Source organism: Bacillus sp. 1A (genome assembly GCF_052682215.1).
This window is the reverse complement of sequence record NZ_JBQYLZ010000001.1, coordinates 5308228-5769600: the sequence shown is the minus strand read 5'-3', so window position 1 is coordinate 5769600 and position 461373 is coordinate 5308228. Positions and strand designations below refer to the sequence as shown.

General features: G+C 35.5%; 447 protein-coding genes, 18 pseudogenes, 2 riboswitches and 3 other annotated features (2 of these 470 cut by a window edge). Of the genes and pseudogenes, 314 read left to right on the top strand and 151 right to left on the bottom strand.

The window, feature by feature from the left end:
• The 4 genes from entC to ACUN0F_RS29510 form a co-directional block, all read right to left on the bottom strand.
• Positions 1–1211 carry the 5' portion of a cell wall-binding protein EntC gene (entC, locus tag ACUN0F_RS29525; protein ID WP_445540856.1) on the bottom strand. 181 nt of this gene lie to the left of the window's left edge, so 1211 of the gene's 1392 nt are visible here — the first part of the coding sequence; the start codon lies at positions 1209–1211; its stop codon lies off the left edge, out of view.
• A gap of 600 nt (positions 1212–1811) precedes the next feature.
• Positions 1812–2963: an ABC transporter permease gene (locus tag ACUN0F_RS29520; RefSeq protein WP_445540855.1), complete on the bottom strand. Its 1152-nt coding sequence runs from the start codon at positions 2961–2963 to the stop codon at positions 1812–1814.
• 26 nt (positions 2964–2989) lie between these two features.
• Entirely contained in the window at positions 2990–3664 is a 675-nt protein-coding gene (locus tag ACUN0F_RS29515) for an ABC transporter ATP-binding protein (RefSeq protein ID WP_000609098.1), read from the bottom strand.
• Positions 3661–4764 (bottom strand): efflux RND transporter periplasmic adaptor subunit, encoded by a 1104-nt coding sequence (locus tag ACUN0F_RS29510; protein ID WP_445540647.1) that lies wholly within the window; start codon positions 4762–4764, stop codon positions 3661–3663. The genes ACUN0F_RS29515 and ACUN0F_RS29510 overlap by 4 nt, the downstream gene beginning before the upstream one ends.
• Before the next feature lie 211 nt (positions 4765–4975).
• Here ACUN0F_RS29510 and ACUN0F_RS29505 point away from each other — a divergent pair, with 211 nt between their 5' ends.
• From ACUN0F_RS29505 to ACUN0F_RS29495, 3 genes are all read left to right on the top strand, one after another.
• Positions 4976–5710, top strand: coding sequence for a YwaF family protein (locus ACUN0F_RS29505; protein WP_264462289.1), 735 nt, complete (start codon positions 4976–4978; stop codon positions 5708–5710).
• A gap of 88 nt (positions 5711–5798) precedes the next feature.
• Positions 5799–6665, top strand: a complete 867-nt coding sequence (locus ACUN0F_RS29500) for an ABC transporter permease subunit (protein WP_327974927.1) — start codon at positions 5799–5801, stop codon at positions 6663–6665.
• Position 6666: 1 nt separating this feature from the next.
• Positions 6667–7671 carry an ABC transporter permease gene (locus tag ACUN0F_RS29495; protein ID WP_445540646.1) on the top strand — a complete coding sequence of 335 codons (1005 nt, stop codon included), beginning with the start codon at positions 6667–6669 and terminating at the stop codon, positions 7669–7671.
• 44 nt (positions 7672–7715) lie between these two features.
• Here the strand turns inward: ACUN0F_RS29495 and brnQ2 are convergent, their stop codons facing one another.
• From brnQ2 to ACUN0F_RS29475, 4 genes are all read right to left on the bottom strand, one after another.
• The gene (brnQ2, locus tag ACUN0F_RS29490) at positions 7716–9032 is read right to left on the bottom strand and encodes a branched-chain amino acid transport system II carrier protein BrnQ2 (protein WP_264462292.1); all 1317 of its coding nucleotides are present in this window, start codon (positions 9030–9032) and stop codon (positions 7716–7718) included.
• 218 nt (positions 9033–9250) lie between these two features.
• The gene (gene cotJC, locus ACUN0F_RS29485; RefSeq protein ID WP_000265275.1) at positions 9251–9820 is read right to left on the bottom strand and encodes a spore coat protein CotJC; all 570 of its coding nucleotides are present in this window, start codon (positions 9818–9820) and stop codon (positions 9251–9253) included.
• A gap of 12 nt (positions 9821–9832) precedes the next feature.
• Positions 9833–10096 carry a spore coat protein CotJB gene (locus ACUN0F_RS29480; RefSeq protein ID WP_000194492.1) on the bottom strand — a complete coding sequence of 88 codons (264 nt, stop codon included), beginning with the start codon at positions 10094–10096 and terminating at the stop codon, positions 9833–9835.
• An 8-nt stretch (positions 10097–10104) separates the two neighbouring features.
• On the bottom strand, positions 10105–10320 hold the full coding sequence (locus ACUN0F_RS29475; RefSeq protein ID WP_001046257.1) for a spore coat associated protein CotJA: 216 nt from the start codon (positions 10318–10320) through the stop codon (positions 10105–10107).
• A 48-nt stretch (positions 10321–10368) separates the two neighbouring features.
• Here ACUN0F_RS29475 and ACUN0F_RS29470 point away from each other — a divergent pair, with 48 nt between their 5' ends.
• Together ACUN0F_RS29470 and ACUN0F_RS29465 are read left to right on the top strand one after the other, a co-directional pair.
• Positions 10369–10782 carry a VOC family protein gene (locus ACUN0F_RS29470; RefSeq protein WP_098208773.1) on the top strand — a complete coding sequence of 138 codons (414 nt, stop codon included), beginning with the start codon at positions 10369–10371 and terminating at the stop codon, positions 10780–10782.
• Positions 10783–10796: 14 nt separating this feature from the next.
• Complete coding sequence (locus ACUN0F_RS29465; protein WP_060487609.1) at positions 10797–11576, top strand: DUF2935 domain-containing protein; 780 nt, start codon at positions 10797–10799, stop codon at positions 11574–11576.
• Positions 11577–11593: 17 nt separating this feature from the next.
• Here ACUN0F_RS29465 and ku read toward each other — a convergent pair whose 3' ends face one another.
• Positions 11594–12406, bottom strand: coding sequence for a non-homologous end joining protein Ku (ku, locus tag ACUN0F_RS29460; RefSeq protein ID WP_445540645.1), 813 nt, complete (start codon positions 12404–12406; stop codon positions 11594–11596).
• Positions 12407–12743: 337 nt separating this feature from the next.
• On the opposite strand from ku, the gene ACUN0F_RS29455 reads away from it, so the two are divergent.
• From ACUN0F_RS29455 to ACUN0F_RS29440, 4 genes are all read left to right on the top strand, one after another.
• Positions 12744–13025: a YkvA family protein gene (locus ACUN0F_RS29455; RefSeq protein ID WP_000733844.1), complete on the top strand. Its 282-nt coding sequence runs from the start codon at positions 12744–12746 to the stop codon at positions 13023–13025.
• A gap of 11 nt (positions 13026–13036) precedes the next feature.
• Entirely contained in the window at positions 13037–13642 is a 606-nt protein-coding gene (locus tag ACUN0F_RS29450) for a DedA family protein (protein ID WP_000435010.1), read from the top strand.
• 109 nt (positions 13643–13751) lie between these two features.
• On the top strand, positions 13752–14132 hold the full coding sequence (locus ACUN0F_RS29445) for a DUF3992 domain-containing protein (protein ID WP_048545698.1): 381 nt from the start codon (positions 13752–13754) through the stop codon (positions 14130–14132).
• A gap of 16 nt (positions 14133–14148) precedes the next feature.
• Positions 14149–14502 (top strand): DUF3992 domain-containing protein, encoded by a 354-nt coding sequence (locus tag ACUN0F_RS29440; protein ID WP_098577382.1) that lies wholly within the window; start codon positions 14149–14151, stop codon positions 14500–14502.
• 115 nt (positions 14503–14617) lie between these two features.
• On the opposite strand, the gene ACUN0F_RS29435 is transcribed toward ACUN0F_RS29440, so the two are convergent.
• Positions 14618–15082 (bottom strand): S-Ena type endospore appendage, encoded by a 465-nt coding sequence (locus tag ACUN0F_RS29435; RefSeq protein ID WP_264462295.1) that lies wholly within the window; start codon positions 15080–15082, stop codon positions 14618–14620.
• Between the two features lie 309 nt (positions 15083–15391).
• Between ACUN0F_RS29435 and ACUN0F_RS29430 the strand changes: the two genes are divergently transcribed.
• From ACUN0F_RS29430 to ACUN0F_RS29420, 3 genes are all read left to right on the top strand, one after another.
• A complete protein-coding gene (locus ACUN0F_RS29430) occupies positions 15392–17854 on the top strand; it encodes a LamG-like jellyroll fold domain-containing protein (protein ID WP_445540644.1) in 2463 nt (820 codons plus the stop codon).
• Positions 17855–17934: 80 nt separating this feature from the next.
• Positions 17935–18138 carry a hypothetical protein gene (locus tag ACUN0F_RS29425; protein ID WP_264462297.1) on the top strand — a complete coding sequence of 68 codons (204 nt, stop codon included), beginning with the start codon at positions 17935–17937 and terminating at the stop codon, positions 18136–18138.
• Positions 18139–18150: 12 nt separating this feature from the next.
• On the top strand, positions 18151–18321 hold the full coding sequence (locus ACUN0F_RS29420; RefSeq protein WP_001174844.1) for a hypothetical protein: 171 nt from the start codon (positions 18151–18153) through the stop codon (positions 18319–18321).
• Positions 18322–18349: 28 nt separating this feature from the next.
• Here ACUN0F_RS29420 and ACUN0F_RS29415 read toward each other — a convergent pair whose 3' ends face one another.
• Complete coding sequence (locus ACUN0F_RS29415) at positions 18350–19753, bottom strand: amino acid permease (RefSeq protein WP_000838743.1); 1404 nt, start codon at positions 19751–19753, stop codon at positions 18350–18352.
• A 179-nt stretch (positions 19754–19932) separates the two neighbouring features.
• Between ACUN0F_RS29415 and ACUN0F_RS29410 the strand changes: the two genes are divergently transcribed.
• The 9 genes from ACUN0F_RS29410 to ACUN0F_RS29370 all read left to right on the top strand — a co-directional run bounded on the left by ACUN0F_RS29410 (position 19933) and on the right by ACUN0F_RS29370 (position 27785).
• Positions 19933–21156, top strand: coding sequence for a cation:proton antiporter (locus ACUN0F_RS29410; RefSeq protein WP_052767423.1), 1224 nt, complete (start codon positions 19933–19935; stop codon positions 21154–21156).
• Positions 21157–21281: 125 nt separating this feature from the next.
• Entirely contained in the window at positions 21282–21596 is a 315-nt protein-coding gene (locus ACUN0F_RS29405) for an outer surface protein (protein WP_193673248.1), read from the top strand.
• 29 nt (positions 21597–21625) lie between these two features.
• Positions 21626–22489 (top strand): MurR/RpiR family transcriptional regulator, encoded by an 864-nt coding sequence (locus ACUN0F_RS29400; protein WP_243499315.1) that lies wholly within the window; start codon positions 21626–21628, stop codon positions 22487–22489.
• Between the two features lie 296 nt (positions 22490–22785).
• Complete coding sequence (gene murQ / locus ACUN0F_RS29395) at positions 22786–23670, top strand: N-acetylmuramic acid 6-phosphate etherase (protein WP_193673250.1); 885 nt, start codon at positions 22786–22788, stop codon at positions 23668–23670.
• A 24-nt stretch (positions 23671–23694) separates the two neighbouring features.
• Complete coding sequence (locus tag ACUN0F_RS29390) at positions 23695–25059, top strand: PTS transporter subunit EIIC (RefSeq protein ID WP_445540643.1); 1365 nt, start codon at positions 23695–23697, stop codon at positions 25057–25059.
• 48 nt (positions 25060–25107) lie between these two features.
• A complete protein-coding gene (locus ACUN0F_RS29385; protein ID WP_445540642.1) occupies positions 25108–26181 on the top strand; it encodes a DUF871 domain-containing protein in 1074 nt (357 codons plus the stop codon).
• A gap of 152 nt (positions 26182–26333) precedes the next feature.
• Positions 26334–26738: a DoxX family protein gene (locus tag ACUN0F_RS29380; protein ID WP_264462302.1), complete on the top strand. Its 405-nt coding sequence runs from the start codon at positions 26334–26336 to the stop codon at positions 26736–26738.
• Positions 26739–26898: 160 nt separating this feature from the next.
• Positions 26899–27300: a nuclear transport factor 2 family protein gene (locus ACUN0F_RS29375; protein ID WP_445540641.1), complete on the top strand. Its 402-nt coding sequence runs from the start codon at positions 26899–26901 to the stop codon at positions 27298–27300.
• On the top strand, positions 27300–27785 hold the full coding sequence (locus ACUN0F_RS29370; protein WP_445540640.1) for a PRK06770 family protein: 486 nt from the start codon (positions 27300–27302) through the stop codon (positions 27783–27785). Before ACUN0F_RS29375 ends, ACUN0F_RS29370 begins: the two co-directional genes overlap by 1 nt.
• A gap of 34 nt (positions 27786–27819) precedes the next feature.
• On the opposite strand, the gene ACUN0F_RS29365 is transcribed toward ACUN0F_RS29370, so the two are convergent.
• Positions 27820–28731 (bottom strand): DMT family transporter, encoded by a 912-nt coding sequence (locus ACUN0F_RS29365; RefSeq protein ID WP_137035381.1) that lies wholly within the window; start codon positions 28729–28731, stop codon positions 27820–27822.
• A 204-nt stretch (positions 28732–28935) separates the two neighbouring features.
• Here ACUN0F_RS29365 and ACUN0F_RS29360 point away from each other — a divergent pair, with 204 nt between their 5' ends.
• Both ACUN0F_RS29360 and ACUN0F_RS29355 read left to right on the top strand, forming a co-directional pair.
• The gene (locus tag ACUN0F_RS29360; RefSeq protein WP_000446102.1) at positions 28936–29430 is read left to right on the top strand and encodes an Lrp/AsnC family transcriptional regulator; all 495 of its coding nucleotides are present in this window, start codon (positions 28936–28938) and stop codon (positions 29428–29430) included.
• Positions 29431–29558: 128 nt separating this feature from the next.
• Complete coding sequence (locus tag ACUN0F_RS29355) at positions 29559–30014, top strand: N-acetyltransferase (protein ID WP_000689146.1); 456 nt, start codon at positions 29559–29561, stop codon at positions 30012–30014.
• A gap of 67 nt (positions 30015–30081) precedes the next feature.
• Here the strand turns inward: ACUN0F_RS29355 and ACUN0F_RS29350 are convergent, their stop codons facing one another.
• A complete protein-coding gene (locus tag ACUN0F_RS29350) occupies positions 30082–30852 on the bottom strand; it encodes an SDR family NAD(P)-dependent oxidoreductase (RefSeq protein ID WP_445540639.1) in 771 nt (256 codons plus the stop codon).
• 137 nt (positions 30853–30989) lie between these two features.
• Between ACUN0F_RS29350 and ACUN0F_RS29345 the strand changes: the two genes are divergently transcribed.
• From ACUN0F_RS29345 to ACUN0F_RS29325, 5 genes are all read left to right on the top strand, one after another.
• Positions 30990–31349, top strand: a complete 360-nt coding sequence (locus tag ACUN0F_RS29345; protein WP_445540638.1) for a MerR family transcriptional regulator — start codon at positions 30990–30992, stop codon at positions 31347–31349.
• Positions 31350–32424: 1075 nt separating this feature from the next.
• The gene (locus ACUN0F_RS29340; protein ID WP_000796013.1) at positions 32425–32769 is read left to right on the top strand and encodes a DMT family transporter; all 345 of its coding nucleotides are present in this window, start codon (positions 32425–32427) and stop codon (positions 32767–32769) included.
• Between the two features lie 2 nt (positions 32770–32771).
• Entirely contained in the window at positions 32772–33086 is a 315-nt protein-coding gene (locus ACUN0F_RS29335) for a DMT family transporter (protein WP_000539670.1), read from the top strand.
• Positions 33087–33237: 151 nt separating this feature from the next.
• A complete protein-coding gene (locus ACUN0F_RS29330; RefSeq protein WP_001993037.1) occupies positions 33238–33816 on the top strand; it encodes a TetR family transcriptional regulator in 579 nt (192 codons plus the stop codon).
• Between the two features lie 212 nt (positions 33817–34028).
• Positions 34029–35231 carry an MFS transporter gene (locus ACUN0F_RS29325; RefSeq protein ID WP_445540637.1) on the top strand — a complete coding sequence of 401 codons (1203 nt, stop codon included), beginning with the start codon at positions 34029–34031 and terminating at the stop codon, positions 35229–35231.
• 53 nt (positions 35232–35284) lie between these two features.
• Here ACUN0F_RS29325 and ACUN0F_RS29320 read toward each other — a convergent pair whose 3' ends face one another.
• A complete protein-coding gene (locus ACUN0F_RS29320; RefSeq protein WP_001059468.1) occupies positions 35285–35623 on the bottom strand; it encodes a winged helix-turn-helix transcriptional regulator in 339 nt (112 codons plus the stop codon).
• A gap of 166 nt (positions 35624–35789) precedes the next feature.
• On the opposite strand from ACUN0F_RS29320, the gene ACUN0F_RS29315 reads away from it, so the two are divergent.
• From ACUN0F_RS29315 to ACUN0F_RS29305, 3 genes and pseudogenes are all read left to right on the top strand, one after another.
• Positions 35790–36329, top strand: coding sequence for an ester cyclase (locus ACUN0F_RS29315; RefSeq protein ID WP_445540636.1), 540 nt, complete (start codon positions 35790–35792; stop codon positions 36327–36329).
• A gap of 19 nt (positions 36330–36348) precedes the next feature.
• Entirely contained in the window at positions 36349–36897 is a 549-nt protein-coding gene (locus tag ACUN0F_RS29310; RefSeq protein ID WP_445540635.1) for an NAD(P)H-dependent oxidoreductase, read from the top strand.
• A 46-nt stretch (positions 36898–36943) separates the two neighbouring features.
• Positions 36944–37117: pseudogene (locus ACUN0F_RS29305) on the top strand (MDR family MFS transporter); the annotation flags it as partial.
• Between the two features lie 44 nt (positions 37118–37161).
• Here the strand turns inward: ACUN0F_RS29305 and ACUN0F_RS29300 are convergent.
• From ACUN0F_RS29300 to gapN, 5 genes are all read right to left on the bottom strand, one after another.
• Positions 37162–37365 (bottom strand): hypothetical protein, encoded by a 204-nt coding sequence (locus ACUN0F_RS29300; RefSeq protein ID WP_001063873.1) that lies wholly within the window; start codon positions 37363–37365, stop codon positions 37162–37164.
• A gap of 239 nt (positions 37366–37604) precedes the next feature.
• Positions 37605–38120, bottom strand: a complete 516-nt coding sequence (locus ACUN0F_RS29295) for a type 1 glutamine amidotransferase domain-containing protein (protein ID WP_264462308.1) — start codon at positions 38118–38120, stop codon at positions 37605–37607.
• Positions 38121–38402: 282 nt separating this feature from the next.
• Positions 38403–39602, bottom strand: coding sequence for an ABC transporter permease (locus ACUN0F_RS29290; protein ID WP_445540634.1), 1200 nt, complete (start codon positions 39600–39602; stop codon positions 38403–38405).
• Positions 39603–39662: 60 nt separating this feature from the next.
• Entirely contained in the window at positions 39663–41087 is a 1425-nt protein-coding gene (locus tag ACUN0F_RS29285; RefSeq protein ID WP_088093052.1) for an amino acid permease, read from the bottom strand.
• 146 nt (positions 41088–41233) lie between these two features.
• Positions 41234–41420, bottom strand: a riboswitch (Lysine riboswitch).
• A gap of 178 nt (positions 41421–41598) precedes the next feature.
• Positions 41599–43038 (bottom strand): NADP-dependent glyceraldehyde-3-phosphate dehydrogenase, encoded by a 1440-nt coding sequence (gene gapN, locus ACUN0F_RS29280; RefSeq protein WP_046956681.1) that lies wholly within the window; start codon positions 43036–43038, stop codon positions 41599–41601.
• 586 nt (positions 43039–43624) lie between these two features.
• Between gapN and ACUN0F_RS29275 the strand changes: the two genes are divergently transcribed.
• From ACUN0F_RS29275 to ACUN0F_RS29255, 5 genes are all read left to right on the top strand, one after another.
• A complete protein-coding gene (locus ACUN0F_RS29275; protein WP_445540633.1) occupies positions 43625–45385 on the top strand; it encodes an ABC transporter ATP-binding protein in 1761 nt (586 codons plus the stop codon).
• Positions 45382–47382, top strand: a complete 2001-nt coding sequence (locus tag ACUN0F_RS29270; protein WP_445540632.1) for an ABC transporter ATP-binding protein — start codon at positions 45382–45384, stop codon at positions 47380–47382. The genes ACUN0F_RS29275 and ACUN0F_RS29270 overlap by 4 nt, the downstream gene beginning before the upstream one ends.
• A gap of 271 nt (positions 47383–47653) precedes the next feature.
• Positions 47654–48451 (top strand): amino acid ABC transporter substrate-binding protein, encoded by a 798-nt coding sequence (locus tag ACUN0F_RS29265; protein ID WP_046957228.1) that lies wholly within the window; start codon positions 47654–47656, stop codon positions 48449–48451.
• The gene (locus tag ACUN0F_RS29260) at positions 48438–49136 is read left to right on the top strand and encodes an amino acid ABC transporter permease (protein WP_033657688.1); all 699 of its coding nucleotides are present in this window, start codon (positions 48438–48440) and stop codon (positions 49134–49136) included. The genes ACUN0F_RS29265 and ACUN0F_RS29260 overlap by 14 nt, the downstream gene beginning before the upstream one ends.
• A gap of 28 nt (positions 49137–49164) precedes the next feature.
• Complete coding sequence (locus ACUN0F_RS29255) at positions 49165–49899, top strand: amino acid ABC transporter ATP-binding protein (RefSeq protein WP_000623593.1); 735 nt, start codon at positions 49165–49167, stop codon at positions 49897–49899.
• A 51-nt stretch (positions 49900–49950) separates the two neighbouring features.
• Here the strand turns inward: ACUN0F_RS29255 and sasP are convergent, their stop codons facing one another.
• On the bottom strand, positions 49951–50154 hold the full coding sequence (gene sasP / locus ACUN0F_RS29250) for a small acid-soluble spore protein, SasP family (protein WP_000013339.1): 204 nt from the start codon (positions 50152–50154) through the stop codon (positions 49951–49953).
• A 441-nt stretch (positions 50155–50595) separates the two neighbouring features.
• Here sasP and ACUN0F_RS29245 point away from each other — a divergent pair, with 441 nt between their 5' ends.
• Positions 50596–50841: a hypothetical protein gene (locus ACUN0F_RS29245; protein WP_000510463.1), complete on the top strand. Its 246-nt coding sequence runs from the start codon at positions 50596–50598 to the stop codon at positions 50839–50841.
• Between the two features lie 16 nt (positions 50842–50857).
• Here the strand turns inward: ACUN0F_RS29245 and ACUN0F_RS29240 are convergent, their stop codons facing one another.
• Positions 50858–52318 (bottom strand): YheC/YheD family endospore coat-associated protein, encoded by a 1461-nt coding sequence (locus ACUN0F_RS29240; protein WP_264462313.1) that lies wholly within the window; start codon positions 52316–52318, stop codon positions 50858–50860.
• A gap of 20 nt (positions 52319–52338) precedes the next feature.
• On the bottom strand, positions 52339–53391 hold the full coding sequence (locus ACUN0F_RS29235) for a YheC/YheD family protein (RefSeq protein WP_264462314.1): 1053 nt from the start codon (positions 53389–53391) through the stop codon (positions 52339–52341).
• 134 nt (positions 53392–53525) lie between these two features.
• On the opposite strand from ACUN0F_RS29235, the gene ACUN0F_RS29230 reads away from it, so the two are divergent.
• Positions 53526–54662, top strand: coding sequence for a DUF445 domain-containing protein (locus ACUN0F_RS29230; RefSeq protein WP_033662641.1), 1137 nt, complete (start codon positions 53526–53528; stop codon positions 54660–54662).
• A gap of 143 nt (positions 54663–54805) precedes the next feature.
• Positions 54806–55162, top strand: coding sequence for a YlbF/YmcA family competence regulator (locus ACUN0F_RS29225; RefSeq protein ID WP_000164619.1), 357 nt, complete (start codon positions 54806–54808; stop codon positions 55160–55162).
• 218 nt (positions 55163–55380) lie between these two features.
• Here the strand turns inward: ACUN0F_RS29225 and ACUN0F_RS29220 are convergent, their stop codons facing one another.
• The 3 genes from ACUN0F_RS29220 to ACUN0F_RS29210 form a co-directional block, all read right to left on the bottom strand.
• Positions 55381–55803: a bleomycin resistance protein gene (locus tag ACUN0F_RS29220; protein WP_080468595.1), complete on the bottom strand. Its 423-nt coding sequence runs from the start codon at positions 55801–55803 to the stop codon at positions 55381–55383.
• 132 nt (positions 55804–55935) lie between these two features.
• Positions 55936–56532, bottom strand: a complete 597-nt coding sequence (locus ACUN0F_RS29215) for an NDxxF motif lipoprotein (RefSeq protein ID WP_264462315.1) — start codon at positions 56530–56532, stop codon at positions 55936–55938.
• A 24-nt stretch (positions 56533–56556) separates the two neighbouring features.
• Positions 56557–57114: a DUF1700 domain-containing protein gene (locus ACUN0F_RS29210; RefSeq protein ID WP_445540631.1), complete on the bottom strand. Its 558-nt coding sequence runs from the start codon at positions 57112–57114 to the stop codon at positions 56557–56559.
• A gap of 401 nt (positions 57115–57515) precedes the next feature.
• Here ACUN0F_RS29210 and alsS point away from each other — a divergent pair, with 401 nt between their 5' ends.
• Complete coding sequence (alsS, locus tag ACUN0F_RS29205) at positions 57516–59204, top strand: acetolactate synthase (protein WP_445540630.1); 1689 nt, start codon at positions 57516–57518, stop codon at positions 59202–59204.
• 16 nt (positions 59205–59220) lie between these two features.
• Positions 59221–59979: an alpha-acetolactate decarboxylase gene (gene alsD / locus ACUN0F_RS29200; protein WP_445540629.1), complete on the top strand. Its 759-nt coding sequence runs from the start codon at positions 59221–59223 to the stop codon at positions 59977–59979.
• A gap of 152 nt (positions 59980–60131) precedes the next feature.
• Here the strand turns inward: alsD and ACUN0F_RS29195 are convergent, their stop codons facing one another.
• Entirely contained in the window at positions 60132–60749 is a 618-nt protein-coding gene (locus ACUN0F_RS29195) for a DNA-3-methyladenine glycosylase (protein WP_445540628.1), read from the bottom strand.
• Between the two features lie 134 nt (positions 60750–60883).
• On the opposite strand from ACUN0F_RS29195, the gene ACUN0F_RS29190 reads away from it, so the two are divergent.
• The 5 genes from ACUN0F_RS29190 to ACUN0F_RS29170 all read left to right on the top strand — a co-directional run bounded on the left by ACUN0F_RS29190 (position 60884) and on the right by ACUN0F_RS29170 (position 72436).
• Positions 60884–61756, top strand: a complete 873-nt coding sequence (locus ACUN0F_RS29190; protein WP_264462319.1) for a Cof-type HAD-IIB family hydrolase — start codon at positions 60884–60886, stop codon at positions 61754–61756.
• Between the two features lie 394 nt (positions 61757–62150).
• Entirely contained in the window at positions 62151–65336 is a 3186-nt protein-coding gene (locus ACUN0F_RS29185) for a SpaA isopeptide-forming pilin-related protein (protein ID WP_445540627.1), read from the top strand.
• Positions 65337–65478: 142 nt separating this feature from the next.
• Positions 65479–66969, top strand: a complete 1491-nt coding sequence (locus tag ACUN0F_RS29180) for a coproporphyrinogen III oxidase (RefSeq protein WP_445540626.1) — start codon at positions 65479–65481, stop codon at positions 66967–66969.
• Between the two features lie 205 nt (positions 66970–67174).
• Positions 67175–68731, top strand: a complete 1557-nt coding sequence (locus ACUN0F_RS29175; protein WP_445540625.1) for a fatty acid--CoA ligase — start codon at positions 67175–67177, stop codon at positions 68729–68731.
• 612 nt (positions 68732–69343) lie between these two features.
• On the top strand, positions 69344–72436 hold the full coding sequence (locus tag ACUN0F_RS29170; protein ID WP_445540854.1) for a Cna B-type domain-containing protein: 3093 nt from the start codon (positions 69344–69346) through the stop codon (positions 72434–72436).
• Positions 72437–72539: 103 nt separating this feature from the next.
• Here ACUN0F_RS29170 and ACUN0F_RS29165 read toward each other — a convergent pair whose 3' ends face one another.
• On the bottom strand, positions 72540–73145 hold the full coding sequence (locus ACUN0F_RS29165) for a DedA family protein (protein WP_264463071.1): 606 nt from the start codon (positions 73143–73145) through the stop codon (positions 72540–72542).
• Between the two features lie 135 nt (positions 73146–73280).
• Positions 73281–73913, bottom strand: coding sequence for a GNAT family N-acetyltransferase (locus ACUN0F_RS29160; RefSeq protein WP_445540624.1), 633 nt, complete (start codon positions 73911–73913; stop codon positions 73281–73283).
• A 109-nt stretch (positions 73914–74022) separates the two neighbouring features.
• Between ACUN0F_RS29160 and ACUN0F_RS29155 the strand changes: the two genes are divergently transcribed.
• Positions 74023–74841, top strand: a complete 819-nt coding sequence (locus tag ACUN0F_RS29155) for a MerR family transcriptional regulator (protein ID WP_445540623.1) — start codon at positions 74023–74025, stop codon at positions 74839–74841.
• Between the two features lie 89 nt (positions 74842–74930).
• On the opposite strand, the gene ACUN0F_RS29150 is transcribed toward ACUN0F_RS29155, so the two are convergent.
• The gene (locus ACUN0F_RS29150; protein WP_000955002.1) at positions 74931–75401 is read right to left on the bottom strand and encodes a hypothetical protein; all 471 of its coding nucleotides are present in this window, start codon (positions 75399–75401) and stop codon (positions 74931–74933) included.
• A 336-nt stretch (positions 75402–75737) separates the two neighbouring features.
• On the opposite strand from ACUN0F_RS29150, the gene ACUN0F_RS29145 reads away from it, so the two are divergent.
• Positions 75738–77216, top strand: a complete 1479-nt coding sequence (locus ACUN0F_RS29145; protein WP_445540622.1) for a SulP family inorganic anion transporter — start codon at positions 75738–75740, stop codon at positions 77214–77216.
• A 218-nt stretch (positions 77217–77434) separates the two neighbouring features.
• Positions 77435–77794, top strand: a complete 360-nt coding sequence (locus ACUN0F_RS29140; protein WP_000278034.1) for a hypothetical protein — start codon at positions 77435–77437, stop codon at positions 77792–77794.
• A 92-nt stretch (positions 77795–77886) separates the two neighbouring features.
• Here ACUN0F_RS29140 and ACUN0F_RS29135 read toward each other — a convergent pair whose 3' ends face one another.
• Together ACUN0F_RS29135 and secA2 are read right to left on the bottom strand one after the other, a co-directional pair.
• Entirely contained in the window at positions 77887–78765 is an 879-nt protein-coding gene (locus ACUN0F_RS29135; RefSeq protein ID WP_445540621.1) for an accessory Sec system S-layer assembly protein, read from the bottom strand.
• Between the two features lie 13 nt (positions 78766–78778).
• Entirely contained in the window at positions 78779–81142 is a 2364-nt protein-coding gene (secA2, locus tag ACUN0F_RS29130; RefSeq protein ID WP_000935166.1) for an accessory Sec system translocase SecA2, read from the bottom strand.
• Positions 81143–81393: 251 nt separating this feature from the next.
• Here secA2 and ACUN0F_RS29125 point away from each other — a divergent pair, with 251 nt between their 5' ends.
• Entirely contained in the window at positions 81394–82914 is a 1521-nt protein-coding gene (locus tag ACUN0F_RS29125; protein ID WP_445540620.1) for a putative polysaccharide biosynthesis protein, read from the top strand.
• 130 nt (positions 82915–83044) lie between these two features.
• Positions 83045–84133 carry a polysaccharide pyruvyl transferase CsaB gene (csaB, locus tag ACUN0F_RS29120; RefSeq protein ID WP_001241586.1) on the top strand — a complete coding sequence of 363 codons (1089 nt, stop codon included), beginning with the start codon at positions 83045–83047 and terminating at the stop codon, positions 84131–84133.
• Between the two features lie 12 nt (positions 84134–84145).
• Here the strand turns inward: csaB and ACUN0F_RS29115 are convergent, their stop codons facing one another.
• Positions 84146–85579 (bottom strand): glycosyltransferase family 39 protein, encoded by a 1434-nt coding sequence (locus tag ACUN0F_RS29115; protein ID WP_445540619.1) that lies wholly within the window; start codon positions 85577–85579, stop codon positions 84146–84148.
• Between the two features lie 265 nt (positions 85580–85844).
• On the opposite strand from ACUN0F_RS29115, the gene ACUN0F_RS29110 reads away from it, so the two are divergent.
• The 3 genes from ACUN0F_RS29110 to ACUN0F_RS29100 all read left to right on the top strand — a co-directional run bounded on the left by ACUN0F_RS29110 (position 85845) and on the right by ACUN0F_RS29100 (position 92558).
• Positions 85845–87686 (top strand): S-layer homology domain-containing protein, encoded by a 1842-nt coding sequence (locus tag ACUN0F_RS29110; RefSeq protein WP_445540618.1) that lies wholly within the window; start codon positions 85845–85847, stop codon positions 87684–87686.
• A gap of 101 nt (positions 87687–87787) precedes the next feature.
• Positions 87788–89343 (top strand): IS3 family transposase gene (locus tag ACUN0F_RS29105; RefSeq protein WP_445540617.1). Its coding sequence is split into 2 segments (ribosomal slippage): positions 87788–88430 and positions 88430–89343, totalling 1557 coding nucleotides; the frame shifts between segments, so codons are not numbered across the junction.
• A gap of 563 nt (positions 89344–89906) precedes the next feature.
• On the top strand, positions 89907–92558 hold the full coding sequence (locus ACUN0F_RS29100) for an S-layer homology domain-containing protein (RefSeq protein ID WP_046953865.1): 2652 nt from the start codon (positions 89907–89909) through the stop codon (positions 92556–92558).
• 181 nt (positions 92559–92739) lie between these two features.
• Here ACUN0F_RS29100 and ACUN0F_RS29095 read toward each other — a convergent pair whose 3' ends face one another.
• Positions 92740–94119 carry an O-antigen ligase family protein gene (locus ACUN0F_RS29095; RefSeq protein ID WP_445540616.1) on the bottom strand — a complete coding sequence of 460 codons (1380 nt, stop codon included), beginning with the start codon at positions 94117–94119 and terminating at the stop codon, positions 92740–92742.
• Positions 94120–94428: 309 nt separating this feature from the next.
• On the opposite strand from ACUN0F_RS29095, the gene ACUN0F_RS29090 reads away from it, so the two are divergent.
• The 6 genes from ACUN0F_RS29090 (at position 94429) to ACUN0F_RS29065 (ending at position 100180) form a co-directional block, all read left to right on the top strand.
• The gene (locus ACUN0F_RS29090; RefSeq protein ID WP_000454173.1) at positions 94429–95217 is read left to right on the top strand and encodes an enoyl-CoA hydratase; all 789 of its coding nucleotides are present in this window, start codon (positions 94429–94431) and stop codon (positions 95215–95217) included.
• Between the two features lie 113 nt (positions 95218–95330).
• Positions 95331–95648 carry a hypothetical protein gene (locus tag ACUN0F_RS29085; protein WP_046953866.1) on the top strand — a complete coding sequence of 106 codons (318 nt, stop codon included), beginning with the start codon at positions 95331–95333 and terminating at the stop codon, positions 95646–95648.
• Positions 95649–95665: 17 nt separating this feature from the next.
• A complete protein-coding gene (locus ACUN0F_RS29080; protein WP_046953867.1) occupies positions 95666–95992 on the top strand; it encodes a nucleoside triphosphate pyrophosphohydrolase in 327 nt (108 codons plus the stop codon).
• A gap of 144 nt (positions 95993–96136) precedes the next feature.
• Positions 96137–97186 carry a M42 family metallopeptidase gene (locus ACUN0F_RS29075; RefSeq protein WP_000930040.1) on the top strand — a complete coding sequence of 350 codons (1050 nt, stop codon included), beginning with the start codon at positions 96137–96139 and terminating at the stop codon, positions 97184–97186.
• 264 nt (positions 97187–97450) lie between these two features.
• Entirely contained in the window at positions 97451–99073 is a 1623-nt protein-coding gene (locus ACUN0F_RS29070) for an N-acetylmuramoyl-L-alanine amidase (protein ID WP_327973917.1), read from the top strand.
• A gap of 153 nt (positions 99074–99226) precedes the next feature.
• Positions 99227–100180 (top strand): TRM11 family SAM-dependent methyltransferase, encoded by a 954-nt coding sequence (locus ACUN0F_RS29065; protein WP_445540615.1) that lies wholly within the window; start codon positions 99227–99229, stop codon positions 100178–100180.
• A gap of 182 nt (positions 100181–100362) precedes the next feature.
• On the opposite strand, the gene ACUN0F_RS29060 is transcribed toward ACUN0F_RS29065, so the two are convergent.
• A complete protein-coding gene (locus tag ACUN0F_RS29060; protein ID WP_000291377.1) occupies positions 100363–100509 on the bottom strand; it encodes a YflJ family protein in 147 nt (48 codons plus the stop codon).
• A 185-nt stretch (positions 100510–100694) separates the two neighbouring features.
• On the opposite strand from ACUN0F_RS29060, the gene ACUN0F_RS29055 reads away from it, so the two are divergent.
• From ACUN0F_RS29055 to ACUN0F_RS28990, 14 genes and pseudogenes are all read left to right on the top strand, one after another.
• The gene (locus tag ACUN0F_RS29055; protein WP_445540614.1) at positions 100695–101156 is read left to right on the top strand and encodes a VOC family protein; all 462 of its coding nucleotides are present in this window, start codon (positions 100695–100697) and stop codon (positions 101154–101156) included.
• 216 nt (positions 101157–101372) lie between these two features.
• Positions 101373–102425 carry a proline racemase family protein gene (locus ACUN0F_RS29050; protein ID WP_445540613.1) on the top strand — a complete coding sequence of 351 codons (1053 nt, stop codon included), beginning with the start codon at positions 101373–101375 and terminating at the stop codon, positions 102423–102425.
• 19 nt (positions 102426–102444) lie between these two features.
• Entirely contained in the window at positions 102445–103422 is a 978-nt protein-coding gene (locus ACUN0F_RS29045) for an ornithine cyclodeaminase family protein (RefSeq protein WP_445540612.1), read from the top strand.
• A gap of 207 nt (positions 103423–103629) precedes the next feature.
• Positions 103630–103926 (top strand): WXG100 family type VII secretion target, encoded by a 297-nt coding sequence (locus ACUN0F_RS29040; protein WP_000918589.1) that lies wholly within the window; start codon positions 103630–103632, stop codon positions 103924–103926.
• Positions 103927–104081: 155 nt separating this feature from the next.
• Positions 104082–104357, top strand: coding sequence for a TIGR04197 family type VII secretion effector (locus ACUN0F_RS29035; RefSeq protein WP_445540611.1), 276 nt, complete (start codon positions 104082–104084; stop codon positions 104355–104357).
• Positions 104358–104397: 40 nt separating this feature from the next.
• The gene (locus ACUN0F_RS29030) at positions 104398–104760 is read left to right on the top strand and encodes a DUF3958 family protein (RefSeq protein WP_445540610.1); all 363 of its coding nucleotides are present in this window, start codon (positions 104398–104400) and stop codon (positions 104758–104760) included.
• On the top strand, positions 104757–106382 hold the full coding sequence (locus ACUN0F_RS29025; RefSeq protein WP_445540609.1) for an AHH domain-containing protein: 1626 nt from the start codon (positions 104757–104759) through the stop codon (positions 106380–106382). The genes ACUN0F_RS29030 and ACUN0F_RS29025 overlap by 4 nt, the downstream gene beginning before the upstream one ends.
• A 34-nt stretch (positions 106383–106416) precedes the next feature.
• Positions 106417–106989, top strand: a complete 573-nt coding sequence (locus ACUN0F_RS29020; RefSeq protein ID WP_000707079.1) for an imm11 family protein — start codon at positions 106417–106419, stop codon at positions 106987–106989.
• Between the two features lie 140 nt (positions 106990–107129).
• The gene (locus ACUN0F_RS29015; protein WP_264463048.1) at positions 107130–107582 is read left to right on the top strand and encodes an SMI1/KNR4 family protein; all 453 of its coding nucleotides are present in this window, start codon (positions 107130–107132) and stop codon (positions 107580–107582) included.
• A gap of 19 nt (positions 107583–107601) precedes the next feature.
• The gene (locus tag ACUN0F_RS29010) at positions 107602–108060 is read left to right on the top strand and encodes an SMI1/KNR4 family protein (protein WP_445540608.1); all 459 of its coding nucleotides are present in this window, start codon (positions 107602–107604) and stop codon (positions 108058–108060) included.
• 233 nt (positions 108061–108293) lie between these two features.
• A pseudogene (locus tag ACUN0F_RS29005) lies at positions 108294–108389 on the top strand (sporulation transcription factor Spo0A); the annotation flags it as partial.
• 227 nt (positions 108390–108616) lie between these two features.
• A pseudogene (locus tag ACUN0F_RS29000) lies at positions 108617–108763 on the top strand (integrase); the annotation flags it as partial.
• 235 nt (positions 108764–108998) lie between these two features.
• Entirely contained in the window at positions 108999–109391 is a 393-nt protein-coding gene (gene cdiI, locus ACUN0F_RS28995) for a ribonuclease toxin immunity protein CdiI (RefSeq protein ID WP_445540607.1), read from the top strand.
• 157 nt (positions 109392–109548) lie between these two features.
• Positions 109549–111675: a family 10 glycosylhydrolase gene (locus tag ACUN0F_RS28990; protein WP_445540606.1), complete on the top strand. Its 2127-nt coding sequence runs from the start codon at positions 109549–109551 to the stop codon at positions 111673–111675.
• 4 nt (positions 111676–111679) lie between these two features.
• Here ACUN0F_RS28990 and ACUN0F_RS28985 read toward each other — a convergent pair.
• Positions 111680–111898 (bottom strand): annotated as a pseudogene (locus tag ACUN0F_RS28985) (tyrosine-type recombinase/integrase); the annotation flags it as partial.
• Positions 111899–112016: 118 nt separating this feature from the next.
• On the opposite strand from ACUN0F_RS28985, the gene ACUN0F_RS28980 reads away from it, so the two are divergent.
• Both ACUN0F_RS28980 and ACUN0F_RS28975 read left to right on the top strand, forming a co-directional pair.
• Positions 112017–112688, top strand: coding sequence for a hypothetical protein (locus tag ACUN0F_RS28980; protein ID WP_445540605.1), 672 nt, complete (start codon positions 112017–112019; stop codon positions 112686–112688).
• Positions 112689–113100: 412 nt separating this feature from the next.
• On the top strand, positions 113101–113751 hold the full coding sequence (locus tag ACUN0F_RS28975) for a Yip1 family protein (RefSeq protein ID WP_445540604.1): 651 nt from the start codon (positions 113101–113103) through the stop codon (positions 113749–113751).
• A gap of 257 nt (positions 113752–114008) precedes the next feature.
• On the opposite strand, the gene ACUN0F_RS28970 is transcribed toward ACUN0F_RS28975, so the two are convergent.
• The gene (locus ACUN0F_RS28970; protein WP_264463044.1) at positions 114009–114347 is read right to left on the bottom strand and encodes a hypothetical protein; all 339 of its coding nucleotides are present in this window, start codon (positions 114345–114347) and stop codon (positions 114009–114011) included.
• A 286-nt stretch (positions 114348–114633) separates the two neighbouring features.
• On the opposite strand from ACUN0F_RS28970, the gene ACUN0F_RS28965 reads away from it, so the two are divergent.
• From ACUN0F_RS28965 to ACUN0F_RS28935, 7 genes are all read left to right on the top strand, one after another.
• A complete protein-coding gene (locus tag ACUN0F_RS28965; RefSeq protein ID WP_445540603.1) occupies positions 114634–116223 on the top strand; it encodes an ABC transporter substrate-binding protein in 1590 nt (529 codons plus the stop codon).
• Between the two features lie 55 nt (positions 116224–116278).
• Entirely contained in the window at positions 116279–117229 is a 951-nt protein-coding gene (locus ACUN0F_RS28960; protein ID WP_445540602.1) for an ABC transporter permease, read from the top strand.
• A gap of 6 nt (positions 117230–117235) precedes the next feature.
• A complete protein-coding gene (locus ACUN0F_RS28955) occupies positions 117236–118087 on the top strand; it encodes an ABC transporter permease (RefSeq protein WP_001065283.1) in 852 nt (283 codons plus the stop codon).
• A 26-nt stretch (positions 118088–118113) separates the two neighbouring features.
• Positions 118114–119106, top strand: coding sequence for an ABC transporter ATP-binding protein (locus ACUN0F_RS28950; protein ID WP_445540601.1), 993 nt, complete (start codon positions 118114–118116; stop codon positions 119104–119106).
• Entirely contained in the window at positions 119099–120070 is a 972-nt protein-coding gene (locus ACUN0F_RS28945; protein WP_445540600.1) for an ABC transporter ATP-binding protein, read from the top strand. Before ACUN0F_RS28950 ends, ACUN0F_RS28945 begins: the two co-directional genes overlap by 8 nt.
• A gap of 295 nt (positions 120071–120365) precedes the next feature.
• The gene (locus ACUN0F_RS28940; RefSeq protein ID WP_445540599.1) at positions 120366–121070 is read left to right on the top strand and encodes a plasmid pRiA4b ORF-3 family protein; all 705 of its coding nucleotides are present in this window, start codon (positions 120366–120368) and stop codon (positions 121068–121070) included.
• 39 nt (positions 121071–121109) lie between these two features.
• On the top strand, positions 121110–122447 hold the full coding sequence (locus ACUN0F_RS28935) for a hypothetical protein (protein WP_445540598.1): 1338 nt from the start codon (positions 121110–121112) through the stop codon (positions 122445–122447).
• 282 nt (positions 122448–122729) lie between these two features.
• Here ACUN0F_RS28935 and ACUN0F_RS28930 read toward each other — a convergent pair whose 3' ends face one another.
• Positions 122730–124055: an MFS transporter gene (locus ACUN0F_RS28930; RefSeq protein ID WP_445540597.1), complete on the bottom strand. Its 1326-nt coding sequence runs from the start codon at positions 124053–124055 to the stop codon at positions 122730–122732.
• A gap of 224 nt (positions 124056–124279) precedes the next feature.
• Between ACUN0F_RS28930 and ACUN0F_RS28925 the strand changes: the two genes are divergently transcribed.
• The 11 genes from ACUN0F_RS28925 to ACUN0F_RS28875 all read left to right on the top strand — a co-directional run bounded on the left by ACUN0F_RS28925 (position 124280) and on the right by ACUN0F_RS28875 (position 138654).
• Positions 124280–125869, top strand: coding sequence for an ATP-binding protein (locus tag ACUN0F_RS28925; protein WP_445540596.1), 1590 nt, complete (start codon positions 124280–124282; stop codon positions 125867–125869).
• Positions 125870–125888: 19 nt separating this feature from the next.
• Positions 125889–126566, top strand: coding sequence for a response regulator (locus tag ACUN0F_RS28920; RefSeq protein WP_445540595.1), 678 nt, complete (start codon positions 125889–125891; stop codon positions 126564–126566).
• Positions 126563–127531 carry a tripartite tricarboxylate transporter substrate binding protein gene (locus ACUN0F_RS28915; RefSeq protein WP_445540594.1) on the top strand — a complete coding sequence of 323 codons (969 nt, stop codon included), beginning with the start codon at positions 126563–126565 and terminating at the stop codon, positions 127529–127531. The genes ACUN0F_RS28920 and ACUN0F_RS28915 overlap by 4 nt, the downstream gene beginning before the upstream one ends.
• Positions 127532–127756: 225 nt before the next feature.
• Positions 127757–128158, top strand: a complete 402-nt coding sequence (locus ACUN0F_RS28910; protein ID WP_016101701.1) for a (deoxy)nucleoside triphosphate pyrophosphohydrolase — start codon at positions 127757–127759, stop codon at positions 128156–128158.
• A gap of 113 nt (positions 128159–128271) precedes the next feature.
• Positions 128272–131172, top strand: a complete 2901-nt coding sequence (locus ACUN0F_RS28905) for a DUF3427 domain-containing protein (RefSeq protein ID WP_445540593.1) — start codon at positions 128272–128274, stop codon at positions 131170–131172.
• A gap of 341 nt (positions 131173–131513) precedes the next feature.
• Complete coding sequence (locus ACUN0F_RS28900) at positions 131514–132575, top strand: ComEC/Rec2 family competence protein (RefSeq protein ID WP_445540592.1); 1062 nt, start codon at positions 131514–131516, stop codon at positions 132573–132575.
• Positions 132576–132577: 2 nt separating this feature from the next.
• Positions 132578–133924, top strand: a complete 1347-nt coding sequence (locus ACUN0F_RS28895) for an ABC-three component system protein (RefSeq protein WP_046953891.1) — start codon at positions 132578–132580, stop codon at positions 133922–133924.
• Positions 133914–134462: an ABC-three component system middle component 1 gene (locus ACUN0F_RS28890; RefSeq protein WP_445540591.1), complete on the top strand. Its 549-nt coding sequence runs from the start codon at positions 133914–133916 to the stop codon at positions 134460–134462. Before ACUN0F_RS28895 ends, ACUN0F_RS28890 begins: the two co-directional genes overlap by 11 nt.
• Complete coding sequence (locus ACUN0F_RS28885) at positions 134452–137556, top strand: AAA family ATPase (RefSeq protein WP_445540590.1); 3105 nt, start codon at positions 134452–134454, stop codon at positions 137554–137556. The genes ACUN0F_RS28890 and ACUN0F_RS28885 overlap by 11 nt, the downstream gene beginning before the upstream one ends.
• A 283-nt stretch (positions 137557–137839) precedes the next feature.
• Positions 137840–138166, top strand: a complete 327-nt coding sequence (locus ACUN0F_RS28880) for a nucleoside triphosphate pyrophosphohydrolase (protein ID WP_046953894.1) — start codon at positions 137840–137842, stop codon at positions 138164–138166.
• 209 nt (positions 138167–138375) lie between these two features.
• On the top strand, positions 138376–138654 hold the full coding sequence (locus tag ACUN0F_RS28875) for a hypothetical protein (protein WP_046953895.1): 279 nt from the start codon (positions 138376–138378) through the stop codon (positions 138652–138654).
• Between the two features lie 267 nt (positions 138655–138921).
• Here ACUN0F_RS28875 and ACUN0F_RS28870 read toward each other — a convergent pair whose 3' ends face one another.
• Positions 138922–139542, bottom strand: a complete 621-nt coding sequence (locus tag ACUN0F_RS28870; RefSeq protein ID WP_445540589.1) for an HNH endonuclease — start codon at positions 139540–139542, stop codon at positions 138922–138924.
• Positions 139543–139858: 316 nt separating this feature from the next.
• Between ACUN0F_RS28870 and ACUN0F_RS28865 the strand changes: the two genes are divergently transcribed.
• The 6 genes from ACUN0F_RS28865 (at position 139859) to ACUN0F_RS28840 (ending at position 146705) form a co-directional block, all read left to right on the top strand.
• Positions 139859–140719 carry a DnaD domain-containing protein gene (locus ACUN0F_RS28865; RefSeq protein WP_445540588.1) on the top strand — a complete coding sequence of 287 codons (861 nt, stop codon included), beginning with the start codon at positions 139859–139861 and terminating at the stop codon, positions 140717–140719.
• Positions 140716–142023, top strand: a complete 1308-nt coding sequence (gene dnaB / locus ACUN0F_RS28860) for a replicative DNA helicase (protein ID WP_445540587.1) — start codon at positions 140716–140718, stop codon at positions 142021–142023. Before ACUN0F_RS28865 ends, dnaB begins: the two co-directional genes overlap by 4 nt.
• Before the next feature lie 629 nt (positions 142024–142652).
• Complete coding sequence (locus ACUN0F_RS28855; RefSeq protein ID WP_080344950.1) at positions 142653–142859, top strand: hypothetical protein; 207 nt, start codon at positions 142653–142655, stop codon at positions 142857–142859.
• 371 nt (positions 142860–143230) lie between these two features.
• Positions 143231–145222: an HsdM family class I SAM-dependent methyltransferase gene (locus ACUN0F_RS28850; protein ID WP_046953899.1), complete on the top strand. Its 1992-nt coding sequence runs from the start codon at positions 143231–143233 to the stop codon at positions 145220–145222.
• Positions 145222–146241 (top strand): restriction endonuclease subunit S, encoded by a 1020-nt coding sequence (locus ACUN0F_RS28845; RefSeq protein WP_445540586.1) that lies wholly within the window; start codon positions 145222–145224, stop codon positions 146239–146241. The genes ACUN0F_RS28850 and ACUN0F_RS28845 overlap by 1 nt, the downstream gene beginning before the upstream one ends.
• A gap of 335 nt (positions 146242–146576) precedes the next feature.
• Positions 146577–146705, top strand: coding sequence for a hypothetical protein (locus ACUN0F_RS28840; protein WP_265183458.1), 129 nt, complete (start codon positions 146577–146579; stop codon positions 146703–146705).
• 11 nt (positions 146706–146716) lie between these two features.
• On the opposite strand, the gene ACUN0F_RS28835 is transcribed toward ACUN0F_RS28840, so the two are convergent.
• On the bottom strand, positions 146717–147607 hold the full coding sequence (locus ACUN0F_RS28835) for a hypothetical protein (RefSeq protein WP_445540585.1): 891 nt from the start codon (positions 147605–147607) through the stop codon (positions 146717–146719).
• A 178-nt stretch (positions 147608–147785) separates the two neighbouring features.
• Complete coding sequence (locus ACUN0F_RS28830; protein WP_445540584.1) at positions 147786–148571, bottom strand: TrmB family transcriptional regulator; 786 nt, start codon at positions 148569–148571, stop codon at positions 147786–147788.
• Between the two features lie 262 nt (positions 148572–148833).
• On the opposite strand from ACUN0F_RS28830, the gene ACUN0F_RS28825 reads away from it, so the two are divergent.
• Complete coding sequence (locus ACUN0F_RS28825; protein ID WP_445540583.1) at positions 148834–149601, top strand: TSUP family transporter; 768 nt, start codon at positions 148834–148836, stop codon at positions 149599–149601.
• Between the two features lie 228 nt (positions 149602–149829).
• Here ACUN0F_RS28825 and ACUN0F_RS28820 read toward each other — a convergent pair.
• From ACUN0F_RS28820 to ACUN0F_RS28800, 5 genes and pseudogenes are all read right to left on the bottom strand, one after another.
• Positions 149830–150076 (bottom strand): annotated as a pseudogene (locus ACUN0F_RS28820) (EamA/RhaT family transporter); the annotation flags it as partial.
• Between the two features lie 240 nt (positions 150077–150316).
• Positions 150317–150844 (bottom strand): permease, encoded by a 528-nt coding sequence (locus ACUN0F_RS28815; protein WP_445540582.1) that lies wholly within the window; start codon positions 150842–150844, stop codon positions 150317–150319.
• Entirely contained in the window at positions 150841–151323 is a 483-nt protein-coding gene (locus ACUN0F_RS28810) for a hypothetical protein (protein ID WP_445540581.1), read from the bottom strand. The genes ACUN0F_RS28815 and ACUN0F_RS28810 overlap by 4 nt, the downstream gene beginning before the upstream one ends.
• Entirely contained in the window at positions 151316–151657 is a 342-nt protein-coding gene (locus ACUN0F_RS28805; RefSeq protein WP_445540580.1) for a PadR family transcriptional regulator, read from the bottom strand. Before ACUN0F_RS28805 ends, ACUN0F_RS28810 begins: the two co-directional genes overlap by 8 nt.
• A 233-nt stretch (positions 151658–151890) precedes the next feature.
• A complete protein-coding gene (locus tag ACUN0F_RS28800; protein ID WP_000540377.1) occupies positions 151891–152016 on the bottom strand; it encodes a YjcZ family sporulation protein in 126 nt (41 codons plus the stop codon).
• Positions 152017–152215: 199 nt separating this feature from the next.
• Between ACUN0F_RS28800 and ACUN0F_RS28795 the strand changes: the two genes are divergently transcribed.
• Positions 152216–152461, top strand: coding sequence for a hypothetical protein (locus tag ACUN0F_RS28795; protein ID WP_046957167.1), 246 nt, complete (start codon positions 152216–152218; stop codon positions 152459–152461).
• A gap of 347 nt (positions 152462–152808) precedes the next feature.
• Here the strand turns inward: ACUN0F_RS28795 and ACUN0F_RS28790 are convergent.
• A pseudogene (locus tag ACUN0F_RS28790) lies at positions 152809–154215 on the bottom strand (alpha/beta hydrolase family protein).
• A 429-nt stretch (positions 154216–154644) separates the two neighbouring features.
• Here ACUN0F_RS28790 and ACUN0F_RS28785 point away from each other — a divergent pair.
• Positions 154645–155229: a CGNR zinc finger domain-containing protein gene (locus ACUN0F_RS28785; protein WP_445540579.1), complete on the top strand. Its 585-nt coding sequence runs from the start codon at positions 154645–154647 to the stop codon at positions 155227–155229.
• Between the two features lie 117 nt (positions 155230–155346).
• Positions 155347–155901, top strand: coding sequence for an HPP family protein (locus ACUN0F_RS28780; RefSeq protein ID WP_097858060.1), 555 nt, complete (start codon positions 155347–155349; stop codon positions 155899–155901).
• A gap of 118 nt (positions 155902–156019) precedes the next feature.
• Here the strand turns inward: ACUN0F_RS28780 and ACUN0F_RS28775 are convergent, their stop codons facing one another.
• Both ACUN0F_RS28775 and ACUN0F_RS28770 read right to left on the bottom strand, forming a co-directional pair.
• Entirely contained in the window at positions 156020–156130 is a 111-nt protein-coding gene (locus tag ACUN0F_RS28775; protein WP_000505686.1) for a YjcZ family sporulation protein, read from the bottom strand.
• A gap of 295 nt (positions 156131–156425) precedes the next feature.
• Positions 156426–156692 carry a YmzC family protein gene (locus ACUN0F_RS28770; RefSeq protein WP_215562768.1) on the bottom strand — a complete coding sequence of 89 codons (267 nt, stop codon included), beginning with the start codon at positions 156690–156692 and terminating at the stop codon, positions 156426–156428.
• 424 nt (positions 156693–157116) lie between these two features.
• Here ACUN0F_RS28770 and ACUN0F_RS28765 point away from each other — a divergent pair, with 424 nt between their 5' ends.
• From ACUN0F_RS28765 to ACUN0F_RS28755, 3 genes are read left to right on the top strand one after another with little or no spacing between them, the layout of a single operon-like run.
• Positions 157117–157575 carry a MarR family winged helix-turn-helix transcriptional regulator gene (locus ACUN0F_RS28765; RefSeq protein WP_097858062.1) on the top strand — a complete coding sequence of 153 codons (459 nt, stop codon included), beginning with the start codon at positions 157117–157119 and terminating at the stop codon, positions 157573–157575.
• Between the two features lie 19 nt (positions 157576–157594).
• Positions 157595–158128: a CDP-diacylglycerol--serine O-phosphatidyltransferase gene (gene pssA, locus ACUN0F_RS28760; RefSeq protein ID WP_445540853.1), complete on the top strand. Its 534-nt coding sequence runs from the start codon at positions 157595–157597 to the stop codon at positions 158126–158128.
• A gap of 22 nt (positions 158129–158150) precedes the next feature.
• The gene (locus ACUN0F_RS28755) at positions 158151–158522 is read left to right on the top strand and encodes an ATP synthase subunit I (RefSeq protein ID WP_264462910.1); all 372 of its coding nucleotides are present in this window, start codon (positions 158151–158153) and stop codon (positions 158520–158522) included.
• Between the two features lie 120 nt (positions 158523–158642).
• Here the strand turns inward: ACUN0F_RS28755 and ACUN0F_RS28750 are convergent, their stop codons facing one another.
• From ACUN0F_RS28750 to ACUN0F_RS28735, 4 genes and pseudogenes are all read right to left on the bottom strand, one after another.
• Entirely contained in the window at positions 158643–158747 is a 105-nt protein-coding gene (locus ACUN0F_RS28750) for a YjcZ family sporulation protein (RefSeq protein ID WP_075310385.1), read from the bottom strand.
• Between the two features lie 746 nt (positions 158748–159493).
• Positions 159494–160669, bottom strand: a complete 1176-nt coding sequence (locus tag ACUN0F_RS28745) for an MFS transporter (protein ID WP_264462909.1) — start codon at positions 160667–160669, stop codon at positions 159494–159496.
• A 287-nt stretch (positions 160670–160956) separates the two neighbouring features.
• A complete protein-coding gene (locus ACUN0F_RS28740) occupies positions 160957–161268 on the bottom strand; it encodes an ArsR/SmtB family transcription factor (protein WP_064473110.1) in 312 nt (103 codons plus the stop codon).
• Between the two features lie 269 nt (positions 161269–161537).
• Positions 161538–161633, bottom strand: a pseudogene (locus ACUN0F_RS28735) (aminoglycoside phosphotransferase family protein); the annotation flags it as partial.
• Between the two features lie 747 nt (positions 161634–162380).
• Here ACUN0F_RS28735 and ACUN0F_RS28730 point away from each other — a divergent pair.
• The 4 genes from ACUN0F_RS28730 to ACUN0F_RS28715 all read left to right on the top strand — a co-directional run bounded on the left by ACUN0F_RS28730 (position 162381) and on the right by ACUN0F_RS28715 (position 166607).
• Positions 162381–162749, top strand: coding sequence for a YxeA family protein (locus ACUN0F_RS28730; RefSeq protein WP_445540578.1), 369 nt, complete (start codon positions 162381–162383; stop codon positions 162747–162749).
• 97 nt (positions 162750–162846) lie between these two features.
• Complete coding sequence (locus tag ACUN0F_RS28725) at positions 162847–163887, top strand: DUF418 domain-containing protein (protein ID WP_445540577.1); 1041 nt, start codon at positions 162847–162849, stop codon at positions 163885–163887.
• 55 nt (positions 163888–163942) lie between these two features.
• Positions 163943–164704, top strand: coding sequence for an ABC transporter ATP-binding protein (locus ACUN0F_RS28720; RefSeq protein ID WP_445540576.1), 762 nt, complete (start codon positions 163943–163945; stop codon positions 164702–164704).
• Between the two features lie 16 nt (positions 164705–164720).
• On the top strand, positions 164721–166607 hold the full coding sequence (locus tag ACUN0F_RS28715) for an ABC transporter permease (protein WP_445540575.1): 1887 nt from the start codon (positions 164721–164723) through the stop codon (positions 166605–166607).
• Between the two features lie 169 nt (positions 166608–166776).
• Here ACUN0F_RS28715 and ACUN0F_RS28710 read toward each other — a convergent pair whose 3' ends face one another.
• Positions 166777–167367 (bottom strand): TetR/AcrR family transcriptional regulator, encoded by a 591-nt coding sequence (locus ACUN0F_RS28710; protein WP_137052673.1) that lies wholly within the window; start codon positions 167365–167367, stop codon positions 166777–166779.
• A 243-nt stretch (positions 167368–167610) separates the two neighbouring features.
• Here ACUN0F_RS28710 and ACUN0F_RS28705 point away from each other — a divergent pair.
• From ACUN0F_RS28705 to ACUN0F_RS28690, 4 genes and pseudogenes are all read left to right on the top strand, one after another.
• A pseudogene (locus tag ACUN0F_RS28705) lies at positions 167611–167763 on the top strand (vancomycin resistance histidine kinase VanS); the annotation flags it as partial.
• Positions 167764–168021: 258 nt separating this feature from the next.
• Entirely contained in the window at positions 168022–168669 is a 648-nt protein-coding gene (locus ACUN0F_RS28700) for a VanZ family protein (protein ID WP_445540574.1), read from the top strand.
• Between the two features lie 144 nt (positions 168670–168813).
• Complete coding sequence (locus ACUN0F_RS28695; protein ID WP_445540573.1) at positions 168814–169449, top strand: hypothetical protein; 636 nt, start codon at positions 168814–168816, stop codon at positions 169447–169449.
• A 148-nt stretch (positions 169450–169597) separates the two neighbouring features.
• Positions 169598–170251, top strand: a complete 654-nt coding sequence (locus ACUN0F_RS28690; protein ID WP_445540572.1) for a DUF2306 domain-containing protein — start codon at positions 169598–169600, stop codon at positions 170249–170251.
• A 115-nt stretch (positions 170252–170366) separates the two neighbouring features.
• On the opposite strand, the gene dhaQ is transcribed toward ACUN0F_RS28690, so the two are convergent.
• Both dhaQ and dhaS read right to left on the bottom strand, forming a co-directional pair.
• Entirely contained in the window at positions 170367–171365 is a 999-nt protein-coding gene (gene dhaQ, locus ACUN0F_RS28685; RefSeq protein WP_445540571.1) for a DhaKLM operon coactivator DhaQ, read from the bottom strand.
• Between the two features lie 19 nt (positions 171366–171384).
• On the bottom strand, positions 171385–171951 hold the full coding sequence (dhaS, locus tag ACUN0F_RS28680; protein WP_088121466.1) for a dihydroxyacetone kinase transcriptional activator DhaS: 567 nt from the start codon (positions 171949–171951) through the stop codon (positions 171385–171387).
• Between the two features lie 178 nt (positions 171952–172129).
• Here dhaS and dhaK point away from each other — a divergent pair, with 178 nt between their 5' ends.
• Positions 172130–173881 carry a dihydroxyacetone kinase subunit DhaK gene (dhaK, locus tag ACUN0F_RS28675; protein ID WP_445540570.1) on the top strand — a complete coding sequence of 584 codons (1752 nt, stop codon included), beginning with the start codon at positions 172130–172132 and terminating at the stop codon, positions 173879–173881.
• Positions 173882–173979: 98 nt separating this feature from the next.
• On the opposite strand, the gene ACUN0F_RS28670 is transcribed toward dhaK, so the two are convergent.
• A complete protein-coding gene (locus ACUN0F_RS28670) occupies positions 173980–174531 on the bottom strand; it encodes a DUF4352 domain-containing protein (RefSeq protein ID WP_445540569.1) in 552 nt (183 codons plus the stop codon).
• Between the two features lie 292 nt (positions 174532–174823).
• On the opposite strand from ACUN0F_RS28670, the gene ACUN0F_RS28665 reads away from it, so the two are divergent.
• From ACUN0F_RS28665 to ACUN0F_RS28650, 4 genes are all read left to right on the top strand, one after another.
• Positions 174824–175213: a hypothetical protein gene (locus ACUN0F_RS28665; RefSeq protein WP_327973865.1), complete on the top strand. Its 390-nt coding sequence runs from the start codon at positions 174824–174826 to the stop codon at positions 175211–175213.
• A gap of 569 nt (positions 175214–175782) precedes the next feature.
• Positions 175783–176877, top strand: a complete 1095-nt coding sequence (locus tag ACUN0F_RS28660; protein ID WP_215562777.1) for a Rap family tetratricopeptide repeat protein — start codon at positions 175783–175785, stop codon at positions 176875–176877.
• Positions 176874–177020, top strand: a complete 147-nt coding sequence (locus tag ACUN0F_RS28655) for a hypothetical protein (RefSeq protein ID WP_000724334.1) — start codon at positions 176874–176876, stop codon at positions 177018–177020. Before ACUN0F_RS28660 ends, ACUN0F_RS28655 begins: the two co-directional genes overlap by 4 nt.
• Before the next feature lie 577 nt (positions 177021–177597).
• Entirely contained in the window at positions 177598–178722 is a 1125-nt protein-coding gene (locus tag ACUN0F_RS28650) for an HD-GYP domain-containing protein (RefSeq protein WP_445540568.1), read from the top strand.
• 153 nt (positions 178723–178875) lie between these two features.
• On the opposite strand, the gene ACUN0F_RS28645 is transcribed toward ACUN0F_RS28650, so the two are convergent.
• Positions 178876–178986, bottom strand: coding sequence for a YjcZ family sporulation protein (locus tag ACUN0F_RS28645; protein WP_000540371.1), 111 nt, complete (start codon positions 178984–178986; stop codon positions 178876–178878).
• 403 nt (positions 178987–179389) lie between these two features.
• On the opposite strand from ACUN0F_RS28645, the gene ACUN0F_RS28640 reads away from it, so the two are divergent.
• The 9 genes from ACUN0F_RS28640 to ACUN0F_RS28600 all read left to right on the top strand — a co-directional run bounded on the left by ACUN0F_RS28640 (position 179390) and on the right by ACUN0F_RS28600 (position 185977).
• Positions 179390–179671, top strand: a complete 282-nt coding sequence (locus ACUN0F_RS28640) for an LCI fold-containing protein (protein ID WP_000473844.1) — start codon at positions 179390–179392, stop codon at positions 179669–179671.
• A gap of 741 nt (positions 179672–180412) precedes the next feature.
• Positions 180413–180571: a class IIb bacteriocin, lactobin A/cerein 7B family gene (locus ACUN0F_RS28635; protein ID WP_264462898.1), complete on the top strand. Its 159-nt coding sequence runs from the start codon at positions 180413–180415 to the stop codon at positions 180569–180571.
• 13 nt (positions 180572–180584) lie between these two features.
• Entirely contained in the window at positions 180585–180761 is a 177-nt protein-coding gene (locus ACUN0F_RS28630; RefSeq protein ID WP_241675923.1) for a class IIb bacteriocin, lactobin A/cerein 7B family, read from the top strand.
• A 201-nt stretch (positions 180762–180962) separates the two neighbouring features.
• Complete coding sequence (locus ACUN0F_RS28625) at positions 180963–181166, top strand: hypothetical protein (protein WP_264462897.1); 204 nt, start codon at positions 180963–180965, stop codon at positions 181164–181166.
• An 86-nt stretch (positions 181167–181252) separates the two neighbouring features.
• Positions 181253–181396: a hypothetical protein gene (locus tag ACUN0F_RS28620; RefSeq protein WP_000481197.1), complete on the top strand. Its 144-nt coding sequence runs from the start codon at positions 181253–181255 to the stop codon at positions 181394–181396.
• Positions 181397–181760: 364 nt separating this feature from the next.
• Positions 181761–183497 (top strand): S-layer homology domain-containing protein, encoded by a 1737-nt coding sequence (locus ACUN0F_RS28615; protein WP_445540567.1) that lies wholly within the window; start codon positions 181761–181763, stop codon positions 183495–183497.
• 138 nt (positions 183498–183635) lie between these two features.
• Positions 183636–183950 carry a PadR family transcriptional regulator gene (locus ACUN0F_RS28610; RefSeq protein WP_001078066.1) on the top strand — a complete coding sequence of 105 codons (315 nt, stop codon included), beginning with the start codon at positions 183636–183638 and terminating at the stop codon, positions 183948–183950.
• Positions 183951–183963: 13 nt separating this feature from the next.
• Positions 183964–184575: a DUF2812 domain-containing protein gene (locus tag ACUN0F_RS28605; protein ID WP_264462895.1), complete on the top strand. Its 612-nt coding sequence runs from the start codon at positions 183964–183966 to the stop codon at positions 184573–184575.
• A 262-nt stretch (positions 184576–184837) separates the two neighbouring features.
• Positions 184838–185977 (top strand): S-layer homology domain-containing protein, encoded by a 1140-nt coding sequence (locus ACUN0F_RS28600; RefSeq protein WP_327973862.1) that lies wholly within the window; start codon positions 184838–184840, stop codon positions 185975–185977.
• A gap of 610 nt (positions 185978–186587) precedes the next feature.
• Here the strand turns inward: ACUN0F_RS28600 and ACUN0F_RS28595 are convergent.
• The 4 genes and pseudogenes from ACUN0F_RS28595 to ACUN0F_RS28580 form a co-directional block, all read right to left on the bottom strand.
• The gene (locus tag ACUN0F_RS28595; protein WP_445540566.1) at positions 186588–187565 is read right to left on the bottom strand and encodes a DUF4179 domain-containing protein; all 978 of its coding nucleotides are present in this window, start codon (positions 187563–187565) and stop codon (positions 186588–186590) included.
• Between the two features lie 3 nt (positions 187566–187568).
• Entirely contained in the window at positions 187569–188099 is a 531-nt protein-coding gene (locus tag ACUN0F_RS28590; RefSeq protein WP_000955509.1) for an RNA polymerase sigma factor SigX, read from the bottom strand.
• A gap of 490 nt (positions 188100–188589) precedes the next feature.
• The gene (locus tag ACUN0F_RS28585) at positions 188590–188829 is read right to left on the bottom strand and encodes a DUF2798 domain-containing protein (RefSeq protein ID WP_445540565.1); all 240 of its coding nucleotides are present in this window, start codon (positions 188827–188829) and stop codon (positions 188590–188592) included.
• A 231-nt stretch (positions 188830–189060) separates the two neighbouring features.
• Positions 189061–189522, bottom strand: a pseudogene (locus ACUN0F_RS28580) (hypothetical protein).
• 192 nt (positions 189523–189714) lie between these two features.
• On the opposite strand from ACUN0F_RS28580, the gene ACUN0F_RS28575 reads away from it, so the two are divergent.
• The 3 genes from ACUN0F_RS28575 (at position 189715) to ACUN0F_RS28565 (ending at position 190682) form a co-directional block, all read left to right on the top strand.
• Positions 189715–190104, top strand: coding sequence for a general stress protein (locus tag ACUN0F_RS28575; RefSeq protein WP_000448802.1), 390 nt, complete (start codon positions 189715–189717; stop codon positions 190102–190104).
• Between the two features lie 50 nt (positions 190105–190154).
• Entirely contained in the window at positions 190155–190355 is a 201-nt protein-coding gene (locus ACUN0F_RS28570; protein ID WP_445540564.1) for a CsbD family protein, read from the top strand.
• A gap of 75 nt (positions 190356–190430) precedes the next feature.
• Positions 190431–190682 (top strand): GlsB/YeaQ/YmgE family stress response membrane protein, encoded by a 252-nt coding sequence (locus ACUN0F_RS28565; protein WP_046957145.1) that lies wholly within the window; start codon positions 190431–190433, stop codon positions 190680–190682.
• Between the two features lie 180 nt (positions 190683–190862).
• Here the strand turns inward: ACUN0F_RS28565 and ACUN0F_RS28560 are convergent, their stop codons facing one another.
• Positions 190863–191063, bottom strand: coding sequence for a methyltransferase (locus ACUN0F_RS28560; protein WP_264462890.1), 201 nt, complete (start codon positions 191061–191063; stop codon positions 190863–190865).
• A gap of 348 nt (positions 191064–191411) precedes the next feature.
• Here ACUN0F_RS28560 and ACUN0F_RS28555 point away from each other — a divergent pair, with 348 nt between their 5' ends.
• From ACUN0F_RS28555 to ACUN0F_RS28535, 5 genes are all read left to right on the top strand, one after another.
• Complete coding sequence (locus ACUN0F_RS28555) at positions 191412–191750, top strand: STAS domain-containing protein (protein WP_445540563.1); 339 nt, start codon at positions 191412–191414, stop codon at positions 191748–191750.
• A 6-nt stretch (positions 191751–191756) separates the two neighbouring features.
• Positions 191757–192239, top strand: a complete 483-nt coding sequence (gene rsbW / locus ACUN0F_RS28550) for an anti-sigma B factor RsbW (protein WP_445540562.1) — start codon at positions 191757–191759, stop codon at positions 192237–192239.
• On the top strand, positions 192202–192978 hold the full coding sequence (gene sigB, locus ACUN0F_RS28545; RefSeq protein ID WP_445540561.1) for an RNA polymerase sigma factor SigB: 777 nt from the start codon (positions 192202–192204) through the stop codon (positions 192976–192978). The genes rsbW and sigB overlap by 38 nt, the downstream gene beginning before the upstream one ends.
• A gap of 70 nt (positions 192979–193048) precedes the next feature.
• A complete protein-coding gene (locus ACUN0F_RS28540; RefSeq protein WP_000017749.1) occupies positions 193049–193489 on the top strand; it encodes a ferritin-like domain-containing protein in 441 nt (146 codons plus the stop codon).
• A gap of 328 nt (positions 193490–193817) precedes the next feature.
• Positions 193818–194960 carry a SpoIIE family protein phosphatase gene (locus ACUN0F_RS28535; protein ID WP_445540560.1) on the top strand — a complete coding sequence of 381 codons (1143 nt, stop codon included), beginning with the start codon at positions 193818–193820 and terminating at the stop codon, positions 194958–194960.
• A 38-nt stretch (positions 194961–194998) separates the two neighbouring features.
• On the opposite strand, the gene ACUN0F_RS28530 is transcribed toward ACUN0F_RS28535, so the two are convergent.
• The 3 genes from ACUN0F_RS28530 to ACUN0F_RS28520 all read right to left on the bottom strand — a co-directional run bounded on the left by ACUN0F_RS28530 (position 194999) and on the right by ACUN0F_RS28520 (position 199020).
• Positions 194999–195856: a CheR family methyltransferase gene (locus ACUN0F_RS28530; protein ID WP_098090772.1), complete on the bottom strand. Its 858-nt coding sequence runs from the start codon at positions 195854–195856 to the stop codon at positions 194999–195001.
• Positions 195857–195872: 16 nt separating this feature from the next.
• Positions 195873–198563: a response regulator gene (locus ACUN0F_RS28525; protein ID WP_445540559.1), complete on the bottom strand. Its 2691-nt coding sequence runs from the start codon at positions 198561–198563 to the stop codon at positions 195873–195875.
• Between the two features lie 205 nt (positions 198564–198768).
• Positions 198769–199020 (bottom strand): hypothetical protein, encoded by a 252-nt coding sequence (locus ACUN0F_RS28520; RefSeq protein ID WP_000991708.1) that lies wholly within the window; start codon positions 199018–199020, stop codon positions 198769–198771.
• A 222-nt stretch (positions 199021–199242) separates the two neighbouring features.
• On the opposite strand from ACUN0F_RS28520, the gene ACUN0F_RS28515 reads away from it, so the two are divergent.
• The 5 genes from ACUN0F_RS28515 (at position 199243) to ACUN0F_RS28495 (ending at position 201300) form a co-directional block, all read left to right on the top strand.
• Positions 199243–199383 carry a hypothetical protein gene (locus ACUN0F_RS28515; protein ID WP_001004564.1) on the top strand — a complete coding sequence of 47 codons (141 nt, stop codon included), beginning with the start codon at positions 199243–199245 and terminating at the stop codon, positions 199381–199383.
• Between the two features lie 36 nt (positions 199384–199419).
• Positions 199420–199950, top strand: coding sequence for a general stress protein (locus ACUN0F_RS28510; protein ID WP_445540558.1), 531 nt, complete (start codon positions 199420–199422; stop codon positions 199948–199950).
• A 138-nt stretch (positions 199951–200088) separates the two neighbouring features.
• The gene (locus ACUN0F_RS28505; RefSeq protein WP_000635857.1) at positions 200089–200292 is read left to right on the top strand and encodes a DUF4028 family protein; all 204 of its coding nucleotides are present in this window, start codon (positions 200089–200091) and stop codon (positions 200290–200292) included.
• A 136-nt stretch (positions 200293–200428) separates the two neighbouring features.
• Positions 200429–200740 (top strand): YbjQ family protein, encoded by a 312-nt coding sequence (locus tag ACUN0F_RS28500; RefSeq protein ID WP_000637510.1) that lies wholly within the window; start codon positions 200429–200431, stop codon positions 200738–200740.
• A gap of 413 nt (positions 200741–201153) precedes the next feature.
• The gene (locus ACUN0F_RS28495) at positions 201154–201300 is read left to right on the top strand and encodes a hypothetical protein (protein ID WP_445540557.1); all 147 of its coding nucleotides are present in this window, start codon (positions 201154–201156) and stop codon (positions 201298–201300) included.
• A gap of 96 nt (positions 201301–201396) precedes the next feature.
• Here the strand turns inward: ACUN0F_RS28495 and ACUN0F_RS28490 are convergent, their stop codons facing one another.
• Complete coding sequence (locus ACUN0F_RS28490; RefSeq protein WP_445540556.1) at positions 201397–201702, bottom strand: hypothetical protein; 306 nt, start codon at positions 201700–201702, stop codon at positions 201397–201399.
• A 287-nt stretch (positions 201703–201989) separates the two neighbouring features.
• Between ACUN0F_RS28490 and ACUN0F_RS28485 the strand changes: the two genes are divergently transcribed.
• The 5 genes from ACUN0F_RS28485 to ACUN0F_RS28465 all read left to right on the top strand — a co-directional run bounded on the left by ACUN0F_RS28485 (position 201990) and on the right by ACUN0F_RS28465 (position 206602).
• Positions 201990–202712, top strand: coding sequence for a response regulator transcription factor (locus tag ACUN0F_RS28485; RefSeq protein WP_445540555.1), 723 nt, complete (start codon positions 201990–201992; stop codon positions 202710–202712).
• Entirely contained in the window at positions 202709–204103 is a 1395-nt protein-coding gene (locus ACUN0F_RS28480; RefSeq protein WP_445540554.1) for a sensor histidine kinase, read from the top strand. Before ACUN0F_RS28485 ends, ACUN0F_RS28480 begins: the two co-directional genes overlap by 4 nt.
• A gap of 85 nt (positions 204104–204188) precedes the next feature.
• The gene (locus ACUN0F_RS28475; protein ID WP_445540553.1) at positions 204189–205103 is read left to right on the top strand and encodes an ABC transporter ATP-binding protein; all 915 of its coding nucleotides are present in this window, start codon (positions 204189–204191) and stop codon (positions 205101–205103) included.
• Complete coding sequence (locus ACUN0F_RS28470) at positions 205103–205843, top strand: ABC transporter permease (protein ID WP_262745804.1); 741 nt, start codon at positions 205103–205105, stop codon at positions 205841–205843. The genes ACUN0F_RS28475 and ACUN0F_RS28470 overlap by 1 nt, the downstream gene beginning before the upstream one ends.
• Positions 205844–205855: 12 nt before the next feature.
• On the top strand, positions 205856–206602 hold the full coding sequence (locus tag ACUN0F_RS28465; RefSeq protein WP_262745803.1) for an ABC transporter permease: 747 nt from the start codon (positions 205856–205858) through the stop codon (positions 206600–206602).
• Positions 206603–206923: 321 nt separating this feature from the next.
• Here the strand turns inward: ACUN0F_RS28465 and ACUN0F_RS28460 are convergent, their stop codons facing one another.
• Both ACUN0F_RS28460 and ACUN0F_RS28455 read right to left on the bottom strand, forming a co-directional pair.
• Positions 206924–207919, bottom strand: coding sequence for a zinc-dependent alcohol dehydrogenase family protein (locus ACUN0F_RS28460; RefSeq protein WP_445540852.1), 996 nt, complete (start codon positions 207917–207919; stop codon positions 206924–206926).
• 377 nt (positions 207920–208296) lie between these two features.
• Positions 208297–208483: pseudogene (locus ACUN0F_RS28455) on the bottom strand (hypothetical protein).
• Positions 208484–208672: 189 nt separating this feature from the next.
• Here ACUN0F_RS28455 and ACUN0F_RS28450 point away from each other — a divergent pair.
• The 4 genes from ACUN0F_RS28450 to ACUN0F_RS28435 all read left to right on the top strand — a co-directional run bounded on the left by ACUN0F_RS28450 (position 208673) and on the right by ACUN0F_RS28435 (position 211621).
• Positions 208673–209890, top strand: coding sequence for a sensor histidine kinase (locus ACUN0F_RS28450; RefSeq protein ID WP_262745802.1), 1218 nt, complete (start codon positions 208673–208675; stop codon positions 209888–209890).
• Positions 209880–210524: a response regulator gene (locus ACUN0F_RS28445; RefSeq protein ID WP_262745801.1), complete on the top strand. Its 645-nt coding sequence runs from the start codon at positions 209880–209882 to the stop codon at positions 210522–210524. Before ACUN0F_RS28450 ends, ACUN0F_RS28445 begins: the two co-directional genes overlap by 11 nt.
• Before the next feature lie 159 nt (positions 210525–210683).
• Complete coding sequence (locus tag ACUN0F_RS28440; RefSeq protein WP_445540552.1) at positions 210684–211118, top strand: hypothetical protein; 435 nt, start codon at positions 210684–210686, stop codon at positions 211116–211118.
• Positions 211119–211222: 104 nt separating this feature from the next.
• Positions 211223–211621 (top strand): hypothetical protein, encoded by a 399-nt coding sequence (locus tag ACUN0F_RS28435; protein ID WP_445540551.1) that lies wholly within the window; start codon positions 211223–211225, stop codon positions 211619–211621.
• 64 nt (positions 211622–211685) lie between these two features.
• On the opposite strand, the gene ACUN0F_RS28430 is transcribed toward ACUN0F_RS28435, so the two are convergent.
• Entirely contained in the window at positions 211686–211826 is a 141-nt protein-coding gene (locus ACUN0F_RS28430) for a YflJ family protein (RefSeq protein ID WP_000273535.1), read from the bottom strand.
• 153 nt (positions 211827–211979) lie between these two features.
• Here ACUN0F_RS28430 and ACUN0F_RS28425 point away from each other — a divergent pair, with 153 nt between their 5' ends.
• Positions 211980–212342 carry a hypothetical protein gene (locus ACUN0F_RS28425; RefSeq protein ID WP_000582797.1) on the top strand — a complete coding sequence of 121 codons (363 nt, stop codon included), beginning with the start codon at positions 211980–211982 and terminating at the stop codon, positions 212340–212342.
• A gap of 26 nt (positions 212343–212368) precedes the next feature.
• On the opposite strand, the gene ACUN0F_RS28420 is transcribed toward ACUN0F_RS28425, so the two are convergent.
• Positions 212369–212554: a YhzD family protein gene (locus tag ACUN0F_RS28420; RefSeq protein ID WP_000539551.1), complete on the bottom strand. Its 186-nt coding sequence runs from the start codon at positions 212552–212554 to the stop codon at positions 212369–212371.
• Positions 212555–212906: 352 nt separating this feature from the next.
• On the opposite strand from ACUN0F_RS28420, the gene ACUN0F_RS28415 reads away from it, so the two are divergent.
• The 18 genes and pseudogenes from ACUN0F_RS28415 to glpD all read left to right on the top strand — a co-directional run bounded on the left by ACUN0F_RS28415 (position 212907) and on the right by glpD (position 233054).
• On the top strand, positions 212907–214148 hold the full coding sequence (locus ACUN0F_RS28415) for a metallophosphoesterase family protein (RefSeq protein WP_445540550.1): 1242 nt from the start codon (positions 212907–212909) through the stop codon (positions 214146–214148).
• A complete protein-coding gene (locus ACUN0F_RS28410) occupies positions 214145–217069 on the top strand; it encodes an AAA family ATPase (protein WP_445540549.1) in 2925 nt (974 codons plus the stop codon). Before ACUN0F_RS28415 ends, ACUN0F_RS28410 begins: the two co-directional genes overlap by 4 nt.
• A gap of 41 nt (positions 217070–217110) precedes the next feature.
• Complete coding sequence (yhaM, locus tag ACUN0F_RS28405; protein ID WP_000726645.1) at positions 217111–218055, top strand: 3'-5' exoribonuclease YhaM; 945 nt, start codon at positions 217111–217113, stop codon at positions 218053–218055.
• A 304-nt stretch (positions 218056–218359) separates the two neighbouring features.
• Positions 218360–218557: a hypothetical protein gene (locus ACUN0F_RS28400; protein ID WP_264463078.1), complete on the top strand. Its 198-nt coding sequence runs from the start codon at positions 218360–218362 to the stop codon at positions 218555–218557.
• Positions 218558–218959: 402 nt separating this feature from the next.
• Positions 218960–219904 (top strand): ring-cleaving dioxygenase, encoded by a 945-nt coding sequence (locus tag ACUN0F_RS28395; RefSeq protein WP_264463079.1) that lies wholly within the window; start codon positions 218960–218962, stop codon positions 219902–219904.
• A gap of 44 nt (positions 219905–219948) precedes the next feature.
• Positions 219949–220926 (top strand): ring-cleaving dioxygenase, encoded by a 978-nt coding sequence (locus ACUN0F_RS28390; RefSeq protein ID WP_264463080.1) that lies wholly within the window; start codon positions 219949–219951, stop codon positions 220924–220926.
• Positions 220927–221182: 256 nt separating this feature from the next.
• Complete coding sequence (locus ACUN0F_RS28385) at positions 221183–222277, top strand: response regulator aspartate phosphatase (RefSeq protein WP_445540548.1); 1095 nt, start codon at positions 221183–221185, stop codon at positions 222275–222277.
• Positions 222278–222589: a hypothetical protein gene (locus ACUN0F_RS28380; RefSeq protein WP_445540547.1), complete on the top strand. Its 312-nt coding sequence runs from the start codon at positions 222278–222280 to the stop codon at positions 222587–222589.
• Positions 222590–222828: 239 nt separating this feature from the next.
• Positions 222829–223701 carry an alpha/beta fold hydrolase gene (locus ACUN0F_RS28375; RefSeq protein ID WP_445540546.1) on the top strand — a complete coding sequence of 291 codons (873 nt, stop codon included), beginning with the start codon at positions 222829–222831 and terminating at the stop codon, positions 223699–223701.
• Between the two features lie 76 nt (positions 223702–223777).
• Entirely contained in the window at positions 223778–223978 is a 201-nt protein-coding gene (locus tag ACUN0F_RS28370) for a sporulation YhaL family protein (RefSeq protein ID WP_000449224.1), read from the top strand.
• A 194-nt stretch (positions 223979–224172) separates the two neighbouring features.
• Positions 224173–225024, top strand: a complete 852-nt coding sequence (locus tag ACUN0F_RS28365; protein WP_061678703.1) for a DUF2935 domain-containing protein — start codon at positions 224173–224175, stop codon at positions 225022–225024.
• A 286-nt stretch (positions 225025–225310) separates the two neighbouring features.
• Positions 225311–225975: pseudogene (locus ACUN0F_RS28360) on the top strand (DUF7018 domain-containing (lipo)protein).
• Positions 225976–226003: 28 nt separating this feature from the next.
• On the top strand, positions 226004–227077 hold the full coding sequence (locus tag ACUN0F_RS28355; protein WP_445540545.1) for a DUF3994 domain-containing protein: 1074 nt from the start codon (positions 226004–226006) through the stop codon (positions 227075–227077).
• Between the two features lie 509 nt (positions 227078–227586).
• Positions 227587–228036 carry a helix-turn-helix domain-containing protein gene (locus ACUN0F_RS28350; protein ID WP_445540544.1) on the top strand — a complete coding sequence of 150 codons (450 nt, stop codon included), beginning with the start codon at positions 227587–227589 and terminating at the stop codon, positions 228034–228036.
• A gap of 88 nt (positions 228037–228124) precedes the next feature.
• A complete protein-coding gene (gene glpP / locus ACUN0F_RS28345) occupies positions 228125–228685 on the top strand; it encodes a glycerol uptake operon antiterminator GlpP (RefSeq protein WP_000394295.1) in 561 nt (186 codons plus the stop codon).
• Positions 228686–228913: 228 nt separating this feature from the next.
• The gene (gene glpF, locus ACUN0F_RS28340) at positions 228914–229735 is read left to right on the top strand and encodes a glycerol uptake facilitator protein GlpF (protein ID WP_264463082.1); all 822 of its coding nucleotides are present in this window, start codon (positions 228914–228916) and stop codon (positions 229733–229735) included.
• Positions 229736–229747: 12 nt separating this feature from the next.
• A complete protein-coding gene (glpK, locus tag ACUN0F_RS28335; protein ID WP_000759996.1) occupies positions 229748–231238 on the top strand; it encodes a glycerol kinase GlpK in 1491 nt (496 codons plus the stop codon).
• A gap of 133 nt (positions 231239–231371) precedes the next feature.
• A complete protein-coding gene (gene glpD, locus ACUN0F_RS28330; RefSeq protein WP_264463083.1) occupies positions 231372–233054 on the top strand; it encodes an aerobic glycerol-3-phosphate dehydrogenase in 1683 nt (560 codons plus the stop codon).
• A 199-nt stretch (positions 233055–233253) separates the two neighbouring features.
• On the opposite strand, the gene ACUN0F_RS28325 is transcribed toward glpD, so the two are convergent.
• A complete protein-coding gene (locus tag ACUN0F_RS28325; protein ID WP_264463101.1) occupies positions 233254–233409 on the bottom strand; it encodes a hypothetical protein in 156 nt (51 codons plus the stop codon).
• A gap of 147 nt (positions 233410–233556) precedes the next feature.
• Between ACUN0F_RS28325 and ACUN0F_RS28320 the strand changes: the two genes are divergently transcribed.
• Entirely contained in the window at positions 233557–233967 is a 411-nt protein-coding gene (locus ACUN0F_RS28320; RefSeq protein WP_264463099.1) for a DUF2283 domain-containing protein, read from the top strand.
• 250 nt (positions 233968–234217) lie between these two features.
• Here ACUN0F_RS28320 and ACUN0F_RS28315 read toward each other — a convergent pair whose 3' ends face one another.
• Entirely contained in the window at positions 234218–234601 is a 384-nt protein-coding gene (locus ACUN0F_RS28315) for a DUF3221 domain-containing protein (RefSeq protein ID WP_264463084.1), read from the bottom strand.
• Between the two features lie 322 nt (positions 234602–234923).
• Between ACUN0F_RS28315 and ACUN0F_RS28310 the strand changes: the two genes are divergently transcribed.
• Genes ACUN0F_RS28310 through ACUN0F_RS28300 form a run of 3 tightly spaced genes read left to right on the top strand, consistent with a single transcriptional unit; the run spans position 234924 to position 237142 of the window.
• Positions 234924–235457 (top strand): sigma-70 family RNA polymerase sigma factor, encoded by a 534-nt coding sequence (locus ACUN0F_RS28310; protein ID WP_445540543.1) that lies wholly within the window; start codon positions 234924–234926, stop codon positions 235455–235457.
• Positions 235458–235461: 4 nt separating this feature from the next.
• The gene (locus ACUN0F_RS28305) at positions 235462–235869 is read left to right on the top strand and encodes a PadR family transcriptional regulator (RefSeq protein ID WP_000390169.1); all 408 of its coding nucleotides are present in this window, start codon (positions 235462–235464) and stop codon (positions 235867–235869) included.
• A 7-nt stretch (positions 235870–235876) separates the two neighbouring features.
• On the top strand, positions 235877–237142 hold the full coding sequence (locus ACUN0F_RS28300) for an FtsW/RodA/SpoVE family cell cycle protein (protein ID WP_445540542.1): 1266 nt from the start codon (positions 235877–235879) through the stop codon (positions 237140–237142).
• A gap of 57 nt (positions 237143–237199) precedes the next feature.
• Here ACUN0F_RS28300 and ACUN0F_RS28295 read toward each other — a convergent pair whose 3' ends face one another.
• Positions 237200–237685, bottom strand: a complete 486-nt coding sequence (locus tag ACUN0F_RS28295; RefSeq protein ID WP_445540541.1) for a MarR family winged helix-turn-helix transcriptional regulator — start codon at positions 237683–237685, stop codon at positions 237200–237202.
• A gap of 271 nt (positions 237686–237956) precedes the next feature.
• On the opposite strand from ACUN0F_RS28295, the gene ACUN0F_RS28290 reads away from it, so the two are divergent.
• From ACUN0F_RS28290 to ACUN0F_RS28280, 3 genes are all read left to right on the top strand, one after another.
• On the top strand, positions 237957–238322 hold the full coding sequence (locus ACUN0F_RS28290; protein ID WP_000156916.1) for a DoxX family protein: 366 nt from the start codon (positions 237957–237959) through the stop codon (positions 238320–238322).
• 161 nt (positions 238323–238483) lie between these two features.
• Complete coding sequence (locus tag ACUN0F_RS28285; protein WP_445540540.1) at positions 238484–239878, top strand: MFS transporter; 1395 nt, start codon at positions 238484–238486, stop codon at positions 239876–239878.
• A gap of 22 nt (positions 239879–239900) precedes the next feature.
• Positions 239901–241346, top strand: coding sequence for an MDR family MFS transporter (locus ACUN0F_RS28280; RefSeq protein WP_445540539.1), 1446 nt, complete (start codon positions 239901–239903; stop codon positions 241344–241346).
• A gap of 149 nt (positions 241347–241495) precedes the next feature.
• On the opposite strand, the pseudogene ACUN0F_RS28275 reads toward ACUN0F_RS28280, so the two are convergent.
• Positions 241496–241708: pseudogene (locus ACUN0F_RS28275) on the bottom strand (hypothetical protein); the annotation flags it as partial.
• 81 nt (positions 241709–241789) lie between these two features.
• On the opposite strand from ACUN0F_RS28275, the gene ACUN0F_RS28270 reads away from it, so the two are divergent.
• Positions 241790–242674: an Rpn family recombination-promoting nuclease/putative transposase gene (locus tag ACUN0F_RS28270; RefSeq protein ID WP_445540538.1), complete on the top strand. Its 885-nt coding sequence runs from the start codon at positions 241790–241792 to the stop codon at positions 242672–242674.
• Positions 242675–242769: 95 nt separating this feature from the next.
• On the opposite strand, the gene helD is transcribed toward ACUN0F_RS28270, so the two are convergent.
• Together helD and prsA (ACUN0F_RS28260) are read right to left on the bottom strand one after the other, a co-directional pair.
• Positions 242770–245100: an RNA polymerase recycling motor HelD gene (gene helD / locus ACUN0F_RS28265; RefSeq protein WP_445540537.1), complete on the bottom strand. Its 2331-nt coding sequence runs from the start codon at positions 245098–245100 to the stop codon at positions 242770–242772.
• Between the two features lie 460 nt (positions 245101–245560).
• Positions 245561–246424: a peptidylprolyl isomerase PrsA gene (gene prsA, locus ACUN0F_RS28260; RefSeq protein WP_445540536.1), complete on the bottom strand. Its 864-nt coding sequence runs from the start codon at positions 246422–246424 to the stop codon at positions 245561–245563.
• 279 nt (positions 246425–246703) lie between these two features.
• Here prsA (ACUN0F_RS28260) and ACUN0F_RS28255 point away from each other — a divergent pair, with 279 nt between their 5' ends.
• A complete protein-coding gene (locus tag ACUN0F_RS28255; protein ID WP_002007073.1) occupies positions 246704–246817 on the top strand; it encodes a hypothetical protein in 114 nt (37 codons plus the stop codon).
• Between the two features lie 30 nt (positions 246818–246847).
• On the opposite strand, the gene ACUN0F_RS28250 is transcribed toward ACUN0F_RS28255, so the two are convergent.
• On the bottom strand, positions 246848–247042 hold the full coding sequence (locus tag ACUN0F_RS28250; protein WP_000172690.1) for a hypothetical protein: 195 nt from the start codon (positions 247040–247042) through the stop codon (positions 246848–246850).
• Between the two features lie 117 nt (positions 247043–247159).
• Here ACUN0F_RS28250 and ACUN0F_RS28245 point away from each other — a divergent pair, with 117 nt between their 5' ends.
• Positions 247160–247495: a DUF1878 family protein gene (locus ACUN0F_RS28245; protein ID WP_000383652.1), complete on the top strand. Its 336-nt coding sequence runs from the start codon at positions 247160–247162 to the stop codon at positions 247493–247495.
• 5 nt (positions 247496–247500) lie between these two features.
• Here ACUN0F_RS28245 and ACUN0F_RS28240 read toward each other — a convergent pair whose 3' ends face one another.
• The 3 genes from ACUN0F_RS28240 to ACUN0F_RS28230 form a co-directional block, all read right to left on the bottom strand.
• Entirely contained in the window at positions 247501–248058 is a 558-nt protein-coding gene (locus ACUN0F_RS28240; protein ID WP_000834920.1) for an HTH-type transcriptional regulator Hpr, read from the bottom strand.
• A 298-nt stretch (positions 248059–248356) separates the two neighbouring features.
• The gene (locus ACUN0F_RS28235) at positions 248357–248719 is read right to left on the bottom strand and encodes a YtxH domain-containing protein (RefSeq protein ID WP_088121566.1); all 363 of its coding nucleotides are present in this window, start codon (positions 248717–248719) and stop codon (positions 248357–248359) included.
• 178 nt (positions 248720–248897) lie between these two features.
• Positions 248898–249332, bottom strand: a complete 435-nt coding sequence (locus tag ACUN0F_RS28230; RefSeq protein WP_001016840.1) for an HIT family protein — start codon at positions 249330–249332, stop codon at positions 248898–248900.
• A 559-nt stretch (positions 249333–249891) separates the two neighbouring features.
• Here ACUN0F_RS28230 and ecsA point away from each other — a divergent pair.
• The 3 genes from ecsA to ecsC are packed head-to-tail and all read left to right on the top strand — an operon-like array spanning position 249892 to position 252560.
• Entirely contained in the window at positions 249892–250635 is a 744-nt protein-coding gene (ecsA, locus tag ACUN0F_RS28225; protein WP_264463094.1) for an ABC transporter ATP-binding protein EcsA, read from the top strand.
• A complete protein-coding gene (gene ecsB, locus ACUN0F_RS28220) occupies positions 250628–251839 on the top strand; it encodes an ABC transporter permease EcsB (protein ID WP_445540535.1) in 1212 nt (403 codons plus the stop codon). Before ecsA ends, ecsB begins: the two co-directional genes overlap by 8 nt.
• A gap of 13 nt (positions 251840–251852) precedes the next feature.
• Complete coding sequence (ecsC, locus tag ACUN0F_RS28215; RefSeq protein ID WP_445540534.1) at positions 251853–252560, top strand: ecs operon protein EcsC; 708 nt, start codon at positions 251853–251855, stop codon at positions 252558–252560.
• Between the two features lie 39 nt (positions 252561–252599).
• On the opposite strand, the gene ACUN0F_RS28210 is transcribed toward ecsC, so the two are convergent.
• Positions 252600–252704, bottom strand: coding sequence for a sporulation protein YjcZ (locus ACUN0F_RS28210; protein WP_445540533.1), 105 nt, complete (start codon positions 252702–252704; stop codon positions 252600–252602).
• A 156-nt stretch (positions 252705–252860) separates the two neighbouring features.
• Between ACUN0F_RS28210 and ACUN0F_RS28205 the strand changes: the two genes are divergently transcribed.
• From ACUN0F_RS28205 to ACUN0F_RS28180, 6 genes are all read left to right on the top strand, one after another.
• Positions 252861–253442, top strand: a complete 582-nt coding sequence (locus tag ACUN0F_RS28205) for a TetR/AcrR family transcriptional regulator (protein WP_445540532.1) — start codon at positions 252861–252863, stop codon at positions 253440–253442.
• A 2-nt stretch (positions 253443–253444) separates the two neighbouring features.
• On the top strand, positions 253445–253612 hold the full coding sequence (locus ACUN0F_RS28200; RefSeq protein ID WP_000783808.1) for a hypothetical protein: 168 nt from the start codon (positions 253445–253447) through the stop codon (positions 253610–253612).
• A 79-nt stretch (positions 253613–253691) separates the two neighbouring features.
• On the top strand, positions 253692–254168 hold the full coding sequence (locus tag ACUN0F_RS28195) for a PH domain-containing protein (protein ID WP_000371369.1): 477 nt from the start codon (positions 253692–253694) through the stop codon (positions 254166–254168).
• On the top strand, positions 254161–255600 hold the full coding sequence (locus ACUN0F_RS28190; protein WP_445540531.1) for a PH domain-containing protein: 1440 nt from the start codon (positions 254161–254163) through the stop codon (positions 255598–255600). Before ACUN0F_RS28195 ends, ACUN0F_RS28190 begins: the two co-directional genes overlap by 8 nt.
• Positions 255601–255801: 201 nt before the next feature.
• On the top strand, positions 255802–256455 hold the full coding sequence (locus ACUN0F_RS28185) for a DUF975 family protein (RefSeq protein WP_000625407.1): 654 nt from the start codon (positions 255802–255804) through the stop codon (positions 256453–256455).
• Positions 256406–256720, top strand: a complete 315-nt coding sequence (locus tag ACUN0F_RS28180; protein WP_445540530.1) for a CPCC family cysteine-rich protein — start codon at positions 256406–256408, stop codon at positions 256718–256720. Before ACUN0F_RS28185 ends, ACUN0F_RS28180 begins: the two co-directional genes overlap by 50 nt.
• 62 nt (positions 256721–256782) lie before the next feature.
• Here ACUN0F_RS28180 and ACUN0F_RS28175 read toward each other — a convergent pair whose 3' ends face one another.
• The gene (locus tag ACUN0F_RS28175; protein WP_445540529.1) at positions 256783–257166 is read right to left on the bottom strand and encodes a hypothetical protein; all 384 of its coding nucleotides are present in this window, start codon (positions 257164–257166) and stop codon (positions 256783–256785) included.
• Positions 257167–257497: 331 nt separating this feature from the next.
• Here ACUN0F_RS28175 and ACUN0F_RS28170 point away from each other — a divergent pair, with 331 nt between their 5' ends.
• From ACUN0F_RS28170 to ACUN0F_RS28145, 6 genes are all read left to right on the top strand, one after another.
• Complete coding sequence (locus tag ACUN0F_RS28170; protein WP_445540528.1) at positions 257498–258034, top strand: TetR/AcrR family transcriptional regulator; 537 nt, start codon at positions 257498–257500, stop codon at positions 258032–258034.
• Between the two features lie 171 nt (positions 258035–258205).
• Positions 258206–258298: riboswitch (cyclic di-GMP riboswitch) on the top strand.
• A gap of 59 nt (positions 258299–258357) precedes the next feature.
• The gene (locus ACUN0F_RS28165) at positions 258358–264093 is read left to right on the top strand and encodes a SpaA isopeptide-forming pilin-related protein (RefSeq protein WP_445540851.1); all 5736 of its coding nucleotides are present in this window, start codon (positions 258358–258360) and stop codon (positions 264091–264093) included.
• A 914-nt stretch (positions 264094–265007) separates the two neighbouring features.
• Positions 265008–265901, top strand: coding sequence for a hypothetical protein (locus ACUN0F_RS28160; RefSeq protein ID WP_445540527.1), 894 nt, complete (start codon positions 265008–265010; stop codon positions 265899–265901).
• Between the two features lie 251 nt (positions 265902–266152).
• Positions 266153–266449 carry a protoporphyrinogen oxidase gene (locus tag ACUN0F_RS28155; RefSeq protein WP_431069412.1) on the top strand — a complete coding sequence of 99 codons (297 nt, stop codon included), beginning with the start codon at positions 266153–266155 and terminating at the stop codon, positions 266447–266449.
• A gap of 220 nt (positions 266450–266669) precedes the next feature.
• On the top strand, positions 266670–267146 hold the full coding sequence (locus ACUN0F_RS28150) for a PH domain-containing protein (RefSeq protein ID WP_001182715.1): 477 nt from the start codon (positions 266670–266672) through the stop codon (positions 267144–267146).
• Entirely contained in the window at positions 267139–268557 is a 1419-nt protein-coding gene (locus ACUN0F_RS28145; protein ID WP_445540526.1) for a PH domain-containing protein, read from the top strand. Before ACUN0F_RS28150 ends, ACUN0F_RS28145 begins: the two co-directional genes overlap by 8 nt.
• 167 nt (positions 268558–268724) lie before the next feature.
• Here the strand turns inward: ACUN0F_RS28145 and hmoB are convergent, their stop codons facing one another.
• The gene (hmoB, locus tag ACUN0F_RS28140) at positions 268725–269228 is read right to left on the bottom strand and encodes a heme-degrading monooxygenase HmoB (RefSeq protein ID WP_061672953.1); all 504 of its coding nucleotides are present in this window, start codon (positions 269226–269228) and stop codon (positions 268725–268727) included.
• A gap of 127 nt (positions 269229–269355) precedes the next feature.
• On the opposite strand from hmoB, the gene ACUN0F_RS28135 reads away from it, so the two are divergent.
• The 4 genes from ACUN0F_RS28135 to hemY all read left to right on the top strand — a co-directional run bounded on the left by ACUN0F_RS28135 (position 269356) and on the right by hemY (position 275100).
• Positions 269356–271473 (top strand): transglycosylase domain-containing protein, encoded by a 2118-nt coding sequence (locus tag ACUN0F_RS28135; protein WP_445540525.1) that lies wholly within the window; start codon positions 269356–269358, stop codon positions 271471–271473.
• Positions 271474–271662: 189 nt separating this feature from the next.
• Complete coding sequence (gene hemE / locus ACUN0F_RS28130; protein WP_264462552.1) at positions 271663–272709, top strand: uroporphyrinogen decarboxylase; 1047 nt, start codon at positions 271663–271665, stop codon at positions 272707–272709.
• A 14-nt stretch (positions 272710–272723) separates the two neighbouring features.
• Positions 272724–273659, top strand: coding sequence for a ferrochelatase (hemH, locus tag ACUN0F_RS28125; RefSeq protein WP_445540524.1), 936 nt, complete (start codon positions 272724–272726; stop codon positions 273657–273659).
• 19 nt (positions 273660–273678) lie between these two features.
• Positions 273679–275100 (top strand): protoporphyrinogen oxidase, encoded by a 1422-nt coding sequence (hemY, locus tag ACUN0F_RS28120; protein WP_264462551.1) that lies wholly within the window; start codon positions 273679–273681, stop codon positions 275098–275100.
• 43 nt (positions 275101–275143) lie between these two features.
• Here the strand turns inward: hemY and ACUN0F_RS28115 are convergent, their stop codons facing one another.
• Positions 275144–276496, bottom strand: coding sequence for a DUF4026 domain-containing protein (locus ACUN0F_RS28115; RefSeq protein WP_445540523.1), 1353 nt, complete (start codon positions 276494–276496; stop codon positions 275144–275146).
• Positions 276497–276737: 241 nt separating this feature from the next.
• On the opposite strand from ACUN0F_RS28115, the gene ACUN0F_RS28110 reads away from it, so the two are divergent.
• A complete protein-coding gene (locus ACUN0F_RS28110) occupies positions 276738–279104 on the top strand; it encodes a DUF6359 domain-containing protein (protein WP_445540522.1) in 2367 nt (788 codons plus the stop codon).
• 103 nt (positions 279105–279207) lie between these two features.
• The gene (locus tag ACUN0F_RS28105; protein ID WP_264462548.1) at positions 279208–279507 is read left to right on the top strand and encodes a hypothetical protein; all 300 of its coding nucleotides are present in this window, start codon (positions 279208–279210) and stop codon (positions 279505–279507) included.
• A 96-nt stretch (positions 279508–279603) separates the two neighbouring features.
• Here the strand turns inward: ACUN0F_RS28105 and ACUN0F_RS28100 are convergent, their stop codons facing one another.
• A complete protein-coding gene (locus tag ACUN0F_RS28100; protein WP_000984168.1) occupies positions 279604–280458 on the bottom strand; it encodes a hypothetical protein in 855 nt (284 codons plus the stop codon).
• A 327-nt stretch (positions 280459–280785) separates the two neighbouring features.
• Here ACUN0F_RS28100 and ACUN0F_RS28095 point away from each other — a divergent pair, with 327 nt between their 5' ends.
• The 4 genes from ACUN0F_RS28095 (at position 280786) to ACUN0F_RS28080 (ending at position 285049) form a co-directional block, all read left to right on the top strand.
• Positions 280786–281358 carry a TetR/AcrR family transcriptional regulator gene (locus ACUN0F_RS28095; protein WP_000963377.1) on the top strand — a complete coding sequence of 191 codons (573 nt, stop codon included), beginning with the start codon at positions 280786–280788 and terminating at the stop codon, positions 281356–281358.
• 217 nt (positions 281359–281575) lie between these two features.
• Positions 281576–284347, top strand: coding sequence for a YhgE/Pip family protein (locus ACUN0F_RS28090; RefSeq protein WP_445540521.1), 2772 nt, complete (start codon positions 281576–281578; stop codon positions 284345–284347).
• 144 nt (positions 284348–284491) lie between these two features.
• Positions 284492–284704, top strand: coding sequence for a hypothetical protein (locus ACUN0F_RS28085; protein ID WP_445540520.1), 213 nt, complete (start codon positions 284492–284494; stop codon positions 284702–284704).
• A 39-nt stretch (positions 284705–284743) separates the two neighbouring features.
• Positions 284744–285049, top strand: coding sequence for a DUF2087 domain-containing protein (locus ACUN0F_RS28080; RefSeq protein ID WP_172554894.1), 306 nt, complete (start codon positions 284744–284746; stop codon positions 285047–285049).
• 26 nt (positions 285050–285075) lie between these two features.
• Here ACUN0F_RS28080 and ACUN0F_RS28075 read toward each other — a convergent pair whose 3' ends face one another.
• Complete coding sequence (locus ACUN0F_RS28075; RefSeq protein ID WP_445540519.1) at positions 285076–285429, bottom strand: PH domain-containing protein; 354 nt, start codon at positions 285427–285429, stop codon at positions 285076–285078.
• Between the two features lie 133 nt (positions 285430–285562).
• Between ACUN0F_RS28075 and ACUN0F_RS28070 the strand changes: the two genes are divergently transcribed.
• Positions 285563–286072, top strand: coding sequence for a GNAT family N-acetyltransferase (locus ACUN0F_RS28070; protein ID WP_445540518.1), 510 nt, complete (start codon positions 285563–285565; stop codon positions 286070–286072).
• Between the two features lie 203 nt (positions 286073–286275).
• Positions 286276–287292, top strand: coding sequence for a LacI family DNA-binding transcriptional regulator (locus ACUN0F_RS28065; RefSeq protein WP_088062396.1), 1017 nt, complete (start codon positions 286276–286278; stop codon positions 287290–287292).
• 39 nt (positions 287293–287331) lie between these two features.
• On the opposite strand, the gene yhfH is transcribed toward ACUN0F_RS28065, so the two are convergent.
• A complete protein-coding gene (gene yhfH / locus ACUN0F_RS28060) occupies positions 287332–287460 on the bottom strand; it encodes a protein YhfH (RefSeq protein ID WP_000567010.1) in 129 nt (42 codons plus the stop codon).
• A 180-nt stretch (positions 287461–287640) separates the two neighbouring features.
• On the opposite strand from yhfH, the gene ACUN0F_RS28055 reads away from it, so the two are divergent.
• Together ACUN0F_RS28055 and ACUN0F_RS28050 are read left to right on the top strand one after the other, a co-directional pair.
• A complete protein-coding gene (locus ACUN0F_RS28055; RefSeq protein ID WP_000784642.1) occupies positions 287641–288375 on the top strand; it encodes an MBL fold metallo-hydrolase in 735 nt (244 codons plus the stop codon).
• A gap of 9 nt (positions 288376–288384) precedes the next feature.
• Positions 288385–289374 (top strand): lipoate--protein ligase, encoded by a 990-nt coding sequence (locus ACUN0F_RS28050; RefSeq protein WP_445540517.1) that lies wholly within the window; start codon positions 288385–288387, stop codon positions 289372–289374.
• Positions 289375–289441: 67 nt separating this feature from the next.
• On the opposite strand, the gene ACUN0F_RS28045 is transcribed toward ACUN0F_RS28050, so the two are convergent.
• Positions 289442–290982, bottom strand: a protein-coding gene (locus ACUN0F_RS28045) for an IS3 family transposase (protein ID WP_445540516.1) whose coding sequence is annotated in 2 segments (ribosomal slippage) — positions 289442–290340 and positions 290340–290982 — 1542 coding nt in all. Because the reading frame shifts where the segments join, the coding sequence is not laid out codon by codon here.
• Between the two features lie 308 nt (positions 290983–291290).
• On the opposite strand from ACUN0F_RS28045, the pseudogene ACUN0F_RS28040 reads away from it, so the two are divergent.
• The 15 genes and pseudogenes from ACUN0F_RS28040 (at position 291291) to ACUN0F_RS27970 (ending at position 307452) form a co-directional block, all read left to right on the top strand.
• Positions 291291–291705: pseudogene (locus ACUN0F_RS28040) on the top strand (hypothetical protein).
• A gap of 161 nt (positions 291706–291866) precedes the next feature.
• Entirely contained in the window at positions 291867–293399 is a 1533-nt protein-coding gene (locus tag ACUN0F_RS28035) for a fatty acid--CoA ligase family protein (protein ID WP_445540515.1), read from the top strand.
• 112 nt (positions 293400–293511) lie between these two features.
• A complete protein-coding gene (locus ACUN0F_RS28030) occupies positions 293512–293763 on the top strand; it encodes a hypothetical protein (protein ID WP_046956978.1) in 252 nt (83 codons plus the stop codon).
• A gap of 114 nt (positions 293764–293877) precedes the next feature.
• Positions 293878–294063 (top strand): annotated as a pseudogene (locus tag ACUN0F_RS28025) (S-layer homology domain-containing protein); the annotation flags it as partial.
• Between the two features lie 342 nt (positions 294064–294405).
• Positions 294406–301143 (top strand): DNRLRE domain-containing protein, encoded by a 6738-nt coding sequence (locus tag ACUN0F_RS28020; RefSeq protein ID WP_445540514.1) that lies wholly within the window; start codon positions 294406–294408, stop codon positions 301141–301143.
• Positions 301144–301268: 125 nt separating this feature from the next.
• Positions 301269–301919 carry a hypothetical protein gene (locus tag ACUN0F_RS28015; protein ID WP_445540513.1) on the top strand — a complete coding sequence of 217 codons (651 nt, stop codon included), beginning with the start codon at positions 301269–301271 and terminating at the stop codon, positions 301917–301919.
• Positions 301920–302154: 235 nt separating this feature from the next.
• Complete coding sequence (locus tag ACUN0F_RS28010; protein ID WP_445540512.1) at positions 302155–302874, top strand: DUF4261 domain-containing protein; 720 nt, start codon at positions 302155–302157, stop codon at positions 302872–302874.
• 89 nt (positions 302875–302963) lie between these two features.
• A pseudogene (locus ACUN0F_RS28005) lies at positions 302964–303188 on the top strand (RHS repeat-associated core domain-containing protein); the annotation flags it as partial.
• Positions 303189–303549: 361 nt separating this feature from the next.
• A complete protein-coding gene (locus tag ACUN0F_RS28000) occupies positions 303550–303795 on the top strand; it encodes a hypothetical protein (protein ID WP_445540511.1) in 246 nt (81 codons plus the stop codon).
• Between the two features lie 68 nt (positions 303796–303863).
• A pseudogene (locus tag ACUN0F_RS27995) lies at positions 303864–305042 on the top strand (RHS repeat domain-containing protein); the annotation flags it as partial.
• The gene (locus ACUN0F_RS27990; RefSeq protein ID WP_445540510.1) at positions 305039–305521 is read left to right on the top strand and encodes a hypothetical protein; all 483 of its coding nucleotides are present in this window, start codon (positions 305039–305041) and stop codon (positions 305519–305521) included. The pseudogene ACUN0F_RS27995 and the gene ACUN0F_RS27990, both read left to right, overlap by 4 nt.
• Before the next feature lie 375 nt (positions 305522–305896).
• Complete coding sequence (locus ACUN0F_RS27985; protein ID WP_445540509.1) at positions 305897–306409, top strand: SMI1/KNR4 family protein; 513 nt, start codon at positions 305897–305899, stop codon at positions 306407–306409.
• Between the two features lie 18 nt (positions 306410–306427).
• The gene (locus tag ACUN0F_RS27980) at positions 306428–306706 is read left to right on the top strand and encodes a DUF7660 family protein (RefSeq protein ID WP_445540850.1); all 279 of its coding nucleotides are present in this window, start codon (positions 306428–306430) and stop codon (positions 306704–306706) included.
• 26 nt (positions 306707–306732) lie between these two features.
• Complete coding sequence (locus tag ACUN0F_RS27975) at positions 306733–307263, top strand: hypothetical protein (RefSeq protein ID WP_445540508.1); 531 nt, start codon at positions 306733–306735, stop codon at positions 307261–307263.
• A 48-nt stretch (positions 307264–307311) separates the two neighbouring features.
• Complete coding sequence (locus ACUN0F_RS27970) at positions 307312–307452, top strand: hypothetical protein (RefSeq protein ID WP_445540866.1); 141 nt, start codon at positions 307312–307314, stop codon at positions 307450–307452.
• A 56-nt stretch (positions 307453–307508) separates the two neighbouring features.
• Here the strand turns inward: ACUN0F_RS27970 and ACUN0F_RS27965 are convergent, their stop codons facing one another.
• Positions 307509–308054 carry a TetR/AcrR family transcriptional regulator gene (locus tag ACUN0F_RS27965; protein WP_149237070.1) on the bottom strand — a complete coding sequence of 182 codons (546 nt, stop codon included), beginning with the start codon at positions 308052–308054 and terminating at the stop codon, positions 307509–307511.
• A gap of 168 nt (positions 308055–308222) precedes the next feature.
• On the opposite strand from ACUN0F_RS27965, the gene ACUN0F_RS27960 reads away from it, so the two are divergent.
• The 3 genes from ACUN0F_RS27960 (at position 308223) to ACUN0F_RS27950 (ending at position 311504) form a co-directional block, all read left to right on the top strand.
• Positions 308223–309140 (top strand): alpha/beta hydrolase, encoded by a 918-nt coding sequence (locus ACUN0F_RS27960; protein WP_445540507.1) that lies wholly within the window; start codon positions 308223–308225, stop codon positions 309138–309140.
• Positions 309141–309286: 146 nt separating this feature from the next.
• A complete protein-coding gene (locus tag ACUN0F_RS27955; protein WP_445540506.1) occupies positions 309287–310393 on the top strand; it encodes a metallophosphoesterase in 1107 nt (368 codons plus the stop codon).
• Between the two features lie 133 nt (positions 310394–310526).
• A complete protein-coding gene (locus ACUN0F_RS27950; RefSeq protein ID WP_327973806.1) occupies positions 310527–311504 on the top strand; it encodes an HD domain-containing protein in 978 nt (325 codons plus the stop codon).
• Between the two features lie 119 nt (positions 311505–311623).
• Here ACUN0F_RS27950 and ACUN0F_RS27945 read toward each other — a convergent pair whose 3' ends face one another.
• From ACUN0F_RS27945 to ACUN0F_RS27935, 3 genes are read right to left on the bottom strand one after another with little or no spacing between them, the layout of a single operon-like run.
• Positions 311624–313084: an ABC transporter ATP-binding protein gene (locus ACUN0F_RS27945; RefSeq protein ID WP_327973805.1), complete on the bottom strand. Its 1461-nt coding sequence runs from the start codon at positions 313082–313084 to the stop codon at positions 311624–311626.
• Positions 313085–313095: 11 nt separating this feature from the next.
• The gene (locus tag ACUN0F_RS27940) at positions 313096–313767 is read right to left on the bottom strand and encodes an energy-coupling factor transporter transmembrane component T (RefSeq protein WP_080345261.1); all 672 of its coding nucleotides are present in this window, start codon (positions 313765–313767) and stop codon (positions 313096–313098) included.
• Between the two features lie 15 nt (positions 313768–313782).
• Positions 313783–314391: an MptD family putative ECF transporter S component gene (locus ACUN0F_RS27935; RefSeq protein WP_327973803.1), complete on the bottom strand. Its 609-nt coding sequence runs from the start codon at positions 314389–314391 to the stop codon at positions 313783–313785.
• A 124-nt stretch (positions 314392–314515) separates the two neighbouring features.
• Here ACUN0F_RS27935 and ACUN0F_RS27930 point away from each other — a divergent pair, with 124 nt between their 5' ends.
• Complete coding sequence (locus tag ACUN0F_RS27930; RefSeq protein ID WP_445540849.1) at positions 314516–315433, top strand: helix-turn-helix domain-containing protein; 918 nt, start codon at positions 314516–314518, stop codon at positions 315431–315433.
• A gap of 150 nt (positions 315434–315583) precedes the next feature.
• On the opposite strand, the pseudogene ACUN0F_RS27925 reads toward ACUN0F_RS27930, so the two are convergent.
• A pseudogene (locus ACUN0F_RS27925) lies at positions 315584–315931 on the bottom strand (RNA polymerase sigma factor); the annotation flags it as partial.
• 340 nt (positions 315932–316271) lie between these two features.
• On the opposite strand from ACUN0F_RS27925, the gene ACUN0F_RS27920 reads away from it, so the two are divergent.
• Positions 316272–317174 (top strand): AraC family transcriptional regulator, encoded by a 903-nt coding sequence (locus ACUN0F_RS27920; protein WP_445540505.1) that lies wholly within the window; start codon positions 316272–316274, stop codon positions 317172–317174.
• Between the two features lie 60 nt (positions 317175–317234).
• Positions 317235–317600, top strand: coding sequence for a VOC family protein (locus tag ACUN0F_RS27915; RefSeq protein ID WP_445540504.1), 366 nt, complete (start codon positions 317235–317237; stop codon positions 317598–317600).
• 478 nt (positions 317601–318078) lie between these two features.
• On the opposite strand, the gene ACUN0F_RS27910 is transcribed toward ACUN0F_RS27915, so the two are convergent.
• Both ACUN0F_RS27910 and ACUN0F_RS27905 read right to left on the bottom strand, forming a co-directional pair.
• The gene (locus ACUN0F_RS27910) at positions 318079–319821 is read right to left on the bottom strand and encodes a sensor histidine kinase (RefSeq protein WP_445540503.1); all 1743 of its coding nucleotides are present in this window, start codon (positions 319819–319821) and stop codon (positions 318079–318081) included.
• Positions 319822–319830: 9 nt separating this feature from the next.
• Complete coding sequence (locus tag ACUN0F_RS27905; RefSeq protein ID WP_000283856.1) at positions 319831–320535, bottom strand: response regulator transcription factor; 705 nt, start codon at positions 320533–320535, stop codon at positions 319831–319833.
• Positions 320536–320675: 140 nt separating this feature from the next.
• Between ACUN0F_RS27905 and ACUN0F_RS27900 the strand changes: the two genes are divergently transcribed.
• Both ACUN0F_RS27900 and ACUN0F_RS27895 read left to right on the top strand, forming a co-directional pair.
• Entirely contained in the window at positions 320676–321524 is an 849-nt protein-coding gene (locus ACUN0F_RS27900; protein ID WP_445540502.1) for a lysostaphin resistance A-like protein, read from the top strand.
• Positions 321525–321572: 48 nt separating this feature from the next.
• Complete coding sequence (locus tag ACUN0F_RS27895; protein WP_445540501.1) at positions 321573–321872, top strand: hypothetical protein; 300 nt, start codon at positions 321573–321575, stop codon at positions 321870–321872.
• A 402-nt stretch (positions 321873–322274) separates the two neighbouring features.
• Here ACUN0F_RS27895 and ACUN0F_RS27890 read toward each other — a convergent pair whose 3' ends face one another.
• Positions 322275–323630, bottom strand: coding sequence for an RNA-guided endonuclease TnpB family protein (locus tag ACUN0F_RS27890; RefSeq protein ID WP_264462527.1), 1356 nt, complete (start codon positions 323628–323630; stop codon positions 322275–322277).
• A 496-nt stretch (positions 323631–324126) separates the two neighbouring features.
• Here ACUN0F_RS27890 and ACUN0F_RS27885 point away from each other — a divergent pair, with 496 nt between their 5' ends.
• The 7 genes from ACUN0F_RS27885 (at position 324127) to aceA (ending at position 333551) form a co-directional block, all read left to right on the top strand.
• Complete coding sequence (locus tag ACUN0F_RS27885) at positions 324127–325395, top strand: M48 family metallopeptidase (protein WP_445540500.1); 1269 nt, start codon at positions 324127–324129, stop codon at positions 325393–325395.
• A 136-nt stretch (positions 325396–325531) separates the two neighbouring features.
• Positions 325532–327259, top strand: a complete 1728-nt coding sequence (locus tag ACUN0F_RS27880) for a methyl-accepting chemotaxis protein (RefSeq protein ID WP_445540499.1) — start codon at positions 325532–325534, stop codon at positions 327257–327259.
• Between the two features lie 360 nt (positions 327260–327619).
• Positions 327620–328522 carry a DMT family transporter gene (locus ACUN0F_RS27875; protein WP_000482318.1) on the top strand — a complete coding sequence of 301 codons (903 nt, stop codon included), beginning with the start codon at positions 327620–327622 and terminating at the stop codon, positions 328520–328522.
• A 355-nt stretch (positions 328523–328877) separates the two neighbouring features.
• The gene (locus ACUN0F_RS27870) at positions 328878–329534 is read left to right on the top strand and encodes an S-layer homology domain-containing protein (protein WP_445540498.1); all 657 of its coding nucleotides are present in this window, start codon (positions 328878–328880) and stop codon (positions 329532–329534) included.
• Positions 329535–329778: 244 nt separating this feature from the next.
• Positions 329779–330444 carry an S-layer homology domain-containing protein gene (locus tag ACUN0F_RS27865; RefSeq protein WP_264462524.1) on the top strand — a complete coding sequence of 222 codons (666 nt, stop codon included), beginning with the start codon at positions 329779–329781 and terminating at the stop codon, positions 330442–330444.
• Positions 330445–330660: 216 nt separating this feature from the next.
• Positions 330661–332250: a malate synthase A gene (aceB, locus tag ACUN0F_RS27860; protein WP_445540497.1), complete on the top strand. Its 1590-nt coding sequence runs from the start codon at positions 330661–330663 to the stop codon at positions 332248–332250.
• A gap of 23 nt (positions 332251–332273) precedes the next feature.
• Positions 332274–333551, top strand: coding sequence for an isocitrate lyase (aceA, locus tag ACUN0F_RS27855; protein ID WP_046956992.1), 1278 nt, complete (start codon positions 332274–332276; stop codon positions 333549–333551).
• A 120-nt stretch (positions 333552–333671) separates the two neighbouring features.
• Here the strand turns inward: aceA and ACUN0F_RS27850 are convergent, their stop codons facing one another.
• A complete protein-coding gene (locus ACUN0F_RS27850) occupies positions 333672–334463 on the bottom strand; it encodes a phosphotransferase (protein ID WP_445540496.1) in 792 nt (263 codons plus the stop codon).
• 373 nt (positions 334464–334836) lie between these two features.
• Between ACUN0F_RS27850 and cspA the strand changes: the two genes are divergently transcribed.
• A complete protein-coding gene (gene cspA, locus ACUN0F_RS27845) occupies positions 334837–335040 on the top strand; it encodes an RNA chaperone/antiterminator CspA (RefSeq protein WP_000301521.1) in 204 nt (67 codons plus the stop codon).
• A 114-nt stretch (positions 335041–335154) separates the two neighbouring features.
• Positions 335155–335322, top strand: a pseudogene (locus ACUN0F_RS27840) (IS5/IS1182 family transposase); the annotation flags it as partial.
• Positions 335323–335415: 93 nt separating this feature from the next.
• Here ACUN0F_RS27840 and ACUN0F_RS27835 read toward each other — a convergent pair.
• Positions 335416–335649 (bottom strand): hypothetical protein, encoded by a 234-nt coding sequence (locus ACUN0F_RS27835; protein ID WP_000412667.1) that lies wholly within the window; start codon positions 335647–335649, stop codon positions 335416–335418.
• Between the two features lie 316 nt (positions 335650–335965).
• Positions 335966–336151: a hypothetical protein gene (locus ACUN0F_RS27830; RefSeq protein WP_445540495.1), complete on the bottom strand. Its 186-nt coding sequence runs from the start codon at positions 336149–336151 to the stop codon at positions 335966–335968.
• A 284-nt stretch (positions 336152–336435) separates the two neighbouring features.
• On the opposite strand from ACUN0F_RS27830, the gene ACUN0F_RS27825 reads away from it, so the two are divergent.
• The 6 genes from ACUN0F_RS27825 (at position 336436) to ACUN0F_RS27800 (ending at position 347003) form a co-directional block, all read left to right on the top strand.
• A complete protein-coding gene (locus ACUN0F_RS27825) occupies positions 336436–337017 on the top strand; it encodes a competence protein ComK (RefSeq protein ID WP_445540494.1) in 582 nt (193 codons plus the stop codon).
• 978 nt (positions 337018–337995) lie between these two features.
• Entirely contained in the window at positions 337996–338589 is a 594-nt protein-coding gene (locus ACUN0F_RS27820; RefSeq protein ID WP_000347517.1) for a TVP38/TMEM64 family protein, read from the top strand.
• Between the two features lie 196 nt (positions 338590–338785).
• Positions 338786–339349: a signal peptidase I gene (gene lepB, locus ACUN0F_RS27815; protein WP_000751907.1), complete on the top strand. Its 564-nt coding sequence runs from the start codon at positions 338786–338788 to the stop codon at positions 339347–339349.
• 116 nt (positions 339350–339465) lie between these two features.
• Positions 339466–342981, top strand: coding sequence for a helicase-exonuclease AddAB subunit AddB (addB, locus tag ACUN0F_RS27810; protein WP_445540493.1), 3516 nt, complete (start codon positions 339466–339468; stop codon positions 342979–342981).
• Positions 342978–346703 carry a helicase-exonuclease AddAB subunit AddA gene (addA, locus tag ACUN0F_RS27805; RefSeq protein ID WP_445540492.1) on the top strand — a complete coding sequence of 1242 codons (3726 nt, stop codon included), beginning with the start codon at positions 342978–342980 and terminating at the stop codon, positions 346701–346703. Before addB ends, addA begins: the two co-directional genes overlap by 4 nt.
• Before the next feature lie 12 nt (positions 346704–346715).
• Complete coding sequence (locus ACUN0F_RS27800; RefSeq protein WP_445540491.1) at positions 346716–347003, top strand: RNA polymerase alpha subunit C-terminal domain-containing protein; 288 nt, start codon at positions 346716–346718, stop codon at positions 347001–347003.
• An 81-nt stretch (positions 347004–347084) separates the two neighbouring features.
• Here ACUN0F_RS27800 and gerPF read toward each other — a convergent pair whose 3' ends face one another.
• From gerPF to ACUN0F_RS27765, 7 genes are all read right to left on the bottom strand, one after another.
• A complete protein-coding gene (gene gerPF, locus ACUN0F_RS27795) occupies positions 347085–347300 on the bottom strand; it encodes a spore germination protein GerPF (RefSeq protein WP_001141566.1) in 216 nt (71 codons plus the stop codon).
• Between the two features lie 42 nt (positions 347301–347342).
• On the bottom strand, positions 347343–347729 hold the full coding sequence (locus ACUN0F_RS27790) for a spore germination protein GerPE (protein WP_000902337.1): 387 nt from the start codon (positions 347727–347729) through the stop codon (positions 347343–347345).
• Between the two features lie 15 nt (positions 347730–347744).
• Positions 347745–347939 (bottom strand): spore germination protein GerPD, encoded by a 195-nt coding sequence (gerPD, locus tag ACUN0F_RS27785; protein ID WP_001052804.1) that lies wholly within the window; start codon positions 347937–347939, stop codon positions 347745–347747.
• 6 nt (positions 347940–347945) lie between these two features.
• Positions 347946–348560 carry a spore germination protein GerPC gene (gerPC, locus tag ACUN0F_RS27780; RefSeq protein ID WP_001070746.1) on the bottom strand — a complete coding sequence of 205 codons (615 nt, stop codon included), beginning with the start codon at positions 348558–348560 and terminating at the stop codon, positions 347946–347948.
• A 68-nt stretch (positions 348561–348628) separates the two neighbouring features.
• On the bottom strand, positions 348629–348835 hold the full coding sequence (gene gerPB / locus ACUN0F_RS27775) for a spore germination protein GerPB (protein ID WP_001012513.1): 207 nt from the start codon (positions 348833–348835) through the stop codon (positions 348629–348631).
• Between the two features lie 14 nt (positions 348836–348849).
• Complete coding sequence (gerPA, locus tag ACUN0F_RS27770; RefSeq protein ID WP_001111187.1) at positions 348850–349071, bottom strand: spore germination protein GerPA; 222 nt, start codon at positions 349069–349071, stop codon at positions 348850–348852.
• A gap of 93 nt (positions 349072–349164) precedes the next feature.
• Positions 349165–349344 (bottom strand): aspartyl-phosphate phosphatase Spo0E family protein, encoded by a 180-nt coding sequence (locus tag ACUN0F_RS27765; protein ID WP_000462847.1) that lies wholly within the window; start codon positions 349342–349344, stop codon positions 349165–349167.
• A 246-nt stretch (positions 349345–349590) separates the two neighbouring features.
• On the opposite strand from ACUN0F_RS27765, the gene ACUN0F_RS27760 reads away from it, so the two are divergent.
• Positions 349591–350490 (top strand): fumarylacetoacetate hydrolase family protein, encoded by a 900-nt coding sequence (locus ACUN0F_RS27760; RefSeq protein ID WP_445540490.1) that lies wholly within the window; start codon positions 349591–349593, stop codon positions 350488–350490.
• Positions 350491–350524: 34 nt separating this feature from the next.
• Here ACUN0F_RS27760 and ACUN0F_RS27755 read toward each other — a convergent pair whose 3' ends face one another.
• Both ACUN0F_RS27755 and rocD read right to left on the bottom strand, forming a co-directional pair.
• Positions 350525–350809: a hypothetical protein gene (locus ACUN0F_RS27755; protein WP_046956998.1), complete on the bottom strand. Its 285-nt coding sequence runs from the start codon at positions 350807–350809 to the stop codon at positions 350525–350527.
• 109 nt (positions 350810–350918) lie between these two features.
• Positions 350919–352109 (bottom strand): ornithine aminotransferase, encoded by a 1191-nt coding sequence (rocD, locus tag ACUN0F_RS27750; protein WP_060489299.1) that lies wholly within the window; start codon positions 352107–352109, stop codon positions 350919–350921.
• A gap of 150 nt (positions 352110–352259) precedes the next feature.
• Between rocD and ACUN0F_RS27745 the strand changes: the two genes are divergently transcribed.
• Entirely contained in the window at positions 352260–352625 is a 366-nt protein-coding gene (locus tag ACUN0F_RS27745; protein ID WP_000233492.1) for a YisL family protein, read from the top strand.
• Between the two features lie 60 nt (positions 352626–352685).
• Here the strand turns inward: ACUN0F_RS27745 and ACUN0F_RS27740 are convergent, their stop codons facing one another.
• Complete coding sequence (locus ACUN0F_RS27740; RefSeq protein ID WP_000616069.1) at positions 352686–353240, bottom strand: DUF2777 domain-containing protein; 555 nt, start codon at positions 353238–353240, stop codon at positions 352686–352688.
• Between the two features lie 239 nt (positions 353241–353479).
• Here ACUN0F_RS27740 and asnB point away from each other — a divergent pair, with 239 nt between their 5' ends.
• The 3 genes from asnB (at position 353480) to katB (ending at position 358151) form a co-directional block, all read left to right on the top strand.
• On the top strand, positions 353480–355327 hold the full coding sequence (gene asnB, locus ACUN0F_RS27735) for an asparagine synthase (glutamine-hydrolyzing) (RefSeq protein WP_098849333.1): 1848 nt from the start codon (positions 353480–353482) through the stop codon (positions 355325–355327).
• Positions 355328–355666: 339 nt separating this feature from the next.
• Entirely contained in the window at positions 355667–356626 is a 960-nt protein-coding gene (gene hemH / locus ACUN0F_RS27730; protein WP_046957001.1) for a ferrochelatase, read from the top strand.
• Between the two features lie 58 nt (positions 356627–356684).
• On the top strand, positions 356685–358151 hold the full coding sequence (gene katB / locus ACUN0F_RS27725; protein WP_061672202.1) for a catalase KatB: 1467 nt from the start codon (positions 356685–356687) through the stop codon (positions 358149–358151).
• Between the two features lie 293 nt (positions 358152–358444).
• On the opposite strand, the gene ACUN0F_RS27720 is transcribed toward katB, so the two are convergent.
• Positions 358445–359677 carry an ammonium transporter gene (locus ACUN0F_RS27720; protein ID WP_046957003.1) on the bottom strand — a complete coding sequence of 411 codons (1233 nt, stop codon included), beginning with the start codon at positions 359675–359677 and terminating at the stop codon, positions 358445–358447.
• Positions 359678–359889: 212 nt separating this feature from the next.
• Here ACUN0F_RS27720 and ACUN0F_RS27715 point away from each other — a divergent pair, with 212 nt between their 5' ends.
• A complete protein-coding gene (locus ACUN0F_RS27715) occupies positions 359890–361191 on the top strand; it encodes an alpha-amylase family glycosyl hydrolase (protein ID WP_445540489.1) in 1302 nt (433 codons plus the stop codon).
• A gap of 244 nt (positions 361192–361435) precedes the next feature.
• Entirely contained in the window at positions 361436–362323 is an 888-nt protein-coding gene (locus ACUN0F_RS27710) for a helix-turn-helix domain-containing protein (RefSeq protein ID WP_060489311.1), read from the top strand.
• Positions 362324–362852: 529 nt separating this feature from the next.
• On the opposite strand, the gene ACUN0F_RS27705 is transcribed toward ACUN0F_RS27710, so the two are convergent.
• A complete protein-coding gene (locus ACUN0F_RS27705) occupies positions 362853–363344 on the bottom strand; it encodes a YajQ family cyclic di-GMP-binding protein (protein ID WP_001040146.1) in 492 nt (163 codons plus the stop codon).
• Positions 363345–363634: 290 nt separating this feature from the next.
• On the opposite strand from ACUN0F_RS27705, the gene ACUN0F_RS27700 reads away from it, so the two are divergent.
• On the top strand, positions 363635–364489 hold the full coding sequence (locus tag ACUN0F_RS27700; protein WP_000281279.1) for a CvfB family protein: 855 nt from the start codon (positions 363635–363637) through the stop codon (positions 364487–364489).
• A gap of 52 nt (positions 364490–364541) precedes the next feature.
• Here ACUN0F_RS27700 and prsA (ACUN0F_RS27695) read toward each other — a convergent pair whose 3' ends face one another.
• Positions 364542–365399 carry a peptidylprolyl isomerase PrsA gene (gene prsA, locus ACUN0F_RS27695; RefSeq protein ID WP_088121621.1) on the bottom strand — a complete coding sequence of 286 codons (858 nt, stop codon included), beginning with the start codon at positions 365397–365399 and terminating at the stop codon, positions 364542–364544.
• Between the two features lie 130 nt (positions 365400–365529).
• The gene (locus ACUN0F_RS27690; protein ID WP_001120852.1) at positions 365530–365661 is read right to left on the bottom strand and encodes a DUF3941 domain-containing protein; all 132 of its coding nucleotides are present in this window, start codon (positions 365659–365661) and stop codon (positions 365530–365532) included.
• 100 nt (positions 365662–365761) lie between these two features.
• On the opposite strand from ACUN0F_RS27690, the gene ACUN0F_RS27685 reads away from it, so the two are divergent.
• Positions 365762–366619 carry a YitT family protein gene (locus tag ACUN0F_RS27685; RefSeq protein ID WP_000364450.1) on the top strand — a complete coding sequence of 286 codons (858 nt, stop codon included), beginning with the start codon at positions 365762–365764 and terminating at the stop codon, positions 366617–366619.
• A 26-nt stretch (positions 366620–366645) separates the two neighbouring features.
• Here ACUN0F_RS27685 and ACUN0F_RS27680 read toward each other — a convergent pair whose 3' ends face one another.
• From ACUN0F_RS27680 to ACUN0F_RS27670, 3 genes are all read right to left on the bottom strand, one after another.
• Complete coding sequence (locus ACUN0F_RS27680) at positions 366646–366843, bottom strand: DUF3813 domain-containing protein (protein WP_046957006.1); 198 nt, start codon at positions 366841–366843, stop codon at positions 366646–366648.
• Positions 366844–366984: a hypothetical protein gene (locus ACUN0F_RS27675; protein WP_000516816.1), complete on the bottom strand. Its 141-nt coding sequence runs from the start codon at positions 366982–366984 to the stop codon at positions 366844–366846.
• Between the two features lie 104 nt (positions 366985–367088).
• Entirely contained in the window at positions 367089–367898 is an 810-nt protein-coding gene (locus ACUN0F_RS27670; protein ID WP_046957007.1) for a Cof-type HAD-IIB family hydrolase, read from the bottom strand.
• A gap of 491 nt (positions 367899–368389) precedes the next feature.
• Between ACUN0F_RS27670 and ACUN0F_RS27665 the strand changes: the two genes are divergently transcribed.
• The gene (locus ACUN0F_RS27665) at positions 368390–368569 is read left to right on the top strand and encodes a YjzC family protein (RefSeq protein ID WP_000531420.1); all 180 of its coding nucleotides are present in this window, start codon (positions 368390–368392) and stop codon (positions 368567–368569) included.
• Between the two features lie 198 nt (positions 368570–368767).
• Positions 368768–371368 (top strand): ATP-dependent chaperone ClpB, encoded by a 2601-nt coding sequence (gene clpB / locus ACUN0F_RS27660; protein WP_264462657.1) that lies wholly within the window; start codon positions 368768–368770, stop codon positions 371366–371368.
• A 134-nt stretch (positions 371369–371502) separates the two neighbouring features.
• Here clpB and ACUN0F_RS27655 read toward each other — a convergent pair whose 3' ends face one another.
• On the bottom strand, positions 371503–372963 hold the full coding sequence (locus tag ACUN0F_RS27655; RefSeq protein ID WP_445540488.1) for an IS1182-like element ISBcy1 family transposase: 1461 nt from the start codon (positions 372961–372963) through the stop codon (positions 371503–371505).
• 136 nt (positions 372964–373099) lie between these two features.
• A complete protein-coding gene (locus ACUN0F_RS27650) occupies positions 373100–373282 on the bottom strand; it encodes a YjzD family protein (RefSeq protein ID WP_001211110.1) in 183 nt (60 codons plus the stop codon).
• A 156-nt stretch (positions 373283–373438) separates the two neighbouring features.
• Here ACUN0F_RS27650 and ACUN0F_RS27645 point away from each other — a divergent pair, with 156 nt between their 5' ends.
• From ACUN0F_RS27645 to ACUN0F_RS27615, 7 genes are all read left to right on the top strand, one after another.
• The gene (locus tag ACUN0F_RS27645) at positions 373439–374173 is read left to right on the top strand and encodes an alpha/beta hydrolase (RefSeq protein WP_445540487.1); all 735 of its coding nucleotides are present in this window, start codon (positions 373439–373441) and stop codon (positions 374171–374173) included.
• 29 nt (positions 374174–374202) lie between these two features.
• On the top strand, positions 374203–375075 hold the full coding sequence (locus ACUN0F_RS27640) for an NAD-dependent epimerase/dehydratase family protein (RefSeq protein WP_137052157.1): 873 nt from the start codon (positions 374203–374205) through the stop codon (positions 375073–375075).
• A gap of 53 nt (positions 375076–375128) precedes the next feature.
• Positions 375129–375305, top strand: a complete 177-nt coding sequence (locus ACUN0F_RS27635; protein ID WP_001003337.1) for a ComZ family protein — start codon at positions 375129–375131, stop codon at positions 375303–375305.
• A gap of 226 nt (positions 375306–375531) precedes the next feature.
• Entirely contained in the window at positions 375532–376464 is a 933-nt protein-coding gene (gene fabH / locus ACUN0F_RS27630) for a beta-ketoacyl-ACP synthase III (RefSeq protein ID WP_001100551.1), read from the top strand.
• Positions 376465–376495: 31 nt separating this feature from the next.
• Entirely contained in the window at positions 376496–377734 is a 1239-nt protein-coding gene (fabF, locus tag ACUN0F_RS27625; RefSeq protein ID WP_000412646.1) for a beta-ketoacyl-ACP synthase II, read from the top strand.
• 106 nt (positions 377735–377840) lie between these two features.
• Entirely contained in the window at positions 377841–378629 is a 789-nt protein-coding gene (locus ACUN0F_RS27620) for a DUF2268 domain-containing protein (RefSeq protein ID WP_046957009.1), read from the top strand.
• Positions 378630–378772: 143 nt separating this feature from the next.
• Positions 378773–379519: a YjbA family protein gene (locus tag ACUN0F_RS27615; RefSeq protein WP_000966120.1), complete on the top strand. Its 747-nt coding sequence runs from the start codon at positions 378773–378775 to the stop codon at positions 379517–379519.
• Positions 379520–379796: 277 nt separating this feature from the next.
• Here ACUN0F_RS27615 and trpS read toward each other — a convergent pair whose 3' ends face one another.
• Both trpS and ACUN0F_RS27605 read right to left on the bottom strand, forming a co-directional pair.
• Positions 379797–380786: a tryptophan--tRNA ligase gene (trpS, locus tag ACUN0F_RS27610; protein WP_000110998.1), complete on the bottom strand. Its 990-nt coding sequence runs from the start codon at positions 380784–380786 to the stop codon at positions 379797–379799.
• Between the two features lie 74 nt (positions 380787–380860).
• Positions 380861–381077: a binding site (T-box leader), on the bottom strand.
• A gap of 105 nt (positions 381078–381182) precedes the next feature.
• A complete protein-coding gene (locus ACUN0F_RS27605; RefSeq protein ID WP_001045006.1) occupies positions 381183–381563 on the bottom strand; it encodes a DUF3899 domain-containing protein in 381 nt (126 codons plus the stop codon).
• A 319-nt stretch (positions 381564–381882) separates the two neighbouring features.
• Between ACUN0F_RS27605 and ACUN0F_RS27600 the strand changes: the two genes are divergently transcribed.
• From ACUN0F_RS27600 to ACUN0F_RS27580, 5 genes are all read left to right on the top strand, one after another.
• Positions 381883–383514, top strand: a complete 1632-nt coding sequence (locus tag ACUN0F_RS27600) for a peptide ABC transporter substrate-binding protein (protein WP_000727226.1) — start codon at positions 381883–381885, stop codon at positions 383512–383514.
• 127 nt (positions 383515–383641) lie between these two features.
• Positions 383642–384571, top strand: coding sequence for an oligopeptide ABC transporter permease (gene opp3b / locus ACUN0F_RS27595; protein ID WP_000534165.1), 930 nt, complete (start codon positions 383642–383644; stop codon positions 384569–384571).
• A complete protein-coding gene (gene opp3C / locus ACUN0F_RS27590) occupies positions 384568–385584 on the top strand; it encodes an oligopeptide ABC transporter permease (protein WP_000974096.1) in 1017 nt (338 codons plus the stop codon). Before opp3b ends, opp3C begins: the two co-directional genes overlap by 4 nt.
• A gap of 18 nt (positions 385585–385602) precedes the next feature.
• The gene (locus tag ACUN0F_RS27585; RefSeq protein WP_000854346.1) at positions 385603–386646 is read left to right on the top strand and encodes an ABC transporter ATP-binding protein; all 1044 of its coding nucleotides are present in this window, start codon (positions 385603–385605) and stop codon (positions 386644–386646) included.
• Entirely contained in the window at positions 386639–387574 is a 936-nt protein-coding gene (locus tag ACUN0F_RS27580) for an ABC transporter ATP-binding protein (protein ID WP_000166340.1), read from the top strand. Before ACUN0F_RS27585 ends, ACUN0F_RS27580 begins: the two co-directional genes overlap by 8 nt.
• A gap of 131 nt (positions 387575–387705) precedes the next feature.
• On the opposite strand, the gene ACUN0F_RS27575 is transcribed toward ACUN0F_RS27580, so the two are convergent.
• A complete protein-coding gene (locus ACUN0F_RS27575; protein ID WP_142354633.1) occupies positions 387706–389151 on the bottom strand; it encodes an MATE family efflux transporter in 1446 nt (481 codons plus the stop codon).
• Between the two features lie 352 nt (positions 389152–389503).
• Here ACUN0F_RS27575 and ACUN0F_RS27570 point away from each other — a divergent pair, with 352 nt between their 5' ends.
• Positions 389504–391150 (top strand): peptide ABC transporter substrate-binding protein, encoded by a 1647-nt coding sequence (locus tag ACUN0F_RS27570; protein WP_445540486.1) that lies wholly within the window; start codon positions 389504–389506, stop codon positions 391148–391150.
• A gap of 26 nt (positions 391151–391176) precedes the next feature.
• Here ACUN0F_RS27570 and ACUN0F_RS27565 read toward each other — a convergent pair whose 3' ends face one another.
• The gene (locus tag ACUN0F_RS27565) at positions 391177–391380 is read right to left on the bottom strand and encodes a hypothetical protein (RefSeq protein WP_000559978.1); all 204 of its coding nucleotides are present in this window, start codon (positions 391378–391380) and stop codon (positions 391177–391179) included.
• A 594-nt stretch (positions 391381–391974) separates the two neighbouring features.
• Here ACUN0F_RS27565 and spx point away from each other — a divergent pair.
• A complete protein-coding gene (spx, locus tag ACUN0F_RS27560) occupies positions 391975–392370 on the top strand; it encodes a transcriptional regulator Spx (protein ID WP_000258267.1) in 396 nt (131 codons plus the stop codon).
• 49 nt (positions 392371–392419) lie between these two features.
• On the opposite strand, the gene ACUN0F_RS27555 is transcribed toward spx, so the two are convergent.
• The gene (locus ACUN0F_RS27555) at positions 392420–393094 is read right to left on the bottom strand and encodes a TerC family protein (RefSeq protein ID WP_000362613.1); all 675 of its coding nucleotides are present in this window, start codon (positions 393092–393094) and stop codon (positions 392420–392422) included.
• A 342-nt stretch (positions 393095–393436) separates the two neighbouring features.
• Between ACUN0F_RS27555 and mecA the strand changes: the two genes are divergently transcribed.
• The 4 genes from mecA to pepF all read left to right on the top strand — a co-directional run bounded on the left by mecA (position 393437) and on the right by pepF (position 398939).
• A complete protein-coding gene (mecA, locus tag ACUN0F_RS27550; protein ID WP_000350711.1) occupies positions 393437–394120 on the top strand; it encodes an adaptor protein MecA in 684 nt (227 codons plus the stop codon).
• A 72-nt stretch (positions 394121–394192) separates the two neighbouring features.
• On the top strand, positions 394193–395737 hold the full coding sequence (locus ACUN0F_RS27545) for a cardiolipin synthase (protein WP_000799209.1): 1545 nt from the start codon (positions 394193–394195) through the stop codon (positions 395735–395737).
• 80 nt (positions 395738–395817) lie between these two features.
• The gene (locus ACUN0F_RS27540; RefSeq protein WP_061672192.1) at positions 395818–397062 is read left to right on the top strand and encodes a competence protein CoiA; all 1245 of its coding nucleotides are present in this window, start codon (positions 395818–395820) and stop codon (positions 397060–397062) included.
• Positions 397063–397112: 50 nt separating this feature from the next.
• Positions 397113–398939, top strand: a complete 1827-nt coding sequence (gene pepF / locus ACUN0F_RS27535) for an oligoendopeptidase F (RefSeq protein ID WP_264462661.1) — start codon at positions 397113–397115, stop codon at positions 398937–398939.
• A gap of 129 nt (positions 398940–399068) precedes the next feature.
• Here pepF and ACUN0F_RS27530 read toward each other — a convergent pair whose 3' ends face one another.
• The 4 genes from ACUN0F_RS27530 to ACUN0F_RS27515 all read right to left on the bottom strand — a co-directional run bounded on the left by ACUN0F_RS27530 (position 399069) and on the right by ACUN0F_RS27515 (position 401523).
• A complete protein-coding gene (locus ACUN0F_RS27530; RefSeq protein WP_046957017.1) occupies positions 399069–399242 on the bottom strand; it encodes a hypothetical protein in 174 nt (57 codons plus the stop codon).
• A 230-nt stretch (positions 399243–399472) separates the two neighbouring features.
• On the bottom strand, positions 399473–400366 hold the full coding sequence (locus ACUN0F_RS27525) for a ClpXP adapter SpxH family protein (RefSeq protein ID WP_327973782.1): 894 nt from the start codon (positions 400364–400366) through the stop codon (positions 399473–399475).
• Positions 400366–400764 (bottom strand): globin domain-containing protein, encoded by a 399-nt coding sequence (locus ACUN0F_RS27520; protein WP_000043382.1) that lies wholly within the window; start codon positions 400762–400764, stop codon positions 400366–400368. The genes ACUN0F_RS27525 and ACUN0F_RS27520 overlap by 1 nt, the downstream gene beginning before the upstream one ends.
• A 180-nt stretch (positions 400765–400944) precedes the next feature.
• Entirely contained in the window at positions 400945–401523 is a 579-nt protein-coding gene (locus ACUN0F_RS27515; protein ID WP_445540485.1) for a CYTH domain-containing protein, read from the bottom strand.
• 146 nt (positions 401524–401669) lie between these two features.
• Here ACUN0F_RS27515 and ACUN0F_RS27510 point away from each other — a divergent pair, with 146 nt between their 5' ends.
• Genes ACUN0F_RS27510 through ACUN0F_RS27495 form a run of 4 tightly spaced genes read left to right on the top strand, consistent with a single transcriptional unit; the run spans position 401670 to position 404435 of the window.
• Positions 401670–402041 carry a UPF0738 family protein gene (locus tag ACUN0F_RS27510; protein ID WP_001179996.1) on the top strand — a complete coding sequence of 124 codons (372 nt, stop codon included), beginning with the start codon at positions 401670–401672 and terminating at the stop codon, positions 402039–402041.
• A 30-nt stretch (positions 402042–402071) separates the two neighbouring features.
• A complete protein-coding gene (locus ACUN0F_RS27505) occupies positions 402072–402710 on the top strand; it encodes a GTP pyrophosphokinase (protein ID WP_193671286.1) in 639 nt (212 codons plus the stop codon).
• 18 nt (positions 402711–402728) lie between these two features.
• Positions 402729–403526 carry an NAD kinase gene (locus ACUN0F_RS27500; protein WP_000673190.1) on the top strand — a complete coding sequence of 266 codons (798 nt, stop codon included), beginning with the start codon at positions 402729–402731 and terminating at the stop codon, positions 403524–403526.
• Between the two features lie 15 nt (positions 403527–403541).
• Positions 403542–404435 carry an RluA family pseudouridine synthase gene (locus tag ACUN0F_RS27495; RefSeq protein WP_001079117.1) on the top strand — a complete coding sequence of 298 codons (894 nt, stop codon included), beginning with the start codon at positions 403542–403544 and terminating at the stop codon, positions 404433–404435.
• 48 nt (positions 404436–404483) lie between these two features.
• Here ACUN0F_RS27495 and ACUN0F_RS27490 read toward each other — a convergent pair whose 3' ends face one another.
• The 7 genes from ACUN0F_RS27490 to ACUN0F_RS27460 form a co-directional block, all read right to left on the bottom strand.
• Positions 404484–405872: a peptidase G2 autoproteolytic cleavage domain-containing protein gene (locus tag ACUN0F_RS27490; RefSeq protein ID WP_445540484.1), complete on the bottom strand. Its 1389-nt coding sequence runs from the start codon at positions 405870–405872 to the stop codon at positions 404484–404486.
• Between the two features lie 154 nt (positions 405873–406026).
• On the bottom strand, positions 406027–406767 hold the full coding sequence (gene prpE / locus ACUN0F_RS27485) for a bis(5'-nucleosyl)-tetraphosphatase PrpE (RefSeq protein ID WP_000667006.1): 741 nt from the start codon (positions 406765–406767) through the stop codon (positions 406027–406029).
• 74 nt (positions 406768–406841) lie between these two features.
• Positions 406842–408002, bottom strand: coding sequence for an FtsW/RodA/SpoVE family cell cycle protein (locus ACUN0F_RS27480; RefSeq protein ID WP_445540483.1), 1161 nt, complete (start codon positions 408000–408002; stop codon positions 406842–406844).
• A gap of 146 nt (positions 408003–408148) precedes the next feature.
• Positions 408149–409084: a glycosyltransferase family 2 protein gene (locus ACUN0F_RS27475; RefSeq protein WP_087984740.1), complete on the bottom strand. Its 936-nt coding sequence runs from the start codon at positions 409082–409084 to the stop codon at positions 408149–408151.
• A 6-nt stretch (positions 409085–409090) separates the two neighbouring features.
• Positions 409091–409849: a class I SAM-dependent methyltransferase gene (locus ACUN0F_RS27470; RefSeq protein WP_445540482.1), complete on the bottom strand. Its 759-nt coding sequence runs from the start codon at positions 409847–409849 to the stop codon at positions 409091–409093.
• Between the two features lie 140 nt (positions 409850–409989).
• The gene (locus ACUN0F_RS27465; protein ID WP_445540481.1) at positions 409990–410835 is read right to left on the bottom strand and encodes a TylF/MycF family methyltransferase; all 846 of its coding nucleotides are present in this window, start codon (positions 410833–410835) and stop codon (positions 409990–409992) included.
• Between the two features lie 122 nt (positions 410836–410957).
• Positions 410958–411881 (bottom strand): BclA C-terminal domain-containing protein, encoded by a 924-nt coding sequence (locus ACUN0F_RS27460; RefSeq protein WP_445540480.1) that lies wholly within the window; start codon positions 411879–411881, stop codon positions 410958–410960.
• 165 nt (positions 411882–412046) lie between these two features.
• Here ACUN0F_RS27460 and ACUN0F_RS27455 point away from each other — a divergent pair, with 165 nt between their 5' ends.
• From ACUN0F_RS27455 to ACUN0F_RS27410, 10 genes are all read left to right on the top strand, one after another.
• Positions 412047–413147 (top strand): glycosyltransferase, encoded by a 1101-nt coding sequence (locus ACUN0F_RS27455; protein ID WP_137052871.1) that lies wholly within the window; start codon positions 412047–412049, stop codon positions 413145–413147.
• A 141-nt stretch (positions 413148–413288) separates the two neighbouring features.
• Entirely contained in the window at positions 413289–413978 is a 690-nt protein-coding gene (locus ACUN0F_RS27450; protein ID WP_445540479.1) for a class I SAM-dependent methyltransferase, read from the top strand.
• Positions 413975–414661: a glycosyltransferase family protein gene (locus tag ACUN0F_RS27445; protein WP_001271201.1), complete on the top strand. Its 687-nt coding sequence runs from the start codon at positions 413975–413977 to the stop codon at positions 414659–414661. The genes ACUN0F_RS27450 and ACUN0F_RS27445 overlap by 4 nt, the downstream gene beginning before the upstream one ends.
• A 12-nt stretch (positions 414662–414673) precedes the next feature.
• On the top strand, positions 414674–415354 hold the full coding sequence (locus tag ACUN0F_RS27440; RefSeq protein ID WP_445540478.1) for a glycosyltransferase family protein: 681 nt from the start codon (positions 414674–414676) through the stop codon (positions 415352–415354).
• Between the two features lie 14 nt (positions 415355–415368).
• Entirely contained in the window at positions 415369–416106 is a 738-nt protein-coding gene (locus ACUN0F_RS27435; RefSeq protein ID WP_060489356.1) for a sugar phosphate nucleotidyltransferase, read from the top strand.
• An 8-nt stretch (positions 416107–416114) separates the two neighbouring features.
• Positions 416115–416660 (top strand): dTDP-4-dehydrorhamnose 3,5-epimerase, encoded by a 546-nt coding sequence (rfbC, locus tag ACUN0F_RS27430; protein ID WP_264462669.1) that lies wholly within the window; start codon positions 416115–416117, stop codon positions 416658–416660.
• Positions 416661–416675: 15 nt separating this feature from the next.
• Complete coding sequence (rfbB, locus tag ACUN0F_RS27425; RefSeq protein ID WP_097858156.1) at positions 416676–417647, top strand: dTDP-glucose 4,6-dehydratase; 972 nt, start codon at positions 416676–416678, stop codon at positions 417645–417647.
• A gap of 11 nt (positions 417648–417658) precedes the next feature.
• Complete coding sequence (rfbD, locus tag ACUN0F_RS27420) at positions 417659–418513, top strand: dTDP-4-dehydrorhamnose reductase (protein WP_000664403.1); 855 nt, start codon at positions 417659–417661, stop codon at positions 418511–418513.
• Between the two features lie 109 nt (positions 418514–418622).
• Positions 418623–419393, top strand: coding sequence for an enoyl-ACP reductase FabI (fabI, locus tag ACUN0F_RS27415; protein WP_000421885.1), 771 nt, complete (start codon positions 418623–418625; stop codon positions 419391–419393).
• Positions 419394–419534: 141 nt separating this feature from the next.
• A complete protein-coding gene (locus ACUN0F_RS27410) occupies positions 419535–420074 on the top strand; it encodes a spore coat CotO family protein (RefSeq protein WP_445540477.1) in 540 nt (179 codons plus the stop codon).
• A gap of 61 nt (positions 420075–420135) precedes the next feature.
• Here the strand turns inward: ACUN0F_RS27410 and ACUN0F_RS27405 are convergent, their stop codons facing one another.
• Complete coding sequence (locus tag ACUN0F_RS27405; protein WP_445540476.1) at positions 420136–420603, bottom strand: CotY/CotZ family spore coat protein; 468 nt, start codon at positions 420601–420603, stop codon at positions 420136–420138.
• A gap of 125 nt (positions 420604–420728) precedes the next feature.
• On the opposite strand from ACUN0F_RS27405, the gene ACUN0F_RS27400 reads away from it, so the two are divergent.
• Together ACUN0F_RS27400 and ACUN0F_RS27395 are read left to right on the top strand one after the other, a co-directional pair.
• Entirely contained in the window at positions 420729–421088 is a 360-nt protein-coding gene (locus ACUN0F_RS27400; protein ID WP_327973767.1) for a DUF1360 domain-containing protein, read from the top strand.
• A gap of 101 nt (positions 421089–421189) precedes the next feature.
• The gene (locus ACUN0F_RS27395) at positions 421190–421375 is read left to right on the top strand and encodes a hypothetical protein (protein ID WP_033657682.1); all 186 of its coding nucleotides are present in this window, start codon (positions 421190–421192) and stop codon (positions 421373–421375) included.
• Positions 421376–421452: 77 nt separating this feature from the next.
• Here the strand turns inward: ACUN0F_RS27395 and exsF are convergent, their stop codons facing one another.
• The 6 genes from exsF to ACUN0F_RS27365 form a co-directional block, all read right to left on the bottom strand.
• Positions 421453–421956 carry an exosporium protein ExsF gene (gene exsF, locus ACUN0F_RS27390; RefSeq protein WP_000492937.1) on the bottom strand — a complete coding sequence of 168 codons (504 nt, stop codon included), beginning with the start codon at positions 421954–421956 and terminating at the stop codon, positions 421453–421455.
• A 167-nt stretch (positions 421957–422123) separates the two neighbouring features.
• The gene (gene cotY / locus ACUN0F_RS27385) at positions 422124–422594 is read right to left on the bottom strand and encodes a spore coat protein CotY (protein ID WP_001277699.1); all 471 of its coding nucleotides are present in this window, start codon (positions 422592–422594) and stop codon (positions 422124–422126) included.
• 142 nt (positions 422595–422736) lie between these two features.
• Positions 422737–424803: an ATP-dependent helicase gene (locus ACUN0F_RS27380; protein ID WP_046957038.1), complete on the bottom strand. Its 2067-nt coding sequence runs from the start codon at positions 424801–424803 to the stop codon at positions 422737–422739.
• Between the two features lie 99 nt (positions 424804–424902).
• On the bottom strand, positions 424903–425325 hold the full coding sequence (locus tag ACUN0F_RS27375) for a GNAT family N-acetyltransferase (protein ID WP_046957039.1): 423 nt from the start codon (positions 425323–425325) through the stop codon (positions 424903–424905).
• Between the two features lies 1 nt (position 425326).
• Positions 425327–425845, bottom strand: a complete 519-nt coding sequence (locus ACUN0F_RS27370) for a YjcG family protein (RefSeq protein ID WP_000765870.1) — start codon at positions 425843–425845, stop codon at positions 425327–425329.
• A 92-nt stretch (positions 425846–425937) separates the two neighbouring features.
• Entirely contained in the window at positions 425938–426669 is a 732-nt protein-coding gene (locus tag ACUN0F_RS27365; protein ID WP_001076844.1) for an alpha/beta hydrolase, read from the bottom strand.
• Positions 426670–426872: 203 nt separating this feature from the next.
• On the opposite strand from ACUN0F_RS27365, the gene ACUN0F_RS27360 reads away from it, so the two are divergent.
• Both ACUN0F_RS27360 and ACUN0F_RS27355 read left to right on the top strand, forming a co-directional pair.
• Positions 426873–427784 (top strand): DMT family transporter, encoded by a 912-nt coding sequence (locus tag ACUN0F_RS27360; RefSeq protein WP_445540475.1) that lies wholly within the window; start codon positions 426873–426875, stop codon positions 427782–427784.
• Between the two features lie 75 nt (positions 427785–427859).
• Positions 427860–428255: a PH domain-containing protein gene (locus ACUN0F_RS27355; RefSeq protein WP_046957041.1), complete on the top strand. Its 396-nt coding sequence runs from the start codon at positions 427860–427862 to the stop codon at positions 428253–428255.
• Positions 428256–428279: 24 nt separating this feature from the next.
• Here ACUN0F_RS27355 and ACUN0F_RS27350 read toward each other — a convergent pair whose 3' ends face one another.
• Positions 428280–428678: an Ig-like domain-containing protein gene (locus ACUN0F_RS27350; RefSeq protein ID WP_060489373.1), complete on the bottom strand. Its 399-nt coding sequence runs from the start codon at positions 428676–428678 to the stop codon at positions 428280–428282.
• Positions 428679–428841: 163 nt separating this feature from the next.
• Positions 428842–430320 carry a sodium/proline symporter PutP gene (gene putP / locus ACUN0F_RS27345; protein WP_445540474.1) on the bottom strand — a complete coding sequence of 493 codons (1479 nt, stop codon included), beginning with the start codon at positions 430318–430320 and terminating at the stop codon, positions 428842–428844.
• A gap of 306 nt (positions 430321–430626) precedes the next feature.
• Positions 430627–430864, top strand: a binding site (T-box leader).
• A gap of 42 nt (positions 430865–430906) precedes the next feature.
• Positions 430907–431151 (top strand) — a binding site (T-box leader).
• A gap of 52 nt (positions 431152–431203) precedes the next feature.
• Here putP and trpE point away from each other — a divergent pair.
• The 11 genes from trpE to ACUN0F_RS27290 all read left to right on the top strand — a co-directional run bounded on the left by trpE (position 431204) and on the right by ACUN0F_RS27290 (position 441708).
• A complete protein-coding gene (gene trpE, locus ACUN0F_RS27340; protein ID WP_445540473.1) occupies positions 431204–432622 on the top strand; it encodes an anthranilate synthase component I in 1419 nt (472 codons plus the stop codon).
• A complete protein-coding gene (locus tag ACUN0F_RS27335; RefSeq protein ID WP_264462673.1) occupies positions 432619–433206 on the top strand; it encodes an aminodeoxychorismate/anthranilate synthase component II in 588 nt (195 codons plus the stop codon). The genes trpE and ACUN0F_RS27335 overlap by 4 nt, the downstream gene beginning before the upstream one ends.
• Positions 433203–434228, top strand: a complete 1026-nt coding sequence (gene trpD, locus ACUN0F_RS27330) for an anthranilate phosphoribosyltransferase (protein ID WP_264462674.1) — start codon at positions 433203–433205, stop codon at positions 434226–434228. Before ACUN0F_RS27335 ends, trpD begins: the two co-directional genes overlap by 4 nt.
• A 1-nt stretch (position 434229) precedes the next feature.
• Positions 434230–434991: an indole-3-glycerol phosphate synthase TrpC gene (gene trpC / locus ACUN0F_RS27325; protein ID WP_046957047.1), complete on the top strand. Its 762-nt coding sequence runs from the start codon at positions 434230–434232 to the stop codon at positions 434989–434991.
• Positions 434988–435602, top strand: a complete 615-nt coding sequence (locus ACUN0F_RS27320; RefSeq protein ID WP_000865138.1) for a phosphoribosylanthranilate isomerase — start codon at positions 434988–434990, stop codon at positions 435600–435602. Before trpC ends, ACUN0F_RS27320 begins: the two co-directional genes overlap by 4 nt.
• A complete protein-coding gene (gene trpB, locus ACUN0F_RS27315) occupies positions 435599–436792 on the top strand; it encodes a tryptophan synthase subunit beta (RefSeq protein WP_445540472.1) in 1194 nt (397 codons plus the stop codon). The genes ACUN0F_RS27320 and trpB overlap by 4 nt, the downstream gene beginning before the upstream one ends.
• A gap of 3 nt (positions 436793–436795) precedes the next feature.
• Complete coding sequence (gene trpA, locus ACUN0F_RS27310; RefSeq protein ID WP_000537819.1) at positions 436796–437572, top strand: tryptophan synthase subunit alpha; 777 nt, start codon at positions 436796–436798, stop codon at positions 437570–437572.
• Positions 437573–437646: 74 nt separating this feature from the next.
• On the top strand, positions 437647–438006 hold the full coding sequence (locus ACUN0F_RS27305; RefSeq protein WP_000946138.1) for a DUF4029 domain-containing protein: 360 nt from the start codon (positions 437647–437649) through the stop codon (positions 438004–438006).
• Positions 438007–438115: 109 nt separating this feature from the next.
• A complete protein-coding gene (locus ACUN0F_RS27300) occupies positions 438116–439615 on the top strand; it encodes an L-lactate permease (protein ID WP_264462678.1) in 1500 nt (499 codons plus the stop codon).
• 90 nt (positions 439616–439705) lie between these two features.
• A complete protein-coding gene (locus ACUN0F_RS27295; RefSeq protein ID WP_264462679.1) occupies positions 439706–440389 on the top strand; it encodes a YukJ family protein in 684 nt (227 codons plus the stop codon).
• Positions 440390–440586: 197 nt separating this feature from the next.
• Positions 440587–441708 (top strand): hypothetical protein, encoded by a 1122-nt coding sequence (locus ACUN0F_RS27290; protein ID WP_445540471.1) that lies wholly within the window; start codon positions 440587–440589, stop codon positions 441706–441708.
• Between the two features lie 14 nt (positions 441709–441722).
• Here the strand turns inward: ACUN0F_RS27290 and ACUN0F_RS27285 are convergent, their stop codons facing one another.
• Positions 441723–442556: a hypothetical protein gene (locus ACUN0F_RS27285; RefSeq protein ID WP_445540470.1), complete on the bottom strand. Its 834-nt coding sequence runs from the start codon at positions 442554–442556 to the stop codon at positions 441723–441725.
• Positions 442557–442716: 160 nt separating this feature from the next.
• Positions 442717–443829: an RNA-guided endonuclease TnpB family protein gene (locus ACUN0F_RS27280; RefSeq protein WP_445540469.1), complete on the bottom strand. Its 1113-nt coding sequence runs from the start codon at positions 443827–443829 to the stop codon at positions 442717–442719.
• A gap of 436 nt (positions 443830–444265) precedes the next feature.
• Here ACUN0F_RS27280 and ACUN0F_RS27275 point away from each other — a divergent pair, with 436 nt between their 5' ends.
• Both ACUN0F_RS27275 and ACUN0F_RS27270 read left to right on the top strand, forming a co-directional pair.
• The gene (locus ACUN0F_RS27275) at positions 444266–445036 is read left to right on the top strand and encodes a zinc-ribbon domain-containing protein (RefSeq protein WP_445540468.1); all 771 of its coding nucleotides are present in this window, start codon (positions 444266–444268) and stop codon (positions 445034–445036) included.
• A 19-nt stretch (positions 445037–445055) separates the two neighbouring features.
• Positions 445056–446291, top strand: a complete 1236-nt coding sequence (locus ACUN0F_RS27270; RefSeq protein ID WP_445540467.1) for a TcaA 3rd/4th domain-containing protein — start codon at positions 445056–445058, stop codon at positions 446289–446291.
• 44 nt (positions 446292–446335) lie between these two features.
• Here the strand turns inward: ACUN0F_RS27270 and ACUN0F_RS27265 are convergent, their stop codons facing one another.
• Positions 446336–446767 carry a hypothetical protein gene (locus tag ACUN0F_RS27265; RefSeq protein WP_445540466.1) on the bottom strand — a complete coding sequence of 144 codons (432 nt, stop codon included), beginning with the start codon at positions 446765–446767 and terminating at the stop codon, positions 446336–446338.
• A 199-nt stretch (positions 446768–446966) separates the two neighbouring features.
• Between ACUN0F_RS27265 and ACUN0F_RS27260 the strand changes: the two genes are divergently transcribed.
• The 3 genes from ACUN0F_RS27260 (at position 446967) to ACUN0F_RS27250 (ending at position 449448) form a co-directional block, all read left to right on the top strand.
• On the top strand, positions 446967–448301 hold the full coding sequence (locus ACUN0F_RS27260; RefSeq protein WP_445540465.1) for an FAD-dependent oxidoreductase: 1335 nt from the start codon (positions 446967–446969) through the stop codon (positions 448299–448301).
• 101 nt (positions 448302–448402) lie between these two features.
• On the top strand, positions 448403–448891 hold the full coding sequence (locus ACUN0F_RS27255) for a GNAT family N-acetyltransferase (RefSeq protein WP_445540464.1): 489 nt from the start codon (positions 448403–448405) through the stop codon (positions 448889–448891).
• 146 nt (positions 448892–449037) lie between these two features.
• Complete coding sequence (locus tag ACUN0F_RS27250; protein ID WP_000996802.1) at positions 449038–449448, top strand: DUF3908 family protein; 411 nt, start codon at positions 449038–449040, stop codon at positions 449446–449448.
• A 30-nt stretch (positions 449449–449478) separates the two neighbouring features.
• Here the strand turns inward: ACUN0F_RS27250 and ACUN0F_RS27245 are convergent, their stop codons facing one another.
• The 5 genes from ACUN0F_RS27245 to odhA form a co-directional block, all read right to left on the bottom strand.
• Positions 449479–451020, bottom strand: coding sequence for a SagB family peptide dehydrogenase (locus tag ACUN0F_RS27245; RefSeq protein WP_445540463.1), 1542 nt, complete (start codon positions 451018–451020; stop codon positions 449479–449481).
• 16 nt (positions 451021–451036) lie between these two features.
• Positions 451037–452986 carry a TOMM precursor leader peptide-binding protein gene (locus ACUN0F_RS27240; protein WP_445540462.1) on the bottom strand — a complete coding sequence of 650 codons (1950 nt, stop codon included), beginning with the start codon at positions 452984–452986 and terminating at the stop codon, positions 451037–451039.
• Complete coding sequence (locus ACUN0F_RS27235) at positions 452983–454902, bottom strand: putative thiazole-containing bacteriocin maturation protein (protein WP_445540461.1); 1920 nt, start codon at positions 454900–454902, stop codon at positions 452983–452985. The genes ACUN0F_RS27240 and ACUN0F_RS27235 overlap by 4 nt, the downstream gene beginning before the upstream one ends.
• A gap of 125 nt (positions 454903–455027) precedes the next feature.
• On the bottom strand, positions 455028–456287 hold the full coding sequence (odhB, locus tag ACUN0F_RS27230) for a 2-oxoglutarate dehydrogenase complex dihydrolipoyllysine-residue succinyltransferase (protein ID WP_445540460.1): 1260 nt from the start codon (positions 456285–456287) through the stop codon (positions 455028–455030).
• A 132-nt stretch (positions 456288–456419) separates the two neighbouring features.
• Positions 456420–459287: a 2-oxoglutarate dehydrogenase E1 component gene (odhA, locus tag ACUN0F_RS27225; protein WP_445540459.1), complete on the bottom strand. Its 2868-nt coding sequence runs from the start codon at positions 459285–459287 to the stop codon at positions 456420–456422.
• A gap of 823 nt (positions 459288–460110) precedes the next feature.
• Here odhA and ACUN0F_RS27220 point away from each other — a divergent pair.
• The 4 genes from ACUN0F_RS27220 to ACUN0F_RS27205 all read left to right on the top strand — a co-directional run.
• A complete protein-coding gene (locus tag ACUN0F_RS27220; RefSeq protein WP_088082801.1) occupies positions 460111–460320 on the top strand; it encodes a helix-turn-helix transcriptional regulator in 210 nt (69 codons plus the stop codon).
• 2 nt (positions 460321–460322) lie between these two features.
• On the top strand, positions 460323–460697 hold the full coding sequence (locus ACUN0F_RS27215; protein ID WP_264461821.1) for a permease: 375 nt from the start codon (positions 460323–460325) through the stop codon (positions 460695–460697).
• Between the two features lie 28 nt (positions 460698–460725).
• On the top strand, positions 460726–460908 hold the full coding sequence (locus tag ACUN0F_RS27210; RefSeq protein ID WP_001178300.1) for a DUF3976 domain-containing protein: 183 nt from the start codon (positions 460726–460728) through the stop codon (positions 460906–460908).
• Between the two features lie 134 nt (positions 460909–461042).
• Positions 461043–461373, top strand: partial view of a hypothetical protein gene (locus tag ACUN0F_RS27205; RefSeq protein WP_264461822.1) — the 5' portion only. The gene runs 29 nt beyond the window's last position; 331 of the gene's 360 nt are visible here — the first part of the coding sequence; its start codon is at positions 461043–461045; the stop codon falls past the right edge of the window.

Below are 461373 nucleotides of genomic sequence, written 5' to 3'. Positions count from 1 at the left end.
ATAAGTTTCATATTTGGATTAGCTGTTAAGTTGTGACCTAAAGCTGATTTTACTTGGTCGCCTGCTTTATAACCATTTTCAAGTGGATCTGCTGTGTAAGCTGTTGCTACAACACGTAACTCACGAGAAGATGATGGTGCACTTGTTTCAGTTTCTTTTGCAACAGGTTGTTGTGTAGCTGGTTTTTGAGCTTTAGCCGCTTCACGAGCTTCAGCTGCTTCTTGAGCTTTAGCTGCTTCACGAGCTTTAGCTGCTTCTTGAGCTTTAGCCGCTGCTTGAGCTTCAGCTGCTGCCTCGGCTTTAGCTGCTTCACGAGCTTTAGCCGCTGCTTGAGCTTCAGCTGCTGCCTCGGCTTTAGCTGCTTCACGAGCTTTAGCTGCTTCCCCGGCCTTAGCTTCTGCTTGAGCCTCAGCTTCTGCCTGAGCTTTAGCTTCTGCCTGAGCTTTAGCTGCTTCACGAGCTTTAGCCGCTTCTTGTGCTTTAGCTTCTGCTTGAGCCTCAGCTGCTTCACGAGCTTTAGTTGCTTCTTGTGCTTTAGCTTTTGCTTGAGTTTCAGCTACCTCACCGGCTTTAACTGCTTCACGAACTTTAGCTGTATCTTGAACTTTAGTTGTTTTTTCAACTTTAACTGCTGGCTGAACTTTAACTGGAGCTTTACCTGTTAAGTAAGGAACGTGAACATAAGCTGTTTTTCCGTTATATTCAAATTGAATCCAGTCATTTTGTACTTGGTGTGTTGTTTCAATTACATCATCTTGTTTCAATTTACCAAGAATTTCTGAGTCTGTGTTTGCACCAGCACGTACGTTTAATACGTTTGCTGTTACGTAGTAAGTGTCTTTTGTATAGTCAGCGCTAATGAAAGCTTCTTTACCGCTATTCAATTTCACTTTTGACCATCCGTTTTCTGTATGTAAAACGTTAACTTTATATCCATCTAATAATTTTCCGACAACTTGTGATTCAGTAGTTGGGTTTTCTCGTACATTTAGTACATCAGTCGTTACGATTGTTTCTGCTTTAGCAGATGTTGTGAAAATCCCAAGACCAAAAACCGCTGCTGTTGCTATACCCATAAATTTTTTCATAATAGCCTCCATTGCATTTGTTTTCGTTGACCTCATTATAGCAACCATTATTTTCTTATTTGCGGAAAACACAAAACTACAAAGCATTCGTAACGGGTCATTAATATTCTGTAATAATTCCAGTAATATCCTAAAAGCGCTTTCTTATAGTTATTAGGGGAGGTTAGAGCATGTGATGCATAAAAATGAGAGTATTTCAATTTCTAATAGGTTAATAATATTTCTGTAGTATTACGTAATCATTTCGTAATCGTTACAAAAATGGCGTATTTTGCTGTTAGAACAGGTGATTAGTTATGTAAAAATAACTATTTTCGCTGTGGAGAGATTGAAATGAGGTGAAATTTAATGAAATATCGTTATAATTGTTACAAAATAAGTCGAGGTATGGAAAAAATTACGCCTTGATTTTAGTCTGTCACATATTATTTTTGCAATAATAGGATTCTATAATAGCTTTAGTACGCTAAAATAATGAAAGGTGCTTATAACGTGAAACATATATAATAGAAGAAACACGATTTAATAGATAAAGTGAAACTTTAATCAGTGGGGGGGATTCTTCCTCCCCCACTGATTATTAGTTGAACCAATCGGGCTTTTATGGGCAGCCCGACCCCCACCTAAATTCTTTGCTTTCGCTGAATTTTGAGGTGGGGGTCTTACTGCCCATTAAAGCGGGATAAATAAAAAGCGTAGGAGTGTAAACTCCTACGCTTTTGTTTATTCATATCGTAAACATTCAATTGGATCCAGTTTTGCAGCTTTGTTAGCTGGTAGTAGACCGAATATAATACCGATTAACATGGAGATACCTACTGCAAGAAGTCCAAGTTCTTTTGAGACAACGAGTGGCCATCCGGCAAAGATTGAGACGATCCAAGCGAAGAAGATACCGAGCGTGAATCCGATGAAACCACCGAGTCCTGTTAAAATACAAGATTCAATTAAGAATTGTGTTAATACTTTACCGCGCGTTGCACCAAGTGCTTTACGAATACCAATCTCACGTGTACGTTCTGTTACAGATACAAGCATAATATTCATTACACCGATACCACCAACAAGTAAGGAGATAGCGGCAATACCACCGAATACCATTTTCATCATACCGATGGATTCGTCTAATTGCTTCGTAAATTCACCTAAGTCTTGTGCTTCGAATTTGTGCTCAAATTTCGGAGCTTTCATTTCGTTTAAAACAGAAACGGCTTGTTTTTCTACACTTTTACGTTCTGTTGGAGAGGTCATCGTTAATCTTACAGAGTCATATTCATTTACTCCTGAAATGACAGGTGCGTTTTCCAGTGATGTGTAACCTTCAGGCATAGCCATTCCAAATTCGTTTTTCGTTTCGTATACACCGACTATTTTATACGGCTTTCCTTTTATATCTGTGTATTGATTTGATTCCCAACCACTAAATAATTTGTTGAAAGCTTCTTCATTTAATATCACAGCAGGGATTGCCTGGTTTAATTCGCTGTCGTTTAATTCACGACCGTGAACTAATTTTATTTTCGAATCTGTCATAAAGGCACCTGTTCCACCTTTTAAATCAAGAGAGACATCTTTTGAACCAGCAGATGCTTTTACTTTCATACTTACATCTGGATACACATCTTTAACGCCTGGTACGGTTTGAAGACGGTTTAGCATATCAGGTGTGATTTTGGCACTATCTGTTCCATAATCAGGGTTGTTGTAGTAAATCGTTATTTCATTATCTTTTCCTTGGCCTAGCTCTTCTTTAAACTTTGCATTTGTACCATCACCCATTGAAATGATAGTAATAATGGCACTAATACCGATAATAATTCCTAGCATTGTTAAGATGGAACGCATTTTGTGGGCAAAGATAGAGGAAAGGGCCATGCGTATATTTTCACTCGTGTTCAAAATTAACCTCTCCAATCTTGGACGATGTTTCCGTCACGAATTACAATTTGCCTTGCTGCAGCTTCCCCAATTTCACGATCATGGGTAATCATAATGATTGTTGAGCCTTGTTTGTTTAATTCGTAAAAGAGATCCATAATTTGTGTACTTGTTTTCGTATCAAGTGCTCCTGTCGGTTCATCGGCTAAAATGAACTTTGGATTATTTACGATTGCACGTGCGACTGCGACACGCTGTTTTTGTCCACCTGATAATTCGTTCGGTAGGTGAGTAGCACGATCAGCTAAACCTACTTTTGTTAAAGCGGCTAATGAGCGCTCGCGTCTTTCTTTTTTATCGACTCCAGCGTAAATAAGAGGTAGCTCTACATTTTGAAGTGCTGTAAGTCTCGGTAATAACATGAAGTTTTGGAATACGAACCCAATCTCTTTATTACGAACGCGTGCAAGTTCTGTCTCAGACATGTTTGAAATATTTTGACCAGCTAGTTCATACGCACCTGTCGTTGGTTTATCTAAGCAGCCGATAATGTTCATTAATGTTGATTTACCAGAACCAGATGGTCCCATAATAGAAGTGAATTCTCCCTGGTTCAGTGTTACGTCAATGCCGTGTAATATTTGAACGGATTCTGCACCATTTTGGAAAGATTTCGTGATGCCTTTTAAGTTAATCATCGGGCGACGACCTCCATACCATCTTTTAAGTCTTTTTCAGGTTTAGAGATAATTTGCTCTCCTTTTTTCACTCCAGAAACTTTTGCTTCGCTATCAGTTTCGAATTCAACAGTAACAGCTTGTTCTTTCGCTTTACCGTCTTTTACAACGAAGACAATATTTTTGTCACCTTTTTTCACGATGCTGCTTTTCGGAACAATCGTACCAGTTGCTTCGCCAGATTTACTTGTTACGTAAACGTGGAAGCCGTTTTGTAATTCTTCACTATTATCTAATGTGACAGTGAATTGATAGTTAGAAACTGTTTTGTTTTCATCCATGCTCTTTAATGGTGTAGAACCGATTTCTGTTACTTTTCCTGTCCAAGTCTTACCAGCGACAGTTTTTGATGAAACAGTTACTTCTTGCCCGACTTTCATACTAGCAAGCTCATATTCAGAAAGTTGACCTTTTACTTTAAATGGCCCAGCGTGGCGAAGTGTAATGCCGCTCATACCTGTTTTTTCATCAGCGATTTTTACGATATCATCAATTACGCCATCAGTAGGGCTCGTTACAGAAAGTGTATTTACTTTCTCTTTTGCTGCTTTAATCATTTCATCAGATTTTTCAACTTCAAACTTTTTCATTTCAATTTGTGATTCTAATTGTTGTACTTCGACTTCTGATGCTTTTAATGCTTCAGCAGGAAGGCCTGCATTTTTATCTTTTTGTAATTTTTGTTTCGCTGTATCAATTTGTTTTTGGAACAATGTTACTTCTTTTTGTGCGATTTTCTTTTGCATTTCTGCTTCCGTTACACCTTGTTTCGCAGTAGGGTCATTATATTTAAACAGAAGCTGCCCTTTCTTAACTTCATCGCCTTTTTTAACAGCTAATTCATACGTACCTTTTGTTGGATCAAATGAAATTGTTTCGATGCCGTTTGGAATGACTTCACCGCCAAATTTTTGCGCGTTTTCAATTTGTTTTTCTGTTACTTTATATCCGCTATATGCCATTGCTACTTCTGAACTACCGCCAGCAAATGCAAAATATGATCCAGCTGCAATACCGATTGCTACTACACTAGTAATTAACACTTTATTTTTCTTCTTCATCTATTTATCACCTTTTCGTTCGTTTTAGTATCTACATTAAGTATAGAAGAGGTGAAGAATCTGACAAATCGTTTTAGCTTACAATAACCTTACAGTTTTGTAAGGTATGAATATGTAAATGTAAGGTAGAGCTTGTCCAAGTGTGAGCAAATGAATTGACTCGTCGTTTCTTTCTAACAATAATATTGTATGAAAGAGAGGAGGAGGCAAGATGGAAGCTTATTTTAGTGCGCATCCATTAAAACCATTTATTCCATACTCAAGGCAACATGTCCTTATATTATTTATTATGTTGGTGGGGATATTTTTTCTATATCAATACCAAGATTTATTGCGTCAAAATGAGTGGAATATAACGGTTCGATATGCGATTGCATTTTTATTTGTTGGGAGTGAAATTGGGCTCCATATGTGGGAATGGAAAGCGGGGATTTTTGAACTAGGCACTTCATTACCATTTGAGCTATGTACGATTAGTTTATTGTTAGCATCGATTATGATTGTAACGAAAAGTTACCGCATATATGAGATTGTATTTTTTACAGGGATTATCGGTGCATCACAAGCTATTTTAACGCCGAACGTGCAATATGCTTTTCCGCATTTTCGCTTTATAGAATTCTTCGTTGCACATGTATTACTCATTTGGGCACCACTCTTTATGACGTGGGTAGAAGGATATAGACCGACCTTGCAATCAATTAAGCGTACGATGATATTTTTAAACATAATAATTCCAATCGTTTCTTTTGTGAACTACAAAACAGGTGGCAATTATATGTTTTTAGCTCGTAAGCCAGAAACTGCTTCATTACTCGATATGTTAGGGCCACACCCTTACTATATTATTTCATTAGAAATAGCTGCGCTTATTGGATGTTTTATTTTGTATATGCCGTTTGCGAAAAGAGAAGGGCATGTGCATAAAGAATCACTAGGATCATAACCTAGTGATTTTTCTATATAAATATTTACAATTCAGAAAATTAAGAATAAAATTAAGGGGTAAATTATATAAAGAGAGAAGGGAAAACGTGGTCAAAAAAGTTTTTCTGAATGGGATGGAAGTGACGGTTCAATTTATTATTTCGATTTTGGGTATTATTTGTTTAGGGGCATTGCCGAAATTATTTTATGGATTTGAGCTGCATGTATCAAAGTACATACAGAGTTTACAAGAAGTGTTTGTGAACTTAATGGATATTTCCAATTTGCAATATGTGAGAGGTAAATTTTTATTTCCGCAGCTGTTCGTCCATTATAAAGAAACGATTATTATTTTTTTAGCTGCTTTTTTTATTTCATTATTTGTAGCATTTTGTATTGTTTATGTAATTATGAGTAGTTCACCGCGTATACAACATCGAATTAAATCATTTATTATCTTTCTAGAATCCATTCCAGATATCCTTCTTATTTTAGTATCACAAATTTTAGTTGTATGGTTTTTTAAACAAACAGGTTTTTTACCTTTTCAAATTGCTTCAATTGGAGGCGAGTCGATTAGGGGGTTGCCAATATTGTGTTTGAGCATCCCGACTACGATTATGTTTGTAAAAATGGTCGTGCTTCGTTTTGAAAATGAACTAGAAAAAGATTATGTACTATTTGCTAAGGCGAAAGGGCTGGGGCGCTTTCATATTTTAAATCGTCATATTTTACGAAATGTGTTGCTTAGTACATTATTCTTTGCGAAAACGAATATCTTTTTTATGTTATCTAATTTATATATTATAGAATGGATTTTTAATACGGGTGGTATTTTTATGTTTTTGAAATCGTATTTCGGTATTAGAGTTGAGGTTTTCATCGTTAGTGTGCTTCTTATATATATTCCGATTTTTATTTTATTTAAATTGTTTCATTATCTCATTCCGGCTGCGATGAAGGAGAGATTATAATATGTGGACGTATATAAAACGTGATAAAAGATTTTGGATAAGCATTGGGTTTCTTCTCCTATTAGTTCTTTTGAGCATCGGAAATACGTTATGGAATGATGGACATATTAGACAAGTTACATTGCAATATGATGCGGATGAAAATCCACAAGTGCCACCGTTTCCACCTTCATTACAATTTTTACTCGGGACAGACCGGAAAGGATACGACCTGTTACATTTAGTCATTGAGGGCGCGAAGTGGACGATTGGTATATCTATTTTAATTGCGGTACTTAGAATGGTAATAGGTGTGTTTTTCGGTGTCGTACTCGGAACGTATATAAAAAGAGGATTTTCAAAAATTGAGGCTTCCTTTGATAGTTTTACAGTTATTCCGACAGTTATGATTGCGTATTTTTTTCTTCAATCTGCAAATGCATTTGGAAGCGGAGAGGAGACAACAACCTTTTTTGAAAGGGCTTCGTTTCAAGTGGTATTACTTGTACTGCTTGTGATGCCAGTTATTGCACTGTATGTTGCGAAGGAAGTTCGTAAATTGCGAACGGAAGAATTTGTTGATGCCGCGCGCATATTAGGTGGATCGAGAAGACATATTGTTATAAAACATATTTTTCCGCATCTCTATATGCCGTTTATACTCGTATTTCTTCAGCAGTTTACGCAGACTCTTACTATTTTACTGCACTTAGGATTACTTGAAGTGTTCTTTGGTGGGACTGTAATGTTTGGTGGACAAATAAAAGAGGTGGAATCTTATACGCATGAATGGTCAGGTTTAATTGGAGTATACTTTAGGTCATTAACAGTGAATCCGTGGATCCCTCTCGTTCCGATTACATTTTTTGGACTTACTATTTTTTCAGGAAATATGGTTGTAAAAAGTATCGAAGAGGCGATGATGAAAGTAAGGTTAGGAGGAGAGCTAAAGAAGGATGTTGTAGAAGAGGAACAATCTGCTGTGCAGTCAAAAGAAGAGTTATTTACTTTTAAACATACGATGTGAAGATAAAAAGAAGCAAGCACGGATTTCATGCTTGCTTCTTTTCTTTATTTTGTAGAAACTTCACCTTCAGCTTCTGTTTGCGGAATAAAGTATCCGATTAGACCACCGATTATTGCTGGAACGATCCAACCGATTCCTAAGTTGTAAAAAGGAATGGTGTGTACAATATTCGCAATAAAACTTGGTATCATTTCCACATTATCAAGTGCATGAATACAGCTAATAATGAATGCTGCGATCATTGCTCCGATGTAGACAGAAGGTTTACGTTTCGTATATTTATCAATAAATGATACGAAAATTAAAATGATTGTAATTGGATATAAAATAATTAATACAGGTAATGTAATTTTGATTAATAAACTTAATCCTAAGTTTGAAATCACGAAGCTAAAAATACAAACGTATAGTACGAGCTTTTTATAAGAAACGTTTGTTAATACTGTTGCAAAATAGTTGGCAAATGCACTTACAACACCAATTGCAGTCGTTAAACAAGCGAAGATAATGGCGATACTTAATAAAACATTACCGCTTGTCCCAAAGAATTGGTACATAACAGTAGCTAACAGTTGACCACCGTTCTCGAGTTGTCCCAAGTTTCCGTTTGAAGCGCCGATATAACCGAGTAAGAAATAAACAATTGTTAAGAATAGGGCTGCAATGCTCCCGCAAATAATTGTATATTTCGCAATAGATTTCTGCTCTTGTATACCGTTTTGGCGAATTGCATTTACAACAATCGTTGATAATACGAGAGCACCAATTGCATCTAACGTTAAAAATCCTTCAAGAAATCCCTTGAAAAATGGAATTTCTTTATAGTCACCAACAGGCTCTGCAAATGTTCCAGGTGAAAGAATCGCTTTTGTTGCCATAATTGCAACAATTCCAAGTAAAATTGGCGTTAATATTTTTCCAATATGATCTACTAATTTGGATGGATTTAATGATAAGAAGTAAACGACTGTAAAGAAAATCGCACTAAAGATTAACATAGAGTACCATTGGTCTGGGAAAAGTGGTGCAATTCCAATTTCGTAAGATACAGATCCAGTTCGTGGAATAACAAATAGTGGGCCGATTGAAAGATAAATAATGATAGCGAATATTGCTGCGAATTTTGGATGAACGCGGCTTGCTAAAGTGTTAAAACTACCACCGGCAAGGGCAACAGCGACGATCGCAAGTAAAGATAAACCGACGTCTGTAATAATAAATCCTGTAATGGAAATCCACATATTTTCTCCGGAAGAAAGACCGAGAAGGGGCGGAAAAATCATATTACCAGCACCGAAGAAAACTGCGAATAGTAATAAACTAATCGAAAGTATTTGCGCTGGCTTTAAAGTTGTACGCATATAAAGAAAATCCTCCTAATGAGTGTTTTTGTCGAAAATTCAAATAATTTGTCGAGTAACTGTTACTATTTTAAAGGTCTGATGACTAGAAAGCAATAGGGAATTTTGAAAATATTAAAAAATAATACATTAAATCGAATAAATATACTATTTATATCTTTAATAGGAAGGATTTAACTTTTAACGTAAAAAAAACACATATCACTAGGATACGTGTTTTAAAAAAATATTTTTTTATCACGTTCTTCTTTTAAAATTTCAACTGCTTCTCGGAAACGTTGTGAATGAACAATTTCTCGTTCACGTAAGAAGCGTAGGCTGTCATTTATATCGGGATCATCTGATAAGTTAATGAGCCATTGATATGTTGCACGTGCTTTTTCTTCAGCCGCAATATCCTCGTATAGATCGGCAATTGGATCACCTTTAGCCTGTATATAGGTTGCAGTAAATGGAACACCAGCAGCATTATGGTAATGAAGTGCACTATCATGATCAACATAATGAGGATCAAGTCCAGCGGCTTTCATTTGTTCAGGAGTTGCATCTTTCGTTAGTTTATAAACCATCGTAGCAATCATTTCAAGGTGAGCAAATTCTTCTGTACCAATATCGGTAAGGAGGCCAATGACTTTATCGGGAATTGTATAACGCTGATTTAAGTAACGGAGTGCAGCAGCTAGCTCGCCATCTGCACCGCCGTATTGCTCAATTAATAATTTTGCAAGTGCTGGATTGCAAGTTCCCACTTTAACTGGGTATTGTAATTTCTTTTCATAAATCCACATAGTTTCTCTCCTTTATATTTGCCATGGCCAAGGACCTTTGCTCCATTCCCAAGGGGCATTAGAATAGCTGTTTCCAAACTGTTGAAGTGGCCCGTATTTTTCTTCCATCTTTTGTTTTAATACTCTTCGTTTATAGGAAAAATCATTAAATTGATTAATAGCAGCGGTGTCATCTGGATGTGTATCTAAATAAAGAGTGAGTTCAACTAGTACAAAGTCCAGTTCTTGAAGCTCCAGTAAAAGCTGATAGTATTCTTCTGGTAGCGATTGAGTCACGTCAGTAGTCACCGCCCTTTTTTATAAGGATTTTCATAATAGTCATAAAAAACAGGCCATAAAGTTCCTTTTTGTAGCGCTTCTTTTGGCGTGAATTGTGGTAAGTTTGGCGGTTGAAAGCCTAAAAATAAATTAGGAGGAGTAGAATAATATTTTTTTCCAATAGGAGGACAAGGATCGAGAGGACTATGATAGGGCACGAATGATCTCATATATTTATTCACGAATAAACCTCCTTACATGTTCATTACTACGTATTGTATTCAGACATAATGAGCATTTATGACACATATAAAAAAGTAATAAGTACAGGAGGAATGAATGTGGAGAATGTAAAGAATTTAATTGTGTTAGAAGTAAAGAACTTAAAGGAAACTCTGTATTTTTACGAAGGGATTTTAGGAATAACACCTAGTTCAGAGAGGCCGCAATTAGATATTACAGGGGTTTGGTATGATACCGATTCAACGAGAATTAGTTTTGTTATGAATCGCAGTTTGGGCGGGCGTGAGAAGAGTGTTGCGGACTCAGTTGATGTTCTAACGTTTTCAATTTCTAACATAGAGAATGTAAAGAAGAGGTTAGTATTTTATAAAATTGTATATACAGAAAACAAAAGTGAGAAAAGTATTGTAGTACAAGACCCAGATGGATATAAACTTCAAGTGGTAGAGAAGGATGAATAAACGGAGGGGATTTAGTGGAGAGAAATTATGAAGAAAGTGCGTTGTTTGAGCATCAATTTTGGCTAAAGGTACTTACTGATCATGCACAATTTTTACTTGATGCATTAGCTCCGAAGGAAAAAGAGGATATAAAGAAAGCTACTTACTTTGTTGAAACATTTACGAATTTGTTAAATAAAGTTCGGAATGTGAATCTGATGGCATTCTCAAAAGAGGCAGAGCAAGCTGCCAAGGAAATTCGGACGTTTAAATTAAGTATTATACAGAAGCAATTGGAAGGGAAAATTACTATTCATTTTACGCCAACTTTTATTAATCATATGGTAAACGAAGTGGAAGAGTATATAACGGTTTTAGAGTTTTTGAAGAAAGGAGAAGTTCCGCCTGTTTTTCATGAACTGCATTATCATCTCGTTTGGTTAACGGATGCGGCTGGTCATGCGGGCTCTATTTCTGGTGGGTTAGATCTTGTTGAAAAAAGATTGAAAGAGAAAAGCGAAGAATTTACGAAGCATTTTGAACAATTTTACTTAAAGGCAGTTGAGATGACTGGGTATTTACGGACAGAGCTTCATCATTTTCCAGCGTTAAAGAAGTTTACAAAAGATGTTTCACTTGAACTAAAATTATTTTCACATTTTTTACATGAAGTTGAAGAATTGGAGTTGTCGAATGAAATATTAAGTGCATTATCAGCGAGAATGGCAGACCATATGGCAAGAGAGGAATGTTATTATTTATTAAAATTAGCTCAATCATCTGGACTCGAAATGCCGAAATGTAATCCGCTTTAAAGAACAAGAGGCCGATATCATTTGGCCTCTTGTTCTTTTTTATTTTCTCTTTTTATTTGTGCTTGTTCAATACTTGCCTGTAATGTCTCCATAATATTGATGATGTTTGGAGCAGGAGAGATTGTTTCCGTTTTTTCCTGTTGTTCAACTTTATTTTCGATTAATTCGGTAAGGGCTTCTGTATATTCATCTGTATACATTTCTTGTTCAAAAGGATTTGTAAGGTGGTGGATTAAATTAATTGCTGCGGTGAGTTCTTGTTTTTGGATAGGATAATTTTCATTACTTGGTAAGTTAGGTGTATTTGTTATATCGCGAATTTCATTAGGGTAGTGAATGGTTTGCAACATAAGTCCATCTTCAAAGTTACGGATAATAGCTAAATGTTGTTTTTTTCTAATGGAAATATGAATCAGCCCAAGTTTATTTGTACGTTCAAGAGCTTCTTTTAATAATAAATATGATTTTTCGTGTCCTGGAGTAGGGCCTATAAAATAAGAACGATCATAGAGAACTGAATCAATTTCGTTATTTTGGACAAAAGATATAATACGAATGGATCGTGGTTCGTGAGCTTTTTGCAAAGCAGCTAATTCTTTTTCATCAATAATGATGTATTTATGGGGTGCATATTCATAGGCTTTTACAATATCTTTATCATCAATTTCTTCATCTGTACAATCAGGAGCAAATTTTTTATATTTAATAGGTGTTAAGCATTCTTTATGGAGACTTAAAAATTTTATATCGTTTTCTTCTATGGCGCTATATAGTTTAATTCCTATATTTAATAGTCCAAGTGAGAGTGCACCTTTCCATACGGTATGCAAATGAAGCCTCTCCTTTCCTTAAAAATGATTATGTATATTATGAGGTAGTAAGAAATTTCCTATACGTGTATTTGTATTTTAGTGAAGGGCTTGAGACTTAAAATATATTGACAAGCCCTCCGAAATATTTTAATGTGAGTGTATAAAATTGTGTATAAAGGGGAGTAACTTATTACAGTAAAGTCGTCATTACAGGGAGAAACCCTCGGCTTTATTGGCAACGTTTCGTTGTTAGTGAGACCTTTACCAGCAATGGTAAAGGCCCCTTTCTATGTTTTTGAGGACCCTTACCATATTTGGTAGGGTCCTTTTCGTATACAAAGAGAGGAGAAATAAAATGAAAAAACTTATTAGTAGATTAAGAGTTGTATTTCATGTTCGTCGTTTCGTTCCATTTCTATTTGACTTTTTTACTTCAAAAGAGGTTTCAATAAAGAAGAAAATCTTATCTATTGCTTTTTTAGTTGGTTATGTAGCGATGCCGCTTGATTTAATTCCAGACTTCTTACCGTTCATCGGTATTTTAGATGATATTGGAATTGTGTTATTTATTTTGAACCGAATTGTAAAAATGGCGCCAGTTCAATTACAAGAAAAGCATAACGTAAACGTAGGATAGGAGTTAAAAGTGTGGAGCAAATTATTTTAGATATAATCGAGTTTTTAAAGCAGTTTTCTTATTTTGGAGTTGTGTTAGCATTAACGTTTGAATTTATTCCAGCAGAAGTAGTGTTGCCCATGGTTGGGTATTGGGTATACGAGGGTGATATGAATTTCTGGTTAGCTGTATTAGCAGGGACACTTGGCGGAACAACAGGACCTTTAACGTTATATGCACTCGGTTATTACGGTGGTCGTCCGTTATTAATAAAGTACGGGAAATACTTCTTTATTAAAGAAGAACAAATTCAAAAAGCAGATGATTTCTTTGAGAAATATGGACCAGTCGTAGCATTTGTTGGGCGCTTTGTACCCGGAGTTCGAACGCTTATTTCTGTTCCATGTGGTATGGCAAAAATGAACATATGGAAATTTAGTATATATACATTCGTAGCAATGTTCCCGTTAACGACTTTGTATATTTATTTTGGGATGAAATTAGGTCCGCATTGGGCAAAAGCGGCGGATGTTGTTGGACAATATATGCTACCGATATTACTAGTCGTAGTTATTGTTGTAGGTGGTATATTAATCTATAAATTTATGAAAAAAAGAAACAGAACGGAATCTATCTAGTTATTAGTACAGGAGTTGTCTTATTTTTTGAAAATAGATGAATCGTACAGGCAAAAGACTCTGAAGGACATACACATATAAGGAATAAAAAAGAAAGAAGGGAAAGACTATGGCTTGTGAGTGCTCAGGAACAGTTTTAACGTGTTGTTCGGATAATAGTAGTAACTTCGTCCAAGATAAAGTATGTAATTCATGGTCTAGTGCCGCTGCTAGTACATTTACTGTGTATGCGAATAATGTGAATCAAAATATCGTTGGAACAGGTTATTTAACTTATGATGTCGGGCCGGGTGTGAGTCCTGCAAACCAAATTACAGTGGCAGTGCTCGATTCAGGCGGAGGAACGATTCAATCATTTACCGTTTCTGAAGGTACAAGTATTGCGTTTACGTTCCGTCGTTTTAATATTATTCAAATTACGACACCGGCTACTCCGTTAGGAACCTACCAAGGAGAGTTTTGTATTACTACACGTTATTTAATTTCATAGAGAGGGGAAAAATAAGATGGGGAATTGTAGTACTAATCTTTCGTGCTGTGCAAATTCGCAAAAAACGATTGTTCAAGATAAAGTTTGTATTGACTGGACTGCATCAGCAACAGCTGAAGTAATTTATGCAGATAATATCTCTCAAGATATTTATGCATCGGGGTATTTGAAAGTAGATACTGGTACTGGACCTGTTACACTTGTGTTTTATAGTGGTGGTATAGCAGGGACTGCATTGGAAACGATTGTTGTTGCCACTGGAAGTAGCGCATCATTTACAGTTCGTCGTTTTGATACCGTTACAATTCTTGGAACAGCAGCTGCTGAAACTGGGGAATTTTGTATGACGATTCGTTATACTTTAGCATAGGATATTATAATATTGAAATAAAAAAACGTGTAAACTACGAGATAGTTTGCACGTTTTTTAGTGAACTTTTGGATTTTCAAAAGTAATGGTTGTTTGTAGACAAAAAATAATGCGATCATACGCAATCTCGTTTTGATTTGCAATAAGTGAGCTGGAAACAGTAACGTCCCTCTACATAAATAGAAGGATCTGTTGGAATATCTATTATTGTAACAGATTGTAAATTAGATCCTGTATATGAAAAAGTATTACCTGGTAAAACAGTGAAGGTACTTATATTATTGCCTACTATTTGTAAAAATAAAGCATTCGTGCTATTTCTATTGTTATATATGGATATAGTGCCGGAAACTGAAATAAGTCCATCGGATTCCCAAATTTTTAATGTTGAATACGTTTGTTTTAGTTGTCTTTGAGAAACTGGAATGAAATCATTTGAGATGAAGATATTACCAGCGAATTCATTTGTAACAAGTTCAGAATTGGAGGTAGGAGGTGGTGGAATTGGAGGGCAAGGACATGTCGGTTGACAGATGATAGATAAAGGAGCAAAACAACCAATATTTTTGTGGGATTTCAATAGGATCCCCTCCTTTTGAAAAGGTATTTATTATTATTAAATGTAACAGCATGGCCGATGTGTTAAGAATGGACAAAAAAAATTAAATCGTGATAGTTTCATAGGCTCATATCTCTTAATAGTTTTTATAGGGAAAATTTAGTTATCTATTAGACAAAAAGTACTTGTTTTATGTAAATGTGGGATTTAATATAAAATTGACTGTATATTTACAAAATTTAAACAAAATACATTTTTAGTTTAAATGAAGTTAATATATGTTCGATACAATAACCAGTGTAATTAATTTATTATATGAGGAGGATTCATGTGGAAAGAACAGCTTTACGAAAAGTAAAAGGTCTTATTGGATTATTAATGGTTTTTGTATTAGCATTCGTATCATTTCCGTGGAGTACATCAGTCAAAGCGGAAGAGAAGAAGCAAGAAAAGGCACCAAGTGAAAAGAAGATCGTTTTTCCAGTCGTAAGTGATGTACATATTAAAAATAGTGGAACAGATGATACGTTTCGCTGGAAAAGAGCGATTGAACAGTTCAATACGCTTGCACCAAGGCAAGATGCGTTTGTTATCGTAGGTGATTTCACAGATACAGGGTCAGTGCAGCAATATGATCGTTTCATGCAAGTATATAATGAAAATGCAAATAAAGATGCAGTACGAATGAATTCTCTAGGCAATCATGATTATTGGAACGGTTTAACTGTAGAGGGAGCGCAGAAACGTTTCTTAGAAAAAACAGGTATGGAATCGATTTATTATCATAACGTGGTAAAAGGTTATCATTTCCTTGTTATGTCTCCGGAAGATGGGACAACTCATGGGTATTATTCAGACAAGCAAATTAATTGGTTAAAAGAAGAAATGGCAAAGGCACAAAAAGATGATCCAGAAAAACCAATTTTCGTATTTTTACACCAACATATTAAAGATACAGTATACGGTAGCCAAGAGTGGGGAACAAAAGATAGTGCGAAAATTAACGAGGTGCTGAAAGAATATCCACAGGTTATTACATTTTCAGGTCATTCACATTATCCGTTAGATGACCCGAGATCCATTCATCAAAAAGACTTTACATCAGTTGGTACCTCTTCAGTAAGTTATATGGAAGTTGAAGGTGGTAAAGTACAAGGGACGATCCCGCCAGGAGCTAGTACATTAAGCCAAGGTTTATTAGTAGAAGTAGATGATAAAGAAGTAACAATTAATCGCCGTGATTTCCATACAAATTCTTGGACAGGCGAGCCTTGGAAAATTAAATTACCATCAAAGAAAGACACATTTACACATGTAGAAGATCGTGATAAAGAAAAGCCATACTTTGCAAAAGATGCGAAGTTATCGGTATCCAATGTAACAGAAAATGCATCAACAGTAACATTTATGCAAGCGTTGGACAACCTTCTTGTTCATTCTTACCGTGTACAAGCGAGAGATAAGCAAACGGGAGAAATAAAGAATAAATTGTTAGCATTCTCAGAGTTTTATCGTGATCCAGTGCCGAAAGAACTGACATTTACGCTTGCAGGACTAGATGGCGGGAAAACATATACACTGGAAGTCGTTGCGATTGATTCATTCGGCAATGAAAGTGTACAACCATTAACGGCAGAGATTACTACGAAAAAAGATAATATTGACCCGAATGTGAAAGTACCAAAGGCGGATGTTTTTGATGTGAACTTTGCAGATGGTACATTTAAAGACAATTCATCATTTGGTACAAAAGGTGATGTTAAGGGTAATGTGACTATTGAATATGATAAAGCATTGAAAAAGAATATTATGAAGCTAAACGGAAAAGCAAATACATTTGGATACCTCCCATTTTCAGCAGCACAAAAAGAGAAAGTAGCAAATACGTTTACGTTAGAAACTGTGTTTTCAATGAATGAAATCCGTGGGCAAGGTATTTTACAAAATACAGAGAGCGGCGGAATTGGCTTTGAATCTACAGGAAGTGGTTATGTAGAATTATGGGCTCATATTGGCGGTAGCTATAAGCGTGTTGGCGTTCAATTAGAGGCAAATAAAACGTACCATTTAACTGGAACGTATAATGGAAGTGAAGTAGCCATTTACGTAGATGGTAAAAAAGTAAATAGCCAACCAGCTACAGGGAAAGTATATCACCCGAACGTACCATTTGCACTTGGTGCAGATCCAGATAGCAACGGGAATGGTGGTATTCCGTTAAATGGACAAATTGCGCTTGCGAAATTATATAGTAAAGCGTTAAGTTCTTCAGAAGTATTAGCAGCGTATAATGAGTTTTCTAATCGTACAAAATTAGAGCAAGTAAACGCGTTATATGAAGAGCTTGGAAAAGTAAAAGAAGTGTTAGCTGGTACGTATGAGTTTGGTGACAAACCAGGTCAATATTCAAAGGAAGCATTTCAAGCATTAGAGAAAAGCTATAACACTGCAAAGCAAGCATTTGAAAATGTAGGAAGTACTGGAGAGCAAATCGTTCAAGCGTATAACGAATTAAAAACAGCTAATGTAACATTTGTACAATCTAAAGTAGCAGAAGAACAACCGAAAACACCGAAAGAAAAATTACAAATCAATATTGAAACTGCAAAAGCAGTGGTGAAAAAAGCGCAAGCTGCAAATGTAACGGATGGTTCAGTGAAATCATTGAGTCAAAAAATTACAGTGGCAGAAGCTGTATTAAAAGATGCGAAAGTAAAAGATGCACAAGTAGAAACGATGAATCGTACGGTGGAATATGCGATTTCACTCGTTGAAAAAAGCATAAACAAATAAGAGAGAAGAAAAAGAAGCTTATCATGATAGGCTTCTTTTTTGTTATACTAAAAGTAGTATAGAATGAAGGAGCGAATAATTTGGAAGAGAAAAAGCTAAAAAGAATTCTTGAATATGTATGGATCGCGGTTGTGCTCCTTGTAGGATATTATTTCTTAAAAGAGAAAAGTATATGGGTTCTATTTTTAATGACGTTTTTATTAGCGGGTTTAGGCACGTTATTTATTAATTTCTTCTTTGATAGTTTAAATGTATGGAAGAAGAAAAAGAAGGGAACGAAGTAAAGGAGGGAATATATGCAAAAGTGGAAGCTTATATATCAGGTGATTATTTTCCTATTGCTTGTAGGTATTGGCGTTTTTAAATACGCTACACCGATAGGGAATTGGGCATCGTTTACAGCTTGCATCGGCATATTTTTCATTTTACAATCGTTAACGAAAAAATATAATAATACAGAAAGATAGCTCACCGTTTTATCGGCGAGCTATTTTGTTATGCTTTTTTCTCTTCATCATTTGTTTTTTCAGTAGCTAAATGGCTATGTTTTCTAGAGTAGAAGAAATAGAAGCATAAGCCGACTAGAAGCCAAACTGCAAAGCTTATCCATGTCGTTTTAGACAAATTGATCATTAAATATAAACAGCAAAGAATTGCAACAACTGGTAATACAGGTACGAAAGGTGCGCGGAATCCACGTTTTAAATCAGGATGTGTTTTTCGTAAAATAAGTACAGCGCAGCAAACGAATGTGAATGCTGTTAACGTACCGATGTTTACTAAATTCGCTAGTAAATGTAAGTCTAACAGTCCTGCTAATAAAGCTGACACAACGCCAGTAATCCACGTGTTTAATAAAGGGATTTTTACTCTTTTATTCACACGTGCTAACGCTTTTGGAAGTAAACCGTCGCGGCTCATTGCATACGAAACGCGAACTTGTCCATACATAACGACTAAGAGAACGGTTGTCATTCCAGTCATCGCTCCAACAGCGAGTAGTCCTGCAATTGTATCTTCGCCAACGAAATGTAAGGCAAACGCAACCGGATCAGAAACATCTAATTGTGTATACGGAACCATACCTGTTAAAACGAAAGATACAATCATGTATAAAACAGTACAAATAAGAAGGGAACCGATAATGCCAATTGGTAAATCGCGCTGCGGTTTTTTCGTTTCTTCTGCAGCTGTTGCGATTGCATCAAAGCCTAAGAAGGCGAAGAATACAGTGGCAGCCCCAGTAATGATACCGTCGTATCCGAATGGAATGAACGGCGTCCAATTTTCAGGTTTTACATATTTTGCCCCTGCTACGATAAAGGCGATTATAACAGCTAGCTTGATAAGAACCATAATATTATTAATGCGTGCGCTTTCGCGTATACCGAAACTTAAAAGTCCCGTAATGAGTAGTAAAATACAAACAGCCGGTAAATCGATAATGCCGCCTTTTCCTACGCCAGGGGCCGAGGCGATTATGGTGGGCAGATGGATGTTAAATCCTTGTAGTAAAGATTGTAAATAACCAGACCAACCGACAGCTACTGCCGCGACTGCAAGTAAATATTCGAGCATTAAACACCAGCCGACGATGAAGGCGACGACTTCTCCGACTGTCATATATGCGTAAGTGTACACACTTCCTGAGACAGGAATAGAAGAAGCAAATTCAGCATAACAAAAGGCTACACAAGCACAAGTAAATGCAGCAATAAGGAATGATAGCATAATACCAGGACCAGAATGTTTCGCTGCGACAATACCTGTTAATACAAAAATCCCTGTCCCAATTACGGCGCCAATTCCTAAAAATGTTAAATCAAGTGCCGTTAATGTTCTATCTAACTGCCGTGGTGATTCAGTACTAAGCGGTTTTTTTCGTAATAATGACTTCACTTTGGACTCTCCCCCCGTTTTTCATTTCCATAACTGCGAATATAGTATGAGCCCACTAGAAAAGAGTATGTAAGTAAATGGAGGTACAGTTATGGTGTCTAGTTTTTTAAAATTGCTGGATTAATTTTATTATAATTCAGAATATTTTGTCAAATAAAAATGTGACAAATAAAATGCGAATGAATAGGGGAAACTACTGGCAGGAATGGACGAGGGTTAACAGAGTGACAAAACCACTCATAAAAGTTTTACTTTATAAAGTAGGAGAAGATGTTATGTTATTTTATTTTGAACTTGTCGTCATTTTACTTTGTACGAAATTAGCTGGTGATATTAGCGTTAGGCTTGGCCAGCCTTCTGTACTTGGTAAATTAATCGTTGGTATTATTATCGGTCCGGCTGTGCTTGGTATTATTAATAGTTCTGAACTCATTGATGAACTGAGTGAAATTGGTGTTTTACTACTTATGTTTATGGCAGGACTTGAAACAGATTTAGAAGAGTTAAATCGAAATTTGAAATCTGCATTCGCAGTAGCGATGGGAGGAATTATTTTCCCATTCCTTGGTGGATATTTAGCAGGACTTGCATTTGGAATGTTACAGTCACATGCGATCTTTTTAGGGTTATTACTTTGTGCCACTTCGGTTAGTATTTCTGTTCAAACACTAAGAGATTTAGGGAAAATGAATACGAGAGAAAGTACGACGATTTTAGGGGCAGCTGTATTTGATGATGTAATTGTTGTTATTTTATTAGCATTTGTGATGAGTTTTTTAGGTACACAAGATGTAAATGTAACGCTTGTCATTGCAAAGAAAATTATCTTTTTTGTAAGTATCGTTTTCATCTCTTGGAAAGTTGTTCCATGGATTATGAAAATGCTCGTACCACTTCGCGTAACAGAAGCGTTAATTAGTGCAGCTCTTATTATTTGTTTCTCATTTTCGTATTACAGTGAAATGATGGGGATCGCAGGTATTATTGGGGCATTTGCAGCCGGAATTGCCATTTCGCAAACAGAGTATAAGCACGAAGTAGAACATAAAATTGAACCGATTGCTTATGCAATATTTGTACCGGTGTTCTTCGTAAGTATCGGAATGGAAATTACATTTCAAGGTATCGGAAGCCAGCTTTGGTTCATTATCATCATGACGCTTATTGCAATTTTTACAAAGTTAATCGGATCAGGTTTAGGAGCAAGACTGACAGGGTTCAACCTTCAATCTTCTATTAGTATTGGTGCGGGGATGGTTTCACGCGGGGAAGTGGCGCTTATTATCGCAGCGAATGGACTTGCGGCGAATTTATTAGCGAAAGAAAATTTCACAGCGATTGTTATTGTTGTTATATTAACGACGATTATTACGCCGCCGCTTTTGAAGAAGTATTTTGTATAGAGAGGAAGAGCTTATCTGATGTAGATAAGCTCTTTTTTTATTGGAAAAAGCAATGGTCATATAGCGTGAATCGTTTGTAATTATGGTAAAATCTACGTATATGGTAAGTCGAGGGGAGAAAATGTGTGAGGATTACGAAGGGGAAGGTTATCGGTATAATCATACTTATTGCGCTATGTATACCATTTACTGCATGGAAAGAGTCAAAAGTGAAAGACTTTCCGGTTTCTATTTTTTCGCAAGAAGCAGATGGTGAGTACGATCAGAAGCTGAAATATACTGCTTTTTTACCTGATGTTGCGATTTGGATGAACGGTTGGGAAAAGAAGTGGACAGAAGGGGAAAGAACCGTTTATCAAAAAGGGAATCGCATTGTAAATGTGTTTCATCCTCCTGGCGATGATGGTTTTTACCTTCTTGAAGCAAGAGAAAATAAGTGAACGCAACTGTAAGAAGTGGAGGTTAAATAGTGAAAGCTTCAACATTACTATTTAAAATTGAAAGTAATATGGATCAATTTTCACCAGCTGAAAAGAAGGTTGCCATGTACATAATGGAGAATGCAGAGATTGTTCCGAACTTAACGACGAAAGAAGTGTCAACGAATGCAGGCGCGAGTGAAGCAAGTGTTGTTCGCTTTTGTAAGTCAATCGGAATCGGAAGCTTTAAAGCATTTAAAATCGCGCTCGTTCGTGAATTGACGATTGCTGATTATAATATTAATGATTTTTCAGTGATGAATACGGAAGATGGACCGTATGACTTGTTTAATAAAGTTACGTATGTGAATAAAGCTGCAATTGAGGCGAGCGTGACGGCGATAGATAAAAAGGAACTTGAGAAAGCTGCAGATCATATTGTAAATGCAGATAAAATTATCTTTTACGGAGTAGGCGGATCAGCTACTCCTGCGATGGACGGGGCTTATAAATTTACAAGGCTCGGATTTACAGCGATGATGCTATCAGATTTTCATATGATGTTGCCGCTTGTGACGAATTTAAAAGAAGGCGATATATTTGTGGCGATTTCAACATCTGGTCGTACGAAAGATGTACTTGAAATGGCGCAATATGCGAAGAGACAAGGTGCAACAGTTATTGCGATTACAAAGCTTGATCAATCATCACTGTTATATAAAGAGGCGGATATTCGTCTTTGTATGCCAGATGTAGAACAAGATCATCGTATTGCAAGTATTGCTTCAAGAATGACGCAATTGAACATGATAGATGCTTTATATGTCATTACTTTTAATCGTATTGGTAATAAAGTGCTGGATCAATTTATGGAGACAAGAGAAGAAGCCTTGCGGTTACGGAAGTTAAAATGAGAAGATGGGGAAACCCATCTTTTTTTGCGTACTGACATAAAGTGAAACTTTAATAAGTGGGGGGGCATCCCCCACTTATTATTAGTTGAACCAATGGGACTTTTACAGGCAGTTGATCCCCCACCTATCTTCTTTGCTTTCGCTGAATTTGAGGTGGGGGTCTTACTGCCAGTTAAAGTGGGATAAATTCGTCATGAAAAGAAATAAAATTTCATAAAATAATAAAGTAATATTGATTTTAAATTTCTTAAAGTTATAATGAAAGTATGAAATTAAATTTCAAAGCAGGTGATAATATGTTAGAAAATTTATCGACAGAACATCGTAATGAGAAGACGATGAATTTAGATGAGATGAGTATAAAAGAAGTGTTGCAAAGTATGAATGAAGAAGATCGAACTGTTGCGTTAGCAGTTGAAAATGAAATAGAAGAAATTGAAAAGGTTGTAGTGGCTGTTATTCAGTCTTTTGAAGAAGAGGGCCGATTAATTTACATTGGGGCTGGTACGAGTGGCCGTTTAGGTATTTTGGACGCAGTGGAATGTCCGCCAACATTTGGCACAGATGATAAAATGGTGCAAGGATTTATAGCAGGTGGATTGAAAGCGTTTACTAAAGCGGTGGAAGGTGCAGAAGACCGCGAAGAGTTAGCAGAAGAAGATTTAAAAAGTATTGGATTAAACGAGAAAGATACATTGATTGGAATTGCGGCAAGTGGTCGAACTCCTTATGTAATTGGCGGTTTGAAGTACGCGGCTAGCGTGGGAGCGAGCACGGCGAGTATTTCTTGTAATAAAAATGCTGAAATAAGTAAATATGCAAAACTAAATGTGGAAGTAGAAACAGGCGCAGAAATTTTAACAGGATCAACGCGTTTGAAAGCTGGTACAGCGCAAAAATTAGTACTTAATATGATTTCAACAGCATCTATGATTGGTGTTGGGAAAGTATATAAAAATTTAATGGTAGATGTTCAATCTACAAATGAAAAGTTAGTAGAACGATCAAAACGCATTATTGTGGAAGCAACAGGTGTGAGTTATGAAGTAGCAGCAGAGTGCTATGAAAAAGCAGAACGTAATGTGAAAGCCGCGATTGTTATGGTGTTATTGCAGTGTGAGTATGGGGAAGCACTGGAGAAATTAAAAGAAGCGAAAGGGTTTGTGAAGAAGGCACTATAAAATAATAGGGAGGGGGATTCTATTATGAAGAAAGAAGAGAGAATGGCCAAAGAAATATCAGAGCAACTTGGGGGAGTAAAAAATATTCGTGGCATTGCTCATTGTATGACGAGGCTACGATTAACGCTTCATGATGAAAGTAAAGTGAATATGGACCTTTTGAAAAAAGTTGAAGGGGTTATGGGCGTTATTGAAGATGAGACGCTTCAAGTTGTTGTTGGCCCAGGGACAGTAAATAAAGTAGCAGCTGAAATGGAAGGTTTAACGGGACTGCGAATTGGTGAGGTGGCAGATCATCACCTTGAAGACCTTGGGCAAGAAATGAAGTCAGAGATTAAGAAGAAAAATAATACACCAGTGAAAAACTTTTTAAGAAAAATAGGAAGTATTTTCATTCCGTTAATTCCAGGTCTTGTTGCGTCAGGAATTATAAACGGGGTCGCTAACTTTGCGAAAAACGCAGGTGCTGATCCGAATGCAACGTGGCTACAAATACTACTACTCATTGGTGGCGGTATCTTTACATTCTTAGGAATTTTAGTCGGCTGGAATACAGCGAAAGAATTTGGCGGGACACCAGTTCTCGGGGCGATTGCTGGTATTTTAATTTTTAACCCGGCGATGGCAAATGTGAAATTATTTGGTGAAGCGCTCGTACCCGGACGGGGCGGATTGTTTGCAGTTATTTTTGCAGCATGGCTTATGGTTGTAGTAGAAAGACAAGTTCGAAAAGCAGTGCCAAATGCAGTTGATATTATCGTGACACCGCTCATTACTGTGTTAGTCGTAAGTATTGTAACGATGTTAGCCATTCAGCCGGTAGCAGGTTTCTTATCTGAAGGAATTACAAGCGGAATTAATGGTATTTTAAGTATTGGCGGCGCATTTGCTGGAGCAGTGCTTGCTGGAACATTTTTACCTCTCGTTATGGTCGGATTACATCACGGTTTAACACCAATTCATATGGAGTTTATTAATCAAACGCACGTAACACCTTTATTACCAGTACTAGCAATGGCTGGGGCTGGGCAAGTAGGAGCAGCGATTGCGATTTTTGTAAAAACAAAAAACAAACGACTTCGTAACGTAATTAAAGGTGCATTACCAGTTGGATTTTTAGGAATTGGCGAACCGTTATTATACGGGGTTACATTACCACTTGGGAAACCGTTTCTTACAGCTTGTTTAGGTGCAGCAGTTGGCGGTGCATTCCAAGCAGTTATGAAAACAGCCGCACTCGGAATCGGTGTATCAGGATTATCATTAATTCCGTTAATTGCTGATAATAAATATTTATTATATTTCCTTGGATTAGTAGTGGCATATACGTTCGGATTCATCTTTACGTACTTCTTCGGATTCAAAGAAGAAATGGCAGAAAACATATAGAGAAAGGGATTCCTTTCTCTTTTTCTATTCATAGAAAGGGAGATTTATATGATAGGAGTTTCAATTTATCTTGCAAAAGAACGAGTAAAGAAGCAAGAAGAGTGGCTAAAAGTGGCGAAGGAAAACGGGTTTTCATCTATTTTCACATCACTTCATATACCAGAGGATGATCCTGGTACGTATAAAGAGTTAATTCAAATACTTGGGAAACAGGCTCTTGAAAATGAAATGGAATTAATGGTCGATGTTTCTCCACAATCGTTACACCATTTAGGTATGACGTACGAAAATGTCGAAGAGTTAGTAGACTGGGGCATTACTGGTTTACGAATGGACTACGGCATCACGCCGAAAGAAATCGCACGCGTATCTCATAAAATGAAAGTAGCTTTAAATGCGAGTACGATTACAGATTCATTTTGGAAAGAGTTAATCATAGAAAATATAAAAGTAGAGAATGTAGAAGCTTGGCATAATTTTTATCCGCGTCCAGAAACAGGACTAGCAAAGTCCTTTTTACAAAAACAAAACGAATACTTACATGAGTGGGGAATAAAAACGATGGCATTTATTCCGGGAGATGGTGAAAAACGTGGACCGTTATATGAAGGTTTACCGACGTTAGAAAAACACCGTTATATGCGTCCCCTTGAAGCGTACTTAGAACTTGTACAAGATTGTGGTGTCGATAAGGTGCTAATCGGGGATATAAGCGGAAGTGTAGAAAGTGTACAAGAGATAGCGAGTGCGAGCAGAGGGATTATTCCGCTGCGGTACAAATCGTTTATATGCGATAAAGAAGCATTAAAAGTAGTGGAGAGAGTGCATACAAATAGACTAGATCCAGCTCGTGATGTCATTCGTTCTGTAGAATCGCGAGAGGAGAATAAAGTGATTTTACAGCCGATGTATACAATTGCAAGAAAGAAAGGCAGCATTACAATTGATAATGAATTGTACGGTAGGTATGCAGGAGAGATGCAAGTTGCCACACATGATTTGCCTAAGGATGAGAAAGTGAATGTTGTTGGAATGGTTGTAGAAGAGGACTTGTCTTTATTGCCGTATGTTGGTGCTGGAAAAATGTTTCAACTTTTTTTGTGCGATAGAGTAAAAGCTTGAATTAGCGCTATTTTGTAGGAAAACATTATCCGTAAAAGGGATAATGTTTTTTGTTTCCTTAAAAAAAGTATTTGACGAATGAAATGAAATACCGTATTGTTTTGACTTGTAAATAAAAGTTCACCATAACAGAACAAAAAGGAGAGTTCAAAATGAATCAACATATTGGGAATTTAATGCTTCGTATCGTTTTAGGAGTGACATTCTTTGCGCACGGTTTAGCGAAGTTTCAATCAGGTATCGATAACGTAGCAGGATGGTTTACAAGCATCGGCTTACCAGGTGGTCTTGCATACGGCGTAGCAACAGTTGAATTAGTTGGTGGTATATTATTAATTATCGGTTTAGGCGTAAGATATGTAGGATTGTTATTCGCTCTTATTTTAGCTGGAGCTATCGTAAAGGTAAATGGAGCAGCAGGTTTATTAGGAGATGGAAAGAACCCAGGATATGAATTAGATCTTGCATTATTAGCAATGGGTGCGTATTTATTCGTTGTAAAAGCAGAAGGATATGTAGATCGTTTCGTAAAAGAGAAAGTAATGAAAGCGAAGTAAACTTATTTATAAATTGTTGGCTTGACTTGAATTATGATTGTAACTATAATGATTACAACTGATGGGTTAAGAATAAAACATTATAAAAATTTTTTTGCACAAGTTGTAACTATAAATGTTACAACTTGTGCAAAAAATAAATAAAACGGGAGGAAGTAATATGCCTAAATCAAATTTAGAAATTATTCGAAGCACGTATGAAGGATCAGCTTCTTCAAATGCAAAACATTTAGTAGAACCCCTCTCTGAAAAAGTAGAATGGACAGAGGCAGAAGGATTCCCGTACGGGGGAACTTATATAGGTGTAGAAGCAATAATGGAAAATGTATTTAGCCGATTAGGATCAGAATGGCATGATTATAAAGCGAGTGTAAATATGTACCATGAAGTAAACGGAAAAGATGTAATTATTGCTGAAGGTGTTTATTCAGGAGTTTATAAAGAAACGGGAAGATCATTTGAAGCAGAGTTTGTTCATGTATGGCAACTGGAGAACGGAAAAATCGTGAAGTTTAAGCAGTATGTAGATAGTCATATTGTTAAGGAAGCGATGAAGAGCTAATGCTTTTTAAATGGATTGTAGGAATATGTATTACAATTATAGTAATCATCTCGTCTATAGTTGGCGGAAAGAAATTGCTTGCATATGTGGAAAAAGAGAATAAAAATATTCAAACCCAGCAAGCGGAAAACGAAAAAGAGAAGAAAGTTGCAGAAGAATCTCCACAAGTTAGTGAAGGTGAAATTATTTCTACAATGCATAGGATGGTACATCAAAAGGTAAAATCCTCGGAGAAATGGGGATTTGTAGAAATGACAACAAAAGAAATTTATAGCGTAAAGAAAGGTATTGAAAATAGTATAGATTTTCAATATAAAACGAAGCTGCTTTCTATTATAAATAGATGGGAAAAAGGAGATTTTTCTCAAACTGTTGAGGAGCATAACTTTTTATGGGGTCTTCAAGGTGGAGATACTGGAAAGGCAACAGAACGTTTATCGCCAGAAGAAGAAAAGCGGTATATAAAAGAAATAAAGAGTAAATAAAAACATCGCCACCCGGATGACGATGTTTTTTTCATTAAGAATGTTTTCGCATTAAAGCTCTAGTTGGTTGAACAGTAACCGTTTTGAAATGAGAAAATAAATAACATCCTGTCACAACGATCATTGTCCCTAAAATTTGTATCCACGTTAGTTCTTCACCGAGGAAAAGGAATGCTAAAATAGCTGTGAAAATCGGATTGAAGTTTAGAAAAATACCGGATGTAGTCGCTCCTAATTTTTGCACGCCAATATTCCAAAACACCATACAAAGAACTGTGGAAATAAGCCCAGTATATAAAAGTGATGTTAGGAAAGAAGTATTTATGTTTGTAACAGTGAAGCTCCCTATGTTAAATGGCAGTAATAGAATAACGCCGAAAATACCAGAGTATAATGTTGCCATGAGTGGTGTCGTTGTTTTTGTTGCCCATTTACTACAAACAGAATAGATTCCCCAAATACAAACAGCCGCAATCATCCATAAATCGCCGCTATTAAAATGTAGTGAAAATAAAAGTGCAAAGTTACCTTTTAATAGGACAAGAATAACCCCAAAGAATGAAAGAATCATGGATAGAATTTGAAGTGTATTTACTTTTTCTTTTAGAAATAATACTGAAAATAGTGCAATTGAAATCGCATTTAATGTAGAAATAAGCCCTACATTCGTTGCGGATGTTTTTTCTAGTGCTAGAAATTGAAAGATGTTAAAAAGAGCGACCCCTGAGATTCCCATTAGTATTAACGGAAGTATTGCCGCGCGAGGTGGAATGATTTTCTTTTCTTTAAACCATACGATCGGTAATAAACAAACGATCGCAATCATCCATCTTAAACTTGTTAGTGTCATCGGTGATGCATGATCAACGAGCGATTTTCCAACGACGAAATTTCCTCCCCATAATAAGCTCGTTAGTAATAGTAAAAAGACATAAAAATAAGGCATATTAAAATCCCCTTTGTTATAATCAATGTGAATTGTAAATAATTTTAGCATTTTTCTTCGTTGTGTAATATATTCTTTTGTATAATGGTTAAAAGTCGATAAAATATTTTGTTGTAAATAGTGTTTGTAGAATGATATTCAGTTTTATATAAGTTGTAAGTTGTTTTTTCGAATAATCATCGGTAAGAAAAAGGGGGAATTGTAATGGAGTCGTCTGTTATTAAAGTGTTAGATGATTTGGACGTACAAATTTTAGATATATTGCAGAAGGAGTCTCAAGTAAGTAATGCTGAGCTTGCGCGACGCGTTAATTTATCACCAGCTGCGATGCATGCGAGAATAAAAAGATTAGATGGAGAAGGGTTCATTGATAAGCAAGTAGCCATTTTAAATCAAGAAAAGCTTGGTTTTGATTTGTTATGTTTCATTTTTATGAGTACGAATATTCATCAATCGGATAAACTTGACGTGTTGGAAAAAGAATTAGAGTCGATGCCAGAAGTGTTAGAATGTCACTGTTTAACAGGAGAATATGATTATTTATTAAAGGTTGCAAATCGTGATCGTAAAGAGCTGGAGCAGTTTATTAGAAAGTTGAATAAGCTGGGTATTACAAGGATACAGACGAGTTTAGCACTTCGTGAAATTAAATATTCGACAGTATTACCGATCCGAAATGGGGAACCGAGCATCGATTAGATTGCTTGGTTTTTTGTTTGTATAAAGTGATTGACGAGGGGAAAGGAGAGATGTATTATTATATAAAATTATGTATTAAAATTCAATTTAGGTTATAAATATTAATATCGGGGACAAGGGGATATAATATGAAAATCTTTAATGCGGTTACGAGTGATGTGAAAGAAATTTATAGTCTTATTGAAGCTTATGCAAAAGAAGGAGTAGTTTTACCACGTTCTCTTTTATCTCTCTATCAATATTTACAATGTTTATATGTTATGAAAGAAGGGGAAGAAATCGTTGGAGTTGCTGGTTTACATGTGTTAGGGGAGGACCTTGCAGAAGTCCGGTCGTTAGTCGTCTCGCATACATATGCAGGGAAAGGAATTGGTCGCATGTTAGTGAACCATGTAATAAATGAGGCAGCGAAAATAAAAGTGAGTAGAGTCATTTCTTTAACATATGAAACGGAATTTTTTCAAAAGTGCGGGTTTGATTTTGTGAATAGAGAGGCGTTACCTGAGAAAGTATGGATCGATTGTAAACATTGTCCAAAAGTTGATTATTGTGATGAGGTGGCGATGATTCGATATGTTGGGTGAAATTTTCAGAGAGAAAAAAGTCCCACTATTATTTACGTAATAGTGGGTATCTATATTTTAGGGGAAATTAAGAACTTGAATTCGTTTTTCTTACTGCAAAATTAAAAATGGGATTTTTAAGCTCATAGTTATAAGTAGAACCATCGACAAGCCCTACAACTTTATCACTATCGTAAAGATCAAGCATAAATTGTGCCATTTGTTTTGCAGTGTGGAATTTCGGTACAACATTATCGTATTGGAATTCATCAATATCAAATGAACGTTTTGCAAATTCTGTTTCAGTTGCAGCAGGAGCTAAAACTTTTGCTTGCAGTTTCGCGCCTTGTTGTTTCAGTTCGTGTGATAAACCTTCTGTAAATGCACTTACATAGAATTTCGTAGCGCAATACGTAACAGCATCAGCAACAATTGTGTATCCACCGCCTGATGAAACGTTAATAAGTTGTGTGCCATCAACCATGGAATAATCTCGAACGAAAAGAGAAGAGAGTATTGTTAGTGCTTCTATATTTACATGTAACATCGTTTCTATTTTATTTAAATTTTGTTCAGCAATGGAGGCGAAATTACCAAAACCGGCGTTGTTAATCCACGTTTCAATTTGAAAGGCTTGCAGGCTTTCATAAAGCTTATAAACATTTTCCGTAATAGATAAATCCGTTCTTCGAATAACAACATCCAATTCTGGATTCATTTCGTTAATTTTTAATTTTAATCCGTCTAATTCTTCTTGTCTTCGAGCTACAAGTATTAAGTTCTTTCCGCGAGCTGCAAAGGCTAAAGCCGATTCATAGCCAATTCCAGAACTAGCACCAGTAATAACAGTGTATTTCATATAAAATCCCCCTAAGTTCAAATAAAAGTACTATGGTTAGATTTTATTTGTTAGAGTATACTCTAAGTCAAATGTTTTTTATGAAGTTGATAAGGCTATAAAATATATGCGGGTAAGCACGTGGAGGGAGTTAGAGTATGTACACAATTAGCGAGGCGGCTAAATTAATAGGATTGAGTACACATACACTACGTTATTATGAAAAAGAAAATATATTAATTGCAAATCGCGATACAAATGAGAATCGAATGTACGAAGAGTCACATATAAAGTGGTTGCATTTTGTCATGAAATTAAAACAAACGCAAATGCCAATAGCGAAAATAAGAGAATATGCTAGGTTATATTTAGAAGGGGAGCATACAACCGAAGCTCGTTTACAGCTCCTAGAAGATCATAGGAAATCTATTCAGATTCAAAGAGAAAACTTAGTAATTACAGAAAAGATGCTTGAGAATAAAATTATTGCATACAAAGCCTCTTTGGAAAATAAATAGAAAACATATATATGATAAAAATGGATTTAATCTCACAGTGTGCTGGAAAATAAAAAAGAGCAGCTAGCAAAAGCTAACTGCTCGGTAAATTGGATGTGAAAATTTAGTGTTTATATTTTCATAGTAGATAAATTATGATTTCTTGAATGTGATTTTTTTACTGAAAATCGCATCTTAATACAAGGTACATAAACGAAGAAGAGCCTGATATGGCTCTCAGGCTCTTCCCTCAATAGCAAAGAGTAAGTCTTTTAATTACTCTTCTCCTATATAATACACAAGATGTATTTGGATGTGTAGAACAGGAAATTCCAATATAATTATCCGAATATAGTGTTTAAAAATAAAATCTAGATGATTTAAATAAGGAATTAAATTACAAATGTTGATTTAACGCATAATAGGAACTCGTTTATATCAAAAGATGGTTAATAAAGTGATATTGCGATAATAAAATATGAAATATTGCATATCGAATTGTAGAACAAAAAAGTGAAATGGTAATCGAATGAAAATGCTATTTTGTAGAAAAGGATGTGCAGCTTAAAATCTGAATAAATTAAACAGCTCATTACGGATTTAGAACGAAGAAAATCAAATCTAAAATGAATCTGAAATGACTTTTTGGGAATTTATAGTGAGGAATATCGTGATAGTATTGCATAAGCAAATATTTATTTTAGATCAAGTGAATATGCGATTGAATTGGATTATGAAAGATGAAAAATAAAAAGAGCAGCTAGCAAAAGCTAACTGCTCTATTAAAGGGATCTCTCCAAGGGGGAGTGGAGAAAATATTATGTTACTAGCAGTATTGGCAGATTATTAGGAAATATACAAATTGGAGGAAATAAATTTTAAATAACTTTTCGACATTGACAGTTTTTAAAATATTCATGTACAATGTTTATGAATGACATTCAGTCATTTTTCTATAAAAGGATGTAGTTAGCTTGGAAATGGAGCAAATATAATGGTAAATGAGGATGATAGTTGTTTTATATATAGTAGTGATGAAAGAGAATATTTTTTAAAAACAAAAATGACTGATAGTCAGTCATAAGGGGTGAGAGGTATGAAAAATAGAGCTTGGTTATATGTCATATTAACATGTATCTTTGAAATTTTTTGGGTGTTTGGTTTTAATACAGCCGATACTTGGTGGCATTGGATTATTATTTTAGGAGTTATCGCTGTTGATTTTCACTTCCTTTCTAAAGCATGTGAACATCTTGCGACAGGCACTGTATATGCCATTTTTGCCGGAGCCGGTACGGTAGGTACTTTCTTAATGGATGTATTCCTTTTCGGTGGAAGTTTCAGTGTAGGAAAGTTATTCTTTATCGTGATGGTTGTAGCCGGCGTTATCGGTTTAAAGTTAGCTGATAATAAAGAAGAAACTATGGAAGGAGCTGCTTAAAGATGGGTTGGTTTTTCGTATTTTGTGCTGCAATTAGTGAAATAGTCGGTGTGATCGGTCTAAAAATGTATAGTAAAGATAAAACGTTAGCAAATGGTGCAATTTATATAGGCGGGTTTGCTACATCCTTCGCATTCTTGTATACATCTTTCTTATTTTTACAAGTAAGTGTCGCTTATGCGGTTTGGATTGGTATTGGAACAGCAGGTGCCGTTTTATTAAACATGTTCCTGTTTGGTGAGTCGAAAAGTAAAGCACGTATCATTAGTGTGGCTCTTATTGTATGCGGAGTGACAGGATTAAAGGCTCTTTCTTAAAGATATATTGTATTTTATCTCCTAATGGTTTATTAGGAGATTTTTATTATTAAAAAATGATTTCCTCTTAGAGTTCACTATCATTGACAGTACAATCGATTATCTTATAAAATGAGTGACAGTCATTCAATATGTGTGTGAAAGGGTTTAGATGATGAATAAAAAAGAAAAAATTGTCTATGCAGCTATTGAAGTGTTTCAGGAAAAGGGCGTTGAAAAAACGAAGATTTCTGATATCGTGAAATTGGCTGGCATTGCACAAGGAACTTTCTATTTATATTTTCCTTCTAAGTTATCTGTTATGCCTGCAATAGCAGAAGTAATGGTTGAAAAGATGATACTTGCAGTGAAAGAAAAAGTGCAAAATGATGCGCCTTTCTCAAGTAAAGTGACGCAAGTAATAGATGCGGTGTTTCACTTTATAGCGGAATATCGTGAAATACAAGCTTTAATGTATGCGGGTCTTGCATCTACAGAACATATAAAAGAATGGGAAGCTGTGTATGAGCCTCTTTATATGTGGCTAAGCGAGTTTTTAAGTGCGGCGAAAGAAGCTGGTGAAATTCGTGATTCGGTTCACGCGGAAAGAACGGCTAAGTTATTTATCGCTCTTGTTGAATCTGCAGCGGAACAAGTTTATTTATATGACCATAAAGATGATGAGCAAGTCGAGCTACAAAAGGCAGAAGTACTAGATTTTTTAACACATGCACTACATATAAAGAAGTAGTAAGGTGAACCTGTCTGAAAAGGTAGGTTCATTTTTGAGGAAAACTGAATGATAGTCATTCATCTAATACTTATGTATGTGTGGAAGGATAGAGTGAAATTCTAATGAGTAGGGGTATCTCTGCTCATGATTAGCCCACAAATAGCAGGATAAAGAAAAAGCTTCTTGGGCATTATTTTTTGAGAGAAACTTACGGGAAGAGGTGTTAAAAAGTGAAGAAACCGATAAAAGAACAAAAGATGGTATTGATCATTCTTTTGAGTAATATATTTATCGCTTTTTTAGGGATTGGATTAATCATTCCGGTTATGCCGTCCTTTATGAATGACATGAGTTTAACAGGGAAGACGATGGGATATCTCGTTGCAGTGTTTGCAATGGCTCAGCTCATTACGTCACCTATTACAGGCCGGTGGGTTGACCTTTACGGTAGGAAGAAAATGATCATCATTGGATTATTTATTTTTGGTGTTTCAGAACTTCTTTTTGGATTAGGAAAAGATGTGTGGATGCTTTATGCAGCACGGGTGTTAGGCGGAATTAGTGCCGCGTTTATTATGCCTGGTGTTACGGCATATGTTGCGGATATTACCTCTATGCAGGAACGTCCAAAGGCGATGGGGTATTTATCAGCAGCGATTAGTACCGGTTTTATTATAGGGCCTGGAATTGGCGGATTTATTGCAGAGTATGGTATACGTGTGCCGTTTTTCGTTGCAGCAGCAATTGCCTTTATAGCATGTATAATTTCGATCTTTATTTTAAAAGAACCGTTAACGAAAGAAGAACTTGCAGAGATTTCTGCTAACACGAAAGAATCAAGTTTTATTGGTGATTTAAAGAAATCATTACATCCAATGTATGCAATTGCATTTATTATCGTATTTGTACTCGCTTTCGGTTTATCGGCGTATGAAACTGTGTTTAGTCTATTTTCTGATCATAAGTTTGGATTTACGCCGAAAGATATTGCGGCAATTATTACGATTAGCTCCATCTTTGGGGTAGTTGTGCAAGTATTTATGTTTGGTAAATTGGTTGATATGTTCGGGGAAAAAGTGTTAATTCAAATATGTTTAATTGTAGGTGCAGTATTAGCTTTCGTTTCAACTGTAGTCTTTAATTATTGGATTGTACTTCTCGTTACTTGTTTCATTTTCCTTGCATTTGATTTGCTTCGTCCAGCTTTAACGACGTTTTTATCAAAAGCAGCTGGAAAAGAGCAAGGATTCGTTGCTGGTATGAACTCGACTTATACGAGTTTAGGAAATATAGCAGGACCAGCGATGGGCGGAATATTATTTGATATGAATATTCATTATCCATATGCATTTTCAGGAGTTGTTTTAATAGTTGGTCTCGGCATTACATTTATGTGGAGAGAGAAACAGCTAGCTCAAAGTTTTGCGAAGTAATGTAGTGAATAACGAAAAGCCTCTTACTATTTTTATGGTAAGGGGCTTTTCGTTTATAAACTTAATCCAAAACGCTTTAATTCAATAAATATCCCCTCTAATTGCTTTCCTTTATCCGTTAACGTGTACTCTACACGAGGCGGAACTTCTGGATATACTTTTCTCGTTATAATGCCTTGAGATTCTAATTCTTTTAGTCGAAGCGATAATGTTTTCGGACTAATCCCGTCCATTGATTTTTGTAAATCACTAAAGCGTAATGTTCCTTCGATAAGAAGGTCACGAATGATTAAAAACGTCCATTTTGTACGAATTACATCAAGGGTTTTAGCGATAGGACAAGGTATGCCAGGTAAACCTTTCGTTAATTCAACTGGATCTATATTGTTCATGGAACTAGCCTCCATAAAATTTTTTTGAATGAATTTGCTTTATAGTATCACAAAACTATACTTTTGGTAACTATATGAAAAAAATATCACTACTTCCGTAAAGGAAGTTAGTGCATATACAATAGCAATACGAAATAAAACGGGTTTAGATGAGGAGGTGATTTTCATGGGGATAAAAAAGTTGTTTGGATTTCTTAGTTTGTTTGTTGTTTGTATTGTACTTGTAGCATGCGGCGTGGAACAAAAAACGGAAGTCCAGTTATTAAAAGAAATGCCGAAGCCAAAAGCAATGACAATTGATCCCTCACTAAGTAAAAAAGAAGCGACAGAAATGGTTCATGCAGCGCAGCGTTTTTATGCATTTTGGGATACAGGTAAGGAGGAACTTATTCCGCAGACTGTTACTGAAAAATTTTTTGATAATACATTGCCGAAAGGGAGACCACAAGGCACGGAAGGATTAAAGTTTGCGGCGCAAAACTTTCGTAAAGTTGTTCCTAATATACATTGCGAGATTGAAGATTTATTAGTCGTTGGTGATAAAGTAACAGCTCGTCTTTCTTTTACAGGAACGACTAATGATAAGAAAATCAACTTTTTTGCAATTGATATTTTACATGTGAAAGACGGAAAGATAACGGAAGACTGGCATTTAGAAGATAATCTTACGCTGAAACAGCAACTTGGGTTAATAAATGAGGAATAGAGTAGGGGAGAGAAAAACGATGAAAAATATATTTATTATAAATGGACATGAAAAATACGGTACAAAGGAAGGACGATTAAATAAAACGTTAGTGGATCATATGGTAACGGTATTAAGCGAGAATCATCATGTGAAAACGACAACGATTCAAGATGGCTATAGTATTAAGGAAGAACAAGAGAAGTTTTTATGGGCCGATGTTGTGATTTATCAAACACCGATTTACTGGTTTAGTGTACCGGGCTTATTTAAAACGTATATGGATGAAGTATATGAATACGGTTTGTTCTTTAAAGGCGCTGATGAATATGGAACAGGTGGTTTATTAAAAGAGAAACAGTATATGTTTTCTACAACTTGGAATGCACCTGAAAAGGCATTTGGAGATAAGACGAAGTTCTTTGAAGGGGAAAGTTTAGAGTCAGCGCTTAGCCATTTACATCGCGTGCAAAAGTTTCTCGGTATGAGTCCGTTAAAGAGTTTTGCTTGTTATGATGTGGTGAAGCATCCGAATATTGAGCAATATGTATTGAACTTGAAAGATCACTTAGATGGAGTAATTAAATAGTAGTTTGCACCTGTATGCGAAGAAGGTACTACTAAGGATGTAGTACCTTCTCTTTCAAGTGGCAAAAATGAACGGGGCATTAGGTGTTATGTTAGGTTCATTTATTGCATCTTGGGGTATGAGTGCTCTGTACTTTATCGTTGGTATGAGCAGTATTTTATTATTTATGAAGGCGATTGGGAGAGAGAAGTATGAGGGGGAGGTTTCTCAGATTGGATAAAACGATATGAAAAGCGATGCTAGAAATCGCTTTTCATATGACTTTTAAAACGGATCAACTTCAGCTAAATCAGGATTGCTATTTGGGTTTGTTAATAAGACTTTCAGCTCACCTACTTCAGAGAGCGTAACGAGGATATAGCCACTAATAAGGACGACGAGTCCGATGACCCTTAATGTTTGCAGTGTAATGTCACGGCTATTGTTTTCGGAGTTGTCTTGGGGCGTTGAAGGTGGATTGTTATTCATAATTAAGGCTCCCATCTTTTTTATTTATATATGTGTAAAATCATTATTTAACTTATGGATAGGAATCGTATAGTCATTTTCACTATATGAGAAATGCCTATGAAAAGTGATTAGAAAATTGGGGAAGAAGAAGGGATGGAATCCATAGGTTACTAAAAATGACATTCCTTTTTATTTTTCATACAAATAAAAAGGTTAACCAAAGTAGCTAAATAGCTACTTTGGTTAACCTATAATAACTATCCTAATACACGCAATGATTCTTCAATAAACGCTGGGATGTCCTCTGGTTGTCTACTTGTTACTAGCTGATTTTGGCATACGACAACCTCTTTGTCATGGAAATTTCCACCGGCATTTTTCAAGTCGACCTCAATGGATTTATATCCAGTCACATCACGTCCTTCAAGCATTTGGGCAGTGATGAGTAATTGGGGGCCGTGACAAATAGCAAAAACAGGTTTTTTCGCATCCATAAATGCTTTGCTAAAGCGAACGAAACGTTCATCTGCACGAAGTATATCTGGGGAAAATCCGCCTGGTATGAAGAGGGCATCAAAGTTTTCTGGAGAAACATCATCAATACTTTTATCAATTACGACTTCACTTTTTCCTTGTTTACCGTGTACCGTTTTACCTTTTTCTGCTTCAATAGTTGTTAATTCATATCCCTTTTGTTTAAAAGCTTCTGCTGGCTCTGTGTATTCTGTGTCCTCGAAATAATCTGTTATTAAAGTAGCAATTTTTTTACTCATTCTAATCCGCTCCTTACATTAATATTATCGGTTTCAGAATCATCCTTGAGCAATGTCTTTTATAAAGTGAAACTTTAATTCATATTTTTTCATTCCCTCCAGTTTCTTTGCCCTGTTAATTTAATACATACCCTTTTTGTTAGGACGTAAACATGTATTATCGTTTTTTTATGTAAAATTATAAAATATCGGTTGTGCCGGTGATTCTTGTTTGAGGAGGGAAAATAAAAAATCCCAGGAGAGAATTTATTCTCTCCTGGGATTTTAAGATAATTCTTTTCGTTAAAACGAAGAAACGCGTTGCTTCGTTTTTGGTACAATAATACATTTGATCCAGAGTAACCCGATAATCATAATGATAAGGCTATGTAAAAATTGTACTGTAGCAATGAGTATAACAATTGAAAATACAATGAGTTGAATGCTTAGTAATATAAAGATTAAGCGAAGAAATTGATTCATTCGTTGCTCAGTATCAATGGGATATAATGCTACGATAATATTTCCCGAAAAATATTTCCACAGGGAACGGAGCTGCATAGAGATCATATATAGGACGATGTAAGCGATAGCACCTTTTACGTATATGTTTGGTATAAAATATAAGGCGAAGGCACCGATCAACCCTAAGCGAATATATATACCGAAATAATCATTCCCGCGTAAAAATGCTAGTGTATGTAAATAGAAGAAAGTTGCTCGTTTTTTATGTAATAAAGGTTCAATCCAATTTGTAAGCCATTTTCTTTTATTTACTTGCTTATTCAGTTGCGGAACATCGGTAAAAATGCTAGCAAATTGATAAAAACGAACGTCCATTTTTTCTTCTTGTTCAATTATGTAATCCCACGGTATTCGTTTTGTAGGTTGTTTTTTCGTGTATAGAAGCAGGAAAGCAAGTAGTAAGAGTAATCCGCCCAATATGAGAACATGTGCCGAATAAAACAGCATGTAAATGATTAGGGCGTTACAAGCAATACGGATGATCAGCCATATACTTTTTTCATAACTATCACGCCACATCCAATGTGTATATATATTCCAAGCTTTCGTAATCATTAAAACGATAAAGATTGTACATAAAAAAGGCACAGTTAATTGTAATGATTGCATTGCAAGTGGAACGAGAATAAGGAACGTAAATAATAATGGAAAAAGCTGAATGATGTAATTATATAGAAGAGATTTTTTAAAATAAGATGTTAGTTTCTCTTCTAATGCAAGCAAATAGACAGCATCAGGTTTTTGAATAAATGTACGGATAGGGCATCTCGTTATAATCGCTGTTAGGACGATTGTAATAAGTAATAAAGATAGTCCTTTAGAAGGCGCTGTCTTAAGAAACTTTGCGTAATAGTAAGCACCTATACAGGCAACGAAGATAAAGCTATATAGTAACCCGTTAATCATACGTGCAAAGTATGTAATGATATTTTGAATATGTTGTTGGAAGCGGCTGCTCCATAGTGATTCAATTGACATGTTTTTCACCTCTTTGTTCTATTATATATGTTTTACAAAAGAAAAAACGAGCAAATTGCGTTATGCAACTTGCCCGTTTTTCTTTTCTTTATTTTTTTTCTCATCACGATTCATTAATGGATAGAAAGCAAATCCGATTACGAATAAACCAATTCCGAGAAGGAACGTTTTGATATCGGATGCGCCGGTTTTAATAACCCATAGTGCGTAGCAAAGTGCGATTACTGCGACTATGCCATCTGTAATTCTTGCCCGCATTTCATTTTTATATGTTTCACCAGTTGCGACTAGTTTTAACTGGAAGATTGGTGAAACGAGATATGGAATGAGGTAGGCTAGTGTTGATACGGTAATAACGAATGTATAAGCTTCCGCAATGGTTCCTGATAATGTTGAGAATAAGAACACTTGCGACATAATGTTTGTTAATCGTAATGAGTAAATTGGACTTCCTTTTTTATTTGTTTTCGTAAAGAAGGAAGGGAAGAAACCTTCTTTTGCAGCTTGATATGGTACTTCTGAGCTTAATAAAATCCAGCCTAATATAGAACCGAATAGAGAAGTAAGTGCAAGTAATGCCATCAGTTTCCCGCCGCCATGCCCCATTGCAGCGTTTAATGCGTCTGCTAATGGACGTTCAGAAGCTTGTAATTTATCAACGTGAAGGACACCCATTGTTAAAATTGTAATTCCTAAGTAAATCGCAACTGTAATAAGTAATCCCGCAACTGTTGCGCGTTTTACTGTTTTAGGAGAGGTAGCACGGTTTGATAAAAGTACTGCTGATTCAATTCCGATAAATGCCCACAGCGTTGTAAGAGCGGCTAAATTTACTTGTGAAAGAAGGCCGTGTGATACACCTGATTTATCGATCATCGGTGTGTACCATTGTCCAAACTTAGAAGCCTCGAATGCAAATAACGTAACGACGATGAATAAAAGGAATCCTGTTACTTTCGTTGTTGTTGCTAAGAAGTTTAGCTTTCCAGCTCCGCTTACACCGTTTGTTAATATAATATGAGTTCCCCAAAGTAAGATGGAACAAATAGTAAATGTAATTAGTTTTCCGACTTCTATGTTAAAAGAACCGATTGAAAATAGTAGTCGTGTATCTTTCATAATTGGGAAGAAGAGTGATAAATATCCCGCGAAAGACGTAATGATGGCAACGTTACTTGCCCAGTTTGCAACCCAATATCCCCATACCATACTGAAACCAGCCATTTTTTTCTTTTTTGGTGATGAGAATAAAGCATATGCATGACTTTGTGGTCCTGTCGTTAAATCAGGACGACGAATTGCTAAATTACCGAAAACAAGAGCTAGCATTAAAACACCAAACCCTGTTGTTAACCAAGCTAAAGTGACACCGAGAGGGCTTGCTGTTTGTGCCAACGTACTTGGCACCATGAAAATACCAGCGCCAACCATGTTACCGACAACGAAAGCTGTTAGTACCCAAAAGCCCCATTTTTTTTGTTGCATAGAAAATACCTCCAAAGTTAGTATAACCAAGTCAAGCGAGGAGATATGTATGTCTTCTTAGTAGAGAAGAAAAGTTCCAAACAAAACAAAAAAAGCACGTAATTTGCCGCTACATGCTTTCTATCTTATAAGAAACCCACGACATACCTCTCGATAGCTCTCCACAAACGAAATGTTTCGTTTGTGACAGTTCTGCACTTATTAAATGCAGACCCAGCAAGCGTGCATGGTGGACACGACTTACTTCGGCAATCATTCCTTTCTCATTCCTTCATCAATGCCACTACATCTCCTGAAACGATACTCTTAATGATTGCAACCTCTACCTCACCGAGATACGAATGAGGATTTAAATATTAAATTAACGTAGTTAAGAGTAACAAATGTATTTTTATACGTCAATGGATATAGTAATAATCAGATTATAGAGAAGAGTTTGTTATTAGGAATGGATAATTATTTAATATAAAAAGAAGCTGATCTAAAACTAGATCAGCTTCTACATATAAGATTAAACGAAGTTTAATACTGTTACTTTTTCACGTGTCATAGACTCAAGGCTCTTACGAATACCTTGTGCGCCCATACCTGAACCTTTTACACCGATGAATGGGAAGTGGTCAGGGCCGCGCTCTGTGCGTCCGTTAATTTGAACAGAACCAGTTTCGATTTTGTTAGCAATTGCAAATGCTTTGTTAATGTCTTTTGTGAAGACACTTGCTTGCAAGCCGAACTCTGATTTGTTAGCAATTTCAATTGCTTGTTCATCTGAAGAAACACGGATGATTGGAAGGATTGGGCCGAATGGCTCTTCCCAAGCAACTTTCATTTCTTCTGTTACGTGGTCGATTAATGTTGGGTAAATTAAGTTACGCTCACGTTTGTTACCGATAACGATTGTTGCACCTTTTTCAACAGCGTCGTCAACTAAACCTTGAACGAAGTCAGCAGACTTGTCGTCGATTAATGGAACGATTGTGCTGTCTTGTTCTGGAGATCCAACTGATAGCTCAGCTACTTGCGCTTTTAATAAGCCAACAAGCTCGTCCGCTACGTTTTCGTGTACAAGTACACGTTTAATAGCTGTACAACGTTGACCAGAGTAAGAGAATGCACCGCTTACGATATGGTTTGCAGCATCTTGTAAGTCAGCATCTTCACGAACGATACCAGGGTCTTTACCACCAAGTTCTAATACAAGTGGAATCATTGCAGCTTTTTTCGCTAAATGTTTACCTGTGTTTGTACCACCTGTGAACGATACCATATTGATGCCTTCGTGTTCTACTAAGTAGTCACCAATTACAGAACCACGTCCTGTAGCTACGTTTACAAGACCTTTTGGAAGGCCAGCTTTATGTAGTGCTTCAACCATTTTAATACCACTAATTGCACCTTGAGTTGCAGGTTTGAAAATAACAGCGTTACCCATAATTAATGCTGGTGCAAGTTTTGCAGCAGATAAGTTTACTGGGTAGTTAAATGGTGCGATTGCTAATACAACACCAAGTGGTGCGCGTTGGATGATCGCAAGTTTAGATTTCGTTCCGCCAGGGAAGCTATCGCCCATCATGCTTTCTCCGTGCATATGAAGAGCTTCTTCGATTGTGTAACGAATGAAATCAGCTGTACGAACAACTTCTTTCTTCGCATCTTTATATCCTTTACCGACTTCTTTCATAATGATATCGGCAATTTCATCTTGCATATTTACGAGCTCATCAGCCCATTTATATAAATATTTTGCGCGATCTTGTAGAGAAGCTTCCGCCCATGATTTTTGAGCTTCTTTTGCAGATGCAATTGCTTCATCTACTTCTCCGCGAGTAATTGCTTGTACTTGTCCAATTACTTCGTGTAAGTATGGAGATGGAATTTCGATTGTTTCTCCTGAAGAGGTTTCTCTCCATTCTCCGTTTAAATAAAATTTGTACGTATTGCTAGTTGTCATGATTAGTCCTCCTAAAATAGCAACTTGTAAGAGTGAGTATAAGGTGATTGTAGGGTGTTTGATAACATTTTTCAAATGAAATGTTTGTGAAAACGATTTCTTATTCTTTTTTTATTTTGTATGCCCTTTCTTACAGAAGATTCTCTTATTTCAAAATGATGTAGCATATATTTTTATTCGGTTTGTAAAAAAAATAATTGACAGAATACTCAATAAAGTTGTAAGATTATAAATGGAAAATAAATGAAGGGGGTGTGCGTAATGATTGTAATCGTAAATGTGATGGGCTTAGCTCTGTTAAATGGCAGAAAACATTCATATCATTACGCAACCCGTGCGGATATATAAGGCATCTTTGTCTTATAAAAAGCGTACGTTGCGTATATCGTAACGTACGCTTTTATGCATTTTTGTGCATATCGTCAAGCGGCGGTATGCTTTTTTTTGTTTTCCACATTACTATATAAAATTTGGGAAGGTGGAAAAATGTGATGAGATTGTATGGATTACGAAATGTAAATGTGATGGGTCTGGATAGTGGGTAAAGAAATGGGAGTGAAATGAGAACGAGAAGGGAGAGGTTACATTGTTATCAGTATTACTAAAGCTAAAATGGTTTTTTAAAGAGCATTGGAAGAGATATAGTATCGCCATTGGAGCTCTTTTAATTGTGAATATAGTTGAAGTCATTCCCCCGAAAGTGTTAGGGGTTACGATTGATAATATAAAAACAGGAACGTTAACGAATGCGGCGATTATGCAATTTATTCTTATTTTAATAGGGGTTACGGTAATTGGATATGGTCTTACTTTCGTTTGGCAACATCAGCTGTTTGGGGGAGCATTCGTACTGGAGAAAACGATGCGCTCTAAATTTATGGGGCATTTACTTAAAATGACACCGACGTTTTATCATAAAAATCGTACTGGTGATTTAATGGCGAGAGCGACAAATGATTTAAAAGCAATCGCTATGACAGCTGGTTTCGGTATATTAACGCTCGTGGATTCGAGTTTATATATGCTTACGATTGTCTTTATGATGGGATTTACAATTAGTTGGGAGCTTACATTTGCGGCGCTTATACCACTTCCGATTATGGCGTATGCGATGAACATATATGGAAAGAAATTGCATGAGAGATTTACAGTTGCGCAAGATGCGTTCGGAGATATGAATGATAAAGTACTTGAATCAATCGCTGGCGTGCGCGTTATTCGTGCATACGTACAGGAAAATGCAGATGAGGGAAGGTTTCATCATTTAGGAGATGACGTCTACGAAAAAAATATGAAAGTAGCGAGAATTGATGCATTATTCCAGCCGACTGTGAAAATGCTTGTTGGCCTTAGTTATTTAATTGGTTTAGTGTACGGCGCGTATCTTGTATTTCAATCAAAGGTAACACTTGGCGAACTCGTTTCTTTCAACGTGTATTTAGGGATGATGATTTGGCCGATGTTTGCAATTGGCGAATTAATTAATGTTATGCAAAGAGGAAATGCATCATTAGACCGTGTGAATGAAACGTTAGCGTATGAACCAGATGTCAAGAATCCGAAAAATCCAAAGCTTGTACAAGAGCCGGATTATATTCAGTTTGAGGATGTTTCCTTTTCATATCCTTCATCGACTGGGGAAAATTTGAAGAAGGTGTCATTTACATTAAAACAAGGGGAAACGCTTGGGGTTGTTGGAAAAACAGGAAGCGGAAAAACGACGCTCGTACGTCAGCTTCTTCGTCAATATCCGCTTGGAGATGGGGATATTGCAGTCTCTGATGTGACGTTAGATAAAATAACGAATGAAAATATACTCGGGTGGATTGGGTATGTACCTCAGGAACATATTTTGTTCTCCAAAACAGCGAGGGAAAATATTTTATTTGGAAACCGAGAAGCGACGGAAGAAGAACTCGAGAAAGCAATTGAAATTGCGGCGTTTAAAAAGGATTTAGAGTTTTTACCAGAAGGGTTAGAAACGCTCGTCGGAGAGAAAGGTGTTTCTTTATCAGGAGGGCAAAAACAAAGGATTTCGATTGCGCGAGCTGTTATTCAAAATCCAGAAATTTTAATTTTGGACGATTCTTTATCAGCTGTTGATGCTCGTACGGAAGCAGCAATCATCGAGAATATAAGAACAGAAAGAAGCGGAAAGACGACGATTATTACGACGCACCGTTTATCTGCCGTACAACATGCGGATTGGATTCTCGTTATGGATGAAGGTGAAGTAATAGAAGAAGGTACGCATGATCAGCTTATCAAAAGCGGAGGCTGGTATGCGGAGCAGTTTGAAAGACAACAAGGTGAAAGTGAAAGTGCGGATAGTGGGGTGAAAATATGAGCGTATCAAAACGATTGTTCCAATATGCGATGAAAGTAAAAGGGACGATTTTTGCAGCGATGCTAATGTTATTTATTTTCGTCATCGCAGAGCTTGCTGGTCCTTTCGTCGCGAAAACGATGATTGATGATCATATCGTCGGGATAGAGAAACCTTGGTATGAAACAGAAAAGAGTGAAGAGGCTGTTTCGTATAATGGCGCCTTTTATAAGCGAAGTGATCGCTTCCAGGAAGGTGAGAAAAAAGGAAAAGAAGTACGCGTGATGCAAGTCGGTTTTCAATATTACTTTGTACCGAATAAAGTGAATGCTGAAGGCTCACGTACTGTAAAAGATGATATGATTACCGTTCAAAATGGTAAGGCAGTGCAAGTGTATAAAGCGAAAGCATTAACGAAAGAAGAAGTGTTTGCGTTTTATAAACCAGAAATAAACCGTCTATTATTACTTGGTGGTGGCTATTTCGCTTTATTAGTAGTCGTTTCATTATTTGCATATGGAAAGCAATTTTTCCTACAGAAGGCAGCGAACAAAATTATTCAAATTATGAGGGAAGATGTGTTTTCTCATATTCAAACGTTGCCGATTCGTTATTTCGATCATTTACCAGCAGGGAAAATTGTATCGCGTGTAACGAATGATACGGAAGCCATTCGTGATTTATACGTAACGGTATTGGCGACATTCGTTTCTAGTATCATTTATATTATTGGGATATTCGCTGCGCTATTTTTACTCGATGTAAAATTGGCGACGTTATGTTTACTTATTATCCCGATTTTAATTGTTTGGGCAATTCTTTATAGAAAGTATGCGTCTGTATACAATCATAAAATGCGCTCACGTTTATCTGATATTAACGGAACAGTGAATGAATCTATTCAAGGGATGCCGATTATTCAAGCGTTTCGCCAAGAGCGTGAAACGAAGAAAGAGTTTGAAGAATTAAATGGTGATTATTTTAAATATCAAAATAAAATTTTGAATTTAAATGCAGCAACTTCTCATAATTTAGTGTCTGTATTAAGAAATATCGCTTTTACAGGTGTGATTTGGTATTTCGGTGGTGCTTCATTAAGTGCTTCAGGCGTCATTTCTTTAGGGATACTGTATGCGTTCGTTGATTATTTAACACGATTGTTCTCGCCAATTACAAATATGGTAAATCAGCTTGCTAACTTAGAACAATCGCGTGTTGCATCAGAACGTGTTTTTGAATTGTTAGAGGAAAAAGGGGAAGCAGTAGAAGAGGAACGTATGCCTCGCTTACAAGGAAATGTGAAGTTTGATAATGTGTCGTTTTCTTATAATGGAAAAGATGAAGTGCTAAAAAATATTTCTTTTGAAGCGAAACAAGGAGAGACAGTGGCACTTGTCGGTCATACTGGATCAGGAAAAAGTTCTATTATGAATGTACTCTTCCAGTTTTATGAGTTTGAAAAAGGGAAGCTTACGATTGATGGTCACGATGTAAAAGCGATGCCGAAACAAGCAACGCGTGAACATATGGGAATCGTACTGCAAGATCCGTTTTTATTTAGCGGGACGGTCGCTTCTAATGTAAGCTTAGAGAATGAAAAAATTTCAAAAGAGCGCATCGTAAAAGCATTACGTGATGTTGGTGCTGAACGGTTTGCGAACAATATAGATGAAGAAATTACGGAGAAAGGAAGCACACTTTCAACCGGAGAACGTCAGCTTATTTCGTTTGCTAGAGCACTCGCTTTTGATCCAGCCATTTTAATTTTAGATGAAGCAACGTCTAGTATTGATACAGAAACAGAGGCGATGATCCAACAAGCGTTAGAAGTTGTGAAAAAAGGAAGAACGACATTTATTATCGCTCACCGTCTTTCAACAATTAAAAGCGCAGATCAAATTATTGTGCTTGATAGAGGAACGATTTTAGAAAAAGGCTCTCATGATGAACTAATGAAAAAGCGCGGGCGTTATTACGATATGTACAAAACGCAAATGGAAGGAAACCAGAGCGCTTAATATGTATGGGGGAGAACTTGTGAGTTTCACAAGTTCTTTTTTAGTGAATCAGGGCTGTTAAATAAGAAGTATTGTTTTACCTTTTTCTTTATAAATGCTATATTAAAAAATGTTACTTATTTTTTGTATGTAGCGTTATTTTCCCCTTTTGTTTGATTATGAAGAAAAAGGATAAACTAAATAAGAACATTTTCATTGAAAAATTGTTCAAGATTGCATACAATCAATATAGTTTTTAAATTCCTATCAGAATACTTGGAGGATTACCATCATGAAAAAATTATTTTCAGTACTTGCAGTAACTACATTAGCAATCGGGATTGTAGCGGGCTGCGGTAAAGAAGAGAAAAAAGATACAGCTAATCAAGATGCGTTACAAAAGATAAAACAAAGTGGTGAACTTGTAATTGGAACAGAAGGTACATATCCACCGTTCACATTCCACGATTCAAGTAATAAATTAACTGGATTTGACGTTGAATTAGCAGAAGAAGTTGCAAAACGTTTAGGAGTAAAACCTGTATTTAAAGAAACACAATGGGATAGCTTACTTGCTGGTCTAGATGCAAAACGTTTCGACATGGTTGCGAATGAAGTTGGTATTCGTGAAGATCGTCAAAAGAAATATGACTTCTCTAGCCCATATGTTTCATCTTCAGCGGTATTAGTTATTGCGAAGGATAAAGATAAACCTGCTACATTTGCTGATGTAAAAGGATTAAAAGCAGCACAATCTTTAACAAGTAACTATGCAGATATTGCTAAGAAAAATGGTGCAGAAATCACGAATGTAGAAGGATTTAGCCAAGCAGCAGAATTATTAAATACTGGACGCGTTGATTTCACAATTAATGATAAATTATCAGTATTAAACTACTTAGAAACGAAAAAAGATGCAAAAATTAAAATTGTAGATACAGAAAAAGAAGCGTCACAAAGTGGATTCTTATTCCGTAAAGGTAGCGACAAGGTAGTACAAGAAGTAAATAAAGCGTTAGAAGATATGAAAAAAGATGGTACGTACGATAAAATAGCGAAAAAATGGTTCGGTGAAAATGTATCTAAGTAGTGCGTTGGTTTCAGATCGATTGTCTACTTGGATAGATATTATGCAGTCTTCCTTCATGCCTATGCTGAAGGAAGCTGTATTTACGACAATTCCATTAACGCTTATTACATTTATTATCGGGATTATACTTGCGACGTTAACGGCGCTCGCACGTATTTCAGGTAGTCGTATTTTACAATGGATTGCTCGTATCTATGTATCTATCATTCGCGGAACGCCACTTCTTGTACAGTTATTTATTATTTTCTATGGTCTTCCAACTCTTAATATTGAAGTTGAGCCATATACAGCAGCAGTTATTGGATTTTCATTAAATGTTGGTGCGTATGCATCTGAAATTATTCGTGCTTCTATCCTTTCAATCCCGAAAGGGCAGTGGGAAGCAGCTTATACAATTGGGATGACATACCCGCAAGCATTAAAACGTGTTATTTTACCGCAAGCAACGCGTGTATCTATTCCGCCGCTTTCGAATACATTTATTAGTTTAGTGAAGGATACTTCATTAGCATCGTTAATTTTAGTAACAGAAATGTTCCGAAAAGCGCAGGAAATTGCGGCAATGAACTATGAGTTTTTAATTGTTTATTTCGAAGCAGGTCTAATTTATTGGGCAATTTGCTTCTTATTATCTATTGTGCAACAAATATTAGAAAAACGTTCAGAACGTTACACTCTAAAATAACCCTTTCATAAAAGGAGTTTTTGTTTTTATGATTTCAATTCAACATTTACAAAAAAGTTTCGGAGATAATACCGTACTAAAACATATAGATTTATCAGTTGAGAAGGGGGAGGTTGTTGTTATTATCGGGCCATCGGGATCTGGTAAAACGACATTCCTGCGTTGTCTCAACGTGTTAGAAACGCCGAACGCTGGTAATATTCGCATCGGTAATAAAGAGCTCGACTTCTCTCAAAAAGTATCGAAGAAAGATATTGTCAATCTTCGTACGCAAACAGGTATGGTATTCCAGCACCATAATCTATTCCCTCATTTAACAGCACTTCAAAATGTAATGGAAGGGCTCGTTACAGTGAAAAAGATGGGGAAAGAAGAAGCGAAGAAAAAAGCAAACTATTTCCTTGAAAAAGTTGGTCTTGCGGATAAAGTAGACTTATATCCGTTCCAATTATCAGGCGGACAACAACAGCGCGTTGGAATTGCTCGCGCGCTTGCGATGGAGCCGGAAGTATTACTATTTGATGAACCGACGTCAGCACTTGATCCTGAACTTGTTCAAGAAGTTCTGAAAGTAATGAAAGAACTTGCTAAAGAAGGCATGACGATGGTTATTGTAACGCACGAAATGCGCTTTGCACATCAAATTGCGAACCGTGTTATTTTTATGGATGGCGGTGTCGTTGTCGAACAAGGTACACCAGAAGATGTATTTACAAATCCAAAAGAAGAACGTACGAAGAAGTTTTTACAAATGTTGCAATAAATGAAGGAAGGTCTCAAGGCATATGCCTTGAGACCTTTTTGCCATATATATTTATTTTTGGAATCCGCCAAGGCTTTGCTCAGCCATTGCAACTAGACGTTTTGTAATTTCTCCACCAACAGAACCGTTAGCACGAGCCGTAGAATCTGCTCCTAATTGTACACCAAATTCTTGAGCGATTTCGTACTTCATTTGGTCGATTGCAGCTGTTGCTCCTGGTACTACTAATTGATTTGAAGAATTTTGGTTTGCCATAGGAATATATCCTCCTTAGAGTTATAAAAATTTTTTTTGGTTGGACTAGCTGGATTTGAACCAGATTATCGCCCCGTTTGGCGCTAATCCATCGGTAATTAAGTTTGTACTCATAGTATGGATGTTACCTAGAAAGATATACGAAATAATAATTTGTAAATTTTGTAAAAAAATCTTAGTGATTTCGTAAATTATGAAATAAGAGTAATCGTTGTATTTTTTAGAAAGAAGGCTAAACTAAGAGCGATATGAAATATGTTTTTCTTTTTGTATCCCGCTATTGTGGGGCAAATCATTAACTTCTTATTTATGACTTACTAAAATTAAATCGGTAGCAACTTTATAGTTCTATTTTAAGTAGGGGTGGGACAGGACGCTCCTATGCACGGCTAGATGCTCTCTTCAATCTGCTTGTAAATGATAACGTATGGAGGAATCGTGATGGGAATTTGCCCGCTTTGCAACGCATTAGAATCACAAACATATTCTTGTCAAAATTGCCAAGGTATACTCCAAGATTATGGAAAAACTGTAGATTACATAGACGATTATAGTGCGTATATGGATCAAGAATTATTAAGTGCAGTAGATGGTTTAACACATAGTAATTCACAAGAGTACTGCAATCATGTTTTTTATTGCGGGATGTGTAATGTGGAAACAGAGGTTGTAGTGAAACTTGTGTAAATAGAAAACTTCCACCTTATGAATGAGGTGGAAGTTTTTGTTTTTGTATTTGTGAGTGAATCATAGGGGATGGGATATGTTCGGTGTTTGATGGAGTTCCGGATTTTATTTGAGACATTTTTTCTTTTGCATCGCGCAAAGAATGTTCAGTTAAGTAGATGGCATATTCGTAAAATAATTGGCGCGTCAGTTCACTTTGTTCTTTTAACTTTTCATCTTGGAATACAGTTCGCCCAGGTTTAGAGTTTGCTTCAAAGAGCCACGGGTTTTCCTGCGTGTCTAAACCGATATCAAAACCAATTTCTCCAATATTTCCGGTTACTTGTTCATCGAGCGCGTAACTGATTTGTAAGGCTGTATGTTTTAATTTATTTTCAATTTGAACTTGTTTCGTTGAATCTGGAAAAAGTTCTTGCAGTAATTTTGTATCGCCACCGCTATTTACATGCGTTGTTAAGCTACCTTTGCCAGCAATTTTTGCAACGATTGCACTGACCATCCATTGGCCGAAATGATTTTTATTTGTATGAATGCGAAAATCAACAGGTTGCCCATCGAAGCGAAGTAAGGAAATACCTTGTTGTACGATAAATTTTTTTAAATCATGCCCTTTTAACACATGGTTCAGAAGCGTTTCTAATGATTGGTACTTTCTTAGTTTATTTTCTTCATTTTCGCGATAACGACAGTAGTAGCAATTCTCTGTTTGAGAATAAAATAGTTGATGAATATTTCTACCGAAGCTGCCGTGAATCGGTTTCATGTAAACAGATTTATACGTACCGAGAAATCGTTCTACTTGTTCGAAGTGTTGAAATGTTTCGGTGTTTGGTAATAAAGGCATAATGGATTCATCTTTCACAAGAAGTTGATGCACTTCCCATTTATTGAAAAAGCCTGGGTTAAACCAAGGAATGGAGTAGTCATGCTCTAACTTTCTTTTTGCTCTTACGATCGGTTTATAATTTTCGGCTTTACGATTTGGTAATCGATCGTAAATGACATTCGGTAAAGGGACTTTTTTCTTAATCCACTGTTCCTCTTGAAAGAAATATCCTTCAATTGTTTCGTCTTCCCAGTTTATATGTTGCACACCAAAAACGAATACAAATGGTCGCAAGGTGAATGGCGGCGTTAGTAACTCGCCAAGAGAAGTTGAACGGTTTCCTAAAGGATTAGAAGAGTCATCGTTAAAACCAGTTGTAAAAATCCCGATTAATGGTCCGAAAATAATGGTTTCATTTTGCGTGAATGCATGGATAGTAGTGGAATGAGGAAGTAAAAGTTTCTCTGCAATTTGTTTTCCAATAATGATTTCGCGAGTAAAGGAATAATGAATTTTCACCTCTTCACTTGCAACATGGCGTACGCCGAAGGAAAGGGATGTAATGGGTGGTGTAATGGAAAAAATGTAAGGTAAAGTAATACTATTTGGATTCTCATCTGAAATGTTTAATGTATATATGTGCTCTTTCAAAATGGTGTTACCTCCTTTCATTATGGTGTGAAGCGACTAAACTTTAGTGGTCCGTGATATATTTTTTCGGCAAGTGCATCACTATGACGAATGTAATGTTCATACGGGGGAATCGTGTTGACATACATAAGCCAAATTGCTCCTTTTTGATCCATAATGGTGGAAAGCTCTAGCTCGAATAACGAAGAATAAGATTCATCTAATGTTTGAAACACTTCATTTATAATGTCATGTAAAGCGTCTTGTAATAATTGTACACCGGTACTAGATAATACGTATTTAACTTTTGAAAATGAATGCAGCGAGGAATCGTCCGTTGCCGAAAGTAAAAGTTGATTCGGAAATGAGCTTTTTTGTATAAATTGGCCGATAGCAGTCCACTTCTGTTCTTTATTTTTTTGCAAAATGGTTCGAATATGGAGTGGGTATGTTAATTGATTTGGTGGTTGCAGCATTGTATGGGTGATGTAACGTGCTGATCGTATGTTAGATTTGTACCAAGATATAAATTCATCTGTCCGTTTGATTGGAGTAGAAGTATGATAGTCATCATTTATCGTATCGATATGAAACGTTTTATTTTTATAAGTGATCCGGTACAGACTTTCATTGGAATGTGTGTTAGTAGGCCGTATAATAATATCTTTTGTTTTTAATAACAGTTTGAAAATGTTTTGTATCGTTGCTATTTCAAATTTTGGTATATAAGGAGATAATTTTTTATTCGTGAGAAATAAATCGTGTAGTTCGCTTAAGTCAATAAGTGTGTTATTTAAAAAGGTAGTGGTAGGACGGTTGTGTAATGAGTGAATAATTGATTTTGCTTTGTCGAAGTCTGTTTCCTCGTTAAAAGAAGAACGATCGTAAATATAAGAAGGAATAGGGAATATTTGCTCCTTCCATTTTCCTGTATCTGTATCATAAATAAGACCAGAGACAAGGTCTGTTTTAGGATCAATACCAAATGGCGTAAACTGGGCAACGACATTATGATAAAGCCGAGCGCGTTTAGCGATTTCGGTGTAATACATTTGCTCATAATGAGGGTGAGAAGTTAAAATACCGAGAACCAACGAAATCACTCCTTTACTAACAAAATGTTGGCATAATAGGCATAGCTATATATTGCAAATACGTTTTTATACCATTATACTTTTGTCCGTATGATGATATGCTATAGTTTTGGAGAAGCGAAAGGTTGATTGTAATGAATATATGGTTAAGTATGTTAACGACGACAGGGCTCGGAGCGATTATTGGGGGATTCACAAATCATTTAGCGATAAAAATGTTATTTCGTCCTCATCGTCCTATTTATATCGGGAAGTTTCAAGTTCCATTTACACCAGGGTTAATTCCGAAGCGCCGCGATGAGCTTGCTGTTCAATTAGGAAAAATGGTTGTCGAGCATTTGTTAACACCAGAAGGAATCGGAAAGAAGCTAACAAATGAAGAGTTTCAAAAAGGTTTAATTCAATGGACACAAGTAGAAGTGGATAAAGTAATTACGAATGAACAGTCGTTACGACATATGTTAGAAAAATGGAATGTAGCGTATGTAGAAAAAGAAGCGACCGGGAAAATCGAACATGTGATTACAGAAAAAATAGAGGCATTTTTAGCAGAGTATTATACATATACATGGGAACAGGCTTTACCTCATTCTGTTCATGAAAAAATAGAGAATACGATCCCAAATGTCTCGGCATTTATTTTAAATCGAGGAATTAGTTTCTTTGAGAGTGAAGAAGGAAAAGCACGTCTTTCAAAAATGATTGATGATTTCTTTGCTTCTAGGGGAACGCTACTTAACTTAGTCGGAATGTTTTTAGGGAATGTAAGTGTAGTGGATCGTGTGCAGCCAGAAGTTATTAAGTTTTTAGGGCAAGATGGCACAAAGCAACTTTTAACTGACGTACTGCAAAAAGAGTGGGAAAAGTTAAAAGGAAGAGATGTAAAAGAAGTAGAAACGTTTGTAGAAAAAGAAATGATTGTAAGCTCCATTTTGTCAGCGGTTAAAGTGGAGGAAACAGTGAGTAAGTTTTTAAATCAATCTGTGCAGCAAGTATGTGAGCCAGTTCGAGAAACAATTATGGAAAAGGTAGTCCCAAGTGCAGTAACGAAAGGTTTAAAGTGGGGGACAGAAAACGTAGAAAGTATATTAAACAATCTACATCTTGCGGAAATTGTCCAGCAAGAAGTGTCTACATTTTCAACAGAGAGACTAGAAGATTTAGTTCTGTCCATTACAAAAAATGAGCTGAAAATGATCACGTATTTAGGTGCCTTATTAGGCGGAATGATTGGACTCGTGCAAGGGCTATTACTGTTGTTCCTTATGTAGTAAAGATAAGTACATAGAAATAAAAGTGAAATTTCTTCACATCTCTTGCATAGTTTGATATGGTAAGAAGAGGTGCGTATGTAAATGCACTTAAAAGGCGGTGCGCATAATAAGCGCTAGCCTTCTAAAGGAGGAAAAATAAAATGACAAAAAACATTCATGATGTTGCATATGAATTACAAAAAGCAATCGCTGAAAACGAAGATTTCCAAACATTAAAAGCAAGCTACGCAGCAGTACAAGGTGATGCAAATTCAAAGAACTTATTCGATGAGTTCCGCGCAATGCAACTTGGCCTACAACAAAAAATGATGCAAGGTCAAGAAATCAGTGAAGAAGATAACCAAAAAGCACAAGAAGTTGTAGCTCGCATTCAACAAGATGCTAAAATCACAAAGTTAATGGAAACTGAACAACGTTTAAACATCGTTATCACTGACGTTAACAAAATTATCATGCAGCCACTTGAAGAATTATATAACGCGCAACAACAAGCGTAATGAGAGAAGACGCTCCTAGTATAGGAGCGTCTTTTTCAGTGACAATAAAGGTGTTTAATTTTAGTATAAGAAATGTAATAGCCACCTACTAAATTTAATTGTTGTAGCCTTTAATTTATAAAAATAATAAAGTTGGTTAATTCTTCTTCAACTAATGCCGCTTATTGAAAAAAAGTAGCTTGCTCCATTTACTAAATTTTCATCCTGTTTTACATAGCTTAATCTGCCTCAACATCTTTTTCACCTAAATTTTGAACAAATCTTAATAGATAACCATCAGGGTCCATAATTAAAAATTCTTTTTGTCCCTTTAATTTAGTATCAGCTCTATACCAATTCTCTTGAATATCAAATTTAATTGGATACTCGTTCTTTTTCAAACTATCATATAGTGAATCAATATCATTTATGATAATTTGAAAATTGATTCCTCTTCCGTACGGATAAGATAACTCCCCAGTACTCCAATGACCATTTACTTCTTCAATCATAATCTGGCAGTCATTTAAAGACAGTAAAGCAAACTTATCCTCTGGTCTTTGATATTCAATTTTAAATAGGAGAATTTCCGAATAGAAATTTAAACTTTTCTCCATATCTGAAACTGATAGCTCTGGTATTAATGCATTGAGTTTGTGCAAAAATGCTGCCCCCTTTGCTTAAGTTATTGATTATTATAACACTCAATATAAATTCTTCTTCTATTAAACTACTTCGTTAGTCCTATAAGAAGTAAACAACTTTATTATCTCAACACACGTCTTTTTTGTTTGTTATTTCTTGAAATACTCAGTCTCAATCTGTTTCTCCTTCAAAAACGTTTCAATTTCTTTTTGCTTCCTACCATTCACTTTCTCAAAGCGTTTTGTAAAAGAAAAATCAGTTTTGAATAAGTTACCATCTTGCGCGATTTTGTCTAATTCTTGCTCTAGTTCTACTGAAAGTGCCGTAGACGCTGAAATGTAATCATGAATTTCCTTTGAAGGCTGTTTGTAATCATCAGGGATCGTATTGTTACTAATAAAATCATGGAAGTTCGCATCATTTTGTTGCGCTAAATTTACTAGTTGTTTTAATTTCTCTCGGTCGGATTTCGTGACATTCTCGTCAGACATGGCTGACGAAAGTGGAACGATGTTTTCGTATAACTCTCCGCTATAATTTAAATACGTTTTTATATTTTGTTTCATTTCGTCTTCGTTAATCGTTTCATTCTTTTTTGAGGAAGTGAATATAGTTTCTGGAATTTTAATCGTTACATCTTTAATAGATTGTACATCGTTTTCTTCCTTAGGTTGTGCACTGTTTGAACAAGCTGATAGAAATAAAATTGTAAGTAACATGAGTAGATATAAAGTATAATTCTTCATTTTAATCTCCTTTTATATTCATTATTATCTCTGTAAAATAGCTACATTCCATTTTAAATACTTTACTAAAGTTGCGTATAGATGTTTTACCATTTGGTAACATATGACGGATATGAGTAAACCGCTACAAAAAGCGATGAACACATTATAAACGTCGGAATAACTAATTTGATGAAACCCTTTGAAAAATCCTAACCCTATTAATAAAATAGGTGAAATGATTAATACTGGAGTGGCAATGATAAGTGCTAGAATAATAGGTAATAAAAAGAGTAGTACGAAAAAGGCGATAATGATAAAGGCAAAGTTTAAAATACTTAAGCTCATAACAGAAAATAGTGCGGTTATCATATTTTTAAAGCTTCGTTTACTGTCAGCATTGCTTATTGCATATGAAACAGTAAGTTCTTTAGCAATAGTTTTAGGGTTTCCTAGTTTTCTAGAAATTTCTTCTTCACATTTCCCATCTTGTTTACCACTGATAAAATGAGTTTCGTACTCTGAAAGAATATCTTTCTTTTCTACATTAGGCATATTTCGCAGAGCAGAACTAAGTTGTTTCAAAAATTCACTTTTGTTCATAACAATCACTTTCCTTTATAAAATGATGAATTACAGCTGAGAATCCTATCTTTTGAAAAGGGGGATACGAATTAAAAAGTGTGTTCCAATTATTGGGCATTCCAATATTTACAAATATATCATTTAGTAGTGTTCTTTGCAAGGTACTATAATCTTATTAATACTTTGATGAGATGAAAGTTTTTTTGTACATTTTTAGAGAAGATATAAAAATATTATTTTAGGATAAATAAAGGGTTGTAAGCGCATTCCTTAGCAGTTGTCAAAATAATGTCAAATTCATATTCTTGGAAAAATAATGCATTTGTAATATAATGATAGAAGATACTTCACCACATTAATTAACTAGGTGAAATTAAAAATCTTTATTACACACATTATGAAATAAAGGAATGATTAGTTTGAGTACAGGTGTAAAAGCAAACGACGTGAAGACAAAAACAAAAGGAGCAGATCTTGTTGTTGATTGTTTAATTAAACAAGGTGTTACACATGTTTTCGGTATTCCAGGAGCGAAGATTGACTCTGTATTTGATGTACTGCAAGAAAGAGGACCAGAGTTAATTGTTTGTCGTCATGAACAAAACGCAGCATTTATGGCAGCTGCTATTGGTAGATTAACAGGGAAACCGGGCGTATGTCTTGTAACTTCAGGACCAGGGACATCGAATTTAGCGACAGGTCTTGTTACTGCGAATGCGGAGAGTGATCCCGTTGTTGCTTTAGCTGGTGCAGTTCCACGTACGGATCGATTAAAACGTACGCATCAATCTATGGATAATGCTGCACTATTCGAACCAATCACAAAATATAGCGTAGAAGTAGAACATCCTGATAATGTGCCAGAAGCACTATCAAATGCATTCCGAAGTGCGACTTCCACTAATCCAGGAGCTACTTTAGTAAGTCTTCCGCAAGACGTTATGACTGCGGAAACGACTGTAGAGTCTATCGGTGCGCTTTCTAAGCCGCAGCTTGGAATCGCTCCCACACATGAAATTACATATGTAGTAGAAAAAATAAAATCGGCGAAATTACCAGTTATTTTACTCGGTATGAGAGCGAGCACAAATGAAGTGACGAAAGCCGTTCGTGAATTAATTGCGGATACAGAACTTCCTGTCGTTGAAACATATCAAGCAGCTGGTGCAATTTCGCGTGAGTTAGAAGATCATTTCTTTGGCCGCGTTGGATTATTCCGTAACCAACCAGGTGATATTTTACTAGAAGAAGCAGATCTTGTTATTTCGATCGGTTATGACCCAATTGAGTATGATCCGAAATTCTGGAATAAACTTGGAGACAGAACGATCATTCATCTTGATGACCATCAAGCGGATATCGACCATGATTACCAACCAGAGCGTGAATTAATTGGCGATATCGCTTTAACAGTAAATAGCATTGCAGAAAAATTACCGAAACTTGTATTAAGTACGAAATCAGAAGCAGTGTTAGAACGATTACGCGCGAAATTATCAGAACAAGCAGAAGTTCCAAACCGTGCTTCAGAAGGTGTTACGCATCCGCTTCAAGTGATTCGTACACTTCGTTCTTTAATTAGTGACGATACAACCGTTACATGTGACATCGGTTCACATTCTATTTGGATGGCAAGATGTTTCCGTTCTTATGAACCACGTAGATTATTATTTAGTAACGGTATGCAAACGTTAGGTGTTGCACTTCCTTGGGCAATTGCTGCTACTTTAGTTGAACCGGGCAAGAAAGTTGTTTCCGTGTCAGGTGATGGTGGTTTCTTATTCTCTTCGATGGAATTAGAAACAGCGGTACGTTTAAACGCACCGATCGTACATCTTGTATGGAGAGACGGTACGTATGATATGGTTGCGTTCCAACAAATGATGAAATACGGTAGAACATCAGCTACAGAGTTTGGCGATGTCGATCTTGTGAAATATGCAGAAAGCTTCGGTGCAAAAGGTCTTCGCGTTAACACGCCTGATGAATTAGAAGGTGTATTGAAATCCGCATTAGCAGCAGATGGTCCTGTCATTATTGATGTTCCAATTGATTACCGTGATAACATTAAATTAAGCGAAAAATTATTACCAAACCAATTAAACTAATGGAGGCATGATTGAGATGACTGTTGCACAATTCATTGATATTGATGCAAAAAGAACGAAAACGAGTAATGAAGTATATCAAACATCTACAATGCTTGCGCTATTAGATGGTATATATGATGGTGTAATTAGCTTTGAGGAATTGAAAGAACGTGGTGATTTCGGCATCGGCACATTTGATCAATTAGATGGTGAAATGATTGCATTCGATAACGAATTTTATCATTTACGTTCAGATGGTTCAGCAGAAAAAGTAGAACCGGAAGAAACAACACCGTTTGCGACTGTAACGTTTTTTGAAAAAGAAATGAGTTATACAGTAGAGCGCTCGATGAATCGTGAAGAAATTGAGGCATTATTACATGAATTAATGCCAAGTAAAAACTTATTTTACGCGATTCGAATGGACGGTACATTCCGTGAAGTAAGAACGAGAACTGTTCCAAGACAAGAAAAACCGTATACACCGCTCGTTGAAGTGACGAAATCACAACCAATCTTTTCATTTAAACATACAGAAGGTACGCTTGCTGGATTTTGGACACCAGATTACGCGCAAGGTATTGGTGTAGCTGGTTTCCACTTACATTACATTGACGATGCAAGAAGCGGAGGCGGACATGTTTTCGATTATGTTGTAGAAAACTGTACGATCCAAATTTGTCAAAAAGCTCATATGCATTTAGCACTTCCAGAAACAGCTGATTTTATGGCAGCTGAATTATCGAGAGAAAACTTAGAGGATAATATAGCGACTGCGGAAGGCGCGGAGTAAAAGGGAGAGACTGTTCCATTGTGGAACAGTCTTCTTTTATTAATATTCCTTGTCGAATCGTTGATATATTTTGAGTTATGATAGATATATTTGAAAAATCGTTGATATATTGTAGGTTACGATAGATATATTCGGAAAATCGTTGATATCGTTTATTTCTTTGAAACAAACGGATGCCCCTCATAATAAAAACGCCACGGATAATGTACAGCTTCTTCTGCATAGTCGATGTTAATACGAGGTCCTGCTGTTATTTTATATTGTGATGATATGTGTTCTTCTTCTGGGACGAGTTCAATATGTAATGTATCACTTTGTAATGATACACCTCGTTCTTCTAAAGTAATTCCGAGGGCACGGCATAGTTTGCCAGGGCCGTTCGTTAAATTTTTATACTGCGCTTTTGTAACGTCGGTTTTGTTGTAGCGCGCTAGTTTTATTTCTTCTATTCCATCTACTGGCTCAAGGGCTCGAATGAGAACACCTTGTGGGGTGCCAACTGGCGCTGTAATGACGTTAAAACAATGATACATACCGTAAATTAAATATACGTAAGCATGTCCTGGTGCACCAAACATGACTTCCGTGCGACCTGTTCGTCTCCCGCCGTAACTATGTGCGGCCTTATCATCGGGACCTTTATATGCTTCTACTTCTACAATGATTCCGCTTCGTTTTATTCCATCTACAGTATGTACAAGTTTTTGTCCGAGTAATTTCTTTGCGACTTCTAACGTATCGCCTTCATAAAAGGAAGGTGGTGCTTGCATTGTACTATCTCCTTTACTGAGTGTATATGTATATAGTAAACCAAATTTTCAGTAGTAATTCTAACTCGTTCTATTTGCTACATTTATTTCATAAATTATGGATAGAGTACAACAGCGAAGAGGGGGAGTGCGACATGATTTATCGCTTACTAGCTCTTAACATAGATGGGACACTACTATACAACAACGGAAAAATTGCAAAAGGATTAAGAGAAACAATTGAATTTGTGAAAAGAAAAGACGTATACGTTACATTATTTACGAGCCGTAATTTTCAGTCTGCTCATAAAGTAGCAAAGGCATTAAAATTAGATTCTATATTAGTGACACACGGTGGTGCTTTCGTTTCAGCAACGTTAGATAAGCCGTACGTTCAAAAAAGATTATCTGAAGAGAAGACGTTTAACATCGTGCAAGTATTAGAGCACTTCGATTGTAACGTCCGCATTTCTCATGAACGGTTTTCAATCGGAAATCGGGAGAGGAATACACCAAACTTAATTGCGCGTACTGTATTATCGAGTGCAGATCCGTTATTTTATCCAGTTCAATTTGTAGACTCATTAGGTGATGCGCTTCGTGATCATCCAGTAGCGGCTCCGAAAATTGATGTGGTTTTCCAAAGTAAAGGTGAAAAAGAACGAGGGCTAAATACATTACGAAAAGCATTCCAAGATATAGAGTATGTTGAGTGTGATTCAAAACGAATAGAAATCTTGCCGCAAAATGTATCAAAATTACGCGGATTACAATTGCTTGGAGAGCATTTAAATATTTCGCTAAACGAAATGGTTGCGATTGGAGATAGTTTAGAAGATCTAGAAGTAATTGAAAATGTAGGGCTCGGGGTAGCGATGGGGAACGCACCTGTAGAGTTAAAGCAGGCAGCGGATTGGATTACACGTTCAAATAGTGAGAACGGTGTAGAGTATATGATTAAAGAACATTTCCGTAAGCAATTCCCGCTTCCGTTTTTGAAAAATCATAAAAATACACCGAAACGATGAAAGAAAAACGTAGCTTTTTGGCTACGTTTTTCTTTTGGTTTTACCCTAAGATTGAAAGCGTTTTACTCGAGTTAATTGTGTCTGAAATCTATACAATTTACTTGAATCCTTTAGAAAACTGTTGTAAAGTGGGTGATGTTGCCAAAATAGTTACACCACATGAAATATTCTTCAGGTTAATTTTGTTGAGCTCCATATGCAAAAAATACTTCCGCATGATAGTTTAGTTCACGTATTATCTCAAAAATGAATTGTAGTAATGTTATTAAGCAGTTGTAGAGTTTCTTGTTTTTATTTAAATGGATGATTTTAAGTTATTGTGAGTAAGGCTTGGTACATATGAAATGAGCTTCTTTTCATAAATTTAAGAATCATAAAAGGGGGAATGAATTTTTTGAGGAAATCATTTAATCAAAAAATAAAAAAATTAAGTAGTAGTTTTATAGTTATATTACTAGTATGTATGAATTTTTTAATCCATTTACCAGATAAAGCAGAGGCAGCTACAACAGAGTTAAAAGGTTTAGGTGATGTATCTTATTACAATGCAATCATTTTTGGAGATCATAGTGCAACGAGTGCGGATATTGAGGGTGCGATGGCTATTCAAAAAAATATGAACGCATCAAGTTATACAGTCTTAGCGGCTGCAACTGGAGCGCATAACTTAGCTGGAGCAACATGGGTAGAGGAAGGATATCCATCATTATTACTAGGTGGTCAATTTACGAAAGCGGGAACAGGACAAGTAATTATTCAAGATGGAACAGTGGCGATGACAAAAGATGGTGATCCAGAAGGTGCAATGAAATCATCATATGACCGTATCTCATATAAAGAGCAAGCGGAGATTGATGCTAAATTTAAAGAGTTTAGAAAAGACGTTGATAGTGTAATTGAGGATGCGGGCCAATTACATACTGATAAACCAAAACCTGGTATGACTTTTGGAATCGGTGAAGATGTAAATAACCCTAATATTTATGTTTCTTCAGGCCAAAATGGAAAGAAAACATTTGATGTAAAAGACGTTTTTCTTCCGAATGTAAGTAATAAAGACTTTATTGTTATTCATTCAGATGCAGAAGAAGTGAGTTTTGGTGGCGGTGCAATCTTGTATGATACAACAGATAAGGGCGGGTTCACATTAGTTAATACATCTCAAGCATATGATCCTAATTCCTTTTTTACCGAGTTAGCTAGTAAAGTCATTTGGGTGTTCCCTAATGCTACAAAGATAACAACTAAAGGATATGGTGTAGTAGGAAGTGTATTTGCGCCTAATGCAGTTGTAGAGACAAAAGGTGGCTCTATTAACGGACAAGCCTTTGTTGGTGGATTACACCAAAGAGATGGATTTGAGGTTCATAATTTTAAATTTAATTGGCCGAAATGGAAAAAGCCGGCTGCTGAAAAAGGAAATTTACAAATTAAAAAAGTTGATGAAAACGATGAAAATATTGTTTTAAAAGATGCGAAATTTGATGTTATAGACAAAGATAATAATGTTGTGGCTACTGTTACAACAAACGAAAAGGGTATTGCGGAAGTTAAAGATTTACCATTTGGTGATTATTTTGTAAAAGAAATTAGTGCACCAGAAGGATATATAAAAGTTGATACACCAGTAAAAGTAACAATTGATAATACAAACATAATTGAATTTGTTATGAAGAATACGAAAAAAGTAGAGAATGGTCAATTTAAATTATTGAAAAAAGATAGTGAATCTGGTCAACTTTTACCAGGTGCAAAATTTGATGTTATAGATAAAGATGGGAACGTTATCGAAACAATTATTACAGATGGTAAAGGTGAAGCTTTATCAAAACAACTTCCAGTTGGAACATATACATTAAAAGAAGTTGAAGCACCAAAAGGTTACGAACTAACATCTAGTTTAGTTCATGTTGATGTAGCTGCTAATAAAACAGTGACTGTAGATGTGTTGAATAAAAAAATTGTTGAAAAAGCTACAGGTCAATTTGAAATCGTAAAAGTGGATTCAGAAGATAAAGCGAAAGTATTATCAGATGCAGAATTTGAAGTGTACAAAGATGGTAAAAAAGTAGAGACGTTACGAACAGATAAAACAGGTAAAGTAACCTCTAAGAAATTAGAGCCAGGAACATACACATTAAAAGAAACGAAAGCACCACAAGGATATACATTATTAAAAGAAGAAATTGAAGTCGTTGTGGAAGCAAACAAAGTAGTACAAGTACAAGTAGAAAACGCAAAAGAACTAGGAAGCTTACAAGTAATCAAAAAGGATGCAGAGAGTGGAAAAGTTCTAGAAGGTGCAGAATTTAAGCTGAAAAATGAAACTGGTCAAGTAGTTGGAGAGGCGAAAACAACGAATAAAGCCGGCATTGTGAAATTCGAAAACTTAGTGCCAGGTAAGTATACGTTAGAAGAAACGAAAGCGCCAGAAGGCTACAAAGCGATAGAAGTAACAGTAGAAGTAAACGTTGTAGCAAATGAAGTAGCGAAACGAGAAGTATTGAATGAAAAAGTGAAAGAAGAAATTACAGGTCAATTAGAAATTACAAAAGTAGATGCTAATGATACAGGTAAAACATTAGCTGGCGCAGTGTTTGAAATTTGGAAAGATGGAACAAAAATAGACACATTAACAACAAATAAGAATGGTAAAGCAATTTCTAAGAAGTTAGAACCTGGAGATTACATTTTAAAAGAAGTTCATGCACCAGAAGGATATAAATTATCTGATAAGGAAATTAAATTTAAGATTTCTAATGAAAAAGTAGAAGTTAAAAATCTTGAAATTACAAATGAAAAAGAACAAGAAAAAGGTCCAGAAAAACCAGGCGAAGAAACAGAAAAACCAGGTGAAGAAACAGAGAAACCAGGTGAAGAAACAGAAAAGCCAGGTGAAGAAACAGAGAAACCAGGTGAAGAGACAGAAAAACCAGGTGAAGAAACAGAGAAGCCAGGTGAAGAAACAGAGAAACCAGGCGAAGAAACAGAAAAACCAGGTGAAGAAACAGAAAAACCAGGCGAAGAAACAGAGAAACCAGGTGAAGAAACAGAAAAGCCAGGTGAAGAAACAGAGAAACCAGGTGAAGAGACAGAAAAACCAGGTGAAGAAACAGAGAAGCCAGGCGAAGAAACAGAAAAGCCAGGTGAAGAGACAGAAAAACCAGGTGAAGAAACAGAAAAACCAGGCGAAGAAACAGAGAAACCAGGTGAAGAGACAGAAAAACCAGGCGAAGAAACAGAAAAGCCAGGTGAAGAAACAGAAAAACCAGGCGAAGAAACAGAAAAACCAGGCGAAGAAACAGAAAAACCAGGCGAAGAAACAGAGAAACCAGGTGAAGAAACAGAGAAACCAGGTGAAGAGACAGAAAAACCAGGTGAAGAAACAGAGAAGCCAGGTGAAGAAACAGAGAAGCCGGGTGAAGAAGTAGGAAAGCCTAACTTACCAGAAAAAGAGCAAGGCAGTTCCAATGATCAAAAACTTCCAGCTACAGGGCATAATACAAATTACCTTCCATTTATAGGTGTAATTCTTGTGTTATTAGGAATGCGTTTAAGATTTATGACTAAAAATAGCTAATAGATTTATAAAAGGCAGAAGAGAAATGTCATCTCTTCTGCCTTTAAGTTTTTAAATAGAAGAAATAAGGTAAAACCTTCTGTATTGACCTGCAAACGCCCTTCAAGTAAACTAAAGAGAGTTTGCAAATGAAAAGGTGATAATGTTGTTAATTTCAATTAAAACGCTACAAGATGATCGTTTTTTACGTCCGCTGCAAAATATTGGCGGCTTATTTTTTGAAGATAGTACGATTGGATTTGAACAAAAGGAAGCAAATCTTATTGTTGATATACACATTGAAGAGAATGTGAAAGCATCTGCTCGTTTAACAGATGTTGCTACTGGAAATGTGTATGAAGAAACTTTCGCAAAAGATTTATCTGCTTTCACAGATGAAAAAGAGCGTATGAAGCAAGTGAAGCACGTTGTTTCTTATGTATATCTTTCTGTTCTTCAGCAGTTAACTGGTCTTGAACAAAGTTGGGGCATTTTAACAGGAGTTCGTCCGACGAAACTCCTTCATAAAATGCTTCAAAGTGGTATGTCAAAAGAAGAAGCACACCAAGAACTTCGTGAAAGCTATTTAATTCATGAAGAGAAAATTGAACTTCTTCAGCGTATTGCTGATTGCCAATTAGCGGTAGTTCCGGATTTATACCGTTTGAAAGAGGAAGTAAGTATTTATATCGGTATTCCATTCTGCCCAACAAAATGTGCATATTGTACATTCCCGGCGTATGCAATTAACGGACGCCAAGGCTCTGTTGATTCATTCTTAGGTGGTTTACATTATGAAGTTCGTGAAATTGGTAAGTTTTTAAAAGAAAAAGGTGTAACAGTTACGACGATTTATTACGGCGGCGGTACACCGACAAGTATTACAGCAGAAGAGATGGATATGCTGTATGAAGAAATGTATGAAGCGTTCCCAGATGTGAAAAATGTGCGTGAAGTAACAGTTGAGGCAGGTCGCCCAGATACAATTACGCCAGCAAAACTAGAAGTGTTAAATAAATGGAACATTGACCGTATTAGTATTAATCCGCAGTCATACCATCAAGAGACATTAAAAGCAATTGGGCGTCATCATACTGTAGAAGAAACAATTGAGAAGTATCACTTAGCTCGTGAAATGGGAATGAACAATATTAATATGGACTTAATTATTGGTCTTCCTGGTGAAGGGTTAGATATTTTCAAGCACACGTTAGATGAGACAGAAAAGTTAATGCCAGAATCGTTAACAGTTCATACGTTATCATTCAAACGTGCTTCTGAAATGACGCAAAACAAACGTAAATATAAAGTAGCAGGTCGCGAAGAAATTACAGCGATGATGCATGAAGCAGAAGAGTGGACGCAAAAGCATAATTACGTACCATATTATCTATATCGTCAAAAGAATATTTTAGGTAACTTAGAGAACGTTGGTTATGCAATGCCGACGCAAGAAAGTATTTATAACATTGTTATTATGGAAGAAGTTCAATCGATTATCGGACTTGGTTGTGGTGCATCAAGTAAATTTGTTCATCCGAAGACAGGTGCAATTACGCACTTCGCAAATCCGAAAGATCCAAAATCATATAACGATGGCTTCGTAAAATATACAGAAGACAAACTGAAAATTTTAGAAGAGCTATTTGTATAAGAAGAAGGAGGTTGTTCCGATTTGGAATAGCCTCTTTTTTATATTTTTGTGAGTAAGTTGCTATAATTTCATTTACCAAAAAACCACACTGTTTGTAAAACTATGTCGATAATAATCAGAAAAATTAGTCAAATCATTAGAGGACAATGTCTACTTATGGACGAAATGATAGATTTATGAAAGAGAAAAGGGGGAAATTGTTGGCATGTACATGACGATAGGGAGAATATTTGATTTAGCGGTTGGTAAGTATCCGAATAAAGAGGCGTTAGTAGAGCCGGAAAAAAATATTCGCTGGACGTATAAACAGTGGGATGAGCAAATAAATAAAACGGCGCAAGCTCTATTAGAAGAAGGGGTAAGAAAGGGAGATACTGTATCTGTTTACTTATATAACTGCCGTGAATTTGTAAGCGTTTACTTAGCCTGTGCGAAAATTGGTGCGATCTTTAACCCGATTAATTTTCGCTTAAAAGCAAAAGAAGTATCTTATATTCTCCAGGACGCATCCTCCAAAGTCGTTGTCTTTGAAAAAGCAGTTGAATCAACTGTCGCTATCATTGAACGAGATTTTCCAAATTCGTCTTTTTGGTATGTAGAAGACGATACACCTTCTTATGCAAGTTCTTACCATGAAAAAGTAAATGCGGCATCTTCTGACAAAGTACATATCGAAATTGATGAAATGGATTATTGTTCTATGCTGTATACGAGCGGTACGACAGGTCATCCGAAAGGCGTATTGCATCGTCATCGTGAAATGACCGAGCATAGTATGATTTGTACGTATTTCTTAAAATATAATAGAGATAGTGCCGGACTTGTTGTAGCACCTTTATATCATTGCGGCGAGTTAAATGCTGGAATCATTCCGCGCATTCAAGTTGGCGGAAAGAATGTTATTTTGCATCATTTTGATACGGATAGAGTATTACATACGATTCAAGAAGAGAAGATTACGACGTTTTTTGCAGCACCGACGATGTGGAATATGTTACTGCAAAAAGATTTAACACAGTACGATTTAACGTCGATGAAGATTGGTATATATGGTGGAGCGGCGATGGCGCCAGCGTTAGTGAAGGAATGTAAAGAACGTCTTTATATTGATCTTGTACAAATTTACGGAATGACAGAAATGGGACCAGTTGTTGCATTTCTCGTAGAAGAAGATCAAATTACGAAAGCAGGTTCAGCGGGAACACCATGCTTTAGTCATGAAATTCGCATTGTAAAACCAAGCGATGATGCACCAGCAGAGCCAGATGATGTATTGCCTCCTTATGAAGTTGGGGAGATTATTTTGCGCGGCCCAACTATGATGGCTGGTTATCATAACCGAGAAGAAGCAAATGAAAAATCAATGTATAAAGGATGGTATCACTCTGGTGATTTAGGTTACTTCGATAAAGATGGCTATTTATTCGTCGCAGATCGTGTGGATGATATGGTAATTAGCGGAGGCGTTAATATTTATCCACGTGAAATTGAAGATTTTCTTCATAGTCATCCTGGTGTATTAGATGTTGCGGTGCTTGGTGAGCCAGATGAATTATGGGGAGAACGTGTTGTGGCTGTTGTTGTAAAGAAAGAAGAAGCGATTACAGAAGAAGATTTGGAAGTATATTGTAAAGAAAGTGATGAATTAGCAGATTATAAACGTCCACGTCATTACTTATTTGTGGATGAACTGCCTCGTAATGCGAGTGGAAAATTACAAAAATTTGTCTTGAGAGAGTCGTTGAAAGGTGCAAAACAATAGAGAGTAGATCAGTTGTCTATACAAATAAAGCTATCTTTTTTAATAAGAAAAGATAGCTTTATTTTTTTGAAAACGATTGAAAAAATGGTGTGTATCTTCTATTTAAACTCTCTTCTATTATTATATAAAAATATTTTTTAGGGGTTTGCACTTTGCTTATAAATGTATGTAATCCGCTTTAAATAAGGGTTTTGTGAACTTTTTAGGTGGATTGTATAGATGTTAAAATAATAAATTTAGTAAGAGTGGAATAAATTTATTAGAGGAGAATTATCGCTGAAAGATAAAGAAAGTTAGTCATCAGATGACCTTATGAACAAAATGGTCATTTAGTATATTTTGGTAGCATGAATATAGTAACAAATTAATATGTAAATGAACAGTCTTGTAATGTGTTTTTATTAGGAATAGTATTTATTGTTGGCTGCCCGAAAAAAGTAGGAATGAACACAATATAGTGAATGAATTGTATTGTTTATTATTTTATGTTGTAGAACTAACGATGGTTTGATGCTGCAAATAATCTTTAGTCTGTACCCCCTTAGTTTAAGGGGTATTTTGGGTGGAATAGATTTCATGGTTAAAAGTTTAACAATTAATATTGGAGGTTTTATGAGTACATATTTAAAAAGAATATCTGTGATTTGTTTTATTTTTACTGTTCTTATTGGACAAGTTTTTATGCCTATCATAGGGCATGCTCAAGAATTAAATACGACAGGATTTGTTGATAGTTTTGCGATTGAAAAAACAAAATTAAATTATGGGGAACAGACTAGCATACGTGTAGATTTTAGTGAAAAGCCTGGGAAGAAGATGAAGTCCGGGGATACATTAACGTTAGCACTTCCTCCAGAATTAAAAGGTTATAGTGGCACAATTGCGTTAAAGGATGAGGCAGGGCGTGTTTTTGGCACGTGCCAAATTAATGCAAATAATGTGGTTTGTACATTTAATGATACGGTAGAGAAGCTTAAAGATATTAGAGGGAACTTTAATTTCACTGTTCAAGGTACGAATGTTGAAGCCGGAAAGACGAAAGATGTACAAACGAATTTAGGGACAGATTTAGAAAAACAAATGGTAAGTATTACGCATCCAAAAGGGGACGGGAAAGAACCGGGAATCTTTTTCTATAAATCTGGTGATATTCAGCCAGATAAAAGTAATGAAGTACGTTGGTTTTTAAATATAAATTTAAAGAAACAGTATTTACATGACAATATCGTTTTGAAAGATACGTTACAAGAAGGACAAATGCTTAATAAAGGTAGTTTCTATATAACGATTAATAATAAAGAATATTTGTCTCTTGAGAAATTTCAACAGCGAGGTTATGGATATATTAAGTTTACTAGCGATAATTCATTTGAAGTTGTAGTTTATAGACATATGGGGAACGCCACTTCGTTTACTATTGCCTATACATCAACTATAACTGAGAGTGGGAAAAAGTTAGAATTTCTACAAAATGACTATAAACTTGACTATCAAATTTTATATGAGAAGCCTACTTCTGAATCTAATAGTGTAAAGGTTAAAAATATATCATTCGGTGGCGAAGCTGAAGGGGATTTACCTGCGAAAGGAACGCTGCAAATTGTAAAGCATATTGAAGGAAACGAAGGGAAAGTGATCCCAGGTGTTTCTTTTAAATTATTTACAGAGTCAGGTCAGCAAATTGGTGATTCCTATACAACAAATCAAGACGGAATAGTTGAAGCGCCAAACCTTGCTCCAGGTAATTACTATGTGCAAGAAATCGCTGCTCCGAGCTACGTAGAGTTTGATCCGAAAGCAAAAATTTCTTTTACAATTAAGCCGGATGCTGTAAATGGAATTAAACTTATGATTTCAAATAAGTTAAAAACTACATCTGTTGCAGGAACGAAAACGTGGGAAGGCGATAAAGTAAACGATCGCCCAAAAACGATTAAAGTAGATTTACTGCAAAATGGTAAAGTCATTGCAACAAAAGAAGTTACGGCAGCAAATGATTGGAAATATGAGTTTGGAAAGCTACCAGCAGTTGATAATGCCGGAAAAACTTATACGTATGAAGTGAAAGAACAACTAGTATCAGGATATCAATCGAAAGTTAACGGATATGATATTATAAATATAAAAATCCACGAAGTAACGGAAGTAGAAGAGCAAGGTAAAGAAGAGTCAATAGAAGAACTGGAAGTCCCAAGTGAACCGCAAGCACCAAAGGTAACAGAAGAGCCGAAAGAGTTAGAGAAGCCAGAAGTTACGGAGAAGCCGGAAATTCATGTAAAACCAGAAGAAGAGCAAGTTGAAGAAGGAACAACAGAAGAAATAAAAGAAGAAAAACCGGAAGAGCCAAAAGTGACAGAAGAGCCGAAAGAGTTAGAGAAGCCAGAAGTTACGGAGAAGCCGGAAATTCATGTAAAACCAGAAGAAGAGCAAGTTGAAGAAGAAACAATAGAAGAAATAAAAGAAGAAAAACCGGGAGATCCAAAAGTGACAGAAGAGCCGAAAGAGTTAGAGAAGCCAGAAGTTACGGAGAAGCCGGAAATTCATGTAAAACCAGAAGAAGAGCAAGTTGAAGAAGGAACAACAGAAGAAATAAAAGAAGAAAAACCGGAAGAGCCAAAAGTGACAGAAGAGCCGAAAGAGTTAGAGAAGCCAGAAGTTACGGAGAAGCCGGAAATTCATGTAAAACCAGAAGAAGAGCAAGTTGAAGAAGGAACAACAGAAGAAATAAAAGAAGAAAAACCGGAAGAGCCAAAAGTGACAGAAGAGCCGAAAGAGTTAGAGAAGCCAGAAGTTACGGAGAAGCCGGAAATTCATGTAAAACCAGAAGAAGAGCAAGTTGAAGAAGGAACAACAGAAGAAATAAAAGAAGAAAAACCGGAAGAGCCAAAAGTGACAGAAGAGCCGAAAGAGTTAGAGAAGCCAGAAGTTACGGAGAAACCGGAAATTCATGTAACACCAGAAGAAGAACAAAATAAAGAAGAAACAACAGAAGAAATAAAAGAAGAAAAACCGGAAACACCAAAGGTAACAGAAGAGCCGAAAGAGCTAGAGAAGCCAGAAGTTACGGAGAAGCCGGAAATTCATGTAACACCAGAAGAAGAAAAAGTTGAAGAAGAAACGACAGAAGAAATAAAAGAAGAAAAACCGGAAACACCAAAGGTAACAGAAGAGCCGAAAGAGCTAGAGAAGCCAGAAGTTACGGAGAAGCCGGAAATTCATGTAACACCAGAAGAAGAAAAAGTTGAAGAAGAAACGACAGAAGAAATAAAAGAAGAAAAACCGGAAGAGCCAAAAGTGACAGAAGAGCCGAAAGAGTTAGAGAAGCCAGAAGTTACGGAGAAACCGGAAATTCATGTAACACCAGAAGAAGAACAAAATAAAGAAGAAACAACAGAAGAAATAAAAGAAGAAAAGCCGAAAGTAACAGAAGAACCGAAAGAGTTAGAGAAGCCAGAGGTTACGGAGAAACCGGAAGTATTAAACAAACAAGATGTACAAGAAAAAGTAGAAGTACAAAACAAGCAAGATGTACGCAGTAAAGTAGAAGTGCAAAATAAATCTGAAGTATCATCAAGTGAAGAAAATAATAAGAAATCAAAACTTCTTCCTCAAACAGGTGGAGCATCAACAGAAGCTACTTCTGTTATGGCAGGTATGTTCTTATTACTTTTCGGAGCGCTGTTGTTTAGACGTCAGAAAAACTAATGAACATGAGAGTTCGTTCGGAAACAAAATGTATGTAAAAAAAGCGGAGACTATAGTCTTCGCTTTTTTATTTTCGTACGTAGTTAAGCTGAATTTTATTGTTTTAATTAATGCGTTTTAAAATCATATGCTTTATGTTTTTACGAAATCGGGTGATTAGCGTAATGATAATTATACCGAAGAGAATTTTCCATATGTGTTGCCCAAGTATTTGGAAGATCTCTTCTAAATTTTCACCTAACCAATAACCACCGAGTAAGAAGAAGGATACCCAAAATAGAGCACCTGAATAAATTGTCATCGCAAAGCGGCGAAATGGTAAGTTGATAATTCCTGCAAAGTACCCTGTGAAATGACGGACACCTGGGATGAAAAAGGCGATAAAGATTAGAAAGTAGCCGTATTTATCGAACCACATTTTTGTTAAATTAATTTTTTTGGGGGTTAAAAATACATATTTCCCGTACTTCTGAATGAAGGGCATGCCTAGTTTATTTCCTACAAAGTATTGGAAGGTCATACCTACACTTGTCCCAATAAAAGATAACATAATTAAAATTGGTAGACTTAAATCTCCTTGGTGTGATAAAAATCCTGCATAGGCTAATGTAGGCTCTCCTGGAAACGGAAGCGCAATATATTCTAAAAGTAAACCGACAAGTACTACATAATACCCATATTGCTGAAATAATTCATGAATCCATTCCATGTTGTGCGCTCCTTTTATAGTGAGTTCCCTCTATTTGAATCAACTTTAACGAATAATAGCGGAAGGTTTTTTATTTGGCCATATTCAAGATAGCTCTTTGCTAAGTAGCAAAGAGCATTGAAGTGTACATATTAATTAGTTAAAGTTATAGCGGTACAAAAATACGTTGAAATCTTCTTCCGTTGGTCCAAAATTAACGGCTTTTTCTTGTATGCATTGGAAGTTTTGTCTGTCATAAAATTCATAGTTACATTCGTTATCTGTATATAAATATAAAGATGTTACGTCTTCTTTTTTCATATATTGGAACAAATCGTTTAGTAAAGACTTCCCAACTCCAAGACCTCTAGATTCTTCGGATACGATGAATAATTGTATACAGCCTTGAAATTGATCTTCTTTTCCTTGAATGAGTTCTTTATATGTTTTTTGTACTTGTATAAATGCTTTTAGAAATTCTCTATTCTCTTTATTCGTTATGAATAGCTTTAGCGTGTTAAAGGCAAAGCTAACAGTGTTATGGAAGCTCTTTAAACGGTTTTTATCTTTTTCAGAATCGCCTAAAATGACACCGATCACTTTATTATCTTTTTCAGCTACTTTACTGAAGGAACTTCCTAAAATACAACTGTGTAGATAAAAGTTTAATACTGAGTTTAAAAATTTTTTATCTGTAATGAATTCATTAAATCCAAAAGCTTCACCAATTAAATGTTTTATAGGCTCATAGTCTTGCTTAACAAGACTTCTATATTTTACTGTGTTCATAATGGTATACTCCCTTTATTAATGTAAATGACTTATTATAAATAGTAAGGTCTCCTCTAAGGAGAGAGTCAATGGTTACACATGAAAAAATATAAGGGAAGAGATGTAAATGAAAAAAATGTTTTCTATTGGAGAAGTTGCAAAAATAAAGGATATTACGATAAAAGCGCTAAGATACTATCATAAGATGGGGATTCTTATTCCAAAACATGTTGATGAATCAACGGGGTATAGATATTATTCTATAGATCAATTTATTCACATTGATATTATAAAAAGCTGTCGAGAGTTGAACACGAGCATAGTAGAGCTGCAAGAGATTTTTAAGGAACGTAATACGGATAAATTGCTACGATTTTTACAATTGAAGAGAGAAGAAGCGGAAGAGCATATAAAGAAAATGAAAGAGGTAATGGAAACGATTGATGACTTACATGCGAAAGTAGTGAGCTCACAGGAAATATTAAAGAATGATGAAATATCTATTGGATTTTTTGAACAGCGTTATGTCGTTGTTGCGCCTTGTAAAGAAGTAGGGAGTTTACAGGAGTTACTGTATTATTCCGATTTAGAGAAAATCGTGCAAGATTATGAAGAGAAGATGGAAATGGAGATGGGGATTCTCTACAACGTAAATGCAAATTGGGATGTAGAACCGAAGTATGTTTTTAATAAAGTACGAGATGATGTACATATGGAAGAGATGCAAAATATAAAAGTATTACCGGGCGGGAAATATATAACGTTAGCGTATAGTAAAGAAAATGAGGAAGAACGTCGAAATACCATAATTAAATATATAAAAGAAAATAATATAGAAGTAGAGAGTTTTATTGAAGTGGAGTTAGTTAGTGATGTTTTCAATACGGAGACGTATAGTTGTCAAATTCAAATTTTGATAGGGGATAGTAAGAATAAGAAGTTTTGATGCTATACATTTAGGGGAACGATCCAAAAAGTCTACTTACTTAATAAGAGAGACCGTCCCTAAAAATGGGACAGCCTCATTGAATCGTATTATTTACGTGAAAATCCTTCTTCATCGAGGTATTCTGCAGCTTCTGGATAAGAGTTGAATGTACCGTCTAAGTTTACACCAGCGTACACGTTCCACATATCATCCTCTTGAATAAGAGTTAGGATGTGGCCGTCTTCGTTCTTCCATTCTTCTTCTGCAGCAGGTTCCATTGGTGTAACAATTTCTTCTGGCTCCTGTGATAGACGTTCAATTACTTTTTCAATTAATGAACGCAGTTCTTCTTCTGAAAACTCACGGATGTTAATCATGCCTTTATCATCTGTTTTATAACCTTTAATGAAGTTTGCATATACAAAGCCGTTTCCATTTGGATGTAAATGATATACAACGTTCTTTTTATCTAAACGACTTTCTTCAAAGTGAAAGTTCACACGTTTTAATGATACGTTCTTTCTTTCTAATTCTGGGAAAGATTCAATAATCGATAATTTTTCTTCAAAAGTTAGCATAGTGCCTCCAAATATATAATAAAAGATTTAATTTATCTATTATAGCACAGTTATAATGGTTTCCAAAGATGCGGCGTGAGTTTACAATTGAATACGTTTACGTCACGATACTGTAAAAAGTGGGCTAACGAATGTATTCTTTTAGGTGTACAATGGAAAATGGACTTAATCCCGCATTAACGGGCAGTAAGATTCCCACCTCAAATTTCGACGAATGCGAGGAAGTTAGGTGGGAGATCAACTGCCCGTAAAAGCCCGATTGGTTCAACTAATAATCAGTGGGGGAGGAACACACCCACTGATTAAAGTTTCACTTTATATGAAGGTGGTTATTATATGTTTCAAAAAATAGCAAAGGAATGTTTAGCTGGTTTTACGGTTGCGATTGTTGCGTTGCCACTTGCCATTGCATTTGGTATTGCTGCAACGGGAACGTCTGAGGGAGCACTAGTCGGATTGTATGGTGCGATTTTTGCAGGTTTATTTGCGGCGTTATTTGGTGGTACACCGGGGCAGGTTACCGGGCCAACTGGACCGATTACGGTTATTGCAACAGGGGTTATTGCGACGCACGGGTTAGAGGCGAGTTTTATAGCCTTTATGATGGCGGGACTGTTTCAAATTTTATTTGGTGTATGTAAGCTTGGCTCTTACGTGCGATATATTCCGTATCCTGTCGTTTCAGGATTTATGAACGGAATCGCATTAATTATTATTTTAGGTGAAATAAAGCATGTGCAAAATAGTTTTCTACTCGTAGTATTAACGATTATTGTAATGATTGTTTCTGGAAAATGGATTAAGGCTATTCCATCTAGTTTAGTTGCATTAGTTGGTGTGACGGCTTTGCTTCCTTTATTTTCTTCTGCGTTAGAAGGGCTTACAGTGAAGTTGCCGATTATCGGAAACTTGTCATTAAATAAGGTGATTGAAAAGATTGGGACGATTCCAGAAGCGATGCCGACGCTTCATATTCCATCTTTAAGTGGAACAGGCATCGGAGAACTTATTTTACCAGCGCTTAGTATTGCTTTATTAGGATCGATTGACTCGTTGTTAACATCGGTCGTAATGGATAATGTGACGGGTACACGTCATAAAAGTAATAAAGAACTGGTCGGACAAGGTATCGGTAATATGATGAGCGGGTTGTTTGGCGGATTAGCAGGGGCAGGAGCGACTGTACGATCTATCGTTAATATAAGAAGCGGTGGTAAAACGGCGCTTTCGGCATGTATGCATAGTGTTATATTATTTATTTTCATTATGGGACTTGGATCGGTCGTACAATACATTCCGCTTGCTGTATTATCAGGTATTTTAATTTTAACTGGTATTGGCATGTTTGATTGGGAAAGCATGAAGAAAATGCATGTAGCACCAAAAGGTGATGTCATTGTTATGCTTGTAACGATGGTTGTCACAGTGAAGTTTGATTTAATGATCGCTGTTGCATTCGGTATTATTCTTTCGTTCATGATATACATGGTGAAATGTAAAGAACGTAAAGCTTCTATTGTAAAAGAAAAGGAAGCGACGTATAAAATTAAAGGTCCACTTTCTTTCCTAACAGTGGATCGTGTTTTTCAGACTTTACAAGACGTAAAGTCTCCGGTCGTTTTACGTATGAAAGATGTGCGCTATATGGATGTATCAGGAGCGATGGCATTGTTAAACTTTGTTGAGCAATCGGATAAAGCGGGCGCGAGTGTGACACTTGAGCAATTGCATCCGAGTATTGAACAAATAATCGTGACGATGGCAAGTAATGAGCAGAGGGAACAATTGCAATTCTTAAAGGCAAAAACAAGTTAGAGATAAGAACCCTCATGTGATAAAATGTGAGGGTTTCTGATTATTCGCATATGTATGTATTGAATTTGAATATCCAGATGTTATACGTCTGTTGACAATTGATACACTTAGCAGTATAGTAACATTTTAGATTAGCAGTATGCTATCGTAATAAGTGTAAGAATTTTAAGATTTCTTTACACTGAAAAGAAATCGCTTTAAGCTGGAGGGAATATTTGATGTACAAACAGTTACCACATGGAGTAAAAGTCGGGATTACACGTTCAATCGTTGCTTCTTTTGAGAAGTATATGAAGGAAATTGAATGGAACGAAGAAAAGTTTGACATACAACAATTTGTTGAACAGTGGAAACAATATTTATATACAAAATCAACTTGGATTAATAAAGTAGATGACAAGTTGAAAGAACATCCAGATTTCCATCAAGCGCTAGCAGTAAAAGTGAATGAGAAAATTAACGAGCTTATTAATGAAGAGCCGACTGAAGAGCAATTAAAAATTTTAAAAGATTACGAAGTAAATAATATAGATGATTTTTGTAAGTTGGAAGCAGCGTATCATATTGAACGTTTGTAGTTGAATTACATAATAGTTTACATAGGAAAACACGTCGTATTCATAAAAGAATACGACGTGTTTTTGATTACTCGCTTAGCGAGTAATGACGGTTATTGTGGGATAAAGGCTTTCCACTTAGATAAATCGATTGGTTCTTTTGATACTGAATCAGCCGGGAATGTAAAGGTCCAAGGTTTCGTAGAATTGGCCTTAATTTGAAAATCTTTTAATACAAATGTTTGTTCCGCAACGGTAGATTCAGAGCGATCTGAAATATGCAATGGAAGTTGCTCAAGAGTTATGTTTTGGTTATAGCCATTACGAATTAAAATAGTTGCGTTCAAATCTCCGTTTTCTTCTACAACTGCGTTTAGCCCTAGGAAGTTAATTTCATCTTCTGTAGGTGGATTTAGGTTAGCAACAATTTCTTGTAATTTCATTATTGCACTTGCAGGTAGCTTTTCTTTCCATATAGGATCTAAATCTAATAAATGTTTTCCTTTTAATTCAAATACTAGTTGCCAGTCTTCAGGTGATAGCGTTGCTTCCGTAATTGAATTTTCTTCAAAGACGAAAGTCCAAGGCATATTTACATTTGATGGGATTTCTTCTAAGTGTGATAAATCAAATGTTTGACGTGCACATGTTTCTCCATTTTTATTTAATAAAGATAGAGTAAGAGTTTCAAATTGAATTGGATATTTTACACTACTACGAATGAATGTAGTAATATAATAAGCATTTTCATGTTTTTTACTTTCAATTCCGGCTAGCGAAATTTGATTTTCTTGTAAGGTAGGTAAAGATTTATGTAAAAATTGATAAATATACTTCTGTTCTTGTGAAACCTCATTCCAAGAAGGATGGAAGTATAAGTTAGGTTTTACGTTTTTTGTATTATTGCTGTTTTCTTCGGTTCCTAATAATTGAGAACCAGAAATTACAGAGTCTCTACCTTTTTTTCTTGCCTTTTTTAAAAATGATAGCATGCAATTCACCTCATTATATATTTTGTGGAACAGTTATATATCTTGCTAAATATAAAGCAACTTCTTTTTCAAAATGGCTAAATGTGTGTAAAAAGATTTCAAAACCTTCTTTTTGATAAAGTCGTGCCGGATCTTCCTGTTGGTATTGTCTTAAGCCAATACCTTCTTTTAAATGTTGCATTGCACTTAAATGGTCTGTCCAACCAGAATCCAGGAAGTGCAAGCTAATTTGACGTAATACTTCTTGTGCATCTTCATTACTTTCTAAATCGTTAACACGTTCTATATAACTTGTAAGAGTATCTTTTAATAGCTCTTGTAAGTCCTCAGTAGAATGAACGTTATTAGCAGATAATGCTGGAATTTCTTCGGTAGATAAAACTTTTTGTAAATCTTCTACTAGTCTAGTAAAATCCCACTCTTCAGGAAGCATTCCTTCTAATAAATGATCTTTAGCAATAACGGTTAGTGTATTTTTAATCATTGGAATGACAATTTCTATCATATTTACTTCTTCGTTTAAAAGGTTATTACGAAGTTTGTAAACTACATTTCGTTGGTCGTTTATGACATCATCTAATTTCAAGTTGTATTCACGCATTGAAAAATGACTACCCTCACAAATTAATTGCGTACGGTTAATTAAATCATAAATTTTAGTATTTAGAATTAAACCGTTTTCATCAGTTTTAAGTGGTTTTTTTAGCTTCTCTATATCTTCACCTGCGTAGCGTTGCATCATTTCATCTTCTAATGAAAGGAAGAATTGAGAACTTCCAGGGTCACCTTGTCGACCAGCTCGCCCTTTTAATTGATTATCAACGCGGCGAGATTCATGTCTTTCTGTTCCGATTACATGTAAACCGCCAAGCTCATGGACGCCTTTTTCTAACAAAATATCGGTTCCGCGTCCTGCCATGTTTGTAGCAATTGTAATTTTTCCTTTTTTTCCAGCTAATGCAATTAAATCAGCTTCTTGCTCAGCACTTTTGGCATTTAATAGTTGATAAGTTAAATTAGCTTCATCTAAATAACGTGCAACTGTTTCAGATTGAAGGATGGACATCGTACCAATTAAAATAGGACGTTCTTTTTTATGTATATTTATTACTTCTTCACAGACAGCTTTATATTTAGCGTCGGCTGTTACATATACGACGTCTTTTTTATCTTCACGAAGTATAGGACGATTCGTTGGAATTGAGATAACTTCCATATTGTATACGCGGTTAAATTCTTTTTCTTCTGTTTTTGCTGTACCTGTCATACCAGATAAGGCTGGATACATACGGAAGAAGTTTTGAATAGTAATAGATGCTTGTGTTTGATTCTCATCTGTAATCGGTAAGCCTTCTTTCGCTTCAAGTGCCTGATGCAATCCGTCACTTAAAGAGCGGCCATCCATAATACGTCCTGTGAAAATATCAACAAGCATAATTTTTTCGTCTTCGACAATATAATCAACGTCTAGTTGGAAAGCTACGTGTGCACGTAATGCTTGAATCATATAATGATATAAAGTTTGGTGCTCTAGATCATATAAGTTATCGATATCAAATAACTCTTCAATTTTTGTAATTCCATCTTCTGTAAAATTACATGCTTTTGTTTCCGCATCATAAGTGTAGTGCAGAGTGTCTTGGAATGATTTCATTACTTTCGCGCATAAATGATGGAAATCGGAACTGCTTGACTTTTTCCCAGCGATAATAAGTGGAGTTTTAGCCTCATCAATTAAAACACTGTCAATCTCATCAATAATTGCAAAGTGATATGGGCGCTGTACTTGTTGTGACTTAGATGATGCCATATTATCACGAAGATAATCGAAACCAAACTCAGTACCAATTCCGTATGTAATATCCGCTTCATAAGCGCGCTTTTTATCGATAGATTCCATTTGTGCCATATTTAATCCAACTGTTAATCCAAGAAATTCATGAACTTGTCCGATTAATTCCTTATCACGCTTTGCTAAATAATCATTTACTGTGATAACGTGAACGCCTTTTTTCTCAAGAGCACGTACGTAAGTGGGTAAAGAAGAAACGAGAGTTTTTCCTTCTCCTGTAGGCATTTCAGCGATGTTTCCTTCTAGTAATACAAGGCCACCGATTAACTGTACGTCGTAGTGACGAAGACCAAGTACTCGTTTTGCGGCCTCTCGAACGACAGCAAATGCTTCTATTTTTATATCGTCAACTGTTTTTCCGTTTTGTAACATATTTTGGAAAGTAACAGTTTTTTGGCGTAGTTCACCATCTGATAATGTTTCCATTACAGATTCTAATTGATTAATATCATTCACAAGTTGTTCATAATTTTTAATCTTTCTTTTTTGTGAATCTCCCAATAACTTCTTGACCGAATTCAGCATTCTTGTAACACTCCTCTTACTGACAATAGATACATTATAGTATAGTTATACTAGAAAAAAGTAGAAATGGAAAGTGGTAGGAAGTTTGAGCGAACTCGTTTTTTTGAGTAAGTATACTTTCATTTTGCTATAAAAAAGAAAGTATTCAATATATAAGAAATTTGGTATGATAATTTAATGAGATGAAAGCAGTCTCTATATTTAGTAATAATTCGTTTGAGAATATATGTATAAAAGAAAAGAGAAGGAACATGAATAAGAAGTTTGTAAAAGGTGCAGCAATTTTAACAATTACAACTTTTTTGTCGAAATTGCTTGGAAGTTTCTTTCAAATTCCATTGCAAAATATTGCAGGAGATGAAGTGCTTGGTATTTTCCGCCTCGTTTTTCCTGTATATATGATTGCCCTTACCTTATCAGTAGCTGGTGTCCCATTGGCAATTTCAAAATTGATTGCAGAGTTGAATGAAAAAAATAAGCATAAAGAAATTGCGAAATTATTTAAATCGGCATTGATTATAGGGATGGCATTTGGAATATTCGGGTGTTTAGTGATCGTGTTATTTTCTACTGAAATTGCAAGTATGCTTGGTGGAGAAGAAACGAGGGTGCCCTTACTGGTTACGTCATTGGCCTTACTCGTTGCACCATATATGGCGGTTTATCGTGGGTATTTTCAAGGATTCGGTGATATGAAACCGACGGGGATATCACAAGTCATTGAGCAATTTGTACGAGTATTTTTTATGTTAATCATCGCTTATATATTAGTATATTGGAATGAAAGTAGTGCTATCATTACTAGTGGGGCAATGGTTGGATCTTTTCTTGGGGTAATAAGTTCACTTATATATTTACGTATGACGTACAATAAAAGTTCATATCAATATAAGAGCAACTCGTATTCGCTGCAAGATTTGAAAAAAGATGGAAAGAAAATATTGCAAGTATCTATTCCAATTGCTATTGGAGCTTTATCCATGCCGCTTTTAAATTTGGTGGATTCGTTAACAGTGCCGCACGTGCTGCAAGGATCGTCAGCCGAAATTCAAGCGCAATTTGGTATATATAGCCGCGGTTCTGCATTTACACAATTAATCGTTGTTTTCGCAAGCGCAATTGTATTTCCGTTAATACCATTATTAACGTCTGCACTAGCAAAAAAAGATATGAATTTAGCAAAAACGACAGTTCAAAATACGAACTCACTTATGCATGTGCTAACAGCCCCGTTAACGATATGGTTAATTGCATTAACGGTTCCGTTAAATGTGGGATTGTTTACAGATGCGAAAGGAAGCAGTATGTTAGCTGTTATGATTGGTAGTTCGTATTTCACATCGGTTATGGTATTATCAATAGGAGTTTTACAAGGAATTAACCGCTCTGCCCAAGCTGCGTGGATTGTTATTGGCGCAAGTTTTGTGAAATGTTTATTAAACATAGTATTAACAAAAAAGTTTGGCATAGATGGAGCGGCGTATAGTACATTGATTATATATGTGTTAATCTGTATCATAAATCATCTGTACATTCGAAAATATCTTTCCTATTCTGTTCATATAGGAAGATTTTTTATTGTAATAGGTGTATCTTGTATTTTAGGATTAGGACTATATGAACTATCTACTATAATAGATGTTACATCTTCAAGAATGATTGCGTTATTATATAGTGGTGTAGCACTTGCTATTGCAATAATTTTGTATGCGGTATGTGCTTTGAAATTAAACTGGATATCAAAAAAACAAATACCATTTTTGAAAAAATAAATATAGAACTACGAAATGTAAGGATTGGAATTCGGACGGGTTTATTGTGATGATGCTTTTTTAGGTAAGGAGTTGGTACCAGTTATGATGAATGAAATGATTGGTTACCAAATGTTGGAGGAGATTAAGAGTGCGGTTAGTTTTATCAGGATATTATGGTTTTTATAACGTTGGAGACGAAGCTATTCTACAATCGATTATTGAATCGTTACATAAAGAGAATCCGAATATTGAACTCGTTGTGCTGTCAAATGACCCTGACTATACAAGGAAAATGTACGGAGTAGAAGCGGTGGATCGTTGGAGTATCAAATCGGTTTATGATGCAATTAAAAAAAGTGACGGGCTTATTAGTGGCGGAGGGAGCCTCCTCCAAGATAAAACGAGTATAAAAAGTATTTTATACTATACGGGTATTATGGGGTTTGCTCGTATGTTAAAAAAACCGTATTACATTTATTCACAAGGAATAGGTCCGATTACAAAAAGGCATAATCGACTATTAGTGAAATGGCATTTGTCGAAAGCTGCATATATATCAGTTCGAGATGAGGATTCATTTTTATACTTAAAAGAACTTGGCATGAAAAGGGATATTGAACTTGTTCCAGATCCAGTTTTAACATGGAAACGAAAAAAACAATCAGATTGGCTACAAAAACATTCTCTGCATGGGAAAATAATTGCAGTGAGTGTGCGTCACTGGAATGCAAAAGAAGATTATATAAAAAAGTTAGCGATTGCTTTAAAAAAATTAAAGCAAGAAGGGTACCAAATTTTATTCGTCCCGATGCATGGTCCGTTTGATCAAAATGCTTCGCGTGATGTAGTAGATTTAATGGGAGAAGAGACGTATATGCTTCCATATAAAATGGATATTGATGAGAAAATATCTATTTTATCAGAGTGTACCCTTTTAATTGGTATGCGTCTTCACGCTCTTATTTTTTCGGCTGTCGCGAAAACACCGATGGTTGGAATTTCATATGATCCAAAAATCGATTCATTTTTAAGACAAGTGAATCAACCGGTTATAGGAAGTGTGGATGGAGACTGGAGTGCAGACGATTTATATAAAATTGCGAAAAAGCAAGTGACGCAGCATGAAGAGATACAGCAATCCCTGCAAAGAAGAGTGGATGAGCTGCAACTGCAAGGAGAACAAGCGGCCAAGAAAATTATTTATCATATAGAAAAAAACACTCTACAGAAAAAGTAGAGTGTTTTTTTGTTAGTGTATTTCTTTACGTTGAAATCTTTCTTTTATATATTGTGTAATAAGATAGACACCGTAACCTTGTATAATCATAAATGTAGGGATGATAAAGTAGCGATAGCGCGATTGAATTTCAATGAAGAAGTGCACGCCTACATACCCTAAAATTAATAATGAGAAGAACAGTAACGTTTTATTTCGTTGTTCTTTTATCGTTTTGATGGAAGCTATGCAAGCGAATATGCAAATGCTTACGTAACATAATTTTTCTAACGTCCACAGTAATTTTGATAATTCGGGTTGTGGATGTCCTTCTAATCCCCAATAAATGGATGCGTCATAATCTCCCCACATAACTTTAAACTTATCTTTGAATAACAATAACAGTTGTCCTTTATCGGCAGTTCTTTCTTTAATGAGCTGTTTTTCAATTTCGAAACGTTCCTCGCCAATCGGATATTGAAAAACAAGTTTATGGTCAGGAAAAGAAAATCCACCTGTTGTTTCAGTATTGAATCCGACTACAAATTTCCAATAAGGGTCTCGACTAGATAATGGATATTGTGTAACCCCTGTAGCAATTAATGTATAGCTACAGATGAAATGCACGATATAAAAAATGCCAATCATGCCAATTAGCTTTGATACAACCATTTTTTTATTCAGTTGTTGATCACCAATTATATGAGTGATCAGCAAGAAAAGAATGAGAGCTAGTAAAATAACAATACCAATCGGTCTCATAATATCGCCAAATGCAATAAGAATACTAACAAATATCCACGCATATGAATGCGAGATTCCTTTTTTTACGAGAAGATAAAAACCAGCATAGAATAGAAATGTTGCGAGATGCTGATTTGTTAGTACAGAAGTCATCATAATGTTAGGAATGTACGTTGCGAAAATAAGTGCGGCAACTCTACCGCTAAATTCATTAAATAGATGCGTAGCTATGCGATATATAAAGTACGTAATGCCAGTGCAGTATAGTATATTTAATAATTTAATCGCTAGTACACCTTCGCCAAATAATTTAATGACACCAGCTTGGTACATTGTAAAGCCTAATTGATATACCCAAGTAGTAAAATATGCTTTGTCCGCGAATGAGAAATTGTTATTTGCTGCATCAACGGCTCCGTTATACATTTGTGCGAAATCTTGTACGACATTTGTTTGAACTGTTAACACCCATGCAAGACGAAGTGTGAACGCTAGTAGACAAATAAAGATGATAAATTGTGTTTGAGTGAAAAATCGATTCACGATGATAGACATGAATATAATACCGATTAGAACGACTATAAGTGCCACTATAAGGAAATAGGGATGATCGTACTTCGGTTCAGTTATTAAAAATTGCAATGAGTATATAAGAGTCATTACAAAAAATAACAATGTTAATATTTGCAGTGATTTAAATGCAAATGCATATAATCTAGGCATAATGATCCTCCGTAGTATGTAATATCTTTGTAGTTATTTCTATATAAACAGAAATAACTCCGTCATTATATCATAAAGGATTTTACGGTTGTAAAAGGAATGGAGTACATAGGAAGGTTAGTAGGATATATATAATATTTTAATATAATGAAATGTTTATTTTAAAAAGGCTGTATGTTAATTTTTGTTTATCATGTTTATATAATTAGTATATAATCGGTGTTGGAATGATAAATTCGTAGATTACGAGGAGGATTACATAACCGTGAAGAAATTTTCAAAAGGTATTACAGCAGTTGCGTTAACGGGGTCATTGCTTTTAACTCCTATTTCAAGTTATGCGGCGAGTGATGATATTACAGGTCATCCATTTGAGCAGCATATGCGTACTCTTATTAATAAAGGGATTATGTCAGGATATGGAAATGATGTGTATTTACCTGACAAAGAGATAACGAGAGCAGAGTTTGCTACATTAGTAGCGAAAGCTCTACAACTTCCACAAGCAGACTCGAATTTTAATGATGTGCCAAAAACATACGGATTATATGACGGTGTAAGTAGAGCATTCGGAGCGGGAATTATTAAAGGGCGTAGTCCTGAGGCTTTTGCACCAAATGATGTGATTACACGTGAAGAAATGGCCGTAATGGTAAAACAGGCGCTAGATTATAAAAAGGTTAACGTAACTGTAAGTCCGCTTACATTTGCTGATACGAATCGTATTAACTATAAAGAACATGTACAAGTTATGGTAGCTACAGGGATTATTAAGGGCTATCCAGAAGATAATACGTTTAGACCGCATTTATCAGCGACAAGAGGTATGGCTTCGGCGATGCTGAACTTAATGCTTAATAAAATTGGTGGTGGAGAGACGCCTGTAGAAACAAAGAATTATGTGTTATTAGATGATGCAGGGAAAATAGTAGAGCGTTACACTACATATAAAGAAGCTGTTACAGCTGCACAAAATAAAGGCATGAATGCAGTGAAGTATGAAAATGAATACGTATGGATTAAAGAGGGGTTTGCAGCGGCGAAGCAAATTCCTGGGGATACAATTAAGGTGTACGGTGATAATTTACAAACAGTATATACGTACATTCAGTATGGAACGGAATTTAAAGTGTTAGAAGTTGGAGAAGATCGTGTGAAAGTACAACTCTCTGATTTAACAGGTTATGTAAAGAAAAATGAAGTCACTTTAATTCCTGAAAATGAAATGAAGAAGTCATCTTATTACGTAAAACCAGATGGATATTTATATCACAGATATTTCACGTATAATACAAGCTCACCTGGATATACAGAATATAGATTTGGTGCAGCCCCTTCGTTCATGAAGCAAGGACAATCAATGTATAGTGTAGATGGAAAAACGTTTGGAAATGAAACGTTCTATCAATATTTTAATTACGTATCATTACGTACGAAAACAGAGTACACGGCAGAACAATTAGATAGTTATATAAAATCAGTTAAAGCAGATTCTCCATTAATCGGTTTAGGTGCGAAATTTAAAGAAGTAGAAAGTAAGTATAATGTAAATGCATTATTCCTATATTCATTAGCAGCTCATGAGAGTGATTTTGGGACAAGTAGGCTTGCACGAGAAAAAAATAATTTATTTGGCTTAAATGCAACAGATAATAGTCCATTTGGTAACGGTCTATCATTTAATTCAAAAGAAGATTGTATTGAACATGCTGCAAAAGTATATATGAGTGAAGGATATTTAAATCCAGGACATTGGCGTTACACTGCAACATATACAGGTGATAAAGCTGGCGGTTTAAATATGAAATATGCGTCTGATGCAAACTGGGGTAAAAAAGTAGCAGGGCATATGTTCCGTTTTGATTCGTACTTAGGTAAAAAAGAGTACAACAAATATAAACTTGCTCGTGTAACGAATAAGGTGGAAGCGAAAAAAGATCCTCGTACGTCGAATGAACGACTGTATAACTTAGCGGCAAATAAAGTTGTTACGATTACAGGCGAAGAAACAATAAATGGACAAGCTTGGGTTAAAATCATTTCTGATGACCCTGCTGTAAATGAAGCGTATGTGACAAAAGAAAATGTAGAGTACGTAAAACACTAATAAAGAAAAAAACAAAAAGACTGATCACCTTGATATGCTCCCCTTAAGGTAGACAGATTAAAAAATAAAAATCTGTTTTTATCTTAAGGGGAGTTTTTTTGATGTCTAAAAAACGATATCTTCCTGAATTTAAGCTAGAGCTATTGCTTGCTTATAGAAAAGGAAATTATACAATTACAGAACTTTGTAAGAAGTATCAAGTTACGCAATATTCATTCAAGGAATGGATGAAGTGTTTTGAACAATATGGGATTGAAGGTCTACAAAAAAGCTCATCATGGAAACGATATTCAAAGGAAGTCAAAGAAACAGCGGTTATGGAGTATTTATCAGGGAAATATTCTCAATATGAAATTATTAGAAGACATGAAATCTCAAGTAGATCCGTTCTCCAGCGATGGGTAAAGCATTATAATAGTCATAGAGAGTTGAAAGATACGTTGAAAGGAAAGATACGATCTATGACGAAAACGAGAATAACCTCTTGGGAGGAACGAATTCAAATTGTCCTATCCTGTTTAGAAAACGATAAAAATTTTCAAATGACAGCTGAAACATATGATGTTTCTTACCAACAGGTCTATCAATGGGTTAAAAAATATAACAATGGCGGAGACGAAGCATTAAAAGATAGACGTGGAAGAAAGAAGGAAGAACAAGAACTTTCACCAGAAGAAAAAGTAAAGTTAGAAATGAAAAATCTTGAAAGAGAGAATGAACGGTTACGAGCCGAGAATGCATTTTTAAAAAAGTTAGAAGAACTCGAGAGGAGGCGTTAAATCAAGTACGTTTTGAAAATAAATATGTCGCAATTCAAGAACTTCATAAAGAAAAAAATATGCCAATCTCACTACTCTGTAAAATCGCTGGCATTACACGTGCAGCATATTATAAATGGGTAAACCGTACACCTTCAGTTAGAGAAACACAAAATAAAAAAATCATAGAAGAAATACAAATCCTTCACGAGAAATTAAAAGGTATCTATGGCTATCGTCGAATGGTGTTAAATATGAATCGCCTATTCGGTGAAACCTTCAATCACAAACGTATTTATCGTTTGATGAAGATAGCTGGATTACAATCTATCATTCGTAGAAAGAGAAAGCGTTACAAAAACACCACTCCACAACATGTCACACAAAACGTATTAAATCGTGAGTTTCAAGCAAATAGACCGAATGAAAAATGGGTAACGGACGTGACAGAATTCAAGTATGGCTCATCTAAGAAGGCTTATTTAAGTGCGATTCTTGATTTGTATGACGGTTCCATTGTCAGCTACGTTCTAGGACATTCTAACAATAATCAACTTGTATTTAAAACCTTTGATCAAGCGCCAATTCGTTCATCTAAAGATGAACTTCTTCTACATAGCGATCGTGGTTTTCAATATACTTCCCATGGATTCAAGCGCCGTGTAGATAAAACAGGCATAGTCCATAGTATGTCACGTGTTGGTAGATGCATTGATAATGGGCCAATGGAGTCTTTTTGGGGAACGATTAAGTGCGAGAAATATTACTTACACAAATACGATACGTTTGAGGAACTAAATCAAGCGGTAGACGAGTACATTCAATTTTATAATTATGACCGATTCCAAAAACGACTAAACGGCCTCAGCCCCATGGAATATAGGGCTGAAGCCGCTTAGGGTGTTTTTATTATTTCCACTGTCTACTTGACGGGGGGCTGTTCACCTAGATGATCAGTCTTTTTGTTTGTCGAATAAAATGAATAAATGAGCTAAATGCTATATAATAACATTTATATGAAAAAAATACCTTTTTATAGAAATTTATAACAAATAATTCGACAAAATAACAAAAATAAAGCGCATTCTTGTCGAAGAGTGTCGATAATTTTAAAAAGTGTAAATTGTCATTTCATTTATATTATGTGCTATAATGCTATTTGTATATTAAATACAAGCGATGTATATACGTTTACATATTAGAAAAGTTGATAAATATATAATTCGACAAAGATTGTGAATTTGTCGAATTATGCGATGAAAAAATCTTTTAAAAAAAAGAATTATGACGTATTATATACATGGTTTAACTTTTTGGAAAAAGATAGTATTTATTATGGCTAATAAATTACTATTCTTCAAAAAGTGTTTGTAAATTAATATATGAATTTAGTAAATCACTAGTTTTTCAAATACATATTTCTAAAGCTAGTATTATATTTCTCAAGGAGGAAAATAAATCAATGGCAAAAAATAAGTCTTTTAACAAATTAATGGCTGGTACAATGACAGCAGCAATGGTAGCGGGAGTAGTAGCTCCAGTTGCTGCATCTGCAGAAGAGGGCGCGTTTAAAGATGTTCCTAAAGAACATTGGTCTGCAAAAGCGATCAACGCTATGGCTGCACAAGGTATTATCGTAGGTACAGGTAATGGTATATTCGGATTTGGTGACGATGTAACTCGTGCTCAAGTAGCTACTTTCATGGTAAAAGCGAAAGGCATTGAAGCTGGATCAACGAAAACTCCATTCACAGATGTACCAGAAAGCAGCATTTATGCTAAATTCATCGCAGCTGCTGAAGCTAACAAAATCATGGCTGGTTTAGGCGACAATAAATTCGGTCCAGACGAGAAATTAACTCGTGCACAAATGGCACAGCTTCTTGTTAACGCATATGGTTTCAAAGCTGATGAAGAAAACAAACAAACTTTCAGTGACATCGACGGTTTATCTTGGGCAACTGCAAAATCTTCAATCGAGACTCTTGCAAGCTTAGGTATTGTATCTGGTGAAGGTGAAGGAAAATACAATCCAAACGGCGTTGTAACTCGTGAGCAAGCTGCTCAGTTCATCTACAATGCGATGACATATAGCCCGAAAGTAAAAACAGAAGCTAAAGTTGAATCTGTAAGTGCAATCAACGCGCAAGAAATTAAAGTTACATTCACAAAACCAGTAAATGAAGAATCTGCGGTTAAAGAAGGTAACTACATTTTCAAACAAAATGGTGCTAATTTAACATCTGCTGATTTTGAAGGTGAAGCTGGTAAAAAAGGTGTTCTTTCAAAAGACGGTAAGAGCGTAACTTTCAAATTAGTTGCTGACAAAGCATTTGCTAACTCTGACAAATATGCAGTACATTCAACTACAGGCGTATTAGGTGCAGACTTAAAACCTGTAGAAAAATATCTTGATTCAGAAAAGACATTCTCTGACTCAGTAGCTCCAGAATTATTAGGTGCACGCGTTATTGGTAAAACAGTTGAATTAACATTTAACAAACCAGTGACAACAGATGCAAAAGTTAAAATTGATGGTGTTGAGCTTACAGAAGCAAAAACTGCAAGTAAAACTCCAGGTGTATACACTCTAACAACTGATGTAGTTACAGGGAAAGACGGTATCTTCGGTAAAGGTGATCATGAAGTAGTTGTATACGATGCGAAAGATACATTAGCAAAGAACCCTAATACGTCTTCAATCTTAACAACAAAGTACACTGTATCTTCTGATACAACAGCACCAGAAGTGAAATCAGTTAAAGCTATTAACAACCGTTCTTTCAAAGTTACATTCTCTGAGCCATTAAGCCAACACCCTGAAGTAACTGTGAAAAAAGGTAACTACACGTTCCCAACAGCAGCATATGATACTGTAGGCGGCAACGGTGTAGTACAATTTACAATTGATCCACAAGATGCAACTTCATACATCGTTTCTATTAAAGAAGATGTAAAGGATGCTCGTAACCCATTATATGCAAGTGGTGAGAAGAACGTTGACTTAAGTGTTAACCTTAAAAACTTCAAAGATACTGTAAACTTACTTGGTAAACCAGTTGATATGAATGTTTCTTTAACTGAAGATACTGCTACACCAAAAGTATCTACTGATAGCTTAAATAAAATTGACGGTAATAACTTACTAGTTAAATTCAACGGTAAAATTGCTGTGAATGACGCTAATCAAATCGTAGTACGTGACAAAGGCGGAGTAGTTGTACCATCTACTTTCGTAGCTGAAGGTGACGTATTAAAAGTTACTCCTAAGGATAACGTTGAATTAAAAGATGATTCTTACACAGTAGAATTAAAAGCTGGTGCTATTAAGTTCGCTAAAAATGAGGAGTTAGCTTCTTATTCTGTAAACACAAATAGCAACGAAGCGTTTATTACAACTGTTGGTAAAACAGGTATCGTAACACCTGTTGTAGAAAAAAATGCTGACATTATTTCAATCGCAGGCGATGTAATCACTGTAGATTACGGCCAAGATATGAGTGGTAACGCGAAAGATGTAGAGAACTACAAAATTGACGGTAAAGCATTACCAGCAGGTACAACTGCAGAGTTCGTTGGTAGCAAAAAAATCGTTAAGATTTCCTTACCTAAAAATTATTTCGCAAAAGCTCAAGATGCTAAATTTACAATTAGCACAAACGTATTAACTGCTTCTGGAAGCAAAGTAGTAGCTAACGCTCAAACAAAAGCTCCAGTTGAAAAATTAATCAACTTCGCTGATAACACAGCTCCAAAATTAGCTAGCGCTGTTTATGTGAAAGCTACGAATGAAGCTGAAGTTTCAAATACAATCAAAGTTACATTTGATGAGAACGTTAAAGAGTTCGCTGCAGACGACGCTCAATTTATCAATGACTTAAAAGTTGTTGTAAATGGCAACAATACAGCAGTTAAAGGTATTAAGCATGGCGGCGAAAAAGAGAAAAACGTTGTTTACTTAACAACTGAAAAAGAGCTAAACGTTGCTCAAGCTGCAACAATTAGCGTAGTACCAAAAGGTGCATATAACCCAGAAATCAACATTACAGATGCTGCAGGTAACAAGTTATCACTTGGTAACGTAACTGCATCAACTGCTATTGTTCAAAAATAATAATAGATTCTATATCTGTTATTGATGAAAATCCCTTGTAGGAAATTTCCTGCAAGGGATTTTTTCTATGATTCAGTTATGTGCGAGCAGGAAATTTATGCTGTTTGATTGTTGTAAGAAGTAAACATAGCAAGTATAAAAAATGCCATGCCCCTGTTTTAAGGGCATGGCATTTCAAATGTTATTCAATTTCCAAATCAACAACCATATAAGCAAGTATGACAGTAAAGAATATACTTACGGCTGGTGCTGTTAATACGTGTCCAGACATAAAGCCAATTCCGAGCGATAGGACGAGTGTGCTAGCTAGTAGCATATGTTTTACGCTAAATAGTTTCTTGAAGTTTGTGATGATGCGAATGAATATTTTTATACCGAAATAAAGAAGTGGTAGTAAGTACATAAGGAATCCGACAATTCCGAATGCGAAGAATAGGTCGTGGAAGTCCATTTCGACCAATTTCATTTTCGTTGTATAGTTACCGGCGTATCCCATTCCAAATAGTTTTTGAGATAGTGGTGCTTCTTTATAGTATTGTTTATATACTTTTAAATACTTGTCACGATCACTGTAAATTAAACTTTTCATTTCAGAGTCTGTTAGTTCGCCTTGTTTATGTTCTTCGTCTTTAATTACTTTTCCTTCTTTTCGGTCTTTTTCTTCTTGTACTGATTTTTTGTATTCATACATTTGTAGATGGATACTCATATTTTTTGCGATAGGAGTGTGCGGTGTAAGTACGAGTAACCCTCCTAATACGATAGCAGCAACCACTGTGTTTACAAGATGTGTGAATCCTTTTCCTTCTTTTTTGCGGTTCATCATATATTCAATGAATGAGAATAGCAGTGCTACGCCAAGTGTAGCAACAATTGCGCCATATCCTACTTTCGTTCCGACCATAATACTTGCATACATCGCGAGTACAGTTGGAATCCAGTAATAAAATTTCGAAAAAGATGTTGTTTTATGAACTGAGTATAAGACAACGATTGGGAACATAATTGCGAAAATGGAACTTAAATCATTTCCAGCAAAGAACCAACCTCTTGAACCAATCTTTGAGTGAGGGTAGCTTTGGAAATCTGTACCTGTTACCATCGCTGCAATGAGTGAGATACTCAAAATTAACGTTGCGTATAAGAAATAGGTAATGATTTTATGAAATACATATTCGTTATTTTTTAATTCTTTTAGTGCGATAATATATCCAAACAGTAGTACAATTGGATATACACTTTTTAAAATGAATTTCACTTCTTCTCCAAATGAAACTGGAGATTTGACCATTAAATTATTCACAAGGCCGATTGCGAGTACGATGCCAAAGAGACATAAGTAGAGAATATACTTTTTCGCGCCTTGTTGTTTATGATGAAGAAGTAGATAACCTAATGCAAGAAGCATAAAGGCGAAACGGACTACGATTCCGACTGTTGCGCTCATGTGTAATACATAGATTGAAAAAGATGTTAATAAATCTAAAATTGGTTGAAACACAATGAATAGCAGTAGGAAATGCGGGAAGTAGTTATCCGTCTGTTTTAACTTAGTAACCATATGTGCCTCCATTTCTTCATTCCTTTATTTCAGCACTTCTATATAATAGGAAGGAAAATGAATTTCTATATTTGATTTTTTATATCAAACTTAAGAATACACCATTTCATTGTAATGGTAAATAGATGAAAAGTATGGATAAACCGACTTTAATTGCTATATTTTTTAACGGAATTGTATGTTTTATACGAGGCTATATACAAATTACGCGATTATTAGACAGAAAATTAAGAAAAAAAGAAGGGTTTTTCACCTGCTTTCTATAATTATATAAGTATAATCTTTATGTAGAAAAGAGGGGTATATATAATGGAAGTAACAAGTAAAACAGAATCTGTCATTGTGAAATATGAAGGGCACGTTGCAACGGTTATGGTCAATCGCCCAGAGGTGTTAAATGCATTAGATGAACCAACGTTAAAAGAGCTATTACAAAAACTGAAAGAAGTAGCGGAGAGTTCTGCACATATTGTTGTGCTATGCGGGAACGGCCGTGGTTTTTCTGCGGGTGGAGATATTAAATCGATGCTTTCAAGTAATGATGAAAGCAAGTTTGATGGTATTATGAATACTATTTCTGAAGTTGTTGTAACTTTATATACGATGCCGAAACTTGTTATTAGTGCTATACATGGACCAACTGCTGGTCTTGGATTAAGTATTGCGTTAACAGCTGACTATGTGATGGCGGATATTTCATCCATTATTGCGATGAACTTTATTGGAATCGCTTTAATTCCAGATGGCGGTGGCCATTTCTTCCTTCAAAAGCGTGTCGGTGAAAATATGACGAAGCAAATTATTTGGGAAGGAAAGAAATTATCAGCAACAGAAGCACTTGATATCGGCTTAATTGATGAAGTAATCGGCGAGGATTTCCAAACGGCTGTGAAGAAAAAAATTAGTGAATGGTCACAAAAGCCGATCAAAGCGATGGTTCAAACGAAGCAAATTTTATGTGAAGTAAATCGTTCTAATTTAGAACAAACATTGCAACTTGAAAAACGTGGCCAATATGCGATGAGACAAACAGCAGATCATAAAGAAGGCATTGCTGCATTTTTAGAAAAACGTTTGCCAGCATTTAAAGGGGAATAAAGTGAAATTTTAATTAATGATAGTTTTACTACCAGTTAATTTAAGGTAAAGGGGAGAAAGTGCTAACACATTTTAGTATAATTGTGTTAGCACTTTTTTTTAAGGAGTAATGTATGAAGAAAATTATCGGTGTAATCGGCATGATTGTCATAGCATATTATGCTTTGCATAGTACACCATCTATGGCGGTGCGAACTGCTTTGTTTTTTGAAGGACATCCAAGCGTTGCGTTTTCTGGCGAGGTGACGAAAGAAAAAGATGTGAAAAAAGAAGCAATTCCAGCTGAGTACCAAACTTTATATGGTAAGGAAGAAGAATCAGAGCACTATTTCTTTCCGCACGTAAGGGCACATGGATCAGGAATTGATATGCTTAGTGCGTGCGTGAAGAAAAAATGGTTTTTCTATAAAGCAGAGCTCGGATGTTATTAAATGTAGGAGGTTGAATGATGTCAGCATATAACAAGTTAGTAAGAGATCGTGTTCCAGAGAAGATTTTAAGGTCTGGAAAAACATATACAGCACAAAAATTAACAGGACAAGCATACATACAAGCTTTAGCGAAAATTGGAACGGAAGAAATTCGTGAATTCGCTTCTATGAAAGAACGTGAACATGCGCTAGATTCACTTGCGGATGCACTAGAAGTAATTATCTCTTTAGCGCGTGCAGAAGGTGCAACAATTGAAGATGTAGAGCGTCTACGAAAGCAAAAAGAAATAGAGCGCGGTGGATTTGAAAGAGGCATTTATTTATTAGATGTGTCAGAAGAATAGTTTGATAGAAAACATAGTGTTCATGAATAACGCTATGTTTTTTTAGTGAATTTTAATACAATTTAGAAAATTTAGCTATATGAGTAGAGGATTTATAGTAAATTCGGTATACTAAATAGTAGAGAAAATGAGGAGGAAACGACAATGGCACATCATGCGAAAGAAACGATGGAACTTATTAAGGAGCTTGTCTCTATTCCGAGTCCGTCTGGAAATACAGAGAAAATCATTCGTTTTATTGAAAACTATGTAAGTGAGTGGAATGTAGAAACGAAGCGTAACAATAAAGGCGCTCTCATTTTAACGGTAAAAGGGAAAAATGATGCACAGCACCGTTTATTAACAGCACACGTTGATACGTTAGGTGCGATGGTGAAAGAAATTAAGCCTGACGGTCGTCTAAGTCTTTCTATGATTGGCGGATTTCGTTGGAACTCTGTAGAAGGGGAATATTGCGAAATTGAGACATCAAGCGGTAAGACGTATACAGGAACGATTTTAATGCATCAAACATCTGTGCATGTATATAAAGATGCAGGTGAAGCGAAACGCGATGAGAAAAATATTGAAGTTCGTATTGATGAGCGTGTGTTTTCAGCTGATGGAGTACGCGAATTAGGCATTGAAGTAGGAGACTTCGTTTCATTCGATCCGCGCGTTCAAATTACAGAGAGTGGATACATAAAATCACGTCATTTAGATGACAAAGTAAGTGTTGCAATTCTATTAAAATTAATTAAGAGATTACAAGACGAAAACGTAACATTACCATATACAACTCATTTCTTAATTTCTAATAATGAAGAGATTGGATACGGTGGTAATTCTAACATTCCAGAAGAAACGGTTGAATATTTAGCGGTTGATATGGGAGCGTTAGGTGATGGACAAGCATCTGACGAGTATACTGTATCTATTTGTGCAAAAGACTCTAGTGGTCCGTACCATTATGCACTGCGTAAACATTTAGTAGAGCTTGCGAAAACGAACAATATTGAATATAAAGTAGATATTTATCCGTACTATGGATCGGATGCATCAGCTGCGATTCGCGCTGGATTTGATGTGAAACATGCATTAATTGGAGCGGGTATTGATTCTTCTCATGCATTTGAGCGCACACATGAAAGTTCGATTGTACATACAGAAGCGTTAGTATATGCATATGTAATGTCTCATTTAATTGAAGAATAATTTCATAGAAAATAGAGAGGGCTGATTAAAAATATTATTTTTAATCAGCTTTTCATTTGGTAGGTAATTAATCGCTTTTTGAAATGTATTTACATTTATTATTCCTTATATATTCATCTTTAATAATTTAGGCAGGAAACGTATTTACTACAGTGATAGAATGTTATAAACTATTATAGGAGTTATTTTCCAATTAATATTTTTAATATTAGTTTGATTAAGAGAATTGTATAACGTGAGATTTCGAGAGGAGATTTAATTTTTATGAAGTACAAGGCAATAGCTGCTGGTATGTTAGCAGCAAGTTTACTAGCTTATCCAGTTAGTAGTTTAGCAGAAACGAAGAAGTTTTCAGATGTTCGAGACGACTCATTTGCAAAAGACGCAATTTACTATTTAGTAGAGCGAGATGTAATTAGCGGTATGACAAGTGATACGTTTGCGCCAAAAGGACTTTTAACACGTGCAGAAGCAGCGACAATTATAGCGAAAGCAATTGGATTAAAAGTGGATCCAGCTGGGAAACCATCTTTTAATGATTCGAAAAATCATTGGGCAACTCAGTATATTGCAGCAATTGAAAAAGAAAATATTATTTCAGGCCGAGGAGCAGGCGTATTTGATCCTGATGGAAAAGTAACGCGTGCTGAAATGGCCTCTATGCTTGTGAAGGCTTATAAATTACAAGGTTTAGTACAAGCCCCGATTACGAATAAATTTACTGATTTAGAAGATCATTTCGGTAAAGAAGCAGCAAATATTTTAGTAGCGTTAGAGATTTCAGCGGGTACTGGGAAGACAATTTGGAGTCCAAATCAGTCTATACCACGTGAGCAAGCAGCGCAAATGACGTATAAAGCGGACAAGCTAAAGAAAAATAATGATAATACGAGCAAACCAGAAGAAACAACGAAGGAAATGTATATAGATCGTCAGTTCATTACATATCACCAACCATCTTTATCATCAGGGATTACTGACATGCAACATGAGCCACAAAAAGTTGTAGTAAAAGAAGAGCGAGATGGATGGATTAAAATTGTAACGAGCAAAGGTGAGAAATGGACACCTTTAAAAGAAAAAACAGAAGTTATTAATGAAGGATTTACAACATATGCAGAAGCGTCACATTCTTCTAAAGTGCTAGCGAAACGTGAAGCGCAAAAAGTAGTAGTTATTGAAGAAAAAGATAGTTGGATTCGTATCCGTACAAATAGTGGCTTCCAGTGGGTTGATAAAAATCAATTAAACCCAGTAAAACAAGAGAACTTCTTAGAAGGCAAAGCAATTATTATTGATCCAGGTCACGGTGGAATTGACTCGGGTAATGTTGGTTATTATGAGAAAGAAAGTCATATCGTATTAGACACATCTTTACGATTACAAAAAATATTTGAGAAAAAGACACCATTTACTGTTAAGTTAACACGTACGAACGATACACGCCCAGGAGTAGATTCTAGTGATTCTTTAAGAAAAAGAGTAGAATTTGCTAATGAAAATAAGGGTGATATTTTCGTAAGTATTCACGGTAACGGTTCGGATGAAAAAAATGGACACGGTACAGAAACATTCTATTATGCAGCAGCACCGACAAGATCAACGAATCCACATTCGGAAGACAGTCGCTTATTAGCAGACAAAATTCAAAAACGCCTTGTAGCAGCACTTGGGACATATGACCGTGGTGTGAAAAAGGATATTTGGTACGTAGTAAAATATAATACAATGCCAGCTGTACTAACAGAATTAGCGTTTGTAGATAATAAGAATGATGCAAATAAACTCGCTACAGCAGCACAGAAACAACGTGCAGCAGAAGCGATTTATCAAGGGATTTTAGATTATTACGAAGCAAAGGGTAATAACGTATCTTCTTTCCGTTAATAAATCAAAAGAGATTGCCGATTGATAGGCAGTCTCTTTTATTTATTAACGTTTCTCTTTATTTCCGGCATGTGATATCATTTAATTTTACGTAAAAAGATATTCGAATAATTGTAATCATAATAATTTTAAACGATAAAGGATGATAATAGATTGAGTAATCATAGTACAACACCTGCATGTATATATACGTATGCGTTTCGTGAGGAGGAGCGTGCTTTATGTTACTTGGAAATGCGCTCGTTCTTTGGAATGGAGTCCCACGTTAATATTTTGAAAAGTGATGTCAAAATTGAACCGAGTAGAAGTGCATTTATGAAAGAGCGCGTTGAGGTTATGTATGAAGGAGACGACTTAGAAAGCATTCTAAAACAAGTGGAACAAATTGATTTGGCGGGAGCGTCGTTTAAAGTTATCTTCGTTAAAATCAATGACCTGGTTGGAGAAAATAAAATTGAATATGGGGAAAGACGTCTCATTGAACGCGACCTCGGTATGCATATTGAAGGAGAAGCAGATGTTCGTAATCCAGAGCGTGTATTCGGGATTGTTCCTCTTGGAGGACGCTGGTACTTCGGACATTATGTAGAAAGTGAGCCAGTTTGGTATCATCACATAAAAAAACCGCATAGTTATTCGACATCTCTTAGCACACGTGTTGCGAGATCAGTTGCAAATATTGCTGTACCAAATCCAGATGGAGTACGAGCAATTGACCCGTGCTGCGGTATTGGAACAGTAGTAGTAGAAGCACTTTCTATGGGAATTAACATCGTTGGTAGAGATATTAATCCACTTGTAGTTCTTGGAACGAGAAAAAACATCGCACATTTCGGATTTGAAGGGACAGTAACAATAGGTCCAATTGAGGAAATTACTGAGAACTACGACGTTGCAATTATCGATATGCCGTATGACTTATTTACGCATGCAACACCAGAAGACCAGTTCTCCATTCTTTCAAGTGCGCGCCGCATCGCTAAAAAGGTAGTCGTTGTAACGATGGAAACAATGGACGACATGATCCATGAAGCAGGATTTGAAATTACAGATCGCTGTGTTACAAGAAAAGGATCATTTACTAGACAAATTCTCGTTTGTGAATAAGAAAGGAAGGTCACCCGTTTGGGTGACCTTCTTTGTTTGATATTGATGTGTGATTGGTTGGTAGAATGGAGGAGTGATTTGACGGAATTTGTCGGTAAGTCGATATTCCATGTCGAATCGTCGATATATTTAAAAAATCGTTGATATATTCTGAGAATCGCCGATATCGCTACATTAGCATATTACTGTTCTTTTAATTTCTCTTGTTGTACAAGTAATAAATTGCGTAAAACGTGTCCGCGGTAACTTTCTAGTTTTCGTCCTTCATGATAGCGCACACCTAATTTTTTTAATTCAGCTACGTACCAGCCTTTTGTTCCGTAGTACATTAGATCACTTCCTTTTTGCTTTTGAACAGTATATGTGGCGGGGGGAGAGAATTTTCTTTTTTATTCAGCATTAGTGCTACAAATTTGAAAAACATGTAAGAAGAGTATGATATCACTTCTATTTCTAGGTTATAAAAATAGGCTTTATAGTAAGAATTTCTAAAAATATAAAGGGGGAATATGCTTTGTTTCCAGGTACTTTATATGAAACACATGTTAAAACAAGAAATTTAGAAGTAGCAAAAGAATTTTATACGAAACTTGGATTATTTCATGCTCGCACAATTGAAGAACGCCGTGTAGCATTCTTTTGGTTTGATAAAGCTAATAAGAAGGAGCAAATGCTGGGCATTTGGGAGGTATCAGAAGAAGCATTCCATAAAAGTCACTTTGCATTCAAGGTTAACTATGAAGAAATCATTCATGCAAGGGAATGGCTTCTGAATAAAGGAATACATCCAAGAGCAGCTTTTGGTCTTGAACCGTCTGAGCCTATGGTTCAGACGTGGACACCTACTGCGAATCTTTATTTTTATGATCCTGACGGTAATTCTTTAGAATTTCTATGTTTACTTCCTGAAAAGAAAAACGTAAAACAAGATGTCATGCATTTAAGTGAGTGGGAAAAATTGCCGAGTGAAATATAAATTTGATTTTGGCTCCAATCCCGCAAATCTATTTTAAAAGGAACTATAACCTCGCCTATGCGGCATCACACCCTGAGTTTTCGGGGTTTTTTGTTTTGGATTTGGTGAGTGCGGGACTAGGGTTTAATAATCACCGACTGTCTACTGTATAAAAAAATAGACAGTAGTGTATGCTTTTTTTTACAATGTATACAAATTTATACCCTATGCGTTGGCATGATATTTGCAATAAAAATAGTATCAACATATAGGGGAGAGATAGAAATGAAGGTTAGTAAAGTGTACACGACAATTGATGCTCACGTAGCTGGGGAACCGCTTCGAATTATTACAGGTGGCGTGCCAGAAATAAAAGGAGAAACGCAGCTAGAAAGACGCGCATACTGTATGGAGAATTTGGACCATCTTCGCGAGGTTCTTATGTATGAACCGAGAGGGCATCACGGTATGTACGGTTGTATCATTACTCCACCTGCAAGTGCTCACGCTGATTTTGGTGTATTATTTATGCACAATGAAGGCTGGAGTACGATGTGTGGTCATGGCATTATTGCTGTTATTACAGTCGGAATTGAAACAGGTATGTTTGAAGTGACAGGTGAGGAACAAAAGTTCATTATTGATAGCCCTGCTGGGGAAGTGATTGCGTACGCAAAATATAACGGGAGCGAAGTAGAGTCTGTATCATTTGAAAACGTTCCTTCATTTGTATATAAGAAAGATGTTCCTATTAAAATAGATAACTATGAATTTCAAGTAGATATCGCGTTTGGCGGAGCTTTTTATGCGGTAGTAGATAGTAAAGAATTTGGTTTGAAAGTTGATTTCAAGGACTTATCTGCTATTCAAACGTGGGGCGATAAAATTAAGCACTACATCGAGAGCAAAATGGAGGTAAAGCATCCACTTGAAGAAGGGTTAAAAGGAATATACGGCGTTATTTTCTCAGATGAACCGAAAGAAAAAGATGCAACTTTACGAAATGTAACGATTTTTGCTGATGGGCAAGTAGATCGTTCTCCTTGTGGCACAGGAACTTCCGCAAGAATCGCAACTCTTTTTGAAAAAGATGCTTTACAAGAGGGAGAAATTTTCGTCCACGAATGCATTACTGACGGGAAATTCGAGGGGGAAGTATTATCGGTAACCGCAGTAGATACATACGAAGCTGTCGTTCCGAAAGTAACGGGGCATGCCTTTATTACAGGATTTCATCAGTTCGTTGTAGACCCGAGAGATGATTTGAACCGGGGGTTTTTGTTAGGATAAGAGGAGGAGGTGGAAAGATATGCTAGTCATAAGCGCGAACGAACAAAGAAACTTAGTAAATATGAATGAAGTCATTGAATACGCGGCGCTTGCTTTAAAAGAATTTTCCGCAGAAAGAACGATTACACCAATTCGCAGCTCATTACCATTTGCGAACGAGCAAAACACTGCATTAATTATGCCTTCAGTAGCGGAAGGACTTGAGGCACTTGGCTTAAAAGTAGTAACAGTAGTCCCTGAGAACAAAAAGATAGGAAAGAAAACGATAAACGGGATTGTTATGCTATCAGACTTTCAAACGGGAGAACCGCGCGCACTTTTAGAAGGATCCTACTTAACGATGATTCGAACAGGCGCCTTATCAGGAGTAGCGACAAAATATTTAGCTCGCCATAACGCAAAAACTTTATGCATAATCGGGACCGGTGAACAGGCGAAGGGAATTGCTGAAGCTGTATTTGCGGTAAGAGATATCCAAAAAGTCATTTTATACAATCGAACAGAAGAAAAAGCATACGCATTTGCGCAATATATACAAGAGAAATTTGGTAAACCTGCATATGTTCACACAAATGCAAATGAAGCAATAAGTGAAGCAGACATCATCGTTACAACTACGAACGCATCCACACCAGTCTTCTCAGAAAAACTACAAAAAGGCGTCCACATAAACGCCGTCGGCTCATTCAGACCAAGCATGCAAGAACTACCATCTCACGCCATCGCAAGTGCAACAAAAGTAGTAGTCGAATCAAAAGAAGCAGCATTAGAAGAAACAGGTGACCTTCAAGTTCCGATACAGGAGGGTTTATTTGAAGCAAACAACATCCACGCTGAACTCGGACAAATCATTAGTGGAGAAAAAGCTGGTAGAGAGAACGATGAAGAGATTACTGTTTTTAAATCAGTTGGTTTGGCGGTGGTAGACATTATTGTTGCGAAGTATTTGTATGAGAAAGCGGTGGAGTGTGGAGTGGGGAATAGGATTGAGTTTTGAGGGAGACTGCCTTTTGGTGGTCTTTTTTTGCGTAAAATCTTGTAAAGTAAGTAAAAGTAGAATATTTAATCTTTCTATTGAATATTAATATTCTAATATTCAATAGAAAGATTAAATATTTAAAAATTCATAATAAAATATTATAATATATTTAGTAAAATTAACCAATTCGTATTTTACTCATTATGTATTAAAGGGGAAATGAAAATGGCTGGACAAATTCGCATGTCACCAGAGGAGCTTAAATCGAAAGCCGCTCGATATGGACAAGGTGCAAATCAAATTGAGGACATTTTAAGTCAACTACAAAACTTACAAAATGAATTAAGAGGAGAATGGGAAGGTCGTGCTTTTGAAGGTTTTGACCAACAGTTCAATGAATTAAAGCCAAAAGTACAAAACTTTGCACAGCTATTGCAAGAAATTAATATGCAACTTAATAAAACTGCAGAGGCTGTTGCTTCTCATGATGAAGAATTATCACGTAATTTCGGTTTGAATTAAAAACGCTTTACTCTATATAACAAGTATTTCAAATGAGCCATACAGCTTATAGTGTATGGCTCATTTGATTGCATGCCCAGCGAGTGATATTGATAAGGATATATAATGAGATTTCTTTAATACATTTGGAAAATGTATAGAAAGGGTTTGAAAGAATGGGACAATTTCAAAGTAATTTACAAACAGCAACGCAAATTGCTACGAAAATGGGATCAGCCTCTGATAGGATTCAAAGTGCAACCAGTCGTTCTATAACAAAGGCGACGCGTACAACGTTGTCTGTTAATTTCAAATCACAAGAAGCAAATCAGCAAGTTTTAGACTTGACGAAACAATTTTCCGCTGCTTTTCAACAAGCGGTTGATAATATTCATTCGGTAGCTAAAGAATTTGAGAGAGTGGATAACGAACTTCACAATACTTTTCGCTAATGTGACAACCTACGTAAAGTAAAATAGTAGGAGGAATATGATGAGTCAAGATATTGAAAAACAAATTAATCAAGTAAATCAAAAGTTACGAAGTGTATTTGAAGAACAGGACCGAAATCAATTTGCGATTCAAAAACAGGAAAAAGTAGAAGAAGATTTTCATGTATGGAAGAATCAAAACCATCGTTTGTTTGATCGTATTTTAGGAACTTGGCATAAAGATAGAGAAATGTCATTGTTTTTTATGGATATGCGTCAAGAAGCACAATACATCGAACGAAAACTTACATTTGAATTGGAAAGCCAAAAAGAAACATTGTTTAAAGAGAAACGAGATCTTAGGGATTTAGAAAATGATTTTTCTTATGAGAAACAAAAATTAGTAAAGGAGACCAATTCATGAGTTTAAATATGTATTTGGGAGAAGTACAAAACCAAACTCAAAGTATGAATGCTGTATGTGCCGCTACTATTCAAGGCATGGAACAAGCGATTCAGTCGATTGATGCTTTTGCAGTTGATACTGTTTTACAAGGACAAACATATAGTAGTGCAAAATCATTTTTTGTACAAACCTTTCGTCCTTTAGCGCAAGGTATTATTTACTTATGTGAAGAACTAATTCGTCAGAATAATGCCTTTCCAAGTCAATTTCAATCACAGGTAGCTTCAACAGATGTCATTGAGCAAGAAATACGAGAACAAATTCAAGAAATTAATCAATCGATTGCAAGTATAGAAATGATGAATGCCGTTACACCAATGCCTGGAATAGATGCACTTGTGGCTGTTTTAGTTGAGATGAGAAAAAAACTTGAAGAAAAACTAGAGCATCTATATGAATTTAATTATACTTCTAGTAGTAATTATGATACAGCACTTCAACTAGCATCTAGTATTGCTATTGGTCTTGCTGAAGTTCAAAGTGGAAAAGGGTTTAGTCCTGCAAGTGGTACATTTAGTACACAAGGGTTGAATATGGAATGGACAACTTCAATTCAAGCGATTACAGAAGAGAGGGCACGACAAGCTGCCAATTCAATTGAAGAAGGTGAAATGTGTGGTAAGCTACCTGAAAAATCTACTGGTGAAAAAATTTGGGACGGTATTGTAGATGGTACGGGACAAGCAGTTAGCGATACAATAGACGGAATAAAAGCTTTAGGAGATTGGGAAACGTGGGAAAACATGGGGAACGCTGCTTTGCACCCTATTGATACCCTCAGTACGATGTATAATGTATTGTCAGATTCATTTATTAATGATGTAATAAATGGAGATGCTGAAAGTCGTGCTAAATGGGGAAGTTATGCTTTAACACAAGTTGGATTAGGACTTATTGGTGATAAAGGATTAAGTAAAGTATCGAAGGTAGCAACTACTGCAAATCTAACAAAATTCTCAGAAGGTATTTCGTCTGTTTCGAATCATTTACCATTGAAAGAAAGATTTGCATTCGCAGGTACTAGTGGCTTTGGTAGCAATCAGATAAAAACTTTTGAAGCTTTACAAGAAGCCCGTGATACATTTATGTTTTCTGAAACTGGTGGAAGAAGTAGGGTTAAAGGTGTACAAGAAGTAATAAAAGATTATGCGGATAAAGTTCTTGATAGAGTTGAAGTAAAAAATGAGTATCCTGATTCGTATACAGCATCTAAAATATTACGTGAAGAACTTAAGGATGCAGGGATTGAACCACCCCCATATTCTAATGCAGCACATCATCTAACACCTTGGAACGATAGTAGGGCAGAAAAGGCACAAAAATTATTAAAGGAATTTGGGATAGACCATGATTCGGCGGCTAATGGAGTATTTTTACCTTATAAAGTTAATGAATACGTGACTACTGAAGTCTTACACATAGGAAAGCATAGTTCAGAGTACATACTTGAAGTAGAGAGAGTATTAAGTCTTGTTAAGAAACGGGGCGGTACGCAAGAAGATGCTGTTGACGCCTTACATGATATAAGAGAACGTTTATTGAATGGTGAATTAAAATTAAATAAACCGAAGAAAGAGTGATCTTATAATAGAAAAATAACAAAGGAGAGTAAAAATGAAAATTTGGGAATTAAAGAGTTCATTTGATGACTATGAATCCTTTCAACTATTGAATTTAGAAGAAGATTCTAAAAAGTATTTTGAAGGAAAAATTGACTCGGCAGTAAAAGCATCTGATTCATGGGGAGAAATACGTATTAAATGTGTAGAAGAAGGAAATCAAAGTGATTTGCCTCATTTTTGGGGAGAAGTTGGTACACCAATGGTTAGTGGGAAAGCTAAAAAATTCTTAGAGTCTATATTTGGTGATAATGTAGAATTTCTTCCCCTAATTCATGATGTGACGGGAGAAGTGTATTATATAATTAACGTTTTAAATGCAATAGATGCTATTGACTATGAGAAAGCTATACTAAAGAAACTACGTTCTGGCTTAGTAATAGATTTCAAAAAATACGCATTCTTACCTAATATGGTTAAGAACCAAACAATATTTAAAGTTTACTTAAATGAAATATTACATATTCCTTCCGTTTTTGTATCAGATGAATTTAGAAATACAGTGTTAGAAAGTGATTTAAAAGGCTTTGAATTTGTAGAGGTATGGGATTCAGAAGCAAACATGTAAAAGAAAGTCCTAAAATAATTGATAGGAGTTAGTGACCTGGATGCAAAGGTTTTAGAAATTCTAAGAATGTTAAACAATTATGAGGGAAATGAAAAAGAAATTTTTGAACTGATTCAAGCTGAAGCGATGGTGAAATTTATATGTGGAAAAATCTGATTTTAGAAATTGAAAAAATAGAGAAAAGTTTTAATGATAAATTGAATACACCAGCAACAGATAGTGAAGTTAAGAAATTAAGAGAACGCATAAAAAAGAGTTTTAATGTTGACCTACCGAGTGAATATGAGGAGTTTCTTAAAACTGTAAATGGATTAGATTTTAACGGGCTAGTACTTTATGGAGTTGACTCTTATTTGTTAGATACAGAAAGGGACGAATCAATTTGTGGGCTTATAGAAACCAATGAGATTTGGTATGAAAATGAATTTCAAAAAGAGTACCTTTTCCTTGGAGATTCAGATATAGCATGGTTTTGTAAAAACATATCCGAAGGTACTTACTTAGAACTTGATAAACCATCTGGTACAGTGATGGAAACATATAATGATTTCAATACAATGCTTGAGGAAGCATTGAAACCAACTCTTCTTTAGTAAGGAAGTAGTAAAAATTATGTTTAACTTTTTGAAAGAATATGTTGTAGCAGACAGAAGTGTCCGTTCTAAACAAAAAACTATTTTCTATCCTATATATCAAGATGAGATAGATGAGGCAGAAAGCTTATTACAAATGGAACTTCCAAAAGAACTGAAACGCTTTTATCATGAAATAGGTTGTGGGTTTTTAAATTCTGATAAAAGAACGTTTTTTAACAGATTTATGGACCCGATTTCAGTTGCAGATTTCCGTTTAAGGCAAGATATTTATGAATATAATCCCAATCTAGATGATGTAGATGATGATGAATCATTAGTGTTTTTTGAAGTAACAGAACTTAACTTTTTAACCATTAAATTTAAAGAGGAAAATGAATTAGGTCAATGTCCTATTTACTCTGAGGATGAGAAAATAGCGGATTCTTTAGAAGAATTTTTAATTAAAATGGATGAAAATCCTGACTATTATATTTAATCTTTTTAAGACTTGCTTTAAGGTGTAGCATTTGAAAAATATCTAATCATGAGTAAAAAAGCTTATGTATAACCTGCATAAGCTTTTTTAATGTCCATTACCTTTTTTTATTGAAAGTACTTTGAATAGACGATACAATCAAATTTAGGTAAGCAATAAACTTTATACTTCTAACCAATAAATAGAAGTTTTTAATAATTGTTATGAAATATACAATGCCTTGATATAGTGATGGTTATACAGTATCCATGTCAAAAGCAAAACCTACGAATTCTGAGTTCATCACAATGGTTGAGGATAAGCTGAGACTTGAATATAAGGCTTCGTAAACGCTCATATAACAGTGTTTTTGATTGTTTAGCGGTAATGTAAAGTTACCAACAAATAATGTTAATGCATTTTAATAAACACCGTCTTTTATTGGTTTGTAAATCAAACTAATGAGAGGCGGTGTTTTTTTGTTTTGACTGAATTTGAATTACAGCTAGGTAATTTTATGCTGTACTGTTCAAGTAAAAACTTATCGACTAAAACGCTGAAAAGCTATGATCAGACTCTAAACGGTGGAGAGTGGTCCTCGTTATCACGTATTTTCGGTCATTCTAGTGTAGAGGTAACTCAAAAAGGTTATTTAGATTTTACAGATTCAGAAATAGGTAAAAAGTATCAAAAACATTCACCATTAAATCACTTGAAAGTTTAAAGCGAAGAAAAAAGAAGTCGATAATACCTTTAAAACGACTCCTAAATTAGAAAATCATATTAAAAACATAGACCCCTCTGTTCCAAGAAGGAGAGGTATTGGTAGAGCGCACGTTCTTTCAAGAGAATGGACAGGTGTTGACAGTAAAGAGATAACTTGGAGAGGATAACATAAAGATGGAGAAATCTCTTCTTTTTTTCCAGAATAAATTAAAGATATACGAGGAGAGATATGTATGCAAAGAGAATTTAGATTAAAAGATGAGGATTTACTAGATTTAACTCATTACCCTATACAAGCAGTGTTTAATATGGTAGATGATGAAAGATTTTTAAAGGTAATCAATTCAGTCTGTGAAGGAGTAGGATTTGGAGAGGAATATGGCGCATGTACTTTTCCAGGAGATTTGGATGAGTATGATATTGCCAATGGAGATTCATTTGAAGGTGTAGAATTTGCATTATACAGTGGTGATGAGGTAATAATTGATTATCAAACACTTTATCATTATTTTAAAAAAATGTGTGAGGGTTATTCAAAAAAGTATCCAAACACAATTAAGAGATTAGAAGACAGTCTTAACAAATTTATTGAATTATATAATATTAATAGGGGGATGGAAATTTAGAAAGGTTTTTTCCTGGCTTAGTAGAGGTACCAAATGAGGGAATTGTGACGGAAAACATATAAAATGTTATAATATCATTTGGAATATATAACCTTTTGATTCTAGGAAACAAAAAATCTACTAGTTGTTATATCGCAAAGAGAGAAAGGAAATAAATATGTTTATAAAAAAAGTAATAAGTAGGGGGCGCGTTCAGAGTCTACTCATTCCCATTTTGTTTCTGGCACTTATCATATCTGTTTCTAGCGTAGAAGCATCAGAACAACAAGCCATAAATAAAAAACGTGAACTACGTGCCGTTTGGATTTCAACTGTGTTCAATATCGATTGGCCAGTGAAAGGTGCAAGCGCTGACGAACAAAAGAAACAGTTTATTAACATTTTAGATGATGTTAAATCAATGGGGATGAATGCTGTTGTTGTACAAGTAAGGCCAACTGGTGATGCATTTTACCCATCAAAACATAGCCCATGGTCAGAGTATTTAACAGGTACACAAGGAAAAGACCCAGGCTATGACCCACTAGCATTTATGGTAGAAGAAGCGCATAAGCGCAACCTAGAATTCCACGCATGGTTGAACCCATATCGCATTACAACAAGTCACCAAGATGTAAATAAACTAGCTGTAAATCACCCAGCTAAACAACATCCTGATTGGGTTGTTAAACACGGCAAGCAACTGCTCTATAACCCTGGCATCCCAGCTGTTCGAGACTATATTAAAAATAGCACTCTCGAAATTGTCCAAAACTATGATGTAGACGCGATTCATATGGATGATTATTTCTATCCATACGCAGATGCGGAAAATTTCAAGGATGAAACAACTTACGAAACATACGGGAAAGGTGAAAATAAAGACGATTGGAGACGTGAGAATGTCAACACACTTGTTCGCGATTTATCAACAAGTATTAAACAAACAAAATCTCACGTGAAATTCGGAATTAGCCCATTCGGTATTTGGAGAAACAAACATAATGACACACAAGGTTCCGAGACAAATGGCTTATCCGCTTACGATAACATCTATGCTGACTCAAGATTATGGGTGCATAAAGAATGGGTGGACTATTTAACACCTCAAGTTTATTGGAGCATTGGCCATAATGCCGCAAACTATGACGTAATAACAAAATGGTGGAACAACGAAGCACAAGGAAAGAACATACACCTATACATTGGACAAGCTGCTTACAAGATTAATAACGATTCGGACAAGGCCTGGGAGAACCCGACTGAGACAAACAATCAATTGGCTCTTAACTCAACACTTCAAAATGTAAAAGGAAGTATGTTCTTTAGTTACCGCAATTTAAAGACAAATATATTAGGTATCAAAGATCAATTACGAGCAAATGCGTACAAATACCCAGCATTAATTCCAACTATGCCTTGGTTAGATAACTCTGCGCCAAGTAAGCCTTCTATACATTCTGTGACAGACGGTCCTAACGGTGCAACAATCTCATGGAATAACAATGCTGGTAATGACGCGGCCTATTTCGTTATCTATCGTTTTAACAGAGGACAACTAATCGACGGAAACAACTCATCTGTGATTGTCACAACAATTCGTAACAACGGTTCAGAGGTACTATCATATGTAGACAATGCAGTAACGAATAGTAGTGACTACACATACGCAGTTTCAGCAGTAGACCGCCTTCATAACGAAAGTGACCTAGTTCCGGCTTCTACGCCTGAACCTGAACCAAAACCTGAACCAAAACCGCAATTCAAAGATGTATCTACTAACCACTGGGCTTTGACTTATATTAATTTTCTAGCTGAAAAGAAAATTATTTCAGGTTTCCCAGACGGGACATTCAAACCAGAAGACAGACTCACTCGTTTACAAGCTATTTTTATGATTTTGAACGAAAAAGGTATTAAAGATTTATCTAATGTATCCAATCCTAATTTTATCGACGTAAATCCTAGTACTTATGGGTACAAAGAAATTGCAAAAGCAGTTGAATTAGGTATTGTTACAGGCAAAGTAAACGACAGCGGCCAAAAATATTTCGATCCAAATGGCGTGTTAACCCGTGCTGAAATGGCAACTATTTTAACTCGTAACTATAATTTAAATGGGACACACAGTGAAGAATTCTCAGATGTTCCAAAAGGTTATTGGGCACATTCGTACATTCAATCATTAGCCAAAAATGGTATTGCGGTTGGATATGGCAATGGAATGTTCGGACCAGGGGATCCGTTAACACGAGAACAGTTTGCGACTATGATGGCGAGAACGATAAATGAGGAATTACGTTAACATTTTAACGCCAAATATATTTCAGTGTGATTTGTGGTGTGCTGTGATTTAAAATTTCTTGCAACATAGCCACATCCTTAGTTTGTTTATAGAACCAATAGCCGGAGGTTTTATGCATGGTGTGAATCCCGATAGATTCGATACCAGCAAAATCTCCGGCTTTTTGAATTTTTTGATAACCCTAGATCTTATTAATGGGTTGATCTTCTTTTCGAGAAGGGAATGATATTTCACAGAAGGTGTAAAATGGGATGTTGATTTAGATGGTGATGGTGAAGATGATAGTAGTAAAGGAGAAATGAAAAAAGCTTGGTCAACAATAGCAGGGTGGTTTAATTAATATGAAAAAAAGTCTAGATTTTAATAAGAAAGCTTTTGCACATTATATGGCTCTTTATCCTGTAAATGAAATAAGAGTCCACGTAATTGGTCTTGTCCTTTTGGGGGCAGATGTGTTCGTTCTTTTGCCTGCCTTTGCGAATCCTTTTCGATTACTTTATGTATATATAGTAACTCCTCCAGTTATTTTTTTAAATTTGTGGGCGATATGGATTGCTATCAATCCTCGGAAACGACAATTACAATACACTCTATTTCGAGGAGTATATGGCACCATATGTTCAGTCGGATTATTGGTTATAACGCAAAAATTTGCCTATGAAGTGTTGCAATTACAAACTCCTATCTATTTTATTCTTTCATTTGGTTTGTATGGTGTTGCTTTGTATCATTTTTATAAAAATCATATTGAAAAACTTCAGGAACCAAGAAAAAAATCAAAGTCGTCGAAAGGAACTGGTGGTGTAAAAGTAGCAGCTATTGCAGCTGGATTGGGGCAGTTAATTGCTAATATAATTCTTAGCATTGCAACACAACAAATGGGGGCAATTGTATTTATGTGTGCATGCACAGTGTTTTCGTTTGCTTTGTTTTATATGATTATAGAACTCCATAAGTATTATTACTTACGGAAGCATATAGAAGATGGAGGGAAAATACGTATAGGCTTTTAAAGAGGATTTGTTGCATTTCAAGTGTATAATCGCATTCTTCTTATGGAAGCCATTCACGAGACTTATAGCAATAAAAGATGTATAAGTGGAAGATTATATTCTAGTAAAACATCTGAAGGAATGGAAATTAGGTTTGTTCATATTAATGATAAGATTATAACTGTTTATCCAATGTATTAAAGAATGTGAAGTACTCAAAAATGAAAGTAACTACTCAGCCCATAGTTAAAAATGCAAGACAATATAGAGGGAATTGCTAAGAAGCACTCCCCCTAAGTTTCAGATGAAATTAAATGATTGAATATTTATATTTAAATAACCGACTATTTATGCTTTAATATTTCTATGTACATAACTGGGATGATTAGGAAATTATATTTAATATGTTTTAAGAAAGGGGAATGTTTTTTATATGGAAACTCCAGAAAATCAATTTAAACGTGCACTTAATCCGTGGTTCTCCATTTGGACAAAACCACGTGATACAATGAAAGAAATTTTTATATCCAAACCTAAGAATGTGTTTTTGCTCATTTTATTAGGCTCATTCGTACAGGCTTTAGATCGAGCATCTTCTAAAAATGTGGCGGATTCAATAAGTAGTCCATTTTCAATAATCTCAATAGTTATACTCGGTACCTTCGTTGCTTTCTTAATTTATTATTTTTTGCTACCAGCGTTATTTAATTGGGTGGCAAAAAAACTTGGTGGACAAGGTACCTTTGAAAAAACACGTTACTCAGTTGCCTATTCTTATATCCCTTACGTTTACTCTCTTATATTAGTTTGGGTGCCTTCATTTTTCTTGTTTGGGATAGAAAACTTTACGAGTGAGACACCAGAAATGGATAGTAGCATAACTTTAACGATTTTGTTTCTTATTTTTGCCATAATTGATATAGTTATTGGAATTTGGACAATCATTATTTCCTTAAAATGTTTAGGAGAAGCACACCAATTTTCAGCATGGAAAGCATTATTAACAATAATAGTGTCCTTTATGATTATCATTCTTCCTTTGGTAATAATAGTATTTCTTATAGTAGGGGTTACAACCCTTTAATAATTTATTTGCTTCGTATTTATCCAAACGTTTTCTACTTGGCGAAGCGTATGACCTTTATGATCAAATTGATCGCCCGTTTTACGGCCTGTTTTTCTTATTATCAGTGTTAACAGGAATTTGTGAAGGCAAACTTAAAAATAAAAATATTAAACCATTAAAACCTTAGGGGATCTGAGTAGATTGTCTTTGTTTGTCCCTTATTTTCCAATTGGAGAATAAGGGACAAATTTTTATGGAGGAGTAAATGCAGCCTTTTACCATTCCCGCCATTCTTCTGTTATATCTTCTTCGGATTCTAAGCCAGCTATTCGTGCTGCTGTATCGATAAATTCATAGAGATCTTCTCTTTCCATTGTTTCGATAAAATGGTCATGTTCGATATTTAGTTCATTTATTTTAATAACTACCTCTTTAACAACTTGCATTACTTCGACTTCGGTTGGATTCTCTCCTAATCGCTCTAAATGGTTAATGTAAGTGTCAAGAACCTTATTTGTTGCACTTATATTTTCTTCAGTGAAAAATTCCCCATCTTCATCATACTCAACCCATGAGGTTGTTGGTTTGTTTTTTTTCAATTCATCAAATGTCATGATAACCTCCTAAATGTGTTTTTTTGTCTTTAATCCCATTCTACATTTTCGATCATATATAACAATCATTTAAGAGAACTTTTTTGTAGGCTGCTAGTTTTTTAACTTATTTTGCTCTGCGCATCAATATAGCTTATCGCAAGAATGCATGAATAGATTTCAAACTTTCCACATTTACGAAAAAGTTTGACTTTACATACGGGTAGTGGTAATTTAAAACTTATAAGAAAACTCGGGATTAATTCCGAGTTTTCTTATGGGTATAAACAGTTGAGGGGGCCGAAAGATGAAACAGAAGTTATTTGCATTACCATTTGTCCTAATACTACTTATTGCATTAGCGGCTTGTTCTGGGGAAAAAGATTCTTCGAAGCAAGCGGGCACTAGTAAATCAGGGACTCCGAAAGACGGAGGGGCGTTAACGATTGGTGTTAGCGATAATCCAGATACGATGAATCCGCTTTATGCGAATGATCGTGTGTCGTTAACTGTGCAGCAAGCTTTATATGCGCCGCTATATCATATGGAAGACGGTAAGAAAAAGTTTGTTCTTGCTGAGAGCTTTACGCCTTCAGAAGATCAATTAACGTGGACATTGAAACTAAAAGATAATTTGAAATGGCATGATGGTAAGAAAATTACATCAGACGATATAGCATTTACATTCCAATCTATTTTGGATGAGAAGCAAAATAGCTCAAGTCGTGAAAACTTTATTTTTAAAGGAAAGCCGCTTGAGGTGAAAAAGGTAGATGAGTTAACAACTCAATTCGTTTTACCACAAGTAAGCGCATCTTTCGAAGGTGTGATGAATGATTTCTTCCCAATTCCGAAACATGTATTTGAAGGGGAAGCAGATTTAGCGAAAAGTAAGAAAAACTTACAGCCTGTAGGATCAGGGCCGTTTAAGTTTAAAGAATATAAATCTGATGAGTACGTTGCATTAGATCGATTTGATGATTATGTAGGTGGGAAAGCTAAATTAGACTCTATCGTATACCGCGTTGTAAAAGACCGTAATACAGCAAATGTTTCACTGCAAAATGGTCAAATCAACATGAAGATGATTGAGCCGCAAGACTTTAAGAAATTAGATAGCACAGGGAACTTCTCAATGGTGACATTCCCTGAAGGTAGATTATTCTATTTATCTTATAACATGAATACAGATTTGATGAAGAAAAAAGAAGTGCGCCAAGCAATTGCGCATGCGTTAGATAAGAAAGAAATGATTAACTCAGCATTCGTTTCTAGTCAATTTGCAGAACCAGCCAATTCAATCTTAACGCCAGACGCTATGTATTATGCGAAAGATATTAAAGACTATAAGTATGATAAAAAAGAAGCGAAAGATTTATTAGCGAAAGCTGGCGTGAAAGATAAAGAAAAAGTACGTGTGATGTATGTAACGAATAATAAAATCATGGAAAGCTTAGCTTTATATACACAACAAAAATTAAAAGAAGTTGGCTTAGAAGTTGAACTAAATGCATTAGATGCTAGTGCGGCAAGTGAAAAAGGCTTAGATAAAGAGAATAAAGAATATGACATTACATTTGGTGGTTACATAATGGGACCTGAGCCAGATTCATATAAGAGCTTATTCTTAAGTAATGCTGAATACAATTATGCGCGATATAAAAACGCTGATTTCGATAAGTTATGGGAAGAAGCTGCAGTTGAAACAGATAAAACAAAACGTGCAGAGCTATATCATAAAATTCAAGAGACAGCTAGAGAAGACGTACCTTATCTCCCAATTGCATATCCGAAAGCAGTTATTGCAGTAGATAAAAAGTTTGATGGATTAAAAGAAGCGAAAGCAATTCCTGTCACAATGTTTGAAGATCTATCTAAGATCTATGAAGTGAAATAAGAAACAGTAAAGAAGCTGGTGGAAATCAGCTTCTTTAGCTTGAGGGGGGAAGTTTGTGTATAAAGTAATTGCGAAGAGGCTTTTAAATGCAATTCCGCTTTTATTTGTTATTTCTATTATTTCTTTTCTATTAATAAAACTAGCACCGGGGGATCCCGTTCGAAACTTTGTCACGCCAAACATGAGTCCAATTGATGTTGAGCGTATTCGTAAAAGTTTAGGATTAGATCAACCAATTTACGTGCAGTATTTTTTATGGTTAAAAAATATTTTAACAGGGAACTTTGGTTACTCACTTCAAAACCATCGTCCTGTTTTAGATCTTATTGTAGAAAGGTTACCTGCAACAATCGGCTTAATGGGATCGTCTTTACTCGTCTCATTTGTAATCGCAATACCACTAGGACTACTTACAGGTGTGAAAAAAAATTCTATCTTTGATCGCATTGTAAACTTTATTTCATACGTTGGTATTTCTATGCCGGTTTTCTGGTTTGCATTACTATTAGTCTACTTATTCTCTTTAAAATTGAACCTACTTCCGAGTATGGGTATGCGTACCGTTGGTAAAGATTCTGTCTGGGATATTGTGCAACACGGTATTTTACCTTGCATGGTGCTAGCGTTCCAAAACGTATCTGTTTATATGAGATATATTCGTTCAAGTACGATTCAGCAGTTAGAAGAAGAATATGTACAAATTCAATATGCATACGGCGCTTCAAAGAAAACAGTTTTATTTAATCACGTACTTCGAAATGTATTAATCCCGATCATTACAATTTTCGGATTATCTATTCCAAGTTTAGTAGGCGGAGCTTTTATTACAGAAACAGTATTCTCATGGCCGGGTCTTGGTTCACTTGGGGTAAATGCTATTTTTAGATTTGATTATCCGATTATCATGGCAATTACATTACTATCATCATTCATGTTAATTCTCGGTAACTTAATTGCTGATATTTTATATGGCGTAGTAGATCCGCGCATTCGAATGAGGGGGTGATTTGGAATGAATAATAGGAGATTTCAAACGATAAAACATAGCTTTACGAAAAATAAGTTTGTTGCAATGGGAGTTATTATACTTGCGGTTTTAACGGTCGCATCAATTTTCGCATTCGTATCACCGTACGATCCTAGCAAAATGTCGATTCCAGATCGCTTACAAGAACCGGGTATGAGTCATCCTTTCGGAACGGATGATTACGGAAGAGATTACTTAACGAGAGCGTTATATGGCGGACGAGTTTCACTTGCGGTCGGTTTCCTTGCAATGGTTGTTTCTATTACAATCGGTACCGCAGTTGGAACAATTAGCGGATATTTTGGCGGAAAGTTAGACAACTTTTTAATGCGAGTTGTTGAAGTACTTATGTCAATTCCATCATTCTTTTTAATGCTACTATTAAATGCGTATTTAAAACCAGGAATTACGACGTTAGTTCTTATTATCGGATTACTAACATGGATGGACACCGCCCGCATCGTAAGGGCAGAAACGTTATCTGTAAAAGAGCGTGAGTACGTTTTATACGCAAAAGTATCAGGACAAAAATCACTTATGATTATTGTAAGACATATCATTCCTAACATTTTATCAACCATTATTATCGCCGCGACATTAACGATTGCGACATCGATTTTAATGGAATCATCACTTAGTTTCTTAGGTTTAGGTATTAGAGAACCAGATTCTTCTTGGGGCAGCATGCTAAACAATGCGCAAGGATATATTGGTGAAGCTTGGTATTTAACACTCTTCCCAGGATTCCTTATCCTTTTAACGGTACTTAGTTTTAACGTAATTGGTGAAGCATTGAAGAAAGCTTTCGCACCAAAAGGAGCCGGACATGAAAACTAAAGTGTTAAGTGAAAGGAGTGAGAAGCGTGTCTGAAAAACTACTAGAAGTGAAAAATTTAAAGACTTCTTTTTTCATAGAAAGTGGCGAAGTTGAAGCGGTTCGCGGCGTTACATTTCGCTTAAATAAAGGAGAAGTAGTCGGTATCGTTGGGGAATCTGGAAGCGGAAAGAGTGTAATGGCAAAGTCCGTTATGTCTCTTGTTACATCACCAGGGAAAGTGAAAGAAGGGGAAATCCTTTTTCATAATGAAAACATGCTTTCTAAATCTGAAAAAGAATTGCGTTCTATTAGAGGAAATCAAATTTCACTTATCTCTCAAGACCCAATGTCAGCGCTAAATCCAGTCGTAAAAATTGGGAAACAAATGACGGAAGTAATTATACGCCATCAAAAAGTGAAAAAGAAAGAAGCAGAGCAGATTGCGGTCAATTTGTTAAAGCAAGTCGGCCTTTCGTCACCAGAAGAAAGGGTAAAACAATATCCGCATGAACTAAGCGGCGGTATGAAGCAGCGGGTTATGATCGCAATGGCGATGTCTTGTAACCCTGACCTTCTTATTGCTGATGAACCGACGACTGCACTTGATGTAACGATACAGGTGCAAATACTAGATTTAATGAAAAACTTAAAGAACGAAACGAATATGGCGTTACTTCTTATTACGCATGACTTAGGAATTGTCGCGCAAAACTGTACGCGCGTCATCGTTATGTACGGCGGGCTTATTATGGAAGAAGGACCTGTACTTCATATTTTCCAATCGCCGAATCATCCATATACGAAAGGGCTATTAAACTCTCTGCCAAAAATAGCGAATGGCGTAAAAGAAAGACTCGCTCCTATTCAAGGTGTAACACCAAACTTATTAAACCCGCCACAAGGTTGCCCATTCGCAGAGCGTTGCCCGCATACGATGGACATTTGTGAAAAAGAACGTCCACCATATTTTGAAATCGGAAACGAAAGACGTTCCATGTGTTGGTTAAATGATAGGGCGGTAGGTGATTTCCATGCGTGAAGAAAACTTAATTGAAGTTCGGAACTTAAAAAAGTATTTTCCTATTAAAAAAGGACTATTCGGCAGAAAAACAGAGCAATTAAAAGCGATCGATGACTTAAGCTTCACAATTAAAAAGGGTGAAACATTCGGATTAGTAGGAGAATCGGGCTGCGGAAAATCAACGACAGGAAGAAGCATTATTCGTTTACACGATGTCACTTCAGGTAACGTTTTATTCGACGGAAAAGACATCGCAAGTTTAAAGGAAAGTGAACTAAAAGAATATAGAAAACGAATGCAAATCATTTTCCAAGATCCATACGCATCATTAAACCCAGCAATGAATGTATTCCAAATTATTAGCGAGCCAATGAACATTCATGGATCTTACACTGCGGAAGAAAGAAAAGAAATCATTCTAGACCTTCTAAAAAAAGTAGGTTTAAAAGAAGAACACTTATACCGCTATCCGCACGAATTTAGTGGAGGCCAGCGCCAGCGCATTAGCATCGCGCGTGCACTATCTGTAAAACCAGATTTCATTCTATGTGACGAACCAATCTCAGCGCTAGATGTCTCCGTCCAAGCACAAGTCGTAAACATGCTGCAAGACATTCAAGAAGAAACAGGCGTCACATACTTATTCATCGCACATGACCTATCGATGGTAAGACACATATCAGACCGAATCGGAGTCATGTACTTAGGAAACATAGTAGAAATTGCTGACAGCGAAGACCTATACACAAAACCGGCACATCCATACACACAAGCACTACTCTCATCTATGCCAGAACCAGATCCAACAAACACTGGTAAAGAACGGATCATCCTAGAGGGAGAAGTACCGAGCCCACTAAACTCACCATCTGGCTGCAAATTCAGAACGCGCTGCAAATTCGCCACTGAAAAATGTGCACAGGAAGTACCGAAGATGGTCGAGATTGCGAAAGGGCATGAGGTGGCTTGTCATTTGTTTTAGAGTTGGGGGAAGCATCGGGGGGACCTGGTGCTTTTTTGTCTTTTGTAAGGGACGGGGGCGCTGGTGTGGGATTGCTTCGAGGTTTTTGCGGTAGTTTCTGCGAAATTTGTCGGTAAGTCGGATCTTGCAGATTAAGAGAACGGTAAAAGAAACTGAAACTGTAATCAAGGACAACTGATTACTAGCTCGTAGCAATTGTTTTTTACGAGCATCTTAGACTCCTGCATCAAATTTTGATGGGGGAGTCTTATTATCTGTTAATATGGAGATAAAGAAAATAAGGATGTGATTGTAAATGATGATCGATAAATTTATATTAGATTTTATTAAAGAGTTTCAAAGAAATCCTTTTTGGAAAGAGATGCCTTCTGCAGAAAAAGAACGATTAGCAGAAATAATCGAGTTTCTTGGCGGAAGCAATGTTAACAAAGTAAGAGAAAGAAATATTGTAGAACCAGCAATTTATCAATTCAAAATTACACTCAAAGGCATACGCCCACCAATTTGGAGAAGATTCCTTATTCATAACGAAGTAACTTTCAAAGAATTCCATAACATTATTCAAGTTGTAATGGGCTGGGAAAATTGTCACTTATATAACTTCTATACGAATGATTCCTATATAGAAGAACAAGATGATGCTATAAACATGTTCGCATCATCCCGTGCAAAATATGATGCAGCGGACATACAAATTGGTGAATTCATAACAGAAGAAAAACAAAAATGTTTATACACATACGACTTCGGTGACGGCTGGGAACATGAAATCGTATTAGAAAAAATATTACCATTTGATGAAGAGGCAATAGTTCCTATATGCCAAAAAGGAAAAAGAGCGTGTCCACCTGAAGATTGTGGTGGCCCTTATATGTATAATCAAATCCAAAAGGCATTACGAGGTGAAGGTGAACTGGATGAAGGTTTGCTAGAGTGGCTTGGTGAATTTGATCCTGAGGAATTTGATGTGGATGGGGTTAATGATATGTTGGAGGAGTAGGAGCATTTCATTTTTATGAAACTATAAAGGAGAGAGGGTATGATAGGGAATAGTTTGTCGTTACAAGAGTTATGTACGGAATTGAAGAAAGAACAATTGCTGGAATTAGTGATGTATCTGTCGAATCAGTACGAGGGTATAGATATGGTTGTGATGGAATGGTATACATCACAAAAAAGGGTGGAGAAGAAAGAGGCTGTAAATAATTATTCACTTTGGGAATATTGGAAAAGAGCTGAGGCAATAATCCAGAGATTTAATGAGTATGGAGGTGGCCCGGAACACCTTGCGTATGACGTATATGAATATGTAAGGAACATTGTAGATATATTATCTGAATACCCTATTTCATCTGAAGAAAGACGATTATTAATCAAGAAGCTATATGTGCAATATGAAATCGGGAACTCCGGACTAAACGATATCATAATGGATACAATTTATGAAATATGTAAATCGGATTCTGATTGGAAATATGTGATTACATTGCTTGAAAAATCTCCTAATGAGTATGATCAGAAATTGATTATGCAAATTTATAAAGAGAAATTGCAAGATGGTGAAGCATACTTGCAGTTGCGGTTGAAAATTTTGGAATATGGAATGGATTATTGGGACTTGGCGGAATATTACATTTCGATTGATCAAGTGGATAAGGCGGCTGAAATTGCTGAAAGTGGTTTAGAGAATGGAAAAGGGCGACAAACAGAACTATTTGCGTTTTTATTTGATTATTATGTGTCACGAGAAGATACGAATAAAATACACGGTTTAATAGATAAAGCTTTTTATACAGAGTCAGATATCAATTTAATAAGTGAACGGGCTTTTCTATATTTTAAAATGAATAATGATTATGAAGAAGTCAAAAATATTTTAGTAAGAACGTTTCGAACAAGCTCCTATCGTAAGCAGTATTACGAGGGTTTTAATTTCCTGAAGGAGCAATTAACAGCTAAAGATTGGGAAGAAATACAAGAAGAAATGATAGGGATTGTAAAAAAAGAAAGTATAGTGGATTACTTGAAAATCTGTTATGAAAATGAAAGGTATAGTGAAATGTTAGAGATTCTTCAGAAGGCTCAAGGGGGGATGAGTCCATATAATATGTATGACCAACTTGATCATTTTGCTAATCAACTTATAGATGAATATCCACAAGAAATTATTGAATACTATTGGAATAAAGGCTGTATTCTTTTACCACAAGGAAATCGTAAGCGTTATAAAGAGGCTGTAAAATACTTTGTAAAAGTAAGAGATATTCTTAAAAACAAATTAGATGATGAAGAGTCATGGCAATATAATTTAACAACATTGAGAACGCAACATAAAAAGAAAAAAGCATTTTTAGATGAAATGAGAGTTTTTGGGTGAAAGGGTATCGGGTAGTTTGTTATTTGTCTTAGAGAGAAAGCACTGGGGGGAACCTGGTGCTTTTTTGTAAGGAGCGAGAGAAGATGTGTGATTGCTTGGTGATTTTTGCGGTAGTTTCTGCGAAATTTGTCGGTAAGTCGATATGTTGTGTCGAATCGTCGATATATTCGGAGTTGTGTTCGATATAATTGGAAAATCGCTGATATATTTTTTGAGGGTGTGGAATTGGTTGGAAGATTATATAAAAAGGCCACCTCTTTCAAGGTGACCTGCCGTATTGTGTTATTTTGAACTAGTACCATCCTTCAAACTATCCCCACCACCAAGTTCCGCCTCAATCTGCGAAGTCTTCGATGACTCATCCATACGCCAATACGTAATAAAGCTGATCGCGATACATCCAGCTACGTAGAAGTAGAATAGTGATTCCATTCCGATACTCTTTAGCCATAGTGCGATGAACTCTGCTGTTCCGCCGAATATCGCAACTGTTAGGGCATATGGTAAACCTACGCCTAGTGCGCGAATTTCAGTTGGGAAGAGTTCGGCTTTTACAATTGCGTTAATGGAAGTGTAGCCAGTAACGATAATGAGGCCGACCATCATGAGTAAAAATGCTACCATTGGTTCTGTCGTTTTTTCCATGAAGAAGAAGATTGGTGCTGTTAGTAATGTTCCGAGAATACCGAATGCCATTAATAGTGGGCGTCGTCCAATTTTATCGGATAATAGTCCCGCAATTGGCTGAAGTACGACGAAAATAAGTAGTGCGACAAAGTTAATCCAGCTTACAACTTCTTTCGGAAGACCGACTGTGTTTACCATGAATTTTTGTAAATATGTTGTGTACGTATAGAATGCAACAGTGCCTCCTAGTGTTAGGCCGACTACTGTTAATACTGCTTTCGGATGTTTCATAAGAGCGCGAACAGTTCCTGCGCTTTCGCGGTTTTTAGATTCCATGTTTGAGAATTGCTCCGATTCATCCATCGTGCGGCGAAGCCATAATACAGCTACTGCGCCCATCGCTCCAATAATGAATGGAATGCGCCATCCCCAAGCTTTCATATCTGGTTCGCTTAGTAATTGCTGAAGAACAATTTGAACGCCTAACGCAACCATCTGTCCAGCAACGAGCGTTACATATTGGAAGCTTGAATAAAAACCGCGGCGACCACTACTAGCCATTTCAGATAAATATGTGGCAGAAGTTCCGTACTCTCCGCCAAGTGATAATCCTTGTAGTAAACGGGCAAGAACTAAAATAATTGGTGCCATAATACCGATGCTTTCGTAACTAGGTGTACAGGCGATAATTAAAGAACCACCGGCCATAACTGTAATCGAAAGCGTTAATGCTGCCCGGCGTCCATGCCGATCTGCATAGCGACCCATTAATAAACTTCCGATAGGGCGCATTAAAAATCCAACTGCGAAAATAGCTGCTGTGTTCAGTAACTGACTTGTTGGATCTCCTTTAGGAAAGAACTCTGCTGAGAAGTAAACAGCGAAAGCAGAGTAAACGTACCAGTCGTACCATTCAATTAAATTACCGACTGAACCTTTGAAAATATTGCCGGCGACTCGATTAGATTTTGCTTGAGCCATAATCATTCCTCCTCTTGCTTATAAATAAAATGATAATTATGAAAGCGTGTTCATTGTAGTTGAATTGTACTGTCTGCGGAATAAAATCTCAATATTATGACAATTTTATTCTTTTTGTACTTTATGTACATGGAGAGTTTTAATAGTTGCTTCATTATTAGTTTTGTCATAATAATAGAAAAGGAGATTGATAGTTTTGAATATTTTATCAAAGGATATGAAGTATGAAGAAATCACGCAAAGTGTCATTACAAACGAAAATAGTAAGCTTAATTATTACGTTAATTTTATTTGTCGTTCTCCTATTAGCAGGAATATTTGTTTACATTCAGTCCGTTGATACGAAACGCCAAGTGGAGCAGCTAGCACTGCAAACAGCGAAGTCGCTTTCTTTTATGCCTGCTATAAAAGATGCTTTTCAAAATAACGAGCATAAAAGTACCATTCAATCCATTGCGGAACAAGTTCGTGAGCAAGCGGGTGCAGATTATGTCATTATAGAAGATCGCTTTGGGGTTATGTATTCCCATTCTAATTCGGAGTTAATTGGTACAAAGAGTAACAATCCATATAACTATGAAGCACTTACTTTTGGTGGCTATTATACGCTTGAAGGAAATGGTGAAAGTGGTCCTGCTTTAATGGCGAAGGCACCTATTATTGTTCATAACGGAGACTATGATCAAGTCGTAGGTGTTGTGACAGTAGAGTTTTTAATAAAAGGTATTGAATCTAACATATTGAGCAGAACGAAAGAAATTATACTCTTTTCTTTAGCTGTATTATTAGCTGGAATTGTTGGTGGTATTCTTTTAGCACGTAGCATTCGTAAAGACACACTCGGTTTAGAGCCGAATGAAATTGCGGCGTTATACCGGGAACGAAGCGCGATACTACTATCTATAAAAGAAGGAATTATCGCTATCGATCAAAACGGTTTTATTACAATGATGAACACGTCAGCAGAAGAAATGCTACATGTAAATGATGATTATATGCAGCAGCACATTTCAAAAGTTTTACCAGAGTTTAATATGGAAAGAGTGCTAGAAAACGATCAAGAAATCGCGTTTCAAGATAAAGTGTTTATTTTAAATAGGACGCCGATACTTGAAAATAATAATACGGTAGGCGTTGTATGTAGTTTTAGAGATAAAACAGAACTGCAAAATTTAGTGAATACGATATCTGAGGTAAGAAAGTATTCAGAGGACTTACGCGCTCAAACACATGAATTTACAAATAAGCTCTTCGTCTTATCAGGATTACTTCAGTTAGGGCATTACAAAGAAGCAATTGAATTCATTCAGCAAGAATCTAATATTCATCAAAGCCAAAACCATATTTTATTCCATCAAATTCATGATGCGAAAGTACAAGCTATTTTATTAGGGAAACTCGGAACAGCATCTGAGAAGAAAATAGATTTTCATATTGAAGGAGATAGTGCGCTTCAGCCGTTACCGGACCATATAAAAGTTTCGCACCTTATTACGATCCTTGGAAACATAATCGATAATGCATTTGATGCGGTGAATGAACGAGAGGAAAAGAGTGTTTCCTTCTTTGTGACAGATATTGGACACGATATTGTGTTTGAAGTGATAGATAGTGGGATAGGGATACCGGTAGAAAAAATCACGACAATTTTTCAAAAAGGATTTTCAACGAAGGGGAATAATCGTGGTTACGGGCTAGCGAATGTGAAAGAAATGGTAGATGTACTAGAGGGAACAATTGAGATTCAAAACGAGAAAAATGGAGGAGCTATTTTTACAATTTACCTTCCGAAAACATTGAGAGAAAGTACATGACAAACAGGGGGATGGGCATATGTTGAAGGTTGCAATTGCAGAAGATGATTTCCGCGTAGCACAAATTCAAGAAGAGTTTTTATCAAAAATAAAAGACGTAAAAGTGATTGGAAAAGCGTTGAACGCGAAAGAAACGATGGAACTATTGCAAAGGGAAGAAATCGACTTGCTTCTATTAGATAACTATTTACCAGATGGAATCGGAACAGACGTATTGCCGAAAATACATGCTGATTTTCCAAACGTTGACGTCATTATGGTAACAGCTGCGAATGAAAACCATATGTTAGAAAAAGCAATTCGAAATGGCGTAAGTAACTACCTTATAAAACCAGTCACGTTAGAAAAATTTGTTCGTACGATTGAAGACTATAAAAGAAAGAAGCAATTATTACATAGTAACAATGAAGTGAATCAAGCACTCATCGATAACTTCTTCGGCATTTCGCAAACACAAGATATAAAAAACTTACCGACAGGTGTTGATCCGTTAACACTGCAAAAGGTGAAAGGAATTATAAAAGGATTCGAAGAGGGTATTACAATAGAAGAAATGGGAGAACAAATGGGGGCCTCCAGAACAACCGCAAGAAGATATTTAGAATACTTAGTAGCGACAAACGAATGCACGGTAGAGTATACATACGGCATTATCGGACGACCAGAACGAAAATATCGAATAGGGCGAGGACTATGAAAAAACGATTATTACTATGTATATGGATTATGACAGGAGTAATAGCTGGTTGTTCACCGGAAAAAACTCAAACGGATACAGTAAACATAGACAAAGTAGAAATCGTTGCGCCGAACGTTCAAGGAGCAGGATGGGACTTAACAGCACGGGCGATGCAAAAAACACTGACAGAAGAAAAAATCTTCACAAAACCAATCACAGTCACAAACAAAGTAGGTGGCAGCGGTGACGTCGGATGGAAATATACGAAACAAAAAGGCGGTCACGTACTGGCAATTAACTCAAGCTTACTCATAACGAACAACCTACTAGGCCACAGTAAACTAACATATAAAGACTTCACACCGCTCGCAACATTAGCATTGGACTGGGAAGTTGTTGTCGTATCAAAAGAATCAAACATAGAAAACGCAAAACAACTCATGGAACAACTAAAACAAAACAAGAAAAACTTCAAAATCGGCGTTGCACCAGGCCTAGGAAACGACGATCACCTATCATTCGTACAAGTAAGCAAAGCGTTCGGCATAAACCCAGCCGAACTACAATTCTTCGTCTACGAAAACAAAGAAAAAATCATAAACGCCCTAACGAACAAACAAATAGGCGCCGCAACAATGACCCTATCAGAAGCCGAAAAACAATACAAAGCCGGCAAAATAAAAATACTAGCCGTATCCGCACCAAAACGACTAGACCGACTACCAGAAATCCCAACATGGAAAGAACAAGGAATCGACGTCATCTTCCAGCACTGGAAAGGAATTATGGGCCCGAAAGATATGACGGAGGAAGAGGTTGCTTATTGGGATGGTGTTATTAAGAGGATGGTGGAGAGTGAGAGTTGGAAGGGGATTTTGAGGGAGAAGGGGTGGAATTCTTATTATAAGGATAGTGGGGAGAGTAGGGGGTTTTTGGAGGAATGTCATTTTAGGTATGAGGAAATGGTGAAAAAAGAGGCTTAAGAGGGAAGTATTCAATCAGGCTTTATTTTTGTAGTTACTTCTATATAATATAAAAGAGATGAGAGTGTTAGGCTAATTGTATTAAAAGGGCTAGATAGGGATAAATAAAATCTAGCTTACTGATTAAAAATATATTAGTCGTTAAAAGATATAAAAGGCATTTTTCAGTCTATAAAGTGTGGAAACATAAAGTATAGAGTTTCTGTGAGATTTAAGGAGGACATCATGAAGAAAAATATTTATGTTGTTGGAGCAGTAATTGTCCAAGATGAGAAAATTTTATGTGCACAAAGAGGTCCATCTAAATCGCTACCTCTTATGTGGGAATTTCCAGGTGGGAAAATAGAAGAGGGAGAAACACCTCAAGAGGCGTTAAAGCGTGAAATCGATGAAGAAATGCATTGTAGCGTGCAGATTGGTGAACAAATTGATTATACAGCTTATGAGTATGATTTTGGTATTGTTCATTTGAAAACTTTTTATTGTAAACTTGTTGAAGGAAGCCCAGTTTTAACTGAGCATGTAGCAATTAAATGGTTATACCCAAATGAACTAGCAGCTTTAGAGTGGGCACCTGCGGATATCCCAACTATTGAGAAATTAGCAAAAGAATCGCTTGTAAAGTGATTTGAAAAAAACTATTCGTTTTATGCGGATAGTTTTTTATATTGTAAAAAATTTGCACTTTAAATCAGTGAGTAATACAATTAGTATAAAAATTTGTCAAAAATGGTGATCATATGGAGAATTTTATTCAGAAATTAGAGGGGTCTTTATATAAAGGGTTTATTGATCAAAAACATAATCATCCCGGAATATATAAGCCTAAGTTATTAGTAAACAACACGAAAAAAAATGAAAATGTTTTAAGCTCATTGTTGGAGGAGCTTGAAAATAGTACATCCTTTATTTTCTCAGTGGCTTTTATTACGGAAAGTGGGCTGGCGACTTTAAAATCACATTTCCTTGATCTTAAACAAAAAGGGGTTAAAGGACGTATATTAACATCTACATTCTTAAATTTTAATACACCAAAAGTGTTTAGAGAGTTAATGAAACTTGAAAATGTAGAAGTAAGGTTAACAAACTTATCTGGTTTTCATTCAAAGGGATACATATTTGATAACAAAACACATTGTTCGCTAATTGTCGGCAGTTCTAATCTGACTGCACATGCTTTGAAGGTAAACTATGAATGGAACGTCAAGTTAACATCGCATGAAGATGGAGAGATTGTTCAACATTTTAAAAATCAATTTGAAGAAGTTTGGGAGCATTCTCAAGTATTAACTGAAGAGTTGATTGGAAATTATGAAACAATATATGAGCAAGCTGCAGAAAATAAGGTGCTAGATCGAGTTATAGAATTACCTGGTCAATATCATAATTCAATTGAAGAAGCCTTGAAAATTACGCCAAATAAAATGCAACAAGCTGCGTTAAAAGAAATACAAGCTATTCGAGACGCTGGAAAAGAAAAAGGATTAGTTATCTCTGCAACAGGAACGGGAAAGACATATCTTTCAGCATTTGATGTCAGAAACTTTGCACCTAAACGGATGCTATTTATTGTTCATCGAGAGCAAATATTAAATAAAGCGAAATCAGATTTTCAAAAAGTTCTTGGTGGAATAGATGAGGACTTTGGAATTTTATCAGGATCAAATAAGCAAATAAATGCTAAATATTTATTTGCGACAATCCAGACTATTTCAAAAGAAGAAAATTTACATCAATTTGATCCTGGGATATTTGATTATATTTTAATAGATGAAGTTCATAAAGCAGGTGCTAGTTCTTATCATAAAGTTATTAATTATTTTAAACCAAAATTTTTAATGGGAATGACTGCTACACCTGAACGTACAGACAATTTTAATATTTATGAGCTATTTGATTACAATATTGCTTATGAAATTCGTTTGCAAGAAGCACTTGAAGAAGATATGCTTTGTCCTTTCCATTATTTTGGAGTAACTGATTTTGAATATAATGGTGAAAAGATAGATGACACTACAGTTTTATCTAAACTTGTTACGGAAGAACGAGTGGATCATATAGTTGAAAAAGTAAAATATTATGGCTTTTCTGGTGAGAAAGTAACAGGATTAATGTTTTGCAGCAGAAAAGATGAGGCAGAAAAATTATCATATGCCTTAAATAATAGAGGTTTTCGCACATTTGCATTAACCGGCGATCATTCCCAAGAGGAAAGAGAACTGCGGGTGAATCAATTAGAAAATGGCATACTAGATTATATTTTAACAGTAGATATTTTTAATGAAGGTATTGATATTCCGAGTGTGAACCAAGTTGTTATGTTAAGACAAACTCAATCAAGTATTATCTTTATACAGCAATTGGGGCGTGGACTTCGAAAACACGATTCGAAAGATTTTGTTACGATCATTGATTTTATTGGAAACTATAAAAACAACTATTTAATTCCGATTGCCCTTTCCGGAGATAAATCACAAAATAAAGATAATATACGTAGGTATACAAATGACACGAGTTATATTAAAGGTATTTCAACAGTTAACTTTGAAGAGATAGCGAAAAAGCAGATCTTTAAAGCAATTAACGAAAGTAATTTAACAGCAATGAAAGTATTAAAAGAAGCTTTTGGTGAGTTGAAAAATAGAATAGGAAGAATTCCCTATCTATATGACTTTATCGTAAACCATTCTATTGATCCAGTTGTACTTGTAGAAGGATGTTCGAACTATTATCAGTTTCTATTGAAAATGAAAGAAGATGTCTCTGCATTAACAGAGTACGAAAACAAAGTTTTAACAATGTTCTCATTGGAAGTATTAAATGGAAAACGTAAAAACGAAATCGTTTTGTTAGACTTATTATTAAAGCAAGAAAAGGTTGATAAGAATGAGTATATAAAACAACTTGAAGAATCTAATTGCTTAACAAATGATGAAACGATTACTTCAGTACAACGAATTTTTGAATTAGAGTTTTTCTCGCAAAACAACCAAAAAAAATATGGGGAAAGGACAATTCTCACTTTGCAGGATGAGAAGACATTTATATTTAATGATTCTATTCGAAAAAGTTTAGAACAAAATGAATACTTTAAGTATATGGTTATGGACATCATTAAAAGTGCGAAAGAAAAGAGCAAAAACTATGAGTGTGATAGTAACCTGACTATATATAAAAAATACTCAAGAAAAGATGTATGTAAACTTTTAAATTGGCATAATGATGAGAGCTCAACTATGTATGGTTATAAGACCAAATACTATACTTGTCCAATATTTATCACGTACCATAAAAATGATGAGGTAGAATCCAGTGTGGACTACGGTGATGAGTTCCTCAATCAAGATGTTCTGAAATGGTACACAAGAAGTAATAGAACATTAAAGTCAAAGGAAGTTCAGACAATTATTGATGCTAAAGAAAATAATATTGATGTCCATATTTTTGTGAAAAAAGATGATGACGAGGGAACCGACTTTTACTATTTAGGAAAAGCGAGACCTGATAAAGCAAGTGTAGAACAAACTGAAATGCAAGATAAAAATGGTAAAGAACTACCGGTTGTTACGATGAATATGATTATGGAGAAATCGGTGGATAATAAGCTTTATGATTATTTAAAGGATGGTAATGCTTTGTAGGTAGGTTTAATTTTTAATACCTATATATTTCTAAAATCATTAAGGGAATATAGATAAGGTTGTATCAGAATGACATCGGAGTATGCTTTTGATATGGCCTTATTTATTGGTGTTTAATGTGTTTTTTATTGGTTTTTATGTGTTCATTTTAGTGGTGTAGTTAGAATGAATGGATCTTTCTCCAATGCTGCAGTGTGTAAAAGAAGTAGAATGAATTTATCCTTTTTGTGTCTGAAATCCTGACTTGAATCCCAAATTATGTTTTTAGGTTTAATTTATGCTTTGAAAACTATTATAATTAATTTATTACCAAATTTTGATATTAGTGAGGGAGATTTTAAATGTGTAGCTCTATAAAGGTTTTTCCTGCAGCAAATGGAGATTGTTTTCTAGTAAAGATTAAAATAGGAACTAACTATAAATATATTCTTATAGATGGTGGGAAAGGAGTACTTTGCCATCAAAAATTAAAAGAGGAATTTAAATATTTAGAAGAAAATCAACAACAATTAGATTTATTAGTATTGACGCATATTGATGATGATCATATTGCTGGGATATTAAAACTATACCAAGACAATAAAATTAATACATCTATTATAAACAAGGTTTGGTTTAATTCAGGGGCTTTAATATCAAGTGAATTTAGTAACCAAGTGGCTACTAATAGGGAAATTCCATTGGCACCTCTTTCTAGAAAAATGAGTGTGAGACAAGGTGTCACCTTAGAGAAAAGAATGCAAGCGTCTAGTTCCTGGTATCAAAAATTAATATTTTCAGGCCAAAAACATCTATTAGATGATATTGAAATTTATATTCTATCTCCAGATGTAGAAACTCTTAAAGACCTAAACAGTAAGTGGGAAGACGAGATAAAAAAGATGAATGCTAAAAAAGCTAAAAAAAGGAAAATGTCATTTGTAATGGATTATCATAAAAATTTTGATGAGCTCTGTGCTGAAACATTTGAGGAAGATAAGTCAGTTTTTAATAGAAGTAGTATAGCCTTTTTGTTAAAATACAAAGATTATAAAATATTAATGCTAGGAGACTCCCATCCGTCAATTATAATAGCTAGTTTAAAAGAGCTAGGATATTCGGAGAAACACAAATTAAAAGTAAATGTTATGAAGGTTTCACACCATGGAAGTAAAAAAAATACGTGTAATGAGTTGCTTAATATGTTAGACTGTACAAATTTTATTGTTAGCACTGATGGCAGTAAACATGGGCTGCCTAATAAACAAAGTCTAGCAAGGATAGTGAGGGCAATGGGAAAACCAGTGAATTTCTATTTTAATTATAGTTCTATGAATAAGGTATTTTCACAGGAAGAACGTGAAAAATACAATATAACATGTCATTACTTAAATAATAAAAACAATTATACAGTGAGGGATTGATATTGGGTATTTATTCAAAATATGAAGAATTGGCCGTTAAGGTACATTGTATAAACTCTAAGGGGTCTGGATGCCTTTTTCAACCATTTACCACGGAATATTCATATGTAATTACTGCTAAACATTGCTTAGAAGGTAATGAGGAAACTCCTCAGAGTTTTAGCAAAGATGATATTAAAATATTCTTTAGTAGGGATGGTAGTATAGGTGAGCAAATAGTCTTAGATTATTACTTACATGATAAGTTAGATCTAGCAGTTATTAAAGTGAAGTATATTGAGGGACTTCCTAGTACATTAATAACCATACCTAAAGAGAATCAGGCAATTTCACTCTACGGATTTCCAGATATCTTACAAGATGAAGAACACGATGGAATTGTCAGTAGCTTAAATGGTCACCGTTTAAAATGTTCAATGAACTTTGTTCGTCCACACCAAAATTTAATTGAATTTACACCTGACTCCGATGTTTCAAATATAATCAATACTGTTAATGAAACCATTGTAGGTTTCTCAGGTTCAGGAGTATATTATGAAAAAAATGATAATTTGTATTTGATTGGTATTTTCATAGAATTGAAGGAGGAAAATGGTGCTTTTAATTCTCTTTTTGGACATGATATCTCTGAGGTTAACCGAATTCTGTTTAATAATCAATTACCACAATTAATTCCAGAAGAACTTTTAAATTTTGAAAAATACATTGAGACAGCTTTTGAAAGCAATGAAGGGATTATTAAACCAGTTTTGAAAAGAAATGCAAGGCCTTTATTAGATTTACAGCCTAATCATATTGTAAATTCATATAATGAAAAATTATATTTACCATATAATTCTTTTATTGAAGAGGGCCTTTTAAATCCTAAGTTATGGGAGGGATGGGTGTCACTATTAACGTACTATTATATGGACACTAATAATCTTCCGAGTAAAGAGGATTTTAACCTGGTCAGAAGTAGGGATGGTTATTACCATAATATTCGAATGTATTTTACAGGGTATAAAAAACTTTCGAATTGTGTAATGGATTTGTTTGTAAATAATTATGATGAGTTGAAAAAAAATGATGTAATCGTTATTAATACTCAAGGCAGTAGTCCAGGAACTAAAAGCTGTAACAAGGGAAAGACAGGACGATTTTTGAGACAGATAGATAGAGGAGATAGAGAAAAGTTAATTGAAAAAGGTATTGAAATTGATAATCCAGAACATCTAAAGGGCGTAGAGTTTATTCATATTGATCTATTTAAAGATAAGTTTTCTATTCATGATGAGATTGAGATACAAGCAGAACTGGAAGCTAAATTAAAGGAGAGTATTAAAGAGGTGTTCAACAATGTTCCTTAATAAACCAGAAATAATTGAGATGATAAAAAGAGAAAGTGGTGAAAATTTATTTGATTTAGTAGAGTGTAGAGTTAAATCTGAAGATCTTTACAATGTTTATATTTTTACCATGGTCTTAACAAATCAGGATGAATTAGCGAGAGTATGGGAAGATATTAGTAGTGATATAGCATTTCATTTTCAGAGTGTGTTAGAAACTGAAATTGAAATATGGAATATTTACATCTTATTTTTAGTGCAAAGTAGTGTTGATAGTAAAATCCGATATTTAATCGAACAAAATAAGTACTCCTCACGAAAATTAGTGATTGAAGATACCAAGGGTCCGGTAACTGAGGAAATCATTGAAAGTATAATTAATGAGAAACTATTTTCAGTAAAGATTGATTTAGTTCCTCGTATGAATAATCCTGCCGAAACAATATCGAAAAGACTGGAAGATGACTATCAAAATGTGTTTAAAATAATTAATCAAAGCCAGGATAAACCTTCGGTTTTATTTACTAAGTATCTGGAGTTGTTAAAAAATGAAATTTAAATTAAAAGGTATAGAATTAGATGCTTTTAGAGTGTACGAGGATAAACAATTATTTAATTTCCTAACAAAATTAGGTGAAGTTGCTAATTTAGTTGTCATTTATGCACCCAATGGATATGGTAAAACTTCGTTTATTGACGCAGTCGAGTGGGGGTTAACAGGGAGTATTAATAGAATTTCTAAAAGTTCAATAGTCAAAAATACAGCTGATAGTGAAAAGGGAGTCATTTTAAAGAATAGAAAAAGTTCAAAGGAATTTGGTACTGTAACACTAATAGCTGAAAATGGAGGATCTTTAGTAAAACAAACTAAAGTAATTGGAAGGAATGGAAGGAAAACAGATTATGCAGAGGGTGATATAGTTGTAAAAGCAGATATATTCAGTGATTTGGAGCTTTCTGATTTTGCAATTAAGTCTATATTAGGCCAAGATAAAATTGATTCTTTTCTTCGTTCATTTTCACCGAGAGATCGGTACGACATATTAACAAATTTTTGGGATGAAGCAAACGATTCCGAGTTATTTAAGAATATACTAGGCATGAATAGTGAATCGGAAAAGCAACTTCAACAAGCTAAAGAACAACTTCGTAAAATTGATGAGGAAATACAGAGCTTAATAATTAGGCCTAATATTATTTTTGATATCAACAATTTGATTAATAAATTTAATCAAATCCAATTAAGAGGATTAGCTCTCTTTAAGGTGAATCGGGATAATAATATACAGTTTATAAAATCATTAATTGAAATTAATTCAAAATTAGAATCTTTAAATACTGATAATGAAGATAAGTTATTAATTTCCGGCTACTTAGTAGAAAACAATAAATTATATTCACTGAAAAATAATGAATTGAATATTATTAGAAAAAATATTCATGAGATTAGCGATACATTAGACAAGTTTAAGGAGAGAAAGAGAGAATTAAGTTTTTTAGATGAAGTGATAGTCGAATCACATAACTTATATAGAAAGTATAAAAATCTTAAGAAACTAGAAAAACAATACTATGAAGCTGAACAAATTCTTGGGAATATAAACAACTATGAGGAATTAAATCTGAAACTAATTAAAGAATTATCTGGGCTAAATAGCCTAAAGACCCAAGAAGAACAAAATTTAAAAGAAATACTGGGTAAGTTAGATAATGTTCGAAGTTCAAAAAAGGAGATAGAAAACAATCTTTTTAAACTAGACAGCAATCTTGAGAAATATAATTCTTTAGAAAATAAAAAAGTGCATTGGATTAAAAGGCTATCGCAATTACAAGAATTAATTGATATTCGTTGGAATAATAAAAATGAATATAAAAAGAAAATATTAACATTAGAATCCTATTCTAAATATGAAATACAAAATGTTATTAAAATTGAAAGTGATAATCAACAAATCAAAATGGCTATTAGTGAATTGCAAAATAGCTTCTGGTTAAAAAATCAAAAAGAACAGGAATTAAGGGAACTTGAGCAAGAATATACTCAATTCGGAAAACTTACTGAACAGTTAAATATTATTTATAAAGCTGGAAAGAAATTTATCGAGGACTCTCATACTGAGGTTTGTCCTTTATGCAATAAGGAATATGAGGACTTTAATACATTAATAAATAATGTGGATAGAGATTTTGTAGAAGTTGAGAATTTAAATAAAATAAAAAGTGATATAGAAAAGGTTAAGGCAGTATTACAAGATGAAGAAAACAAAATATATCACTGTATTACTTTATTCAGAAAAGAAATTGACAGGGAAATAACTATATTATCTAAGAAGGATATAGAGAATGAAACGAAGATCACTTCTTATAATTCGCTGAATCAAAGGATTAAGAATAAATTAGATGATATAAAACGAGAAGAAAATAATTTGATTCATTTTTTTGAGCAATTGAATATTGATATTAAAAATAAAAGTTTGGTCTATCTAACAAATATAAAGTCCTCTATATTAGATAAGATATATAACTTAAATGAATCAATGAATGATTATGCTCAAGAGATAAATAATAAGAATGAAATGCTAAAAACATTGTCTGAAAAACGGAACCATAAAGAATTGGAGATTATATCTAATAAAAATAAAATTAGGGAACTTAGTGGAGAGCCGGTCTTGAACAGTGTTAATAAATTATTAGAAGAGTGTAAAGTAGAGAATAATATAAACAAAATTAAAAATGAATTTGAAGTAGTTAAATATAACTTCTTATTGCAAATGGATCAAAAGCGAGTTATTAGAAAACGGATAAATGTGCTTGATAAAGAGTTGAAAATAATAAATGAGCAAGAAATGAAAGCTGCGTTTGAAGAAAAGCAGAAAGATTATCAGAAGGTTAACGAGTTTATTGGAAATTACAATAAAAAGGCGAAAGATTTAATAGTAGGAGATTCTTTCCAAGAATGTGATATACAACAAATTCATGATGAGTTAATAAATGAAAAAAAATGTGTTAGAGAAGGATTAACAGTTGTAAATGAATTGATGGGATTTACTAAGTACATTGAGAATAATATAGCAACCAAGACAAAAGATTCTAAGAAAATAGAGATTGAAACACAGATTAAAATATTAGAAAGGGGAAATAAAGAACTTTCAAGTGCGAAAAAATACATAACTGAATATATTGAGAGTAAAATAAAAAATGCATTTAATTTAGATTCTATTAACAGTATTTATCAAAGGATAGATCCGCATCCTGATTTTAATAATATAAAGTTTGAAGTAGATCTAGCTAAAGATAAACCGGAATTAAACATTTATGCTTCGAGTAAGCAAGAAAAACTTTCACCTATTTTATATTTTAGTGCTGCTCAGGTGAACGTTTTATCTTTAAGTATTTTTTTAGCAAAAGCACTTATAGAAGAACAAAAGGGATTAAATACAATTTTTATGGATGATCCAATACAACATCTAGATAACTTAAATATACTTTCTTTTATAGATTTGTTGAGAACCATTACTGTAAATTTAGATAAACAAGTCATAATTTCTACACATAATGAAAACTTCTTTAAGTTAATAAAGAGAAAAATGGATCCAGATTTTACGAGTTCAAAGTTCATTGAATTAGAGTCTTTTGGAAAAATAAAAAGATAATAAATTCTAATTTTGATAGCATAATAGGAAGTGATTAGATATTAGTTCCTTAAGTGGAGAATACCAGGTGGTAAGGTGCACGAGTTTTTCAGAGGAAATTAGGAAGGGAGCTTAAATGTGTCGTAGCTCTTTTAAGTGGATAGCTCTATGGTCATCAAGTTAAGGTTCAAAAGTTTTTAACTTTTGAACCTTTTATCAAATATTTCAACTCAAATTATTATTTTACATAGAGAAAAATAAAATAAAAATTTAATAGAAGAAAAACCAAACGGAGGGAAATCCCATGCCAACCTACAACAAACTAATCCGAAACAAAATCCCACAAATAATAAAATCCAACGGAAAAACACCCACAACAAGAATCCTAAACGAAGACGAATACATAGAAGAACTCTGCAAGAAAACAAAAGAAGAACTAACAGAATATATCGAAGCAAAAACAAAACCCGATAAACTCGAAGAACTATCCGACCTACTAGAAATAATAAACGCCCTATCCGAACATAAAGGCACAACACTAGAAGAAATCAACAACATCCGTAAAAAGAAAGAGGAAGAACGAGGCGGCTTCTCAGATCGAGTCTTTTTAATCAAAGTAACCGATAACTAGCTCCTACCAAGTAATAAATCACTAGGGAAAAGCAAAAACAATTACAAGAAAAAATACCGTAGTAGTGGTAGTAGGGGGATTTAGAAATAATGCTGAAGTGGGTTTTTGGTGAGTATTCCCTTATTTGTATTTTGTGATTTTTAAAAGGATGAATAGTTTATTGTATTAAATCCATAATATATCTATTAAAGATTTTGGGGGTGTATGTGGTGAGTAATGGTAAGTTTATTGAGGCTCTAATGCAAGAAAATAAAGCACTAAGAAGGACGGTACATGAATTGACCCGTGCTAGTGAGAAAAAAGATGAAGCCTATATGGGATTAGGGGAAGAAAATGAAGAATTAATTCAAGCGTTAGGCAAGACTAGACAATATTGTGGAGGCGGTGTAGGAGTTTCTACACAAGCATTAAATAAGGTAAGCTCTAAAGAGGAGCTTCTTAAAGAGGTTCGTATCGAATTTGCTGATGAGATAAAAAAGATCCGTTAATGCTTTATTTAAAAAGTTGTCCTCAATTTAAAATATAAATAGAGGACAACTTTTTGGCATTTTTAGACTGTAATTGGGAATATGATGTGATATATGTTTAACTTCAAGAGTAAAAATATCAAATTATCATTATGTTTGATTAACAAAAAAGTAAGATTAACAAAAAGAATAAGAGAGAGGTATTGAATTTATTAATTTGGGAATCCGTTTTATGGAAGGAAAGGAGGTTCTAGAATTGGAACCTCCTTAATTAACAATGTTATTTGTTTATTTTTTGGATATTTTATTATTATGATATTTAATAAATTCTTTAGAGATGTTATGGACTTTAACGTTTTTTAACGTCGAATAATTTAATGAAATGGCTCCGTAATCACATAGAGCATGATGATTAGGGCACAAAACAATAATGTTTTCACTTATATCTAGACCATTATGTGGACTACCTAATGGCTTTATATGATGAGCTTCCGAATAATATTTATTTGTAGATAATTCAAGTCTTTCACCACAGATCTGACATGTATGATTATGTAATCTTTTTAAATCGCGAGTTAAACTTGTATCTCTTAAAATTCTATATGTTTCAGTTTTTATTCTTTTAGGTGGAGTTGTAATGTCGGTAGCTTTAATCAAAGGTTCTTTGTTCCGAAGAACCCAAGTACCTTCTCCTAATCCATTTACTGAGTAAAATAAATCCTTTTTACCATTGAACTTTTGTGAATCTGATGAATGATTTTCGATGGTGTCTCTTACAATAGCTTGCCAATTAGTTGGGAGAGTTTCCGTTCTAATGTTCTGCACTTTAGTGTAAAGTTCCTTGTAATTACTAGTTTTGTTTGGTGATTGATTAAGAGCTGTTATAATGTCTTCTAACCAAGTTGCCATAATGTATCTCCTATTCTTTTGAAAATATATTAATATAACTCATATATTCTTCCTATTATTGGAATATCCTCTTTTTAGAATAGAAAAGTAGAAAATAAATTGGGTTTAATTATAACTAGCCCCTCCTAAGCCCCTTGCAAGCCCCTACCAAGTAATAAATCACTAAGAAAAAACACAACAAAACAAAAACACCAACAAACACCGTAGTAGGAGTCGAAAAAAATTTTGAAATAACACGCCAAAAACCCGGCCCTCCTTCCTATATATAGTACAAAGAGGGAATTTTCATTTTTGAATTAGGACGGGAGGAATTGGGATGGCGGTGTATCGTACGGTGCAGGTGAATTTTTGGCAGGATGATTTTGTTTTGGATTTGACGCCGGAGGAGCGGTATTTTTATGTATATTTGTTGACTTGTTCGAAGACGACGCAGTGTGGGATTTTTCCTTTTCCGAAGCGGTTAGCTGAAATGGAGACGGGTTATAATCGGGAGACTGTTGATAAGCTTGTGCAGCGCTTTATTGATTATGGGAAGATTCTTTATGATGCGGAGACACGGGAGTTATTCGTTTTAAATTGGCTTCGTTATAATCCAGTGACGAACACGAATGTGGAGAAGTGTGTGCTTCGCGAGCTTAAGGGTGTGAAGAATAAGGAGTTTGTACATATGTTTCTTCAGAAGTGTGCGGAGGAGGAGATGAATGTTCCGATGCTGTTAGCGCATTTCGGTATGCCTGGTGATTTGGCTATGGATGATGTAGAGCCGGATTGTGAGGAGGCAGAGGAAGAAGAGGTTGTAGAGGAGGAAACGGGAAGTCGCGTGTTTTCTTTTTATGAGCAACATTTTGGTAGTTTGTCTCCTTTTACGGTGGAGGAATTGAATGCATGGATGAATGATTTGTCAGAGGAGCTGGTGCTGAAGGCTCTTCAAATTTCGTATGAGAATAAGAATCGGAAGATGGCTTATGTGAAGGGGATTTTGCGTGGTTGGCACGGGAAAGGGTTTACGAAAGTGTCTGAGGTTGAGGCGGATGCTGCGAATTTCCGGAAGAAGGGGTCGTCTGTTAGTACGGGGGAGACGGAGCATTTTTTGGCGAAGTGTGAGGAGTGGGAGAAGAGTGTGCCGTCAGAGGAAGAGTTGCAGCGCTTTTTAGCGGAGCGCGGGTGGCGGCCATGAGTATTCAAAATGTGGAGGCGGAAAAGACGGTGTTAGGTTCTCTATTACTTGATGGAGAGCTTATTAAGGAGTGCCGTTTGACGGAGCAGTATTTTTCGATGCCGGTGCATAAGTCTATATTTCAATTAATGCGAAAAATGGAAGAAGAGGGGCAACCGATTGATCTTGTGACTTTCATTTCTCGGGTAGATCCAAAGTTTTTGAAGGAAATCGGGGGAATGGAGTATTTTATAGGATTAATGGATGGCGTGCCTACGATTGCCAACTTCTCTTATTATGAGGGGCTTGTTCGAGGTGCCTGGAAAATGTATCAGGCTGGTGTTCTCGGGCACAAGATGGGAGAGCGCCTTATTGCGGAGAAGAGTGAGAAAATTATTGGTGAGACGATTACGGCACTTTGTGAGTTAGAGGAAAAGGATTGTGTATGTGAGTTTGATTTGAAGGATGCGCTAGTTGATTTATATGAAGAGCTTCATCAAGATGCGAAAGAGATTACTGGTATTGAGACTGGTTATATATCGCTAAATAAAATGACGTGCGGATTACAGGAAGGTGATTTTGTTGTACTTGGTGCGCGTCCTTCTATGGGGAAGACTGCGTTTGCGCTAAATGTTGGACTGCATGCGGCGAAGTCTGGAGCTGCGGTTGGATTATTTTCATTAGAGATGAGTAGTAAGCAATTGTTAAAAAGGATGGCGTCTTGCGTAGGTGAAGTGTCAGGAGGCAGACTGAAAAATCCGAAGCACCGTTTTGCGATAGAAGATTGGGAAAAGGTGAGTAAGGCGTTTGCGGAGATTGGGGAATTACCACTTGAGATTTACGATAATGCAGGCGTTACGGTGCAAGATATTTGGATGCAAACGCGAAAGTTAAAGAGGAAGCACGGTGATAAGAAGCTTTTAGTCATTGTAGATTACTTGCAGCTTATTACGGGCGATCCGAAGCATAAGGGCAATCGATTTCAAGAGATTAGTGAAATTTCTCGTAAACTTAAGGTATTAGCACGTGAATTAAATGTTTGTGTAGTAGCGTTGTCGCAATTGTCTCGTTCGGTAGAAGCACGGCAAGATAAGCGTCCTCTTTTATCTGATTTAAGAGAGACAGGACAAATTGAGCAAGATGCGGATGTCATTATGCTTATGTATCGAGAGGATTATTATGATAAGGAAACGATGCAGAAAGAGATGACGGAGATTCATGTGGCGAAGCACCGGAATGGGCCTGTGGGAAGTTTTAAGTTGAGATTTTTGAAGGAGTTTGGGCGGTTTGTGGAGATAGTGGGAGTGGAACCCACTGTCTCCTAAAATGCTATAGTAACAGTGCTTTCAAAGGTTTATAACTAATATTAAAAGTGTTTGATTACGTATTTGACTATGTTTTATTGAAATATAAGTTGTGGGGGTATTTTTAATATATAACATATTTAAATTTACATCTAAGTATTCCTCTAAATACATCGGAATGTATTAATACAAAATAACCTTTTTATAACAGAACCATTACCTAATAAAACAAAAAATGATTTTTTTCTCTAACACTACTTTCTATGAAGATTTGCTAAACCTTTTATAAGTTATAATTTTAATCTTATACAAAAACAATACACGTGATCCATAAACTTACATTACTAAATCTTTATTTTCAATACAGTTTTTTTCGCTAGGTGGTCTTCTATACAAAGAAAAAAGCCTAGAAACGCTGAAAAATCAAGGTCTAGGCTTTAAATTTTACTATTGTCACTCTGTACGTTTATTATTTTATAGCGTTTGTGCGGTTTTATTTGGTTACAATCAACAAAAATATAGGTGAAACTACTTTCGCTGGTTGCAAATTAGTCGCAATCGCTTTTGACTATGAATAAATAATCGTCCACATAGGATAGGGAAAATATGCTAAAATATAATGAAATAAGACATTTTAATAGAGGGACATTATGAAACTGAGCGTTCGTTTAGCTAGGGAAACAATGCATGGTATTAAGGAGCTTAAAGATATAATTGAAAAAGAAGATAGGTATAGAGGAATTATTCTTCCCAACGGATTTGTAGTTAATCAAGCTTATGAAGAAACTAAAAAGATTAACCGGGAAGATTTTATTTCTGCTAAAAGAATTCCCAAAGATAACAAAGAAATTCTTTAAGTGAAAAACAAATCTGACAATTAGTCAAGAAGCTATTGACGGAATCAATAAGCTAAAAAAAGAATTGCCTTAATATTTAGATGTGTCTTAAGTAACAATATCATTTATAATCCGTTTAATCATTAAGGTAGCGTTGTTACTAAGAGATGAGAGAAGTAATTAAGAACAAATAATAGGTCTTATGGAAATCGAATTAAAAAAAGCGAAAAATTAAACGTCATGATGATTGACAACGAAATGAGGAACAATACAATGATCAGTACAGCAATAGTCTAACTGTATTCAAAATTCAATATCAATTCATTAGTCGTAATGTAAATGAATGGATAATAACAACTGTTTGTGTTGTGACAGAAAAGGCGGTGGCGTAGATGGTAAATTATCAATTGACAGGTAAAGAAGTTGATACTGATTTCATGGTAAAGGATTTTTTAGATGCTATTGGTGTCGAATATTCTTACCAAAAGTCCATAATCAAAGAGGTAGATGAGGCGTTAATTGGAGCAAGTAAATCTGAGTCTGGAGGAGGAAAAGGGAATCCTGAGTATGTATTTTTGTCTGGAGGACACTTATTTATTATTGAAAATAAGCCAAATATAAACGAACTGGAATACTTGGACAATAATATTGTGTCCACCGAGTTTCCCTATCGAAATAAGTTTGCTGTGAATGGTGCGGTTCATTATGCTAAACATATAGTTGAGAAATCAACTTTTAAGGAAGTAATAGCAATCGGCGTTGTAGGGAATCACCATTACTATGAGATTCAACCTTATCTCGTAACAAAGCAAGGTGAGGTTAGAAAATTAGAAGATGTGAAAAGTTTTGAAGACTTTTCACCAAAAAACATTGATGAATTCTGGAATGTTGCTATTAAAGGAATGCTACCGAAAGAAGAACGAGAATTACAAGAAATATCAAAAGTAGCCGCAAGCCTACATGAAGATTTGCGAAATTACGGTAACCTTTCAAATGACTACAAAGCGACGGTTGTTTCAGGGATTTTGCTAGCTCTTGAACAGAAGACCTTTTCCATTGATGAATTAAAAGGCTTTGAAGAAGATGGCGCAAAGGATGGGGATAAAGTATATAGTGCCATTGATATGTTTTTGAAGCACCAAGATTATAAAGGAAGACCAGCAAAATATGGTGTGCTTTTAGAACATTTTTTGTATATAAAAAATGATAACACATTAAATACTGTGAACTCTTATTTAGGAAAGACACCGTTAAAATATTTTGTCGAACAAATTGAGGAAAAAGTTTATCATCATGCGAAAAATAATGAGCATGATATTGATATTTTAGGGAAATTTTATGGTGAATTTGTTAAATATGGAGGTTCAGATGGAAATTCACTAGGTATAGTATTGACTCCAAGACATATTACATCATTAATGGCAGAGCTGATTGATGTTTCTCCAGATGATTATGTTCTAGATCCCGCCTGTGGTAGTGGCTCGTTTCTGATAAGTGCAATGCAACGCATGATAAATCAAGTTAATCAAAATAAATTGTTGTCCGTTGCTCAGAAAGAAGAGAAAATTGAGGATATAAGGAAGAATAAATTATATGGTGTGGAGCTTCAAGGGAAATTATTTACAATAGCTACTACAAATATGATTCTTCGTGGTGATGGCAAATCCAACTTGCAAATTGGAAGTATGTTTGATTTGCCAGAAGATATTTATACACAAGAAGTAATTACACCAGCTGGAAGAGCACAGAGAGAGAAATTCCTTACTAAAATTCTGATTAATCCTCCATATAGTCAAGCAAAGACGAAGGAATTGGCGTATCTTTCTGAAATTAGTTTTATAAAAACCTCCTTAGATATGCTAGCTAAAGGTGGGAAATTATCCGCCATTGTTCCTATTAGCACAATGGTTGGAAAATCAAAGGAAGAGAGAACTTATAAGAAGAAAATTTTAGAAGAAAATACCTTAGAAGCGGTTATAACCTTAAATATTGATACATTTTACGGTGTGGGAGTTCACCCCGTTATTTGTATTTTTACAGCCGGAATACCACATGATTTTGAAAAGAAAAGAGTAAACTTTATTGACTTTAAAGATGATGGCTATCAAATAAATAAACACGTTGGATTAGTTGCAAATGGTAGTGAAAAATCAAAACGTGAACATCTTATTGATGTATTAAATAATAATGCTGATGACGGGACCGAGTTTGTTGTGAGAACAACGATTACAGCAGATGATGAATGGTTGCATAGTTTTTATTATTTTAACGAAAATATTCCTGAGGAAAATGAATTTCAACAAGCTATTGCGGATTACTTGACTTTCAAATTTGATATGGAAAGTCACGGAAAGGGTTTCTTGTTCGAGGAGGAAAATAGTTGATGTCAGAAATTATTTGGAAAGAGTTTTCGTTAGGAGAAAAGTCATTATTTGAACTTCATGCAACAAAAGATGGGATAGATAAATCTAAATTAGATATAATAGGTGAAAAAAAATATCCTTACGTGACAAGGACCGATGAAAATAATGGAATTGATATGTTCATTCCTTACCAAGAAAAATATAAACTAAATGAGGGCAATGTTATAACTATTGGATTAGATACCCAGACTGTATTTTATCAGCCCCATGACTTTTATACCGGTCAAAATATACAAGTGTTTTCAATAAAAGAGAGCTTCAATAAAGAAATAGCTCTTTTCTTAATACCTCTAATAAAAAGTCAACTTTCAACGCTAAGTTGGGGTGGTAATGGCGCTACACTTGGGAGATTGAAAAAAAAGAAAATATTATTGCCAGCAACTGCAACAGGTAATATTAATTTTGACTATATTGAAAATAAAGTGGATAACCTCTCAAAAGAAGTCAATAAAATGGTTAGGCCAACTTCTAAAAATGATATTCACGATTTTAGAAGTTTAAGTGATGTTATATGGGGGGGATTTCCACTAAATGAAATTTGTATTGTCAAAAGCGGTAAGGATTGGAAGCAAAAAACAAGAACTTCTGGAAAAGGTGCATTTGTCGGTGCTACAAAATCTGGAAACGGGGTGACAGATTTTGTAGATTATTCTGGTAAAATTCAAGTTGGAAAAAATGTTATTAGCGTTAATAGGAATGGCTCTTATGTTGGAATGGCATTTTATCACCCTTATGAAGCATATTTTTCAGGAGATACACGTTTTCTAAAACTTAAGAATCATTCAGGAAATTTTTGGATTAATGAATTTATATCAGTGATGATTATGCAACAAAGAAAAAAATATCAGTTTGGATATAAAATGGGAACAAGTAGGATAAAGCGACAAATAATTCAACTGCCTATTAAAGAAGATGGAACTCCAGATTATGAATTTATGGAACAGTTTATGAAGCGAATGGAAAATAAAGTGATATCTTAGATATAATAATTTTAGTGAAAAGTCTTACTCATTTCTGGGTAAGACTTTTCACTTGTCCCGAGTTCTTTGAATTTTACTTTTATGTTAAAAGCAAACATAGAAGTAAACAGGAAAGAAGATGAAATTAATTTAATTTAATTTAATTTAATAGTTTTAAGAGCAGTCAGTGAATTTTGAGTTATCAACCCTTGATTCGAGGGGGGAAATAAGTTACAAACAAAAGGAAGACAAAGAAATTTGAGAAAACAGATAAATTCATATATGTCTATTCTGTCGTATGCTTAGACCGCAAATTTGATAAAATCGACATCAAGTTGGTTCTAATTGGTATCGGAATGTGGGCTTGGAGAAATGTTAAGCTTAAAGTAGCTAGAGAAGAAGGTGCGATTAAAAAAGATGCTAGAAGACAAGCAAAATACGATAAAGTCTTTAACAAAGAGTATTATAAAGAAAGACGTAAATAATAGTAAAGATGCTAGAAAAAATCAAAAAGGTCTCTAATATATATATTTGTTAAAGGCGTATCTTTCGCTTTTTGCTCAATAAAATCATATTCATATATATACCCATTTTTATCTAGTACATAACGTTTCATTACGACTACAGCTCCAGCGTGATTATCTTGTCTTAAAGCAAGTAGTGTATTACCATCATCGGTTGTACCCTCTACGTCCACTTGATAGTCTTGAGGATTATTTTTACCGGAAATTAAATAATCTTCTACTGCAGCCATAATTTCTTTCGTTTTATATCCTGATTCTTCAGGTGAAGGAGCAACAAACGTCTTATCAGTCAACTGCTTCTTCAATTTCTCTTTATCAACCTTTGAAGATGATTTTGTAGTTTCTTCTTTATTATTTTCTTTACTATCATTCGCATTTTGATCCGGATATTCATTTATTACTTTTTCAGTATTCAAATCAATCATTTTAAGGTTGCTTATAGTTGGTGTATCTAAACCGCCAACTTCAAACATAATGGCGTAATTTGAAAGTATTTGTATGACTTGTCCGCCGCCGCGATTTGTGGAGATTGTACCTTTTGTGTTGGAGTTTTTCTCAAATTCCCACCCTGCATCTTCAAGACTATTGTCCCAAGGAGAACCTGTGTAAATACTATAGATTTTTTGTGCTAATTTTTTATCTAACTCATATGTCTTTTGCTCTTTATCTGCTTTCGATTCTAAATCAGCAAGTTTTTTTGTTAATTCTTTATTTGCTTTTTCTAGGGAGTCTTTTTTCTTTTGTACAGTCTGTAATTCAGTAGTAGAATTCGTGTTTTCATTTGCTTTACTCGGAGTGTTATTACAACCTTGTAAAAGTAGTAGTGATGTGGCGAGTGTGAATATGACTTTAATCTTTTTCATAAATACCCCTCTTTTTCTCTGTTATTTCCTTTTCTACCATATAACGTATAATTGTATTCGTCAAATTCACTCCGGCTAATATCCAAGACAAAAAATATGGTGAGAGAGTTGGAGGGGGGGTTCTCGAAATTAAAATACCAGTATCGTTTAGATAAATACTGGTGTAGGGATTGGAAAATTATTTTCCCATAAAGAAAGATCTTCTCTCTGTCGTAATCCATTGCTGCAAATCATCTTGGCTACGTCGGACAAGTCGATTCACTAAAACATCATGCCATACATAATCCTCTAATAGGTATATATGAACGGGGTCATCTGTATAAAAAGCAATATTACGCTCTTCAAGTGATGGTCCATAAATCATCTCTTTAGAATCTATCGATAAAATAAACCAATGTTCTGTAGAGAGGGTTTCTGTATAAGTTGTTATACGATGGGCTTCTAGATTTTTAATGGGATTTTCAACATGCAGGGTAATGCCTCGTACTGTGACTTTATCAGCTACCTCAGCTAGGTCCTCTTTTAACGCTTCATACATTTCATCCCACATCGAAATGACAATACGTCGTTCTGCTTTTTTTATTAATGTCTGACAATAGCTAATGATTGTTTGATTGTCTTTTAAAGTAATTACTCGATTATCCGTTTTTTCTTCGGAAGTTTCTAGTTTTTTTAATGAATCACTGATTCCTTCATAAGTAGACTGCCATTCTGATTGAGCCTTCTGTAAAAAGATTTCAACAGGTAGAGGTGAATAGCGAGTGGTGTCATTTATTTCTTCCTTCATGACAATTCCTTTTTCTACAAGGTTACCTAAAATCTCATAAATTCGCGCTCTTGGGACACCTGAATCCTTACTCACTTGATAGGCTGTGACAGCCCCCTGTTTAACAAGAGATACATAAGATTTAGCTTCATATTCATTAAAACCCATTTTTTTAAGCTGTTGCACTATGTAGTCCACTTTTTTCGTCCTCCGATGTTTGCTTTTATCCCGCATTAACGGGCAGTAAGACTCCCACCTCAAAATTCAGCGGAAGCAAAGAAGTTAGGTGGGGATCAACTGCCCGTAAAAGCCCGATTGGTTCAACTAATAATCAGTGGGGGATGAACAAAACCCCCCACTGATTAAAGTTTCACTTTATATTTCAACGTTACAATAACTCTTTACATTTAGCAAATTGGTAGTTACTATTACAATAGTGACTAAAGGGGAGGCTACTCGTATGGATTTGTATTTAGACCCATCTATATTAATTATTTTGATTGTTTTTGGATTTGTAGCTGCATTTATTGATTCAGTTGTAGGTGGTGGTGGATTAATCGCCTTACCAGCTTTATTATTTACAGGATTGAATCCAGCAAGTGCAGTAGCCACGAATAAATTAGCATCAACAATGGGGAGTGCAACTAGTAATATTGTGTTTTATCGTTCTGGTAATCTGGATTTGAAATCGGCGTTCAAATTATTTCCAATCACTTTCATAGGTTCCATAATAGGGGCATGGACCGTTCATTTAATGAACCCAGAAGTACTGAAGCCATTGATGTTGATCATGCTCGGGACAGTCGCTATTTATACGATATTCAAAAAGGATTGGGGTAGTATTTCTACTCATAAGAAATTATCTAGTCGACACGTCATTATTTTTACCTTTTTTATTTTTGCTATTGGTTTTTATGATGGATTTCTAGGTCCTGGCACAGGTTCGTTTTTAATGTTTGCTCTTTTATTTATTGGTTATGATTTTTTAAAAGCAGCAGGTAATGCGAAGTTTCTTAATTTAGGAAGTAATGTTGGTGCATTGTTGATATTTATGTATGTAGGGCAAGTAAACTATGCGTATGGTTTTATAATGGGGATTGCTCAAATTGCTGGAGGGATCGTTGGCTCCAAATTTGCTATAAAAAAAGGAAGCGGGTATGTTCGTGCTCTTTTCATTACAGTAACTTGTTTATTGTTAGCGAAAAATCTGTATGACTATATTCAGTAAGTAATTTTGAACATCTTTTCTTCAAAAAACGTAGAAAAGGTTAAATATGAAGACTACATAAAGTATAAGAAGATACCAGGGGGGAATTCTTTTTAACAATTTTAGATGCTATCTTATTTGAAGATAGCATCTAAAAAGTCTCATTTAAAAGAAGATCTAAGTGAAGAGAATGAAAATAATATAAACTCATATTTTTCTAGGGTATGTTTATTGATTATAGTAAAATGTTTACTCAATATTTTTCTTATAATTAACCCGCAACAATCCCTTAAAATCCACCTCAGCAATCAACACACTCAATAATATAAGCGTAGCGCCTAAATACCCTTTCCCTGTAAATGTTTTATCTGTGAAAACAAAAGCAAATCCTGCAGAAAAGACAGGTTCTAATGAAAAAACAAGGCCTGTAGGTGTAGTGTATTACTGTGCAAAATATGCTTGGCCATGAGTCCGTAGTGCTAGAAAGTTTCAGCGTATTTTTTGCGGAAGCAACTTCTGGGTAAGGACAACAAAAAACCCACTCCGCGCCGTAGGAAGCAAAAGGGTGGGTTTCGTAAAAAATAATAACGTATAATAACCACCACCCTATACGGTAGCAGTTAGGGAAGAGATGTTAGCGCATCTCTTCTTTTATTATATGCCATTTTATTTGATGTCATACTTATATAGTACTCTACCGAAAATATATCATATTCCTATTTTATGGTCAATTTGATTACATTTCCTCCGTAACATCATACCGAAGCAACTGTCCCTGATCATAAGACCTCTCAAAAATAATCCCCATTACATAGAAGAATACTAAACCGAAACCAATATGAATGAGTGTAAAAGTAGCTCCAAATGAAGAGAATTCATAGACGAGAATTGGCAATTTCGCAGTGGTCCAAACGCCTAAGAAAAATACGATGTACCGAATACTTGCGCCTTTTTTTAATAGTAGTGCTGCAATTGGGAAGGCAACGTAGAGAGGACCAGCTGCAATGCCGCCTAATAATAAAGAAAATAGGATTCCATATATGCCGGACTTTTCTCCCATATATTTCATGAGCGTTTCTTTCTTCACCCATTGATCAAGTAATCCTACAAATACTAGGACAGGTGGGAGTAAAAACAGCATATCTAAAATGCTATTCCCTGTTAATTGTAATGCGCTCCATCCTAAAGATCGATTTATAAAAGTTAATACAAAGAGCCCCAGGAGTAAGATGAAAAAGAAACGGTATCTTTTTAGTTCCTTCATACCATCACCACCCAAATGATATAGGAGAATAGAAGTGACATGAGCAATGCAGATGCATTACGTGCGTAAGCGAAGCTTCGTCCGAATATCTTTTGTTCCATCGGTAATGTTGTGATTCCTACTGACATGAGTGTAGACATAAGTGCCGCAACTTGAGGAAGGCCTGCGCCGTGTTGTACTAACGTATTACCGAGAGGAAATACGACGAAGCTTGGAATAAGTGCAACGGAGCCGAGTATCGCTGAATAAATAATACCGATGAATCCAGATTGCTCCCCAATAATAGAAGAGATGAAAGACGGCGTTAATATAGAAAGTGATAGTCCAACGAAAAGCATGATGGAGAGCATCGCAGGTAGAAGATTGCGAAACATTTTCCACGACTTACATAGAGCATCTTTCGTTTTCGTCCGGTCCTTCATAAAAGAAATCCCCGTAAAAATAATGGCTAAAGTGTAAAGGATCACGCCGTTAATCATGGTTGGATTCCTTTAAGTCCTTATATTTGTCTATGAAAAAGGATAAGTTCTTCATTTTTTCTTCAATATCCATTTGAAAATCTGCCAATTGTTCCTTTCCAGCAGGCGTAATTTTGTACATTTTTCTCGGTTTGTCTTGATGATCTGTACTTACGTAAGATTCAATCGCACCTTCGTTTTCTAATTTTTTTAGCGTGCGATATAAAATGGCGCTATCGATTGGATTGACTGGAAGTTCTTCTTCGCACTTTTGCAGTAATTGCCCGCCGTAGTTATCGTCCTCAGCTAGAAATAACAAAAGAAATGCGCCTGTATGTCTTCCTGTATGTTTCATGGATCTTCCTCCTAGAATGAATTAGGATATATACTGTTAATGACAGTATACTGTTGATAACAGTATATGGTGCATGAGGTGTTATGTCAATTTTAAAATGTGCGAATTTCGAGGGGGAATTACAAGGATACTATTTCTTTATGACAGTAACTATTAACGTTGATAAACTACCAATGCGAAGGGGGGGTACATCAAAAAACACAAAAAAAAGACACTCTCAAGAGTGCCTCTCCTTAGCAGCCGAATCCGCCGCCCCAACAGCTAGCGCCAACGATGATTAATAAGATAAAGAGTACAACAAGTAAAGCGAATCCGCCGCCGAAACCGCAGCCTCCACCACAACTACCGCCATATCCCATATTAACTCCTCCTTCCATAAAGACCATTTAATAATGGATTTAATTTACTTTATGTTTTTACGGATAATCTTGAGCAGGTCCTTTTGAAAAATAAAAAGTGCTTAGATTTTAAAAGAGTTGACGACCTTATTTTTGTCACGGGTAGTATGCTGATGACATATTGTATTTTATTCTGTGTATTGGGGGAAGGAGGATCTTTATGGCCAATTCTGAAATGATTTTACGATTACTTACGGATTTAAAGATTGAACAGCAAGCTTTAAAAGAGCAGTTGGAAAAAATACAAACTGCTGTGACTACTCTTGAAGAAAAATCAGCGATTGTGGAAGAGAAACCAACGACTATTGAAGAAAAACCAGCTGTTGCTGCTGCAAAGCAAAGAGCTCATTCTGGACACCCAACATCTTTTCGTGCTTGGAGAGCATCTGCTCAAAGGAATTCATAAAAATATAAGAAAAGAAGACATCTAGTAAGATGTCTTCTTTTACTTGTACAATCCAAATGAGTTAAGAAGGTATATCCATATTGCTTTAAAAAATAAGAAGAAAATAACGATTGTCGACTCCTGTTTTAGTATAGCATGTAATAATGAAATTTTTCTATGTAATATTGCATATATATAGATTATACAATTTTTGTGTTATATATTTTAGTTGTCTGTTATTTGTTTTAATTCATTTACTTATATTATTTTTTGAGCGCCCCAGTGATGGGGCCTTTTTTATAATTGTTTTAAAGCAAAAACCCCTCAAGTATAGTGAGGGGCTACATGACTAGGTAAATGAAAGATTATTAGTGTTTAATGAGCTGAAGTTCAGGATGTTGCTTCTGAATTTCTTCTAAATGATTTTCGTTTATTCCTTTTAAATTATGATCGAAAAAGCTAGTTACTAGTTTATTAATGAGTGTATAATTTGCGGCTACATCTTCGTCTGGTTCGTTAATAATAGGTGAAAATGCTGCTAAATCTGTAAAACTAGTATGATTTGTTTTTGGAATTACTACTGTGTATACGCCCGGTTTTTCAATCGTTTTATTTCTTAAATAGGATATTTCCAATAATTCATTTTGGATGCCGGTTGTCTTTTGATTCTCAGCTTCTTTCATATAATGAATGGTAGCTTCAGCGTTTATCAACATGAATGGTTTCTGAGGACCATCTTTAGGCATCGGGTCTCCATACAATCCACCGTCCATATCAATTGCAGCCTTAATACGCGTATCCTTTACTAACATTTGTGCGGAAGTTGCTCCGCCAAAAGAGTGACCGAACATTCCAATTTTGTCATAGTTAATTAAGTCTGCGATAGTTTTAAAACTTTTATCGAAATTACCTTCTATTACTTCGTTTAAAACAAAAGTAGTATCCTGTTCCCATTTTTGAACTGTGGTATTTAAGGCAGTAGGTGTATATTCAATTGGTATAGAGTCTACGCGGTTTCCGTTAGGGAAAATTGTTGTTGCTGCGTATCTTGTGAAATTAAGAGCGATTACGACATAGCCTTGACTAGCTAATTCCTCTAACTGGAATGTATTTTATTGACCATATAATCCCATCCCATGGCCGAATAAAAGGAGGGGGAATTTTTCTTTATCTTGAAGTGGCTTAGCATCTTGATAAGAATGTGTTTTTGTCAGCCCTAAATGTGTCGTTACGATATACGGAGCACCGTTTGTTACTGCCAATTGTTCAGCCAGCTCGTTTATGTTCTCAAAATAGGCAGAAGGGTTCCCTGATTCTTTTTCGGCAGGATAATATACTTGTATCATTAACTCACGATTTCCATGATTATTTGGTACAGTGGTTTCTTTTCGATTTTTATCAATTAAATGAAAAGCTTTCGTTCCTACCGTATATTTTCCAGTAGGCTCAGGGAGTGTTATGATCGGAAAAAGTAAAGGTAATGTAAACATTGCGATAGCAGTTACGATAATTCCGAAACCTTTTAAAACTTTCATCACTAACTTTTGAGAAACGGCTGTAGTTTTTGGTTTCAAAAAAACTTGTAATGTTAAAACGAACAATAAGAAATAGGCGGGGATCATACGCCAGTTTGCGCCAATTAGAATAATGGTGGCAAATAAGAATACATAATTGATCAGTAAAATGACTACATTTTTTTTCGTCAAACCACGTTCGATAAAAATGAGAGTGATGCTAGATAAAAGTAATAAAGTAACAAAAATGATTTCTAACATTTTTAGTTTTTAGCTCCTTCCCAAATCACGTTATAATAGATTGATAATTTGCAACCTTCTCAATTATATAACTATCATTGGTGATTGTATGCATGTAAGTAAGTTTAGAATGTTTTTACATGACATCTAAAAAAGTACTCATACGAGTACTTTTTCTTAAATGAATTATTATTTATTTTTAAACCGTTCCCCACAAATGATAAACCATACCGAAAACAAAAAAAGCTAGTCCTACAAACAAAACGATTAAAGCAAGCATCCCATTTTTATTATGTTCCATACAGTCAGCTCCTTTTTAGTTGTATACAAAAAAGCCTTTAGTCGTAATTATGGCTAAAGGCTTTGGTCTTCATACTTTGCAGTTTATAAAAAAGTTGCACTTCTGTATTAATTTGGAATATGATTGTTTAAAGAGTAGGTGATGAGTACATGCAGGAAACAAAACAATTCCCGCTTATATCTGGAAATCTCTCATTAGATTTAGTAAATACAGAGTTAGTTAGGCGTGGACAACGTTATGATTTATTAATAACGGATGAAGATGTATTAGAATGGCTACATGTAATAAAGGTTAATCTGCCTTTTTGGAATGAAAAAACACTTATAGGAATTCAAGAGCGCATGAATCAAGTTACATCTAGCATATTAGAGGCAAGAGAAGTATTGCGAAAACAGTTTGAGGCAATTGCCGATCGGCACGAAACTTCTAATGATTTTATTACGTATTTAGAAAAACAAATTGAGAAGGCACCATTTACATATAAAGTCATTGAACAGCGTCTAGTTTCTATCCCAGTTGGAGAAATTGAGGATGTACTAGCATCGTTAATTGCATTTGATGCTTTAACGTTAATAGCAGAAAATAAGCTTATTTCTCTTAAAAGGTGCTCAAACCCTAACTGTGTTTTATTATTTATAGATAAAAGTGGAAAGCGAAAATGGTGTTCTATGAAAATATGTGGGAACCGAAAAAAGGTAGCAAAATTTCAGGTTCGAAAGTCTGAAGAAGTTTAGGGAATCAACTTATAACAGTTGATTCTTTTTTTCTGTATTTTTAAACTAACCCCTAAAAACAATATTGACTGGTTAGTTTTTTGAAATATAATTGTTGGTAAATAAAGGAGGAGAATGATGAGTAATATAACAGCAACTAAGCAGAAAGAAGATCAACCAATAAGTGTACGATATTTTGCAAAAATGAAAGGGAAAGGAAGAAGTCCATTACAAGTAAATATAAAGGACTCTTTGACGGGACTATTAGGGGGATTTTTAACGATTCTCACCTTAACATATTTAACGAGTATAACGTCTACAGAATTGTTAATGGCTCCATTTGGGGCGAGTTGTGTATTAGCGTTTGGAGTTTGGAATGCACCGTTATCTCAGCCACGTAATATTATTGGAGGACATTTGATTTCAACTTTCATTGGTCTATCAATATATCATTTGTTTGGGAATGAATATTGGACAATTGCTTTAGCAGTGGGGATGTCGATTGCTATTATGATGTTAACAAGAACAACGCATCCTCCGGCAGGGGCTGATCCCATTGTCGTTATTTTAGGAGCATACAGTTGGAGTTATTTAGTAACACCGGTTTTAGTCGGTTCCCTTGTTATTGTAGTTATTGCTTTATTTATTAATAATATGAGTAGTAAAAGGAATTATCCAACTTTTTGGATATAGTTTATAAGGTGAAAAACAATTTGAGTAAGTATCCCATTTTTACTATGTTTTCATTTCACATACATTTTAGTGTACAAAGAAAAGACACCCATATAAGAGTGTCTTTTCCGACAGTTTTTTAGCAGAAGCAAGAAGCTCCAACGATGATTAATAAAATAAACAATACAACTAATAGTGCAAATCCTCCAGAAAAACCGCAGCTTCCGCCGCAACTACCACCAAATCCCATAATAGTTCCTCCTTTAATAAGAGGGGAAAACAAAGGGTCACTCGTGTTTTTTAACGGATTCTATTTACTTTATGTTTTGATGCATAAACGTGAGCAGGTCCTTTTGAAAATAAAAAAGACATCTTAAGATGCCTTTATCCCGCTTTAATGGGCAGTAAGACCCCCACCTCAAAATTCAGCGAAAGCAAAGAATTTAGGTGGGGGTCGGGCTGCCCATTAAAGTCCGATTGGTGAGGGCTGATAATCAGTGGGGGATGAAGAAAACCCCCACTGATTAAAGTTTCACTTTATGTAATTAATATTCGCTAGCATAAAACTCTTTTATTAGCTTTATTTCATTTGTATCTGGGTTAAATTTAAATATTTTAATTTGATTAGATTCGTCTTTATAGGCAAATGTATTATCGCCAACTGGGGTCATATTGCTGGTGTTTACGATAGGTTCACTACCATGGTCAGTGATTTCCACAGTTTTCTCACGATCCCAAAATGCAATGACAATGATCAAGATGATAAGGCATATACGTATGTTACGTAGTTCTCTCGATACAGTATTCTCCATTCGATATTCTCCTTTGTTGTTTAATAGATTTTGTTTATAAAAGAGATAATTCTCATGAAAATAAATAAAAAAGACACTTGAAAGTGTCTTTTTTATTTGAGTTATGCGCATTGCTTAATAAGACGCTAGTTCCTCAATCGGAATATGAGTAACTATGTAGGGTAATTTCATTATAACATTTTAACCAGTAATGGGTCTATATGGAATTTTTGTAATGGTTATGTTTATTTATTAAGAATGATAGATATATCATTTTGAATTTGATCTATTAAAAGCAGTGGAAAGGGCAAAGGGCATACTTTATTCCGTGTTATAGGAATGTATAGAGAGAGATTTCCCTTTACACAAACATAACGATATAATATAGTTAAGTTAAGTGAACTTAACTATTAAAAATGAAATAACAGCATGGAGGAAGAACGCTATGACTAGATCGTATAAAGAAGTAATTAATGAAATGAATCGAGCCTATAATGAATTTTACATTTTACTATTTCAGGATTTAAAGGATGAGTTCGGTCTTACTGGGCAGCAAGAGAGCATGCTATTTCATATTAATTTAAATGAAAACACGACAGCAAATCACATTGCGACTACTTTTAATATATCGAAAAGTGCTGTGAGCCAAGTTTTATCGAAGTTGGAAAAGCAGAAGATGATTTCGAAACAAGTTAATCCTAACAATAAACGGGAGTATTTCCTTACACTTGGCCCAAACGGTAGTAAGTATATAGAGCGGTTGTCTGAGTTAGATGATGTATTAATTGAGAAATACTTTTCTAAAATCGATATAAATGCTTTAGAGCAAATGACTGATACGTTAACGAAAATAAATAAAGTGATATTGGAAGAGAAACAGAAGGCTCTTGATTGTAATGAGTAAAAAGGAGGGGAAGCATGTGATGAGTTACATACCAAATATGATTACGATAGCAAACTTTGTGTGTGGGCTTTTGGCTATTCACGCTGTTTTCGTTCACGATATGTATGGTGCAGTTATGTTCATTATTACAGGTATGGTATTGGATCTGTTTGATGGTATGGTTGCTCGGAAACTAGATTCTGTTTCGGAAATGGGCGGAGAACTAGATTCATTTGCGGATTTAGTAACCTTTGGTGTGGCACCGTCTATTCTTGCATATAGTGCCTCGTTAAAAGATTTGCAGTCTATCGGGATGCTATGTGCGCTTGTTTATAGTATTTGCGGAATGCTGCGGCTTGCTAGATTTAATACACAACAAAGCAAACTCCCAACATTCATCGGAATGCCCATTCCATTTGCGGCAATGTGTCTTCTTATTTTATGCCTCCTAAATAACCCAGTTTCCGTGGCATTTGGCACATGCGTACTCGCTTATTTAATGGTGAGCAAAATCAAATTCCCCCATTTTAAAAAGGATATATCGGAAAACTTGAAGTCCGAAAGATGGGATTAATAGGAAAGATAAGGAGAATAACATGATTCGTATGGCATTAAGATCATTCAACATACAAATATATTGTTTGCTAGGCGTGATGTTATTGGGATGGCTGATGACACCTTTTCGAGCCCAGTTTGTAGGGATAAGCATTGGCCTTTTAGTAAGTATGTACTGCGCCTGGATTTTAGGAAGGCGTATCGAAAAGTTCGGAAATAGCATCGTAAAAAAAGAAAAAGCACCAATGCTTGGCATGATGAATCGGTTTGCAGCCGCCATACTAGGTGCGATTATTATGTATGAAATTGAACACCGTGAGTACATGTGGACATTTGCTGTTGGAATTATGGGTGGGTATTTCTTAATTATTATTAATTTGGGTTATTATAGTATGAGGGATGCGAAGGAATAAAGTGCTGTGTAAATAACTAATTTGGATGATTTGAATGTAAAAGCCTAAAAACTTTCCTTTATAGAGAGCTTTTTATTACAAAGAAAAGATACCCATAAGAGTGTCTTTTCCAATAGTTTTTTAGCAGAAGCAAGAAGCTCCAACAATGATTAATAAAATAAACAATACAACTAGTAAAGCAAAGCCGCCGCCACAATTACTACTACAACTACCACCAAATCCCATAATAGTTCCTCCTTTAATAAGAGGGGAAAACAAGGGGTCACTCATGTATTTTAATGGATTCAACTTACTTTATGTTTTTTACACAATAATTGAGCAGGTCCTTTTGAAAATAAAGAAAAGACACCCTAAGGTGCCTTTCTCCGACTTGAACCATCTTAATTTTAATAATATTGGACTCCCGTCCGAATATTATTTTACCATGTTAAGTTGTTTTTGGAAATATGCCATATTGATAATTACAGTACACGTTTTAGTTTTGGAATGATGTATCTGTCTAAACGTTGAAATTAATAAAGGAACGATATACTTGAGGTTTTTTATCCCGCTTTAATGGGCAGTAAGACCCCCACCTCAAAATTTAGCGAAAGCAAAGAATTTAGGTGGGGGTCGGGCTGCCCATAAAAGTCCGATTGGTTCAACTAATAATCAGTGGGGGATGAAGAAAACCCCCACTGATTAAAGTTTCACTTTATGAGTGATTACAATCATACCATTAAAAAGAACCCCATAAATGATAAAGCATTCCACTAACAAAAAACACTAATCCTAAAAACAAAACAATTAAAGCAAGTACTCCATTTTGATTATGTTCTATAAAATTAGCTCCTTTTAGAATTATTTTTATATACAAAAAAGCCTTTAGTCGTAATTATGGCTAAAGGCTTTGAGCATTATACTTTTTAGTTAATAAAATCGTATAAGAAGAATTTATAATGTTTTTTATCGAATTTGGAACTGACAATGTACTAGCTTGATAATGAAGCCTGGCTATTAGAATTGAAAAATTTTAGTTTTATTATAATTAATAGAAATGAGAGTAGTGTGAATATAAATCCGCTCCAAATAAGCTGGTGAATACCTAAGTTTGAAATGAACCAGCCTCCAATAGTGGTTCCTAAAGTAATTCCGAGATTTGAGAACGAAACGAATAGACTGTTACCAAATTCGGGTGCTTCTTTAGCTTCACTTATTAACCATGTTTGACCAACAATTAATCCACCAGCATGTACGATTCCCCAAATGAATACTACAAAAATCATTGGAACAAGGTAGGAACCTAAATAATAAACCAATATGTAAACTATAGAATATAGAATAGGGAATGATATTACAGTGTTTATTATGCTTTTTTGCAGAAGACCACCAAATAAATGATTACCTAAAATCATAACTATACCAAATATGAATAGCATGATACTAATGAGTGATCCATTCATGGAAGTTACTTTTGCAAGGTACTCAGCGAAGTAGCTGTATACGGAAAACATGGCTGCAAAAAGGAATGTGACGGTTAAAATATTTAACCATAATCCTGGTTTGCCAAGTATACGAATTTGTTTGCCGAAAGACATTTTTTCTTTAACAGGCATAGAAGGAAGTAGGAGTAGTATTCCAATGAATGCAACAGTGTTAACGAATGCTCCGAATAAGAAAGCCATTTCGAGTGAAAATTGGTCTGCAAGGTAAGAGGTTAGTGGTACACCTAAAGCAAAGCCAACAGTAATTCCCATGAAAACTTTTGTAACTGCTTGACCGCTCTTTTCTGGAGGGACAAGTTTAGCAGCTGTTACAAGAGCGATTGAAAAGAAGAGTGGATGAAGCGCTGCCGGTAAAATACGAAAAATAAGCATGATTTCAAATTGCGTTGTATAAGCGTAGATTAAATTTGAAATAACAAATATGAAGATTGCTGTTAATAAAATTATTTTGCGATTAATACTAGAGACGAGCAGAATTAAAAATGGACCAGAAATAGCAACAACTAGTGCAAATATACTTACTAAAAATCCAGCTTGTGTAGTTGAAATTCCGAATTTTTCAGTGATTTGTGGTAATACGCCGACAATACCCATCTCGGTAGTAATAATTCCGAACACACCTATTGCGAGTGTCAGAATAAGTAAAGGATTTACTTTTTTCATTTATAAAACTCTCCATTCGTATCAGTATTTTGAAAATAAATTCATTAACAAAGAAGCATTATTATAAGCATGATTGGATGCCAATATTATCAGGAGTATGTAATTCGAAATACAATAACAGATATCTAAATAACTAGATATAATATGCCAAAAAAATTTCTCCTTTCGATGTTTCTTGCTTTTATAGGCAGTGCAATTTATACAAAAGTCATTGGATACCTGTAAAAAAGCAGAATGTGTGAAAGCTAATAATCAATTAGTATGCTGATTGATTATTAGCTTTCATTTTATAATTTGTTTTGGACGTATTCAGAAAACTCTCGTATTGTTTTTTCATTTCGACGATAGTAGGTCCATTTTCCAATTCGGTCAGACTCTAGTAATCCTGCTTTTTTCATAGTTAATAAATAACTAGAAATAACCGATTGGGCTAAGCCAGTTTTAAGCTGGATATCTCCTACACATACTCCAACTTGAAAGTTAAGGTCTTGTTCTAGATAAGGTTTTTCATCGAAATGGTTTTCTGGATTTTTCAACCATGATAAAATTTGACATCTTGTTTCATTTGACAATGCTTTATAAATTAATAAAGGTTCCATAAGGATATTATATCTACTTTTATAGATTTGTAAATGGGTTTTAGTAATTTTAAGGGGAGAAGGTATAGTTAATCCCCTTAAATAGGAATGAGGTGCTCTTGATCTGTACCTTTTGTAAAGGACGTTCTAAAAAAAGTTAGGCAACCTAAAAAAGATGATTTCGGTATGTAAACAGGAGTCATCTTCTTTAAATTCTATTGATAGCAAGAGTGATTATAGTACGTCATATATTTCTTAATTTCATGTTTAACTGAACAAACGATTCACATGATTTTATATACAGTCGAACTAAAAGACTCAGGAACGTTCTCGACTGCTAACACATTCAACTTAAATTTATCTATTACTTGTTGCAACATATTCATTAGAAAAACCCCCATTTCTGTACCGTTTATCTTTTTCAGTACGTCTAACAATATAACATATATATTCATTATTTTTGGAAATCTTAATCTATTAAATGTCCCTTTTTTGGGGGTGCACTTCATTTCGCTAGAAGGCTTTTCATTTTCAAAAACATCGAATCTTAAAATTTCACTGTTCACATCCTTCTTCGGCTGTATTTCATACATGAAGTTCAATGATCACGTTTAATTATTCGGAATGAAATAGGGAGTAGTATTATTTACACACTAGAAATTGGTACTTTATTTGTGAACTCGCCACCTCATTTTCTTACAACGAGTATAAAAGAAATTATAGTAAAAAATGTTTTTGTCTGTATTTCTAAAAATATAGATGCTGATTTTTTATGTTTTTATTGTGATAAATTTCAGGGGTGGTAGCGGTTTAGAGAGGAAAATGCAAGGAGATTTATCTTACAATATTGTAATTGTAATGTAATCTATTTCAATTGTTCACATTGTTATTTTTGCAATATACTAACGGCATTCATCACTATATAATGGCCCTTTTTTGAAGAATATTTATAAAGGAGAGATGTGTAATGTGGAAAATTAACTTTCCGTAGGAGATTATAACACTTCATGAAATGAAAACTTTTTTATTGTGCTAATTACTATGTGATGCTGTTTTCTAAAATGAATATATTAATTTTCGCTATATCTTAATGATAGATGTTTAAATTAATACAAAAGGAGAAGTATTTTTATATGAAATGGCTTTTTAGTACGTTTATGGTTTTAGTAGTAATTTGTGGTGGTGCTTTTTATTATCTTACCTCCAGCAATGGATATTATTCAACGAAAGAGTATTACGTGAAGATGATAGCCGATCCTATAGTTGAAAGAGACAGATTAAGTAGTGGTGAAATGAGCACAAACAAAGTTTATAACGTGACAGGGTACGATAAAGAAGGAAAAGAAAGAAAGCTTCGAATTGCATCAAATGATGTTTTTGAGAAAAATCAATATTATATTATACATTGGGAAGATAGAAGAGGCATTATTTCTAAGAAAGAAAAAGTCGATAAAACCAAGATTGACAAAGTAATCTTAGAAAAACTAGATGTTGTTTTATAAAGTGTTATAAGCTAGCGAGAATATGCCATTAATCTTAACAAAAATAGACCGAACCGTCCGGTTCATTCGGCCGATAATTTCATTTGAGGAGGAAATCATGAATTCAATAATAGATTCAAAAACTAGAATTGTATCACTTGATATTATTCGTGGATTCGCATTGTTAGGTATTTTATTTATTAACATACCAGCATTTCAATTAGTAGTTGAAGGATCTTCAGCACCCACGAATTATGGTGGTATAGATGAAACAATTCGTATATTAATTGATGTAATAATTACGAAGAAGTTCTTTTCAATTTTCTCATTTTTATTTGGAGTAGGATTTTATATTTTTGCTTCAAATGTTGAGAAGCGTGGCGATAACCCTAAAAGGAGATTTGCTAGACGTTTAGGATCACTTTTCATTATAGGTATTTTTCATAGCCTTATATTTTGGGGGAGTATTTTACCTGTTTATGCATGTATCGGTTTCTTACTAATCCCGTTTTATAATGCAAGTTTATCTACAATAGCTAAGTGGCTAGGGGGGATTTCTGGCGCTTATCTACTTTCAATCGTGATACAAATTGTAAATATTGATTACAAGCTGGTTACTTCAGTCGCAAAATTTATATCAACAGATTCGACTTTAATTTTCTTGATGTTCTTAGCTGGCTTTGGGGTATCTAAAGCAGGGTGGATACGAAGAATTTGGGAATTTAAAAAACAAATTATGAAAATTCAATTGGCGATGTTACCGTTAGTCATTGGTGGTGCTGTCTGGATTTGGCTAGCATCTAGTGCAAACAGTGATCAATTATCCCTGATTATTAAACTAAGCAGTATCCCAACGGTTGTTTTATATTTAAGTACGATGTTTTTATTATTAGAAAATAAAACAGTTGCTACGTTGTTTACACCGGTTGCTTCTGTAGGAAGAATGGCCCTTACAAATTATGTAGCACAAAGCATCATTGCCAAAGTAATATTTTCATTTGCAAATATTGAATTTGTAACACCTACACAAACAGTTTGGATAGCGTTACTTATTTTTACGATCCAAATTATATATACTTCGATTTGGTTTAAATTCTTTAAAATGGGTCCACTAGAGAAAATGTGGCGAACTATGACATATGGAAAGAGAAAAGCATAATCACTTTAAAATTAGTAGAGTATTTTGATGAAATTAAATACCTGGAGGGGTTTAAGTGAATAGAACAGTTGTAAAAGTTGAAAATGTGAAAAAAACGTATGGAAAAAAAGATGCAAATCAATCCCATGCTTTAAAGAATGTTTCATTCTCGGTAAGAGAAGGTGAGTTTATTGGAATTATGGGTCCGTCTGGTTCGGGGAAAACAATTTTGCTAAATGTAATTTCGACATTAGATAAGGCGACAGATGGTGTAATTGAAATTGCAGGTACGGATATTACAAAAATGAAGCAGGATGAGCTTTCTGATTTTCGTTCTCAAAAATTAGGATTTATATTCCAAGATTTTAATCTGTTGGAGAACTTATCTGTGTATGAGAATATTGCTCTTCCCTTATCACTTCAAGGTGTTCCATCACGAAATATCAAACCAAAGGTAGAGAAAGTAGCGGAAATGTTAGATATTTCATCAATTCTTCCAAAATATCCTGCGGAAGTTTCAGGAGGACAAAAACAGCGTACTGCTGCAGCACGTGCGCTTGTACACGAGCCAGCAATTATTTTAGGGGATGAGCCAACAGGAGCACTCGATTCCAAAAATGCGAAAAGTTTACTTAAGGCGATGAAAAACCTAAATAGAAAGCAAAATGTATCTATTATGATGGTTACTCATGATCCTTATAGTGCGAGCTATTGTGAACGGATTTTATTTATTAAAGACGGAGGGTTATATAAAGAATTACATTGTACGAGTGATCGTGAAACATTTTATAAAGAAATTTTAAATGCTATGGCAAACATGGATACGAAACAAATATAAGAGAGGAAGTTCAATGATGTTATTCAAATTAGCTATTGGGGCTATCCAAAGCAAGAAGAAAGATTATGGCATCTTGCTGATGGGATTAATTATAGCCATTTCTATTTTTTATATGTTCCAAACATTAGGAACTAATGAAGTGTTTTTGAAAGAAAATAATTCAATCGGTGCGATTTTATTTATATTTAAAGCAGGCTCATTTTTAGTTGGGACTGTGACATTTTTCTATATTCTATATGCTAATTCATTTCTATTTTCTCTACGTCAAAGGGAATTTGGAATGTACATGATGTTAGGGGCGACACGAGATAAAGTTGTAACCCTTATGTTTATGGAGACGATGGCATTAGGAGTTGTATCTCTTGTAATTGGCGGATTAGTTGGAATCGTTCTCTCACATACGACCGGCAAATTGCTTATGACACAACTCGCATTTGATGCAGTTGGATATAATGCGTTGCATCTACCAGCATTAAAAGCAACTTGTACATTTTTCTTAACTATCTTTTTTATCAATGCGGTTATCAATAGCTTTAAATTATCAAATACTTCGGTATTACAACTAGTGCATGGAAATGCAAAAACGGATCAAGTAAAGGTAGGGGGAATAAAAACGGCAGTACGTGCAGTATTTGCCTTGATTTTATTAGCAGTTGGGTATTTTGCAATGATTAATATGTGGAGATTACAGGTTAGCGGGATAGTCATATCTTTAATCACTGTAACATTAGGAACGTATATGTTATTTGGAGCTGTATTACCGCTTATCGTAAAAATGATTAAATCTAATAAGAAGTTTAATGAAAAAGGAATTAACGCTTTTACATTTGCTCAATTAAACTATCGGATTAGTAATCTAACGAAAGTCTTAGCTACGATTACAATGCTAGTAGCATTAGGTGCTGGAGCAATATCTGGAGGGATGGCTTTTAAAAATAATATTCCATTCCAATTAGATAAATTTACCCATTATGATGTTACTATTCATAATCCAACAGCTGAGGAAAAGAAAATATTAAGTGATATTAAATTTACAGAAACAAGAGAATATCGCTATAAAGTAGATGAGAAGTTCGTTTATTTCGTTAAGGAAGATTTAGAAAAGGATCCTTTATTAATAGAAAATGATGCGGATAGACAAAAAAAGCTAATACGTAATACAGAAGAACTACCTTTAAATTCTCTATTAGGGGGAGATATAAAAGATGGAGACGCTATGAAAGAAATGTCTCCAAAATGGAAAAAGAGCTTTGAGGTAATCGTGCCTTATTACGTAGCTTTTCATTTGAAGCATCCTATTAAAATTGTTGATCAAAAAATGTATGAGGACATAGCAAAATCAGAGAATGTAACGTTTATTGGGAAATCAGATGATTACATGAAATATATGAAGGAATGGAAAGAAATTAATGATTTGCAACTAGTGAAGTATAAAGATTTAATTACTGAGTTAGAAAAGGAAGTAAAGAATGCAAAATCAGTATTATTAGAATCAACAAAATACCATCTCTACACAATATATTCAGGTTTTGTAAACGGAATATTGTTTATGGCGTTTTTCCTAGGGATTGCTTTCCTAACAATGATGGCAAGTTGTCTCATGTTTAAAATATTATCAGGTGCTTCGAGCGATGTGGCGCGTTATCAAATGCTTCGTAAAATTGGAGTTCGCCGTGAATTATTAACAAAGTCAATCTATAAAGAATTATTCTTTGTCTTTGTATTCCCTGCAATTGTCGGTATTACTCATGTATTTGTTGGGATGAATATTTTTTCCGCTTACGTTGTTAATCCTTATTTAAACATATGGATGCCAATTTCTATTTTTATAATTATTTATGGGGCTTATTATATGCTGACTGTTCAATTATATAAGAGGATTGTACTGCCTCAAAAGGATTAAGATTGCCCTTTACTATGACCTATTCATAACTATTATTGTAAACACAATTAAGAAAGAATATAAAAATAAAAGCCCCGCCCATTGGAAAAATAGAGTGATCAAATGGGCGGGGTAATTTCTTCGAAGGGTAGAGACTTTTTTGAGCAATGTTTTAGATGAGGTAAAAGCATTATTTAGAATAAGAAGTAAGCAGATGTTTTACTTGCTCAATAAAATAATGGTGATGAATATTATCATTACATACTTGACTAGCCATAATAGCTCCCTCCATTGATGATGAAAGAAAAGAGGCAAGTGATAAAGTGTCCATTTCGTCTGTGAATTCCTGTTTTTCAATTCCTTCTTTTAAAACAGACTCCAGTAATACTACTGTATCATCAAATCCTTTTTTAGCAGCGCTTTGCAACTCTGGGAATAGACCTCTACTTTCAACGGCAGTATTAAGTAAAGGACATCCGCCAGGGATTGGTGGGTTATTGGCTGCATCTTTGTATACAAGAAAAAGTGCAATGATCTTATCGATTGTATGCTCTTTGTTTTCCATTGCTTTATAAAAATGTTGCCACATAATTTCCCCGCCTCTTTTAAAGGAAGCAAGTACAATCTCTTCTTTGTTTTTGAATCTACGATAAATCGCTCCTTTAGGCAAATCAGTAGCAGTCATTATATCTTGGATAGATGTATGAGTTATGCCTTTTGTATTAAACAAATATAAGGATGTATCGATAATCTTTTCTTTTATTAAATCAACCTTAGTCATAATGAATATCCCCCAAAAATAAAAAACATATTAAATTTCCATATCATATCGTTTTACAAATAGTAGAGTTATAAGTTTACTACTTCTTTTATATAAGTTTTGACAGCTTGAGTCAAAAATATTGATGAATTTGTATTTTTTCTATGTTTGTTTTTAAAAATGATGAACAGGAAAGTATTAGATTCCACTTAAAGTAGCCACAATTTTTTTGTAAATAGATTGTGGATTAATCTCTTTTATATCAGTGACAAAGCACGAAGGTATCAAAAAAATAGTATAGGTTTTGATTTATTTATTGTGAAGAATATTGTAGAACAATATAATGGGACAATTACTGCCGAAAGGGATTTAATACCCACGATATTAGAAATTCGATTACTACTGGCGGATTCCTAAGAAGAGTAATAATAAAAACTAACATAAAATTTAAGAAAAATTTTATATTTACCCCACTTTTTATTTTAAAAGTTTTTCCTATCCTATAAACAAGTTACATCAAGGAGGAGACTGAAAATGAAGGAGTGGGGATTTTTTATTTTTAATATATTCCCGATATCCGAAGACAAAGTAGAAGATTAAATATATGAACAAAGTACTAGTTCTTAAACTATGTTCTAAAATAATAGATGAAAATGTAAAGTTAGGGGATTCTACATGCATACAGAAGTTTTGATGAGTTATTTGTATACTTATTTTTTTACTATTATGTTTTGTGTGGTGTTTCAAATTGGATTGTATTCTAAAGTGAAAGGAAATATATCTATTCGGCATTTTTTATGGGTATATGTTTTTCTGTTCTACCTTTCGCTAGTGTATAAGGTGACTCAGATCGCGACTATATGGGATATAAGTAGATATGAAAAGTGGATTCGTGTCAGTCAAATTAACTTGACTCTATTTGATACGGCAGGTAGTACTACGTATCTTTTGAACATTGTACTGTTTATGCCGTTCGGTTTTTTATTACCGACTATTTGGCCACAGTTTAGAAAAATGAAAAACACCGTATGTACGGGATTCTTTTTTTCATTGGCAATTGAGTTAAATCAATTACTAAATAATAGAATTACAGATATTGATGATTTATTTACGAATACCCTCGGGGCGATTATTGGGTATTTATTATATAGATTATATAGAGCTTTATTTAAAATGATATTTAAAAGAGAGGGAAAAAAGCTGGATACGAACTCTTCTTTAGTTATAAAATATGAAGCTGTTTTTTGTTTAGTATGTTCATTTGTAGGTGCGATGTTAATTTATTATCCAGTTTTATTTGGAAGGCCTGTAATCATTCAGTGAGGTGATTTTGTCCTTGTGAGATATCCTCGTTTATAAAATGATTCTAGTTCTCCAGGCTCAAACACGGTAAAATTTGAATGGATCATTCTGTTTTTCTAATTTAATAGATCCATTTTATGTATTACATGATAGGTAGGTGTAAATGTGTTACATGTTCAATTATCTCAATACTTACTAAAAGAGTCTAAACCAGCTCTTCATACAGATGGAAAACGAGAGTATATGTTAAAAAATGAAGGGTTATCACCTTATCCTATCTATTTAAATCACCCTATTATGATAGGAGTGGGAACGAATTGGAATCAGCATACAGGATTCGAAGAAATCATTAAAGGATTTATGGGTACACATAACAAATTACCTATGTATATGTTATTTGAAACTTATTTATGTGGAGACTTTATTGAAGGATTTTTAGAAGAGAATAAACTTCATTTTGAGCTAGTTTTTACTAATAAGAAAAAGGATACGAACTTTTTTAAAGTGTGCATTACCAATAGTGATGATATAACGACACTTATGAAGTATTTCCTCCAATCAGCACAAGATTCTCTCTATACGCTATTAAGCTATTCAGCAGACTGTAAGATTATCAGTAATCGTACTGGTGAGATTGAAATAAAGGCTGACAGTTTCTATCCAAGCTTTTCATTTATGTATGATGCGCAAGAATTATTTATTATTGGTGGAGAAGAGAAATGGTCACATATCCATTATATAAAAAGATTTTTCCATCTTGAGCAGATTACAGATGAGTTAACTATTGATTTAAGAAAATGAGAGATGAGAAGGAATAGATGAGTAAATCCTCAAGTATAGAACGATATACTTGAGGGTTTTTATGTATGAAGAAGGCTTTTCTATTTTTCTCTAGAATGAACAGTAATGTATAATCTAATTCCTTAATGTAATAAGGAGGCAGTAAAATTTGAACAGGAAAATTTGGTTTGTATTTACTTTTTTTGCTCTTTTAGTATCTGGTTATGTTGTTGTCCAATATTTTATTATGGATGGATTTCAAACAGGACTTGTAAAAGCGAAGCTTATGTTTGGATCTAAATTAAGTGAATTCTGGTATATGATGTTATTTATACATATTACAACTAGTATAGTAGCATTAGTAATTGGTCCTTTTACATTATCGACTAAATTTAGAGAAAGGAATATCAACCGTCATCGAATAGTTGGGAGAATCTATATGGTTGGTATATTATTAGGAGGCGTTTCTGGACTATACTTATCCTTTTATGCTACGGGAGGATTGGTAGCGAAGCTAGGTTTCGGTTTGTTATCCGTATTTTGGCTAACATCAGCATATCAAGCGTTAAATAGAGTTAAGAATAAAAAAATTAAAGACCATCGGAATTGGATGATTAGAAATTATTCTTTAACCTTTGGAGCAGTTACATTAAGAATTTGGCTACCGTTGTTTATCGTTCTATTTGGAATAGAGCGGTTTGAACTTAGTTACGCTATTATTGCTTGGTTAGCGTGGGTACCCAATTTAATTGTTGCAGAATTATTCATAAGAAAAAGACTTAATAAAGGAAAATACGAAGGAAATGAGGATTTACATTTTTAATGTAAATTTGTTGTAATATTGAAGGCAGAATTCTTCAGTAATTGAATTTTTTTTAATAGGTGAATTACGTACAAAAATAGGATGGCCAATTGAAGTCATCCTATTTTTATTTATATTACCAACTAGCAGTTTCCGTATTTTCCTTCAACCACTTCACCCAATCCAAATCCTCCACCTTAAGCAAACTGAGCGAAACACCTTTCATATCTAAAGAAGTTAGAAGGGTACCAACTTTTACGAACTTCACATGTAATCCTTCAAGCTCACATAAACGGCGAATGTCATTTGCGAAAATGTATTGTTCCATTAACGGCGTTGCGCCTAATCCATTAATGAGAATAGCAAAGTTGTCACCTTTTCTCCAGCGGTAAATACTTTTTAGTTTGTTCATCAGTTCGATCGCTAATATTTCAGAAGAGGATAGTGCTTCTTTACGGTAACCTTTTTCACCATGAATGCCGACGCCGTAAAACACTTCATCGTCGTTTAATGTGAATGAAGCTTTTCCTTTCACTGGATCGTTTGCAGGTGAAAGGGCGACTCCCAATGTGTGTAAGTTTTCGGTGATAGAACGGCCGAGTGCTGTGAGTTCATCTAAAGAGTGACCTGCAAGAGCGGCCGCACCGAGTATTTTTTGAACGAAAACAGTACCAGCGACGCCACGTCTTCTTTTATTAAACGAAGCATCATCTTCAATTGAAACGTCGTCATTTACGATGATGTGGTCAATGTGTCTTCCTTCTTCTTTTGTGATTTGTTCTGCTGCTAGAAAATTTGCTACGTCATCTTTAAAGTTTTTGATGATGAATAAAATATTCTTATTTTTTGGCATGAGGCGAGTTGCTGCAATAATTTGTTCCACTGTAGGCGGAGTGAAAATACTGCCGTTTACTGCCGCCGTAAGCATACCTTTTCCTACATAACCAATATCAGCAGGTTCATGTCCGCTACCACCGCCGCTTATGATAACAACGTTTTGCTTCAGTTTTTCTATATCTTTTACATAAATGATGTTATTTGTTTCATCGTAATTTACTTTTTCGTTATGTTCAAAATAAAAGCCATGCATCATATCTTGAACAACATTTTCTACATCATTCATAATCTTTTTCATTGCTTTTGCCACCCTTTAATTACTTTGCTGATTGTTCCAGTAATCGTAGTAATTGATTGTTTATCATATTTTTCATGAGAGAAGACATAATGGAAGGATCTACTTCGCATTTGCTTTCAATCCAATCTTTTATCGTTCCAACGAAGCCGTGACTATAAAAGGAGGCAATCGTATTTTTTGTCTCATCAGAAAGGCTGAATCCACAGCTCACAGATAATTCATCAATAATCTTCATATATAAGTTTTTCGTATGCTCAAATAAATAGTGATTAAACGAGTTTTGCTCAATGACTTTAAAAGCATTTCGGTAAAATTTTTGATTTTCATAAAAGTAATCAAATAATAAATCGAAAATGTTTTCCCACGTTTCATAGTCGAGAAAGTCGATAATGTTCTCTTTCGTTTCTTCTCTATAAATCCAGCTTAATAGTTCAAATTTATCTTTAAAATGATAATAAAAAGTTTGCCTACGCATTTGACAGTGTAACATAATATCGCTCACTGATATTTTATGAAACGACTCTGTTTCCATTAAATACTTCAATGAATTCGCGATTATCTTTTTAGAAATTATAGAAGAGGTCATCTCAATCATCCCTAGAATGTTAGTAATATGAAAATCCTACCCATAAATGAGAGCGGTGTCTTTAGACAGATTGTCCATTTTGTCCGTTTACTATAAAACGCTTTCATTTTAACATGGATAGTAAGAAGAAGATTTCAAATATATCACAATATATTAAAGGAATTGAGGGAGAAGCACAATGAAAAAGATTATAAACAAACCAGAAACATTAGTAATGGAAATGTGTAACGGAATGGTTATGGCTCATCCAGAGCTTGAGCTTTTGAAAAAATATAAAGTAATTAAGAAGAAAGAAATGAACGAAAATAAAGTAACGTTAATTAGTGGTGGCGGTAGTGGTCATGAGCCAGCGCATGCAGGATTAGTCGGAAAAGGAATGTTAGATGCGGCAGTGTGCGGAGATGTGTTTGCTTCGCCTTCACAAATTCAGGTATATCAAGCAATTAAAGAGACAGCGAGTAAAAAAGGTACGTTATTAATTATTAAAAATTACAGCGGCGATATTATGAATTTCAAAAACGGAGCGCATTTAGCGACGGAAGATGGAATTGAAGTAGATTACGTAAAAGTGGACGATGATATTGCAGTAGAAGATAGCCTGTACACAGTAGGACGCCGCGGCGTTGCGGGCGTTATTCTCGTTCATAAAATTGCCGGTGCAGCAGCGGAAGCAGGTATGGATTTAGGAGCGGTGAAAGCTGTCGCAGAAAAAGCAGCGGCTAACGTGCGCACAATCGGTTTAGCGTTAACGTCTTGTACAGTTCCAGCGAGCGGATCACCTACTTTCACACTTGCCGAAGACGAAATGGAATACGGCGTAGGTATTCACGGTGAACCAGGAATTAAACGTGAAAAAATGTTGTCGGCAGATGAACTAGCGAACCGTATGACAAATGATTTAATGAAAGATTTAGGAGTAAATGACGGCGAAGAAATTGCGCTTTTAGTTAACGGTTTTGGCGGAACACCATTGCAAGAACTTTACTTATTTAACAACGCAGTTACACGAGAGTTAGCGGCTAGAAACATTACAATTAATAGAGTATTCGTTGGTAATTATATGACGAGTATCGATATGGCAGGTATGTCTTTAACTGTAATGAAATTAGATGATGAGTTAAAAACGTTATTATCGAAAGAGTGTAATACACCTGCGTTTAAAGTAGATGGACCAGTTGAAAGTGTAGAGTACGTGAATGTACTTGAAGGGGCAGAAGAGAAGGAAGTTTCCTTTGAAATAGAAACAGCGGAAGAGCACGCTGTTATTAAAAATAATGTGGTTACATTAAATAACATGATTTATCTCGTTGATAAAATGAGCGACATCATTATTAAAAATGAAGTGCCGTTCTGTGAGTTAGATACACATGCAGGTGACGGCGACTTCGGAATGAGTGTGGCAAAAGGATTTAAGCAATTAAAACGTGAGTGGCATTCTATTGTAGATCAAGAGAACGTAACGATCGGATCATTCCTTGACGGTTGTTCGATGATTATTATGGAACATTGCGGCGGCGCTTCTGGTCCAATTTGGGGCGGAGCATTCCGCGCAGCTAGTAAAGCAGCAGGCGAAAAACGTGAGCTAACAGTGAAAGAATTCGCTGAAATGTTACAAGCAGCACTGCAAGGCATACAATCTATCGGTGAAAGATCGTTCGGTAGAGGAGCAGTAGTTGGTGACAAAACACTTGTTGACGCACTTGCTCCGTGTGTAGACTCTTGGTTAGCTAGCGCTTCAGACGAAGAAGAAATGAAAACTGCCTTTGAAAAAGGCGCAGAAGCAGCGGTTAAAGGAGCAGAGTATACGAAAGAAATCGTAGCTCGCATGGGCCGCGCCGGTACAGTTGGTGAAAGAAGCTTAGGCTATCCAGATGCAGGTGCGCATGCACTTGGAGTTATCTTTACGGAGATTGCGGAGAGTTTGAAATAGGAGTTAGAAAGTCCCTTTGCCTTAAGGTGGAGGGACTTTTATATATTCTTCATTTGTATCTATATCAAATTTTTCAGTGCTTTTTGCTTATTTGAGACTTAGCTTTTTTGTGATTGCAGCTTATCGATTTTCCAGTGTGCTCCTAGAGGATCTAAAGAGCTTTCAATATAAAACATATATTCATCTGCGGTACTTGGTACTTCAAAAGCTATTTTCAATTCTACCGTTTCATTTGGTTTAACTTGTATATCAGAAGGGTTTTGATCAAGCACCTTTCCTTCATAGGCCTTTCCGGCTTTTTCATCTTTTAGGTTATATTTTAATTCTGATAGTCCGATCGTTTGACCTCGTACATTTTTTACAGAGACATTAACAACGACGGAATCGTTACTAGCACTTAAATATGCATTTTGAACGGCGGTCAAGTAATAGCCTCCCTTAACACTCTCACCAACTAATAAAATACCTTGTTCCAAGCCGCTCATATCTTCTTTTTCTTCAAGATTTATTAATTCTTCATTTTCATTTTTTGCGGTTGGTTCTTCTATTGGACCATTTTCAACGGCACTATCTTTTTTATCTTGTGTGCAAGCAGCCGTAACACTGGATAATACTAGAATTAAAGTAAGTAATATGAATGATTTTCTCATAAAATTAATCTGTCTCCTTAAGTTTCTCAATTTTGTGCAACTATACATATAAGATTAACATAATGTCTCATTATTGGCTCAAAATAGGGAATCTTTTAGACACCTTATTCTTTTTACTTTTCATATACATTCGATTGGGTCTCACGATATTTGTTAATCTTTTAAATCATTGTCTTAGTAATACCGAGGGTTATTATAGATATATTAATCATATAATTTGTCCCTATCAAAACGAACGTTTCTTGCATCTAATATATTGTAAATATATTTTATTTTGAAAGGATGTGATTATATGGCTCATAAATCTACTGGAGTGTTTCGAGTTCCAGTTTCTGAAAATGGGATTATTCCAACTGCTCTCAACATTATGTTAAACAATGATTCACGCTGCCATACTAGTAATGTAACGGTAACTGTTAAGAGAAGTCCAAACACTTCTTTCCCAACTCAAAATGAATTAGTTGAAATCTCTCGTACTTTTGTTTCTTTAGAACCAAACAGAACAACTAAGATTGTGTTGTTTACTCCAGAATTCCAAATAGAAGATTTTCTTGATGTTATTATTAGTGGAAATAAAGATGATGTTAAGGATGTTCTTGTATATTCTTTCTTAGCAGATTCAGCAGGTCACAATCTGCCATCTACTGTTTTCAGAAATGCAGAATACACTTTTGTTTGCTGACAACGTGATGATATATTCTTTACTAACATATCAAGGTGCCATCCTGCAGCTTGAATCAACTTAATTTTATTGTGTTGTTATTGTATAAGAAAAGAAGACATCGATTAAGATGTCTTCTCTTACTTGTACACTTGGTGTTAAGAAGGTATTATATTGCTTAAAAACTATGAAAAAAATATAACAATCATCGAGTAAGCCTATTATAGCATCAATAAATAGGTTTTAACATGTAATATTGCATATATATAGATTTATTTATGTTTAATCTATATAGTTAAATTGTCTGTTATTTGTTTTAATTCATTTACTTATTTTATTTTTGAGTGCTCCAGCAATGGAGCCTTTTTTTATGAAATAAAACATTTTCTTTGCGTTATGTAGTTGATCTATATTAACTTTACCTCTTTAAAAAATATCCATTAATTGTTTAAAGAAACGTTAGTTAAATAAATATATTTCTGAATTTTCTGTAAAAATTATCTCAAGTTTATGAAGATATCACGAGGTAATGTTGTATGGTAGTATGAGGAAAAGAGTATATAGATAATTTTGGAAAAGGGGGATGTAAATTGAATGTTCAAACTACCGTAAATAACAAAGTTACTGAACTGTTAAATGCTTGGTATATTGAAATTCGAAATAGAAACGTTGCGAATGCATATAAATTTAAAAAAGAAATAGAGAGTTCTATAAACAACATTGAAGAAGACCAAAATCTATTACTGTATTATTCGTTACTTGATTTTGGTTATAAATATTTAATAGATAATTTGAGTATAGCAAAAAATAGTTTTGATCAAATTGAATCTTTTGATAAACCAACTGATGATTTTTTATCGTATTATTATAATTTTTATAAAGCGATCTACTCTAATGCAGTTGGTAATTACAATGCAGCAAAAGAGCATTATGAAATAGCAGAAAAATTACTTGAAAGTATTCCAGATGAAATTGAAAAAGCAGAGTTTTATTATAACCAAGCTGTTTTCCAATATCATTATTATCAGGCTTTTGTGGCCTTCCAACAAGCAACAAAAGCAAAAGAAATATTTGCTAAACATGAAGGGTATGAAGTGAAAATCGGTTATTGTAACAACCTAATGGCGTTAGCTTGTACACATTTGAAAGAATGGGAATTAGCTGAAGAACTTTATATTTCGGCAATGGATATCTTTAAAAAGGTTAAAAATGAAAACGGTATGTTAGTTGTAAAACAAAATTTAGGTTTAATGTATGCTGGACAGAATCTTTCGGAGTTAGCTATCAGTCATTTAAATGAGGTCTGTGAAAAAATGCCTGAAAACTATAAAGCGATATATATTAAGGGGAAAGAACATTTTAAATTAGACGAAAATTCACTAGCTTCAGTACTTGTTCGAAAAGGCACGGAGATTTGCGATAAATTAGAATTGGTAGAGTACCAACACCATTTTAAAATTTTAAATGGACGAAATGAAGGATTAAGTGGAGAAAAGCTAGAAGAAATTATATTAGAAGGTATTGTATATTTCGAAAGAGAGAAGCTTTGGGAATACGTGAAAGAATATACTGAAGTACTAGCGGTTCTATTCCATAAAGAACATAACTTTGAAAAAGCGAGTTATTATTTCTTCTCTAGCCATAAAGCGAGTGAAGAGGTTTTTAAAAAGGAGGCATTAAAATGAAAAAAATAAGTGTTACTTTAGTTGGTGTTGTCACGGCTCTTACGTTATTTTTGAATGTGTCTCATAATTCGGTCAATCATCAGGAAGCCTCTCAATTTATTAAAGATGTCATCGTTCAATATGCACATGGGAATACTGGTTGAAGATAAAGTTTCGTGATGGAAAACCTCGTTATTAATAGCGAGGTTTTTTTGATGTTAAATAGTAGGGTATCGCTATCAAGCTAAGAAAAGCAAATACCCCAAATTAATTTTTTTGTTTAGGGTATTTGTATATACTGCCAAATATTAAGTCGATAGGCCATGAATGATGCCCCGAGATAAGAGAGTCTAAAGTGTTTGAATAAGAAACTTTAGATTGTCCGTTATAGTTTTTAAATCTTAATATAATCATATATACTTTTTTATTATTTTAGTTAAAAGAAGTTTGAAATTTGTAATTCACTATGTTTTCCAAAGAAAATAGTGAAAGGCAAGGCGATGAATACATTTACAAAATGACAAAATTGTAAGAATGCACGAATGTTTGTAAGAAAGTTCGATGTTTTCCTTTTTCTTTTTCTATAACCCTATTCATCTCTTTATACATTCCTATCATGGCGGTACCCCATTTATAGGTTATGAGAAATGATGTTTTTTGCACTATTATCTATTCTTGGATATTATTAATAATATCTATATGAACTTCTTTTTTATTAAAAAAGGTTTGGCGGTGTGTTAAATGATTAAAGGTATTAAAAATATTGAAACGAAAGAACCGATAAAAATGTTTCTATTGGTTCCCTGTAGTATTCTTTTGTTTGATAATATTTATCAACATTTTATTCTTAGAAAGGACTTTTCACTACAGAAACTTTTATTTGAACTCGTATTTTTATTTATTTTTGTTTCATTTATTTTATATAATAAGTGTCTACAAAAAATGAATAAACAAATGTTTACAAAATATATTTTTCTTGGAGTAAGTATTATTTATCTTTTGGCATACGATCTTATGTTTATACGTAATCCAGATGCTTCTTTACATATCCCTTATTTAGAGTGCTTCTTAGTAATTTCTGCACCTTTATTTTTAAGTATTCATTATCTGCTATGGGTATCTATTTGTATGATATGTAGATTTTTAATTGCTATTTATTATTTTGACATTAACTATCCAATAGCATTAATATTATTATTTCTAACAATTTTTGTTACGTCATTTTTTGTATTTCTTTCATTAAAATTTTTAGTACAAAAAATTAAGGCATCCTATGAAAAACAAATGAAAGAAACAGCTTTATCGATAATGAGGATAATGGAATTAAAGGATCAATATACGAAAGGACATAGTGAACGTGTAGCAAATTATGCTACTATTCTTGCTAAAGAAACAAATGAATATGATGATAATTCCTTAAAACAATTTCATTTTATTTGTTTATTACATGATATAGGGAAAATAGGTATTCCTGATGAAGTTTTAAAAAAAGCATCTTCTCTTACAGAAGAAGAATATAATATTATTAAGACACACCCACAATTAGGATTAGAAGTTTTTAAAAATATATCTTTAATAAAAGGTAATGAAGACATAATTCTTTCTCATCATGAAAGATGGGATGGAAAGGGCTATCCTCAAAGACTAAAAGGAAATCAAATACCATTATGCGCAAGAATTGTTGCAATAGCTGATGCATTCGATGCAATGACTTCTTCAAGAGCATATCGTTCGGCTCTATCTCCTGAAGAAGCTTATAGACGTATTATAGAAGGATCTGGTACACAATTTGATCCTTCTATAGTAGAGGCTTTCAAAAAGGTATTTCCTTTGTGGGAAAAAATGGTCCCAAATTCTTTTAGTTAAAAGCTCATGTCTGAAATCGATTCATATTTGAGGTATGATGAATGCGAAAAATGAAAAAACCGAATCCAATCATGATAAAAGTTTGGAACTAGATAATGAATAAGGCACATAAAGAAAAGGTACCTATATATAGGTACCTTTTCTAATAGTTTTTTAGCAGAAACAACTGCATCCGATAATGATTAATAGAATAAATAATACAACTAATAAAGCAAATCCTCCAGCGAAACCGCAGCCTTCGCCGCAACTACCACCATATCCCATAACAATAGTGCCTCCTTTTGATAAAAGGGTAAAACTAGGGTTCATTCCATGGATTTTAATGGGTTCACTTTACCTTATGTTTTAAAGAATGAATTGAGCAGGTCCTTTTGAAAATAAAGAAAAGACGCCATTAGGCGCCTTCCTTTTAGGTAGATAAGACTTTAGTTTTCCAATCTAAAGAAATTTTGTATCAGTTCTTTGTGAGTATATCATAATATCTGATTGACTTATTATGCATTGTTACATACTTCTCTAAATCCCTCTATTTTTCATTTGATAAAATAAAATCCTAATATTACCAAGAGTTAAATAAATATTTCTACATATTCAAGATATTTACATAAATTACAAAAGTGATACATTTAAGTTGTAAGTTATAAAAACTATTAAAGGGGGATTTATTATGTTCAAGAAATTAGTAGTAGGGCTATTGTCAACTGGTATTGCATTAACAGGAGGAATTGGAGCGGCTTCAGCTGATACGCAAAAAGCTGTGAGCTCTTCGAAACAAGCAACATGCTCAATTCCTTATGAGTATTCTAATGGTAAATTCAAAAGAACTCTTTATTACTCAAATGGAGTATATGCTAATAGTTTTAATGAAAATGTTTGTGGCGGGACGATTACATGGTATTTAAAACATGTTCAAAATGGAGTTGCTTTTTACGAAGGTAATTTAAAATAGTAGATTTTTTGAACCTCATTTATTGAGGTTCTTTTATTATTAGTTTTTAAACGGACTCTCCATAAAAAAAGACACTCAAAGGTACTTTCCTCCGATTGAAAGAAACCATTTAAACTCTAATAATATGTATTGGGCATCCGTCTGAATATTATTTTATTATTTTAAACAATATGGGCCTTTGAGAAATATGATTCAATCCTATTATTACTCAACTTTATAGAAAGGTATGCTCAAGCGTTGTCATAAAGGTTGGGGGATTTATTAAATAGAAATAATTAGTTGTAATATAAAGTGTTTTTTACCTAATAAACCTTTTTAATTCTAAATATTAACTCTAAAGTAATTCATTTCATAAATTTTAATTTTTTGTTAACACTGTTATTATTTTATATATTATTATTCCAATAAGTGTTGTGTTAATTAGTTATTTTCTGATAATATCTCTGTGTGTTCTACTCTAATAATTATAAAAAGGTGGTGTTTTCTTTATGTCAAACATGTTTCATTAAATTGGTGATGCGATTGAAAGGAGTATGTATTTTAAATCTTGTTTTTATATCTTAACAGGAGCTCTGCTTATTTATATTGGTTACATTGTAGGTAAGTGGGTGGGTTCTGTTGTATTTTAAAGTAAAAAAATAGAATTTAATCAATAAAAAAGAATTTTTCAAAAGGTGTATTAATATAAAATTAATATTGTTTAAATGCAATATAATTAAATTAAGAATAATAGATATTTTTATGAATTCAGTATTAAAAAAAGAAATGACTAATTTAGCAGTATTAAGTAATGAGGAATTAAAAAACATTGATGGTGGAGTGGTTCCTTTAGCAATTGCTGGAGTTGTTGGAGCAGGTTATGTAGGCGGAAAATGGGTTGGTAAAAAGATTTTCAAATAAGAAGTAGTAAGGAGTGTTAAAAATAAAAACGATTACTTTAGAAAAGTACAAAAGTCTAACTGAAGAAGAGATGTACGATACGAATGGTGGTATCGTTCCTGTAGTGATTGCAGGTGGATTACTAGCTGTTGGAGCTGGTGCTGGAATGTGGGATGCTTACGAAGAGAGTCAAGCAAAGAAGAAAAAATAAACATTTTTATAAAGAGGAAAAGATTGTATGCGCTTAATAGTATAATCTTTTCTTCTTTATAAAAAGCCTTTCAATATGAAATTTTTGAAAGGCCAACAAATTTTATTGTTATCTTTAAGTACAATAAGTTTGAAACTCCTGTGTTTATTAACATATGTGGGAGAGAATTCATTTAAAAGTTAAATATGAGAGGTTGTTTAAATGAGTATGTCTTTATTTAAAAAATATCATTGGGTGAGACAACACGATATTAAAGATGGAAGTGTAGTTCAAATCTATCATGACCCTGTTATTAGCAAGAATAAAGATACTACATTCTTTGTTGTAGAAGGAACAATTGAAAATAAAGGGAAAAAGAAGTTGCGTTCGGGTTCTACTGGAAAAGCTGCAATTGTAGTAGATTAAAAAAATATTCTTTCATTAATATTAGAAAAACTAGATATACCTAACTAACAAAGAATAATAAATTAGCTTTTTTAGGAGGAACATTCATGTTCATGGTGTCTACAGCAGTTTTTTTACTGGTCACTTTACTGTGTATTACGTTATATTTTAAAACACATGATAAACGTTTTATGTATCTTGGATATGTATCATTATTTTTAACTTTTTTTGTTATTGGTACTTTTTCATAATTAAATGTCCAGTGGTTTATCATAAACTAAATTCAGAAGAGCATATATAAGAGAGACAAGGCATTCATAAGAATGCCTTGTCTCTATCAATAGCCCGGGAAGAAGAGAATGTACAGATTTTGATATAGAAGAAAAGTAACTTGGTTATAAATGATGTTTTCGACATAAGGCACCATAGCCCTTTAGATATGCGCAAGTAAAACAACATAATATTAATACGGAAAAATATATTAATATGAGTTTTTGCATATTTCAAAACTTAATATATCCTTCAAAAAATTTTAATAGTATAATATGTTTTGTCATATTCTTTTAGATTTTTCGACAAAATATAAAAATAGAGAACGTATTGGGAGAAGGAATTATGTACACAAAACTATTAAAATCAATTACATCATTATCACTTATTGGTGGTGCTTTATTGTATACAAATGGCAGTGAGGTGAAAGCTGCTGAGGCGGGTGTTTTTTCTGATGTGCCTACATCGCATTGGTCGTATCCAGCGATTAAAGATTTAGCGAGTAAAAATATTATTTCTGGTTATGGAAATGGAATATTTGGTTTTGGAGATGTTGCGACGAGGGAGCAAGTTGCAGCTTTAGTGCATCGAGTTATGCTACCGAATAAACAAGGCGGAACGTTTAGTAGCAATAATGCTCTTTATGTATTAAAGGATGGATCTAAGTTTAATAATCCTTATGGCGATATTAATCAAAACTCTACGATGTTTCCTGAGGAAATTTTAATGTTAACGAATGCAGGGGTATTTAAAGGGGATGAGAAAGGGAATTTTAGACCGAAAGCTCCTGTGAATCGCGCAGAAATGGCACAAATTCTTACAAACGCTTTCCATCTTTCTGCGAAACAAAAGCATACATTTAATGATGTTCCAAGCGGTTATTGGGGTGAAAATGCAATTAGTGCGGTGCAGTCAACCGGAATTGCTTCTGGTACAGGCGAAGGGAAATTTGAGCCATCTAAAACGGTAACACGTGAACAGTATGCACAGTTTTTATATAATACTTTGAAATATAAAAAGCCTGAAGTTGCGGTGCAAGATACAGGGGATGCGGCATTATTAGCAGCATTTAAAGATGAAGTGCAAAAGCGTATTAATGCGTACGAAACGAATATTACACTTCCATATAAAACGAAAAATGGTAATCAGGAAGAAGTAATGAAGACACTTTTCAATGCCTATAAAGAAGTCGCAAGTAAAAATGAGTATACAAATTATAATAGATCGAATGTTTCATATGGAATTTCTGGATCACCTGGAAATTATACGTTTACATTAAAGATTACATATCGTGAAACGAAAGAACAAACGGAATATGTAATGAAGCAAGCAAAGGCAATTGTTTCTTCTATTACGCAAGTTGGAATGGATGATCACGAAAAAGTGAAGGCGATTCATGATTATGTCGTAAAGCATATTTCTTATGATACGTCTTATAAAGCTTACACCGCATATGAAGCACTCGTAAATCGTTCTGCGGTTTGCCAAGGTTACGCACTATTAACCTATCAATTATTAAAAGAAGCAGGTATTGAAAATCATTTTGTAGTAGGAACTGGAGACGGTCAGCCTCATGCTTGGAACTTGGTGAAAATCGAAAACAAATGGTACCACCTTGATACAACATTCGATGATCCGGTGCCAGATGAACAAGGCCGCGTAACATATTCTTATTTCAACTTATCAGATGAGCAAATCGCAAGAAATCATGAGTGGAACAGAAATGACTATCCGCAAGCTACAACAAATTATTATAGTACATTAACAAATAAAATTACAGCAGGTAGTACGAAAACTCCTGCATATCAGCAAATTTTAAAAGATACAAAGTTAAATTATTTAGGAAATGAATACATTGCAAATAACTATAATGAATTCAAAAATAAAATGCAGCAACGTTATAACGAAAAGTCACCAAAGATCGAAATCCTTTATAAACAATCAATGGATGGCGCATTGCAAGATGTGAAAAAAGTAATTGGAGAAATCGGTTATCCGCAAGGAGCAAACCGTGTTTCTTATAAAGCTGAGCCGTATAATGCGAAAGAAGGATATTCTTTAGTGACGATTACGTTTATGTAAGAAACAACCTAGATCATATGAGATCTAGGTTGTTTTTTATGACTTAATTTGACATGTACAGTCTAACTGTATAAAATCAAACTATACAGTTCAACTATATAGTTTAGCTATATAGTTATCGTTACATTGGAGGTCTTTATGAATAGAGATAAAAATTTACCATTAACGGAAACAACGTATTACGTTCTTTTAGCTTTATTAGAGCCAGCTCATGGATATTTAATTATGCAAAAGGTGGAGGAACTGAGTAATCATCAAGTAAAAATCGCAGCGGGTACATTGTATGGTGCGGTTGAAAATTTATTAAAACAAGGGTTAATAGAATCGGTAAAAAGTGAAGATAAACGAAGAAAAGTGTATGTCATTACGGAACGTGGGAAAGAAGTATTGCACTTAGACTTTATGAGAATGCAGCACATTATTGAGGTTACAAAAAGTTTATTACACGTATAGTTAGGGGGAAACGATGATGTGGAGATTGAAATTCTTTTTAGACTTTGAGAAAGAGGAAAAATGGCTAGAAGAGATGGCTTGGAAAGGCTATCAACTAGAAAGCAATACATTTGGTTATACATTTAGATATACAGAGCCGGAAGATGCGACGATTAGAATAGACCATAGAGTATTTAGTAGAAAAAGTGAATTTATTAATTACTGCACATTATTTGAAGATAGTGGCTGGGAGCATATAGCTGGTAATCGGTGGTCAGGTACGTACTATTTTAAAAAGATAAATGAAGAAAGTGAAGATGACATTTTTTCAGATCCAATGTCACGAGCAGGGAAGTATAAACGTCTATCTAAAACATTTTTAGAATTAGCGATATGTTATTTGCCGATATTATTTTTATTTATGTATAGTAATACGATGAATTTAGGAGCGTTTGTAAATCCGAAAGAACTATATTTGACGCCAGGATTATGGGATAAGCAAGGCGTATCATTTCTATGGTCATTCTTATTTGAAACGCCATTTGCATTAATGAGAGGACTTTTTTTGACATTTATCCCCGTTGCGACATGTATCTTTTTCGTTTGCTCGTATAAAGCAAATCGGTTGTATGAAGAGAGAAGATGATAGAAGGGATCTCCTTAAAGCTGACGCTTTGAGGGGATTTTTTTGAGTTTGTAAATGGTATCTCTTTAAAATAGATAAAGGGAAAGAATGTGCATTGGAAACAAGTTATTATGATTTTTATTTTGCGAACAATATAAAATGGAATAATATACTTAAAATATCCATAATTAACCTGAAATAAGTATTTTTATATGTTAATATAGAAAAAGATTTGTGCAATATTTTTTATAAACATATTATTTTAAGGATAGGGGATTCAATTATGAATTTTAAACAACTAATCTTGGCAGGGACAGTTATTGCATCAACAACACTAGCTCCTCTAACAAATGTGCAAGCAGAAAACACAATAGGATTTAAAGATGTTCCTGAACATCACTGGTCGTATAAAGCGATTATGGATTTGCAAGAGAAAAATATTGTATCGGGTTATGGAGATGGAATATTTGGTTTTGGTGATAGTATTACACGTGGACAAGTAGCTAGAATGTTATATGCCTACTTAAAGCCAGCGGATGAACCTAACTTACCAAACCCTTACACTGATGTGAAAAATCATATGTTTGAAAAAGAAATTTTAACGCTTAGTAAAGCTGGTATTATAAATGGATTTGGCGATGGAAGATTTGGTCCAGATAGTATTTTAACGCGTGAACAATTGGCAGCTGTATTAACAAATGCCTTTCATTTAAAAGCGACATCTACTACTACTTTTAAAGATGTAAATAAAAATTACTGGGCAACAAATGCTATTAGCGCATTACAAGAAAATAAAATTGCTGCTGGCACGGGCGATAATATGTTTGAACCTTACAAAATTGTAACTCGTGAGCAGTATGCACAATTTTTATACAATGCAATTATTAAATTCGAAAAACCAGAAATAGAGCCTGAGTCAAAGCCTACTGTTATCCCGCAAGAGTTAGCAGACGAGCTCATTTATTATCATGAAGGTTGGATGGATAGCTCTTCAGTATTAAAAAAATCTATATCTAAGGAAGCACAAAATCTTATTACTGAAATTAACGCAAAACATAATGCGGAGCTAAAATATATAGCGATAGGCGGTCCACGTTCAGAGGTCGTGTTATTCTCTCCGGTATTAGAAGGGATTCCAGAATTTAATGGGAATTTCACTGTAGAAGGCGATAATGAAAGTAACTTTACCGTTAATTTTGTAATTGATAGAGGTCAAGATAAGAAGGCGTTAGTAGAGTTAGGGAAAAAGTGGATCACTATGATAAATCCAAACTTAGATTTAAGTACAGAGATTGATAACATAGTGGCTTCTAATACACGCACAGGTAATTTTGATATAAATAAAAACAATCTTAAAATAGATATAAGCGTAGAGAAGCAAAATTCTAGTAGCGATCTAATGAGTGTTAAAATCCAAAAGTAAAAAAGAGGAGTGAAATTTCACTCCTCTTTTTTACTTTTATCCCGCTATTCTATTATGATGCTAACAGTAATTATAAACTCGTAGATTAAATGAATCCTGAAGAAATCGAAAAAGAGCTAGAGGGAATACCGCATTATCTATGTGGCTTAAGCAAGGACTTTTGGGTGTCATCACTGCTATTGTTCTTTTGTTAATCGCTGCATGGACTACAAAAGGACCTCATACAGACGACCAGCATAAATAAATTATTGTATTTCTCAATAAACAAAATAACTTAACATGGTAAAATAATAGTTGGATGGGAGTCCAATACATATTATTAAAATTAAGATGGTTCAAGTCAGAGGAAGGCACCTTATGGTGTCTTTTCTTTTTTAGGAAATTGCACTTTAAAACGCTTTTTAGATAAAAAATAACCGGTTTCTTATACGTTAAGAAACCGGTTATTTATTTCTCTACTTTTAGAGGGCTTTTTCTTATAATAGTCTTAAATCATAAATAAAAGACAGAGTAAAAACTATATAAGAAATAAATGTAACGAAAATAAGAAAACATATAAACTGAGAATTACATACATATTGTTCTATTCTTTTTCTCAATTCAATTTGTCTTACTTTTTCAACTTGGAAGAATCAATTTGAATTTGTCCCTTCCAAGATCCAGCTACCTTTCCAATTTTATTTATATTTACATCTAATGTAAGTGGCTGCTTGAAGGAACCTTTCCCCTCAGGACCTTCCACAAATGTAAGGACACTTTCTGGTCGATCTTTATCACGAACACCTACATGTTCTAATTCTTCCCCAGCTGCTTTTAGTTTGAATGGTAATCCATTTTCTCCTTGAACAAATGATAATTGTGAAAAGGTTCCATCTTTCTCATGATACTCTGGATTCTCTTCTTGTTGTCCATTTTTCTTGCCTTCGTTTTTTAAATTTAATCCATTTGTATCAAATTCAAATGGTACTAAACTTCCATCCGCTTTTTCAATTCTATAATGAACAGATATACGTGAATCTGCAATATAGAATTCCTTGAAATGTACTGTCACACCTTGGTCTGTAATTTTTTCATCAATCGGAATGTACTGGCCATTTTTCATCATGTCTTGCGTGACACCATTTTCATCCTTCATACCCTCGTTTACAACCTTATCATTTGAAACTTCATTCGAAAAATACAAAGCAACATTTGTAGCCGCCACTTGTACTTGTGGAATCATTGCTGTTGTAAAAATTGTTGCTGCAGCTACTGCGGTATACATGATACGTTTTGATTTTTTACTCATGTTTGTAAAGAGTCCTTTCTTCTGTTGTTTTTTGTGATTTATATTAGAAACATTCTCCAACTTGGAACGACTTTCAAATGTTTTCCATGCTTGTTCTATATCAATTTTGATTTCTTGTGGTGAATTTGCACATTCTTCATCTAGCATTACGTTTTCCCATTGATTTAATTTACTGATTTCCACTACTAAATCTTGGCATGCTTCACACGTATCTAGGTGCTTTGTGAATTCCTTTCTTATATCATGAGAAAGTTCGCCATCAATATATGTTTGAATAAATCCGATATCATAACATTTCATTTGTTATGCCTCCTCTATTTGTTTATAAATCTTGCGAAATTTCATTTTGGCTCGAACCAATAATGTTCCAATAGAAGATATTTCAATTTGAAGTATTTCTGCAATTTCTTTATATTGAAAACCAGAGAATTTCATTAGTAAAAGGGTTCGTTCTCGATCATTCATTTTATTTAATATCGTTTGGACCTTTGTAATTTCTTCTTTTCTTATCCAATCATCGTCTAATGATGAAACATTTTGTACTTCATGGTATTGTATTTCTTTATCAATCTTCGCTTGCTGCCTTTTTTCAGATCGAAAATGGTTATAAGCTACATAAGTAGAAGATTTAATCAACCATCCAGGTATGTTTTCAATCCCTTTCCAATCGCTACGATATAATTGTAAAAATACTTCTTGTGCTAACTCTTCAGCGATAGATTGATCTTTAACAATCCATATAATCTGTTTCACAGCATAAGCATAGTACTGCTTAAATAAATCTTCAAAGGTCATATGAGAAGCATGACTTTCTTCATTTTCTATAGTTAACATATTAGTTTAAACCTCACTTTCAATTTGATACCTGTATTATAGAGAAACCAGAAAAACGGATTTTGTGACAGTTTTTCTAGTTATTTTTTTATATTTTTTATTATGTACCAAAAAAGCATTCATCTGATTAAAAGATAAATGCAAAAAAGGAAATGAAAACATAAAAACTATAACTCTTGCAGTAGTTGTCTATTCATGTATAAGAAAACAGTAGTTTGTTGCCAAATTGTATCTAAACGTACAATTATACTTCTTCCATTTTCATAAATATGTATAATTACATAAAATTTCAGTGAAAAAGAGAGTATACTTTCATATTGTGTAATAAAGATAAAACCCGCCTACGGAAATAGGCGGGCTTTTTTAACCTATAAAGAAAAGACAACTTTTCAGGTACCTTCCTTTGAGTTGAAATATTTTACTAGGTTAAGTTTTTGTGATAATAATCTCTTTTAATTGGAATGAATTGGCATAGTGTATCGCTTTATTTTTAAGCATCTTTCTCAACAAATGTGAATATTTTCATTATCCTTTTCACTACAAAGGGTAGTAATTTAGAAGCTAAAAATGCAAGTACGAAAGCAATTGCCCATGTTTTTATCCATGATTGGAGAAATAAAGCTGTATATCCAACATTCATTGAAACCATGACGAAAGAGATAATACTAGATATACCTAAAATCATAAAGATATTAAAAATTATTGGTTCGAATTTTTTATTGATTTTCAAAATTAACACCTATTTTCTATATATGCTTTGCTGCCCGATTTCACCAACATCTAATCTTACAGTTTGAAATCTAGGTTGTCCAGTTTGGTTTACTTTGCTGCAATAGCAACAATAGGTATATAACTACAGCGTAAATAAACGTTATAATTAATAGTTTTACTTTGAATGCTAAGGAGCAGAACTCGATAGGCTGTATGAAGAGAGAAAGGATCCCCTTAAAGGAGATCCTTTTTACATTTTAAAGAAATCTTTCATCATTTTAGCGTCTTTAATATTCACTATCACACTTTCTACCTTATCTTTCTTCTCATCTTTAGCAATCGTAAGTTGCTCCTTATTATCAACCCAAACAAGAAATTCTTCTTTTGCGTCATCTTTATATGTAACGGTAATAATAGAATGTACAGATTCTCTCTTTTTTTGATCTAGTGTGATTTACTTAGGAGTGCCTTTTTGAACTGCTGAAACGATTGATTGTATCATTTCTTCGTTGCCTGTTTGAGATTTTGAAACGTTGTTATTTATTGTGCTAAGTATTTCAATGTCTGTAATATTTGCAGAGTTTAATTGAAAGATATTTTGTGTATGTTCTTGCTTAGCTTGTGAAGCTTTATCTGTAGCTGAGGTGCTTGTACAACCAATTAAAGTGAAAGATAGAGCGGTTAGAGCGCATATAGATATGATTTTTTTCATAGTATCTCTCCTTATATTTAATTATAAAAATTTTCCGTTAATTCAGGTAGTTATTGTAAGTGGGTTTATTGTACTAGTTTTGGGATAGAAAAAATTCATATAACTTTTTTCATATTTTATGTTTAACATTTCGAAAATGGGTGTATTACATATAATATAACAAATAATTCATTTTAAAGGAGGAAGTTAAAGATGGAAACGAAGTATAGTAAACCTTTTGTATATGAATTTATTACGGAGAAAGAGGTCATGAATGCGGCGAATGATCTAGTGAAGAAAGGGATAGACCAAAAAGATATTTACGTATTAACACATGAGAAAGATAGGACAGATAGAATCGCAGACAATGCAGACGTGAATACAATTGGAATAAAAGAGGAAGGACTTGGGACAAGCATTATTAACGTCTTTCAAAAAACGGGAGATCAGTTAAGAAATAAGATGCAGGAGTTAGGGCTTAATGAGGAAGAAGCAAACTTCTACGAAGAAAAGCTAGATGAAGGGAAGATCTTGTTATTCGTTAAAGATTTAGAAAGAGTCGGTGAATGGTTACAAGAAAGAAGATGCATGTATTCTATTTAAATTTGTATCCTTTAAATCTATAAATCTATTACGAAAAGGAGATTAGAAATATGAGTGAGAGCGGGCTAAAAGAACAAATTACTGGTAAGGTTGAAAAGAAAAAGGGCGAAGTAAAAGAAGGAATTGGTGAAATTACAGAAGATACAGAGTTGAAAAATGAAGGGAAGTGGGAGAAGACAAAAGGAACGATAAAAGAAAAAGTCGGAAAAGTGAAACAAAAGATAAGTGATGGGTTGGATAATAAAGAATAATACATGTTTATCAAGCTTTGGTTACATACCAAAGCTTGATAAATCCAATATAAAACGAATATAGGAGGTTTAATTGTGGGACTTATTATTACGTGTATTGTAGGTGGACTTATTGGTGCGTTAGCTGGAATGATTACAGGAAAAGACTTTCCTTTAGGTGTAGTTGGTAATATTATTGCCGGTTTAATCGGATCTTGGGTAGGTAGTGCGTTATTTGGTCATTGGGGTCCTGAATGGGGAGGCATTTTTATTCTTCCAGCGTTATTAGGTGCAATCGTCTTTATTTTAATCGTTACATTCTTTTCTAGAATGCTGCGGAAAGCGTAAGTATGATAATGAATAGTAATCTTAAGTTTATTATATACAGCTATAAAGTTAATAAACTGATAAATATACATAAAAAAGCATCCAATTAAACTAATTTGGATGCTTTTTTAATGTAATCTTCATAGGAATGAGCGGGGGATGAAGGCCCCCACTCATTAAAATTACACTTTCTATTATGTATTAAACCATTGTTACCTTTTCACAATTATTTATTTTTACGACCTGCCTTGGTTCTATATGAGATAAGTCTTCGCTATTATCGATATCCACTACAATTGTATTCGTTAGTATGTTAATAACGGAACCAACTAATTTTGTAGCATGATCGTGTCGATAAGAAAATTGAACAAAATCTCCTTTTTTAAAGTTGTGCTCTTCCATAGATAGATCCCCCTAAAAATAATGTTTATACATTATACATACACAAAATTATAAGTTTTAAACATTTGATAATATTTTTTAAGTGTTAAGCCGAGAAAGGTGTAGAAAATTTATCCCGCTTTAACGGGCAGTAAGACCCCCACCTTAAAATTCAGCAAAGCAAAGAAGTTAGGTGGGGGATCAACTGCCCATAAAAGTCCGATTGGTTCAACTAATAATCAGTGGGGGATGAAGAAAACCCCCACTGATTAAAGTTTCACTTTATTTATAATAAAAATAAAAAAATATGTTTAAAATTAATTTTTATGGGTAATTAACATAGTAGTAGTTTGAGATAAGGGGGCGGAAATGATGAATTTGGCAATAAATATTTTACAAAATGATGTAGGTTATACGGTACAACTTAATGGTGAGATTGATGCGTATACGGCATCAGATTTAAAAAATAAGATGATGTCTATTGCAAGCGAGAAAGAGGTTTATATTATAGTAGATTTTACTAAGGTAGAGTATATGGATAGTACGGGTTTAGGCGTGTTTATAGCTTTATTAAAAGCAATTAAGAAAAATGATGGAAAGCTAGAGTTTATTGGTGTATCTAAAAGGTTAAAAAGATTATTCGATATTACAGGACTAACTGAAATATTAAATTTGAATGCCGATTTTGAAAAAGTAGAAAGAAGGTGACTAGGGATGATGGAGAATTTTGAAAAGATAGAAATGAAAATTCCTGCAAAAGCAGAATATGTAGCTATTATTCGTTTAACAATGGCTGGTGTTGCGAATCGAATGGGCTTTGCTTATGACGATATAGAAGATATGAAAATTGCTATTAGTGAAGCATGTACAAACATTGTACAACATGCATACAAAGAAGATGTTGGAGAAATTACAATTGTCTTTGGTTTATATGAAGATCGATTAGAAATTATGGTTGCGGATAATGGGGTTAGCTTTGATTTTAGCACCTTAAAAAGGAAAGTTGGTCCGTATGATATTAATAAACCAGTAGAACATTTGCCGGAAAATGGTTTAGGTTTATATTTAATCAATACGTTAATGGATGATATACAAATTATGCATGATGAGGGCATGACAGTTTTAATGACAAAATATATACAAAGAGAGCAGGTGGAGAATGATGGAAATCCAATCTCAACCTACAAATCTTACTAAAGAAGACGTTATTAAACTAATTGCAGAATTCCAACAAAACCAATGTGATGAGGCGCAGGAAAGATTAGTTAATCACTATAAAAATCTCGTACATTCCATTGCATATCGTTATTCAAAAGGTGGGCCGATGCATGAGGATATTATACAAGTAGGAATGTTAGGGCTCTTAGGCGCAATAAGAAGGTATGATTATTCGATAGGGAATGCTTTTGAGCCTTTTGCAATACCTACGATAGTAGGTGAAATAAAGAAGTATTTACGTGATAAAACTTGGGGTATTCATGTTCCAAGGCGAATGAAAGATTTAGGCGGGAAAATTAAACTTGCGATAGAGGAGCTAACAGATCATTTGCAGCGTTCACCGAAGATTATAGAGATTGCGGATCATTTAGGACTACCCGAAGAGGAAGTGCTAGAAATTATGGATGCGAAAAATAATTATCGAGTATCTTCCTTAGATGATGTAGTTGAAAATTCATCTGATGGCAGTTCGGTAGCGAGAATTGAATCTGTAGGTGAAGTAGAGCAAGGATATGAAGAGACAGAAAGACGTCTCGTTTTAAAGGATATTTTTAACGTATTAAATGATACGGAAAAGAGTGTTATTCATTATATATTTGGTGAAAATTTAAATCAAAAGGATACAGGGGAACGATTAGGTATTTCACAAATGCACGTTTCTCGTATTAAAAGACAAGCGATAAGTAAATTGAAGCAAGCGGCGTTTTTAGATACATAAAAAATTTTACAGAATTATGTTTAAAACATGAGAAAAGGGGTAGTTATTAAGTATAGGAGGAGATATAAAAATGTCACACGATGTGAAAGAACTAATCGAAGGATTGAATGAAGATTTAGCAGGAGAATACTCGGCAATTATTATGTATAACCATAATGCAGCTACAGTTTCTGGTATATATAGACAAGTGTTAAAACCTTTCTTTGAATCTGAAATTAGTGATGAACAAGGACATGCCCTATATTTAGCGGAGAAAATTAAGACGTTAGGTGGTACACCTACTACGATTCCTTTACCAGTGAAACAAGTAGAAGATGTTAGAGAAATGTTAGAAGAAGCTAGGAAGTCAGAATATGAAACAATTAAGCGTTATGAACTGAGAAAAGAACAGGCAGCGAAGTTAAATATGACAGAGTTAGTTGTAAAGTTAGAAGATATGATCGCAGATGAAACAAATCATATGGAAGAGTTAGATCGTCTTTTAAGTGATAAAGCAATGGTGTTAAATTAAAAGTGGAAATTTATCCCGCTTTAATGGGCAGTAAGACCCCCACCTCAAAATGCAGCGAAAGCAAAGAATTTAGGTGGGGGATTAACTGCCCATAAAAGTCCGATTGGTTCAACTAATAATCAGTGGGGGATGAAGAAAACCCCCACTGATTAAAGTTTCACTTTATAGAGTGAAAGAACAAACTCTCATTTCTAGGGGGTTTGTTCTTTTGCTGTATAAAAAATATGTTTGAGTAGGAAATTTTCATTTTGTAACTGAGTATGTAATACTAGAAAAATAGAAAATGATCATAGATTTACATTTTATATAAGAAAAGGGGAAATAACTTGTGTCCATTTTAATTGTCGATGATAATCCGGTTAACATCTTTGTAATTGAAAAAATTTTAAAACAAGCCGGATATCAGGATCTTGTATCGCTTAATTCTGCACAAGAGCTTTTCGAATACATTCAATTTGGAAAAGATTCTTCCAGGCATAATGAAATTGATTTAATACTATTAGATATTATGATGCCTGAAATTGACGGACTTGAAGTTTGTAGGCGATTACAAAAAGAGGAGAAGTGTAAAGATATTCCTATTATTTTTGTAACAGCTTTAGAAGATGCGAATAAATTAGCTGAAGCGCTTGATATAGGCGCAATGGATTATATTACGAAACCGATAAATAAAGTTGAATTGTTAGCGCGTATGCGTGTAGCATTACGCTTGAAATCGGAATTAAATTGGCATAAAGAACAAGAAGAAAACCTTCGTAATGAGTTGGATTTAGCTACACAAGTACAAAGAAACTTATTAAGTAGCCCATTAAGAGAAGATCATATAAAAATTGAAGCAAGCTATTTACCTTCATTCAAACTAGCTGGAGATATGTATTATTGGTATAAAATCGATGAAAACCGCTACGGTATTATATTATTGGATGTGATGGGACATGGTATATCTGCTTCATTAGTTTGTATGTTTATTTCGTCTGTATTACGTGAAACGATTAAATGTTTAATCGATCCAGAACTCGTCATTAAAGACTTAAATAAATATATGACTCTTTTACATAATGAGAATGACAATATTCCATATTATTTTACAGCGATATACTTAGTAGTGGATACAGAAAAGAGAACAATTGAATATGTAAATGCAGGACATCCTTCTGGATACGTTTTAGTCGATGAAGCGAATGTAGTGGAACTAAATCGCGGGAGTTGCGCGGTAGGATTTTTTGATGAAATAAAAGTTAAAAAGACAGTTATACCTTTTGAGAAGAACGCTCAAATCGTATTGTTTACAGATGGTGTTCTTGAAGCAATTGCAAATGATGAATTTGAGTCTGAAGAGAAATTACGTGCTTTTACAGAAAGAAAATGGGGAGATTTAGAAGAAGAGATAGAAGGGTTTTATAAGGAAGAACAGAAGAAAACACAATCAGATGATATGTGCCTAATTATGATACAAACGAATGCGAAATAAAAAGCGTATGAAATCCAAACAGAGGATTTCATACGCTTTTATTGTATTTTTTGATAGATTTGTTCGTTCGGATTAAACTGGATATAATGCGGCATTATATTTGAAAAACGAAGAGTTTCTTTATTTCCTAAACATAGGAATCCATTGTGGCCTAAACTTTCATAAAATAGTTGCTGTACTTGGTTTTGAAGTTTACCTGTAAAGTAAATTAAAACGTTACGGCAAAGTATAATATGAAATTCGTTAAAAGATTGATCAGTTACTAAATTATGTTGCGCAAAGATAATGTTTTGTAAAAGAGATGGATTAAAATAAGCAAAACGATTATCTGTTGAATAGTAGTTAGAAAATGCTTGTGTACCGCCAGCTTGTAAATAGTTTTTCGTATAAGTTTGCATTTTATTTAACGGAAGGATGCCTTGTTTTGCTTTTTCTAACACATTTGTATTCATATCTGTTGCGTAAATAACAGCTTTTTCACTTAATCCTTCTTCGTGAAGTAAGATAGACATTGATAATACTTCTTCACCGGTTGCGCATCCAGCATGCCAAATTCTAATTTCAGGATACTTTTTTAATTCAGGAATGACATGCTCTCTTAGCGCTTTAAAAAAGTTAGGGTTACGGAACATTTCAGTTACGTTAATGGAGAAATCATTTAATACCTGTTCTAAAAAGCCTTCCTCATGAATTACTTTTTCAATTAATTTTGAAATGGTTGGTATATTAGAGAGCTGCATTCGATTACAAATTCTTCTATAAATAGATGTGCGAGCATATTGGCGGAAATCGAAGCCAGATAGTTTAAATACCGCTTCTAATAGTAATTCAATTTCTAAGTTCGTGCGCTTATCCATATCGACGGATGGATCAAAATTATAATACTTATTTTCCACTTAAATTAAACCTCACTTATTTTATTAACCATACACTCATTACCGAATAGAGTTGATGTAAATTTAATGGTTTACTTATATAATCTGAAGCGCCAGCAGATAAACATTTCTCTTTATCATTTGGCATTGCTTTCGCAGTTAATGCGATAATAGGTATTTCATGTAACCTTAAGTTCATTCGGATATGTTCCATCGTTTCATAACCATCCATATTCGGCATCATAATATCCATTAAGATAAGGTCAATATTTGTATTGTTTTTAAGTATTTTTAAACACTCTATACCGTTTTGTGCAGTAATAATGTTGGCATGTTGTTTTTCTAATGCGTTTTGTAATGCAAATATATTTCGATGATCATCATCGACAATTAAAATAGTTTTCTCTTGGAAGACGTTATCTGTTTCTGGAGTCACTATAGTTTCCTCAACCACTTCAACAGGAATAACGTCATCTATCGTTGCTGCAACCTCTAAATTGGATACTTGTATATCAGTTAATCCATTTGGAAGGTTAGGAATATATACAGTGAAAGTACTGCCTTCTCCTACATGACTCTCTAACGTAATCCAACCACCTAATAATCTAGCAAACTCTTTACAAATAGATAACCCTAAGCCTGTACCACCATATTTTCGAATCGTTGCGCCATCGGCCTGTTGAAAGGCTTCGAAAATGAGTTGGTGCTGTTCTGTAGCGATACCAATACCGGTATCTTTTACTGAAATTGTCATCCAATCATTACTTATAGACTGCATTTCATCACTTAAATGGGTTGTTTCTATCGAATCGAAATGTAAAGAAACAGATCCTTTTTCCGTGAATTTAAATGCATTGGATAATAAGTTTTTTATAATTTGTTCAATCCGTTTTGCATCTGTATAAAACAGATCAGGAATCGTATCACTGTCTTCAATCATAAATTCAACATTTTTTTGTGCAGCTATATGTAAAAAGTTTTGATGCATATTTGCTGCCATGTCACTTATGTTCGTTGCTTCAAAAATCACATCTAGTTTTCCGGCTTCTACTTTAGACAAATCTAGTATGTCATTAATTAAAGTAAGTAAATCTTTTCCTGATGAATGAATAACGGTTGCTAATTCAATTTCATCATCGGATAAATGATTATCATGATTTTCTTTTAACATTTCAGATAATAGTAAAATACTATTTAACGGTGTGCGTAATTCATGTGACATATTTGCTAGAAATTCTGATTTGTATTTTGAGCTACGTAATAACTCACTTGCTTTTTCCTCTAATTCTGATTTAGTAATTTGTAAGTCAGCTGTCTTTTGCTCGGCCTCTTCAGTTCTAGACTCTAGTTGTTCATTCGTTGTTCGTAATTCTTCAGCTTGCATTTGTAGTTCTTCAGCTTGCGTTTGCAATTCTTCTGATTGAACTTGCAGCTCTTCTGTCATTGCTTGTGATTCATGTAAAAGAGTTTGAATTCGCATACGTCCCATAATACTATGGATTGTTAAACCTAGATTATCAACAGTTTGTTGAATTAAATCTTGATGTAAGTCTGAAATCTCAGTTACACTTACTAATTCCATTACTGCGATTACTTCATCTTCAAATAAGATAGGGACGACTAGTAGGTTTTTAGGGCGTATTTCTAATAATCCAGTAGTAACGTAACGAAATTCTTCAGGTATGTCCCTGAGAATAAAACTTTTCTTTTCTAAAGCAGACTGTCCAATGAAACCTTCACCCATTTTAATGGATTGTTTCCCAATATCAGCACCTTGATCGGCGAAAGAAGCTTTCTTTACATAGTATACAGTTTCTTCAATTTCTTCACGTACATAAAATGCACCGCAAGAAGTTTGCGTTTTTTGTATAACTCCACTAAGAATTTTGTTACCTAACATCTCAATAGAAGATACACCTTGATACATTAAAATTAATTCTGCAAGCTCGGTTTGCAACCACTCTCTTTTCGATATTTCGTCTAGTAGGTGGTTCGTTGTATAAGCCAGATCTTTTATTTCATCATGGCTGTTTACATGAATTCTTTCCGTAATTTTTTCTTTAGAAGAAATGGATTTAATAACTTGAATTACATTTTTAATCGTTTTTGTAATGGAATTCGAAATATAGAGTGAAATGATAATAGAAATACAAGAAAGTAAGAACAATAAACTGTATAACCAAATCTCTAATTTATTATTTTCAGTATCTAATTGTGCAGCTCTTTTTTTCGTTAGTTGCTCCTCTACACTACGGAAGTTAGTTAGCTGCGATTGTAATGATTGAATTTGAGTCGTGTCGATTGCTTGTACGTTATTACTATTGTGATTTGTAATGAATGGGTGAATCTCTTTATTAATCCAACTAGTAATGTTTTCATTAATCTGTTTTAATTTTTCTTGTTGAGAAGGGTTATCCTCTAATAGAGCCAAAAGATCTTGATAATGTTTTTCGTAATCCTTTTCCGCAGCGTTAAGAGATTGCACGTAATTTGCATCATTAGAAGTGACAAATCCTTTCGCTTTATTTTCAATTGTTAGTAATTCTTTCTCCACTTGATTCGTTAAATTAAGAACTTTAAAATCGTGATCAATAATAAAATTACGAGATTTTTGTAAACTAGAAATCTCATTGTTTAGCATAATGAAAGAAATAAGTAAGAACAAAATGATAACTAAATAACCAGCCATAATTTTGTAGCGAATACTAAATTTTGCTTTCGATTTCATTAAAAATTCCTACCTTCAAGGTTATTCAAAGTTTTCTATTGTAAAGAATGAAAAACGTAATATATATTATATCAGTTTTCATAAGGCCAAACTAGAAATCCCCCTATTGTATTAGGGGGTTCTTTTTTCATAGAGGAAATCATTTTGAAGTATAAAAACATATATGAAAAGTAACGATCGAGGGAATAGGGGGATCATATAACTTTTAAGAAGGAAAGAGTGTTCTTAAAGCTTTTTTTGCATCTATTCCTTCAAAGATAAATAATACAAGCTCTCTCTTTTTTACAGTAAGGAAAAAGGATACTAATGTGCTTAAGTTTTTAATAGAAGTAAGTGTTCCATGTTTACTTATAAATACATTCGTTTGAAATGTTGTCATTAAAGCATAAAAATGATGAATCTGCGTTATTGTAGGTGTTTCATTATAAAGAATAGTAGTAGATTGGATTGCATTCATCGAAATATTCCTTTCCATATAGTAAGCATAACAATATAAACATACCCGTTTTAAAAAATGTTAAACATATAAATAAGAAAAAATATAATTATAGTATTTTAGGTTTAGAAAGGGTTACGAAGGGTATACATATACTAGAAAGAGATTGAATGAAGATGAATTATAAGAGTTCTAGTCTATAAAAATATACTTTTACTTTAAATAAAAAGGAGTCTGGTATACATGAATGAAATGATGATTGATATTACATTTGATTTAATTTACTTGTTAAGTAGTTCGCTTGTAATCCTTTTATTATTCGCTTTTTTCGTAAATGGTTATGTTAATAAGAAGATTAGTGTATACAGAAATGAAGAAAGATAAAGATACATTATATAAAACTTTAGGAGGTTAATAGTTATGGATGTAGATAGAAAAATAGTAGGTGTTTTTAGAACAATTGATGATGCGGCATGTGTTATTAATGAATTAAATGATAAAGGATATGCGGCGGATAATATTTCAGCTATTGCGAAGGATCAAAAGGAAATTGAACATCTGGAAGAAAAATCGGGTGAAAAAGTGAATCATGAAACTGCACATAAAGCGGATATCTTTTCAGCGACAGGGCTTGTGGCAGGAGGAGTAGCAGGCGGACTCGGTGGTTTATTAACAGGTCTTGGTATACTTGCCGTTTCTGGAATGGGTCCAATCGTAGCAGCGGGACCTGTCGCAGCAGCTATTGGAGGAGCCGGTATTGGCGGAGGAGCTGGAAGTTTAATAGGAGCATTTATCGGATTAGGAATTCCAGAAGAACATGCTAAAAAATATGAAGAATATATTTATGATGGAAATATATTAATTTTAGTAGATGCAAAATTAGATGATAAGTTAGAAATCTATAAAATATTTGATAAGCATAATGCTTATAACTCTGATTTCTTTAAATAATATGTACGTCACATATTAAACATAGTGAATATCGTTTTTTGATCTTACAACTTTGGCGCGACCGAGGAGTCGTATGACTATAAGAGAGGAAGGGCTTATAGTAAAAGATTAAGTTTAAGAGAGAAGGGGTGTCTTTTCGTGATTGTAAAAATATTAAAGGATAGTAGTAATAGTTTCCTTTGTACGGTTCAAAATAAAAATGGAGAGAAGTATGTGAAGAAATGGTTTAGTAAACAGGAAAACAATGAAGAATTAGGGCGACCAACCTTTAAAGAAGTGGAAAAGGATTGGAAAGAAAATAGAAAATCGTTTATGTATCCTAACGTAAAAGCGCTGTATTAAATAATAGCCGTTTCATTCTTACAAAATTGTCACACTCCTGTAAGGTAATTCAATAGATTAGATACTTTTTCTGTGTCATAATAAAGACATAAGAAAGCGCATTAAAAAACTACAACTTATTAGGAGAGTGTCAGTCATGATTGTAACAACAACGTCTGGAATTCAAGGTAAAGAAATTATTGAGTATATCGATATTGTAAATGGTGAAGCTATTATGGGTGCAAATATTGTTCGCGACTTATTCGCTTCTGTTCGTGATGTTGTCGGTGGTCGTGCTGGTTCTTACGAAAGCAAGCTAAAAGAAGCTCGTGATATCGCAATGGATGAAATGAAAGAACTTGCAAAACAAAAAGGTGCGAACGCTATCGTTGGTATTGACGTAGATTACGAAGTTGTTCGTGATGGAATGTTAATGGTTGCTGTAAGTGGTACAGCTGTACGTATATAAGTAAATAAAAAACAGGCTCCCCCTTGAAGTTCATGCTTTGAGGGGATTTTTTTGTTTCATGATTAAAGTTAAAATGAAGAAAAGTTGATGGCGTATTGTAAAAAATGCTAGGATTGCTCCTAGCATTTCGTGAGGGGGTATTGCACGGGAATTTGGATAATAAGCAGACGTACCCGCTTATTTCAAATGTAGTATATATTGTTTTCAAAGAGAAAAGTAAGAAATACAACAATCTTTATATATGTTTAACGAGAGTGTTAACTTTATGATAAATAATAAAATTGTTATTTGAGGTAAGGGGAGAAATAATGGTATGAATAACTTTAGAGGGTGTATAGTTTATAGAAATAAACGATTGAGCATGTAAAGAGTTGTATTACATAAAATTTATAATGAATAGAGGGGGTTACATTATGTTTTGGTTAGGATGTTTTTTAGGATATATTGTAGGTTCAGTTATTACATGTGCTCTACTTTACTATGGGTATAGATCTAATGAAAATAAAAAAGCGGATATACAAAAGGGGGAGGAGAGGAAAATCAATAAAAAAGGTGTATAGGATGTGGAAGGTAAGGTGATAACGTTGATGCAAAAATAAAGGACAGTACATATTGTATATGACTACTATGTACTGTCCACACTTATTTCTTTTGGATTATGAAAAATTATTTCCTGTCTTGCTATAAATTTCATAGGCAAAAAAACCAAATAAATAGCCTATTCCAGATCCTAAACTAATGGAAAGTAGTGAGAAATCCGGAAAAAACATACCGAAAATCAAACCAATCATATAGCCAACAAGCATTCCCATAGGTATTAAACTATCTAATAACAGTTGAGCTTTTTGAGATTTTTTCTTACCTAATTTTCCATTCTTATATTTATGTTCCAATCTTTTAATTACAAATACTACAATTCCACCAACTATTACAACAGGCGCGATTGCCGTGATTAGCCACATGTTTGAATCTCCTGTCATCTTTTAAAATAATCATACCAAATAATTACAATTTTGTGTAGGTAGATAATTGAGGAATAATAATTTTGTCGCCTTTCCTCTAAATAGTATTGCGTTAAACTTATAGATTTATAGTTGTTATTGAAAAAATGATAATCTCCACATAAAATAATTGGGTAAAATTTCAAATCATTATTCTAATGTGGAATAAAAATGATACAGTAATAATTAAGATAATGCGGTTCACTATTTAAATTAAAATTTTTTAGAAAGATATTGAGGTGCAATAGATGATACATAATATTCCAGATGTTTATACAAAAAAAATCCTTATAGTAGACGATGAAAAAGAGATTTTAAATTTGTTGGAAGCAGTTTTAAAGAAAGAAGGGTTTCAACATATTTATACATGCACAACCGGAAAAGATGGAATACACATGTGTAGGCAAGTGCAGCCAGATCTTATCATATTAGATATTATGCTTCCAGATTTAGATGGATATAGTGTTTGTGAGCAAATTCGACAGTTTACATTCGTTCCAATCTTCTTCTTATCGGCAAAAAATGAAGACTTAGATAAAATACTTGGATTAAGTATAGGGGGCGATGATTACATTACAAAACCTTTTAGTCCGAAAGAAGTAGCATATAAAATGAAAGCATTTTTTCGACGCAATCAATATGAAGAAAAGGCTCGGAATATATATCAGTTTGGAGACATTACGCTAGATGAAGCACAAGGGACAGTGTTAAGGGCTGGTACATTACTAACCTTAACAGCAAAAGAATTTAATATATTACTATTTTTAATAAAAAATCCAAATCAAATTTTTAGCAAGGCTCGATTATATGAAGCTGTCTGGGGTGAAACATATCTAGGGAATGACAATATTATGATGGTACATATTCGACATTTAAGAGAAAAAATAGAGGATAACCCTTCAAAACCTTATTATCTTGTAACGGTAAGGGGACTTGGATATAAACTTAATACAAAAGGTGATACAAAATGAAGTGGAAGGTCACAAGACTATATATTACCTCATTAATAGGATTAATTATGTTCATCCTGATCGTTCAATTTTTTGCTTTTAGTTATTTAGTATTTACATATAATCGTGAGGGGATGGATGATCCAGAGAGCTTAGTATTAGCTTTTCAAAAAGAAATAAAGGTAGAAAATGGAAGTGTTTCTATAACAAATAAAGGAGAGGAATTTTTACAAGAACATGGAGCTTGGTTACAAGTATTAAATCATAATAGTGATGAAATTTTTCAAATGTATAAGCCAAAAAATACACCAAACCACTACACTCCTAGTGACTTAATTTTACGCTATAAGTACGATGTTGGGGATTATACAACGTTTGTAGGTAAGTTAGATAAAAATACACAGGTAGATAGCTACATTGTTGCTTTCCCGTCAAATCAAGCATTACGGAAGTCGGTCTATTTGAACTTCAATAATTTATCTAGCTTCTATCCATATGGGATTTTAATGTTAGTAGGAGTGACGGTGGTTTGTATTTTATTATTTGCTTACATTGTGGCAAGGTATATGTCCAAACCTGTTGTCATGATCATTGAACATATAAATAAATTAAAACAAGGACAATATAAACAAGTACAGGAGGAAAAGGGAATATATGCAGAGGTGTATACAAATCTAAATCAGTTATCACATCAACTAGAGGATATTAGCATTCAGAGAAAAAGACTAGATACGATGCGAGCAGAATGGATTGTAAATATCTCACATGATTTAAAGACACCGCTTTCTTCTATTAAAGGGTATAGTGAAGTTATAGGAAATCGGGATTATAAAATTACTGCACAAGAAATGTATCAATATGCAGAAGTAATTCAGGGTAAATCAATTTATATAGAAAAATTGATTGATGATTTAAAACTTACATATCAATTGAAGAATGCGTTATTACCTATCCATAAAACTACGGTAGATATTGTAAATCTCACTCGAGAAATAATTATTGAATTTATGAATATACCTCATTATGAGAATCGCTTAATTGAATTTGAATGCCCTCAGGAAGAATTAGTTATACAAGCAGATCAGGGATTAATACAGCGTGCCATAGTAAATCTAGTGAATAATGCGCTCATCCATACTGATGTTAAAACATTAATACAAGTTCGTATAAAACAAACATTTGGATACGCCATAGTTACGATTGAGGACAATGGTAAAGGGATAAATAAAAGTGATTTACCACATATTTTTGATCGATACTTCCGTGGTACAAATACAGATCCAAAAAGTGGTTCAGGTTTAGGAATGGCAATTGTAAAGGAAATCATCGTAGCTCACGGTGGAGAAATTGTAGTAGAAAGCAACAAAGGAAACGGTACTAAAATTATATTACAAATTCCGGTGAAAAATTAAGCTAAACTTAAGGTCAACTCAATTCAAAATTAAGCATGAACTTTCATAATAAATGATAGCTTAATTAAGAAAAGAGGTACCAATAATGGGAACATATATCGTTGAAACAGAGGATATGACAAAGACATATGGAGCTGTAAATAGTGTAAATCAATTAAAGATGCAAGTTGGTGAAGGTGAAATTTATGGATTCCTAGGCCCAAATGGAGCTGGGAAAACGACGACAATTAGAATGCTACTTGGATTAATAAAACCGACGACGGGTAATATTAAGGTATTCAATCGAGATTTAAAAACAAATCGAATAGATATTTTAAGAGAGGTTGGCTCTCTTGTTGAATCACCATCTTATTATGGACATTTAACAGGTTATGAAAACCTAGAAGTAATTCGGCAAATGTTGCAAGTACCAAAAATGGCTATTGATGAGGTACTGCGTATTGTTCGATTAGAGAAACAAAAAAATAAATTAGTTAAACAATACTCACTTGGAATGAAGCAACGCCTTGGTATAGCAATGGCGCTACTTGGCAATCCGAAACTATTAATTTTAGATGAACCTACAAACGGATTAGACCCTGCTGGAATTCAAGAAATTCGTGAGCTCATCAAACAATTGCCAAAGCAATATAATATGACAGTTATCATTTCTAGTCATTTGTTAAATGAGATGGATCAAATTGCAACGCAAGTGGGCATTATTAATAGTGGACAGCTTATTTTTCAAGATAAAATTGAAGTTTTACGTAAAAAAAGTCAGGCATCAATGAAAATACGCGTAAATGATGTAGTAAAAGCTCATCAAATATTAGAGCAGCATCATATTCATCTTAATATTGAAGGCAATTGTCTAGTTACGCAGCAACAAGAAGACCACCTTATTTCTCACATAAATCATTTATTAGTACAGCAAAATTTATCAGTGTATCGAATTGAAGAAGAGAAATATACGTTGGAAGAAATATTTCTAAGTTTGACAGAAAAAGGCGGTGTTTTATAATGTTTGCTGCCTTAAGAAGTGAACTATTGAAATTAAAAAGAAAGAAATTGTTTTTAGTAGTCTTTTTGATACAGGCTTTAGCATTATTCTGGTTATTTGCTATTGTTTCACAAGAAAAAAAGGAATTTCTAAATTGGGAGTCGCTTCTTTCAAGGATAAGTATGATAAATGCATTATTTTTACCTATAATGATTGCAACAATTGCATCTCGGATAATTGATTTTGAAAATAAGGGAAACATGTGGAAGCTATTGTGTGCAATTCCTATATCTAGGAAGCTAGTATACATAACCAAAATTATCTTTAGTCTCTTTTTTCTTGTATACGCAAGTGTAATTTCTATTTCTGTAATTATATTAATAGGAAAAATTTTTAATTTTGAAGGTGAAATTCCAGTAATATTATTACTGAAATACGGTTGTTTTACCATTATAGGGTGTATTCCGATGGTTATTTTGCAACTCTGGATATCATTGGTAGTGAAAAATCAAGTATTTGCTTTAACGACAGGTGTAATTGGTTCATTTTTAGGTTATTTTGGCCCAATGCTTCCTTGGAAAACATGGATAATTTGGACATATTCATCTCTTACAAATCCAATTTCTTGGGCATTTTCCAATGGAAAGATAGTATTTTTCCCAAACCAAGGAGTCATGATGAATCTTTTGTTAAGTTTAGGAGTTAGTTTATTATTTATCGTTCTTAGCACTGCCCATTTTTCGCAAAAAGATATTCATTAGGAGGATGCACATATGTTATTAAGCTCATTTCGATGTGAATTATTAAAATTAAAACATTCCAAAATATGGATTGTAATGACGTTCATTCCGCTTATTTGTATTGCGCTTGGACTCATAAATTTTCAAGTAAACCACGATGTCTTAATGAAAGTCTCAAAAAATGAGTGGGAGAAAGCTTGGACACAAGTTGGCTTAATATATGGCTTATTTTTATTTCCTGTCGTAGTAAGTATGTATTGTGCGTTTGTATGCCGCTTTGAACATAGTGAAGGTAATTGGAAAAAAATATTATCTTTACCAATCCCATTTCGATATGTTTACACGGCAAAGTTATTAATCATCTTTATGTTAACCTTATTGACACAAGTATTTTTTTTAATTGCTTATATCGTAATTGGTAAACTATTAGGTATTACAAGTCCTATACCTTGGGTTTCATTATTAAATTGGTCATTCAATGGATGGATTGGCACGTTTTCAATTGCTGCACTACAATTATTTCTTTCATCTTCTATAAAAAGTTTTGCAATTCCAGTTGGAATGAGTTTTGGTTTTACCTGCGTAGGAATGATATTTCATTATTTAAATATCGGATATATATGGCCATTTGCGCAACCGGGATTAGCCATGGATCCTATTCATTTAAAAGGTTTGCAGACCTTCTTTCAATTTAGTAGTTTTTATGCGTTAAGTTGCGTATTTGTTATTATATTTACTTTTGCTGGAGTTCGAAGATTTACAATAAAAGATATTATATGAATAGGCATATAGTGGAATTATTGAAATATGAGGGCAGAGAACAGATAAATTTTTCAGGTGAAATACGTGCGTGTATTAATAAAAAAGAGCTACGTTTATTCTTAATAGGATAAACGTAGCTCTTTTATTTTATCTTGCCTATCGTATTTTTTTCGGAGTATAGGTGCTATTCCTTATATACATCATGTAAGCTGCTTTCAAATAAGTCTATGCTAAGATATAAAAAAACAAGAGGATATATGCTCTTATATTGAATGTATTTATCTCCGTATTCATGTAGTCGATTTAAAAAAGCACTCAAAATAGATCCTTCAATTGCATTTAATAACTCGTCAAAAACACTTTCCCTTTCGTTTTTTCAGCAGACTGCACGATATCAACCGCTGTTTTCACATCTGTTAGGTCGTATGTAGAATGTACTTTCATAAAACGTAATTGCTTATTTTCCACTAAGCGAATTAAGTGACGAAACGTTTCTTGCCATTTATATGGTGACACTTCTTTATTCCAATGTCGTAAATGAAATATGTTCGCGTGCACTTTTGCTTTCGTGACAATCTCTGCCCAGTTTACTTGTATTCCTGATAGAAGACCGATCGTTAAAAAGTGCCCGTTTGGACGTAAGGAGAAAGCTAATTCATTTCCATCCGGTCCTCCGATAGAGTCAATCGCAGCATCCGCACCGAGCCCGTTTGTTAATTCCATAACGGTTTCATAAAGCGGGGCAGTGGAAGTATCAATTACATATTCGGCACCGAGGCGCAGTAATTCTTCTGTATGCTTATTATTTCTTGTAACAGCAATGAATCGGAAGTTTAAAATTTGTGATAACTGCGCGAAAAGATGTCCAATAGCGGACCCACAAGCATTCACTAATAAAACGTCATTACGTTGTAAGTTTAGCTTTTCTGTACATGTAACCCACGCCGTAAGAGGATTAATATACATTTGTGCCGCTGTGAAATCATTAATCGAATCAGGAATAGGGACTACAAAATCAGCGGAGGTCTTCACATATTCTTGCCAAGTACCTTCTCCGCGTAAAGGTAAAACACGTTTGCCGATAAGATCTCTAGAAACAAAAGCTCCTACATCTTCTACAATACCAACACCTTCATAACCAGGTATGTTAGGTAAAGGGATTCTATGCGCATAGGCTCCAGTTACGGGAATTAAGTCAGATGGATTAATCGGTCTAACTAACATACGAACGAAAACTTCATTATCTTTTAATGGTTCTATATTTTTATATTCAACTTGTAATACATCTTTTGGGTTACCAAACTTGTGAAATTGAATGTGTTTTCCGTGCAAGATAGTTGTTCCCCCTTAGTTTGATTGGGTTTATTATAGCATTTTCAGTTTAAATGATTATTTCATTAGCACTAAATAAAAGGGAACAGAAAATCTTCTTTTATACTTTGAGGGGGATTTTGATTGTGTAAACTTTAAACAGATATATTAATTATGTAGTATTGTAGAATCGATTTTCTAAACAAGTTATTAGGTATATAGTAATATAAAAAAAAGGCGCTCTTGTGAGCGTCTTTTTCCAACTTGAGATAGATGTATCATGCTGGGGTACATAATTTTCGTTTGAAGTTTTCTCACACAAATGATCTGTGTATCAATTTGTTTTTGATATACAGATCATTTGTATGATAACTCGTATAGATAATTGCTGAATAATAATCTTACATAAATGCTTTTAAAAGTTCTTGAACTAATGGAATTACTCCACCTACAAATTTTAAAACTGCCATTGCGATTTCCATATGATTGCCTCCTTTTTGTTAATAATAAGATGTAATAAATATTTATATTCTCATTATAGTAAGCGCTTACAAGTATATCAATGCATTTTGATATGCAATATTTCATATTATTATTGGATAATGAATATGATGAAGAATCGATAAATTATCTCGCTGTTTGCAGACAGTAAGACTTCTACCTCAACATGCTAGGTGGGAGCTAATAATCAGTGGGGAACAAAACCCACCCTGATTATAGTTTCACTTTATCAAAATGTAAGCTGCATCTTGTATAATATAATGATGGAGGTCGAATATGAAAAAAATGAATTCAAATATAGACGTGGATACAAATGTATTGGAAGCGGTATTTATTCCAAGAAGGTTTGTTGTTTTATGGATTACACTCGTATATATAGCTTCAATGCTTTTAGAATTTCGTAATAATATTCTCTCAATGGATAGTTTCTTCTTCACAATAATTATTGTTATTCATACTATCTTTCATTGGTATGCAAGTTCATTAAAGAATAGACAATTGTTGTATTTCTTTTTTGTACAACTCTTCATTGTGTTTCTTGCTGCATTTATTGTACCAAATGGTTCAATAGCTATTTTTGTTGGATTAACGCCTATTTTAATTGCCCAAAGTCTATATGTTTATAACAATATATTTAAAGTAATGGCAGTTTTTACTCTCATGTATGCCATATTTTGTACTGCGATTAGTATGAATTATGGTGTGAATAAAGTAGCTATTCTTATCTCTATGTTCCTTTTAGTACTAGCAATTATTATTCCTTTTTCTTATATTAATAAGCAGCAATATGATGCACGTAATCGTATACAGAGCTACATTCAAGAGTTAGAGTCTGCATATATGAGAGTAGAAGAATTGACATTAGCTAATGAAAGGCAGCGAATGGCAAGAGATTTACATGATACGTTAGCGCAAGGTGTAGCGAGCTTAATTATGCAATTGGAAGCAATAGATGCCCATATGCAAAAAGGGAATACAGGGCGATCTCAAGAGATTACGAAACAAACTATGATAAGAGCGAGACAAACGTTACATGATGCAAGGCTGGTTATTGATGATTTACGTCATACTACCAATTCATTTAATAAAGCAGTAGAGGAAGAAGTTCAACGTTTTTCTGAGGCTACGTCTATACACGTGAGATTTACTATTCAAAGCCCTCCGCATATTTCAAGCTTAGTAAAGGAACATTGTTTATATGTAATTAGTGAATGTTTAACGAATATCGCAAAACATTCGCAGGCAACAGAGGTAAATTTAAAAGTTGAATATATCGATGATCTTGAAAAACTTACTATTGAAGTTGAAGATAATGGAATTGGTTTTGACACTGGAGATATCGGTAAGAATCCTGGACATTACGGCTTAATTGGCTTAAATGAGCGTGTTCGATTGATGAATGGAGAAATACATATATTGAGTGAAAAGATGAAGGGTACGAAAGTGTATATTCAAGTACCTATCAATAATGAAGGAGATAGCCATGAAGTATAACGTATTAATTGTGGATGATCATTTCGTTGTAAGAGAAGGTCTGAAATTAATAATAGAAACGAGTGATTCATTTCAAATTATAGGTGAGGCTGCAAACGGAGAAGAAGCCCTTACTTTCATAGAAAAAAAGAAACCTGATGTTATTTTAATGGATTTAAATATGCCTAAAATGAGTGGTTTAGAAACAATTGAGGCTTTGAATAAAAAACAAAATCATACGCCGATTATTATATTAACTACTTATAACGAAGATGAATTAATGTTAAAGGGAATTGAGCTAGGAGCAAAAGGATATTTGCTAAAAGATACGGATCGTGAGAATTTGTTTCGAACATTGGAAGCGGCTATTCGAGGTGAGATATTACTACAACCAAATATTATGGAAAAGATAGTGAATTATAAAAGGAAAGAAATACATCCTAATATGGTTGAAGAAAATAACTTAACAGAAAAAGAATTGTTTGTGTTGAAAGCTATTGCACGCGGTTATAAGAATAAAGAAATTGCATTCGATATGGGGATAGCTGAACGAACGGTAAAAGCGTATTTAACAAATATATACAACAAACTAGGTGTTAATTCACGTTCAGAGGCAGTAGCTGTATCTATTGAAAGGAAATTAATTCATTTTTAAAACATTATATATGCCCAATCGTACATTATAGGCTTGCCCTTTTGTACGATTTTTTTATTTCTTTCTCATGTTATGCTTTAGAAAGTATGAGAGATTTAAAAACGCTCTAATTGCATTACACAGACGTTTTTAATGTGGGAAAGGAAGAAGAATAATTAAATGGCAACTTTGTTTTTAATTTCTGTAGTAATTTTCTTTATTTGGCTGCAAAGCAAACAAAGAAAAATAAACTGGATAGATATTATAACTTTTCTCATGATGATAGGAATTATTACTTATACGGCGCCGCAACCAATGACTAGAGATTTACAAGCAGAGTTATTGGCAGTTATGCTTTTTTCTTTCGCTATTGGTGTTTGGCAAGGTGGGGGAATTACAGTCTGTTATGAGGATGGAATTTTATATATTACAAATGGAAAACAGTATTTCATTTCATGGATGCTTTTAATAATCGGCAACATAATTATTACTAACACATTTGAAGGTGGATTTACATTTAATGGATCGTGGATTATTTTGTGTAGCGTTGTCATTGCATCTGGGGTGAAAAACAGTATTCTATGTATTCAATACAAATTAACAGTGCGAAATTGAATGGAAAAGCAAAGCTGTTTTCTTTTATCACAACCTTGAACGTATTGTTATAAGTTCATAAAAATGAGAAGAACGTATTGGAAGAATGGGAGGAGTTAACTTAGATGTTTTTACCTATTACTACATTTGATAGGTTTAGTTGGCTGGGGAATGTTGCTTTCTCTTCAGAAAAGGTTAGCGAAAATCAAACGCTTTTGAGGGCTGAAGAGCAAGATGATAATTTGCGTAACAAGAAATATATAGATTCGGTTACTAAAATTCATAAGGAAATAAATATAGATTTTGTAAAATGTGGTGCTAATTATGTATCGGGCTGTGCGGAACCGCATTCAATAATTGTCATAACAAGTGTCGATACGTTTGTTGGAAGTGGACGGGTTAATAAGTATGGAGAATTTAAAATATATACGAATGATTATCTGGGAGAGTATTTGGTAATAGAGATTCAGTTGATAATGGGTGGTTTTTATCAAGAGAGTATAACGGTAAAGGTAGAATGTTAAGATAGGATTATTTCTTTTTTCCACTATATAAAAAGGAAGCAACCGTAGTCGCTTCCTACATCTATTAAGCCGAAGCCTTCTTCATTCTCTCAAGTAAACTAGATAAAATATGTGTACGATATGATTCTAGTTTTTTACCTTCGTAAGTGCGAATACCTAATTTTTTAAGTTCTTTTACATACCAACCTTTGCTTCCGAAATACATGTGATCGCTCCCCTTCAACTTTGTTTTATTTGTTCTGATTGTATATGGAGGTACAGGTAATATAATGAAGGAAATGAATTTCGCGCGAAAATGGTTAACTTTGTTGCAAAAGACATATATACTAAGGATAGTATATAACGAGGTGGGCAAGACGTGATTATAGAGAAGCACGAAATTCAAATTGACCAAATTACGAGCGGTAAAGTGAATATCTTTACTTTCTATAGAAATAGAAAGCAAGTTGATGATCATTTTTTACGATTGCAAGAACCATCGCTTACAGCAAACTACTTCTTCCATTTTCATTTTGATGCAGAGAGCTTGCATCTACTGCAGGAAGAGTTTCCGAGCGTATATCCGTACAACGGTAGTGAAACGATTCACGACTGGACGGAAAAGATGAAAGCAGAATTGCAACATCAGATCCAAACAGGAAAATGGAATAAGCGCGTACGTATCGGTAATCGCATTCTAGATGTGGTGTTTACGTGGTGTGACGAAGATATAGTAGAGTGAAAAAGAAGCGGATGACGCTTCTTTTTTTAGCGCTGGAATAAAACGAGCTTACCTGCAGAAGATGTGCAGCGATGTGTTTTTTCATACAATCCTTTTTCTTGTAAAATAGATTCACCTTTTGCTTTCGCTTCTTTTTCAGTTGCCGCCTCGAATGATTCGTCTAATGCTTTAGAACCATCTTTTTCAAAGACTGTTAGAACGTATACTCCCATGAAATTTCCCTCCAATAATAAAAATCAGAATCTTATAACTATTTTGACATAAATCGCTAGAATATGCAAAGAAATATATGACATTGCGTGTTACAATAAAGTGACACTTTAACTAGTAGGGAGTCTTTTCATCCCCACTAGTTATTAGTGGAACCAATCGGGTATTTATGGGCAGTTAACTTTCAGATAAGCTTCTTTATCTACTGCCCGTTAATACGGGGTAAGGTGAAACTTTAATGAGTGGGGAGTTTTTTATTTCCTGCTTATTACTAGTTTTCACCAATTGAGCATGTAGTGTTTGTGTTCATGCGGATAAAATGAAACTTTTGAAATATAGAAAGGATCGTTATTTGTGAAACAAGTGAAGTTTATACATGCGGCTGATTTGCATTTGGATAGTCCGTTTAAAGGGATGGGGATGAATGTTGCGCAGTCTGTTTGGGAGAGAATGAAGCAGAGTACGTTTGAATCGTTCGAGCGTATTGTTGATAAAGCGATTCAAGAGCGCGTTGATTTCGTATTACTAGCCGGGGATTTGTATGATGCGGAGACGAGAAGTTTGAGAGCGCAAGTGTTTGTGCGCGAGCAAATGAAGAGACTGTCGCAGTATGATATCCCTGTTTTTATTATTCACGGTAACCACGATCATTTAGGGGGAAGCTGGGCAGCAATTGAGTTTCCAGAAAATGTTCATGTGTTTACGGAGCCTTATGTAGAAGAGAAATCATTTTATAAAAATGGTGAGCTATTAGCTTCTATTTACGGGTTTAGTTATTTGCAACAAGCGGTAACGGATAATATGACAGCGCAGTATACGAAAATGAGTGATGCGCCTTTTCATATTGGCATGCTTCACGGAAGTGTGGAAGGAGATGCAGAGCATAATCGTTATGCACCGTTTCAAATTCGTGAGCTGAAAGAAAAGCAGTTTAATTATTGGGCTCTTGGCCATATACATAAACGTGAAATTTTATCAGAAGAGCCATGCATTATTTATCCAGGGAATATACAAGGACGTCATCGTAAGGAAACAGGTGAGAAAGGTGCGTACCTTATTGAACTTACGAAACAAGGAACACAATGTTCATTTTTCCATACGGCAGATGTTGTATGGGATGAGATAGAAGTGAATATTGATGGACTTGAAACTGTTGATGAACTTATGACGAGTGCATCGAGTACGATGAATGAGTGCCGAAGAGAAGCGGAAGGGACGCTATTAACTGTCATATTTACAGGACAAGGCCCACTTTCTCCTTATTTACGTGATGAAAAACGTGTGGAAGAGATTTTTCATATTTTAGCAGCTGGCGAAGAGCGAAAAGATTTCGTATATGCGATGAAGTGGAAAAATGAGACGGCTTCTTTTGCGGAAATCGAGCGTTTGAAAGAGGAAAATCATTTCGTCGGTAGTGTGCTGAAGGAGTTAGAAGCTTTCACTAATATGGACGGTGTGTTGCGCACGATTTGGACATCTCCTGTAGCGCGTAATAGTATTGAATCTTTTACAGAAGAAGAGAAGAAAGAGATTCAAAAAGAAGCAGAAAATATTATTTTAGAGCAATTATTCCAGCAAGAGAGGGATAAGAAATGAGAATTGAAAAACTCCATATTTATGGGTACGGAAAATTAGAAAATGTGGAAATGGATCTGTCAATGTTGACGGTGTTATACGGTGAAAATGAAGCGGGGAAATCGACAATTCGCTCATTTATGAAAAGTATTTTATTCGGTTTTCCGACGAGAGGACAGCGCCGTTATGAGCCGAAAGAAGGCGGCAAGTATGGCGGTGCGATGACTGTGCAAACAGAGAAGTACGGTCGTTTGAAAATTGAGCGATTGCCAAAGACGGCAGCTGGTGAGGTGACCGTTTATTTTGAAGACGGCAAAACGGGCGGCGAGGAAATTTTACACGATATATTAAGCGGGATGAATGAAAGTTTATTTGAATCAGTCTTTTCATTTGATATGCACGGCCTTCAAAATATTCATCAGCTCGGCGAAGCGGATATCGGAAATTATTTATTTTCGGCAAGCGCAGTCGGAAGCGATGCGTTATTGCAGCTAGATAAAAAGCTAGAAAAAGAAATGGATCAGCGCTTTAAGCCGAGCGGTCGTAAACCAGAAATTAACGTGTCACTGCAAGAAATGAAGAAGCTTGAAGAGAAGATGAAAGAGTGGCAAGGGAAAATTGGCACGTATGAAAAGCAAGTGGAGCAGTTAAAAGAAAGTGAAGAGAAACTTGCTGCTGTTCGTGCGGAAAAAGAGAGTGCAGAAAAGCGAAAGCAAGATTATGAAATATTAGCGGCGCTAGAGCCTCTCGTTATTGAAAAGCGTGCGCATGAGAAAGTGTTAGAAAACGAGAGCGGGCAGTTTCCTGTAAACGGGATGGCGCGTTATGAAGCGATTAAGGCGAAGATGGAGCCGCTCCAATTACAAGTTGATTCGCTCCATAAAAAAATAGAGAATGTGCAATCGGAAATTGAATCGATTCAAATAGATGAAGAGTTTTTACAAAAAGAAAGTTATGTAGAAGAACTTCGTATGCAGCATATGTCTTACGAAAATGCACGCCAAGAAATGCGTGATATAACAGGAACGATTACGAATATAAAAGAAGAACTGGCAGAACTAGAGCAACAAATTGGTGCTACTTTTGAAAAAGAAACAGTTCTTTCGTTTGATATGAGTTTGGCAACGAAAGAGTTAATTACGCAAACGGTGCAAAAGGCGCGCGAACTAGAAACGCAAAAAGTACAGCTTGACGATCGTTTCAAAGTAGCGCAGGAGCAATTAGAAGAACAAGAAGAAAACATAAGACAGGTTAAGCACCAAATGTTAGCGGATGAAGAACGAAATACGCTAGTTGAGAAAGAAAAGTCATTCCAAGATGCGGCGTTTATCGGTATGGGCGCAGAGAGAATGAAGCGCAAGTATGAAGAGAAGGCAGGAGCGGCAGTGCAAAAGAAAAAACAGTGGCAAAGAGTTTGTCTTCTGTTACTTCTTATTAACACAGTCGTTTTATTCACAAGCTTATTTATGGACAACCGCCTACTCTTATTTATTAGTGTCATTATTTTTGTAGGGATCGTTCTTGCCCTTGTTTTATATAAAGATCCGTCAAGTGGATTACAAGAAGAGCTTCTTACTCTTCAGCAAAGTGCTGGTGGGAGACAAAGCGAAGAAGCAATGTCAGTTCGTTATCAATTAGAAAAAGATGAAGAGATACGTAAATTATTTGAGCGTGAGTCGTATAAGTTACAGCAAATGGAGCGAGCTTATGATAAAGTCGTTTCATCGTATGAGGAATGGGAGAGAGAAACGTTCCGCATTAGCGAACAAGTAAATGTGTATAAAGTGCGCTTTATGTTCCCTGAATTTTATACGTATGCACACATATTGCCGGCGTTTGAGCGTATGGAAAAAATGCAGCAATTATATCGCGAGTTAGAGAAACAAAGTGAGCGGAAATCTTCATTAGATGAAATGATTTCGCAATTTGAACATAAACTAGAAACTGTTATCGGTAGCGCGGAGTATAGTAAACTGCACGAGGCGCAAAGTCGTATGCAAAATGAGAAAGAAAAACGTCAAACTTGTAAGCAGTTAAAAGAGAAGCTTGCGGAATGGCAAGAAGAATATGAGTTCATGCAAGAGCAATTGAAACAAATGTTAGTAGAACGAGATGGGTTATGGCATATCGCACATTCTACAGATGAAGAGATGTTTTTAGAAGCAGGTAAGCTGGCAGAAAAACGTGAAGATGCTGAGAAGCAAGTAGGGCGTTTATTACCGCAAATTGATCTGTTAGAACAGCGTTTAACGAGTTTATCATTAGCTGAACATTACGAGGCTGACGGTTACGATGAAAAATTAAAGCAAGAACTGACAGCTGCGCAAAACTGTCTTACGAAAGAGAAAGAACTGACAGAGCGCATTGCGAAACATCGTATGGAAATCGCGAATTTAGAAGAAGGTAGTACGTACGGTGATTTACTGCACGAATGGGAAATGAAAAAAGCGCAAGTGCGTGAACAAGTGAAGAAGTGGGCTGCTTATGCGGCTGCGAAGACAGTGTTAACGAAAACGAAACAATATTATCACGAAGTACATCTTCCTCGTATTTTACAAAAATCAGAAGAGTATTTCGTCTATTTAACAGGCGGACGATATAGTAAAATCTTTTCGCCGTCAGAGGCGGAACCGTTTATTGTGGAACGTAACGACGGTATGCGTTTTTACAGTCATGAACTAAGCCAAGCGACAGCGGAGCAGTTATATTTATCGTTACGATTTGCGTTAGCGAAAACGTTTGAGCATGATTATCCATTTATTATTGATGATAGTTTCGTGCATTTTGATGCGATAAGGACGAATCGTACAATTGAACTCATAAAGGAAATTGCGAAAGATAGACAAGTCATCTTCTTTACATGCCATGCGCATTTATTAACGTATTTTACAGAAAAACAGATTATAAAATTAACGCATAAGCGTAAAGAAAATGAGTTGTAGTATGCTATACTAAAAGTAATTGATATGGTGGAGGAATTCGAATGAAAAAGAAAATTGCAGAATATGAAGTTGGTGAACAAGTCGATGTTTTCTTGTTAATTAAAACAGCGACAAAAGGTTTAGCAAGCAATGGGAAACCATTTTTAACAGTAATCTTACAAGATCCAAGTGGAGATATTGAAGCGAAGCTATGGGACGTATCGCCAGAAGTTGAGAAACAATATGTAGCAGAAACAATCGTTAAAGTAGCTGGTGATATTTTAAACTACAAAGGACGTATTCAATTACGTGTGAAACAAATCCGTGTTGCGAATGAAAATGAAGTAACGGACATATCGGATTTCGTAGAAAAAGCACCAGTGAAAAAAGAAGATATGGTTGAAAAAATTACGCAATACATATTTGAAATGAGAAACCCGAACATTCAACGTCTAACAAGACATTTGTTAAATAAGCATCAAAACGAATTTTTAGAATATCCAGCAGCGACAAAGAACCATCACGAGTTCGTATCTGGACTAGCTTATCACGTTGTATCGATGCTTGATTTAGCGAAAGCTATTGCGGCTTTATACCCATCGTTAGATAAAGACTTACTATATGCAGGCGTTATTTTACATGACCTTGGTAAAGTAATCGAATTATCTGGCCCAATTTCTACAACATACACGTTAGAAGGAAATTTATTAGGCCACATTTCTATTATGGTGAACGAAATTGGTAAAGCAGCAGACGAGCTACAAATCGATGCAGAAGAAGTATTAATTCTTCAACACATCGTTCTTTCTCACCACGGAAAAGCAGAATGGGGTAGCCCAAAACCACCGTTAGTAAAAGAAGCAGAAATTCTGCACTACATCGATAACTTAGATGCAAAAATGAACATGATGGACCGCGCATTAGGACGCACAAAACCAGGTGAATACACAGAACGTGTCTTTGCACTTGATAATCGTTCGTTCTATAAGCCGACGTTCCATAATTAAAATTGCCTTTTTAATTATGGAATGGCAATATAGTTATAAAAAATGGTGTGAAATTAAGTTTTCACACCATTTTTTATTGCCTGATAAGAGAAGAAACTACAGAGAATTAATGTTGAATTAGCCGGTGTAAAGCTAATGGTTGAGAATCTGTTTACAATAAAATAAAAATCTTTAACAAGAAAAATTGCATACGATATGATGCAAAGAAGGTAAGAGAAAGTGCTCATTGATTGGAAATCTTTTGTAGGTTACTCTAAATGTATAGGTGTATTAGGAATATTCTTTAAAGGGGAGTGATCACTTTATGCTAGACAAATGGCTGGATAAAGTAAAAGAACCTAAATGTATACACAAATACAAATTTATTAAAACTCAGGATAGTGAAAACTTTAAAACTGGGCAGATGGGCACAGCTAATTTTTATAAGTGCGAAAAGTGTGGTAAAGAAAAGGTTGATTATAAATATAACAGTGATATAAATAGTGATTTTTGGAATATATAAACGAAACTATAATCAGTGCAGGGAATCCGGCACTGATTATAGACTATTGTGTTTTTGAAATGAAGTGATTTTATTATCGTAAATATGTAAATAATCGCTTTAAAAAACATATAGCAATTAACGATTCTCCACCTTGAAATGTTATTTAATAAAAAAATATCTCGAATTTGAGATAAATAACTTGCTTTTTAATCACTTGAGTTGTAAAGTGATAGTAACGAAAGCGATTGAGTCATATGAAGAACATACACTCAGTTGTTTTCGATTAAAAAAACGAAGTAACTTATTCAGTAAAAACTAAGATGAATTTACAAAAACATAATGAGAATAAATTGAAAAGCTAAGAAGCATATTATTTTTTAGGTATCACTTGACTAGTAAAATGAAACGGAGGAATAAACAATGTATGAAATTAAAGGGCATCATCACATTTCAATGGTTACAAAAAACGCGAGTGAGAATAACCATTTTTATAAAAACGTGCTTGGTTTACGCCGTGTGAAAATGACAGTAAACCAAGATGATCCGTCAATGTATCACTTATTTTACGGAGATAAAACAGGAAGTCCAGGTACGGAACTATCGTTTTTTGAAATACCTTTAGTAGGAAAAACGTACCGTGGTACGAATGCAATTACGCGAATCGGATTACTCGTTCCGTCAGAGGAAAGCTTACATTACTGGAAAGAACGATTTGAGAAATTTGATGTGAAACATAGTGAAATGACAACATATGCAAATCGTCCTGCTTTACAATTTGAGGATGCTGAAGGTCTTCGCCTCGTGCTACTCGTTTCAAACGGAGAAAAAGTGGAGCACTGGGAAACTTGGGAGAAATCAGAAGTTCCTGCCGAACATCAAATTCAAGGAATGGGTTCTGTAGAAATGACAGTGCGTAGACTTGATAAACTGGCGAATACATTAACAGATATATTTGGTTATACAGAAGTTAGCCGAAGCGACGAAGAAGTGATTTTCCAGTCTATTAAAGGAGAAGCCTTCGGAGAAATCGTTGTGAAATATTTAGATGGTCCTACTGAAAAACCAGGCCGCGGTAGCATTCATCATTTAGCAATTCGTGTAAAGAACGATGCAGAGCTTGCTTACTGGGAAGAACAGGTAATACAAAAAGGTTTCCATTCTTCAGGCATTATCGACCGTTTCTACTTTAAAAGCTTATACTTCCGTGAATCAAACGGAATTCTATTTGAAATTGCAACAGATGGACCAGGATTTACAGTTGATGGCGATGTAGAACATTTAGGAGAAAAACTTGATTTACCGCCGTTCTTAGAAAATCAGCGAGCAGAAATTGAAGCGAAATTAGCACCTATTGAAGAGAAATAATAGAAGAGAAAATATACATTTAAAAACCATTGGAGGAATATAAAATGAACCAATTAAAAGGAATTCACCACGTTACAGCGATTACAAGTAGTGCAGAAAAGAACTATGAGTTTTTCACTCACGTTTTAGGAATGCGTTTAGTTAAAAAAACAGTAAACCAAGATGATATTCAAACGTACCATTTATTCTTTGCAGATGATAAAGGTAGTGCAGGAACAGATATGACATTCTTTGATTTCCCAGGTGTTCCAAAAGGAGTACACGGTACAAATGAAATTTCAAAAACTTCATTCCGTGTTCCAACTGACGCAGCGTTAGCGTATTGGGTGAAACGATTTGACCGTCTTGAAGTGGAACATACAGGCATTAAAGAGCAATTTGGTAAGAAAACTCTTTCTTTCGTTGATTTTGATGATCAACACTATCAATTAATCTCTGATGAATTGGATAAAGGGATAGAATCAGGTACACCGTGGCAAAATGGTCCAGTTCCATTAGAATATGCAATTACTGGCTTAGGACCTGTATTTATTCGTATCGCAAACTTTAGTTTCTTCAAAGAAGTGTTAGAAAAAGTTCTATTATTTAAAGAAATGGCTCAAGAAGGAGAATTCTATTTATTTGAAGTAAACGAAGGCGGAAACGGTGCATCTGTCATTGTAGAACATAATACGGTTCTTCCAGAAGCACAACAAGGTTTTGGTACAGTTCACCATGCTGCATTCCGCGTAGAAGATCGCACTGTATTAGAAGAATGGATTGAGAGAATCAGTAGCGTAGGGCTTCCTTCATCTGGATATGTAAATCGTCACTTCTTCGAGTCATTATACGCAAGAGTTGCACCACAAATCTTATTTGAATTTGCAACAGACGGCCCAGGATTTATGGGGGATGAGCCATACGAAACACTTGGCGAAAAATTATCATTACCTCCATTCTTAGAGCCAAAACGTGAAGAAATCGAAAAATTAGTTCGCCCAATTGATACAGTGAGAAGTACGAAGGAATTTATTAAAGAGTAAAAATAGAAATAATAAGTAGAAGAGCAAGTAGTTTTAGCTGATCGCTGGAACTGCTTGCTTTTTTATTTGTTCCATAAAGTTTTCTGACAATTTTTTCTCAAGTTATCAAAAAGGAAAACTTTGGTATAATCAATTAAAATATTTAATTTTCTGATAATTATTTTTCAATACATAGAAAAGAGGTGGTAATATACAATTTGGATAATTGTATAAATATCCTAATTTTGTAAGTTTGGAGAAAAGGGGATGCGAGTGTATGGGAGCAGATGTAGTAACAAGGGAGCAAATGAAACATTCTTTAGATGATTGGTATCGTGTAATGTTGCAGCAAAATATAGAGAAGGCCACAGAAATGAAAGAGGAGATTGATAGTAAGATTAGTGGGTTGGAAGTGGATCAGGATGTATTGTTTTATCATGCGTTATTGAACTTTAGATATGATGCATTAGTTGATTGGATTGGGGTTAGAGAAGATAGTTTTGATAAAGGGGAATCTTTCGAAATTCCAACAGAAGGATTTTTAGCTTATTATTATCACTTTTTCAAAGGATTTCATTGCACATTAATTTCAAATTATAACGAAGCGAAACAGCAGTACGAACAAGCTGAGAAGTTATTGAAATATATTGCAGATCCGATAGAACATGCGGAGTTTCATTATCGGATGGGGAATTTCTATTATCATTCCTATCAACAAATCAATGCGATTGATTATTTGAAAAAGGCAAAAGAAGATTTTACGAAGCAACCAGGATATGAGATTAATTTGGCTTTATGTGAGAATGTATTGGGGTTATGTTGTATAGATTTAAGACAATTTGAATTGGCGGAGGAAAATTTTAATAATGCATTAAATGTTTTCCAACAAGCTAATCATGAAAAGTATATTTTAATGGTTAGAAATAATTTAGGATGGCTATACGGCAGTCAAGATTTATCTGATTTAGCGATTAGACATTTAAGCGAAGTTACTCAAAAAATGCCTAAAAATTTTAAAGCAATTTTTACGGAAGCGGAGGAAAACTATAAATTAGGTAGGGTAGAAACTGCTAATGAGTTAATAGAATTAGGCTTAAGAATTTGTAACGAATTACAAAATAAAGAATTCCAATATCGATTTATAATTTTAAAAGAGCTGAATATTAAATCCAGTGCTAGTCAATTAGAAAAAGTAACTTTAGAAGGGATTTTATATTTTGAAGAACATTCTCTTTTAGAGTGTGTTAAAGAATATATGGAAATATTAGCTTATAAGTTTTATCAGGAAGAAAATCATGAAAAAGCTAGTAAGTACTTCTTTATTAGTAGTCAAGCTCAAAAAAGAATTCTCAAAAAGGGGGCGCTAAAATAAATGAAAAAGGCTAGTTTATTCATTACCGGTTTAGTAGTTACACTGTCAATTGGACTGAATTCTTTGGCTGGGTTTCAAGAGCAATCGTTAAATAGAGGAGACACAGGCGGAGCACCAGCAAGGCCAGACTATGTTAGCTTTAATAAAGGGGATACTGGTGGTGTACCAGTAAAACCAGACTATGCTAGTTTCAATAGAGGAGATACAGGTGGAGCGCCAGCAAGACCAGACTATGTTAGCTTTAATAAGGGAGACACCGGCGGAGCACCAGCAGATAATAGAGGCGATGGCGGCGGAGTAAGCCAACTATAATAACAAAGAAAAGGACTTCAACATGAAGTCCTTTTCTTTGTTATTAGGCCATGTAGAGAAAAGAATTGACTTACTTTAAATCTGTAACTATAATAGTTACAAAACGGCCATCATTAATAGAAGTAAGTAATATTTTTTTAGTATAATTGTAACTAACGTAGTTACAATTAAAATTAATCATAAAACAACCAAATAATGTAAAAACTTTAAATAGCAACAAGAGAAAGGAGACGGGAATTTTGAAACGGTTTAAATTTTATTTTATTAGCGGTATTGTGCTCGTTTTGTTAATCGTATGTAACTTCGTTGATAAGCCGATTGCAAAGGTTGGAGAAGTGAAAAATACTGTTATGATGAAGCTGCATACGAAAGAGAGTATGGCGCAAATTGATGGGCAGACGATTTACTTTAAGCAAATTGGTGAGGGGAAGCCACCTTTACTTATGCTTCACGGATTTGGTGGTTCTTCAGATGGGTTTAGTGATATTTATCCAGAACTTGCACGAGACCACACGATTATAGCGGTTGATATTTTAGGATTTGGACGTTCTTCGAAGCCGGTTGATTTTCAGTATTCGTTTCCTGCGCAAGTGAATTTATATTATAAGTTAATGAAGAAACTCGGATACGATCAATTCGCAGTACTTGGTCATTCGATGGGTGGAGAGATGTCTCTAAATTTAGCGTATTTATATCCGGATGCAGTAACGCATCTCGTTTTAGCGGATTCTACAGGGATCGAGTCTTTCCAGCAAAAAGAAAGCTATGAAGTGCCGCCGCTATCAACGGACTTACAAACTGTAACAGAGATTACAGATTATAATAAAAATGCAGTGAAAAATAGTCGCGACGATAAAGGGCATTATGATCAGCTTACGAAAATGAGAGAGCGCCGCATTGCGATGGAAGCCGATAAAATTAAGGTACCGACTTTAATTATATGGGGACGACACGATAAGAGCGTTTCTTGGAAAAATGGTGAACTGTATCATGAGCTATTTGCGAATAGTACGTTCCATATCATTGAAAAAGGATACCATGCACCGTTTCGCCAGGAACCAATAGAGTTTATGGAATATGTACAAGCGTTCTTCACGAAGAATCCACAATAAATTTTAAGCATAAATCCACTTCTTTCCTCATACAGTGAAACTAATAAGGCTTGTCTAAGGAAAGGAATGAAGTACAGTGGAAACTTTACCATGGTGGGTGTATCTTGTAATTGTCGGGATCGTATTAAGTGGCTACATGGTTTTATATACTTCAAAAAAAGAGCAAGATATGGATAATGAGTTTATCGAAAAAGAAGGCGAAGTGTATATGAAACGTTTAGAAGAAGAGCGAGAGAAACGGAATCAGGATACTGATAAGGATTCGGTATTGCTTTAATAGAAATTTTGAAAGGCTATCACCTAGTAAAATTTTATATCTAGGTGATAGCCTTTTTCTTCTGGGGGAGCAGGTTATACAAGTTGAATTTTACATGTATACAATATTCATCATGAACTTTTATTGATGGTATTTATATATTTTTTTACTCATAAGAATGGAACTAGCGCATTATTTACTGGGGGGGATTAACAATGCATAGGGATGAAACATCATTACATCCTGATACAGGTGTTACATCTGTAATGTTTGTTGAGCGTTCATTAAATGAAATTCGTTTTTGGTCTAGAATCATGAAGGAGCATTCTTTTTTTCTTCGCTTAGGGTTTAGATGTGAGGATACTCAACTAATCGAAGAGGCGAATCAATTTTATCGATTGTTTGAACATATCGAACAAATAGCGCATTCCTATACAAATGAAACAGATCCTGAGCAAATAAAAAGATTTAATTCAGAAGTACAACAAGCCGCAACTAATATTTGGGGATTTAAACGAAAAATTTTAGGATTAATTCTCACATGTAAATTGCCAGGACAAAATAACTTTCCATTGTTAGTTGACCATACGAGTAGGGAAGCTGATTATTTTAGAAAACGTTTAATACAATTAAATGAAGGTAAATTAGATGCTCTTCCTGATGCTATTATTAAAGAAAATGTTTTCTTTTTAAGGATTATGGCAGACCATGCTAAATTTATTGGTCATCTTCTTGATCCATCGGAAAGAAAGCTTGTAGATACAGCACGGAATTTTAGCAATGATTTTGATGAATTGATGTATCAAGCAATTGACTTAGAATCTATGAAACCACAATCCCAAACAGTCCCTCTTTTAGATCAATTTTTAGATCAAAATCGTGTGTCGGTTACATCTCTTCGGGATTTTAAGAAAACAGCACGTGATTTAATTGAGCAATGTAAAATAAAGAGTATCATTCATCCGTTATTAGCAGACCATGTTTTCCGTGAAGCGGATAGATTTCTTGAAATCATTGATATGTATGATGTTCATCTTACAAATATTCAATCCCAACCTAGATATTAGAAGATAAGGAAAGATACTATTTTGCTTAAGTTGGGAAGTTAACAATTTATTGTTAGCTTCTTTTTTTTGTGATTAAAATTTTCTTTTCGTTTAGTAAATTTTCCTTTAAAGATAAATCCCTTTGACCAAATATGTAATTCTTTGTAAAATGATATATGGAAAGATTATGAATATACAGGAAATCTATGGGGGAGTAGATTCTAATAAATTATTCTTGGGAAATTTATTAGTTAAGTATGTTAACTTGTTTGCACTAAATTTTACACATAAAGGGGTATTAGTAATTATGAAAGCAAAGAAATTAGTAAGTTTAGCGTTACCAGTTATGTTATTGAGTGGTTGTATTACAATTGAAACTGATGGTAAGAAAGCCGAACCAAAGAAAGAAGAAACGCAAAAGGTAGAGAAAGAGAGTAAGGCTGCTGAAAAAGAGAGTAAGTCAACTGATAGCAAGAAAGAGGATAGCTTATCTGTAGCGAAAGGTGAAGATACAAACAGTAGTTCATCAAGTAGTCAACAAAGTTCTTCTTCAAATAATTCTACTTCTTCTAATTCTTCAACTGGTAAGGTAACTGGTTCAGATGTTGAAAGGTATAAGGCAGATATTATAAACAGTGCCACTCAAATTGAAGATACAATGAAATTAATTGAAGGAATAGCAGATTCAGACGTAAAATCATACAAACAAAAGAAAAGTGAAGTACAACTGAGTTTAGGTGGAGCAAGGCAACCGCAACGAAATTGAAGAATCTACAAGCACCTCCTGAGTTACAAGGAGAACAGGCGAAGATAAAGCAGTCGATGGAACTGTATGCGGATTGTTTTCAACTTCTTTTTGATGCATTAGACCAAGAAGACGAGAGTAAAATGCATCAATCATTTAGTAAAGCACAAGAAGGCTCAAAACTGTTTGAAGAAGCAGCGAAGAGTATCGGTAGCAAAACCAACTAAGAATAAATGACTTAAAGGGGTATGAGGTATGAAAGTGAAAAAACTAATAGCTGCTGCAGTTCCAGTTGCCATATTATTAAGTGGTTGTGTTACAGTAAAAGATTCGGCAAATAAAGAAGAAAAGACAGAAGAAACGAGTAAATCTAAGGCTGCTGAAACGAAAGAAAAATCAACTAATTCGAAAGAAGAAAGTAAAGATGTTCAAAAGGTCCGAGTTTTAGATGAAGATTATGCACAATATTTGTTAGACATTGAACAGGATATGTTAAGACGATTTGATTACTATGACGCTTCTATAAGAGATTTGAGAAATGGAAGTAAATCAAAAGCTGAGGTATTAGATAGTATTAAAGACATCTATAAAGTATTTGATAAGATAGAGAAGATTTACGCACCGCAAAAACATAAAGAAGAACAAAAAGAGATTGAAAGAGCGACAGGTAAACTAAGAGAAACATTCGGTGAAATAGAGAAGTTATTCAACGATAAAGGCTTCAGCTTAGAGACCGATAAGGAAATCTTAAATAAAGCAAATACAAAACTAGAAGAAGCAAAACGTATTTGGAAACCTACATTCGATAAGTTAAGATCCGAAATAAAAGGTGATACAGCCACAGAAAAATCTACTAGTACAACAAGTAGTTCTACACAGGCAAACCCAACTACTGATAGTCAGGCTCAAACAGATAAAAGCCAAGCTAAAACGGGGGTATTTGTAGGTACAGTTGGTACAAGTGAAGAGTTAGGAATTAATTATGGAAACATGGAGAAGAACATCAAAGATGGTACTGAGATTATTGGTAATTGGGGTATTGATTACGGTAGTGGCATAAAAACTACGTTAGTATTAAAAGGTGATAAAACATTTGAGTCCTATGCGAACGGTTCTTATCCGAATAAAGATAACTACTTAACAGGGACATATGCGGTAGATGTTCCGTCATTCCAGTTATCCTTAAAAGTAACAAAAGCAGTTAAAGACGGTCAAGAAGTAAAGTTAACAAATGATAGTATGATGTATAAATTACAAAACTATGATGGAAACACATTACAAATTTATCATATGGATGATAACGTTCGTATTCGTTATGCAAAACAATAAATAGTTGGCAAAAAACTCTGTAAGAAATTTTACAGGGTTTTTTGTTCGTTCTAATTGTATTTCTTCGTTAATTTCCCTGGCACTATCTATATTAGTATAAGTTGAGAAATGAACAAAACGATTTTCTTTTTGGAGAATGATAAGGAGGGTAATCAGGATAGTGATAAGGATTTGGTTTTATTATAATTAGGGGAGAGTGGATAACGTATTGTTATCCACTTTTTTATTTCCTAAAATATATCAACGATTTTTCAAATATATCGAACACAACTTGAGATATATCAACGATTCGACATAGGGTATCGACTTACCGACACAAAGCGACAATGTTAAGAAGCACGATTATTGTTCGGGAAATTATTATAGGAGCATAGCATATGAAATATACACAATACATAGCGCCATTACAACCTGTAGCGCACAAGTTGCACAACCTACGCAACGATAACTCGCTTTACTCTTCATCATTTATTTGACCATACTAGACATAGAGAGGTGATAAACACAGTATGATTTTTAGTGAACGTTTAAAAGAAGAACGAGAAAAACGAAATTGGTCGCAAAATGATTTGGCTGAAAAGATTCATGTAAGTAGGCAGTCTGTTTCGAAATGGGAGACGGGAAAGAACTATCCGAGCATTGAAATTATTATTCATTTAAGCGATTTGTTCGGTATTACGATTGATGAATTGCTAAGGAGTGATGAAGAGTTGACGCAAAAAGTAATTGAAGATAGTAAGCAATTGGCATACCCAAAATGGAAGGTGTTTTTTGATAGTTTATTTATGATGGGGGTATTGTTATTTGTTACAAAAATCGGTATATGGATGTTAAATAAGTTTGCAGGAGCGAGCATTACTATTATAGCGGATGCACCGTATGTAATGAACTTTCTACCTCTTATATTAATGATCATAGGTGGCACGGCTTCTGATAAGTTGAAGAAAATATATAAATAGAGGAAATAATTTCCCCGCACTAGCTGTTCTTTCTACTCAAATTGTGTACTATAAAGGATAGGATGACATAAAGAAGGGGACATTTAGAATGGAATTTCATGAACAAAAGATTTTGCCGGCAGTGAGGCAAATTAAAGATTTGGAAAAGCTATTACATAGTTCGTATGAGTATATTGTTATTTTAGATATTCATGTCGGTCAATTGAAGAGTGTTGTGTCACTTGCGAAGCAGCATAGTAAAAAGGTGTTTTTACATGTTGATTTGATTCATGGATTACAAAGTGATGGGCATGCGACGGAGTTTTTATGCCAAGAATATAAACCGTACGGGTTACTTTCGACAAAGGCGAGCGTGATTATGAAGGCGAAGCAAAAAGGTGTCGTCTCAATTCAACGCATTTTTTTAATTGATTCTAGCGCGATGGAAAAGAGCTGTAATTTGCTAGAGAAGACGAAGCCGGATTATATAGAGGTGCTTCCTGGTGCGCTAACGGATGTGATTGCTGAAGTGAAAGAGCGTACTGGTGTACCGATTTTGGCGGGTGGTTTCATTCGTACAGTGGAAGATGTTGAAAGAGCTTTAAATGCTGGTGCGACAGCAATTACGACATCAAAAAAAGAACTATGGAAACATTACCAAAAAAAGTGACGAAAATGTGAAAAAATTCTGTTGACACCGCTTTCATGAAGGGTTAACATTATAGACAAGTTAATAAACGTGACGGAGAAAAGAAGAGATCCACATTTCATTGTTTCTATATAAATTTATATAGAAGCGTGCAAAGCTGTGGGTCTTTTTCTTTTGACAAAAACGAATGGCCATTCATTTTACCTCTATCACATTTGGAAGCGTTTAAATTGATTGTGGAGGGATACTATGTCAGCATTTTTAGGAGAGTTAGTAGGGACTGCGTTGTTAATCTTACTTGGTGGCGGCGTTTGCGCTGGTGTAAGTTTAAAGAAATCGTTTGCGAAAGATTCTGGTTGGATTGTTATTACAATGGGCTGGGGCTTAGCGGTTGCTATGGCAGCGTATGCAGTTGGATCAATTAGTGGGGCACATTTGAATCCGGCTTTAACGATAGGATTAGCATTTAAGGGAGCGTTCCCATGGAGTGAGGTACCAGGTTATATCGCAGCACAAATGATTGGGGCAATTATCGGGGCAGTTCTTGTATATTTACATTACTTACCACACTGGAAAGAAACAGAAGATCCAGGAACAAAATTAGGTGTATTTGCAACAGGCCCAGCAATTCCGAACACATTTACAAACCTTTTAAGTGAAATGATTGGAACATTCGTTTTAGTATTTGGTATATTAGCAATTGGAGCAAATAAATTTGCAGATGGTTTAAATCCATTTATCGTAGGTTTCTTAATTGTAAGTATTGGTTTATCATTAGGTGGAACAACAGGATACGCGATTAACCCGGCTCGTGATTTAGGTCCGCGTATCGCACACTTCTTCCTTCCGATTGCAGGAAAAGGCGGTTCAAACTGGAAGTATGCATGGATTCCAGTAGTTGGTCCAATTCTAGGTGGATCACTTGCAGGATTATTCCATCAAGTTGTATTTGAAGGAAAACAAAATGCAGCACTTATTTATGTGATTATTGCAACTGTGATTGTACTAGCAATCTCTTATATGACAAGTAAAAAAAGTGAAAGCAATACAAATAGTAGAAAAGTAGCATAGGGGGAAACCGATATGAAAAAATATATTCTTTCTTTAGACCAAGGAACAACTAGCTCACGCGCAATTCTGTTCAATAAAAAAGGTGAAATTGTTCATTCAGCTCAAAAAGAGTTTACACAACATTTTCCAAAGCCAGGTTGGGTAGAGCATAATGCACAAGAAATTTGGGGATCTATTTTAGCAGTTATCGCAACTTGCTTAAGTGAAGCAGATGTAAAACCAGAACAAATCGCTGGTATCGGTATTACGAACCAACGTGAAACAGCAGTTGTTTGGGATAAAACGACTGGTAAACCAATTTACAACGCAATCGTATGGCAATCTCGTCAAACAATGGAGATTTGTGATGAGTTAAAAGAAAAAGGGTATAGCGAAATGGTTCGCGAAAAAACAGGTCTTTTAATTGACGCATACTTCTCTGGTACGAAAGTAAAATGGATTTTAGATAACGTTGAAGGTGCAAGAGAAAAAGCAGAAAACGGCGATTTATTATTCGGAACGATCGATACGTGGCTTGTATGGAAACTGTCTGGCGGTAAAGCCCACGTAACGGACTACTCAAATGCATCACGTACATTAATGTTTAACATTCACGACTTACAGTGGGATGATGAGCTTCTAGACATGTTAACAGTACCAAAGAGCATGCTTCCAGAAGTACGTCCATCATCTGAAATATATGGAGAAACAATTGATTATCACTTCTTCGGTCAAAATATACCGATTGCAGGCGTAGCTGGTGACCAGCAAGCAGCATTATTTGGACAAGCTTGTTTCGGTGAAGGTATGGCGAAGAACACTTACGGAACTGGTTGCTTCATGTTAATGAACACAGGTGAAAAAGCAGTAGCTTCTGAGCACGGCCTATTAACAACAATTGCATGGGGTTTAGATGGTAAAGTAAACTACGCATTAGAAGGAAGTATTTTCGTAGCAGGTTCTGCAATTCAGTGGTTACGTGACGGAATGCGCATGTTTAAAGATGCAAGTGAGAGTGAAGTGTACGCATCACGCGTTGCATCAACTGAAGGTGTATACGTTGTACCAGCATTCGTAGGTTTAGGTACACCATACTGGGATAGTGAAGTACGCGGCGCTATGTTTGGTGTAACGCGCGGTACGACGAAAGAGCATTTCATTCGTGCGACGCTAGAATCTTTAGCTTACCAAACGAAAGATGTATTATGCGCAATGGAAGCAGATTCAGGTATTGAATTAAAAACATTACGCGTTGATGGCGGAGCAGTTAAAAACAACTTCTTAATGAAGTTCCAAAGTGATATTTTAGATGTTCCTGTAGAGCGTCCGGTGATCAATGAAACGACAGCTTTAGGTGCAGCGTACTTAGCTGGTCTTGCGGTTGGATATTGGAAAAACCAAGATGAAATTAAAGAACAGTGGCATATGGACAAACGCTTTGAACCAACGATGGAAGCGGAAACAAGCGAAGAGCTATATGCTGGATGGAAAAAAGCAATTGAAGCAACAAAAGCTTTCAAATAATCATAAACAGTGTTATAATGGTGACAAGTTAATAATTCGGTAGGAGATTTGGAGAGACCACAACACGCTATAGAGGCGAAATCTATAGCGGAGTTCGTGGTCTCTTTTTTCGTTATCAAAGGGAGGAATTACCATGAAATTTTCAAGTAAACAACGTAAAGACGTATTAAACGGAGTAAATAAACAAGAGTTAGATGTGATCGTAATTGGTGGAGGTATTACTGGTTCTGGTATTGCATTAGATGGGGCAACACGCGGATTATCAACAATTGTGTTTGAAATGCAAGACTTTGCAGCAGGTACATCAAGTCGTTCAACGAAGCTTGTACACGGTGGTCTACGTTATTTAAAACAACTTGAAGTGAAAATGGTAGCAGAGGTGGGGAAAGAGCGTGCAATCGTATATGAGAACGGTCCCCATGTAACAACACCAGAGTGGATGTTACTTCCGTTCCATACAGGCGGTACGTTCGGATCATTCAGTACATCAATTGGTCTTCGTGTATACGACTTCTTAGCAGGCGTAAAACGAAGCGAGCGCAGAAAAATGTTTAACCGTGAAGAAACATTAAACAAAGAGCCTCTTGTAAAAAAAGAAGGATTAAAAGGCGGCGGTTACTACGTAGAATATCGTACAGACGATGCGCGTCTTACAATTGAAGTAATGAAAGAAGCAATTGAACACGGTGCGAAAGCTGTTAACTACGCAAAAGTAGACAGTTTCTTATATAAAGATGGAAAAGTATGTGGTGTACGTGTAATCGATTTACTAGACGGAGAAGTGTACGAAGTTTACGGTAAGAAAATTGTAAACGCAGCTGGTCCTTGGGTAGATACACTTCGTGAAAAAGATAACTCGAAAAAAGGGAAAGTACTTCAGTTATCAAAAGGTGTGCATTTAGTAATTGATCAAAAACGTTTCCCGTTAGGGCAAGCTATTTACTTTGATACACCAGATAAACGTATGGTGTTCGCGATTCCTCGCGGCGGAAAAACATACGTAGGTACAACAGATACGTTCTATGATAAAGACGCAGCTGTACCACACATGACAACAGAAGATCGCACATATATCATTAATGCGATTAACTACATGTTCCCAAGTGTAAAAATTACAGAAAAAGATGTGGAATCAAGCTGGGCTGGTGTACGTCCGTTAATTTATGAAGAAGGTAAGAATGCATCTGAAATTTCTCGTAAAGATGAAATTTGGACTTCTGAATCTGGTTTAATTACAATCGCTGGTGGTAAATTAACAGGATACCGTAAAATGGCTGAAATGGTAGTAGACTACGTAACAAACCTATTACAAAAAGAAGGTCATAGTGCATATCCGAAGAGCGACACGAAACATATGCCAATCTCTGGTGGACATGTAAGTGGTTCACACGGATTCCCAGCATTCGTTGCGAAAAAAGCAGACGAAGGTACGAAATTTGGTTTAACGAAAGCGCAAGCAGAAGAGTTCGCGAAATTCTATGGCTCTAACGTTGACGTACTGTTCGACTTAGCGAAAAAACATAAAGACGAAGCGAAAGAATACAACATGCCGCTAGACGTTCTAATCCCACTTGTATACGCAATGGATTACGAAATGACAGCAAAACCAGTTGACTTCTTCGTACGCCGCAGAGGCGCTGTATTCTTCAACATTCACTGGGTATACGAGTGGAAAGAAGCAGTAATCAACTACATGGCTGCGAAACTAGGCTGGAGCAAAGAAGAGCAAATGAAATACACAGCAGAATTAGAAAAAGCATTAACAGACGCTGTAATTCCTGTAGATCAACAAGAGCAGGCAGCTGCGTTAGCGTAAAATAGAGAACCACCTGAAGAGAACCCCTTCAGGTGGTTTTTACCTTGACTAAAAATAAATAAAATGTGTTACAATGATGATAGAGTATATAGTATGAATTTTGCATAAAATAAAGAAGACAGAAGCCTGAGAAACTTCTGCCTTGTGTAACCTAACTTACTATTGTGGTGGTAGTAGGTGCGGTTATAAGACAATTACATTAACGTTTTAGCCGAGAACCGCCCTTACCTTTTCCACGAAGCAGGGTGGTTCTCGCTTTTTTGTATACAGAAATTAGCCACGGACCGACGTATCTTCTACCGATGATAACGCCAGCTCCGGTTAGGATACCATACACTAATTTAGTGACAAACATCGCGATCATATTATCACCTCCCCCTTTTTTCAAAATGGAAGAGATGATTACCAACACCTACTAGTTATAGCTTATTAAGTTACATTTCAATTGTATTATGTTTTAAAATAGGGAACAAGACAAATGAATACGGATATGAGGTGCAGCATGAAAAAATTAATTACTTATGATCCTGAAATCCAGATGGCATATTTGTATGTAATTCCATTCACTTCAGATATTGAGATTGAATCGACTGAAGAATTAGAAGAAAATCCGACATTAAATTTAGATATAGATCAATTTGATCGTATAGTGGGGATTGAGTTTTTTGGAGAAAATGCTCGCAAATTAAAAGAATTAGCAAATAAGAGTAAAATATATATAAAGAAAACTTCAAATGATAATAAGTACATATACTCATTTAGACTTTCTCAGGATATTCATTTGCAAAAAGTGTTATTTCAAAATGTTGTATTTTATTTTGCAGATAAGAAGTATGAAGAATTTATCGGTTTTGATATTATGAAGCCATCCTTATATGGTTATGACATATTAGATTCTTTAAGTAAGTTTTAGGAAGAAGGAGGACTCGGTTAAATGGGTTCTTTTTTTCATTTAGCGGTCTTTAGAGCTGAGGGGAATCTTGACTATAAAAATCCTTATTGCAAAATGAAAGAGCGCCTTGGGAGGAAGACGCTCTTCAGGTGAATGTATTGTAACGACTATTCGGCTTATTATATGTAATTTGCTTAGGAAGTGATTTCTCCAAAAAATATTATTTTAAAAAGGGAGTTGCAATTGATGAAATCAAAAGTTCCTAAGGCTGCTATTCATTAGGTATTTTTTCAATCGTAGCATCATTTGCAATTGGTGGTGTAGATTTAGTCGTTACGCTGAAAGATATAACGAGTTTATCCCCAAATTGATAATTCCTATTTTTTTCGATAGGAATTTTTAATAGTTTGTTTGGAATAAATTTCATTGCTTCCATCTCGGAGTAGGTAAGTGCTTCCTTTTTTGTAGGGGTATCTGCAACGAGTATGTATACAGTGTCAATTGAAATAACATATTCTGTGAAAGTCTCCGTTTTCAGAGAAGTAGTATTAGTTTGGTTTGGCGCATCTAATGCTACTGTGCATCCGCAAGCTAATGTTAGGGTGGTTATTAAAGTTATGATTGTTTTTTTGTCATTCTTATTTTTAGCCTCCATATAGTATATATTTCGTAATATAATATTTTAATGTATAGATAAACGAATTATATCATGAGAAAGTGAATATAAATTAAAACTTAATTTTGCAAAAAAAGAAGCTTATCCTCTACAAGTAAAAGAAGTGTAACTTTAAGTACATATAGTATAAGCGTGATTAAAAATATTATGTGGAAGTGAAAATAGAAGTTAAAGAGGTAGTTCGTTTATAAAGGAAAGGCGTAACAAAATGGTATGAACATTGTCAGCCATATTTTTTTTATGAATTTATAAAACTTTTCCATGCAGTGTATCGTCTAATATATGGGAAGGAGGGAAGGCTGTGGATGAATTAATGATAGAAGCGTTTGAAATAGAAGATAAGGAGGACCTTATCGACGAAATAATGAACAAGTATGGACAAGAAGTCTTACAGCTTGTGTATTCATATGTGAATAATAAAGAGGTTGCTGAGGATGTAACGCAAGATATATTTGTGAAATGTTATAAATCTCTTCATACATACAAAGGGAAGTCGAATGTGAAAACGTGGTTATGGAGAATTGCGATTAATCAATGTAAGGACTATATAAAGAGTTGGTATAACAAAAAGGTGATCGTGGCAGAGGATGAATCTGCTTATATTGGGGTTCAAAATGATAGTGTCGAACAAATTGTCATTCAAAATGCGGAGGACCGTGAGCTCGCTTCTGCAGTGATGAATTTACCGATAAAATATCGAGAAGTGATTTATCTATTTTATTATGAAGAATTACCAATTAAAGAGATTGCTATTGTAATAGACGTGAAAGAAAACACGATAAAAACGAGACTGAAAAAAGCGAAGGAGCTTTTGAAGAAAGGATTGGAGGAATAATCAAATGGAAGATCGATTAAAAGGCCTGCGAAAGTCAATGGAGAATACAACGTTTAAACATTTGAGTTTTTCTGATCAACATCGAAAGCAGGTGCGTGAAAAAATCAATGCATCACACGAAAAGGAAGAGGACATCTCTTTAGCCATTTTACAACTCCTCAGTAATGAAAAAACAGGATATGAATTGTCACAGCTGCTACGAGGGAGAGGGATTCGAAAATTCGAAGGAAATGAAGGTTTTTTATATACCGTATTACATCGTCTAGAACAGAATCGTTTTATTCAATCAAGTTGGGATCATGCGGGAGCGAAATATTATCAATTAAATGATAAAGGAAGAAAGATGCTGCGAAAGGCAGAGAAAAATGCTACGAAGGTACAATTTATATTAAAAGGCTTAGTACAGGAGTGAGGCGAAATTGAATAAAAAAGGGGAGCGTTTTGTAAGCGAAGTTACGAATCATATTAAATCAAAAGAAGCAAAGAGCTTTGTGGCAACTGAACTAGATTTTCACTTAAAACAGGCGAAGAACACATGGATAGAAAAAGGATTAAGTGAGGAAGTTGCTGAAAATAAAGCTGTGGAACAAATGGGAAGTCCAATTAAACTAGGGCAAGAACTTAATAAACTTCATAAGCCAAAGGTGGATTGGTTCTTGCTTATTTTATTAGTGGCTGCGATGGGGCTAGGCTTTTTGCCAGTTATAGCTTTTGGATATATGAATGATTTACTAATGAATAAGGTGCTATCTGTTATTCTCGGTATTACAACAGTTGTAGTGATGATGCTACTTGATTACCGGAAGCTAGAGAGGCTCGGGTGGCTGTTTTATACAATTGGTGTACTTATCTTGTTAATATTAAATTGTTTTCCGAGTGCTTACGTGAATGGAGAACCGTTAATAAAAATTGGTCCCGTTGCAATTGGTCGTTTAATGGTATTGCCGTTCTTTTTTCTAGCTTGGGCTTCTTTTTTCAATAATAGTAGGTTGAAAGTTAGATACTTTGTGGTTTTATATTTATTTTCTTTGTATTTATTTTTATTTGGATCAGATATTTCAACAATTTTTATTTATATCACGATGGTATTCGTTATGCTTTGGTGGAGTAAGTTAGGAAAGAAAAAGGCATTGATTATTACGGTTGTACCCATTTGTTTATTTATTATTAAGGTATCCTTTTCCATGGCCTCAGCAAAAAGATACTACTTGGAGAGATTTTTAGGGTATATAAATCCAGAGCGTGATGCACGTGGCGCAGGGTTTATGTATATACGTTTAAAAGAGATAATGTCGTCAGCAGGTTGGTTTGGTACAGCTGGAGATACAAGGTTCATCCCTGCTGGAGATACTGATTTTGTATTTGCTAGTTTGACTTACTATTATGGGTATTGGCTTGCGCTAATTCTTGTCTTCGTTCTTTCTCTTTTTGCAGCAAGATTAATAGTTATATCTTATAAAATAAATGATCGGTACGGTAAATTGCTGCTCGTTGGTGGAGTGACTCTTTTTGTATTCCAGTTTATTTATAATGTTGGAATGATACTAGGGTTATTGCCGCATGCTGCTATATCCTTACCTTTTATTAGCTATGGATTAACGCCGACTGTATTTCATTCGCTTATAATAGGGATCGTGCTAAGTGTATATCGGCGTAAAGATATTTCAGTGAGAAAATCAGCTTAAAAAACAAACCACCCGTTCCCTATATTCTTTAGGGCATAGGTGGTTTTATTTGCACACTTAACAAGTTTTTCCGTTCTCAACTTCTCCGCATGAATCAGGAATTTGCTTATCTTTTATTAATAGTAATAGAAGTTCAAAAAACTGTTCACGTTGCTCTAATGTGAGGTTTTGCAAAATATCGTCTGCGACTTCGTCTTGGAATGCGAGCGCCTTTTCCATATTGGAATGCGCACGTTCAGTAAGTTGAATTAATGTAGCCCGGCGATCGGTTGGATCTGGTATACGAATGAGGAGCTTGTCTTGTTCGAGTGCATCGACAAAATCGGTAACTGTACGTGCTTTGACGCCTAATTTAGCAGCTAATGCATTCATTCGAATGGGGCCATTTTCAGAAACGGTAGATAGAACGCGTAGCCTAGGACCTGTTAGATGATAAGGTGTGTCAAAAGCTGACAATTGAGATTGAAATTCTCTTTGAACATAGTTGGTCGATTGCATTAATATATGGATGATATCTATTGCAGCTGGATTATTTGATTTCATGAGTGGAATGACCTCCTCAGTATTTTTTAGTTCATTTTTGCACGTTTCATAAATATATTGTATATTATTAGTGAGTATCCTCTCTATATTATAAACAATTAGTGAGTAACCTCATTATATTGTATACTCATAATGTGTAATAGCGGGATAATTACTATTATAACTGATGCTGGGGTCTATAGAAAATGATAATAGAGTGAGGTGGATCTATGTAAGTCGTTTCATGATTCAATAGTAATACTTTAAAAACACATATAACGGAGGAGTGTACATGACTATTGTAGCACTAGTACTTCAATGTTTATTAATTTTTGCATTTTTCTTTTCAAGTGTTAGTAAAATTGCGGGAGCAAAAATGCAAGTAGAAGCTTTCTCTCATTTAGGTTTACCTCAATGGTTCAGAATTGCGACAGGTTGGATCGCTTTAGCAGGAGTGGTTGGGCTGATTTTTGGTTTTTGGAATGAGGTAATACTCGTTTTAGCGGCATTATGGATTGCTTGTATTATGTTAGGGGCTGTATTGTTCCATATTCGTGTTAAAGATTCAATTGGTAAAATGATGCCGGCAACAGTGCTTATGATTTTAGCGCTAATTGTTGCGTTCGTTCATTCTTCAGCGGTAACAGGACTTTTGTAAAATGAATTGTAGATTAGTAGATTCGATTGAATAGAAGTAGAAACTGAGCTCTTACGATAAAAATGATATCCTCATTATAATAAATTAGTGTGGATATTCATTATGTTGATACTCATTTAAATTTGTATAGATTATGGGAAAGAGAAAAGGAGGTCTACACGATGGTAGATAATTCATCACAAAATGCGGATAAACTGCTAGGAGTTTTAGTAGTCACCCTAATATTTTCGGTTATGAACGGTACGATGTTTAATGTAGCTCTTCCTGAGATCGGTAAAGAATTCAACCTTGTTCCTTCAGAGGTTAGCTGGATTATGACTAGTTATATGGTCGTTTACGCTGTTGGTTCCATCGTGATGGGAAAACTGGCGGATAAATATCGGCTAAAGGATTTGTTAACGTATGGATTACTTATTTTCGCTCTAGGTTCCTTGCTTGGCTTACTTGCTACTGAGTACTGGGTTATTATTTTCGGGCGTGTTATTCAAGCGGCGGGAGCTTCTGTTCTTCCGGCGACAGCGATGATTATTCCGGTTCGGTACTTTGCGCCAGAGAAAAGAGGCCGTGCGCTTGGAACTTCAGCGGTTGGTTTAGCACTAGGTAATGCGTTAGGACCGGTTGCGGCAGGATTAATCACAAGTTTTGGAAGTTGGAGATTTATGTTTGTTCTTTCTTTACTACCGCTTCTAACGCTTCCTTTCTTTAGGAAGTATTTAGATAATGCAAAAGGGAAGGCGGGTAGTATTGATGTTCTTGGCGGAGGGCTATTAGCTGTATCAGTCACGTTCTTCTTGCTTGCCATTACGCAGATGCAAGTGCTGTTATTCCTTGGCGGATTTGTTACGTTAGCTTTCTTCATTTTGCGGATTAGAAAAGCTACAGAGCCTTTTATTAAACCAGCTCTGTTTAAAAATAAGAACTTTTCGATTGGGTTACTCCTTGCTTTTATGACGACAGCAATGAGCTTTAGCATGACATTCATGACGCCGCAATTTCTATCGGCAGTAAATGGATTGACGCCTTCGAATATTGGCTTCGTTTTAGTTCCAGCAGCAATTGCTTCGGCGATTATGGGAAGAAAGGGAGGAAGAGTGGCTGATACTCGAGGGAATTTTGCACTCGTTTTTATGGCCGCAGTATTCATATTTCTTGCTTTCTCATTATTATCTACTTTCATCGGGGTCTCGGTTTTTATCATTGCATTGATTTTAATTTTCGGGAATGTAGGACAAACCTTTATGCAGATTTCGATGTCTAATACGATTTCACAGACGTTGTCAAAGGAGGAGACAGGTGTTGGAATGGGATTATTGTCGATGATTAATTTTATATCCGGCGCGATGGCTATGAGTGTAGTAGGGAAATTACTTGACCATGGTTCTACTTCTATGCAGTTCAATCCTTTTATTGCAAATCACGCTGCAAATATGTATAGTAATATTTTCGTCGTTATGTCATTGCTGATTATAATTGTAGTCGTGCTGTATCGTTTTCAATTTGGTACGGGTGCTTCTAAGTTGAAGAATATGACTAGCAAAGGGAATAAGAGCTTATAAAAGAATACGAGGAGGTTTATGTATGAATCAAACTGCGTCTGTTTCTTCGCAGTCAAATGAGTTTGACAATGTGAAAAGACTCCCAATTTTAATATCGATGATCATTGGAGCGTTTTTTACCATTTTGAATGAAACATTATTGAACGTTGCTTTTCCGCAATTGATGATTGAGTTGAATGTAACACCGTCGACTCTTCAGTGGCTTTCAACAGGGTACATGCTTGTTGTTGCCGTGCTAATTCCTGCTTCTGCTTTATTAGTACAATGGTTTACAACAAGACAAGTATTCATAGGTGCTATGGTAGTCTTTACTGTCGGTACATTTGTAAGTGCGATTGCGCCTGGATTTTCTATACTATTGCTTGGTCGTTTGTTACAAGCTGCAGGTACGGGATTAATGATGCCCGTCTTAATGAATACGATTCTCCTTCTATATCCTCCGGAAAAGAGGGGAGCGGCAATGGGGAGTATTGGGCTTGTAATCATGTTTGCTCCTGCCATTGGACCGACACTTTCAGGTATCATTTTGGAAACATTGAATTGGAGATGGCTATTTTATATCGTTCTTCCGTTTGCAATCTTTTCCATTGTTTTTGCGTTCATCTATTTAAAAAATGTCTCAGAGCCTACTAAACCAAAGGTAGATGTGTTATCCATTCTTTTATCTACAATTGGATTTGGCGGGATTGTTTATGGGTTTAGTAGCTCAGGTGAAGGTTGGGATAGTTTCCGGGTTTATGGAATCATCCTAATTGGTCTTGCAGCAATTCTATTCTTCGTATTACGTCAATTGAAATTGAAGGAGCCATTACTAGATCTTAGTGCATTTAAGTATCCGATGTTTACTCTAACGACAATTTTATTGACGATCATGATGATGACGATGTTTTCGACAATGACGTTACTACCATTCCTATTCCAAGGTGCTTTAGGCTTAACTGTCTATGCAACTGGTCTTATCATGCTTCCAGGTAGTCTATTGAATGGTCTGCTTTCTCCAGTTTCAGGGAAGCTCTTTGATAAATTTGGTCCAAGAGCGCTTATTATTCCTGGTACGATATTATTAGCAGGTGTGATGTGGTTCTTTACACAAGTAACGACAGATACGTCTAAAATAACTTTCATCCTATTACATGTCACTATGATGGTATCCATTTCAATGATCATGATGCCGGCGCAAACGAACGGTTTGAACCAACTTCCGAGGCGATTTTATCCGCACGGAACAGCCATTTTGAATACTTTGTCGCAAGTAGCTGGTGCGATAGGAGTTGCTTTCTTTATTAGTGTTATGACTTCCGGACAAAAGAAATATTTGGATGCATCTTCAAATCCAACTGACCCAGCTCAATTGACAGAAGCAATGGTTTCAGGCGTGCATAATGCTTTTACGATTGGCTTTGGTTTGGCACTACTTGCAGTCGTTGTAGCTTTGTTTATAAAGCGTTCGGAAACCTCAGATCATTAATAGAAGGGTTTCGCTAATTGATAAACAAGATTTTAATCTATTTCTTGTTCAACATTAATTTTTATGCACTTCCCAGTCTTAATTGTTTTATTTCAAAAACGTAAATAGATAGTAGAAGAGGGTTATGATAAATAACCCTCTTTTCGTGTTTAAATAAGTGCACTCTCTTTAATAGAAATACATAATTCAGAACGAGAGATTGATTCAGTTAGTTGTTGTAAATAGGTGTATTCTTCTGCACCTTTTTCTGAAGTGTTAGGATCTAATAAAGGTGAAGATAGAAGTACATTCAGTGTAAGTATGTCTGCATCATGAGAAGTGATGTTATAACCTGCAAATACAGGGCGTTTTAAGTCTTTTAAGTAAGTGCTCGTTTGCATGCGTATCACTATTTTATGTACAATAAAAGAAAAGCCTCTTATGAGATGGGGAGAGAAAAACTCATGTCCAGCCAACAATTAGTAAATTTACGTATTGATTTTGCGTTTAAACAACTATTTGGCACAAGTGGAAATGAAGATATTTTAAGTGCTTTTTTAAATGCGATGTTACAGGATTCTTTAGAATCGCCTATTGTTTCATTACAATTAGTAGATCCACATTTACACAGGGAACATGAAGAAGATAAGTTATCTATTTTAGATATTTCAGCTACATTAGACACAGGAACAAAAGTCAACGTAGAAATACAACTCAATAATAATCATGATATGATTAAACGCAGTTTATATTATTGGGGAAGGTTATACACATCTCAGCTTCAAAAAGGAATGCCATACAGCTCTCTTCATAAAACAATTACAATCAATTTGTTAAATTTCGTTATGTTTCCTGAATACGAGGCATTCTATACAACAGGAGTCTTATGGAATCGACAACAACATAAAATATTGAGTAGTGATATCGAAGTTCATATCGTAGAGATTACGAAACTTATGCAACAGTGGCGGAATGAACAAGTAAATCCTTGGGAAAATTTGTTTGTTCGTTGGTTATTACTACTTCCGGCAAACGAGGATGAACAACTAACCCAAACATTGGAGGACATTGCGATGAACCAAGACCCGATTTTACAAAAAGCAATGAATAAATGGGAGCGTATGAGTCAAGATTCTTCTTTTCGACAAGCATATGAAGCAAGAGAGAAAGTTTTGATGGATGAAGCCGCAAAGTTTGCTCATGCTCGTAATGAAGGAAAGAAAGAGGGGATTGAAGAAGGTAAGATTCAATTAATTCGTGGAATGCATAAAAATGGAATGCCAATCGAAGATATTGCAAAGTTTACAAATTTACATTTAGAAGAAATAGAAAGCATTTTACAAGTATAAATGATAGAAAAACACCTCCACTGAATTTGCATACTTAGTATACGGATTCAGGAGGTGTTTTTTCATGTGCCACTCTTTAGGTTCATTTCAAATTATCAAGTTGTAATAACTTCAAAACTTTCCGAATTAGCCCCAAGTACAAAAGGACTAACCTCGCCAACGCTATAAAGTTGCAGTTCATGCATTGCGCGCGTGCAAGCAGTGTAGAACAATCTACGAACGCTCTCGTCGCTGTATACATCTTTAGAAGCATCGTAAATAATAACAGCATCAAATTCGATACCTTTCGCTAAGTAAGCAGGGATCACGACAATGCCTTGCTCATACTCGGCTGAGTTACTTTTCACAAGTTTAATATTCTCGATATGACTAAGTGCTTCGTAGGCAGCAGCGCTTTCAGCTGCAGATTTACATATAATTGCGATCGTATTGTGCTGCTCTTTTTGTAGTTCAGCAACTTTGGCAGTAATATGTTCATGCAGTTCGCTGTCATTTGATACTTTCGTCACTGTAGGTTTCTCACCGTCACGTTCAAAGGCGTGAATGTTCTCTCCTTCCGGTACGAGAGCACGTGTAAATTCAATAATCGGTTTTGTTGAGCGATAGCTACGAGTTAAGTTGATACCGTTCGTTTCATCTGGTCCGTATAAGCTAGTAAGTGTATTGAAATTCACTGCTTCACTCGCATGGGCAAATATCGCTTGGTTAAAGTCTCCGAGTACAGTCATTCTTGCAGCAGGGAAGAGACGTTTTAAAAACTCAAATTGAAACGGTGAATAATCTTGTGCTTCGTCTACGAGTACATGTTTAATCGATCTATTCGTTTGGAAGCCTTCAATTAATTCTTTTAACAGTAAAAATGGAGTCGCATCCTCGTAATATAGCTTTCCTTCATCAAGCATGTTTACTGTTAATGAGCAAATGTCATCCCACTCTTTCGGTTTTTCCTCAGTAACCCATGATGCATCTGTGAAGAGCTGTTTATATATGCCGGTGAAATTGATGAAACGTAATGTTTGAACGCCTTTACGAAGTGGCTTCAATTTTTTACGGATAATCATACGTCCAAGTACTTTCGTTTCTTTCTCAAAATCATGAAAGGAGTTGTCGTCAAACTCGCCTTTTTTCTGTAAATATTTATAAGCCTTTTGGTATTCATCTTTACTCAGTAATTCGATTTCTTCTTCTACCCAAGGCTTTTTCAGTTCTGCTTTTTCAATTGCATCTATTTGTTTATTTAGCCAATCTGTTAACTTTTCAATTCGATTATGGAAACGGAGGGAGGAATCAGTGTTGTAAAATTGTTCTGTAATTTCTTTAGCAGAAACAATTAACTTTCCTCTAAATTTCATTCCTCTAAATAGCATGCCTGAAGATTCAAGGGATTGTCTATACGCTCTAATCATCTCGAAAAATTGAGTGGATGCTTTAAATCGAATGCTCGCATTTCTCGTTTTATAGGTAGGGCTATTCGTTTCAGTTAACATATATTCTAATTGTTCATAAGGATCTTCAACGTCAAATGACTTACTGAGTCTATGGTTTAAATATTCTTGGAATGTCACTTGCTGCATATTTTCTTCACCGAGTTCAGGTAGTACGTTAGATACGTAGCTGTTGAACATAGAGTTAGGGGAGAAGAGAATAATTTGATCAGCTTTTAGCCATTCGCGATATTTATATAGTAAGTAAGCGATTCGTTGCAGGGCAGCTGACGTTTTACCGCTACCAGCAGCTCCTTGCACGATAAGGAGTCGGCCTTCATCGTGACGAATAATTTCATTTTGCTCGCGCTGAATTGTAGCAACGATACTTTGCATATGTTTGTTCGTACCTTTTCCGAGCGCTTGTTGCAAGATTTCATCACCAATTGTAAGGCTCGTATCGAACATAGAATCAATCTCGCCATTTTGAATAATGTATTGTAATTTTTTCTCCACATTACCGTGGATTACGCCTCCTGGTGTACTGTATTCAGCCGGTCCTGGTGGATAATCGTAGTACACACTCGAAATAGGTGCGCGCCAGTCATATATAAGAAAGTTTTCTCCGCTTGCATCAGTAAGTGTAGCTACGCCGATATAAATTTGATCCGCAGCAGATTCTCCTTCTTCTTTGAAATCAATTCGCCCAAAGTAAGGTGCTTTATGCATGCGTCTTAATGCGGCAAGTCGATTAAAGGTGTGCTTATGGGTAATTTGTGTGACAGCTAGTGACTGAGCTTGTTGTCTTAAGTTGATAACTGTTTCAAGATAATCATCGAAAGTATCAGTATTCACTTTCACGTCATCCCAAAAGTGTTTACGAATATGGATTACTTCTGCCCGGCGTCTGCCAGTTTCGTTTTCCAGTTTATCAATTTGCTCCGTAATCGTTTCGATTACGGTATCCAATCGTTTTTGCTCTAAATCAAGTTTTTTGTTCATACGTAAGCACTCCTTTAAAAGTGAAAAATAGAGGTTGACTGAAGATGTGTTTTGGTGTACAATTAAGATACGGATAAATACGTTCTGTGTATTTTTGAAAACGTGTTTCTGTACTAATTTAACATAGTTTCTTAATTTAATCAATGATAATAAGATAAACCTTGGTTCCGCGCGGTGGAATCGAGGTTTTTTTGTGTTTCTTGAAGAGGGGATCGCGATCATTGTCAGTTTTTGTCGGTAAGTCGATATATTTTGAAAATCGCCGATATAATTGGAGTTGCGCTGATATATTTCGAAAATCGCCGATATAATTAGAGTTGCGGTCGATATAATTGAAAAATCGCTGATATAATTTAGATTCACGAAAATCAACTACATAATTTCATGTACCGAATCTAGACGCAATGTATCACGAGAAGAGGGCAAACAAAAAAAGCTCGGGCTAATCCCGAGCTTTTCATTATTTCTTTTCGTCTTTCTTAGCGTCAGCTTTTTTCTCGTCGAAAAGATCTTTCAAATCTTTATCGTCAACTTTTACGTCAGCTTTTTTGATTTCTTTCATCATAAGCTCGTTCATGAATTCGCCGTCTTGTGCTTTCTTCTGAACGATTTCTTTTTTGATGTCATCTTTAGATTGTTCGAAAGATTTTTCTGGTTCTTTAATGTCTGTTACTTTAATGATGTGGTAACCGAATTGTGATTTCACAGGCTCGCTTACTTCATCTTTTTTCAGTTTATAAGCAGCATCTTCGAATTCTTTAACCATTTTACCAGAGCTGAAGAATCCTAAGTCGCCACCTTTTTCTTTTGAACCAGTATCTTCAGAGTATTGTTTCGCTAACTCTTCGAAAGATTTACCTTGTCCAAGTTCTTCTTTAACCTTTTTCGCAGTCGCTTCATCTTTTACAAGAATGTGGCTTGCTTTAATTTCAGGCTTGTAGTTATCTTTTAATTCTTTATCAGTGATTGTTTTCTCGATAGCTTTTTCTTGCGCTAATTGAGCACGCACACCAGTTTTTAACGTTTCTTCTTTAATACCTTGTTGTTTTAATAGTGTATCGAATTGATCACCGTATTGTTTTTTCATTTCATCGAACTTTTTGTCTACTTCTTTGTCTTCAACTTTGTAGTTTTTAATAAGTACTTTTTCCATAACCATGTTGTTTAGTACTTGTTTACCAGCTTGTGTCTTCATTTGATTGTAGAACTCGTCTTTTGTAATGTCACCAGCTTTAGATGTAACGATTTTGTCTGATGATGATGTTCCACATGCTGATAATGCGATTACACTTGTTGCGGCTAAGGCAAGCATAGCTTTCTTCATTCGATAAACACTCCTACTATTATGTATTTTTAATTTATCCTACACCAATGAATTTTAGTTCATAAGAGCCCGATTAAGTCTCACTGATACTTTTGCTTTGTATATTGGTAAAGCGCGCTTAACAGGGCTTACCGAGGCTGAGGATAAAGTTAAGATGCGTGTCATTTATTTCATAGTATAAGCAATATGTACAAAATTTAATATATCATATTTCGACTCGATTTCATATTGATAAAGAAAATTTAACCAGTGCGTGTCAGATTTTGAAGGTGTTCCATATTGGGCGCATGCCGCATATACAGAAAAGAGGAGGGGATGGGGATGAATTCTCAACTTATTTTATTACTTGTACTGTTTATTTTATTGGTTATAGTAGGTATAATTTGCTTATAGAGGAAAAAAGTGAGGAAGGGGCTTCCTTCCTCACTTTCCATGAAATATAATTTCTATATAACTAGAAATTAATAAAATTGTTATACATACATTAATAACCCGAAAGACACCGGGTTGGCGGCTCGCAGCTATTTGTTTTCGTTCACACAGTGTATGTGTCATGAAATTCGTGTAAAATATAACAAGAAGTGCGAATGCGACAAAAACAACTGTTATAAGTGTCATGAGGCGAGACCTCCTTTTGGTAAAATACATATACTTTATATATTGTATCATACGATATTTTGTTCGTGTTATAAAATTCAGAAATAGAAGACTTTGTGTTAGAAAGAGAGGGAGAAAATGGACGTTGTTAGAAGATTAGAACAAGCTGAATACTACGTAGACCTACTATTTAAAATGATTGATGAAGAAAAGTGTCCATTTTATTCTTTGATCATAAAGAAAAAAGCTCGTAAAAAAGATATTGAACGTATACTAAATCTTTGTGAAATATTGAACGAGCAATATGTAGTGGAGAAAGCAGAAGGGCTTCTTTTGTTCGATGCGCTGTTAGATCAATTTGAAAAAGCGCTTCCACATCAGCTCGAAGTACACGAAACTGCGGAAGCGCTAGCAAAACAAGGTTTATTTAAGCCGCTTATGAATGAATTCTTAAGCATGATTGCGAAACAATAAATAGATTACTTCTTAACTAACTTCTGATCGGATTCCGTAAAATTCTCCTCAATATTCTCTAATGACTTCTCAAAAATATCGATGAAGTCTTGTCCGTAAATGTTGCGCAAGATAGCGATAAGTTCGATATTTTCTGGGAACTTACCATAGAAATTACGAAGTGCAAGAGCCCCATTAAATACAGAGTTATTTTCAGGATCATACTCCTCCATTAAGCGAAGTAGTAATTCTTCCCCTTTGTCTGTAATCTCAATGTACGTATTTCGTTTATCATCTTCTTTTTTTGAGAATACAAGATAGCCGCGTTCTTCCAGCTTTTTCGAGAAGTTAAACGCCGTTGATACGTGCATAACTCCAAACTTAGCAATCTCAGAAATAGAAGCCCCTTTTAAATGATAAGCGATTGATAAAATATGATGCTCATTAATGTTTAAATCGTAAGGCTTAATCCACTGTTGCCAATCTTTCTCTACACATTTCCATAACGCTTTCGATAATTGAGCAATGCGTTGGCTGAAAATCATCGCTTCTTTTACCGAGTAATCTTTTTCTCCACTTTTCATTTACTCACCCACTTTAACATTCTTTTTCATTACTATCTATTATGCCAGTAAAGTAAAAATTAATAAAGTCTTTTTGTGAGAATTGTGAAAATTTTTCGGAAAAATGACATTCTATACAAATCATGCATAACTATGGAAGCGTTTTATGAGTCGTGAATACATGTGTTGTCCTTACATGTTAAGTGATAACATATATTGTAAATGCATAAAAACACGGCATATCTGTGTGATATGCCGTGTTAAGGTCAATTTATATAAAAAATATTTGTTATATGCAAAAAACTAAGCAGGAATTTGTTTACGCTTTTTCCGGAACAGCTTCTTGTAGTTTCTCAATTGATTTTTGAATGTCCAAAATTTCTTGCTCAATATGTCGTTTGTTTTGAGAAATATCTTGCTTCCAGTTAGAAAGCGTGTCTTGCATATCTTCTTTTAATTCTTGAAACACTTCTTTACCTTCCGAAGCAGTTTCAACGATTTGACGTTTTAATAATTTTGTATCAGCTGTAATATCAGCTAAAGTCTTTTTAATATCAGTTCCTTTTTCTTTTAGCTTACCGCGCATAGTTTTACCAGAAGAAGGAGTAGAGAAAAGAACGGCTAATCCAGCAACTGCTCCGCCGCAAATGACACCTGTAATAAAGGATTTAGCTTTTGACATAAAAGGAAACCTCCTTATTTTTTGTTCGTATTCATGATGTGAAAAAATATGCATATCTTTAAGATAAGGGGAAGAAAAGTACACAGTCCCCGGCATCTTGAATGGAGAAACAAGCCGTGCAATATGTAAACATTTTAGGAAAGTGGCTTGTTATGTATTACTTCTTATTATAGTGTCATTATTTCACACTATTTGCAATTGTACTTGCGATGTTTTGTAAATTTTCCATTGTGTATTCATTTTGATGTGATTTCCAAACAGCACCGAAACCATCGTTTTCACCGTAGCGTGGAATTAAATGAAGGTGGAAGTGGAACACAGTTTGTCCAGCTTTTTCACCGTTATTGTTAAGTAGGTTAAAGCCAACTGGATTAAACTCTGCTTTAATCGCATTTGCGATTTTCGGAACGACAGAAAAAATGTGTGATGCGATTTCTGGCGTTAACGCAAAAATGTCTTGTTTGTGAACTTTTGGAATAACAAGAGTATGTCCTTTTGTTACTTGACTAATATCTAAAAATGCAAGCACATGTTCATCTTCGTATACTTTTGAGCAAGGGATTTGCCCGTCAATAATTTTACAAAAAATACAATTGTCCGCTGTATGATTCATTGATCTCATCCTTTCAAGTAGCCTTAGCCGTATTTTACCATAATTATATAAGAGAACAAACACGAAAAACAGGAAGCTGACTCAGCTTCCTGTTTTCTGAAGAGGGATTGAAAAAGCATTATCGTAATTTACGTTTCGCAGACACCTCATTTATTTAAGAAATGCACGGTAAATCGGCTAAAGTTTCTGCCGTAGACACCCCATTTTCAAGTGAAATGAATTGCAATCTTTATAAAAGGAAATTGTTTATTTTTTAAAACAGTATATGCTCTTTCGGAGACACCCCGTTTCTAAAATGAAACAAATGATCTGGTTATGTGTAAATTTCTTTGTCCAACACGGACACCCCATTTCATGATGACTTCACTATGTTGTTGTACTCATCAATAGGTGGTTGCTTTTTCAATGTGTTCCTTCTTCAATAATTATGATGTCCGCTTTCGTAAAAATATATGCGAACAAATTTAAATTTTTTTTGAGGGCATCGATACTATGTAGTACAGCGCTATTTTTGGTAAGATGAATATAGAATGAATACTAATGAAGAAAGTGGTGTCGTATGAGCGAGTTATTGCGTGTAGAAAATGTTACAGGAGGATATACGAAACGACCTGTACTAAAAGATGTTTCGTTCTCTGTTAATAAAGGCAAACTTGTCGGCTTAATCGGTTTAAATGGAGCGGGTAAAAGTACGACGATTAAACATATTATCGGTTTAATGGAACCGAAAAAAGGAACTGTCACAATTAATGGGAAAACAATTCGTGACGATATGACAGCGTACCGTTCTAGTTTTTCGTTCATCCCAGAAACACCAGTATTATATGATGAGCTAACGCTAGAAGAACATTTGAAGTTAACAGCAATGGCGTACGGTGTAGATGAAAAACAATATGAAGAACGCGTAGGACAACTATTACAAGAATTTCGCATGAAAAATCGTTTAAAATGGTTTCCGTCTCATTTCTCAAAAGGGATGAAACAAAAGGTAATGATTATGAGTGCGTTTTTAGTTGAGCCATCTCTTTACATTGTGGACGAACCTTTCGTTGGGCTTGATCCGTTAGCAATTCAATCACTCCTTCAAATGATGGATCAAATGAAAAAGAGCGGCGCGGGCATTTTAATGAGTACACATATTTTAGCGACAGCAGAGCGTTATTGTGATTCATTCATTATTCTCCATCAAGGTGAAGTGAGAGCAAAGGGAACATTATCTGAACTTCAATCACAGTTTAATATGCCAGGTGCAACGTTAGATGATATTTATATTGCATTAACGAAGGAAGAAGATTATGAATAGCACAGCATTATGGAAAGAACGATTTCGTCACTTTCTAAAAGAAGTTCGTACATATAGTAAATACGTATTTAACGATCATTTAAAATTTATTTTCGTATTTATCATCGGCGCAGGAGCGTATTATTACCAGCAATGGTTACAAACGTTAACACCTTCGTTTCCGGCGGCGCTCGTTATGGCAGTGTTGCTTGGACTTGTATTAACGGCCGGATCCATTCAAACGTTATTAAAAGAAGCGGATCTCGTTTACTTACTGCCAGTTGAACAAAAATTAAAACCATACTTTACAAAGGCATTTCTTTTTACGTTTATGATTCAGTTATACATAATTGCAATCGTAGCGGCAGCGCTTGCCCCGTTATACTTCCAGCAAATGAAACAAACAGGAGCGGCTTACATATGGATTGTACTCGCGTTTGTTATCGTAAAAGCGTGGAACTTATTCGTAGCGTGGGAAAAATCATTTTTAACAGATCAAAATATACAAAGAGCTGATTGGTTCATTCGTTTTATTTTAAACGGCTTATTTGTTTATTTCCTTGTAGAGCGTACTTCCGTTATGTTTATTGGCGGAATCGTCCTTCTCATGGTGTTATACCTCGTAGTACTGCATCAAATGGTGAAGGGAAAGCCGCTAAACTGGGAGTATTTAATTTCTGAAGAAGGTAAGAAGATGATGCTGCTGTACCGCATCGCGAACATGTTCGTTGATGTACCAGCATTAAAAGAAAGAGTAGCACGTAGAAAATGGCTTGATTTCATTCTTTCGATGATCGGTGAAAAGCGTACATATTTATACTTATATACGAGAACATTTTTACGATCTGGTAACTATTTTGGCTTATATGTGCGTTTGCTCGCTCTTGGAGGAGTTATTCTTTACTTCATTCCGTTCTTATATGGACGATTTATCGTAAGCTTCATCTTCCTATACTTAATCGGTTATCAGCTATTAACTTTATGGAAGCATCACCGCATGAAGATTTGGCTTGATTTGTATCCGGTCGGGGGAGAAGAGAAGAAGAAAGATTTTCTTGTCTTATTAAATGCGATCCTTATTACCGGTAGCGTTGTATTTACAGCTATATTCGCCCTTGCGACGAAAGATTTCATGATGACGGGAATTTTACTAGTCGTAAGCATAATATTTAGTATCGGTTTCGTTTATCAATACGGAGCGAAACGTATTGAGCGTTTAAATTGAAGGGAATGAACCTATGATTACATACGAAGAGAAGGTTATAAAAGAAGTGGAGCAGTGGAAAGCTACATTCATGAAAGATTCTTCTATGATGACACGGTTCTCTAAGAAAGTGCAGACGAAAGTACAACAGCTTATTCCGGCGAAAGTGCAAAAAGTATTAACGGAAACGATTCGGCTGATGGTGCAAACGATTAGTGCCGGATCAAACTTTATAAAGCCGAAATTAAAAGAAACGCACTGGTCATTGCAAAGAAGAGACGACGAAGTACGTAAAAAGATGGATGAGTACAAAAAAATAGCAGCGGCAGAAGGAGCAGGGACGGGAGCTGGCGGTATTCTCCTTGGTCTTGCTGATTTTCCGCTTTTACTCGGCATTAAAATTAAATTTTTATTCGATGCAGCAACATTGTACGGATTTGATACGAGCAACAAAGAAGAGCGCCTTTTTATCCTTCACGTTTTCCAACTTGCCTTTTCAAGTGACGACTACCGAAAAGAAATATGGAAAGCAATTGAAACGTGGGATACAGAAGAAGAAAATCATATGGATTGGGAAAAGTTCCAAACAGAGTACCGAGACTATATCGATTTAGCAAAAATGCTTCAGCTCGTACCGATAATCGGTGCCCCGGTCGGCGCATATGCGAACTATCAATTACTGCAAAGGCTCGGAGAAGTGACGATGAATTGTTATCGTATGCGATTGCTGAATAAAAATTAAAAAGAAAGCATCCTAAATGTGTAATTTAGGATGCTTTCTTTAGAAGTTAATGCCGTTATAGCCAACTCCGACTACAGTCAATACGATAAAGAGCACAATGAGTATTATATACCCACCACTACCGCCTTTACCGCCAAGTCCCATAGGAATATCCTCCTTATTGTTATAGGTTGCTTTTACTTTATACTTTTCTGAATTTACCAATAAATTCCTTCTGAAGCGCTAACTAACTTGCAAATCGTTTCGTTTCATTTTATAATTTATTTACCGACCGGTAAGTAAAAATAAGTGAGGTACAGTATGACAAAGAATTTACAAACATCGCAAAACATTGTAGAAGCATCATTTAAACTCATGGCAGAGCACGGCATTGAGAAGATGAGCCTTTCCATGATTGCGAAAGAGGTAGGTATTTCAAAACCGGCTATTTATTATCATTTTTCTTCTAAAGAAGCGTTAGTCGATTTTTTATTTGAAGAAATTTTCTCTGGATATCATTTCGTGAGTTATTTCGATAAAGAGCAATATACGAAAGAAAACTTTGCAGAAAAATTAATTGCCGATGGTTTACATATGCTCTCTGAGTATGAAGGCCAAGAAGGAATATTACGTGTTATAAATGAATTCATCGTAACTGCGGCGCGAAATGAAAAGTATCAGAAACGCTTATTTGAAATACAAGAAGATTTCTTAAATGGTTTCCACGATTTATTGAAGAAAGGTGTAGAACTTGACGTTGTGTCACAACATGCAACGGAAGAAAATGCTCATACGTTAGCGCTCGTAATCGATAATATGAGTAATTACATGCTGATGGGATTCCAGTTAAAGTATAAAGAAATTTGGATTCAAAATGTGAAAAACGTAATGAAGGAGGAATAAAAATGAAAATGCAAAAAAACTGGTGGCTCGGTTTTCTTGGATTCATTGGGATTTATAAAATACCAGGTATGATTGAAGCTTTTCAAGCAGATGGAAGTTGGATGAAGTTAATTGGCTTCATTTGGCTACTTTGGTTCGGATATTTTATTCCAGAGAAGAAAGAAGATTAAATTTCAATTTTATGTAAAGTTATGTAAAATATAGATTGAGAGTATTCGTATATTAGATTACTAGATTTGGAGTGGTTACATGGATCCATTGAAAAATGAAATTAACCCTGACATGGTCAAGGTGTGGAAAGTTCGTGCTGTAATTGAAGAAGGAATCGGTATTCTCGTCATTTTAGCTTACCTTTTCCTCATGATAAAGTTTGATTGGTGGGCGTGGATTTTGTATGTGTTAATCGGGTTAACGGTTGCACTAGCACCATTGGAGTACTTCGTATTCCCGAAACTTCGTCAGCGTTATTACAGCTACCAACTAAATGAAGAAGAACTTGAAATTCAGCACGGTCTTTTCGTCGTAAAGCGCGTATTAGTACCGATGATTCGTGTACAGCACGTGACGATTGAACAAGGACCGATTATGAGAAAATATGGATTAGCACAATTACACATTTCAACAGCTGCAACTTCACACAGCATCCCAGGCTTAACGATGTATGAAGCAGAAATGTTGAAAACGAAAATCGCAGAATTAGCGAAAGTGAGTGATGAGGATGTATAAGAGGCAGCATCCAATCACGATGTTATTAGAATTAAAAATAACAGACTTTATACCACTCATTATTTTCATGTTTAGCTTAAATGGAAAATTCCCGTTTTGGTATTTAATTCCCGCTGCATTCGGCTTACTCACCGTCTTTTCAGCGTTTGAAAAATGGTATTACACAACATATTGGGTTGAAAATAACGTATTACATGTGAAACAAGGGCTCTTTGTGAAGAAGGAGAGCTACTTAAATAAAGAACGTGTTCAAACGATTAATACAAGTTCTAACGTGTTATATCAAATGCTTGGCTTAAAGAAAATTCAAATCGAAACAGCTGGCGGGGGCGATGATGCAGAAGTAAGCTTAGCTGGAATTACAGTAGAAGAAGCAACAGAGCTTATTGCAATGCTAAATGAGCCAACTCCAGAAGTGAAAGCAGAGGATATATCAGAAGAAGTAGTCGAAAAAGAAATCGTTACAGAAGAAAAACAAGCGACAGAATACAAATTAACTTGGAAAGAAATTTTGTTAGCATCTGTTACATCTGGTCAGTTTGGATTGTTATTCTCATTAATCTTTTTCGTGTATCACCAAGTAGATGAGTACATTCCGAAATGGATAGAGAATGGCGTAAAGTCGTATGTAATGGAACATGATGTATATGGATGGATTTTCATGGTAGCCATTTTGATCGTCCTTTCTTGGATTATATCTACAACTGGTTACGCTTTAAAACATGGTAATTTCACAGTAAATCGAAGAAATGATGAGGTCCGCATTTCGCAAGGATTACTTGAGAAAAAAGAACTCGTACTAAAGTTACATCGTATTCAAGGTATTACGATAAAAGAAAGTATTTTGCGTCAGCCATTCGGTTATTGTGCTGTGCAAGTAGAAGTCATTCAAAGTAAGGGAATGGGTGACGAAAAAGAAAAAGTTACACTGCATCCTATCATTCGAAAAGATCGCGTACAACAGTTACTTGCACATTTACAATTACCATACGAACTGAATACAAACATTATTTCATTACCAAAAGTAGCATTACGTCGTTATTTAATTGATAGTTTTATATTCTTCGCAATGCTAGCAATCCCGCTTATCGGAATAAGTGTTTACTTTGAAAAGCACTTCATCATGTGGGCATTAATTCCGCTCGCAATCCTCATCTTTACACTTGGATACGCAACATTTAAAACAAATGGTTACAGTGTAAACGGAGAGCAAATTACGCTTGTATATCGCAGCGTCGGAAAATATACAGGACTTGTTAGAAGAAGACATGTCCAATCAATGGAAAAAACACAATCCTATTTCCAACGCCGTGCGGATTTATGTACGTACAAATTCTCTAACGCATCATCGGATTATAAATTAGAGCATACGAGAGTAGAAGATGCGGAGAGAATGCAGGATTGGTATAAGAAGAGAATGAGTGAGAATTAACTTGAAAAAGCTTGCCTATTATGAAAGGCAGGCTTTTTTTATTATAGGAAAATGAGTGACTTAATTCATATATTAGTAAAGCTACAGCGCACATATATCAATACATACCAAAAAAGGTAGTATGCTTCTATTTCAGGAAAATCTGTGGAATTTTTGATATAAATGGTATACTAATATAGAAAAAGTATTAGGAGGCTATATATGATAAGTCAGTTAAAAAGAGAATCACTTGATGCATTAAAAGGAAAATGGGGATTAGCGGTAGGGGCAACTTTATTAGTCGGAATCCTTATTGGAGCTGTTGAAATTCTAACTACAGGTATTTTCTCGATATTTTGGGGGTGGGAAGAAGCAAATGAGTCACTTACAGTAACTATTATTGCAATGTTTATTATCGGGCCGTTAACAGTAGGTGCTTCTTATTTTGTTTTAAATGTAATTCGCGGGACTAATGCTCGTATTGGTCATATATTTAGATGGTTTAACGATGGAAGTAAGTTTATGAAATCGTTTTTAACATATTTACTAATGAATGTGTACTTGGTTCTATGGACATTACTTCTTATTATTCCAGGTATTATTAAATCATTTTCTTATTCTATGACATATTTTATTTTGAATGATCATCCAGAATATACAGCGAATCAAGCGATTACTGAAAGCCGTCGTATGATGAATGGACATAAAATGGATTACTTTTTACTATGCTTAAGTTTCTTAGGTTGGTTCATTTTAAGTATTCTTACTTTAGGAATCGGTTTCTTATGGTTAGTACCTTATTTCTACACGACATCAGCTGCATTTTATGAAGAGATTTCAAAAGAATATTATAAAAAAGAAGACACTACTTTCTAATAACCATCTATCCCCTAAAGAATATAGGGCACAGATAGAAGAAGAACCACCGGATACATATGAAATTTGTAATATATGTTATTGGGAAGATGATGAGGTTCAGTTTAACAATCATGACTTTGAAGGCGGGGCGAATGAAGTTTCGTTAAGGCAAGCACAGAGAAATTTCATTGCATTTGGTGCTTGTGAGGAATGTTTTGTGCAATCAGTTAGAAAGCCAAATAGTGAAGATGTGAAGGGCGCTAGTTGGAAGCAAATTCAGTAAGTAAAATGTTATTACTCAATTTATCAGGAGTAATAACATTTTTTTATGCAATGATGAAAGAATTAACGCCGTCTTACAAAATAAAACAGTAAAGATGATACAGTAATAGGAAGGCCAGTATCCAGAAAAGCTTCTAAATAAAAGGATAAAAAATCTCTGTCGTTAAACCACATAAAGAATAAATGATTGTAGGAAATACCTAACAGTATAAATAAAGGAATACCGATCTTTAATTCGTGACTTCCTTTTATTTTTCTATAACAAAATTCACCAAATAAACAACCGATAAGAACAGGGATGCTTCCAAGAATTGAAAACATAATAATAGATACCCAAATCGGTCCCCAGGAGTCGGCATAATTTGGAACTAGTGTATACTGTAAAACGTTCACAATGATAGAAAAAACCAGTAAACATATTAAATAACTAATAGAAAATTTTTTCAATGGAATCATCCTTATAAAATTTCACTTTATTTTTATGAAAATATAAACGTCTTTAAATTATAGATTAGATATATAAGGATAATTAATTTTTATACATTGCGTGTTTATGGATATATTTTCAATGAATATAAAAGTATAGATGTATAGTCAACTTTGTGTATTTAATGTTATCATATTGAATGATATGGAAATTTTTAATAGAAGAAGCAACGAACAATTCAAAGGCGAGGAAGCTTTTGTTGTATAAAGAAAATATTTATTATTACTCAGCGATATTGAAAATAAGGTACGTATTTATATAAATTTAGTAGAAATGGGGTTTTAAAAAGGAATGAGTACAAGTATAACACGGCAAAAGATTTTAGAAGCCGCTTCTCAAATTGTGCAATGTAAAGGGGTTGCTAAGTTAACCTTAGAAGCGGTAGCTAAAGAGGCGGGGATAAGTAAAGGTGGATTGTTGTATCACTTTTCAACTAAAGAAGCTTTAATAGAGGGCATGATACTCAAAGGGACGGAGGAGTATCAAGACGCTATTCACAATAAAGTTGCGGAAGACTTAGAGAAGAAAGGAAGGTGGGTACGTTCTTTTGTAGAGGAAAGATTAAGTAATGAGAGAAGAGTAGAAGAGCTGGGTAGTAGTATGATGGCAGCATTAATGCTAAAACCTAAATTACTTGAACCGTTACAACAATCATTTCAGCAACTGCAAAATAAAATAGAAAATGATGAGATAGATTCAGTTTGTGCCACAATTATTAGATTAGCGGCAGATGGATTATGGTATTCGGAATATTTAGGGGTTGGAAGACTAAGCCCCGAATTAAGAGAAAAAGTAATTCAAGCTCTTATTTGTAATTCATATAAATAGAATATACGAACTATATAATGTAAAATAATTCACCATTGCTTATTTAATGCACTGGTGAATTATTTTTTTTATTAGAAAAATAGAACAATTTTATAGAGTATTGAATTATAACCGTCCAGACGGTATAGTAATATTTGGTTTAAGAGGAAAATGAAACAAAAAAAGAATAAAAAATATTTTTAGCACACTATTCGAAAGGATAGGCCGCAAAGCTTAGAGTCTACGGTAATACATATTGGTTACTAAGATCGTCTGGTTGCACATTTTTGATGCAACCGGACGGTCTTTTTTTGTTATATAAATATAAAAAATAGGAGGGAATTATACAAATGAAAAGTACTAAAAGGCATATTTCGATGGTTTCATTAGTTTTTCTAGTATTATTTTCAGTGCTAAATGTGTGGGCTCCAGTTATTCAAGCTGCTGTGATAAAAAATCCAGTGGACGAGATTAATATTTCCCGTACTGATGGTACAACGTCTGAACCATATCAAGCCTCAGATGGCATGAAAGTAGAAGTGAAGTGGTCAGCTAAAGAAAAAATAAAAAGTGGAGATCAATTCACAATTGATATGCCAAAAGAATTCAGAAAAGATCTTATGAATATGAGTTTTCCTTTAAAAGATGCTGAAGGAAAAACAGTTGGTACATGTGAGATGAAAAAAGGTCTATTGACGTGTACTATGGGTGATTACGTAGAAGGAAAGAATAACGTTAAAGGTTCTTTATTCGTAGAATTTTACTTTGGGCTAGAAGCATATGATGGTGTCAAAGAAATTCCATTAGAATTTAACGTTGATGGTCAAATCGTTAATAAAGAAGTAAGTGTAAATAATACGACAGAGAGACCGAAGCCACATCCCAATACAGATAATTTATTGAAATGGGGTTCTTATAATCAAGAAGATCCGTCCATTGCTGATTGGCTTGTATATGTAAATGCAACTGGAACAGAAATGCAAGATCTTAAATTAACAGACACATTAGGACCTGGGCATGAATTAATTACAGATAGCTTAGTATTAGAAGAGGCTGTATTTGAAGATGGCTATGCACCAACAAATGTTAAGCCAGCAGATTTATCTAAAATTAAAATTAATGCAACGAAAACTGGATTTACAATTGAATTTCCAGACAGCTCAAAAGGTTATATTTTAAGATATAAAACAAAGATTACTAATCCTGCTGCAAAGCCTCATAAAAATACAGTGAAATTAGAAGGCAAAAATATTAAAACTGAAGAAAAAGTAGGAGAAGTATTTGTAAGTGGTGGGGGAGGAACTGGTTCAGGCGACGATCATCCACCTAGTATTGAAAAGAATATAGTTGATGAGAGTGGTAAGCTTGTAGAGAATCAGCAGTTAGCGCAAATGGATCAACCTATTCAATATCAAGTTGGTACACATATACCAAACGATCCTCCTAAATACACATCTATGGTAATTAGTGATGATTTAGAAGATGTATTAGAAGTATTAGAGGCAAAAGTGTATGATCAAAATGGCCAAGATATTACTTCTAAAGGAACACTAAAGATAGATAAACAAAAAAGTGAAGTAACATTTACGTTCGGTGAGAATTTTGACTATAAGTCATATGAAGACCAGGTAATTAACCTCAGCATTAAGGCGAAAATTAAAGCTAATGCAGATTTATCTTCTTACGTAGATAAGAAGATTCCTAATAAAGCGGAATTACATTTTGATGATAAAACATTAACATCGAAAGAAGTAAATGTTACACCGCCTGAAGCTCCAAAAGAAGGTACAGTATCGATTCATAAAATAGATGCTGAGAATCCGAACAAAGGGTTAAAAGGTGCCGAATTTGAAGTTCGAAATAGTGCAAATGAAGTTGTTGCAAAATTGATAACGGACGAAAACGGCTTTTCAGTACCTCAAACTTTAGCTCCTGGGACGTATAAAATTTATGAAACAGTAGCACCAGAAGGGTATCAAAAATTAACGATTCCAGTAGAGGTTACACTTCAAGCTGGAGAAACAAAAGCAATTGAAATTAAAAATACTTTGCAAAAGGGTCAAATTGAATTAAAGAAAATTGATTCGGAAAATGGTGAAAAACCATTAGCAAATGCAGAGTTTGATATAGTAAAAGACGGTGTAGTAGTTGAGCATATTATTACAGATAAAGATGGTAAGGCAATCTCTAAACCGTTAGCGCCAGGGAAATATATTTTAAAAGAAACGAAAGCGCCTGAAGGATACCAATTAAAAGAAACAGAATTCGAAGTAAATGTAACAGGGGACGGTATATTCCCGATAACAGTAGAAAATGCAATGACAGACAAAGGTAATGTAGAAATTTCAAAGGTGGACAAAGAAAACGGTTCAGTATTAGCGGGTGTCGAATTTGAAGTCCAAAATGAGAAAGGTGAAGTAGTAAGAAAAGTAACGACGGATAAAGAAGGAAAGGCAATCGTTTCAGATCTTTCAGTAGGAAAGTACAAATTAGTAGAAACGAAAAGCTTACCAGGTTACAAGAAACTAACAGAGCCAGTATCGTTTGAAATTACAAAAGGTATGACAAAAGTCCTATCATTAAAAGTAGAGAATGAGCAGTTAGATAACGGTTCAGTAGAAATTACAAAAGTGGATAAAGACAGCCAGAAAGCATTAAAAGGCGTAGTTTTCGAAGTACGAGATGAAAAAGATAAAGTAGTCAAAGAGGTAACAACAGATAAAGAAGGAAAGGCAATCGTTTCAGATCTTTCAGTAGGAAAGTACAAATTAGTAGAAACGAAAAGCTTACCAGGTTATAAGAAACTAACAGAGCCAGTGTCATTTGAAATTACAAAAGGTATGACGAAAGTCCTATCATTAAAAGTAGAGAATGAACAGTTAGATAACGGTTCAGTAGAAATTACAAAAGTAGATAAAGACAGCCAGAAAGCATTAAAAGGCGTAGTCTTCGAAGTACGAGATGAAAAAGATAAAGTAGTAAAAGAAGTAACAACAGATAAAGATGGAAAAGCAACAATTGATGATTTATCAGTAGGAAAGTATAAATTAGTAGAAAAAGAAAGTTTACCAGGTTATAAGAAATTAATAGAGGCGGTATCGTTTGAAATTACAAAAGGCATGACCGAGGTCTTATCATTAAAAATAGAAAATGAAATGGTAGATACGGGAAATATAGAGATAACAAAGATAGACAAAGATAATAAAGCACCGTTAGTGGGAGTAACGTTCGTTGTCCAAGATGAGAAAGGTAACGAAGTTAAAAAAGTAACGACAGATAAAGAAGGAAAAGCAAATGTTTCAGATTTATCAGTAGGAAAGTATGAATTAGTAGAGGTAGAAAGTTTACCAGGTTATAAAAAGCTAGAAAAACCAGTATCATTTGAAATCAAAAAAGGCATGACCGAAGTTCTATCATTAAAAGTAGAAAATGAAATGGTGGATACAGGGAATGTAGAGATAACAAAAATAGATAAAGATAGTAAAGCGCCATTAGAAAATGTTGTATTTGAAGTACGTGATTTAAAAGGTAAAGTAGTTGCAAAAGTAACAACGGATAAAGAAGGAAAAGCAAACGTTTCAGATTTACCTATTGGGAAGTATGAGTTGGTGGAAGTAGAAACACCAGCAGGATACAAACCACTTGAAAAACCAATTTCATTCGAAATTGAAAAGGGTAGAGTAACAGCGTTAAAGCTAACAGTCGAAAATGAATTAGTGGATACAGGAAATGTAGAAATTACAAAAGTAGACAAAGAAAATAAAGATGCTTTAGCTGATGCTGTATTTGAGATTCAAGATGAAGCAGGACAAGTAGTCGCTAAAATAACGACAGATAAAAAAGGACACGCACAAGTTACTAATTTATCAGTTGGCACATACAAGCTAGTAGAAGTAAAAGCACCAAAAGGATATAAGCAATTGGTAGATCCGATTACTTTCCAAATTGAAAAAGGTATGACGAAATCTCTTGCTTTAACAGTAGAAAATGAAATGTTAGACAAGGGAAATGTAGAAGTAACAAAAGTGGATAAAGACAGTCAAAAAGCATTAGAAGGCGTAGTCTTCGAAGTGCAAGATGAGCAAGGCAAAGTAATAACGAAAGTAACAACAGATAAAGAAGGAAAAGCAAACATTTCAGATCTATCTGTAGGAAGTTACAAATTAGTAGAAGTAGAAAATTTACCAGGCTACAAAAAACTAACAGAGCCAGTATCATTCGAAATCAAAAAAGGTATGACGAAAGTCTTATCATTGAAAATAGAGAATGAATTGGTAGACAAAGGTAATGTAGAAGTTACAAAAGTGGACAAAGAAAGTGGCACAGTATTAGCGGGCGTAACTTTCGAAGTGCAAGATGAAAAAGGAAAAGTAGTAACGAAAGTAACAACAGATAAAGAAGGAAAAGCAAACATTTCAGACCTATCTGTAGGAAGTTACAAATTAGTAGAGGTAGAAAGTTTACCAGGTTATAAAAAGCTAGAAAAACCAGTATCATTTGAAGTCAAAAAGGGTATGACAGAAGTTTTATCGCTGAAAGTAGAAAACGAACAAGTAGATAAAGGCACAGTAGAAATTACAAAAGTAGATAAAGACAGTCAAAAAGCATTAGAAGGCGTAGTCTTCGAAGTGCAAGATGAGCAAGGCAAAGTAATAACGAAAGTAACAACAGATAAAGAAGGAAAAGCAAACATTTCAGATCTATCTGTAGGAAGTTACAAATTAGTAGAGGTAGAAAGTTTACCAGGTTATAAAAAGCTAGAAAAACCAGTATCATTTGAAATTACAAAAGGTATGACGAAAGTCTTATCATTGAAAATAGAGAATGAATTGGTAGACAAAGGTAATGTAGAAGTTACAAAAGTGGATAAAGACAGTGGAACAGTGTTAGCGGGCGTAACTTTCGAAGTGCAAGATGAAAAAGGCAAAGTAGTAACGAAAGTGACAACAGACAAAGAAGGAAAAGCAAACATTTCAGATCTATCTGTAGGGAGTTACAAATTAGTAGAGACGGAAAGCTTACCAGGTTACAAAAAGCTAAGCGAATCAGTATCATTTGAGATTACAAAAGGTATGACAGAAGTCTTATCACTAAAAGTAGAGAATGAACAGTTAGATAAAGGTTCATTAGAAATTAAAAAAGTAGATAAAGACAGTCAAAAAGCATTAGAAGGCGTAGTCTTTGAAGTGCAAGATGAAAAAGGCAAAGTAGTAACGAAAGTAACAACAGATAAAGAAGGAAAAGCGAAAGTTTCAGATCTATCAGTAGGAAAATACAAATTAGTAGAAACGGAAAGTTTACCAGGTTACAAAAAGCTAACAGAACCAGTATCATTCGAAATCAAAAAAGGTATGACAGAAGTTTTATTACTAAAAGTAGAGAATGAACAGTTAGACAAAGGTTCAGTAGAAATTACAAAAATGGCTGCTGAAAGTAAGAATGTATTATCAGAGGCAGTGTTTGAAGTTCATGACGAAAAAGGCAAAGTAGTAACGAAAGTAACAACAGATAAAGAAGGAAAAGCGAAAGTCTCAGACTTATCTGTAGGTCACTACACACTTGTAGAAGTAGAAGCACCAAAGGGTTATGAAAAATTAACTAATCCAATTCCATTTGAAATTACAAAAGGAATGATAAGTTCAGTTCAATTAGAAGTATTAAACAAATTGACTTCTTTAGCACCACCAGGCCCAGAGAAACCAGAAACAACGGATCCAGAGAAACCAGAAACGACGGATCCAGAAAAACCAGAAACAACGGATCCAGAAAAACCAGAAACGACGGATCCAGAAAAACCAGAAACGACGGATCCAGAAAAACCAGAAACGACGAATCCAGAAAAACCAGAAACGACGAATCCAGAAAAACCAGAAACGACGGATCCAGAAAAACCAGAAACGACGGATCCAGAGAAACCAGAAACAACGGATCCAGAGAAACCTGGAACAATGAATCCAGAGAAGCCTGAAAAAGAATTACCGAAAACAGGACAGAAAATGCCTGTGGAACCATATATGGGAGCACTTCTTATCATGATGAGTTTTGGATTGCTCGTATTAGGTAGAAAACAGCAGAGGTAATAAAAATGAAAAGGTATCCTCAAAGTATTGGAGGATACCTTTTTTATTTGGCATAAAAAACATTTAGCAAAAGAACTCGATGCAAATAGAAACAAAAAGGAAGAAAAAGTTCGTCCTATTTTCTTGATATGGTTATATCAAAAAAATAGCTATATATATTTAATGTGAAAATAAAAGGTTAAAGGCCTTCGTAATGTTTGGGGGAAAAAAGAGTTATCTATGTAATTAATTTGAGTACTTTAAGAAAGAGAGCTTTTTCCTAAAGTATTCAAAGGATGATAGTCCAATAGCAGGTGGGAGATGAAACTCGTTTTAGCACTGTATTAACACCTTAAAATGTAGATAGGGGAAAATAATGTAAAAAAACTATTGTATGTTTAAAAACATTATGTTACATTTGTGTTACAAGAGAGTTACGAACGGTAACTTATGTTACGGTTTGTTTTCTTTTGTTTATCGGTATGTTACAAATAGGGAAAAAGTAAAGCTGAAAAAATAGCAACCTAAAAATAGTTTTTCTATGTGTATAAGAGTGTGTGTAGTAAAGAGCCTGGTGAGAGCTTTACGCACATTATTAAAATTCCTTTCTGTCTTAAAAGAAGAAAACCAACTACCAACTATTTAGGAGTTTTAAGTAATGATAGTAAATGAAATGTACTTCCTTTCCCACACACAAAGTACATCTTTATTTTCAGTCTAATTACTACACAGACTTTTATACATATGCTGTTACCCCGCCTTAACGGGCAGTAAGCCCCCCACCTGAAAATTTAGCGAAAGCAAAGAAGTTAGGTGGGAATCAACTGCCCGTAAAGGCCCGATTGGTTCAACTAATAATCAGTGGGGGAGGAACAAAACGCCCCACTGATTAAAGTTTCACTTTATCGTTTTAGGGATATATAGGAGGAGAAAAAATGAAAAAGTTATTAATGGTAATGGGACTTACGTTTTTCATGTTAGCTGGATGTAGTAATGGGAATTTTGACAAAGCAATGGATGAAGGAAAGACCGCGTTAACGAATAAAGAATATAAAAATGCATTATCATCATTTGAAAAAGCGCTAGATGAGAAAAAAGACGATTCAGATGCAAAGATGCTTGTAGAACAAACAAAAGTAATGATTGAAGCAGTGAAGTTAAAAGAAGAAACAAAGGTAGAAGAATCAATCAAGTCATTTGAAAAAGTAGAGAACATGAAGAATGGAAATGCTACGCTTGTAAAACAAGCGAAGGAAGAACGAACAGCATTACTAGCCATCTTAGAGCAAAAAAAGAAGTATAGTGAGCAACTGACGAAAAGTGAAGAGTTAATAAGTAAGAAAAATTATGCAGAAGCGAAAGAAATATTAAATAAGCTAGTTACAGAAACAAAAGATAACAAGAATCTTGAAGAATATAATAAAAAAGCGGTAGGATTAGTTACTAAAATGAATGAAGAAGAAAAAACTGCAAAGAGTGAAGCAGCGAAGGCACAAAAAACAAATGCAGTAACGAATCAAAAGGTAGTAACAGAAAAGAACCAAAAAACTGAGACAGAAAAGAATCAAAAGGTAGAAGCAGAAAAGAATCAAAAAGTAGAAACAGGAAAGAATCAAAATGCATTTACTTTTGAGAAAGCGAAAGAATATATCAAAAATGAATATAAAGAAGACTATAATTACACGCTAGAGAATACGCAAGTAGAGAATGGAAAGAAATATTATCAAATAAGAGTGCATACGACATATAAAATAGAAGGTGCAGGTGGACCAGGATTTACTGGTGTATATAAAGTATTCGAAGATGGTACAATCGTTGAAGTGCACTAAATTGATGGAAAAGGTATCCTCAAAGTATATGAGGGTACCTTTTTTAGCATAAAAAAAGGCATCTAGCAAAAGTACTAGATGCAAATAAAAACACAAGGGAAGATAAATATCTTCCCGTTTCCCGTAAGTAATTATATCAAAAAATATATAAAAAACTAGCTTTATTTTTTATATAATTGATGTGTAAAGCTATGAAAGTATAAGATTACACTGTTTTCATAGTGTTTTATTGGAAAAAAGGAGCTGCGTATATGATTAATTTTAAACCGGAAAATTTGAACCAACTACTAAAAGTAATGTTAATTAGTGCGAATAAGTCTTATGATGCGATTAAAGATTATGAATTTACGGGAGAAGCAGTAGTATTCCGTGTAGATTTCGAATATATTGACGTTTCTCTAATGATTGTAGATATGTTAGGAAGATCTGCTTCTAAATTTAACATTTTGCCATATGCCCGTCCGAATACGAATGAAATAGATTACATTCAGTTTCAAGTGTATGCGATTAATGAAGGGAATTTTAAAGAAGTAATGGATACGATGTAGAAAAACTATAAAGTGAAACTTTAATCAGTGGGAGATTCATCCCCACTGATTATTAGTTGAACCAATCGGACGTTTACGGGCAGTTGATCGCCCACCTAACTTCTTTGCTCCAGCTGAAATTTTTTGGGAGTTTTACTGCCCGTTAACGTGGGGTAATTTTACAAATATGTATATACCAACTAATATATAATTAATACATTCATATAATTGGAGTGATGAGATGCAGCCGTTAGAAAGGGAGATTCATTCTAATATGCTGAAAGTGTGGAGAATTCACGCTTTAATTGGGGCGGCGGTTATACTAGCAGTCGTAATTGCGTATTTCTTTTTTATGATTAATTTTAACTGGTGGGGTTGGTTATTTGGCTTGCTAGTAACAGGAGCTATTACATTTATTCCGCTTGATTATTTTGTGTTTCCAAATTTACGTCAACGTTATTATAGTTACAGATTAAATGAAGAAGAGATTGAGATTCAAAAGGGAATGTTCGTTGTAAAACGCGTACTTATTCCGATGATGCGTGTGCAGCATGTAACGATTGAACAAGGACCGATTATGAGAAAGTATAATTTAGCAGAATTACATATTTCAACAGCGGCAACTTCTCATAGTATTCCAGGCTTAACGAAAGAAGAAGCAGAGCAGCTGAAAAGACAAATTGGAGAACTTGCGAAAGTGAGTGATGAGGATGTATAAGAGGCAACATCCGATCACAATTTTATTAGGTATTCGAATTGCGACTTTGTTGCCTTTTATTTTTCTTGTTTTATTTCGTTCAGATGGTGAAGTAAAACCTTGGTATTTCTTACATCTTGTTCTTTTGGCCATATTATTTATTATGGCAATTTTCTCAGCTATAAAATGGTATTTCAAAGTGTACTGGGTTGAAAATAATATTGTACATATAAAGCACGGTGTGTTCGTTAAGAAGGAAAGCTACTTAAATAGAGAACGTGTGCAAAATATTAGTACGTCTTCTAACATCATTTATCAAATACTTGGACTGACGAAATTAAATATTGAAGTAGCGGGCGGCGGTAGTGAGCCGGAAGTGATGTTAGCTGGTATTAGAGAAGAGGAAGCGAAGGAACTGATAACCTTATTACATAAAGAAAGAAGCGTTGTGAGTGAAGAAGCGCCTGCGGAAGAAGGAAGTAAGACGGTTTATCAGTTAACAACGAAAGAAATTTTAGCAGCATCTATTACATCTGGTAGATTTGGATTAGTGTTTTCTATGTTGGTCATCCTTTACACAGAGTTTAATCAATTTCTTCCAGAATGGATCATAAATAAAGTGGAAGCGTATGTGATGGATAACGGTGTATATGAATTAATCGTTATGGCCGCGATTTTAATGGCGGTTTCGTGGGTCGTTTCGACAGCTGGCTATGCGTTAAAATATGCGAACTTTAAAATAGAGCGAAACGGAAATGAAGTTCGCATCGTGCAAGGGTTATTTGATAAGAAAGAGTTTGTTTTAAAATTACATCGCATTCAAGCAATTACGGTGAAAGAAGGAATTCTCCGCGAGCCTTTCGGTTATTGCTCTGTCGAAGTGGAAGTCATTCAAAGTATAGAAGCAGCAGGGCATGAAGTGATGCTACATCCTTTTATGAAAAAGAAAGATGTACAGCAGTTACTTACATATTTGCAGTTGCCGTATGAAATGGAAGAGAAAATCGTTCATTTACCGAAGGTCGCATTACGCCGTTACGTAATAATGGGCTGGATTACAAGTGCGATACTCGCTGTGCCGATCGTCGGTGCGAGTATATATTTTAAGCAAAATATGGCGTTATTCACTTTAATACCACTATTTATCATATTTACGTTACTTGCATATGCCCGGTATAAAAGTGGTGGATATATGATACGAGACAATCAGTTAGTAATGGTGTACCGAGGCCTAGCAAAATATACAGGAATCATGCGAAGAAGGCATGTTCAAGCAGTAGGATACAATCAATCGTATTTTCAAAAGAAAGACGAGCTATGTACAGCAGTGGTATCGGTAGCGGGGCATCGTTACAAAGTGAAGCATATGCAAAAAGAAGATGCGCTTCGTATATATAATTGGTACAAAGAAAAAGGAAACACCGGTGCGTAACGGTGTTTCCTTTTTTATGTCGTGATTTGTCGATAAGTCGATATTCTTTGTCGAATCGTCGATATATTGAAAAAATCGTTGATATATTCAAAGATATGATAGATATATTCGGAAAATCGTTGATATAATTTCACATACCGTGGTCTTCAAAATCCGAACTCCAAAACCTAAACTAACACATCAAAAGTAGTCACAAATGACGGACGAGAGAAGATGCTTTTCTGTTGCTCTGCATGTGGATGTGCTTGAGCCGGAGCTTGTCCTTCTGCTTGTGCAGGGCGTTTTTTATGAGCGTTTTCGAATGAACGTGATTCTGTCCAATCTTTAAAGTTTTGCTCTGTTTCCCACATCGTTAAGATGACATATGTATCGTTACTTAATGGGCGTAGAACACGGATTGCTTGGAAGCCGGGTTCGTTTTCAATAAGGCCTGCTCGGTTTTTAAATCGGTTTTCAAATACTGGGCGACCTTCGTCTGTTACAGAAATGTTGTTACAAACGATATAGCCAGGTTGTCCTTTAAATTCTCCAACAGCGTCTAGTACGTCATACTGAAGCGCTGATTCTACTGATTCTTCTGTATTTTCTTTATAAAACATATCTTTTTCATTATTTTTTGCAGTGAAATGTGCTTGTTCTAGAGGTGTTTCGTATGAAATAATAGCCTTCATTTTAATGCCCCCTTAATGGTTTGTTTCTATTATATCAACTCTCTTAAAAAACTTCGAAGATTATATACATAAAGATACTTCTTTTTCAAATAATAAATGTACCATCATTTGGAAAGAAGGCCGATGTATGAAGAAAGTAAAGTGGACTTTATTAGGTGGATTCGCAACGCTAGTATTAGCGATTGTACTTTATAAACTTATTGTGTTAGCTGGTGGCTATATGATGGATGAAAAGCAGCTCGTTTTCCACTCTTCATCACGTATCGTTGACCAGAAAGGGAAAGAGATTACGAAATTATATGTAGAAAATAGAGATCTCGTACCAGTAGAGCAAATTCCAAAGCATGTCCAGCAGGCGTTTATTGCGGTGGAAGATTCTCGTTTTTATGAGCATCAAGGAATTGATTACCCGTCTATATTCCGTGCTCTTTATAAAGATACGTTAGCTGGAGAGAAGGTCGAAGGCGGTAGTACCATTACACAGCAACTAGCGAAAAACGTCTTTTTAACTCGTGAAAAAACAGTTACGCGTAAATTGAAGGAAGTCGCAATTTCTCTTCAATTAGAGCAAAAATATACGAAGCAACAAATTCTTGAAATGTATATGAATCATATTTATTTTGGCCATGGGGCTTACGGTATTCAAGCAGCAGCAAAGTTGTATTTTAATAAAAATGTAGAAGATTTAACAGTAGAAGAGGGCGCAATGCTTGCAGGTCTTCCGAAGTCGCCAAACGGATATTCACCGTATTTCTCACCAGAGAAAAGTAAGGAGCGCCGTGATCTCGTATTGTCACTTATGCATAAACAAGGCTATTTGACTGCCGAAGATAGCGTACGTTATCAAGGAAAGACCATTGCTCTTTACAAAAACTTAGATGAGAATGAACTCGCATATATGCCGTATATTGATATGGTTATAGATGAAGCAGCTCGTTTATACGGATTGTCTCATCAAGAAGTACTGCGCGGAGGATATACGTTTGTCGTACCGATGGATGAAAAGATTCAAAAGGTAGCGTATAACCAGTTTCAAGATGCAAGGAATTTCCCTGGGAAAGAAGAGGGGGCACAAGGTGCTTTTTTATTAATGGATAATCGTACGGGCGGAATTAAAGCGGCGATTGGCGGAAGAAAGTACGTCCCGAGAGGCTTTAATCGTATTTTCGCAAAAAGACAGCCCGGTTCTGTGCTAAAACCACTTATCGTCTATGCACCAGCACTCGAAACGAAAAAGTATAATCCGTATTCTTTATTGACGAATGAAAGAAATTCATTTGAAGGCTATGAACCTCGAAATTATAACCATTCATATTCGAAAGAAATGACGATGTACGATGCGATTTTAGAGTCAGCAAATGTGCCGGCAGTTTCTTTATTAAATGAGTTAGGGGTAGAAGAAGGAAAGCAATATTTAGAGAAAGGAAATGTTCATATTGCAGACGCAGGGTTAAGTACAGCGCTTGGCGGATTGAAAAATGGTGTTTCGCCATTTGATCTTGTAAAAATGTATCGTGCGTTTTTAGCAAATGGCGCTATTATTGAGCCGCACGTGATTGATAAAGTGTTAAATAGACACGGTGCAGTTATTGGAGAATCGCCAAAAGTAGAAACGAAAATATTCTCGAAACAAACGGCGTGGTATATGACGAAAATGTTAGAAGGGGTTGTAAAGGAAGGGACAGCGAAAGCCGGTGTATATAGCGGTGCATTAGCTGGGAAAACAGGTACAACTTCCTTACCGAATGACGATAATGGAGCTAGAGATATGTGGTTCGTCGGCTATACACCAAATTTAGTAGGTGCTGTTTGGATTGGTTATGACCGTACGGATAAAGAGCATCAGTTGCAAGGAGAAAGTGCGTCAGCAACGAAATTGTTTAAGAAAATTTTAACGAAGGCAAATGTAAAACAGAAAGAGCAGTTTATGAAACCAGAAGGTGTGGAAACAATCGGTGCTCCGATTCGTTTGCGCAAGATTGAAGATGTGAAAATGAAATTAGCGTTTAGCCCTTTCGGTTTATTTAAAGCAAAATTAAGCTGGACACCACTTCCAGATGAAAGAATTATGTATCGTATTTATAGAGTGGAAAACGGAGTTCATACGCATGTAGGCACTGTAAATGGTGCCGGAGAATATGAGGAAAAGTTCGTTAACATCTTTTCAAAACCGAGTTTTTACGTTGTACCATATAACACACAAACGAAACGTGAAGGAGAAAAGTCAAAAGTAGCTAAACCATAGTTTTTCTCTGTGCTATAATAAGAATGTTGTGAAAATAGTAAGCGGTTTTACGAATGTTTGTGTCAATTTCATGAACAACGTACATAATGTTATGCATTTTGTTTTTACAAGCTGTATAGTAAAAAAAGATAAATATCGGAATAGAACGTATTTAGAGCAAAAGCATTGGCAAGGAAGGGAGCAAGGGTCTTGGTAAGAACTATAAATGAGACATTTTTAAAAGCATGTAGGGGGGAACGTACTGATTATGTACCAGCATGGTATATGCGTCAAGCAGGTCGTTCGCAGCCGGAATATAGAAAGATAAAAGAAAAGTATTCTTTATTTGAAATTACACACAATCCAGAGTTATGTGCTTACGTTACAAAGTTACCAGTTGATCAATATAACGTAGACGCAGCAATTCTGTATAAAGATATTATGTCACCACTACCTGCAATTGGTGTGGATGTAGAAATTAAATCAGGTATTGGCCCAGTTATTGATAATCCAATCCGTTCTTTACAAGACGTAGAAAAGCTAGGGGAAATCAATCCAGAAGATGACGTGCCGTACATATTAGATACGATTCGTTTATTAACGACAGAAATGTTAGACGTACCGTTAATCGGTTTTTCAGGGGCTCCATTTACATTAGCGAGCTATATGATTGAAGGCGGTCCATCTCGTAATTATCATAATACGAAAGCGTTCATGTATGCAGAGCCGAAAGCTTGGTTCGCTTTAATGGATAAGCTAGCAGATATGGTTATTACATATTTAAAAGCGCAAATTAACGCAGGAGCAAAAGCGGTTCAAATTTTCGATTCTTGGGTTGGAACAGTAAATGTAGCAGATTACTGCATATTTATTAAACCAGCAATGGAGCGTATTTTTGCAGAAGTTCGTAAGATGGGTGTTCCAATGATTATGCACGGCGTAGGAGCTGCACACTTAGTAAATGAATGGCACGACTTACCGCTTGATGTAGTAGGTTTAGATTGGCGCTTACCGATCGAAGAGGCGCGCGCACGCGGCGTTCATAAGGCGGTACAAGGTAATATGGACCCGTCATTCTTACTTGCGCCATGGTCTGTTATTGAAGAACATGTAAAAGGTATTTTAGATCAAGGGATGAAACAGCCTGGTTATATCTTTAACTTAGGACACGGTGTATTCCCAGAAGTAAATCCAGATACATTAAAACGTTTAACTACATTTATTCATGAATACTCTAAAGGGCAGTTAGCGAAGTAAAGGAGCATTGCTGTATGAAAAAGAAAATTGGTTTGCTTGTAATGGCATACGGAACGCCATATAAAGAAGAAGATATTGAACGTTACTATACACATATTCGTAGAGGAAGAAAACCAAGTCCTGAAATGCTAGAAGATTTAACAGAGCGTTACCGTGCAATTGGTGGTATTTCTCCTTTAGCTACTATTACATTAGAGCAAGCTAAAAAGTTAGAACAGCGTTTAAATGAAGTACAAGATGAAGTAGAGTACCATATGTATCTTGGCTTAAAACATATCGAACCGTTCATTGAAGATGCAGTGAAAGATATGCATAACGACGGTATACAAGATGCAATCGCACTTGTTCTTGCGCCACACTATTCTACATTTAGCGTGAAATCGTATGTAGGACGAGCACAAGAAGAAGCTGAGAAACTTGGAAACTTAACAATTCACGGCATTAATAGCTGGTATAAAGAACCGAAATTTATCCAGTACTGGGTTGATGCAGTGAAAGGTATATATAACGGTATGTCAGAAGCAGAGCGTGAAAAAGCGGTATTAATCGTATCTGCACATAGCTTACCAGAAAAAATTATCGCACTTGGCGATCCATATCCAGATCAATTAAATGAAACAGCTGACTATATTGCAAGAGGTGCTGAAGTAGCAAACTATGCAGTAGGTTGGCAAAGTGCAGGAAACACGCCAGATCCTTGGATTGGTCCAGATGTACAAGATTTAACGAGAGAACTAAACGAAAAGTATGGATACAGTTCATTCGTATATGCACCAGTTGGATTTGTTGCGGAACATTTAGAAGTTTTATATGACAATGACTTTGAGTGTAAAGTTGTAACAGATGAAATTGGTGCAAAATATTATCGTCCAGAAATGCCAAATGCATCGGACGCATTTATTGAGTGCTTAACAGATGTTGTATTAAAAAAAAAAGAATCTGTATTGTAAAAAGAAAGGGGGAGCATGCTTGAGGAAAAAAGTTGTAATCATCGGCGGTGGCATCACAGGATTAACAACAATGTATAACTTACAAAAAGATATTCATGACAACAACTTGCCGATCGATACATTACTGATAGAAGCATCGGGTAAACTTGGCGGGAAAATTCAAACCGTTCGAAAAGATGGATTTACAATTGAACGCGGGCCGGATTCTTTCTTAGCACGAAAGGAAAGTGCAGCTAGATTAGCGCGAGAATTAGGTCTTGGCGATGAAATTGTAAATAATAAGGCCGGTCAATCATTTATCCTCGTAAACAATCGGTTACATAAAATGCCGAGCGGATCGATGATGGGAATTCCAACGCAAATTACGCCGTTTCTATTTTCCAGGCTGTTCTCCCCAATTGGTAAACTAAGAGCTGGTTTTGATCTGTTAATGCCGAGATCAAAGCCAGTATCTGACCAATCACTCGGGCATTTTTTCAGACATCGCCTCGGCAACGAAGTGGTTGAAAATTTAATTGAACCATTACTATCGGGTATTTATGCAGGGGATATTGATGAAATGAGCTTAATGTCAACATTCCCGCAAATGTATCAAATTGAGCAGAAACATCGCAGTATTTCACTCGGTATGCGTACGCTTGCTCCGAAAAAAGAGAAATCTGAACCGAAAAAGGGAATCTTCCAAACAGTGAAAACAGGTTTAGAATCTATAGTAGAATCTCTCGAAGCAAAGATACATGAAGGTACGATAATAAAGGGAACTCGCATTGAAAAAGTTGCAAAACTTGGTGATGCTTACACGATTACTCTTAGTAACGGAAAAGAAATAGAAGCGTCCGCGGTCGTAGTGGCAAGCTCACATAAAGTATTGCCATCTATGTTTGCACAGTACAAGCAGTTTCGTTTCTTCCGCAACATTCCGTCTACATCAGTTGCAAATGTGGCAATGGCTTTCCCGCAATCAGCCATTCAGCGCGATATTGACGGCACAGGGTTTGTCGTATCTCGAAATAGCGACTACACAATTACAGCATGTACGTGGACACATAAAAAATGGCCACATACAACGCCAGAAGGAAAAACGCTTCTTCGTTGTTACGTTGGTCGTGCTGGTGATGAAGCAGTTGTAGAACAAACAGAAGAGGAACTCGTTCAGCTCGTACTAGAAGACTTACGAAAGACGATGGATATTACAGAGGATCCTGAGTTTACAGTCGTAAGTCGCTGGAAAGAAGCGATGCCCCAATATACAGTAGGCCATAACGAGCGAATGAAGAAACTCACAACATTTATGGAAAAAGAGTTGCCAGGTATATACTTGGCAGGTAGTTCTTACGCTGGTTCTGGTCTTCCGGACTGTATTGATCAAGGTGAGAAAGCCGCAAAGCGTGTACTATCTCATTTGGAGAAAGTAATGGAGACGGAATTACTCGCACAATAAAATATAAGAAACGCCTTCAATCACATTGAAGGCGTTTTGTTACTTATTCACCAATAAACATATATAAGTTATTTGGCTTTATAACAGCATCTCCCGCATAAATAACCCACTCTGTTAGGTTATCAAAATCTAACTGATAACTATTTCCCTCACTCATATCTTCTATAAAATATGGTTCATTAATGAGTATTCCTTGAATGAAATCTTCCGTGATTTCTTGCATTTCAAACCACATATGTTCACTTTTTCCTTCTTCGTAGGAGACACCAAACTTAGCGAGGAAACGAAAATCTTCATTTGATTGTTCAATGTGAAAAATGTTGCTGAAATACCCAAAAGTATTCTTCGCATTGTAAGCCATACGATCCGTTTCACTATTTGTTTTATAGAACATGAGCCCAGTAGCTTCCTCGTGTTCTTTGAAAAAACTTTCAATATATTCTTCTGAAGTATTAAATTTGAATAAGAGAACGGACGGAGATTGATGGTATTCATCTCGGTCATCCATCCCGCCTAAGAATGTTTTTTGCGCATCTATTGGTTGTAGTTTCAATTCTTCATCCTCGATTGAAGATAATTGATCCATCCTCGTTTTATGCCCAATATAAGATAATCCCTTTTCCCATGGAACAGCTACTGTATGTATAGAACCTTGCTGACTATGCGCGATAACGATAGGCTCATTCATAGGGACTTGTCCATTCTCAACGGCGTTATTAGCAAATGTTTGAAAAAGGTCGCCAATGCCGTAGTAGGAAGAAATGCGATTTGGAATAATTAATTCTATTTCCGTTACGCCTGCTCTTAAAAGGCCATGTGTATGAAACCAATATTGCGTAGGCTCACCTTCTTTATCGTCTTCATAAACAGAATGAATAACATACAAGTCAGGAATGTCAGGTAATAATTCATTTTCAACGTGATATTCAATATAGCTTCTAGATATTACTTTCATTGCTGCACTTGAATCGATTACAAATAACAAGTCTGGAGCGAGGTTCCATAAAAACTGTAACTGCTGGAAAAAGCAGTCTAGCACATCGCCTACAAATAGCGTACGAGTGAAAATTTCAGTGCCATAAGCAGCATCTTCAAAATTACGATCTACGATTGTAGAATCTTGTCTATTGTACATTTTATATTCTTCTGGATCGCTCGTTTCATCAATATGCAGTTCATACGGTATGATTGTTTCATTCATATGTAACTCAACAATAAGGCTTGTCTCATCACTGTAAACAATTTTTAATTCATCCACTTTAGTAGAGATAGTCTCTAGCCGCTGTTTTAACTGTTCAATTGTAATTCTAGTTGGTATAACGGCAATCATATCTGAAAAATGACGTTCTAATGTTCCATTCATAGCTGCGCGGTATGTTTCTGTTTGCACTTCCATCCAATCACTCCTATTCAAATGAATCCATTTTACATGCCAATGAAATTTCGATATTTTCTGTTTTCTCTCTCTACTATTATAGGTCGCATTCGTAGAAGGTGTAAAATTATTATTTTGTATTATAGTTTGAAAGCTTGTAAATTAAATAAATTTTTTGTAAAACTTGTCGAAATAGCATTCTATATAACGAATCATTTGTTATGATAGAAATGCTGAGAAAATATGAAATAGGGAGAGGGAAATGGCTGTGAAGAAATTGTTAAGTGTCTTTTTATCATTGATGCTATTGCTTTCATTTACTGGAACTTTAGCGCAGGCAGAAGAAAATACTTCTATGTCAGTAGAAAAAGCAATTCAAGTATTTAAGCAGCAAGGGAAAACGAAGGGGACAGTGGAAGGATACATCGTTGGATATACGCAAAGTCCTTCTAAATACACGAAAGATCCTGCTAAGTTTGATGATACAAACGTAGCAATTGCGGATTCGCCAACTGAAACGAATCCAGACAAAATCATGCCTGTTCAGTTGCCAAAGGGTGATGTGAGAGCGGCAGTAAACGTGAAAGATCATCCTGAAAATATCGGGAAGAAAGTTAGTTTAACAGGGACGCTTGAATTATATTTTAGTAGCCCAGGTTTAAAATCGGTAACAGCTCATAAGTTTCAAGGGGAAGGACAAAACCGTGTTAGCGATGTAGTAGCTTCGCCTAGTAGCGGAGAAGTTGCGAAGGGAACAGCGGTAACATTAACAACGAATACAGAAGGAGCAACAATCTACTATACGTTAGATGGCTCTAACCCTACAAACAAGAGTGTTCGTTATAACGGACGAATTGTAGTGAATGAAAATAGTGTGATTAAAGCAATTGCAGAGAAAGAAGGGCTTACTTCTTCATCCATTTCAACATTTTCATTTATTATCGTAAATAATGAACAGGTTCGTATTCATGATATTCAAGGAAAATCACATATTTCCCCTTACAACGGGAAGAAAGTATACAATGTGGAAGGCGTTGTAACAGCGCTTGATAAAAGTGGTTTTTATATAGAAGACAATCAGCCAGATAATGATCCAGCTACTTCAGAAGGTATGTATGTATACAAAAAAGATGCGAATGTAGCAGTAGGAGATCTTATTCAAGTTGATGGAGTAGTAGAAGAATATGTTGGGCCTGGATATGCAGAGCGATTTGAAACAGACTTAACGACGACGGAAATTAAAGCGAGCCGCGTTGCTGTCATTGCAAAAGATCAAGCTTTACCAGCGCCGATTGTACTTGGAGAAAACGGTGTGAAAATTCCTGATCAAATTATCGATAATGATGCATTCGGTTTATTTGATCCAAATGAAGATGCAATCGACTTTTATGAAAGTATAGAAGGTATGCGCGTTACGATGCCAACGCCAAAAATTATTGCTCCTCAGAAAAACGGGAATTTATATGTAACAGTAAAAAATGGTGGAGATAAAGTCGTAACGAAATATGGTACACCTCTTTTAGATGAAAATCAATTAAATCCTGAGCGTCTTTCTGTAAAAGTACCTCGTGATTATGTAGCGAAAGTAGGAGATGCTTTCGCTGGAGATATAACAGGGGTAGTCGGATATGATTACGGTTCATTCCGTATTTCACCAGTGACAGAATTACCATCTATAGTAGACGGTGGATTTAAGCAAGTAGGTGCGAATATTCAGCCGCGTCTTGATAAGTTAACAGTTGCTACATATAACATTGAAAACTTCTCGGCGAATAAAAAAGAAACAACAGATGAAAAAGTAAAAGCGTTAGCTTATTCTATTAAATACAATTTAAAAATGCCAGATATTATCGGTGTAGAGGAAATGCAAGATAATAACGGAACGCTTAATGACGGTACAACAGATGCTTCGTTAAGCGCAAAACGTATCATTGATGCAGTGCTAGAAATTCGTGGACCGAAGTATGAGTATGTAGAAATTGCTCCGAACAATAATCTAGACGGAGGAGCACCAGGAGCGAATATTCGCGTCGGTTTCTTCTACAACCCATCACGCGTGAAATTAGCAGCAGTACCGAAGTTACTTGATAAAAACGTTGTTCGCATTGGAGATGAAAGTTCATTATTTGAAAGTACACGTAAACCGCTTGCAGCAGAATTTACGTTCCAAGGACAAAACGTTGTTGTCGTTGCAAATCACTTAAACTCAAAAATAGGAGATGCAACGCCATTTGGAAAAGTGCAGCCGCTCGTATTAAAGAGTGAAGAAAAACGAATTCAGTTAGCGCAAGAAGTAAATCAATTCATACAAGGAATTCAGAAAAAGAACACGAATGCACCAGTTGTTGTGTTAGGAGATATGAACGATTTTGAGTTCGCTAAACCACTAAAAGCACTAGAAGGAACAAACTTAAAGAATATGTTAAACACAGTGCCGAAAGAGAACCGCTACACGTACATTCATGAAGGAAATGCACAAGTGTTAGATCATATTTTAGTAACAAACAACATCGCACCACACACAATTGTAGATCCAGTACACTTAAACTCAAACATTATGAAAGAGCATGGACGTGTAAGTGACCACGACCCAGTACTTGCTCAAATTGATTTGAAGAAAGCTTCTTAAATAGTCATGAAAGAACGCTTAGAGATATACTGAGCGTTCTTTTTCTGTAAAATCACGTTGAAATTAATTAAAAATTCAGATTTTTATAATGAGGAGGTTAAAGATGCAAGCGTGGTTAAATGGAAAATTAATGAATCAGCTTGCAATTTTGTTTTGTACAATCGTCATGCTCCAATTTGTAGCGGAGGTAACAGGACTTACTCAAAATTTGGATATTACGTATAACTTAATACATACAGCATTGTCCTATGTAACATTTAGTTTCGCAGTCATTTTTACTCTAATAGGCGCAAGAAGAGAATTAAGTACATATGCAATTATTTTATTATGTTTAGTTGTAGGTATTAAAGCGATTTATTTTGCGGCGGTCGTTATTTTATGGGGATTGGCAGGTACGCCGTAAAGGGGAGATGATTATACGATTGATAAATGTAAATGAGAATAAGAGCGTAATTCTCTAAGCTAACTTAGGGAATTACGCTCTTATTCGTACAATCACTTAGTCTGAAATTGCTTGAAGCGCTTTTCTACACCGATCTCTTTTTTGCAGTCTTCTTCTATATTTTTTTCTATCCCGCTTTACTCCTTGTATATACATAAATAAGCTAACGAGAAGGAAGAAAGCACATTGCATCGTTAAAATATACGGTGACATGCCTTGCAATGGTTGTTTCGGATCGTATAAATGAATAGGTGCTCCGCCTATTGAAGGAAATATTGTATTTAGCAGGACGTAAGGAATGGAGGCAACTGCAAATGGAAAGAGAATTGCCATATAGTCCTTTTGTGACCATACAGATGCAGCAAGTCCTAAAAGGGCCATTAAACCTGCAAATAAAAAATTAATTCCGATATATACAGTAATGTAAGTGAGAGGCGCATCGAAATATAGGTTTGCGAACATTCCATCAGCATTTATGATGCCTGAACCAATCGTAGGTGTTCCGTCTGGAATGGTTAATTTGCAAAATAATAACGATAAGATGAATGGAAATGTATAAAGAAATCCTCCGCAAAAAAACGTAACGATATATTTCATTACTGAATAAGGAAATAAAGAAATCCCCTTACTCACAAACGGTTTAAAACCATCTGACTTATCCGAATTGTAACTTGTACTAAAGGGGAAACTCGCAATAACTGGCATTAATAATAAATAAACATCCATTTCATTGTCGCGAAATCCGATCCATTTTATATCTGTTGAAATAGGTCCACTCGCTGCGTCTCCTAAATAACGAATGACATAGTAATAGTGATAAATACAAATAAGAACGAATCCACTAAACATAATAATTAAAGAAATACGACTACAAAAAGCTTGCTTTATATTTAAACGAAGCGCACGCATCATGACTGAAAAAGCCTCCACTATTTTGATAAACTTGTCTATTTTCTATATTACTATTAAATGTAAAGATTTTCTTGTTTTTTTATTTGATTATTTGAAAAAAGGGAAATTTGTTGTTGTTAAGTAAGGTTTAATTGTATATCTTAAGAACACCTTTTCCTTTTCTCTTTTCTTCTGATAAACTATGGACAGTATGATATACACTGACTGGAATTTTTTTATACTGGAAATAATAAAAAAGAGAACTTGTCTAGAATGTAAGCGTGTGGTAATATCAAAGATGTACTGATTGACTATATTATCCAATTGGTCATTTTTGGAGGTGACGATGTGGCGATAGATCGAAAACGTTCTATTATTGAAGCTGCAACAAAGTCTTTTTCAGCGTTCGGTTATAAAGCAACAACGATGGATCAAGTAGCGAAGTTAGCGAATGTAGGAAAAGGAACGATTTATACTTTTTTCAAAAATAAAGAAGAGCTATTTGGTGAAATTATTTCTAATTTAATTACAGAAATGAAGCAAGTTGCAGAAAATGCAATTCGTTCAGATGTTTCATTTTTTGAAAATGTACATAGAGCATTATATAGCATATTAGAATTCAGAAAAGAACATCAGCTCATGATTAAATTAATTCAAGAAGAGCGCGATATGGGAACGAAAGAAGTACAAGAAGTGATGCAACAAGTAGATGTGGAAATCGTTTCTGTTATTCAATCGTATTTAAAGATTGCGATTGATAAAGGTGAAATTAGCAAATGTGATCCAGAAATTACAGCATTTATTATGCTTCGCTTATACGTATCGCTTATTTTTGATTGGGAAAAAAATCATAAACCGTTAGAAAAAGAAAAAATCGCAGAATTATTTGAACTTTATTTATTAAAAGGATTGTCAAACTAAGATAATCCTTTTATTATTATAAAAAAGTGACTGATTGAACAAAACGGTCATATATTAATTTTAGGAGGGATAATAGAAATATTCACTTCATAGTAAGGAACAGTTGCATAGTATAAATTCGGGGATAAGGCATATGTATGAATAGGTATAGCCTTTTTGTTTGGGTAAAAATGACCAAATGAACATTTTGGTCATTTTAATGAAGGGGGGAGAAATGATGAAATGGAATCAGTTGCTTCGTAAAGAGTTTACTGAAATTATAAAAAGTAAAAAAATATTAATTCCAATTATCGCGGTTTTATTCGTGCCAATTTTATATGCAGGTATGTTTTTATGGGCCTTTTGGGATCCGTATAAACAGTTAGATGATTTACCAGTTGCGGTAGTCAATTTAGATAAAGGTGCAGTATTTGATGGGAAACCAATTGAGGTCGGAAAAGGGCTCGTTGATAACTTAAAAGATAATACAAGTTTCAAATGGGAATTTGTAAGTGAAAAAGAAGCGAAAAAAGGAATGGAAGGTAGAAAGTATTACATGTTAGTACGCATTCCAAATGACTTCTCAAGTAACGCTACAACGTTATTAAAAGATGATCCGAAACCATTAAACTTAGAATACATTCCAAACGAAAGCTTAAACTTCTTATCTTCACAAATTGGCGGAACAGCCATTGAAAAAATTAAAGGTGAAGTATCAAGTACGTTAACGAAAACATATGCAGAGAAAATGTTTGATTCTATTCAAGACGTCTCAAAAGGATTAGCAGATGGGGCGGAAGGAGCAAATAAACTACATGACGGATCAAGTGAACTACATGATGGTTCAAGTAAAGTGACGGATGGCCTTCATACACTTCAAGGGAAGTCTGGGGAGATGAAGGATGGAGTAGGAAAACTATTTGATGGATCTGGGAAAGTAACGAATGGTTTAAATACGTTAAATAGCAAAACAGGTGAGATGCAAATAGGGATCGGAAAATTAGTAGATGGTTCCGGAAAAGTAACGAACGGTTTAAATACATTAAATAGTAAAACAAGTGAGATGCAGACAGGTATAGGAAAATTACAGGATGGGTCTCAGAAAGTAACAGCAGGTTTAAATACTTTAAATGGTAAAACAGGTGAGATGCAGACAGGTATAGGGAAGTTACAAGACGGGTCCGAGAAGGTAACAGCAGGTTTAAATACATTAGTAAGTAAATCCGGTGAATTAAAAACAGGGACAACGGATCTATCAAATGGTATGGAACAACTGGTTGGGGGGCAAAGCAAATTAGAGGGAGCTTCTCAAAAAATTGAAAAGGGTTTGGAAGATTTAAATCGTACAGTAAAAAATTCTGCTGCAGATTCAAAGGAAATGCAGTCGAAAGGCCCTTCTATATTGAATACAGTAAATGAGAAAATAGATGAAGCTGGGGCAAATGTAAATCAGTTAAATGAGCTTACGCAATCAACAGCAGAAGATGCAAAAAATGCAGCGCAAGAGGTAGCGAATTTACAAAAGCAAATTGAAAGTTTACCAAAAGAATATCAAGAGCAGTTACAACCATTCATAACAAGTGCTGTAAAAAGTACAGCGACAGTTCAGCAAAAAGCTGCCGGAGTAGCAGGGGGAACAAATAAATTAAATGAAGAAGTAAAACAATTAAAAGGCGAAATAAATCAAAAAACAAGTGATTCACAAGACAAGCTACCGAGCACAGAAAAAATGGCCTCTTTAACAGGTAGTATTGAGAAATTAGTCGGTGCGCAAAAAGGTTTTGTTGAAAGTTCCCAAGAGTTTGGTAAGAAATTAAATGCAGCAAAAGAAGGCGCAAATAAATTTAAAAATGAATCCGGTCAATTAATTGATGCGATAAATCAATTAGCAGATGGCTCAGGTCAAGTAACAGGCGGTTTAGGAACTTTATCTGCGGGAGCAAATCAAATGGCAGGTGGAGTAAATCAATTAGCAGATGGCTCAAGTCAAGTAACAGGCGGTTTAGGTGCATTATCTACAGGAGCAAACCAAATGGCAGGCGGAGTAAATAAACTAGCAGATGGTTCAAGCCAAGTAACAGGCGGTTTAGGTACATTATCTGTAGGAGCAAATCAAATGGCAGGTGGAGTAAATCAATTAGCTAGTGGCTCCGGCCAAGTAACAACAGGATTAAGTACATTATCAACCGGCTCAACCCAACTAATCGACGGCGTAAATAAACTAGCAGACGGATCAGGAAAAGTAACGGATGGCCTCGTAAAAGTAAATGATGGTTCCGGTGAACTTGCTGAGAAACTTGGCGAAGGGGCAGAGAAAACTGGTGAAGTAAAAGGAACCGATAAAACGTATGATATGTTTGCAAGTCCTGTAAAAGTGAAGACGGAGAAAATGGTGGAAGTTCCTAACTACGGAACTGGATTTACACCGTATTTCTTATCACTCGGTTTATTTGTTGGGGCACTACTATTATCTATCGTATATCCATTACGTGATACAGTGGGCGTTCCGAAATCTGGATTTAGTTGGTTTATTAGTAAGTTCGGTGTACTACTATCAGTTGGTATTATCCAAGCGATTGTAGCAGATATTATATTACTATTCGGATTAGGTGTAGAAGTACAAAGTATTCCGTATTTCATACTCTTTAGCATCGTTACAAGTTTAGCATTTATCGCATTAATTCAATGTTTAGTAACAGCATTCGGTGATGCAGGGCGTTTCATCGCCATCATCACATTAATCATTCAGCTTACAACAAGTGCTGGGACATTCCCACTAGAATTGATTCCGAAGTTTTTACAACCATTCAATGCTTGGTTACCGATGACATACTCTGTATCAGGATTGAAAGCAGTCGTATCAAGTGGAGACTTTAACTTCATGTGGCAAAACGTAGGAATACTCATGATTTTCATCGTTGTATTATCACTTGGAACAATCGCATCCTTAACTTGGATGCACAAACGACAATTTAGAAATATTGCGGAAAACCAATCGATTGAAGCATAGAAAAAAGCACCTTTTCGGTGCTTTTTTATTTTAATGTAGGGTATCTTTTCTGTAGTTTATATATAAACCTTTTTAAAAGCTATAGAGACGAGAGAAAAGGATTTACAACAATTTACAGAGAAAAACTATAATAGAGGAGTTGATATGATGAAAGGAAATCTTACTTATTATTTTATCTTAAATCCGCTAATCATCTTTCTTATTTACGCCCTTTCACCTATCTTGTTTCATAAAGAAAAATATGTAAATATGAAAGATGCACTAGGAATACTTTTAGTTTACTATGTGCTAATTAGCGGGTATTACCTTATGGATGTTGTAAGTGAAAGAATGAAGAAGAATAGTAAGGACAAATAATAAAGTTTCATGGCATAAAAACCGATGGAGGACAACAAAATGACTGAAAGTGAAATGAAATTTCGTGATACAACCATTCGTAACTTTTTCGATAAAGAGGACCGCCTAAAATCGATTCCAGGTCAAAAGAAGAAAAAACTAGTATTGTTAGAGCATTTAATTAGCCAGTTAAACGCTGGAAATCAATATACGGAAAAAGAAATTAATACATTTATAAAACAATATCACGATGATTTTTGTACGATTAGACGTGAGTTTATTGTGCATGGGTTTATGGATCGAGAGGATAATATGTACCATATAAACGGAAGAGAAGTTTGGACGAAGTGGGAGGAGCTAAAATAATGAATCAGCGGGGGAATCCCCACTGATTATGAGTCTGTGCTAGTTTTACATTTTCTTTGAAGTAAGTCTATGAACTCTTCAACATTCGAACTTGTAATGTATCCAAGCGTTATATATTCATCTTCATAGTAAAATATTATTTTTTTGTCAAAGATTCTTTTCTTCGTTTCTATGGATAGAATTTTTTCATAATCAAATTCGGCAATGAACGTGTTTTTATATTGGCTAAAAAAGAGAAGTCTTCTATTAGTAGCAAGTAACATGCCAGGATGCGGGACTTTATGCGTAATAATATAGCCAGTAAGTGAACATTTTAAAGTAGATAAAATCTTTTCTTCTTTATGTAATAGTTGTTTTGCAGCTGTTAAGGTTGGATTCATTGCATACATTCCTTTTATTTTGATGTATGAATATTGTATCAAGAGTAAAAAGATTCTCAATATGTAATATTGCATATTGGGCGTTTTATAGTTTTAATATTATTTTTTAAAAGAAAAAGTACGAGGCGATTCAATGATACGATTAGCAAAAGAGACTGATGCAGAAGCGATAATGAATATTAGAAAAGAAATTATATTATCGGAAACTACTACAAAGTTTTTCATAGTATCTCCAAAGAAATTACCAAATGATATTGATGCAGAAAAAGAAAAGATACGGAAAAGCAATGAAAAAGGGAATCTTTATATAGTTTATGAAGTAGATAGTAAGGTGATTGGCTTTTTACTTTTCAAACGCTACGAACTAGAACGCCTACGACATGCAGGTACAATGGGAATGGGGATTAGAGAGGCGTGCTGTAATCAAGGAATTGGTACGAAACTAATTGAATTTCTTATTAGTTGGGCTAAAGGACAGGAAGGTTTAGAGAAAATTTGCTTAGGTGTAGTTTCTATTAATGATAGGGCGATTAAGGTGTATAAACGTATGGGGTTTGTAGAAGAAGGAAGACAAGGAAAGCAAATTAAATATGAAGATGGAACATATGGAGATGACGTATTGATGGGGCTTTATATTGAATAAAGGATTAGTAAGAAGATGTATATACGTTATGCTATGTTCATCTTTTTTAGTCTAAAAGCAGTATGATTGCTCCTCCCATTAACAGACTTTTCCCTATGTATAATATTAATATAGTAAAATCATATCAACCCATATTGCAGTTTCCAATAATATACTATATAATCAGTTTAAGAAAACGTTTTCATGCAAAGGGGGAGGATTTCGTGTCGACTATAGAGGACGTGGCGAAATTAGCGGGGTTATCAAGAACAACGGTTTCTAGGGTGATTAATAATCATCCATATGTTTCAGATGAGAAGAAAAAAAGGGTTCAATTAGCAATGAAGCATTTAGGCTTCGTTCCTAATTCTGCGGCGAGAAGGCTTCGTAAACAAAAGACGGAAACAATTGCGGTGCTAGTTCCAAGGATTACAAATCCTTTCTTCAGTAGATTTATTGAAGCAATCGAGATTGCTGCTTCTGAACATAAATATAAACTGATTATTTGTCAAACAAGATATTTACCGGAAAAAGAGATGGAGTATTTACAATTATTATCTACGAAACAAGTAGATGGGATTATTCTATGTTCACTAGAAAATCCTTGGGAAGATGTAGAGCCATACTTACAGCACGGTCCAATCGTGTTATGTAATGAATATATTGAGGAAGCAAATGTTCCAACAGTGAAGTTTGATCATGCGCAAGGAGCATACATAGCTGCTAAGCATGTGTTAGAACAAGGATATCGTAATCTTATTTTTTGTCGTGGTAACGAAACCAAAGTGGTTAGCCAGCAGCGAAAAATGGGCTTTTTACGTGCAATAACTGAGAAGAGCCGCCAAGTAGAAGCGATCGATTTTCTTGAAAACGCTTTCTCTTGGGATGATGGAAAGAGAATATTCCATGAAGTATTAAAGGACAAAAAAAATCCTACCGCGATTTTGGCAGGAGGCGATGAAGTAGCAGCTGGAATTATTTCAGAGGCGAAACGCCATGACTGGAGCATTCCAGATGATCTCGCTGTTATCGGTTTTGATAATCAAATTTTATCACAGATTACAGAGCCAGGTATTACGACAATTGAACAGCCAATCGACGAGATGGCCCGAAAAGTTGTCGACCTGATGATGGATAAAATCCATACGAAAAATTATCGAAAAAAAGAATTGTATGAGTTTGAACTGGAGCTCTTGGTGAAAGGTTCGACGATGAAGAAGGATACGATGTTATTAGCCTAGTAGACTATGTCTGCTAGGTTTTTTTATGTTCACAAACTACTATTCTTCGTGAACGCAATCGTCACATTTGTTATGGTATGCTTCGTGCTGCTCATCAATTTCTTTCCCGCAATGTGCACAAGTTTTCGTCGGTAAATTTCTGAAAAACTCCATTGGTTGATCGATCATGTCAATCCCTCCATTTCCATTTCTTACTATTATTGTATTAGTACAAAAAACAAAAGTCAACAACTGTTTTATAACAAAATTGAAAATTAATGAAAAAGTTTAGGAAATGGATTATAGTTAACAATGTAGAATGTAAGTGAAACATGCATTCCTACTCGGTTTTAGAAAGGATGGATACATATGAAAATGACTGTTGTCGGCTTTTGGGGCGGCTTTCCAGAAGCGGGAGAAGCAACGTCGGGGTATTTGTTTGAACACGATGGTTTTCGTTTACTTGTAGACTGTGGTAGTGGTGTACTAGCACAGATTCAAAAATATATAACACCATCTGATATAGATGCAGTTGTACTGTCACACTATCATCACGATCATGTTGCAGACATTGGGGTATTGCAATATGCGAGATTAATTACAAGTGCGACAAAGGGGCAACTACCGGAATTACCAATATACGGTCATACGTTTGACGAGAATGGATTCCATTCTTTAACGCATGAACCACATACGAAAGGAATCGCGTACAATCCAGAAGAAACACTTCAAATTGGACCGTTCTCGATTTCATTCTTAAAAACTGTTCATCCTGTTACATGCTTTGCGATGCGTATTACAGCTGGTAGTGACGCTGTAGTATATAGCGCTGATTCAAGTTATATTCCTGAATTCATTCCATTCACAAAAGATGCTGATCTTTTCATTTGTGAGTGTAATATGTATGCACATCAAGAGGCTGCAAAAGCAGGGCATATGAATAGTACAGAAGTGGCAAGTATTGCGAAAGATGCGAATGTAAAAGAACTTTTATTAACGCACTTACCGCATACAGGCAACACATCTGATTTAGTAACAGAAGCAAAACAAATTTTCAGTGGCCATATTACGCTAGCGCATAGTGGCTACATTTGGAACTCATGAGGTGATACGATGTTATTTATTGATAATAATGGGATTACAGATCCTAGAATAAACTTAGCAATTGAAGAATATTGTGTGAAGAATTTAGATATTAACGAAACATATTTACTGTTCTACATTAACGAACCTTCCATTATCATTGGTAAAAACCAAAACACAGTAGAAGAAATTAATGCAGATTACGTAAAAGAACAAGGAATTCATGTCGTTCGTCGTCTATCAGGCGGAGGGGCAGTATATCACGATTTAGGAAACTTAAACTTCAGCTTTATTACGAAAGATGATGGAGACAGTTTCAGCAACTTCAAAAAATTCACAGAACCTGTAACGAAAGCGCTTGGTAAATTAGGCGTAAATGCAGAACTAAGTGGTCGTAACGACATTTTAGCTGAAGGTAGAAAAATTTCAGGTAACGCGCAGTTCTCAACGAAAGGTCGTATGTTCAGTCACGGTACGTTACTATTTGACTCTGAAATCGATCACGTCGTATCAGCGTTAAAAGTAAAAATGGATAAGATCCAATCAAAAGGAATTAAGTCAATCCGTAGCCGCGTTGCGAACATTACAGAGTTTCTAAACGAAGAAATGACGACAGAAGAGTTTAGACAACTTCTTCTAGAAACAATTTTCGAAGGGGAAACAGAAATTCCGACGTACGAATTAACAGAAAATGATTGGAAAGAGATCCATAAACTTTCTGAAGAACGTTACCAAAATTGGGACTGGAACTACGGAAAATCTCCGAAGTTCAACTTACAACATTCACACCGCTTCCCAGTTGGACAAGTTGACGTTCGTCTTGAAGTGAAAAAAGGAACAGTAACAGAATGTAAAATTTACGGTGACTTCTTCGGTTCACTAGATGTCCATGACATTGAAGAGCGTCTAACAGGCGTACAATTTGATAAAGATGCAGTCACTGTAGCTTTGGAAGGCGTAGATATTAAACGCTACTTCGGTAATATTACAACAGAAGATTTCTTACATTTATTCTTCTAAAAATAAGGGAGGCTGTTCAGTATGAACAGCCCCCCGTCAAGTAGACAGTGAAAATAATAAAAACACCCTAAGCGGCTTCAGCCCTATATTCCATGGGGCTGAGGCCGTTTAGTCGTTTTTGGAATCGGTCATAATTATAAAATTGAATGTACTCGTCTACCGCTTGATTTAGTTCCTCAAACGTATCGTATTTGTGTAAGTAATATTTCTCGCACTTAATCGTTCCCCAAAAAGACTCCATTGGCCCATTATCAATGCATCTACCAACACGTGACATACTATGGACTATGCCTGTTTTATCTACACGGCGCTTGAATCCATGGGAAGTATATTGAAAACCACGATCGCTATGTAGAAGAAGTTCATCTTTAGATGAACGAATTGGCGCTTGATCAAAGGTTTTAAATACAAGTTGATTATTGTTAGAATGTCCTAGAACGTAGCTGACAATGGAACCGTCATACAAATCAAGAATCGCACTTAAATAAGCCTTCTTAGATGAGCCATACTTGAATTCTGTCACGTCCGTTACCCATTTTTCATTCGGTCTATTTGCTGTAAATTCACGATTTAATACGTTTTGTGTGACATTTTTATAACGCTTTCTTTTTCTACGAATGACAGATTGTAATCCAGCTATCTTCATCAAACGATAAATACGTTTGTGATTGAAGGTTTCACCGAATAGGCGATTCATATTTAACACCATTCGACGATAGCCATAGATACCTTTTAATTTCTCGTGAAGGATTTGTATTTCTTCTATGATTTTTTTATTTTGTGTTTCTCTAACTGAAGGTGTACGGTTTACCCATTTATAATATGCTGCACGTGTAATGCCAGCGATTTTACAGAGTAGTAAGATTGGCATATTTTTTTCTTTATGAAGTTCTTGAATTGCGACATATTTATTTTCAAAACGTACTTGATTTAACGCCTCCTCTCGAGTTCTTCTAACTTTTTTAAAAATGCATTCTCGGCTCGTAACCGCTCATTTTCTCTTTCAAGTTTCTTCATTTCTAATTTCACTTTTTCTTCTGGTGAAAGCTCTTGTTCTTCCTTCTTTCTTCCACGTCTATCTTTTAATGCTTCATCTCCACCATTGTTATATTTCTTGACCCACTGATAGACCTGTTGGTAAGAAACATCATACATGTCAGCGGTCATTTGAAAGTTTTTATTGTTCTCCAAACAGTATAGGACAATTTGAATTCGTTCCTCCCAAGAGGTTATTCTCGTTTTCGTCATAGATCGTATCTTTCCTTTCAACGTATCTTTCAACTCTCTATGACTATTATAATGCTTTACCCATCGCTGGAGAACGGATCTACTTGAGATTTCATGTCTTCTAATAATTTCATATTGAGAATATTTCCCTGATAAATACTCCATAACCGCTGTTTCTTTGACTTCCTTTGAATATCGTTTCCATGATGAGCTTTTTTGTAGACCTTCAATCCCATATTGTTCAAAACACTTCATCCATTCCTTGAATGAATATTGCGTAACTTGATACTTCTTACAAAGTTCTGTAATTGTATAATTTCCTTTTCTATAAGCAAGCAATAGCTCTAGCTTAAATTCAGGAAGATACCGTTTTTTGGACATCAAAAAAACTCCCCTTAAGATCAAACAGATTTTTATTTTTTAATCTGTCTACCTTAAGGGGAGCATATCAGTAACGGACAGCCTCTTTCTTTTTGCGTAGATTGTCACGTTTTGTCGGTAAGTCGATATATTTTAAAAATCGTTGATATATTTTGAGTTACGGTAGATATACTTGGAAAATCGTTGATATATTTCGAGTTACGGTAGATATATTCGAAAAATCGCCGATATAATTTCATATACCATAAAATCACAGGACATTTGCCTCTTATAAAGGAATATATATATTCAAAAGGAGGCGGATCGAAATGACAAGGGTAATGTACGTTGTATTATTGCTTAGCTTCGTCATCGCAATGACAGCTTGTAACGATGAAACATCTTCAAGTCGCACACTTTTATCTATTGGAAAGCCAGCGAAGGATCATGTCATATATTTTACGCATACGGATAACAAACGAAAGATCGCTGATATACAAACTATGTTTCAAAATAAGAAATGAAACTTTTAGTACGGTGAATAAAACGCCAGATCTTGTCTTTTCGATAGATGACAATAAAGGATTACCGATATTATATGTTACATTGTTTTTTCATGAAGATGGAGCGGACGTTCTTAACTTGTACGGGGAGTATACGAGCTTAAATAAAGAAGAACTTGCAATGCTGAGAGAAAAAATGAATGCATATTATCCTGAAATGATTTTAGCACTCGTTTCATAGTGTGCTAATAAATGAAATCCCCTTATCTTTCCAAAGAGAGTCAACAGGAGGTGATCGTTGTATATGCAGTTAATGGAATATCACTTGCTACTTTAATTTTCTTTTAATATAATTAATTTAGAATTTTTAAATATTCTAAATTTTATAAAGGTGGGGTTTGTGTGAATCTCGTTCAATCTTTGGCTGAAACGGCGAAAAAGAAGGGGGATAAACCGGCTTATATATTTATGAATCAGTCGGTCTCGTATGACCAATTAAACAAAATAGTCACAAGGTTTTCTAGCAATTTAGCAGCGATGGGCATTGGAAAAGGGGACAATGTCGCATTAGTTGTTGGAAATTCACCACATTTTTTGGTCGGTTTATACGGAACAATGAAAGCTGGAGCAACTGTTATTCCAGTTAATCCAATTTATACAGCAGACGAAATGCATTATATTTTACAAAATGGAGATGTAAAAACAATCATTGTACTCGACGTCCTTCTACCTGTTATACAATCTCTTACAACAAGACTTCCTTCACTTGAAAACATCATCATATGCGAAACCTCATCAGATTTTAACCATACAGAAACCGAAAAAATGAAAACGTTTACGAGAATGATAGGGTCTGGAGATTTAACTTTTGAAGGCCCAGAATTAGATGAAGAAGATGTAGCGGTTATTCTATACACTTCAGGTACAACTGGAAAACCGAAAGGTGCGATGTTAACACATAAAAACTTATATAGTAATGCGAGCGATGTAGCGTCGTATTTACAATATACTGCTGATGATCGCGTCGTTGCGGCTTTGCCGATGTTCCATGTATTTTGCTTAACAGTGGCGGTAAATGCACCGATTGTGAACGGAGCAACTATTTTAATGTTACCGAAATTTAGTCCGAAAGAAGTATTCCGTATTTGTCGTACGTATGAGCCAACAATTTTTGCTGGTGTACCGACAATGTACAATTATTTATATTTATTTGAAGAAGCAAGCGCAGAAGATGTGAAGACGCTTCGTCTTTGTATTTCAGGTGGTGCGTCAATGCCAGTTGCTCTTCTACAAAACTTTGAAAAACGTTTTGACGTAATCGTTTCAGAAGGATATGGTTTATCAGAAGCATCACCAGTTACTTGTTTTAACCCGCTAGATCGTCCGCGTAAACCTGGGTCGATCGGTACAAATATTTGGCATGTAGAAAACAAAATTGTGAACGAACTTGGGGAAGAAGTACCTGTTGGCGCAGTCGGTGAATTAATTGTTCGCGGGCCTAACGTTATGAAAGGATATTATAACGCTCCAGAAGATACAGCAGCGACATTGAAAGACGGATGGCTATATACAGGTGACTTAGCGAAAATGGATGAAGAAGGTTACTTCTATATTGTTGATCGTAAAAAAGATATCGTCTTAGTTGGCGGTTATAACGTATACCCTCGTGAAGTAGAGGAAGTATTATATACACACGAATCTGTAGCAGAAGTTGTCGTAATTGGCGTTCCTGATGAAAACTTAGGAGAAGCAGTACGAGCATACGTCGTTTTGAAACAAGCTAACGTAACAGAAGAGGAACTTATGCATTATTGCACATTACATTTAGCAAAATATAAAGTACCAAAGAGTATCGAATTTTTAACAGAATTACCAAAGAATACGACGGGTAAATTGTTAAGAAGAGCGTTAAAAGAAAAAGCGATGCAAGTTTAAAAATAGGGGCAACCATCTTTATGAAGATGGTTGCCTTTGTATTTTTTAGAATTGGTTAAGCTATAACCCCATATATTTAAACCGTAATATGACTAATAAGGAGGAGATATACGTGGAGCAAAAGGAATTACGTTTACGGAGAGTTCAATACCTTATTTGTGACATTATGGATGAAATGAACGCTGAAAGTGAGAAGAAAAACTTAGAAATACTGCAGCAAGTAATTGATCATCTTTCAGGTGCGATAGGTGATTTAGTCGATCCATCAGGCTCGTATTCTATTGATTATTTAGAGAGAAAGGTTCATACGGCTCATTATTTACTATTTAAAAATGAACGAAAGGCATATTTATGCAGGAGATGATATTTTTTGCGCTTAATTGATAATCGTTATTAATTAAGTAGTTGCGTTGCGTATATTTATATAAAAGCAGCTGATACATAATATGTTATTTTTAAAACTTATAAAAAGTAAACAAATGAAAATATGAAACTACCAAAAAAATTTGCTGACTTAAACAATCATTGGGGTGCGAAGTATGCCAATATTTTAATCCAAGAAAAGATTTCAATTGGAATAGATAATGGCTGGGCTCCAAATAAAGCAGTAAGTCGTGCGGAAGCAGCACAATTTATTGCGAAGACGGATAAGTTGAAGAAATAAATGAAACGAAATGAGAAATGAAGGCGCACAACGTTCATTTTTGTGAATAGATTGTGTGCTTTTTTATTGTGGGATTTATTAATGAAGTAGAGGTAGATAAAGTATTGCCTCTTTGGATAAGGGGCCAGATAAACTTTATTTCAATCTAAAATATGATAAATATTATATTATAATATAAGGTTAATAATCTGTGAATAAGAATTATAAAATTGTTGTTAAATTGTCGGATTTTGTGCACGAAATCTTCAAAACTTTAAAACTATATTTACTTTACTCTTTCGTTTGTTTAAATTGTGATATGTAACATTATATATGTTAAAAATATTTCAGCGAGGTGAGTTTATGGAAGCAAAGAAATGGTATAGGTACTTAATCCAACTTATCGTAGTTGCATTAATCGTTACCTCCGTACCACTGAATGGATTGGCAGAAACGGCACCACCGTTTACACCATCTCCAAATTCAGAACAAAGTCCAGAAACAGAAAAGAAAGAGGAAAAGGAGTTACCAGCTCCACATCCAGATCAGTTAAAAAAGGATAAGGCTAAATCACAGGCAAATCCGACTGAGATTGTAGAAGAAAGAACGGAAACAGAGAAAGTTTTCGATAATAATGATGGTACGTATACGAAAAGGGTATATACGGAACCGATTCATATTGAGAAAGATGGAAAGTTAGAAGAGGTTTCACCGAAATTAGTAGAAGCACCAAATGAAAAAATTGTAACGGAAAATACAACATTAGAACCAGAATTTGAGAAATCAACACAAGATGGAAAGTACGTTCAATTTAAAGTGAAAAATCATAACATTCAGTATAAATTAATAAGTGCAAATGGTGAGAAAGGTGAATTGAAGCCGTCACCAGTTACTGCAACACATGAAAAGAATACAGTATGGTATAAAGAGATTTTTCCAAATATTGATTTAAAGAGTACGACGTTTAATGAAAATGTAAAAGAAGATTTTGTATTACGTGAATATACAGGACATCATATTTTTACATTTGCATTAGAAACGGATTTAACACCGAGCTTACAGGAAGAGGGTTCTATCGACTTCCAAAATGAGAAAAAAGAAAAAGTCTTCACATTACCGAAACCGTATATGAACGATTCAAATGTGGATCAACAGTCAGGTGAGGCTGTAACGTCAGATGCGGTTCGTTACAATATTGAGAAGAAAGATGAAAAAACATATACACTAACTGTTACCGCAGACCCGCAGTGGTTACAAGCACCAGAGCGAAAATATCCGGTATATGTGGATCCTTCTGTTGAACTAGGTAACTTTGAAAATGCGTACGCTGCAAGTGCCTATCCAACTGTAAACTATTCAGGAGGAAAACTTTGGGATTCCGGTCAAAATGCTTATACATTAAAAGTTGGGTATTATGATGGATCAACTGGAACAAACTTCGCATTCATTAAACCGAATGTTACAAGTTTAAAAGGTGCAAAGATTGAAAGCGCAACTTTCCACGCTTATGCTGTTTGGCATTATTATGGAAATCAACCGAATGGTGTTTGGTTAGATGAAGTTACAGGTAGCTGGAATGTTGGTGGAGTTAACTGGAATAATAAGCCAGGTTCTAACAACATTGCACAAACTGATGTGGGACGAGGAAAATGGGCACAGTTTAATGTAACGAATACAGTGAAAGCATGGGTAGAAGGCGCAAAACAAAACAACGGTTTTAAACTACATGCAAATGGAAATGGTCAGAGCCATTGGAAGAAGTTTATTGCAGCTGAAAGTGGAGCAAATGCACCGTACTTAGAAGTAAAGTATTCTTACGCAAAACCGAATAAACCGAGAGTACAAACTTATTCAAATGGTAGTGGTAGTGGTTCAGGTCACTTAAATGTACAATGGGACGCTGTTCCAGGAGCGAATGGTTATAAAGTAGCAATATTTAATGGACATGGATATGATGAGATCGAAGTTGGAAATGTAACAAGTTGGACAACAAAAGATAAAAAAATATTCCCAACGCCAGAAGAGATTGCACAAGGCCGTTATTGGGTGCATGATGACGGAAAAGGTGCAGAAGCACCAGTCAATCCAGGACCAATTTATAAAAATGCATTTTTAGATAAAAGTCCGTATGGAGATTATAGTGGTGCACGTGGATATTGGGTTCGTATTATAGCTACCTACCCAACTGGTGAGGATAGTCCACTTTCTGATGAAGCAATTGTTTATATTCCATTGGAACAAGTAAAAAAGCCAGATGGTTCGGCCTATATCAATGCGACAGATCAAACAACTGGTTATGTAACATTGAAATGGGATGCAGTACCAGAAGCAGCAGGGTATAAGGTTTGGATTTATAACGGAAAAGATTACGAAGCGTTCGATGTAGGAAGTAAAACAAATTGGACAACGCAAAACGAGAAAATTTGGCCGACGAAAGATGAAATTGCGAAAGGTCAATATTTACTTCATCATGATAAAAAAGGAACAGAATTAGCGGTAGATCCATCACCCGTGTATAAGAATTCTGGTGGAATCTATACTGGTTTTAAAAATTACTGGTTCCGTGTAACAGCGTATAGTAAAGCCGGACATGCTGAAAGTGAAATTTCACATGAATTTGTACCTAAATTTGCTCAAGACTTTGGGTTTATAGGGATGCTTGATTATTGGGCATCTATTCCGGTTTTAAATGGACAGGTAAATGCTACAAATGGTAACTTTATCATGAGTGAGAAAGACATTACGTTATCAGGGCGCGGACCAGATGTATCAGTGGAAAGAACATATAATAGCCAAAGTAAAAAAGTAGGTTTATTTGGTACAGGTTGGTCTAGCGGATTAGAAGAAAGAATTTTGGCTGAAGGAAATGGAAACCTACTATTAATTTCGGCAGACGGAGCAAATATCACATTTACTAAAAACGGAGATAATAAGTATCAAGCTCCTACTGGTGTATATTTGGAAATTAAGCAAGTATCAGGCGGATATGAAATAAAAGATAAAGACCAAACGGTTACTTTCTATAAATCTGGAGATGCACAGGGACGTATTGAGTATACAAAAGATAAATACGGAAATACGACGACGTATGAGTATGATGGTGAATCACGTTTATCAAAAGTAAAGAACGCTTCTGGTAAAGAGTTATTAGTACAATATGATGGGAATAATAAAAAAGCAGCAAGAGTAATCGGTCCAGATAACAAGACGATTACATTTAAGTATGATGGGGATTTACTCGTTTCTTCTACAACTCCAGAAGGAAAAGTATATAAATATGGATATGATAATGGACTGCTAACATCTATTTATGATCCGCAACATACCGATGCAAAACCATATAAAACATCGTATGCATATGAGAATAATAGATTAGTAAAAATAACGGACCCATTAGGGAAAGCTACGACATTAGCATATAATACGAATGCGAAAGAAGTTACATTAACGAATCCTAAAGGACGTAAAACTGTTTATACGTATAACGATGCTGGAAACCCGGTTAAAACAGTTGAAGACGCGGGTCGCCTAAATTTAACGACAACGTATGAATATAATGCAAACAATTTGGTGAAAACAACAACTCCTAAAAATCAAACAGAAACAGCGACCTATGACGATAATGGAAATGTAACTTCTGTTACTGATGAAATGGGAACTGAGAAGTTTGAGTACAATAAAGACAACGGGATTGTTAAAGCGACAGATAATGAGAATCGTGAAACAACAGTTGCTTATAAGGCTGCAAATATAGAAGTATCAGAAACAGATCAAGAGGCTCATACGTCTTCTTTCACACAGCATGATAAATACGGTAATCCGATTGAAACAAGTAAAGAATTAGGAACAGGGGAAAACCTGGTTCAAAATCCGAGCTTCGAGATAAATGGCACGGATAAATGGGTACCAGTAAATCACAATAATTCCGGTTCCATCGCAAAAGATGCAACACCAGCTCCAGGTGGTCTTGGAGGAGAGTCATCACTTAAGATTACAACGAAAGCAACAAGTAATGAGTGGGGCTATACCGCAGCAATTCAAGAAGTAACACTAGAACCAAATACAACTTACACATTAAGTGGTATGGTGAAAACGGATTTATCTAACGGTGCTGCTTTCTTCAATGTACAGTCATTAAATGAAAACGGTGCTGGTATAGATGGTGGTTGGAACGATAATCGTCACAATAAAGTTCAAGGAACTAGGGATTGGGTTAACCGCCAAGTTACTTTTAAAACAACAGAGAAAACGAGAAAAGTAAAAATCTATTTACAAGTAGAAAATGGTGGTTCTTCTACGAGTGGTTCTGCATGGTTTGACAAGATACAATTGGAAAAGGGAGACGTTTCTTCTAGTTTTAATCCAATTACAAATAGTAGTTTAGAGAATATGACGGAGAAAGGTTGTATTCCAGGGTGGATTCGCGGAGATGGAACAAGTTGTGATCCAAAAGATACTTCCCATGAGCAAAGCTTTACAGGGGATTCGTCTATTGTAATAGAGCGTAGTCAATATGGTGGATCCGATGTTGGATATGCTACATGGGTGAATTTAAATCAGAAAACAGCAGCCCCTCTAACAGTAACAGGGATGTCTAAATCTGAAAATGTAGAAAATGATGCACCTGACAAGCTTTCGAAAGATTACTCTATTTGGGCAGATATATACTATCAAGACGGTAGTGGAGAGAATTATCAAGCGAAATTCCCAAGTGGTACAAATGATTGGAATCGTAGTGCTGTAGTGATTCCAGCGAAAAAACCGATTAAAAACGTAGCAGTGTATGTTCTCTTTAGAAAAAATAATAAAGGGAAAGTATGGTTTGATAATATTCGTTTACTAGAAGGAAACGCCCTTATTAAAAACGAGTACGACAACGACGGAAATGTTGTTGCGACGTATGATGAGGAAGGACAGAAGAATACATTCACATACGATGCATCAGGAAATAAAAAGAGCGAAACAGATGAAAAAGGAAATACAAAACTATATGATTACAACAAAGATAATCTATTAACGAAGGTTACCTTAAAAAATGGTACCTCTGTAAATTATCGTTATGATCATAATGGAAATACAACTGAGAAATCTGTCATGTTTGGTGGGAAAACGCAAACACACAAATATGAATATGATGTAGATAATAAAAATACAGTGTATATTGATGCGTTAAACCGTCGTATTGAACATACGTACGATGAAAATGCAAACAAGATTAAAACGAAAATGCCAAATGGCTCGATTTTAGAATCTGTATATGATACAGCAGATCGCGTCGTTGGTGAAAAACGTAACGGAAAAGATTCATTTACATTCGAACGTGATCAAAATGGACAAGTTACGAAAGTGAAAGATCTTGTCAACGGCGTAGAACGCACGAAAACATACGATAAGGCTGACCGCGTTACAAGTGCAACAGATAGCCGAGGCGGAAAAGTTGACTGGGCATATCACGACAAAGCAAACAGTAAGACAGAAAAACTAAAAGAACAAACAGTAACACAAGGCGGATACACAAATAAAGTATCGTATGACTACAACACGTTAGATCAAAACATTCGTGTGACAGACGGTTCCCAAACGTATCGCTTTGATTATGACGATCAAGGAAATGTTCGTACGTATACAGCTGGAAATGGTTCAGGTTCTACCTTTAACTATGACCATGCGAACAAAATTAAAGATTTAGTAGTAGGTACGTCAAATAGTATTCTACTTTCGGAACGCTATGAATATGACCAATCGGGTAACCGTACGAAGATTAAACATGAAGGTGCGGGCGGAAAAGTAACAGAAACAAACTTTGTATATGACCCGATTAACCAATTATTAAATGAAGCACTACCAAACGGAACAACTAAATCATACACATATGATGGATTTGGAAACCGTACAAGTGTGAAAGTTGTAGAGAATGGAAAAGAAACAAAATCTATAGCGGCAACATTTAATGAAGGAAATCAGCTTGTAAAATTCGGAAACGAATCATTAACGTATGATGCAAATGGCAATCGTACATCAGATGGAAAGTACAAGTATACGTGGAATGAAGACGACCAAATTGTATCTATCACAAAACAAGGTGAAAGCAATGCATTTGCGACGTATAAGTATGATGATGATAATCGTCGTATTGAAAAGAATGTAAATGGTCAAGTAACACGTTATTTCTATGATGGAGATAGTATTAATCCGTTGTATGAGACGGATGGTAGTGGAAATGTTCTTCGTCAATATGTATACTCAACAAGTGGCACGCGCCTAGCAATGAAGTCAAAAGGACAAACATTATATTACCACTACAACCCTCGTGGTGATGTCGTTGCGATGACAGATCAAAATAAAGAAGTTGTAGCAACGTATGAATATGATTCGTGGGGTAACGTATTAAAGAGTAATACGAAAGGTATCGCAGCAGACAATCCGTTCGGATATGCGGGATACATGTATGATAAAGAAATTGGTATGTATTATTTGATTGCGCGTTATTATAACCCAGACCATGGTGTGTTCTTATCGGTGGATCCAGATCCGGGTGATGAAGATGATCCGGTTACAATGAATGGGTATACTTATGGGGATAACAATCCTGTGATGATGACCGATCCAGATGGACATGCACCTTGGTTGGCTATAAATGCTGGTTTTGCAGTTTATGATGGGTATAAAGCTTATAAGTCTGGCGCAAGCAAAAAAGTAATATTAAGAAAGGCTGCGTTAGGATTTGTAGGCGGTGGTAAACTCAAATACGCTGGAAAGCTTACAAGAGCAATTGGAGGCGGCAGTTTTAATAGTGTAAATAAATTAAAAGGTACAAAATATGTAGGACATCATATGCCTCAAAATGCTTATAATAAGAGTATAGGTATAAGTAGAGGTAAGGGACCAGCATTACTTATGACAAAGGCTGATCATAAATTAACAAGAAGCTTTGCCGGTAAAGGAAAGGCTACCATGAGGATAGATAAAGGATTAAATGCTAGGCAAAGATTGGCAAGAGATGTTTGGGATGTTAAACGTCAATTTGGAAGAAAATACAATTATGGTTTGAAGCAAACTGTAAGCTACGGACAAAAGTTATATCCTAAACAAAGGAGATAACTAAATTTAAATTATAATAGTATTTCACAAATAATGATTTGTGAAATACTATTATGTATCCTATAAAATATTAGTTAAAAATAAGAATGGATAGCAAATCCATTTATAAAGTAGGTGTTACGTGTATGGAAAGTATAGGTTTTAGAGTGATATACGGTAAGGATAAACATAATCATTATTTTGGTGGGGAAACTTGGGATGTGCCTATATGTCCGCAATGTAATGAACAGGCACATCAAATATTTACTTTTGATTTAAACGATTTTCGATTAGAGGAACTTAGAACGAAAGAACTAACAGAATTGCCGTTAATCACTTGTTTAAATTGTTCCTTATATGAAGATGAACAAAATTTTAAAATAAATATAACGGAACGCTCTATACATACTATTAATCAAAGTGAGATGTTTGATTGGAAATATGAATTAATCGATAGGATACCAGTTCCTTTGCCGAAATATGATATGAAATTAATAACCATGGAGAATTATGATGTTCCCTGTGATGAAGATGAATATGACCAAGCTTTAGATGCTATAGGATCAGATTATATTTGCAGAATACTAGGAGAGCCTATATATATAGACGATTCTATAGAGGCAAATTGTCCTTGTTGCTCTAAAAGTATGAAATATGTGGCTATGGTGGCCGGAGAAGATTATGGGAATGAAGGGGAACTTACAGGAGGAATAAGTTTTCAAATAGGAGAGAGTTATTTATACTTTTACCTATGCAAAGAATGTCTAATCATACAAACTTCAATGCAGAGCACTTAAGTTTGTTCCGCAGCCTTGAAGGTTTTATTTTAATGTAAAGGCAAGACACACAATTTATAAATTACGCTTTTGAGATTAGGCTGTTTGGAATTAAGAGTTTTAATAATTAATGGCAGGGTGAACTGTGTTTTTGTATATTGAGTAACAAAGAATTTGTATAAAAAATGAGCTGTAGTTTTACCTAGAATCATAAAGAAAAAATATTCTAAAGGTTTGTAAAGGAGTGTTTCTTACGGTGGAATCACAAATTATAATAGGAATACCTGGTCAATGGAAAAACAGGACAGAATTAGTACAAGAAGTTGTTAGTAAAAGTATGGGATATATTTTAGCAGGTAACATCATACATCATATTGAGAAAGATATTGCTTTTGAAATTGATGTATATGATCACGATCCATCTTTAAGAGAAGCTTTTTTATATGCAAGTGGCGGTCGTTTTGACGAGGACTTACTTAGCAAGTTAGAGGAACATACTTATACAGTATATATTATTGCTAATGTGCAAAATATGCAGGAGTTAAAAGGAGTTATTGATGTAGGAAACGGCTTGTTAAATGCAGGCGGACTTGCTTTAAAAATTGAAACAACAGGTGTAGCGTATTCTAAAGATGAATGGCAGGAGCTTGTAGAAAATAAGGAGATATTCCACATTTATTCGCATGTTGTAACTTTAATTGGAGATGAAGATGGTTATTATTCATGTGGAATGCAAGCATTCGCTCTACCAGATGTAATTATACAAGGAGAGATAGAACCAGAAGCGGCTGGCGATTTATTAAATGATTTTAATTTATATAATATAGTCGAGCAACCCGAATTAAGAGATGGAGATACAATTAGTTTTACGGAAAACTCCCCCGTGTATCGACTGTCTTACTCCACAGATTATCGCTATGAATCAGAGGATCCATTTTACAATCCATGTGGATTATGGAAGTTAGAATTGGCTTAAATATATTAGGGTTTTATCATAGGAACAATTTAGTAGTGTAAGGAGACCTGATAGTATGGATTAGGTCTCTTTTTTGAGGATTTTAAATTATCGTAGCAGACAATCCATCCGGATATGCGGGATACATGTATGATAAAGAAATTGGTATGTATTATCTGATTGCGCGTTATTATAATCCAGATCATGGTGTGTTCTTATCGGTGGATCCTGATCCGGGTGACGAAGATGATCCTGTGACACAAAATGGATATACGTATGGAGATAATAATCCAGTAATGAAAATCGATCCTGATGGACATTTAGCGTGGTTTATTCCAGTCGCTGTACACGGGGCGAGAATCGCTGCTCCGCATGTAGGTCGTTTTGTTGGTAAACAATTGGCTAAACGTGCTGTAAAGCAACCATTAAAATACAAAAATACGAAAGCAGTAGCAGGTAAAATTACTGGATATACAAAACATGGGTTTAATCAAGCGATTAGTCGTAATAACGGATTAGGGCTTTCACCAAAGGCCATCTTACATACAGTTAGGTCAGGTAAGGTAGCTATACAAAAAGATCGTGGAACAATTAAATATACTAGTAAACAAGCTGTAGTCGTTTTAAATAAAAGGGGACAAGTCGTAACGACTTTTGCTAGAGGAACGAAATATACACGGAAAGGAAAAAATAAGCGTGGGTAAATTTGATAGAGATATGCAAGGGTTATTGCAAAGTATATTAAGGGAAAAGCAACCTGAGTTATTGTGGATTGCAAATTGTAAGGACTTTAGTATATTAGAAATTGAAACCATACATGAGTTGAGAGATATATTAGCAGATGAATTAATTGAAAAAGGCTTTGATGAACAGGATAATATTAATGATTTTGGTAGGGATTTAGAGAGATTGATTGATATGTTTGGGGATTTACTGCCTTAATAGTTTGGATGCATAATGGATTTGTAGGAAGAAGGGCTAATATTGGCTCTTCTTTCTTTTTGGATCGTAATCCAATGAATTCAATTTTAAACGAGGCATTACCAAACGGAACAAGTAAATCTTACACATATGATGGATTTGGAAACCGTACAAGTGTGAAAGTTGTAGAGAATGGAAAAGAAACAAAATCTATAGCGGCAACATTCAATGATGGAAATCAGCTTGTAAAATTCGGAAACGAATTGTTAACGTATGATGCAAATGGCAATCGTACATCAGATGGAAAGTACAAGTATACGTGGAATGAAGACGACCAAATTGTATCTATCACAAAACAAGGTGAAAGCAATGCATTCGCAACTTATAAGTATGACGAGGATAATCGTCGTATTGAAAAGAGTGTAAATGGTCAAGTGACACGCTACTTCTATGATGGAGACAGTATTAATCCGTTATATGAGACAGATGGAAATGGGAATGTCCTTCGTCAATATGTATACGCTACAAGTGGCGTACGACTAGCAATGAAATCAAAAGGACAAACGTTATACTATCACTATAATCCTCGTGGTGATGTCATTGCGATGACAGATCAAAATAGAGAAGTTGTAGCAACGTATGAATATGATTCATGGGGGAACGTATTAAAGAGTGATACGAAAGGTATCGCAGCAGACAATCCGTTCGGATATGCGGGATACATGTATGATAAAGAAATTGGTATGTATTATTTGATTGCGCGTTATTATAACCCAGACCATGGTGTGTTCTTATCGGTGGATCCTGATCCGGATGGACATGCACCCTGGTTACTTATTAATGCAGCTATAGGAGGATACAGTGCTTATCAGGCTTATAAGTCTGGAAAAAGTCGAAAAGAAATTTTATTAGCTGGTGCAATGGGATTTGTTGGCGGTGGAAGAGGAAAAATTGCTAAAAAAGCTGTTGGTTTTGTAAATGATCGTGCCGTAAGAGGATATACTAAACAGATTTTTGAAAAAAGAAGAGCTATCACTCCAAGTAATATTAATCAGCAAAAACGGAAATTTTCAGGTAATAATCATGTGAAAATAAGTGCTGGAAAATGGAGAAGTGCAGATGGTACTAGACAGTTTAGGGCAAAGAAAAATGATATAACAGGTCAACATGGTTTTCCTCATGTACATTTTGAATTTTTAAAGAAAAATGGAGTTGTTAAGAAAAATGTACATGTTAGATATAGTTCAAAGAAAGGGAAAAAGAAATGATAATATTAGAAGTGCAAACATATACAAAAGAAAACTTACAAGAGTATATTGAATTATTCGATGATGAAGAGCTAGACTTAAGCTTAGTAGGTGAAATATCTGATTTGGTATTAAAATTTGATATAGAGGGGGCTCGAAATATATTACATGCTTTAAAAAGCAGTCCAATCCAAAAAGGGATAGAAATAATTTTGGATGAATCAGTAAATTTCAAAGAAACATGTCATGTGAAAAAAGTAAAGATTAACTTTACTAATATATCAGAATTTGAATTATCAAATGTTGTTGAAGATAGTTTATTTTATAAGGATGGTATAGTATTTTTAAGTTTTTATCATGAGGCGATAGATGCTACTATATTTAAATTGGAAGAATGTATTGAAAAATATGTATTTTCTCCTGCTGAGATTATTGATCTTTATTATGAAAATCGAGAAATAACTTTGTATGGCGAATTTGTACATGCAGGTGAAAGATAATAAAAATTAATACAGCTTTTTCATGAAAAAATTTTATAAATTAAATATAATTTGTAGATTCGGTGCAGCTCAAAATTTAAACAGGTAGTTTAATTTTGGGCTGCATTTTTTATTTTAAATGCCTTAGTACTTCAAAGGCAGTAAACATATTAAAAGTGTTAAAGCATATCCTAAACATGCTGGAAATCCTAATAATATCAGGTTTGTAACACGCAAAGAACATTTAAGTCTTCATGGTGGAAATTGGAGGAACCCTACAACTGGTAAGTTTATTTACAGAAATAAACGTATGAAAAGGTAGGTTAATTACTAGTTTGCCACTGGATATAAAAATGTATTGTTTTGAAGGAGATATGGATAAAAGGAGTTTGAAGTATGCAAAATATAATTATAAAAAAACTGGAACCAGTATATGGAAAAGATGCAAAAACGGTAAGAACTGGAACTAAGGTATTTGGAAATATAGATAAAGTTAATTGGATGAATGTGATAAATCCGCCCCTTAGTAAAGAAGAAATTCAAGTATTTGAAGATGAGATGGAAACTGTATTTCCAGAACCATATAAATATCTACTATCTCTAATGAACGGAAGCTTTTTGGCAAATTTAGTTCGTATAGCAGGGCAGCCGAAAATTGGTGGTCTTTCTGATGAGGAAGAATATTTTCAACCGTTTGATTTGTATAATTTTCAACAACTATATGCTTCCAAAAAAATTCCTGATTCATATTTTGTCTTTGCAGATTCAATGGATTTGGGCACAATATATGCTATTAATGAAGAGAGTAGAGTATTAGAATTACATATAAGAAATAAGAAAGTTTTACGAGATTTAGGAACTATGGAAGAATGGTTGGGTTTATTATTAGAAGAAGCGGTGCGTGGTTGAGTGTGATAGAAAAGGAATATATACGATAGAAGGAGTAACGAAACGGATATTTACGATTTAGCTGATGATGTAGATTCAAAAGAAAAACTAGTAGAATTCTTATTTCACCTTCAAAAAGATTTCAAAGAAAATCAAGAAGATTGGGGGAATATAACATTAGCCGATTACTTAGAATCGATGGAAGCATGGCTAAATGATTGTGATGGTGTTTTTCAAAATAAAGGTGAAGAGATGCCTAAAGATATATCATGGAACTTTTTAGCGATGGTATTACTAGCTGGATCTTTTTATGAGTAATGAAAATTTTAAAATGAGGCGACTATATGATTAAACTGGTTAAGCAAGAAAAAGATAAAATGTTGTACTGGGAAGTATGGGGAGAAGATGAGAAAACTTTAATTATACATTGTGGCTGTGTTGGTGATACAGGTGAAATGTATGAAATAGAACTTTATCCATTTCAACGTGTTGAAAAAGAAATGAAAGAGTTAGCAGATGAACAGTTGGCAGGTGGGTATAAGAAACTTGATGAGGAAGAATTGATAGAATTTGTTTTGCAATATGATTACACAGATGATCAGTTGGAAGAAGCATTGGAAAAGCGACATCAAGTTCAAGAGATTATGGATGAAGCACTAGGGTGGTCTGGAAATGGACAGTGTGATGGTGGAGATATTGGAAGCGGGACAATTAACATACTTACTTTTGTAATTGACGTTGATAAAGCGTTGCAAACAACGCTAGAGGAATTGAAAAATCAGCGGTTGTTAGATGGTGTGAAGATTGCTTATGTGAACGATGAGGAAGATTATATACAGGTTTATCCTAGTGAAGGGGCATTTAATTTATTATAAATCTACTAAGTTGAGGTACAAAAATGTATGTATCAGGAGTAGGTATTTTTGAAGATGATTTATCCGAAAGAACGCATTCACCTCCTACATAAAAATATAGAAGTACCATCAAAGGATACATACCCAATCATGTCTGTAGCATGGGATGATTTTGATGATGATATCGATGAATATTACGGATTAAAATAAAGGCGTTAAAATATAAAAAGTGCATCCAACAATCTGGGTGCACTTTTTCATAACCGTTATATATTCCTCTCCATCAACTCCCCAACCTGCGTCGCAACATACTCAACATCATTATCAATTTCATCCAATACGTAAGATTCCAAAATGCCCATGACAGCTGTTCCTAAAAATTTTAAAACGATGTGTGTATCAATGTTTTTATTTACTGACGTATTTGTGTTTAATTTTTTTTCTAGTTCCCCCATGATGAACGTTAGGAACTTTTTCTGAAATGATAATGTGCTGTTGCTTCTAAATAACGATGCGAAAAATGGCTTGTGTTCTTTGAAGTATTCAAACCATATGACAGTTCCTTCTATATAGCCTTTTGTTTGTTTTATATCGCATATTTCTCTTAATTGATTTAAATGGTCGTCTACAATTTTGTCTAATAAATTGTATTTATCTAGGTAGTGTAGGTAGAAAGTTTTTCTTCCGATGTTCGCTTTTTCTGTAATGTTTTTTACTGTAATTTCGTCAAAGCCATCTTCAATTAACATTTCAATAAATGCGGATTGAATGGCGTTTTGTGATTTTATAATTCTTCTATCGATTTTCTCCATATGATGTTCCTCCGTTATTGATACATATATTTCGTTATGTGTGTATTATCACCCAAATGCGTAAATGTGGTCATTGAAACAAGTGGTTGCTCGCTTTATTATAAATATACACGTGAGTATTAACTCTCACAAGTGTAAATTAAAAATAAAGTAAGGGTGGTTTTATATATGGCAGTTACGAAGAGAAATGTACGTTTTTATGCAAGAGGATTACAAGTTGCAGGTATTTTACATATTCCTGTAGGTGCTGAGGAAAAGAAACAAAATGCAGCGATTGTTTGCGTGCATCCAGGTAGTAGCTGTAAAGATCAAACAGCAGGATTATATGCGGAGAAATTAGCAGAACAAGGTTATGTAACGCTTGCGTTTGATGCATCGTATCAAGGTGAAAGTGAAGGGGCACCGAGATATATGGAGGAACCAGCTGCACGGGTTGAAGATATTCGCTCAGCGGTAGATTATGTAACTACTCTTCCTTATGTAGATGAAGAACGCATCGGTGTATTAGGGGTTTGTGCAGGCGGTGGTTATGCGGTAAATGCCGCAATGACAGAGCGCCGTATTAAAGCAGTTGGCACAGTTGTCGGGGCAAATATCGGTCGATTAAATCGTGAAGCTGATCCGATTGGGGTGTTAGAGGCAATTGGTAAACAACGTACTGCTGAAGCACGCGGAGCAGAGGTAATGATTACAAACTGGATTCCTAAAGAACAGGAGGAATTAGAGGCAGCGGGTATGACGGATATAGATATTGTAGAAGCAGTTGAGTACTATACAACACCGCGAGGGCAAAGTGTTAACTCTCCAAATAAGTTAAATTTTACGAGCATGGGATCGGTAATTGGTTTTGATGCGTTCCATTTAGCAGATACATTATTAACACAGCCGTTACAAATTATTGTCGGCAGCAAGCAAGGCGCATTCGGTTCTTATAAAGATGGTCATGAGTTGTATGAGAAAGCAGCTTCAGAGAAAAAAGATTTACTTGTTGTGGAAGGTGCGAGTCATTACGATTTATACGATCAACCAGAACCAGTAAAAATTGCAGTTGAAAAATTAACAAGTTTCTATAACGAAAATCTGTAAAAGTAATTTTGTTTTGAATGGCACCTCTAATTGTTAGATTTGCATCTAGCAGTTAGAGGGTTTTATTGTGAAGATTGCTGTGCTTAATATTTACGTTAAACGTGCATAACAAGATATAATAGAAGAAATCAAGAAGGAGGCTCGCTGTGAAAAATCTTCGTTATTTCAATATATTTACTATATTCATTATATACACACTACTTATGTTTTACATAGGCTGGAACGGATGGGTTTGGCTTCATGCAGTATTCGGCTGGCAATCTTGGGGATATTACGCTTTCGTAGTCGGATTTATTTCATATGCGTACATTCTCGTACAAGTGTTTAAGTTTTTGCCATTTCTACGAACGATAGGTTCAATTTGGTTTGCGGTCATACAATATGCGCTTATGTTGTTGCCACTTGCTAATATTACAGTCTTTCTTTTACAGTTTGGGGTGGAGAAAGATGCGGCAATTATTTGGACAGGAACGGCTGTGTTAGTTGCATTTATCTTTATTTTTGCGTATGGAGTATTCAACGCATATAGCCCAGTAGTAAGAAAATACGAGGTGCATATACCGAAAAAAGTAGAGGGACGTAAAAGCTTACGCATTGCGATGGCTTCTGATATGCATTTTGGTAAATTATCTGGCGTTTCGCATTTGAAAAGGCTTGTTCGTCATGTAAATGAAATGGAGCCTGATATTATTTTACTGCCTGGTGATATTATCGATGATCATCCAGGTGTGTTCATTCAAAAAAATATGGGGCATATTATGAAACAAATGAAAGCTCCATTAGGCGTATATGGTGTGTTAGGAAACCACGAATATTACGGACGAGCGGTTCCGGGATTTTTGCAAGAGATGGATAAAATCGATATTCATATTCTTTTAGATGAAGTGATCACAATTGAAGATAACTTTTATCTCGTTGGAAGAAGAGATAAAACTGAGCGAGATCGCCAAAGCTTTGAAAGTTTAATGAGTACGGTAGATAAATCTATGCCAGTTATCGCAATGGATCACCAGCCATTTGAATTGAAACAAGCAGCGGATGCGGGTGTAGATTTATTATTATCCGGTCACACGCACCGCGGACAAATGGCGCCGAATCATATTGTAACGAGAAGAATGTACGAACTAGACTGGGGATACGCACAAAAAGGTGCATTCCACGCGATTGTTTCTTCTGGTTTCGGATTCTGGGGACCACCGCTTAGACTTGGAAGTAGGTCGGAGATTGTACAGGTGGAGGTTACGTTTGAATAGGATTATAAAATAGAGAGCTGATGGCTCTCTATTTTTTTCAATAAAAACAAATAACAATAAATATCTCTGTTGGTGCTAATTTCATAAAAGAGGTACGATTATAAGACATGGCTGAAATAAAGGGGGATTATAAGTGATCATATCAGATGTACTATACGGAGAATTTGAAGTGGATCAAGTGTTAGAAGAATTAATCTTAAGTAAGTCTGTGCAAAGACTGAAAGGAATTCATCAAGCAGGAGCAAGTTACTTAATGAATGAGAAATGGAATGTAACACGTTTTGATCATTCAGTTGGTGTTATGTTGTTAATAAAAAAACTCGGTGGTTCAGTAGAAGAGCAAATGGCAGGTTTACTGCACGACGTATCACATACTGCTTTTTCTCATGTGATTGATTACGTTTTTGATAATAGAAATGAAAGTTATCATGAAGAGATATTTAGTTCTGTCGTGAAAAACTCAGAAATTCCAGCGATCCTTGCGAAGTATGGCTATAACTATGAAGATATTTTGTTAGATGATTCGAAGTGGACGTTATTGGAAAGGTCAGCGCCCGAATTATGCGCAGATCGAGTGGATTATACATTGAGAGATATGTATACATATGGATATATTTCTTTGGAAGAAGCTCAAGATTTTTTAGATGATTTAATCGCAGTTGATGGAAAGATGGTTCTTCAAAACATCGAAATAGCCGAATGGTTTACAGAAACGTATTACAAAGAAGTAATCGATTTCTTTATGAAGCCAATGAATATTTACGGAAATGATATGTTAGCGAAAACGCTAAAGTTAGCTCTACATAAAAAGGTTATTCATGCAGATGACTTTCTTCTTGAAGATGAGGAATTAATTTCGAAATTACAGCTATGTAAAGATCAAGAAGTAGGTGCTTTATTAAGCAAAGTTCATCCGAATGTAAAGGTAAAAGAAGATAGAAATGATTATGATTTACATCAGAAAAATAAAGTCCGCCTTATTGATCCGCCGTTACTTCATGAAGGGGAAGTTGTTCAATCGTCTGTCGTATCAGAAAATATAAAACAGATGAGTGAGGTCGCTTATGAAAAAGCGGTGAGAGGGATGTATGTGAAAGTGATTTCAGATTGAATAGAAAAGGTTACCCTGAAATAGTGATGTAGCTATTTTAGGGTAACCTTTTTTGTTGTACTTTATTATTTATCTTTAGTTGTTAGTAAGGTGTTTTTAACGGTTAATCCTCTATTAAACTACTCTATCTCATACATAAAATCTACAAGTTCTCGATAAGAGAATGTATTGGCCTGAACATCAGTTGTAATCTTCCCGTTTTTTAGTTTTATAATACGTTGGCAAGCACCAGCTACGAGCTCGTGATCATGAGTAATGACAAGTACGTGACAGGAGCGTTTGGCGAGTTGATGAATTACTTCGATAACACGTTGTAAGTTCATGCCGTCTAAACCAGAAGTCGGTTCATCTAGTATGAAAATAGAAGCTTCATTCATTAAACCGATTGCGAGAACGAGCCGTTGTTTTTCTCCACCTGATAAAGTGGCAGGATGATTTTCTTTCAAATGCCATAAATGGAGGTCTTTTAGAACGTTTTCGGCCATTTTCTCCTGGTTAGGATGGTTGAGTAATACTTCATTCCATACGCTATCGGTGAATAGTTGGTACACTGTATCTTGCATAACGAACCAAATTTTTTGCATTCTTTTATTTGCTTTTAGTTGCATGTTATCGATGTGGATGTTGCCGGTACTTTCTTTTTTTAATCCTGTTAATGTGCGGGCAAACGTCGTTTTACCTGCACCATTTTTTCCGATTAATGCGGTTACTTCATTTGCATGAAGTGTGATGTTCAAATCTTGCAGTACCCAATCTTTTGTTCGTTTATGTTTGACGTGCAAGCCTTCAATCTGCATTTTTTCTAATTTTGAAGGAGAAGTACGGTCGTTCATTTTTCCTTTTGCAATAAAGGGAGAACGTAAGCCTAGTGCTTGTATTTCTTCGCAAGAGAAAGCGAGCAATTCTTTTGGCGTGTAGATTTTTTTGATTTCACCATTTTCCATATAAATAATACGATCTACAAGATCCATTAAGTAATAAAGGCGATGTTCTACAATGACAATTGTTTTATTCTTTTTTCGTAAGGAGACTAATTCTTCTTTGAGAAGATTCGTTGCTTGTAAATCTAAATTCGCAGAAGGTTCATCCATTACAAATAGGGATGGATCAATTAGCTGCGACGCAGCAATTGCCACCTTTTGTTTTTGGCCACTAGAAAGACTCATTACGGGTTTATGTTGTATAGATTCTAATTTCATTTGTTGTAAAACGTCTTGTAATCGGTGTTGAATTACAGTTCTTTCAACTCCATGATTTTCAAGTTCGAAAGCAAGTTCATCTTGAACGATAGAGGTGAAAAATTGTGATTTCGGATCTTGAAAGACGCTACCAATTTTTTTACTAAGTTCCCATATTGGGGCGTCCTTCGTATGAACACTATCAATGATAATTTCACCTTGTAAGTTTCCTTCATAAAAGCTTGGTATTAAACCATTTAATATTCGTCCTAGTGTCGTTTTTCCGGATCCAGAAGGGCCGGTAATGAGGACGCATTCTCCTTCCTGAATTGTTAAATTAATATTTTTTAAAAGGGTTTTCCCCGTTTGGTATTCAAATTGAACATTTTTGAGTGTAATCATAGCTATTCTCCTTATGAAATCCAAAGCGTGCCAAACATACATAAACCGAGAAGGAGAGCGATACTATCTTTCGGACGGAAGGCAATCGCGTAGTGACTTGTTTTTTTGCAAGGTGCATCAATTCCACGAGTCGTTGCTGAAGCACTCAAATCATCAGCGAGTCGAATCGTTCTCATCAATAAAGGAATGATCGCATATTCAAACATTTGATTTAAACGAAGCCAATTTTTCGGGCTTTTTAATGAAATACCACGAATGCGCACATTCTCTCCGATGATTTTGGATTCAGCACGTAAAATAGGAAAGAACCGCAAGGCAACTGTAAGAGTTAATAAAACACTTTCAGGAATTTTTAGTTTTTGTAAACTTGCTAGTAGCTGCCCTGATGGGACTTTCGATAATCCAGATGCGATAATTAACGTAGGTAAAGTTTTTAAGGCAATGAGTAGCATTAATAAAAACGCATTTAAAATGGAAGCATTCATATAAGTTGAAATGAAATAGTGTGCAAAGAACAAACAACCGTATATAATGAACCATTTGAATCCTAAACGATATTGGTTTTGACAAATGAGTAAAAGAACAGCAAACGCTGCGAGCATAAGTGAACCGGTGCTTGTAGCGGAAATTGCTAAAAATCCACAGATGATTAATAGAGTAAATTGTAAACGAGCATCAAACATAAAAACCTCTCCTAATTATTTCTTCATATATAAATAGCCAGCTTTAACAAAATGTTTTTGTAATAGTTTTGTTGCAAAGTAACAGCCAGACAACGATAGAATGAATCCGCCGATAAGACCGATTGTCATCCATATAGGTGAATAAGCAAAATAAATTAATTCGTCGATTGCTTTTTTTGAGTAACGCATTTTTTCTAACTGACTACTACCGAGTAAATAAATTGTCATATAGGAACCAATGCTGAAGAAAGCGCCATAAATTCCGTATGCGATTGCTTGACGATGACGATTCTTATATTGAGAACCGTCGCCTTTCAGTAACGTAAGTTCAGCGATGAAAGCAATTAGAATGCAATAAGGTAGAATAATAGGTGTCCCCATTAAGGCAAAGAAAATCCCTGTTAATGTCCCCATTAATAAAAGTGTGCCTCTTTTACTCACGCGCAAGGCCATTAACATATAGACGATGCCGCCAAAGAACATACCGATAGCGGGAGTAAGTGGTGGTGCAAATGCCATGAGTGGACTCGCGACGACGATGACGATAGACTGTACGATAAATAAGAGAACGGTATATAATCCAATTGTAATTAAATCTTTTGCTGCAAATTTTTTTATATTCATTTCGATTCATCTCCTAACCATTGATAATCCAAATGATAAACATTATCAGTAGTTCTAACTACTCCAATAACGAAAAAATAGCCCGAAATCGTAATTTGAGGCAGAGGTGAAGAAATTGAAAAATATGTTGAACGCTTTTTTCGCGGAAATGAAAAGGGGAAATGATGCAACTTATTACGAAAGCTGGCTAGGTGCGACTTATCATCTTGTAAACGGTAAAGTCAGACGGTTGTATATTGAAGAAGGGGTTGAAATTCAGATTTTTGATAACTGTACATTTCAACGCCCCCAAATGCCTATATTGAAAAAAATATTAGAGATTACAGTCATATTGGATGGACAAATTAACCAAAAAAAAAAACCGTTATTTTCCGCACAATATGACTCGAAAACATTGCTATTCTTTAATGAAATTGAAGAACAACTTCAATATGATCAGCTAACAGGAATGAGTGTTTTTCTCGATTTAGACTGGTTGGAACGTTATCTTATTCAAGAAAATCAGCTTGATAGCTGGAAGGAAATTGAGCAGTTTTTTCTTCATTCTCAAAAAATTATTTTTCAAAAAAATAGCGAAACAATTCATCGTTCTATTGCGCGTTATTTACAAACCGAATTTAAAGAAAATGCGATGAACCATTTATTAATTAAAGCGAAGGTTTTAGAGTTTTTAGCGCATAGTCTTCAAAAAATTTGGCCAGAAGTTGTAGATCAACGAATTGAGGGAATTCTCGATGTAATTCATCAGCAATTTCACCTACCGATTCAAGTGCAGCACTTGGCAGAAATGGCGAATATTAGTGAATCAAGTATGCAAAGTTATTTTAAAGCGTCGTTTGGAATGTCAGTCTATCAATATATACAGCGTAAACGTGTAGAGTACGCAGCGGAATTACTTATTCATACAAATGAATCCATTACCGAAATTTCAATGCAGGTTGGATACGATAACCCAAGTAAATTTGCAAAAATATTCAAGAGAATATACGGAGAAACGCCTTTGCATTATCGGAAGAAATATGTGGAAAAGACGAAACCCTAATGAGCGTAGCACATTAGGGTTTTATTGTGAGTGTATAAATATAATTCCATTTATATACAATTATTAAAAAGAAAGATAAAATATATTTAGAAGAAGCAACGTTAATCGCAACCATAATCCTTTCAAAATTATCACATCAGAAAAAATTCCTTCTATATAGGAGAATCCGTAGTAATCTCGTAGTAGTAACACATTTCGTCTTTCAAGGGGAAGAGAAGATAAACTGTCTAACCAACTAGCAATCTCATGTTTTACAAAATAAGAGTGCTCTGTACTTGGTACGTTTGGTAAATGGAATTCTGCAACTGTCGTTGTTTTATATCTTTTTTCCTTTCGATACCAATCGATAAAGGCATTGTAAGCAATCGTAAATAATCAAGGCCTAATTTCTTCTCCTTTATAATAGTCAATATGGACGAGCATTCGGTAAAATGTTTCTTGCATGAGATCTTCCGCATAGTGGGAATCTCCGGTTAGGGAGAGAAGATAGCGAAATAAAGTGAAACTTTAATCAGTGGGGGTTTTCTTCATCCCCCACTGATTATTAGTTGAACCAATCGGACTTTTATGGGCAGTTGATCCCCCACCTAAATTCTTTGCTTTCGCTGCATTTTGAGGTGGGGGTCTTACTGCCCATTAAAGTGGGATAAATCTTGCATATGTTCGGAGTAAATGTCTTCTAATGATTGTTTGCGTTTCACTACATTTCCCTCCCTTCATACATAACAACGAAATACATATAAAAAAGTTACAATTTTTCATGGAATTATAGTAAAAAACGTCAAGAATTGGATAGGATTCTCTTTTATCATAATACATATAAGGCGGGTGAACAGAGATGGAAAGCTATGAAACACAAATTCAAAGGTCAATTGATTATATTGAAGAAGATGTCATGGAAAAACAAACGCTGCGTAATTTAGCACGTATTGCAGGTTTTTCTGAGTCACATTTTCATCGTGTATTTCAGGCATTAGTAGGTGATACAGTAATGGAGTATGTTCGAAAGAGGAGGTTAGCCCGGGCAGCTTATCAACTTTCTCATACGGATGAAAAAGTTATTGATATCGCATTTGAGCATGGCTTTCAATCTCACGAAACGTTCACGAGAGCCTTTAAAAAAATATTTCAAATGACACCGAGTGAATATCGAAAACAAGAAATTGAAACACCGATGTATTACAGCGTAAATGTAAAGCAAAGAAAATTAAATCCGTATTTAGGAGGCATACAAATGGAATATCGTATTGTAAATAAACCAGGATTTTTAGTGGCGGGTTATGAGCTGAAGACGACAAGTAAAGAAGGGAAAAACCATCAAGACATCCCAGCATTTTGGCAAGAATATTTACAGAAAGATCTTGGAACGACAATTCCGAATCGTAAAGATACGAGCCAATGGGTAGAGCTTGGATTATGTACTGATTTTAATTTAGAAACAGGGGACTTCACTTATATAATTGGAATGGAAGTTACAGGATTTGAAAATGTACCAAATGGAGTTGCGAAGCGTACTTTCCCAGCAGCGACATATGCTGTATTTACAACGCCGAAAGTCCCTCATGAAGAAATGGTATCGTCCATTCACCAAACGTGGAATGCTGTATTCTCAGAATGGTTCCCGCATTCAGGATACGAACATTGCGGCGTTAATGAGTTTGAACTATACGATGAGCGTTCCCATGCAGATAAAAGTGAGTTCGCTCAAATTGAACTTTGGATACCAGTGAAGAAGAAGTAATAGGATAAGAGCGAATCATTGGGAGATGGTTCGCTTTTTTATAAAGGGGGAAATGGGAAGATGTTCAAAAAATTAGAATGTGTATCTATACATACGAAGGATATAGAAAGGTCAGTTTCTTTTTATAAAGAAATGGGAATGGAGCAAAACTGGGTTATAGAAAGAGAATTAGAAGAAGGGATTATTTGGACGTTAATAGGATTGAAGTTTCCAGATGAAAAAAGTTCGGAGTTAGTAATAAGTAATCATCCGGATATTAATTTTATGGAAGTCGAAGTATTAGTAGCAGATGTGCAACAAACGTATGAAAGTTTAAAAGATAATAAAGATGTAAAATGGATTCGCGAACCATCTCCAACAGAATCAGGACATGTTGCGGTAATGGAAGCACCTGATGAGAATGTGTTTGTGTTAGTAGGGAAATAGCTAAAATATGGAGATGACCTTTCATAGTGAGTTGTGAAAGGTTATTTTTATCCCGCTTTAATGGGCAGTAAGACCCCCACCTCGTTGAAAATCACAAAAACTATAGCTAGAGAAGGTATAGTTATGGGATTTAAGAAATTAACGACAAAAAAGCGCAAAAAGAAGACCACCCGTCTGCCTGCGAAGCGTGGGAAGTCTTCTAAGCACAAATAAGCTTTAGTTGCAGTGACAGGGTGTTGGAAGCACCTCGTCTACTTCATTTTATGCAAAACTTAGTTAGTTTATATTTCTATTTATAGTATAACAGTTTAGAAATGTAGTTGTTAATAGTTTTATTTTTACTTTGTATAGTAGGAGAAGTAGATTAGTATTGTTGGTTTTGTCGACAAATCGATATATCTAGAAAATCGCCGGTATAATTTCATTTATCGACACCCCCCAGAAATGAAAAAAGAAAAGACGCCACATAGCGTCTTTTCTACGAATGAAACGGGAACACAAGTATAATTGTCGTTCCTTTTCCAAGTTCGCTCTCAATAGAAATCGTTCCGTTATGAGCATGAACGAGCTGTTTCGTAATAGCAAGGCCAAGCCCCGTTCCGATGTTGCTTTCTTCTGTATTTGTTCCTCTGTAATATCGCTCAAATAGAAGTTCTTTCGTTTTGTCATCCATTCCTTTTCCGTTATCTGAAATAGAGAGTGTAAATGAAGTAGCGTTTTGGGAAAGTTTTACGCTGACATTTGTCGTTTCATTATTATGTTTTACAGCGTTTACGAGTAAGTTTTCGATAATACGCTGGAACCATTTTTCTTCAATGAAATATTGAATTTTATTTGAGCTCGGTACGAATTCAATATTTTGATTTTGAAGTGTCGGATTATTAATGAATTGTAATAATACTTTTTGGACGAATTGATTCATTTCAATGTTTACGTGCTGCGCAGGAAGACTGTTATTTTTTAATTGATACGTTAAGCTTAAGTCATCGATTAATGTCGTCATATATTGAGATTTCTCTTTCATAACGCTGCCGAATTGTTGAATGTCACGATCAGTCCAGTTGTACTGCTGTGATTCTAGTAATAATGCGTAGCCATATATAGAACTAAGTGGTGTTTTTAAATCGTGCGTTAGACCGGTAATCCATTCTTCACGTGTTTGCTGCAGTACTTGCCTCATCGCATCATTTTTTTTGAGTGTAATAGAAAGATGCTCTAGTGAATTTGTCACATCACTAAATAAGCGGAATGACCATTTTTCTTTACCAGATCGCCGGAACCTGACAGGTTTCCCTTTTTTACTAACAGGTTCTTCGTACTTTCCACCAGCGATGTTTTTAAGCCAGCGCATCGCATGGAGTAACGGTTTTCCGAATTTATTACCGTACCAAATAGAAAGAATGACTAAATAAACAAATACGATAAGAAGGATTAATCCGCATCCGATTAGAAACTTTTTAGTAAATACATCGTCTATTTCATCATCTGGGTAGTAGTACTCATTTTTGGCAGTTACAACGAGAAGGAGATTGCTATTTGTGTCGTAAAAGCTAGACGTGTTTTCTTTATGATTCCACGGTTCCTTTTCGCTAAGAGCAGCTTGTATGACAGAAAACGTTTTTTTCTTTCCATCTGGATAGGAGAATACTTCTTCGCCATCACTATTAAAGATTTGAAGTGCTGCTTTTTCTTTAGAAAGTAACTGTTTTTCTTCTTCTGTTAATGTGAATGAATCCGTAGATACAGACGGGTGCTCTTTCTGTATTGTTTTCAGTAATACATTGCTTTTTAACATACCGCCGTATATAACAAGTACGTTTTTTTCTTCTAATTCAATTTCCCAATATGTAAATGTATAAGGGCTTTCTATATGATTCTGTATATATGAGAATAAAGATGTTTTCGTATAAGATGTCGGTACGTCACTCGGCGTATTAAAGTGATAGAGAACTTTTCCATTTTCCTCTACAACTTGAATCCAATCATTTTTTTCTTTAATTAAGTCTTTTACTTCAGCTTTTAACGAAATATCGCCATCTTCTGAAGAGATATATCTTGCAATCATAAAATTATCAGCATCTGGAATATTCGGTTCGTATGAAGTACTAGTAACAAGGAAAATTAAATAAGTGAAAGCAGCTACTACAGCAAGCAGTAATGTAACTAAAACAAATACGTGTTGCAGAATAAACTGGATAATAAGTCGTTTATTAAAATTCATATCGTCACCTTACTTTGTAATGAACTTATAGCCAAGTCCGCGAACGGTTTTTATATATTCTGGTTTACTTGGGTCTTGTTCAATTTTTTCACGTAGTTTTCGAATGTGAACCATAACAGTATTATCATCGCCATTATAGGCAGGTGCTCCCCAAACTTTTTCGTATATTTCTTCTTTCGAAAATACGTAGTTCGGATTCTCGCAAAAGAAGAGTAATAGCTGAAATAGCTGGGCGGAACATTCGACAACATGTCCATTTACTGTAAGTTCTGCGGAATATCGATCAATTTCAAATCTACCAAATGAACTGAAGTTTGCTTTTTGTTCGTGTGGTACTGCTTGTTTTATATGTCTTCGGAGTTGTGCTTTCATACGAGCGACTACTTCAAGTGGATTAAATGGCTTCGTAATATAATCATCTGCACCGTGTGAAAATCCAGATATTTTATCTAAATCAGATGTTTTGGCTGTGAGGAAGAAGATAGGGCAATCTGTTTTTTCGCGAATGATTGGACAAATATCAAAACCAGATTGTCCAGGAAGCATGACATCTAAAATAATTAAATCGTAATCGTTTTGCGCGGTGAGAGATAAAGCTATTTCAGCGGATGTTGCAGTTGTAATATGAGAAAAACCTTCTTTTTCAAGAATGGTAGTTAGTAATTGTAAAATTGCTGTTTCATCATCAACGAGCAAAATATTTGCTTGGTACATAAAAAATCCCTCCTAATTTCCTCGAATATCATATCATCTTTCTATAATTTATGGAATTTTTAAGGAAATTTTAAGGTTTTCTTTCGCAAAAAATTAAGAATCAAATGATATGATAAAAGAACATAGGGGAGGAGATGAGTGTGAATCCGTTTCAAACGATGCGAGCTAGATATTTTTTAATTGTATTTGCACTATTAACTTTAGTTGCAAGAGTCAGTAATGAATTGATAGAAAATACATTTCATATGCAAAATTCTACTTTTATAAATATTCTTATATTCTACATCCTTCCGATTATATGGATTTTTTATGAATATAGAAAACACCGTGTTTCATTTTCATTATTTGTTAATAAAAATGAAACATTTAACCTGGTGCAAGTTTTATACATTACGATTATGTTATGCGTGTTTAGTTACGGATATCTTATTTTGTACATGTATAGTTTTGCATGGATTACACCCGAATTTATTATGAACGCGTTACGTGAACCGGTTATTGATAGCACAGGGGGATATGTATATCAAATTATTATGGTCGTGTTCATCGCACCAATTATTGGTGAATTTGTTTTTCGCGGATTTTTACTGCAACGTTTCGCCGCAAAATGGGGAACGAGTATAGCGATTATTGTAGTAGCGATGTTGTTTGCGTTGTTACATGTTGATTTCCTAGGCGCAGTAGTATTTAGCGTTGTACTATCAATCGTATATATTCGTACGAATAGTTTACTTATGCCAATTGCTATTCACATGTTAAACAATGCATTTGTAATCGGCGCTTCTTATTTAATAAATAAAGAAGAAATAATGAGTTTTGCAGATTTCTCAAATTATACGACCTTTTTCCCAGGACTTATTATTTTTATAACAGGATTAAACTTAGTACTCATCTTCTTATTTGTTAACCGCAAATATTGGAGTAAAGAAATGCCAGCTATATATGTAGAGCAGGAAAAAAGCTTTTCAGACGTAGTGGGGAGTAAATGAGATGAAGAAGACGATTGAAAAAATATTGAAAGGGATGTATAAAATTATATGAATGAAACAATATCATCAAATAAGTTTTTTTATTTGATTTTGCTTAGTATTGTGGTGATAACGACAGTCAATGTTATTCTTCGCTGGGAGGAAGCTTATTTCTTTATGTATTTAGCACTCCATTTGTTAGGAATATTATGTATAAGCGGCGGAATAGTTGCTGAAAAAAAGAGTGAAGAAAGCATTAATTATATGTGTGTGACCGGTCTTATTTTACTTTTAGCTGTACAAGGTATTATGAAATATAGTTCTTTTTCTTTACAAGATTTTAGTTTATTAGTGGATGTACTTCCTTAAGGGGGGACACGTTATGTTATCTAAGAAGCAAATAGGATACGTACTAGTTTTAATTGGATTTTTTACGCTTATTGTAACGACTTTATTTTTTCAAGACTATGAATATATACGCTATGTCAACTACCCCTACTGAGATGAAACGTTTCAGTGGGGGCTTGAGTTAAAACGCTAGGTCTTTTCGTCTATCGCTAGACATTTGACGCTCTAGCCTTCATGCCACCTTACGGTAACACCCCAAGTAAGTTTTTGGTTGGTACTGACAACGAATGATTGTTTTCCCACTTGCACCACCCTTTTGAAAAAGAGCAGTTCTTCCTTGCAGAAGAAGCCACCACTCAGATGAATCCGGCGTGTGCTACAAGCCCCGACAAGTCGAGTACACATGGATGGTTGACACACCCACTAAGCTATGCACGAAGCAACAGCCTTACGTTTTTGCACTTCTAATAGAATCGGCGTTTTCACTTTGAGATTTTCATCCAATTCTACAACTCTTGATTTTTGCAATGTATTCAACGCACCATTAATATCAGCATGGATACATGTTCCTGCTTTACTTTGGTACAGACCACGAGTCATTCGTTTGCCGCTAAAGCGATACTGCGTCCTATCATCCTTAGACCAAACTGGAATCCTATCTTTATCAAGAAAACTAGCTTTTGAAGTATAGCTTTCTTCTTGTTTTAAAAATCGGATGCCTTCTTTTACACATTTATTCTCAATTGCTGCAATCAGTTTATGAAACGGGATTTGCACAAATGTTTGATTATTCTTTTTTCCCATATCAGATTTTTGTTTCCAACCAGCGTTATACCCTACGACAACCGTATCTATGTTGCATTCTTTCACCTTTTTAAACAACAGCCCTACAGTTTGTGAAATGTAACCATTTATTTGTTTTTCTCGTTTATGCCAAAGTGCAGCCATTTTATTCGTTACAACACGTTTAGAAAGTCCATTTCCCCCATTTTTCAGTTGTAGATCACGTATCATTTTGTTGAAGTACTGGTTAATAGATTTTAGTTTTTTCCCATCAATTAAGAATGTATCACCTGTATTTGTCACACAACTTACTAATCTATCTACTCCTAAATCGCAACTCAAAGCGTTACTCGTAGTCGTGGATTGTTTCTTCATTTGAGAAACGTGCATTTCATATGTGTAATGCACCTCAAAGAACCGACCTTTTTGCTTCGGTACAATCTCAATGTAAGAGATTTTTTTATTTCTTAAGTTTTTAGGCATACATATTTTAATGGAACTGAATTTTTTTCTGAATGCAACATTCATTGGAATCATCCAATACCCGTTATCATCGACTTTTGGGACTTGATAGATTTCAATAATTCGTTTGTCAGTTGAACGAGAATAATTGGGAAACTTAGGACGACCTGTGAACTTCTCAGGATTTTTCTGCCACTGTTCCATTGCTTTAAAAAAGCTCTTCACTTCTGTAAATAAGGCTCTACGAATCGCTTGAACAGAGTTTGATTGCATGCCCCAGTAATTCATATCGGCTTGCATAGCAGTGTCCACTTCTTTTATAGTAGCCATCTTGTTATTGTTCAAATAACTTTGTTTCATCGTGTACAATCCAACATTTCGTAATGCTTTTGAACTATGTGACATGCGCTGAAGTAAACGGAATTCTTTTGCAGTAAGGCAAGCTCGTCCAATATTTTGTTTTTGCGTGAATCGTTGCATGTTTTCTCTTTTCTTTTGTTTCCGTAATACTTTCACTGCTTTCTTTCTAGCCATTGTTTTCACCACCTTTCTTAGAGAGTTCATTAAAATTGCTTGTCATTCAAGTAGCCGAATGATTATATTATCCAATTTCGTTGTCCTACGATATATTCCCTCCTTATCTAGGAGCAGATTGCATCGTAAGACAAAAAGAACAAATATTCGCCTGGGAAATTTGTTATGAACGAAACAAAAGAGTTCATCCTACCTTCTGACGGCAATTCATCTCCACCTGAATTGTTGGGTTTCACCCGTAACACAAATCAGATGGAGTCTTCTTGCCGAAAAGGATAAAAGGCGCTGGTTTAATATGTTGGGTTGTAAGTACGTTTCTTATCCCAGAGTATGAACCGAAGAAAGTGTCTAAAGGTAGGTAAAACTCTTCTTTTTGTAGAAGAGTTTTTTTATGTAAATAAAAGGATCTCGAGCAATTCGCGTAATAAGCTTGTTCTAATTTAGCATGTACGAACTTACAATAATAATAGACAGGCAGCATAGAGGAGGGAATAGCGTGAGGAAGGTTATTGGGTGGTCGCTTTTTTTGTACGTTGGGTTTGCATTGCTTATATATTGGTATTTATTTGGATGGAATCATGAACTGATTCCGGACATGTATAAAGGAACGAGTGCAGATCCAGAAACGTTTATGAATGCAAGAGAGCTTACGCTAAGCCAAGATTATTCGCGCGTGAAAAATTTACTGTACTTTTTAGCGACGCCTCTGGAATGGATTATATTATTATTTGTACTTGTGCTCGGTGTTTCAAGAAAGTTTGAGAAATGGTCGAAGGAAACGACGAAAATAAGTGTCCTGCAAGTTGCGATTTATTTTTTTTATTTATCACTACTCACAACAGTTCTTGCTCTGCCGATGCAATGGATTAGCCGAAAAGTGTCCGTTGATTACGGCATTTCAACGCAAAGTACACAAAGCTGGATAAAAGATCACGTTATCGATTTTTGGGTGAATTATGCGACGATGTTAATTGTAATTGCCGTTCTTCTATGGCTTATCCGTAAATTCCCGAAGAGATGGTGGCTAGCAGGCTGGGCGCTCTCTGTTCCATTTACAATTTTTTTAACATTTATACAGCCTGTCGTTATTGATCCACTTTATGACGACTTCTCGACGCTGAAAAATAAAGAATTAGAAACGAAAATTTTAGCGATAGCAGACAAAGCGGACATTCCTGCTAAACATGTATATGAAGTAAATATGTCGGAGAAAACGAATGCGTTAAATGCTTACGTAACAGGAATTGGCCCTAACGCCCGTATTGTAATGTGGGATACAACGCTAAAGCAATTAAAAGATAAAGAGATTTTATTTATAATGGCTCATGAAATGGGGCATTATGTTATGAAACATATATATTGGGGCGTGGCGAGTTATGTGTTGCTATCGTTTATAGGGATGTATCTCATTAGTCGTATTATAAATATGTGTATTCGAAAATGGGGAGATACGCTGCAAATTTCAAAAGTAGCATGTTTCTCAATTTTACCTTTATTTTTCTTAATTTCTTCTGTTCTCTCTTTTGCATCACAACCAGCAACAAACTATGTTTCTCGTATAGAAGAACGAGCGGCAGATCAATATGCTTTAAATATGACGAAGGACGGGAAATCTGGTGTAAAAACGTTTCAATATTTATCAAAAACGAGTTTAAGCCAAGTAAATCCGCCTGCGTTAGTGAAGTTTTTCCTATACACACATCCACCAATTTTCGAAAGAATTCATACGTTTGAACAATATGAGAAACAAAGCAAAAAGAAGTAGCTATTATGCTACTTCTTTCTTTATAGAGATATAAGTTTGATATTGGGAATATTTATCATTGCTTTTTATTGTGATTTTGTAAATAATAAGCTATAAAATTCTAAAAATCTATATATAAAGGGATAAAGGTGGAAAAATGTATTTTTTACAAAATTTAAAAGTGAAATATAAATTATTATCGCTTATTTCATTAGCAGTTTTAGGTATGGTAATTATGAGCTGTGTAGCAATTAATTCTATTAACAAGATTAAGCATGATACAGAGGTTGTAGTAGATGATTATCAACATTCTGTAGTTTTATTAGAAGGAATGCTTCGTACACAAAATTCACTAGAGTATAACTTACTAGAATTAATTACAGCGTCACCAAATGAGGGGACAAATAAAGAGGGGATTATTGGTAATATTGAAAAGGATCTTGAAAAATATGATTCTTTATTAAAAGAATATGATGATGGCTTCAATTTAAGTAAGCAAGAGGATGAGCTGTTTCAGAAGATGAAGGAATCTTTGCCAAGTTATATGGAGACATATAAGAAGTTGTTTGATAAAGCGAAGGTAACAAATGAATCTCAAATGGTAAACGAATTTCATAAGGAATTAAAACCGAAGGGAGTAGAGTTAGCTAGTTATGCTGTAAATCTAGAAGCGTATGTTTCAAATTTAGCTGACCAAGTATTTAAAGATTCTCAAAAAATGATAGATCGGTCCGTTATTACTTTTATCATTCTTGTAGTAGTTACTACAATCGTTATATGTATAGTAAGTTATATTATTAGCAAGCTTATAGTTGCTCCTTTACAAACGGTTAGTCGTATGATGGAAAGAGCAAAAGAAGGAGATTTAACTGTACATGGTGAGTATAATGCTAAGGATGAATTAGGTGTATTAGTAAGTGATTTTAACGAAATGATTGCAGGGCTAAGAACAAATATGCAAGAAGTAGAGAATAATATTCAGCTTTTATTCCAACATGCAGACGGAGTAGTATCTGCATCGGAAGTATCTAGTGGTGCAGCGAAGAAAATCACTATAGATATTGAAGAAGTTGCAGATGGCGCAGAGGGCCAAATGCAGGCAATGGAGCAAACTGCGGGTGCGATGGAAGAGTTGACACAAGGAATGCAGAGTATAGTGAATACATCATCCTCTGTAAATGAATTGTCTGCTCAATCAGCATTAGATGCAGAGAGTGGTAACAAATTAATGAAACAAATGATTCAACAGATGGATACAATCCAAAATTCAGTACATAACGGTGTGAAACAAGTAGAGACTATGAAAGAACAATCAGAAGAAATTGTTAAAATCATTGATGTTATGCAAGGTATTACCTCTCAAATTAACTTATTAGCATTAAACGCCGCAATTGAGGCTGCCCGTGCTGGGGAAAGTGGTAGAGGATTTGCAATTGTGGCAGATGAAGTAAGAAAATTAGCAGAACAATCTAGTGATTCTGCAAAACAAATTGAGAAGCTTATTACTCAAGTTATGGGAACAACGAACCATACGGTATATATGATGGGGAAAGTAGATAATGAGGTACAGGCAGGTACACAAGTAGTAATGCATACAGAAAAAGTATTTGGAAAAATTACAGAAAAAGTACAGCAAGTATCTGAGCAAATTCAAACGGTATCTATGTCTACAGATGAAATTGCAGCGAGTAGTGAAGAGATCTCGGCTTCTACAGAAGACATGGCTCAAATATCCCAAAGATCATCTGACCGCACTGATAGGGTAAAAGAGTCTATTCAACAGCAAGAAAAATCTGTTCAAGAGATCTCGGTTTCAATTGAACATATGCATAATGCAGCAGGAGGATTAAAACAAATAGTTGCTCAATTTACTCTTCAAAAGTAGTAGTATATTTAAGTTTTAATATAGAAAAATTCCACTTAATAAATAAAAAAATCATCCTATATAACAAGAAGGCACTGAAAAACTCCACTTCATAAGAAAAAGGATCCTACCACCTACTATATAAAGGTGATGGGGTCCTTTTTAATTTCAACATATTGATAAAATGCGTGTTATTTTCTCAAAGCAACCACTTTTTCAGTGGCCTCATATAACAAAGGATGATTTTTTTATGGGAATTTTGCGCAGCTATCACTTAATATATTCTGATTTTTTACAATTTTCCGATTGTAATATATAATAATACGTAATGTTTTGGAGATTTTTCATTTGTAAAAGATAGTTTATAGGAGGGGAGAAAGGGTGTTCAATAAAAAATCAATGCCGGCTATAAAAATGATCCTTTCGATGTCTATTTTCGGATCAATTGGATTTTTTTCTACTCAAACAGGTTTACCGTCTTTTGAATTAGTATTCGTTCGTTGCATTTGTGCAACTATATTTTTAGCATTGTGTTGGCTCGTAACAGGACAGTATAAAAGTGAGAAATGGAATAAAAAAGAAGTAATGCAAATATTAGCATGCGGCGTATTTCTCGTTTTTAACTGGGTATTTTTATTTAAAGCGTTTGAAGTTATGTCGATTACAATTGCGATTTCAGTGTACCATCTTGCACCCATTATCGTATTAATGATTGGTAGTATCGTATTTAAAGAGAGACTTACAGTATTTGCGGTTATGTCCATTGTCATTTGTTTTATCGGTACCGTTTTAGTAGCTGGAGTAGACGGTAGTATGTCGTTAGAGAAATTAATGTCATCTGGAATGGTATGGGCACTTCTTGCAGCCTTATTTTATGCTTTTACCACTTTATTAGGAAAAGGAATTCAGCATACGAGTGCATATGCGATGACATTTTTACAAACGTTTTTAGGTATATTTTTATTGCTACCATTCGTAGATTTTGGCAAGTTTCAAGGGTTAACAGAGATGAACTGGATGATGATCACAGCAACAGGACTTATACATACGGGATTTGTATATTACTTATTTTTTGACAGTTTAAGAGGTTTATCGACGAGATTAATTTCGGTATTAGTGTTTTTAGATCCTGCGGTTGCAATATTATTAGATACAGTCTTTACCGGCTTTAGACCGACTAGTATGCAAGTAGTAGGGATTGTTCTTATATTTGTAGGAATGGCATTTACTTTTCGTAAGGGAACAGAAAATGAATTATCGATGAAGGAAAGTGCTACTTTATAATTCGAATAAAATGATATTGAAAAGACGCATATATTATTTGCGTCTTTTTGTGTCAATAAAGTGAAATTTAAAAATGTAAAGGAGTTCACAAAGAGATTGTAGAATTTTTAATATATAGCACCTTAGATGTGACAGCTTCCTTTTTGAAATAAGAAAGAAGGAGGTATAAAGCAGAAAGGTAGTCGAAATGTTTCTTCTAGAAGGTTTGCATTTTATCTTACATTCACCAACAAATTAATACTCCTGAAATAATGAAGTTCATTTTATTTGAAAATACTTCATATGTAGTATGGATAACTTCGTATTATCTATTATTTTTCTATTTAACATAAAATAGAAATAGGGAGAGAGGACAATGAAGAAAAAAATATTGGGTGTAATGATGATTGCGACAATGGTAGGCGGTATCTTTACAGGGACGAATGTGGCCCCTGTAAAAGCGGAAGAATATCCGGAAATAATCGTATTTGATGATGTTCCATACGGATTTTGGGCATATGATGCTATTTTAGACTTAGCTTATAATAAAATAATAGTTGGATACGGAAATGGAAAGTACGGTGTTGGAGACCTTACAACACGTGAACAAGTGGCTGGAGTTATTTACAAAACACTTGAAATGAAAGACGAAGGGGCAATAGCGAATCCATACAAAGATATTTCTGGCAGTTCAACTGATTTCCAAAAGGAAATTTTAGCGCTAACAAAACGTGGTGTTTTTAAAGGTGATGCAAACGGAAACTTTAGACCGAAAGCACCAATTACTCGAGCAGAAATGGCAGTAGCGCTTCAAAAGGCATATACTTTCGAAGCAAAACAAAAGCACACATTTAAAGATGTACCAAAAGGACATTGGGCAGAAGCGGCAATTAGTGCACTGCAATCTAATCAAGTTGTGACAGGAACTGGAAAAGGTATGTATGACTTAAATCGCCCTGTACCGAGAGAACAATATGCTCAATTTATAAACAATGCGATTATTAATTATCATTTGAAAGAGGATTGGAAATAGCGTGAAATAGGAAAGCACAAATAGTTCTATTTGTGCTTTTTTGTTTGCTTACAAAAGAATTATTATTCGTTTTTATGTATTTTTATTGTTATACATGAGATTTATAATCAACCCTGTAAAAAGGACATGATGTGTAATATGATTCACAAAACCGTCACGAAGTGTGTCGAAAAATCTATTGTCACTATACCATTTGTTATGTATATTTTTTAAAAAAACATATACATATTGGGGAGATAATTTGATGAGCAAAAAATTATTAAAAACAGCTACGGCATTAACAATTATGGGTGGGGTGTTATTCTCAACAGAGAGTAACAATGTAAAAGCGGAAATTGCACCGTTACAAAATACAAATCCAATTGTATTTAAAGATGTACCAAAAGGACATTGGTCAGAAGAGGCAATTCATAATTTAGCGGCAAACGAAATTATTTTTGGATATGGGGATGGAATTTTCGGTTTTGGAGATGACGTAACACGTGAGCAAGTTGCAGCTTTAATTTATCGTGTATTTGATATAGAAGAACAAGAAGAATATGAAAACCCATATGGGGATATCGATGAAAACTCAACAAACTTTATTGAAGAGATATTAGCTTTAACGGAACTAGAAATTTTTATGGGAGACGAGCATGGAAACTTTAGACCGAAAGCAACGTTAACTCGTGCGGAAATGGCGCAAGTTCTTACGAATGCTTTTGATTTACATGCGAAGGGATCTCATACGTTTAATGATGTTTCAGCAAATTCATGGGCAAAGAATGCAATTAGTGCAATACAAACAAATGGTATTACAGCGGGAATCGGAGATAATAAATTCGGCCCATCCATGAAAGTAAAAAGAGAACAATACGCACAGTTTTTATACAAAGCAATTTTGCATGATATGGAACAAGGACAGCAATAAAGTTTAACTAGTAAAGTGAAATTTGAAAAATAATACAAAAAGGTCATTGTTGTATAACAGTGGCCTTTTTTGTATGGAATAAAGCGTGAAAGAAAGGCATTTTGAAAAAAAATGAAATGAATTTTCAAAAAAAACTTCCTTTTCTGAAGATTTGTTATATAATATAAAACATAAAATCAAATCTGTTATAAAACAGTTTAAGAAGGGGATGCTAATATGTCGACGCAAACTTCACGGGTTACATTGCCCGGAGAAATGTTACCAGCGTACAACGAAATATTGACACCTGAGGCGCTTAGTTTTTTAAAGGGATTACATGAGAATTTCAATGAGCGCCGCATAGAACTTTTACAAAAGCGTGCGGAGAAACAAAAGAGAATTGATGCAGGAGAGTTTCCGAAGTTTTTAGAAGAAACAAAGCACATACGTGAAGCGGATTGGACAATTGCCAAATTGCCAAAAGATTTAGAGGATCGCCGCGTAGAGATTACTGGACCAGTAGATAGAAAGATGGTTATTAATGCTTTAAATTCAGGAGCACATCTTTTTATGGCAGATTTTGAAGATTCGAATTCACCAACTTGGCAGAATGCAATTGAAGGACAAATAAACTTACGAGATGCTGTGCAGGGAACGATTTCACATAAAAATGAAAACGGAAAAGAATATCGTTTAAATAGTAAAACAGCAGTATTAATTGTGCGTCCAAGAGGATGGCATTTAGAAGAAAAACATATGCAAGTTGACGGGAAGAATATGTCTGGTAGCTTAGTAGATTTCGGACTTTATTTTTTCCATAATGCGAAAGCTCTTTTAGCAAAAGGAAGCGGTCCATACTTTTACTTACCGAAAATGGAAAGCCATTTAGAAGCAAGGTTATGGAATGATGTTTTCGTATTTGCTCAAAAATATATCGGTATTCCAAACGGAACGATTAAAGCAACGGTTTTACTGGAAACGATTCACGCTTCGTTTGAAATGGATGAAATTTTGTATGAGCTTAAAGATCATTCTGCTGGATTAAATTGCGGAAGATGGGATTATATTTTCAGCTTTCTAAAGAGTTTCCGTAATCATAATGAATTTTTACTTCCAGATAGAGCGCAAGTCACGATGACGGCGCCGTTTATGCGCGCGTATTCTTTGAAAGTCATTCAAACGTGTCACCGCCGTAATGCACCAGCTATTGGAGGAATGGCAGCACAAATTCCAATTAAAAACAATCCAGAAGCGAATGAAGCAGCTTTTGAAAAAGTGCGTGCAGATAAAGAGCGCGAAGCTTTAGACGGTCATGACGGGACTTGGGTTGCCCACCCGGGACTTGTACCAGTCGCGATGGAAGTATTTAATCACATTATGAAAACACCGAATCAAATTTTTAGAAAACGTGAAGAAATACATGTTACAGAAAAGGATTTATTAGAAGTACCAGTGGGAACGATTACAGAAGAGGGGCTTCGCCTAAATATTAACGTAGGCATTCAATATATCGCATCTTGGTTAAGCGGACGGGGAGCGGCACCAATTTATAACTTAATGGAAGATGCGGCAACAGCGGAAATTTCTAGGGCACAAGTATGGCAATGGATCCGCCATGAAGGTGGAAAGCTAAATGACGGCCGTAATATTACGCTTGAATTGATGGAAGAGCTAAAAGAAGAAGAACTAGCAAAAATAGAAAGAGAGATTGGTAAGGAAGCTTTTAAGAAAGGGCGATTCCAAGAGGCGACAACGTTGTTTACAAATCTCGTTCGAAATGATGAATTCGTACCATTTTTAACATTACCAGGTTATGAAATTTTATAAAAAATGAAAAGGGGATGGAACAAATGAAAAACGAAAGAATCGAGAAATTACAAGAGAGCTGGGAACTAGATACGCGCTGGAAAGGGATTATACGTCCATATTCGGCAGAAGATGTAATTCGCTTGCGCGGGTCAATTGATATTGAACATACATTAGCGCGCCGCGGTGCTGAAAAGCTTTGGTCATCGCTTCATACGGAAGATTATATTAACGCACTTGGCGCATTAACAGGAAACCAAGCGATGCAACAAGTGAAAGCTGGGCTAAAAGCAATTTATTTAAGTGGATGGCAAGTCGCTGCGGATGCGAACCTTTCTGGACATATGTATCCAGACCAAAGTTTATATCCAGCGAACAGCGTACCAGCTGTAGTGAAACGAATTAATCAAACACTTCAACGTGCGGATCAAATTCAGCATATGGAAGGAAGCGATGATACAGATTATTTCGTACCGATTGTAGCAGATGCAGAAGCAGGATTTGGCGGACAATTAAACGTATTTGAACTGATGAAAGGTATGATTGAAGCGGGTGCATCAGGTGTGCACTTTGAAGATCAATTATCTTCAGAGAAAAAATGTGGCCATTTAGGCGGAAAAGTATTATTACCAACGCAAACAGCGGTGCGTAATTTAATCTCGGCACGCCTTGCAGCAGACGTAATGGGAGTGCCGACAATTATTGTTGCAAGAACAGATGCGGATGCAGCAGATTTAATTACGAGCGATATCGATCCGGTTGATAAAGCATTTATTACAGGTGAAAGAACTCCAGAAGGATTTTACCGTACGAAAGCAGGGCTTGATCAAGCGATTGCACGTGGTTTAGCATACGCTCCTTATGCAGACCTCGTTTGGTGTGAAACATCTGAACCAAATTTAGAAGATGCAAAACGATTTGCGGATGCAATTCATAAAGAGCATCCAGGGAAATTGCTTGCATATAACTGTTCACCTTCATTTAACTGGAAACAAAAATTAGATGAAAAAACAATTGCAAGCTTCCAAAAAGAAATCGCATCTTACGGTTATAAGTTCCAGTTCGTAACACTAGCTGGCTTCCACTCATTAAACTACGGCATGTTTGAATTAGCACGTGGCTATAAAGAGCGCGGCATGGCAGCGTACTCTGAACTACAACAAGCAGAATTCGCAGCAGAAAAACACGGCTACTCCGCAACACGTCACCAACGCGAAGTAGGAACAGGTTACTTTGATGAAGTAGCACAAGTTATTACAGGCGGTACTTCATCAACGACAGCGTTAAAAGGATCTACAGAGGAAGCACAGTTTACGAAATAAGAGGAATGGGCACCTTTTTGAATGGTGCCCATTTTTATTTTCTGAACGATGCGAGAGTAAATGAAAATACATCAACGGTTTTTCAAATATATCGACTTACCGACAAAAAAGACGATATTATCAAATCCACTCAGCTCTATGATCACGAATAAACTGTATATCTTTCTCATAATGCTCTAAATGTCCTTCATCAATCATTCTTTGGAAATTTAAGTCGCCTTCTTGTGCTTTTCTTTTCATATATGTACATAATGCTTCTAATCGTAGTAACACTATTCCTAAGTAATCTTCGTCCATACTTTTACCGTAGGACTGGACAAACAATTTCACTCTTTCTTTCATACGGCTAGCATGTTGTGCCGATTCATAATGAACTGCCTCACCCGATTCTGTATAATACACTCTACTTAAAGGTACACAAGTATAAAGCGTATAAGCGATATCCCAAATTCTCGGACCAGGAGCAGCAACATCGAAATCAATAATACCTACTGGTTTCTCGTCATGAAAAATAATGTTATATATAGCAAAATCATTGTGGCATAAAACCTCAATGTTATTTGGAGTAAGATCCATCGGTTGCCATTCATCTGATAAGGGAAAGTCACTTACCGCATCATGATAAAGGCGGAGCATCTTTGCTATTTCCTTTAAAACATCATTAGATCGCATATATTCTTTTAAAGGATAATTCCCAGCGTCTCCTTCAATAAAGGATAAAATCTCTCTATCTTTTTCATCTACACCTAAAAACTTTGGAGCATAATGAAACCCTTTGTTTTCTAAGTGCTGTAATAATGTATGAATTTTTGCACTACCTGGCTTTAATTCTCGCCGAACAGTATTTTCAGAACGATACACATTTGATACATTTCCCCCTGTAAGCTTTTCTTCGTTGGTGTAGTTTGACATATAATCCCCTCCAATATAACGACTGTACGATTATATTGTAACACTTCAGAACAAGGGATGTAATCGCGTTCAAATGATGTTTGTGTTCACTTCATAGTGAAATCCGCACATACTAAAATCAATTATTTACGAATGTACAATCAATTTAATTTGTCAGTTATTTTCAAAAAAGATTGTACATTTCATTTTAAGTATGCTATGATGAAGTCAGTTGAATAGTTAAATTAAGCAATCCATATATTATCAAGTGCCGAAAAACGAACGAGAAAAAGTATGTGAGAACTAGTTTATGTTTCGTGTTTGATAATGTGTGGATTCTTTTTTTATACAGGAAGACTAAAATAAATTGTGTTTTCTTTAGGAGGAAATAATTATGGCAGTAACAGGACAAGTAAAATGGTTTAACAACGAAAAAGGATTCGGTTTCATCGAAGTTCCAGGCGAAAACGATGTATTCGTACATTTCTCTGCAATCGAAACTGAAGGTTTCAAATCTCTAGAAGAAGGTCAAAAAGTTAGCTTCGAAATCGAAGATGGTAACCGTGGACCTCAAGCTAAAAACGTAATCAAACTATAATTTTATAGTTCATTATGGAAAAAGGATGGCTGCTGCCATCCTTTTTTTTGTTGTGGAGAAAGTCTTTCCATCTCTTTTTTTATGTCAAAATTGATGGAAAAGGAGAGATTTCTTATGATGGAGGTATTCAAAAATCATCGGGGTGAACGCGTATCAGTTTCTATAGAAGAATTAGTTCTGCAGGATCATTTTCTACGTACGATTGAAGTAACAATTCGTTTTCATTTCATTGAAGAAAAATTACGTCCTTATAACTGTGAAAATAATGGTCGTCCTTTTATCATGCACATTAACGGGCAGTTGGTTTCTCCTCTCAAAATTCGGCGGGAGACCAACTGTCTGTTAACGCCCAATTGTTGAGGACTGATTAAAGTTTCACTTTATAAATGAGAAAGTATTAAGTTTATTTGTTGTTCTGTTTACATCCGAAATGGGTAAATCTACGCCATATAGGCTTTGAGTAACATCTTTTTTGTTAGTATTGTTGTTAGAATTTTGTTCGTCTTGAGATGACGTTTCTAACATTTGTTCTTGCTCTTTACTAGGGGTATTCAGAGCATCTGATGGGACGCTATTAATCTGTTGTCTTAATAGACTTTTTTTCTCCATATTATACAGCTCCTTTTTGGAATTAGATAAAAAACTAATGTAATCATAAATAATCACTTACATATTTTGTGTTTTGAAATGGAATTCTATACAAAACTTATATTGTAGATTTAACGAATTAAAAAGTTGCTAGTGATGTATAAAGTTGAAGTTCTTAATAAAAAATAAAAATGGGTAACACGTACAAGTACTTTTTAACGTAGTGGATAATTTTTCATCGTATTTTTGTATGTAGTAATATTTTCAAAAAAGGATATGAGGACACTCGGAAGAAAATAGGAAGAAGAGTAAAAGGCTTTCCAAAATGGAAGGCCTTTTACTCTTCTTTTTCAGCTTTTCTCTTCGCGCGTTTCTTACATTCAGGGCATTTTGATTTTCGGAAAGGCTTTGCGAAGAATAGTAGAATGAAAAATAGCCCGAATATAATGCTAGCTGAGTTTTTCACGATTACAATGCTACTATTTTGCATTTGAATCGTTGGTTGCATTTTTTTTTCTTCCATAGTGGACCTCCATATATTGGATTTTCCTTTTAATTATAGCAAAGTTAATTGTCGTAATGATGCGAAATGAGGAAGCAGTTGTAAATATTTATAGGTAGTATAAATACATTTTATATAGGATTTTTATTATAAAATCACTATATTGTTAATTTATAATTTAAAAGATGTTTGATAAATGATAAATTATTGTAAAAAAGCGGAATCTGTAAACCATTTCCTTTTCATAGATGCTAGAATTATATATGCAGCTGCTAATATAAATGGAAAAAAGGAGACAGTAGAATATGGAAAGTAAAGTAGAACGCTATGTCGAAAACTATGTGGTAAATAAAAATACAATGGCCTTACTTCCTGTTATTCTAAGTGAAAAGAAAATCGTTACACGAGTTGTTGAGATGGAAGATTCTTTTTTCGTATTTCAAAAGCCCCTAGATATTATAGAAAGAAGTTGCCGCAAGCATGGCTCTAGTTTCTTAGGCAGAAAAGAAGGAACGAAAGAGTTAACTCATATTACACATAAAGCACCGATTGCGATTAGTCCGGCAGATCAACTTTATTTTTTCCCTACTTATTCTTACTCTAGAAAAGAATGCTCTTGGTTGTCTCAGTTTTATATTGAAAGTAATAAAGAGTTAAAAGATGGAAATGTTATTGTTAGATTTATAAATGGCTTTGCTGTGAAATTAGAAATATCAAAAAGTAGTTTTGAAAATCAACAAAATCGTACAGCGAAATTGCGTACTGAATATGAAGATCGTAGAAAAAAACAAGGAAACCCTTGTTTTAAAGAGATTGATCAAAGGGATGAATTGACATTAAGACCAGCTTATGAGAGAGTGTATGTTGTTAGAGAAGAGGATGTGTAAAAAGGATTTTAGAAGTAGTTTAAAAAATAGTATTGAGTCTTTTAATATATGCGTCTTTCCGAAAAATACATTTCGGAAAGACACATATATTTTTCGGGAGAATATATATTTTTTTATAATATAATATTAAAAGAGATTATATCGATTTCGAATTATAGAATTAAAAAATAGAAAGTGGGTATTAAATATGAAAAAAGCAGCAAGTGCAGCGGGACCAGAAGCTAAACAAGCGTTGCTAGATTTCTTTGCTTTAGGAAGTATTTATTCTGCTTGTTTTGAATAATGATATAGGAGTGAAATATGACTATCATCAGTACGATTTTCTTCTTTAGTTTTTCAGTGTTTTTTGTAATTCGTTATTTAAAATTAAAAAAGATATACGATTTATTAATGATATTTGTAGGTTTGTATGCAGGGCTTATAAATATGAAATTAATGAGTTTAAGTACAACGGTATCATATGTTTTAGATGCCATAGTTATTGTTCTAGTAATTATTTCTGTAATTCTTTTTCTTAAGGATAAGAAGAATAATTAAACGTTATTTATTAAAATTAAATTGAAATTCAAAAAGGACTACTTCAAAATTATAATTTTGAAGTAGTCCTTTTTATTATTTTTGCTTACTAAATTATAAAACTACTAGTTCTTTAATAATTTGAGAGAATACAAAATTAAAGTGTAAGGTTTGTTTTTCATATTATTTTAATTAATAAAAAGGTAGGTGTATTGTTGATATAAAAACCTCATTATCCACAACAAAGTTGTTTTTGAAAAATATTGAGTGCCACTATATAGTATTCCTTTCTAAATATTGTCGAATATTGAAAGATTATCATAGCGTAATAATGAAGGAATTCTAATGAAAGATATGGAAACTTAATAATTACATCTCCATATGTCGTATCTACCATTTCCTCTTTCATATAAGCAATGATACAGTAGAGGTAGTACTTAGAGTAAAGGGGTAAAGTGTAGAATGGATTTTCAGACAATCAAAGAGTATTTTTCACCAGAAAATATGGATCATATTGTTGAAAGCTATAAAGCGTTCGGACCACTTCTTGGTATTGGTTTACCGATGATAGAAGCGTTGATTCCGGCATTGCCACTCATCGTATTTGTACTGGCGAATGCTGTTGCATTTGGGTTTTGGCTCGGTTTTCTTTATTCTTGGCTTGGATCAGTAATGGGCGCCTTACTTGTCTTTTTCATTATCCGCCATTTTGGCCGAAGTCGTTTCTTTTCTTTTGTAAATAAGCATGAGAGAGTACGAAAGGCAATGGGGTGGATTGAAAGGAAAGGGTTTGCGCCAATTTTCGTCATATTTTGTTTTCCGTTTACACCGTCTGCGCTTATAAATGTTGTTGCTGGTTTATCTCGCATTAGTGTAAAGCAGTTTGGACTTGCGCTCGCGTTCGGAAAGCTTGTGATGATTTTTATTTTAACGTATATCGGTCATGATTTAATGTCATTTATTCATAATCCGGTGAAATCAGTCATTGTAGCAATTGGTATTTTTATTTTATGGTATGTCGGTAAGAAAATCGAAGTAAAGTTAGAACTACATTAAGAATAGTCTTCTTTATTCAGCTATTTGAGGGTAGTAAAACTCCCACCTCAAAATTCGGTTGGATAGGTGAGAGCCTTGTTGCTCGTAAATGCTGGATTGGTGCGGCTGATAAGGAGTGGGATGAACAAAACTCCTGCCGATTCAGTTTCACTTTATAAATGCAGGCTTCATTATTAAAGGATAAGGGGAGAAGCTGATGAAGAAAACTTTGAAAAAAGAAGGCATAGAGTGGATACGAACAATTTTAATTGGTGTATTATTAGCTGTATTTTTTCGAACGTTTTTCTTTTCAACGTACGTTGTAGAGGGGAAGTCAATGATGCCGACATTGCAAGATGGCAATATGCTCGTTGTAAATAAGGTGAGTTATCAAGTAGGGGACTTAAACAGGTTTGATGTTGTTGTGTTTCATGCGAATAAAAAAGAGGACTACGTAAAACGAATTATCGGTTTACCTGGGGATCAAATCGAATATAAGCATGATAAACTGTATATAAACGGACAATTCATGGATGAACCTTATTTAGAGACATATAAGAAAGAGATAAATGGACGACAACTAACGGGTGATTTTAAACTAGAAGAGTTAACGAAAGAAAATTCGGTGCCGCCTGGATATATTTTTGTAGTAGGTGATAATCGCCTCGGGAGCTGGGATAGTAGACACTTTGGATTTGTAAAAGCTGATACAGTTGTCGGTAAAGTTGATTTACGATATTGGCCAATTCAAGAGGTGCAAACGAATTTTTCAAAAGGTTGATATAATAGGTAGAAGTATAGAAAAAGACAAACTACTCTGTTTGTCTTTTTTCGTGTACTATAATACAATTATAGTAGCAAACTAACGTTCGTTATGTAAGTGAAAGGTGGGGTTACATGTCACTTCGATTTGTGATTGGTAGAGCGGGAAGTGGAAAAAGTACACTTTGTTTACACGAAGTGCAGGAAGAGTTAAAGCAACGCCCAAGAGGGAAAACAATATTATATCTTGTGCCAGAACAGATGACATTCCAAACGCAGCAGGCGTTAATTGGTAGTGAGGATGTAAGAGGTTCTATTCGGGCACAAGTTTTTAGTTTTTCACGATTAGCGTGGAAGGTACTGCAAGAAGTTGGTGGAGCGAGTCGCCTTCACATTGATGAAGCGGGCGTACATATGTTACTTCGTAAAATTGTAGAGTCTCGTAAAGATGGATTATCGGTGTTCCAAAAAGCAGCGGAGCAAAACGGTTTCTTTGAACATCTTGGTAGTATGATTGCGGAGTTTAAACGTTACAATGTGACGCCATCTAACGTATATGAAATGTGGCAACAATTAGACGCACATAGTAGCAGTGCAGAACAAAAGCTATTAGCGAATAAAGTGTATGATTTACAACTATTATATGATGATTTTGAACGTGCTTTAATCGGAAAATATTTGGATTCAGAAGACTACCTACAATTGCTAGTCGAAAAGCTTCCACAGTCTGAATATGTAAATGGGGCTGAAATTTATATAGATGGATTTCATTCATTTTCACCGCAAGAACTAGAAATTGTAAGACAGCTTATGATTTGCGGTGCGCGAGTTACGATCACGTTAACGATAGATGAAAAAACGTTAGCACAGCCAGTAAATGAACTAGATTTATTTTATGAAACGACGTTAACGTATGAAAAAATAAAGCAAGTGGCGCGTGAAGAGAAAATAGAAATTGAAAAAACGATTCCACTTATGGAACAACCGCGTTTTCATTCGCAAGCATTAGCGCATTTAGAAACGCATTACGAAGCACGTCCAAATGAAAAGTTTCACGGAGAAGCAAGTGTAACGATTAGTACAGCAGCGAATTTACGAGCTGAAGTAGAAGGTGTTGCCCGTGAAATTCGTAGACTTGTGGCAGATGAAGACTATCGTTACCGAGATATTGCAGTCCTTCTTCGTAACGGAGAAAGTTATTACGATGTGATGCGAACGCTATTTACAGATTATAATATCCCGCATTTCATCGATGAAAAACGCCCGATGTCACATCATCCGCTAGTAGAATGCATTCGTTCTGCACTCGAGATTATTAGCGGAAATTGGCGTTATGATGCAGTGTTCCGCTGCGTGAAAACAGAGCTTTTATATCCATTAGACGTAAGAAAGGAAACGATGCGCGAAGAGATGGATGAGTTTGAAAACTACTGTTTAGCGTACGGTGTACAAGGGAAGAGATGGACTTCTGAGGATCCGTGGCTGTATCGCCGCTATCGTTCTCTTGACGATACGGACGAGATGATTACAGACAGTGAACGTGAAATGGAAGAGAGAATAAATCGACTGCGCGACGTTGTAAGAACGCCTGTTATTCGTATGCAAAAAAGGCTGAAGCGAGCGGGAACAGTTATGCAAATGTGCGAAGCTGTTTATTTATTTTTAGAAGAGCTAGACGTTCCGAAAAAACTAGAAGCATTACGTATTCGTGCAGAAGAGAGCGGAGATTTCTTATTTGCGACAGATCATGAGCAAGTATGGGAAGAAGTAATGAGTCTTCTTGATACGTTCGTTGAGATGCTTGGCGAAGAGAAAATGTCACTTTCTATGTTCACAGACGTTATGTCGACAGGTCTTGAGGCGCTTCAATTTGCAAACATTCCGCCGTCATTAGACCAAGTGTTAATTGCTAATATTGATCGTTCTAGATTATCAAATGTGAAAGCAACATTTGTCATTGGCGTGAATGAAGGAGTTATTCCGGCAGCACCGATGGATGAAGGGATGCTTTCTGATGAGGAAAGAGATGTTCTTAGTGTTGCAGGTATCGAATTAGCACCAACGACGAGACAAACCTTATTAGAAGAACAGTTCGTTATGTACCAAATGGTAACGAGAGCAACTGAGAAATTATATATTTCATGCCCGCTTGCAGATGAGGAAGGGAAGACGTTACTTGCGTCTAGCTTTATTAAGAAAATAAAAAGAATGTTCCCTGATGTGAAAGATACATTTATTACAAATGACGTAAATGATTTATCACGTTCGGAACAAATTTCATACGTAGCAACGCCAGAAGTAACGTTGTCATATGTTATGCAGCAACTTCAAACGTGGAAGCGATATGGATTTGAAGGGAATTTAGATTTTTGGTGGGATGTATATAACTTCTACGTAACTTCAGATGAATGGAAACAAAAAAGTAGCCGCGTATTATCAAGTTTATTCTACCGAAATCGTGCGCAAAAGCTAAGTACAGTTGTAAGTAGAGATTTATATGGAGATAAAATAAAAGGAAGCGTATCTCGTATGGAACTATTTAACCGTTGCGCATATGCTCATTTCGCGCAGCACGGTTTATCCTTAAGAGAGCGTGACATTTTCAAACTGGATGCACCCGATATCGGGGAACTATTCCATGCAGCGCTGAAGAGAATTGCGGACAGGCTATTACGTGAAAACCGTACTTGGGCGGATTTATCAATAAAAGAGTGTGAGCATCTTTCTGTTGTAGTAATAGAAGAGATTGCACCGTTATTACAAAGACAAATTTTATTAAGTTCAAATCGTCATTTCTATTTAAAACAAAAACTACAACAAATCATTTTCCGTACATCAATCATTCTTCGTGAACATGCGAAGTCAAGCGGTTTCGTACCAGTTGATTTAGAAGTGCCATTCGGTATGGGCGGTACAGGATCGCTTCCGCCGATGGAATTCTCATTACCAAATGGTGTAAAGATGGAAGTAGTTGGTCGTATTGACCGTGTTGATAAGGCGGAAGATGAAAACGGAACGTTCCTACGTATTATTGACTATAAATCAAGCTCAAAAGCGTTAGATTTAACGGAAGTGTATTACGGATTAGCACTTCAAATGTTAACGTATTTAGATGTTGTTACTTCAAATGCACATACGTGGATGAAAAAAGGCGGCACGGCATCACCGGCTGGTGTACTGTACTTCCATATTCATAACCCGATCGTTGAGATGAAGGGTGACGCATCTGAAGCGGAAATTGAGAAAGAGATTTTAAAGAAATTTAAAATGAAAGGACTCGTACTAGGAGATGCTGATGTTGTTCGTTTAATGGATAACAAACTTTCAACAGGAAGCTCTGATATTATTTCTGCTGGTTTGAAAAAAGACGGTAGCTTTAGTGCGCGTTCGAGTATTGCAAGTGAACAAGAGTTTAACGTACTTCAAAAATATGTACACCATACGTTTGAAAATATCGGAAAAGACATTACAGAAGGCGTTATCGATATTGCTCCTTATAAGAAGGGGAATAAAGCGGCGTGTACGTTCTGTAACTTCAAATCTGTTTGTCAGTTCGATGAATCACTTGAAGATAACCAGTTCCGTACGCTAAAAGATATGAAAGATAGCGAAGCGATGGAGAAAATTAGAGAGGAGGTTGGCGGAGAATGATTGAAAATTGGCCTAAAAAACCAGAAGGTAGTCAGTGGACGGATGACCAGTGGAAAGCGGTTGTAGCGAACGGACGTGATATATTAGTCGCGGCAGCAGCTGGATCAGGGAAAACAGCAGTATTAGTTGAACGTATTATTAAAAAGATTATAAATGAAGAAAATCCAGTCGATGTCGACCGCCTGCTCGTTGTAACATTTACGAATGCAGCGGCGCAAGAGATGAAAAACAGAATTGGGGAAGCGTTAGAAAAGGTATTAATTGATGAGCCAGGCTCTCAGCACGTAAGAAAGCAGCTTAGCTTATTAAATAAAGCTTCTATTTCAACGATCCATTCCTTTTGTTTACAAGTAATTAGAGGATATTATTACATGCTTGATGTTGATCCTCGTTTCCGCATTGCGAATCAAACAGAAAACGAATTATTAAAAGAAGAAGTGCTAGATGACATATTAGAAGAAGAGTATGGAATCGAAGATAATAGTATTTTCTTTGAACTCGTTGACCGTTATACGAGTGACCGTAGTGATGATGACTTACAGCGTATGATTTTAGCGCTTCATACAGAATCAAGAGCGCATCCAAATCCGGAAAAATGGCTCGATAAATTAGTAGAAGCATACGACGTGGAAGGAAAGACAATTGAAGATTTAGTGTACGCTTCTTACTTATTAGAAGATGTGAAATTCCAGCTTGAAACAGCAGAGACACATATTCGTAAAGCGACTGAACTCGCAATGCTTCCTGACGGTCCGGCGCCCCGCGTTGAAACACTGCAAGCTGATGCAGTTTTACTTGGAACGTTGTCATCAGCTGCTCGTGAGTCATGGACAAGTGTGTATGAAGCGATGCAAAATGTATCGTGGCAAACGTTAAAGCGTATTAAGAAAAGTGATTACAACGAGGATGTTGTAAAACAAGTAGACTCTCTTCGTAATAAAGCGAAAGATGAAGTGAAGAAATTACAAGAAGAGTTATTTAGCCGCAGACCTGAAAGTTTCTTACGAGATTTTCAAGACATGCATCCTGTATTAGAAAAACTCGTACAGCTTGTAAAAGTATTTACAGAGCGTTTCCAAGCGATGAAGCGTGATAAAGGGATGGTTGATTTCACAGATTTAGAGCATTTCTGTCTACAAATTTTAAGTGAACAAAGTGAAAACGGTGAAATGAAGCCGTCAGCAGTAGCACTTCAATATCGTAATAAATTTGCTGAAGTACTAGTTGATGAATATCAAGATACGAACTTTGTGCAGGAATCCATTATTAAATTCGTAACGAAAGATTCTGAGAGTGAAGGGAACTTGTTCATGGTAGGTGACGTGAAGCAGTCGATCTATCGTTTCCGACTAGCAGAACCAGGCCTATTCTTAGGAAAGTATAAACGCTTTACGCAAGAAGGATTAGGCGGCGGAATGAAAATCGATTTAGCGAAAAACTTCCGTAGTCGTCATGAAGTGTTAGCAGGTACGAACTTTATTTTCAAACAAATTATGGGCGAAGAAGTCGGAGAAATCGACTACGATGCTGACGCTGAATTAAAGTTAGGTGCTACCTATCCAGAAGGTGAAGATGTAGCGGCAGAACTACTATGCATTCAGCAAACGGAAGAAGGGGTAATAGACGGAGAAGAAGGTGCGGAAGTAGAAAAAGCACAACTTGAAGCTCGCCTTATGGCGCAGCGTATTAAAGCGATGGTTGATTCAGGTTATGAAGTGTATGATCGTAAAACGGATAGTATGCGCCCTGTACAATACCGCGACTTCGTTATTTTACTTCGCTCCATGCCATGGGCGCCGCAAATTATGGAAGAGTTAAAGCTGCAAGGAATTCCAGTATACGCTGATCTTGCGACTGGTTACTTTGAAGCGACAGAAGTAAATATTATGATGAACGTCTTCCGCGTGATTGATAATCCGATGCAAGATATTCCGCTTGCAGCAGTACTTCGTTCACCAATCGTTGGGTTAAATGATGAGGAACTTGCGACGCTTCGTGCTCACGGGAAGAAAGGTTCGTTTTATGAAGTAATGAGCACATTCTTAAAAGGGGCACCACTTGAAGAAGAGCAAGAACTGCATGATAAATTAGAGTGGTTCTATAACTTACTGCAAGGATGGCGTGAATTCGCGCGTCAACAGTCACTTTCTGATTTAATTTGGAAAGTGTACGGTGAGACAGGTTATTACGACTTTGTTGGCGGTTTACCAGCCGGAAAGCAAAGGCAAGCAAACTTACGAGTACTATATGACCGTGCAAGACAATATGAAGCAACATCGTTTAGAGGATTATTCCGCTTCTTACGCTTTATTGAGCGTATTTTAGAACGCGGTGATGATATGGGAACGGCGAGAGCTTTAGGTGAACAAGAAGATGTCGTTCGTATTATGACGATTCATAAAAGTAAAGGACTTGAGTTCCCAGTCGTATTTGTAGCGGGACTAGGTCGTCGTTTTAATACACAAGATTTAATGAAACGTTTCTTACTGCATAAAGATTTCGGTTTCGGTTCACAATTTATCGATCCTCGTAAACGTATTAAATATACGACATTATCGCAACTTGCGATTAAGCGTAAAATGAAGATGGAATTAATTGCGGAAGAAATGCGCGTATTATACGTAGCGTTAACGCGTGCGAAAGAGAAGTTAATTTTAATTGGAACAGTTAAAGATGCAAATAAAGAAATGGAAAAATGGCTTGATGCAAGAGAGCATAGTGAATGGTTATTACCAGACCATATACGTGCCGGAGCGTCTTGTTATTTAGATTGGATTGCACCTTCATTATATAGACATCGTGATAGTGAAATGCTTCTTGAATTAGGACAAGGAAGCATTCCAGGTGAAATTTATGAATATGACACGAACTGGAAAGTGGAAGTTGTTGACGGCAAAACATTACTTGCACCGGAATCGGTTCAAGAAGAGAAACAAGAATTGTTAGAAGCACTTCGTGAGAAAAAAGCTGTTCCCTTGCAAAGTGAACGGAAAGAAGAAGTGTACGACAGATTAATGTGGAAGTACGGATATGAGGAAGCAACATCTCACCGTGCGAAACAGTCTGTTACAGAAATAAAGAGAAACTACCAATCAGAAGAAGGTAGCGATAATGCCTTTATTAAAAAACTGCGTGCACCAATTAAAACGCGTCCTCGTTTTATGGAGAAAAAAGGATTGACGTACGCAGAGCGTGGGACAGCAGTCCATGCTGTTATGCAACATGTAGATTTGAAGAAACCAATTACGATTGAAGTTCTTCAAGAGCAAATTGCCGGAATGGTAAATAAGGAATTATTAACATTCGAACAAGCAGAAGAAATAGCAATTGAAAAAGTGATTTCATTCTTTGACAGTGACCTAGGTAAAAGAGTATTAGCGGCGAAAAGTGTTGAGCGTGAAGTACCATTTACGATGATGCTTGCAGCAGAAGAGGCGTATCAAGATTGGCAAGGTAAGAGTGATGAAACAATTCTTGTCCAAGGGGTTATCGACTGCATGATTGAAGAGGAAGATGGTATCACTTTAATTGACTTCAAAACGGATACGATTGAAGGGAAGTTCCCAGGCGGATTCGATCAAGCGAAACCGATTTTAGAAGATCGATATAAAGTACAGCTTTCGTTATATGCAAAGGCGCTTGAAAAAAGCTTGCAACATCCTGTGAAAGAGAAATGCTTATACTTCTTTGATGGCAATCATGTTGTCAAAGTTGAGGAATAGAGGGACTTGAAAATGGCAATGGAAAAAACGTTAAGAACTTGTGAACAGGGACATGAGTATTATAAAAGTAGCGATTGTCCAACTTGCCCAGATTGTGAGAAAGAAAAGAAACCTAAAACAGGATTTTTTTCACTTCTGTCATCACCAGCACGAAATGCGCTGCAACACCATGGAATTCACACGATAGAAGAACTCTCAAAGTATAGTGAAAAAGAAATTTTAAAACTACATGGTATGGGACCTGCGTCTATGCCGAAGCTTAGAAATGCTTTGGAGGAGAAGGGGTTATCATTTAAATAAAATGAAACAGTAAACAGTGGAGTTTTTGATAATATTGAATGAGGTAAAAGAAAAAAGTAGGAGAATATCTCCTACTTTTTTTTACGCTGTTCCAATTTGATCTTGATCAGCCACATCAGAATCAAACGTATTTGTTGCACTAACACCGTTAAACGTATTCACGACAAATCCAACATTGGAAGCTCCGGATCCATTATAAGCTTTCGTATTTTCTTTCGGAGACACGTTATAAAAATCCCCTAAATTGAACGAACCATTACTGTTTTGAACGACGAGATTTCCAACAACAGAAGGCATACTATCCACCTACTTTACTTAGCTTTTTAATTACTATATGAATTATTGTGCGGAAGGTTCATCTGTAATATATTGGCGGATTTGCATAATACGAGAGTTATTAAAAACATAATCAACATTTCCAATTTGAAAGCAACCAGAATTTAAAAGTGTTCGCAATTCAACATTGTTTACTTCAATAAAAGGGCATTCATTTACAATGTTTAATTTTACATCTGTCGTTCGTTTTGGGATTGTGATGTGTTCATCTGTAAAGATTTCAAATGCGTCTAAGCGGCCTTCGTCTTTTATATAACAAGGAATTTCCCTATGGACGGCAAGAGCTCTACTTTTTAATTCCATTTGATTGGCATCTCCAACTTGAAATACGGCACTAATCCCTAAAGAAATAATAGAAACATTTTGGACAACAGACACATGATGTAACATAGTTTCTCAGTCTCCTTAACCTGGAGTAGGAGGGACATCTGTGACTAATGGTACAAATGGACCCTCTGTAACAGTTTCAAATGGTGTATCAAGAATAGAAGATAGTATGAGGAAATTTGCATCCCCAATTAAAAAGAGTGCGGACGACGATACACCGTTCATTTTAATTTGGCCGACTTTTAATTCGCGATTTACAACGTTAAGGTTCATACATACTTACTCCTTTCGGAAATTGCCCGGTATGTGTTGAATAAAAGAGAGGAAAGCTTTGTCGATATCATGTTTCATCGCTTGAATAATGATATCTCGTAAATAATCTGGATCTGTTGAAATCCCTTCATAGGATTGCGTTTGTGATAAATAATAAGGAAGTCTATGCTCCATCTGTTTTTTTATGTCATCAACCATCATTTGTCGATACATTTCATCGAGCGGCGTTCTCTCTTCTTGTTCAAAATGGAGAATTCGATTATATGCTTCTTCATCTAAGTAACGATGCATTTCTTGAAGGATGCCTTGGTAAAAATCTGGGTTTGTATCTGTTTCAGGATTTACTTTTAATGTTTCTGTATCCACTTGGAAATCTTCAATTTGCTGTCCTTTTGCTGAAAACGGATTTAAACCGATATTTAAAGTACCATTTAAATTTTCTACTTTTAATTGATCGAATTTGTATTCCACTTTTCCTACAGAAGAGGAGGGGCGATTTTTTAATTCGTTAAGCTCTTCTTGGAGTTGGCGAACTTGATCTTCTAGGTTAAGGATGGTTGCTTGTTGTGCTTGAAGAGCTTGTTGAAGTTGGTGTAAGTAAGTATATATATCTTGATTCATTTTGTGAAACCTCCTTTTCAGTAGGGAGGGTAAAAATATTCCTGCTATATATTTATGACAAGGATGTCTTAAGAAGAACTAGTTGATGGTTTGATAGAAATAATTTGTCCTTTCGCCTGCAATGGGCGAAGGGGCTCTGTAAATCCACCGCTATTTGAGAATTTAGATAGAGCTTTAATACTTCCTGCAGTACCAATTTGGAATACAGAAGAGGTTGTAATGCTATCAATTCTAATGCTATTAATGATGATGCTTTGGTTTACATAAAAATTCAATGCAATCGCCTCCTCTAAGTTGAACCAATTATCGCTTGATCAATTACATCTGAATCATTGACAGTCGTTGCGCTTTGATAATTGTAGACAGAAACGTTATCTCCAACATTAAAAGAGCCGGCCCCAGCAAAAGCGCGTGAATAACTAATAGGCCTAATCGCAAATACATCTCCAATATGAAAAATACCACTTGATCCAATATTGACGATACGAATATGTCCGACCATAGCTGGCATACAAAACACCTTTCGTTTTTAAAATTTTCTTTTCTACTATTGTATGGGCGTTTTCAATAAAATGTGTTTTTTTTTATAAAAGAAACACACACGTTATTGCGTGTGTGTATTGAGTGTTTGATTAGGGTGAAAATCCGTATGTACATGCCAAATTACATTTAAGAGCCTGTCCAGTTCTTGGCTACAATCCACTGTTTTTTGAGAAGTCATTCCGTAGCGTTCAGCAAAATAAATCATTTTTTCACGTTTTTTTTCAATCGCTTGCTCAAACATTGAAATCGGCTCCATCTCTAAATGAAATTTTTAGTATATATGTAGTACATATTATACAAAAAACCAATAAAAAAGAAATACCTTCGCTAAAAAAAGTAAAATTTCTACATTTTATGCCAAATATAAAGGAGTAACGAATAGAATATGAGAAGAATATTGTAAAAATTAGCGTGTATGAGAAGGTTTTTTTCTTACGGATGCGAATACAATTAAAGGTCATGAGTTTTAGGATGGAGAGTGGAAATATTGCGTTTGGTAACGGCGAAAAAAGATGAAAAGGTATTTGTAGGTATTGTGGATGAAGAGGAAGAAAAGGTATTGCATGTAAGAGAAGCGCAAAGACAAAAAGGGGAAAAGGTTACGATTCCGATTACAATGTTAGAGTGTATTGAAAGAGGAACCGAATGCTTTGAAAAAATATGTGATATTGTAAATTGGGCGAAAGAAAATGAAGGGGCAGCGTATTATCCGTTAACTGAGGTGAAAATATTAGCACCAATTCCAAGGCCAAGGAAGAATATTCTTTGCGTTGGAAAGAACTATCGTGAGCATGCGATAGAAATGGGTGGAGTAGAGTCAATTCCAGAAAATATAATGATCTTTACGAAAGCGCCAACGACGGTTATTGGAATGAATGAAAAAATTAATAGTCACCCCCACGCAACGAATGAACTAGACTATGAAGGAGAACTAGCTATCATCATTGGTAAGCGAGGGAAACAAATAAAAAAAGAAAAAGCGCTTGAGCATGTTTTTGGTTACACCATTATAAATGATATAACTGCTCGCGACATTCAAAGGAAACATAAACAATTTTTTCTTGGAAAAAGTTTCGATACATTTTGTCCGATGGGACCGTATCTAATTCATAAATCAATGGTTGAAACGCCAAATGCGTTACACATTGAAACAATAGTAAATGGGGAAGTAAGACAAACTTCAAATACAAATAAAATGATTTTTTCAATAGAAGAAATCATTTCAACGATAAGTAAAGGAATGACGTTAGAGCCAGGCGATATTATCGCAACAGGAACGCCAGCTGGTGTCGGAAAAAGTTTCACACCACCGAAGTTTTTGCATGCGGGTGATGAAGTGGTCATTATAGTAGAAGGAATTGGTACTTTACGAAATGTAGTGAAATGAAAAAAGAGCTATCTTGTGAAAAGATAGCTCTTTTCTATGGTCTTGGGTGATAGAGGTAATCGATAACCGAAAAAGTGTAAAGACCGACGAATGCAAGTGTACAAATACCAAATAGTATAACCGTAAGTGCGCTTTTTTCTCGTCCAAAACCAATGATAGTAAGGGTAACAGCAGTCCAAAATGATGCTTTCAGTAGTGTGAATGTAGTAGAAGTTGAGTAGTGACTAAGCAATGTTACGGAAAGGAGGAAGCCAAAGAATGTAACTAAAATAAAAGATGTAGCTAAATAGTTAATATGTTTACCATACCTTAATAACATATCGCACCTGCTTTCTAAAATAAAATACAGAAAATTACAATTTTATTTTAGTATAAATCAATATAAAAAGAAAGAGGTTGCCCTAACATGTAGGACAACTTCTCTATTATTACGATAATACAGCTTTAATTTTTTGGAACGCCCACTCTAAATCTTCTTCAGAGATTACTAGAGGTGGTGCGATACGAATTACATTTTCGTGTGTTTCTTTACATAATAGCCCAGCTGCTTTTAATTGTTCACAGTAAGGACGAGCTGGCTCGTTTAATTCGATACCGATGAATAAGCCTTTACCACGAATGTCAGTAATCATTGGGTTATCAATTTCTTTTAATTGCCCAACTAATTTTTCACCTAATTGAAGAGAACGCTCTGTTAATTTTTCTTCTTCTAACACTTCAAGAGCTGCGATAGAAACAGCACATGCAAGTGGATTACCACCAAATGTAGAACCGTGAGAACCTGGCTCGAATACGCCTAAAATGTCGCGGTTTGCTGCTACACAAGAGATTGGGAATACGCCGCCACCAAGTGCTTTACCAAGTATGTACATGTCAGGAGTTACACCGTCCCAGTCACAAGCAAATACTTTACCAGTACGGCCTAAGCCAGTTTGGATTTCATCTGCTACGAATAAAACGTTTTCTTTTTTACATACTTCAAGAGCTTCTTTTAAGAAACCAGCTGGTGGGATGTTAATTCCTGCCTCACCTTGGATAGGCTCTAAAATAAATGCAGCTGTGTTTGGTGTAATAGCAGCTTTTAACGCTTCTAAATCACCGTAAGGAATTACAACGATGCCAGGAAGCATTGGGCCAAATCCACGCTTGTACTCTTCGTTTGAAGACATAGAAACAGCACCCATTGTACGTCCGTGGAAGTTATCTTCACAAACGATAATTTCAGCACGGTTTGCTTCTACTTTCTTCACATCATAAGCCCAGCGGCGAGCTGTTTTAATTGCAGTTTCAACAGCTTCTGCACCTGTATTCATTGGAAGTACCATTTCTTTATTAGTTAGTTTCGCAACTTTTTCGTACCAAGGACCTAATTGATCGCTATGGAAAGCACGAGAAGTTAACGTAACACGATTAGCTTGGTCAATTAAAGCGTTAATAATTTTTGGGTGACGATGACCTTGGTTTACTGCAGAATATGCACTTAATAAGTCCATATAGCGATTTCCTTCAGGATCTTCTACCCAAACGCCTTCTGCTTTAGAAATAACGATCGGAAGTGGGTGATAGTTATTTGCTCCGTATGTGTCTGTAAGTTCGATAATATCCTTAGTTTGAATCATGATTGTTCCCCCTTTTGTTATTACAAGAAGTTTGTAAATACTCTAAATATTATATCATTTAAATGTAAAAAAGCGAAACATTTCCTGAAAATAAATGAACATGTTATCATATAGAGTGAAAAAGTGTGAAAAGAGGAGGTAGGGGATACGATGGTACATATGCATATTACAGCATGGGCGTTAGGTTTAATTTTATTCTTCGTTGCGTATTCACTTTATTCAGCAGGAAGAAAAGGTAAAGGTGTACATATGGGGCTTCGTCTTATGTACATTATCATTATTGTGACAGGTTTCATGTTGTACATGGGTATTATGAAGACTGCAACAAGTAACATGCACATGTGGTATGGTTTAAAAATGGTAGCTGGTATTTTAGTTATCGGTGGAATGGAAATGGTTCTTGTAAAAATGAGCAAGAACAAAGCAACAGGGGCAGTTTGGGGACTATTTATTGTTGCATTAGTAGCAGTATTTTACCTTGGACTGAAATTACCGATTGGCTGGCAAGTATTCTAATAAAAAATAAAACCACCTTATAATCTCAAAGACTTGGGAGATAAGGTGGTTTTTTTTACTTTATGTTGCATCGATATGCAACTCTTCTCCGTTTACTTTCGTAAAACGAAACATGTTTTTATTTGACGTAGCGTGACGAACGAAATGGTGCTGCAATGTACAAATCATCTCTTCGTTATCAAATAAAAGAATATTTACTCCTTCGCATGCTTCCTCTTTCGGTAGGAAAGATAAATAATTATGACAATACATGCAATCATATAAAGAGTAATGAAGGGATTGCAATGATTCGGTTAATAATGTAAAGACAGAGTCAGGTAATTCCTCAAGCCATTCCGTATAGCTAAGAAGTAATTTTTTTCGAATTCGTATCATTTCTCCGTTTTGCAAATGGTGCTGTTCGTTGGCGATTTGTAGTACATCTTGTTCATAGAAACGAGCTGGTAGCCAGTTGTTGTTATATAAAATCTCAAAGCCATCACCGGCAATATCTTCTAATAAAAAAGCTTCATCATTTTCATCATCAAAGAATACCCATTCATTGTTTATATATTCTACATTACCGACTGTATGAGCGCGTGGCTGGTTATATAAAATATGGTTACGTTGTATCATATATGATTTCTCCTTTATAAAAAGTAGTTATTTCTGTTATAGACAGTTCGGGCATTCTTTATAACTAGACACACCTAGACATAGGTGGGCATACAATAACACACGTTTTACTGAGTGAAAATGCTATTCCGTATGTGGATAGTACGTTATCGTCAAGTTTTTCATTTTTTTGATCCGCACCTTTAAGGTGTGGATTACTGCTCGTTTAGGAAAAGAAATAAGATGGAAGGATGATTCGTATGTGCGGGATTACAGGATGGGTGGATTATAAACGATCATTAGAAGGAGAACGGGACGTCGTTACGAAGATGGCTGAGACGTTAGCAAAGCGTGGCCCGGATGATAATAAAGTTTGGATTAAAGGCAATGTCGCATTTGGGCATAAACGGTTAATCGTTGTTGATCCTGAGGGTGGTAAACAACCGATGACTTGTTTAAAAGATGAAACGAATTATGCAATTTGCTATAACGGTGAATTGTATAATACAGAAGATATTCGAAAGGAATTATTAAGAAGAGGATATACGTTCAAAGGTCATTCTGATACAGAGGTGCTATTAGCGTCGTATATTGAATGGAAAGAAGAATGTGTCGATCATTTAAACGGTATATATGCGTTTGCTGTATGGGATGAACAGAAGGAACAAGTATTTATTGCACGAGATCGACTAGGGGTAAAACCGCTATTTTATAAATATGATAGTGGGCGATTACTATTTGGTTCAGAGTTAAAAGCGATATTAGCGCATCCAGATGTGAAGGCAGAAGTAACGTTAGAAGGGTTATCCGAAATATTCGGTCTTGGACCGTCTAGAACACCTGGTCATGGCATTTATGCTGGTATAAAAGAATTACGTCCAGGGCATGCGATGACATTTTCAAAGAACGGTTTATGTATATGGAGATATTGGAATGTAGAAAGCAAAAAACATGAAGACTCCTTTGAAGAAACAGTAGAGAAAACACGCTTTTTATTACAAGATGCGATTACAAGGCAGCTCGTTTCTGATGTACCACTATGTACTTTTCTATCAGGCGGTGTAGATTCGAGTGCGATTACAGCAATTGCTGCGAAAGAATACGCAAGGTCAGGAAAAGGGCAATTACACACATACTCTGTTGATTATGAAGATAATGACAAATACTTTAAAGCGAATGCGTTTCAGCCGAATTCAGATGCGCCATTTATTCATTTGATGACTGAGACGTTTCAAACAAACCATCATCGCTGCGTCATTTCAAATGAACAATTAGCACAGTATTTAACAGAAGCGGTACTCGTTCGTGATTTGCCTGGTATGGCAGATATCGATTCCTCATTATTATGGTTTTGCCGCGAAATTAAACAAGATTTTGTCGTCGGTTTATCTGGGGAATGTGCAGACGAAATATTTGGTGGTTATCCGTGGTTTTATAGAGAAGATGATTTACAATCGAGTGCATTTCCGTGGATGCGCTCTACAGAAGCGCGTGAACAACTGCTAAAGAAAGAATGGAGAAATAAATTAAACTTACAACAATATGTACAGCAGCGTTATGAAGAATCTATTCAAGAAGTTCCTGTTTTAGAGGGAGAAAGCCCAATTGAAGCAAAGAGACGACAACTATTTTACTTGAACATGGTATGGTTTATGACAACATTATTAGACAGAAAAGACCGTATGAGTATGGGGGCAAGCTTAGAAGTACGTGTTCCATTTGCGGATCACCGACTTGTCGAATATGCGTGGAATATTCCTTGGGAAATGAAAATGTATAAAAACCGCGAAAAAGGTCTATTGCGTAAAGCGTTAGAAGGATTACTTCCAAATGACATCTTGTATAGAAAGAAGAGCCCGTATCCGAAAACCCATAATCCGCACTATACGAAAGCAGTAACAGTATGGCTACAAGATTTATTAACAGATAAAGGCTCAATTTTGCACGAACTATTTGATAAAGAACAGCTGAGTGGATTAATTGAGTCAGGTGGCAGTGCATTTCAATCCCCTTGGTTCGGTCAATTAATGACTGGTCCGCAGCTTTTAGCTCATTTAGCGCAAATTCATGTTTGGTTTAAAGAGTATGGGGTAAATATTAAAGAATAGAAGAAAAGCGACTTGCATAAAAGTAAGTCGCTTTTCTATTAAATAAATTGTCATATAAAATTCGAAATCATATTAGAAATAATACTTATTTAGAATAATTATTTTGACGTACTTATTATTAGTTGTTATAATTGGAAACAAATGTTCTTGAAAAAGATTCTCATTTATCCCACTTTAATGGGCAGTAAGACCCCCCACCTCAAAATTCAGCGAAAGAAAAGAGTTTAGGTGGGGGATCAACTGCCCATAAAAGTCCGATTGGTTCAACTAATAATCAGTGGGGGATGAAGAACCCCCACTGATTAAAGTTTCACTTTATAAAATTGAGGTGTTATATAGATGACAAAGAAAAAAATAGGTTTACTCGTAATGGCGTATGGAACGCCAGAATCATTAGATGATGTAGAAGCGTACTATACACATATTCGCCACGGGCATAAACCTTCAGAAGAAGCACTCCAAGACTTAATCAGACGCTATAAAGCGATTGGCGGAATTTCACCACTTGCAAAAATTACGAAAGAGCAAACGCATAAATTAACAGATTCTATGAATAATATATTTACAGAGTATGAATTTACTTGTTACTTAGGCTTAAAACATATTGCTCCATTTATAGAAGATGCAGTAGAAGAGATGAAGCGCGATGGAATTGAGCAAGCGATTAGTATCGTATTAGCACCGCACTATTCTACATTTAGCATTAAAGCGTATAATGATCGTGCTATTCGTCTTTCAAAAGAAATCGGTGGTCCTGTTATTGAACCGATTGAACAATGGTACGATGAACCGAAGTTTATTTCGTATTGGGCAGAGCAACTAAAAGAAACATTTACAAAGATTGAAGATAAAGAGAAAGCAGTCGTAATTTTTTCAGCACATAGTTTGCCAGAGAAAATTATTGCAGCAGGGGACCCTTATGTGGAGCAATTGCAGCATACGGCAGATTTAATTGCGAAGGCTGCCGATATTCGAAACTATACAACGGGTTGGCAAAGTGCTGGAAATACGCCTGACCCATGGATTGGTCCGGATGTGCAAGATTTAACGAGAGATTTATTTGAAAAGCATGGTTATGAATCTTTCGTATACTGTCCGGTTGGGTTTGTAGCAGAGCATTTAGAAGTTTTATATGACAATGATTACGAATGTAAAGTTGTAACTGATGAATTAAACGTGGCATATTTTAGACCAAATATGCCAAATTCACAATCTGTATTTATCGATTGCTTAGCTGAAATTGTTTCCAAAAAAATGAAGGAAATAGTTGACAAGAATTTAGTTTTGAATAATAATTAGTTTATAATAATTTTAAATAAATAATAATTACCATGAAAGAAAGAGGAGGATCCCCTAGATGAATCCAAATAATCGCTTAACAACAAACCAAGGTGCTCCGGTTGGAGATAACCAAAATTCTCGTACAGCTGGTCGCCGTGGACCGGTATTATTAGAAGACTATCATTTAGTAGAAAAACTAGCTCACTTTGATCGTGAACGTATTCCAGAGCGTGTTGTGCATGCACGTGGTGCAGGTGCTCACGGTGTATTCGTAACGAAAAACAGCATGAAGCAATATACGAAGGCAGCATTTTTACAAAATGAAGGAACTGAAACGCCTGTATTTGTTCGTTTCTCAACGGTTATTCATGGTCAAGGTTCTCCGGAAACAGCTCGTGATCCACGTGGGTTCGCTGTTAAATTTTATACAGAAGAAGGAAATTACGATATCGTAGGTAACCACTTACCAGTCTTCTTCATTCGTGATGCAATTAAATTCCCTGATATGGTGCATTCTTTAAAACCAGCACCTGATACAAATGTTCAAACACCAGATCGTTACTGGGATTTCATGACGTTAAGTCCGGAATCTACACATATGATGACGTGGGTATTTTCTGATTACGGTACACCAGCAAGCTATCGTGAAATGGAAGGTTTCGGTGTCCATTCATTTAAATGGATTAATGCAGAAGGTAAAATCGTCTACATTAAATATCACTGGAAACCACAGCAAAGTGTACGTAACTTAAGTGCAAAAGAGGTGCAAGAAGTACAAGGAAAAGACTTCAACCATGCAACTCGTGACTTGTTCGATGCAATCGAAAAAGGAAATTATCCGAAGTGGGATTTACACGTACAAGTGATGCAACTAGATGAAACGGATTCTTTAGACTTTGATCCACTAGACCCAACGAAAGTATGGCCAGAAGATCGCTTCCCGTTAATTGAAGTAGGGACGATGACGTTAAATCGTAACCCGAAAAACTTCTTCGCTGAAGTAGAACAAGTGGCGTTCTCTCCAAGTGCAACTGTAAATGGTATTGAACCATCTGAAGATAAATTATTACAAGGTCGTTTATTCTCTTATCCAGATACACAGCGTTACCGTCTTGGTGCGAACTACTTACAAATTCCTGTAAACTGCCCGTACGCAGCTGTTCATAATCAACAACGTGATGGTGCGATGCAAATCAATCAAAACCCATCTACAATTAACTACGAACCGAGCCGTCATACTGAAAATCCAGTTGAAGACCCAACTTACCGCGATTCAACTATGAAAGTAGAAGGCTATGTATCTCGTGAAAAAATTGACAAACCAAATGATTTCAAACAAGCAGGTGAGCGTTACCGTTCATTCTCTAAAGAAGAGCAAGACAACTTAATTGCAAACTTAACAAATGACTTAAAAGACGTAAATGAGCGCACGAAATTACTAGCTGTTTGTAACTTCTTCCGTGCAGATCAAGAGTACGGTATGCGTTTAGCGCAAGCGTTAAATGTTGATATTACGCAATATGTGGGAAATGCTCCGAAATAAATAGAAAAAGACGACCGGGTTTCGGTCGTCTTTTTATGTGTAAAATAAGCTTTACACGGGGTGTTTTTCATTTTCGTCATGTCGGAATTTGTTGGTAAATCGATATTCTGTGTCGAAACGTCGATGTAATGAAAGAATCGCTGATATATTTAAAAAATCGTCGATATATCCGAATAATCGTTGATATATCCGAATAATCGTTGATATATTCATGAATATACCAACTAGGGTATACCACCGGCAGTATAATAAAAAGAGATGCAATCTACTACTAATAGATTGCATCTCTTTTTTTAGTTCACTCGCTCAGTATACTCATAAGCCTTCTCTCCGTGCATCGAAATATCAAGTCCCATATGTTCTTCGTGTTCATCTACCCGAACAGGCAGGAAGAAGTTAATCGCTTTAATAATGGCGTATGTCATGATGATCGTGAATGCATATGTTGCGCCGATTGCTACCAGTTGTTTAAATAGTAAAGCAGCGTTTCCGTAAAATAATCCGTTAGCGCCATCAGCATTTACAGTAGTAGTTGCAAAGAGTCCTGTTGCAATACCGCCCCAAGTTCCTCCGATGCCGTGACATCCGAATGCATCAAGTGTATCGTCGTACCCAAATTTCGTTTTTAAGAAGAAGACAGCACCGAAACATAATACGCCGCCAATTGCTCCGATAAGAAGGGCGGAGAAAGGTGTAACGAACCCGCAAGCTGGTGTAATAGCGACTAGACCGGAAACGACACCACAAGCAGCTCCCATCGCAGTCGGTTTTGATTGGAAGAACCATTCTGAAAGCATCCAAGTTAATGCAGAGGCAGCAGCGGCTATATTTGTATTAATAAATGCAGTTAAAGCTACGTCGTTTAAAGATAATGCACTTCCGACGTTAAAACCGAACCAGCCGAACCATAGTAAGCCTGCGCCTAACATTGTGAATGGTAAATGGTGAGGAGAAGTACCGTTTATGTTTTTTCGTTTTCCAAGGAAAATAGCTAATACAAGGCCGGCGACCCCAGATGTAATATGAACGACATTACCGCCAGCGAAGTCTAACGCGCCGAGTTCTCTTAGCCATCCGCCAACGCCCCATACCCAATGAGCGACAGGATTGTAAACGATTGTTGTCCATAGAAGGATGAAAATAAGGAAAGCAGAAAATCGCATTCTTTCGGCGAATGCACCTGAAATTAAAGCGGGAGTTAAAATGGCGAACATGAGTTGGAACATCATAAATAAATTGTGAGGAATAGTAGATGAGTAGTCTGGATTTGGTGCGTAGGTAACTCCGTTTAAACCGAACCAATCGAGTGTACCGATAAGTCCGTGCCAATCTGGTCCGAATGATAAAGAATAGCCGATCACAATCCACTGAATCGAAACGATAGCCATTGCACTATAACTATGCATTGTCGTACTGAGTACGTTTTTACTGCGAACCATGCCCCCATAAAAAAGTGCCAATCCTGGTGTCATTAACATGACCATTACTGTCGTTACAAACATAAAAACCGTATCTCCTGTATTCATTCTCTCTCCTCCTATAATGTTAGAAAAAATAACATCGATTTGTTATGTTTCATATCATATTCGAAATGAAATGAAAAATCAACTAAAAATTCAGAAAACTTTATACTTCATGTTAGAAAATCTAACATGAAGTATTTTGAGGGAATGAAATCAACGTATGTGATTCGTTCTAAAAATTGGTATAATATTCTTACAATTAAAAAACATGGGGGATGCGTGTGAGGAAAATACGGACTAGGAAACTATTTATTTGTTTTTGTTTAGCTGTCGTTTTGTTTGTGCCAATACATACGTTTGCAGATGAAAAAAGAGAGTGGCGAGACGAAGTCGTATATTCCATTATGATTGATCGCTTCAATAATGGAGAACCGAAAAATGACAAACAGTTAGAAGTTGGCAATTTAGAAGGATATCAGGGTGGAGATATAAGAGGGATTATAAAAAGACTGGATTACATAAAAGAAATGGGCTTTACCACTGTTATGCTTTCTCCGCTTTTTGAAAGTGGAAAGTATGATGGGTTAGACGTGCGTAATTTTCAAAAGGTAAATGAACATTTCGGAACAGAAAATGATGTGAAAGAACTTGTACAAGAAGCGCATGCAAAAGGGATGAAAGTTATATTCCAATTTCCGCTTGGAGAAAACGAACAACAAGTTATCGACGCGATGAAATGGTGGATCAAAGAAGTCGATTTAGATGGAAGTTATGTGATACATAGTGAAAAAAAGTCGCGTTCTTTCTGGGATGACGTGCAAAAAGATATGCAAGTGATAAAGAAAGATTTTCGTATTATGACAAAGGAAGATAGTGGATATAACGAAAAAATAGTAGAATCGTTTTCTAAAGTGGATGTATCGGTGAAACCTTTATATGATGTGAGTAAAAAAGAAGGGGAATCCGTTACATTTTTAGATAATCAAGATACAAAAAGGTTTGCCCGTATTGCAAAAGAGAATATGAATTATCCACCATCTCGTTTGAAACTAGCCCTTACATATTTATTAACATCACCAGGTATTCCGAATTTTTATTACGGGACTGAAATTGCATTAGATGGAGGGGATACCCCGGATAATAGACGATTAATGGATTTCAAATCAGATGAAAAATTTGTGCAGCACATAACGAAACTCGGTGAGCTTAGACAAGCGAGACCATCTTTACGCCATGGAACGTTTGAGCTTTTATACGATAAAGATGGAATGAGTGTACTGAAACGAAAGTATAAAGATGAAGTAACATTAGTAGCGATTAATAATACGAAAGAACCACAAAAAGTTGCTTTACCTGTAAGTGTAATTGGCGAAAAACAAGAGTTACGAGGATTGTTAGAAGATGAAATTATAAGAGAAGAAAACGGGAATTTTTATCTCGTTTTAAAGCGTGAAGAATCAAATGTATATAAAGTTAACGGGGAAACAGGTGTGAATTGGCTATTTATCTCTTTAATCGTCGGTGTGAACGTATTGTTTATTGCGTTTTTAATTGTTGTTAAAAAGAGACGGAAATGAGTAATGGATGTGTGTTCTTAATAAGTACGAAAACTCTTCTGCTGAGAGGGGATAGGCTAAGGAGGGATACTTTCTCCCTAGCCTGTTTTTCTGTGAAGGAAGACTCTTGCCTCAAAATGCAGCTGAACAAAGAAGTGAAAAGACCGATAGAAGAAACAATAATTGCAACTATATTGATTTTACATTACATTAAAGGGTGAAAAATATTCTGTTACTCATTGAGGGCTATATTTGAGGAGGAAAAATGGAATTTTACGATTTGGGTATTACCATTAAAGAACTTAGAATGAAAAAGAATATATCACAATCTGAATTGTGTCATGGAATATGTTCGCAAAGTCAAATTAGCAAAATAGAAAAAGGTATGATTTATCCATCTAGCATATTGTTATATCAGTTATCTGAAAGACTTGGTATTGATCCAAATAATATTTTCGCACTAACGCAAAATAAAAAACTAAAATATGTAGAAAATGTAAAATATGTAATGAGAGATTGTACAAAACAAAAACAATATAATGAACTTTACGAAATAGTGAAACAAGAGAAAAACGAAAATAATTTCCAGTTAAAAGAAGATAAACAATTTCTAATATGGCATGAAGCCATTGCTATATTTCATGTAAATAAATCAATAAAAACTGCTTTAAATCTTTTAAATAGTGCACTAAAACTAACTGTAACGAATGTTGATTTTTTATCAGAAAGAGAAATAGATATTATGCAGTCGATGGCTATATTTCATTGGGCAAATAAAGAGTATGAAAAGAGTATTACTATATTAAGAAGGTGTTTAACTAATTTTAATAAGTTAGATTTTCCTAGAGATAAAGAGATTAAATTAAAAATCATTTTTAATTTGGCGAAAATTTTAGGTCTTGCAAATCAACATGAAGAGGCAATAAAATACAATGATATGGGGATTAAATTAGCTATTAATCTAAATACTTTATATTTATTAGGTGAATTATATTATGGAAAAGCTTGGAATTTGCTAAAGCTAGAACAATATAATGAAGAAGATGTGGCTGACAACATGAAAAAAGCATTATTTATCTTTGAACTAACAGAAAAAGAAAATCTAATAAAAATGGTTAAAGAAAAATATTTTGAAAAACAAAATAAAAAATGATTCATAATTTCTGATGAATATCTTATTAATTTCTATAAAAAAAGGCACCTTACGGTGTCTTTTTTATAACTTATATCATCAATTATTACATTTTATAGGTTTCTTATACCAAGCTTTGTTGATGTATTTACACTTCGCAGGTGTTGAAGTTTTATGTGTATCCTCGGGTGTAGTTATATTATTAGAACACCCTGCAATATATAGACAGAATGTAGTTAATAAAAAACATAGTATTAATTTCTTCAAATAACCACTTCTAACTCTTGTTTAATTAACATTTTTTCATAAAATAAATTCCTTACTAATTTTACATTACATGAAAGGGCGGAAAATATTCTTATACTCATAATTTGTTACATTTGAGTGGTGAGGGAGGTTTTTGCGCTGATTATTAAAAGGACCTTCTTCATTTATGCATAATAATTAAATACTCATTCCAACTATCCGATTGCTCGTAATCTTAGACTTTGTAATATTTTCTCTACCGCTAAAAAGAAAAACATCCTCTACACAGAGGATGTTTTTCTTTTTAGCGGTAGTTAATAAATTGTACGTCAATCGGTAAGTCAGCACTGCGAACTGCTGCGATAACTGCTTGTAAGTCATCACGGCTTTTCGCTGTAACACGTACTTGGTCATCTTGTACTTGTGTTTTTACTTTTAATTTCATTTCTTTAATGATGTTGTTAATTTTTTTCGCGTTATCTTTATCGATACCTTGTTGAAGTGTTGCGCGTTGGCGAACAGTGTTACCAGTCGCAGCTTCAACTTTTCCGTAATCCAAGTTTTTAATTGGAACGTTACGTTTTACAAGTTTAGAAATTAGAACGTCTTTTACTTGGTCTAATTTGAACTCATCGTCAGAAGTTAAAACTAGTACTTCTTTTTCTAATTTAATATCACTTTTACTTCCTTTAAAGTCATATCGGTTTTGGATTTCCTTTAATGCGATGTTAATTGCGTTTGTTACTTCAGGTAATTCTACTTTCGAAACGATGTCAAAAGAACTATCTTTTGCCATAGTTAGCACCTCCAAATAAATTTCTATCTTTTCATGCACCTAAATAGGCTATGTAATATACATATTAAAGTATAGCGGAAAATACATCGATTAGATAGAGTGTTGCAACTTAAGTGTTTTGACGGATCATCTGTAGGGTAATATAGTCCTATAGATAAAGTCTTTATTTAATTATAGTGAATTTTGGGCAGTTGGACAAATAAAGGAAAAATCGTGTTATAATTAACTTTTGTTTGGAATGATAAAAAATATAAAAAGTTAATTATATATATAGAAGGGAATTAAAAAATATGTATTTACAATTAGGATCGATTGAACAGGTAACTGTTTTACGCGAAACGGAAATCGGCTATATGGTTGGGAATGAAGAAGAAGAAATCTTCTTACATAAAAACGAATTAGTTGGAGAAATTGCAGAAGGCGATACGATTGATGTATTCTTATACCTTGATCACCAAAATCGTATTTCAGCAACAATGAAGGAGCCGCTTATTACAACTTTTGATTGGAACTGGGTAAAGGTTGTAGAAGTTATTCCTAGTTTAGGTGTGTTTGTTAATATTGGTGTATCAAAAGATATACTAATCCCAGCTGATGAGTTCCCGATTTATATGCCAGTATGGCCAGAGGTTGGAGACGAATTATATTGTACGTTAAAATTAACGAATCGTGATCGCCTTATCGCTCTTCCGGCAAGAGACAGTGATATGCAAGAAATTATCGTAGATGCGACGCCATCTATGCGTAATAAAAACGTCAATGGACGTGTGTATCGTTCACTTCAAGTTGGTTCATTCATACTAACTGATGAGCATTTCCGTGCTTTCTTACACCATACTGAAAGAAAAGAACAAGTCCGCATCGGTGAACGTGTAACAGGTCGTATTATTGACGTGAAAGATGACGGTACAATTAATATTTCACTTCTTCCTCGTAAAGAAGAAGGAATGGAAGATGATGCTGCAGTACTTTATGCATATATGGAAGAACGAGGCGGAGCGATGCCGTTTTGGGATAAGAGCAACCCAGAAGACATTAAAGAACGTTTCAATATGAGTAAGGCTGCATTTAAGCGTGCACTTGGTAAGTTGATGAAAGAAGAGAAGGTTTACCAAGAAGAAGGTTGGACGTATTTTAAGAAGTAAATTAAATAAAAAGCACCGCCTTATTTTGCTGTAAAAATAAGGCGGTGCTTTTTTAATTCCCTTGCTCGTGCGCAAGAGTAAACGTATCTTCCAAGTCACTATCATTTATTTTAATATTTGCTTTTTTTAATTCCTTTTGTATTAACTTATGACTGAATGTAGGGTCGGCAATACGTTCTGCTTCTAAGTTTTTACGGATGGAGTCTTTCACTTCATCGTAAGGTTGTAAATCTTTTTTATCAGTTAATTTAATAATATGATAACCGTTTGGTGATTTAACGGGATTGCTAATTTGTCCGACTTTTAGTTTATAGGCAGCTGTTTCAAATTCAGGCGCCATTCTGCCTGAATTGAAGTATCCAAGGTCTCCACCTTTATCTTTTGATAGTAGATCTTGCGATTCTTGTTTTGCTAATTCTTCAAATGAAGCGCCAGCATCTAATTTTTTCTTTATTTCTTTCGCTTCATTTTCGTCACTTACTAAAATATGACTCGCTTTAATTTCTGGTTTATAGTGGTCTTTCACGTCTTTTTCTGTAACACTTTTCTTAATTGCTTCATTCATAGCAAGTTTGAACTTAATTTGATTTTTGAAATCAGCTTCATCTTTTAAACGATTGTTTTCTAGTACAGCTGTGAATTGATCGCCGTATTGCTTTTTCGCTTTTTGTACTTCTTTATCTACATCATCGTCAGATACTTTATATTTTTTCGTGATAACGTCTTGTGCCATCATTTCGTATAGCATGTCTTTTCCGTAACGATCTTTCAACTGTTTTTCGAAGTCGCTCTTCTTAATGGTTGAGTCTGTTGCTGTAGCGACTGTAGCTGAGCTGTTTTTTTGTCCACAAGCAGCTAGCATTAATATACTTATTAGTGCAGTAATAATGAAAATGTGTTTCCCTCTCATGCCAACACCTCATCCGAATATGTTATCGCTATTGTAGAATATAGAAGTGAACATGAAGTGAATTTTTAATGTTTTTTCCCTGTAAAATGTAAAAAAAGTACATCAACAATATTGTTGATGTACGATGGAATCAAAGGTGATCGGTCTTTTTAGAATAGGAACGCTTACCTTGCTGAATATTTTTTTGTTCTTGCTCATTTTTTTGTGTACGCTTTGCATTATTATCGCGTGCTTTTTTGTCGTTATCACTCGTATGTGGCATATGTATCAACTCCATTTCTAAACGTTGTACGTTTATCATTTCCTTTTTCGTAAAGACTATGTATAGCAGTGCATTCATGAATAATAAAGGTGGATTCGAAATGGATTTGAAGTTGAATTATACCGAACTTATAAAGAAGTTAATCGTTGTAATTGTCGCAGGTTTGTTAAACGCGATTGGAATGAATTTATTTTTAACGCCAGCGAAAGTGTACGCGAGTGGCTTTGCTGGATTGTCTCAATTGTTATCACAAATATTAGGTGACTTTTTATCTATTCACATATCAACGGGGGTATTGTTTAGTTTGTTTAATATTCCCGTCGTTATTTTAGCATGGAAAAAGGTTGGAAAGGCCTTTACTTTCTTTAGTTTTCTTTGCGTCATATTTATGACTTTGTTTCTAGAAATTATCCCGGTTAGAGCAGTTTCGAACGATATTATATTAAATGCGATTTTTGGTGGGATTATTTCAGCAATTGGGGTAGGGATTGCGTTGAAGTGGGGGGCTTCTACAGGTGGTTTAGATATTATCGCCATGATTTTATCAAAGATTAAAGACAAGCCTATCGGTACGTATTTTTTCTTCTTTAATGCACTGATCATTATCGCCGCTGGCTATGTGTATGGATGGGAAAAAGCATTATATACTTTGGTGACTTTGTATGTGTCAACACGAATTATCGATGCGATTCATACGCGTCATGTGAAGATTACAGCACTAATTGTTACGAAGAATGGGGCAGATGTACGAAAGGCGATTCATTCTCGCTTAGTGAGGGGGATTACAACTATACCAGCAACAGGCGCTTATACAAATGAAAATAAGGAAATGTTAATGATTGTTATTACGCGTTATGAGTTATATGAATTAGAAAGGGTTATTAGGCAAGTGGACCCAGGTGCATTTACAAATGTATTACAGACGGTTGGGGTGTTTGGCTTGTTTCGAAAAGATTAAAGAGGACCAAAGCTGGTCCTCTTTTTTTAATGTAAATTCGTAATATTTTGCAACTGCTCCTGCATTTCACGTAGCTGAACTTTTTCAGCTGTTGAAGAGTTTGCATAAGCAGAGTGCAAAGCGTTTTTTGCTCTATATACGAGATCTTGTTGCTCAGTACCGCTTGAACAAGTGACGGCATTTGCAACGGCATCTCTAGCTTGTTGGAATAGTAAGTTCCCCATTTAAACCCCTCCAAAAGAAGAGTTACTTCTCGCTTTTTCTGCCTCAGCTAATGTACCTCTGTACGGGAATCTTGCATCATGCTTCATAACAGCATCGGCTCCTTGTTGGATAAAACGTTTTGATTTGTTCTTTTTACCCATTCGAAAAACCCCCTTTATTTAGCTGAAAACAATCGACGCGATAATCCGGCGTCTAATAATAGTATGAGCGTTTGGCGAGAAACTATAAGCAGGGAATTTTTAGATTATAATCCAAGAACCTCTTCTAAATATAGCGCAATACCATCTTCTTCATTCGTTAATGTCGTATGATTTGCGAGTGATTTTAATTCAGGAATTGCATTACCCATTGCGATGCCATGACCAGCAAATTCAATCATTTCAAAGTCGTTATCTTCATCACCGAAAGCGATAATTCGCTCTTGTGGAATGTTGTAATGACTAGAAATTTTTTGTAATCCGACAGCTTTATTTAACCCGCTTTTTACGATTTCAATAATCGGCCAAGGTGCGCCCCATTTTCTATGGTCGATTACTTCAGCGTGCATATCAGTTAAATGTTGACGAATTGCACTGGAATGCTCGTCATGTGCGTCAATTAATAAGCAGGTTGGATGGTCGTTTAAAATATTTAATAAGTCTCCTGTAAAAATATTTGGAGAACCGAATTCGAAAATATGTTTTTTATCTTCATCAATTTCACGAACATACACATCGTCCATTACTTCAGCGTATATATTTTTCACACCAAAATCAAAGCAAGCTCGGACAATTTCTTGGGCTGTTGCTAGCTCAAGAGGAGAGTGATGTGTTCCCCACTTTAAATCAAGAGGATGATGTACGTAAGCGCCATTAAAGTTTACGATTGGTGTGTTAAGACCGAGTTCTTTATAGTAATCAAAACTAGCACGGAATGGACGTCCTGTTGAAATAACGACAATATGTCCTTGTTCCTTTGCTTTTGCAATTGTATGTTTTGTTCGAGTGGAAATTATTTTGTTGTCTGTTAATAAAGTGCCGTCTAAGTCTAATGCGATTAAATGCTGTTTATTCATAATTTCACCTCTTATAATAATTTTTTTGTTTCTATCTATATTTCCGTTTTTAATATGCAGAAATAAGAGGTTGAACTGGGTGAGAACACCAAAGATGGAAAGTTCACTATATATCCATCTTACGTCGCAAAGTGCTGTGGTGTCTACTATTTCTCGCTGGAAATTAAGAAAAGTCAACATCTTTTTAGAAAGTTCAAACAATGTTTCTTTCATTATGTACAAATTGTGAAAAGGGTTACATTGCTCGTGTGATGAGGCTTATAATGAACATGTAATCTTCTCGTATATGTTTGACTCTCCTTTGAAGCTGGCCTATAGTAGGTTGGTTTCTTTTTTTCTACAAATAGGAAAGAAATCCCTTCCTAAGCTTGTATCATTCATGTATATGTACAAGAACGGAATGTAGTACTTGTTTCCTAAACATGACAGAAAAGCTTTCTTTTAAAATGGATATACTAATGAGGCAAAGACGTCATGGAAGGAGAATGGAAATGGGACAAAATCGCAGGTTTCGTTCTGGACAAAAAGCGCCAAACGATGGCATTTACGTAGAAATTGGTGAAACAGGAAGTATGGTAAAAGATCCGCAAATGGTGAAATTAACTGCGGGTGAAAAGTTTCCAGATAACGCGAATCATAACCGTCAGTGGACATATAAAAGAAAACCGTAACAGGAGCCGCAATCATTATTGCGGCTTTTTTGTCGTTATGCATTGCGTATATTTTTCAGTTGTATAATGAATGTTCCCTTTTTCTTTTTCCAATAATAAGTTTGAAAATACATAAGCAAAATTATTGTATAAAAAAGTCAGTTGGCGTATAATCAAACCAAAGGTCAAAGAAAGTCAAACATTTGGAGGACTGTAAAGATGGACTTAAATCAAATGACAACAAAAACACAAGAGGCGATTATGAGTGCCCAATCTTTAGCGGTATCTCATCATCATCAAGAAGTAGATACTGTTCATCTCTTGTTTACATTATTAGAAGAGCAAGATGGGTTAGCAGTGCGTATTTTTCAAAAAATGAATGTCGATATAGAAGCGTTAAAGCAAGGCGTCGAAAGTTTAATTAAGAAAAAACCTTCTGTAACGGGAAGCGGTGCAGAAGTAGGAAAATTATATATAACAGGTGCTCTGCAACAACTACTTGTAAGAGCAGGAAAAGAAGCAGAGAAATTGCAAGATGACTACATTTCAGTTGAACATGTATTGCTTGCTTTTTCAGAAGAAAAAGGCGATATAAATCAATTACTTACAAGATTTCACATTACGAAAGATAACTTATTACAGTCTTTAATGAAAGTTCGGGGGAATCAAAGAGTGACTAGTCAAAATCCAGAAGCAACTTATGAAGCGTTAGAAAAATATGGTCGTGATTTAGTGGCGGAAGTGAGAGCAGGGAAAATTGATCCTGTTATCGGTCGCGATAGTGAAATCCGCCGCGTAATCCGCATTCTTTCACGTAAAACGAAAAACAACCCGGTTTTAATTGGTGAACCCGGTGTTGGTAAAACAGCAATCGTTGAAGGATTAGCACAGCGTATTGTGAAGAAGGACGTACCAGAAGGATTAAAAGATAGAACAATCTTCGCATTAGATATGAGTGCGCTTGTAGCTGGAGCGAAATTCCGTGGTGAGTTTGAAGAGCGTCTGCAAGCTGTATTAAATGAAATTAAAAAGAGTGAAGGTCGCATTTTATTATTCATTGATGAACTTCACACAATCGTCGGCGCTGGTAAAACAGAAGGTGCGATGGACGCAGGAAATATGTTAAAACCGATGCTTGCGCGTGGTGAACTGCATTGTATCGGGGCGACAACGTTAGATGAGTATCGTAAATATATTGAGAAAGATCCAGCGCTAGAAAGACGTTTCCAACAAGTATTAGCAGAAGAACCAACTGTTGAAGATACAATTTCCATTTTACGTGGTTTAAAAGAGCGCTTTGAAATTTATCATGGTGTAAATATTCATGACCGCGCGATTGTAGCAGCATCCGTTTTATCAGATCGATATATTTCGGATCGTTTCTTACCAGATAAAGCGATTGATCTTGTTGACGAAGCGTGCGCAACGATTCGAACAGAGATTGATTCTATGCCAACAGAATTAGATGAAGTAACGCGTCGTATTATGCAGCTGGAAATTGAAGAAGCGGCTCTTGGAAAAGAGAAGGACTTTGGTAGCCAAGAACGCCTGAAAACGTTGCAACTTGAATTGTCAGATTTAAAAGAAGTTGCAAGTGGTATGAGAGCGAAATGGGAAAAAGAAAAAGAAGATATTCACAAAGTTCGTGACTTACGTGAACATCTAGAGCGCTTGCGCCGTGAGTTAGAAGAAGCAGAAGGAAATTACGATTTAAATAAAGCAGCTGAACTTCGTCACGGGAAAATTCCAGCTATCGAAAAAGAGTTAAAAGAAGCGGAAGAAATGGGTGCACATAATAAACAAGAGAATCGCTTATTACGTGAGGAAGTAAGTGAAGAAGAGATTGCTGATATTGTTTCACGCTGGACTGGTATTCCTGTCGCAAAACTCGTTGAAGGTGAACGCGAGAAATTACTACGCTTAGAGCAAATTTTATCAGAGCGTGTCATCGGACAAGAGGAAGCGGTAAGCTTAGTATCAGACGCAGTTCTTCGTGCACGCGCTGGTATTAAAGACCCGAACCGTCCAATTGGTTCCTTCATCTTTTTAGGACCGACAGGTGTTGGTAAAACAGAACTTGCAAAAACGTTAGCACAGTCTTTATTCGATAGTGAAGAGCAAATGATTCGTATCGACATGTCTGAGTATATGGAGAAACACGCTGTGTCACGCTTAATTGGTGCGCCTCCTGGATATGTTGGGTATGAAGAGGGCGGTCAATTAACAGAAGCGGTAAGACGTAAACCGTATTCAGTTATTTTGTTAGACGAAATCGAAAAAGCACATCCGGAAGTATTCAACATTTTATTACAAATGTTAGATGATGGACGCATTACAGATTCTCAAGGACGTACAGTAGACTTTAAAAACACGGTTATTATTATGACTTCAAATATTGGATCCGCTCATTTGTTAGATGGATTAAAAGCAGATGGCTCAATTAAAGAGGAATCAAGAGAACTTGTAATGGGGCAATTAAGAGGACATTTCCGACCAGAGTTTTTAAACCGTGTCGATGAAATTATTTTATTCAAACCTCTTACAACGAATGAAATTAAAGGTATTGTTGATAAAATTGTAAAAGAATTACAAGGTCGTTTAGCTGACCGTCATATTACAGTAGAATTAACAGACGCAGCGAGAGAATTTGTTGTAGAAGCTGGCTTTGATCCGATGTACGGAGCTCGTCCATTAAAACGATATGTACAGCGTCAAGTTGAGACGAAATTAGCGAGAGAATTAATTGCAGGAACAATTACTGATAACAGTCACGTAGTTGTTGATGTAGAAAATAACGAATTAGTCGTTCATGTAAAGTAAAATAAAAAAGAGTTCGGATAAAATCGAGGGCACTGAAAAACTTACGTTTTTCGGTTTATAAACCGGATGCAAAACAAGAAAGGCGACTTTTCATTCAATTTTGAATGAAAAGTCGCCTTTCCCTTTATTCTTTTTTACTTTGTTTCTTTTATCAAGGTTAGGATTCGTTTTAAATTGACAGCGAATATAGCCATTACACCTTGCATTTGCATACCAATCAGACCCGAGGAAGATGCCACATCATACCCGTGTCTATGCTTAAGTTCACTATTTTTCGCTTCAATTTTATAACGTTCTTTCCCCTTTTCTTTAAAATATGCACTTTCTTGAAATGCTTGTTGTTCCTTATGTTCAGTAGATTTAATTGTCACAGAATATGTTTTACTTTTAGCGCCTTCTTTGTAACACCCACTTTTGAATGGACATACTTTGCATTTTTCAATATCAAAATAGTAGGTATGACTTTGACTATTGTTTGTTCCCTTTTTACCCGTACGTGCTCTACGAACGGCCATATGTCCAGCTTTACAGACATACATACCCGCATCTTTATTAAACTCAAATTCATCTTCTTTTTTACGTGGCCCTTGTGTCACAATAGGGTTTAATTTCGATACTAATTGTAATTGATTTTGGTTGGCATATTGAATATTATTTTTCTCAGAATAAGCAGTATCTCCAATAACTGTATCAATTTCCATCCCTGTTTCACGACTTTTTTCAATCAATGTTTGAAGGTATTTTCCATCGCTTTTTTCACCCGTTGTAATCACCGCAGCTGTAATGATGCGTTCTTCATTCATCGCAATATGTGTTTTATAACCAAAGAAAGAAGAATCCGCTGTTTTATGTCCAATTCGCGCATCAGGATCTTGCGAAAATTGGAGGTGTTCTTGGTGATCTTCTACGATTTCTTTTAAATAATTCAGTTTCTCTTTCACATTTGGATATTCACGAATGATTTCCTCTTTTTCTACTGTTTCAATTACTTTTTGACAATATTCAAGTTCGTCACTTAAGTCATCTGTCATTGTTTTTGGTGGGAACTTTCCCTTCATTCCTTCGTCAACTTGATAAACAGCTTTGCGGAGTAATTTGGATTTCTCCATTACAAATTCTTTCGGCGATTTTTGATTGAAGCGTGCTTTTGTATGTGTGGCATCAACAATAATAGATTTATTTTTAATCAAGTTTTTTTCGAGTGCAATTTCCACTGTTTTTTGAATGAGCATGTCAAGTAACCCTACATCTGTCAGACGAAGCTTGCGGAACTTCGTTAATGAACTAGGGTCAATGACCATATCTTCTGGTGCCATATCTAAGAAATATTTAAAGGACATATCGTATTTTGAGCGTTCCACAACATCTACATCTGATAAATCAAAAATAGATTTTAGTAATAAATATTTAAACATACGAACAGGCGGCACTGCATTGCGACCGTTATCGAGACAATATTTATCTTGTAGTTCTTCTAAAACAAAAGAAAAGTCTACCAGTTCATTAAATTGACGAAGCATATTATCCTTTGGTACAACGATATCGTAAATCGCCATAAATGGACTGAGGTTAAGAGATTGTTGATTAGAAATCATCCGAGACACCACCTAGAATTAGTATAATTATTATACATGAAAAAAGCGAAAGCTTCCTCGATTTCATCGAGGAAGCTTTCGCTTTTTAAACTATAAGGACTTTTTCAGTGCCCTCGATAAAATCCGGACTCTTTTTTTAGTGTTGTTCTACTGGCTCGTTTGGAATTGTAGCTGAAATTGCTAGTACGAATACCGCAAGAACAACTGAGAAAATAGACGCTTGGTTAAAATCGTATGTACCGCCAGTCATAGAGCCGATTACGTAGCTCATCATATGTACAAGCGCGAACGACCAAATTAATGCCCAAATGAAACGCATATTTTACACCTCTATTCGTTCAATCTGTCCTTATTGTAACACAATTGAAAAAAGAATATAGAAAAATATTTGTAGATTTTTCAACGCAAATTCGCATTCCGTTCATACATTATAGAAGAGTACTTTTATACGTTTAGAAAATAAGGCGGGGGAAAAATGAGTATTACGGAACGTTTTTTTTACTTAGAAAAAGAACCATGTGTCATTTATTTACCGGAGAAGCCAAATGGATTTTCTGTTATGCTTCTCGGTGATTATAACTACTTTATTGAGAATGGTACAAGTTTATGGACACAGCATGCAGGTAGATCTTATTTTTTACATGGCCTTATTGAGGAAGGCTACACGGTCTTTTCCTCTAATTTATACGGAAGACATTGGGGAAACGACCAATCTGTTCGTCTAGCAAAACGTTTATATGATGTTGTTTTGAGAAAAGAGACATTAAATGCGAAAATGCACATTATGGCAGATGGTATGGGTGCACTTGTAGCACTTGAAATGATGAACAAATACCCTGAATGTATACGCTCTGTCGTTATGTTAAATCCGTGTTTAGATTTACCAGAATATGTGGAGTTTGAAAAAGAGCATAAGTTTTTTTACAAAAGATTAGTGAAGGAATTAAGTTTGGCGTATGATTCCAAAGAAAAAGAATTAGAATCCAAAATAAATAAGAAATCATTTACGCTTCTTCCGTCTTGTGTACCTGTTAAAGTTTTCGTATCAACACAAGAAAAAAGAGGAAGAAAACAGTTGTTACGTAAATATGAGAAAATGAGGCAATTCAATCAATGCGATACTTCTGTCTTATTCCATCTGCAAGATGTGAAATATAAAATGGTTAGGCAAACGACTGATTTCTTTAAAAAATATGAAGAAGAATTGTGAAGCTCCCATATACATAAATGAGGAGCTATTTGTTTCAAGGAGAAAGGGTTGGTGGTATGGAGCGCGTACTAATTATAGGTGCACTTACGTTTGTAGGTTATCACCTTGTGAATAAAATGATTGCAGAAGAAGTAGAAGTGTACGGTCTTGATTTTGATGAATTCGAGAATATGAAAAAAATTAATGAAGAGAAGTTATTGTTGATTGGACGAAATGCGTTATTTACGTATTATTCGATAAGAGATGAAGATGGATGGAGATCAGTAGAAGGAGAGAAGTTCGATACGGTTTACTTTTGCTTGTATGAGCCAAATCAACAAAGTGGTTTTCGGAATGAAAGAGTTATATTACAGTATTTAAAGCGGATTATAAGACTGTGTGCAGAGCAGAAAGTGAAGTTAAATCTAATTTCTTCTATTGAAGTAGGAAACGCAGATGAATCTGAAAATAAACGTTTATTTTTGAAAGTGGAAGAAGGATTGAAAAAAGGAGAGGCACCATATAGTGTATTTCGAGTTCCTACATTATATGGGCCATGGCAACCATCTTTTATGATGTATCATCAGCTCATTTTATCAGAACTGGATGAGAAAGAGTGCCATTATGCGAGTGAGGAAAATGGAAGTGATCTATTGTACGTGGAAGATGTATGTGAATACTTATGGGAAAATGGAATGAACGAGGAGCATCTCGGCATATACAATTTACTTAGTGGTAAAAAGTCATTATGGAAAAAAGGTATGAACCTTTTACGTGCAACGGATAAAGTGAATAAAAAGAATGAGGAAGAACGAAATGATGCTGTCGAGGTTATTTCGATAAAAAGAAATACCCCGTTAGAATACGGTTTAAATAAACAATTGGCACATATGAAAAAATATAAAGAGTTATACGAAGGATAGCGAGCGTGTTACACTATGTATGTGAAAGTTTTAATGGAGAGGAAGAACATAATATGAATGAGAAAAGCATGCAATTTTTACAAATCGCAATGAAGCATTTACCAGAAGCAAAGGCCATCTTAGATTCGAATGGAATTGCGCTTGATATGGAGAAAGCACAACCAGTATTAGAGTTATTGATGAAAGTTATGAACGAAGCATATGAGCTTGGGAAAGCAGATAAAGAATAAAACTTTTTGGAAGGGAAGAGAGGCTCGAACCGTGGATAGAAGCGGTTCGGGCCTTTTTATACTTCAAAAGAAACAGGAAAGGTATGTTTCTGTTTCTTTTAATAAACAATAAAGTGAATAATGCTGGATTTATGGTTTAGCTGAAATATATTCTAGACAAAAATACATTTATGTTTTAAAATTAGTACCAAGTCATAATAATTGATATAAAACGGAGGGCTGCGATGTGAACGTGGGCATTTTAGGGATCGGAAGATATGTGCCAGAAAAAGTAGTCACAAATCACGATTTAGAGAAAATCGTAGATACATCTGATGAATGGATTCGTACGAGAACGGGAATTGCAGAAAGACGCATTGCCGATGATACAATAGATACTTCATATATGGCGGTAGAGGCTTCTAAAAAAGCACTTGAAGATGCCGGGATTAGCGGAGAGGATATCGACCTGATTTTAGTGGCAACAGTAACACCAGATCGCGCATTCCCAGCAGTAGCTTGTGTCATTCAAGAAGCCATTGGCGCAAAACACGCAGCCGCAATGGATTTAAGTGCAGCGTGTGCTGGTTTTATGTACGGAATGATTACAGCGCAGCAATTTATTCAAACGGGAACTTATAAAAATGTATTAGTAGTTGGTAGTGATAAACTATCTAAAATTGTAGACTGGAATGATCGAAATACAGCAGTACTATTTGGAGACGGAGCCGGTGCAATCGTAATGGGGGCTGTTTCAGAAGGAAGAGGCGTTCTATCTTTCGAATTAGGAGCGGACGGAAGCGGCGGTAAGCATCTTTATCAAGACGAGTATGTTATGATGAACGGCAGAGAAGTCTTTAAATTTGCTGTTCGCCAACTTGGAGATTCCTGTCTTCGCGTGTTAGAAAAAGCGGGACTTACGAAAGAGGATGTGGATTTTTTAGTACCACATCAAGCGAATATTCGTATTATGGAATCTGCAAGAGAGAGATTAAATTTACCGCAAGAAAAAATGAGTATGACAATTGAAAAGTTTGGTAATACATCAGCTTCTTCAATTCCAATTGCAATGGTAGAGGAATTGCAAAATGGACGTATTCAAGATGGTGATTTAATTATACTTGTTGGTTTCGGCGGCGGATTAACATGGGGAGCAGTTGCTCTTCGTTGGGGTAAATAAGGACTGAGAGAAAAAAAGGAGTGTATTTTGTATGGAGAAAAAGAGGGTCGTAATTACAGGACTAGGAGCTGTTACACCGATCGGAACAGATGTTGAAACAGCGTGGGAAAACATTAAAAAGGGTGTATCTGGAATCAGACGACTTACAAGAATTGATCCGGAACTGTTTCCAGCAAAAGTAGCAGCAGAAATTAACGACTTTGAAGTCGAGAAATATATTGATAAAAAAGAAGCGCGCCGTATGGATCGCTTTACACAATATGCAGTAGCAGCAGCGAAAATGGCAGTTGCAGATGCAAAGCTTGAAATTACAGAAGAAAACGGACCTCGAATTGGTGTATGGATTGGTTCTGGTATTGGCGGTATGGAAACATACGAAGAACAATTTAAGATTTTTACTGAGAAAGGTCCGCGCCGCGTGAGCCCATTCTTCGTACCGATGATGATTCCAGATATGGCAGCAGGTCAAGTATCGATCGCAACAGGAGCAAAAGGAATTAACACTTGTTCTGTAACGGCTTGTGCATCTGGTGCAAACTCAATTGGTGATGCATTTAAAGCAATTCAGCGTGGTGATGCTGATGCGATGATAACAGGCGGAGCTGAAGCGCCGTTAACAAGTATGGCATTTGCAGGATTTAGTTCAGCGAAAGCATTAACATTTAATGAAGATCCAGCAACAGCTTGCCGTCCGTTTGATAAAAACCGTAGTGGTTTCGTAATGGGTGAAGGTTCAGGTATTTTAATTCTTGAAGAATTAGAGCACGCATTAGCTCGTGGTGCTCACATTTATGCGGAAATCGCTGGTTACGGTGCAACTGGTGATGCATTCCATATTACAATGCCGGCTCCTGGCGGTGAAGGTGGCGTGCGTGCAATGCGTCAAGCTTTAGCAGATGCAGGTCTACAGCCAGAAGATATTGATTACATTAATGCGCACGGTACAAGTACGGATGCGAATGAAAAGTATGAAACGATGGCAATTAAAGAAACGTTCGGTGAGCATGCGTACAAAGTAGCAATTAGCTCAACGAAATCAATGACAGGTCACTTATTAGGAGCAGCTGGTGCTGTTGAAGCGATCTTCTCAATTAAATCAATTACAGACGGAGTAATCCCTCCAACAATTAACTATGAAACACCAGATCCAGAATGTGACTTAGATTACGTACCGAATAAAGCGAGACAACAAGAAGTAAATGCAGTATTAAGTAACTCACTAGGATTCGGTGGTCATAACGCAGTATTAGTATTTAAATCGTATAAATAATAGATGAGATAAGGAGTTTTTTCGCACTATATTGCGAAAAAACTCCTTATTTATTTTTACGCCTTTTTCTCCTTTTGCATATACATAAGAAAAAGGAGGGATAAAGATGGGGATTGTTGAAACTGCTGAGTGGTTACATCTATATTATGGACGGCCAGAAAAGCTGTGTGAAAAGTTTACGAAGTATATCCCGCTACCAAAAGAAAGGTTGTATCGCTTTTTAATTTCTAAAGGTATGTACCGCCCAGTTATACGAGGAGAACAAGAAGTAAAAGAGTTAGAGGAAAAGGAAGTTTGGAAAGAGTTACGTACGGAGTATGAGAAACTGAAAACCTGGTTAAAAGGTCCAGATGTCCCTGTCTTTATTTTATTATCAGATTCCTATAATCGAACTATACAAGAAGAGTATAACGGTAGGGCGGGATTATCTATGCGTCACGTTATTTTCTTATTCGTATGTGGACGGAATTCGGTGGAAGAATTAAAGGTGTTATTGGCGCATGAATATCATCACATATGCAGGTTACATCAAATTGAGACGAAAGAAACAGAATATACATTACTTGATACGATGATTATGGAAGGGCTAGCTGAGCAAGCGGTAACGGAAAGATATTCAGAAAAAAACAATGCACCGTGGACGATGTATCTTTCAAAAGAAGAGGCTATTTATTATTGGAAAAATGTTGTACATGAAAGAATAAGTATAAAACGAGGAACAAGGGAGCACGACATCTTATTAAATGGATTTCACTCTTATCCAAAGATGCTTGGCTATGCGCTTGGATTTCATATTGTCAAAGATTGTGTAACATTGGAAGGAGAAGATACACTTTCTTTATTATCTATAGATGCAAAAGAAATATTGAATAAAGCAAATACATTTCATATATAAAAAACAGGAGCTCTATTTCCTGTTTTTTTTAGTATTAATAGAAGAAAAAATAATAATTAGAATATATTTCCTTAGGTGGAATAAAGTTAAGAAAAATTGAACATAATGATTGATACAAACAGTAGTGAAGTGAGGGGTAGTGAATGTTATATCTACATGATGTATGGGTAAATTGGTTTGAAGGTGAAGAGAATGGGTATAACGTTTGTCATTTTTACGAATGGCGGAAAGATGATACGATTGAGCTATTAGATCAAGTGCCATTATTAAAAGTAGATGCCACATTATATCATTACATCGAGGACGAATTGTTAGAGCTTCCGCAAAAAATGTTGGAAGACGTACATCATAAGGCATATATTCGTAAAAATCATGAACGTTTGCAGCAAGAGTATTGCTTTGTTGTTACAGATGGAAAAGGAATTATTGCGATTGACACAATTGGTTACAATGTACCAATTCGAAAAAGCAGACTTATACCGCGCCAAGAGCAGATGGTATATGAGATGGTAGAAAACGTACAAGCAGAAAAGTATGAGTTCCAAGTAGAAGAAATGGAAAAAGAACATCATATTTTATCACCATCACCTTTCATTATGAATGGCTTAACTCGTAAAGAAAGACAGCTTAAACAATTATTATTTATGGCGTTAGATCAATTACATACAACGAAAAACACAGCAGAAATTCGCTATTGGTTCACAGAGTGGGATCCATCAGCATACGGAATGGTTCAACATATGGAATTTGAAGATATTTGGGCTAAACTGTATGATGAAGCGAAAACAGGCTGGTCTGAGAAGCACGAACAATTATGTGAGCGTCTCGTAAAAGGACAGCCATTTTTTGAAAAGTTATGGGAAATGGAAAACGAGCAAAAGGTAAATTAAAAAACCGCCAATTGGCGGTTTTTTAATTTGTTGTAACTTAGCTCCGGCGGCAAGAATGTTCGGTGGCTTCGCGCCTTCCTGCGAGGCAAAAAGCGCCTCTACGTCAGGAGCTCCATCCCCCTCACATTCTAAGCGAGCCGCTTCCGCTTTATAAGAAATCCAGCTCCGGCTCCTAGCCCTTCGCGTCTAAGAACCTTCCCCACGAGAAGGTAAAAAGCACCTTCTGTGGGGAAGAACCTTAGCCGTCAGGGCTAAACAGTCGCCTCCGCTTTATATGTTACCTACGTTTTCTGCTTAGTCCCATTGCGTTTTCTACTTTGCGTAGTTGTTTGAATGCAACGCGGTTTGCTTTTTCTGCACCTTTGTCTAGAATTTCGTCTAGTTCTGGTGAGTTGATTAGTTCGTTATATTTGTCTTGGATTGGACGAATTGCTTCTACGACTACTGCTGCTAGGTCGCCTTTGAAGTCTCCGTATCCTTTTCCTTCGTACATTGCTTCTATTTCTTCAACTGTTTTTCCAGAGAATGAAGAGTAGATTGTTAATAAGTTAGAGATTCCAGGTTTGTTTTCTTTATCAAATTTCACGATACCTTCAGAATCAGTTACAGCACTTTTAATTTTCTTTTCAATTGTTTTTGGTTCATCAAGCATACTGATCATTGCTTTTGGATTCGGATCAGATTTACTCATTTTTTTCGTAGGTTCTGTTAATGACATAACGCGAGCTCCTACTTTTGGAATACGAATTTCAGGAACAGTGAACACTTCACGGAAGCGTTTGTTGAAACGCTCTGCTAGGTCGCGTGTTAATTCCATATGTTGTTTTTGATCATCACCAACAGGTACGATTTCAGTGTTGTAAAGTAAAATATCAGCAGCCATTAATGGTGGATACGTTAGTAATCCAGCTGGAACTGAATCTCTACCAGAAGATTTATCTTTGTATTGCGTCATACGCTCTAATTCTCCAACGTAAGCAACTGATTGCATAATCCATCCTAGTTGAGCGTGTGCTGGTACTTCTGATTGTACAAATAAAGTAGCTTTTTCAGGATCGATGCCACATGCTACATAAAGTGCAGCAAGACTGCGAATGTTTTTACGAAGTTGTACGGGATCTTGAGGTACTGTAATCGCATGTTGGTTTACAATACAGAAATAACAGTCGTGTTCATTTTGAAGCTCTGTAAATTGCTTCATAGCTCCTAAATAGTTTCCAAGTGTAATCGTTCCACTCGGCTGAATACCAGAAAAGATAACTGACATAAGTAATTCCTCCTAAATTTGAATGCGTGATGGGGAAGAGAAGGCAAACAAAAAAGCCCATTCATCCCAAAAACTATAGGGACGAATGGACCGCGGTACCACCCTAATTATTTCACTACTGTGAAATCTCTCTAATCCATAATAACGTTTGGATATAACGCCAAAGCCTACTACTTTCGGTTCGGTTTGGTGCTCAAAAGCCCATTCCATACTGCGCAATTACTTGTTCACACCAGCCACAAGCTCTCTGAAATTGCCTCAATATGTACTCTTCTTTATCATCGCATACATATAAATTTATTTATTGTTACCTAAGCTCTTTTAATATGAAAGAACTAAAGTTTTATAACAAAATGTTTTGCTGATTATTATATCATATGGGATAGTGTTTGCAAACTACATCAAAATAGTAAAGCTAATGAGGGTCGAGAACAACCCAAGAACGATACCGGTAATGCAAATTGGATACGTCCATTTGAATGAATATGTTTTATAAATACGTTCTTTCTTATCGACAGGTTCCTCTACTTCTTCAATTAAAGACTCAATTTTTTTGTTTGTACCAAATACTCTTTGGAAGGCGTAAATTGTTACGTTAAAAAATCCATTTTGAAATATGAATAAAAAACCGCCTATAAGAATAAAAAATAGTGCGACATAAAACGATATATTGACAAAATTCAACAAAAATTGCGATGAAACGAGGAATGCGCCAATACTAGAAGCGATTATCGCTATGGAAATTAGTATACAAGTATGAAAAAAAACTTTATTCAAAATGTTCCCCTCCGTCAAAATATTACTAGAATTATTATACTATAAAAGCTATAATATGTACTAGAATTAATTTTTTGAAAATTATACGCAATTAAAGGTCTGATTTCAAGATGATGGTAGCAATGTTAACGTATCCCTTTACAAAAAAATAAAAAAATAAACATTTTATTAAAAATTTTAACAAAAAAACAAAAAACTATATTCACAATTGTTATATTATATGTATAATGAAAATTGTAGAAACTTGGAGATTATTCTTTCAATTCTACATTTTTACAAGTGAGGGTACAGGAAGTGCAATTAGGGGAGGCAACACAACATGAAGAAAAAGATACCGTTATTACTTGCATCGACGTTGACTGTCAGTATGTTAGGAGCTTGTAGTTACCAAAAAGAGGATAATAAAGCAGGCGCAAAAGAAAAATCCTCAAACAAGCAAGTGTTAAATCTAACCGAGACAGCTGAAATCCCAACTATGGATACGACGTTATCAACAGATGCAGCATCTTCTAACATCATGAATAACACAATGGAAGGATTATATCGTCTGGGGAAAGACGATAAGCTTGTTCCAGGTGTCGCTAAATCTTATGAGAAATCAGAAGATGGCAAAAAGTATGTATTTAAGTTACGTGAAGATGCGAAATGGTCTAATGGTGAACCTGTAACAGCGAAAGACTTCGTTTATTCTTGGCGAAGAGCTGTAGATTCAAACACGGGTGCCAAGTTTGCTTACATACTATTTGATGTTAAAAATGCGGAGAAAGTTAACAAAAAAGAATTACCAGTTGAAGAACTTGGTGTAAAGGCAATTGATGATCATACACTTGAAGTGGAATTAGATAACCCTGTTCCTTATTTTGTAAGTTTAACAGTCTATCCAACATTGTATCCTTTGAATGAGAAGTTTGTAACAGAACAAGGAGCAAAATTTGGATTAGAATCCAATACGACACTTTATAATGGTCCATTCGTATTAAATGAATGGAAGCATGAACAAAGTTTCCAACTTAAGAAAAATCCAACGTATTGGGAAAATAAAGAAGTAAAACTTGAGGAAATAAACTTCAATATTGTTAAGGATCGTTCAACTGCTATAAATTTATATGAAACGAAAGCAATTGATCGTGTAGTCTTAACATCAGAGTTTGTAGACAAATACAAATCAGATGCTGACTTTAAAACGATTAAGAGACCATCTACACAATTTATTCGCTTAAATGAAAAGAATAAATTTTTAGCAAATAAAAATATCCGAAAAGCAATTGCAATGTCCTTTGAGCGTGAAAATATCGGGAAAGTTATCTTAAACGATGGTTCAGAGGGGATATATGGTTTTGTTCCGAAAGGCTTAGCAAAAGGTCCGAATGGAAAAGACTTCCGTGAAGAAAACGGAAAGCTTATAAAAGAGGATATTAAAGAAGCTCAAAAATACTGGGAAGCTGGTAAAAAAGAACTTGGTGTAGACAAAGTAGAGTTAGAGCTATTAAACTTTGATACTGATGATGCTAAAAAAATCGGAGAGTATTTAAAAGGCCAATTTGAAAAGAACTTACCAGGTTTAACAGTTTCAACAAAAATGCAGCCATTTGCACAAAAATTAAAACTTGAAGCAAGTGGAGATTACGCAATGTCATACGCGGGATGGAGTCCAGATTATATGGATCCAATGTCATTCCTTGAAATGTATACGACAGGTAATGCGCAAAACAAAGTAAATTACGCAAATGCAGCGTATGATGATTTAATTAAAAAAGCGAAAACAGAAGTTGATGTACAAGCTCGCTGGGATGCATTATTACAAGCAGAAAAACAACTGCTTGAAGATGCAGCGATTGCTCCAGTATATCAACCAGGAAAAGCTTATTTACAACGTGGCTCAATTACTGGCCTATTAGAACATAAATATGGCGGAGAATTTAGCTATAAGTGGGTTGAACTAAAAAACTAAAAATGGTTTCCATCATGAATAAGGGTATATGCCTATGATGGGCATATGCTCTTATTTTAAAAAAATAAAAGTAAGAATATTTTAAACTATCTTATTGCTTTTGAGAAAAACGGGGAGGTGCTTGACTATGGGACGTTATGTATTAAAACGTTTCGTGTACATGGCTTTGACATTATTTTTAATTACTACACTGACTTTCTTTTTGATGAAATTACTTCCGGGTTCTCCGCTTAAAAACCAGGAGAAACTATCACCGGCACAAAAAGAAATCATTCTTGAAAAATATGGTTTAAATGATCCAGTACCAGTTCAATATGCACGTTACTTAGGTAACTTAGCAAAAGGTGATTTAGGGGTATCATTCCAATATGATAACCGTCCAGTAACAGATATGATTGTGGATCGTATTGGACCATCAGCACAACTTGGTTTACAAGCGATTATATTAGGAACATTTATCGGTTTAATTTTAGGAATCGTTGCGGCACTTCGTAACAATACGTGGGTCGATTATGGGGCGACAATTATTTCCGTACTCGGGATGTCGGTACCATCGTTCGTATTCGCCGCATTACTACAATATTTCGTAGGGGTAAAACTTGGGTGGTTCCCAGTAGCATTCTGGAAAGGACCAGAGTTTACCGTAATGCCTACAATCGCTTTATCGATGGCAGTTATCGCAACAATCGCACGTTTTGCTCGTGCAGAGTTAATTGAAGTTATGCAAGCTGATTACATTTTAACAGCGAAAGCGAAAGGAATTAGCCAAGGCGTTATCATTATTAAACACGCACTTCGTAACGCGTTAATTCCAGTAGTAACAATTTTAGGACCAATGGTTGCAGGTTTAATTACAGGGACATTAGTTATTGAGCAAATTTATGCTGTACCAGGACTAGGGGAACAGTTCGTTAAATCTATTACAGTGAATGACTATACAGTTATTATGGGAACTACAATTTTCTATAGTGCGATTTTCATCTTAGTTATTTTCATTGTCGATATTTTATACGGAATTATTGATCCTCGTATTCGTTTAGCGGGAGGGAAAAAATGATGAAAGATGTACAAAAATTATCTCCAGATTTATTTCAACAAGCCAATCAAAATAATGTTGATAATGAAGTCATTGCCCGTCCAAGCTTAACGTTTTGGCAAGATGTAAGAAGACGTTTGTTCCAACATAAAGGAGCAATGTTCGGTTTCGTTTTATTAGCGCTTATTATATTACTAGCAATTTTAGGACCGATGGTAAGTAAGCATTCTTATAAAGAGCAAGACTTAGGTCGTGCGAAATTACCACCGAAAATTCCTGTTATTGAAAATGTTCATTGGCTACCATTTGACGGTACGGATCAATATGGTGTTGACCAATATGAAAAACGTGATATTAAAGAGTATTTCTGGTTTGGTACAGATGATCTTGGCCGCGATTTATGGACAAGAACATGGGAAGGTACGCGTGTATCATTATATATCGCTCTTTTAGCAGCGGCGATTGACTTAGTAATTGGGGTTGCATATGGAGGTATTTCAGCGTTCTATGGCGGTAGAGTAGATAATATTATGCAACGTGTTATGGAGATTATTAACGGTATTCCATACTTAATCATCGTTATTTTAATGGTAATCATTATGGGATCTGGTATATGGTCAATTACACTCGCGATGGCGATTACAGGTTGGATAGGGATGTCACGTATCGTTCGTGGACAAATCCTGAAATTAAAAAATCAAGAATATGTATTAGCATCTCGTACATTAGGTGCAACAAATACACAATTAATTGTAAAACACTTAATCCCGAACGTAATGGGACCAATTATCGTAATGACAATGTTTACAATTCCAACAGCAGTGTTTGGTGAGGCGTTCTTAAGCTTCATCGGTTTAGGTATTCAGCCACCATTCGCATCACTTGGTTCTCTTGTAAATGACGGTTATAAATCAATTCAAACGTATCCACATATGATGTTCATCCCAGCGGTTGTCATCAGTATGTTAATCTTAGCATTCAACTTAATGGCAGACGGATTACGCGACGCGTTAGATCCAAAAATGCGTAAGTAAAAGAGGGGAGAAGTAAAAATGAAAACATTGCTAGAGGTAAAAGATTTGCAAGTCTCCTTTGATACACATGCAGGTGAAGTACAAGCTGTACGCGGTGTTACTTTTGATTTAAAAAAAGGAGAAACATTAGCGATTGTAGGAGAATCTGGTTCTGGTAAATCAGTTACTTCTAAAGCGTTAATGGGATTAATTCCGAATCCTCCAGGGCGCATTAAAAACGGTGAAATCGTATTTGAAGGTCGTGACTTAACGAAACTGACAGAAAAAGAAATGCAGCAAGTGCGCGGGAAAGATATCGCGATGATTTTCCAAGATCCAATGACATCATTAAATCCAACGATGACAATTGGGAATCAAATTATGGAAGGTCTTATTAAACACCAAGGGATGAGTAAAGCAGACGCACGTAAAGTTGCGTTAGAATTAATCGACCTTGTAGGTATTCCGAATCCAGAAGCGCGTTTAAAACAATATCCTCACCAATTCTCAGGTGGTATGAGACAGCGTGTAGTTATTGCGATGGCGTTAGCTTGTAACCCGAAATTATTAATTGCCGATGAGCCGACAACAGCGCTAGACGTTACAATTCAGGCACAAATTTTAGAGCTTATGAAGGACATTCAGCAAAAAACAGAAGCGGCAATCATTTTCATTACACATGACTTAGGTGTAGTGGCAAACGTTGCGGACCGCGTAGCAGTTATGTACGCAGGTAAAGTTGTTGAAATTGGAACGGTTGATGAAATTTTCTACAATCCAAAACATCCATACACTTGGGGCTTAATCGCATCTATGCCAAGTTTAGATGGTTCAGAAGAAGAGTTATACGCAATCCCTGGAACGCCTCCAGATTTATTAAAGCCGCCAAAGGGAGATGCTTTTGCACCACGTAATCCACAGGCATTGAAAATTGATTTTGAAATGGACCCACCTTTATTTAAAGTAAGTGATACACACTATGCGGCAACTTGGTTACTTCACGAGCAAGCTCCAGAAGTAAAACCACCGGCAGTCGTTGAAAAACGCATTCTTCAAATGAAAGCAGGTGAACAACATGACTAAACAACGTGAGAAATTAATTGAAGTAAAAAATGTAAAACAGCACTTCGACGTGAGTGGTGGTGTTGTCAAAGCGGTTAATGATATTTCATTTGATATTTACCGCGGAGAAACATTTGGTCTTGTAGGCGAATCAGGTTGTGGTAAATCGACAACTGGAAGAACGATTATTCGTTTATATGATGCAACTGCTGGTGAAGTGTTGTTCGATGGTGAAAATGTACATGGTAAAAAATCACGTGCAGAGCTGAAGAAATTCAACCGTAAAATGCAAATGATTTTCCAAGATCCATATGCATCATTAAACCCTCGTATGACAGTAGGGGATATTATTGCAGAAGGTATTGATATTCACGGACTAGCAAAAGGCAAAAAAGAGCGTATGGACCGTGTTCATGAATTATTAATCACAGTTGGTTTAAATAAAGAGCACGCAAACCGTTTCCCGCATGAATTCTCAGGTGGACAACGTCAACGTATCGGTATCGCCCGCGCACTTGCTGTAGAGCCTGAATTTATCATTGCCGATGAGCCAATCTCAGCACTTGACGTATCAATCCAGGCGCAAGTTGTAAACTTACTGAAAAAGTTACAAAAGGAAAAAGGTTTAACATACTTATTCATTGCCCATGATTTATCAATGGTAAAATACATTAGTGACCGCATCGGCGTAATGTACCGTGGTCAAATCGTTGAGCTAACAACAAGTGAAGAGTTATATGCGAATCCAATTCATCCATATACTAAATCACTATTATCAGCAATTCCGCTTCCAGATCCAGATTATGAGCGCAATCGTAAACGTATCGTATACGATCCATCTCAGCATGATTATGCTAGTGAAGCACCAACAATGCGTGAAATTCGCCCAGGACATTTCGTATTATGTTCTGAAGCAGAGTATAAGAAATATAAAGAGATTTATCAATAAGAAAAAGAGCCATTCTTCCGCTACAGAAGGATGGCTCTTTTTCTATTCTATAAACAGTTGTATTGTTAACATTTGTCGGTAAGTGAATATAAATGTTATTTTCCGATGAATGCATTTTAATTAAACGAGTATTACTGTGCCTGAACAGAAACACACTCCTCTTGTTCTTCAGGTTTAACGAGTGCATAACGTTCCCACGCTCTACTTTTCCAGCGGAAGAACATAATGATGGCACGTGTCCATTCATCAATAGCAATCGCTAGCCAAATACCAGCGAGCCCCATATCTAAATGGAAGGCGAAAAAGTAGCCGAGTGGTAAACTCATTAACACCATAGAGAATGCACCGATTAAAACGGGGTACTTTGCATCACCAGCTGCGCGAAGTGAATTGATAATGACGATGTTCATCGTACGTCCCGTTTCAAGTAGTACACTTAGTAAAAGAACTGATGCACCTAACGTAATAATGTGCGGATTATCTGTAAATAGTCCCATTAATTGTGTACGGAATGTAACGACGAGAGCGACCATACATAAAGTGACGCCAATTGCCCATTTTACACTTTTCCATACGCGTTCATACGCTTCATCTTTTTCACCACCGCCAACGAGGCGTCCGATAATAATGGCTGTTCCCATACCGATCGCAATCGCGAATAAATAAGTGAACATAGAAATGTTCGTAGCGTATTGTCTAGCCGCTAATGATTCCGTTCCTAAGTATGTTGCATAGTATAAGAAGACAATTTGGCAAGCTTGATACATAACCTGCTCAAATGCAGATGGAATCCCGATTTTTAAAATTTTCCCGATGTATTCTTTTGATAAGGTGAAGTAATATTGTAATTTCACACGGTATTCCATAACGCGGTACAGTAACCAGAAGAAAACGATAAGTGCGATAAGTCGGCTGACAGCAGAAGAAATGGCAGCCCCTTGTACACCGAGTTCTGGGAAACCAAACTTCCCGAAAATGAGTACGTAGTTTCCAGCGATATGAATAATATTCATTCCAAGTGAAATAAACATCGCTTGCTTTGTGAAGCCGTGTACGCGGATAATTGCGGCTAATGAATTAATAATAGCTTGAAGGAAAATAGCGCCTCCGACGATGGATAAATAGTTTTGCGCATACATGAGTACATCGCCTTGTAAGTTCATTGCCATCATCATATGTTTTGAAAATAAAAGAAAACCAGCGCTTATAATGAGTCCGACCACTAAATTTAATGTGACGGCTAAAGCTGATATTTTAGATGCTTCCATAAAACGTTTGGAACCGAGGTATTGAGATACGACGATAGCTGCGCCGTTCCCGATGACTTCTAGTACCAAAATAGCGATATGGAGATATTGATTCGCTGCACCAACCCCAGATACAGCATCGTCTGATAATGCACTTAACATGAAAGTATCAGCGATCCCCATTAACATAAATAGAAAAACTTCTAGAAAAATAGGCCATGTTAATAAGAATAAACTTAATTTCTCTGTCGGCCCGTTTTTTGCCTGAATTGCTGCCATGTCCGTCCCCTCTTTACCGATATCTATTTTTAGCAAGGTGTATCGTAACATAATTTCCTATCCTTTGCACTCATTTTAACCTACATATCTTTATTATGAAGGTAGCGCTATTTTATGATAAAAAGAGAAGGATAATTATGCGCAAAGTATTATAGGATATAAAATTTACTTTTATCTGATAATTTAGAAAAATATAAAAACATTCATTTTCAACACTTTAGTAAGGATAATCAGCAATATGAAACGTTTACAAAGGTTTATTTTTTAACAGAAAATTTTAATAAAATAGAAATATGAATATACAAAAAATATATTTGTGTGTATAATATGAATTGTTAGAACATATATATATTTCTTTTTGTTTGAAAATGAAAGGGCTAACATTTTTGTGGAGGGTGGAAGTATGAAAAAAAAGATGCCAGTTTTTGTAGTATCAACAGTAGCGATGAGCATGATGTTAGGGGCATGTAGCTACCAAAAAGATGAACCGCAAGCGAACGCAAAAGGGGATAGCGGGAAAAGCGGTGCGAAGCAAGTTATTAACTTAATTGAAACACAAGAAATTCCAACGATGGACCCAGCGTTATCAGCTGATGCGGTTTCTTCAAGAGTAATGACTAATACGATGGAAGGCTTATACAGTTTAGGGAAAGATGATAAGCTAGTTCCTGGTGTAGCGAAGGAATTCCAAAAGTCAGAAGACGGTAAAAAATATACATTTAAATTACGTGAAGACGCACAATGGTCAAATGGTGAGCCTGTGACGGCGAAGGATTTCGTATACGCATGGCAAAGAGCGATTAACCCAGATACAGCTGCGAAATCAGCCTACATTATGTACGATATAAAAAATGCAGAGAAAATTAATAAAAAAGAGATGAGTCCAGATCAATTAGGCGTGAAAGCGATTGATGATCATACATTAGAAGTGGAATTAGACAATTCAATTCCATACCTTGTAGATTTAATGGTATATCCAATCTTTTATCCTGTGAATGAAAAGTTTGTGAAAGAGCAAGGTACGAAGTTTGGTTTGGAAGCGAATACAACACTTTATAACGGACCATTTACATTAAGTGATTGGCAACATGAACGTAGCTTTAAAATGACAAAAAGCGCGTCATATTGGGACAATAAAGAAGTGAAGATTGAGGAAGTAAACTTTAATATTGTAAAAGATACGTCTACGCCAATTAATTTATATGAAACAAACGCAGTCGATCGAGCGACGCTATTAGCAGAGTTCATCGATAAATATAAAGGAAAACCAGATTTCCAAACAGTAGAAGATACATCTGTATTCTTCCTTCGTTTAAATCAAAAAGACCCAGCTTTAGCAAATAAAAATATTCGTAAAGCAATTTCACTTGCTTTTGAACGTAAGCCGTTCGTTGATACATTATTAAATAACGGTTCTAAGCCAGCAACAGGATTAATTCCTGATAACTTCATTAAAGGGCCAGATAAGAAAGACTTCCGTGCTGTAAATGGAGATATTGTAAAACCAAACGTGAAAGAAGCGAAGAAATATTGGGAAGCTGGTAAAAAAGAGCTTGGTAAAAATGAAATCGAATTAGAGTTATTAAATGAAGATGTTGAATTATCGAAGAAAACAGGTGAATATTTAAAAGGTGAATTAGAAAAGAATTTACCAGGTTTAACAGTGAAAATTAAACAACAACCATTCGCGCAAAAACTAAAACTAGAAGATGCGGGCGATTATGTTATGTCATTCTCTGGATGGAGCGCAGACTTCCCAGATCCAGTTACATACCTTGATATGTTTGTGACGGACGGATCGCAAAATAAAATGAAATACTCTAATCCGAAATATGATGAAATTATCATGAAAGCGAAGAAAGATGGAAGCGATGTAAATGGCCGTTGGAAAAAATTACTAGAAGCAGAGAAAATGTTATTTGATGACGCTGCGATTGTTCCAGTATACCAACGTGGTAGAGCATATATACAAAGAGAATCAATTAAAAATATGTACAACCATAAATATGGCGGCGATTTAAGCTTTAAGTGGGCATCTGTAGAAAAATAAAAAAAGCAGGCTAACCGCCTGCTTTTTTAATACGTACGTTTCTTATAAATACCTTTTCCGCCAACTTGGTTCCAGCCAGATTGGACATCCAAGCTTTTATTAACAAACTTCATTTTTTCTTTTCCGCCAAAGAGTTTTTCACCAATGCTATTTGTAATGACACCAATCAATGCTGTGATTCCGATGATGAGGGCAGCAACAGTGACAAAATCAATAAAAAAAGCAATCATTTGCAAATTCCCCCTTTGCCTGTCTGTATGTTTATTGTATGAGATAAAAGATAAAAAAGAAAGAAATGTCAGAAAAATAATTGATTTATTTTAGAAATCGTATAGACATGGATGAGGATGTTTGTTAAAATAAGAACAAGTGTTCCTTTTAATTCTCACTTGTATAGTCTTACATTTCTTAATTGATTTATGAAGAAAAGGTAAGAAAACGTTCTCTTTTTCATAGAGAAGATTATGGGGAAATAACTGTATATCACATGAAAAATCTATGACAAGCCAGTATTAAGAGGGTTGAAGGTTATTGTTAAATTACAGCTGAAGTGAGTTTGATCATGTTACATAGCAGTAGAATACACGGAAGAGTTTTCTCAATTAGAAGGAAATTTACTGTATATTTCTTGCAAAATCTATTGTATAATGATTATAGAAGTTACTTATTAAAAGTAATTGTTGTTTGCTCAAAGTTGTTGCTTACATGAAATGAGATTTTTTGCACTTTGTTATAAGACAAGGTATCGTAAAAAATTGCTGAATTTAGAAATTTAAACTGTAATTAGTACAGAATTTGTACTCTTTAAGGAGAGTGAGCTTTGTATGGTAACATTATATAGTTCTCCAAGCTGTACGTCTTGTAGAAAGGCGAAATTATGGCTAGAGGAAAATCATATTCCTTATACAGAACGTAATATTTTCTCAGATCCATTAACGATTGAGGAAATTAAAGAGATTTTACGTATGACAGAAAGCGGAACGGATGAGATTATTTCTACTCGTTCGAAAGTTTTCCAAGAATTAAATGTAAACTTAGAGTCTTTACCACTTCAAGATTTATATAAGATGATTCGTGACTATCCAGGGATTTTACGTCGTCCAATTATGATTGACGAGAAGCGCCTTCAAGTAGGTTACAATGAAGACGAAATCCGCCGTTTCTTACCACGTACAGTAAGAACGTTTCAATTACGTGAAGCACAGCGTCTTGTAAATTAATTATAATAATATGAAAACCTTCTACCTATTATATAGTAGAAGGTTTTTTTTAATGTTTCACATTTCGTAATCGAACTTGTTGCACGATAATACCGATGCATAGAACAGTGAAAATGAATAAGAAAGGCATGCTTGTGGTGAAATTTGGATTATTATGAAAGAACGTTGCAAGCCTGTCTTCATGTGTAACCATTTTTCCTGCTGTATAGGCGAGAATCGCTGCTCCGCAATAAATGAGGAATGGAAAGCGTTCCATAAGTATTAAAATAAGTTTGCTGCCCCAAATAATAATCGGGATAGAAATGAGTAAGCCGATTATTACGAGTAAAAATCTTCCGTGAGCTGCACCTGCAATGGCAATAACGTTGTCAAACCCCATAACGAGATCCGCGAATACAATTGTACGCACAGCTTGAAATAAAGTTGTTTTCCCCTGAATAGCAGAAAGATCGTTGCTATTATCAGTTAGTAAATTTACTGCAATTAGTGTAAGTAAAACGCCTCCGATAAGTTGCAGAAATGGAATGTCGAGTAAATAGACAGCTAGTATAGTAAGGACAATTCTTAGTACGATTGCTAAAAGAGTACCAATCAAAATGGCTTTATTTCGTTTCGATTCAGGTAAATTTCGGCTAGCTAGTGCGATGACGATTGCGTTGTCACCACCTAATACAACATCGATACCGACAATCATTAGTACAGATGTTAAAAACTCTAAGTCCATTCGTCTGCCTCCATTTATGATGTTTTAATAAGCGAACTATATGTATGCGGTGAAGAGAGAGACTAAATCACCTTCTCTAATAAAAGTTTCACTTTATTACAGTGTACGGGGGAGGGTGGAAATGTATGTCCAAATTTTTTATGAGTGAGAAATCGCTATAATGATATATTTGTGTAGATGGTCGAATAAAGATAGGCATATAACTATTTTTGTAAAATAAATCGATTTTATTTCCATTCTGGAGAATCTTATCATAAAATGAGAGTACAAGAATCTATTGATTTGTCATATGAGTGGGGAATCCCTTCATAACAATTCTAAGCAGGAAGGGAGAGTTGTATTTTGGATATTGAAAGAATTAATGACCATACGATGAAATTTTTTATTACGTACATTGATATAGAGGATAGAGGGTTTAATCGTGAAGAAATTTGGTATGACCGCGAACGAAGTGAAGAGCTCTTTTGGGAGATGATGGACGAAGCTCGTGATCATGATGATTTCTTTATTGATGGACCGTTATGGATTCAAGTGCAAGCAGTCGATAAAGGGATTGAAGTACTTGTAACGAAAGCAGAGCTTTCAAAGGATGGACAAAAGCTAGAACTACCAATAGGTGTAGATAAAATTATAGACATTCCTCTAGATGAAGGCATTGAATCATTATTCCAGCAAGAATTAGTGGAAGAGGTAGAGGAACAAGCAGGAACAAACTTTAACGAAGATGGTACGTTTGGATTTTTAATTAAATTTAATGATTTTGAAGATGTCATTTCATTAAGCCACCGTCTTATCTTTGAAGATATAAAAGATGAGCTGTATTCATTTGAGAACCGCTATTATGTATATGTGGAATTCGATGAAGTGCTACATGATGAAGAAGAAATTGATCGTATTTTAAGTATTGTTTTAGAATACGGAGAAGAATCAACTTTAACAATTCATCGTGTAAGTGAGTATGGGAAACAAATTGTGAAAGAGCATGCGCTTGAAACAATTCGCAATAATTTTCCTGCTAAAACGTAGGCCGATTTCTGTAGTATGAAATCGGCTTTTTATATGAAGAATAGGAAAGCTTTCTTAGTAAGGAGGTAAGAGATGAAAAATACGTTAAAGTTGATTTTCTTTGTTTTACTATTGTTCGCGTTATTTGTTTCGTTACGTATGTTTATTGATGTAGCATTTTATTCGGATGTAATTGGTATAAAAGATGTTTCGATTTTAGGTATTATTAGTATTTTATTTACGGTATCTGCATTTTTAATTGGCTGCGTTATTTTCTTAGAGAACCGTCATCCGTCTAAAACACTTACATGGCTCATTGTGTTAGGTATTTTTCCGGTATTTGGATTCTTCGCTTATTTATTATTTGGACAGAACTTTCGGAGGAAGAGAATGTTCCAAAAGAAGGCGTTGCTCGATGAACAAGCATTTTTACAATATAAAGGGCATGAAGATTACGAAGAACGGATTTTGCGCAATCATAAGCACCAAGAGCTGTTATTTCGTTTAGCGGACCGCTTAGGCGCTTTAAATATTTCATTTCAAACTGAAACGAGAACATTAACAAATGGAGATGAAACGTTTCAGGCCATTTTAGATGGATTAAAACGAGCGAAACACCACATTCATATGGAATATTACATTGTGCGTGATGATAAGCTTGGAACAGAAATTAAAGATATTTTAATACAGAAATCAAAAGAAGGTGTTGTCGTTCGTTTTTTATATGATGCGGTTGGAAGTTTTAGATTATCGAATTCATATATTGAAGAATTGAATGATGCAGGAGTAGAAATGATTCCGTTTTTCCCTGTGCGCTTTCCGATTTTAAACGATAAGATTAATTATCGAAACCACCGGAAAATCGTTATTATTGATGGAAATGAAGGATTTGTCGGTGGATTAAATATTGGTGATGAATATTTAGGGAAGGATAAATATTTCGGTTTTTGGCGAGACACGCATTTATATTTGCGTGGTGAAGCTGTTCAAAGCTTGCAACTTATTTTCCTTCAAGATTGGTTTTATATGACTGGTGAGGCTGTGCTGGCCCCTGAATATTTACAAGCGAAAGCAGTTGAGGGTGATCATTGGGGAGGCGTACAGCTCGTTGCAGGTGGACCAGATAATAAATGGGAAACAATTAAACATTTATATTTTGCTATGATTTCTTCTGCGCGGAAATCCATTTGGATTGCGACGCCGTATTTCATTCCGGATGATGATATTTTATCCGCATTAAAGGTAGCGGCACTTGCTGGTATTGATGTCCGTTTGTTAATGCCGAGTAAGCCTGATAAACGCACCGTCTTTTACGCATCGAGATCGTACTTCCCAGAGCTTTTAGATGCAGGGGTAAAGATATATGAATACGAAAAAGGTTTTCTCCATAGTAAAGTTGTCATTGTCGATTCTGATTTAGCTTCAATTGGGACTGCTAATATGGATATGAGAAGTTTTCATTTGAACTTTGAAGTAAATGCCTTTTTATATGATACAGACAGCATTCGAAAACTTGTTCAAGATTATAAAGAGGATATAGAAGAATCAAGTGAAATTCATGTCGATCGTTTTCATAAAAGGCGTCTTCATAGACGAATTGTTGAATCGACGTATCGATTATTATCACCTTTATTATAAAAAGAGATGTCCGAAATTGGGACATCTCTTTTTTAAAAGGAATTTGTAATAAATTGTAGAATATAAGGAGCTGAAAGGGTGTGATTCCGATGTTTATCGCCAAAAGAGAAAACGGAGAAAAAATTCATCTACTCTATCATCATGATGAAGAGCTTTTACATCGTATGCGTAAAATGGAAAGCTTCTTTTGCATAGCTTGCGGGAAGGAAGTGCAAATGAAATTAGGGAAACAAAAAAGTTGGCATTTTGCTCATAAGAAAATGGACGCGTGTCTTGCCTTTTATGAAGCAGAATCTATGTATCATATGCACGGTAAAGAATTGTTATATAGGTGGTTCAAACGTCAAAACTTTCCTGTGTATATAGAGCACTATCTTCCAGAAATTCAGCAACGACCAGATATTTTCATAGAAAGAGCAGGGAGAACAATTGCGATTGAATACCAATGCGCCAATCTCTCTATAGAGCAGCTGTACAAACGAACCTATTCGTATTGGCGAGCTGGTATACAGGTCATTTGGATCATTGGTGGAAATCAATTGAAGAGGCAATCAGCATATTGGATGAAATTCTCCTCACTTATGGCTTTCTCCTTACAATCTTATCCTCAGCCATTTCTTATTTTCTTCTGTTCGAAACAAAAATCATTTATGAAATGCGCGTTTCTCACTTCATTTTCTACAAGCGTCTCTTTCTCACATATTATCTATTTACCAACTGAAACGACTACTTTTGAAATGCTCTTTTCTCCCGTCTCTTTCCGAAAAGAAACATTAGGTGAGGAATGGAAAAAGCGAAAGAGCTATTTTCGGCAAAATGCTCTGCCGATTTGGAATTACAATCATAAGTCACTATTACGCCTTTTATATCAATGTAAATGTACCCCAGCAAATTTTCCTTCTGAAATCGGTGTGCCACTCCCGTCCTCATTTGCTTTTCAAACAAATCCATTTATATGGCAAGCTTTTCTATATATAAAGTGTATAGGTGAGCTTACGGTAGGGGATTGTATTTCTCTTCAATATGTATGTAGTTATGTGAAAACGTATACGAAAAGGCGCATGCTCCCGTACTTTTCACGGCATATATGGAAAGTAGCAGTTGCTGAATATATGACATTTTTATGTTATGCAGGTGTATTGCAGAAAGTAGGGACTTATAAGTACCGGAAAAAAAGAGAAGTAGTTATGTTAAAAACAGAGGAGGAAGTTATAAAATATGATGAAATTTGCTTAACGTATGCCTTATCTTTATTTGAGGCAAAGTACAACATGAGAGAAGGAAAAGGGGATATAATAAAGACTGATCGTGAAGGAATTACATAAGAAAAATCGAATTGTATGTAAGTAGAGATATTTAAAGGAGGGCTTAAAGGATGTCTGAACAAAACACAACAAAAACATTACCAAATCGCAGTGAGATTGAAGAATCAAACACATGGCGATTAGAAGATATTTTCCAAACAGATGCAGAATGGGAAAAAGAATTCCAAGCTATTAAAGGGCTATTACCGAAGTTAACTGAATTTAAAGGGAAACTTGGTGACTCTGCGGACAATTTGCTTGAGGCATTGCAATATGAAGACGAAATTTCAATGCGATTAGGTAAGCTATATACATATGCACATATGCGTTACGATCAAGATACAACAAACTCTGTGTATCAAGCGTTAAATGACCGCGCAACAAATTTATATTCACAAGTATCTAGTAGCACAGCATATATTGTGCCTGAAATTTTATCGATTGCAGAAGATACACTGCAAACATTCTTGACAGAAAATAGAGACTTAAGTGTATATGAACATGCATTAGAAGAAATTACGCGTCAACGCCCGCACGTATTATCTGAAGCGGAAGAGGCTCTATTAGCAGAAGCATCTGAAGTAATGAGTGCGTCAAGTAATACATTTGGTATGTTGAATAATGCGGATTTGAAATTCCCATCTATTAAAGGTGAGGATGGAGAAGAAGTGGAAATTACACATGGTCGTTACATTCAGTTTTTAGAAAGTGATAATCGTCGTGTGCGCGAAGATGCATTCAAAGCTGTATATGAAACGTACGGGAAATATAAGAACACATTTGCAAGCACGTTAAGCGGAGCTGTGAAACGTAATAATTTCAATGCGCGTGTTCGTAAATACGATTCTGCACGTCAAGCGGCATTAAGTAATAATAATATTCCTGAAGCGGTGTATGATCAACTTGTTGAATCTGTAAATGATAATTTACACTTGCTACATCGTTACATTGATATTCGTAAGCGTGCACTAGGACTTGATGAGCTTCATATGTATGATTTATATACACCACTTGTACCAGAAGTGAAAATGAACGTGAAGTATGAAGAAGCACAAGACATGTTATTAAAGTCTTTAAACGTACTTGGTGATGAGTATGTTGACATTTTAAAAGAAGCATATGAAAATCGCTGGGTAGATGTGTATGAGAATAAAGGAAAGCGAAGCGGAGCATATTCATCTGGTGCATATGGAACAAATCCGTATATTTTAATGAACTGGCATGATAATGTAAATAATTTATTTACACTTGCTCATGAGTTCGGTCATTCCGTGCATAGCTACTATACAAGAAAGACGCAGCCGCACGTATACGGTGATTATTCAATCTTCGTTGCGGAAGTAGCATCAACTTGTAATGAAGCACTTCTAAACGATTATTTATTAAAAACGACAGAAGATAAGAAAGAGCGTCTATACTTATTAAATCATTATTTAGAAGGATTCCGTGGTACTGTATTCCGTCAAACGATGTTCGCAGAGTTTGAGCATATTATTCATAAGAAAGTACAAGAAGGACATGCGGTTACGCCAGACATGTTAACGGAGATCTACTATGATTTAAATAAGAAATATTTCGGTGATGCTTTAGTAATCGATGAAGAAATTGGTTTAGAGTGGTCTCGTATTCCGCACTTCTACTACAACTATTACGTATACCAATACGCAACAGGATTTAGTGCAGCAACGGCTTTGTCTAAACAAATTTTAGAAGAGGGGCAACCAGCAGTAGAACGTTACATTAATGAGTTCTTAAAAGCAGGGAGCTCAGATTATCCAATTGAAGTGCTGAAAAAAGCTGGAGTAGATATGGCATCTCCAGAACCGGTAAAAGAAGCGCTACAAGTATTTGAAGAGAAATTAAATGAATTAGAAGCATTATTATTTGAAGAGAAGTAATTGTAAAGACGAGGAATTTACCTCGTCTTTTTTTGTTTTAAATATTTTTGTCGATATTTGTCGAAAAAATAAGGTGAATTTCTTTCTTTTTTCTAAATTAGAAGGCAGTTTTACAGGTGATTTTTGTAGTTAAAAACCTTTAAATCGTTTTTTATGGTTGAAATAAGAGAGAGCGATGACAATGACTCCAAATAAAAGAGGGAAGGCAATAATTTTAGGAAAAGCTTGTAGTAGAGAGAGGATGTACAAGAAAAAAGAAACGATGACAGCTAGTAAGATAAGTAAAATATACGTTTTTTTCATACGGAACACCTCCAAAATAGCTTTTTTATAGCTTATTCAGAAATGAAAACGTTTAGAATGTGACAAAAGTGTGAAATTCGACAAAAGGGGTTGTCATCTGACGTCGAATCTTGTAATATAATAAGCGTGAACGAATTCACATACAAACATATACCCCTTTGTTTGAACGTGAAAATTTCTCCCATCCCCTTTAATATTTTTATAAGCCGTAAAGAAAAAGACCTGGTGTTTTACACCAGGTCTTTTTCTTTTGCTATCCATTTCCAATAACGTTCACATTTTACGTCAATCATTTGTACTTTTCGTTTCAGTTGTAATTTTTTCAGTTCACGCTCGATCTCTTGCTGCGAGCAGTCATATATAAATGCTACTTCTTTTGAAGATATAAATTGCGTTGCTTCTAGTAACACTTCTAAAGGTGGTAATGGTTCTGGCTCGATTTCACATTTTACAAGTTCTTTCAATAATTGTACGTATACGTCGTAGGAATAAGTTCCAGCGATTTTAATACCTTCTTCATCTGAATTCGCATGAAAGAATACGAGAGAAGGTATTTCTGTAATATGCATCTCATTTGTAAATTTTAAGTCACATTGGAAAGCTTTTTTTGCGCTAGCGGAATGTAGGTCTTTTTTAAATTCTTCTACATCAATATCGCTATCTCTTGCACATGCAAGTAATAATTCGCAGTCAGGGTTTGATACATTTTCAAGGAAAATGTATTCTTGGAGTTTTCGCAAAAACTTCGAACCTGCTTTTCGGCCCTGTAACTCCGCTGCCTTAATTGCCATCGAAACTAAATATGGGGTTGACGATGCTTCTTGCATATGTACCTTTCCATCACATGAAAAACCTTGTAAACTTGTTGTCTTTTCCCACACAAATCGAATATTAGCAGGTTTATTCCATTTGTGTGAGGAAGCGTTCGTTCCATCCACTTTTCCTGTTACGATATGACGAATAGAGAAGTATTTCCCGTATTCAAGCCATAGTTTAATAATAAAGGGCTCAAGTTCCCAGCAATCTTTACAAAGTGGATCAATAAATAAATATGCTTCTACAGACTTATGCTCACATGCGGAAGGAGATGGCATATTTATATGCGTTGCTTCCTGCTTATCCATTACACTTCACCTGTTTCGTTTGGAGTATTAACCATATGCTGAGCAGTTAACGCTAAACGTTCAAAAACGAACTCTCTTATATGACCGTGCACTCCTGTGTCATCCATTGCTTGCTCCATACATGATAGCCAAGCCTCTGCTCGTTTTGGAGTAATCTCAAACGGAAGATGGCGTGCTCTTAACATAGGATGACCATGTTCTTCAGTGTACAAATTAGGACCACCTAAATATTGCGTTAAAAATTGTTTCTGCTTCCTAGCGGTTTCTGTTAAATCATCCGGGAAGATGGGAGATAGGTCAGGGTGTTTACTGACATAGGAATAAAACGTGTCTACTAATATTGCAATGCATTGTTCACCGCCAATTGCTTCAAATGGTGTCATCGGTTGCTTGCTCATCCTTTATAAACTCCTTTTTCCATGAAATGTATATCTATTGTAGCAATGGAATGTTCTAGAGGGCAAATAAACAGCCTTCATAACGTTCTTTGCTTATTTTTCAAATGTAAAAGAATCTTTTCCTTTTAAAAAGTGAGATATATCCACTAGTAGAACGTATTCACTAGTGGAATTTTCACTTTAGCGTGCTTTGTTTTGTTTGGCAAGGAAAAAGCGTTTTACTTTATTATTTGTATGACGGATTGGTATGTCGTGCTGTTTTAATAAATGAATAAATGCAGCTTTTCCTGTTTCTTCATCTTGCACTTCAAATTCAATTTCATAATCATCGTGATTGTAATAGAAACTATGATCAAAGACAAGCGTTCCGCCTTCAAATAGTGTTTCGGCTCTTTCAGTTGTTAAACTACCCATATAAGTTAAAGTGGAAACAGGAATTTGTAATTTGTGTAGTTGATCCATTACAGCCCCTGGAATGATTACGTTTGTTTTCATCATCATTCTTGCTTCGTCTTCTGTTACGATTTGATGCGTTTCTAACAAGCCGACTTCTGCAGGTTGTTTCAATGTTAATGTATAAGTTTCTCCTTTATGACGAATACGAAGTGCAGAGCCAGCTTCTTTTAACGAGAAGCCCGGTGTTTCAAAGTAGTGATTCACCTGTTTCGTAAATACCTCAATAGAGAATGATTTACATAATGTATCGAATTCTTTTTCTGTAACAATATTTTTAAATTCAATTTCAATTTCTTGTGTCATTGTATGCGCGCTCCTTTTAAAAAATAATTCTTTACACATTATCGCTTTTTCATAAATTTGGTTCAATGTTTTATTTGTTTGCGTCCATGTTATGATACAATAATACTGTTAAGTAAGACAGGAAGTTGAGATGGAGGAGTAAGAGCATGCAAAATAAAATTCAAGTTAAGAGCGTAGAAAAGAGAGAGAATGCGCTTATTTTTTGTGCGGAAAATAATGAAATAGAGGTAAAGGAGTTAAGTGCGCGTAATCACGTACTTGTAGACTCAGACAATTTATCATTTTTATATATTTTAGAAAACGAATCATCTTTCATTTATGTAAGTATTCCGCACACATGCTGGGAAGCAATGCATGAAGCGATGAATAACGATATAGTAATGTTCGTTCGTGTGAACGACGTTGAAATGGAATTAGAAAATTTAAAAGAAGAAGTAGAATATTTAGTTGAAAATATTGAAGGTAATGCAAATTACGGAGAAGAACTAGTAACTGCTGTAGAAAAAGTATTTCTATAAGCAAATGGATTGATTTTGGTGGTGGTTGAAATGAATCGAAATTGGGAAGAATTTTTAGCACCTTACCATCAAGCGGTGGCAGAGCTGAAAGTGAAACTAAAAGGAATGCGTACTCAATTTGCAATGTTAACAGAGCATTCTCCAATTGAGTTTGTAACAGGAAGGGTAAAGTCGGTTGCTAGTATTATTGATAAAGCGGAGAAGAGAAATGTACCGCTAAATCGGCTGAGAGAAGATATGCAAGACATCGCGGGTCTTCGAATGATGTGTCAATTTGTTGATGAGATTAAGCCTGTTGTAGAATTTCTTCGAAAACGAAATGACTTTGAAATCGTGGAAGAACGTGATTATGTCACGCAAAAGAAAGATAGCGGCTATCGCTCTTATCACGTTGTCATTAGTTACCCGGTTCAAACGATTCAGGGAGAAAAAAAAGTATTGGTAGAAATCCAAATACGCACGTTAGCAATGAATTTTTGGGCAACAATTGAGCATTCTTTAAATTATAAATATAGTGGACGTTTTCCTGAAGATATTAAAATACGCTTGCAACGCGCAGCGGAAGCGGCGTTTTTATTAGATGAAGAAATGTCTTCTATTCGTCTTGAGATTCAAGAAGCGCAGAAAGCTTTTTCAAGAAAACAAGAAACGAAAGATTCCGAATCATAAACTAAAGGGTGTTGGGCGATGAAATTTACAATTATGTCAAAGGGAGATCAATCATCAGATACACTGGCAAGCACGATGAAAGAATACTTGCTAGATTTTGGATTTATAATGGATGAAAAGGAACCCGATATTGTAATTTCTGTTGGGGGAGATGGAACGCTTTTATATGCATTTCATCGTTATTATAATCGATTGGATGAAACAGCATTTGTTGGTGTACATACAGGGCATTTAGGTTTCTACGCAGATTGGTTACCGACAGAAGTAGAGAAATTAGTAATTGCAATTGCTAAAACACCATTCCAAGTGGTGGAATATCCGCTTTTAGAAGTGATTATTCGCTATGTGAATGGGAGTAAAGAGTCACAGTATTTGGCGATGAATGAAGCAACTGTTAAAAGTGCGGAAGGTACATTAGTAACAGAAGTGGAAATACGCGGAGAGTACTTTGAAACGTTCCGCGGGGATGGCCTTTGTATTTCTACTCCTTCGGGAAGTACTGCGTATAATAAGGCGCTTGGCGGAGCTATTATTCACCCTTCTATTGAAGCGATTCAAATTGCAGAAATGGCATCTATTAATAACCGTGTGTTTCGTACTGTAGGCTCGCCACTCGTATTGCCGAAGCATCATACATGTGTGTTGAAGCCGGCTGCAGGAATGAACTTACAAATTACGGTGGACCATTTAACGATGGTTCATCAAGATGTGAAATCAATCCAGTATCGCGTTGCAAACGAGAAAGTACGATTTGTTCGTTTCCGTCCGTTCCCGTTCTGGAAACGAGTTCGTGACTCGTTTGTTGCAGATAAATAGAAAGGGTTTATATATTTGAACAGATTTACATTGAAATGGGATATAGAATCGGCTGAAGAGGGAACTTTAGTTAGAGAATTTTTAAAAACAAAAGGGATTTCTAAAGCCGCCTTAACGGATATAAAATTTCGCGGCGGAGCTATTGAAGTAAATAATCAACATGCCAGTGTTCGTCATCAGTTGCAAGCTGGTGAAGAATTACGTGTCTTTTTTCCAGTGGAAGAAAGAAGTGAAGGGATGATTAAAGAAGATATCCCTTTATGTATTGTATATGAAGATGATGCGGTTCTTGTCATAAACAAAGAGGCGAACATGTCAACGATTCCGTCTAGAGAACATCCGGCAGGTAGTGTTGCGAATGCGCTCTTATCTCATTATGATAAGCAGCATCTTGCAAGTACGGTGCATATCGTAACAAGATTAGATCGTGATACTTCAGGGCTTATGCTTATTGCAAAAAATCGTTTCGTGCATCATCTTTTATCGAAACAGCATCAACAAAAAGCTGTGAAAAGAACATATGAAGCAATTGTTCACGGTGAGATGATAGAACGAGAAGGAACGATTGATGCACCGATTGGACGAAAATCGGATAGCATTATTGAGCGAACCGTTTGTGAAAATGGGCAAAGAGCAGTTACTCATTTTAGAGTGATGGATAGCGCCAATCATAAGACGCATGTATCACTTGAGCTTGAGACCGGAAGAACGCATCAAATTCGTGTACATATGGCTCATATAGGCCATCCGTTACTTGGTGATGATTTATATGGAGGAAGAAGAGATGTGATAAAACGTCAAGCACTTCATAGTACATCTTTGACGTTTTATCATCCTATTTTAGAGAAGGAAATGTCTTTCACTACAACGATTCCAAGCGATATGGAAGAGGTATTAAGGCATACTTAAAAAGGGAACAAAATTCTTATGTAACGAAGAATTTTGTTCCCTTTTTTCTTAGCGGAATAATATTAAAATTTGATTTTCACCCGTGCGCTTTATAATGAAAAAGCCACTTTCGGATTTTGTAGCAATGCCATCGTTATTTGGACGACAATATCCATGCGTTTCGCAAGTGCCGTCATCGCGTACTAACATTTGTCCAATTAATCCGACAGGAAGCCACTCGGTACGATCTTTTCTTGCTATATATTTGCAAGTTGGATCCCATTCTGTATTTAAAAGAGGTTGTATGTCTTGCGATTCCGTACGTACATATTGGCGTTTTCCAAAGTTATCTGTTTTATAGCGTTTTTGCCAACTTAAAGCACCGCTATTTCCTATAAGGGCGGGGGTTGCACTAGATATTCCTAAAATGAATGAATCGTTTGAAGTAGCGATCCGAATTTTTTCTTCGCTACTAAATGTAACGAAATAACCTACATCAATAAAATGATTGTCTGTTGTTTCAAACATTTGTGCAAAATCAGTTCCACTTGCATTGTAAGAAGCGCCATCAATATACATTTCCCCATTATGAGCAAGCCACTTTGCACCGATATTATGATCGGTTTCATTTGTGCCGTTTGCAATAAACCAAGAATAAGATTCTTCTGCTGTGCCGAAGCGCCCCATAATATGGCTACCTGCAAAATGAGCTGTTGATGTATGATTACCTTCCGCATGAGAAGAGAATCCGTTAGCGATAGTCGCGGTTCCTTCTGCATGTGCTGCTTCGCCTAAAGCGATTGTATGTTTACCTTCCGCATGAGAATAAGAGCCACCTGCTGTCGTTTCACTTCCTTCACTATGGGAACTATGTCCAGTTGCTTTCGTTTTTGATCCTTCCGCATGAGAGAAAGAAGCTTTTGCGTGTGTAAGAAGTCCTTCTGCATGTGAAGCTGTACCCTCTGCATTAGAGTGAAGCCCCTCTGCATGTGCATATCGTCCCCCTTTTTTTACTTTTGTATTTTCAGGTGTAGGAGTTTGAATTATGATCGTTTTTTCTGTTTGTATATCATTGGATGGTGCTAATGCTTCTCTTATTTTTTTCACTTGATTTATAATAGCAGCTGGAATTTCTGATTCTGCTTTTTTATTTATTGCTACAGGGATGTCTTCTTCTGTATTTTTCTCTGTTTGCTCAGAAGGCACAACCTGTTCAGTGTGAGTAGAGAGAGGTTTATTTTTTTGCTGCATCTTTGTTTTTCTATTATCGATTATGCGGCTCATTACAGCATTTTGCAAAGAGACATATTTTGGTTTAGCTTTGTTTTTGGGGGAAGCCCCTTGTCCGTCCGGTTCTTCTAAAGCTGCAGCTCGAATGCTGCACCAGTTGTTAATTCCGTACATGGGTAGATAAAAAGGCGGGCATTTTCTTTTTTGTTTAGAAGATTTTTTCTTCATTCTGTCACCTCCTGCGACAGTATATGCCGTGTAATTAAAAAAAGATGCACTTTATTGCATCTTTTTTTAATTACTTTACCTAGTTTTTATAGGAGAGCCGCCTAAATGATACGATAATCCTCGTAATTTGTGAATGATATCTAAATAAGGGTCGTTATGAAATTGGGCGAAATTTCTCAGGGACAAAAGACAGGGAGGAAGGGACGGAAACGGTCTCCATCTCAGGATAACGTAGTCCGGTTAGTTTGCCACCAAATACAGCGCCAGTGTCAATATTGACTGTATGATTTACGAAGCGAGGTTCTTTAACGGGCGTATGTCCATATACAATCCAAGCTTTTCCTTTATATTCTTGTGCCCAGTCGCGACGGACAGGAGAGCCGTCAGCATGTTTTTCTCCTGTAATATCGCCATATAATACAAAGGTTTGTACTTTTTTATCTTGTCTTCCTATGTAATCTTGCCGAATTCCAGCGTGACATACAATTAACCTTTTCTCATCGAGTACGTGATATAAAGGGGATTGCTCATAAAGTGTGATGAATTTTTCTTTTATAATGTTTTGTTTATGAGAAGGCAGTGCTTCATATTCGGCAACAGTTGTTTCGAGTCCATGAGCGATTGTCACATTACGCCCGAGGAAAAAACGGTATAGTTTATTACAGTGATTTCCCGGAGCGTAATAAGCTACTTTTTTATTTATGACAAGTTCCCATACAATTTCAATCATACGTAATGAATGAGGGCCGCGATCTGTAATATCACCAACAAAAGCAAGCCTACGTTGGTCAGGGTGAAACGGCAGGTCACTATTCCAGTTGTATCCGAGTTTCGTCGTTAAATCTTGAAACTCTTGAAAGCATCCATGAATATCCCCTATAATGTCAAATTTCATATTTAAACCTCCACCATATTTTTCATTAGTATATCTAAAAAAGGATAGAGATAAAAATATACTGTTTTTGCTCGTCATTTAAACATAAAGATTTTCGTTCTTGAGCGAACGTTTAAAACGAATCCAATCGCTATCATGTATGTGAGTAAAGAACTTCCTCCGTAGCTCATAAGGGGTAATGTAATTCCTGTAATAGGTAGTAATCCGATGGTCATCCCGATATTTTGAAATACTTGAAAGGTAAACATTCCGATTGTACCAGCACAGATGTAACTACCGAAAGGGTCATTACTTTCTAAAGCGATATGAATCATGCGGAAAATAAGTAGAAAAAAAAGTGAAATAATGACACTTGCGCCTAAAAAGCCGAATTGCTCAGCGACATTGGTGAAAATAAAATCTGTATGTGGTTCTGGAAAGTATACTTGTCCATTTTCCCAACCTTTTCCTTGCATTTCCCCTGATCCAGTAGCTAAGAAAGCTTGTCTTAATTGATAGCCTTGCGCATCATATTTGTATGGCGCTAACCAGCCGTAGAAGCGATTTAGTTGATATTCTTGTAAAATGTGTGCTTTAAAGAATTTTGTATGAGTAAAAAAAATATACGTTAATGTAACGCCAGCTACAAAAATACCAGAAACTAATCCGAAAATAAAACGCCAACGTATACCAGAAACTAGTATCATTGCTGCGAGCATAGCGGAAATTACCATTGTGTTTCCTAAATCAGGTTCCTTTGCAATAAGTAGTAGGGGTGGCAAACTTGTTGCACATATTTTTCCGAGTAATAAAAAATCGCCGTGTATTGTTCGGAAAAAATGTTTCTCATTGTGATTTGCTATAATTCGTCCGGTGACGATAATTAAAAACAATTTCATAATTTCAGAAGGCTGGAAATTTCCGATGCCTGGAAGCCTGTACCAAGCGGTCGCACCTTTTATTGTAACGGCACTTGGTACTTGAAGTTCTAGTCCAATTAGTAGTACCAATGCAAAGCTATATAAATACCAAGCAATTTTTTGATAACGATCGAAATCGATAATCATAATAAAACCGATGGCTATAAATCCAATGAAGTACCATTGGATTTGCTTTAATACAAAATTTACATTTTGCAAAAATGGTGGTAAAGAGGCTTGTGCACTTGCAATTGCAAAGCAACTAACAGTCCCAATGGCAAATAAGATGAATAGTAATACGTAGTCTATTTGATATTGAGAATTTGGATCTTTCAATGTATGTATTCCTTTCTATCGCCTAGTAAGTATATGGATCATGTCATGGTAAAAATAATATACAAGCAGACTATGCATACATTTATTCCACTATTTGTGGGAAGTCATACATCACGAGGAAGGAATAGCTCCTCCCTTGTGATGGACTATATTGCACGGAGCTCTTTTGTAATGATATTTAAACAATAAGAAAGTCGTGCATGTGTATTTTTATCTGGAATGAGGTTTGGAAATAGATCGTAAAATTTGGTCGCATTTTTATACCATCCGTAAGCTCTTATCAAACCTTTTTTATAATATTTGGCGTCTTGTAAGAAACCATACTTTTTCGAGGTTAAAACGAGCTGAGAAAAATCTTCACAGCCCTCAAGGAATTTGTGACGTACTTGCTGTCCAGTATGAAGACGGAATGAACTTAAGGGCTCAGTTATATACATCGCATCACCTTTTGAAAGTAAACTGATCCAAGAGGCCATATCAACGCTACAACCATATTTTCTGCCATTTAAAGTGCCGAAAGGTTCCGTTAATAGGCTTTTTCTAAAGAGTACGATTGTAGGCTCACCGATAATATTTTGTCCTGCCATAAGCATACGGTTTCCAAAATCTTTCCCATTTAGTAGAGTATCTTCATCATATAATTTTTTCATGGAGGGATGTTGTTCAATTATATCTCCATTATCATCAATCCAAGTGCGATAGGATGTGATAAGTGCGAGATTTTTATTGAGGTCTTGTTGGAAATAAAACATCATTTTTTCGATTTTATTATTATAAAATGTATCATCGTCCATTAAGAAATTTATGTACTCTCCATTTGACTGTTCTAAGAGCATAAGGGCGTTATGAAATTGTCCTAGAGTAGAGGCATTTCGAATGTACGTTATATGTTTATGCTTATGTAAATAATGTCTGTATATTAATTTTTCTGTTTCATTATTTGTACTATCGTCCCCTACAATAATTTCAATATTTGAATACGTTTGCGCTAATGCACTTTCTAAAGCAATTTTAAAATAATGTGGTCGATTATAGGTGGGAATAAGAATGGAAACGAGAGGCGGATTTTTTATATTATTCATATACAACTACCTTTCAGAAGTTTTTTGTGTAAGAATAATATCTTGATAACTTGTGTGTTCAGTTCTGCTACACCATGAACCATAATGAGGGGGGGACTGTATTTCTAGTCCATATTTATTTAATAGGGTACGAATATCTTCCTCAGGATAGGCAACTGCGAAATTAGGGATATCTTTATTTAGAACATAACAATTGTCAATTTGATGATAAAAACCTAACGTACTTAGTCCTGCATTTAAGTAATAGGATGATTCAGGGTTAATTAAAAAGAAAGTAATAAAACATCTCCCATCTTTTTTCAGAACTCGTGCAATCTCGCATACGTAATGTTCTAATTCTTTCGGAAGGAGATGAGTAAATACAGACGTTAAAAAAATAAAATCGAATGATTCATCTTCATATGGAAACTTGTATTGGGAAGCATCTTCTTTTCCATCGGGATTGTAGAATTGGTTATATATATCGACATGTTCAAAATGGAAATTGTTACAGCGTGTTGAAATGTTATTTTTGCACCATGTAATGCCCGCATTGAATAAGTCAAATCCATAATAAGTACCTTCATCGCTTAAATAATTCATTAATGGAACCGCCATTCGGCCAATGCCACAGCCTACATCTAACACTGTTTCATTTGATTTTAAATTGCCAATTTCAATAAAATAATGCATAAACTCTTTTCCAACTTCTTCAAAATTACCACCTACATATTGAACGAGTTCTGGGGGTGGAATTAATGTGATTTTTTTCTCGTTTTCGTTCATACATTCACTCCGTCCTTGTAGTAAAGTAGGGGATTTCTATTGTATATATAAGTTAATCATTTATAGTGAGGGGAACTTTACACAATTAGTTCTTATGAATAAGTAGTGTAATAGAACCCCTCAAAAAATAAAATCATATTCTATTCTTTTCGCCAATAAATACCGAAATCATCAATTTTAGTAATAGGAGCGTTTAAGTTTCTTTCATTTCTGAAATCTGTTACAGCCTCTGCGCATGTTACCAATCCGTAATCATCAATAATAATATAGCCACCTGTTGAAACTTTATCGTATAAGTTTACAAGACTATCCATCGTTGATTCATACATATCACCATCAAGGCGAGCGATTGCAATTTTTTCTATCGGTGCGGAAGGCAATGTATCTTTAAACCAACCCTTTAAAAATTTCACCTGATCATTTAATAAATCATATTTTCTAAAGTTTTCTTGCACGGTTTCTAAAGAAACTCGTAAGTAATCGAATGTGTGCAAATAATCACCGTAATCTTTCGGATATTGTTCTAAGTTAGGTGCGGGCAGACCTTCAAACGAATCGGCAACCCACACAGTACGATCCTTAATGTTGTTTGCTTGTAAAAAACCATTCATAAAAATGCATGATCCTCCGCGCCATACACCAGTTTCAATAAAATCACCTTCTATATTTTCCCTGACTACAGTTTCCATCGCCTCTTGTAATTGATTCATACGTTTTCGACCAACCATACTGTGTGCAGCTCTTGGCCAATCCTTGCCACCTTGACGCTCATTGTTTGAAACGTTAGGATTAACGATTTTTAAATTGTGATTTTCTACGTACTGCTTAAGAAATAAAGGAAGTGGAACCGTAACTGGTTCATATGATAGTTCTTTAGATATATGTAACGAAGCAGGTAAGTATGGTTCGTATTCTAACCATATTTCAAATAAAATTGTTTTCTTTAGTAACTCAAGATAAAGCTGGACAGCCGATTTATTTTCCATATAAGTGCCTCCTGCGGAATGTCATACAACATTATGACTATGTAGAAAAGGAAGATTTAATGATTGAATTTACAAATGAAAAAGCAGTAAAACTGATATCAGTTTTACTGCTAAGTAAAAAATTAAGCAACTTTTTCAATAATAATAGATGCACTCGTACCAAGAGCTAATGATAGCCCAAGCCCTGTAACAATTACTTCAACTAATGATGGAGTTGTCGTAATTTGCGTAATTGCTTGAATAACGATAGGTGCTCCAAGTGAGATTAAACTTGATCCAGTACCTGGTACAGGTACTCCATTCACTTGGATTGTAAGACCCCCTAATACACTGACTGTTGCAGTATTAGCGATAACAGTAATTTTATAGAATCCAGTTTCACTAATTACGAAAGTATCAGCATCTAATTGAGAAATTGCTGTACCAAACTGAGATCCAACAGTATTAAATGGTACTGGATCATTAATTCCTAGATCTAAAGAAATCCCACCGGAGTTAAATGCATATAGTCCTGCTGGAAGTCCTAGTCCGGATGGCCCAGTTGGCCCAGTCGGTCCAGTCAGTCCGGTAGCACCAGTTGGCCCAGTAGCACCAGTGTCTCCAGTTGGCCCAGTTGGTCCAGTAGCACCAGTAGCACCAGTAGGTCCAGTAGGTCCGGTAGCACCAGTAGCACCAGTTAGCCCAGTCGGTCCAGTCGGCCCAGTCGGTCCAGTCGGCCCAGTCGGTCCAGTCGGCCCAGTCGGCCCAGTCGGTCCAGTCGGTCCAGTTAGCCCAGTCGGCCCAGTCGGTCCAGTCGGTCCAGTCGGCCCAGTCGGTCCAGTCGGCCCAGTAGGTCCAGTCGGTCCAGTCGGTCCAGAAGGTCCAGTTGGTACAGTTGGCCCAGTCGGCCCAGTCGGTCCAGTCGGTCCAGTCGGTCCAGTCGGCCCGGTTGGAAGGGTAAACGGTGGTATTGGTGGTAATGTTGGTCCTACAAGATTAGGGTCAAATGCACTAGCTGATAAAGATTCATCGGGATTTAATCCATCTGAATAATTATTATTTGACATAAATTCACCTCCATAAAGCGTTCATTATATAGTAGATGCAAAACCGGAAGAAAATGACACGGACATTTGAATTATTGAAAAGAAATCTTAAACTGCTTGTGCAAGTTAAAAAAGTGGAAAGTTTATTGTATGTATAACATATGATTGATTTGGAAGAGGGTGATTATGTTGAACAAGCAAGGAATTACAATTAGTTTATGTATGATTGTTCGAGATGAGGAAGATACAATTGGTCGATGTTTAGACGCAGTAGAAAAAATCGTTGATGAAATTATTATAGTTGATACAGGTTCCATTGATCGAACGAAAGAAATTGTAGCTCAATATACCTCTAACATATATGACTTTCCATGGATTAATGATTTTGCGGCAGCAAGAAATTTTTCTTTTTCAAAAGCAACGCAAGAGTATATATTGTGGCTAGATGCAGATGACGTATTATTAGAAGATGCTCAAGAAGCATTGAAACTCTTAAAAAGAGAATTAGATCCTAAAATTGATGCTGTTTCGATGCCTTATCATCTTGCAATGGATTCTAACGGGAAACCTTTATATTGTACAAAAAGAAATCGACTTGTAAAGCGTGAAAAACAATTTCAATGGTTTGGAAAGGTTCATGAGTATTTAGCTATTTCTGGTGAAACTTTTAGTAGTAATGTTGCTATTACACATAAAAAAGAAAAAAAGGTAACAAATCGTAATTTGAAAATTTTTCAAAATGCTGTAGCAGCTGGAGAAGAATTGAGTCCGAGAGATTTATTTTATTACGCGAATGAATCTATGGATAACCAAAAATATGATGATGCAGTTATTCTATATGAAACATTCCTTAATCAAGACGAAGGATGGTATGAAGAGAAAATTTATGCATGTGGCAAGTTAGGAGATTGCTATGCAAAGCTTGGAATGTGGGAGAAGGCAGTTGAATCTTGCGTGAAGTCGTTTCGGTATGATGTCCCTAGAGGAGAGAATTGTACAAGAATAGGATATATATATATGGAACAACAAAAATATAATGAAGCAATTTTTTGGTTTAAACTTGCAACAGAAGTACCAATGGCAACAGAGAGTCCTTTTCACAGTCCAGCGAGCTACACATGGCTTCCCTATTTACAAATGTGTATTTGTTATAGCAAGTTAGGAGAGCAAGACAAAGCTTATTATTACAACGAATTAGCAGCTGCTTATGTTCCAAATAATGCTGCAATTGAATATAACCGCAAATATTTTCGGGGTGTTTTTGATAAACAATATAAATCGTTATAGGTTGTTTTTTTTAGAAATGGCTTATCACGATTCTAACTCTAATAGATTGGCTATATAGTAAAGTATCGGTGTAATGGTTACATTTATAGACTTCATATGAAGTTTATATTTCAAATTCAATTTGCATAAGGAGTGTGTGAAATGAATTCCCAAAAAAATTCTTTATATGAAGAAAAGTCTGTGCATTATTATAATGCAGTGAATCCGAATTTATTAAAGCATATAAAAAAGGAATGGAAAGAAGTTCTTGATATTGGTTGCTCGAGTGGTGCATTGGGAGCGGTTATTAAAGAAAATGGAACACGTGTATCAGGAATCGAGGCATTCCCAGAGGCAGCAGAAAAAGCAAAAGAAAAACTAGATCATGTTGTTTTAGGCGATATAGAAACAATGGATATGCCATATGAGAAGGAGCAATTTGATTGCGTCATATTTGGGGATGTATTAGAGCATTTATTTGATCCGTGGGCTGCAATAGAAAAAGTAAAGCCGTATATAAAAGAAAATGGTGTGATTTTAGCAAGTATACCAAACGTTGCTCACATTTCAGTATTAGCGCCTTTACTTGCTGGAAATTGGACGTATACAGAATATGGTTTATTAGATAAAACACATATTCGTTTCTTTACATTTAATGAAATGCTCCGAATGTTTTTAAAAGCAGGATATTCGATTAGTAAAGTAGATCGTGTATATATTGATCATAAAATGTATGAACCGTTAATTGAGGAGTTATATGGAATTTGTAAGAAATATCGTCTTGGAAGTGGCTTCATGGCTGAGACGGTCGTATTTCAGTATATTATTGAAGCAGAAAAATCGCAGTTATGAGTGCTGCTGAAAAAACAATATTATTTGTTACGTGTATAAATGATCGGAAAATGTATGCACAGTGCGTGCGGCATATATTGAGATTGGGAGTGCCTCCAGGATATATTGTACAATTTATGCCAATTCGGAATGCGAAAAGTATGACGAGCGGATATAATCAAGCGCTTTCGCATCCAGCGAAATATAAAGTATATATACACCAAGATGTTTTCATTATGAATGTGGCATTTTTATATGGATTACTTCAATTATTTAACGAACATGAACATCTTGGAATGATTGGAATGATTGGAGCCCAATATGTTCCTCCAAACGGGATATGGAATGAAGGCAGAGGAGTTGTTGGGAAAGTAATTGGTTATATGAACGATTTATTTTATATGGCAACTCAAGAACAGCCGTACCATGAGTCAAAAACATTTATGCCTGTGGAATGTATCGACGGTTTATTGATGGCAACGCAATACGATATTCCGTGGCGAGAAGACTTGTTTGATGGGTTTGACTATTATGATGTATCTCAGTCATTTGAATTTAGAAAAGCTGGCTATACAGTTGGGGTTCCTGTACAGCGCGATGCGTGGTGCATTCACTATCATATTGATGTGAATATGACCAACTATGACAAGTATAGAAAGATATTTGTGGAGAACTATATGTCAGATGTAAATCAAGACGAATAGAGGGGCTACAAAATGAAGGATCGTACAATATTAGTTGTTGTTTGTGTAAATAATGAAGAGCTATTTGAACAATGCGAGAGACAAATAAGAAACCTTTTTGTTCCCCCTGATTATGTCGTACAAATTTTTCCGATACGAGATGCAAAAAGTATGGCAAGTGCATATAACCGAGCACTTTCATATCCCGCGAAGTATAAGGTTTATATACATCAAGATACTTATCTTATTAATCGAGAGATGTTTTATACACTTATTTCCCTTTTTAAAGATAATGAAAAGCTTGGCTTAATTGGAGTAGCTGGAGCCCAATTTTTACCGAGTAACGGGATATGGTGGGAAGGGAAAAATTTAGTAGGGAAAGTGATTGAGTATAGAGGACGGAATTATCAATTATTAAATTTAGATCAGGGGTTTTATGGAAGCCAATCTTTTATGTCGGTGCAGGCAATTGATGGCCTATTCATGGCAACGCAGTATGATATTCCGTGGCGAGAAGATTTGTTTCAAGGGTTCCACTTTTATGATGTATCACAGTCTTTAGAGTTTCAAAGGGCTGGTTATTTAATTGGTATCCCAAATCAATCAAATTTATGGTGTATTCATTATAACGGAGATGAATTTGATGCGGATACATATGAGAAAGATCGAAAAGTGTTTGTAGAACAGTACAAAGATATACTATCTCCATCATAAGGGAGAGATGCAGAGTGAAAGGGATTATTTTAGCAGGCGGTACTGGATCGAGGCTATATCCAATAACGAAAGTAACGAATAAACATTTGCTTCCTGTTGGACGTTATCCAATGATTTATCATGCGGTATATAAGCTAAAACAATGCGAAATTACAGATATTATGATTATTACAGGTAAAGAGCATATGGGAGATGTTGTTAGTTTTTTAGGAAGCGGTCAAGAGTTTGGGGTGTCCTTTACGTATCGTGTGCAAGATAAGGCTGGCGGAATTGCACAAGCATTAGGGCTTTGTGAAGATTTCGTTGGGAAAGATCGTATGGTAGTTATATTAGGGGATAATATCTTTTCAGATGACATTCGTCCGTACGTGGAAGAGTTTGCAACTCAAAAAGAAGGTGCGAAAGTACTGCTGCAATCTGTAGATGATCCGGAGAGATTTGGCGTGGCGCATATTCAAAACCGAAAAATAATTGAAATTGAAGAAAAGCCGAAAGAGCCGAAAAGTTCCTATGCAGTTACAGGAATTTATTTGTATGACCCGAAAGTCTTTTCTTATATAAAAGAATTAAAACCTTCCGCAAGGGGAGAACTTGAAATTACAGATATCAATAATTGGTATTTAAAGCGAGGGGTACTTACTTATAATGAAATGAGTGGTTGGTGGACTGATGCGGGAACTCATGTTTCTCTTCAAAGGGCGAATACGTTAGCGCGGGATATAAACTTTGGTAAACAGTTTAACGGAGAATAGGTGAGAATATGAAAGTTGTAGAAACAAACTTTACCGACGCAAAATTGTTGGAACCGAGGTTATTTGGAGATGAGCGTGGCTTTTTTACTGAAAGTTATAATAAGAAGGTGCTAGAAACATTAGGGGTTACGTATTCATTTGTACAGGATAATGTTTCTTATTCAGCAGAAGCGGGAACGATTCGGGGATTACACTTTCAAAAAAATCCGAAAGCACAAACGAAACTTATTCAAGTTATGCAAGGGGCAATCTATGACGTTATCGTTGATTTGCGAAAAGATTCACCAACGTTTAAACAGTGGAGAGGATATATTTTAAGCGCGGATAATCATCGGCAATTGTTAGTGCCAAAAGGATTTGCACATGGTTTTTGTACACTTGTGCCGCATACTATTGTTATGTATAAAGTAGATGAGTATTATAGTGCCGATCATGACTCAGGGGTACTTTGGGAAGATAAAGATTTAGCAATTCCATGGCCGGTAACAAGTCCTATTTTGTCTGACAAAGATCGAATATTACCGTTGCTTCAGGAATGTGAAGATAGCTTTTGAGTAGGAGAGTTGTTTATGAATATATTAGTAACAGGTGGGGCTGGATTTATTGGAAGTAACTTTGTTCATTACATGTTACAAAGCTATGAAACATATAAAATTATTAATTTTGATGCATTAACATATAGTGGAAACTTAAATAATGTAAAGTCTCTTCAAGGGCATCCTAATTACTCTTTTGTAAAAGGGGAAATTCAAAATGGAGAGCTGCTGGAATATGTTATTAAGGAACGTGACGTGCAAGTAATTGTAAATTTCGCAGCTGAATCACATGTGGACCGTAGTATTGAAAATCCGATCCCTTTTTATGATACAAATGTAATTGGGACAGTCACATTATTAGAGTTAGTAAAAAAATATCCACATATTAAACTCGTGCAAATATCAACAGATGAGGTGTATGGCTCTTTAGGGAAAACGGGGCGATTTACCGAGGAAACCCCATTAGCTCCAAATAGTCCATACTCTTCAAGCAAGGCGAGCGCCGACATGATAGCTTTATCTTATTATAAAACATATCAATTACCAGTTATAGTAACACGTTGCTCCAATAACTATGGGCCGTATCAATATCCTGAAAAGTTAATTCCGTTAATGGTTACGAATGCGCTGGAAGGAAAAAAACTACCGTTATATGGCGATGGATTAAATGTAAGAGATTGGTTACATGTAACGGATCATTGTAGTGCGATTGACGTTGTTCTGCATAAGGGACGTATAGGAGAAGTATATAATATAGGTGGAAATAATGAAAAAACCAATGTAGATGTTGTGGAACAAATTATCTCTCTCTTAGGAAAAACGAAAGAAGATATTGCGTATGTTACAGATCGTTTAGGGCATGATCGTCGTTATGCGATTGATGCACAAAAGATGAAGAATGAGCTCGGGTGGGAACCGCAGTATACGTTTGAACAGGGGTTAAAAGAAACGGTGGAATGGTATGAATATCATATAGAATGGTGGAAACCACTAAAAGAAAAATAAGGGGCATATAAATGAAAGAACGGATTATCATAACGGGAGCGAATGGTCAATTGGGAAAGCAACTACAAGAAGAGTTAAATCCTGAAGAATATGACATATATCCATTTGATAAAAAGTTACTAGATATAACAAATATATCCCGAATGCAGCAAGTGGTACAAGAAATAAGGCCACACATAATTATTCATTGTGCAGCGTATACGAAGGTTGATCATGCCGAGAAAGAACAAGATCTTGCTTATGTAATAAATGCAATAGGAGCTCGAAATGTAGCGGTTGCTTCACAATTAGTAGGGGCGAAATTAGTTTATATTAGTACCGATTATGTATTTCAAGGTGACAGACCAGATGGCTATCATGAGTTTCATAATCCATCACCGATAAATGTATACGGGGCTTCTAAGTATGCGGGAGAGCAGTTTGTCAAAGAGTTACATAATAAATATTTTATCGTTCGAACATCGTGGTTATATGGTAAGTATGGAAACAATTTTGTGAAAACGATGATGCGGTTAGGAAAAGAAAGAGCAGAATTATCTGTTGTAGCGGATCAAATTGGTTCTCCTACTTATGTGGCGGATTTAAATGTGATGATTAATAAGCTCATTCACACTTCTTTATACGGTACGTATCATGTATCAAATAGAGGTTCATGTTCTTGGTTTGAATTTGCAAAAAAAATATTCTCGGATGCAAATATGAAAGTGAATGTATTACCTGTTTCAACCGAAGAATTTGGATCGGCGGCAGCGAGACCGAAATATTCTGTTTTCCAACATAACATGCTACGATTAAATGGTTTTTCACAAATGCCTTCTTGGGAAGAAGGATTAGAGCGGTTTTTTATAGAAACAAAAAGTCATTAACAAAATTTAAGTTAATGACTTTTTTGTTTGCCTTTAAGAGGTTTTATGGTACTATAATTATAGTATCAGGTACTAATAACAAGTATAAGTAATTCTGGGAGGATATATCATGGAACTATTACAAGGGAAAACATTTGTTGTTATGGGCGTTGCGAACCAAAGAAGTATTGCGTGGGGAATTGCTCGCTCTTTGCATAATGCAGGTGCAAAATTAATATTCACATATGCAGGAGAACGTTTAGAAAGAAACGTTCGTGAATTAGCGGACACTTTAGAAGGACAAGAATCACTTGTATTACCTTGTGATGTAACAAATGATGAAGAACTTACAGCTTGCTTTGAAACAATCAAGCAAGAGGTTGGTACAATTCACGGTGTTGCACACTGTATTGCTTTTGCAAATCGTGATGATTTAAAAGGTGAATTTGTAGATACTTCTCGCGATGGATTTTTACTTGCACAAAATATTAGTGCATTCTCTTTAACAGCTGTAGCAAGAGAAGCGAAGAAAGTAATGACAGAAGGCGGAAATATTTTAACGTTAACATACCTTGGCGGCGAGCGCGTTGTGAAAAACTATAACGTTATGGGTGTTGCGAAAGCTTCATTAGAAGCGAGCGTAAAATATTTAGCTAACGATTTAGGCCAACACGGCATTCGCGTTAACGCTATTTCTGCAGGACCAATTCGTACGTTATCTGCAAAAGGCGTAGGCGACTTTAACTCAATTTTAAGAGAAATTGAGGAGCGCGCACCACTTCGTCGTACAACAACTCCAGAAGAAGTTGGGGATACGGCAGTATTCTTATTCAGTGATTTAGCACGAGGCGTAACAGGAGAAAACATTCACGTTGATTCAGGGTATCATATCCTAGGATAAATATAATATTAATTTTTAAAGGACAATCTCTAAATGTTGAGATTGTCCTTTTTATTTGTTCTTAGAAAGAACAATTTTTAACGAAAGTTCTTACCACGTTATGAATATAACTATAATAGTACACAATTTATTCAGCTACGTATGGAAGTGGGAGGGACGAGTGTGAAGAATAAAAATAAAAGTTCAACAGTTGGAAAACCGTTGTTATATATTGCGCAAGTAAATTTGGAACTTGCTGCACCGAAAATAAAAAGAATTATCTTAACAAACTTTGAAAATGAAGATCGAAAAGAGGAAAGTAATAGAAACGAAAATATTGTAAGTAGTGCTGTGGAAGAGGTAATAGAGCAACAAGAAGAGCAACAAGTAGAAGAAAAAATAGAAGAAGAGGAACAAGTACAAGAGCAGCAAGAGCAACAAGAACAACAAGAGCCAGTGAGAACTGTCCCGTATAATAAATCATTTAAGGATATGAATAATGAAGAGAAGATTCATTTTTTATTAAACCGCCCTCATTATATTCCGAAAATAAGGTGCAGAATAAAAACAGCTACAGTCTCATATGTTGGATCAATCATATCGTATCGTAATGGAATGGTAGCTATTATGCCGCCAAATAGTATGCGAGATATTAAGTTGTCTATAGATGATATCCAATCGATTAGTATGGCGGGCTTTTAAATATGTAAAGGTGGTAGAAAATCTTCTACCACCCCAATAGTTTTTTAGTTTACTTAACTTATTAGATAGAAACGTCGCGTAAGCACTGAATCGCACAGAAGCAGCTTAAATCAACAGTAATGCAAGTAGGTGTCGATTTCAACTTTGAATTTGGTACATTTAAAAATGTACAAATTGGATTGTCGCCACCAGGACCAGGTGGTACAGGAGAACCATCACCTAATACTACAGTTAATACACGTAGTACAGCGCAGCTATCATCATCTACACTCTCAACACGGAAAATTGGAGACGTACAGAAATCAAGATTTCCAACTGGTGCAAATGCTTCAAATGGTGTTCCAGCTTTTGTGTATAAAATAAAAGGGCGTGTATTCGCTACTGCGGTACTATTGTGTGCACCTAAAAATGGAATTTCACAACCAGATCCACACGTTGTTGTAGAGCAATCTTGTAATTCATTGATGAATTTTACAACGTCAACTACACAATGAGAAGAGCTATGGTGTTTATTTTCGTTACAACTCATTAATGTCACTCCTTATCTTCTTGTTTGTATTTACATTAATAAGATATTGGAGTCGAGGAGATTTGGTCACAATCTCAAGACCTTTTTTTTTAAATAGGCGAAAGAAGATAAGGGAAGGTGGAATCATGCTGTTTACAAGCTGGCTTTTATTTTTTATTTTTGCGTTAGCTGCCTTTAGGCTAACCCGTTTAATTGTTTATGATAAAATTACAGCTTTTTTGCGAAGACCGTTTATTGACGAAGTAGAGATTACAGAGCCGGATGGAAGTGTATCAACTTTTACAAAAGTAAAAGGTAAAGGATTAAGAAAGTGGATTGGCGAATTATTCAGCTGCTATTGGTGTACAGGTGTATGGGTTAGTGCTTTTTTATTAGTTTTATATAATTGGATCCCTATCGTTGCAGAGCCGTTACTTGCATTATTAGCTATTGCAGGAGCAGCAGCAATCATTGAAACGATTACAGGATATTTTATGGGAGAATAATATATTTTCATAATACGAGAAAAAGCGGAGTTTAAAAGAATGAGGGAACGGAAATAAAGAGTTGTTCATATAGTGAATAGACAGAATTGACAGTAGAGGAGATGTTTGCTGTGAGTAATAGTCCAAGGCAAAATTCATATGACCTGCAGCAATGGTATCATATACAGCAACAACACCAAGCACAACAACAGGCATACCAAGAACAATTACAACAACAAGGGTTTGTGAAGAAAAAGGGATGTAATTGCGGGAAAAAGAAGAACACAATAAAACATTATGAAGAATGAAACACTCATATTACTGTGAGTGTTTTTTATTATAAATATAAAAAGCGGTATTTCTAATGAAGAAATACCGCTTTTTACTAGCTAATTTGTGCAACTGTTAATGCTGCAGCACGAATGTCTACAGTTCCAATTAACTCAACTGGTACAATTTGAATTAAATCACCAGGGTTTAAGTTAATAAGAATAACACCACTGGATACGTCTACTTCACCAGTACCAATAACGTTAGAACGAACTGCTGTACCTGATCCAGGAATAATGTTAGCTGGCGTACCCAATGATAAGAAGAAACGACCAGCTTCTGGTGCAACAGGTGAGTTATCAAGACTAATTGTTAATGTATAACTGATTTGATAAATACCAGCTCGTAGAATTCGAATGCCATCTCCAACACTTACTGTATCATTTATTACAGGAACAGTAATATTTGGGTTTGGACTTACGCTAGGTAATAGTAGTGGTGTGAATAGTGAAGCGAACTGAGGTGCAGACGCGTTGAAAGCAAAACCGAAGGCAGGTAGTGTACTAGCTGGTTTCGCCTCACAATCGATTTTAGTAAATTCGCAATCAGAAGAGAACATGTTTTTCACTCCTTTATCTGTTTCTACTTTCAGTTAATGAAAAGGACAGGTTCTATGTTCTAGACAAGTTCCCAATTTTATGAAAAATACATAATAATAGCTTTTAAGCATGGATTGGGTGGCAGAAAACTCTGCCACCCAATCCATGCTTAAATTAATATTTAGTTTTATATAGAAACATCACGTAAGCATTGAATAGCGCAGAAACAACTTAAATCAACAGTAATACAAGTAGATGTCGACACTAGCCTTGCATTTGGTACAGCTAAAAACGTACAGATTGGGTCGTCACCAGGTGGTACAGAGGTACCATCACCTAAAACTACAGTCAATACACGGAGTACAGCACAGTCATCATCATCTATACTTTCTACGCGGAAAATGGGAGATCGGCAACTAGTAAGGCTTGAAGATGGTGCAAATGCTTCAAAAGGTTCTCCAGTCTTTGTGTATAAAATAAAAGGACGTGTATTCGCTACTGATGCATTGTTATGTGCACCTAAAAATGGAACTTCGCAACCGGATCCACATGTTGTAGTTGCGCATTCTTGTAATTCATGTATAAAACGAACGACATTCGATACACAGTTGAAATCACAATCATGGTGATGATGGTCTTCGTTACAATTGCAGCTCATTATGTTCACTCCTTATCGTGAGTTCTGACATACACTATTACAATATGAATGAGATATGGTCGATATTACGTTAATTCTTACGATAAAAGCAGGGAATTTATATAGTAGGGATGTACATAATGCAATATAAAAAAAGACATCCTTATTTAGTGGATGTCTTTTCAGGTAAATCTTTTCGCGCAGTATATAAAAAACGAGATATATCTAATTTTTTTCCTCTAAAAAATTGCGGAGAGGAAATGTAAAGTTCTTCTTTCGCACGTGTAATTGCGACATAAAGTAGTCGACGTTCTTCTTCTAAAGCTTCAGAAGTCTCTGTAACACGATCATTTGCATCTTTTAAAGAAGAAGTATGGGGAAGAATACCATCGCTCGCTCCAAGTAAAAAGACGCATGGAAATTCAAGGCCTTTTGCGTTATGAATAGACATAAGCGAAACAGCATTTTTTTCCGGCATTGTTTTTAATGCTTCCATTTCTTTTTGACCTTGAATTGCTTCATCAATAAATTGTAAATAAGCTGGAATATCGCTGAAACGAGTTGCTGACTCCATTAATTCTTCTAACATTTCTTCTTGTATATCTTTATGCATCGTAAAGGAAGAACGATCGTTACTTTGTAAGTACTCTAAATACTTTCCTTTACCATGAATAATTTCTTTTAATGCTTTTTTCGGTTCTAATTCTTTTATAAATTTAATAAAATCGATACGCTCATTTACCTTTTTTACTTGAAAAGGTTTCAAGCTCGGATTTAATAATAAGAAATGAAGAAGAGAAGGGAACCGCCCCTCGCCATATTTCCATTGTTCACGTTCAATAAATGAAATACAATCATCACGTCCGATATACATAGTTGGCAATATATTTGAAAGTGATTCTAGTCGAAACGGTTCAATCACCAGTCTTAAATGATCTAATACAGGCTTAATTAAAGAATGTTCATAAAATGATTGACTCGCCCCGTGCTTAATAAACGGGATTTTGTGAATTGTAAGCTGATCAAGTAACGAACGGCTTACAGAATGTGTACGATACAATAAACAAAAATCTTTAAAGTTGCGTTCGCCGCTATCTACTTTTTCTTGAATGAGCTGCAAAATTTGATTTGCTTCATCAAGAGTCGTAGCAGGTCTTGCGTAAAAAGGTTGTACACCTTCTTCACGCACAGAATATAGCTCTTTATCAAAACGCTCCTGGTTTAGTTTGATAACTTCATTTCCAAGCCCGACGATAAAAGGATTGGATCGATAATTCGTATTAAGTGCGATAATCGTAGTGTTATCAAATTCTTTTGGAAAAGATAAAATAATTTGGTGACTTGCTCCTCGCCAGCCATATATCGCCTGATCGTCATCACCTGCGATAAATAAATTATTTCTTGGCGTGGCTAACAATTTTACAATTTCATATTGTGCATACGATGTATCTTGGAACTCATCTACTTCAATATAGTGGAAACGTTGTTGTAATTGGGTAAGCAAAGGAACGTTATTTTCTAACATATAATATGTTTCTAATAAGATGTCATCGAAATCAATATAATTATATCGTTGTTTTACTTCTTCAAAACGCTCGTATACTTCTTTAAATTCTTGTTCAACGGGTGTTTTTGCTTTTACATCTTTCGGACGATTCAATTTGTTTTTCTCAAGTGAAATCATGGCGAGCATTGTTTCAGCATCATAATCGTCTTTTAGACGCAATTCTTTCAAGATTTTCTTTATCATAATTTGTTTATGTTTTTCATTTGCTAAAATTTGCTGATTATATCCTTGACTACGAAGCAATTTTAAAAAGACAGAGTGGAATGTACCAGCAACAACGTAGCTACTTGCAGCACGATTCATACCTGGTAAATTTGCTACACGGTTTCGGATTTCTTCAGCTGCTTTTTGTGTAAATGTAAGCAATAAAATATTTCGTGGATGAACTTGTTTTACATTTACTAAATAACCTACGCGGGTTGTTAAAACAGATGTTTTCCCGCTTCCGGCACCAGCCAATGTAAGGACAGGGCCTTCTGTCGTTCGCACAGCCTCTAATTGTTTTTCATTTAAAAAAACATTTTGTTGTTCGAGAGCGCGAAAATACGCCGCATCTGCATCTTCTTCCATAATTAAATGGGTAGATGTTTTCGGAATATGATATGTTGCACGCGGAATGTCAGCGTGCGTTAATGATTTTTGTGAAAATTTTTCTTGTGTCATATATTCACCTTCAAAACTATAGCATCAACATTTAACTTTAGCGGAAGAAAAAGAAAATAGCAATGTAAAAAACAGGAGGGGATACCTCCTGTTTTCAAATTACAATTCTTTTATCATAACGATGTGAGGAATATTTGCTTCCATGAATACATCAGAATGCGTTACATATCCAAGTTTCTTATAGAAATCTTCAGCATGTGTTTGGGCATGCAGCTTTAATTTTGGTAGCGAGTTTTCATTCGCATACGCTTCAAGTGCATCCATAACAATTTTTCCAATGCCTTTTTTACGATGGGAAGCTAGTACGCAAATGCGTTCCATTTTTCCTATTCCATCCAGTATGCGAAAACGACCAGCACCAACTGGAACATCATTATCATATATAACAACGTGTGTTGAAGTTTCTTCAAACTCATCATACTCTTCGTCAGCAGAAACTTGTTGCTCATTCACAAATACTTGCTTACGTACAGAGAATGCATCTCTTAGTTGTTCGTCCGTTTGTACGATCTGTGCGTGCAAATTAGTTGTTCCCCTTTCCAAGGTGGAATGTTTCGTATACAGTCCACGTTCCGTTTTCTAATTGATATAGAAGATGGAAGCGATCAATTGGTTGTTCATAATAGAAATCTTTCATACGTAATCGACCTAATACATCAGCATGCTCTGCATCGGATAAGCCTTGTCCGATTGTTAAATGAGGTACGAAAGCGTACTCGCGTTCTTGTATAAAGAATTCGCTATGCATCTCCTCATTTAAGAAAGTAAGTTCAGGTGTTTTTTCTACTTTAAAATAAAGAACATTATTAACAGGTGCGAATGAACCAACTTTTCCGACATGAAGGGTGAAAGGGTTCGTTTTACTTGCGATTGTATGTAACTCTTTTACAATCGATTCTAATTGTTCATCTTGCGTCTCAAAGGGTGTTTTCAATGTAATATGTGGCGGAACTAATGCGTAGTGCGGATCATAACGTTTACGCAATCCGTTCGCTTTATCTTGAATCATTTTAGATGGAAAAATTACAATGCCTAATTTCATGTTCCAATTCCTCCCTTTGTAAGTCTAGTTAGATTTTGAGAAAATAACTCTCTTAATCTATTATATCAAATTATTCTGAATACTGCTCTCTATTATTTCATTGATAGAATATGAGAGAAAGCTTTCGGTAAATCAGTTTGCCAATATTTCCACGTGTGGTTACCTTCGAATTCTTCGTAATGTGTGATGAAATTTCTATCTGTCAGAAGCGTATTGAGCTCACGGTTCGGCCCAACGAAATCGGATACTTGTCCATCAGTGCGTTTTACAGCTGTTTCTTCTGTCCCAATGACGTGATAAAGGTCTAGCGCCTCCGGATTTTTAAAGTCTTTTGCTAAGTTCATCACTGTTTCATCCACAAATGGTGATTGCATAACGACTTTACCGAATGTATGCGGATACATAAGTGCAGTCATGAAGGAAACTGTCCCGCCAAGAGAATCGCCAATTAACACACGACCTTTTCCCATTTGGTACGTTGGATAATTTTCATCGATATATGGTGCAAGTTCATGAGCAAGGAAACGAATATACGCAGCGTTTTTCACTTCATTTGGGAAATATTTTTCTTTACGATCGTGTACATTTTTATATGGAATACCGACAATAATTGTACGGTCAATTTCTTCAGTTTCACGAAGGCGCTCAATTACACGGTGCGCTTTACCAAGCTGAAAATAATCTCTACCATCTTGTGCAATTACAACTGTATGTTTGTGCAGTGGTGTGTAATTTACTGGTAAGTAAACGAGAAGTGTAACATCTTCTTGAAGTGATGCGCTATAAAATGAAATTTCTTCAATTCTCCCTATTGTTTGATTCATGTAGATCCCCCTAAATAAAAATTTACTGTAATGATTGTAAGAGCGACGCTTGTAGTGAAAAAGAAAGAAATATTCACTAATAGGTGCTTTCGTTTCTATTTTACCATAATGGTACGAAGAATCTAAAAAATTAGTATTTAAGTTATGAAAGAAAACGGATATAATGAAGTGGGATTTTTGACAGGTGAGAGGGGAGACGGAATTTGAAACAAGAAAGATCAATCGCACTACCATTAGCAATTTCTATTATAGCCATTTCATTCGCAGCAGTTTTTGTAAAGATGTCCTCAGCACCATCTTCAATATTAAGTATGTATCGATTATGGATTATCGTGCTTATTATGCTGCCTATCGTTTGGAAAAAACGGGAAGAGTTTAGTAAGATTCAAATAAAAGATTGGGGATTTTTAATTGGATCTGGTTTCTTTTTAGCGCTTCATTTTCTTTTGTGGTTTGAATCTTTAAAGCATACGACAGTTGCTAGTTCGACGATTATTTTAGCGCTTCAACCAATCGTATCTTTAGTTGGAGGTTTCTTCTTATTTAAAGAAAGAACAACATACTCAGCCATTGCGACAATGGGAATAGCGATACTAGGCGTAATGTGTATTGGGTGGGGAGATTTAGGGTTAAGTGAACAAGCAATTTATGGAGATATATTATCCTTTTTAAGTGTCATAGCGGTTGTTGGTTATTTATTTATCGGGCAAACGACAGTAAAGAAAGTATCACACTGGATTTACAGCTTTACAGTCTTTGCATTCGCCGGTATTTTTATGGGGATTTATAATATAGTATTGCAAGTGCCTTTTACAGGTTATACGAAGTGGGATTGGACCGTTTTTCTTTTACTTGCGGTTGTGCCGACAGTGTCACACGTCATTAATAATTGGTTATTAAACTACGTAAATGCAACAACAATTTCAATGAGTATTTTAGGTGAACCGGTTGGAGCATCTATATTAGCGTTCTTCTTACTCGGGGAAAGACTAAATGCCATGCAATTTATCGGTAGCATGCTCGTATTGTTTGGTGTATCTGTTTTCTTACTACAGCAACAAAAACGAACAGCAAAAAATGTAGTAAATGAGCCGGCGTATACACAGGAATTATAATGTTAGAGGAGAAAAGAGAAGTTGTGATACTTCTCTTTTTGTTTTACAGAAATATAGGGGAGGAAGGGAAGTTTAATGGAATTTCCATCAAAAAAAGATATATGGTTATATCCGATTTTTTACGTTGTCATTGGAGCGTGTTTTGCTCCTCTATTTGCAGGAAAAGAGTATTTTCTTTTATTTTTTACACTTCCGTTAGCAATATTATTTATGTGGAGTTGGTTTTCGACAAAATACATCGTCGGAGAAGAAACAATTACAATTAGATCAGGTCTCGTTAAAAAAAGCATATTTATACGAGATATAAAACAAATTTCAAATACGAAAAATCCAATAGCTGCTCATGCATTGTCATTTGATCGACTTGAAATTGTTTACGGCGCACATAAAACAGAAGTTATTTCTCCTAAAGATAAAGACCAATTCATCAATCTTGTTACAAGTAAAAATTCACACATTGAAATCAAGTAAAAGAGTGGCTAGGAAGCCACTCTTTTACTTTGGATTTGTCATATAAGGTTGTACATGAATAATACATAGGTCACGGAACTTTCCTTCAGTAGTTGTGACAATTACGACTGCTCTTCCGGCACTTTTTCCAGTAATCGTTACCGTATTACCTTTTGGATACATTGTGATAACATCAGCATTCATATTTGTCCAAATAAGTTCTTTATTCGTTGCTTGCACTGGCAAAACGGAAGCTGATAACTCAGTGCTTTGTCCAGTTCTTACTTTCAACTTATTTTTTTCCATATGAACACCAATGACTGAAATAACAGAAGGAGCGATTGAAATTTTAGGTGGGTTAGGTTGTATGTTCAAACAAGACGCAGAAGTATTTGTAATAGGTGAAAATTTTCGTGTTTGTTGTTGCTGGAAAGCTGCTAACATGTTGGAGTCCCCTTTCTGTATAAGTGCTGATAGTAATACTATAAAGGAGTAGTGTTATGTTTAATTTAACGAAACATAAAGAAATTGTTAAATTCGAGTAGAAGATTGTCGAACTTTCATAAAAAGAAAGCTCTGCTGATACGATAACAGCAGAGCTTTTCCTTTATAGATTATGACCATGTTGTTTTTCGAAATTCTCAAATTGGTCTTCAACTTCTTTTGAAGGTTGCGTTAGTAAACTAACAATAACGATTACTAGTAAACTAATAGTGAAACCAGGAATCATTTCATATAAGAATTCTTTTAAGAATTTGAATTGAGTCCAAATAATTACTGTAGCCGCACCAGAAATCATACCAGCAAGTGCGCCCCACTTCGTCATACGTTTCCAATATAAGCTTAATAAAATAGCAGGTCCGAATGAAGAACCAAATCCAGCCCAAGCGTATCCAACAAGAGCTAAAATCGTATCATTTTGTTTAAACGCTAATGCGCACCCAACTAATGCAATAACAAGTACAGCCATACGGCCGACAAATACAAGCTCTTTATCAGAAGCAGAACGTTTAAAGAATGTACGATATAAATCCTCTGTTATAGCACTAGAAGTAACGAGTAACTGAGATGAAATTGTACTCATAATAGCTGCTAAAATAGCGGCTAATAAAAATCCAGTAATAAGTGGATGGAATAAAATTTTTCCTAGTTCAAGGAAAATTGTTTCTGGATTAGATAATGTTAACTCTTGTTGTGAGTAGTAAGCGATACCGATAAGACCAGTAAACATAGCTCCGACAACAGAGAAAATCATCCAGCTCATACCAATTCTTCGTGCGCTTTTAATTTCTTTTACAGACGAAATTGCCATAAAGCGTACGATAATATGTGGTTGTCCAACATAACCAAGGCCCCATGCGAATAAAGAAATCATTCCTAAAGTAGAGGCACCTTTAAAAATATCTAAACGTGTTGGATCTACAGATCGAATTGTGTCAAATGCAGGTCCAAGTCCGTTCGAATTCATAATTGTTACGATAGGAACAAGAATAAGAGCAATTACCATAATGATTCCTTGCACGAAGTCTGTCCAACTTACCGCTAAGAAACCACCAAATAATGTGTAAGCCACGACAACTGCTGCAACAATGAATAATCCCACATGGTAGTTCATACCGAATGAATTTTCAAATAATACAGCGCCTGAAACTAATCCTGAAGCTACATAAAAAGTAAAGAAAATCATAATAACAAGTCCGGATACTAAGCGTAGCATGTGAGATTTGTCGTGGAAACGGTGTTCCAAAAATTCTGGGATAGTAATAGAGTTGTTTGCAAGTTCAGAGTAGGTACGTAAGCGAGGAGCGACATAAAGCCAGTTTGCGTATGCGCCTAGTGTTAGGCCAATCGCAATCCAACTACTACTTAATCCAACGCTAAACATTGCACCGGGTAATCCCATTAAAAGCCAACCACTCATATCGGATGCTCCAGCACTTAATGCTGTTACTGCGGGGCCTAGTGTACGCCCGCCAAGCATATAATCTGTTAAGTTGGACGTTCGTTTATAGGCGAAATAGCCAATTACTAACATCCCGAGCATGTAAATAGAGATTGAAGTTAAAGTTAACATCTGCGTACTCATGTAGTTCCCCTTCCTTTTGTCATGTCTTTTGATGCGTTATGCATATTTATAATCTATCATGATTATTCTGAAAAATCCATACAGAAATACGAATTTTCAGAAATGTAAGCGTTCTTTGACATCATTTTACTTTTTTAATATATAATATTCATGCAAAAAACCTTATTTTTAATAGAGTATTTATTATATTTACATAAAAAGGGGTTGTTTTGTCAATATAATATTGAAAGGAGAGAAAAATAAAATTCTTTTAAAAGTATTGACTTATGAAAAAAGTTAAGTCTATAATGAGTGCAACTTAAAAAAATGCAAGCGTTGATGAAGAAGAGTACACATGATGAACATGTCAGAGAGCTGATGGTTGGTGCGAATCAGTATGGGATTGATGTGGAATGGGCTTCGGAGCTTCCAAACCGAAACGAAAGAAGTAGGCTTTGGCGACATGATCTCATCGATACAAGAGACACGTATTGTTTTTGATACGGTAAAGTGCGTTACATTCGTAACGAATTAAGGTGGCACCACGGGAGTACCCGTCCTTTCTATAGGATGAGTACTCCCTTTTTGTGTACAAAAAATTAAATAAATGAAATCGTTTAAGTAAGAAGAGTACGTATATTGGAGACGTTACAGAGAGCCGGGGATAGGTGGGAGCCCGGTGCGGTGCCATATACGGAATGGGCTTACGAGAGGTATGCTGAACAATTATTTTCAGTAGGCAACCCGGGTTCCGCCGTTACAAGGATAAGGTATATATTTTGTACCTGAACAAAGCGGGATGCTTTTGCGTCCAACATGAGGTGGTACCACGGTAAATTTATCGTCCTCTACATATTTTCGATATGTAGGGGACTTTTTTATTTTTCAGGGTGAGGTGAAAGGCATGATGACAAAAGAGGAATTTATGAAACACAAAGAGAAGGAAAGAACATTTTTAGTAATCGCTGAAGAAGAAGGAGATAGCATTACGCCAATTTCTTTATATAGACGTATGAAGGGAAAGAAAAAGTTTTTATTAGAAAGCTCGCAGCTTCATCAAGATAAAGGACGCTATTCTTACTTAGGATGTAATCCATATGGTGAAGTAAAAAGCGTTGGTACGGAAGTGGAACGAACGATTTACGGCAGGGCAGAAAAGCTGCAAAGTAACGTACTACAAGTGTTAGAAGAAGTAATCGTGTCAGCACAAGTAGACAGTCCATTTCCATTTTGCGGAGGAGCAGTTGGTTATATTGGCTATGACGTCATTCGGCAATATGAAAACATTGGAGCAGATTTACACGATCCATTGAATATTCCGGAAGTACACCTTTTACTGTACCGTGAGTTTATCGTGTATGACCACTTACGCCAAAAATTATCATTTGTATATGTATGCAGGGAAGACGATTCAGCTTCTTATGAAGAAGTATATGAAAGATTGCAAGTATACAAAGAGGAAGTGTTACAAGGAGAAGAATCTGAAGTAACTGAAATAAGATCAACATTATCATTTACTTCTTCAATAACTGAAAAAGAATTTCGCGTGATGGTAGAAACGGCGAAAGAACATATAAGAGCCGGGGACATATTCCAAGTCGTACTGTCACAGCGTTTGCAAAGTGAATGTATTGGGGATCCATTCGCGTTATACCGAAAACTTCGAATTGCCAATCCGTCACCATATATGTTTTATATCGATTTTCAAGATTATGTTGTACTCGGTTCTTCGCCGGAAAGCTTGTTATCAGTTAGAGAAGATAAGGTGATGACGAATCCAATTGCGGGTACGAGGCCGAGAGGGAAAACGAAGGAGCAAGATGCGGAAATTGAAAAAGAACTGTTAGAAAATGAGAAAGAACGAGCGGAGCATATGATGCTTGTAGATCTTGGGCGAAATGATATTGGCAGAGTAAGTGAAATTGGATCCGTGACGATAGATAAATATATGAAAGTAGAAAAATACTCCCACGTTATGCACATTGTAGCTGAAGTTTACGGAACATTGCGAAAACAAATGAGTGGATTTGATGCATTAGCGTATTGCCTACCAGCAGGAACAGTGTCGGGAGCTCCGAAAATTAGAGCGATGGAAATTATAAATGAGCTAGAGAATGAAAAAAGAAATGTATACGCAGGTGCAGTTGGATACGTTAGTTTTTCAGGGAATCTTGATATGGCGCTCGCCATTCGAACGATGGTCGTAAAGGATGAAAAAGCATATGTTCAGGCAGGAGCGGGAATTGTTTATGATTCAGACCCAGTAGCTGAATATGAAGAAACGTTAAATAAAGCGAGAGCACTATTGGAGGTAATGAAATGATTGTACTAATTGATAATTACGATTCATTCACATATAACTTGTATCAACTGTTAGGTGAATACGAGGAAGAAATTGTTGTCGTAAGAAATGATCAAATAACGATAGAACAGTTAGAAGGGATGAATCCAACAGGAATTGTGCTATCACCAGGACCAGGAAAACCAGAGGATGCTGGCATTTGTATCGAAGTGATTCGTCATTTTTATAAGAACGTTCCCATATTAGGTATTTGCCTTGGTCATCAAGCAATTATATCAGCATTTGGAGGAGACATTGTAAGAGCAGGACACATTAAACACGGTAAAACATCACGTGTAAAACATAATGGAACTTCAATCTTTTCATATGTAACACAGCCATTAACGGCGATGCGCTACCATTCCCTTGTTGCAGCGCAAACGAGCTTGCCAGAGTGTTTTGACATACTAGCGACAGCGATGGACGATGGAGAAATTATGGCAGTTCGTCACAATTATTATCCGCTATTCGGATTACAGTTTCATCCGGAATCAATCGCGACAGAAGAAGGTGGAAAGTTAATACGTGCCTTTTTAACAGAAGTGAAGGAGGAGGAAAGAGTATGAATAACTATCTTCGTAAATTAGTGGAAGGACAACATTTAACAGAAGAGGAGATGTATAGAGCAGGGCTTCTTTTATTAAATGAAAACATATTGGAGAGTGAAATTGCAGCTTTCTTAGTATTACTGAAAGCGAAAGGTGAAACAGCAGAAGAAATATACGGCCTTGTTCGAGCTCTTCGTGAAAAGGCATTACCGTTTTCGAACCATATACAAGGAGCAATGGACAATTGCGGGACAGGTGGTGACGGTGCCCAAACGTTTAATATTAGTACAACATCGGCATTTGTACTCGCAGGAGCTGGCGTAAAGGTTGCAAAACACGGTAACCGTGCTGTATCTAGTAAAACAGGAAGTGCAGATTTATTAGAAGAACTCGGTGTAAATATTAGCAGTACGCCAAACGAAATTGATTATTTATTAGAGCATGTCGGCATCGCATTTTTATTCGCACCAGCGATGCATCCAGCATTAAGACGCATTATGAAAATAAGAAAAGAATTGAATGTGCCGACGATTTTTAACTTAATTGGTCCTTTAACAAATCCGGTAAATTTAGAAACACAATTTGTCGGCATTTATAAACGAGATATGTTACTACCAGTTGCGCAAGTATTACAGAAGCTGGGAAGAAAACAAGCGCTGGTCGTAAACGGAAGTGGATTTTTAGATGAAGCATCATTACAAGGAGAGAATTATGTTGTCATTTTAAAAGATAATGAAATAGTAGAAACGAGTATTGATCCTGAGAAACATGGTTTCTCAATAGTGAAAAACGAAGAGATTAGAGGTGGAGATTCGAAAGAAAATGCAAAGATTACGCTCGGCGTATTAAGTGGAGAAAAGAGTGTTTACCGTGATACTGTTTTATTAAATGCAGGTTTAGCTCTTTTTGCAAATGGAAAAGCAGAAACGATCGAAGAAGGAATTACACTAGCGGCATATAGCATTGACTCTGGAAAAGCATTAGCCAAACTAAACTTATTAATTGCAGCAAGTAATGAAAAATTAGAAAGGGTGAATTAACGTGGGGACGATTTTAGATGAAATTGTAGACCAAAAGAAAAAGGAAGTTGCGGCATTATATGAAACGTATACACCATTAAAAGAAAGTAGAAAGACACATTCACTTGTAGAAGCATTACAGCAGTTTACTGTCATTGCAGAAGTAAAGCGAGCATCACCGTCAAAAGGAGATATTAATTTACACGTTGATGTACGAAAACAAGTGAAAATATATGAAGAATGCGGCGCAGGAGCAGTATCTGTTTTAACAGACGGTCAATTTTTTAAAGGGTCGTTTCACGATTTACAAACGGCAAGAGCAGAAAGTAACATTCCGCTTTTATGTAAAGATTTCATAATTGATAAGATTCAAATTGATAGGGCGTATGAAGCTGGAGCAGATATTATTTTATTAATTGTAGCGGCGTTAACGAAAGAAAAATTAAAAGAGCTGTACAGCTACGTACTAGAAAAAGGATTAGAAGCAATTGTTGAAGTTCATGATGAGCAGGAATTAGAAATTGCAATCCAATTAAATCCGCACGTTATCGGCATTAACAACCGTAATTTAAAAACATTCGAAGTTGATTTAAGCCAAACAGAAAAGCTTGGAAAACGATTAAACGAGGAGAAATTACTTTGGATTAGTGAAAGTGGGATTCATTCAAAGGAAGATATTATCCGTGTTAAAAAAGCTGGAGCAAAAGGTGTGTTAGTTGGAGAGGCACTTATGACATCATCTTCTATTCATACCTTTTTTGAAGACTGTAAGGTGAACATATGAAAGTGAAAATTTGCGGCATCACTGATGTTGAAACGGCAAAACGTGCTTGCGAATACGGAGCTGATGCACTCGGATTTGTTTTTGCAGAAAGTAAGCGAAAAATCACTCCAGTGCTAGCGAAAGAAATCATTCAGGAGCTTCCAACAAACGTGTTAAAGGTTGGTGTTTTCGTAAATGAATCAGTAGAAGTGATCGAGAAAATTGCAGATGAATGTGGGTTAACGCATGTGCAACTACATGGGGATGAAGACAATCATCAAATTAGAAGATTGAATATTCCGTCTATAAAATCACTTGGGGTAACTTCAGAGAGTGATATGAAAAATGCTCAAACATATGAAACGGATTATATATTGTTTGATAGCCCGAAAGAAAAGTTTCACGGAGGAAATGGAAAGCAATTTTCATGGGAGTTACTCGCACATATGTCAAAAAAATTGCGAGAGAAAACGATATTAGCTGGTGGATTAAACGCTTTTAATATAGAAGAAGCGATTCGAACTATTCAGCCATACATGGTCGATGTAAGTAGCGGAGTAGAGACAGAAGGAAAGAAAGATCTAAAGAAAATAAAACAATTTATTATAAAAGCGAAGGAGTGTTCAAAATGAACTACGCATATCCAGATGAAAAAGGTCACTACGGTATATACGGAGGACGATACGTTCCAGAAACGTTAATGCAATCTGTATTAGAGCTAGAAGAAGCATATAAAGAAGCGATGCAAGATGAAGCGTTTCAAAAGGAATTAAATCATTATTTAAAAACGTACGTCGGAAGAGAAACACCGCTTTATTTCGCTGAAAATATGACGAAGTATTGCGGCGGTGCAAAGATTTATTTAAAACGTGAAGATTTGAACCATACAGGAGCTCATAAAATTAACAATACAATCGGTCAGGCACTACTTGCATTACGAATGGGCAAGAAAAAAGTTGTCGCTGAAACAGGGGCAGGACAACACGGAGTGGCAACCGCTACTGTATGTGCCCTACTCGGATTAGAATGCGTCATCTTTATGGGAGAAGAAGATGTGAGACGTCAAAAATTAAATGTGTTCCGAATGGAATTAATCGGAGCTAAAGTAGAAAGCGTAGCGGCAGGTAGCGGTACATTAAAAGATGCGGTAAACGAGGCGCTTCGCTACTGGGTTTCACATGTACACGATACACACTACATTATGGGATCCGTTCTTGGACCACATCCATTCCCGAAAATTGTTCGTGATTTCCAAAGTGTAATTGGGAAAGAAACGAAAAAACAATATGAAGCGTTAGAAGGGAAATTACCAGAGGCAGTCGTTGCATGTATTGGTGGTGGTAGTAATGCGATGGGCATGTTTTATCCGTTCGTACACGACGAAGAAGTCGCTCTTTACGGCGTAGAAGCAGCTGGAAAAGGTGTTCATACAGAAAAGCACGCAGCTACTTTAACGAAAGGAAGCGTTGGTGTTTTACACGGATCGATGATGTATCTTCTGCAAAATGAAGAAGGACAAATTCAAGAAGCGCATTCTATTTCAGCGGGACTCGATTATCCAGGTGTTGGGCCAGAACATAGCTTGCTAAAAGATATTGGACGCGTTTCTTATCATTCAATAACAGACGCAGAAGCGTTAGAAGCATTTCAATTATTAACGAAAAAAGAAGGGATTATTCCAGCGTTAGAAAGCTCACATGCTGTCGCATACGCATTAAAATTAGCGCCGCAAATGAATAAAGACGAAGGACTTGTCATTTGTTTATCTGGCCGCGGGGATAAAGATGTAGAGAGTATAAAACGTTATATGGAAGAGGTGTAAAAAATGGGAGTAGAAAAAATTAAAGCAGCGTTTGAAAATGGTAAGAAAGCATTTATTCCGTACGTAATGGGCGGAGATGGTGGCCTTGAAAAATTAAAAGAAAGAATTTGTTTTCTAGATGAAGCAGGAGCGAGCATCGTTGAAATCGGCATTCCGTTTTCAGATCCAGTCGCAGACGGTCCAACGATTCAAAGAGCAGGGAAACGAGCGCTAGATAGCGGTGTAACAGTAAAAGGTATTTTTCAAGCATTAATAGAGGTAAGGAAAGAAGTACAAATTCCGTTTGTACTCATGACATATTTAAATCCGGTACTCGCATTCGGAAAAGAACGATTCATCGAAAACTGTATAGAAGCAGGTGTAGATGGCATCATCGTTCCAGACTTACCGTATGAAGAGCAAAATATTATTGCCCCGTTACTTCGAGAGGCACACATTGCGCTAATTCCACTCGTTACAGTAACGAGCCCAATTGAGCGAATTGAAAAAATTACGAGTGAATCAGAAGGGTTCGTTTACGCTGTTACAGTAGCGGGCGTAACAGGAGTACGTCAAAACTTTAAAGGTGAGATTCATAGTTACTTAGAAAAAGTAAAATCACATACACATTTACCGGTAGTGGCAGGGTTCGGTATTTCAACAAAGGAACATGTAGAAGAAATGATTACAATATGTGATGGAGTAGTCGTTGGAAGTAAAGTCATCGAGCTGTTAGAAAATGAAAAGCGAGAAGAAATATGTGAATTAATACAGGCAACAAAACAAAAAGAAGAGGCATAAGTCTCTTCTTTTTGTTTTACGTAATAAATGTTAAAATATACAGAAAATACATATAACTTAGAGGGTGAGAAAGCATGCTAAGACGGAAACTACTATATCTTCTTTTAACTGTACCACTATACGCTTGGCTCATTAGCATGACGAAAATAGAATTGATGGCTCTATTTATAGGATATGTATTCATCTTTTCCAACTTAAATCGCATTCAAGAGCAATCTATTTTAGAAATATGTATATTTTCGATTAGTATAGAACTATTTAGTATCGTTTCGATTGTATTATTAAATGAATTATTTCGCTGGATCCACTCATTTGAATTAATGAAATTTGGAAATGTTGTATTGCAAGTAATATGTGCTTATATTGTGTTTGTTGTGTTAGACAAAATAGTCGGACAGCAGACAGTTTTTCAGGATAATAGAAAATGGGAGTGAAAGGAGCCACTTGGCTCCTTTTTTGAATCTGTTGCAAAAACAATTGAAATTTACGACATCTGTTATATAATAGTTAAAAATTGTATTTTTAATGAAAAGAGCTGATAACATGGCCATATTGTTGGCACTTATCCCAATTATGATGATTTTCATTTGTTTATTTTTATTTAAACAAACGTCATTAAGGTCCTCTTTAATTGCTTACGTTGTGTCTATTGGAATCGTTTTACTCTCGCCAACGTTTCAACTAGGGATAAGTGAAACTGTGCACGCAACGATTAAAGGTTGGTTAATTTGTTTTATTGTCGGGTACGTGTTGTTTTTCGGTATTTTTTTATTTCACCTCATGAACAAAATGGGGTACATCGATCAAGTAGCACGTTTTCTAGAAGAAGTGACGCACGATCGTTTATTACAAATGCTCCTTATGTGTTTTGGTATTTGTCCGCTAATCGAATCAGTAAGTGGATTCGGAATTGGCTTCATGGTTGCAGCACCTATCTTTCTATCATTAGGCTATAAACCGTTTCAAGCTGTACTACTTTCATTTATTGGTTTACTAGCTAGTTCATGGGGCGCAATGGCAACTGGTACGATTATCGGTTCGCAGCTTATTAACATGCCTCTTACAACACTTGGCACGAATACGGCACTACTAAGCATTCCGATGTTTGCTTATTTCGTCATCCTTTCTTTACACGTTGTTGGTGGTTGGCAGGCTGTTATTGAAAAGTGGAAAGAAGGATTCGGTTTCTTTCTATTATTTTCTCTCGGAATTTATCTTTCTAACGCATACGTAAGTGTTGAACTAGCAGGTATATTAAGTTCCATCGTTACAATTGCATTTGGCTTTCTTATCATTAAATTAAAAGGGAAAAATGAACAAAATCTTATAACAGAACATGCTGCGGCAACGGAGAGAGAAGTATCTATTATAAAAATTATTAGCCCTTATATATTCCTAACAGTTTGTATTTTACTTTCTCGCCTCGTACCAGCATTACATGATGTATTCAGATCATATGCCGTTCTTGATTTGAAATCATACTCTTACAAGCTAGAGCTACTATATTCACCAGGATTTTGGCTCGGTATGACTTGCCTATTTACTATTATTTTCTTCCGCATTCCATCTCATATTATTAAACAATCACTCTCGCAAACGATAAAACAATGGATTCCTTTTGCGATTACGACGACGATGTTTATCGCCATTTCAGAACTAATGGGTGCATCTGGCATGCATTCATTACTGGCAAAAACAGCTGGTGACACATTTGGAACGTTTTTCGTTTTCGTTGCTCCGTTCATCGGCGGAATCGGTGGCTTTTTAACAGGTAGTAACGCAGGATCAAATGCGATGTTCATAAAACTACAAATGCAAACTGCGCAAAACGTAGCACTTCCGTGGCAATACGTCACAACACTTCAAAACACCGCATCATCAGTAGCGACAATCGCTTGCCCGTCACGGATTACACTAGGCGCGTACTTATGTAATATACCGTATCGTGAAAATGAACTATTAAAGAAGACGACGTTAATGATTTTTGGTGCGGTGTTGCTTGTGGTGGTAGAGGTTATTTTTTGGTATATGTTGAGAAATTAAAAATCCTCCTAACATAGGAGGATTTTCTTTATAAGTGGATAATGTTTTAAATATGAAAAGCTTCTACTAAATGAATAGGAGATGAAATGTATGCCCCTAAAAAACTACGGCGTGTTAAAAGGTACAGTTATACAATCTAAGATTGGAAAAGGGAAAACACCTCATTATCAAGTTCATTTACAAGGTGAAGCAGAAGTAGATTATCGTATTGCAATTAACGTGAAATCGCAAAGTTATCCGTCAGAAGTTTTATATTTTGCGAGTACCGATATTCGGTCAGAGGCGATTCACATTTTACCGACATTACCGTTCGGTTTTACAGAAATAAAAAACAATGAACCGAAAGTAGCTTTAGACTACGTAAGAGGTAATGTATTTGATTCGAAGCAAATGATTCCTTTACCAGCTGAAAAAGCAGGAGTGGATAATGATTTAAATGAAAAAATAGAGCGTTATATAAAACGAGCGATAGAAGAAAAAGCAATTATTTATGCGTTCGGTGAAAGATGGGGACCAGAAGAAAATACACCTGATTCTTACTTTCATTTCGAGCCAGGAAACGGTATACACGATATTCATATGAATCAAGGGAATGTAGAGAAATGGAAAGGTGATAATGGTATATGGCAAGACGGGGGAATACTCATTCACTTTGAAAAGGAAGAAGAATGGGTTGGTATCTTTCTTGCCTTCCAGTCGCAGTCATGGTGTACAGATGAAGAAGGACATGCCCGTGTTCCGGTTGAGTATTGTGATTATAAGAACAATAAGTGATGAGAAGAGCTAGTTCGTAATGAACTAGCTCTTCTGGTTAGAATACAATTTGCTGTTAATTTGCAGTATTAAATAATAGGGGAGATGATTTGAGTTTTTAATTAATATATTTTAATATAATGTTATATTTATTCAAAAATAAAATGCTAGGAGGAGATTTTTCGTTGGATAAAACTAGGTATTTAGAGATGTTGCAAATGACAAAAGAATTTTTAAAAAAGAATGTTCCTTTTATAACGGTAGGATTTCTTGGTAAGCGTATTATATCTATAATAATTGTTTTAATAACATCAACAGTTGCGTACGTTACTGGATATCTGTTTTTATGGGGGTATTATTTTGGTGGTGAAAAAGATCAATCGTTATTATCAGTAGCAGTAAATTTTGTCCCGATTGATAATAAGGTAGCTTTCTCCGTAGGTTTTTTTTATATTGTTTTAATTGGAATCGTAGTTTTGTTCTTAATTTCACTACTTATTGAAAAGCCAACTTTAAATTCGTGGGTTTTAATTATAATAGCAGTGGGATTGGTAAACTTAGCTCTTGTAGGCTTTTTAGCAGATAGTGTAACCTTAGCAAACTATTCTAAAGTGTTATTATTTTGGATACTCCCATTTTTTATGCTGTTTACAATCGTATACTATTATGTTTGGGTTAAAGAAGTTAAACTGGCTATTCTAGCTGTTATATATTGTATTTCTTTATATTTCAATTTATTTTTTATTGCACAAAAATACAATTTAATGTGGTTAGAGAAAGTATTGATTCCTGGTTTTGTTATTTTTATATTTATATTTATTATAGGGATACCACTAGCTATCGTTGCAAAATCCATTGGGAATAAAAAGAAATTACTTTGGTTGAAGATATTTTTATGGTGTATTGCGGGTTTTCCACTAGTGCTAATATTAGCTTGTAAAATGATAGAGAATCTTATTACTACAATAATGATATTAATAGGATTACTAGTTATATATATATTGTTTTTAAAATTGCGAGCTAAATTTAAGCAACAGAAGAGTAAAAGAAGTGAAGGGGTTTTATTGATTGAAAAGCCAATTACAGCTTTTTTATATATATTAGCAGTATTTCTTATTTTAGGTGTATTTCTTCCCTATTATTTAATAAAAGGAGGGGATTATATGCATTCAATTATGAAAACAAATGGTTATCAAAAAATAGAGTATACATGGGGACAAGAAACAAAATGTATAGAGGGGACTATCATTTCTAACCGAAATGATACGTATTACATATCAACAACCGATAGGAAATTAATGATTTTAAAAACGAAGGATATTATTATAGGTTCGAATTAATAAGAAGAGGGCGTTCACAACGAACGCCCTCCTCTTATTTTATAAAACCCAAAACTAACAAGTGTAGAAATACAAGAGAACAGCAGAGCCACACTAGAAAACGCAATGAGGTACATATTATACTTCATCACTTTGCCAATGAGCTGGTTACTGTCGTACTGAAATAGTCCTGCTATTATGTTGAATAAAAATAAAACGATAAACATGACGATAACACCGTCTATTGATCCTTTAATATCTGGTTTACTTAAAGCGATATGTGCAGAAATACAAATGGCGATAAATAAAAATAGCCAAAAGGAAGGATTCAATAAATTGCTTATTGTAAATAAGCTTTTCAATAATACAAACGTCGATAAAAGCATGTCTTGAACCATTTCTATATTAATAGAAGTAGAAGCGATTGTTTTTTCGAGGGTTGTATTAAATAAGAAATATGAATTTGGTACGAAATAGCGCATTAAAAGGATTAACGCAGTAATACCGGAAATAATAGGACCGATTCCAATGAAGAAGTTCCCAATTCGTTGATATACACTTTTTTGATTGTATTGATGTTGTACGTAGCCTAAAGCGCCTTGACTTGTATCCGTTGGGAAAAACTGCGTCGCTACAATTTTATGACGAAATAGTACACACATAATGGCATGTCCAAGTTCGTGAATAGGAACACCGATCCAAGCCGTTAAAAGGAATCCTTTTCTTCCGAAAGCTCTCGACCAATACATGCGTGTTAATGATTCTAAATAGCCTAATAGAAATCCAATTACAATGATAACGCCAATTAAGGAAAATAATTGGATTACGCTTGTAAGGAGTATTTGAAAAATTGAGTTTACCAATTCCATTGCCTGTCATCCAATCTGGTGAACTACCCACCACTTAGTACCTCTTACGAGCTTACCCCAAGTAGGGGCTTCTCGGTTCATCGCTACTTTTGATAGCTAACGAATTTGTCCTAGGACAGCCGAGCTAACTCCCTTGTTCCAAAGGTTATTTTATTACTATTTATACCAACATTAATAAGCGGATAGCTTCCTTTTTGATATTGATCGCTGCATTATAATCACGGCCAATTGTGAGTCCACACAAACACGCATACATGCGTTCACATAATGGCATTTCTTTTTTATTTCCACAATTACTACACATCTTTGTAGAAGGAAACCATTTATCTATTTTCACAAGCTGTTTTCCTTGTTCTTGTAGCTTATATGCTAAAAATGTCGTGAACATCCTCCAACCGTTGTCCGCTACACTTTTACCAAAGCGAAGTGCTCGTGACATACCTTTCATATGTAAGTCTTCGATTGCTACAACGTCAAAACTCGTAGCTAATTCTTTAGACTTATGATGAAGAAAATTTTTACGTTGATTGGCGACCTTTTCATGCAATTTCGCTACACGAATGCGTTGTTTATGCCAGCGCTCTGAACCTTTCACACGTCTTGCTAATACTCGTTGTGCCTTCGCTAATTTCTCTAACATCTGACGATAAAAGCGAGGATAATTGGCTTTCTCATCTTCGCTACTCACGTACAATTCAGCCATTGCGAAGTCTAATCCAACTACACTTTGTACTTCTTTTTGTACAATCTCTTTTTCATATTCAGTCAAGATGGACACATAGTATTTACCAGTAGGTGTCATCGAAATCGTACACGATTTGATGATATGTTTTGGCGGGATTTCTCTATGTTGCTTCAGTTTCACCATTTTCAACTTTGGTAATTTGATATAACCATGAAATAACATAATATTTCCATTTACTCGATTCGTTGTATAGGATTTTCTACTCTTTTTACTTTTGAATGTAGGAAAATCACTTTGACCACTAAAAAAATTCTTATACGCAGTTTGCAAGTTTAATTGCGCGTTGGCCAATGCCAATGAATCAACTTCTTTCAACCATTCATACTCTGTCTTATATTTTGCAGGAGTAGGGAATTTTTCTTTCTTTAGTTCTTCCTTGTTCTCTTTATATTTTTCATATACTTCTATTCGTTCAGCTAGCATTTTGTTATACACAAAACGTACACACCCGAATGTTTTTCGTATGAGATGTGCTTGTTCTTCTGTTGGATACAGACGAAATTTATACGCCTTATTCTGCTTTGGCATATCCATTCACCTCATTTTTCGCTTCATTTTCCATAAGCTATGACGGTGATCACACAACCTGAACACTACAAGATTATTATCTACTTTTATTGTTATACCAAAATTTCTCTCTTTCTCTTATAAGACTGATTATATCAGAGGCGAAATAAATAGGAAAACCAAACGTTTGGCTACGCCAAACCGAAATTCATCTTCCATCTGCCGCTAGACTATCGTCTTTCACCCGCCTGAGGAAAGAGACTTCTTTCGGATAATATGTTAAAAATGTTATTTGTTCTGTTTCATAATAGCATTATTTTTCAAGATTGCTAGCACATATATTTTCATTTGAAAGAAGGATTTCATAATCTTTTTCTTGTAGTCATGTTTTATGTACAAAGTCATATATTGAATTTGTAACACCCTATATGGTATATGCTTAAGGAGGGAAGAGAGAATGAAATGTCCGGCGTGTCATACGGAAAATACAGCAGAGGCAAAGTTTTGCGGAAATTGTGGACATTCGTTAACGGAAGAAGTAGTGGCAAGTAGTGGCCAAGAAGAAGAGCCGGAACAAGCGAAGGAAACTCAACCGAATGAAACGGTAGAGCAAGCGAAGCGATTTGCGAGTGGGTATTTTCAGTTTTTTAAACATGCTTTCAAAGCACCGACAGCGATTATGAAAAGCGGCAAGGTTGAAGTACGAAATGGAATTGTAAGCCTTGTTCTTATTTGTTTTTTAGGTGCATGTATTTTTTATAGAATGATGAGTGCTGCAGCAGCTGTTACGAAAACATTTGCACCAGATATACCTACTCCTACATTCTTTTTGGACTCTGTAACGGTCTTTTTATTTTTACTAATTCTAACTTTATTTGTCGGATTTATTATTTTTGTAAGTGGGAAGATGATGAAATCATCTTTTTCGTTTCTAGAAGTATTCGGTATATGGGGAACGATAGCGACTCCGGCAATTGCGATATTAGTGCTTTCTTTTCTGTTTAGCTTTTTATTAATTTTTTTCTTACCAATCTTATTAGGGCTGTCTACAACGTATATGGCAATTAGTATAATTGTAGCTATAGTAAAACTAGATAACGGTGGATTAGATCCTATTTACACACTTCTTATCGCAAACGTTTTAATTGGAATTGCAACATTCATTGTACTGTGGTCATACATTAGCACGATAATTCAAACCTTTACGCAGGGATTAACTGGCTTCTAATGAAAAGGTGGTTGAATGGATGAAAGTATGTACAAAGTGTGGGACTCAGTTTGAAGATGGTGTGCAATTTTGTCAAAACTGCGGTCAGAAGAGAGAAACTCCTGTAATAAAGAAGAAAATGAGCAGCGATGCAAAGGTTGGCATCACGCTGCTAGCATTATTTTTTATAGCAGTTGTTGGGTTGTATTTGTACGGATCATCGTATTATAAGCAGACGGCACAAGTAGACCGGATGATTACTATTATACAAGAGAGGGACGGGGAGCAGTTAGCTAAAATCGTCACGGCAGATGATCCATCAGTTATTGTAACGAGAGAGAGTCTAATGCCACTATTTTCGTATATAAAAGAAAATCCATCTTACGTGAATGAATTGAAAGAACAGTTGAGGATAGGTGAAAAACAAGGGAACGGAATCAAAAGAGCAGACTTTTCGTTAACGAAAGACGGAAAGTATTTCTTTTTATTTGATCGGTATAAATTGAAAGCGAAGACGTATTATACGACATTGCTTACAAATGAAAAAGGTACATCTTTAAAAATGAACGGAAAAGAAATAGATAAAACAGATGACAAAAAATTTGAGAAGCAATATGGACCGTTTCTTCCAGGAACTCAAGTGTTTCAAGCAGAATATAAAAATGATTATGTGAAACTATCACGTGAAGAAAAGGTTGTACTTATGAAACAAGGTCAAAATAACGTAACGATAGATTTAACGTTGAAAGGACAATATATTACGGTTCAAACGAACGCGCCTGGTGCAACATTGTATGTGAATCAAAAGCCAGTTACAGCGCTGGCTGGAGAAGAAATTATGTGGGGACCGGTAGCAACTGATGGAAGTACGACGATTTATTTAGAACGAAATGGAGAAAGCGGAAGGGAAACGACGAAGGTAGAAACGGTAACGGCACTTCCGTCTTATAATCTTCCATTCGAAAAGAAAGGTACAGAAAAAAACGTTGTTTACAATGTTACTCCGCCGCCTACGACTCGGTATGTATATAATGGTTTCATCTTCCCTGATAGTGATATTCGAAAACTAACGAGTGCGGACTTAACATATTTATCGAAAGAACAATTGAAAATAGCGAGAAATGAAATATACGCAAGACATGGACATATGTTTCAAACGAAAGATATGCAAGTGTATTTTTCAAAACAGTCTTGGTATAGAGAGAATCCGTATTTTACAGGAAAGCTAACGGATATTGAATCTTATAATGTTGAACTCATCAAATCAAGAGAATAGAACACGTGAAAAAGGTACAGTGCATAGCTGTACCTTTTCTATGGTTATTTACCTGGACCAGGATCCCTTGAGAAAAAGATATGAAAGAGGAATGTGACTTTACTTGATCCTCCTGATGTACTAGCTTGTATATGTGATAAAGGACCAGACGTTAGAGCTGCCTCGGAATGGGGGGGTACGACTATTTTGAGCGCATGATCTGATTCTGGTGAAGCAGTAACAGTTATTGTATCGTCAGAAAAGTTCAAAATTTTAACAGAACCGACTGGAAAGATGGACTTGCCAGCATGTGATGCTGAAGCGAATTGGGTAGCTTTCCAAATATCTTGTGCAAACGTATCATCGTTAGATAACCAAGCACGAGCGCTGTATATTGTTGCATTAATGGAAAATTCTTGGTCAAGGGAGAGGGCGGGTTTCGGTTCTTTTGGTTCTTGCGGTTCATCTGGAAGTTGGGCGAGAAGGCCGGCGCACATGTATGTTTCACCTACTTTCAATAGTAACTGTTATAGCATATTAAACATGTTGTTTATAAGACACGACGGCTACCTATTCAGGCATAGGTTTGTGCACCAAATTTGAAGATGAAATTATCTTTCTTTACAATGGAAGTAGGTGTTATTTCTGAAAAATATGGAAAACGTAAAGAGTATGTAAAAAAGAAGGAGTGGTAAAGTGAACTATGTCATTATTGGCGGAGATGCAGCTGGTATGAGCGCAGCTATGCAAATTGTTAGAAACGATGAAAATGCAACTGTTGTAACGTTAGAAAAAGGTGAAATTTATTCGTACGCGCAGTGTGGGTTACCATATGTCATTAGTGGTGCTATCACTTCAACGGAAAAATTAATCGCGCGTAATGTAAAGACGTTTCGTGATAAATACGGAATTGATGCGAAAGTGCGTCATGAAGTAACGAAAGTAGATACGGAAAAGAAAATGGTGTACGCAGAGCATACGAAGACGAAAGATGTTTTTGAATTTCCGTACGATCGATTATTAATTGCGACTGGAGTGCGTCCTGTTATGCCAGAATGGGAAGGTCGAGATTTGCAAGGCGTTCATCTTTTAAAAACAATTCCGGATGCTGAGCGTATATTAAAAACGTTAGAAACGAATAAAGTTGAAGATGTAACGATTATTGGCGGCGGTGCGATTGGACTGGAGATGGCAGAAACATTCGTCGAACTTGGTAAGAAAGTAAGAATGATTGAGCGAAATGATCATATCGGTACGATTTATGATGCAGATATGGCTGAATATATACATAAAGAAGCAGATAAACACAATATTGAAATTTTAACGAATGAAAATGTGAAAGCATTTAAAGGAAATGAAAGAGTGGAACAAATTGAAACAGATAAAGGGACGTATAAAGCAGATCTTGTTTTAGTATCGGTTGGAGTGAAGCCAAATACTGATTTTCTTGAAGGAACAAATATACGTACAAATTATAAAGGGGCAATCGAAGTAAATGCATATATGCAAACGAATGTGCAGGACGTATATGCAGCTGGTGATTGCGCAACACATTACCACGTTATAAAGGAAATTCATGATCATATCCCGCTCGGAACGACTGCTAATAAACAAGGCCGACTTGCTGGACTGAATATGCTTGATAAACGAAGAGCATTTAAAGGTACGTTAGGTACAGGTATTATTAAATTTATGGATTTGACGCTTGCTAGAACAGGTTTAAATGAAAAAGAAGCAAAAGGGCTACATATTCCGTATAAAACAGTCAAAGTAGACTCCACAAATATGGCGGGCTATTATCCTAATGCGAAACCACTTTACTTGAAATTACTATATCGCTCTGACACGAAACAATTATTAGGTGGACAAGTAATTGGAGAAGAAGGTGTAGATAAACGAATTGATGTGATCGCAATGGCACTTTTCAATAAAATGAGCATTCACGATTTAGAAGATGTCGACTTAAGTTACGCACCACCATATAACAGCGTTTGGGATCCAATTCAGCAAGCGGCAAGGAGAGCAGAATAGCACTTTTTAAGTGCTATTTTTTTCGTTAAAGGGGAATCATTATTTTGGGGCGAAAGAAGCGAATTGGAAATAGTTATATATAGGGAAGGGGATCATTAAAAATGTTTGTAACACTTCAAACAGTTCAAGAATCAGAAAAAGAAATATTACGTAATTTATATGCACTATATCTTCATGACCTCTCTACATTCACTCCTAATATAAAGATTGGGGCAAATGGATTTTTTGAATACGAAGATTTGTACATGTTTTGGGAAAATGACGGAATCACTCCGTATTTTATTAAAAGTAATAATGATATTGTAGGATTTTTATTACTACTGGAACGTCCATATTTGAAAAAAGAAAATGACTTTAGCATAAATGACATTTTTATATTGAATCAGTACAAAGGAAAAGGAATCGCTAAACAAGTTATTGAGAATGTACTAAAAGAGAAACGAGGGCAATATTTCGTTATCGAACTTGTGAAAAATGTACCAGCAGTTTCTTTTTGGAAGAAAGTATATAGGGAGTTAAATATCGAATTTGATGAGAAAACACAGTTAATCGATGATGAAGAATGCCTTGTTCAAACGTTTAAAATATAATGAAATCGATGCTCCTAGTATATTACTTTGAAATTTAACTTTATTTTGAATATACCGTTCACCCTTGAAAACATAGTACATATGGCTTATATTGTCATATAGTATTTATTTTTAAATAAAGCAATGAACGAACCAGGGGGCACAGTATGGCAATTAACATGAAAACAATCGAAGAATGGATTGCTGAATCAAACGCAAGACAGGAAGAAGACTTTGGAAACGTTGTTGAAGAAATGAAAGAAGTATGCGTCGGACTTGATAATGCGACATTAATTTATACGAAAAATGTATTTTGTTTCGGTAAGAAAGTAGAAGTATTGTTCTTCTTCCAAGATCATGTCGTGATTGGACAAGAAAAAGATGAATATGTTGAAATCGAAAAATTAAAGTATGAAGCAATTACACATAGCAACTTAAAAACAAATGACAAAAATACAACGTTAGAATTAAAGTTTGCTAACGGACAATCTATCAATTTAGATAGTTTAAATGATAACTACGGTACGAAAAATTGGTTATTCGCGAGACAAATTAAGAGTATTTTTAAATTAATCTAGTAAAAAAGCACGCCGTCCACCGGCGTGCTTCTAATTACGCAAATTCCCTTTTAACCAATTCCGCGCTCGATACGCCCCAACAGGAATTTGAATGAGAGACGTTTCATTTCCAGTATCTATCCCGTATAACTGATCACATGAATTTGTATCAAAACTTAGTAAAGGATGCCCGCCCATCCCCATCGCGGTTGCGGCGAAAACGAGTTTATGAACGAGTATACCAGCTTCCATTTGGTGAATACGGTATCCTCTATAGCCTAATGCATTTGTATAGTAATCTTTCTTTCCGACTACATGTAGGCAAAGCGGTACTTGAAAAAGATTTACGTTATCCATCGTCATACTGGATTGAAGGGGATAACGAAGGTCTCCGTATCGAAGTGGCTGTATGGAATGTGCTTTACTGTTATAAGCGTAAGCACCGTTTTCTATATCTTTTACGTTATAAAAACATCCATATAAGGAGACGCGCGCATTTTCATTTACATACTGACCGTCAAGGTCGTTGTAATAAGGGAAGGAGAGACTCGCTTCTTGTAGTAAAGTAGCGAGCTCGGCTGCATCCCATTTCGTGAAAGTAAAGTCAGCATCAGGGGAATACCGTTCTTTACAAAGTTGTAAGAAATCATACGATAACCGTTCTACTTGCGGCAACTGTACAGCGTGCGCATGATGTTGATAGTGCTCTTCATGATGTAGTGTTTGGAAGTGTGCTGTCGATTCAATCATAGAAGCTTCATTTATTTTTGTTATCATCGGATATTCATTTACATGTTTTGAGCGAACGAAATGTTCGTGTGCTAACGGCGGAATTTGTTGCAACAACTCATGAGAAGTAACTGTTTTATTTTCACGGTAATCATTGTGAAACCAATTCGTTTGCGGTTCTGTACTTAAAGGAACGACAGCATACACACTTTCTTCGCTTTCTGACAGTCCGAGTAAATGATTGATTGCACGGTCTAGAAACTGAAAATATACGCCATTTGTGTAACCGAATTGTTTGGCACATGCAAGTAATTGGCCGATGAGAACACCACTATCTAACCCTTGAAGTCGATATGAAAAGTTATTGTATTTAAAGTAGTTTTTCCAAAACATAGTGGATACGAATGCAGCGCCAAAACAAGACTGTATGTTACAACGGTTGCCAAGTGCTTCTGTAATGTAAGAATCGAAATTTCCTTCGCGAAGTAAAATAAGTCGGTGGTGCGCAGCGTCGTAATGGTAAATACCGTCTGGATAATCATCGATCTTTAAATATATATACAATTCATTTGGATATAAAGCGCCGCCTGAAGGGATAGATCTTCGGAATAAAATTTTTTCGCTATTTAGCTGACATAACTGTGTTAGACCAAATGAGGACCAAAGGTAATGACCAATTTCCTTCAAAGTAGGTGTAGTAGAAGAGTTAGGTAAAGATAATGGGATTTCTAAAGAGAGAGGAATGATAGGTACATTTCGGTATAATTTATAAGGAAGCGGTGCATCTTCCCAGTCCACTTCATGATTTGGCATAATTTCATCAATTGAAAAATGGAGATGATGTAAAAAAGTATCCAGCTGCATAGAATCCCCTCCTCTACTATGGAAACGGATGCGGATGTGGATTTAATTGTTCATTCGTTAAAGGTTCGTTTGTATATCCAAGTGTCATCGGCACAGTATATACTCTATCTAGTCCTGTAACCCGAGTGAGATGGTGGCCGAACGTCATCGGTAGCATGCCTGGAATAATGACTTTTACACAATGTAATCCGTTTTTTTCTATAAGAGGTACTGTTTGATCTACAACGATTACATCAAGTCCAGATTGCTGCAGACGGTTTAAAAGTTGATGAAGATCGGATGTTAAATCAAGGTTAAATGATTGTAACCCGTTCATTTCTTGGAACGATTGCATCGGTGCATCGTCACGTAAAAGAAAATGAAGACGTTCTTCTGCTTCTTTCAATCCGTACAGCATACTATGGTCTTCCATTTTATTAACGAGATAAGGATCGTGTAAGCAGTTTTCGTAATACTCTCTTTTTTGTTCGAGTTCATCGTCTGCTATTAGTAACATGCCTGCTATTTCATGGATGGCACTCTTTAAAGCGCGGACAGGGTCTAAATGAGAGCCTCCCGCACAAACAACGTTCATTCCATTTTCACGCGTATTTTTCGCAATTACCCATAAGCTTGGAATACCGTGTTCCATCGTTGCGTTAAAAGCATGTAATTCATACCCAGTAATCGTGTACAGCCGCTGAATCATTAATTGTAATTCCGTATCATTTGCTGAACTAAGATCAAGGCGGGGGAGAGGTAATTCGGCATACCAAGTGAGTAAAAAGGCGTCACGCTCTACAATTTCTAAAATGCCATGAAAAATTGCTTCTTCTAAACTACCACCAATTGCACATCCATTTGATGTTTCATACACGAAAGCATCTCGATGACCGAGACTATAATAAGCAATTGATTCAGGAACTAAAAGTGGCCGGTTTTGTAATAAAGAGTAGCCCCATACCCAGTTTTGTTCATAGTCAGGATCAAACGGTTTAAACGGAAAACTATTACGATTATAATGTTCATTTGTATGTACACCGAGCGAGAGGGGATTCAGTGCATGATCCTCTAACTCACGAAAACTGCCGTGTACATTTGTCTTTTTTCCTCGAGGTGACATACCACAATATCGTTCTAAACCTTCTAAAATAGCAGTCGCTTCACTCATTGCAAATGAATGAGTTCGGCCTGCAACACCTTCATTTCCAAACATTAATGGCATGTTTATAATAACGTCAGCAAATGGTAATAAAGAATGCTGCATTTTTCCGTTCAACATACCGACGCGATAATCTAAATAATCTCTCGTTAAAAATGTGTTTAGTTCATGAATGGAACGACAGCGATATGCTGCTTCGCTTGTTTTTAAGCTCGGTTGTAACGAAATCGCTGCTGCATCTGCCGTATCATCAGGCAAATTGCTACATACAGGGCAGAGCGGATCGGGAAGAAAAGAATGCCGCGTACATTGCAGTGTTTGTAAGTTTAGTAAAATGAGTTCATTTTCTAAAGAAGAATGGTTATGAGTTAATATTTTCTCTGTTTCTGCACGAATAAGATGGCACATTTGTAACATACCATTTTGGGTGGCACGTACATCACGCCTTGTTACATTATCTGCCTTTAACGCATATTTCCGCTGTAGTGCCCACATTTCTTGTTGATCAAATCCAGCGATAAATCGGCGTCCATCAGAGCAGTTGGAACAGCCAGTTGCAAGAGGATGAATGTAAGGACCGATAATACCTTCACCAAATGAAGTGAATGCACGTAGCCATGGAATATGATTCGAACGAAACATTAGCTCGGCATCATGATGAATAGTAGAAGGAGAGCCATCATGTAATACGAGAGCGAGATGAATATTTTCAGGGAGTTCTTCTGTAAGGCTATGTTGGCGAATGATAGAATATTGTTTGCATAGTTGATCATGTACATAGTTTGCAAGTAAGCCATCTCCTATAAGCAATATATTTTGAGTCATAGACTGTCCTCCTTTGCAATTAATACACCGTACACACCATCTAAGTTTTCTTTCAAAAATGATTCAATGGCTAAATCAAACACGAATGGATAAAAATTATGTTCTTCTAAATGTTGCAAGGCAAGCTGCACAGATTGCACACCTGGAACTTCTTCTTCCGCTTGTATTTCCACTCTAAAAGAATCCGTGTCATATAAAATAATAGAGGATTCAGGCAAGATATTAGCTCTGTAAGGAGTCTCTTCACTTTGAATATGAAGAAGTGATAGTTGTAGTGCGTTTCGTAAGGCTAACGTCATATTAATATTAGATGCACCATACCAGCGATTATTTATACCGACCCAAACGACAGGAAAGCTGAGAATCTCTTCGCTTACTGCTATTTTAGGTGTTTCATGAATTGTAGAGAGAGCATCGTAATAAAATCTACAATGTTTATCATGAATTGCAGTTAAATCAATCGTCGTAATTTCTTCTAGCATATGTGACTGCCGCTCATACAATTTGTTATTTAAATGTTGTTGCAGTGCCCGGTATACACCTTCTGTCATCGTTTCTCCAGCACCGATACCGATATCGTTATGTTCCGGAATAAGTCGGTGCATAATTTCTGCTACATATGTTTCAATTCCTGCTAAACCAGCTTCTCGGCGCGCTTCATTATGAGTCAAACCACCACAAGTCATAAGAGGCAGGAGGGAAGCAGGACCATCTGATAGTGGGGTAGCTACTTGAATATGGCATTGTGATAACGGTAATTGATATGAATCTTGTTCATCCCATACATGGAATAAACCAGCTTCTTTAGAAGTTAATGAGTCGAAAAAGCGGAATAAATCAGTTGAGGTATGTTGGTTGGACCGTTGCTCAAGTTGTTCAGAAAGATTTTCTATCGTATCAATTGTAAAACTTTCATCAGTTGCGAGAGGATGTTTTATAAAAGGATGCCATGCTCCTTCGAGTGTTTCGTAATTTAATAAAAAGAATTGTGGTTCTTTTTCTCGGTAAGAATCATCAGCGACATGCTTAAGTAATTCAAATGCGATTATATTTGCTAACATTGCAGATGGAAGTGGTGAAAATGATGCTGATGAATGTTCATTTTGTAAAGTCGTTTCATGTAGCCGATGCCATGCGGATTCCCAGCATTCTTCACGACTAGCTGTTACGATAGGGCCGGCTATACCAAGTGCTGATAAACAGACGGCAGGTATGAAGTTCTTTCCTACTTCTCTACAAATCGTGTGAACTGCTCTTAGGCCTTCAATATCTCCATTTTGAGAAACATACAAAATCCAGTCGAAAGGCTCGAACACTTCATGCAGGGGACGATCAATTGTCGTATCTATTTCCTGAACAAGGACATGATCATCAACTTCATGTGCAAGTTCTACTAGCTCATGAATGCGATCGTAATTTGTTTCCTCATAATCTGTAACAAGGTAATGAAAGGTAGGTAATCCGGATTCTAATAAAGAAGAAACTAAGGAAGTAAGCATATCTCCAGAACCAATTATAAGGACGTTTGCCGCGCGATACGTTTCGAATTTTAGAGCGCCTGAATGAGAAGCAGCTTCTAAAAATTCAATTTGTGAAGCGTATCTATCAAGTAATGCGCTATTTAATTCATGAGGTGCATCTTGACTTATATCCCGAACGAAACCATTTTCATATAAAATCTCTCCAATTTCAAATACACGATTTTGATAGGGGAGAGGGAGACCATCGGTTATTTCTGCTAAAGAATAATTCCCGTTAAACATTGGCATTAATTTTTCAATCCAGTTGTAAATTCCATCACCGTCCATACGAAATGAACTGGCATTATTTCGAAAATAGACACCCCCGTTTGAGTCGGGGAGGAAAAAAGTATCTTTATTTACTTTAAGTTTTGCATCAATTGGAAGGTTATTCATTTTAATCCTCCTTACGTTTTAGGCATACATTATTAGCTTATGTTATGAAATTTGTCCCATATGAACGCAATAAAAAAAGGCTGTAGAATAATTCATTCTACAGCCTGTAATAGATTATTAATCCATCAACCTTCTAATAATAATGATTTTGGATCTTCAAGCATATCTTTAACAGCAACAAGGAAGCTAACTGCTTCTTTACCATCAACGATACGGTGATCGTAAGATAAAGCGATGTACATCATTGGGCGGTTTTCCATACGCTCGTTATCGATTGCAACTGGGCGTACTTGGATTTTGTGCATTCCTAAAATACCAACTTGTGGGCTGTTTAGGATCGGTGTTGACATTAGAGAACCGAATACACCACCGTTTGTAATTGTGAATGTACCACCTTGTAGTTCTTTTAATGAAAGTTTGTTATCACGTGCTTTTTTACCTAATTCACGAATTTCGCTTTCGATTTCAGCGAAGTTTAATTGGTTAGCATCGCGTACAACTGGAACAACTAATCCATCTGGAGCTGCTACTGCAATACCGATATCATAGAATTTTTTAATGATAAGCTCGTCACCTTGAATTTCAGCATTTAATAATGGGAATTGTTTTAATGCTGCAACAACTGCTTTTGTGAAGAATGACATGAAACCAAGACGTACATCATGTTTTTTCTCGAAAGCATCTTTACGCTCTTTACGTAATTCCATGATTGCAGTCATATCAACTTCGTTAAATGTTGTTAACATTGCAGATGTTTGTTGAACTTCTACAAGGCGTTTTGCAATTGTTTGACGGCGGCGGGACATTTTCACGCGCTCAACTGGTTTTTCAAATTCCGTTTTTGCAACTGGAGCAGGAGCTGGACTTTTTGGAGCAGCTGGTGCTTCTTTTGGTGCGGCAGCATGAGCTTGTACATCGTGTGGTCTCACACGTCCAAGTGGGTCTGTGCTACGTACGTCGTTTAAGTCGATTCCTAATTCACGAGCCATTTTTCTAGCAGCTGGTGATGCGATAGGACGGTTCGTATTTGGTAAACCTTGTAGAGTTGCAGCTTGCTCAGCATTTGATGCCGCAGCTTTCGGTGCTTCAGTTGTTTCTTGTTTTGGTTGCTCAGCAGCCGGTGCAGGTGTACTTACTGCAACTGGTGCTCCGTTTGCATCTAAAATTGCGATAGTTGCACCAACTTCAACTGTATCCCCAGGTTCGCCTAGTAACTTCGATACAATACCTGAATCTTCTGCAATGATTTCTACATTGACTTTATCAGTTTCAAGCTCAACAACGCTGCCACCTTTCTCAACTTTGTCGCCTACGTTGATAAGCCATTGTGAGATAGTTCCTTCAGTAATAGATTCTGCAAGCTCAGGTACTTTAATTTCGATCATTTTAAATGTCCTCCCCTTATTTGCCTAACGGTGTGTTTTTTCTTCTTTTGTCTTCGGTAATCTCCATTTGTTAGCCTGCCCCTGGGCAGAATATCTGTCCGGGGAGCAAGCTAGAAACCTTCATTGTTACTTTCAGTTGCTGAAAACTTCAATTTCTTGTTTATCTTGACGGAAGTTATACTTCACATCTAAAGCGTGTGCAACAATTAGTTCTTGCTCAGCTTTGTGAGCGAATGGATCGCCGCCAGATGGGCTAGAGCGATCTGGGCGTCCAATATAACCTGTTTTCACTTTATCTCCAGCAAGTTCGAACAGAATTGGAGCCATGTAATGCCATGCGCCCATATTACGAGGTTCTTCTTGAACCCAAATAATTTCTTCTAAGTTTTTAAAGCGTTTAATAATAGATTGAACTTTCTCAGCAGGGAATGGGTACAGCTGTTCAATACGAACGACATGAACTTCATCTAAGTTATACTCATGTTTACCAGACTCAATTTCTGCTGCTAAGTCAATCGCCATTTTACCTGTGCTTAAAACAAGACGTTTTACTTTAGTTGGTTTCATGCCAAGGTTTTCTTGTTCTAGAGCGGGCTGGAAACGTCCTTCGCTTAACTGACTAGCAGTTGAAAGCGTAAGTGGGTGACGTAATAAACTCTTCGGCGTCATCAATACTAATGGTCGAACAGCTTCTGTTCCTAAGATAGATGCTTGGCGACGTAAAATATGGAAGTATTGTGCCGCGCTCGTTAAGTTTGCAACGGTCCAGTTGTTCTCAGCAGCTAACTGTAAGAAACGCTCAGGACGTGCACTAGAGTGCTCTGGTCCTTGACCTTCATAACCGTGTGGTAATAGAAGAACTAAACCAGATTTTTGACCCCATTTTGCTCTTCCAGCTGAAACATATTGATCAAATAATGCTTGCGCAGTATTTGAGAAGTCACCATATTGCGCTTCCCACATAACAAGAGTTTCTGGAGCGAATACGTTATAACCATACTCGTAACCAACAACAGCAGCTTCTGATAACGGACTGTTATGAACAGAGAAGGATGCATTAATGTTTGGTAAGCGATGTAATGGTGAATATGTTTCATTTGTATCAGTATCGTGTAATACGATATGACGGTGCGCGAATGTACCACGCTGTGAATCTTGACCAGTTAAACGAATTGGCGTACCTTCTTGTAAAATAGAAGCGAATGCTAATGACTCAGCAAGTGCCCATTCAATTTTACCGTTCTCTTCAAGAGCGTCTTTACGGCGTTCAAGAATTTTCTTTACTTTCGGATATACGTTAAAGCCTTCTGGCCAAGATAGTAGACCTTCATTAATTGCACGAAGTGAGTCAATCTCAACACCAGTATCAATTGGCTGAATGCCTTTTGCAACAACATCTGGCACTTTAACGTCAATTGTTGCAGCGCTCGTATCAGCTGGCGGTACTTGTGCATAGTCAGATTTTAATTGCTCTTGTATAAACTGAGTCATTGTTTCAACCTCATCTGCATTTAGAACACCAGCAGCTTGTAATTGATCTGCATAAATCGCTCTTACAGTTGGGTGATTTTTAATCTTTTTGTACACTTGTGGTTGCGTAACTGCTGGGTCATCCATTTCGTTATGACCGTAGCGGCGGTAACCAATTAAATCGATTAAGAAGTCTTTTTTGAACAATGTACGATATTGAATCGCAAGGTTAGCAGCAGCAAGACAAGCTTCTGGATCATCAGCGTTCACGTGAACAATCGGAATATCGAAACCTTTTGCAAGGTCACTTGAATATTTCGTAGAACGAGAATCATAGCTATCAGTCGTAAAGCCAACTGCATTGTTTGCGATAACATGAATTGTTCCGCCTGTTTGGTACGCGTTCAATCTGCTTAAGTTCAACGTTTCAGATACAATACCTTGACCAGGGAATGCAGCATCACCATGAACTAAAATTACGAATGATTTTGAAGTATCTTGTTCTGGAAGACCAGATTGTTTACGATTCTCTTGAGCCGCACGCGCAAAACCTTCTACAACAGGGTTAACGAACTCAAGGTGACTTGGGTTATTTGCTAATGTAACGCGAGTGCTAACTTCTTCGTTACTAACGACTTGTTCTCTACCTAAATGGTATTTCACGTCGCCAGTCCAGCCAGAATTTGCCACTGCGCCTTCTATTTTTGCATGTTTGAACTCAGCAAACATGTGACTATATGGTTTTTCTAATACGTGTGCAAGTACGCTTAGACGACCGCGGTGAGCCATACCAATCATGACATCTTCTACGCCGCCCTTTGCACCTTCGAGAACAATTTCATCTAGAACAGGTACAAGCATATCAACGCCCTCGATAGAGAAACGCTTTTGCCCAACGAATGTTTTATGCAAGAATTGCTCGAAACCTTCAACAGCTGTTAAACGTTTTAAAAGAGCAGTTCGTTTTTTATTTGATAGTGGTTGACGCAATGAATTTGATTCCACCATTTGATGTAACCACACGCGTTCTTCACTATCTTGTATATGAGAAAATTCATAAGCTAAAGATTTTGTATAAACGTCTTTTAATCTATGAATTACATCAAGTGCAGTGTGAATACCTTCTGGCGCATCTTGCCATACTGTTTTTGCTGGAATCGCTTTCAAGTCAGCGTCGCTCAGTTCGTTCATTGCTTTCTCAAGAAGAGATTGTCCATTAGCAGCATCTTCCATCGGATTGATGTGAGCCAACGTATGCCCGAAAGAACGAATCTGTTCAACAAGCTGAACGACTTTAAGAATTTTTTCAATGTTCCCTGTGTTTTGAGGAGAAAAATGTGTTGCTGTGTTGTCCCCTGTTACGACATCATCTTGAAACGAAGGAGCTCCAAAAATTTCAAAAAGCTCTTGTAATTCCGGATCAACAGAACCTGCTCCAGTTACGTAAAGATCATACTGCTCAATAACATAACCAAGGTTCGGACCATGGAACTTGGCCCAAGGGTTTGTCGTTGTATTCTTCCTCGTCATTTGTTTAAACCTCCCAATGCATATAATCCTTTTTCCAAACAAAAGGTGCATTTTGCTCTTTTCAATAATTGATGAACCAATAATCAATGTAAATGTTTTCTTTACTCTTATGTTATTACAATAATTTACATAATACCAAACACTATTACTTATCTGTTTTGTAAAAAAACATTCACAATAACTTATCACCCAAGTTAATCTTTCATGTTATAAAGTAATTTTACAGAAAAATGGGGTGGATATATTTGGTATACCTATACAAATAACTAAAATTGTTGCATGTAAATATAAGTATAATAGTTAGAATGTTTCGATAAAAAGAGTTCGAATTATGTATATTGAAATAATAAGCGCTTTCATTGATATTATACAACAATATAACGGAATATAGTATAAAAAATAAAAAATTATGAATTTATCGTAAACTTCATTTAGATAGTGTTAAATATTGAAAGGAAAGTGAAGGATTTCTACAAAAAAAGTTGCTAAACATAAAAAATGCTTCATAAACAGTTAGTTTCTATAAATATGCCGAAAAACACCGTAAAACCAATAACGCATTTCGTGGAATAAAGAGATAAATGAAATATTTTAAAAGGATAAAACAAATAGGGAGATATTAAATTTTTAAAAAAGAGAGGAGGAGATATAGTAACGGTTCATTACAGTGTTCCATGTTTCATTTCAAAATAGACGTGCTGAAAATGAAAAAGTTTCTTCTATATAAATAGAACGAAAAATAAACAAAATGAATGTAAAGGAAACTTGACGTAAAGTTTCCTTTACATATATACTCGATATAAGGGAGGAGGGAGAAATTTCCTTGGAAAATAAAATGGTCGAATACCGAAAAAAATTTGGACTATCTCAAGAAAAATTGGCTGAGAAACTTGGAGTTTCCAGGCAAACCATCATTTCAATTGAAAAGGGAAAATACGATCCATCACTTCCGTTAGCATTTGAAATAGCAAAAACATTTCAGACAACGATAGAACATGTATTTATTTATGAAGGAAAAGTAGAGGGGGAATAGGGATGAATTATTCACAAAAGTACTTTATTATGGGAATTATTTTTCTATTTATGAGTGGATTTATGATATTAACAGGTATAATGACGCATTCTGCACCACCGGCTCCAACGTATACATTGCTTGCGATGATGATTATGTGTTTTTGCTTAAGTTACTTACACCCGCAATTTAAAGAAAAAGATGAGCGAATGAAACTTATTCGTTATAAAGGAATGTTCTTCAGCTTTTTTGCATTAACAGCATATTATCTTCTTTTCTCTTTCGGCTTAAACTTAAAAATAATTACACTATCTGCTACTGAACTATTGAACATACTAATGGCACTTACGATGAGTACAGTTTTTATCTCGTTTGTTGTTTTATCGAAAAGATATTAAGATGGAAGAGAGAAAGGAAGATTAACATATGCAAATGATGTATGCTTTTGGCATTGGGCTTGTATTATTTTTAGCCGTATTCTTATTTATTCGGAAAGACGTTCAAGGTGGGACGTTAACGAAACGAGGCTTTTATAAAATGATCGGCTGTTTAGTTGTTATGTTTATAGCGATTATCGTAATGATTGTTTTAATAAACCAGTCACTATAGAATATAAAAATGGAACCTTACTGTAGTAAGGTTTTTCTTTTTGATATAAAATCCGAAAATTCCCACATAATCCATTTACTACATATAATCGATATTATATAATTTAATGAAATGATAGATAGGGAGAATAGTATATGAATAAAAAAACTATCTTCTTTTTATTAACATGTCTACTACTTATAGCTAGTATTACTTATATAATATGTAACAAAAGAGAACAAGTGCCACCTATGTTAGTATGGGAGGACCAAGAATACTATGTTACGAATGAACCTGCCAAAGCAGAAAAAGTCGGGCAAAGGTTTGGAGAAGTAACAAAGAAAATCGAAACAAGTAAAAAACCTACTAAAAACAGTGAATCCAACATATTACAAGAAAAAACAGAAGTATTCACAATGATAGAGGCAGAAAAAAATCCTCACGCGCCTTTAATCATAAAGGAGCCTGATAGTGACGAATATAGGG

What these genes read in the sequence shown, in the direction of transcription:
- ACUN0F_RS29520 (WP_445540855.1), bottom strand. Translation starts at nt 2,963, where the DNA reads ATGGCCCTTTCCTCTATCTTTGCCCACAAAATGCGTTCCATCTTAACA.
- ACUN0F_RS29515 (WP_000609098.1), bottom strand. Translation starts at nt 3,664, where the DNA reads ATGATTAACTTAAAAGGCATCACGAAATCTTTCCAAAATGGTGCAGAA.
- ACUN0F_RS29510 (WP_445540647.1), bottom strand. Translation starts at nt 4,764, where the DNA reads ATGAAGAAGAAAAATAAAGTGTTAATTACTAGTGTAGTAGCAATCGGT.
- ACUN0F_RS29505 (WP_264462289.1), top strand. Translation starts at nt 4,976, where the DNA reads ATGGAAGCTTATTTTAGTGCGCATCCATTAAAACCATTTATTCCATAC.
- ACUN0F_RS29495 (WP_445540646.1), top strand. Translation starts at nt 6,667, where the DNA reads ATGTGGACGTATATAAAACGTGATAAAAGATTTTGGATAAGCATTGGG.
- brnQ2 (WP_264462292.1), bottom strand. Translation starts at nt 9,032, where the DNA reads ATGCGTACAACTTTAAAGCCAGCGCAAATACTTTCGATTAGTTTATTA.
- cotJC (WP_000265275.1), bottom strand. Translation starts at nt 9,820, where the DNA reads ATGTGGATTTATGAAAAGAAATTACAATACCCAGTTAAAGTGGGAACT.
- ACUN0F_RS29470 (WP_098208773.1), top strand. Translation starts at nt 10,369, where the DNA reads ATGAGCATTTATGACACATATAAAAAAGTAATAAGTACAGGAGGAATG.
- ACUN0F_RS29455 (WP_000733844.1), top strand. Translation starts at nt 12,744, where the DNA reads ATGAAAAAACTTATTAGTAGATTAAGAGTTGTATTTCATGTTCGTCGT.
- ACUN0F_RS29445 (WP_048545698.1), top strand. Translation starts at nt 13,752, where the DNA reads ATGGCTTGTGAGTGCTCAGGAACAGTTTTAACGTGTTGTTCGGATAAT.
- ACUN0F_RS29440 (WP_098577382.1), top strand. Translation starts at nt 14,149, where the DNA reads ATGGGGAATTGTAGTACTAATCTTTCGTGCTGTGCAAATTCGCAAAAA.
- ACUN0F_RS29420 (WP_001174844.1), top strand. Translation starts at nt 18,151, where the DNA reads ATGCAAAAGTGGAAGCTTATATATCAGGTGATTATTTTCCTATTGCTT.
- ACUN0F_RS29410 (WP_052767423.1), top strand. Translation starts at nt 19,933, where the DNA reads ATGAATAGGGGAAACTACTGGCAGGAATGGACGAGGGTTAACAGAGTG.
- murQ (WP_193673250.1), top strand. Translation starts at nt 22,786, where the DNA reads ATGTTAGAAAATTTATCGACAGAACATCGTAATGAGAAGACGATGAAT.
- ACUN0F_RS29390 (WP_445540643.1), top strand. Translation starts at nt 23,695, where the DNA reads ATGAAGAAAGAAGAGAGAATGGCCAAAGAAATATCAGAGCAACTTGGG.
- ACUN0F_RS29385 (WP_445540642.1), top strand. Translation starts at nt 25,108, where the DNA reads ATGATAGGAGTTTCAATTTATCTTGCAAAAGAACGAGTAAAGAAGCAA.
- ACUN0F_RS29380 (WP_264462302.1), top strand. Translation starts at nt 26,334, where the DNA reads ATGAATCAACATATTGGGAATTTAATGCTTCGTATCGTTTTAGGAGTG.
- ACUN0F_RS29375 (WP_445540641.1), top strand. Translation starts at nt 26,899, where the DNA reads ATGCCTAAATCAAATTTAGAAATTATTCGAAGCACGTATGAAGGATCA.
- ACUN0F_RS29370 (WP_445540640.1), top strand. Translation starts at nt 27,300, where the DNA reads ATGCTTTTTAAATGGATTGTAGGAATATGTATTACAATTATAGTAATC.
- ACUN0F_RS29365 (WP_137035381.1), bottom strand. Translation starts at nt 28,731, where the DNA reads ATGCCTTATTTTTATGTCTTTTTACTATTACTAACGAGCTTATTATGG.
- ACUN0F_RS29360 (WP_000446102.1), top strand. Translation starts at nt 28,936, where the DNA reads ATGGAGTCGTCTGTTATTAAAGTGTTAGATGATTTGGACGTACAAATT.
- ACUN0F_RS29355 (WP_000689146.1), top strand. Translation starts at nt 29,559, where the DNA reads ATGAAAATCTTTAATGCGGTTACGAGTGATGTGAAAGAAATTTATAGT.
- ACUN0F_RS29350 (WP_445540639.1), bottom strand. Translation starts at nt 30,852, where the DNA reads ATGAAATACACTGTTATTACTGGTGCTAGTTCTGGAATTGGCTATGAA.
- ACUN0F_RS29345 (WP_445540638.1), top strand. Translation starts at nt 30,990, where the DNA reads ATGTACACAATTAGCGAGGCGGCTAAATTAATAGGATTGAGTACACAT.
- ACUN0F_RS29340 (WP_000796013.1), top strand. Translation starts at nt 32,425, where the DNA reads ATGAAAAATAGAGCTTGGTTATATGTCATATTAACATGTATCTTTGAA.
- ACUN0F_RS29335 (WP_000539670.1), top strand. Translation starts at nt 32,772, where the DNA reads ATGGGTTGGTTTTTCGTATTTTGTGCTGCAATTAGTGAAATAGTCGGT.
- ACUN0F_RS29330 (WP_001993037.1), top strand. Translation starts at nt 33,238, where the DNA reads ATGATGAATAAAAAAGAAAAAATTGTCTATGCAGCTATTGAAGTGTTT.
- ACUN0F_RS29320 (WP_001059468.1), bottom strand. Translation starts at nt 35,623, where the DNA reads ATGAACAATATAGATCCAGTTGAATTAACGAAAGGTTTACCTGGCATA.
- ACUN0F_RS29315 (WP_445540636.1), top strand. Translation starts at nt 35,790, where the DNA reads ATGGGGATAAAAAAGTTGTTTGGATTTCTTAGTTTGTTTGTTGTTTGT.
- ACUN0F_RS29310 (WP_445540635.1), top strand. Translation starts at nt 36,349, where the DNA reads ATGAAAAATATATTTATTATAAATGGACATGAAAAATACGGTACAAAG.
- ACUN0F_RS29300 (WP_001063873.1), bottom strand. Translation starts at nt 37,365, where the DNA reads ATGAATAACAATCCACCTTCAACGCCCCAAGACAACTCCGAAAACAAT.
- ACUN0F_RS29295 (WP_264462308.1), bottom strand. Translation starts at nt 38,120, where the DNA reads ATGAGTAAAAAAATTGCTACTTTAATAACAGATTATTTCGAGGACACA.
- ACUN0F_RS29290 (WP_445540634.1), bottom strand. Translation starts at nt 39,602, where the DNA reads ATGTCAATTGAATCACTATGGAGCAGCCGCTTCCAACAACATATTCAA.
- ACUN0F_RS29285 (WP_088093052.1), bottom strand. Translation starts at nt 41,087, where the DNA reads ATGCAACAAAAAAAATGGGGCTTTTGGGTACTAACAGCTTTCGTTGTC.
- gapN (WP_046956681.1), bottom strand. Translation starts at nt 43,038, where the DNA reads ATGACAACTAGCAATACGTACAAATTTTATTTAAACGGAGAATGGAGA.
- ACUN0F_RS29270 (WP_445540632.1), top strand. Translation starts at nt 45,382, where the DNA reads ATGAGCGTATCAAAACGATTGTTCCAATATGCGATGAAAGTAAAAGGG.
- ACUN0F_RS29265 (WP_046957228.1), top strand. Translation starts at nt 47,654, where the DNA reads ATGAAAAAATTATTTTCAGTACTTGCAGTAACTACATTAGCAATCGGG.
- ACUN0F_RS29260 (WP_033657688.1), top strand. Translation starts at nt 48,438, where the DNA reads ATGTATCTAAGTAGTGCGTTGGTTTCAGATCGATTGTCTACTTGGATA.
- ACUN0F_RS29255 (WP_000623593.1), top strand. Translation starts at nt 49,165, where the DNA reads ATGATTTCAATTCAACATTTACAAAAAAGTTTCGGAGATAATACCGTA.
- sasP (WP_000013339.1), bottom strand. Translation starts at nt 50,154, where the DNA reads ATGGCAAACCAAAATTCTTCAAATCAATTAGTAGTACCAGGAGCAACA.
- ACUN0F_RS29245 (WP_000510463.1), top strand. Translation starts at nt 50,596, where the DNA reads ATGGGAATTTGCCCGCTTTGCAACGCATTAGAATCACAAACATATTCT.
- ACUN0F_RS29230 (WP_033662641.1), top strand. Translation starts at nt 53,526, where the DNA reads ATGAATATATGGTTAAGTATGTTAACGACGACAGGGCTCGGAGCGATT.
- ACUN0F_RS29225 (WP_000164619.1), top strand. Translation starts at nt 54,806, where the DNA reads ATGACAAAAAACATTCATGATGTTGCATATGAATTACAAAAAGCAATC.
- ACUN0F_RS29215 (WP_264462315.1), bottom strand. Translation starts at nt 56,532, where the DNA reads ATGAAGAATTATACTTTATATCTACTCATGTTACTTACAATTTTATTT.
- ACUN0F_RS29210 (WP_445540631.1), bottom strand. Translation starts at nt 57,114, where the DNA reads ATGAACAAAAGTGAATTTTTGAAACAACTTAGTTCTGCTCTGCGAAAT.
- alsD (WP_445540629.1), top strand. Translation starts at nt 59,221, where the DNA reads ATGACTGTTGCACAATTCATTGATATTGATGCAAAAAGAACGAAAACG.
- ACUN0F_RS29195 (WP_445540628.1), bottom strand. Translation starts at nt 60,749, where the DNA reads ATGCAAGCACCACCTTCCTTTTATGAAGGCGATACGTTAGAAGTCGCA.
- ACUN0F_RS29190 (WP_264462319.1), top strand. Translation starts at nt 60,884, where the DNA reads ATGATTTATCGCTTACTAGCTCTTAACATAGATGGGACACTACTATAC.
- ACUN0F_RS29180 (WP_445540626.1), top strand. Translation starts at nt 65,479, where the DNA reads ATGTTGTTAATTTCAATTAAAACGCTACAAGATGATCGTTTTTTACGT.
- ACUN0F_RS29175 (WP_445540625.1), top strand. Translation starts at nt 67,175, where the DNA reads ATGTACATGACGATAGGGAGAATATTTGATTTAGCGGTTGGTAAGTAT.
- ACUN0F_RS29170 (WP_445540854.1), top strand. Translation starts at nt 69,344, where the DNA reads ATGAGTACATATTTAAAAAGAATATCTGTGATTTGTTTTATTTTTACT.
- ACUN0F_RS29165 (WP_264463071.1), bottom strand. Translation starts at nt 73,145, where the DNA reads ATGGAATGGATTCATGAATTATTTCAGCAATATGGGTATTATGTAGTA.
- ACUN0F_RS29160 (WP_445540624.1), bottom strand. Translation starts at nt 73,913, where the DNA reads ATGAACACAGTAAAATATAGAAGTCTTGTTAAGCAAGACTATGAGCCT.
- ACUN0F_RS29155 (WP_445540623.1), top strand. Translation starts at nt 74,023, where the DNA reads ATGAAAAAAATGTTTTCTATTGGAGAAGTTGCAAAAATAAAGGATATT.
- ACUN0F_RS29150 (WP_000955002.1), bottom strand. Translation starts at nt 75,401, where the DNA reads ATGCTAACTTTTGAAGAAAAATTATCGATTATTGAATCTTTCCCAGAA.
- ACUN0F_RS29145 (WP_445540622.1), top strand. Translation starts at nt 75,738, where the DNA reads ATGTTTCAAAAAATAGCAAAGGAATGTTTAGCTGGTTTTACGGTTGCG.
- ACUN0F_RS29140 (WP_000278034.1), top strand. Translation starts at nt 77,435, where the DNA reads ATGTACAAACAGTTACCACATGGAGTAAAAGTCGGGATTACACGTTCA.
- ACUN0F_RS29135 (WP_445540621.1), bottom strand. Translation starts at nt 78,765, where the DNA reads ATGCTATCATTTTTAAAAAAGGCAAGAAAAAAAGGTAGAGACTCTGTA.
- secA2 (WP_000935166.1), bottom strand. Translation starts at nt 81,142, where the DNA reads ATGCTGAATTCGGTCAAGAAGTTATTGGGAGATTCACAAAAAAGAAAG.
- ACUN0F_RS29125 (WP_445540620.1), top strand. Translation starts at nt 81,394, where the DNA reads ATGAATAAGAAGTTTGTAAAAGGTGCAGCAATTTTAACAATTACAACT.
- ACUN0F_RS29115 (WP_445540619.1), bottom strand. Translation starts at nt 85,579, where the DNA reads ATGCCTAGATTATATGCATTTGCATTTAAATCACTGCAAATATTAACA.
- ACUN0F_RS29100 (WP_046953865.1), top strand. Translation starts at nt 89,907, where the DNA reads ATGGCAAAAAATAAGTCTTTTAACAAATTAATGGCTGGTACAATGACA.
- ACUN0F_RS29095 (WP_445540616.1), bottom strand. Translation starts at nt 94,119, where the DNA reads ATGGTTACTAAGTTAAAACAGACGGATAACTACTTCCCGCATTTCCTA.
- ACUN0F_RS29090 (WP_000454173.1), top strand. Translation starts at nt 94,429, where the DNA reads ATGGAAGTAACAAGTAAAACAGAATCTGTCATTGTGAAATATGAAGGG.
- ACUN0F_RS29085 (WP_046953866.1), top strand. Translation starts at nt 95,331, where the DNA reads ATGAAGAAAATTATCGGTGTAATCGGCATGATTGTCATAGCATATTAT.
- ACUN0F_RS29080 (WP_046953867.1), top strand. Translation starts at nt 95,666, where the DNA reads ATGTCAGCATATAACAAGTTAGTAAGAGATCGTGTTCCAGAGAAGATT.
- ACUN0F_RS29075 (WP_000930040.1), top strand. Translation starts at nt 96,137, where the DNA reads ATGGCACATCATGCGAAAGAAACGATGGAACTTATTAAGGAGCTTGTC.
- ACUN0F_RS29070 (WP_327973917.1), top strand. Translation starts at nt 97,451, where the DNA reads ATGAAGTACAAGGCAATAGCTGCTGGTATGTTAGCAGCAAGTTTACTA.
- ACUN0F_RS29060 (WP_000291377.1), bottom strand. Translation starts at nt 100,509, where the DNA reads ATGTACTACGGAACAAAAGGCTGGTACGTAGCTGAATTAAAAAAATTA.
- ACUN0F_RS29050 (WP_445540613.1), top strand. Translation starts at nt 101,373, where the DNA reads ATGATATTTGCAATAAAAATAGTATCAACATATAGGGGAGAGATAGAA.
- ACUN0F_RS29045 (WP_445540612.1), top strand. Translation starts at nt 102,445, where the DNA reads ATGCTAGTCATAAGCGCGAACGAACAAAGAAACTTAGTAAATATGAAT.
- ACUN0F_RS29040 (WP_000918589.1), top strand. Translation starts at nt 103,630, where the DNA reads ATGGCTGGACAAATTCGCATGTCACCAGAGGAGCTTAAATCGAAAGCC.
- ACUN0F_RS29035 (WP_445540611.1), top strand. Translation starts at nt 104,082, where the DNA reads ATGGGACAATTTCAAAGTAATTTACAAACAGCAACGCAAATTGCTACG.
- ACUN0F_RS29030 (WP_445540610.1), top strand. Translation starts at nt 104,398, where the DNA reads ATGAGTCAAGATATTGAAAAACAAATTAATCAAGTAAATCAAAAGTTA.
- ACUN0F_RS29025 (WP_445540609.1), top strand. Translation starts at nt 104,757, where the DNA reads ATGAGTTTAAATATGTATTTGGGAGAAGTACAAAACCAAACTCAAAGT.
- ACUN0F_RS29020 (WP_000707079.1), top strand. Translation starts at nt 106,417, where the DNA reads ATGAAAATTTGGGAATTAAAGAGTTCATTTGATGACTATGAATCCTTT.
- ACUN0F_RS29015 (WP_264463048.1), top strand. Translation starts at nt 107,130, where the DNA reads ATGTGGAAAAATCTGATTTTAGAAATTGAAAAAATAGAGAAAAGTTTT.
- ACUN0F_RS29010 (WP_445540608.1), top strand. Translation starts at nt 107,602, where the DNA reads ATGTTTAACTTTTTGAAAGAATATGTTGTAGCAGACAGAAGTGTCCGT.
- cdiI (WP_445540607.1), top strand. Translation starts at nt 108,999, where the DNA reads ATGCAAAGAGAATTTAGATTAAAAGATGAGGATTTACTAGATTTAACT.
- ACUN0F_RS28990 (WP_445540606.1), top strand. Translation starts at nt 109,549, where the DNA reads ATGTTTATAAAAAAAGTAATAAGTAGGGGGCGCGTTCAGAGTCTACTC.
- ACUN0F_RS28980 (WP_445540605.1), top strand. Translation starts at nt 112,017, where the DNA reads ATGAAAAAAAGTCTAGATTTTAATAAGAAAGCTTTTGCACATTATATG.
- ACUN0F_RS28975 (WP_445540604.1), top strand. Translation starts at nt 113,101, where the DNA reads ATGGAAACTCCAGAAAATCAATTTAAACGTGCACTTAATCCGTGGTTC.
- ACUN0F_RS28970 (WP_264463044.1), bottom strand. Translation starts at nt 114,347, where the DNA reads ATGACATTTGATGAATTGAAAAAAAACAAACCAACAACCTCATGGGTT.
- ACUN0F_RS28965 (WP_445540603.1), top strand. Translation starts at nt 114,634, where the DNA reads ATGAAACAGAAGTTATTTGCATTACCATTTGTCCTAATACTACTTATT.
- ACUN0F_RS28955 (WP_001065283.1), top strand. Translation starts at nt 117,236, where the DNA reads ATGAATAATAGGAGATTTCAAACGATAAAACATAGCTTTACGAAAAAT.
- ACUN0F_RS28945 (WP_445540600.1), top strand. Translation starts at nt 119,099, where the DNA reads ATGCGTGAAGAAAACTTAATTGAAGTTCGGAACTTAAAAAAGTATTTT.
- ACUN0F_RS28940 (WP_445540599.1), top strand. Translation starts at nt 120,366, where the DNA reads ATGATGATCGATAAATTTATATTAGATTTTATTAAAGAGTTTCAAAGA.
- ACUN0F_RS28935 (WP_445540598.1), top strand. Translation starts at nt 121,110, where the DNA reads ATGATAGGGAATAGTTTGTCGTTACAAGAGTTATGTACGGAATTGAAG.
- ACUN0F_RS28930 (WP_445540597.1), bottom strand. Translation starts at nt 124,055, where the DNA reads ATGGCTCAAGCAAAATCTAATCGAGTCGCCGGCAATATTTTCAAAGGT.
- ACUN0F_RS28925 (WP_445540596.1), top strand. Translation starts at nt 124,280, where the DNA reads ATGAAGAAATCACGCAAAGTGTCATTACAAACGAAAATAGTAAGCTTA.
- ACUN0F_RS28920 (WP_445540595.1), top strand. Translation starts at nt 125,889, where the DNA reads ATGTTGAAGGTTGCAATTGCAGAAGATGATTTCCGCGTAGCACAAATT.
- ACUN0F_RS28915 (WP_445540594.1), top strand. Translation starts at nt 126,563, where the DNA reads ATGAAAAAACGATTATTACTATGTATATGGATTATGACAGGAGTAATA.
- ACUN0F_RS28910 (WP_016101701.1), top strand. Translation starts at nt 127,757, where the DNA reads ATGAAGAAAAATATTTATGTTGTTGGAGCAGTAATTGTCCAAGATGAG.
- ACUN0F_RS28905 (WP_445540593.1), top strand. Translation starts at nt 128,272, where the DNA reads ATGGAGAATTTTATTCAGAAATTAGAGGGGTCTTTATATAAAGGGTTT.
- ACUN0F_RS28900 (WP_445540592.1), top strand. Translation starts at nt 131,514, where the DNA reads ATGTGTAGCTCTATAAAGGTTTTTCCTGCAGCAAATGGAGATTGTTTT.
- ACUN0F_RS28890 (WP_445540591.1), top strand. Translation starts at nt 133,914, where the DNA reads ATGTTCCTTAATAAACCAGAAATAATTGAGATGATAAAAAGAGAAAGT.
- ACUN0F_RS28885 (WP_445540590.1), top strand. Translation starts at nt 134,452, where the DNA reads ATGAAATTTAAATTAAAAGGTATAGAATTAGATGCTTTTAGAGTGTAC.
- ACUN0F_RS28880 (WP_046953894.1), top strand. Translation starts at nt 137,840, where the DNA reads ATGCCAACCTACAACAAACTAATCCGAAACAAAATCCCACAAATAATA.
- ACUN0F_RS28870 (WP_445540589.1), bottom strand. Translation starts at nt 139,542, where the DNA reads ATGGCAACTTGGTTAGAAGACATTATAACAGCTCTTAATCAATCACCA.
- ACUN0F_RS28865 (WP_445540588.1), top strand. Translation starts at nt 139,859, where the DNA reads ATGGCGGTGTATCGTACGGTGCAGGTGAATTTTTGGCAGGATGATTTT.
- dnaB (WP_445540587.1), top strand. Translation starts at nt 140,716, where the DNA reads ATGAGTATTCAAAATGTGGAGGCGGAAAAGACGGTGTTAGGTTCTCTA.
- ACUN0F_RS28855 (WP_080344950.1), top strand. Translation starts at nt 142,653, where the DNA reads ATGAAACTGAGCGTTCGTTTAGCTAGGGAAACAATGCATGGTATTAAG.
- ACUN0F_RS28850 (WP_046953899.1), top strand. Translation starts at nt 143,231, where the DNA reads ATGGTAAATTATCAATTGACAGGTAAAGAAGTTGATACTGATTTCATG.
- ACUN0F_RS28845 (WP_445540586.1), top strand. Translation starts at nt 145,222, where the DNA reads ATGTCAGAAATTATTTGGAAAGAGTTTTCGTTAGGAGAAAAGTCATTA.
- ACUN0F_RS28840 (WP_265183458.1), top strand. Translation starts at nt 146,577, where the DNA reads ATGTGGGCTTGGAGAAATGTTAAGCTTAAAGTAGCTAGAGAAGAAGGT.
- ACUN0F_RS28835 (WP_445540585.1), bottom strand. Translation starts at nt 147,607, where the DNA reads ATGAAAAAGATTAAAGTCATATTCACACTCGCCACATCACTACTACTT.
- ACUN0F_RS28825 (WP_445540583.1), top strand. Translation starts at nt 148,834, where the DNA reads ATGGATTTGTATTTAGACCCATCTATATTAATTATTTTGATTGTTTTT.
- ACUN0F_RS28815 (WP_445540582.1), bottom strand. Translation starts at nt 150,844, where the DNA reads ATGAAGGAACTAAAAAGATACCGTTTCTTTTTCATCTTACTCCTGGGG.
- ACUN0F_RS28810 (WP_445540581.1), bottom strand. Translation starts at nt 151,323, where the DNA reads ATGATTAACGGCGTGATCCTTTACACTTTAGCCATTATTTTTACGGGG.
- ACUN0F_RS28805 (WP_445540580.1), bottom strand. Translation starts at nt 151,657, where the DNA reads ATGAAACATACAGGAAGACATACAGGCGCATTTCTTTTGTTATTTCTA.
- ACUN0F_RS28800 (WP_000540377.1), bottom strand. Translation starts at nt 152,016, where the DNA reads ATGGGATATGGCGGTAGTTGTGGTGGAGGCTGCGGTTTCGGCGGCGGA.
- ACUN0F_RS28795 (WP_046957167.1), top strand. Translation starts at nt 152,216, where the DNA reads ATGGCCAATTCTGAAATGATTTTACGATTACTTACGGATTTAAAGATT.
- ACUN0F_RS28785 (WP_445540579.1), top strand. Translation starts at nt 154,645, where the DNA reads ATGCAGGAAACAAAACAATTCCCGCTTATATCTGGAAATCTCTCATTA.
- ACUN0F_RS28780 (WP_097858060.1), top strand. Translation starts at nt 155,347, where the DNA reads ATGAGTAATATAACAGCAACTAAGCAGAAAGAAGATCAACCAATAAGT.
- ACUN0F_RS28775 (WP_000505686.1), bottom strand. Translation starts at nt 156,130, where the DNA reads ATGGGATTTGGTGGTAGTTGCGGCGGAAGCTGCGGTTTTTCTGGAGGA.
- ACUN0F_RS28770 (WP_215562768.1), bottom strand. Translation starts at nt 156,692, where the DNA reads ATGGAGAATACTGTATCGAGAGAACTACGTAACATACGTATATGCCTT.
- ACUN0F_RS28765 (WP_097858062.1), top strand. Translation starts at nt 157,117, where the DNA reads ATGACTAGATCGTATAAAGAAGTAATTAATGAAATGAATCGAGCCTAT.
- pssA (WP_445540853.1), top strand. Translation starts at nt 157,595, where the DNA reads ATGAGTTACATACCAAATATGATTACGATAGCAAACTTTGTGTGTGGG.
- ACUN0F_RS28755 (WP_264462910.1), top strand. Translation starts at nt 158,151, where the DNA reads ATGATTCGTATGGCATTAAGATCATTCAACATACAAATATATTGTTTG.
- ACUN0F_RS28750 (WP_075310385.1), bottom strand. Translation starts at nt 158,747, where the DNA reads ATGGGATTTGGTGGTAGTTGTAGTAGTAATTGTGGCGGCGGCTTTGCT.
- ACUN0F_RS28745 (WP_264462909.1), bottom strand. Translation starts at nt 160,669, where the DNA reads ATGAAAAAAGTAAATCCTTTACTTATTCTGACACTCGCAATAGGTGTG.
- ACUN0F_RS28740 (WP_064473110.1), bottom strand. Translation starts at nt 161,268, where the DNA reads ATGGAACCTTTATTAATTTATAAAGCATTGTCAAATGAAACAAGATGT.
- ACUN0F_RS28730 (WP_445540578.1), top strand. Translation starts at nt 162,381, where the DNA reads ATGAAATGGCTTTTTAGTACGTTTATGGTTTTAGTAGTAATTTGTGGT.
- ACUN0F_RS28725 (WP_445540577.1), top strand. Translation starts at nt 162,847, where the DNA reads ATGAATTCAATAATAGATTCAAAAACTAGAATTGTATCACTTGATATT.
- ACUN0F_RS28715 (WP_445540575.1), top strand. Translation starts at nt 164,721, where the DNA reads ATGTTATTCAAATTAGCTATTGGGGCTATCCAAAGCAAGAAGAAAGAT.
- ACUN0F_RS28710 (WP_137052673.1), bottom strand. Translation starts at nt 167,367, where the DNA reads ATGACTAAGGTTGATTTAATAAAAGAAAAGATTATCGATACATCCTTA.
- ACUN0F_RS28700 (WP_445540574.1), top strand. Translation starts at nt 168,022, where the DNA reads ATGCATACAGAAGTTTTGATGAGTTATTTGTATACTTATTTTTTTACT.
- dhaQ (WP_445540571.1), bottom strand. Translation starts at nt 171,365, where the DNA reads ATGAAAAAGATTATGAATGATGTAGAAAATGTTGTTCAAGATATGATG.
- dhaS (WP_088121466.1), bottom strand. Translation starts at nt 171,951, where the DNA reads ATGACCTCTTCTATAATTTCTAAAAAGATAATCGCGAATTCATTGAAG.
- dhaK (WP_445540570.1), top strand. Translation starts at nt 172,130, where the DNA reads ATGAAAAAGATTATAAACAAACCAGAAACATTAGTAATGGAAATGTGT.
- ACUN0F_RS28670 (WP_445540569.1), bottom strand. Translation starts at nt 174,531, where the DNA reads ATGAGAAAATCATTCATATTACTTACTTTAATTCTAGTATTATCCAGT.
- ACUN0F_RS28665 (WP_327973865.1), top strand. Translation starts at nt 174,824, where the DNA reads ATGGCTCATAAATCTACTGGAGTGTTTCGAGTTCCAGTTTCTGAAAAT.
- ACUN0F_RS28655 (WP_000724334.1), top strand. Translation starts at nt 176,874, where the DNA reads ATGAAAAAAATAAGTGTTACTTTAGTTGGTGTTGTCACGGCTCTTACG.
- ACUN0F_RS28650 (WP_445540568.1), top strand. Translation starts at nt 177,598, where the DNA reads ATGATTAAAGGTATTAAAAATATTGAAACGAAAGAACCGATAAAAATG.
- ACUN0F_RS28645 (WP_000540371.1), bottom strand. Translation starts at nt 178,986, where the DNA reads ATGGGATATGGTGGTAGTTGCGGCGAAGGCTGCGGTTTCGCTGGAGGA.
- ACUN0F_RS28640 (WP_000473844.1), top strand. Translation starts at nt 179,390, where the DNA reads ATGTTCAAGAAATTAGTAGTAGGGCTATTGTCAACTGGTATTGCATTA.
- ACUN0F_RS28635 (WP_264462898.1), top strand. Translation starts at nt 180,413, where the DNA reads ATGAATTCAGTATTAAAAAAAGAAATGACTAATTTAGCAGTATTAAGT.
- ACUN0F_RS28625 (WP_264462897.1), top strand. Translation starts at nt 180,963, where the DNA reads ATGAGTATGTCTTTATTTAAAAAATATCATTGGGTGAGACAACACGAT.
- ACUN0F_RS28620 (WP_000481197.1), top strand. Translation starts at nt 181,253, where the DNA reads ATGTTCATGGTGTCTACAGCAGTTTTTTTACTGGTCACTTTACTGTGT.
- ACUN0F_RS28615 (WP_445540567.1), top strand. Translation starts at nt 181,761, where the DNA reads ATGTACACAAAACTATTAAAATCAATTACATCATTATCACTTATTGGT.
- ACUN0F_RS28610 (WP_001078066.1), top strand. Translation starts at nt 183,636, where the DNA reads ATGAATAGAGATAAAAATTTACCATTAACGGAAACAACGTATTACGTT.
- ACUN0F_RS28605 (WP_264462895.1), top strand. Translation starts at nt 183,964, where the DNA reads ATGATGTGGAGATTGAAATTCTTTTTAGACTTTGAGAAAGAGGAAAAA.
- ACUN0F_RS28600 (WP_327973862.1), top strand. Translation starts at nt 184,838, where the DNA reads ATGAATTTTAAACAACTAATCTTGGCAGGGACAGTTATTGCATCAACA.
- ACUN0F_RS28595 (WP_445540566.1), bottom strand. Translation starts at nt 187,565, where the DNA reads ATGAAATGTTATGATATCGGATTTATTCAAACATATATTGATGGCGAA.
- ACUN0F_RS28590 (WP_000955509.1), bottom strand. Translation starts at nt 188,099, where the DNA reads ATGTTAACTATAGAAAATGAAGAAAGTCATGCTTCTCATATGACCTTT.
- ACUN0F_RS28575 (WP_000448802.1), top strand. Translation starts at nt 189,715, where the DNA reads ATGGAAACGAAGTATAGTAAACCTTTTGTATATGAATTTATTACGGAG.
- ACUN0F_RS28570 (WP_445540564.1), top strand. Translation starts at nt 190,155, where the DNA reads ATGAGTGAGAGCGGGCTAAAAGAACAAATTACTGGTAAGGTTGAAAAG.
- ACUN0F_RS28560 (WP_264462890.1), bottom strand. Translation starts at nt 191,063, where the DNA reads ATGGAAGAGCACAACTTTAAAAAAGGAGATTTTGTTCAATTTTCTTAT.
- ACUN0F_RS28555 (WP_445540563.1), top strand. Translation starts at nt 191,412, where the DNA reads ATGATGAATTTGGCAATAAATATTTTACAAAATGATGTAGGTTATACG.
- rsbW (WP_445540562.1), top strand. Translation starts at nt 191,757, where the DNA reads ATGATGGAGAATTTTGAAAAGATAGAAATGAAAATTCCTGCAAAAGCA.
- sigB (WP_445540561.1), top strand. Translation starts at nt 192,202, where the DNA reads ATGATGGAAATCCAATCTCAACCTACAAATCTTACTAAAGAAGACGTT.
- ACUN0F_RS28540 (WP_000017749.1), top strand. Translation starts at nt 193,049, where the DNA reads ATGTCACACGATGTGAAAGAACTAATCGAAGGATTGAATGAAGATTTA.
- ACUN0F_RS28525 (WP_445540559.1), bottom strand. Translation starts at nt 198,563, where the DNA reads ATGAAATCGAAAGCAAAATTTAGTATTCGCTACAAAATTATGGCTGGT.
- ACUN0F_RS28520 (WP_000991708.1), bottom strand. Translation starts at nt 199,020, where the DNA reads ATGAATGCAATCCAATCTACTACTATTCTTTATAATGAAACACCTACA.
- ACUN0F_RS28515 (WP_001004564.1), top strand. Translation starts at nt 199,243, where the DNA reads ATGAATGAAATGATGATTGATATTACATTTGATTTAATTTACTTGTTA.
- ACUN0F_RS28510 (WP_445540558.1), top strand. Translation starts at nt 199,420, where the DNA reads ATGGATGTAGATAGAAAAATAGTAGGTGTTTTTAGAACAATTGATGAT.
- ACUN0F_RS28500 (WP_000637510.1), top strand. Translation starts at nt 200,429, where the DNA reads ATGATTGTAACAACAACGTCTGGAATTCAAGGTAAAGAAATTATTGAG.
- ACUN0F_RS28495 (WP_445540557.1), top strand. Translation starts at nt 201,154, where the DNA reads ATGTTTTGGTTAGGATGTTTTTTAGGATATATTGTAGGTTCAGTTATT.
- ACUN0F_RS28490 (WP_445540556.1), bottom strand. Translation starts at nt 201,702, where the DNA reads ATGTGGCTAATCACGGCAATCGCGCCTGTTGTAATAGTTGGTGGAATT.
- ACUN0F_RS28485 (WP_445540555.1), top strand. Translation starts at nt 201,990, where the DNA reads ATGATACATAATATTCCAGATGTTTATACAAAAAAAATCCTTATAGTA.
- ACUN0F_RS28480 (WP_445540554.1), top strand. Translation starts at nt 202,709, where the DNA reads ATGAAGTGGAAGGTCACAAGACTATATATTACCTCATTAATAGGATTA.
- ACUN0F_RS28475 (WP_445540553.1), top strand. Translation starts at nt 204,189, where the DNA reads ATGGGAACATATATCGTTGAAACAGAGGATATGACAAAGACATATGGA.
- ACUN0F_RS28470 (WP_262745804.1), top strand. Translation starts at nt 205,103, where the DNA reads ATGTTTGCTGCCTTAAGAAGTGAACTATTGAAATTAAAAAGAAAGAAA.
- ACUN0F_RS28465 (WP_262745803.1), top strand. Translation starts at nt 205,856, where the DNA reads ATGTTATTAAGCTCATTTCGATGTGAATTATTAAAATTAAAACATTCC.
- ACUN0F_RS28450 (WP_262745802.1), top strand. Translation starts at nt 208,673, where the DNA reads ATGAAAAAAATGAATTCAAATATAGACGTGGATACAAATGTATTGGAA.
- ACUN0F_RS28445 (WP_262745801.1), top strand. Translation starts at nt 209,880, where the DNA reads ATGAAGTATAACGTATTAATTGTGGATGATCATTTCGTTGTAAGAGAA.
- ACUN0F_RS28440 (WP_445540552.1), top strand. Translation starts at nt 210,684, where the DNA reads ATGGCAACTTTGTTTTTAATTTCTGTAGTAATTTTCTTTATTTGGCTG.
- ACUN0F_RS28435 (WP_445540551.1), top strand. Translation starts at nt 211,223, where the DNA reads ATGTTTTTACCTATTACTACATTTGATAGGTTTAGTTGGCTGGGGAAT.
- ACUN0F_RS28430 (WP_000273535.1), bottom strand. Translation starts at nt 211,826, where the DNA reads ATGTATTTCGGAAGCAAAGGTTGGTATGTAAAAGAACTTAAAAAATTA.
- ACUN0F_RS28420 (WP_000539551.1), bottom strand. Translation starts at nt 212,554, where the DNA reads ATGGGAGTATACGTTCTAACAGTCTTTGAAAAAGATGGTTCTAAAGCA.
- ACUN0F_RS28410 (WP_445540549.1), top strand. Translation starts at nt 214,145, where the DNA reads ATGAGAATTGAAAAACTCCATATTTATGGGTACGGAAAATTAGAAAAT.
- yhaM (WP_000726645.1), top strand. Translation starts at nt 217,111, where the DNA reads ATGAAAAAGAAAATTGCAGAATATGAAGTTGGTGAACAAGTCGATGTT.
- ACUN0F_RS28400 (WP_264463078.1), top strand. Translation starts at nt 218,360, where the DNA reads ATGCTAGACAAATGGCTGGATAAAGTAAAAGAACCTAAATGTATACAC.
- ACUN0F_RS28395 (WP_264463079.1), top strand. Translation starts at nt 218,960, where the DNA reads ATGTATGAAATTAAAGGGCATCATCACATTTCAATGGTTACAAAAAAC.
- ACUN0F_RS28390 (WP_264463080.1), top strand. Translation starts at nt 219,949, where the DNA reads ATGAACCAATTAAAAGGAATTCACCACGTTACAGCGATTACAAGTAGT.
- ACUN0F_RS28385 (WP_445540548.1), top strand. Translation starts at nt 221,183, where the DNA reads ATGGGAGCAGATGTAGTAACAAGGGAGCAAATGAAACATTCTTTAGAT.
- ACUN0F_RS28380 (WP_445540547.1), top strand. Translation starts at nt 222,278, where the DNA reads ATGAAAAAGGCTAGTTTATTCATTACCGGTTTAGTAGTTACACTGTCA.
- ACUN0F_RS28365 (WP_061678703.1), top strand. Translation starts at nt 224,173, where the DNA reads ATGCATAGGGATGAAACATCATTACATCCTGATACAGGTGTTACATCT.
- ACUN0F_RS28355 (WP_445540545.1), top strand. Translation starts at nt 226,004, where the DNA reads ATGAAAGTGAAAAAACTAATAGCTGCTGCAGTTCCAGTTGCCATATTA.
- ACUN0F_RS28350 (WP_445540544.1), top strand. Translation starts at nt 227,587, where the DNA reads ATGATTTTTAGTGAACGTTTAAAAGAAGAACGAGAAAAACGAAATTGG.
- glpP (WP_000394295.1), top strand. Translation starts at nt 228,125, where the DNA reads ATGGAATTTCATGAACAAAAGATTTTGCCGGCAGTGAGGCAAATTAAA.
- glpF (WP_264463082.1), top strand. Translation starts at nt 228,914, where the DNA reads ATGTCAGCATTTTTAGGAGAGTTAGTAGGGACTGCGTTGTTAATCTTA.
- glpK (WP_000759996.1), top strand. Translation starts at nt 229,748, where the DNA reads ATGAAAAAATATATTCTTTCTTTAGACCAAGGAACAACTAGCTCACGC.
- glpD (WP_264463083.1), top strand. Translation starts at nt 231,372, where the DNA reads ATGAAATTTTCAAGTAAACAACGTAAAGACGTATTAAACGGAGTAAAT.
- ACUN0F_RS28325 (WP_264463101.1), bottom strand. Translation starts at nt 233,409, where the DNA reads ATGTTTGTCACTAAATTAGTGTATGGTATCCTAACCGGAGCTGGCGTT.
- ACUN0F_RS28320 (WP_264463099.1), top strand. Translation starts at nt 233,557, where the DNA reads ATGAAAAAATTAATTACTTATGATCCTGAAATCCAGATGGCATATTTG.
- ACUN0F_RS28315 (WP_264463084.1), bottom strand. Translation starts at nt 234,601, where the DNA reads ATGGAGGCTAAAAATAAGAATGACAAAAAAACAATCATAACTTTAATA.
- ACUN0F_RS28305 (WP_000390169.1), top strand. Translation starts at nt 235,462, where the DNA reads ATGGAAGATCGATTAAAAGGCCTGCGAAAGTCAATGGAGAATACAACG.
- ACUN0F_RS28295 (WP_445540541.1), bottom strand. Translation starts at nt 237,685, where the DNA reads ATGAAATCAAATAATCCAGCTGCAATAGATATCATCCATATATTAATG.
- ACUN0F_RS28290 (WP_000156916.1), top strand. Translation starts at nt 237,957, where the DNA reads ATGACTATTGTAGCACTAGTACTTCAATGTTTATTAATTTTTGCATTT.
- ACUN0F_RS28285 (WP_445540540.1), top strand. Translation starts at nt 238,484, where the DNA reads ATGGTAGATAATTCATCACAAAATGCGGATAAACTGCTAGGAGTTTTA.
- ACUN0F_RS28280 (WP_445540539.1), top strand. Translation starts at nt 239,901, where the DNA reads ATGAATCAAACTGCGTCTGTTTCTTCGCAGTCAAATGAGTTTGACAAT.
- ACUN0F_RS28270 (WP_445540538.1), top strand. Translation starts at nt 241,790, where the DNA reads ATGTCCAGCCAACAATTAGTAAATTTACGTATTGATTTTGCGTTTAAA.
- helD (WP_445540537.1), bottom strand. Translation starts at nt 245,100, where the DNA reads ATGAACAAAAAACTTGATTTAGAGCAAAAACGATTGGATACCGTAATC.
- prsA (WP_445540536.1), bottom strand. Translation starts at nt 246,424, where the DNA reads ATGAAGAAAGCTATGCTTGCCTTAGCCGCAACAAGTGTAATCGCATTA.
- ACUN0F_RS28250 (WP_000172690.1), bottom strand. Translation starts at nt 247,042, where the DNA reads ATGACACTTATAACAGTTGTTTTTGTCGCATTCGCACTTCTTGTTATA.
- ACUN0F_RS28245 (WP_000383652.1), top strand. Translation starts at nt 247,160, where the DNA reads ATGGACGTTGTTAGAAGATTAGAACAAGCTGAATACTACGTAGACCTA.
- ACUN0F_RS28240 (WP_000834920.1), bottom strand. Translation starts at nt 248,058, where the DNA reads ATGAAAAGTGGAGAAAAAGATTACTCGGTAAAAGAAGCGATGATTTTC.
- ACUN0F_RS28235 (WP_088121566.1), bottom strand. Translation starts at nt 248,719, where the DNA reads ATGTCAAAAGCTAAATCCTTTATTACAGGTGTCATTTGCGGCGGAGCA.
- ACUN0F_RS28230 (WP_001016840.1), bottom strand. Translation starts at nt 249,332, where the DNA reads ATGAATCATACAGCGGACAATTGTATTTTTTGTAAAATTATTGACGGG.
- ecsA (WP_264463094.1), top strand. Translation starts at nt 249,892, where the DNA reads ATGAGCGAGTTATTGCGTGTAGAAAATGTTACAGGAGGATATACGAAA.
- ecsB (WP_445540535.1), top strand. Translation starts at nt 250,628, where the DNA reads ATGAATAGCACAGCATTATGGAAAGAACGATTTCGTCACTTTCTAAAA.
- ecsC (WP_445540534.1), top strand. Translation starts at nt 251,853, where the DNA reads ATGATTACATACGAAGAGAAGGTTATAAAAGAAGTGGAGCAGTGGAAA.
- ACUN0F_RS28210 (WP_445540533.1), bottom strand. Translation starts at nt 252,704, where the DNA reads ATGGGACTTGGCGGTAAAGGCGGTAGTGGTGGGTATATAATACTCATT.
- ACUN0F_RS28205 (WP_445540532.1), top strand. Translation starts at nt 252,861, where the DNA reads ATGACAAAGAATTTACAAACATCGCAAAACATTGTAGAAGCATCATTT.
- ACUN0F_RS28200 (WP_000783808.1), top strand. Translation starts at nt 253,445, where the DNA reads ATGAAAATGCAAAAAAACTGGTGGCTCGGTTTTCTTGGATTCATTGGG.
- ACUN0F_RS28195 (WP_000371369.1), top strand. Translation starts at nt 253,692, where the DNA reads ATGGATCCATTGAAAAATGAAATTAACCCTGACATGGTCAAGGTGTGG.
- ACUN0F_RS28190 (WP_445540531.1), top strand. Translation starts at nt 254,161, where the DNA reads ATGTATAAGAGGCAGCATCCAATCACGATGTTATTAGAATTAAAAATA.
- ACUN0F_RS28185 (WP_000625407.1), top strand. Translation starts at nt 255,802, where the DNA reads ATGATAAGTCAGTTAAAAAGAGAATCACTTGATGCATTAAAAGGAAAA.
- ACUN0F_RS28180 (WP_445540530.1), top strand. Translation starts at nt 256,406, where the DNA reads ATGAAGAGATTTCAAAAGAATATTATAAAAAAGAAGACACTACTTTCT.
- ACUN0F_RS28170 (WP_445540528.1), top strand. Translation starts at nt 257,498, where the DNA reads ATGAGTACAAGTATAACACGGCAAAAGATTTTAGAAGCCGCTTCTCAA.
- ACUN0F_RS28160 (WP_445540527.1), top strand. Translation starts at nt 265,008, where the DNA reads ATGAAAAAGTTATTAATGGTAATGGGACTTACGTTTTTCATGTTAGCT.
- ACUN0F_RS28155 (WP_431069412.1), top strand. Translation starts at nt 266,153, where the DNA reads ATGATTAATTTTAAACCGGAAAATTTGAACCAACTACTAAAAGTAATG.
- ACUN0F_RS28150 (WP_001182715.1), top strand. Translation starts at nt 266,670, where the DNA reads ATGCAGCCGTTAGAAAGGGAGATTCATTCTAATATGCTGAAAGTGTGG.
- ACUN0F_RS28145 (WP_445540526.1), top strand. Translation starts at nt 267,139, where the DNA reads ATGTATAAGAGGCAACATCCGATCACAATTTTATTAGGTATTCGAATT.
- hmoB (WP_061672953.1), bottom strand. Translation starts at nt 269,228, where the DNA reads ATGAAGGCTATTATTTCATACGAAACACCTCTAGAACAAGCACATTTC.
- ACUN0F_RS28135 (WP_445540525.1), top strand. Translation starts at nt 269,356, where the DNA reads ATGAAGAAAGTAAAGTGGACTTTATTAGGTGGATTCGCAACGCTAGTA.
- hemH (WP_445540524.1), top strand. Translation starts at nt 272,724, where the DNA reads ATGAAAAAGAAAATTGGTTTGCTTGTAATGGCATACGGAACGCCATAT.
- ACUN0F_RS28115 (WP_445540523.1), bottom strand. Translation starts at nt 276,496, where the DNA reads ATGGAAGTGCAAACAGAAACATACCGCGCAGCTATGAATGGAACATTA.
- ACUN0F_RS28110 (WP_445540522.1), top strand. Translation starts at nt 276,738, where the DNA reads ATGGCTGTGAAGAAATTGTTAAGTGTCTTTTTATCATTGATGCTATTG.
- ACUN0F_RS28105 (WP_264462548.1), top strand. Translation starts at nt 279,208, where the DNA reads ATGCAAGCGTGGTTAAATGGAAAATTAATGAATCAGCTTGCAATTTTG.
- ACUN0F_RS28100 (WP_000984168.1), bottom strand. Translation starts at nt 280,458, where the DNA reads ATGATGCGTGCGCTTCGTTTAAATATAAAGCAAGCTTTTTGTAGTCGT.
- ACUN0F_RS28090 (WP_445540521.1), top strand. Translation starts at nt 281,576, where the DNA reads ATGAAATGGAATCAGTTGCTTCGTAAAGAGTTTACTGAAATTATAAAA.
- ACUN0F_RS28085 (WP_445540520.1), top strand. Translation starts at nt 284,492, where the DNA reads ATGATGAAAGGAAATCTTACTTATTATTTTATCTTAAATCCGCTAATC.
- ACUN0F_RS28080 (WP_172554894.1), top strand. Translation starts at nt 284,744, where the DNA reads ATGACTGAAAGTGAAATGAAATTTCGTGATACAACCATTCGTAACTTT.
- ACUN0F_RS28075 (WP_445540519.1), bottom strand. Translation starts at nt 285,429, where the DNA reads ATGAATCCAACCTTAACAGCTGCAAAACAACTATTACATAAAGAAGAA.
- ACUN0F_RS28070 (WP_445540518.1), top strand. Translation starts at nt 285,563, where the DNA reads ATGATACGATTAGCAAAAGAGACTGATGCAGAAGCGATAATGAATATT.
- yhfH (WP_000567010.1), bottom strand. Translation starts at nt 287,460, where the DNA reads ATGATCGATCAACCAATGGAGTTTTTCAGAAATTTACCGACGAAAACT.
- ACUN0F_RS28055 (WP_000784642.1), top strand. Translation starts at nt 287,641, where the DNA reads ATGAAAATGACTGTTGTCGGCTTTTGGGGCGGCTTTCCAGAAGCGGGA.
- ACUN0F_RS28050 (WP_445540517.1), top strand. Translation starts at nt 288,385, where the DNA reads ATGTTATTTATTGATAATAATGGGATTACAGATCCTAGAATAAACTTA.
- ACUN0F_RS28020 (WP_445540514.1), top strand. Translation starts at nt 294,406, where the DNA reads ATGGAAGCAAAGAAATGGTATAGGTACTTAATCCAACTTATCGTAGTT.
- ACUN0F_RS28015 (WP_445540513.1), top strand. Translation starts at nt 301,269, where the DNA reads ATGGAAAGTATAGGTTTTAGAGTGATATACGGTAAGGATAAACATAAT.
- ACUN0F_RS27990 (WP_445540510.1), top strand. Translation starts at nt 305,039, where the DNA reads ATGATAATATTAGAAGTGCAAACATATACAAAAGAAAACTTACAAGAG.
- ACUN0F_RS27985 (WP_445540509.1), top strand. Translation starts at nt 305,897, where the DNA reads ATGCAAAATATAATTATAAAAAAACTGGAACCAGTATATGGAAAAGAT.
- ACUN0F_RS27975 (WP_445540508.1), top strand. Translation starts at nt 306,733, where the DNA reads ATGATTAAACTGGTTAAGCAAGAAAAAGATAAAATGTTGTACTGGGAA.
- ACUN0F_RS27965 (WP_149237070.1), bottom strand. Translation starts at nt 308,054, where the DNA reads ATGGAGAAAATCGATAGAAGAATTATAAAATCACAAAACGCCATTCAA.
- ACUN0F_RS27960 (WP_445540507.1), top strand. Translation starts at nt 308,223, where the DNA reads ATGGCAGTTACGAAGAGAAATGTACGTTTTTATGCAAGAGGATTACAA.
- ACUN0F_RS27945 (WP_327973805.1), bottom strand. Translation starts at nt 313,084, where the DNA reads ATGATTACACTCAAAAATGTTCAATTTGAATACCAAACGGGGAAAACC.
- ACUN0F_RS27940 (WP_080345261.1), bottom strand. Translation starts at nt 313,767, where the DNA reads ATGTTTGATGCTCGTTTACAATTTACTCTATTAATCATCTGTGGATTT.
- ACUN0F_RS27935 (WP_327973803.1), bottom strand. Translation starts at nt 314,391, where the DNA reads ATGAATATAAAAAAATTTGCAGCAAAAGATTTAATTACAATTGGATTA.
- ACUN0F_RS27930 (WP_445540849.1), top strand. Translation starts at nt 314,516, where the DNA reads ATGTTGAACGCTTTTTTCGCGGAAATGAAAAGGGGAAATGATGCAACT.
- ACUN0F_RS27920 (WP_445540505.1), top strand. Translation starts at nt 316,272, where the DNA reads ATGGAAAGCTATGAAACACAAATTCAAAGGTCAATTGATTATATTGAA.
- ACUN0F_RS27915 (WP_445540504.1), top strand. Translation starts at nt 317,235, where the DNA reads ATGTTCAAAAAATTAGAATGTGTATCTATACATACGAAGGATATAGAA.
- ACUN0F_RS27910 (WP_445540503.1), bottom strand. Translation starts at nt 319,821, where the DNA reads ATGAATTTTAATAAACGACTTATTATCCAGTTTATTCTGCAACACGTA.
- ACUN0F_RS27905 (WP_000283856.1), bottom strand. Translation starts at nt 320,535, where the DNA reads ATGTACCAAGCAAATATTTTGCTCGTTGATGATGAAACAGCAATTTTA.
- ACUN0F_RS27895 (WP_445540501.1), top strand. Translation starts at nt 321,573, where the DNA reads ATGAATGAAACAATATCATCAAATAAGTTTTTTTATTTGATTTTGCTT.
- ACUN0F_RS27890 (WP_264462527.1), bottom strand. Translation starts at nt 323,630, where the DNA reads ATGGCTAGAAAGAAAGCAGTGAAAGTATTACGGAAACAAAAGAAAAGA.
- ACUN0F_RS27880 (WP_445540499.1), top strand. Translation starts at nt 325,532, where the DNA reads ATGTATTTTTTACAAAATTTAAAAGTGAAATATAAATTATTATCGCTT.
- ACUN0F_RS27870 (WP_445540498.1), top strand. Translation starts at nt 328,878, where the DNA reads ATGAAGAAAAAAATATTGGGTGTAATGATGATTGCGACAATGGTAGGC.
- ACUN0F_RS27865 (WP_264462524.1), top strand. Translation starts at nt 329,779, where the DNA reads ATGAGCAAAAAATTATTAAAAACAGCTACGGCATTAACAATTATGGGT.
- aceB (WP_445540497.1), top strand. Translation starts at nt 330,661, where the DNA reads ATGTCGACGCAAACTTCACGGGTTACATTGCCCGGAGAAATGTTACCA.
- aceA (WP_046956992.1), top strand. Translation starts at nt 332,274, where the DNA reads ATGAAAAACGAAAGAATCGAGAAATTACAAGAGAGCTGGGAACTAGAT.
- ACUN0F_RS27850 (WP_445540496.1), bottom strand. Translation starts at nt 334,463, where the DNA reads ATGTCAAACTACACCAACGAAGAAAAGCTTACAGGGGGAAATGTATCA.
- cspA (WP_000301521.1), top strand. Translation starts at nt 334,837, where the DNA reads ATGGCAGTAACAGGACAAGTAAAATGGTTTAACAACGAAAAAGGATTC.
- ACUN0F_RS27835 (WP_000412667.1), bottom strand. Translation starts at nt 335,649, where the DNA reads ATGGAGAAAAAAAGTCTATTAAGACAACAGATTAATAGCGTCCCATCA.
- ACUN0F_RS27830 (WP_445540495.1), bottom strand. Translation starts at nt 336,151, where the DNA reads ATGGAAGAAAAAAAAATGCAACCAACGATTCAAATGCAAAATAGTAGC.
- ACUN0F_RS27825 (WP_445540494.1), top strand. Translation starts at nt 336,436, where the DNA reads ATGGAAAGTAAAGTAGAACGCTATGTCGAAAACTATGTGGTAAATAAA.
- ACUN0F_RS27820 (WP_000347517.1), top strand. Translation starts at nt 337,996, where the DNA reads ATGGATTTTCAGACAATCAAAGAGTATTTTTCACCAGAAAATATGGAT.
- lepB (WP_000751907.1), top strand. Translation starts at nt 338,786, where the DNA reads ATGAAGAAAACTTTGAAAAAAGAAGGCATAGAGTGGATACGAACAATT.
- addB (WP_445540493.1), top strand. Translation starts at nt 339,466, where the DNA reads ATGTCACTTCGATTTGTGATTGGTAGAGCGGGAAGTGGAAAAAGTACA.
- addA (WP_445540492.1), top strand. Translation starts at nt 342,978, where the DNA reads ATGATTGAAAATTGGCCTAAAAAACCAGAAGGTAGTCAGTGGACGGAT.
- ACUN0F_RS27800 (WP_445540491.1), top strand. Translation starts at nt 346,716, where the DNA reads ATGGCAATGGAAAAAACGTTAAGAACTTGTGAACAGGGACATGAGTAT.
- gerPF (WP_001141566.1), bottom strand. Translation starts at nt 347,300, where the DNA reads ATGCCTTCTGTTGTTGGAAATCTCGTCGTTCAAAACAGTAATGGTTCG.
- ACUN0F_RS27790 (WP_000902337.1), bottom strand. Translation starts at nt 347,729, where the DNA reads ATGTTACATCATGTGTCTGTTGTCCAAAATGTTTCTATTATTTCTTTA.
- gerPD (WP_001052804.1), bottom strand. Translation starts at nt 347,939, where the DNA reads ATGAACCTTAACGTTGTAAATCGCGAATTAAAAGTCGGCCAAATTAAA.
- gerPC (WP_001070746.1), bottom strand. Translation starts at nt 348,560, where the DNA reads ATGAATCAAGATATATATACTTACTTACACCAACTTCAACAAGCTCTT.
- gerPA (WP_001111187.1), bottom strand. Translation starts at nt 349,071, where the DNA reads ATGCCAGCTATGGTCGGACATATTCGTATCGTCAATATTGGATCAAGT.
- ACUN0F_RS27765 (WP_000462847.1), bottom strand. Translation starts at nt 349,344, where the DNA reads ATGTTTGAGCAAGCGATTGAAAAAAAACGTGAAAAAATGATTTATTTT.
- ACUN0F_RS27755 (WP_046956998.1), bottom strand. Translation starts at nt 350,809, where the DNA reads ATGTTATTAAGGTATGGTAAACATATTAACTATTTAGCTACATCTTTT.
- rocD (WP_060489299.1), bottom strand. Translation starts at nt 352,109, where the DNA reads ATGATTCAAACTAAGGATATTATCGAACTTACAGACACATACGGAGCA.
- ACUN0F_RS27745 (WP_000233492.1), top strand. Translation starts at nt 352,260, where the DNA reads ATGGTACATATGCATATTACAGCATGGGCGTTAGGTTTAATTTTATTC.
- ACUN0F_RS27740 (WP_000616069.1), bottom strand. Translation starts at nt 353,240, where the DNA reads ATGATACAACGTAACCATATTTTATATAACCAGCCACGCGCTCATACA.
- asnB (WP_098849333.1), top strand. Translation starts at nt 353,480, where the DNA reads ATGTGCGGGATTACAGGATGGGTGGATTATAAACGATCATTAGAAGGA.
- hemH (WP_046957001.1), top strand. Translation starts at nt 355,667, where the DNA reads ATGACAAAGAAAAAAATAGGTTTACTCGTAATGGCGTATGGAACGCCA.
- katB (WP_061672202.1), top strand. Translation starts at nt 356,685, where the DNA reads ATGAATCCAAATAATCGCTTAACAACAAACCAAGGTGCTCCGGTTGGA.
- ACUN0F_RS27720 (WP_046957003.1), bottom strand. Translation starts at nt 359,677, where the DNA reads ATGAATACAGGAGATACGGTTTTTATGTTTGTAACGACAGTAATGGTC.
- ACUN0F_RS27715 (WP_445540489.1), top strand. Translation starts at nt 359,890, where the DNA reads ATGCGTGTGAGGAAAATACGGACTAGGAAACTATTTATTTGTTTTTGT.
- ACUN0F_RS27710 (WP_060489311.1), top strand. Translation starts at nt 361,436, where the DNA reads ATGGAATTTTACGATTTGGGTATTACCATTAAAGAACTTAGAATGAAA.
- ACUN0F_RS27705 (WP_001040146.1), bottom strand. Translation starts at nt 363,344, where the DNA reads ATGGCAAAAGATAGTTCTTTTGACATCGTTTCGAAAGTAGAATTACCT.
- ACUN0F_RS27700 (WP_000281279.1), top strand. Translation starts at nt 363,635, where the DNA reads ATGTATTTACAATTAGGATCGATTGAACAGGTAACTGTTTTACGCGAA.
- prsA (WP_088121621.1), bottom strand. Translation starts at nt 365,399, where the DNA reads ATGAGAGGGAAACACATTTTCATTATTACTGCACTAATAAGTATATTA.
- ACUN0F_RS27690 (WP_001120852.1), bottom strand. Translation starts at nt 365,661, where the DNA reads ATGCCACATACGAGTGATAACGACAAAAAAGCACGCGATAATAATGCA.
- ACUN0F_RS27685 (WP_000364450.1), top strand. Translation starts at nt 365,762, where the DNA reads ATGGATTTGAAGTTGAATTATACCGAACTTATAAAGAAGTTAATCGTT.
- ACUN0F_RS27680 (WP_046957006.1), bottom strand. Translation starts at nt 366,843, where the DNA reads ATGGGGAACTTACTATTCCAACAAGCTAGAGATGCCGTTGCAAATGCC.
- ACUN0F_RS27675 (WP_000516816.1), bottom strand. Translation starts at nt 366,984, where the DNA reads ATGGGTAAAAAGAACAAATCAAAACGTTTTATCCAACAAGGAGCCGAT.
- ACUN0F_RS27670 (WP_046957007.1), bottom strand. Translation starts at nt 367,898, where the DNA reads ATGAATAAACAGCATTTAATCGCATTAGACTTAGACGGCACTTTATTA.
- ACUN0F_RS27665 (WP_000531420.1), top strand. Translation starts at nt 368,390, where the DNA reads ATGGGACAAAATCGCAGGTTTCGTTCTGGACAAAAAGCGCCAAACGAT.
- clpB (WP_264462657.1), top strand. Translation starts at nt 368,768, where the DNA reads ATGGACTTAAATCAAATGACAACAAAAACACAAGAGGCGATTATGAGT.
- ACUN0F_RS27655 (WP_445540488.1), bottom strand. Translation starts at nt 372,963, where the DNA reads ATGATTTCTAATCAACAATCTCTTAACCTCAGTCCATTTATGGCGATT.
- ACUN0F_RS27650 (WP_001211110.1), bottom strand. Translation starts at nt 373,282, where the DNA reads ATGCGTTTCATTTGGGCATTAATTTGGTCGTTCGCGCTTGTACATATG.
- ACUN0F_RS27645 (WP_445540487.1), top strand. Translation starts at nt 373,439, where the DNA reads ATGAGTATTACGGAACGTTTTTTTTACTTAGAAAAAGAACCATGTGTC.
- ACUN0F_RS27635 (WP_001003337.1), top strand. Translation starts at nt 375,129, where the DNA reads ATGAATGAGAAAAGCATGCAATTTTTACAAATCGCAATGAAGCATTTA.
- fabF (WP_000412646.1), top strand. Translation starts at nt 376,496, where the DNA reads ATGGAGAAAAAGAGGGTCGTAATTACAGGACTAGGAGCTGTTACACCG.
- ACUN0F_RS27620 (WP_046957009.1), top strand. Translation starts at nt 377,841, where the DNA reads ATGGGGATTGTTGAAACTGCTGAGTGGTTACATCTATATTATGGACGG.
- ACUN0F_RS27615 (WP_000966120.1), top strand. Translation starts at nt 378,773, where the DNA reads ATGTTATATCTACATGATGTATGGGTAAATTGGTTTGAAGGTGAAGAG.
- trpS (WP_000110998.1), bottom strand. Translation starts at nt 380,786, where the DNA reads ATGTCAGTTATCTTTTCTGGTATTCAGCCGAGTGGAACGATTACACTT.
- ACUN0F_RS27600 (WP_000727226.1), top strand. Translation starts at nt 381,883, where the DNA reads ATGAAGAAAAAGATACCGTTATTACTTGCATCGACGTTGACTGTCAGT.
- opp3b (WP_000534165.1), top strand. Translation starts at nt 383,642, where the DNA reads ATGGGACGTTATGTATTAAAACGTTTCGTGTACATGGCTTTGACATTA.
- opp3C (WP_000974096.1), top strand. Translation starts at nt 384,568, where the DNA reads ATGATGAAAGATGTACAAAAATTATCTCCAGATTTATTTCAACAAGCC.
- ACUN0F_RS27585 (WP_000854346.1), top strand. Translation starts at nt 385,603, where the DNA reads ATGAAAACATTGCTAGAGGTAAAAGATTTGCAAGTCTCCTTTGATACA.
- ACUN0F_RS27580 (WP_000166340.1), top strand. Translation starts at nt 386,639, where the DNA reads ATGACTAAACAACGTGAGAAATTAATTGAAGTAAAAAATGTAAAACAG.
- ACUN0F_RS27575 (WP_142354633.1), bottom strand. Translation starts at nt 389,151, where the DNA reads ATGTTACGATACACCTTGCTAAAAATAGATATCGGTAAAGAGGGGACG.
- ACUN0F_RS27570 (WP_445540486.1), top strand. Translation starts at nt 389,504, where the DNA reads ATGAAAAAAAAGATGCCAGTTTTTGTAGTATCAACAGTAGCGATGAGC.
- ACUN0F_RS27565 (WP_000559978.1), bottom strand. Translation starts at nt 391,380, where the DNA reads ATGATTGCTTTTTTTATTGATTTTGTCACTGTTGCTGCCCTCATCATC.
- spx (WP_000258267.1), top strand. Translation starts at nt 391,975, where the DNA reads ATGGTAACATTATATAGTTCTCCAAGCTGTACGTCTTGTAGAAAGGCG.
- ACUN0F_RS27555 (WP_000362613.1), bottom strand. Translation starts at nt 393,094, where the DNA reads ATGGACTTAGAGTTTTTAACATCTGTACTAATGATTGTCGGTATCGAT.
- ACUN0F_RS27545 (WP_000799209.1), top strand. Translation starts at nt 394,193, where the DNA reads ATGAAAAATACGTTAAAGTTGATTTTCTTTGTTTTACTATTGTTCGCG.
- pepF (WP_264462661.1), top strand. Translation starts at nt 397,113, where the DNA reads ATGTCTGAACAAAACACAACAAAAACATTACCAAATCGCAGTGAGATT.
- ACUN0F_RS27530 (WP_046957017.1), bottom strand. Translation starts at nt 399,242, where the DNA reads ATGAAAAAAACGTATATTTTACTTATCTTACTAGCTGTCATCGTTTCT.
- ACUN0F_RS27525 (WP_327973782.1), bottom strand. Translation starts at nt 400,366, where the DNA reads ATGGATAAGCAGGAAGCAACGCATATAAATATGCCATCTCCTTCCGCA.
- ACUN0F_RS27520 (WP_000043382.1), bottom strand. Translation starts at nt 400,764, where the DNA reads ATGAGCAAGCAACCGATGACACCATTTGAAGCAATTGGCGGTGAACAA.
- ACUN0F_RS27515 (WP_445540485.1), bottom strand. Translation starts at nt 401,523, where the DNA reads ATGACACAAGAAATTGAAATTGAATTTAAAAATATTGTTACAGAAAAA.
- ACUN0F_RS27510 (WP_001179996.1), top strand. Translation starts at nt 401,670, where the DNA reads ATGCAAAATAAAATTCAAGTTAAGAGCGTAGAAAAGAGAGAGAATGCG.
- ACUN0F_RS27505 (WP_193671286.1), top strand. Translation starts at nt 402,072, where the DNA reads ATGAATCGAAATTGGGAAGAATTTTTAGCACCTTACCATCAAGCGGTG.
- ACUN0F_RS27500 (WP_000673190.1), top strand. Translation starts at nt 402,729, where the DNA reads ATGAAATTTACAATTATGTCAAAGGGAGATCAATCATCAGATACACTG.
- ACUN0F_RS27490 (WP_445540484.1), bottom strand. Translation starts at nt 405,872, where the DNA reads ATGAAGAAAAAATCTTCTAAACAAAAAAGAAAATGCCCGCCTTTTTAT.
- prpE (WP_000667006.1), bottom strand. Translation starts at nt 406,767, where the DNA reads ATGAAATTTGACATTATAGGGGATATTCATGGATGCTTTCAAGAGTTT.
- ACUN0F_RS27475 (WP_087984740.1), bottom strand. Translation starts at nt 409,084, where the DNA reads ATGAATAATATAAAAAATCCGCCTCTCGTTTCCATTCTTATTCCCACC.
- ACUN0F_RS27470 (WP_445540482.1), bottom strand. Translation starts at nt 409,849, where the DNA reads ATGAACGAAAACGAGAAAAAAATCACATTAATTCCACCCCCAGAACTC.
- ACUN0F_RS27465 (WP_445540481.1), bottom strand. Translation starts at nt 410,835, where the DNA reads ATGGAAAATAAATCGGCTGTCCAGCTTTATCTTGAGTTACTAAAGAAA.
- ACUN0F_RS27460 (WP_445540480.1), bottom strand. Translation starts at nt 411,881, where the DNA reads ATGTCAAATAATAATTATTCAGATGGATTAAATCCCGATGAATCTTTA.
- ACUN0F_RS27455 (WP_137052871.1), top strand. Translation starts at nt 412,047, where the DNA reads ATGTTGAACAAGCAAGGAATTACAATTAGTTTATGTATGATTGTTCGA.
- ACUN0F_RS27450 (WP_445540479.1), top strand. Translation starts at nt 413,289, where the DNA reads ATGAATTCCCAAAAAAATTCTTTATATGAAGAAAAGTCTGTGCATTAT.
- ACUN0F_RS27445 (WP_001271201.1), top strand. Translation starts at nt 413,975, where the DNA reads ATGAGTGCTGCTGAAAAAACAATATTATTTGTTACGTGTATAAATGAT.
- ACUN0F_RS27440 (WP_445540478.1), top strand. Translation starts at nt 414,674, where the DNA reads ATGAAGGATCGTACAATATTAGTTGTTGTTTGTGTAAATAATGAAGAG.
- rfbC (WP_264462669.1), top strand. Translation starts at nt 416,115, where the DNA reads ATGAAAGTTGTAGAAACAAACTTTACCGACGCAAAATTGTTGGAACCG.
- rfbB (WP_097858156.1), top strand. Translation starts at nt 416,676, where the DNA reads ATGAATATATTAGTAACAGGTGGGGCTGGATTTATTGGAAGTAACTTT.
- rfbD (WP_000664403.1), top strand. Translation starts at nt 417,659, where the DNA reads ATGAAAGAACGGATTATCATAACGGGAGCGAATGGTCAATTGGGAAAG.
- fabI (WP_000421885.1), top strand. Translation starts at nt 418,623, where the DNA reads ATGGAACTATTACAAGGGAAAACATTTGTTGTTATGGGCGTTGCGAAC.
- ACUN0F_RS27410 (WP_445540477.1), top strand. Translation starts at nt 419,535, where the DNA reads ATGGAAGTGGGAGGGACGAGTGTGAAGAATAAAAATAAAAGTTCAACA.
- ACUN0F_RS27405 (WP_445540476.1), bottom strand. Translation starts at nt 420,603, where the DNA reads ATGAGTTGTAACGAAAATAAACACCATAGCTCTTCTCATTGTGTAGTT.
- ACUN0F_RS27400 (WP_327973767.1), top strand. Translation starts at nt 420,729, where the DNA reads ATGCTGTTTACAAGCTGGCTTTTATTTTTTATTTTTGCGTTAGCTGCC.
- ACUN0F_RS27395 (WP_033657682.1), top strand. Translation starts at nt 421,190, where the DNA reads ATGTTTGCTGTGAGTAATAGTCCAAGGCAAAATTCATATGACCTGCAG.
- exsF (WP_000492937.1), bottom strand. Translation starts at nt 421,956, where the DNA reads ATGTTCTCTTCTGATTGCGAATTTACTAAAATCGATTGTGAGGCGAAA.
- cotY (WP_001277699.1), bottom strand. Translation starts at nt 422,594, where the DNA reads ATGAGCTGCAATTGTAACGAAGACCATCATCACCATGATTGTGATTTC.
- ACUN0F_RS27380 (WP_046957038.1), bottom strand. Translation starts at nt 424,803, where the DNA reads ATGACACAAGAAAAATTTTCACAAAAATCATTAACGCACGCTGACATT.
- ACUN0F_RS27370 (WP_000765870.1), bottom strand. Translation starts at nt 425,845, where the DNA reads ATGAAATTAGGCATTGTAATTTTTCCATCTAAAATGATTCAAGATAAA.
- ACUN0F_RS27365 (WP_001076844.1), bottom strand. Translation starts at nt 426,669, where the DNA reads ATGAATCAAACAATAGGGAGAATTGAAGAAATTTCATTTTATAGCGCA.
- ACUN0F_RS27355 (WP_046957041.1), top strand. Translation starts at nt 427,860, where the DNA reads ATGGAATTTCCATCAAAAAAAGATATATGGTTATATCCGATTTTTTAC.
- ACUN0F_RS27350 (WP_060489373.1), bottom strand. Translation starts at nt 428,678, where the DNA reads ATGTTAGCAGCTTTCCAGCAACAACAAACACGAAAATTTTCACCTATT.
- putP (WP_445540474.1), bottom strand. Translation starts at nt 430,320, where the DNA reads ATGAGTACGCAGATGTTAACTTTAACTTCAATCTCTATTTACATGCTC.
- trpE (WP_445540473.1), top strand. Translation starts at nt 431,204, where the DNA reads ATGATGACAAAAGAGGAATTTATGAAACACAAAGAGAAGGAAAGAACA.
- ACUN0F_RS27335 (WP_264462673.1), top strand. Translation starts at nt 432,619, where the DNA reads ATGATTGTACTAATTGATAATTACGATTCATTCACATATAACTTGTAT.
- trpD (WP_264462674.1), top strand. Translation starts at nt 433,203, where the DNA reads ATGAATAACTATCTTCGTAAATTAGTGGAAGGACAACATTTAACAGAA.
- ACUN0F_RS27320 (WP_000865138.1), top strand. Translation starts at nt 434,988, where the DNA reads ATGAAAGTGAAAATTTGCGGCATCACTGATGTTGAAACGGCAAAACGT.
- trpB (WP_445540472.1), top strand. Translation starts at nt 435,599, where the DNA reads ATGAACTACGCATATCCAGATGAAAAAGGTCACTACGGTATATACGGA.
- trpA (WP_000537819.1), top strand. Translation starts at nt 436,796, where the DNA reads ATGGGAGTAGAAAAAATTAAAGCAGCGTTTGAAAATGGTAAGAAAGCA.
- ACUN0F_RS27305 (WP_000946138.1), top strand. Translation starts at nt 437,647, where the DNA reads ATGCTAAGACGGAAACTACTATATCTTCTTTTAACTGTACCACTATAC.
- ACUN0F_RS27300 (WP_264462678.1), top strand. Translation starts at nt 438,116, where the DNA reads ATGGCCATATTGTTGGCACTTATCCCAATTATGATGATTTTCATTTGT.
- ACUN0F_RS27295 (WP_264462679.1), top strand. Translation starts at nt 439,706, where the DNA reads ATGCCCCTAAAAAACTACGGCGTGTTAAAAGGTACAGTTATACAATCT.
- ACUN0F_RS27290 (WP_445540471.1), top strand. Translation starts at nt 440,587, where the DNA reads ATGACAAAAGAATTTTTAAAAAAGAATGTTCCTTTTATAACGGTAGGA.
- ACUN0F_RS27285 (WP_445540470.1), bottom strand. Translation starts at nt 442,556, where the DNA reads ATGGAATTGGTAAACTCAATTTTTCAAATACTCCTTACAAGCGTAATC.
- ACUN0F_RS27280 (WP_445540469.1), bottom strand. Translation starts at nt 443,829, where the DNA reads ATGCCAAAGCAGAATAAGGCGTATAAATTTCGTCTGTATCCAACAGAA.
- ACUN0F_RS27275 (WP_445540468.1), top strand. Translation starts at nt 444,266, where the DNA reads ATGAAATGTCCGGCGTGTCATACGGAAAATACAGCAGAGGCAAAGTTT.
- ACUN0F_RS27270 (WP_445540467.1), top strand. Translation starts at nt 445,056, where the DNA reads ATGAAAGTATGTACAAAGTGTGGGACTCAGTTTGAAGATGGTGTGCAA.
- ACUN0F_RS27265 (WP_445540466.1), bottom strand. Translation starts at nt 446,767, where the DNA reads ATGTGCGCCGGCCTTCTCGCCCAACTTCCAGATGAACCGCAAGAACCA.
- ACUN0F_RS27255 (WP_445540464.1), top strand. Translation starts at nt 448,403, where the DNA reads ATGTTTGTAACACTTCAAACAGTTCAAGAATCAGAAAAAGAAATATTA.
- ACUN0F_RS27250 (WP_000996802.1), top strand. Translation starts at nt 449,038, where the DNA reads ATGGCAATTAACATGAAAACAATCGAAGAATGGATTGCTGAATCAAAC.
- ACUN0F_RS27245 (WP_445540463.1), bottom strand. Translation starts at nt 451,020, where the DNA reads ATGCAGCTGGATACTTTTTTACATCATCTCCATTTTTCAATTGATGAA.
- ACUN0F_RS27240 (WP_445540462.1), bottom strand. Translation starts at nt 452,986, where the DNA reads ATGACTCAAAATATATTGCTTATAGGAGATGGCTTACTTGCAAACTAT.
- ACUN0F_RS27235 (WP_445540461.1), bottom strand. Translation starts at nt 454,902, where the DNA reads ATGAATAACCTTCCAATTGATGCAAAACTTAAAGTAAATAAAGATACT.
- odhB (WP_445540460.1), bottom strand. Translation starts at nt 456,287, where the DNA reads ATGATCGAAATTAAAGTACCTGAGCTTGCAGAATCTATTACTGAAGGA.
- odhA (WP_445540459.1), bottom strand. Translation starts at nt 459,287, where the DNA reads ATGACGAGGAAGAATACAACGACAAACCCTTGGGCCAAGTTCCATGGT.
- ACUN0F_RS27215 (WP_264461821.1), top strand. Translation starts at nt 460,323, where the DNA reads ATGAATTATTCACAAAAGTACTTTATTATGGGAATTATTTTTCTATTT.
- ACUN0F_RS27210 (WP_001178300.1), top strand. Translation starts at nt 460,726, where the DNA reads ATGCAAATGATGTATGCTTTTGGCATTGGGCTTGTATTATTTTTAGCC.